This window comes from Paenibacillus sp. SC116, from assembly GCF_024733555.1.
Lineage (GTDB): Bacteria > Bacillota > Bacilli > Paenibacillales > Paenibacillaceae > Paenibacillus_B.
On record NZ_JANIOF010000001.1, the window covers coordinates 1976448 to 2437820 of the forward strand.

At 43.4% G+C, this 461373-nt stretch carries 395 protein-coding genes, 5 tRNA genes, 5 pseudogenes, 2 CRISPR repeat arrays, 2 riboswitches and 2 other annotated features (2 of these 411 running past the window's edge); of the genes and pseudogenes, 111 read left to right on the forward strand and 294 right to left on the reverse strand.

Annotation, left to right across the window (positions count from 1 at the left end; translation table 11 throughout):
* The 20 genes from NQ117_RS08645 to metA form a co-directional block, all read right to left on the reverse strand.
* On the reverse strand, positions 1–263 hold the 5' portion of the coding sequence (locus NQ117_RS08645; RefSeq protein ID WP_258277562.1) for a hypothetical protein. 250 nt of this gene lie to the left of the window's left edge; only the first 263 of its 513 coding nucleotides appear in the window; it begins with the start codon at positions 261–263; its stop codon lies off the left edge, out of view.
* 272 nt (positions 264–535) lie between these two features.
* Positions 536–2983, reverse strand: a complete 2448-nt coding sequence (locus NQ117_RS08650; RefSeq protein WP_258277563.1) for an S-layer homology domain-containing protein — start codon at positions 2981–2983, stop codon at positions 536–538.
* Between the two features lie 341 nt (positions 2984–3324).
* Positions 3325–4419, reverse strand: coding sequence for a 3-phosphoserine/phosphohydroxythreonine transaminase (gene serC, locus NQ117_RS08655; protein ID WP_258277564.1), 1095 nt, complete (start codon positions 4417–4419; stop codon positions 3325–3327).
* A gap of 330 nt (positions 4420–4749) precedes the next feature.
* The gene (gene glnA / locus NQ117_RS08660) at positions 4750–6174 is read right to left on the reverse strand and encodes a type I glutamate--ammonia ligase (RefSeq protein WP_258277565.1); all 1425 of its coding nucleotides are present in this window, start codon (positions 6172–6174) and stop codon (positions 4750–4752) included.
* A gap of 326 nt (positions 6175–6500) precedes the next feature.
* The gene (aroF, locus tag NQ117_RS08665; RefSeq protein ID WP_258278206.1) at positions 6501–7550 is read right to left on the reverse strand and encodes a 3-deoxy-7-phosphoheptulonate synthase; all 1050 of its coding nucleotides are present in this window, start codon (positions 7548–7550) and stop codon (positions 6501–6503) included.
* A gap of 219 nt (positions 7551–7769) precedes the next feature.
* On the reverse strand, positions 7770–8723 hold the full coding sequence (locus NQ117_RS08670; RefSeq protein WP_258277566.1) for a 4-hydroxy-3-methylbut-2-enyl diphosphate reductase: 954 nt from the start codon (positions 8721–8723) through the stop codon (positions 7770–7772).
* Between the two features lie 71 nt (positions 8724–8794).
* The gene (locus tag NQ117_RS08675) at positions 8795–10294 is read right to left on the reverse strand and encodes a sensor histidine kinase (RefSeq protein ID WP_258277567.1); all 1500 of its coding nucleotides are present in this window, start codon (positions 10292–10294) and stop codon (positions 8795–8797) included.
* A 3-nt stretch (positions 10295–10297) separates the two neighbouring features.
* Positions 10298–10981, reverse strand: a complete 684-nt coding sequence (locus tag NQ117_RS08680; RefSeq protein WP_028593010.1) for a response regulator transcription factor — start codon at positions 10979–10981, stop codon at positions 10298–10300.
* 206 nt (positions 10982–11187) lie between these two features.
* A complete protein-coding gene (locus NQ117_RS08685; protein ID WP_258277568.1) occupies positions 11188–12822 on the reverse strand; it encodes a S1C family serine protease in 1635 nt (544 codons plus the stop codon).
* A 286-nt stretch (positions 12823–13108) separates the two neighbouring features.
* The gene (locus tag NQ117_RS08690; RefSeq protein WP_258277569.1) at positions 13109–13753 is read right to left on the reverse strand and encodes a response regulator; all 645 of its coding nucleotides are present in this window, start codon (positions 13751–13753) and stop codon (positions 13109–13111) included.
* Entirely contained in the window at positions 13722–14801 is a 1080-nt protein-coding gene (locus NQ117_RS08695; RefSeq protein WP_258277570.1) for a sensor histidine kinase, read from the reverse strand. The genes NQ117_RS08690 and NQ117_RS08695 overlap by 32 nt, the downstream gene beginning before the upstream one ends.
* 3 nt (positions 14802–14804) lie before the next feature.
* On the reverse strand, positions 14805–15905 hold the full coding sequence (gene liaF / locus NQ117_RS08700; protein ID WP_258277571.1) for a cell wall-active antibiotics response protein LiaF: 1101 nt from the start codon (positions 15903–15905) through the stop codon (positions 14805–14807).
* A 229-nt stretch (positions 15906–16134) separates the two neighbouring features.
* Positions 16135–16305, reverse strand: a complete 171-nt coding sequence (locus tag NQ117_RS08705) for a hypothetical protein (protein WP_258277572.1) — start codon at positions 16303–16305, stop codon at positions 16135–16137.
* A 138-nt stretch (positions 16306–16443) separates the two neighbouring features.
* Positions 16444–17202 carry a 3D domain-containing protein gene (locus tag NQ117_RS08710; RefSeq protein WP_258277573.1) on the reverse strand — a complete coding sequence of 253 codons (759 nt, stop codon included), beginning with the start codon at positions 17200–17202 and terminating at the stop codon, positions 16444–16446.
* A 204-nt stretch (positions 17203–17406) separates the two neighbouring features.
* The gene (thrS, locus tag NQ117_RS08715; RefSeq protein WP_258277574.1) at positions 17407–19371 is read right to left on the reverse strand and encodes a threonine--tRNA ligase; all 1965 of its coding nucleotides are present in this window, start codon (positions 19369–19371) and stop codon (positions 17407–17409) included.
* A 446-nt stretch (positions 19372–19817) separates the two neighbouring features.
* Positions 19818–20747, reverse strand: coding sequence for a putative sporulation protein YtxC (gene ytxC, locus NQ117_RS08720; protein WP_258277575.1), 930 nt, complete (start codon positions 20745–20747; stop codon positions 19818–19820).
* A 135-nt stretch (positions 20748–20882) separates the two neighbouring features.
* Complete coding sequence (gene mqnC / locus NQ117_RS08725) at positions 20883–22025, reverse strand: cyclic dehypoxanthinyl futalosine synthase (protein ID WP_258277576.1); 1143 nt, start codon at positions 22023–22025, stop codon at positions 20883–20885.
* A 250-nt stretch (positions 22026–22275) separates the two neighbouring features.
* A complete protein-coding gene (locus tag NQ117_RS08730; protein ID WP_258277577.1) occupies positions 22276–23436 on the reverse strand; it encodes a trans-sulfuration enzyme family protein in 1161 nt (386 codons plus the stop codon).
* 2 nt (positions 23437–23438) lie between these two features.
* Positions 23439–24668, reverse strand: a complete 1230-nt coding sequence (locus tag NQ117_RS08735) for an aminotransferase class I/II-fold pyridoxal phosphate-dependent enzyme (protein WP_258277578.1) — start codon at positions 24666–24668, stop codon at positions 23439–23441.
* Positions 24665–25609 (reverse strand): homoserine O-acetyltransferase MetA, encoded by a 945-nt coding sequence (gene metA, locus NQ117_RS08740; protein ID WP_258277579.1) that lies wholly within the window; start codon positions 25607–25609, stop codon positions 24665–24667. Before metA ends, NQ117_RS08735 begins: the two co-directional genes overlap by 4 nt.
* A 149-nt stretch (positions 25610–25758) precedes the next feature.
* Positions 25759–25892, reverse strand: a riboswitch (SAM riboswitch).
* Between the two features lie 546 nt (positions 25893–26438).
* Here metA and corA point away from each other — a divergent pair.
* On the forward strand, positions 26439–27374 hold the full coding sequence (gene corA, locus NQ117_RS08745) for a magnesium/cobalt transporter CorA (protein WP_258278207.1): 936 nt from the start codon (positions 26439–26441) through the stop codon (positions 27372–27374).
* A 59-nt stretch (positions 27375–27433) separates the two neighbouring features.
* On the opposite strand, the gene NQ117_RS08750 is transcribed toward corA, so the two are convergent.
* A complete protein-coding gene (locus NQ117_RS08750) occupies positions 27434–28504 on the reverse strand; it encodes an HRDC domain-containing protein (protein ID WP_258277580.1) in 1071 nt (356 codons plus the stop codon).
* 261 nt (positions 28505–28765) lie between these two features.
* Between NQ117_RS08750 and NQ117_RS08755 the strand changes: the two genes are divergently transcribed.
* Positions 28766–29062: a DUF3055 domain-containing protein gene (locus NQ117_RS08755; protein WP_258277581.1), complete on the forward strand. Its 297-nt coding sequence runs from the start codon at positions 28766–28768 to the stop codon at positions 29060–29062.
* Positions 29063–29207: 145 nt separating this feature from the next.
* Here the strand turns inward: NQ117_RS08755 and NQ117_RS08760 are convergent, their stop codons facing one another.
* A complete protein-coding gene (locus NQ117_RS08760) occupies positions 29208–30389 on the reverse strand; it encodes a phosphodiester glycosidase family protein (protein ID WP_258277582.1) in 1182 nt (393 codons plus the stop codon).
* A 308-nt stretch (positions 30390–30697) separates the two neighbouring features.
* Here NQ117_RS08760 and NQ117_RS08765 point away from each other — a divergent pair, with 308 nt between their 5' ends.
* Both NQ117_RS08765 and NQ117_RS08770 read left to right on the forward strand, forming a co-directional pair.
* Positions 30698–31582 carry a 5'-3' exonuclease gene (locus NQ117_RS08765; RefSeq protein WP_309137859.1) on the forward strand — a complete coding sequence of 295 codons (885 nt, stop codon included), beginning with the start codon at positions 30698–30700 and terminating at the stop codon, positions 31580–31582.
* Between the two features lie 281 nt (positions 31583–31863).
* Positions 31864–32667 (forward strand): class I SAM-dependent methyltransferase, encoded by an 804-nt coding sequence (locus NQ117_RS08770; protein ID WP_258277583.1) that lies wholly within the window; start codon positions 31864–31866, stop codon positions 32665–32667.
* A gap of 112 nt (positions 32668–32779) precedes the next feature.
* Here the strand turns inward: NQ117_RS08770 and NQ117_RS08775 are convergent, their stop codons facing one another.
* The 21 genes from NQ117_RS08775 to NQ117_RS08875 form a co-directional block, all read right to left on the reverse strand.
* Positions 32780–34333, reverse strand: coding sequence for a serine hydrolase domain-containing protein (locus tag NQ117_RS08775; RefSeq protein WP_258277584.1), 1554 nt, complete (start codon positions 34331–34333; stop codon positions 32780–32782).
* Between the two features lie 109 nt (positions 34334–34442).
* The gene (locus tag NQ117_RS08780) at positions 34443–41756 is read right to left on the reverse strand and encodes a non-ribosomal peptide synthetase (protein WP_258277585.1); all 7314 of its coding nucleotides are present in this window, start codon (positions 41754–41756) and stop codon (positions 34443–34445) included.
* 56 nt (positions 41757–41812) lie between these two features.
* A complete protein-coding gene (locus NQ117_RS08785; protein WP_258277586.1) occupies positions 41813–45568 on the reverse strand; it encodes a type I polyketide synthase in 3756 nt (1251 codons plus the stop codon).
* 2 nt (positions 45569–45570) lie between these two features.
* A complete protein-coding gene (locus tag NQ117_RS08790) occupies positions 45571–45909 on the reverse strand; it encodes a hypothetical protein (protein ID WP_258277587.1) in 339 nt (112 codons plus the stop codon).
* A gap of 48 nt (positions 45910–45957) precedes the next feature.
* Positions 45958–47133: an acyl-CoA dehydrogenase family protein gene (locus NQ117_RS08795; RefSeq protein WP_258277588.1), complete on the reverse strand. Its 1176-nt coding sequence runs from the start codon at positions 47131–47133 to the stop codon at positions 45958–45960.
* Between the two features lie 18 nt (positions 47134–47151).
* On the reverse strand, positions 47152–47403 hold the full coding sequence (locus NQ117_RS08800; RefSeq protein ID WP_258277589.1) for an acyl carrier protein: 252 nt from the start codon (positions 47401–47403) through the stop codon (positions 47152–47154).
* A gap of 3 nt (positions 47404–47406) precedes the next feature.
* The gene (locus NQ117_RS08805; protein WP_258277590.1) at positions 47407–49446 is read right to left on the reverse strand and encodes an acyltransferase domain-containing protein; all 2040 of its coding nucleotides are present in this window, start codon (positions 49444–49446) and stop codon (positions 47407–47409) included.
* Positions 49447–49512: 66 nt separating this feature from the next.
* Positions 49513–53247 carry a non-ribosomal peptide synthetase gene (locus tag NQ117_RS08810; protein ID WP_258277591.1) on the reverse strand — a complete coding sequence of 1245 codons (3735 nt, stop codon included), beginning with the start codon at positions 53245–53247 and terminating at the stop codon, positions 49513–49515.
* 33 nt (positions 53248–53280) lie between these two features.
* Complete coding sequence (locus NQ117_RS08815) at positions 53281–59766, reverse strand: non-ribosomal peptide synthetase (protein ID WP_258277592.1); 6486 nt, start codon at positions 59764–59766, stop codon at positions 53281–53283.
* A 16-nt stretch (positions 59767–59782) separates the two neighbouring features.
* Positions 59783–60634, reverse strand: coding sequence for a 3-hydroxyacyl-CoA dehydrogenase family protein (locus NQ117_RS08820; RefSeq protein ID WP_258277593.1), 852 nt, complete (start codon positions 60632–60634; stop codon positions 59783–59785).
* Positions 60635–60656: 22 nt separating this feature from the next.
* Positions 60657–61706 (reverse strand): HAD-IIIC family phosphatase, encoded by a 1050-nt coding sequence (locus tag NQ117_RS08825; protein WP_258277594.1) that lies wholly within the window; start codon positions 61704–61706, stop codon positions 60657–60659.
* A gap of 923 nt (positions 61707–62629) precedes the next feature.
* Positions 62630–62986 carry an arsenate reductase family protein gene (locus NQ117_RS08830; RefSeq protein ID WP_258277595.1) on the reverse strand — a complete coding sequence of 119 codons (357 nt, stop codon included), beginning with the start codon at positions 62984–62986 and terminating at the stop codon, positions 62630–62632.
* A 71-nt stretch (positions 62987–63057) separates the two neighbouring features.
* On the reverse strand, positions 63058–64074 hold the full coding sequence (locus tag NQ117_RS08835) for an RluA family pseudouridine synthase (protein WP_258277596.1): 1017 nt from the start codon (positions 64072–64074) through the stop codon (positions 63058–63060).
* A complete protein-coding gene (locus NQ117_RS08840) occupies positions 64067–64660 on the reverse strand; it encodes a cob(I)yrinic acid a,c-diamide adenosyltransferase (protein WP_258277597.1) in 594 nt (197 codons plus the stop codon). Before NQ117_RS08840 ends, NQ117_RS08835 begins: the two co-directional genes overlap by 8 nt.
* 87 nt (positions 64661–64747) lie before the next feature.
* Entirely contained in the window at positions 64748–65314 is a 567-nt protein-coding gene (locus NQ117_RS08845; protein WP_258277598.1) for a bifunctional adenosylcobinamide kinase/adenosylcobinamide-phosphate guanylyltransferase, read from the reverse strand.
* 96 nt (positions 65315–65410) lie between these two features.
* Positions 65411–65947 (reverse strand): hypothetical protein, encoded by a 537-nt coding sequence (locus tag NQ117_RS08850; RefSeq protein WP_258277599.1) that lies wholly within the window; start codon positions 65945–65947, stop codon positions 65411–65413.
* A 119-nt stretch (positions 65948–66066) separates the two neighbouring features.
* Positions 66067–66336, reverse strand: coding sequence for an aspartyl-phosphate phosphatase Spo0E family protein (locus NQ117_RS08855; protein ID WP_258277600.1), 270 nt, complete (start codon positions 66334–66336; stop codon positions 66067–66069).
* 142 nt (positions 66337–66478) lie between these two features.
* A complete protein-coding gene (locus tag NQ117_RS08860) occupies positions 66479–67687 on the reverse strand; it encodes an aminotransferase class I/II-fold pyridoxal phosphate-dependent enzyme (RefSeq protein WP_309137860.1) in 1209 nt (402 codons plus the stop codon).
* 11 nt (positions 67688–67698) lie between these two features.
* Positions 67699–68199, reverse strand: coding sequence for an Lrp/AsnC family transcriptional regulator (locus NQ117_RS08865; protein ID WP_258278209.1), 501 nt, complete (start codon positions 68197–68199; stop codon positions 67699–67701).
* Positions 68200–68425: 226 nt separating this feature from the next.
* The gene (locus NQ117_RS08870) at positions 68426–68857 is read right to left on the reverse strand and encodes a spore coat protein (RefSeq protein WP_258277601.1); all 432 of its coding nucleotides are present in this window, start codon (positions 68855–68857) and stop codon (positions 68426–68428) included.
* 86 nt (positions 68858–68943) lie between these two features.
* Entirely contained in the window at positions 68944–69186 is a 243-nt protein-coding gene (locus NQ117_RS08875) for a hypothetical protein (RefSeq protein ID WP_258277602.1), read from the reverse strand.
* Between the two features lie 84 nt (positions 69187–69270).
* On the opposite strand from NQ117_RS08875, the gene NQ117_RS08880 reads away from it, so the two are divergent.
* Positions 69271–70509, forward strand: a complete 1239-nt coding sequence (locus NQ117_RS08880; RefSeq protein WP_258277603.1) for an NAD(P)/FAD-dependent oxidoreductase — start codon at positions 69271–69273, stop codon at positions 70507–70509.
* Between the two features lie 124 nt (positions 70510–70633).
* On the opposite strand, the gene NQ117_RS08885 is transcribed toward NQ117_RS08880, so the two are convergent.
* From NQ117_RS08885 to NQ117_RS08900, 4 genes are all read right to left on the reverse strand, one after another.
* Positions 70634–71830, reverse strand: a complete 1197-nt coding sequence (locus tag NQ117_RS08885; RefSeq protein ID WP_258277604.1) for an MFS transporter — start codon at positions 71828–71830, stop codon at positions 70634–70636.
* Positions 71831–71920: 90 nt separating this feature from the next.
* Complete coding sequence (locus tag NQ117_RS08890) at positions 71921–72478, reverse strand: hypothetical protein (protein WP_258277605.1); 558 nt, start codon at positions 72476–72478, stop codon at positions 71921–71923.
* Between the two features lie 206 nt (positions 72479–72684).
* On the reverse strand, positions 72685–73107 hold the full coding sequence (locus NQ117_RS08895; RefSeq protein WP_258277606.1) for a DUF350 domain-containing protein: 423 nt from the start codon (positions 73105–73107) through the stop codon (positions 72685–72687).
* 37 nt (positions 73108–73144) lie between these two features.
* Positions 73145–75505: an endonuclease MutS2 gene (locus tag NQ117_RS08900; RefSeq protein ID WP_258277607.1), complete on the reverse strand. Its 2361-nt coding sequence runs from the start codon at positions 75503–75505 to the stop codon at positions 73145–73147.
* 153 nt (positions 75506–75658) lie between these two features.
* On the opposite strand from NQ117_RS08900, the gene NQ117_RS08905 reads away from it, so the two are divergent.
* Both NQ117_RS08905 and NQ117_RS08910 read left to right on the forward strand, forming a co-directional pair.
* Positions 75659–76021: a phage holin family protein gene (locus NQ117_RS08905; RefSeq protein WP_144987269.1), complete on the forward strand. Its 363-nt coding sequence runs from the start codon at positions 75659–75661 to the stop codon at positions 76019–76021.
* A gap of 202 nt (positions 76022–76223) precedes the next feature.
* Positions 76224–76583 carry a cupredoxin domain-containing protein gene (locus tag NQ117_RS08910; protein ID WP_258277608.1) on the forward strand — a complete coding sequence of 120 codons (360 nt, stop codon included), beginning with the start codon at positions 76224–76226 and terminating at the stop codon, positions 76581–76583.
* A 135-nt stretch (positions 76584–76718) separates the two neighbouring features.
* On the opposite strand, the gene NQ117_RS08915 is transcribed toward NQ117_RS08910, so the two are convergent.
* The 4 genes from NQ117_RS08915 to pheS form a co-directional block, all read right to left on the reverse strand.
* Positions 76719–77327, reverse strand: coding sequence for a CvpA family protein (locus NQ117_RS08915; protein ID WP_258277609.1), 609 nt, complete (start codon positions 77325–77327; stop codon positions 76719–76721).
* A 40-nt stretch (positions 77328–77367) separates the two neighbouring features.
* Complete coding sequence (gene zapA, locus NQ117_RS08920) at positions 77368–80628, reverse strand: cell division protein ZapA (RefSeq protein ID WP_258277610.1); 3261 nt, start codon at positions 80626–80628, stop codon at positions 77368–77370.
* A gap of 334 nt (positions 80629–80962) precedes the next feature.
* Entirely contained in the window at positions 80963–83401 is a 2439-nt protein-coding gene (gene pheT, locus NQ117_RS08925; protein WP_258277611.1) for a phenylalanine--tRNA ligase subunit beta, read from the reverse strand.
* Between the two features lie 32 nt (positions 83402–83433).
* Entirely contained in the window at positions 83434–84465 is a 1032-nt protein-coding gene (gene pheS / locus NQ117_RS08930; RefSeq protein ID WP_258277612.1) for a phenylalanine--tRNA ligase subunit alpha, read from the reverse strand.
* A gap of 632 nt (positions 84466–85097) precedes the next feature.
* Here pheS and NQ117_RS08935 point away from each other — a divergent pair.
* The 5 genes from NQ117_RS08935 to NQ117_RS08955 all read left to right on the forward strand — a co-directional run bounded on the left by NQ117_RS08935 (position 85098) and on the right by NQ117_RS08955 (position 92580).
* Complete coding sequence (locus tag NQ117_RS08935) at positions 85098–86426, forward strand: NCS2 family permease (RefSeq protein WP_258277613.1); 1329 nt, start codon at positions 85098–85100, stop codon at positions 86424–86426.
* A 187-nt stretch (positions 86427–86613) separates the two neighbouring features.
* Complete coding sequence (locus tag NQ117_RS08940) at positions 86614–87663, forward strand: mannose-1-phosphate guanylyltransferase (RefSeq protein WP_258277614.1); 1050 nt, start codon at positions 86614–86616, stop codon at positions 87661–87663.
* Positions 87660–88610 (forward strand): GDP-mannose 4,6-dehydratase, encoded by a 951-nt coding sequence (locus NQ117_RS08945; RefSeq protein ID WP_258277615.1) that lies wholly within the window; start codon positions 87660–87662, stop codon positions 88608–88610. Before NQ117_RS08940 ends, NQ117_RS08945 begins: the two co-directional genes overlap by 4 nt.
* 17 nt (positions 88611–88627) lie before the next feature.
* Positions 88628–91033, forward strand: a complete 2406-nt coding sequence (locus tag NQ117_RS08950; protein WP_258277616.1) for a glycosyltransferase — start codon at positions 88628–88630, stop codon at positions 91031–91033.
* 29 nt (positions 91034–91062) lie between these two features.
* Positions 91063–92580: a glycosyltransferase family 4 protein gene (locus tag NQ117_RS08955; protein WP_258277617.1), complete on the forward strand. Its 1518-nt coding sequence runs from the start codon at positions 91063–91065 to the stop codon at positions 92578–92580.
* 103 nt (positions 92581–92683) lie between these two features.
* Here the strand turns inward: NQ117_RS08955 and NQ117_RS08960 are convergent, their stop codons facing one another.
* Positions 92684–93460 carry an FkbM family methyltransferase gene (locus tag NQ117_RS08960; protein WP_258277618.1) on the reverse strand — a complete coding sequence of 259 codons (777 nt, stop codon included), beginning with the start codon at positions 93458–93460 and terminating at the stop codon, positions 92684–92686.
* A 216-nt stretch (positions 93461–93676) separates the two neighbouring features.
* Here NQ117_RS08960 and NQ117_RS08965 point away from each other — a divergent pair, with 216 nt between their 5' ends.
* A complete protein-coding gene (locus NQ117_RS08965) occupies positions 93677–94321 on the forward strand; it encodes a DUF1796 family putative cysteine peptidase (protein WP_258277619.1) in 645 nt (214 codons plus the stop codon).
* 8 nt (positions 94322–94329) lie between these two features.
* Here NQ117_RS08965 and NQ117_RS08970 read toward each other — a convergent pair whose 3' ends face one another.
* From NQ117_RS08970 to NQ117_RS08990, 5 genes are all read right to left on the reverse strand, one after another.
* Positions 94330–94719: a hypothetical protein gene (locus NQ117_RS08970; RefSeq protein ID WP_258277620.1), complete on the reverse strand. Its 390-nt coding sequence runs from the start codon at positions 94717–94719 to the stop codon at positions 94330–94332.
* 241 nt (positions 94720–94960) lie between these two features.
* On the reverse strand, positions 94961–95977 hold the full coding sequence (locus tag NQ117_RS08975) for a LacI family DNA-binding transcriptional regulator (protein ID WP_144987242.1): 1017 nt from the start codon (positions 95975–95977) through the stop codon (positions 94961–94963).
* Positions 95978–96292: 315 nt separating this feature from the next.
* Entirely contained in the window at positions 96293–97243 is a 951-nt protein-coding gene (locus NQ117_RS08980) for an aldolase catalytic domain-containing protein (RefSeq protein WP_258277621.1), read from the reverse strand.
* A 112-nt stretch (positions 97244–97355) separates the two neighbouring features.
* On the reverse strand, positions 97356–98453 hold the full coding sequence (locus NQ117_RS08985) for a serine hydrolase domain-containing protein (RefSeq protein ID WP_258277622.1): 1098 nt from the start codon (positions 98451–98453) through the stop codon (positions 97356–97358).
* A gap of 37 nt (positions 98454–98490) precedes the next feature.
* The gene (locus tag NQ117_RS08990) at positions 98491–99387 is read right to left on the reverse strand and encodes a LysR family transcriptional regulator (RefSeq protein ID WP_258277623.1); all 897 of its coding nucleotides are present in this window, start codon (positions 99385–99387) and stop codon (positions 98491–98493) included.
* Between the two features lie 154 nt (positions 99388–99541).
* On the opposite strand from NQ117_RS08990, the gene NQ117_RS08995 reads away from it, so the two are divergent.
* Entirely contained in the window at positions 99542–100531 is a 990-nt protein-coding gene (locus NQ117_RS08995) for a DMT family transporter (RefSeq protein ID WP_258277624.1), read from the forward strand.
* A gap of 69 nt (positions 100532–100600) precedes the next feature.
* Here the strand turns inward: NQ117_RS08995 and NQ117_RS09000 are convergent, their stop codons facing one another.
* From NQ117_RS09000 to NQ117_RS09010, 3 genes are all read right to left on the reverse strand, one after another.
* Positions 100601–102124 carry a leucyl aminopeptidase gene (locus tag NQ117_RS09000; RefSeq protein WP_258277625.1) on the reverse strand — a complete coding sequence of 508 codons (1524 nt, stop codon included), beginning with the start codon at positions 102122–102124 and terminating at the stop codon, positions 100601–100603.
* Between the two features lie 48 nt (positions 102125–102172).
* Positions 102173–103633, reverse strand: coding sequence for an ATP-binding protein (locus NQ117_RS09005; RefSeq protein ID WP_258277626.1), 1461 nt, complete (start codon positions 103631–103633; stop codon positions 102173–102175).
* Positions 103634–103927: 294 nt separating this feature from the next.
* The gene (locus tag NQ117_RS09010; protein ID WP_028593052.1) at positions 103928–104338 is read right to left on the reverse strand and encodes a hypothetical protein; all 411 of its coding nucleotides are present in this window, start codon (positions 104336–104338) and stop codon (positions 103928–103930) included.
* Positions 104339–104583: 245 nt separating this feature from the next.
* On the opposite strand from NQ117_RS09010, the gene NQ117_RS09015 reads away from it, so the two are divergent.
* The 6 genes from NQ117_RS09015 to katA all read left to right on the forward strand — a co-directional run bounded on the left by NQ117_RS09015 (position 104584) and on the right by katA (position 114986).
* Positions 104584–104799 carry a hypothetical protein gene (locus NQ117_RS09015; protein ID WP_258277627.1) on the forward strand — a complete coding sequence of 72 codons (216 nt, stop codon included), beginning with the start codon at positions 104584–104586 and terminating at the stop codon, positions 104797–104799.
* Between the two features lie 226 nt (positions 104800–105025).
* A complete protein-coding gene (locus tag NQ117_RS09020) occupies positions 105026–105544 on the forward strand; it encodes a DUF4912 domain-containing protein (RefSeq protein ID WP_258277628.1) in 519 nt (172 codons plus the stop codon).
* A gap of 26 nt (positions 105545–105570) precedes the next feature.
* Positions 105571–108654, forward strand: coding sequence for a 1,4-alpha-glucan branching protein domain-containing protein (locus NQ117_RS09025; RefSeq protein ID WP_258277629.1), 3084 nt, complete (start codon positions 105571–105573; stop codon positions 108652–108654).
* Complete coding sequence (locus NQ117_RS09030; RefSeq protein WP_258277630.1) at positions 108651–111080, forward strand: sugar phosphate nucleotidyltransferase; 2430 nt, start codon at positions 108651–108653, stop codon at positions 111078–111080. Before NQ117_RS09025 ends, NQ117_RS09030 begins: the two co-directional genes overlap by 4 nt.
* A 4-nt stretch (positions 111081–111084) precedes the next feature.
* The gene (locus NQ117_RS09035; RefSeq protein WP_258277631.1) at positions 111085–113130 is read left to right on the forward strand and encodes a glycoside hydrolase family 15 protein; all 2046 of its coding nucleotides are present in this window, start codon (positions 111085–111087) and stop codon (positions 113128–113130) included.
* Positions 113131–113528: 398 nt separating this feature from the next.
* A complete protein-coding gene (gene katA, locus NQ117_RS09040; RefSeq protein WP_258277632.1) occupies positions 113529–114986 on the forward strand; it encodes a catalase KatA in 1458 nt (485 codons plus the stop codon).
* 258 nt (positions 114987–115244) lie between these two features.
* Here katA and NQ117_RS09045 read toward each other — a convergent pair whose 3' ends face one another.
* The 6 genes from NQ117_RS09045 to ilvB form a co-directional block, all read right to left on the reverse strand.
* Positions 115245–116213, reverse strand: coding sequence for a hypothetical protein (locus NQ117_RS09045; protein ID WP_258277633.1), 969 nt, complete (start codon positions 116211–116213; stop codon positions 115245–115247).
* A 187-nt stretch (positions 116214–116400) separates the two neighbouring features.
* Complete coding sequence (gene leuB, locus NQ117_RS09050) at positions 116401–117495, reverse strand: 3-isopropylmalate dehydrogenase (protein ID WP_258277634.1); 1095 nt, start codon at positions 117493–117495, stop codon at positions 116401–116403.
* A 281-nt stretch (positions 117496–117776) separates the two neighbouring features.
* Positions 117777–119327 (reverse strand): 2-isopropylmalate synthase, encoded by a 1551-nt coding sequence (locus tag NQ117_RS09055; RefSeq protein WP_258277635.1) that lies wholly within the window; start codon positions 119325–119327, stop codon positions 117777–117779.
* Positions 119328–119480: 153 nt separating this feature from the next.
* On the reverse strand, positions 119481–120473 hold the full coding sequence (gene ilvC / locus NQ117_RS09060; protein ID WP_144987209.1) for a ketol-acid reductoisomerase: 993 nt from the start codon (positions 120471–120473) through the stop codon (positions 119481–119483).
* Between the two features lie 213 nt (positions 120474–120686).
* On the reverse strand, positions 120687–121187 hold the full coding sequence (ilvN, locus tag NQ117_RS09065; RefSeq protein WP_258278210.1) for an acetolactate synthase small subunit: 501 nt from the start codon (positions 121185–121187) through the stop codon (positions 120687–120689).
* 11 nt (positions 121188–121198) lie between these two features.
* Positions 121199–122944 carry a biosynthetic-type acetolactate synthase large subunit gene (gene ilvB, locus NQ117_RS09070; protein ID WP_258277636.1) on the reverse strand — a complete coding sequence of 582 codons (1746 nt, stop codon included), beginning with the start codon at positions 122942–122944 and terminating at the stop codon, positions 121199–121201.
* Between the two features lie 592 nt (positions 122945–123536).
* Between ilvB and NQ117_RS09075 the strand changes: the two genes are divergently transcribed.
* Positions 123537–123989: a GNAT family N-acetyltransferase gene (locus NQ117_RS09075; RefSeq protein ID WP_258277637.1), complete on the forward strand. Its 453-nt coding sequence runs from the start codon at positions 123537–123539 to the stop codon at positions 123987–123989.
* Positions 123990–124126: 137 nt separating this feature from the next.
* Here NQ117_RS09075 and NQ117_RS09080 read toward each other — a convergent pair whose 3' ends face one another.
* Entirely contained in the window at positions 124127–124414 is a 288-nt protein-coding gene (locus NQ117_RS09080; RefSeq protein WP_258277638.1) for a hypothetical protein, read from the reverse strand.
* Between the two features lie 285 nt (positions 124415–124699).
* Between NQ117_RS09080 and NQ117_RS09085 the strand changes: the two genes are divergently transcribed.
* Both NQ117_RS09085 and NQ117_RS09090 read left to right on the forward strand, forming a co-directional pair.
* Complete coding sequence (locus NQ117_RS09085) at positions 124700–125476, forward strand: Cof-type HAD-IIB family hydrolase (protein ID WP_258277639.1); 777 nt, start codon at positions 124700–124702, stop codon at positions 125474–125476.
* 77 nt (positions 125477–125553) lie between these two features.
* The gene (locus tag NQ117_RS09090; RefSeq protein WP_258277640.1) at positions 125554–125868 is read left to right on the forward strand and encodes a DUF3817 domain-containing protein; all 315 of its coding nucleotides are present in this window, start codon (positions 125554–125556) and stop codon (positions 125866–125868) included.
* A 339-nt stretch (positions 125869–126207) separates the two neighbouring features.
* Here NQ117_RS09090 and NQ117_RS09095 read toward each other — a convergent pair whose 3' ends face one another.
* A complete protein-coding gene (locus NQ117_RS09095; RefSeq protein ID WP_258277641.1) occupies positions 126208–126726 on the reverse strand; it encodes a YfiT family bacillithiol transferase in 519 nt (172 codons plus the stop codon).
* A gap of 95 nt (positions 126727–126821) precedes the next feature.
* Positions 126822–127409, reverse strand: a complete 588-nt coding sequence (locus NQ117_RS09100) for an HD domain-containing protein (RefSeq protein ID WP_258277642.1) — start codon at positions 127407–127409, stop codon at positions 126822–126824.
* A 289-nt stretch (positions 127410–127698) separates the two neighbouring features.
* Between NQ117_RS09100 and NQ117_RS09105 the strand changes: the two genes are divergently transcribed.
* From NQ117_RS09105 to NQ117_RS09120, 4 genes are all read left to right on the forward strand, one after another.
* On the forward strand, positions 127699–130077 hold the full coding sequence (locus NQ117_RS09105; RefSeq protein ID WP_258277643.1) for a S9 family peptidase: 2379 nt from the start codon (positions 127699–127701) through the stop codon (positions 130075–130077).
* 43 nt (positions 130078–130120) lie between these two features.
* Complete coding sequence (locus NQ117_RS09110; RefSeq protein WP_258277644.1) at positions 130121–131461, forward strand: alpha/beta hydrolase family protein; 1341 nt, start codon at positions 130121–130123, stop codon at positions 131459–131461.
* A gap of 199 nt (positions 131462–131660) precedes the next feature.
* Positions 131661–133040 carry an alpha/beta hydrolase family protein gene (locus NQ117_RS09115; RefSeq protein ID WP_258277645.1) on the forward strand — a complete coding sequence of 460 codons (1380 nt, stop codon included), beginning with the start codon at positions 131661–131663 and terminating at the stop codon, positions 133038–133040.
* A gap of 104 nt (positions 133041–133144) precedes the next feature.
* Positions 133145–133942 (forward strand): fibronectin type III domain-containing protein, encoded by a 798-nt coding sequence (locus NQ117_RS09120; RefSeq protein WP_258277646.1) that lies wholly within the window; start codon positions 133145–133147, stop codon positions 133940–133942.
* Between the two features lie 199 nt (positions 133943–134141).
* Here NQ117_RS09120 and NQ117_RS09125 read toward each other — a convergent pair whose 3' ends face one another.
* From NQ117_RS09125 to NQ117_RS09140, 4 genes are all read right to left on the reverse strand, one after another.
* Complete coding sequence (locus tag NQ117_RS09125) at positions 134142–134603, reverse strand: hypothetical protein (RefSeq protein WP_258277647.1); 462 nt, start codon at positions 134601–134603, stop codon at positions 134142–134144.
* A 146-nt stretch (positions 134604–134749) separates the two neighbouring features.
* Positions 134750–135241, reverse strand: a complete 492-nt coding sequence (locus NQ117_RS09130) for an 8-oxo-dGTP diphosphatase (RefSeq protein ID WP_258277648.1) — start codon at positions 135239–135241, stop codon at positions 134750–134752.
* A gap of 13 nt (positions 135242–135254) precedes the next feature.
* Entirely contained in the window at positions 135255–135800 is a 546-nt protein-coding gene (locus NQ117_RS09135; RefSeq protein ID WP_258277649.1) for a putative glycolipid-binding domain-containing protein, read from the reverse strand.
* Between the two features lie 439 nt (positions 135801–136239).
* Positions 136240–137115 carry a phosphotransferase family protein gene (locus NQ117_RS09140; protein ID WP_258277650.1) on the reverse strand — a complete coding sequence of 292 codons (876 nt, stop codon included), beginning with the start codon at positions 137113–137115 and terminating at the stop codon, positions 136240–136242.
* 238 nt (positions 137116–137353) lie between these two features.
* Here NQ117_RS09140 and deoD point away from each other — a divergent pair, with 238 nt between their 5' ends.
* The 9 genes and pseudogenes from deoD (at position 137354) to NQ117_RS09185 (ending at position 144913) form a co-directional block, all read left to right on the forward strand.
* The gene (gene deoD / locus NQ117_RS09145; RefSeq protein ID WP_258277651.1) at positions 137354–138061 is read left to right on the forward strand and encodes a purine-nucleoside phosphorylase; all 708 of its coding nucleotides are present in this window, start codon (positions 137354–137356) and stop codon (positions 138059–138061) included.
* Positions 138062–138091: 30 nt separating this feature from the next.
* Entirely contained in the window at positions 138092–138892 is an 801-nt protein-coding gene (locus tag NQ117_RS09150; protein ID WP_258277652.1) for a Cof-type HAD-IIB family hydrolase, read from the forward strand.
* Positions 138893–138905: 13 nt separating this feature from the next.
* A complete protein-coding gene (locus NQ117_RS09155; protein WP_258277653.1) occupies positions 138906–139622 on the forward strand; it encodes a phosphoribosylaminoimidazolesuccinocarboxamide synthase in 717 nt (238 codons plus the stop codon).
* The gene (locus NQ117_RS09160; protein WP_258277654.1) at positions 139619–140548 is read left to right on the forward strand and encodes an acetamidase/formamidase family protein; all 930 of its coding nucleotides are present in this window, start codon (positions 139619–139621) and stop codon (positions 140546–140548) included. Before NQ117_RS09155 ends, NQ117_RS09160 begins: the two co-directional genes overlap by 4 nt.
* 34 nt (positions 140549–140582) lie before the next feature.
* Complete coding sequence (locus tag NQ117_RS09165; protein ID WP_258277655.1) at positions 140583–141272, forward strand: SDR family NAD(P)-dependent oxidoreductase; 690 nt, start codon at positions 140583–140585, stop codon at positions 141270–141272.
* A 106-nt stretch (positions 141273–141378) separates the two neighbouring features.
* Positions 141379–142566, forward strand: coding sequence for an MFS transporter (locus NQ117_RS09170; protein WP_258277656.1), 1188 nt, complete (start codon positions 141379–141381; stop codon positions 142564–142566).
* A gap of 57 nt (positions 142567–142623) precedes the next feature.
* Positions 142624–143913, forward strand: coding sequence for an amidohydrolase (locus tag NQ117_RS09175; protein ID WP_258277657.1), 1290 nt, complete (start codon positions 142624–142626; stop codon positions 143911–143913).
* Positions 143914–144032: 119 nt separating this feature from the next.
* Positions 144033–144257: pseudogene (locus tag NQ117_RS09180) on the forward strand (aminoglycoside phosphotransferase family protein); the annotation flags it as partial.
* Positions 144258–144415: 158 nt separating this feature from the next.
* Positions 144416–144913 (forward strand): VanZ family protein, encoded by a 498-nt coding sequence (locus NQ117_RS09185; protein ID WP_258277658.1) that lies wholly within the window; start codon positions 144416–144418, stop codon positions 144911–144913.
* Between the two features lie 114 nt (positions 144914–145027).
* Here the strand turns inward: NQ117_RS09185 and NQ117_RS09190 are convergent, their stop codons facing one another.
* On the reverse strand, positions 145028–146257 hold the full coding sequence (locus NQ117_RS09190) for an MFS transporter (protein ID WP_258277659.1): 1230 nt from the start codon (positions 146255–146257) through the stop codon (positions 145028–145030).
* Between the two features lie 190 nt (positions 146258–146447).
* On the opposite strand from NQ117_RS09190, the gene NQ117_RS09195 reads away from it, so the two are divergent.
* From NQ117_RS09195 to NQ117_RS09210, 4 genes are all read left to right on the forward strand, one after another.
* Entirely contained in the window at positions 146448–146783 is a 336-nt protein-coding gene (locus NQ117_RS09195) for an Hsp70 family protein (protein WP_258277660.1), read from the forward strand.
* A 340-nt stretch (positions 146784–147123) separates the two neighbouring features.
* On the forward strand, positions 147124–147879 hold the full coding sequence (locus NQ117_RS09200) for a hypothetical protein (protein WP_258277661.1): 756 nt from the start codon (positions 147124–147126) through the stop codon (positions 147877–147879).
* 81 nt (positions 147880–147960) lie between these two features.
* Entirely contained in the window at positions 147961–148329 is a 369-nt protein-coding gene (locus tag NQ117_RS09205; RefSeq protein WP_258277662.1) for a hypothetical protein, read from the forward strand.
* 112 nt (positions 148330–148441) lie between these two features.
* Positions 148442–149311: an AraC family transcriptional regulator gene (locus NQ117_RS09210; RefSeq protein WP_258277663.1), complete on the forward strand. Its 870-nt coding sequence runs from the start codon at positions 148442–148444 to the stop codon at positions 149309–149311.
* A gap of 239 nt (positions 149312–149550) precedes the next feature.
* On the opposite strand, the gene NQ117_RS09215 is transcribed toward NQ117_RS09210, so the two are convergent.
* Positions 149551–152292: an S-layer homology domain-containing protein gene (locus NQ117_RS09215; RefSeq protein WP_258277664.1), complete on the reverse strand. Its 2742-nt coding sequence runs from the start codon at positions 152290–152292 to the stop codon at positions 149551–149553.
* Between the two features lie 424 nt (positions 152293–152716).
* Between NQ117_RS09215 and NQ117_RS09220 the strand changes: the two are divergent.
* A pseudogene (locus NQ117_RS09220) lies at positions 152717–152827 on the forward strand (deoxyribonuclease V); the annotation flags it as partial.
* Positions 152828–152863: 36 nt separating this feature from the next.
* Here the strand turns inward: NQ117_RS09220 and cntE are convergent.
* The 9 genes from cntE to NQ117_RS09265 form a co-directional block, all read right to left on the reverse strand.
* Positions 152864–154066, reverse strand: a complete 1203-nt coding sequence (gene cntE, locus NQ117_RS09225; protein ID WP_258277665.1) for a staphylopine family metallophore export MFS transporter CntE — start codon at positions 154064–154066, stop codon at positions 152864–152866.
* Positions 154063–155166, reverse strand: coding sequence for a PLP-dependent cysteine synthase family protein (locus NQ117_RS09230; protein WP_258277666.1), 1104 nt, complete (start codon positions 155164–155166; stop codon positions 154063–154065). The genes cntE and NQ117_RS09230 overlap by 4 nt, the downstream gene beginning before the upstream one ends.
* 491 nt (positions 155167–155657) lie before the next feature.
* Entirely contained in the window at positions 155658–156110 is a 453-nt protein-coding gene (locus NQ117_RS09235; RefSeq protein ID WP_258277667.1) for a flavodoxin, read from the reverse strand.
* Between the two features lie 241 nt (positions 156111–156351).
* Positions 156352–156897 (reverse strand): histidine phosphatase family protein, encoded by a 546-nt coding sequence (locus NQ117_RS09240; protein WP_258277668.1) that lies wholly within the window; start codon positions 156895–156897, stop codon positions 156352–156354.
* Positions 156898–156953: 56 nt separating this feature from the next.
* The gene (locus tag NQ117_RS09245) at positions 156954–157391 is read right to left on the reverse strand and encodes an SRPBCC domain-containing protein (RefSeq protein WP_258277669.1); all 438 of its coding nucleotides are present in this window, start codon (positions 157389–157391) and stop codon (positions 156954–156956) included.
* Between the two features lie 124 nt (positions 157392–157515).
* Positions 157516–157968, reverse strand: coding sequence for a GyrI-like domain-containing protein (locus NQ117_RS09250; RefSeq protein WP_258277670.1), 453 nt, complete (start codon positions 157966–157968; stop codon positions 157516–157518).
* Positions 157969–158214: 246 nt separating this feature from the next.
* The gene (locus tag NQ117_RS09255) at positions 158215–159351 is read right to left on the reverse strand and encodes a Ger(x)C family spore germination protein (protein ID WP_258277671.1); all 1137 of its coding nucleotides are present in this window, start codon (positions 159349–159351) and stop codon (positions 158215–158217) included.
* Positions 159352–159357: 6 nt separating this feature from the next.
* Complete coding sequence (locus NQ117_RS09260; RefSeq protein ID WP_258277672.1) at positions 159358–160476, reverse strand: GerAB/ArcD/ProY family transporter; 1119 nt, start codon at positions 160474–160476, stop codon at positions 159358–159360.
* Positions 160477–160501: 25 nt separating this feature from the next.
* Positions 160502–162043, reverse strand: a complete 1542-nt coding sequence (locus tag NQ117_RS09265) for a spore germination protein (RefSeq protein WP_258277673.1) — start codon at positions 162041–162043, stop codon at positions 160502–160504.
* 188 nt (positions 162044–162231) lie between these two features.
* Here NQ117_RS09265 and NQ117_RS09270 point away from each other — a divergent pair, with 188 nt between their 5' ends.
* Positions 162232–165540 carry a DEAD/DEAH box helicase gene (locus NQ117_RS09270; protein WP_258277674.1) on the forward strand — a complete coding sequence of 1103 codons (3309 nt, stop codon included), beginning with the start codon at positions 162232–162234 and terminating at the stop codon, positions 165538–165540.
* Between the two features lie 231 nt (positions 165541–165771).
* On the opposite strand, the gene NQ117_RS09275 is transcribed toward NQ117_RS09270, so the two are convergent.
* A complete protein-coding gene (locus NQ117_RS09275) occupies positions 165772–166833 on the reverse strand; it encodes a nucleoid-associated protein (protein ID WP_258278211.1) in 1062 nt (353 codons plus the stop codon).
* A 214-nt stretch (positions 166834–167047) separates the two neighbouring features.
* Between NQ117_RS09275 and NQ117_RS09280 the strand changes: the two genes are divergently transcribed.
* From NQ117_RS09280 to gerPC, 4 genes are all read left to right on the forward strand, one after another.
* The gene (locus NQ117_RS09280) at positions 167048–167548 is read left to right on the forward strand and encodes a CS domain-containing protein (protein ID WP_258278212.1); all 501 of its coding nucleotides are present in this window, start codon (positions 167048–167050) and stop codon (positions 167546–167548) included.
* A 117-nt stretch (positions 167549–167665) separates the two neighbouring features.
* Complete coding sequence (locus NQ117_RS09285) at positions 167666–167881, forward strand: spore germination protein (RefSeq protein WP_028593096.1); 216 nt, start codon at positions 167666–167668, stop codon at positions 167879–167881.
* Positions 167882–167889: 8 nt separating this feature from the next.
* Positions 167890–168168 (forward strand): hypothetical protein, encoded by a 279-nt coding sequence (locus tag NQ117_RS09290; RefSeq protein WP_258277675.1) that lies wholly within the window; start codon positions 167890–167892, stop codon positions 168166–168168.
* 17 nt (positions 168169–168185) lie between these two features.
* Positions 168186–168647, forward strand: a complete 462-nt coding sequence (gene gerPC / locus NQ117_RS09295; RefSeq protein ID WP_258277676.1) for a spore germination protein GerPC — start codon at positions 168186–168188, stop codon at positions 168645–168647.
* A gap of 37 nt (positions 168648–168684) precedes the next feature.
* On the opposite strand, the gene rplT is transcribed toward gerPC, so the two are convergent.
* The 4 genes from rplT to NQ117_RS09315 all read right to left on the reverse strand — a co-directional run bounded on the left by rplT (position 168685) and on the right by NQ117_RS09315 (position 171458).
* Positions 168685–169044 (reverse strand): 50S ribosomal protein L20, encoded by a 360-nt coding sequence (rplT, locus tag NQ117_RS09300; RefSeq protein ID WP_028593099.1) that lies wholly within the window; start codon positions 169042–169044, stop codon positions 168685–168687.
* A 76-nt stretch (positions 169045–169120) separates the two neighbouring features.
* Positions 169121–169321, reverse strand: a complete 201-nt coding sequence (gene rpmI, locus NQ117_RS09305; RefSeq protein WP_144987074.1) for a 50S ribosomal protein L35 — start codon at positions 169319–169321, stop codon at positions 169121–169123.
* Positions 169322–169385: 64 nt separating this feature from the next.
* Entirely contained in the window at positions 169386–169883 is a 498-nt protein-coding gene (gene infC, locus NQ117_RS09310; RefSeq protein ID WP_028593101.1) for a translation initiation factor IF-3, read from the reverse strand.
* A gap of 336 nt (positions 169884–170219) precedes the next feature.
* On the reverse strand, positions 170220–171458 hold the full coding sequence (locus NQ117_RS09315; protein WP_258277677.1) for a glycosyltransferase family 2 protein: 1239 nt from the start codon (positions 171456–171458) through the stop codon (positions 170220–170222).
* 749 nt (positions 171459–172207) lie between these two features.
* Here NQ117_RS09315 and NQ117_RS09320 point away from each other — a divergent pair.
* Both NQ117_RS09320 and NQ117_RS09325 read left to right on the forward strand, forming a co-directional pair.
* On the forward strand, positions 172208–172762 hold the full coding sequence (locus tag NQ117_RS09320; RefSeq protein ID WP_258277678.1) for a phosphatase PAP2 family protein: 555 nt from the start codon (positions 172208–172210) through the stop codon (positions 172760–172762).
* Between the two features lie 109 nt (positions 172763–172871).
* A complete protein-coding gene (locus NQ117_RS09325) occupies positions 172872–174065 on the forward strand; it encodes an MGDG synthase family glycosyltransferase (protein WP_258278213.1) in 1194 nt (397 codons plus the stop codon).
* Between the two features lie 223 nt (positions 174066–174288).
* Here NQ117_RS09325 and trmB read toward each other — a convergent pair whose 3' ends face one another.
* Together trmB and NQ117_RS09335 are read right to left on the reverse strand one after the other, a co-directional pair.
* On the reverse strand, positions 174289–175044 hold the full coding sequence (trmB, locus tag NQ117_RS09330) for a tRNA (guanosine(46)-N7)-methyltransferase TrmB (RefSeq protein ID WP_258277679.1): 756 nt from the start codon (positions 175042–175044) through the stop codon (positions 174289–174291).
* Between the two features lie 295 nt (positions 175045–175339).
* A complete protein-coding gene (locus NQ117_RS09335; protein ID WP_186785881.1) occupies positions 175340–175516 on the reverse strand; it encodes a hypothetical protein in 177 nt (58 codons plus the stop codon).
* Positions 175517–175748: 232 nt separating this feature from the next.
* Here NQ117_RS09335 and mnmL point away from each other — a divergent pair, with 232 nt between their 5' ends.
* The 5 genes from mnmL to NQ117_RS09360 all read left to right on the forward strand — a co-directional run bounded on the left by mnmL (position 175749) and on the right by NQ117_RS09360 (position 179899).
* Complete coding sequence (gene mnmL, locus NQ117_RS09340; RefSeq protein ID WP_258277680.1) at positions 175749–176717, forward strand: tRNA modification radical SAM protein MnmL/YtqA; 969 nt, start codon at positions 175749–175751, stop codon at positions 176715–176717.
* Between the two features lies 1 nt (position 176718).
* The gene (gene mnmM, locus NQ117_RS09345) at positions 176719–177309 is read left to right on the forward strand and encodes a tRNA 5-(aminomethyl)-2-thiouridylate-methyltransferase MnmM (RefSeq protein ID WP_258277681.1); all 591 of its coding nucleotides are present in this window, start codon (positions 176719–176721) and stop codon (positions 177307–177309) included.
* Positions 177310–177508: 199 nt separating this feature from the next.
* Positions 177509–177901 carry a VOC family protein gene (locus NQ117_RS09350; RefSeq protein ID WP_258277682.1) on the forward strand — a complete coding sequence of 131 codons (393 nt, stop codon included), beginning with the start codon at positions 177509–177511 and terminating at the stop codon, positions 177899–177901.
* A gap of 21 nt (positions 177902–177922) precedes the next feature.
* Positions 177923–178891 (forward strand): type I phosphomannose isomerase catalytic subunit, encoded by a 969-nt coding sequence (locus tag NQ117_RS09355; RefSeq protein ID WP_258277683.1) that lies wholly within the window; start codon positions 177923–177925, stop codon positions 178889–178891.
* Between the two features lie 450 nt (positions 178892–179341).
* Positions 179342–179899, forward strand: coding sequence for a hypothetical protein (locus NQ117_RS09360; protein WP_258277684.1), 558 nt, complete (start codon positions 179342–179344; stop codon positions 179897–179899).
* Between the two features lie 294 nt (positions 179900–180193).
* On the opposite strand, the gene NQ117_RS09365 is transcribed toward NQ117_RS09360, so the two are convergent.
* Positions 180194–182071, reverse strand: a complete 1878-nt coding sequence (locus NQ117_RS09365; RefSeq protein WP_258277685.1) for a B12-binding domain-containing radical SAM protein — start codon at positions 182069–182071, stop codon at positions 180194–180196.
* Between the two features lie 331 nt (positions 182072–182402).
* On the opposite strand from NQ117_RS09365, the gene NQ117_RS09370 reads away from it, so the two are divergent.
* Entirely contained in the window at positions 182403–182672 is a 270-nt protein-coding gene (locus NQ117_RS09370) for a hypothetical protein (protein ID WP_258277686.1), read from the forward strand.
* A 321-nt stretch (positions 182673–182993) separates the two neighbouring features.
* Here the strand turns inward: NQ117_RS09370 and NQ117_RS09375 are convergent, their stop codons facing one another.
* The 23 genes from NQ117_RS09375 to recQ all read right to left on the reverse strand — a co-directional run bounded on the left by NQ117_RS09375 (position 182994) and on the right by recQ (position 216129).
* A complete protein-coding gene (locus NQ117_RS09375; RefSeq protein ID WP_258277687.1) occupies positions 182994–183434 on the reverse strand; it encodes a phage holin family protein in 441 nt (146 codons plus the stop codon).
* 6 nt (positions 183435–183440) lie between these two features.
* Positions 183441–184235: a sigma-70 family RNA polymerase sigma factor gene (locus NQ117_RS09380; protein ID WP_258277688.1), complete on the reverse strand. Its 795-nt coding sequence runs from the start codon at positions 184233–184235 to the stop codon at positions 183441–183443.
* Between the two features lie 17 nt (positions 184236–184252).
* The gene (locus NQ117_RS09385; RefSeq protein ID WP_258277689.1) at positions 184253–184582 is read right to left on the reverse strand and encodes a hypothetical protein; all 330 of its coding nucleotides are present in this window, start codon (positions 184580–184582) and stop codon (positions 184253–184255) included.
* A gap of 223 nt (positions 184583–184805) precedes the next feature.
* On the reverse strand, positions 184806–185372 hold the full coding sequence (locus NQ117_RS09390; protein WP_258277690.1) for an RNA polymerase sigma factor: 567 nt from the start codon (positions 185370–185372) through the stop codon (positions 184806–184808).
* Positions 185373–185455: 83 nt separating this feature from the next.
* A complete protein-coding gene (locus NQ117_RS09395; RefSeq protein ID WP_258277691.1) occupies positions 185456–185662 on the reverse strand; it encodes a hypothetical protein in 207 nt (68 codons plus the stop codon).
* A gap of 12 nt (positions 185663–185674) precedes the next feature.
* Positions 185675–186208 (reverse strand): hypothetical protein, encoded by a 534-nt coding sequence (locus NQ117_RS09400; RefSeq protein ID WP_258277692.1) that lies wholly within the window; start codon positions 186206–186208, stop codon positions 185675–185677.
* Positions 186209–186729: 521 nt separating this feature from the next.
* Positions 186730–189882: a hypothetical protein gene (locus NQ117_RS09405; RefSeq protein ID WP_258277693.1), complete on the reverse strand. Its 3153-nt coding sequence runs from the start codon at positions 189880–189882 to the stop codon at positions 186730–186732.
* 27 nt (positions 189883–189909) lie between these two features.
* Entirely contained in the window at positions 189910–191145 is a 1236-nt protein-coding gene (locus NQ117_RS09410; protein WP_258277694.1) for a hypothetical protein, read from the reverse strand.
* A 34-nt stretch (positions 191146–191179) separates the two neighbouring features.
* A complete protein-coding gene (locus NQ117_RS09415; RefSeq protein ID WP_258277695.1) occupies positions 191180–192322 on the reverse strand; it encodes a DUF1349 domain-containing protein in 1143 nt (380 codons plus the stop codon).
* Positions 192323–192340: 18 nt separating this feature from the next.
* Positions 192341–196918, reverse strand: coding sequence for a hypothetical protein (locus NQ117_RS09420; RefSeq protein ID WP_258277696.1), 4578 nt, complete (start codon positions 196916–196918; stop codon positions 192341–192343).
* Positions 196919–196955: 37 nt separating this feature from the next.
* The gene (locus tag NQ117_RS09425; protein ID WP_258277697.1) at positions 196956–200279 is read right to left on the reverse strand and encodes a hypothetical protein; all 3324 of its coding nucleotides are present in this window, start codon (positions 200277–200279) and stop codon (positions 196956–196958) included.
* Positions 200280–200346: 67 nt separating this feature from the next.
* Positions 200347–201438, reverse strand: a complete 1092-nt coding sequence (locus NQ117_RS09430; RefSeq protein WP_258277699.1) for a hypothetical protein — start codon at positions 201436–201438, stop codon at positions 200347–200349.
* 18 nt (positions 201439–201456) lie between these two features.
* Positions 201457–203313, reverse strand: a complete 1857-nt coding sequence (locus tag NQ117_RS09435; RefSeq protein WP_258277700.1) for a hypothetical protein — start codon at positions 203311–203313, stop codon at positions 201457–201459.
* A gap of 16 nt (positions 203314–203329) precedes the next feature.
* Entirely contained in the window at positions 203330–203743 is a 414-nt protein-coding gene (locus NQ117_RS09440; RefSeq protein WP_258277701.1) for a hypothetical protein, read from the reverse strand.
* 8 nt (positions 203744–203751) lie between these two features.
* The gene (locus NQ117_RS09445; protein WP_258277702.1) at positions 203752–204168 is read right to left on the reverse strand and encodes a hypothetical protein; all 417 of its coding nucleotides are present in this window, start codon (positions 204166–204168) and stop codon (positions 203752–203754) included.
* Entirely contained in the window at positions 204169–207330 is a 3162-nt protein-coding gene (locus tag NQ117_RS09450) for a M23 family metallopeptidase (RefSeq protein WP_258277703.1), read from the reverse strand. It lies immediately after the preceding gene.
* Positions 207331–207338: 8 nt separating this feature from the next.
* Positions 207339–208730 (reverse strand): hypothetical protein, encoded by a 1392-nt coding sequence (locus NQ117_RS09455; RefSeq protein WP_258277704.1) that lies wholly within the window; start codon positions 208728–208730, stop codon positions 207339–207341.
* 32 nt (positions 208731–208762) lie between these two features.
* Entirely contained in the window at positions 208763–209389 is a 627-nt protein-coding gene (locus NQ117_RS09460) for an S-layer homology domain-containing protein (protein ID WP_258277705.1), read from the reverse strand.
* Between the two features lie 17 nt (positions 209390–209406).
* Positions 209407–212223 carry a hypothetical protein gene (locus NQ117_RS09465; protein ID WP_258277706.1) on the reverse strand — a complete coding sequence of 939 codons (2817 nt, stop codon included), beginning with the start codon at positions 212221–212223 and terminating at the stop codon, positions 209407–209409.
* A 53-nt stretch (positions 212224–212276) separates the two neighbouring features.
* Positions 212277–212591, reverse strand: a complete 315-nt coding sequence (locus NQ117_RS09470) for a hypothetical protein (RefSeq protein ID WP_258277707.1) — start codon at positions 212589–212591, stop codon at positions 212277–212279.
* Positions 212592–212623: 32 nt separating this feature from the next.
* A complete protein-coding gene (locus NQ117_RS09475; RefSeq protein ID WP_258277708.1) occupies positions 212624–213046 on the reverse strand; it encodes a hypothetical protein in 423 nt (140 codons plus the stop codon).
* Between the two features lie 89 nt (positions 213047–213135).
* A complete protein-coding gene (locus NQ117_RS09480; RefSeq protein ID WP_258277709.1) occupies positions 213136–213990 on the reverse strand; it encodes a hypothetical protein in 855 nt (284 codons plus the stop codon).
* Positions 213991–214278: 288 nt separating this feature from the next.
* On the reverse strand, positions 214279–216129 hold the full coding sequence (gene recQ / locus NQ117_RS09485) for a DNA helicase RecQ (RefSeq protein ID WP_258277710.1): 1851 nt from the start codon (positions 216127–216129) through the stop codon (positions 214279–214281).
* A gap of 365 nt (positions 216130–216494) precedes the next feature.
* Between recQ and NQ117_RS09490 the strand changes: the two genes are divergently transcribed.
* Positions 216495–217454 (forward strand): RluA family pseudouridine synthase, encoded by a 960-nt coding sequence (locus NQ117_RS09490; protein WP_375163056.1) that lies wholly within the window; start codon positions 216495–216497, stop codon positions 217452–217454.
* A gap of 120 nt (positions 217455–217574) precedes the next feature.
* Here the strand turns inward: NQ117_RS09490 and NQ117_RS09495 are convergent, their stop codons facing one another.
* Positions 217575–217919 (reverse strand): GIY-YIG nuclease family protein, encoded by a 345-nt coding sequence (locus NQ117_RS09495; RefSeq protein ID WP_258277712.1) that lies wholly within the window; start codon positions 217917–217919, stop codon positions 217575–217577.
* A 50-nt stretch (positions 217920–217969) separates the two neighbouring features.
* On the reverse strand, positions 217970–218722 hold the full coding sequence (locus tag NQ117_RS09500; protein WP_258277713.1) for a DUF2087 domain-containing protein: 753 nt from the start codon (positions 218720–218722) through the stop codon (positions 217970–217972).
* Between the two features lie 179 nt (positions 218723–218901).
* Here NQ117_RS09500 and NQ117_RS09505 point away from each other — a divergent pair, with 179 nt between their 5' ends.
* Together NQ117_RS09505 and NQ117_RS09510 are read left to right on the forward strand one after the other, a co-directional pair.
* Positions 218902–219159 (forward strand): YciI family protein, encoded by a 258-nt coding sequence (locus tag NQ117_RS09505; RefSeq protein WP_258277714.1) that lies wholly within the window; start codon positions 218902–218904, stop codon positions 219157–219159.
* Between the two features lie 439 nt (positions 219160–219598).
* A complete protein-coding gene (locus NQ117_RS09510) occupies positions 219599–221194 on the forward strand; it encodes an N-acetylmuramoyl-L-alanine amidase family protein (protein WP_258277715.1) in 1596 nt (531 codons plus the stop codon).
* Positions 221195–221329: 135 nt separating this feature from the next.
* Here NQ117_RS09510 and NQ117_RS09515 read toward each other — a convergent pair whose 3' ends face one another.
* From NQ117_RS09515 to NQ117_RS09535, 5 genes are all read right to left on the reverse strand, one after another.
* On the reverse strand, positions 221330–221701 hold the full coding sequence (locus NQ117_RS09515) for a hypothetical protein (RefSeq protein ID WP_258277716.1): 372 nt from the start codon (positions 221699–221701) through the stop codon (positions 221330–221332).
* Positions 221702–221844: 143 nt separating this feature from the next.
* A complete protein-coding gene (locus NQ117_RS09520) occupies positions 221845–222717 on the reverse strand; it encodes a sugar phosphate isomerase/epimerase family protein (RefSeq protein WP_258277717.1) in 873 nt (290 codons plus the stop codon).
* A 63-nt stretch (positions 222718–222780) separates the two neighbouring features.
* Entirely contained in the window at positions 222781–223860 is a 1080-nt protein-coding gene (locus NQ117_RS09525) for a Gfo/Idh/MocA family protein (RefSeq protein WP_258277718.1), read from the reverse strand.
* 97 nt (positions 223861–223957) lie between these two features.
* Positions 223958–224830 carry a sugar phosphate isomerase/epimerase family protein gene (locus NQ117_RS09530; RefSeq protein ID WP_258277719.1) on the reverse strand — a complete coding sequence of 291 codons (873 nt, stop codon included), beginning with the start codon at positions 224828–224830 and terminating at the stop codon, positions 223958–223960.
* A 208-nt stretch (positions 224831–225038) separates the two neighbouring features.
* Positions 225039–226013 carry a helix-turn-helix domain-containing protein gene (locus tag NQ117_RS09535; protein WP_258277720.1) on the reverse strand — a complete coding sequence of 325 codons (975 nt, stop codon included), beginning with the start codon at positions 226011–226013 and terminating at the stop codon, positions 225039–225041.
* 88 nt (positions 226014–226101) lie between these two features.
* Between NQ117_RS09535 and NQ117_RS09540 the strand changes: the two genes are divergently transcribed.
* On the forward strand, positions 226102–226782 hold the full coding sequence (locus tag NQ117_RS09540) for an MOSC domain-containing protein (RefSeq protein ID WP_258277721.1): 681 nt from the start codon (positions 226102–226104) through the stop codon (positions 226780–226782).
* 172 nt (positions 226783–226954) lie between these two features.
* Here NQ117_RS09540 and NQ117_RS09545 read toward each other — a convergent pair whose 3' ends face one another.
* From NQ117_RS09545 to NQ117_RS09575, 7 genes are all read right to left on the reverse strand, one after another.
* Positions 226955–227764 (reverse strand): nucleotidyltransferase, encoded by an 810-nt coding sequence (locus NQ117_RS09545; RefSeq protein ID WP_258277722.1) that lies wholly within the window; start codon positions 227762–227764, stop codon positions 226955–226957.
* Positions 227765–227859: 95 nt separating this feature from the next.
* On the reverse strand, positions 227860–228534 hold the full coding sequence (locus tag NQ117_RS09550) for an ABC transporter permease (protein ID WP_258277723.1): 675 nt from the start codon (positions 228532–228534) through the stop codon (positions 227860–227862).
* 15 nt (positions 228535–228549) lie between these two features.
* Complete coding sequence (locus tag NQ117_RS09555; RefSeq protein ID WP_258277724.1) at positions 228550–229479, reverse strand: glycine betaine ABC transporter substrate-binding protein; 930 nt, start codon at positions 229477–229479, stop codon at positions 228550–228552.
* 23 nt (positions 229480–229502) lie between these two features.
* Entirely contained in the window at positions 229503–230162 is a 660-nt protein-coding gene (locus NQ117_RS09560; RefSeq protein ID WP_258278214.1) for an ABC transporter permease, read from the reverse strand.
* A gap of 2 nt (positions 230163–230164) precedes the next feature.
* Entirely contained in the window at positions 230165–231361 is a 1197-nt protein-coding gene (locus tag NQ117_RS09565; RefSeq protein WP_258277725.1) for an ABC transporter ATP-binding protein, read from the reverse strand.
* A 225-nt stretch (positions 231362–231586) separates the two neighbouring features.
* On the reverse strand, positions 231587–233539 hold the full coding sequence (locus tag NQ117_RS09570) for an ATP-dependent DNA helicase (RefSeq protein WP_258277726.1): 1953 nt from the start codon (positions 233537–233539) through the stop codon (positions 231587–231589).
* Between the two features lie 187 nt (positions 233540–233726).
* Positions 233727–234311, reverse strand: coding sequence for an SPX domain-containing protein (locus NQ117_RS09575; protein WP_258277727.1), 585 nt, complete (start codon positions 234309–234311; stop codon positions 233727–233729).
* A 511-nt stretch (positions 234312–234822) separates the two neighbouring features.
* Here NQ117_RS09575 and NQ117_RS09580 point away from each other — a divergent pair.
* Complete coding sequence (locus tag NQ117_RS09580) at positions 234823–236256, forward strand: aldehyde dehydrogenase family protein (RefSeq protein WP_258277728.1); 1434 nt, start codon at positions 234823–234825, stop codon at positions 236254–236256.
* A 42-nt stretch (positions 236257–236298) separates the two neighbouring features.
* The gene (locus tag NQ117_RS09585; RefSeq protein WP_258277729.1) at positions 236299–237033 is read left to right on the forward strand and encodes a pentapeptide repeat-containing protein; all 735 of its coding nucleotides are present in this window, start codon (positions 236299–236301) and stop codon (positions 237031–237033) included.
* Between the two features lie 118 nt (positions 237034–237151).
* Here NQ117_RS09585 and NQ117_RS09590 read toward each other — a convergent pair whose 3' ends face one another.
* The 3 genes from NQ117_RS09590 to NQ117_RS09600 form a co-directional block, all read right to left on the reverse strand.
* Positions 237152–240745, reverse strand: a complete 3594-nt coding sequence (locus tag NQ117_RS09590; RefSeq protein ID WP_258277730.1) for an FG-GAP-like repeat-containing protein — start codon at positions 240743–240745, stop codon at positions 237152–237154.
* A 476-nt stretch (positions 240746–241221) separates the two neighbouring features.
* Positions 241222–244794 carry an FG-GAP-like repeat-containing protein gene (locus NQ117_RS09595; protein ID WP_258277731.1) on the reverse strand — a complete coding sequence of 1191 codons (3573 nt, stop codon included), beginning with the start codon at positions 244792–244794 and terminating at the stop codon, positions 241222–241224.
* A gap of 468 nt (positions 244795–245262) precedes the next feature.
* Positions 245263–248808: an FG-GAP-like repeat-containing protein gene (locus NQ117_RS09600; protein WP_258277732.1), complete on the reverse strand. Its 3546-nt coding sequence runs from the start codon at positions 248806–248808 to the stop codon at positions 245263–245265.
* 574 nt (positions 248809–249382) lie between these two features.
* Between NQ117_RS09600 and NQ117_RS09605 the strand changes: the two genes are divergently transcribed.
* From NQ117_RS09605 to NQ117_RS09625, 5 genes are all read left to right on the forward strand, one after another.
* Positions 249383–251080, forward strand: a complete 1698-nt coding sequence (locus NQ117_RS09605; RefSeq protein WP_258277733.1) for a peptide ABC transporter substrate-binding protein — start codon at positions 249383–249385, stop codon at positions 251078–251080.
* Positions 251081–251203: 123 nt separating this feature from the next.
* On the forward strand, positions 251204–252142 hold the full coding sequence (locus NQ117_RS09610) for an ABC transporter permease (protein ID WP_258277734.1): 939 nt from the start codon (positions 251204–251206) through the stop codon (positions 252140–252142).
* Entirely contained in the window at positions 252139–253089 is a 951-nt protein-coding gene (locus NQ117_RS09615; protein WP_258277735.1) for an ABC transporter permease, read from the forward strand. The genes NQ117_RS09610 and NQ117_RS09615 overlap by 4 nt, the downstream gene beginning before the upstream one ends.
* A gap of 16 nt (positions 253090–253105) precedes the next feature.
* Positions 253106–254107 carry an ABC transporter ATP-binding protein gene (locus tag NQ117_RS09620; RefSeq protein ID WP_258277736.1) on the forward strand — a complete coding sequence of 334 codons (1002 nt, stop codon included), beginning with the start codon at positions 253106–253108 and terminating at the stop codon, positions 254105–254107.
* The gene (locus NQ117_RS09625; protein WP_258277737.1) at positions 254104–255066 is read left to right on the forward strand and encodes an ABC transporter ATP-binding protein; all 963 of its coding nucleotides are present in this window, start codon (positions 254104–254106) and stop codon (positions 255064–255066) included. The genes NQ117_RS09620 and NQ117_RS09625 overlap by 4 nt, the downstream gene beginning before the upstream one ends.
* 701 nt (positions 255067–255767) lie before the next feature.
* On the opposite strand, the gene NQ117_RS09630 is transcribed toward NQ117_RS09625, so the two are convergent.
* The 3 genes from NQ117_RS09630 to NQ117_RS09640 form a co-directional block, all read right to left on the reverse strand.
* Positions 255768–256436 (reverse strand): endonuclease domain-containing protein, encoded by a 669-nt coding sequence (locus NQ117_RS09630; RefSeq protein WP_258277738.1) that lies wholly within the window; start codon positions 256434–256436, stop codon positions 255768–255770.
* A 390-nt stretch (positions 256437–256826) separates the two neighbouring features.
* Positions 256827–258374 (reverse strand): L-glutamate gamma-semialdehyde dehydrogenase, encoded by a 1548-nt coding sequence (gene pruA / locus NQ117_RS09635; RefSeq protein WP_258277739.1) that lies wholly within the window; start codon positions 258372–258374, stop codon positions 256827–256829.
* Between the two features lie 24 nt (positions 258375–258398).
* Positions 258399–259319 carry a proline dehydrogenase family protein gene (locus NQ117_RS09640; RefSeq protein WP_258277740.1) on the reverse strand — a complete coding sequence of 307 codons (921 nt, stop codon included), beginning with the start codon at positions 259317–259319 and terminating at the stop codon, positions 258399–258401.
* A gap of 214 nt (positions 259320–259533) precedes the next feature.
* On the opposite strand from NQ117_RS09640, the gene NQ117_RS09645 reads away from it, so the two are divergent.
* Positions 259534–260886: a sigma 54-interacting transcriptional regulator gene (locus NQ117_RS09645; protein WP_258277741.1), complete on the forward strand. Its 1353-nt coding sequence runs from the start codon at positions 259534–259536 to the stop codon at positions 260884–260886.
* Positions 260887–261274: 388 nt separating this feature from the next.
* Here NQ117_RS09645 and NQ117_RS09650 read toward each other — a convergent pair whose 3' ends face one another.
* From NQ117_RS09650 to NQ117_RS09685, 8 genes are all read right to left on the reverse strand, one after another.
* A complete protein-coding gene (locus NQ117_RS09650) occupies positions 261275–262357 on the reverse strand; it encodes a cation diffusion facilitator family transporter (RefSeq protein ID WP_258277742.1) in 1083 nt (360 codons plus the stop codon).
* A gap of 358 nt (positions 262358–262715) precedes the next feature.
* The gene (locus tag NQ117_RS09655; protein WP_258277743.1) at positions 262716–263231 is read right to left on the reverse strand and encodes a DUF2179 domain-containing protein; all 516 of its coding nucleotides are present in this window, start codon (positions 263229–263231) and stop codon (positions 262716–262718) included.
* A gap of 245 nt (positions 263232–263476) precedes the next feature.
* Positions 263477–264346: an adenosylcobinamide-GDP ribazoletransferase gene (cobS, locus tag NQ117_RS09660; RefSeq protein WP_258277744.1), complete on the reverse strand. Its 870-nt coding sequence runs from the start codon at positions 264344–264346 to the stop codon at positions 263477–263479.
* Positions 264343–264909: a bifunctional adenosylcobinamide kinase/adenosylcobinamide-phosphate guanylyltransferase gene (cobU, locus tag NQ117_RS09665; RefSeq protein ID WP_258277745.1), complete on the reverse strand. Its 567-nt coding sequence runs from the start codon at positions 264907–264909 to the stop codon at positions 264343–264345. The genes cobS and cobU overlap by 4 nt, the downstream gene beginning before the upstream one ends.
* Positions 264906–265964: a nicotinate-nucleotide--dimethylbenzimidazole phosphoribosyltransferase gene (cobT, locus tag NQ117_RS09670; RefSeq protein WP_258277746.1), complete on the reverse strand. Its 1059-nt coding sequence runs from the start codon at positions 265962–265964 to the stop codon at positions 264906–264908. The genes cobU and cobT overlap by 4 nt, the downstream gene beginning before the upstream one ends.
* A gap of 89 nt (positions 265965–266053) precedes the next feature.
* The gene (locus NQ117_RS09675) at positions 266054–266902 is read right to left on the reverse strand and encodes an ABC transporter ATP-binding protein (RefSeq protein ID WP_258278215.1); all 849 of its coding nucleotides are present in this window, start codon (positions 266900–266902) and stop codon (positions 266054–266056) included.
* A 20-nt stretch (positions 266903–266922) separates the two neighbouring features.
* Complete coding sequence (locus tag NQ117_RS09680) at positions 266923–267966, reverse strand: FecCD family ABC transporter permease (protein ID WP_258278216.1); 1044 nt, start codon at positions 267964–267966, stop codon at positions 266923–266925.
* A gap of 47 nt (positions 267967–268013) precedes the next feature.
* On the reverse strand, positions 268014–269006 hold the full coding sequence (locus NQ117_RS09685; protein WP_258277747.1) for an ABC transporter substrate-binding protein: 993 nt from the start codon (positions 269004–269006) through the stop codon (positions 268014–268016).
* A 633-nt stretch (positions 269007–269639) separates the two neighbouring features.
* Between NQ117_RS09685 and NQ117_RS09690 the strand changes: the two genes are divergently transcribed.
* Positions 269640–270128: a phosphatase gene (locus NQ117_RS09690; RefSeq protein ID WP_258277748.1), complete on the forward strand. Its 489-nt coding sequence runs from the start codon at positions 269640–269642 to the stop codon at positions 270126–270128.
* A gap of 68 nt (positions 270129–270196) precedes the next feature.
* On the opposite strand, the gene NQ117_RS09695 is transcribed toward NQ117_RS09690, so the two are convergent.
* Positions 270197–270754 (reverse strand): nitroreductase family protein, encoded by a 558-nt coding sequence (locus NQ117_RS09695; protein ID WP_258277749.1) that lies wholly within the window; start codon positions 270752–270754, stop codon positions 270197–270199.
* Positions 270755–270880: 126 nt separating this feature from the next.
* Between NQ117_RS09695 and lplA the strand changes: the two genes are divergently transcribed.
* The 3 genes from lplA to NQ117_RS09710 all read left to right on the forward strand — a co-directional run bounded on the left by lplA (position 270881) and on the right by NQ117_RS09710 (position 273895).
* Positions 270881–271885, forward strand: coding sequence for a lipoate--protein ligase (gene lplA / locus NQ117_RS09700; protein ID WP_258277750.1), 1005 nt, complete (start codon positions 270881–270883; stop codon positions 271883–271885).
* Between the two features lie 246 nt (positions 271886–272131).
* Positions 272132–273037, forward strand: coding sequence for a DMT family transporter (locus NQ117_RS09705; RefSeq protein WP_258277751.1), 906 nt, complete (start codon positions 272132–272134; stop codon positions 273035–273037).
* 48 nt (positions 273038–273085) lie between these two features.
* Complete coding sequence (locus NQ117_RS09710; protein WP_258277752.1) at positions 273086–273895, forward strand: Cof-type HAD-IIB family hydrolase; 810 nt, start codon at positions 273086–273088, stop codon at positions 273893–273895.
* A gap of 230 nt (positions 273896–274125) precedes the next feature.
* Here NQ117_RS09710 and NQ117_RS09715 read toward each other — a convergent pair whose 3' ends face one another.
* Positions 274126–274986: an MBL fold metallo-hydrolase gene (locus tag NQ117_RS09715; RefSeq protein WP_258277753.1), complete on the reverse strand. Its 861-nt coding sequence runs from the start codon at positions 274984–274986 to the stop codon at positions 274126–274128.
* Between the two features lie 232 nt (positions 274987–275218).
* Here NQ117_RS09715 and NQ117_RS09720 point away from each other — a divergent pair, with 232 nt between their 5' ends.
* Both NQ117_RS09720 and NQ117_RS09725 read left to right on the forward strand, forming a co-directional pair.
* Entirely contained in the window at positions 275219–275935 is a 717-nt protein-coding gene (locus NQ117_RS09720) for a glycerophosphodiester phosphodiesterase (RefSeq protein WP_258277754.1), read from the forward strand.
* Positions 275932–276309 carry an SH3 domain-containing protein gene (locus NQ117_RS09725; protein ID WP_258277755.1) on the forward strand — a complete coding sequence of 126 codons (378 nt, stop codon included), beginning with the start codon at positions 275932–275934 and terminating at the stop codon, positions 276307–276309. Before NQ117_RS09720 ends, NQ117_RS09725 begins: the two co-directional genes overlap by 4 nt.
* A gap of 127 nt (positions 276310–276436) precedes the next feature.
* Here the strand turns inward: NQ117_RS09725 and NQ117_RS09730 are convergent, their stop codons facing one another.
* The 8 genes from NQ117_RS09730 to NQ117_RS09765 all read right to left on the reverse strand — a co-directional run bounded on the left by NQ117_RS09730 (position 276437) and on the right by NQ117_RS09765 (position 283889).
* Positions 276437–277528: a sulfate ABC transporter substrate-binding protein gene (locus NQ117_RS09730; protein ID WP_258277756.1), complete on the reverse strand. Its 1092-nt coding sequence runs from the start codon at positions 277526–277528 to the stop codon at positions 276437–276439.
* A 22-nt stretch (positions 277529–277550) separates the two neighbouring features.
* A complete protein-coding gene (locus tag NQ117_RS09735) occupies positions 277551–278615 on the reverse strand; it encodes a sulfate/molybdate ABC transporter ATP-binding protein (protein WP_258277757.1) in 1065 nt (354 codons plus the stop codon).
* Positions 278605–279459: a sulfate ABC transporter permease subunit gene (locus NQ117_RS09740; protein ID WP_258277758.1), complete on the reverse strand. Its 855-nt coding sequence runs from the start codon at positions 279457–279459 to the stop codon at positions 278605–278607. The genes NQ117_RS09735 and NQ117_RS09740 overlap by 11 nt, the downstream gene beginning before the upstream one ends.
* On the reverse strand, positions 279459–280271 hold the full coding sequence (gene cysT, locus NQ117_RS09745) for a sulfate ABC transporter permease subunit CysT (protein ID WP_258277759.1): 813 nt from the start codon (positions 280269–280271) through the stop codon (positions 279459–279461). Before cysT ends, NQ117_RS09740 begins: the two co-directional genes overlap by 1 nt.
* 258 nt (positions 280272–280529) lie before the next feature.
* Positions 280530–280844 carry a LysM peptidoglycan-binding domain-containing protein gene (locus NQ117_RS09750; protein WP_258277760.1) on the reverse strand — a complete coding sequence of 105 codons (315 nt, stop codon included), beginning with the start codon at positions 280842–280844 and terminating at the stop codon, positions 280530–280532.
* A gap of 314 nt (positions 280845–281158) precedes the next feature.
* Positions 281159–281764: a TetR/AcrR family transcriptional regulator gene (locus NQ117_RS09755; protein WP_258277761.1), complete on the reverse strand. Its 606-nt coding sequence runs from the start codon at positions 281762–281764 to the stop codon at positions 281159–281161.
* A 13-nt stretch (positions 281765–281777) separates the two neighbouring features.
* Positions 281778–282410, reverse strand: coding sequence for a YigZ family protein (locus NQ117_RS09760; RefSeq protein ID WP_258277762.1), 633 nt, complete (start codon positions 282408–282410; stop codon positions 281778–281780).
* Between the two features lie 123 nt (positions 282411–282533).
* On the reverse strand, positions 282534–283889 hold the full coding sequence (locus NQ117_RS09765; protein WP_258277763.1) for a glucose-6-phosphate isomerase: 1356 nt from the start codon (positions 283887–283889) through the stop codon (positions 282534–282536).
* 373 nt (positions 283890–284262) lie between these two features.
* On the opposite strand from NQ117_RS09765, the gene NQ117_RS09770 reads away from it, so the two are divergent.
* Positions 284263–285156: an NAD(P)-dependent oxidoreductase gene (locus NQ117_RS09770; protein WP_258278217.1), complete on the forward strand. Its 894-nt coding sequence runs from the start codon at positions 284263–284265 to the stop codon at positions 285154–285156.
* Positions 285157–285278: 122 nt separating this feature from the next.
* On the opposite strand, the gene NQ117_RS24165 is transcribed toward NQ117_RS09770, so the two are convergent.
* From NQ117_RS24165 to NQ117_RS09800, 7 genes are all read right to left on the reverse strand, one after another.
* The gene (locus NQ117_RS24165; protein WP_375163034.1) at positions 285279–285905 is read right to left on the reverse strand and encodes a TraX family protein; all 627 of its coding nucleotides are present in this window, start codon (positions 285903–285905) and stop codon (positions 285279–285281) included.
* A gap of 19 nt (positions 285906–285924) precedes the next feature.
* A complete protein-coding gene (locus NQ117_RS09775) occupies positions 285925–287088 on the reverse strand; it encodes a hypothetical protein (RefSeq protein WP_258277764.1) in 1164 nt (387 codons plus the stop codon).
* 75 nt (positions 287089–287163) lie between these two features.
* Positions 287164–288039 (reverse strand): hypothetical protein, encoded by an 876-nt coding sequence (locus NQ117_RS09780; RefSeq protein WP_258277765.1) that lies wholly within the window; start codon positions 288037–288039, stop codon positions 287164–287166.
* Positions 288040–288055: 16 nt separating this feature from the next.
* Positions 288056–288847: a S8 family peptidase gene (locus tag NQ117_RS09785; protein WP_258277766.1), complete on the reverse strand. Its 792-nt coding sequence runs from the start codon at positions 288845–288847 to the stop codon at positions 288056–288058.
* Between the two features lie 599 nt (positions 288848–289446).
* On the reverse strand, positions 289447–289764 hold the full coding sequence (gene ppnP / locus NQ117_RS09790) for a pyrimidine/purine nucleoside phosphorylase (RefSeq protein ID WP_258278218.1): 318 nt from the start codon (positions 289762–289764) through the stop codon (positions 289447–289449).
* 264 nt (positions 289765–290028) lie between these two features.
* Positions 290029–292047 (reverse strand): transketolase, encoded by a 2019-nt coding sequence (tkt, locus tag NQ117_RS09795; protein WP_258277767.1) that lies wholly within the window; start codon positions 292045–292047, stop codon positions 290029–290031.
* Between the two features lie 374 nt (positions 292048–292421).
* Positions 292422–293444 carry a tripartite tricarboxylate transporter substrate binding protein gene (locus NQ117_RS09800; RefSeq protein ID WP_375163035.1) on the reverse strand — a complete coding sequence of 341 codons (1023 nt, stop codon included), beginning with the start codon at positions 293442–293444 and terminating at the stop codon, positions 292422–292424.
* A 237-nt stretch (positions 293445–293681) separates the two neighbouring features.
* On the opposite strand from NQ117_RS09800, the gene NQ117_RS09805 reads away from it, so the two are divergent.
* Positions 293682–294875 (forward strand): MFS transporter, encoded by a 1194-nt coding sequence (locus NQ117_RS09805; RefSeq protein ID WP_258277768.1) that lies wholly within the window; start codon positions 293682–293684, stop codon positions 294873–294875.
* 492 nt (positions 294876–295367) lie between these two features.
* On the opposite strand, the gene purU is transcribed toward NQ117_RS09805, so the two are convergent.
* Together purU and NQ117_RS09815 are read right to left on the reverse strand one after the other, a co-directional pair.
* Entirely contained in the window at positions 295368–296273 is a 906-nt protein-coding gene (purU, locus tag NQ117_RS09810) for a formyltetrahydrofolate deformylase (RefSeq protein ID WP_258277769.1), read from the reverse strand.
* A 24-nt stretch (positions 296274–296297) separates the two neighbouring features.
* On the reverse strand, positions 296298–297422 hold the full coding sequence (locus NQ117_RS09815; protein ID WP_258277770.1) for a deoxyribonuclease IV: 1125 nt from the start codon (positions 297420–297422) through the stop codon (positions 296298–296300).
* Positions 297423–297544: 122 nt separating this feature from the next.
* On the opposite strand from NQ117_RS09815, the gene NQ117_RS09820 reads away from it, so the two are divergent.
* Together NQ117_RS09820 and NQ117_RS09825 are read left to right on the forward strand one after the other, a co-directional pair.
* Positions 297545–298015: a DUF2621 domain-containing protein gene (locus NQ117_RS09820; RefSeq protein ID WP_258277771.1), complete on the forward strand. Its 471-nt coding sequence runs from the start codon at positions 297545–297547 to the stop codon at positions 298013–298015.
* Positions 298016–298159: 144 nt separating this feature from the next.
* Complete coding sequence (locus NQ117_RS09825; RefSeq protein WP_258278220.1) at positions 298160–299059, forward strand: TIGR01777 family oxidoreductase; 900 nt, start codon at positions 298160–298162, stop codon at positions 299057–299059.
* A gap of 110 nt (positions 299060–299169) precedes the next feature.
* On the opposite strand, the gene NQ117_RS09830 is transcribed toward NQ117_RS09825, so the two are convergent.
* The 10 genes from NQ117_RS09830 to NQ117_RS09875 all read right to left on the reverse strand — a co-directional run bounded on the left by NQ117_RS09830 (position 299170) and on the right by NQ117_RS09875 (position 310013).
* A complete protein-coding gene (locus NQ117_RS09830; RefSeq protein ID WP_258277772.1) occupies positions 299170–300894 on the reverse strand; it encodes a DUF6382 and FHA domain-containing protein in 1725 nt (574 codons plus the stop codon).
* Between the two features lie 52 nt (positions 300895–300946).
* Entirely contained in the window at positions 300947–301459 is a 513-nt protein-coding gene (locus NQ117_RS09835; RefSeq protein WP_258277773.1) for an A24 family peptidase, read from the reverse strand.
* Between the two features lie 12 nt (positions 301460–301471).
* The gene (locus tag NQ117_RS09840; protein ID WP_258277774.1) at positions 301472–302518 is read right to left on the reverse strand and encodes an AAA family ATPase; all 1047 of its coding nucleotides are present in this window, start codon (positions 302516–302518) and stop codon (positions 301472–301474) included.
* Positions 302475–304757: a TadE/TadG family type IV pilus assembly protein gene (locus tag NQ117_RS09845; RefSeq protein ID WP_258277775.1), complete on the reverse strand. Its 2283-nt coding sequence runs from the start codon at positions 304755–304757 to the stop codon at positions 302475–302477. The genes NQ117_RS09840 and NQ117_RS09845 overlap by 44 nt, the downstream gene beginning before the upstream one ends.
* A 91-nt stretch (positions 304758–304848) precedes the next feature.
* Positions 304849–305529, reverse strand: a complete 681-nt coding sequence (locus NQ117_RS09850) for a TadE family protein (RefSeq protein ID WP_258277776.1) — start codon at positions 305527–305529, stop codon at positions 304849–304851.
* A 4-nt stretch (positions 305530–305533) separates the two neighbouring features.
* On the reverse strand, positions 305534–305725 hold the full coding sequence (locus NQ117_RS09855; RefSeq protein ID WP_258277777.1) for a Flp1 family type IVb pilin: 192 nt from the start codon (positions 305723–305725) through the stop codon (positions 305534–305536).
* 45 nt (positions 305726–305770) lie between these two features.
* Entirely contained in the window at positions 305771–306649 is an 879-nt protein-coding gene (locus NQ117_RS09860; RefSeq protein ID WP_258277778.1) for a type II secretion system F family protein, read from the reverse strand.
* A 33-nt stretch (positions 306650–306682) separates the two neighbouring features.
* Positions 306683–307480: a type II secretion system F family protein gene (locus NQ117_RS09865; protein ID WP_258277779.1), complete on the reverse strand. Its 798-nt coding sequence runs from the start codon at positions 307478–307480 to the stop codon at positions 306683–306685.
* Positions 307477–308745, reverse strand: a complete 1269-nt coding sequence (locus NQ117_RS09870) for a TadA family conjugal transfer-associated ATPase (protein WP_375163057.1) — start codon at positions 308743–308745, stop codon at positions 307477–307479. Before NQ117_RS09870 ends, NQ117_RS09865 begins: the two co-directional genes overlap by 4 nt.
* Positions 308746–308804: 59 nt before the next feature.
* Positions 308805–310013 (reverse strand): P-loop NTPase family protein, encoded by a 1209-nt coding sequence (locus NQ117_RS09875; RefSeq protein WP_258277780.1) that lies wholly within the window; start codon positions 310011–310013, stop codon positions 308805–308807.
* Between the two features lie 288 nt (positions 310014–310301).
* Between NQ117_RS09875 and NQ117_RS09880 the strand changes: the two genes are divergently transcribed.
* The gene (locus tag NQ117_RS09880) at positions 310302–311147 is read left to right on the forward strand and encodes a thermonuclease family protein (RefSeq protein WP_258277781.1); all 846 of its coding nucleotides are present in this window, start codon (positions 310302–310304) and stop codon (positions 311145–311147) included.
* 231 nt (positions 311148–311378) lie between these two features.
* Here NQ117_RS09880 and NQ117_RS09885 read toward each other — a convergent pair whose 3' ends face one another.
* Positions 311379–311921, reverse strand: a complete 543-nt coding sequence (locus tag NQ117_RS09885; RefSeq protein ID WP_144986915.1) for a helix-turn-helix domain-containing protein — start codon at positions 311919–311921, stop codon at positions 311379–311381.
* Between the two features lie 229 nt (positions 311922–312150).
* On the opposite strand from NQ117_RS09885, the gene NQ117_RS09890 reads away from it, so the two are divergent.
* Positions 312151–312561, forward strand: coding sequence for a DoxX family protein (locus tag NQ117_RS09890; protein WP_258277782.1), 411 nt, complete (start codon positions 312151–312153; stop codon positions 312559–312561).
* A gap of 382 nt (positions 312562–312943) precedes the next feature.
* Here NQ117_RS09890 and NQ117_RS09895 read toward each other — a convergent pair whose 3' ends face one another.
* From NQ117_RS09895 to NQ117_RS09905, 3 genes are all read right to left on the reverse strand, one after another.
* Positions 312944–313327 carry a hypothetical protein gene (locus tag NQ117_RS09895; protein ID WP_258277783.1) on the reverse strand — a complete coding sequence of 128 codons (384 nt, stop codon included), beginning with the start codon at positions 313325–313327 and terminating at the stop codon, positions 312944–312946.
* Positions 313328–313632: 305 nt separating this feature from the next.
* Positions 313633–315546 (reverse strand): FtsX-like permease family protein, encoded by a 1914-nt coding sequence (locus tag NQ117_RS09900; RefSeq protein ID WP_258277784.1) that lies wholly within the window; start codon positions 315544–315546, stop codon positions 313633–313635.
* On the reverse strand, positions 315521–316297 hold the full coding sequence (locus NQ117_RS09905; protein WP_258277785.1) for an ABC transporter ATP-binding protein: 777 nt from the start codon (positions 316295–316297) through the stop codon (positions 315521–315523). Before NQ117_RS09905 ends, NQ117_RS09900 begins: the two co-directional genes overlap by 26 nt.
* A 267-nt stretch (positions 316298–316564) precedes the next feature.
* Here NQ117_RS09905 and NQ117_RS09910 point away from each other — a divergent pair, with 267 nt between their 5' ends.
* On the forward strand, positions 316565–317782 hold the full coding sequence (locus NQ117_RS09910; RefSeq protein WP_258277786.1) for a NupC/NupG family nucleoside CNT transporter: 1218 nt from the start codon (positions 316565–316567) through the stop codon (positions 317780–317782).
* 89 nt (positions 317783–317871) lie between these two features.
* Here the strand turns inward: NQ117_RS09910 and NQ117_RS09915 are convergent, their stop codons facing one another.
* From NQ117_RS09915 to NQ117_RS09930, 4 genes are all read right to left on the reverse strand, one after another.
* The gene (locus NQ117_RS09915; RefSeq protein ID WP_258277787.1) at positions 317872–320013 is read right to left on the reverse strand and encodes a methyl-accepting chemotaxis protein; all 2142 of its coding nucleotides are present in this window, start codon (positions 320011–320013) and stop codon (positions 317872–317874) included.
* Positions 320014–320212: 199 nt separating this feature from the next.
* Entirely contained in the window at positions 320213–320506 is a 294-nt protein-coding gene (locus tag NQ117_RS09920; protein WP_258277788.1) for a hypothetical protein, read from the reverse strand.
* A gap of 401 nt (positions 320507–320907) precedes the next feature.
* Positions 320908–321705 (reverse strand): alpha/beta hydrolase, encoded by a 798-nt coding sequence (locus NQ117_RS09925; RefSeq protein WP_258277789.1) that lies wholly within the window; start codon positions 321703–321705, stop codon positions 320908–320910.
* 34 nt (positions 321706–321739) lie between these two features.
* On the reverse strand, positions 321740–323026 hold the full coding sequence (locus tag NQ117_RS09930) for an MFS transporter (RefSeq protein WP_258277790.1): 1287 nt from the start codon (positions 323024–323026) through the stop codon (positions 321740–321742).
* Between the two features lie 276 nt (positions 323027–323302).
* Positions 323303–323403, forward strand: a riboswitch (purine riboswitch).
* Positions 323404–323618: 215 nt separating this feature from the next.
* Here NQ117_RS09930 and NQ117_RS09935 point away from each other — a divergent pair.
* Both NQ117_RS09935 and NQ117_RS09940 read left to right on the forward strand, forming a co-directional pair.
* Positions 323619–324194: a xanthine phosphoribosyltransferase gene (locus NQ117_RS09935; protein ID WP_258277791.1), complete on the forward strand. Its 576-nt coding sequence runs from the start codon at positions 323619–323621 to the stop codon at positions 324192–324194.
* A 109-nt stretch (positions 324195–324303) separates the two neighbouring features.
* Entirely contained in the window at positions 324304–325644 is a 1341-nt protein-coding gene (locus NQ117_RS09940; RefSeq protein WP_258277792.1) for a nucleobase:cation symporter-2 family protein, read from the forward strand.
* Positions 325645–325843: 199 nt separating this feature from the next.
* On the opposite strand, the gene NQ117_RS09945 is transcribed toward NQ117_RS09940, so the two are convergent.
* Positions 325844–328600 (reverse strand): M60 family metallopeptidase, encoded by a 2757-nt coding sequence (locus NQ117_RS09945; protein WP_258277793.1) that lies wholly within the window; start codon positions 328598–328600, stop codon positions 325844–325846.
* A gap of 286 nt (positions 328601–328886) precedes the next feature.
* Positions 328887–329441, reverse strand: coding sequence for an NAD(P)H-dependent oxidoreductase (locus NQ117_RS09950; RefSeq protein ID WP_258277794.1), 555 nt, complete (start codon positions 329439–329441; stop codon positions 328887–328889).
* 211 nt (positions 329442–329652) lie between these two features.
* On the opposite strand from NQ117_RS09950, the gene NQ117_RS09955 reads away from it, so the two are divergent.
* Positions 329653–330009, forward strand: a complete 357-nt coding sequence (locus NQ117_RS09955) for a winged helix-turn-helix transcriptional regulator (protein ID WP_258277795.1) — start codon at positions 329653–329655, stop codon at positions 330007–330009.
* A gap of 226 nt (positions 330010–330235) precedes the next feature.
* Here the strand turns inward: NQ117_RS09955 and NQ117_RS09960 are convergent.
* From NQ117_RS09960 to NQ117_RS09985, 6 genes are all read right to left on the reverse strand, one after another.
* Positions 330236–330320, reverse strand: a tRNA-Leu gene (locus NQ117_RS09960).
* 47 nt (positions 330321–330367) lie between these two features.
* Positions 330368–330443, reverse strand: a tRNA-Lys gene (locus NQ117_RS09965).
* Between the two features lie 12 nt (positions 330444–330455).
* Positions 330456–330530: transfer RNA gene (locus NQ117_RS09970), tRNA-Glu, on the reverse strand.
* Positions 330531–331054: 524 nt separating this feature from the next.
* A tRNA-Ser gene (locus tag NQ117_RS09975) sits at positions 331055–331143 on the reverse strand.
* Between the two features lie 3 nt (positions 331144–331146).
* Positions 331147–331222 (reverse strand) — tRNA-Asn (locus tag NQ117_RS09980).
* Positions 331223–331240: 18 nt separating this feature from the next.
* A complete protein-coding gene (locus tag NQ117_RS09985; protein WP_258278222.1) occupies positions 331241–332851 on the reverse strand; it encodes a bifunctional metallophosphatase/5'-nucleotidase in 1611 nt (536 codons plus the stop codon).
* Positions 332852–333146: 295 nt separating this feature from the next.
* Between NQ117_RS09985 and NQ117_RS09990 the strand changes: the two genes are divergently transcribed.
* Positions 333147–334091 carry a phosphate/phosphite/phosphonate ABC transporter substrate-binding protein gene (locus tag NQ117_RS09990; protein WP_258277796.1) on the forward strand — a complete coding sequence of 315 codons (945 nt, stop codon included), beginning with the start codon at positions 333147–333149 and terminating at the stop codon, positions 334089–334091.
* A 136-nt stretch (positions 334092–334227) separates the two neighbouring features.
* Here NQ117_RS09990 and NQ117_RS09995 read toward each other — a convergent pair whose 3' ends face one another.
* The 5 genes from NQ117_RS09995 to NQ117_RS10015 all read right to left on the reverse strand — a co-directional run bounded on the left by NQ117_RS09995 (position 334228) and on the right by NQ117_RS10015 (position 339268).
* Positions 334228–335064, reverse strand: a complete 837-nt coding sequence (locus NQ117_RS09995) for an alpha/beta fold hydrolase (protein WP_258277797.1) — start codon at positions 335062–335064, stop codon at positions 334228–334230.
* 81 nt (positions 335065–335145) lie between these two features.
* Positions 335146–335943 (reverse strand): phosphonate ABC transporter, permease protein PhnE, encoded by a 798-nt coding sequence (phnE, locus tag NQ117_RS10000; protein WP_258277798.1) that lies wholly within the window; start codon positions 335941–335943, stop codon positions 335146–335148.
* Positions 335940–336749, reverse strand: coding sequence for a phosphonate ABC transporter, permease protein PhnE (gene phnE / locus NQ117_RS10005; RefSeq protein WP_375163058.1), 810 nt, complete (start codon positions 336747–336749; stop codon positions 335940–335942). Before phnE (NQ117_RS10005) ends, phnE (NQ117_RS10000) begins: the two co-directional genes overlap by 4 nt.
* Positions 336750–336760: 11 nt before the next feature.
* Entirely contained in the window at positions 336761–337537 is a 777-nt protein-coding gene (gene phnC / locus NQ117_RS10010) for a phosphonate ABC transporter ATP-binding protein (protein WP_258277799.1), read from the reverse strand.
* Positions 337538–337684: 147 nt separating this feature from the next.
* Positions 337685–339268, reverse strand: a complete 1584-nt coding sequence (locus tag NQ117_RS10015; RefSeq protein ID WP_375163036.1) for a DNA-binding protein — start codon at positions 339266–339268, stop codon at positions 337685–337687.
* A 203-nt stretch (positions 339269–339471) separates the two neighbouring features.
* On the opposite strand from NQ117_RS10015, the gene NQ117_RS10020 reads away from it, so the two are divergent.
* Both NQ117_RS10020 and NQ117_RS10025 read left to right on the forward strand, forming a co-directional pair.
* Complete coding sequence (locus tag NQ117_RS10020) at positions 339472–340107, forward strand: DUF1361 domain-containing protein (RefSeq protein WP_258277800.1); 636 nt, start codon at positions 339472–339474, stop codon at positions 340105–340107.
* The gene (locus NQ117_RS10025; protein WP_258277801.1) at positions 340104–340457 is read left to right on the forward strand and encodes a hypothetical protein; all 354 of its coding nucleotides are present in this window, start codon (positions 340104–340106) and stop codon (positions 340455–340457) included. Before NQ117_RS10020 ends, NQ117_RS10025 begins: the two co-directional genes overlap by 4 nt.
* A 133-nt stretch (positions 340458–340590) precedes the next feature.
* On the opposite strand, the gene NQ117_RS10030 is transcribed toward NQ117_RS10025, so the two are convergent.
* From NQ117_RS10030 to NQ117_RS10165, 28 genes are all read right to left on the reverse strand, one after another.
* Positions 340591–341352 (reverse strand): N-acetylmuramoyl-L-alanine amidase, encoded by a 762-nt coding sequence (locus NQ117_RS10030; RefSeq protein ID WP_258277802.1) that lies wholly within the window; start codon positions 341350–341352, stop codon positions 340591–340593.
* Complete coding sequence (locus tag NQ117_RS10035; protein WP_258277803.1) at positions 341345–341593, reverse strand: hypothetical protein; 249 nt, start codon at positions 341591–341593, stop codon at positions 341345–341347. Before NQ117_RS10035 ends, NQ117_RS10030 begins: the two co-directional genes overlap by 8 nt.
* Before the next feature lie 3 nt (positions 341594–341596).
* The gene (locus tag NQ117_RS10040) at positions 341597–341851 is read right to left on the reverse strand and encodes a hemolysin XhlA family protein (protein ID WP_028593207.1); all 255 of its coding nucleotides are present in this window, start codon (positions 341849–341851) and stop codon (positions 341597–341599) included.
* Positions 341852–341917: 66 nt separating this feature from the next.
* Complete coding sequence (locus tag NQ117_RS10045) at positions 341918–342328, reverse strand: hypothetical protein (RefSeq protein ID WP_258277804.1); 411 nt, start codon at positions 342326–342328, stop codon at positions 341918–341920.
* Between the two features lie 15 nt (positions 342329–342343).
* Positions 342344–342907 carry a hypothetical protein gene (locus NQ117_RS10050; RefSeq protein ID WP_258277805.1) on the reverse strand — a complete coding sequence of 188 codons (564 nt, stop codon included), beginning with the start codon at positions 342905–342907 and terminating at the stop codon, positions 342344–342346.
* An 8-nt stretch (positions 342908–342915) separates the two neighbouring features.
* Positions 342916–343677, reverse strand: a complete 762-nt coding sequence (locus NQ117_RS10055) for a pyocin knob domain-containing protein (RefSeq protein ID WP_258277806.1) — start codon at positions 343675–343677, stop codon at positions 342916–342918.
* Positions 343678–343679: 2 nt separating this feature from the next.
* Positions 343680–344297, reverse strand: a complete 618-nt coding sequence (locus NQ117_RS10060) for a putative phage tail protein (RefSeq protein WP_258277807.1) — start codon at positions 344295–344297, stop codon at positions 343680–343682.
* Between the two features lie 3 nt (positions 344298–344300).
* Positions 344301–345257, reverse strand: coding sequence for a hyaluronate lyase N-terminal domain-containing protein (locus NQ117_RS10065; protein ID WP_258277808.1), 957 nt, complete (start codon positions 345255–345257; stop codon positions 344301–344303).
* A 14-nt stretch (positions 345258–345271) separates the two neighbouring features.
* Positions 345272–346294, reverse strand: a complete 1023-nt coding sequence (locus NQ117_RS10070) for a DUF2793 domain-containing protein (protein ID WP_258277809.1) — start codon at positions 346292–346294, stop codon at positions 345272–345274.
* Positions 346295–346301: 7 nt separating this feature from the next.
* A complete protein-coding gene (locus NQ117_RS10075; protein ID WP_258277810.1) occupies positions 346302–346715 on the reverse strand; it encodes a phosphoglucomutase in 414 nt (137 codons plus the stop codon).
* A gap of 10 nt (positions 346716–346725) precedes the next feature.
* A complete protein-coding gene (locus NQ117_RS10080) occupies positions 346726–348228 on the reverse strand; it encodes a hypothetical protein (RefSeq protein ID WP_258277811.1) in 1503 nt (500 codons plus the stop codon).
* Between the two features lies 1 nt (position 348229).
* Positions 348230–349297 carry a baseplate J/gp47 family protein gene (locus NQ117_RS10085; protein ID WP_258277812.1) on the reverse strand — a complete coding sequence of 356 codons (1068 nt, stop codon included), beginning with the start codon at positions 349295–349297 and terminating at the stop codon, positions 348230–348232.
* A gap of 2 nt (positions 349298–349299) precedes the next feature.
* On the reverse strand, positions 349300–349725 hold the full coding sequence (locus tag NQ117_RS10090; protein ID WP_258277813.1) for a DUF2634 domain-containing protein: 426 nt from the start codon (positions 349723–349725) through the stop codon (positions 349300–349302).
* Between the two features lie 2 nt (positions 349726–349727).
* Positions 349728–349970, reverse strand: a complete 243-nt coding sequence (locus NQ117_RS10095; protein ID WP_258277814.1) for a DUF2577 domain-containing protein — start codon at positions 349968–349970, stop codon at positions 349728–349730.
* The gene (locus NQ117_RS10100; RefSeq protein ID WP_258277815.1) at positions 349970–350920 is read right to left on the reverse strand and encodes an XkdQ/YqbQ family protein; all 951 of its coding nucleotides are present in this window, start codon (positions 350918–350920) and stop codon (positions 349970–349972) included. Before NQ117_RS10100 ends, NQ117_RS10095 begins: the two co-directional genes overlap by 1 nt.
* Positions 350917–351609: a LysM peptidoglycan-binding domain-containing protein gene (locus tag NQ117_RS10105; protein ID WP_258277816.1), complete on the reverse strand. Its 693-nt coding sequence runs from the start codon at positions 351607–351609 to the stop codon at positions 350917–350919. Before NQ117_RS10105 ends, NQ117_RS10100 begins: the two co-directional genes overlap by 4 nt.
* Positions 351610–351639: 30 nt before the next feature.
* Positions 351640–353658 carry a tape measure protein gene (locus NQ117_RS10110; protein ID WP_258277817.1) on the reverse strand — a complete coding sequence of 673 codons (2019 nt, stop codon included), beginning with the start codon at positions 353656–353658 and terminating at the stop codon, positions 351640–351642.
* 188 nt (positions 353659–353846) lie between these two features.
* Positions 353847–354254: a phage tail assembly chaperone gene (locus NQ117_RS10115; protein ID WP_258277818.1), complete on the reverse strand. Its 408-nt coding sequence runs from the start codon at positions 354252–354254 to the stop codon at positions 353847–353849.
* Positions 354255–354267: 13 nt separating this feature from the next.
* Positions 354268–354726, reverse strand: a complete 459-nt coding sequence (locus NQ117_RS10120; protein ID WP_258277819.1) for a phage tail tube protein — start codon at positions 354724–354726, stop codon at positions 354268–354270.
* Between the two features lie 17 nt (positions 354727–354743).
* On the reverse strand, positions 354744–356063 hold the full coding sequence (locus tag NQ117_RS10125; protein WP_258277820.1) for a phage tail sheath family protein: 1320 nt from the start codon (positions 356061–356063) through the stop codon (positions 354744–354746).
* A 1-nt stretch (position 356064) separates the two neighbouring features.
* Positions 356065–356265 carry a hypothetical protein gene (locus NQ117_RS10130; RefSeq protein WP_258277821.1) on the reverse strand — a complete coding sequence of 67 codons (201 nt, stop codon included), beginning with the start codon at positions 356263–356265 and terminating at the stop codon, positions 356065–356067.
* Complete coding sequence (locus tag NQ117_RS10135; protein ID WP_258277822.1) at positions 356262–356684, reverse strand: phage tail terminator family protein; 423 nt, start codon at positions 356682–356684, stop codon at positions 356262–356264. Before NQ117_RS10135 ends, NQ117_RS10130 begins: the two co-directional genes overlap by 4 nt.
* An 8-nt stretch (positions 356685–356692) precedes the next feature.
* Positions 356693–357148, reverse strand: a complete 456-nt coding sequence (locus NQ117_RS10140) for an HK97 gp10 family phage protein (RefSeq protein WP_258277823.1) — start codon at positions 357146–357148, stop codon at positions 356693–356695.
* A gap of 24 nt (positions 357149–357172) precedes the next feature.
* A complete protein-coding gene (locus NQ117_RS10145) occupies positions 357173–357589 on the reverse strand; it encodes a hypothetical protein (RefSeq protein WP_258277824.1) in 417 nt (138 codons plus the stop codon).
* Between the two features lie 2 nt (positions 357590–357591).
* Positions 357592–357954 (reverse strand): phage head-tail connector protein, encoded by a 363-nt coding sequence (locus NQ117_RS10150; RefSeq protein WP_258277825.1) that lies wholly within the window; start codon positions 357952–357954, stop codon positions 357592–357594.
* Positions 357955–357971: 17 nt separating this feature from the next.
* Complete coding sequence (locus NQ117_RS10155; protein ID WP_258277826.1) at positions 357972–358895, reverse strand: hypothetical protein; 924 nt, start codon at positions 358893–358895, stop codon at positions 357972–357974.
* Between the two features lie 69 nt (positions 358896–358964).
* Positions 358965–359690 carry a phage scaffolding protein gene (locus NQ117_RS10160; RefSeq protein WP_258277827.1) on the reverse strand — a complete coding sequence of 242 codons (726 nt, stop codon included), beginning with the start codon at positions 359688–359690 and terminating at the stop codon, positions 358965–358967.
* 196 nt (positions 359691–359886) lie between these two features.
* The gene (locus NQ117_RS10165; RefSeq protein ID WP_258277828.1) at positions 359887–360147 is read right to left on the reverse strand and encodes a zincin-like metallopeptidase toxin domain-containing protein; all 261 of its coding nucleotides are present in this window, start codon (positions 360145–360147) and stop codon (positions 359887–359889) included.
* 229 nt (positions 360148–360376) lie between these two features.
* Between NQ117_RS10165 and nfi the strand changes: the two genes are divergently transcribed.
* On the forward strand, positions 360377–361048 hold the full coding sequence (nfi, locus tag NQ117_RS10170) for a deoxyribonuclease V (RefSeq protein ID WP_258277829.1): 672 nt from the start codon (positions 360377–360379) through the stop codon (positions 361046–361048).
* 144 nt (positions 361049–361192) lie between these two features.
* Here the strand turns inward: nfi and NQ117_RS10175 are convergent, their stop codons facing one another.
* From NQ117_RS10175 to NQ117_RS10210, 8 genes are all read right to left on the reverse strand, one after another.
* Positions 361193–361666 (reverse strand): toxin-antitoxin system YwqK family antitoxin, encoded by a 474-nt coding sequence (locus NQ117_RS10175; RefSeq protein ID WP_258277830.1) that lies wholly within the window; start codon positions 361664–361666, stop codon positions 361193–361195.
* A 31-nt stretch (positions 361667–361697) separates the two neighbouring features.
* Positions 361698–363194: a minor capsid protein gene (locus tag NQ117_RS10180; protein WP_258277831.1), complete on the reverse strand. Its 1497-nt coding sequence runs from the start codon at positions 363192–363194 to the stop codon at positions 361698–361700.
* A 292-nt stretch (positions 363195–363486) separates the two neighbouring features.
* Positions 363487–363909, reverse strand: a complete 423-nt coding sequence (locus NQ117_RS10185) for a hypothetical protein (protein ID WP_258277832.1) — start codon at positions 363907–363909, stop codon at positions 363487–363489.
* Positions 363910–363911: 2 nt separating this feature from the next.
* Positions 363912–365342 carry a minor capsid protein gene (locus NQ117_RS10190; protein ID WP_258277833.1) on the reverse strand — a complete coding sequence of 477 codons (1431 nt, stop codon included), beginning with the start codon at positions 365340–365342 and terminating at the stop codon, positions 363912–363914.
* A complete protein-coding gene (locus tag NQ117_RS10195) occupies positions 365329–366771 on the reverse strand; it encodes a phage portal protein (RefSeq protein WP_258277834.1) in 1443 nt (480 codons plus the stop codon). Before NQ117_RS10195 ends, NQ117_RS10190 begins: the two co-directional genes overlap by 14 nt.
* A 7-nt stretch (positions 366772–366778) precedes the next feature.
* Positions 366779–368029, reverse strand: coding sequence for a PBSX family phage terminase large subunit (locus NQ117_RS10200; RefSeq protein WP_258277835.1), 1251 nt, complete (start codon positions 368027–368029; stop codon positions 366779–366781).
* Entirely contained in the window at positions 368026–368616 is a 591-nt protein-coding gene (locus tag NQ117_RS10205) for a terminase small subunit (RefSeq protein WP_258277836.1), read from the reverse strand. The genes NQ117_RS10200 and NQ117_RS10205 overlap by 4 nt, the downstream gene beginning before the upstream one ends.
* Positions 368617–368765: 149 nt before the next feature.
* Positions 368766–369209: an ArpU family phage packaging/lysis transcriptional regulator gene (locus tag NQ117_RS10210; RefSeq protein WP_258277837.1), complete on the reverse strand. Its 444-nt coding sequence runs from the start codon at positions 369207–369209 to the stop codon at positions 368766–368768.
* A 188-nt stretch (positions 369210–369397) separates the two neighbouring features.
* Between NQ117_RS10210 and NQ117_RS10215 the strand changes: the two genes are divergently transcribed.
* Both NQ117_RS10215 and NQ117_RS10220 read left to right on the forward strand, forming a co-directional pair.
* Positions 369398–369799, forward strand: coding sequence for a helix-turn-helix domain-containing protein (locus tag NQ117_RS10215; protein ID WP_258277838.1), 402 nt, complete (start codon positions 369398–369400; stop codon positions 369797–369799).
* 10 nt (positions 369800–369809) lie between these two features.
* The gene (locus NQ117_RS10220) at positions 369810–370271 is read left to right on the forward strand and encodes an ImmA/IrrE family metallo-endopeptidase (RefSeq protein ID WP_258277839.1); all 462 of its coding nucleotides are present in this window, start codon (positions 369810–369812) and stop codon (positions 370269–370271) included.
* 298 nt (positions 370272–370569) lie between these two features.
* Here NQ117_RS10220 and NQ117_RS10225 read toward each other — a convergent pair whose 3' ends face one another.
* Together NQ117_RS10225 and NQ117_RS10230 are read right to left on the reverse strand one after the other, a co-directional pair.
* A complete protein-coding gene (locus NQ117_RS10225) occupies positions 370570–371403 on the reverse strand; it encodes a uroporphyrinogen-III synthase (RefSeq protein ID WP_258277840.1) in 834 nt (277 codons plus the stop codon).
* 12 nt (positions 371404–371415) lie between these two features.
* Positions 371416–371910, reverse strand: coding sequence for a SprT family protein (locus tag NQ117_RS10230; RefSeq protein WP_375163059.1), 495 nt, complete (start codon positions 371908–371910; stop codon positions 371416–371418).
* A 152-nt stretch (positions 371911–372062) separates the two neighbouring features.
* On the opposite strand from NQ117_RS10230, the gene NQ117_RS10235 reads away from it, so the two are divergent.
* Both NQ117_RS10235 and cmpA read left to right on the forward strand, forming a co-directional pair.
* Positions 372063–372413: a hydrolase/acyltransferase gene (locus tag NQ117_RS10235; protein ID WP_258277842.1), complete on the forward strand. Its 351-nt coding sequence runs from the start codon at positions 372063–372065 to the stop codon at positions 372411–372413.
* A 227-nt stretch (positions 372414–372640) separates the two neighbouring features.
* Positions 372641–372781, forward strand: coding sequence for a cortex morphogenetic protein CmpA (gene cmpA / locus NQ117_RS10240; RefSeq protein ID WP_258277843.1), 141 nt, complete (start codon positions 372641–372643; stop codon positions 372779–372781).
* A gap of 189 nt (positions 372782–372970) precedes the next feature.
* On the opposite strand, the gene NQ117_RS10245 is transcribed toward cmpA, so the two are convergent.
* The 8 genes from NQ117_RS10245 to NQ117_RS10280 all read right to left on the reverse strand — a co-directional run bounded on the left by NQ117_RS10245 (position 372971) and on the right by NQ117_RS10280 (position 383504).
* A complete protein-coding gene (locus tag NQ117_RS10245) occupies positions 372971–375202 on the reverse strand; it encodes a Tex family protein (protein ID WP_258277844.1) in 2232 nt (743 codons plus the stop codon).
* Between the two features lie 208 nt (positions 375203–375410).
* Positions 375411–375761, reverse strand: coding sequence for a type II toxin-antitoxin system PemK/MazF family toxin (locus NQ117_RS10250; protein ID WP_028593240.1), 351 nt, complete (start codon positions 375759–375761; stop codon positions 375411–375413).
* A 3-nt stretch (positions 375762–375764) separates the two neighbouring features.
* Entirely contained in the window at positions 375765–376046 is a 282-nt protein-coding gene (locus tag NQ117_RS10255) for a CopG family ribbon-helix-helix protein (RefSeq protein WP_028593241.1), read from the reverse strand.
* Between the two features lie 259 nt (positions 376047–376305).
* Entirely contained in the window at positions 376306–377499 is a 1194-nt protein-coding gene (alr, locus tag NQ117_RS10260) for an alanine racemase (RefSeq protein ID WP_258277845.1), read from the reverse strand.
* 144 nt (positions 377500–377643) lie between these two features.
* Positions 377644–379101 (reverse strand): hypothetical protein, encoded by a 1458-nt coding sequence (locus NQ117_RS10265; RefSeq protein ID WP_258277846.1) that lies wholly within the window; start codon positions 379099–379101, stop codon positions 377644–377646.
* 1175 nt (positions 379102–380276) lie between these two features.
* A complete protein-coding gene (locus NQ117_RS10270; RefSeq protein WP_375163037.1) occupies positions 380277–381344 on the reverse strand; it encodes an ABC transporter permease in 1068 nt (355 codons plus the stop codon).
* The gene (locus NQ117_RS10275) at positions 381313–382305 is read right to left on the reverse strand and encodes an ABC transporter ATP-binding protein (RefSeq protein ID WP_258278225.1); all 993 of its coding nucleotides are present in this window, start codon (positions 382303–382305) and stop codon (positions 381313–381315) included. The genes NQ117_RS10270 and NQ117_RS10275 overlap by 32 nt, the downstream gene beginning before the upstream one ends.
* 44 nt (positions 382306–382349) lie before the next feature.
* On the reverse strand, positions 382350–383504 hold the full coding sequence (locus tag NQ117_RS10280) for a COG1470 family protein (protein ID WP_258277847.1): 1155 nt from the start codon (positions 383502–383504) through the stop codon (positions 382350–382352).
* A 323-nt stretch (positions 383505–383827) separates the two neighbouring features.
* Here NQ117_RS10280 and NQ117_RS10285 point away from each other — a divergent pair, with 323 nt between their 5' ends.
* Both NQ117_RS10285 and NQ117_RS10290 read left to right on the forward strand, forming a co-directional pair.
* The gene (locus tag NQ117_RS10285; protein WP_258277848.1) at positions 383828–384361 is read left to right on the forward strand and encodes an RNA polymerase sigma factor; all 534 of its coding nucleotides are present in this window, start codon (positions 383828–383830) and stop codon (positions 384359–384361) included.
* Positions 384354–385016: an anti-sigma factor family protein gene (locus NQ117_RS10290; RefSeq protein ID WP_258277849.1), complete on the forward strand. Its 663-nt coding sequence runs from the start codon at positions 384354–384356 to the stop codon at positions 385014–385016. The genes NQ117_RS10285 and NQ117_RS10290 overlap by 8 nt, the downstream gene beginning before the upstream one ends.
* Before the next feature lie 456 nt (positions 385017–385472).
* Here NQ117_RS10290 and NQ117_RS10295 read toward each other — a convergent pair whose 3' ends face one another.
* Both NQ117_RS10295 and NQ117_RS10300 read right to left on the reverse strand, forming a co-directional pair.
* Entirely contained in the window at positions 385473–387173 is a 1701-nt protein-coding gene (locus tag NQ117_RS10295; protein WP_258277850.1) for an alpha/beta hydrolase family protein, read from the reverse strand.
* A 606-nt stretch (positions 387174–387779) separates the two neighbouring features.
* The gene (locus NQ117_RS10300; RefSeq protein ID WP_309137863.1) at positions 387780–389156 is read right to left on the reverse strand and encodes an alkaline phosphatase; all 1377 of its coding nucleotides are present in this window, start codon (positions 389154–389156) and stop codon (positions 387780–387782) included.
* Between the two features lie 308 nt (positions 389157–389464).
* On the opposite strand from NQ117_RS10300, the gene NQ117_RS10305 reads away from it, so the two are divergent.
* Together NQ117_RS10305 and NQ117_RS10310 are read left to right on the forward strand one after the other, a co-directional pair.
* Entirely contained in the window at positions 389465–390436 is a 972-nt protein-coding gene (locus tag NQ117_RS10305; protein ID WP_258277851.1) for a helix-turn-helix transcriptional regulator, read from the forward strand.
* Between the two features lie 134 nt (positions 390437–390570).
* Positions 390571–391449: a zinc ribbon domain-containing protein gene (locus tag NQ117_RS10310; RefSeq protein ID WP_258277852.1), complete on the forward strand. Its 879-nt coding sequence runs from the start codon at positions 390571–390573 to the stop codon at positions 391447–391449.
* Positions 391450–391871: 422 nt separating this feature from the next.
* Here NQ117_RS10310 and NQ117_RS10315 read toward each other — a convergent pair whose 3' ends face one another.
* The 5 genes and pseudogenes from NQ117_RS10315 to NQ117_RS24035 form a co-directional block, all read right to left on the reverse strand.
* Positions 391872–392402 carry a DIP1984 family protein gene (locus NQ117_RS10315; protein WP_258277853.1) on the reverse strand — a complete coding sequence of 177 codons (531 nt, stop codon included), beginning with the start codon at positions 392400–392402 and terminating at the stop codon, positions 391872–391874.
* A gap of 472 nt (positions 392403–392874) precedes the next feature.
* The gene (locus tag NQ117_RS10320; RefSeq protein ID WP_258277854.1) at positions 392875–394065 is read right to left on the reverse strand and encodes a hypothetical protein; all 1191 of its coding nucleotides are present in this window, start codon (positions 394063–394065) and stop codon (positions 392875–392877) included.
* A 66-nt stretch (positions 394066–394131) separates the two neighbouring features.
* Entirely contained in the window at positions 394132–394554 is a 423-nt protein-coding gene (gene fosB / locus NQ117_RS10325) for a metallothiol transferase FosB (RefSeq protein WP_258278227.1), read from the reverse strand.
* Between the two features lie 13 nt (positions 394555–394567).
* Positions 394568–394858 (reverse strand): annotated as a pseudogene (locus NQ117_RS24030) (histidine phosphatase family protein); the annotation flags it as partial.
* 31 nt (positions 394859–394889) lie between these two features.
* Entirely contained in the window at positions 394890–395207 is a 318-nt protein-coding gene (locus NQ117_RS24035) for a histidine phosphatase family protein (protein WP_309137864.1), read from the reverse strand.
* A gap of 241 nt (positions 395208–395448) precedes the next feature.
* Between NQ117_RS24035 and NQ117_RS10335 the strand changes: the two genes are divergently transcribed.
* Positions 395449–395880, forward strand: a complete 432-nt coding sequence (locus NQ117_RS10335) for an ester cyclase (RefSeq protein WP_258277855.1) — start codon at positions 395449–395451, stop codon at positions 395878–395880.
* A gap of 191 nt (positions 395881–396071) precedes the next feature.
* A CRISPR array of direct repeats spans positions 396072–397757; the repeat unit is 29 nt; unit sequence CTTTAAAACCCACTACGTTCATATAAAAC.
* A gap of 183 nt (positions 397758–397940) precedes the next feature.
* Here NQ117_RS10335 and cas2 read toward each other — a convergent pair.
* The 11 genes from cas2 to NQ117_RS10390 form a co-directional block, all read right to left on the reverse strand.
* Positions 397941–398201: a CRISPR-associated endonuclease Cas2 gene (cas2, locus tag NQ117_RS10340; protein WP_258277856.1), complete on the reverse strand. Its 261-nt coding sequence runs from the start codon at positions 398199–398201 to the stop codon at positions 397941–397943.
* Between the two features lie 3 nt (positions 398202–398204).
* Positions 398205–399188 (reverse strand): type I-B CRISPR-associated endonuclease Cas1b, encoded by a 984-nt coding sequence (cas1b, locus tag NQ117_RS10345; RefSeq protein WP_258277857.1) that lies wholly within the window; start codon positions 399186–399188, stop codon positions 398205–398207.
* Positions 399189–399191: 3 nt separating this feature from the next.
* Complete coding sequence (gene cas4 / locus NQ117_RS10350; protein WP_258277858.1) at positions 399192–399683, reverse strand: CRISPR-associated protein Cas4; 492 nt, start codon at positions 399681–399683, stop codon at positions 399192–399194.
* Between the two features lie 34 nt (positions 399684–399717).
* Entirely contained in the window at positions 399718–401973 is a 2256-nt protein-coding gene (gene cas3 / locus NQ117_RS10355) for a CRISPR-associated helicase Cas3' (protein WP_258277859.1), read from the reverse strand.
* Positions 401964–402698, reverse strand: coding sequence for a type I-B CRISPR-associated protein Cas5b (gene cas5b / locus NQ117_RS10360; RefSeq protein ID WP_258277860.1), 735 nt, complete (start codon positions 402696–402698; stop codon positions 401964–401966). The genes cas3 and cas5b overlap by 10 nt, the downstream gene beginning before the upstream one ends.
* A 1-nt stretch (position 402699) precedes the next feature.
* Positions 402700–403608: a type I-B CRISPR-associated protein Cas7/Cst2/DevR gene (gene cas7i, locus NQ117_RS10365; RefSeq protein ID WP_258277861.1), complete on the reverse strand. Its 909-nt coding sequence runs from the start codon at positions 403606–403608 to the stop codon at positions 402700–402702.
* 21 nt (positions 403609–403629) lie between these two features.
* Entirely contained in the window at positions 403630–405531 is a 1902-nt protein-coding gene (gene cas8a1 / locus NQ117_RS10370; protein WP_258277862.1) for a type I-B CRISPR-associated protein Cas8b1/Cst1, read from the reverse strand.
* Positions 405532–406269 carry a CRISPR-associated endoribonuclease Cas6 gene (gene cas6, locus NQ117_RS10375; RefSeq protein WP_258277863.1) on the reverse strand — a complete coding sequence of 246 codons (738 nt, stop codon included), beginning with the start codon at positions 406267–406269 and terminating at the stop codon, positions 405532–405534.
* A gap of 401 nt (positions 406270–406670) precedes the next feature.
* A CRISPR array of direct repeats spans positions 406671–407893; the repeat unit is 29 nt; unit sequence CTTTAAAACCCACTACGTTCATATAAAAC.
* Positions 407894–408298: 405 nt separating this feature from the next.
* Positions 408299–408481 carry a hypothetical protein gene (locus tag NQ117_RS10380; protein ID WP_258277864.1) on the reverse strand — a complete coding sequence of 61 codons (183 nt, stop codon included), beginning with the start codon at positions 408479–408481 and terminating at the stop codon, positions 408299–408301.
* 195 nt (positions 408482–408676) lie between these two features.
* Positions 408677–409183: a G/U mismatch-specific DNA glycosylase gene (gene mug / locus NQ117_RS10385; RefSeq protein WP_258277865.1), complete on the reverse strand. Its 507-nt coding sequence runs from the start codon at positions 409181–409183 to the stop codon at positions 408677–408679.
* A gap of 108 nt (positions 409184–409291) precedes the next feature.
* Complete coding sequence (locus tag NQ117_RS10390; RefSeq protein WP_258277866.1) at positions 409292–409915, reverse strand: response regulator transcription factor; 624 nt, start codon at positions 409913–409915, stop codon at positions 409292–409294.
* A 625-nt stretch (positions 409916–410540) separates the two neighbouring features.
* On the opposite strand from NQ117_RS10390, the gene NQ117_RS10395 reads away from it, so the two are divergent.
* Positions 410541–410645, forward strand: coding sequence for a DUF6254 family protein (locus NQ117_RS10395; RefSeq protein WP_258277867.1), 105 nt, complete (start codon positions 410541–410543; stop codon positions 410643–410645).
* 116 nt (positions 410646–410761) lie between these two features.
* Here the strand turns inward: NQ117_RS10395 and NQ117_RS10400 are convergent, their stop codons facing one another.
* The gene (locus NQ117_RS10400) at positions 410762–412732 is read right to left on the reverse strand and encodes a methyl-accepting chemotaxis protein (protein ID WP_258277868.1); all 1971 of its coding nucleotides are present in this window, start codon (positions 412730–412732) and stop codon (positions 410762–410764) included.
* A 377-nt stretch (positions 412733–413109) separates the two neighbouring features.
* Between NQ117_RS10400 and NQ117_RS10405 the strand changes: the two genes are divergently transcribed.
* The 3 genes from NQ117_RS10405 (at position 413110) to NQ117_RS10415 (ending at position 414155) form a co-directional block, all read left to right on the forward strand.
* Complete coding sequence (locus tag NQ117_RS10405) at positions 413110–413241, forward strand: DUF1540 domain-containing protein (protein WP_144986761.1); 132 nt, start codon at positions 413110–413112, stop codon at positions 413239–413241.
* A 254-nt stretch (positions 413242–413495) separates the two neighbouring features.
* Positions 413496–413672 (forward strand): YjfB family protein, encoded by a 177-nt coding sequence (locus NQ117_RS10410; RefSeq protein ID WP_258277869.1) that lies wholly within the window; start codon positions 413496–413498, stop codon positions 413670–413672.
* A gap of 150 nt (positions 413673–413822) precedes the next feature.
* Positions 413823–414155 (forward strand): DeoR family transcriptional regulator, encoded by a 333-nt coding sequence (locus NQ117_RS10415; RefSeq protein ID WP_258277870.1) that lies wholly within the window; start codon positions 413823–413825, stop codon positions 414153–414155.
* A gap of 142 nt (positions 414156–414297) precedes the next feature.
* Here the strand turns inward: NQ117_RS10415 and NQ117_RS10420 are convergent, their stop codons facing one another.
* From NQ117_RS10420 to cysC, 3 genes are all read right to left on the reverse strand, one after another.
* Positions 414298–415806, reverse strand: coding sequence for a stalk domain-containing protein (locus NQ117_RS10420; RefSeq protein WP_258277871.1), 1509 nt, complete (start codon positions 415804–415806; stop codon positions 414298–414300).
* Positions 415807–416044: 238 nt separating this feature from the next.
* Positions 416045–416455 carry a thiol-disulfide oxidoreductase DCC family protein gene (locus NQ117_RS10425; RefSeq protein WP_258277872.1) on the reverse strand — a complete coding sequence of 137 codons (411 nt, stop codon included), beginning with the start codon at positions 416453–416455 and terminating at the stop codon, positions 416045–416047.
* A gap of 175 nt (positions 416456–416630) precedes the next feature.
* The gene (cysC, locus tag NQ117_RS10430; RefSeq protein WP_258278228.1) at positions 416631–417230 is read right to left on the reverse strand and encodes an adenylyl-sulfate kinase; all 600 of its coding nucleotides are present in this window, start codon (positions 417228–417230) and stop codon (positions 416631–416633) included.
* A gap of 176 nt (positions 417231–417406) precedes the next feature.
* Between cysC and NQ117_RS10435 the strand changes: the two genes are divergently transcribed.
* The gene (locus NQ117_RS10435) at positions 417407–418207 is read left to right on the forward strand and encodes a DUF2935 domain-containing protein (RefSeq protein WP_258277873.1); all 801 of its coding nucleotides are present in this window, start codon (positions 417407–417409) and stop codon (positions 418205–418207) included.
* 135 nt (positions 418208–418342) lie between these two features.
* On the opposite strand, the gene NQ117_RS10440 is transcribed toward NQ117_RS10435, so the two are convergent.
* Genes NQ117_RS10440 through NQ117_RS10465 form a run of 6 tightly spaced genes read right to left on the reverse strand, consistent with a single transcriptional unit; the run spans position 418343 to position 424788 of the window.
* Entirely contained in the window at positions 418343–419488 is a 1146-nt protein-coding gene (locus NQ117_RS10440; RefSeq protein WP_258277874.1) for a hypothetical protein, read from the reverse strand.
* Complete coding sequence (locus NQ117_RS10445; RefSeq protein WP_258277875.1) at positions 419485–420822, reverse strand: F390 synthetase-related protein; 1338 nt, start codon at positions 420820–420822, stop codon at positions 419485–419487. Before NQ117_RS10445 ends, NQ117_RS10440 begins: the two co-directional genes overlap by 4 nt.
* The gene (locus NQ117_RS10450; protein WP_258277876.1) at positions 420815–421666 is read right to left on the reverse strand and encodes an MBL fold metallo-hydrolase; all 852 of its coding nucleotides are present in this window, start codon (positions 421664–421666) and stop codon (positions 420815–420817) included. The genes NQ117_RS10445 and NQ117_RS10450 overlap by 8 nt, the downstream gene beginning before the upstream one ends.
* Positions 421663–422649 (reverse strand): NAD-dependent epimerase/dehydratase family protein, encoded by a 987-nt coding sequence (locus tag NQ117_RS10455; RefSeq protein ID WP_258277877.1) that lies wholly within the window; start codon positions 422647–422649, stop codon positions 421663–421665. Before NQ117_RS10455 ends, NQ117_RS10450 begins: the two co-directional genes overlap by 4 nt.
* A complete protein-coding gene (locus NQ117_RS10460) occupies positions 422646–423809 on the reverse strand; it encodes an ATP-grasp domain-containing protein (protein ID WP_258277878.1) in 1164 nt (387 codons plus the stop codon). The genes NQ117_RS10455 and NQ117_RS10460 overlap by 4 nt, the downstream gene beginning before the upstream one ends.
* Entirely contained in the window at positions 423799–424788 is a 990-nt protein-coding gene (locus NQ117_RS10465) for a beta-ketoacyl-ACP synthase III (protein ID WP_258277879.1), read from the reverse strand. Before NQ117_RS10465 ends, NQ117_RS10460 begins: the two co-directional genes overlap by 11 nt.
* Positions 424789–425234: 446 nt before the next feature.
* On the opposite strand from NQ117_RS10465, the gene NQ117_RS10470 reads away from it, so the two are divergent.
* Both NQ117_RS10470 and NQ117_RS10475 read left to right on the forward strand, forming a co-directional pair.
* Positions 425235–425681 (forward strand): general stress protein, encoded by a 447-nt coding sequence (locus NQ117_RS10470; protein WP_258277880.1) that lies wholly within the window; start codon positions 425235–425237, stop codon positions 425679–425681.
* Between the two features lie 57 nt (positions 425682–425738).
* The gene (locus NQ117_RS10475; RefSeq protein WP_258277881.1) at positions 425739–426065 is read left to right on the forward strand and encodes a YflT domain-containing protein; all 327 of its coding nucleotides are present in this window, start codon (positions 425739–425741) and stop codon (positions 426063–426065) included.
* Positions 426066–426269: 204 nt separating this feature from the next.
* Here NQ117_RS10475 and NQ117_RS10480 read toward each other — a convergent pair whose 3' ends face one another.
* The 4 genes and pseudogenes from NQ117_RS10480 to NQ117_RS10490 form a co-directional block, all read right to left on the reverse strand.
* Entirely contained in the window at positions 426270–426731 is a 462-nt protein-coding gene (locus NQ117_RS10480; RefSeq protein WP_258277882.1) for a hypothetical protein, read from the reverse strand.
* Positions 426732–427112: 381 nt separating this feature from the next.
* A pseudogene (locus NQ117_RS24170) lies at positions 427113–427532 on the reverse strand (CPBP family glutamic-type intramembrane protease); the annotation flags it as partial.
* 844 nt (positions 427533–428376) lie between these two features.
* Complete coding sequence (locus tag NQ117_RS10485; protein ID WP_258277883.1) at positions 428377–429399, reverse strand: hypothetical protein; 1023 nt, start codon at positions 429397–429399, stop codon at positions 428377–428379.
* A gap of 40 nt (positions 429400–429439) precedes the next feature.
* The gene (locus NQ117_RS10490) at positions 429440–429562 is read right to left on the reverse strand and encodes a hypothetical protein (protein WP_258277884.1); all 123 of its coding nucleotides are present in this window, start codon (positions 429560–429562) and stop codon (positions 429440–429442) included.
* Between the two features lie 107 nt (positions 429563–429669).
* Here NQ117_RS10490 and NQ117_RS10495 point away from each other — a divergent pair, with 107 nt between their 5' ends.
* Both NQ117_RS10495 and NQ117_RS10500 read left to right on the forward strand, forming a co-directional pair.
* Positions 429670–429912: a hypothetical protein gene (locus NQ117_RS10495; protein WP_258277885.1), complete on the forward strand. Its 243-nt coding sequence runs from the start codon at positions 429670–429672 to the stop codon at positions 429910–429912.
* A 59-nt stretch (positions 429913–429971) separates the two neighbouring features.
* Positions 429972–430235 (forward strand): hypothetical protein, encoded by a 264-nt coding sequence (locus NQ117_RS10500; RefSeq protein ID WP_258277886.1) that lies wholly within the window; start codon positions 429972–429974, stop codon positions 430233–430235.
* Between the two features lie 31 nt (positions 430236–430266).
* Here the strand turns inward: NQ117_RS10500 and NQ117_RS10505 are convergent, their stop codons facing one another.
* The 9 genes from NQ117_RS10505 to NQ117_RS10545 all read right to left on the reverse strand — a co-directional run bounded on the left by NQ117_RS10505 (position 430267) and on the right by NQ117_RS10545 (position 437495).
* Positions 430267–430578: an aspartyl-phosphate phosphatase Spo0E family protein gene (locus NQ117_RS10505; protein ID WP_258277887.1), complete on the reverse strand. Its 312-nt coding sequence runs from the start codon at positions 430576–430578 to the stop codon at positions 430267–430269.
* A gap of 118 nt (positions 430579–430696) precedes the next feature.
* Entirely contained in the window at positions 430697–431773 is a 1077-nt protein-coding gene (locus NQ117_RS10510; protein ID WP_258277888.1) for a helix-turn-helix domain-containing protein, read from the reverse strand.
* Positions 431774–432133: 360 nt separating this feature from the next.
* Entirely contained in the window at positions 432134–433762 is a 1629-nt protein-coding gene (gene groL / locus NQ117_RS10515; RefSeq protein WP_258277889.1) for a chaperonin GroEL, read from the reverse strand.
* 93 nt (positions 433763–433855) lie between these two features.
* Positions 433856–434137: a co-chaperone GroES gene (gene groES / locus NQ117_RS10520; protein ID WP_028593286.1), complete on the reverse strand. Its 282-nt coding sequence runs from the start codon at positions 434135–434137 to the stop codon at positions 433856–433858.
* A 325-nt stretch (positions 434138–434462) separates the two neighbouring features.
* Complete coding sequence (tatC, locus tag NQ117_RS10525; protein ID WP_258277890.1) at positions 434463–435245, reverse strand: twin-arginine translocase subunit TatC; 783 nt, start codon at positions 435243–435245, stop codon at positions 434463–434465.
* A 111-nt stretch (positions 435246–435356) separates the two neighbouring features.
* Positions 435357–435656 (reverse strand): twin-arginine translocase TatA/TatE family subunit, encoded by a 300-nt coding sequence (locus NQ117_RS10530; RefSeq protein ID WP_258277891.1) that lies wholly within the window; start codon positions 435654–435656, stop codon positions 435357–435359.
* Positions 435657–435809: 153 nt separating this feature from the next.
* Positions 435810–436301, reverse strand: coding sequence for a MogA/MoaB family molybdenum cofactor biosynthesis protein (locus tag NQ117_RS10535; RefSeq protein WP_258277892.1), 492 nt, complete (start codon positions 436299–436301; stop codon positions 435810–435812).
* 27 nt (positions 436302–436328) lie between these two features.
* Positions 436329–436811, reverse strand: a complete 483-nt coding sequence (gene moaC / locus NQ117_RS10540; RefSeq protein WP_258278229.1) for a cyclic pyranopterin monophosphate synthase MoaC — start codon at positions 436809–436811, stop codon at positions 436329–436331.
* Positions 436812–436814: 3 nt separating this feature from the next.
* Positions 436815–437495 (reverse strand): 5-formyltetrahydrofolate cyclo-ligase, encoded by a 681-nt coding sequence (locus tag NQ117_RS10545; RefSeq protein ID WP_258277893.1) that lies wholly within the window; start codon positions 437493–437495, stop codon positions 436815–436817.
* A 213-nt stretch (positions 437496–437708) separates the two neighbouring features.
* Here NQ117_RS10545 and NQ117_RS10550 point away from each other — a divergent pair, with 213 nt between their 5' ends.
* The gene (locus tag NQ117_RS10550; RefSeq protein ID WP_258277894.1) at positions 437709–439694 is read left to right on the forward strand and encodes an ABC-F family ATP-binding cassette domain-containing protein; all 1986 of its coding nucleotides are present in this window, start codon (positions 437709–437711) and stop codon (positions 439692–439694) included.
* A gap of 461 nt (positions 439695–440155) precedes the next feature.
* Here the strand turns inward: NQ117_RS10550 and NQ117_RS10555 are convergent, their stop codons facing one another.
* Positions 440156–441772: a 2-isopropylmalate synthase gene (locus NQ117_RS10555; RefSeq protein ID WP_258277895.1), complete on the reverse strand. Its 1617-nt coding sequence runs from the start codon at positions 441770–441772 to the stop codon at positions 440156–440158.
* Between the two features lie 89 nt (positions 441773–441861).
* Positions 441862–442114, reverse strand: a binding site (T-box leader).
* Between the two features lie 124 nt (positions 442115–442238).
* Positions 442239–442597: a binding site (T-box leader), on the reverse strand.
* Positions 442598–442810: 213 nt separating this feature from the next.
* Here NQ117_RS10555 and NQ117_RS10560 point away from each other — a divergent pair.
* Complete coding sequence (locus NQ117_RS10560) at positions 442811–443626, forward strand: alpha/beta fold hydrolase (RefSeq protein ID WP_258277896.1); 816 nt, start codon at positions 442811–442813, stop codon at positions 443624–443626.
* Between the two features lie 88 nt (positions 443627–443714).
* On the opposite strand, the gene tsaD is transcribed toward NQ117_RS10560, so the two are convergent.
* The 5 genes from tsaD to NQ117_RS10585 form a co-directional block, all read right to left on the reverse strand.
* Complete coding sequence (gene tsaD, locus NQ117_RS10565; RefSeq protein WP_258278230.1) at positions 443715–444776, reverse strand: tRNA (adenosine(37)-N6)-threonylcarbamoyltransferase complex transferase subunit TsaD; 1062 nt, start codon at positions 444774–444776, stop codon at positions 443715–443717.
* A 57-nt stretch (positions 444777–444833) separates the two neighbouring features.
* Positions 444834–445325, reverse strand: coding sequence for a ribosomal protein S18-alanine N-acetyltransferase (gene rimI, locus NQ117_RS10570; RefSeq protein ID WP_258277897.1), 492 nt, complete (start codon positions 445323–445325; stop codon positions 444834–444836).
* Between the two features lie 41 nt (positions 445326–445366).
* Positions 445367–446221, reverse strand: coding sequence for a tRNA (adenosine(37)-N6)-threonylcarbamoyltransferase complex dimerization subunit type 1 TsaB (gene tsaB / locus NQ117_RS10575; RefSeq protein WP_258277898.1), 855 nt, complete (start codon positions 446219–446221; stop codon positions 445367–445369).
* A 4-nt stretch (positions 446222–446225) separates the two neighbouring features.
* Entirely contained in the window at positions 446226–446702 is a 477-nt protein-coding gene (gene tsaE / locus NQ117_RS10580; protein WP_258277899.1) for a tRNA (adenosine(37)-N6)-threonylcarbamoyltransferase complex ATPase subunit type 1 TsaE, read from the reverse strand.
* 338 nt (positions 446703–447040) lie between these two features.
* Positions 447041–447229, reverse strand: a complete 189-nt coding sequence (locus NQ117_RS10585) for an H-type small acid-soluble spore protein (RefSeq protein WP_258277900.1) — start codon at positions 447227–447229, stop codon at positions 447041–447043.
* Between the two features lie 287 nt (positions 447230–447516).
* On the opposite strand from NQ117_RS10585, the pseudogene ku reads away from it, so the two are divergent.
* From ku to ligD, 3 genes and pseudogenes are all read left to right on the forward strand, one after another.
* A pseudogene (ku, locus tag NQ117_RS10590) lies at positions 447517–448500 on the forward strand (non-homologous end joining protein Ku); the annotation flags it as partial.
* A gap of 325 nt (positions 448501–448825) precedes the next feature.
* Positions 448826–449956: an ATP-dependent DNA ligase gene (locus tag NQ117_RS10595; protein ID WP_258277901.1), complete on the forward strand. Its 1131-nt coding sequence runs from the start codon at positions 448826–448828 to the stop codon at positions 449954–449956.
* Between the two features lie 67 nt (positions 449957–450023).
* Positions 450024–450914, forward strand: coding sequence for a non-homologous end-joining DNA ligase (ligD, locus tag NQ117_RS10600; RefSeq protein ID WP_258277902.1), 891 nt, complete (start codon positions 450024–450026; stop codon positions 450912–450914).
* A gap of 73 nt (positions 450915–450987) precedes the next feature.
* Here ligD and cls read toward each other — a convergent pair whose 3' ends face one another.
* Positions 450988–452409: a cardiolipin synthase gene (gene cls / locus NQ117_RS10605; protein ID WP_258277903.1), complete on the reverse strand. Its 1422-nt coding sequence runs from the start codon at positions 452407–452409 to the stop codon at positions 450988–450990.
* 310 nt (positions 452410–452719) lie between these two features.
* Between cls and NQ117_RS10610 the strand changes: the two genes are divergently transcribed.
* Both NQ117_RS10610 and NQ117_RS10615 read left to right on the forward strand, forming a co-directional pair.
* Complete coding sequence (locus tag NQ117_RS10610; protein ID WP_258277904.1) at positions 452720–453760, forward strand: M23 family metallopeptidase; 1041 nt, start codon at positions 452720–452722, stop codon at positions 453758–453760.
* A gap of 29 nt (positions 453761–453789) precedes the next feature.
* On the forward strand, positions 453790–454308 hold the full coding sequence (locus tag NQ117_RS10615; RefSeq protein ID WP_258277905.1) for a bactofilin family protein: 519 nt from the start codon (positions 453790–453792) through the stop codon (positions 454306–454308).
* Positions 454309–454386: 78 nt separating this feature from the next.
* Here NQ117_RS10615 and NQ117_RS10620 read toward each other — a convergent pair whose 3' ends face one another.
* From NQ117_RS10620 to NQ117_RS10650, 7 genes are all read right to left on the reverse strand, one after another.
* The gene (locus NQ117_RS10620) at positions 454387–454599 is read right to left on the reverse strand and encodes a diaminopimelate decarboxylase (protein WP_258277906.1); all 213 of its coding nucleotides are present in this window, start codon (positions 454597–454599) and stop codon (positions 454387–454389) included.
* Positions 454600–454700: 101 nt separating this feature from the next.
* A complete protein-coding gene (locus NQ117_RS10625) occupies positions 454701–455735 on the reverse strand; it encodes an LCP family glycopolymer transferase (RefSeq protein WP_258277907.1) in 1035 nt (344 codons plus the stop codon).
* 1 nt (position 455736) lies between these two features.
* A complete protein-coding gene (locus NQ117_RS10630; protein ID WP_258277908.1) occupies positions 455737–456396 on the reverse strand; it encodes a hypothetical protein in 660 nt (219 codons plus the stop codon).
* Between the two features lie 27 nt (positions 456397–456423).
* Positions 456424–457287: a dTDP-4-dehydrorhamnose reductase gene (rfbD, locus tag NQ117_RS10635; RefSeq protein WP_258277909.1), complete on the reverse strand. Its 864-nt coding sequence runs from the start codon at positions 457285–457287 to the stop codon at positions 456424–456426.
* A gap of 210 nt (positions 457288–457497) precedes the next feature.
* On the reverse strand, positions 457498–459351 hold the full coding sequence (locus NQ117_RS10640) for a glycoside hydrolase family 55 protein (RefSeq protein ID WP_258277910.1): 1854 nt from the start codon (positions 459349–459351) through the stop codon (positions 457498–457500).
* 145 nt (positions 459352–459496) lie between these two features.
* Entirely contained in the window at positions 459497–460618 is a 1122-nt protein-coding gene (locus NQ117_RS10645) for a lipid II:glycine glycyltransferase FemX (protein WP_258277911.1), read from the reverse strand.
* A gap of 22 nt (positions 460619–460640) precedes the next feature.
* On the reverse strand, positions 460641–461373 hold the 3' portion of the coding sequence (locus NQ117_RS10650) for a formyl transferase (RefSeq protein ID WP_258277912.1). 29 nt of this gene lie beyond the right edge of the window; the window shows 733 of its 762 coding nt (coding positions 30–762); its start codon lies off the right edge, out of view; the stop codon is at positions 460641–460643.

Here is a 461373-nt window from a genome sequence, read left to right on the forward strand (position 1 = left end):
AGAATATGTTGAACTCTTTCTTCAATCTTTGATTCTGTTGAATCAAACTGAAAAGTTACTGTGCCAGATACATAATCCTCAAGAAAATAATCAATATTTTCCTTAACCTCTTCTTCAGACCCATAGTAAGGATTAGGTTCCAAATACTCAAATAAAATTTGCTTTTCATTTTTCATTAAATGGTTTAAAAACTTTACTTGAACATCAACTTCTGGGTTTATTCCAGAAAAAATATATTTATCGTCAAGCCTTTTAATTTCCATTAGTAGCTCCTTATCTGGATGGATTTCATCGTTTGTCCTCCGTTAATTTCTTTTCAATCCTTCCAATAACAATTCCGTCTTTGTAAAGAAATCACATTCCCATTACCAATATTGTACGGCGGTGCTGATCGATTTTAGTATGCTGTTTTTACAACGCCAGTTTAGCATAATCATGCTACATCCTTCATTTAAATTGTAACCATCCATCTTAACATAAAAAAAAACCGCCCTTCCATCTATTCAGACAGAAAGGCGGTCTCTTCAACTTAAACTTATTTATTCAATAAACGATACAAAATAACTGCGGACTCCGCACGATTCGTGGAATCGTTTGGTTTCAACTTGCCTTTATCGCCAACGAGAATGCCTTTCTCAACTGCCAAGGCTACGTCTGCTTTGAGAGAAGGATGGATCGACTTGTAATCTTTGAACTTCTTCAATACTTGATCCGGATCCGTTACATCTTTCCAACCATGCTTCTGCTGCAATAAGCGAACTGCAGTAGCTGCGAACTCCGCACGGCTAATTTTAGCTTCTGGCTTGAACGTACCACCTGGATATCCGCTCAAGATACCTTGATCCGCCGCTGCACGAATGTACTTCGCATACCATTTCGAGCTGCTTACATCCGTAAATGTTTTAGAACCTTCTTTCTCCTTCAGGTCAAAACCAAGTACGAACATTTTCGCTACTTCACCGCGTGTAGTCGGTGCTTTAGGTGCGAAGCGGTTGCTGCCTACGCCTTCCATAATGCCCAATGCAGAGATAAAGTCGATTTTTGGACCAGCCCATGCACGGACTTTACTAATATCGTTGTAGGATACACTACGTCCTGTAATCGCAAGCTCTTCATTGCCATTCTTAATTGCATATTCATAATTGCCATTAACAGGTTTCACCGCAGTACTACCCGCAGCTGCTACAACCAATGCACGGCTAGGTAGTTTGAATGATGAGCTCAATGGAAGTGTTGCTTTTACAGCACCACTTGGCAGTTGCTTGCTGTCTTTCAAACTGAACTCGTATTTATATACATCAGAAGCAACGATTGGGCTATTGTTGAAGCGATTCTCTTGTCTCGATGTCGTTTTCCATTCTACATCTTCTTGCAGAGAAGCAACATTTAGAGTTGCACGCAATCCGTTCGTCAATACGGATACGTCTGCTGCTTGCTTAGACTTAAAGAGCTCTTGCAATGCTTTGCTTAAAGATACATGGTACTTCTTCACATCATGAGACCCTGCATCCAAAGTAAGTGCGAACGCTGGAATCGTAATATCAGACTTCACATTTTTGAATAAGTCTGCCCACTTCTTAAATTGAGTTTCCACTTCATTAACGTAGCTTCTCAAATCATTGTCTGTTAGCTTCAATATAGCAACGCCATCTTTAACAACAACGAAACGCTTCACATTCAGCTTGGTTACTTCAGCAAATGACTTGTTCAACAACGCATTTAATTCATCTAGTACACGATTTTTCTCTTCTGTGGATACAGCGCTAGCAAGACGCGATTTAAGCGCAGCCAATTGCTTCTCAAGCTCTTTAAAGTAATTGTTATAATCGATAAGGACGCCATCCGAGATACTGCCACCACCACCGCCAGGTAAGTATCCGCCTCCGCCATTGTTCGAACCAGGAGCGATGTAACGAACAGGAATTTGTACGTTGCTAAATAGAACTTCGTCTCCACGGAATGCAGTTCCAGCTTTTCTAATATAAGCAGTTACGTAGGCAACTCCATCTTTATTACCTGTCGTTTTTAGTGTACCGCCTTCTAATTTAACGCCAGTACTCTTATTCTCGTCGAGCTTCAATTCAATATAGCGGTTGTAATCAGAATATGTGACAGTAGTTACACCACCATATACATCTGTATACACGCTTTCCGTCACATTTCCGTATACAGCCCCGTATACACTTAACACAACATTCGTACCTTCATTTGTATCTTTTCCGATTAGGTTCGCATGCGCCCGCACTGCTGCTACAGCCAACGATTCAACAGCTTCATTATAAGTAGTTACTTTAGAAGCTAGTTGCTTATCTGCTGCGCCTACAGTATTCCAGTCCAGCTTATACGTTTTCGCTATAGCACTGAACTTGTCAGACTCAGCAATGGCGGATACAACCACTTTTTGCAGCTTCGCATTGAAATTCTTGCCGATATCCGCTGGATTGCTCAACAATGCTGCGATTTCTTTACTTTGGAACTCTTTTAAGAAGTTGCCTTTAACTTTCGCTGCCAGATCCTCGTAATCTGCTTTTGTCAATCCAGATTGCAGGCCTGCGTCTTTGGCTGCTTGCTGCAGCACTTTGTCATATGTAGTACTCAATGCACCTAAGGCCTGTGGATCACCAAGCGCAAACAATTTCAACTGTTTGTAAATGCCGAAAACATTTTCTTTTGTGACAGCATCTTTCTTAAGATCGCTCGGAATCACATTCCAGATCGGGTCAACAACTTCTCCATACGTTGCATACGTAGCAGAAGTTACATTGTTATAAGTCGCCTTCACAACCGAACGCTCTTTATCGTTCAATGCACCATGTATTTGCTTCGATTTATTTTCCAACCAAATAATTGGTGACTTAGACTCTTGGGCAGCTTGAATCTTGCTAAGCGCCTCCGCTGTCGACAATGCATTAACAGGAATGCCTGCAAGTGATCCAACAACTAAACTCGCAGCTAAAGCTGTACTGACGATTTTCTTCTTCATGAAACCTTTTCCCTCCACGATTGTTATTTATGGATAACTTATTTAAAAAAACAAGCTCCCAATGATCCTAGTAGCGAATCTGCCACAATCTAGATGTAAAAGTGCTTAACTAAGAAGGCATCTTCACTAAACCAAAATATACCTCAAATTGTTTATATTCATGTTTTCACATAAAGTTTCTCTTATTCTCCAATTTCATGGAAACTTTTTGTGTTCCTTACTAGATTCCCATCCATTTTTTACACCTTTTACAGAAAAACGAAACAAAAATAAAAAAAGAAATCCGACGTCTAACTATAAGACGCAGATTTCTTCCATTTAGTTGCAAGTTTGAGTAAAAATTATCCGTTTTTAAGTCTAAAGTCTTCCATAAACTGTACTAAAGCCTCACAGCTAGAGCGCGGAACCGCGTTATAAATAGAGGCACGTAGTCCACCTACACTACGATGGCCCTTCAATCCTATGAAGCCAGCTTGCTCCGCTTGAGCAGCGAACGCCTTCTCTAATTCTTCGGTTGCGAGACGGAAAGTTACATTCATAATGGAGCGGCTGTCTTGCTCTGCGCAACCACGATAGAAGCCATCACTGTTATCAATTGCATTATAAAGAAGTTGTGCTTTATATTCATTGGCTACTTGAACTGCACTCAAGCCGCCTTGCTCTTTAATCCATTCCAATACAAGCTTCACCATATAAATAGAGAAAGATGGAGGTGTGTTGTACAACGAGTTGTTTTTGTGAGCTGTGCTGTAGCGCATCATGGTTGGTATCGTCTTTGGACTATTGGCAATGAGCTCTTCCTTAGCAATCACAACCGTAACGCCAGATGGACCCAGATTTTTCTGTGCACCAGCATAAATCATGCCAAACTGAGATACATCGATTGGACGACACAAAATATCACTGGACATATCTACGATGAGAGGCACATTTCCTGTATCCGGGTAAGCATGGAACTGAGTTCCTTCAATCGTTTCGTTCGATGTTAGATGCAAATACGCAGCTTGTTCAGGCAATTGTAGATCAGATAAGGATGGAATGCTCATAAATTTATTCGCTTCAGATGATGCAACAACTTGTGTTTCTCCCACTAGCTGCGCTTCTTGAATCGCCTTCGTTGCCCAACTTCCCGTATTCACATACGCACCGACTTTGCCAGGGGCGAGCAAATTAAGCGGAATCATCGCAAATTGAGTACTTGCTCCACCTTGCATGAACAGCACATCATATCCTGCAGGAATGTTAAGCAATTCCTTCAGTAGTGACTTCGCCTCATTGTGCACACCCTCGTATACGCCGCCGCGATGCGACATTTCCATAATCGACATGCCTGTGCCTGCAAATTCGACGAATTCCGACTGCGCACGCTCCAGCACTTCAAGCGGCAATGCTGCCGGTCCAGCATTAAAGTTATAAGCTCGTTGACGTTGTTCCATATGTCCCCCACCTTTTTCCCATGATAGCTTCCGAAATATTATTGTAATGATATCAGGTAATGACATCTCCTTCAACCAATTATTTCACGAAAAATAGAACAAACCTATATCAATATTGTTCGGTTATAAGCATAATTCACGAATAGTTTATCTTCAACACCGTTCCATCCATCACTTATTTCCGAAATAACAGAACCCCTCCTCGAGATTCTCGCTACGAATGGCGTTTTCTCTCAAGGAGGGGTATTTGTGTACGTTTTGAAAACTTATTCGAATGATTGCAGCTTCATCATATACTCAAATTCCGCATGAAGCAATTCTACCTATATATTAGCAGTCAAAGTATAGGCTGTACTCTTGCGGATGAATACGAATCGCTACTGACTTCGCTTCATTGCGCTTGAAGTTAATGTAGTTATTGATGAAGTCTTTGGAGAATACGCCGCCATCGAGCAAGAACTCGTGATCGGCTTCAAGTGCCGCAAGCGCTTCTTCCATCGTACCTGGCACGCTGCGAATCTCATGCTTCTCCGCATCAGACAACTCATAAATGTTTTTATCAAATGGACCATAACCAAGAGCACGTGGATCAAGCTTGCGCTTAATTCCGTCTAGACCAGCCATCAACATAGCCGCGAATGCTAAGTATGGATTAGCTGTAGAGTCAGGTGTACGGAACTCGATACGGCAGCCTTTCGGCGTTACCGCTGCGACTGGAATACGAATCGCGGCAGAACGGTTACCTTTAGAAAATACCAAGTTAACTGGTGCCTCATAACCAGGAACAAGACGCTTAAAGGAGTTCGTCGATGGATTCGTGATCGCAAGCAATGCTGGTGCATGGTGCAAAATACCACCAATATAGTGCAACGCCATTTCGCTCAAGTTCGCATAGCCGCCTTTTTCATAGAACAACGGTGTATCACCATCAAAAATCGATTGGTGAACGTGCATACCGCTACCGTTATCACCAAACAATGGCTTAGGCATAAACGTTGCTACTTTGCCAAATTGACGAGCTGTATTGTGAACGATGTATTTATACGTCAGCAAGTTGTCAGCTGTCTTTCTCAACGTATCGAAGCGGAAGTTAATCTCGCCTTGACCTGCTGTTGCCACCTCATGGTGATGACGCTCAACACGAAGGCCAGCATCTTGCAGCAATCGACAAATTTCACTGCGCAAATCTTGTTGTGTATCAACTGGAGCTACAGGCACGTAACCGCCCTTTGTAGGAATTTTGAAGCCGAGGTTGCCGCCCTCTTCCTTACGGTTCGTATTCCATGCAGCTTCTTCGGAATCTACAAAGAAGGAAGAACTGTTCATAGAAGTTTCGTAACGCACATCATCGAAAATAAAGAACTCGGACTCAGGAGCGAAATAAGCAGCAGTACCAACGCCAGCCGTTTGCAAGAATTGCTCTGCTTTCTCTGCAATGCTGCGCGGGTCACGATCATAACGCTCACCATCTGGTGTATGAATGTTACACATAATAATAAGCGTAGCATGAGAAGTAAACGGATCTACATAACAGCTATTTGTATCAGGCATCATCACCATATCGGATTCCTCGATACCGCGGAAGCCTGGAATAGAAGAACCATCAAAAGCAACACCATTTACGAACGTTTCAGCTTCCACTTCTGTTGCAGGCAAGCTAATATGGTGCGCACGACCACTTAGGTCTACAAAACGGAAATCTACAAACTCAATAGCTTTTTCCTTCATTAATTCCAATACACGGTTGACTGACATCTCAATTCCTCCCCAATTCCGAACATTAATAAGTTATTTACATCTGATTGTTCACTTCGTTTTTTGATATTGAAGTTATTATAGAACCTTAGAATATCGTCCGTCAATACTCATGTCAGGTATTTTTTTATTTCGTGTAAGGTTTCCTAACACCCTTTTTCAGGAAGTATTTAACCACCGTACAATTTAACCTTGTATCCGCCTTGTATTTCCTTCGTTCCATGTCCTTAACAAACAAAAAAAACGACCCTGTAAATGGGCCGTTTTTTAGTCATTTTGAACGTTTCACACACTCAGTATCAAACGATTATCGTACAACACTCACCCTACGCAAAGTAAGCAGCTTCTTGCTTCTCTGTATTAAATGTAGTACCACACAACGGAGCTAGCTGCTCCAACTCACGAAGCAAACGAGCAAATTGATCCGGGAATAAGGATTGAACACCATCACCCGTCATCGAGTTGTCAGGATCTGTATGCATTTCGATAATAAGACCGTCTGCTCCAGCTGCTACAGACGCCTTCGTCATTGGCTCCACCAACTCACGACGACCTGTCCCATGGCTCGGATCAGAGATAACAGGCAAATGAGTCAGCTGTTTCATGACTGGAATGGCAGCCAAGTCCAATGTATTACGAGTGTAGGATTCGAATGTACGAATACCACGCTCGCACAGCATAACGTTCGGATTTCCACCCGCCAAGATGTATTCCGCAGCATTCAACCATTCATCGTAAGTCGCACTGAAGCCTCTCTTCAAGAGTACCGCGCGATTGCATTCACCAAGTTTGCGCAGCAAATCGAAGTTCTGCATATTACGCGTTCCAACTTGTAAAATATCAGCATATTGCGCACAAACATCTACATATTCAGGTGTCATAACTTCGGTAATGGTAAGCAAGCCATGTTTCTTGCCTGCTTCCGCCATCATCTCCAACCCTTCCACACCAATTCCTTGGAAGCTGTATGGACCTGTTCGAGGCTTAAACGCACCACCGCGAAGCACCTGGCCCCCAGCTGCCTTTACAAGGCGTGCAATCTCATCAATCTGTTCTGGAGACTCGACCGCACATGGTCCGCCCATCACCACGAGTTCTCCACCACCGATGCGAACATCGCCAATTTCAATAACTGTATCTGCTGGATGGAAGTCTCGGCTTGCCATCTTGTATGACTTTGTAATCTTCACGACCTGCTCTACACCTTTCATCTGACGCAACTGTTCTGCTGTCTTCGGATCGACTCCGCCTACGAGACCGATCACCGTTTGCTCTGTGCCTCGCGACAAATGAGCTTGCAGACCTTTGCTTTCAATAAATGTAATAATCTCTTCTATTCGTTCATCTGAAATACGATTGGATACAACAACGATCATGGGGTTCACCTTCGATTCTGCATTATTTTCTTCCATACTTAAACGCTTGTTCGCGTCTACGCTTTTATCCGTTAAAGATAGTCTATCTTGATATCCCATTTTCGTCAAGGGTAAAACCACCAATTCACATTGTTGTCAAATTGTTTTCCTAATAAAATAACCGTCTTAGAATAAATTCTAAGACGATTATCATACAGGATTTTTTTATTTCGTTATAAACTACGTATTTATCGACTTCGTACGCACCGGCGGAAGAAGCTTCTTCATATTTACTGTGCGCACAAGCGGCCACGTGGATTCATCATCCTTATCGTACTGCTCCAAATAGGCCACAACTTCCTTCGTTATCGGAGTCGGAGTTGATGCACCCGAAGTTACACCTACTATCTCTACTCCTTCCAGCCATTCCTGCTTCAGCTCAGACAAGTCCGAAATTCGATACGCACGTGTACCTGCAATCTCATCGGATACTTGAGCAAGACGGTTGGAGTTATTGCTGCGCGGATCGCCTACAACGATAACGAGATCACACTGCGATGCCTGCTCAGCTACGGCCTGTTGGCGAACCTGTGTCGCCATACAAATTTCATTATGAATTTCCGCATGCGGATAGCGCTGTATGAGCTTATTCATAATATGCTTAATATCCCATTGACTCATCGTCGTCTGATTCGTAATAATGATGCGCTCAGAATTGACAGTCAGTTGATCAATTTCTTCTTCATTCTCGATAAGATGAACATGTTCAGGAGCGACACCGATAGCACCTTCAGGCTCAGGATGCCCTTTCTTCCCGATATAAATAACTTCATAACCCTGTTCCGTCATTTCCTTAATCAACGTATGCGTGCGAGTTACATCTGGACAAGTGGCGTCGACTGTCGTCAGCCCTTTCTCACGCGCTCTGCGGCGCACTTCAGGGGATACACCATGCGCAGTAAAAATAATGGTTCCAGACTCAACCTGGTCTAGAATGTCCAAGCGATTCGCGCCATCCAACGTAATAATGCCTGAATCTTCGAACGCATCTGTAACATGACTATTATGAACAATCATGCCGAGTATATATATAGGACGGGGCAAATCCAGATTACGAGCTGTCTGCTGCGCAATAACCATCGCGTCTACAACACCATAACAATATCCCCGCGGAGTAATCTTATGAACTTTCATTCTGTTCACCAGCTTTCTATGTGAATCTCCTCTCAAAGGAGCCCTTCACTCCATTATAACGGAAATACACCCTATTGTCCTTCATCGCTTTTGACTTCTCCCACTTCTGTCGGTTCCTTGATCCATTCATCAGGAATAAGAACAAGCGGCAACCAAACAATAAATGTAGTTCCTTCTCCAGGCTTCGTCATAACCTCAACAGAGCCCTTATGCTCATCAATAATCCATTTGGCAATCGATAACCCCAGACCCGTTCCTGATGTTATGCCACGAGATACGTCTGCACGGTAGAAGCGCTCGAAAATATGGGGAACTTCATGCTCATCCATACCGATACCACTGTCCTTAATACGCAAGCCCAGTTGATCGTCCTGAACAACCGCTATTAACTCCACACTTCCTGACGGCGTGTATTTAAAGGCATTTTCAATAAAGATGAAGAGCATTTGTTGCAAATAATCTTTGTTTCCACGAACAAACTTATTAAACAGATCTCCGTTTTCTTCAAAAATCCAATCGGATGTTCTAGGCAGGAATTGAGCTCTTCGTACGACCTCTTCGATGAGCCCCTTCACTTCAACGACTTCTTTCTCCACCTTATAACCTGCATCTGCACGCGCTAGTGAAAGCATATCGTTTATAAGATGACTCATTCGCCGCGCTTCATCCCCAATATCGCGCAATGCCTCTTCAGACATTTGCTCGCGTTCATCTTCCGTCAACGGCATTGTATCTTTTGTCGACCGCATCTTTTCTAAAAGATCTACGTTACCTCGAATCGTAGTAAGCGGAGTTCTTAGCTCATGCGATGCGTCCGATACGAACCGGCGCTGAGCGCTGTAAGCATCATCCAACTCATTATAAAAGGTTTCCATTCGACCTAGCATACTATTAATCGTTTCTGTCAGCTGACCGATTTCGTCTTCTGGAGGACCTTCACGCGGTATACGAACACTAAGGTCTGCCCCTTTTTGCACACGATTCGTCGCCCTAATTATATTCTCGATGGGGCGCAATGACTTCTGCGCCAAGAACAAACCTAGCGAGAACGCAATAACGACAGTCACCATCGATGCAAAAATAAGAATCGTCCTCAACAGCTTGAAGAAGGCGGCATGGTCGCCAGTATATGCTCCTACTTGAACAAGCGCAACGACTTCCCCGTCTATTTCAATCGGCTCTTGATAGACATAGAACTCATTTCCACTTACATTTATACGTTTAAATCCTTTTACTGCATCTTTCGGTGAAGCCGGGAATGGAAACTTCATTCGCAAATCTTGAAGATTTTCAGAGAACCCATATCTATCGCTTGTATAATCATAGGTTTGAATGTAGAGTTCTTCAAAAGTATTGCCCGGGCTATAGGATTGAAGAAACTTAAAATAGATATTCCCATCCCGATCCACCATAGTATCGATCGTTATTTGATTCATTTGAACCTTTAGTCGGTTTTTGATATCGCTGTACATGTTATAATCGACCAGCGCATATATCGAAATGCCGAACACAAATAACGTAAATGCCAATAATGCAGAGTACCATACTGTAAGCCTAAGGCGAATCGACATTCACTAGTCTCCTCTCAGTACGTAACCAGTACCGCGAATCGTTTGAATAAGGCGTTTATCGCCATGTTCTTCCGTCTTTTGACGCAGCATCGCGATATACACCTCAAGCACATTTGATTCCCCGCTATAGTCATAGCCCCAAATTTTCTCCATAATTACATCTCTCGGCAGTACTCGCTTCGGATTCTGCATGAACAGATGAAGCAGTTCGAACTCTTTTGCAGTCAGTTCAACAGGCTTGCCATCCCGCTTCACTTCACGAGTATGTAGATCCAGCAAGAGATCTTCGAACGTCAAGCGATGGCCTCCGCCTTCTTGTTCTGGACGACGACGCAGCAGCGCACGTACGCGAGCCAACAGTTCTTCCAACGCAAACGGCTTCACGAGATAATCATCTGCTCCTGTATCCAAGCCTTTCACTCGATCTTGCACTTCATCTTTCGCCGTTAGCATCAAAACAGGGACACTGATTTCCGCTTCCCGCAATCGTCGACACACTTCCCAACCATCAACTTCCGGCATCATGACGTCAAGAATAACAAGATCAGGCTCTCGAATAATAACTTGTCGCAAGCCCTCCGCTCCATTTGGTGCTGTCTGCACCTCATAACCATCAAATACGAGTCCACGTCTCAACATCGACGTTATTTTTTCATCATCATCTACAATTAAAATATAAGGCCTCATAGGTCATATTCTTCCTTTCATGCTTAACGTTTATGAATAGCTCCAACGTTGAGCTAACTGACTCATACGTATTATATCTACGACTGACGCTGTACCATAGGTCAGACTTCCATTGTACCATGACGCACGGACAAGCGAAAAGAAAGCGAAGGATACACTTCATATCACCTCGCTTTCTTCTCACCGTATATCCTTATAGCTAACGTTTATGGCTGTGGCTGAAGTTGTTCTTGTGCCGCTTGTTGGAATTTGTTCTTATCGCCAATCTTCACGTCCACACTCGTTTTCTTTCCTTTACGAACAACATCGAGTTTAACTGTATCGCCAACTTTTTTCGTTAGAATTTGTTCACTTAATTCTTCCCTCGTCGCTATCTCCTTGCCATCAATAGCGGTGATAACATCATAAGCACGCAGCTCTGCATCATAAGCTGGTGAGCCGAACACAACTGTATACACTTGCGCACCAGGAGTATAGTCGATACCGATACTTTTCGCATACTCTTCCGTCATCGTAATCAAGTTCGTTCCGATAAATGGAACTGGCTCTTTTGGAATTTCTTTATTCTGTTTGAGTGGCTCAACAACATTCAAGATGACATTCGCAGGAATGGCGAAACCGATACCTTGCGCTTCTTTACTTACAGCTACGTTCATCCCAATAACTTCACCCCTCATATTCAAGAGTGGACCGCCAGAGTTACCTGGGTTAATAGATGCATCCGTTTGAAGCAAATGATTATAGGTACGTGGCTGACCGTTATCATTCACTGTAATGGAACGCTCTCTGGCACTTAATACGCCCGTTGTCACCGTGTGGTCGAATCCAGATGGGTTACCGATTGCAACCAACTGCTCTCCTACTTCCGTTGTATCGGAGTTGCCGAGCTTGATCATTGGGAAGTCTGAGTCCCCTTCAATTTTCAATACAGCCAAGTCTAGATCGCGGCTCTTGCCCAATACTTGAGCTTTAAACGGCTTTTTATAGCCTTCTACTTCAACTTGTACCATTTCAGCACCTTCGATCACGTGCTGGTTCGTTAAAATAAATCCGTCTTTTTCAAAAATAAAACCTGTACCAAGACCTAAGGGCTGAAGTGCACTTTCAGATGGCGGTGTATCGCTGCGCTGGCTCTCAGGATTGCCTCCGAAGAACTGTCGGAAGAATGGATCATCCATCCACGAACTTCTCCCCCCCGCACTACTAGGCGAGCCATATGTTTCAATCTTAACTACCGCTGGGCTTGCCATCTTCACAACATCAGATACATTCGCTGTTCCTTCAGGGAAAGGTGCAGGACGCTTATCTACTACCTGCTCAGCTGCTTCTGTTCGTTCCGTTACACCTGACAGAATGGCACCGTCTCCTGTAAACCAGTTATAGTAATCGGATGCCCCCATTAGACCACCGATTGCAATGACCCCCGCCATAAAGGAAGCAACCACAGTACGGAACGATGTACGACGACGTTCTGGCTTCTGCTGGAACTGCCATTGCTGATTAGTGCGTTCACCATCTTTAAAGCTGCCTCCTCCATTTGAAGAAGATCCTCCTGCAAATGTCGGTCCGTTATGCGTTGCACTTGAGAATGGCATTGGTTTAATCGCTTGAGGCGGAGTTACTGGTACATCGCTCGCATTTCCATATGAATCACGTGATACTGTCGACTCTTGCTCGCTTCTAGATGATTGATATGGTCCGTAGGCATAATAGTAAGGTTGCTGATTATTATCTTGTTCCTTGGAAGCTGCTTGTTCATGTCCTGCGTGGTTTGCCTCAGATTGAGGTCCTTTATAAGAATCCTTATCGGGATGAGAAAAAGAATTACGTTGATCGCTCATGTGATCTCCTCCATTACTGTTAGTGTTACTGTTTCTATGTTCTGTTCCCTTCATCATTGGGAAGCTCAATACCTTATGTAGTTATAATGAACTAGTAACCTTAAGCACACCTTAAAAACATTATAAAACGAAATAAAACCGATATTTTTAAATATTTACATAACAATAGCCCATTCGACAGCATGCGAATAGGCGACTAACTACGATATGTATAGCATAGACATTATTATTTTCAACGTAGGAGCATTTAGTTGTTTACTAGCCATCTTATTTTACTATCCTACTACTATGCCCACCCTTTGCGATGTGCAAACACGGCTAACTGCGTTCGATCCTGCAGCTCACATTTCATTAATAGATTTGAGACATGTGTTTTTACCGTCTTTATACTAATATGCAGCTCATCTGCAATATCTTTGTTTGTTTTGCCATCTGCAATAAGCAGCAGCACTTCTTTTTCTCGTTCAGTCAAGCCATTATGCTCAGGCTCTGCAGCCCGCTTGCGCAAACCACGTGTCAGCGCCTGAGATACTTCCCCGCTCATGACAGGCATGCCACGATAAGCACCGCGAATCGCATAGCATAGTTCTTCCGCAGATATGGTCTTTAATACGTAGCTAACCGCACCCGCTTGAATCGCAGATACTACTTGCTCATCCTCCATAAAGCTCGTTAACATGACAATGCGGAGTTGCGGATAACGAGCAATTAATTTACTCGTCGTTTCCACCCCATCCATATCAGGCATCATTAAGTCCATTAATACGATATCAGGCAGATTGTCTTGCATTGCTTCGATCTTATTCAAAGCATCCTGCCCTCCACTCGCCTCTCCCAACACATCAATCTCCGGATCAAGCATCAAGTACGTCTTCAAACCTAGCCGAACCATTTCATGATCATCTACAAGAAAGACTTTCATCTTGTTCATCCTGATTCATCCCTTCAGTTTCAAACAACGGAATATATACCCGAATTGTTGTGCCTGCACCTGGTTGACTAATTAATTCCATATGACCGCCAAGCTTATCCGCACGTTCCTGCATCGTCGTTAAGCCATAGCTACCCGCATAAGAAGTCTTATTATTGCGATCGAACCCTACACCATCATCCGCAATAGACAGCAACATGCGATTCGCAGATTCCTGCATACTGAGCGTAACCTGATCAGCTTTTGCATGCTTAACAATGTTCGCCATTGCTTCTTGAATCATTAAGAAGCATTGATGCTCCTTCGCTTCAGATAGGTCATTTTCAACATGAATATCTATCTTACCTTGTAATCCATTTTGTCGGCAATAGTCAGGAAACCAAATCCCCAGCGCTTCTTGCAGGGATCGCCCATCCAATTCAATCGGACGAAGCTGCGCAATTAAGTTCCGCATTTGGCGTTGCGCATTATGCGACATTTCGATTAATTGCGTTACAACGAGCTTAGCGCGCTCTTCATCCAATTCCATCACTTTTGGCAGTGAAGAAGAAGACATATGAATCGCAAACAACTGTTGACTAACCGAATCATGAAGGTCACGCGCCAATCGTTTTCTTTCTTCTTGCACAATCTGTTCATTGAAGATTTCACGCTCAATGACTTGCTTCTCGGTCAGCTTTTGCAGCAGCTTCAACTTCTGTTCCGTCGTCTGCATCATCGTATTAAAATGCTCATATAACGAATCAAACGATGTATGCTCATTCTCTTGAATGCGAACCGACCAGTTTCCCTTAGCAACCTGCATCATGCTTTCATTAAGTGTATCGAGCTTCCGCTGAATTCTTAATCCCGTGACGTAGCCTGTTATTAGCGAGACAATAAGGACCGTTATAATCCCAAAGAGCCACTGGCCCCATCCCGTATGCCAACCGTCGCCAAAACTAAAAGCAAGCCATAAGCTAGCAACGATCGTACTTCCTGCTATGAAGAAGGAGCATAACAGCTCCCACTTCAGATTATTGGCACGCCATTTGCGTATATATCCCATTCATCAGCCCACCCTTATCACTTTCACGTCACCAAGAAAACTGTTAACCTCAATAAGGACCTTTTTACTGGATTCATGGAAAAATGGTGTCTTGGCTTCGAGATCACGCATAAAGCCGGAGTACTTCTGATCAAACACTTTCATGTCCCCCATGAAGGAATGGGAAGATACAAATACACCTAACTCTATATCGTTCGGTACATACACTTTCACGTCACCGATAAAGCTGCTTACATTTATACTTGTGTTTCCATATGGCACTTGCGCCTTCGTTAGATCGATAATTGTATCCCCTACAAAATTCGATAAATTCGCTGGACGCAGCTCCCAGTAGTCGTGACCTAAATGAATATCCCCAATAAAGCAGGACTTTTCAATTTTCTTTTTCACTTTTTTAGAGGCATGCTTTATTTTTTTCTTATACGTTTTATAATCATAATCCCCTAAGTCGCTGTAATCAGCGTCATCATAATCGTAATCTTCATCATCCAGATCCAGATCAAAATCAAGATCGAAATCATCAGAATCATTCTTTTCGCTGTACTTCCCATGATAGGGCGGCGTTGGTGGCTTTGGCGGCTTCGGTATTTTCATTTCAGCGTATTTTTCGCCTTTAGAATTTTTAATCAAATCAGTATGTGCATCATTTGAAGTCGGATCCTGCTCCGCATTTAAGTTTTTTACGTAATCAGCAAATGGATCATCATATACTGGCTTCTTCCATTCCGTAGACGGATTATTCCATTCCGGTTCTTTATGTTTGGATTTGCTGCTAAATTTACCTTTAGCACCAAACAGCACAATAAGACCGACTGCTATAATAATTAGTGGAAACGCTCTTCGAATGGCTTCACCGAGAGACATATGGATAATCCCTAAATTGGATAGTAAGAAGAAACCGCCAATACCTAACACTATCAAACCTGCCCAAGTGCCGCTTACGAGCATGCTGACTCCTACAAACAATAAAATGAGAGGCCAAAATATAGATACGAGATCTCCGATATCAAAATGCAAGAAACCCCATTGCTGCAGCATAAACAGTACGCCGACAGCAACAAGTATCGACCCGCCAATCCAGCGTCCTTTGTTGCCCATCATCATTATCCCTCATTTCTTATTGCAGCTATTTCACTGCAATTGAACTTATTCGATATTTGTATTGTATAGCAGTTCCAATACTTGCAACAGATTCGAGAGGTTGAACTTCATCTCGGTCTAGAGACTGAGATGACTAATATCGCATCCATTGGATTACGCACAAAAAAGAAGGCAATCTGCTGTTTCCAGCATGATTGCCTTCTTTTGCCGCTTATAACGGATTCACGCGATGTTACTGTTGTGCTTTTTGGGACTGGCCTTTCGCTGCTTTTCCAGCAGCTCCAGCTGTACCAGCCACACCAGCACCTGCTTCCGCTGCAAACTCAGCATCAAAATTATTCTGTTGCTGTTGGTTCTGAGAAGAAGATGCACCAAATTTATTCGTTTGGTTGTGGTTGCTCATCGCATTTCACCTCCTTCGAATCGAATCTTCATCCCTGATGAAGATTGCGAAGTATATGAAGGAAACGGCTTGTTTCCACAGTAAATATTATGCGATCTGCGGTACAACATTATGCACGACACAAAGGATATACAAGAATTACATATTCAACTTTGTTAATCGTTTATTTTTCATAACAACTTCATTTAATTCATCAATCATACGCTCTGTTACTTTCCCAGTCCCTGTACGAATAACTTGAACCTCCACATTCTTCTTGCCCCATTGCTTATATACCTGTTTGGTTGTGTCGAAGTAAAGGTCAATATGACGCCCTTTAATTTTACCGCCTATATCCGCCACAATACCATATCCATAATCGGGTATGTACAATATGGAGCCTAACGGGAATATACCTAGGTCAGCAGCTATCGTTGATACATAACCACGGCGCACTTTAACTCCAGAATAAGTTATGCCATACGACGGATGACCTGGCAGCTTCCCCGTAGATTCAATCCCAGCCGTATAGCCAGTTGCCGTTACGGTCATCGCACTAAGGATTTGTTCTTGCTGCGGCGCAAGCATCTTGTCTGAGAACAAGACAGCTGTTGTTGTTATTGCCTTACTGTTTTCCTTGTCACTCCTTTGTTTCTGTGCGACACCTTCTGATGCAACCAACTTTCCTGTTGCTTCATCAGAAGGTGATGGTTGGCTTGTAAATGATTGAAGCTTTTCTTGTATCGAGCTTAAACGATGTTCGGCCATCGACTTGATGAAGGGTGTATTCCAGCTCCAATCACTATACACACCTATCGGCATCGTTCCTAGCTGAGCTTCAACTTGTCCTTCCCAGCTAAATGTTATAGCTAACAAGATCGTCGCCATTACTGCGACCCAGTATAACCATTTCTTCATCTTCACGCTGCTGTCACTCCGTCTTGTTGATATGGATTAAAGAATCGAAACTATTTTAAGATGCAGCATATAACTCTAGTTGTAAACAAATGGTTATACACTTCTTTAATCGGAAGGATTTCCTGCAACGTGAACATTTATGCATGGGGAAATGGAAAATAAAAACCCGTCCTATTTGAAATCTAGGACGGGTTTTTATTCAGTCTACTTCTCTTCAGTCGGAGCAACTGGAAGTACGCGACGACGAATCTCGTCTTGAAGCTTCTCAACCGCTGCTTGAATCGACATTACACCAAGGTCGCCTTCACCGCGCTTACGTACGGATACAGCTCCTTCGTTCTTCTCATTTTCGCCTACAACGAGCATATACGTTACTTTTTCAAGCTGTGCTTCACGGATCTTGTAGCCAAGCTTCTCATTGCGCAGATCTGCATCTACACGAATACCAGCTTCACGCATCTGCTCTGCAACTTCTTTCGCATAAGCTTCATACGTCGGCGATACTGGAATCACTTTCGCTTGAATAGGAGCAAGCCATAGCGGCAAGGAACCTGCGAAGTTCTCAAGCAAGAACGCAGTCATACGCTCCATTGTACTAATGATACCGCGGTGGATAACGACAGGGCGATGCTTGTTGCCGTCTTCTCCTACATACTCAAGTTCGAAGCGCTCAGGTAGCAAGAAGTCAAGCTGAGCTGTAGACAGTGTCTCTTCCTTGCCAAGCGCAGTCTTGATCTGTACGTCCAGCTTCGGACCGTAGAATGCAGCTTCGCCCTCTGCTTCATAGAATGGCAAACCGAGTTCTTCTACTACTTCGCGGAGCATACGTTGAGACATTTCCCACATTGCATCATCTTGGAAGTACTTCTCTGTATCTTGAGGATCACGGTAAGAAAGACGGAAACGATAGTCCTCTATACCGAAATCTTTATAAACGCGCTGAATCAACTGTACGACACGAGCAAATTCTTCTTTAATTTGATCCGGACGGCAGAAAATATGTGCATCATTCAATGTCATCGCACGCACGCGATGCAAACCAGTCAAGGCTCCGGACATTTCATAACGATGCATCGTGCCCAATTCTGCAACACGGATCGGCAATTCACGATAGCTGTGCGGCTCGCTCTTGTACACCATCATATGGTGAGGACAGTTCATTGGGCGAAGAACAAGCTCTTCGTTGTCCATTGTCATTTTAGGGAACATGTCTTCACTGTAATGCTCCCAGTGACCAGAGATTTTGTACAATTCCACGTTCGCCAATACCGGCGTATACACATGGCTGTAGCCCAAGCGCTCTTCCATATCTACGATGTAACGCTCCATCGTACGGCGAAGTGTCGCACCATTCGGCAGCCAGATCGGAAGACCTTGTCCAACCTCACGAGAGAATGTAAAGATTTTAAGTTCTTTACCAAGCTTACGATGGTCGCGTTTCTTCGCTTCTTCCAAGAGGCGCAAGTACTCATCCAATTGAGCTTTCTTCGGGAAAGCAGTACCGTAAATACGCTGCAGCATTTTGTTCTTGGAATCTCCACGCCAGTATGCTCCAGCAAGGTTCAACAACTTGAACACTTTCAACTTGCTTGTAGATGGCACGTGAGATCCACGGCACAAGTCGAAGAACTCGCCTTGATCGTAAATCGTAATTTGGGAGTCCGCAGGTAGATCGTTAATTAATTCAAGCTTCAAGTTGTCGCCTAGCCCCTCGTAAATACGAAGTGCTTCTTCACGGGAAACAACACGGCGGCGAATCGGCAAGTTCTCCGAAACGATGCGATCCATTTCCTTTTCAATCTTCGGCAAGTCTTCAGGCGTCAACGAAATATCCATATCGATATCGTAGTAGAAGCCATCTTCAATAACAGGACCGATACCAAGTTTAATATTCGCATCTTTGTACAAGCGCTTGATCGCTTGAGCCATCAAATGTGCTGTACTGTGACGGATTACTTCTAATCCCTCTGCAGATTCAGGCATAATAATTTCTACTGCTGCATCTGCTTCGATTGGCGTGTACAAATCAACAACTTTTCCATCCAACTTTCCAGCGACTGCATTTTTCTTCAATCCGCTGCTAATGGAAGCAGCCACATCTTCAATTGTGCTTCCTTGTGCATATTCACGTACAGAACCATCAGGAAGCGTTACTTTTACGATAGACATCCCTATATCCCCCTTATTAATGAGTTGTAAAAACAGCTTACATAGCGACACTGCCCTACAACTTGCCTACTTCACATGTTAATCCTCATTGCAAACAAAAAAACACCCATCCCATAAAAGGGACGAGTGTTGTTGTTAGTAAACCCGTGGTTCCACCCTCATTTAACAGCAATAGGAAATCTGTACATTAATCAATACAATGTAGGCTATTTGCTGTCCTTGAGTCATTTGATATCGGAAATGAACCGTCGAACGTTACTTCTGATACATAACTGAAAATGTGAAAACACTCAGTTTATCAGGTTCCCGCTCAAAGCTCAGAAGTGGTAAATGTAGATGTGCGCCGAAAGGATTTGCAGCCTCGATCCTTCTCTCTGTACGGTTCCATTCCGCATTCATGTCTTCGTCAACGCTATAACGTATTAATATCCGATATTATATGTGATTCAATCCGCTAGGTCAAGCGTTAATCCTTTATCTGCAACAAAGAAGAACGACTGGCACGAACTGCAATATTCGCATACATCAACTCGCGCTTCAAATATTTGCTGAATCGTCTTAATTACTTGCGACTCTGCATCTCTCGTATGGATGACAATCCGTCCTGGCGATACGTTAATGAGCGTACTCACGATCATATCTTCCATCTCCATATCACCATCAAGCATTTCCACAATCATGCCCTCAACGACATGCACAGGTTCAAGCGGCTCCCATTTCTCATTCATCAGCTCAAAGTCATGTCCGCCTTTATGAACAAGATGAGCAAGCGGAATTTTTGTATCTTGTATATACACAAAATATTTCAATAAACTAATAAATTCTTGATATTGTCGTTCCAAAATAAACTCGTCTACCGCATACTCCACGACTTCTCGAAGCTCGGACATGTAGCTGTCCATCCGAAACCGAATAAACCCGTCTAAATGCAATGTCGTATGCTCTGACAAGTATGCATGGATCAGCCGAACAAGTTTAGCTTTGCGACGATGCCTTGATTCTCGTCCGCCGATATCTTCTGCACCATTTAGCAAATGCATGCAATATTCTTGTATTTTATCGTATTCTGACTCGTCGAGCTGCTTTACTTTGCTAATGATGGAACGAACGAGCGGTTCCTCTTTTACAGTCAATACATATTCCGCTAATGCTTGTGCTGAACACTTCCATACTTGCTCACCTTGTTTAGACAACTGAAATCCAGGAAGCACTCCCCTACACGTAATCCAATCTACGGAAGAAGACTGCCCCCCCTCCTCGATCAACACGCCTTGTGGATGTGTATGTAAATCGCCCAGTTCCTGTTGTAGCAAGCCATTTAATTGCTGCGGCTCATGATTATCAGCACGGGGAATAATGATGGTGAACAGTTCCATGAACTCACTCCTTTCTGTTCCTTATCAGTATATGGGGGGGAACAGAGAGATATACGAAGAGGGTTCTGGCAGTAAAACCAAATTAAAAAAGGCCTTCCAGAAATCAATCTGGAAGGCCTTAGTTCATAAATTTAATTAGTTCTGCATAACAAAATCTCGTTCAACATTCGTTACGCCTTCATCAAAGACGCGCAATATATCATACTTCGTATTACGCTGTGCCGGCGTTTTGCCTGCCTCACGAATTAGACGAAGAATGCTCTCAATATTTACTTTATGAGTGGCACCTGCCGCGGATACAACATTTTCTTCGATCATCGTGCTGCCAAAATCATTACAACCGAAGCTTAATGTCTTCTTGCCAATCTCAGGCCCCATTGTGACCCATGATGATTGGAAGTTGGGGATATTATCCAAGAACAAGCGGCTAATCGCCAATGTTTTCAAATATTCTTCCGGACTAACGCGTTCTGCCTTCATATTTGTATTGTCTGGCTGGAATGTCCAAGGAATGAAAGCAAGGAATCCTTTAGATGGATATTTCTCATCTAGGCATTCATCTTGTGCAGTGCGCACCCGCTCCAAGTGAAGCGCTCGTTCTTCCATGGATTCACCGAACCCGATAACCATCGTAGCGGTCGTATTCATGCCATCTCGATGCGCAGTCTGCATGACATCCATCCAATCACGCCATGAGCCTTTCAGGCGGCTAATCTTGCGGCGCGTACGGTCATCGAGAATTTCAGCACCGCCACCTGGCAATGAATCAAGACCTGCTTCATGAATTTGTCGTACGACTTCTTCCAAAGACAAGCCATTGGATACTTCCTTCATCTTCATAATCTCCGCAGGAGAGAAGGAATGCATCGTAATGTTCGGGAAGCGAGCTTTAATTCCTTTAAGTAAATCCGTATAGTAGGAAAACGGAAGATTCGGGTTCGTTCCACCCTGCATCAATATCTCTGTTCCACCAACGTCAATTGTTTCTTGAATCTTTTGGAAAATGACTTCATCAGGAAGGACATACCCTTCCCCCGACTTCGGAGAGCGATAGAACGCACAGAAGCGACAGTATACATCACACACGTTCGTGTAGTTAATATTTCGTCCAATAACGAATGTTGTAATCGGATCTGGGTGCCACTTCTCCATTATTTTATTAGCTGCGTAGCCCATCTTCTCTATTTGGTCGGATTCAAACAGCGTGACGCACTCATCCGTATCTATGCGTTCGCCGCGCAAAGCCTTGTCTAAAATGCGGTCAATCGATGAACTCATCGTTACCGTCACTTCCTCTCATGTTAGGATGTACGGATACGACAGAAACAATCTGCCGAACATGAATGTTATAGGCGCAGGTTGGTATAACCCTTTCACGGGTCTATTTCGACTCCATAAACCAAGCCTGCCTTTCCTTCATCCTATCATAGTTTTCTTCATAAAAACACCCCTCCAACTCCCTTCAAAACGTCATTTTGGTGTCAACTTTACCATATGTACAAGGGCCGGAGGGGCTGTATTCAATTCATTATGACTTGGACAAGGATAATGCTTGCTCCAAATCTGCAATCAGATCATCAATATGCTCCAACCCAACAGAGAAGCGCAGAATTCCGTCTGTAATTCCTCTTTCTGCTCTTACATGCGGCGGCATTGCTGCATGAGACATCATGGCTGGGTAAGATAAAATACTTTCCACAGCGCCAAGACTAACCGCTACAAGCGGAATCTGTACGGCATTAAGCACTTGCTTCGCTCGCTCGCCAGAGCCGACATCGAACGATACGACCGCACCATATCCTAGCGATTGACGCTCATGAATCTCTCGTCCTGGATGATTCGGCAATCCTGGGTAAAACACTTGCGCGATATCATCCCGCTCACTGAGCCATATCGCGAGCTTGCCTGCGCTTGTCTCGCTATGACGCATACGAGCTTCAAGTGTCTTCATGCCGCGCATAAGCAGCCAGCTGTCTTGGACACCTAAGACGGTACCAAGACCATTTTGCAGCATTTTTACACGCTTCCCTAGCTCTTCATCGTTCGTCACAGCTAAGCCTGCTAGTACATCACTATGTCCACCGAGGAATTTGGTTGCGCTATGAAGAACAATATCGACGCCATGCTCAATTGGGCGCTGATGATACGGCGTCATAAAGGTATTGTCAAGCAGCGTCAACAACCCTTTCGACTTCGCCCATGCAGTTACAGCGGCAATATCCGTAATTTTCAATGTAGGATTAGATGGCGTTTCCATATAAATCGCTTTTGTATTTGAACGATAAGCGGCTTCCACTTGATTAAGATCCGTCATATCCACAAAAGTCGTTTCAATTTGCATCCGACTAAGTATAGAGGTTAACAAACGATAGGTTCCGCCATATACATCTTCTGTAACGATCACATGATCTCCAGCCGACAACAGCAGCAGCGTAGAAGATATAGCCGCCATACCAGATGCAAATGCGAATCCACGTGTACCACCTTCTAGCAATGCGATATATCCTTCTAATGCTTCACGTGTCGGATTACCCGAACGTGAATAATCATGAGCAGGAGGATTAAATATATCTTCATGATGGAACGTGCTCGCTTGATAAATCGGCACGCTTGATGCACCTGTATGCTCGCAAACTTCTTTGCCAAAGTGAATAAGCTTTGTAGAAAATTGATTGTGATCGCGGCTCATACCTACACCCCTTTTCCTTCAGCTACAGGTTGTTTTGCAGCCGCTGAATCAAGCTCAGCGATCTCTACCTTCGCTTTGCTCAATGCCTGGTCGAGGTCTGCAATAAGATCATCTACGTGCTCAATACCGACAGAGAAACGCAGCAAACGATCATCAACACCAATTGCTTCACGAATTTCCTGTGGGATGTCAGCATGTGTTTGCACAGCTGGGTACGTCATCAAGGATTCCACCCCACCTAAACTCTCCGCGAAAGCAATTAAACGAATATGACGTAAAATAGGCTCCACATAGCGAGCATCTTGTAAACGGAAAGAGAAGATACCCGTATTGCCAGACGATTGACGCTGCTGAATCTCATAACCAGGATGATCTTCCAATGCTGGATAATATACCGCCTCAACTGACTCATGGTCACGAAGCCAAACTGCTAATCTTGTCGCATTGTATTCATGGCGTTCCATTCGAATGGCAAGCGTCTTCATACCTCTCATAAGTTGATAGGCATCAGCAGGGCCTAACGTAGCCCCGATCGAGTTGTGCAAGAACGCGATCTCCTCCGACAGCTCCTTGCCTTTTGTTACAATTAATCCTGCCAGCACATCATTATGTCCACCCAAATATTTCGTCGCGCTATGTACGACAATATCAGCTCCCAGCTCTAATGGACGCTGGAAAAATGGTGTTAGCAGTGTATTGTCTACAATCGTCAGCAAGTTGTGGGACTTCGCCCAGGTTGCCACTGCTTCAACATCGGTAATCATCATTAATGGGTTTGTAGGCGTCTCGATCACGATCGCCTTCGTAGCTGGCGTACGCACCGCTTCCATTGCTTCGATATCATTAGTGTCTACATAAGAGGCATTCACACCAAAGCGCTTCATAATGCGCTCCAGCAAACGATACGTTCCCCCGTATAAATCTAAGGAAACGATCAAATGATCGCCTTGACTGAAAAGGGCAAAGACGGTCTGAAGTGCCGCCATGCCCGAACTACAGGCAAAGCCTGCATCTCCACGTTCTAACAATGCTGCCGCATCCTCAAGTACGGAACGGGTTGGATTTTTCGTACGTGTATAGTCAAATCCCGTACTCTGACCAAGACGCGGATGACGGTATGCAGTAGCATGATAAATCGGAACGTTCACCGCACCTGTCTTTGGCTCTGAAATAGAGCCGATCTGCGCTAACTGACTTTCAATTTTATAACCTTTTTCATCACGTTCGATCATTTAGCCCCCGCTCCTTCCATTCGATCAGCCGCCGTACCAAGTTGGAATGGCGTCTCTTGATAGACATAATAGTTCAACCAATTCGAGAACAACAAATTCGCATGCGCTCTCCATGTAGAATAAGGACGCTTTGTCGGATCGTCATTCGGGTAATAGTTCACCGGAATATCCATCTCCATGCCTTTTTGAATATCACGGTCATATTCCCACTTCAACGTCTCAGCGTCATACTCGGAATGACCCGAAACAAATACTTGTTTGCCATCTGTACTTGCCGCCAAATATACACCAGCTTCTTCAGACGTAGATATAATTTCTAAGCCCCGTACATTCTCCATATCCTCTATACGAGCTTCCGTATGGCGAGATTGCGGAACGAGAAATTGCTCGTCAAATCCACGAGTAAGACGGATATTTTGCTTACAGAGCGTATGATTGAATACACCGAAAATCTTCTTCTCCAACGGATGCTTAGGAACACCAAAGTGATAATTCAAGCCTGCTTGTGAAGCCCAACATATGTGCAGCGTCGATGTAACATGATGCTTAGACCATTCCATGATCTTGCACAGCTCCTGCCAATATGTCACCTCATGGAATTCCAACTGTTCTACTGGAGCTCCTGTAATAACTAAGCCATCGAACAACTCATCTTGTATATCTTCAAATGTTTTGTAAAACGATGTTAAATGCTCAGCGGACGTATTTTTAGAAGTATGTGTTGCAGGATGAAGCAATGTAACATCGACTTGCAAAGGGGTATTTCCGATTAGTCTCAACAGCTGCGTCTCCGTCGTTTCTTTGGTGGGCATCAAGTTCAAAATGATAATCTTCAGAGGACGAATATCTTGTTGATAAGCACGTGTCTCATCCATCACAAAAATATTCTCTTGGGATAAAATTTCTTTAGCCGGCAAATGATCAGGTACCTTAATTGGCATAATGAAAACCTCCTACATCGATTTGTCGTCCCTCATCTTGGACACCATGTTTTGCACAATCTGATTAGAGGAGAAGTCACGGTGGTAATGAATACTAAAAAAGACCTTTCTCCATGGAGAAAGGTCGCGACTTATACATACTAGCGCCTCTCTCATCTCTCAGAACGACCAGATGTCTGTGACATTGGTATTCTGCAAGAATTAGCACCGTTGCGTTTCGCATTAGCTAACGCCGGTTGCCGGGTATCATCGGGCTTGTCCCTCCACCTACTCTTGATAAGATTGCATATGTTATGGAATTGTCTTCATGTGGACTTGGTAATAATTTAAGGCATGGGAAATGATTCCGTCAAGGGGGAAGAACCAAAAATCGTAAAAAAACATACAGTAGTACTGTCTACTTATGGAATACAAGAGCTTGTTCGTAACGAAATGTACCTACATGTCCCTTGTTTGGTTCTTGAAACAATGCAATCAAGCCGTATATACTATACAAGTGCTACATGCACAAATAAGAGGAAAGACACAAATAGCAGAGGTGAGTTCGCATGGAAGGCGACCCGAGGATAAGCTGTCGCGATTACGGACAACCGAATATGACGATTCGACGAGGACGTGCTGCATTCGCTCACGGTTGTCGTCCAATGTTCGTGGGCACATTGTGTTTGTGTCACCTTTATGCTTAGTTAGATCCCTCATACTTCATTAGATTTATTGTTTTGCAATTAAGCGTGGGCAAGACGAACGGACTGACATCACTCTGGATGAATCGTCAAGTACAAGACGACACAAGCTACCCATGTAAGGTGGCAAGAAGGAGTGATTTATGATGAAGATTCGTCTCGTCAACGAAGGTATTTTTACACCCATTGATGACATCCATACCACACTAACCGCACCAGAAGAAGGTTTCTACTGGATTGATGCGGATTTGGATGACCTTGTCATACTCCAGCCATTATTTCAAATGCACGACTTGGCTGTAGAGGACTGTCTAAATGATGAAGAACAGCGCCCGAAGATGGAAATTTATGAAGGCCATTATTTTATCGTTATCAATAGTATTCGATTTGACGATGAAGAAATCTTTCTTCGCGCATTGAACATATTTTTAGGCAAGCACTATATCATCACCATTACTAAACAAAAAATTAACGAACTCCGTACAGTCAAGCCTCTCTTGTGGGAACAGGAAGTAAGCTCGGCAGACCGGATGCTATATCTTGTTATAGATACAGTTGTAGATAGCTACTTCAAAGTTGGCGATCGAATTGAAGCAAAGATCGAAAATTTAGAAGAAGAAGTACTTGTTAATGCTAAAAAATCGCATTTGAACGAAATCATCAGCCTGCGCAGTGAAATATTGTGGGTAAAGAAAGAACTGGCACCTCAAAAGGAACTTTTACTTGTTCTTTACCGCAAAGATTTGCGTTTAATTGATGATAACCTGCAGAAATATTTTAGAGATATTTATGAAGATGCAGTTAAAGTTGCTGAGACTTTCGATACATTCCGAGACTTGATGGCGAACTTACGAGAATCCTATCAATCCAGCATTGCCAACCGAGCGAACGAAATCATGCGTGTATTTACTGCAATGACGACGATATTCATGCCACTGACGTTCATTACCGGTATATACGGGATGAACTTTGATAATATCCCATTTATTCATTACAAATATGGGGCCATGTTCTTGATTGGATTCATGTTCATGTTAGGAACCATTATGTTGATCTGGTTCAAAAAGAAAGACTGGCTCTAATAAATGGACAATGCCCGCGATAACGCGGGCTTTTTTATATCATTTAATTAGAAAATGCGCTATACAGCCTTCGCTTCAACATTCACTCGCGATCTTGTTGATCTAGATCGAATGGATCCTTGTTCCTTGCGACTAAAATTCCGTAGCTGCATACGAACGAGACGAATATACTCATAGCGACGTTGAATAACTGCGGAGGCTTCCTTCAACGCTTCTTGACCAAATATTTGAATATATATTGGTTTCAAATAATCCATCCCCATTTCCTGCAGTGAATCCTCAATCCGACTGCGAATGTCAACATCGATCTCACTCAGCACATGATCGGCATATGACATCATGTCATACCCTTCTTCGGACAATGCTTCGATACGAACAAGCAGCTCTCGACGATCAACATTCAAACGTTCCATAAGCACTTCAGGCTCTAATCTTTGTTGAACAGCATCAATTAGCGTTCGTTTCTCAACAAGACGGTTTAATTCGCCCGACATCTTCTGTTCCTCCTGTTGATATACCCACTGAAGAAATGCAGCAGGGCCTACCGCCGCACTCACCCAATCCAATGGGAAAGTCGTCCTGCGCGGAATCGGTGCTGTGATCGCAATAATCGCTTCGCCATAGGCATGAACTTTCGCCTCTCCAAAACCAGGAAGCTGCTTCAACTCTTCCAATGTCTGCGGGACGAATGCACTTACAAGCCTAAGCATACGATTCGTCGTAATCCAGTATGGAGCACGGCGAATGGAAGAAGCTACTTCTTTGCGCCACTGCACTAGCTTATGATATAGCTCATCATCTACATTAAGATCTCCAAAGCAATGAATCCATTCGTTGCGCTCCTTCATCCGACGTTCATGCTGCTGCGTATCTGGCGTAAATCCAAGTGTTGGCTCATAGCCTTTGCGCATTAAGCTCGCAACACCGCGTCTCAGCGCTGCACACATTTCTGCCCATATTTCGCCTTCGTACCAAGTAGAATTGGCATCCTCTGTGTCATGAGTCCACTCCCCATCTTGTTCCCATAAAACAAGCCATTTTCCTTCTTCTTCACCGACTGTAACTAGACCGCTCCGTACTTGTCCGGACACTTCTGTCTTTTCTAAACGCGACATCCACACAATAATCATAATCATTCTCCTTTTCATCCCTATAATAGGTCATTCACAATACATCACAACGAAGGAATGGTGCACAAAAAAAGGAAGCACCTCTCCTATGTCATTAGACATAAAAGAGGTGCTTCCTCATTCCGGTTATGAATTTATTTCCATTATAGGCAATCACATCATTACTGTCAACGATCTCGATCTATCCAGCACACGAAGATTCCCATTTCAACTCTGCTTATGCTATGATGTTACGTATTGAAAATGAGGAGGTACCAACTTATGAGCGCTGAGCCATTGGATTTCTTATCAGACTTTACCGAACATACATCCACCCGCTTTGTCACGTTCATCGGTGAAGGCATGCATCGCTTTGATTTAGCTGTCACAACAACAAGCCGCTTCTATGGCAAGAAGCTCGTAACTGACCTCCAATCAGGTTTGACCGCTATTCTTGGACAAGACGACCTTGAAGAGGAAGGTTATTTGGAATCATTCTTTCGCCTTGAGGACGATGCAGCAGAAGATTTACGACAATTCCTAGTACTCGTCGTCGGAGAAGCACACTTTACGGATTAATATGATGCATGATACGGCACACAGCATAAAAATGTGAACATCATAAGGATACGAACATAACAAGAGCCTAATCGCATTGGAAATGATGCAGCAATTATACTTGCATCGCTTCTAGCGCGACTAGGCTCTTTTCCCATTCCATTTGTTATTTCGGTTGTTTAAACAGGAGTACATTGCTGAGCAATCTTCCTGGTGAAGTAATCACTTTATTGTTCGCATACAAACCCGTTGAAGCTCCCCCATCCAAATTCATTGCCTGCTTAGCACCAAGCTGCTTCCATACTTCAGCCCACTGCTTCATCGTAGCACTACCTGTTGTCGCAAGCATAATCGAGCCGTCTGGCATAATGCCAATCCCGCTTCGAGTAGCGGATAAGGTAAGTATTTTGTCTTGCTGGAAACCTTCTGCTGTTGGTTGAAGCGCAACACGGCCATCTTTCACTAAGCGCGGCCCCGCTCCTACCGCAGTCTGAATGTCTTGCCAGTCAATTGCTTGTCCGTCTTTATTCGTGTATTCGAAAGCTAGCGTTACTTTATCGCCTTTCTTGAACCGCTCCGCCATCTTCTTCTCTTTACCTGTATAGACGAGCACATAACCATCTTTAGGAATCGGAACATTTTGTCCGCTAGTTACCGAGGTTACTTGACCATTGCGAACGGTAACCGCATTACCATATGCGAATCCGAGATGAGAACCGCGCATAGGCGTGAACATTACAGCCGAAGAGCTATTTTTAGCTGGAGTCCGATTGACGAAATAAGCATACCAACCTTGCTCACGCGCCGTCTTTTCATTTGTAACGGTTCCACGCAATTTAATTCGCAGTGTGTCCATCAGGGCAGATCCGTCTTTCCGAAATCCAATCGTAGTTCCGTGGTTACCCACATGCTCGATACGACCGTTAATAATAACTGTTCCCCATGGCTCAGGTGCGCCATTGTACGCTTCAAAGAAAGTCGCATTAATACCTGCAACTGCTCGATGATTGCGCATCATTTCATTCAAACTGGCAGCTGCCCCATACTTCCCTTTGCCAAATGCAGCAACGGGCACGTAGCCTCTAGGAACATGAACCGTCTGTACAGCAATCGAACGGCTTCCTACCTTAACAGACTTGGATGATACACGCGGTGCAGCTAATTTGGGCTTGCTAGCGATGGCAGCTGCGCCAAAGTGGTTTATTTGCGCAACTGAAGTATTGCTCCGTTTCGTTGTTTCAGCGTAAACGCTCATGCTCGGCATTACCAGCAAAGACAGTACTGTAACCGTCGTTGTTAATTTGAGCAGCAGCTTACTGGAATACGTCTGTTCCTTCTTCATTTCCATCTCTACCTTCCAAGTCTATATTCATATGTACATATATTATAGAGGAAAAGATTGTACATGTCTTCCATCTATATACTGTCTATTAGGCATGCGGAGGCGTATTGAAATCCACATTCGACTCTTATTCATTCTAAATATATAAAAAAAGTATATTTTTAGCTGTATTCCCACCAGGATAAGTTGGGTGGATCATAGGTATCTATGTTATATTTGAGCTTATAGATACAGAGAGCCTGGCTGGAAATCAGCGTACTGTAGAAAGAAGTTCAAGCAGCTATCCAATAATCTTTTAAGGAACTGGTGAGAATATGTCAAAACAATCGTTATTACTAATAGATGGATTCAATCTGCTAAGCAGAGCACATTTTGCAACATCCTATAATCGAAACGAAGAGCAATTGAAAAACAAAAATGGAGTTTACACGAATGCACTAAGAGTGTTCTTTCAAAAAGTATTTAATCTGATAAGAGACCATGAGATAACTCATCTCTCCATTCTTTGGGATGTAAAGCGAGAGGAAACGACAAGACGCCAGAAGTACTCGTTCTATAAAGCTACAAGATTCGAAATGCCGGAACCTTTACTTGATCAATATTTTTCATGTAGAGAAATTTTAGATACGATTGGAGTTCATCAGCTTTCACAATCTCCATATGAAGCAGACGACTTAATGGGGGCATTTTCAAAAAAATGGCCTGTAGATCAGTGTTTCATCTATAGCAATGACCGTGATCTGCTGCAGTTGTTAAGTCCTACAACTTCTCAAATTATCGCGAGCAAACAAGGGGAACTTATCTATACCATCAATCATTTTCAATCCGACTACGGCATAATACCAGAGCACTGGGTAGACGTCAAAGCATTGCTGGGCGATACAAGCGACAATATACCTGGATGTCCTGGGATTGGAGAAAAGTCAGCTTTCCCTCTGATACAACAGTATGGGACAATCGAGAGATTATATGAATGTATCGATGCTCTTGAGCCCCATTTAACTAAGCATAGAAAAAAACTTATAAAGGGACAAGAATCAACCTTTATAAGTAAAGAACTAGCCAGCATTATATGTGACATTCCCGAATTATCCGAACTCACTTTGGACGAACTACAATTAAACATCCAGTATGACATGTTGCGCACAATGATTGACCAATATGAGTTAAAAATTAATGTTAATCTCGTTGGTGCTTAACATATCTGATTCATCTACCTAACTTTAAACCTCAACTTCTGATTATACTCAGTCAGTGAAATAGCAGACTCTTCAGCAGGCAAAGTCTCTAGCGATTCCATATCGCTAGAGACTTTAATCCTACATTTCACATTCCCTCGCAATCGAGTTAATATGCTTCATCATCCGAAATGATATCAGCAACATACTTTAAATGAACACGACTAGTCACCACAAAGTACTAGAAATATAATCTATCTATGGTAATATTAAGACGAGTTATAACTATAGGAGTTGATATTATGGATATTAAATCGTACACCGAATCCAACCGGGAAGCATGGAATGAAGTGAATCCTATCCATCAAGAGCACAACCCGGTGAATTTGAAAGAAGTTTTTTTGGAAAAGGGCTATTCCACATTGGATACCCCTATCACCGAAGTGTTTCAGCGTCTGGGCCTTGAAGGAAAACAAGTGGCTCAGGTATGCTGTAACAACGGAAGAGAAGTCTTATCCCTCGTAAATCTAGGGGCGATTAGCGGCACAGGCTTCGATATTTCTGATCACGCCATTAAAGAAGCCCAGGAATTAGCTGAAATATCTGGATTGCCGTGCAAATTCATTCGTACTGATGTATACGATATTGATCTGAACGAACATAACAGCAAATATGACCTCATTTACATTTCAATCGGAGCGATTACGTGGCTTCCTGATCTGCCGAAGTTTTTCAATATTGTCTCCAACATGTTAAAGCACGATGGCAACCTCGTTATTTATGAAATGCACCCTCTATTGAACATGCTTCCTTTGGAAGATGAACCCGAGTTCGAACATGCCCTTAAAATCGCTCATTCTTATTTCAAATCGGATCCATGGGTTTCCAATGGCGGGATCGACTACGTGGGACATACAACGTATGAAGCCAAAACAAATTACAGCTTCAGTCATACACTAGCGTCCATTTTTAATGCTATTATTCAAAGCGGAATTCATATTACGCAGTACGAAGAAAATAAGTACGATATTTCCTGTACTTTCGCACACGTCGAAAAGGAACAAAAACTCCCTATGAGTTTTATATTAATCGGTACGAAAGCGTAATAATCCTATCTTTTATACGAAATCAAAGAGGCACGGGCGCCTAGGTTTTCGACACTATGCTCCGTACCTCCTTTTTATTTGACCTCTTCCTACTCCACTTCTTTCCCTTCCCTCACTCGAAATGTTTGGTTGAAGCTGCATTCCTATCTATCTTCCTAAATAAAACACTCAAACTGGCGTAAATCACATATAGGATTATCATTATGAAACTGCCATATAGCGCATACGGTAGTGAAGAAGGTGACCATACCTCTATGAACGACCACGGCAATTCCTGAAATAAATAACGAAGCAACGAGATGAAAGTCACTGCCAACAGGGTGAAAATAAACAAGTGTATGCTTAGCAGTCCCCCCTGCTTTCTTGTAAATTTTGTCCTTTCTCTTTGCTTGTGTCTAATTCCAGTCAACACTTTGCCAATAAGAAATAGAAAAACGAGAGAAAGTCCCCCCCATACTAACAGCAACCAAGATACCGCTCGATCAATCATTAAGAAGTCATCGGAATAACGCTCTACTAGTTCTGGTGAGTGACCTAACCATATGCCTAATGTCGCCCGCCCTATATCGGCCGCATGTTTACTATTTGTGTTTAGCAGCACAGCAACTCCCGTCTTCGAATCGGGGTAGAGCGCTACAAAAGAAGAAAAAGTAGGATTATTCCCTGTATGGGAAATTGCTTGTTTGTCTCCATACACGCTCCATCCGCCTGCATAATAGGAACCATCCATATCCGGCTTGACCGAACGGTCTGAGACATGAGAATCAGTGATAAGCGAATGTTCGATCTCTGACGTACCAATAGCATGCAGCTGGAACATTATCCATTTCGTCATGTCCTGAGCATTGCTAGAAATATAACCTGCTGGGATATTTCCGCGATACACAGGAGGCGTGTATTCGCGCTGCTTGCCAAAGGCAATCTTGTATCCTGCAGCACGCTCATCTGACGGCATTGGCATCGTAGCCATCGTTGCCGTCATGCCCAACGGTCCTAGTATGCTCTCCCTTATGTAAAGTTCATAGGACTGTCCGGTTACCTTCTCAATCACTAACCCAAGCACATCATAATTGATCGTAGCATATTCGAAGCTGCTTCCAGGCATCCTATTCAAGGGCTGATTTAGTAACGTACGGACTGTCAGCTCCAACGCATCCTTCGCTTCGCTTGCTGGAATTCGGCCGATAGAAGCAAACGGAATCCCGCTTGTATGATGCAGAAAATGATTCAAAGTAATTTCCACGGGCTGCCCCTTATACGACATTCGAAGCCATGGGATATAATCAGTTACAGGATCATCACGCTTTAACAACCCCATGTTCTCCAACTGCAGTACAGCTAACCCCGTAAACGCCTTGCTCGTCGATCCAAGTTCAAACCGTGTTTTGTCTGTAACTGGTTCTTGCTCAGCAAGATTCGCATAACCAAATCCCTCTTCCATAACCGATTTCCCATCATGGACAATAGATATAGCTAGCCCTGGAATGTTACTAACCAGCATCTGCTCCCGAATATACTGTTTCACCGACTCTATTCTTTGCTTTTGCACTGCCTCCTCCTCTTGTGCAGATACTTTGTAGGTTGCTTGCAATGGAGCCATCAGCAATATCAATAGGAAGACAATAACTTTAAATCGCAGACTTAGAAGCTTCCTTTTGGATTTCATTTGTATCCTCCTTTATTTCATTCAGAATCAAAGAAACAAAAAAAAGGGCAGATGATTGCTCATCTGCTTTTCAAAACATCAAAATTTCCCTGTCTCTTTGTTTATATCTCTAGTTCTTCTCGCTTATTTTCATCTCTACGATCCGACATAAATCTCGAATCGTAACTGCATCATATAGTTCCCGGAGCGTAAACTTGACGTTGAACATTTTGCTGACTCGCATAATGACTTGCGTGGCCAACAGGGAATGTCCCCCTAGTTCAAAGAAATTATCTGTCACACCGATTCGCTCTAGCTGGAGAAGCTCTCTCCATATATCACAAATCAGCTGCTCAGCTTCCGTTTCTGGGAGAACGATTTCACGCTGGGTAGACTGACTGATTTCCAGCTCAGGGAGCGCCTTCTTATCCAACTTCCCGTTCGGTGTCATTGGCATAAATGGAACGAAGATCACTTGATCCGGTACCATATAATCAGGAAGTGATTGCTTTAGATAAGTTCGCAGACGTTCACTTGATACATACGTCCAATCTTTTGATGGAGGACCTGCATGAAAAGGATGTTCGATCCAAACACTCGGTTCAATATATTCCCCAATCTCCTCTTCAATCTGGATATGAACGGAATCAAGGGAGCCCTGTACATGATAATACCCACTCTTAGCAAATGTTCTACCCGTCCATTTCTCCCAGTCTGCTACACTTCCTCTAACTGTTTGCGATTGATCTGCAATACGAATGAGTTGCCCTCCTGCCCGTTCATGTGTGCGAAGCCAGTTATCCCGCAGAAGACCATCGTCGCGTCTCAATGCACAATAATCTGTAAAGCTTAAGTGCGGGTAGTCCGATTTCCCTGTCGGACGGACTGGGACGATGACTCTTTCCAGCCTATGCCCATGTGCCAACTGCTTGAAGGCCCTAACTAGCACAGATGCAACTCCGTGTCCCTGATAACTTTCACTTACGACCCCAGCGAGGATAAGCAGTGTATTCGGGGTTTTCTTAGCAGCAGCATCTTCAAATCCTTGCAGAAGACCTGCATCCCAACCTTTAGGAACTCCCTCTTCGGTCATGTCCCAATAGATCGGAATCGTATTGCCTACCGCTGCCACTTCTCCCTCTGAATCCATCAGAGCGAACTGATATTCCGGAAATTTCGCGAACAACTGAGGCCAATAGTCGCGCTGTATCTCATCACCTTCAAAAAACGCCGGCCACGCTGTCGCATGAACCCTATTCATCTTTGGCTTCAAAGCAGGAATTTGCGAGAGCGTATGCAGCTTAAGCTTCTCTTTGCCCACCGTGAACGGATGCAAAGATTCACTTAGTTCTACATAGGCTACTAACCCATCCATGCGCTCATTTTTCACATGCAGCACCGCACAATTTCCAACGTCCTCGCGAGCCATGAGCTGACTCTCGATTTCCTCGATTTCCACACGGTTTCCGCGTACTTTGACTTGGTAGTCTACTCGTCCGATATAGAGCAGATTACCATCATCCCTATATTTAGCTATATCGCCGGTCTTGTACAATTTGGACTCAGGGTCGCTTGAAAACGGATTGCTTATAAAACGTTTAGATGTTTCCGCTGGATCAGCCAAATAACCTCTTGCTAGCGCTGGTGAAGCGATAAATAACTCACCTTGCATCCCAATCGGTACCAACTGAAAGTGCTCGTCCAGCAAATATATACGATGATTGCTGATTGGTTGCCCAACCGGTACGTTAAGCCCTTCTGCTTCTCGGTTACAAATGTACGTGACAGAATCAACGCTCGCTTCAGTCGGACCGTAGTGATTACTCAAGCTGGCAGCAAAACAGTCCATAAATCTATTTTGCAAATCTGTTGTAAGCATCGCTCCTGCGCATATGACATGGCGCAGACTCGGAAGATTAGGAAACTCGCCTCGATTACGGGCACCTACGAAAGCTTCCAGCATGATAGGAACCATTTGCAAAACCGTAATCTCGTTCTGGGCAACCAATTGACCAATTCGAACCGGATTTTTACGATCCTCTTCTGCTGCTATTACGATTCGCGCGCCGAAAGCAAGCGGCCAAAACAGCTCTGGAATGGATGAGTCAAACGTATATGTCGTCATCAACAGCGTAGAATCTTGACTTGACAGCGGATAAGTACGCTGCGTCCATTCCAATAAATTCACGAGCCCACGGTGCTCAACCTCAATGCCTTTCGGTATGCCTGTAGAGCCCGAAGTAAACATCACATAGGCCAAATTTCGAGAGCTAAGAGGCAGCTGTAAATCATCACATGACTCTTCCCCTAACTCTTCCGCTTCCTCATCCAATAGCACCCATTGTTGAAGAGGAGCAAGTTGACCCTTGACCAGATGCTTCTCAGAAATGATGAACGACATATTTGCCCGATCTGCTATCAATTGTATTCGTGAAACCGGCAGCTCTGGATTCAGCGGAACATAGGCCGCTCCTGCCTTTAACACAGCAAGAAGCGAAATAATCATAGAGAAGGACGGCTCAAGCAATAGGCCAACTTTATCTTCTTTTTGCACTCCCTTCCTGATCAATGCACGGGCCAATTGGTTCGCCTTGGCATTCAGCTCCTGATAGCTAAGCGTCTCATTCTCAAGAGTCGCTGCGGTATGATCGGGATGTTGGCGCACTTGTTCTTCAAACAATTGGTGAATGCATATGTTGTCGTTGTAAGCATGATCCGTATGGTTCCATGTATCCAACAACGTCGCTTTATCCTCGGTCGTTACTAGCTCAAACGATTCTAATGGACGCGAAGGCTCGTTCAGCACTTGCTCCGTCAGCCAGAAGAACTGTTCCACTAAGCGCTCGGCAGTCGCTCTGCGGAAAAGATCCGTATTATAGTTCAAATTGATTTCAATACCTGATTCCAGTTCATCAAATACATAAGTAAGATCGAAGCGAGCGCTGATTTCTTCGAAATCAAACGGCTGTACCTTGAACGATAAACCCTCAAATGCCAGCTGGCTTAACATTTCTCTCTTATTGTTTTGCAAGCCGTACATCACTGAAAACAGCTTAGTACGAGACAAGTCTGTTTCCGGTTGAAGCTCTTCAATAATAAAGTTGCTCGGATATAAATGATTGTCATAAGCTTCGAGTGAAGTTCGCTTAACTTGGGCTGCTAGTTGCTCAAAGCTCATTCCCTCATCGATATGACAGCGCAGCAGCAGCGCTTTGGCAAATAAGCCAAGCACATGCTCGACCTTGACATCATCGCGGTTAGCAATCGGTGAACCGACAATAAAATCCTTTTGGCTGCTCAGCCTATACAGCTGCAAATTCAATACCGTTAGCAAAAACATATTCAACGTAATACCCTGCTCCTGACAGTACTGATATACTCGCTTCTCCAATTCGGGTTCGAATCGATCCAATATCGTCCCACCCCGGAACGTCATTTGTGGAGGACGAGGATAATCCGTCGGCAGCTGTAGCCCTGCAGGAGGATCAGCAAGCTGCTTCAACCAATATTGGCGATGTTCTTCCAGATATTTGCCACGAACCGCTTTGTTAATCCACCGCATATAATCGGTATATTCCACCTCTAACTTCGGCAAGTTTGGCAAGGTGCCGATAATATTTGCATTGTATAGTTCGTTAAATTCTTTAAACAATTGAATAGATGAAGTTTCGTCCCAAATAATGTGATGAGTAGCAAATAGGAACAAGTATCGTTGATCATGGAATGCAATAAGTCGAACACTAAACAACGGCCCCGTCTCAAAATGAAATACTTGATTGGCATGTTCCTGAGACATTAACCTTACCGTCGATTCAAATTGCTCTTCGTTTATATGTGTGTAGTCCTCACAGATAAAGTTCATCTGGAAATCTTCGATCGGAGTAATATATTGAAGCGGTGCGCCCGTATTTTCTTCCGTAGCAAAATAGGATCGTAGTACAGAATGTCGCTTCACCAAATTCAACCACGCTTGTTCGAATGCCTTCTCATCCAAATCGCCTTTAAACAGAATGTCGAAACTGACATTGTAATATGGGTTCTCTGGCTCTAGGACATGGAAATACCATTCTGGCAGTTGAACGGGAGCAAGCTCATAGGCATCTTGAGGCTCCATACGTACGAGAGCAGGGAAGCTGCTATTGTTCGAATCGGCTTGACTGGCTATTTCCTTTTCTATGAGCGCAGCCAGTTCCCTCAGTACAGGTGTTAAAAAGATTTGCTGAAGAGCTACGCGGATGTGGAACTGATCGCGGATCCGATTGACCACTTTAACCGCGCTGATAGAGTGCCCGCCAACGAAAAAGAAATTATCATCAGGCGAGATGCTTCTAACCTCAAGCGCTTCCTTCCAAATGTCCATTAAGGCTGCTTCCATCGGCGTTTGCGGCTCAACTGCCAATATCGGTTCGCTCTCTCTTGCTGTATCCTGCAACTTCCTCAAGGCGTGACGGTCAATTTTTTCACTAGTCAGCAGAGGCATGCTTGCAATAGAAGAGAGATAGGCTGGAACCATATAGTAAGGAAGTTTTTCACGGAGGTAATTCCTCAACGAGTCAGTACTCAGACCTTGTTGACTTGTATAAAAACCAGATAGTGCTTGGCCTCCATTGACGTCTGGAACGACGATAACCGCCACCTCATCCACTTCTGGATGCTTCCCAATACAACCTTCAACCTCGCCCACTTCAATTCGGAATCCTCGAATTTTAACTTGAAAGTCGATTCTACTGAAAAACTCAAGCTCACCTTCCGGCAGCCAGCGTCCCAAGTCCCCTGTGCGGTAAATGTGAGCTTCTGGGTTGTCACTAAACGGATCGGGGATAAACTTCTCCGCCGTCAACTCTTCATTTTTCCAATACCCACCACCTACACCGATTCCTCCAATCCAAATTTCCCCCTTCATCCCGATAGGTGCAAGCTTATGGTACTTGTCCATAACATATAATCGCATGTTGGGCAAAGGCGGCCCGATTGGAATTCGCAACTGCTCCTGCGGCACAGGACCTTCCAGCACCTTCTGGGTAACATCATCCGAGCATTCAGTCGGTCCATATGCATTAATCAGCTTAACTTTGGGATAGTAGGAAAACCAAGCATTAACGAGCTTAATGGATAATTCTTCGCCATTTGCAATCATCCAACGCAGACTTGAGAGTTGACGCTCTTCTTCACTCATATGCTTAACCATATCAACAAAAGCAAATAACAAAGAAGGCACCGTTTCAATAATTGTCGCATTGCTTGTTTGCAAATGTTCCAGCAGTAAAGCCTGATCTCTAGCTACTTCAAAAGAAACTAATGAAGTTTCAGCTCCTACCATAAGTGCAGTTATCGCTTGCCAAATGGAGACGTCAAAGCTTACAGATGCATTCTGAACGACGACATCCTCCTGAGTGACGCCAAGGCTTGTCAGTTTGGCATATAAATGATTAATCATTCCATCATGTCTTACTAGAGCTCCTTTTGGTTTACCAGTAGAGCCGGATGTATAAATCATATAGGCGTAATCGGATGCTGTGTTTACAAGAGGAAGATTGCTTGAGGACATAAGTTCAACATCTGCGTCATGAAGAATAGTAATTTCGGAATTCAATTGTTTCGTTTGTTCTTCCATTCTATCTAGGCAGACTATCGTATGCACAGAAGAGGAAGCTAGATTCTGAGTTCGATTCACCAACAAATGATTCGTAAGAATGATATCTGCTTCGCTATGTTCCAAAATGTATGATATACGCTCATCTGGTAAATTAGGGTCGACTGGCACGTAAGCAGCTCCACTTTTCCAGATGGCTAACAGGGCCACAACCCAATCGATATTACGTTCACTCAACACGGCGATAAAATGATTGCGACTGGCTCCCTGCTGTCTTAACAAATAAGCCAGCCTGTTTGCTCGTTCATTTAATTCCTGATAGGTTACCGCGTCACCTTCAAAAGAAAGCGCAGTTCGATGCGGTGTTTGCACCGTTTGTTGTTCAAACAGGCACTGCACAGGCTCATGTACCGGAAAATCCAATGTCCAATGATTAAATTGCTCCAGCACTTGTTGCTTCTCCTCTTGAGTGAGCATATCCATATCCGCGATTCGAACGTTCGGATTCACCAATGAATCGTTGACAAGCTGAATAAAGTGTTGGCTTAATCTTCCCATCGTGTCTGAACGGAACAAATCCGTATTATATTGAATATAACCGTCAATTTGCCCGTCCTTTTGGTACAGCTCAAACACAAAATCAAAACCTGTATAGCGTATATGTTCCAACGATTTTTCATAAGAAAGCATCACTTCGGAACTAATTTTTACGCTGGTGGAGGCATCTGTTTTTAAGGTATGCAGCTCAAATAGAACATCAAACACCGGATTACGGCTTAAGTTCCGTTCCACGCCAAGGTCTTCTACAATGCGATCAAACGGATACTCCTGATTGTCGTGCAGCTCAAATACGGTCTGCTTCATGCTCAGCACGAAATCCTCAAATCGCTCTTCCCCGATAACTTGGTTGCGCACGGGCAGCGTATTTACGAAGCAGCCAATAAGCGGCAATACATCTGGATGCACCCTTCCCGATAACGAGGTCCCGACAATAATATCGTCATTGCGTGTATATTTAGCGAGCAGAACATTGAATACGGCCAGCAAATACATATAGGTACTGACATCTAGCCGTTCACATACCTGCTTGAGCCGTTTCATCATATCCCCGTTAATAATGACAGGAACGGTGCTGCCGTGAAATGACTGCAAAGATGGACGCGGATAGTCGAGCGGAAAGTTCAGATCAGCTCGCTCTCCGTCCAGCTTGTCCAGCCAGAACCGTTTCATGTCATCCAGCTCTCCTTCATGAAGTCGACTATTATGCCAATGCGCAAAATCCGCATACTGGATATCCAAAGGCTGCAACGAATGAGGCTGACCATGCATAAGTTCCGTATAGATCGTCATTAACTCAGACATGAAGACGTCTACCGCCCATCCGTCAGAGATAATATGGTGTGCTACAACTAAGCATAAATGCTCATCTGCAGCCAATCGATACAGATGCACCCGCAACAAAGGCGGCTTTGTCAAATCAAATGGTAGATTCAAATCGATATCGATGCGATTCGCCAATTCTGCCGACCGCTCCTCATCCGGCAGGCTGCACAAATTTTCTACCTGAACCTCGAACGGCAGCTTTTCATAAACATGCTGAATCGGCTGCCCTCCCTCTTCTACAAAACAAGTGCGCAGCGTATCGTGACGATCGACGATCGTTTGAACCGCTTGCTGAAAATAAGCTTCATTCCAGTACCCATGCAGGGTAAAAGCCGTCGATACATGAGCCATAGCATGAACGGCAGCCTCCTGTATGAATTCGAGCTGCTCCGTAAACCAAAACCGCTTTTGCGCATGTGATAATTCGTATTTATGGACGGTTATTTCCGCCTCCAGATTCATTTTCATCAGCCAACCTATCCTTTCTTGAAACCATTCTGCTTGCTTGCCGTTTGCCGATGTTATTACGACAATGTCTTAGCTTTAGGGATTCGCATCATCTTCGTATTGAGGCTGTTTCCTTTCGCTGTCGTTTCTAGGTATTGACTCAATTTTCGCAGCGTCTGATGCTCGAGCAGGACAGCAACATTCAGTTGAATGCCCGTTCGCTTGGACAGGTCAAGCATAATTTCCATGCCAATTAGAGAATTGCCTCCTACAGCGTAAAAGGTGTCGTCCAGTCCGATTTGTTGAATGCCCAAGCAGCGTTTCCACACGTCTGCTACCGCCTTTTGAATATCTGCAAGCTGCATCTCTTTCAAATTAAGCTGGACAGGTTGTTCAGATGAAGAGGAGGCAGTTGCATCCAATGCAGCTGCGGCGGTGGCCATCGAGCGAGCATGCTCCAATTTGGCAGCAATTTCGTCAGCCAATCGGAACGGCAGCCTAGTGTGCTGCATAAGACTTTCGTGGCGGTATTCATTGCGATAAGCAATAGATCCGACGAATGCGTGGTGTATTTTTTTTCGTAAAATGATATCCAGTGCCTCTATTCCTTCAGCCGTTGTAAGCTTGTCAAAGAGATCGCCATCATTGCTTACGCCGTGGTTGAAAGCCATGCCGGTCTCTTCCCAAGCGACCCAGTTAATCGTTTGTGTCCGTTTCCCTAAACGATTACGGTGCGCTTGAAACGCATCTAAGTAAGCATTGGCCGCCGTATAATCTCCTTCTCCATGCCCACCTGTCAATGTCGTTGCAGATGAATACAGAATAAAGAAGTCCAGTTCATCATGCTGCGTGCATTTATCCAATATCCAAGTTCCCTGTACTTTCGGGCCTACTACTTCACGGAAGGCCTTATCCTGACGCTTCAATAGAAATCCTTCACCTATCAACCCAGCACTGTGTATGACGCCCTTAATCGCTCCATATTTGGTACGGAGATCCGTGAAAATATCCTGCATATCCGTATAGTTGCTTACATCTGCGCTTAAGAGATGAACCGTCGAACCAAGCAGTTCCATTTCTTGAATTGCAGCAATTTTCCGTGCCATACCAGGCTGGTTCTCATCATTTAAAATGGAAGGCCATAAAGAACGATCCGGCATAGAAGAACGGTTCAGCAAAGCAAGATGTACTGGGGCTTGATTAGCTAAATATTTAGCCGTTTCCAAGCCGATGCCGCCCGTGCCCCCGGTAATCACATAAACGCCTTCTGCATGTATCGCTATCGGTTCATTTGGTATTTCTTCGACCAGCAGTGGAGCAAATTGATCGGTGTATCGCTCTCCATTACGATAAGCGACATGATAGGAATCGTACACAGCTTCCAGCTCTTGAATGATGGTCGTAAGTGGAGTAGCATCGTCTAAATCAACTGTACGACATTTAAGTTGTGGATTTTCAAGGCCGACAACTTTGCCTAATCCAAAAAGAGCAGCATGCTCTGGATGAATGCGAGGCTCAAGTTGATCCACTTCATGCGCATATCGCCCGAGCAAGATCAACTCGATGGATTGGGAGCGCTGCTGCACCGCCAACTTTTTGGCATAATAGAACAAGTTATATAAACCGACTTGCAGAGAATGATTTAGTTCATGTAATGTTTCAGGATGAGAAACTTGATCCAAACTGCTGACATGGACGATTTTCGTTAGCGGCTCCTTCTCCAAGCTCTCGATCACGAATTGGCAGCCTTCCTCCGAACCGTCCATAACGTAACGATAATCGTTTAGTCTTACAGTCTCGCAATTCGATACAATCTCCACTTCAATAACACGCTTGCCTTCCGAACGCCATCTCTTTACCAATTTCGAGCCAAACCCGCCTCTATCCATCATAACGAGAACGGTACCTTTGTCTGGTTCACCCAGAACAGAAGGCAGCGGTTCACGTGTCCATACGAAATGATGAAAGGATTGCTCCTCTGGCAAAGTGGGCAAGTTCAACCAACATGGGGTCGCTTCAAATGGATAAGTAGGTATATTTCGTTTATTTACAGTGAACGGATAATAGGCATCCCAATGCACCTCACTGCCAGCTGCATAGTGCAGAGCAAGCTCTGCAAGTTCATAATTGTTAGGATGGATACTTTCCTTTCCCTTCGTTTCTAACCCCTCTGCAATCGATCCGTAATAAATACCCTGTTCAGGACGATTAGCTAGTCCTTGCTCCTTCACTGTATTCAGCTTCGCTTGCAAATCACTGACACTGGAGCATAGAAGAGCAAGCCGATAAGGATGATGCGTCCGACCCGTATTAGCGGTATAGCAAATTTCTGCAAGCGGAATCGATTCGTGATTCGTAAGATAATCGTCGTAACGCTGTACGAGAGCAAACAGCGCTACTTGTGTCTTAGCCGATAGGGTCAATATTTCTTCTCTGGCAGGGTAACTTGTCAGCGATGGCTCTGGCGATTCTTGCAGAACGATATGGCAGTTCGTTCCGCTCATCCCGAAGGAACTGATCCCGCATATGCGGGGGGAGCTTCCTCTCAACCACGGTTTCACTCGATCATTTACATATACAGGTGAACGAACAAAGTCAATGCGTGCATTAGGCTTATCAAAATGCAAATTAGGCGGCAGTTCTTTATGCTTCAAGGCAAGAACTGCTTTAATGACCCCTGCTATCCCAGCAGCATGATCCAAGTGACCAATGTTCGATTTGATCGATCCTATCGCACAAAACTGCTTTTTATCCGTAAAGCGGCGGAACGCACGCTGCACAGCATCAATTTCAATCGGATCGCCCAGTTCTGTTCCAGAGCCATGTGCTTCTATATATCCGATACTTTGAGGTTCAATACCCGCATCCATCCAAGCTCGGACAAGAACATCTTCTTGGGACAATACATTTGGAGACGTTATGCCAATTGAACTTCCGTCTTGATTGACCGCACTGCCCTTGATAACTGCATAAATCGAGTCCCCATCTCTGATAGCCTGAGGCAGCGGCTTTAGAAGAAGAGCTGCTACTCCTTCACCTGGTCCGGTTCCATCCGAATAGTCATCAAACGAACGGGTTCGACCATCACTAGATTCGATGCCAATTCTTTGCGAAGTATCCAGCGGCAAAATATATGTTTTTACTGACCCTGCGATCGCCATCTCGCATTCTCCTGCACGCAAGGATTGGCACGCCTGATGAATCGCTACAAGCGACGAAGAGCAGGCTGTATCAATCAACATGCTCGGTCCTTTTAAGTCCAATAAATATGCAATGCGACTTGCAATAATCGAGCGGATATTTCCAGCTAACGCTACACCAAGCGCCTCGGGTTCCAGCAGCTGAATCATACGATAGTACTCGCCATCGTCACCATAACCGACATATATTCCCGTCCGACTTCCGCTTAATTTTGTGCCGTCATAACCTGCATCTTCAATAGCGGAAAAAACAGTTTGCAGAAACATCCGTTGGTTCGGATCCATCATACTCGCTTCACGGGGGGACAAATTAAAAAAACGATAATCAAAGGAATCAATATCATCCAAACAAGCGCCACTGTAAAATTTCGCCTTGAAATCCGCTCCATAGGCAGCCAATGCATAGCGCTTCACCTGCTTTTGCCGCTTAAGAGAAAGCTGTCTAACACCATCCACTTTGCCCCTAATGTTCTGCCAGAAAGCATCGGGACTGTCGGCTTGGGGCATCTGCAAAGACATTCCAATGATTGCAATGTCGCGCGAGGATACCGCTTCTGTTTGTACGGAGATCGACGATTTATCTTTACGGTTATGCAGTGCAACTTTATTGAGCCCTAGCTTTTTCTTTTCCATCTCTACTTCCTTTCTGGCCTAATAGCAGCAGCATTACTATCTACTAAGGCGCATGAATTGGAGAAGCTCCACAGTTCTTCCATCCGTTCTGTCCACTCCTGGGGATGTAGTTGTTTGGCGGTCAATAACCGCTGGAGCCATTCAGCTGCTCTCTGTTTTTCATCCTCACTCGGCGTACGTCCCTCTACTTCCAGCGTTTCGTCTAACATTTCCAAGCTGCGATATAACTCGACGACTTCTTTCTCATATTGGCTGGAGTCCTCATTTTTATTTTCCGCGCTAGCCGCTAGTACGAGGCACTTCGTGACAAACGATGGAGCCAATCGCTGCTTAGTACTCATAAACGTATCCTCCCTATAGGTCTAACAGTATATCCACTCGCAGCTGCATCAGCTGCGCAGTATTTCGGCATGGCGCGAGCCTGCTACCAGTCCATATTCCCGATAGCCGTATGTTGCGATATTCATTTGCTGGATTTGGCTGCTGCCTTCAATAATCTCGGTAATTTTGGCATCTCGCAAATAGCGCTGTACGGAATATTCACTGCTGCATCCGTTCGCTCCATGAAGCTGAACGGCATCATTAGCTGCTTTAGTTGCCATTTGCGAAGCAAAATACTTGGCAACATTAAGCTCATTTCCTGCCTGCAGTGCTTTGTTCTCTTTCATAAACCCTGCATTCAGACATAGTAAGCGAGCTGCTTTCGTATTCGTATGCATATCTGCAATCATGGCTTGTACCAACTGGAATTCTTTTAACGGTCGATTGAATTGAACTCGACTCTCCGTATATCGTATCGAATCTTCCAGACAAGCCTGCGCGATACCAACAGCTCCACAGGCCACGCTGTACTTGCCATAATCCAGTACATGCAAGGCTACATATGGAAACCCTGTTCCTTCTTTGCCCAACATATTTTGCACAGGAATACGGCAATTGTCCAACCTAAGTTCCGCCAACATGGAAGCCCGCGTGCCATACATACCATTAATAGACTCGATAGTGAGCCCAGGTTGGTTGCTTTCCACCAGAAATGCAGTATGTTGACCGTTGATCTGGGCAAAAAGTAAGAACACATCGGCAATCTGCCCATATGTAATCCATTTCTTCGTCCCGTTTAGCACGTAATGATCACCAGACAAAGCGGCCTGCGTTTCAATATTCCGTGCATCGCTTCCTATATTGGGCTCGCTTAAGGCGAATGCACCGATCGTACGGCCATTTGCCATGGACGGCAGCCATTTTTCTTTTTGTTCCTTCGTGCCAAAGCGAATAATCGCCTGACTCGCCATGGTATGGACGGTAAGCAGGCTGCGAATGGATGAACAACCTCTCCCGAGTTCCTCATTCAATAGGCCGAACGTAATCATATCCATTCCGGCTCCTCCATAGTCACTTGGAATAAGCGCTCCCAAATACCCCATAGATGCAAGCTTATCTATTAAATCTTTAGGTGTTTGTTCAAGTTGATCGTAAGCGTTAGCGATCGGCACAATGTCCCGATCGACGAATTGTTTGAATTGTTCATAATATAATTGCTGTTCGGTAGTCAGGTTGAAATTCATCACTTCCACCCCGCTCATTTACAATTTGTTAGTCGCCAGTTTACGCCCTATCAGATCTGACATACTTTGTATCGTACGGAAATGAGCAAACTCCAAATCCTCATTATCCAGCATGATTTCGAATTCAGTTTCCAGAAAGGTTACCAATTGCATGACAAATAGTGAGTCGACAAATCCAAGTGCAAACAATTCATCATCATCGCGCAATTGAACCTGCTTAAAAAACTTCGCTAAAAATGTGCGGATTTTTTCCTTATGTTGTGCTTCCATCGATTATCCTCCCTGTATTGGTTCGGAGCGCTGCAATACAGGCATGCGCTCGAACGGATATGCTGGCAGTTGCAGCTGCCAGTGGTCTTTCTCATAAAACGTTTCTTCGCATAGATCGACTCCATTAAGCCAAAGCTGCCCTATCGTTCTAAGCAAAAATAGGCGATCTGATGTACGATCGTATGAATACCGCAAAGTCGGAAGCGTAAGCAGACGCTCACTTTCAGTGATAGCGGGATGCTGCCTCACAAAGCTGCATAAAGATTGTCCGGGGCCAATTTCTATAAAGAGCGCATCCTGATCCTGTAAAAGCTTGTCTATCCCATCACTGAAACGCACTGTACTGCATAGATGACTTGCCCAGTAATCGGGATCTGACGCCTGCTCAGCGGTTATCCATGTTCCCGTCACATTGGATACGAATGGGATAGTTGGAGGCTTGGGCTCATACTCACTAATAAGTGCCGACAGCGATACGGCAGCTGGTTCCATCATTAGAGAATGGAAAGCATACTCTGCTGGAAGACGGGCTGATACTTTGCCAAGGCTGGAAATCCGCTGCTCCAATTCACTGATACCTTCCAAGGTGCCAGACAACACTAACGATTCAGGACTATTAACCAACGCAATAGTCACACTTTCTGGCAACAGCTCCTGAACCTCACTCTCTGTCATCGTGACGGCAAGCATCGCCCCCTTATCCAGCGTACCAATCAATTGGGCTCGCTTTGCAACAATGGTTAACGCCTGCTCTAACGTAAATACCTCAGCAAGACAAGCCGCAGTATACTCTCCTAAACTATGGCCGATCATCCCATGCGGCTTAATTCCCCAAGACTCAAGGAGCCGCGTCAATGCGTATTCGACGGTGAACAACGCTGGATGCACCCATGAGGTAGATGCATACGGTTGACCCGCATTCCCCCCTGAATCACGACGAAGCATGCGCCGAATGTCCAGATTGGGAACTGCGCTCATTGTATCTCCCTCGCCGCCAGATAAGGATGACTGCTGTACCGGATAGAGTTTTGTGCGCAGATCGAACCCTAGCAAAGGCTGTAATATATCGCAGCAGCTATCGATTGCGGAGCGGAATACCGGCTCCTGCTCATAGATTTCGCGCGACATATTCTCGTAATGATCCCCCAAACCTGAGAACATAAATATCAGTTTCCGGTCGCAAACAGCGTAGGGGCTGTCCCAATAGCGAAGCGAATCCCGATTCACTAGGATGTCAATTGCCTCTTGTGTGCTGGAAGGCACCAAGACGCGCCGCTCTGAAAGAGAGGCCGATCCCTGGTATAGACTGAAAGCAATGTCACCCAAGTTTGCCGCAGCGTGTTGACGCAGGTAGTCAGATAGCCGATCTGTCGCCACTTCTAAGGCCGAACTGGTATGAGCAGATAGCATAAACAGCTCACCCCTTCTCGCTGTCGTATGCAAATCCATCTTAGCTGTCTCCAAATTACTTTCGTCAGGCTCCATCCTTACGTCTGCTCCATTCGTGTATATAACTGTCTCAATGAATGTCTGCCTGCGCTTCACAGACTGCCACGATTGAATGACGAAAGCACCCACCCCTCTGCCGTCTGTTACCGCGATTAAAACGGCATCATTTGTATTCCCTCTAAGTCGGGAGGAGGCTTCCAATACAAGCGTTTGCTTACTGTCCACGTGAATCAATGTAACTGGGACAGTAAGCGAAAGAGCCGCCATCAATTGATCTGCTGCCCGCTGCTGGATTAGCCTGTTATCGGAATATATCCATAATCGTCCACTGGTTACTCGCATACACCCAGCTTGCTGCAAAGCTACCCATGCGGCTTCCATAAATTCAAGTTCAACAGAGCTCATCCTCGAAGCCTCATCCATGGACATTCGAAAAAGCGAGGCATCGAACCGCTCCTTCTGTCTTTCATGGTGTTCCATCCGGCTTGGAGAGCCTTGCCACCAATCCAAAAGATCATGGGTTGTTTCTAAACAACCCCCTAATCCAGCAACCGCTAATTTGGTATGTTCTAAAGCTGCGTTTACAGTTCTCATTCCTCTACCTCCTTTACCGTGCCTATTCCTTCGCTAGCGCCATTTCATCCATTTCCTCTTATGGCTCTATCCGATTAGCTCATACTGCTCCACAAGGTCTGCAAGCAGCTGCATATAGCCATGAACCAAATCTTCGATGAACTCCTGACGCAGTCTACCACTGTACTCAAAGTGAAAACCTATGCTGCTTCCAGTGTCACGGTATTCAAGAATGAGATCATACTGCCGCGTTAGACCTGGAATCCGAGATAGGAGACCAGCCTTCGCGAAGAGAGGATACACCGTTGTGCCCTGCTTATCCTCACGGCTTTCCATGCTAGTCGATTGGAGCAAATAAGCTCCACTTGACAGCGCCTGTTCACTAAGCTGTTGTACTGTAGAGAAGAGCTGTGAAAAATGTTCTACCTCATTGAAATTGAGATGGATCGGGGAAGCTGTATCGCTTCTGTTGATAACAGCTTGTACAGCTACTGTCTGATGTTCGCTCATTTGCTGAAGGAGGTACATAAACATGCCTAAGGCGATATGTTGTATCTCCGTTTCCTCCGTTCGCGCCATCAACTTTAACTTTGAATATATTGGATCGTTGCAAGAAAATGGTTTGATTTGCCGTGGAGATGCGTTTGGTATTCGATTGAAAAATGATAGGGGCAATTCAATACCCTCCATCTGATCGTTATGCTTGTCCGTACTTGTTCCACCAACAAATTGAGCAAGCTTGGAAATGGTCGTATAAGCGAACAAATCCGTTATAGTCACGCTGTTCGGATAGAGCATATCGATTTGGGTATGCATACGCATGAGCAAGATCGAATCGCCACCAATTTCGAAGAAATGGTCGTGCACGCCGATTGTTACCGCTGGCAGCAATTCCTGCCAAATATGCAACAATTGCTGTTCGATTTCATTGGAAGGAGGTGCAAGGCATGCCACTTCATTTCTATGCATGGTAGGTACCGGCAGAGATCTCCGATCCAACTTTCCATTTACAGTCAGAGGCAAACGATCCAAATGCACGTAATAGGCAGGTACCATGTAAGAAGGCAATCGATTTAGCAGATAAGAGCGCAACGAGGAATCAGTCTGCTCTTCACCCGTATAATAAGCGCATAGTGTACGGTGACCACCGCCAGCTTCGATATCCAGCACAGCTGCTTCGTGAATTTCAGCCAGATCCAGCAGCACACTCTCAATTTCGGGCAGTTCAATGCGATATCCGCGAATTTTTACTTGGTGATCGACTCTCCCCAGAAAGTCCAGTTGTCCACCTGGCAGCCAACGTACCCGATCCCCTGTTTTGTACATACGCTCACCTGGGAAATAAGGGCTGTCACCGAATTTATCCGCCGTCATCTCCGGCAAATTCATATAGCCCCGAACAACGGACGGGCCTGCAACCCACAACTCCCCTTCCGCTCCAAACGGCTGAAGGCGCCCGCTCTTGTCTACAACTGCAAAATAGTGATTGGCTATCGGCCCCCCTATCGGGACTCGCCCTTCTACATGACTTGGACATTCGAAATAGGTAACGGCAACTGTGGCTTCTGATGGACCGTACGAATTATAGAGCTTCATCCCCTGCAATTCACTGCAATAAGAGCCCTTCAGTTCGTCTCCTCCCGATATTAAAAGGCGAAGCCGATGATCAGTTAGCCGACCATTTAATTGATTAATAAGATGCGGGGAACAGCTAATGTACGTAATGCCTTGTTCTTGAATGCAGCGCATAAAACGATTCGTATCGAGCACTTCCTCTTTAGGCAGGATGATTATCGTTCCGCCACGCAATAGAAGTGGAAAAACTTCTTCATTGGAAGTATCAAAAGAAAGGGAAGATTGCCAGATTCCTCGATCTTCAGGCTGGAGTAGATCGTAAATAAAGGAATAAATAAAACTGTTTAAATTGCGATGCTCTACCATCACGCCCTTCGGTTTCCCTGTTGATCCCGATGTATAAATGACATAGGCCAAATCAGCTAATGTGTTGATAGGTTCAGGGTTTCCAGGGTCATCCATGCTGAAATCGAATTCGGAAAGCAATATCGTTTCGATATTACTGCCAACCAACGTTTCCTGCCATTGCGGCTGGGTAAGAAGCAGATGGCAGCGGCTGTCCTCCAACATATACTTGAGTCGATCATCTGGATATTCAGGATCGAGGGGCATATAGGCTCCTCCTGCTTTCAGAACGGCAAGCATACTTACAATGGCATCAACGGATCGATTCATGAGAAGTCCGACCACTCGTTCAGGCCCAACTTGTTTGGCACGCAAATGATGTGCCAGAAGATTGGCCCGCTTATTGAGCTGTTCATAGGTTATATGCTCGGTTCCAAAGGTAACGGCTTGACGTTGAGGTGACAACGCAGCCTGCCTCTCGAATCGCTGCTGAACGGTCTCCTGGATAGGTTCGAGCCTTGAAGTTGAGTTACACTCCACTAACAGCCTATCTATATCCTGTGAGGACATAAGTTGAAGGTCACGGATCTTTGCGTCAGGGGCATTCATCATCTCTTGCATTAGATTCAGGAAGTGTTGAGAGAATTGTGCGATCATGTCAGACGAGAATTTATGCTGGGCATATTGCAATTCAAACGCTAATTCATCCCAAGGGTGGATGCTGAGTAGAATCTCATAAGGAGTCGATTCACGCATTTCAAAACCTGTGTATCGAACAATTCGATTCTCGTTTTGCAATGCAGCATTTAAGGGGTAGTTTTCGAACACGAGCACAGATTCAAATAACCCTTCCCGTGTGTCAATATCGCTGCAGCCGTGGATATCGACAAGCGGAGTTGCTTCATAATCATTCCGATCCCGGAGCATTTCTTCCATCCGTTTTAGGAGTTGGGAAACGGTCTCACTCTCTCCGGTTGTGACGCGGCATGGGATCGTATTGATGTAAAGCCCCACCATTGAATTCATGCCCTGCACCTTGTCCGTTCTGCCGGAAACAGTTGTACCGAACACCGCATCCATACTGTTCGTATAGCGCTGCAGCAACACTCCCCATGCTGCATACACAAATGCAGCCAATGTTATTTTCTGCGATCGGACATACTGTGTCACTTCCTTCGTCTGCTCGGCCGTCAGCTTGAAAATTCGAACCCCCGGCGAGTTTTCCTGTACAGAACGCGCATGATGAGCAGGAAGCAATGATTTGGTGTCAAAGCCCGCTAAATAGGAACGCCAGTATTGTTCCTGCATTGTCTTACTTTGGGACTGCACATATTTGAGGTATACTTTATTGCTAGTCTTTGAATCTGGAGTATAAGGAAGACCCCGGTATAGACGCTCATACACATCCAAAAATTCAGTTAATAGGATACCATTGCTCCAGCCGTCATATAAAATATGATGATTGCTGACGATCATCGCATATCTTTGCTCACTCTCCTTACAGAGAATGACTCGAAATGGCACTTCTGTCAGGTCGAATCCTTGTTGTCGATCAGCCTTCTTCAACGAATCAAGATACCCTTCCCGCTGCTCAGCCGTCATATGCGAACAGTCGTGATTAATAATAGATAACTCCCACTTCTTCAGCACAATTTGCAGCGGCGCCTTGAGCTGCTGCCACCGAAATACGCTGCGAAGAGCTTCATTCGCTGATATGACGAAGTTCCAGGCGAGCTGAATCAACTCACCCTTAACGTCCCCCTCCAGCCATACACAGAGCTGTTCAAAATAGTGCTCCCGATCCTGTGGATTCACATAATGAAACAGCATCCCCTCTTGCAGGGGTGTTAACCCGATAACATCCTGTACTTGATCTCTATCAATCTGCTTAGCCTCCACCATGCAACTCCATCCTTTTACAACTTAGTAGGAAGTTCATTTAAATAGCATGTCAAGCTGCTGCTGCGTAACATCAACCGTATCAAAGTCAGAAGGAGTAAACTGTTCCTGCTGCTCGTTAACAACGTGAGCGATCATTGCTTGCAACTGCTGTACATACAGATCCATCCATTGCCTGATGACATCTTGGCCGAAAGCCTCATTGTGATACATCAATTCCAACCTAAGTCTTCCTTGCATAACCAGACTGTTCAATTCCAATTTGGCATTCATCCGATTCTCCGGATGAATTTCTGTCATATTTTCACGATAGACAAGCTCAAACCAATCATTATTCGCTTCCTTGCCAAACTGACCTAAATAATTAAATCTGAACGGAGCAGGCTCCTGATCCTGCATAGGCAGCACTTTATTCATATAAGCGAGTACCCCGTAGCTTAGTCCTTTATCAGGTACCTGCCGCAATTGCTCCTTGACTGCTTGAATTTGTTTGGAAAGGGGAGCTTGCGGCAATTCCAACCTAATTGGAAACAGTGCCGTAAACCAGCCGACCGTCCTTGATACATCTATCCCATCCAAATGACGCCCGTGTTTTTCCAGCTCTATTCCGATAACAGAAGATCCGTCAAGCAGATGCATCGTTCTAGCAAGAGCTGTCAGCATTAAATCTACCGGATCGGTCTTATAGGCTCGATGAGCTTGCGTAAGCAATGCATGCGTGTTATCAGCATCAAGCCAGCCTACATGGCATCTCCTATGTGCTGAACTCCAATCATCGACTTCTGCAGCTTGTAGCAACGATCCTGATGCAGCCTGTAGATTAGATCTCCAATAGTCTGCTTGCTGCATGACGGAGGCTTGACCTGCATATTGAAGAACTCCTTCATACCAATTCGTGAGCGAGGCTGTTTTGGCTGGCATTTGTACAGGCAGGCTCAACGATAATTGTTCATAGGCAAGCTTGAGATCCTCCAGCAAAATTCTCCATGATACACCATCGATAACAAGATGATGTGCTGTAATGAATACATAATCCGTTTGATCACGGGAAGTAAATACGCTTGCTTGGAAGAGCAGATCTTTAGTGATGTCCACTTCAGACTTCATACGTGCTGCTGCCGTCTCAATCTCGATCATGTTCTGCTCTTCCAGATGCCCCTCCAGCATGTATCGATGTAACGAAAATAACGCACTTGCATGCTCCTGTTCAAAAAATAGGGAATTACTATTCTCCTTAACATTCAGCCGTAACCCGTCATGATGGATAATCAATCGTTCGAATGCCATACGGAGACGTTCCAGCTCAATCGGCTGTCTCATTTTAAGCAGCACGCTTTGATGATAGTGGCCGATCTGAGAAAGTTTTTGTTCAAAAAACCAATGGTCGATTGGGAACATTCCCTTCTCTCCCGATACAAGACCTTGCTCATAATTATTTTCTGCTGCGTTCATGTCCAAATGCTCACATACTAAAAATATTGTCTGATGCTGCAAAATCTGTTTCGTCTCAACTGGAATACCAAGCTGCTTAAGTTGAGATGAAATTTGGATCGCTTTAATGGAGTCTCCGCCTAGCTCGTAAAATTCGTCATGAACACCTACTTGGTCCAGTTCAAGAATGTCTGACCATACGCGCACGCAAATTTCTTCCGTCTTATTGCGCGGGTTCCCTTCCACGACATGGGTACGAACCTGTTCCTTGGGTTTAGGAAGCGCGTCAGGATTCACCTTCCCGTTGGGAGTCAAAGGAATCTGATCCACCTGAATGAAATAGGAAGGCATCATATATAGAGGAAGCGTTACGCTCAATTCCTTGCGGATATTCGATAATGAGATAGGTTGAGAGGCGACCACATACGCGCATAAATAAGCTTGTTCTGCATGATCCCGATGAGCCAACACGACTACTTCTTTAATTTCATCCAGTTGAGCTATAACGTGCTGTACTTCTTGCAGTTCAATACGATAACCACGAATTTTCACCTGGTTGTCTGCACGTCCGATATATTCTAAGCTGCCATCAGGCAGCCAACGCGCCAAATCACCTGTCCGATACATAGCTGCATCAACATGTTCCGAGAAGAAGTCTTTTACGAACCGCTCCTCTGTTAACGCTGGACGGCCATAATAACCTCGGGCCACCCCGTCTCCGGCTATATATATTTCGCCAACACTGTATTTGGGTACGAGACGTCGATCGCTATCCAGCAAGTAAATTTGCACATTATCTGCAGCTTGTCCTATAGGAACGACTGCGCGCTGATCTTGTGAATTGTAGTGGTATATCATACAGCCAACAACGGTTTCCGTTGGGCCGTATTCATTGTAAATGGACACCCGCCCGCCAAAACTGTTCAATACATCCATCGCCAATTGGGTATCAAGCTGCTCTCCACCTACTATTAATGTGGTGACGGAAGAATTGCGATTATCCCAATCTTTAATAATTTTGAGGTGAGAAGGCGTTAATTTCACAATCTGGACCTTGTTATGTGCAAATACGTGTTGGATAGCCAAATCCTTGTCATCTTCCCCATAAATGACGATTTTGCCGCCTGTTATGAGAGGAGTAAATATGGAAGTGACCGTCAAGTCGAATGAAATAGAGGAATAAAGAGGAAAATTAACTTGCCTATGCTGTGTGTATACTTTCTTTGCCCACCATATATAATTGACCAGTCCTTGCTGTTCAACCATGACGCCTTTCGGTTTCCCTGTAGAACCAGACGTATAAATGATATACGCCAACTGGCGCGGCGACCCCGTTCGAATGACAGGCTCAACATTGTAATCGTGCCCCAGAGACGGATCAAGTACATTAACAACCGTACCTGTGTAATCAAGTTGATTACTCCTGTGCCCATCCGTTATTAGTATCGGCGACTGGCTGTCTTCCAACAAATAAGCGATGCGCTCTGTTGGGTACTCGATATCGATCGGTAAATAAGCGCCTCCTGCTTTCATAACAGCAAGAATACTAACGATCTGCTCAATGCAAGGTGGCAGCAGGATGGCAACCAACATGTCCTGCTTCAGTCCATGTGCGATAAGGACACGGGCCAGACGATTGGCTTGTTCGTCAAGCTCCCGATATGTGGCCATCTTTTGACCGAATTCAACTGCGATGTGATCAGGGGTTATGGCAGCCTGATCCTCGAACAACCAATGCATTAAATTATCTTTCGGATAATGGCAAGCGGGACCTATTCCCAATTGCATTAGTTCTTCACGCTGCGATACGTTCAATACGGACAGTTCCGACAACAATCGCTCTGGATTTCCGCATATTTGTCCCAGCAGATTGCAGTAGTATGCTCCCATCTCTGCAATCATGTCCCGTTCATACAGTGCTGAACGATATTCCCATTCAAGCACTAGTGCATCATCCATCTCTTCGACAATTAACGAAAAATCAAACTTGGAGGTTTTCGCTGCATACGGAACTCGTTCAATACGCAATTCACCCTCATTCCAAGTTGCTTTCGCCATATTTTGATAAACAAACATCGTATCGAATAGTGGATTTCGACTTGCATCCCGCTTGATGTCCAATTGTTCAATAAGTTGATCGATTGGATAATCTTGATATTCAAGAGCAAGAAGCGTTTTTTCTTTCATTTCTCGTACATACTCAGATATCGTCTTATGTCCTTCAGGTTGACTGCGGATCGCAAGTGTTTGCACAAACATGCCTGCTGTATGCTCCGTTCCACTCACGTTTCTGCCTGCTGATGAAGTGCCTACGATCAGATCTTGCTGCCCCGCGCATTGGGCAAGCATAAGTTTGTAAGCGGCTAAGAGCACCATATAGACACTTGCATGCTGGTCTCGGGCGAATTGTCTACAGCGTTCCGCCAGTTCTTTATCCACCTTCATATAGTAACGGTCGCCTACATCGGATAGTAGTGCAGGGCGCGGATAATAGGTGGGCATTTCAAGAACGGGCAGCTCTCCCGACAACTCAGTCAACCAGTAAATCTGCTGAGCTTCATCGATAGGCTGCTTATGACGCCATGTGGAATAGTCTGTAAAAGAAATTGAGGTCTGCTTGAGATTATGGTTCTGGCTCGATACTATCTGAGCGAACTCTCCCATCACAATGTGCATCGAGGTACCATCCATTACACTGTGATGAATATCAGCAAGGAATACATACTGCTGCTCAGAAATTTTACACAGTTTCACTCGCCACGGCGGAGCCTTATGGAGATCATGAGGCTGAACGAATGATTCTGTATAGCCTTGTATGTCTGTAAGTCCAATAACTTCTTCGTAAGCTACGGATGAAGCAGCATCAAAGTTCGAAGCTATTTGCTGCATGAGTTCTCCATCGTGAAATGCAAAATAAGTTTGGAACGTTACATGTCTCGCTACAAGCATCTGCCATGCATTTTGTACCGTCGCAAGCGAAACCTTACCTTCCAACTTCAGTACGGTTACGATGTTATAGCTTACGCCATCTGTATTCAACTGCTGCCATGCATAGATGCCCCGCTGGGAATTCGTGGCTGGGAACATCGTTGCTCCCCCCGTAGTGGGTGTTACGATAAACTCCTCTCGCTCAATCGTTTGAGCGTTGTCGATAAGATGGGCCAACTGACGGATCGTCGGTTTATGAAAGACATCATGCAAGGCGAGCTTTACACCGAACTCCGCCCGAACTGCTGCGATTAAATAAGTTAACTGCAGGGAATTGCCTCCCCAATCGAACAAGCTATCGCCAATGCTGATCGCTTCCACCCCAAGCAGATTACAGCAAAGCTCTAACAATCGCTCTTCCGTTTCCGTTGTTGGCAGTTCAAGCTGACGTTCTTGCCTATAACGATCCATAAACTCCGACAACTGCTTTACTTCATCGGCGAATATTTGCTGATCATACCATTCACTCAGTTTATAACGCTGTATTTTCCCGCTCGTTGTCTTTGGCAATTTTGCTACTGGAATGACATGTTTCACGGCAATCCCCAGTTGCTGCTGCACATGGCTGTGCAAAGTGAGTGCCAGCGGGGCAAATGCATCAATCTTGCCGTGATGTGCAACAAACAGCAGCACATCATCACTTTTCGTCTCAGGATTGCTTACACCGCATGCAGCAATAGTCCCGAGCTTAATCGGCTCTACATTTTCGCATATCCGTTCGATATCATGGGGATATACATTTTGACCATTGACGAATAGTATATCTTTGGCACGTCCAGTCACGTATAATCGACCATTACGCATAAAGCCAAGATCTCCTGTACGAAGCCAACCACTCTTCGTTATGCGCTCAGTTGTAGCAGATTCATTATTGTAATATCCAGAGGTAACGTTTCTGCCTTTAATGAAAATTTCGCCGATCATGAGCTCACCAAGTTCGTTTCCAGACTCGTCTGCGATCTGTAGAAAACAATCATCAACGGGACTGCCCACATCTACAAATGTAATTCCGTTATCTTCGTCTGTTTCTTCAACCCTGTTTCCAAGTGAAAGGTGGCTTCTAGACAGGTGGATCTGCCGAACCTCCTCACCAAGCGGAGGAAAGGTGACAGCAAGACATGCTTCAGCCATGCCATACACTGGAAACATCGCGTGTGGTTGTAAGCCGTACGGTGCAAGAGTGCCCATGAATTTGGTAGCAAGCTGTGCTGAGATCGGCTCTGCCCCGTTAAAGATAAGCCGTACATGAGACAAGTCCCATGATGCTGCCGTGTCGGGTTTGAACTTCCCCATAAAGTATTGATAGCCGAAATTAGGTGATGAAAGCACCGTCGCACGATGTTCACTGCACTTTAGCATCCATAGTGCTGGACGGCGGACAAATAGCGAAGTAGGCATTATATATTGCTGAACTTGTACAGCGATCGGAACCATATGGCAGCCGATGAGTCCCATATCATGCGTTAAAGGCATCCAGCTAAGGATGGAATCTTTCGTACCGATACCCGCGCCATTGATCATGGCATTCAGATTGGTCAACAAGTTATCATGAGTCAGTATGACACCCTTTGGATCGCCTGTAGAGCCCGAAGAGAACTGGATAAATGCTGGATCAGATGCGTTCGGTTCATGAATGATTCCGATGGGACATAGATCTGGATTCAGACTATCGGCAAAAAAGGTGCGCTTTTGCATATCGGTCCATTGTTCTTGGAAATCTGAGCGTTGAGCAAAAGCCTCTACATAAGAACGGTTATTTTCCGTAATAAGAAGTACCGGTCGATCCAGAACCTTCCATATTTGAAACAACTTCCGCTTATGTTCATCGTTATTACCAACAGATACAGGGACTGGAATAAATCCGCCCAGGACGCAGGCCCAAAACATTTTTATGAAAAGTTCTTCATCCTCAATTTGGAATAGAACCTCGTCTCCAGGTACGAGTCCTTTATTTTGAAAATATCCCGCTAGTCTTTGAGCCGCTTCATACAATAGCTTGTACGAAAGAAAGCTTTCTTTTTGACTACTCTGTATAAAAGTAACTCCTATATCTTCATGTTGGCTTGCAGCACGCAGCATGTCCGTCAGTCGCCTGATTCCCATCAACCCGCCTCCCTGCCTAGTTATAATTGTAAAACCCTACGCCTGTTTTTTTGCCGTGCAGACCAGCATCTACCATCTTTTTCAGCAACGGAGCTGCTCTAAACTTCGAATCCTGATAACTTTCATAGAGCACATTTAATGAATTCAGAACAGTATCCAATCCGATCAGATCCGCCGTTTCTAGCGGGCCCATTTTATGTCCATAGCATTTTTTGAAAATATCATCTACTTCCTGCGGGGAAGCAACCTGATCTTGAACAACATAAGCCGCTTCATTCATAAACAGATGGGAAATTCGATTTGAAACAAATCCCGGCATATCATTAACTAGAATCGCTTCTTTATCCAAGCAGGACAATAGACGGTTGGCCTGTTCAATTGTATCCGTCGAGGTATGGTAGCCTCGAATCACTTCGACAGAGGATTTCAAATAAACAGGATTCATAAAATGCATGCCGATCACCTTGTCTGGGCGTCTAGTAAAACTGCCAATGCGGGTAATAGAAATACAAGACGTGTTGGCGGCAAAGCAAACTTCCTCTGGACAGACTCGGTCAAGCTGTTCAAATATTTCTTTCTTTGTTTCTTCATTTTCCGTAGCATTTTCAACAATAAAATCACAGCTCTCGACTTCTGCTATATCCGTGCTGAATGTAACTAGCGCTAGCGCTTGCTCTGGTGTTAGCCGAGGAGCGGAACGGTTAAGCAGCGGGGCAAGACGCACTGTGTGCACGATATCTGCTTTCGCCTTTGCAAGTGCTTCCTCACTCGTATCAATTAGCACGGAAGGAATACCATGCAAAATGAGATCAACCGACAACCCTATCCCCATCGTACCCGCTCCAATGATACCTACCATATATCCCATAAGTCCAACCCCTTACCTGATATTAAGAAATCGAATGATCTTCAATTTTGACTTGAATATAAGAAGGAAACGGCTGTATGACAGTCAAATCATTCTCGAATACAATAACGTCTTCTTGATTGTGGATTTCTTTAAAATTCGAAAATCGGTATGTCATTTCCATCATACGGTTGCGGCCAGTTTTACGGAAATCTCCCCGCAGCACTTTATTATCAGCCTTACATTCTTGCATAATATGGCTGAGAAGCACGCTGCCAACTCCGCGTGACATAACTCGGCATGACATAAGCAATAATTTCATATGCCAAGCTGTATCGCCCTTCTCGATCAAGGCCATTCCGATTTTGCCATATGAACCATATCTGTCCGTCAATTCGCATACAAGCAATTTATGCCGGTCTGAACTTCGATAACGGTCCAGCTCTTCAAAATCATACGTAATACCCGTAGAATTCAATTGATTTGTTCTAACTGTTAGTTCTTCGGCCCGCTTCAAATCCTCTTGCTGCGCTTCAGAGATAATAAACTCCATTTGAAGAGAAGCGAGAAACTCTTCTTTCGGCCCCTCAAATTGTTCCTCTTCTTCATTACGTATTTGATCTTGCCTATACATGTCGCGTCGACGGGCTGAATCGACAGTGATAAATGCTGGGTTTAGCCTTGCATGTGACAACATCCCCGAAATATCATCAGGAGACCAACAAGTAACTTCAGGGTGCACGCTTGTTACTTCATCTCGTTCAAATGGTTGATCATCCAAAAATAGCATCGTATCCATGCCAATATTTAATTTGGATTGAATCCATGACACATTTCCTGACTTAGCATTCCAATTGATGGCAGGATACAAAAAGTAGTTTGCAATACCCAGTTCTTCCAACTTCGCATATGCATGTACATGCTCATTTTTACTTGAAATCGATTGGAGGATGCCTCGAGCATCCAATTCCTTAAGTGCTTCAGCAATGCCTGGGCGCAATTTTACATCTGGGGATTCAAGAAGAACACCGTTCCAAATCGTATGATCCAAATCCCATATCACACATTTGATTTCTTTTTCCTTCAGACTCATGCAGTAAACACCTGTCCCTTCATGATTGATGCTATATCAACTTTTCGTTGTACCCGTATGCGGTTATTGGCAGTATTCTCTATTATTTTTCGACTGCTCATATCGTTGTTGATTCAGTATCTCGCTGCACGTCCAAATTTCACCGAAACAATAACTGACTGACCGTATCGTCACTATAGGGTCGCACTGTGTATTTATTTGATAGAGTTAGCGCTTTACGGTAAGGTGAATTAGCTTAACTGGAGCATCATAAAATCGGGATAGTTAGCGGAAATATGGGTTATCTTGACGCGAATGCGTGCTAAATGGAGAGATTTTAAAACTGTGGCATAGCTGAGGGAATGCCCTATAAGAAGTTGGGTAACTCAATAAAATAGTGTTCACTGCTTTCCCAACCGAAAAAAATCGGTGGGAAATCACACTTAAACATGACTGCCAAATGTTTTCCAGCAATTCACTTATATAATACAACCACCTACTACCTTATTCAACCATAAATTAAATATAATGAATTTATTGCAAACTGATGGACTGTTGCGAAGTGTGGGAGCTTACGCCTTGTATAATACAAGAAAATGAAGTGGGCTTACACGTTTACATTTCAAAAATTCAACTGAGAAGAAGGAGCGAATTTAATTCTATAAATATAAAATGCATTATTCTAACTATAAGTTTGTCACGGCATTTGGGAAGATAACCCCAAAATTACCGCGACAAACTTGTAAAGCTCACAAAGGAAAACCTACTTATTTAAAACAGCTTATAGATGGACTGCCCTTAGGAAATGATCAAAGTGTTAGGATCTAGTTTATCGCTAGTTATCTATTTATTCAAACTATATTATTTAATAAACATCTACCAGCCTAGAAAGATATGATAGATTGAAGAAACATAGCGACGATTTGATTGCCTTTCCACGGTCTTTACGCCCACTCTTTTTCGTACTGCTCTTCTTTGTAACCAATTGTCGTCTTCTGTCCATCCGTAACAATAGGACGCTTCAACAATTTCCCATTCTCAGACAATAGCTTAAGCTGCTCTTCAACTGACATCCCTGACAGCTTGTCCTTCAATTGCAGCGCTTTGTACACTTCGCCAGACGTGTTGAACCATTTCTTAAGTTCCAAACCACTGCTGGCAACAAGTTTCTCCAACTCCTGAACAGTAGGAGGCTCCTCTATAATTGGAACTTGTTTGACGTTATGGCCTTGATCCTTAAGCCATTTTACTGCTTTGCGGCAAGTGCTGCATTTAGAATACTCATAAATAGTTACATCCACGGTTCAATCTCCTCTCAAATGTACAACTGCGGTCAGACTCTATAATTATGAATCTCGTATGCCTTATCTTTCTACAGTTCTGCACCATGTTCTAGCTCCTGCTCCAATTGAACCAAATCCGCTGGCAACGGTGCCGTAAAACATACTCGTTCGCCTGTCATCGGATGATAGAAATGAAGCTCCGCTGCATGCAAGGCATGGCGTTTCATTGAAGTACGCAGCTCTGAGTCTGGGTTATAAAATTTATCGCCAATGAGCGGGCAGCCAATATGCTGCATATGAACACGGATTTGGTGCGTTCGTCCAGTCTCCAGTACACATTTAATCTTTGCCGCCTTAGCATGATAGCTAGCAATGGTCTCGTAATGTGTCGTTGACGGATACCCTTCAGGTGTGACAATTCGCAAATGACGCTCCTCAGGATCACGATCAATAGGGGCATGGACAGTCCCTTGCGGTGGTTGCGGAGCTCCTTCTACATAGGCAACATAACGCTTAAATACGTCTCCGCGCTGCAATTGCTCAGACAATTGCTGATGAGCGTATGCATGCTTCGCAATGAGCAATACACCCGATGTTTCCTGATCCAATCGATGCACAGGTCGAAAACGTGTCTGCTCACCGCGACTGCGCCAATAATGGACAATGCCATTTGCTAATGTGCCGTTTGGGAAACCGTACGTAGGATGCACAACCAAATTTGGCGGCTTATGAACAACAAGAATATCTTGATCTTCATAGATAACCTCAATAGGTATGGGCTCAGGTTGGATACTTTCCACTTGAGGTTCTGCAATACGTACGCGGACTACATCTCCTGCTTGCAGCGGCTTATGACCGTAGGATGAGCTTCCATTTACCGTTAGCCCTCCCTCAACCCGCTTCAAGCGCGTGATAAGCCGTCTCGACATTTTCAAGCGGGAAAGAAGCACCGTGCGGAGCATAATACCTGCTTCATCCTCAGCGACACAATAGGTTAGCTCGGCAGCATCCCATGTCTCCGGCTGCACATCTGTTATTTCCTCTGTGAGATTTTCATCATGTTGCTCGCGATTATCATCAAATTGCTCATTGAAATGATTACTCATGCTGCTCCTTCTCCACTCGGCTGCGGAATACATGAGCACTCCTTGCATATTCTACGTCTTCCACAGCTGTCAATCCATTTGCCCGTCGAGCCGCTGTAAAGAAATAGTCAGACAAGCGATTCACATACTTTAGCACTTCCTGATGGATTGACTCCTGGTGAGACAACGTCACAATGCTGCGCTCTGCACGCCTGCATACCGTCCGACACACATGAAGGGCTGCTGCTGCTGGATGACCGCCTGGCAAAATAAATCGCGTCAGAGGAGCATTTTCTGACTCATGCTGATCAATCCACTTCTCTAGATTCGTCACCATCTCTGGAGCAACTTTGAACACAGCTTTCCCTTGAGACTCATCAGCAAAGGCAAGATCTGATCCGCAGTCAAACAATTCATGCTGGATTTGCAGCAGTTGTTCACGAAGCCCATGCAATCGCTCATCATTGCAAGCTGCATGTGCAACTGCCGTAAATGCATTCAGTTCATCTAACTCCCCATACGTATGTACTCGGATATGATCCTTGGCTACGCGTCCACCCTTTAGGGCCGTTAGTCCTTGGTCACCCGTTCGTGTATAAATATTCATCCGCTCCATCTCCTTGCTCTCCTTGGTTGTCACAGTAACAGTAACTCATAAACAAATGCTCTACTACCCTTCGTCCATACATAACAACTAACCGCGGAACTTGTTCCCACGCAATTCGTGGACTAGCCCTGCACTCATACGGAACCATTGATGCGACTGTTCTGCAAGCACACGATTAAATTGTGCAAGCTGCATGTGATAGCAGCGTTCACGCTTCGTCATAAAAGGGGTTATCGTCCCTGGATCACCAGTTACGACAAATAGCTTCCCTTGATAGGAAGAAACGGCATATTCTAATAGGAGACGCTTTTCATACATGAACTGCTCATATTGTTCATCCGATAAATATTGTTGCTCTGACAGCTGCTCATGTACTGCCGTAAAATATCGATCCGCTCCATCAATAACAACGACTCGACGATCCGCCCTGAACACATTCGATTCACGATTAATAACGTCCATAACTTGCGGCAATAACGTATCCGCCTTCACTGTTTTCCAGCGGAAGCCACGTTCCCCTTCGAATGCCTCATGCTCAGGTGACGAGGAACTGCCAACCATAACAAAAAGGCCTTCTCTGCCAAAGGACGCCGCATAACGGAGTACAAAAGACGTCTTGCCGCTAGCGACATGGCCCGTAACCCCGATTATCATATGTCATCCCTCCGTCCAGCCTTATCCATAACCATTAAGCAATATCCATCCTCATTTATCATGATGTATCGTCTCAAGCTGTACGTACTCTATTCATTAATGACCTTCCAACACCTTCAATAGTTCTATGGATTGATCGGCATTCGGCGTATGTATCGGCACCACCAGAGACAGTCCATCTACAGGAAGCCCTAGCTTCTTCACTCCTGCTAACTTCTCAGCAGGTAAGGCAAACAAATGAGATTCAACAACATTAGTGTTAGAATCCCCTTCTTCCTTCACAACGATACCATCCATTACGCCTTCTGGATATGGACTGCTGTCGAAATGTTCATCGAGCGGCAGCGTCCCTCCATTTTTGACATAACCATTTATATCTTCGGTAGGAGCTAAAATAAGACTATTTTCACCTACCATAAACTCTACCATCAGCTTCTGATGGCTATAAGTTGGAGCTACAACAACATCCACGGTAAACTTGTTTTTGAAATGATCATTTAAGCTTGTTTCTACCGAATCTACAACCTCGGCTGGCAGCGTAGTATGGTTCATAATAAACATCGTGACATCCGCTTTTTCCTTGCCGCAACCACTTAACATAGCTACAAACAGAAGCATCAGCACTGCGCTCATGATTCCCCTCTTCTGTCTACACATGATGGCGTCTCCTCTCCCCAATACAAATCACCATTATTCATTTCATCATACCATACAACTTACATGCAAAAAAAGAAGACCCCTTAAGGGGTCTCTTATGGATAAGTTCTATAAGTATTAGATTTCATATATTCATTGATCTTGATATCAAGCATACTGCTGATTTCAATTACATTATGTGCCGTAAACGATTGTTCTTCTTGAAACATTTGCTCCATCTGCTTGCGAAGGAGACAGATTTCTTGCTCAAGCATAAGCAGCTTTGATGAAACGTCCCTTGTTCTGCCCGACCATTTCGAATGATCGTTCTCGTCGCGAAATATGGAATGTGTATAACGGTTTAACGTAAAGTCCGAACAAAACAAGCCTTCCCCCCCTTTGCTGCTAAGCGTGTAACCGGATCATTTCATTTATTCCAGTAGATGAGACAAATGTAAAGATCCGTGTTATATTATAGCAGACAAAAACAAGGGAAACCAGTTTTTTCTATCATATCCAGCATCTTTTTCACATTTCCTGTTTGATTTTCGCCACAATTTTCCCCATACGTTCTATCGCTTCCGTCAATTGCGCAACAGATGTCGCATAGGAACAACGAAGGAATCCTTCGCCGCCTTTACCAAACACATTGCCCGGCACCGCAGCTACTTTTCCTTCGAACAACAATCGTTCTGCAAAGGCTTCAGAAGACAATCCAGTCGATTCAATCGACGGGAACGCGTAAAATGCACCCTGCGGTTCATGACAATCCAAGCCTATTTCTCTAAACCCCTTAACAACAAGCCTTCTTCGCATGTTGTAGGACTCTACCATTCTGTCTTTCTCTTCTTTTCCATTTTTCAAAGCCTCAAGCGCAGCAATTTGACCCATAACAGGGGCACACATAACCGTATATTGATGAATCTTCAGCATGGCTTCAATTAGGTCGCGATGTCCACAAGCATACCCCATACGCCATCCCGTCATTGCAAACGCTTTTGAGAAACCGCTTACTAGAATCGTACGTTCTTTCATTCCTGGTAGTGAAGCAAAGCTTACATGCTTTTGTTCATATGTCAATTCCGCATATATCTCATCTGAGATAACGATAAGATCATTTTCTTCAACAATTTTAGCAATTGGCAAATAGTCCTCATAAGTCATCGTTCCGCCTGTTGGATTGCTCGGGAAACATAGGATAAGCACTTTTGACTTAGGGGTAATAACCGCTTGCAGAGCTTCAGCTGTCAGCTTGAACTCATCTTTAGCCGATGTCTCAATACCTACCGGAACACCGCCCCCAATAGAGATAATCGGTGAGTAGGATATGTAACTTGGCTCAGGAATAAGGATTTCATCCCCAGTATTAACAAGAGTGCGCAATGCCAAATCAATCGCTTCCGAACCACCCACTGTCACCATAATTTCATTCGCAGGATTGTATTCAACATGGAACGAATCGTTCAAGTACTGACCGATCTCTTCACGCAATTCAGGAATACCTGCATTGGACGTATACTTTGTCATACCACGCTCTAACGAATACACACATGCCTCACGAACATGCCAAGGTGTACAGAAATCAGGCTCACCAACACCCAGTGTAATAATATCTTTACTGCCGCTTACCAAATCAAAAAATTTGCGAATACCAGACGGCGGAATAGAACGAACTAACGGATTAATATAATGCTGCATACCGGTAGGATTCTCCGCTTTCACTGTTTGGTTTACCATCGTCATTCACCTCACGGAGAAATAGCAAGACGGTGATCTTCCTCGTGCTCTTCGAAGATAATTCCATCCTGCTTATATTTTTTAAGAATAAAATGCGTCTTCGTCGAAAGAACAGCCTCAAGCGGCGATAACTTATCTGACACAAAAGAAGCAACTTCCCTTAGGTGCTTGCCTTCAACCTCAACCAGCAGGTCATAGGCACCAGACATTAAATAAACAGACTTCACTTGTGGGAACAAATAGATGCGTTCGGCAATGCTATCAAAGCCTCGCCCACGTTCAGGCGTAATTTGAACTTCTATAAGTGCAGTAACCTTTTCCTCTTCCACCTTGCTCCAGTTCACTACCGTGGCGTATTTCACGATAACATGGTCGTTTTCCAATTCCTTGATTGCCGTGCCAACCTCTTCTTCTCCTACACCAAGCAATGTTGCGATAAGGTCAGATGAGCGACGGGCATCTTCCTTCAACAGCTGCAAAATGTTTACCTTTAACTCACTTAGTTCTTTCATCATTTGACCCTCCCGTGATGCTGCGGCGCTTTAACATTGTAAACTGACCGTGCATCGTTAGTCGTGATATGAAATTATGATACACCCAATACATCTTATTGCCAACAACGATCCGAGATATATACATACTTTTATATAAAAAATACCCCCATCTTGCAATTAAGCCACATTTTGTAACTTAACTTACAAGACTGGAGGTACTTCAATTGTAATTCAATTATCCAGCTTATTGATGCGTATGATATGGATTAGTTACATGCGCACCATAGGGAGAATAATAAGCTGCGTGATGCTGCTGGCCATGAGAGGCATGCTGCTGTTGTCCATGTTGATGCGTATGTGCTGGGTGTGCGAACTTCTGTTTAACCAGCTGACTCGTTTGCTGCAGCATTTTTTGACTAGATTGCAGCTGCTTCTGCACTTCTTTCTGCTGCACAGGGGAAGGTGTCTCGTACATATTGTGTTGAGACATAAAATAATACAAATTGCCTTGCAGTGTCAATGTTCGATTTGTTAAGTCGGTAAACAATTGACGTACGGCCACACAATTCGCTTCCGTTGCTGCCGTTGTGTACTCACTTACTGTCCGCTTCAAATCTGCCAGTATCGTATAGAGCAAATCTTTGTCTGGCAAGAACTGTTGAGATGCATGTGGCATGTAACCAAATCCTTTTCCGCAATAGTGGTAAGCCTAGTCTAATGTCTAATTACAGCTCGTCCATCACCGTAGCATGTCGAGACTATCTATGCTTGAGGCTGTGTTGGAGCCAGCTGTACATGCTGTTGAAGAGATTCATGGAGCATATTATAGTGCTGCTGGTGCGCGTTTGCTTCCTGCGCAAGAAATTGATATACAGCATGATTCGATGTTTGTGAAGCTGCCGCCGCACATTGCTTTAACAATAAATCTTCGTTCGTTAAGCAATCCACTACGTACTCTAATTCTTTACTTGTTAAAGGCTGCATCTGGCCTCCAAAATGAGTCATCCTTATTTCTCCTTTCTGATTATTCTTTTGTGTATTATGAGCGATTTAACAGGGAATTATGTAGAGCGAAAGGAGAGAATGAGGATGGATCTGAAGGCCGGTTCGTTAGCTTGGCCTGTGACGTTGGAGCGAATAAGCGCGTATCCCCCAATTGGTCAAGATGAACAGTGCGACATCGTCGTAGTTGGAGGAGGAATGAGCGGAGCACTCACTGCCTATGAATTAAGCCGCCAAGGTTATCAAACGATTGTCGTCGACAAGCGGAGTATAGGAACGGGCAGTACTTGTGCGAATACAGGCCTACTTCAATTTTGCAATGATAAGATGTTGACCGCATGCATACATACTTTCGGCAAAGAAAGTGGCGTGCGATTCTATACCTTGTGCAAACAAGCTGTACAGCGACTATTTGATATAAAAAATGACTTAATTATTGACCCTGAGCTATACGAACGAAGCAGCTTGTACTATGCAAGTACGGAAGAAGATGTGCCTATACTGAAAAAGGAGTTCAATACCTTGTCCCATTATGGCTTTCCTGTTGAATGGTGGGACAAAGAAAAAATAAAGCAGCATTTTGGATTTACGAAGCCCGCTGCTGTAATTACGCATGGAGATGCGGAAGTAAATCCATTTCGAATGGTACATGCCTTATTAGAAACTTCTGTAGCGAAATATAACCTTCGCGTATTTGAGCACACGCGTATTTTAAGGCACCAAACAGAGCAACCGAATGAAATTATTTTATATACAGACCAAGGTTATCAAATTAAAGCGCGGCATGTCGTGTTTGCAATGGGTTATGAAACACAGGAGATGAAGCATGATCGGAATGCAGTGATAGAAAGTACTTATGCGATCGTTACGAAGCCAATCCCCCACTTAGAGCAGCTATGGCATAAGCGAATGCTTATTTGGGAAACAGCACGACCTTATTTGTATATGCGGACAACACCAGACAATCGCATCGTAGCAGGCGGGCTGGATGAAGACACAACCATTATTGAAGAACGGGATCGGATGCTGCCAAACAAATCGAAACAGCTCGTCCAAGAAATCGAGCAGCTGTTTCCAGCCATCGCTCCTATTGAAGCTGAGTATGAATGGACCGCCTTGTTTGGTTCCACTCATGATGGATACCCGATGATCGGGCCTCATCCCAAGTATATGAATTGTACCTTTATCGAAGTTTACGGAGGAAATGGAACCGTGTATAGCTCGATCGCTGCAAGTATGATCATTGACTTCGTGGAAAATGGAACTCATCCTGACGCGGAGTTGTTCACCTTCCAACGTTCCAATCACCCTTCTCCTCCTCATTAAGCAATATTGTCATGGTTGGCATCACTGGAGGCTGGTCTTTAATCGGTACAATATTTACTCCGGCCATCATTCACGAAACGTAAAAATGGCTCCTTCATTAGGGAGCCATTTTGTGCTTCTAGAACTATAATTTCGTTGTAATAAACGGCCTCATTAACAACGAACTGATCAAAGGCATGCAGCCGATAATAGCTAAATACAAAATAATCATCCAAGATTGCTCCGACCACCACACTACACCGATGAACATCGTAATACTAAGTATTCGCCCCAAGCAAAGCCCGCATTCCCTTAGTACGGTGAGCTCGACTCTATTTCTTGCCGCTTCATCATCTCTTCCCATTAAGTCAAAGATGGATGAGGTCATTGGGACGATAAACAAAGGTGAGAAAGAAGACATGATCAATCCGTACAGCAGCAAACTAATATAATTGACACCAAACAGCAAAGGAACTACAGCTGCTCCCATGCAAATCGTTCCGATCAGCATCGTTCGAGCGCGCCACACCCCTGACAGCCATTTTCCAACGACATAAAATACAACTAATGAGGCAAAGGAAGTGAGCATCGTATACGTGCCAAGCTTCAACTCATTACTGGTCGCAATATATACAAGCAGGCCAATTAAAAACATGTACACGCCGTCCCTTAAACCTTGTGCCATCATAGCAAAAAATGCTGCTCTCCATGGGCTGTTTTTATCACGCCATGCGTGTAGTGGAACTGTCCAATCGAAAGATGCACCCGGTGGTCTTTTCGATAACTTGAAGCTTAACAGTATGCCGCAGGCAAAAATAAATAGAGACACACTGAACATCATTTTGTAACCTGTCGGTCCATACGCAGTGATGACTAATCCCGATAACCAAGGAGCAATCATCGTACAAGAAGAGGCCACAATACCCGCCCCACCATTATACGAGTCGCGTGTGTACGCATTGGTTACCTCAAAATAAATGACGTTGTAAGCAAGCCAAAAACACCCTAACGAAGATCCAAGTACGATACCAAGCAATTCAACACAATGTATCGTATATTCTCCTAACAAAAGCACTAGCGTGTAAAATGCGCCTGACAGGACCATGCCCGCCCGCAGCCAAATCATTTTGTTTTTTTCCTTAACCCATTTGCCTCCTAATAAGAAGACTGCGCCCAAAGATAGCTGCTGAACAAGAGCAAACCATCCTATGAGCGCGTAATCGGGTTTTATTTTCCATAAGTATATATTTACATATGTGCCGGAGCATGCGTTAGCCAACGCAAACAAACTGTATACAGCAAACAGCAGTTTGGTCTGGTTGTCCCACTGTGTTGTTGGCATGAGTTAACCTCCCCCTTCACAGCTGCTAAGTAGGTTACTTATAACATACCCTGAAGGGAGAACACCCATGAACAACAGGCTTAAGGTAGATTACACCTTTTCGTTGTTCGCTTCCGAATCATTCATTTCTTGCAATTTTACAGTCATCGCTTCACGTCCTGTATGATTCAGCATGCGCTGTACATGGAAGCAAGACGTACACACATATACATCCAGCTTAAACGGTGCCGTCAACAATGGCTGGTGCATTCCTTCGTGCACATGCGGCTCAAAGGAACTGCCCGATACTGTCTCTTGACCTGCAAGTAGCATGTATTCGCGGCAATGCGAACATTCTGGCACATCAACTTGATGATGAATCAGCTTATCTGCGCTTTCTTGCAGCTTCAGCTTATCGGGACTTCCCCATTGCATGTTGTCTTCATCCCAGCCGAAATTGGACCAGCCTTTATTATCCGTGCTAGCTGTTCCATTTTCCTCAGCTTCCATTCTGCGGAGCTTCTTGTCGTCCTCATCAATTTCCAAATCCACAGAAAGTGAACGATAAGCATTGAGCTCATTCAGACAATGTGGACATTCCTCTTCTGGTCCTAGCACTTCATCCCATACGATTTCCGTATCACACCACGGACATACTTGTGTTGACATATTCTTCCTACCTACCTCTCTTGCCTAAGCACTGCAACCAGCAGTCCTTCAACAAACCTTTTTATGTTAAGCGTATTCGATCCAATAATAAATACCTATTGCCAAAAAGAGCGCCGCAAGGGCGAATAATGTTCCCCACAAATATTTCATCTCGGCAACCTCCGTTTATTTCACCATCTTGCCATTAGGAACGAAGTCATCAGGCATTAAGTTTCCAAGCTTGCTCCTATAATGTAAGACAGTGAAATGGATATAACCATTGCAAGAAATCCTACTGCACGGTTATCTCGTTCAATTTCTTCATCCAGTTTAAAAAATGGCATCAAAAATCCGAACAAAAAGTAAGCCGATAGCAATAAAACATATCCTAGTACGGCCCACTGCAGTGACGTATACAGCGAATCATAGGATTGGATGCCGAAACGAAAAATGTTGCATATCCCAAAAATTTTGCCACCCGTTGCCATAGCTACGCTCATATTACCGCGTTTGATCTCATCCCAGCATTTATAGCGTGTGACCGCTTCAAACAATACGAGCAGAACGATAAGCGCCAAGCAAGCTACCGAGAAATAGGCGAACATCTTAAAGTAAGGGTTTAACAACCACTGTCCGACTAGCGTTTCCATGTTCATATCCCCCCGTACCGTTACTCTTTACTTTCCATTATTTCAATTCTGCTACCGTAACGCCCGCTCCACCTTCGCCATATTGACCAAGTCGGAAGCTTTTTACATGCCTATGCCTGCGAAGGAACTCTTGTACGCCTGTTCGGAGCACTCCAGTACCCATTCCGTGAATGATGTACACCTGTCCAAGATTGCTTAGTAAAGCTTCATCAAGGAAGCGATCGACTTCAATAATGGCTTCCTCGACATTTTCACCGCGCAGATCAAGTTCAGAACGAAAATGTTCATCTCGGGATCGTTTGACCTTAGATCCTGACTTCTGCTTCTCGTATTCCATCGGCTTAGCAGCCGAAATAAGCTCTAGATCATCTTTGCGAACTTTCATCTTCATAATACCGAGTTGGACGACGGCTTCTGTTGCACCAGCCATCTCTACAACATGACCTTTTTGGTTCAGGCTGTATACTCTAACTTCATCGCCTGGTCCGATTTCACGTGGGGCCTTCGCCTGCTTGTTCTGGACGCCAAGCTTCTTCGCTGGAGCCGCTTCATCCAGCTTCTTGCGAGCTTCCGTCATACGATGATCTTGCAGCTTCGCGCCTTCTTGCGCCAGCTTGCGCAGCTCTTCGATCGCTTCCTCTGCTTCTTTTCTTGCTTTGTCCACAATCGAACGAGCTTCATCTTCTGCCCGTTCCATTCGTTTCTCGCGTTCTGCTTCATACTTAGCCCGCTCAGCTTCTAGTTCAGCTCGTAAAGCTTCGTTATTACGACGAAGCTGCTCTGCTGAATGTCGCTCTTCTTCTGCACGCAAACGGTTCTGCTCCAAAGAAGCAATCATCGTCTCGATCCTCAAATCTTCTTCCGTAACCTCACCCTTCGCGTGCTCGATAATGGAAGTAGGCAGGCCAAGACGTTCCGCGATAGCAAACGCATTACTGCGTCCAGGTACCCCAATTAAAAGACGATAAGTAGGTCTAAGCGTCTGCACATCGAATTCCATACTCGCGTTAATAATGCCTTTACGTTCATACGCATATGCCTTTAGTTCAGAGTAATGCGTTGTCGCTACGATACGGCAGCCCATTCGATGCATGTGCTCCAATAACGCGATTGCCAGTGCTGAACCCTCAGCAGGGTCTGTACCTGCACCTAACTCGTCCATTAGTACGAGACTTTTCGGTGTCATTTGCTTCAAAATGCGGATAATATTCGTAAGATGGCTTGAGAATGTACTCAAGCTCTGCTCGATACTTTGCTCGTCACCGATATCGGCATAAATCGCATCGAAGACACACATCTGACTGCCTTCATTCGCAGGTATGAATAAACCGGACATGGCCATGAGGCTCAACAGACCGACTGTTTTCAAACTAACTGTCTTACCGCCTGTATTGGGGCCTGTTACGATAATAGTTGTGTAATCATTGCCTAATTCTAAATCTGTAGGCACGACTACCTCACGTGGAATTAACGGATGTCTGCCTCGCTTTAGCTTGATATAGCCGCGATCATTCATCATTGGCAGTACAGACTTTGATTCATGTGCATAACGAGCCTTAGCAAAAATAAAGTCCAACAAAGCAATCGTATCAGTATCATACAAGAGCAAGTCGACTTGCTCCCCGACTCGATCTGTCAAACGGGACAATATCCGTTCAACTTCTCGCTCTTCTTGAAGCTTCGTCTCTCGAAGCTTATTGTTCATCATAACGATAGCTTCTGGTTCAATAAATAACGTAGCTCCTGAGCTGGACTGATCGTGAACGATACCGCCAAAATGACCACGATATTCTTGCTTAACAGGAATAACATAGCGGTCGTTGCGAATGGTAACGAGTTGATCTTGAAGCATCTTAGCCGTACTTTGTGAACGAATCATGGATTCCAGTTTTTCACGTATACGGGTTTCTCCGATACGGAGCTCTCGTCTTACCGTGGCAAGCTCAACACTGGCTTGATCAAGCACATCTCCTTGATTATCGACGCAATGGCGAATATCATCTTCAAGCGCTTTCTGATCACTTATGGAATCAACAAGCTGATTTAATAATGGCACTGGATGATCTTCATGCACACCGTTCACATAACGATTCATACGGCGCCCAGCATTCGTCAGGGCTGATATTTCCCACAGCTCAAGTGCATTTAGGATCGCACCAATACGCGCTCGCTGCAAGGCTGGACGTATATCTTTTACACCTGATAGCGGAGCTCCGCCTTTAAGACGATCTACCGTATACGCTTCGTCTGTAGCTTGAAGACTGCGCTTTACTTCTTCAAGATCGGAGCTTGGCTTCAAATTAAGCGCCAGCTCTTCTCCTAGATCAGTAGCGGCATATTTCGCCAAGCTTTGTGTTATCTTGGTATATTCTAAAGTTTTGAATATTTTAGTATCCAATCGAAGTCACGACTCCTCTCGGTTTCTCATTATAGCCTATCTCTTGGATGAAGGCGATGATGTCAGATGTTGTCATCATGAAGATAACAAATGTGGTTACACTAATTGTTGCACAATCTGTACCCTTTATAAACGAAAAAGGAGGATTCCCACATGAGTATTTTAGGTCACATTGTTCGATTTATCGTTGCTGCCTTTGTTATTATGGTCACGTCATGGCTGGTACCAGCCTTCTCTGTTGGCGGTTTCTGGAGCGCCTTATTCTTGGCCCTTGTTATTGCCATACTGGGATGGGTTGCTGAGGCTATCTTTGGCGGCCGCGTTACTCCATTTGGCAGAGGTATAGTCGGCTTCCTAGTCAGTGCGCTCATCATCTACGTAGCCCAATTCTTTGTCGGCGGTGTATCCGTGTCGATATTCGGCGCATTGATTGCAGCACTTGTGATTGGATTGATCGACTTGTTCATTCCAGTAGCAACACCATACGAAGCTGGACGCAGTAAAGAAACCAAATAACGCGATAACGCGCTGTAATTCTAAAATACAGCCAGTGTAGTTTGTTCACATAACGTTCACAACAGACAACAAATCATGACAAAATATCCCTTCCCCACAACGTATACTTATGAAAATGTAAGTAGGCCACCAATCAAACAGCGCTAGGTGTACAAGCAATAAGCGATAACTGTTTGAGCCTGTGAGGAAGGGAGAAACTTATATGTCAAGACGAACAGCTCTCACTTGTGCTACCGCCTTAATGGCAGTCTTTATGTTGTCAGCCTGCGGTACTGAAACAGCAAGCCAAGAGCAGCAAACAGCTGAAGTTAAACTGATCATAAAAGCATCAAACTACAAGTTCGATCAAACTGAATATCGCGTAAAAGGTAATCAACCTATACAGTTTAGCCTCGAAACAAACGGCAATCACGGCATTACTATTGATGAGTTGGATTTATCGCTAGATCCAATTAATCATGATCAAGTCATCACCCCTGCGGCTGGCACTTATACGTTTGAGTGTAACATTGCTTGCGGACCAGGGCACAAAGACATGAAAGCAACCTTAATTGTAGAATAGATCATGAATACACACCAAAGCAGCCGCCATGCTCCGATTTTTTCGGCACGGCGGCTTTCATCCATATTACGCAGCTTTTTCGAATGAGTGCGTTGTTCGTTGCCTAGATGGATAGAGACTAGAAACTAACTAAGCTTATAACCATTGTGCCCAACGTATTGATTCTGCAATAACAGAAGGTAACCATTCACTCGTCTTTATCGCCCATTGAGATTGCTCAAGGACTTGACGAATCGTAGTCTGTGGCCAACTTTTCAAGAGTACATATCCGATTCCCCATACTATAAAAAATTGCATTACGCCGATGAAGGCCCCGCCTAATCGATCTAATACCCGGATGGAGCGAACATGTGACATTCGCGCTATAACATACTTTAGCAGCAACAATCCGATCCAAGTGAACCCAAACATAATACCGAATGAAAGCCCAGCATGGAGCATCTGCTCACCATAGTTCTGAGCGGATTGCAGCCCATCTATCCCGACTGCACCTTCATCGATATAGGCTGAAGTACGTACGCCAAATAATTGCTTGCGTACCCAGGGGATTAAGTATTCATACGTACGTGAAGCCACGATGAATGCAATGAGCCACCCTAACATCGATAGTGCTTTTGCTTTGAATCCACGAACTGCACCGATAAGGCCGAACATAACAATCGTGATGGACAAAAGGATGTCCAAACTATTCCATGTGCCCACCTTTAGCATCGTGGCTGCGCTGACAGCGTTAGAAGTCTGCATCCATTCTGTCCACATACTTGAAGTACCTTTCTGTCAGACGTTACATCATTTCCAACCATTCGTTAAATTCACTTTTGAGCTTGCCATATTCCTCCTGAAGTGATTTCAGTTCTTCTTGTACTTGTCGAGCTTTGTTTTGTTCCATTTCACGCTCGATTTGGCCAAGACGGAATTGATGGGAGAGCAGTTCAAACTGTTCCTGCATCATAGCCGTCTCCTCTTCACGCAGCGTAGATACATTTGCCGTAGCGCTATCTGCAGCTTCTTTCAATACCTCAACAGCAGCTGCAGCCTCAGCAGCCGCTTCTCGCTGCTCTTGAAGTTGCGCTATTAACTCAGCTCGCTCCTGTTCCCAAGCCTGCTGCTTAGTCGCTTGCTTACGCAGTTGATCCAGTTCCGCATAGAGCTTGTCTTGTTCTAGCTTCCAATTAGTTTCCTTCTGCGCCCATTGCTGGTTCAATGCTTGATGCTGCTGTTGAGTTTGCTCAGTTACATTGTCTACATATTCACGTACAACTTTTAGCTGCTCTTCTTTTTCTATTTGAAGCTTCTCAACTTTTCTCTCTGATTCCTTTAACTGTTGTATTGCTTGTTCTAACTCGTAGTTACTATTTTCTGTTTGGGAACGCATTTGATCCAATTCACTCGCTGTTTGCAATAGCTGTGAAGATATTTGCTCATATTTAAGCTGGACATCATGATAACTGGACGTTAATACTTCACGTTCTGATTCCAATTCTCGCAATTGAGTCGTCCAATTTTCTTCAAGTTTGATTAGGCTACTACTATGTTCTCCCTGAAGCTGCTCATAAAGATGATTATGTCGCTCTTCCATCGCGAGCTCTGCTGCCAATCGTTCAGCCTTCTCCTTCGTTAATGCTTCTTCGGCAGATGCAGCTTCAATTGCTGCTGCCGTAATACTTCCCTTCAACTGCGCTTCAGATTCTTTTAAGTGACGAACCTGATGTTCTAGATTTTGTTGTATCTCTTGTCTTTCTTCTTCAACAAGCTTGAGTTCTTTGACCTGTGCATCCAGTCGTTCAACTTGCTCAACGGATGTTTGATATTGCAGTTCCAATTGAGAACGCTGCTCGCGTATTTGTCCCAACTCAGCCTCAAGTGCCTCTTTATGTTGAGAGCGCTCCTCAAGCAACTCTCCCTGATGGCGCAGATCACCCTCAACTTGTTGAAGTGTCTCTTGCAATTCAACAACACCCTGCTGCGCTTCATCTCTTGTACGAATAAGACGCTCCATCTCCACTTGTCGTGCGCGGTCAAGCTCTTCTGCCCGTTTCAAATGACCTTCGAGCTGACGAGTCCGTGCCTCGCTTTGTGTTTTCTCAGCTTGCAATTGCTCATATTGCTCTATAAGTGACTCTTGCTCCGCATTATGCGATTGTTTGCACTGTGCAATCTCCTGCTCATAGTAAGCTTGCTGCGCTTGTATTTCGGATTGCATCTCTGCTTGTTCTTGCTGCAACTTATGCTCCCATTCAGCGCGCTCAGCATGCAGTTGCTCTTCCCATTGCGTAGTATGGGTCGCCAATTTTTGTTCCCAGCTTGAAATTTCAGCCGCTAGTTTCTGTTCCCATGTCGAACGCTCTACTGTTACTTGCTCTTCCCAATCTGAACGTTCACTGGATAACTGCTCAGCCCATTCTGTCCGTTCATTCGACAATTGCTGCTCCCATCGTGAGCGTTCATCCGACAATTGCTGCGCCGACTGGGACTGCTCAGACAGAAGCTTCTGTTCCCAATCCGCGCGCTCCGATTCCAATTGATGCTCCAAACTCGAAACAACGGTTATATGCTCATCTAGAGCTTCTTCAAGCTTTGTTTCCAACTGCTGACGAATATCAGTTACGTTTTGCTCGTGGCGGTCGCTAAGCTGTTCCAATTCATCTTGGTGTTGAATTAGCAATTCTTGAATCACATCATCATGCTTCAACCGCGCTGAATCAGTCGCCGCCTTATGCTCCTCACGAAGAGCTGCAAGCTCAGCTTGGTGTTCGTCAGACATAGCTGTCTGCTTACCTTCCAACTCTTCACGAAGCTGCTTCAACGCTGCTTCATGCTGCTGGATTAAGGCAGTTTCTGCCGTTTGACGCTTCTCTTCAGCTGCCGCAGTCAAATCCTGATGTTCAAGCTGCATAAGCTCTAGAAGCTCTTGATGTTCCTCTTTCGACTGCGTTAATTCTCCTTGAAGTTTCGTACGATCTTCCTCTAATGAAGAACAGCGTCCTTGCCATTTATCTGTTAATTCCTGCTTCTCTTGCTCATGCTCCACCTTAAGCTTGGATAGTTCTTGTTCATGCTCTTGCTGAAGAATGGTTAGTAGCTGTTCATGTTCCTGTTTAAGCGTCGTCTCTACGAACTCATGCTCTTCTTTTAATAGAGCAAGCTGTTCATCCCGTTCTGTCGTAACTGCGTGAACGCGCTCTTGGAGCTCTTGCGCATGCTGTTGACTTAATTGCTCCGCTGCTTCTACCGCTGCGCTTACTTGCTGTTCAGCGGTTTCAAGACGATGCTTCATCTCCTGCACGCGACTAATAGCAGATTGAAGCTTACCCTCTGTTTCCTTAAGCTGTTCTTGGAGCTTGGCATGCTTGCTGTCAATAAGTTTGCGTTCTTCGCGAAGCTGCCTCACAGATTGGTTGGTCATTTCTACTTGCTTGCGCAGCTCTGCAACTTCCTTAGCATGACTTTCTTTATCCAGCTGCTGCTGCTTGACCTGTTTATCAAGCTTATCGCGTTCCGTTTGGAGCTGTGTCGTAGAGTTATTCTTCTCAGCTTGCAGTTGCTTTGTATTTTTATCCTGCTCTGCTTGCAGAAGTTTTGCATGCTTATCCTGCTCATCTCTCAGCAATTTCGCATGTTTTTCCTGCTCATCCTTTATTTGCTTCGTTAATTTTTCCCGCTCTACTTGGAGTTGATTCGATGCAACATTCTTCTCATCTGCAACTTTCTTCTCCAACAGCTCTAGTTGCTGTTTCAATTCCGTTTCCGTGCGCTTCAAAGACTGTTCCAGTCTTTGTTTTTCCGCATCCGTCACTTCTATCGCATCAACAAGCTGCTGCTGCTGATCTTTAATTCGTTGAATTTCTTCCGCTATATGTACAGCAGACAACACCGCAATTCTCGGGATGTCCAATCTTGGATTGCCCTCGGCAATCGTTCGCATACGCTCATCCACATAGTCGGCAATATTACGCATATATTCTTTACTCGTCGTACCTGCTAATTTATATTGTGTTCCATATATTTCAACGGTTACCCGGTGCTTGTCATTTGACGTCATCATAACGTCCTCCTTCATTCCATTCCGCTAACTGCAGCATGATTATGATTGCGCTTGGCATCTAATATCCTAACAAATAATGTAGGAACTGCTGCGAATATGTAAAATTTGCTTAACCCAAGCACAGAAATGCACGCTGGAAAATAGCGTTTGCAACTATTTCGATACACACATGCATATCTCCTGCTACAAAAGGGCTTTGCGTGAAGTTTAGCACCTTTCGAAGATAATGGTCAAATTCAGAAAGAACCTATTCACCATACCGAAATTTTCCGGAAGGCAAATAGGTTCTTTATTTGGTATAAATTTATTCAATTAATGGAATTTTATGATGGGTTTATTTGCGAAGTTCAGCGCCTTCTGCTTCAATTGCAGCAATGACACGGCCATGAATCTCCGTAATTTCCTCATCTGTAAATGTACGCTCAGGATGACGATATACAAGTGAAATCGCAACGCTCTTCTTGTCGCTAGCAACACGATCACCTGTGTATACATCGAATACTCGAATCGATTCCAACCAAGATTCTGCAGCAGCAGTAGCTTGTTCTAGAATACGTCCCATCTCAGCTTGACGATCCATTACGATAGCAAGGTCGCGCTCTACAGATGGGAAGCGCGGCAGCGTTTTGTATTCGATCGTGAAGTCAGCTTGAGCAACCAATGCTTCGATCTCAATTTCAGCCACGAATGTGTCCGCAAGATCCTTAGTGCGCTGCAAGTCAGGATGAATCTGACCCAACGTTCCAAGTAATTGCTCTCCATCGTCCGCCTTCAAGTACAACGATGCAGAACGGCCTGGATGATAACCAACTGGGCGATTCGCTTCATAACGAACACGACCGCTAAGGCCAAGATAGCTAAGCACACTGTCTACAATACCTTTTAGATCGAAGAAATCAACCGCTTCAGGCTTTACGTTCCATTGAGCTTGCTGACGGTTGCCTGTAAGAAGAACAGCCAATACTAGCTTCTCTTCTGGCTGCTTCGTCAACTCTGCCTCTTCCGTCAAATACAAGCTGCTCATTTCGAACAAATGAACATCTTCTTGCTTGCGATTGCGGTTATGCGTAGCTACATCAAGCAAGCTTGGAAGCAAGCTTGTGCGCAGCACGCTGCGATCTTCGCTCATTGGCATCGCAAGTGCAATCGGCTTCGCATTTCCTGCCAACGCAGGGAACAACTTCGTCTCTTCTGGATGCGTGAAAGAATACGTCAAGGCCTCATGCAAGCCGCCATCTGTTAGCAAACGACGAATCGCGCGACGAACACGCTGAGATTTTGTTAAGCTGCCTGGTGTTGTTGTACCTTCGATTGGTGTTGTCGGAATGTTATCATAGCCGTAAAGACGAGCTACTTCTTCTATTAGATCTACATCAAGTGTAATATCGCCACGACGAGAAGGTACTGTTACTTCGAACATACCTTCTTCTACTGTCTTAACATCAAACACAAGACGCTCCAAGATAGACTGTACTTCAGCAGCAGTTAAGGACGTACCAAGCATACGGTTCGTTTTTTCCAAAGATAGACGAACAACTTGACGCTCATGCGTACCTACTTGCTGTTGTACAACCCCACGTGCAACTGTACCGCCTGCAATCGTGCGGATAAGCTCTGCTGCACGGTCAATCGCCGGCACAACATGCTCAAGGTTGACGCTCTTCTCAAAACGAAGTGACGCTTCCGAACGAAGGCCCAATTGTCTGGACGTCTTGCGCACGATACCGCCATCGAATTTCGCGGATTCAAGCACGATGTCAACTGTAGCTTCCGTTACTTCGGAGTTCTCTCCACCCATAACGCCTGCAAGTGCAACTGCCTTCTCCGCATCTGCGATTACGAGCATATGTGGCTTCAACTTACGCTCTTGGCCATCAAGCGTGACAAGTGTCTCGCCTTCATTCGCCATACGAACGTCGATGCTGCCGCCAGTGATTTGTGCCGCATCAAATGCGTGCAATGGCTGACCGTATTCAAGCATAACGAAGTTCGTCACGTCAACGATATTGTTGATTGGTCTAACGCCTGCAGCAAGCAAACGATTTTGCAGCCACAATGGAGATTGGCCCACTTTAACACCACTCACATACCGAGCCGTATAGAGGCTGCAAGCATGATCAGCACTAATATTTACGCGAACCTTCTCGGAAGCTGCTTCACCTGTTTCTTCAACAGAAGTCGTCGGCAATGCTACAGGACGATTCAAGATTGCGCCCACTTCATAAGCAGCACCAATCATACTCAAGCAATCCGAGCGATTCGGAGTCAAATCAAACTCCATCACGTGATCATTCAGATCAAGCACATCAGCAATTGGAGTACCAATTGTCAAATCTGAAGGCAATACCAGAATGCCTTCTTGCATATGCTTTGGCAGAAGCTTGTCATTCAAGCCCAGCTCCTTCGCAGAACAGATCATTCCTTGGGATTCAACACCGCGCAGCTTCGCGCGTTTAATCTTCATTCCACCTGGCATTACAGCGCCGATTTGAGCGACAGGTACATGTTGACCAGCATCCACGTTCGCTGCACCGCACACGATTTGTACATGCTCTTCCGCACCTACATCTACTTTACATACGTTCAACTTATCTGCATCTGGATGCTTCTCCCGAGATACAACATAGCCGACTACAATATGATCCAAACCTTGATTACGGTTCTGCACGACATCAATCTCGATACCAGCACGCGTAATACGTTCTGCTAATTCATCGGCGCTAACGCCTGATACATCTATATATTGAGATAACCATTGATAGGATACGTTCATCGTTGGTCCCCTTCCTTCTTCATTACCGTCTCTTACATGCGGTCGAACTGCTGCAAGAATCGGACATCATTCGTATAGAAATGGCGAATATCATCAATGCCGTACTTCAAGAGCGCAATACGCTCGATACCCATACCGAAAGCAAAGCCAGAATACTCTTCAGGGTCATAGCCGCCCATTTCCAACACTTTTGGGTGAACCATGCCGCAGCCGAGAATTTCCAACCAGCCTGTTTGCTTACACATTCTACATCCGTTGCCTTTGCACTGTACGCATGTTACGTCAACTTCAACGCTCGGTTCTGTGAACGGGAAGAAGCTTGGACGCAGGCGAATTTGCATATGAGAACCGAACATTTCTTTAACAAACTGAAGTAATGTACCTTTAAGGTCACTCATACGGATGTTGCGATCGATGACCAAACCTTCAATCTGATGGAACATGAAGGAATGTGTCGCATCATCATCATCGCGACGATACACACGTCCTGGACACACCACTTTTACTGGCTTGCCGTTCATCAATTCCATCGTGCGCACCTGAACAGGTGATGTTTGCGTACGCATAAGCAGCTCTTCTGTAATATAGAAGGAATCCTGCATATCGCGAGCTGGGTGGTCTTTTGGCAAGTTCAACGCTTCGAAGTTGTAGTAATCCTGCTCCACCTCTGGACCTTCCGCCACTTGATAACCCATGCCAATGAAAATGTCTTCTAGCTCTTGCGTTACTTTGCTTAATGGATGAACGCTTCCGCGTGCCATCGGACGTCCTGGCAATGTTACATCAATCGTTTCAGCTTGCAGCTTGCGGTCTGTTTCTTCACGAATAAATGCTTCCTGTAGCTCTTGCAAACGAGACTCAATCGAATCGCGAACGACATTCGCTACTTGACCGATGACTGGACGCTCTTCTGCACTAAGACTACCCATCCCGCGCAGTATTTCTGTAAGCGCTCCTTTTTTCCCTAGGTACTTAACGCGAAGATCGTTCAATTGCTGCACATCCTGCACTTGCTCCAGCATCGCCAAAGCTTCTGTGCGCAGCGCCTCCAAACGCTCTTTCATGGTACATCCTCCTTCAATCTTTCAGCTGTAATCAACTCGGTAACACAAAAAGGCCTTCCATCCCGAAGGGACGAAAGACCGTGGTACCACCCTTATTAGAAACGCCGTCAACGATCCATTTACATCCGCTCTACAGCAGAGAAAAAGGAATCAAATAGACATTCTCACTCAAAACGGCTGTAACGGACCGTATCCGGGACACTCTACTGACAAAACACAACGAATATGATCGTCATCTTCTGGTGTTCAAGCTCCTGCTCCAGAGTGAATTTCGAAAGCCCATGCTTCAGATACGCTCTCAATCTATGGCGCATCCTCCCTGGCAAGCGGTACTGACTACTTATCTCTTTCAAGGCAGTTGAATATCGACTATTTACATTTCAAATATTATATAGAATGATGGCTGCTTTTGCAACAATTGTATGGCCTATTATGCACACGTTTACATATAGTTAAACGCTTCCAACATTTCAACATTGATATGGCGTGAAATAATTGATTACAAATGATCACATTATGCTATAATAACCGATGGCGTCGATTATGTTTTGATCATAATTCGGCGTCATCTTTCATATTTCTTAATATGCAAAGGGTAGGGAGAGGGGCTACGATGGAAAGCAGGTATGAGATTGGTCCACCAAAAAAAGCAAGACGACAAACAGGGCCAAGCTACGACCGCCCAAGTTAAACATACACTAAGTGTTGATGACTGGAAGCGCGAGAGCTTAGCCGGTATTGTTTCCTTCTTCGCAATCGTGTATATCGTTATCGTCAACGCATCGATATTGGCAGACGCAGGCATCCCACAGCAAGCAGGCATTATTGCAACCGTTTTAGCATCCGCTGTCGGCTGCTTCTTGATGGGATTCTGGGCTAAGGTTCCGATCATCTTAGTACCAGGTATGGGTATCAACGCTATGTTTACCTATACATTGGTACAAGGTATGGGAATGACTTGGCAGCAAGCACTAACAATTGTTGTGCTTTCAGGCTTATGCTTCATTGCGATCAGCTTTACAACGCTAGCAGGCAAGATTCGTAATGCAATTCCTACTTCGCTGCAAGAAGCGATTACCGTCGGTATCGGCTTAATGCTCGTACTGATCGGTCTTCACAAAGGCGGAGTCATCGTTGCTAACGAAGCTACGATTATTAGCTTCCGCAGCTTCGCTGAACCAGAAGCATTGGTTACGTTAATCACGTTAGCGATCACGTGCATTTTGTTCATTCGCAACGTCCCTGGTCATTTATTGATTTCTATGATCAGCGGTACAGTGCTCGCCTACTTGCTCGGTGCCGTTTCGACGGATACTACCGCGGCAACGGAAGGCTTCTCTTGGGCAAGCTATGCTGATGTATTCGGCCAGTTCACGTTCCAAGACTTGCCTCTAACGGCACTTGCGGTTGGTGTGTTCTCCTTAACGCTCGTTATCGTGTTCGAAAATGTGGGACTTATTAATGCCCATTTGAACATGATCAACAAGCCAGAGCAATTCAATCGCGCGATGCAGGCAAATGCAATCTCTGTTCTGACTTGCGGATTGCTGGGCACGAGCCCAACGGTTTCTACAGTCGAAACGGCAGCAGGTATATCAGCTGGAGGACGTACAGGTATTCCGGCGATCGTTACAGGTGCACTATTCCTAGTTACTTTGGTTGCACTGCCAGTTCTTACGCTTGTGCCAGATCCAGCAGTAGCGCCGATCTTAATCTTTATCGGCGGGCTGATGATGCCAAGTGTTAAGCACATCAAATTCGAGCCATTCTCTGTAGGACTACCGGCATTTTTCATTATTGCGTTTATTCCATTGCTGCACAGCATCGTGGATGGTATCGCAATCGGCTTTATCAGCTATGCGCTCTTCCAGATCGCAGCTGGCAAAGCACGTGAAGTGAAGCCGTTGTTCTATGTGATTGCATTGCTGTTTGTTGCACACTTTGTGCTGCAAGCCTTGTAATTTTAAGCTGAGCAACCCTAAAGACAGCCCAAAAACTGGGCTGTCTTTATTTATTTTGATTTGCTCGTCATACGGTACGAACGCCGTTACAATTATTTGCCTAGTAATCATAATATAGGGTACATGACAAGACTAGGTTATCGTTTAGGAAAAACAACTTTGTGCATCACGACGGAGGTGATAACCATTGAATATCGTTATCATGGCAGGTGGAAAAGGCATCAGATTCTGGCCTAAAAGCACCGAACATAAACCAAAGCAGTTCCTTCCTCTTTTATCCTCCCGAACGCTGCTGCAAGAAACTTACGCCAGATACCGACAGTGGCTCCCTGCATCACGTATATACGTAGCCACTACCCACGCCTATAGCGAACTTGTTATGGAACAGCTGCCTGAATGCGAGCCGGGTCAACTCATCATCGAGCCATGTGCACGAGATACCGCACCTTGTATCGCGTTAACGGCGTTATCTTTTCTTCATCGCAATCAGGATGAGCCGCTAGCGATCGTTCCTTCTGATCAGCATGTGCCCCATATTAATAAATTGCGCGATGCTCTTTATATCGCAGCAAAGGAAGCAGCCCATCATCACTACGTCGTTATGCTTGGTCTCGTCCCTACAAGACCAGAGACAGGTTTTGGATACATTAGAGCCAATGAAGAACTTTCTAATAATGGGCTATTCCCTGTATCCTCCTTTATCGAAAAGCCGAATCTACCCACCGCCCAGCAGCTCATTCATACCCCTCACACGTACTGGAACAGCGGTATTTTTGTATGGCGACCTTCGACGATAGCCCATTTAATGGAGAAACATTGCCCATCCATCTGGAAGCCACTAACTGAATCATTTCCTGCCATCAATGAAATATATCCTCTCCTCCCCAAGCTATCTGTGGACTACGCGATTATGGAGCGTGCTTCACAATTATTCGTATTACCCATCGATATGGAATGGGATGATGTAGGAACCTGGAATGCCGTAAAACGCTATTATGATGAAGATGAAGCTGGAAATATCGCACAAGGCAATATTCGCTCTCTTGATGCACATAACAATATTATTTTTTCGGATAAAGAAGCTGTCGTTATCGGAGCTAGCGATCTTATTATTATTTCTACAGAAAATGGACTTCTCGTCTGCCATCAATCTGAAGAGCAGCGCATTAAGGAAGTTATGAATGATAAGGCCGTCTGGAAACACCATTTTATAAAAGAGGTGAAACCTTCTCCATGAAAGCATTAATTACGGGAATTACAGGCTTCGCAGGCAGTCATTTGGCTGAATATTTACTTAGTCTTCAAGTTGAGGTCATTGGAACCGTTCGGAACCGGAGTCGCATGAATCATATCGTACACATCGAAGATAAAGTCCGCTTGCTTGAATGTGAGTTGCGCGATCCATTTTCTGTCGAAACGCTGCTGACCCAAGAAAAGCCGGACTATATTTTTCACCTTGCCGCCCAAAGCTTCGTTCCCACGTCTTGGAACTCCCCGGCAGATACGATCTATAACAATGTCGCCGGTCAGTTAAATATTTTTGAGACCGTTCGCCGATACCAACTGCCGACACGTATCCAAATCGCTTGCTCCAGCGAAGAGTACGGGCATGTAGAAGCGCATGAAACACCTATTACCGAAGATAACCCGCTCCGACCGCTTAGTCCTTATGCTGTAAGTAAAGCTGCGCAAGATTATCTAGCCTACCAATATTTCAAAAGCTATGGAATTCATACGATTCGCACACGAACTTTTAACCATACAGGTCCAAGACGCGGGGAACAATTTGTTACATCCAACTTCGCAAAGCAGATTGCCGAGATTGAGAAGGGATTGCGTCCACCTACCGTACATGTAGGGAACTTGCAGGCCAAGCGTGACTTCACTGATGTCCGAGATGTAGTCAAAGCATATTGGCTCTCCTTAGAAAAAGGGGAAGCTGGTGAATGTTACAACATTGCTTCGGGTTCCTGCATTACAATTGAAAAAATGCTTCAGATGCTGCTTGATATGAGTCATGTAACGATCGATATAGTTCCAGACCCTGCCCGCATGCGGCCTTCTGATGTCGAGATTCTGCTTGGCGATACATCTCGTTTTGAGAAACAAACGGGATGGAAGCCGCAAATACCACTCGAGCAAACCCTGCATGATCTTCTTCAATATTGGCGTGAACGCGTCTGAAAGGAGGTCGATCCGCGTTGAGTACGGTCCGTAAACGATCAAAGTTACGTTTTAAGAGGAAGTCTTCCAAGCGAAGAAAAGCTTTACAGAAAAAAAGCTTACGCAAGAAATCTACCCGTAAAAATCGAAACAAAAAGTCGACCTCCGCTGGCTTCCGCACCAATAAAAGAAAAACTCGAAATCGACGGCTTCGTAAATCTAGAAATGCAAGGCAGCAATCGTCACAACAAACAATAACTCTCCCAGTGACCGAAGCCTTTCTTCAACCTGAAACTGAAAATATCCTGCCAACCTCCGGTACACAAACCTATTCTCAAACGGATGAAATACATTCAACAGCAACGAGTACAACCATTTCATCAAATGCACATGCATCTGAACCTAGTAGCGCTACAACCGTCCCCCTAACTGCTCCTTCAACAGATACTCAACCTGTACACAAACCATCTGATCCAGAACATGCTTTCACTGCATCCTGGCAGCCACCACAGGCTAACATTCGATATACTACGTTTAATCTTCAATCCAAATCGGATGATGCAATGACTGATCTATTCCCCATTTCATCCAAGCACCTTGTACGCCGCATTACCGTCATCATTTTGGCATGGAATGCGCTAGACTACACTCGTTCCTGCCTAGATGCCATTCGCAGCAGTTGTGAGAACAATGCAATGGTGGACGTTATCGTCCTAGACAATGGCAGTACAGATGGAACAGCTGACTACTTAAAGACGCAATCATGGATCAAACCCATATTTTTAGACTACAATTCTGGATTTGTTGCAGGCAACAATATTGCGATCAACCAAGCCGATCCAAACAGCGATATCGTCCTATTGAATAATGACATTAGAAACAGTCGCTCAGATTGGTTAAAGCTGCTCCAAGAAACAGCTATGAGCACCACTGATATCGGCATTGTTGGCTGCCGTTTGCGAGGCAGCGATGGTTCGCTCCATCATGCGGGCACCTACATTATGCCAGACAATTTAATGGGTCAGCAGATAGGTGGATTAGAAACAGATGTAAGGCAATATATCGATATTCGCGATGTGCAAGGTATCGTATTCGCCTGCGCCTATATTAAGCGTGAGTTATTGAAAAAGATCGGCCCTCTCGACAGTGATTATTTCTCCTACTTCGATGACACAGACTACTGCTACAAGTCTTGGTACGCTGGGTATCGTGTTGTCTATGATGGCAGATTAACCATGATGCACCATCACAATACTTCCACTCGTGTTAACGGAGTTGACTTCTGGGAAATGTATGAAAAATCCCAAAACGTGTTCCGCTCGAAATGGCAAGAGAAGCTATTTGCCAAATACAAAACAGGGGTTACATGGCGCTCTGTTGTGAATCTGCCTCTGTTCGGATATGCAGAGTCATCCCGTAATTTTATGAACGCCTTAGAGCAGCAAAATGTAATGGTTTCGTATCGATACGTATACGGACCTGGCTCACCGATAGAATTGGAGGAACCAGCCGAAGCGACAGATATGCGAATTCAAATCTATCAGCAGCGTCAGGAAAGCTTATCAAATCCAGGCATCGTATACGGACAGGGAGATGCCTTCTTGCGCAACCCGAATCGATACAAGATTGGATTTACCATGCTAGAAGTAGACGGCTTGCCAAATGAATGGATCCGCCAAAGCAACGAAATGAACGAAGTCTGGGTACCTTCTTCGTTTAACATGTATGCCTTCCGAGAAAGTGGTGTACGTGTCCCTATTCACATCATGCCATTAGGTGTGGATACACAATACTTTCATCCACACGTTAACTTCAATCGCTTCTCACCGGCGTATACATTCCTAAGTGTATTCGAATGGGGCGAACGCAAAGCTCCAGAGCTCCTATTCCGCGCTTTCCGCGATGCTTTCCAACCTCATGACGATGTTCATCTCGTATGTAAAATAACGAACAACGACCCAAGCATTGATATCGCAAGCGAGATTCGAAAACTTAACTTAGGGGCGTCAGCTGAGAAAATAACCTTTATTTTTAATCAACGCATTCCTTCTCATCAAATGGGGAGTCTATATCGTTCAGCCGATTGCTTCGTGCTTCCGACACGCGGGGAAGGCTGGGGAATGCCAATTATGGAAGCGATGGCTTGCGGTTTGCCTGTTATCACGACAGATTGGAGTGCACCAACCAGCTTCATGAACGAAAATAATGCTTTCCCAATTCCTGTTCGTCGCCTTATTCCTGCAGAAGCACGCTGTATTTACTATGAAGGCCTGAATTGGGCTGATCCAGACTACGACCATCTCGTCTATGTGATGCGCTATGTGTACAACAATCGCGCAGCGGCTCAAGAAATAGGCGCAAAAGCTGCGAAGCAAATTGCTGAGCGATGGACATGGCATCACGCTGCAACTCGGATTAAGTCACGCCTGGAACAGTTAAGCTAATACTCCAACGGAAAGGAGATTGCTTCCCTATGAAAACGGACACTCAACATACAGCTCGGCCCACTAAAGCTCGCAAGTCGACAGGAGCAACCCAACGCCGTAAGCGCAAATTAAAGGGCAAGTTTTCCTCAAATCAGTCACGAACCCGATCATCATCAAAGTTGACCGCTCGACGGAAACAAGAGCGAAAAGCTAAGAAAGCTCGACACACAAAGAGGTCAAAGCAACGTAAACGTGTAAAACGATATGTGAGCAGTACTTTCAATGAACTTCGCGCTGTCAAAGCGCTGGATAGAGAAAAGAAAAGCACACTGCATGCGCTGCATGCGGACGCCCCTCCACTCCCTTCACCTTCAACTGTGGGAGGAGCACCTATACCGAACGACTCCTTCTTGCACGAGCCTGTTCTGTTACCTGAACAAGAACACCCCCAACCAACTAAGCAAGTGTTGGGCGTAAATCTATTTGGGTTCTGCTATGCCGAGATGGGTATAGGTCAAGCATTGAGACTAGGTGCAATGGCATGTTCAGAAGCAGGGGTTCCAACTACCCTCCACAACTATCCACTCCTAAAAACGACGAGGCAACAAGATTATTCGCTGCTAGGGAAACTAGCCGAAGCGCCTAAGTATGGAGTCAATCTTGTTTATTTCAATCCCGACATTCTTGAACAAGTTATCTCTTATTTCTCCCAAGACACATTTTCCTCAAAATATACGATAGGCTATTGGCACTGGGAGCTACCTGTTGCGCCACCTGAATTCGATGCTGCTTTCAAATACGTCAATGAAATTTGGGTTCCGTCTGAGTTCGTGCGTGCTGCCATCGCTGAACGATCACCTGTGCCTGTTTATACGATGCCACATGGAATTGTAACGGAACCTCTATCTCCATATAACAGAAGCAGTTTCGGTATCCCTGAAGATCACACTGTTTTCTTGACCATGTTCGATACGTACAGCATTACAGAGCGCAAAAATCCAGCTGCTGTCATCCATGCCTTTAACAGTGCCTTCCAATATGACGAGAAAGTACATCTTGTTATTAAAGGGCTTTGTCCGGAGAACGGTAATGAGAGCTTTCAACAGTTGGAACAGCTTGTAAAAGGCCACCCACAAATGACACTGCTCACTGAGCCTTTATCTAGACAAGAAACATTGTCACTTATCGCATGCAGCGACGCATATGTATCGCTTCATCGAGCAGAAGGATTCGGTCTATGCTGCGCAGAAGCAATGATGCTTGGCAAACCGGTCATCGCCACGAACTGGTCTGGCAATACCGAATACATGACAGCAGACAACAGTTACCTTGTTCCCTTTACATTGACTGCCATTACAAACAACTACGGGCCGTATACAGCTGGTCAAATGTGGGCAGAGCCTTCCGTCGTTGAAACTGCACGTTATATGCGAACAATTCATGATCTCCCACAGACAGCTCGAGTGATCGGTACCAAGGCTCAAGCAGATATGCAACAACATCACAGCTTGTCTGTAGCTGGAAACAGGATGCGACAGCGTTTAGAACAAATCATCCATTCCTAATTACGTCAAAAACATAGCAAGAGAAGAGGTTATCCCCACTGCTTCATGCGAAGGGATAACCTCTTCTCTTGCTTTACGTATTTTGATGAGTGATAAAGAAAGATTATAGCATTCCCCACAAGTCACACAGCTGGCGGCCATCTGCGAACATACGCTGCAAATCTGCATATTGATGAATAGGGACAATTGAACCATCAAAGTTTATGACACTCAATCGTGGACATAACTGTTTCAGTGCGTTGTACAGCTGTTCCGGATCTTCTCCAAAAATATTGCGCTGCGCATCGGGATTAAATTCAATCAGCACATGAGGGCGAAGCTGACGAAGCAAATTCTCTGCTCCTTTTAACACTCTCGTCTCGGCGCCTTCAACATCTATTTTAATACAATCAAGACGGTGCAAATTAGCCTGCTTCATCCAGTCATCGAGCCTTACACAAGGCACGACTTCTTGAATACCATGACGAGAATGTGGAGTTGTAATATGAGACCACCCTCCCCCGAAGTCAACATAGGAAAAGGTAAGTTCTATATTTTCATCATACGCCCCGGCCTGTATCGGCACGATATTGTGCATTTGATTATGATGCACGTTAAAGGATAAATATCGATAATTGTGCGCAGAAGGTTCAAAGGCATACACTATTCCCTGCTTCGCCTGATGTGCCATCGCAATCGAGATTGCTCCCAAATTCGCTCCTACATCCATGCAAATCGCATCCGCCGCAATGTTCTTCTGTATCCATCTCATAAGATGGGGTTCGTAATAACCGTTAGCCTGTTCAACCCCCTGTAAAATGGCGTCTGCCTGATTTGAAGTTAGTACATAGGTCTTCTGTTCATCAGGTATACGAAGCAATGTTGTCTTTACATGCTGCATAGCACAGCTCCTTTCGATCTGTTCAATACAAATTCTCTTCTTTGTCTGCTTCTTATAGATTTATGTTCTTTTCTTGCATTTCTATTGTATGCACAGCAGCTCCATTAAGGCCCCGGCAGGATCATTCTCCACTGTTGTCCCGCCTGTCCACACCAACCAAGGCCAGCATGCATACATAATGGATAAGAGAGGAAAGTAATAGAAGGGAGTCTGCTTATGCATATAGAACGATTTACCGGATCCTATAACGCAGTGATTAGCCTTGGTTCCAACTGCCTTCCTGCCATTCAGCTAGAAAGAAATGGCCTGCGACGCTTTACAGGACCAATCGATTGGATGGACTCCAAGCACACACCTGCCATAACGGAACTTATCCGCAATCGCTTCGATCATTTTTTATATAAACCTCATCTGCAATCAATTGGTATTTTAAATGACTTTGTACTCATCCAAGATAATCGCTATCAAGTCATCGTCGTACATGATTTCCCTGTGGCAAATAACGACGAACAAAATTGGCATAGTTATCCTGAAGTTATTGACAAAGTAACTCGCCGCATTCAGCGATTATATCAATATATGGAACGCAGTGATCGCTTGCTCTTCATACGTACCGATACGACCATGAACGATGCACTTTTACTAGAGCAGGAACTTCGCCGCCAAGTCAAAAATGAATTCCACCTGCTCATTGTCAATCATGAAAATGTGGGCACCTTCTCACCATTACAATGGCCGCTAGTATACGGAACAGCTTTTGCTATCCCAAAAGATAACGATATATGGAATGATAATGATGCCCACTGGAGGACGTTGCTGCAAGGAGTGAAGATAGTTCCCTCTAGAAAATTCACAAGCTAACAACTTCGCTAAGATTGCTCAATGTATCCCCTAATAACGATAGGTCCATGTACGACAGCACTGTTCGTGCGTGAAACAAATGAAAAATAATAAGTAGCATCCCCAGCTTGTTCTGCCTGAATCTCATAGTCTACAAACAAGGTCCCCTTCTCATGGCAAGTTTCTGTTGCCTGATAGACAAGTGGACCTTGCGTATGATGAAGCCGAATAACCAGTTCCAGCTCGCCTAGATCCGCTTCTTTTACTTTTGCCCAGTCAATCTCCATCTGGATGCCCGTCCATTCTCCTAATTCAGCGCCGTGAAGACACATCCAGCCGAAGGTATGTTCCTTCACGCTAGGTATAATAGGTTGGAAAGAACCGTATGGCAGATGGCGTGTATCAAGAAATTTGAGCACATCCCATCCCTCACTCACCATGTTCGAGTTATGAAATAGCGTATGCATCATGACATGGATAAGCATGGGATACTTGCTGATTTTAAGCTATTTTTAGAGGCGAGAGTTGTCTACTCATAACAAACAGGCCAGCTAGACATTACTAGCTGGCCTGGCCTTACCTACAAATAAAATGAGCAAGTTTAGCTCTAATACAAGGACCTATCAAGGATAAAAACTCTTATCTTATCGTGTAAGTAATCTATGAATGAGTAAGTTGGTGGCTGGCCACAGGCGCCGTCGTCTCTCTAATAAGCAGCTCTGGCTCAAAGCGAACGGTAATATTGCGTTTGTTCGTGCCGTTAATTTGACGCATCAACACATCAACCGCATGGCGAGCCAATTGTTCTGCTGGCTGCTTCATCGTCGTCAAGTGCGGACGCAGCTCAGCGAACATCAGTTGATCGTCATAGCCGATGACGGACATATCGCGGGGAACTTGATATCCTTTTTCAGTTAATGCATTAATGACCCCAATGGCTGTGAAGTCATCGGCAGCAAACACTGCTGTAGGCAGGCTCCCTTCTTGAAGCCACTTTTGAACTGCATCATAACCGGAAGTAATGGTGAACTGGCCAAATTCTACGGCAAATGGCTTGAGTCCCGCTTCACTTAGCGCGTAACGGAAGCCCCTTTCCCGCTCGATTGCACTTAAGAAATAATCTGAGCCTTTAATATGAGCAATGGAAGTATGTCCTAGATCAATAAGATGTTTCGTTGCTTCATATCCACCTTGAAAGTTATCTACGAGAACGGAGGAGAAGGAGGGTTGGATATTTTGACAATCAATAAGTACGAATGGAATCTTCCGCCTGCGCAATTCATTCACGTAGTCTTCTTCATGGACAGCTGCCAACACAAGCAAACCATCTACGCGATCTTCTTGAATAAGCTCCTTGCCAGCACCAACCTCTGTTGGATAATTCGCTACCGATATGGCTAAGTAATAGCTATATTGTTTCAGATGGCTTGAAATATGCTGTACTACTGTATCTAGAAATGAATCTTGAAGGGTCGTAACGATGACGCCAATTACACCCGTTTTTCCTTTTGCCAAGCTTCGTGCCGCTGCGTTAGGATGATAGTTCAGTTCTTTCATTGCTTGAAGAACCTTTTGCCTATTTTTCTCGCGCACCGTCTTAGCATTGTTTAACACACGAGAAACGGTTACAACGGACAAGCCAGCTTTTTTAGCTACGTCAAAAATACTGACTTTCATGCTTCTACTCTCCTCGTCTGTAATCTATGGATTTGAAGTTTGTCCCTCTAATCATATACAATGTCAACCAAAATTCCAACAAAATGAAGCAAATATCCGCTGAAAAAAGGAGGTTTTATACATTTTTATCGAATAATAAGTAAAAGTACCTAGCCACTTGTGCGATTGGACTATATTTTTGTCAACTAATATGACATTTTTTGCGTATGTTTGACAAAGAAAAAGAGCACCATTTCGACTCTGCATTTGCAAAGATAGAAATGATGCCTCTATATAATAGCTAGAATCATAGATGATTTAAGTCATTTATTAGGATCAAAAACTGCCTTCAGGTGTCATCATTCGATCATAAAATTCCTCATATTTATCGCGATCTGGGGAAGCTAGCAGCGCCATTGCGGAACGAGGGTGCTCGTCCAATGTACCTGTAACTAAGTAAGGAATTAAATATCCCCACTCCCATTTCTCACGCATCGCAATCATATGTTTTTGAATGAATCCTAATGAAGGACGAAGATGGTATTTTGTATTTTTCAAATGTGTTAACAACAGCTCTGTTGGACAATTGCCTGCTCCACGGCCCATGCCATAGACAGAAGCATCGAGAAGTTCAACGCCAAGCTCAGCTGCAACAAGCGTGTTGGAGAATGCCAATTGCATATTGTTATGCGTATGTACACCTAAACGCTTATTTGGCAAATGTTCTTGGAACTTCTTCACAAGGAAATTAAAATCGTTATGGTCAAGGCTTCCATACGAGTCGACAATATACACCACATCGACAGGGCTTTCTTTAATCATTTGGAACGCCTCTACCAAGTCATTATCCATCACATTGGATAAAGCCATGATATTTATTGTCGTTTCGTAACCAAGGTCGTGGAACTTTTGTACAAGGTCCAGCCCTTTGTCGACATCCTTGATATAACAAGCGATACGAATGAGGTCCAGCAAGCTTTCGGAACGAGGCAAAATATCATTCTCATCTACACGTCCAATATCAACAAGCGCAGAAAGCTTCGTATTGCCTTTGTTCGGAATCACTTTGTTCAAGAAATCCTCATTCAGGAAACGCCAAGGACCAGCTGCTTCAGAACCTTTCATCAACTTAGGAGAATTTTTGTATCCAATCTCCATATAGTCGACGCCAGCTGCATTAAGTGAAGCATACAGATCTTGCACAAATTCGACACTGAAGTCCCAGTTATTGACGAGACCTCCATCACGAACGGTGCAGTCAACAATCTTGCAATGATTTGTTTTCATCTCGCTGTCCCCTTTGTTTTTTAATTTTCTTCATTTTACTGGATAGCAACCTAGAAAGCAAAACAAAAGATTAGATTGCAACAATGTCTTTTTCCCTTAAAGAAACCGCTATTTAGTAAGCAGCCTCGACAATTTCTTCCGCAAAAGGAATCAATGCACTAGAATCCTCCAAATTACTCGTAAATACTAAGACTAGCTCCTTTTCCGGAACCACAAATATATACTGTCCTGCATGCCCCATTGCAAAATAAGTCTGCAAACCGGCCATCGAGCGAACCCACCAATGGTAACCGTAGCTACCGAACCATGAGCTTCCTTTCGAATGCTTCAATGTGGAGTGAGCAACCCATGACTTCGGTACAATCTGATGCCCTTCCCACTCTCCACCGTTCAAATACAATTGACCGAACTTGGCCATATCACGAGGGAGCATTTCCATCCCTAGTCCGCCAGCGCTCATTTGATTAGGTCCTGTCAACCAAAACACATCACGTATGCCCAAGGGTTCAAAAAGTTTACGAGTAGCGTACGTCTGAAGACTTTCCCCATATTGCTTATGAATGATGGCAGACAAGAGTTGAGAAGCACCTGTATTATAGTTAAAGTCCATGCCTGGATTTCCAATCATAGGCCGATTCAGGACAAATGAGACCCAATCACTACTATAGATCATCGGTTCTACACCATAATCCCATTCGCTCCACTCAGGCCAGTCTAAGCCTGTACTCATCGTAAGCAAATGCCTAATCGTCATCTTATCATTGCGCGACTCAGAGTCTTGTTTCCACCGTGGGAAATAGTCTGCTACCAGATCGTCAGCACCCTCGATAAGCTTCTCTTCCAAGGCGATCCCCACTAACGCGGACGTAATGCTCTTCGTAACAGAATTTATCGGGAATCGTGTTTTCGCATTGTAACCTTCCTTATAATATTCATCCACGATAAATCCATCTTTTACAACTACCATTGCATAAACAGGCATACTCTCCAAACGCAGCTTTATCGTATCCAATGCCTCCCTATTAAACCCTGCCTTATCGGGAGAACTGAACTTCCACGAGCTCCCATCCGCATTATGATGTACATCACCATTATGAACAGGATTCGTGTTGGTTGGCCTTAGCCTAGCGGCACCGCTGTCCTCCATCGTACAGCTTGCTAGTAATGCGATTACAATTAAAGATAAAAGGCTGGTAACCATTCGACGCATCGTGAATCACACTCCACTTTTACATTCCCTACTCGCTTTACTCATACAAGGCAGCAAGTCGCTTTGCTCTCACTTCTGTTATCGTCTCAAGAAAACGACGCTCTACTTCTCCCATATAAGCATCAGAACGACGTATATAAACAACAGACACTTGGCGAAATAATTCAGGAATAGAGAACAAAGTGACCAAACCTTCACGTTCCAACTTATGCACGGCAGCACGTGGCACCAATGTGATGCCCAAACCTGCAACGACTGTGCCGATAATGGTCTCCAACGTACCGAATTCCATTACCTTTAGTGGTGTCACCCCTTCGCTCTGCATCCATTTCTCCAGCTTGGCACGGTAACCGCAGCCGCGACGGAACACGAGCAAGGGCAGATGCAGCAACTCCTCTATTTTCGTGTATGCATTCAGTTCCTCTCTGCTCTGACTGCATACGAGTACAAGCTCTTCCTCGAAGACGACATGCTGATCAATATTGGGAACATCTACAGGACCGGATACAAATGCTCCATCCAGTTTCAGCTGTTGAACTTCTTCCGTTAGGGATTCCGTAACACCTGTTACTAAAGAAATATCTACGTTCGCATATCTGCGATAAAAGAGATTCAATATGTCAGGTAAGCCAACAACGGTCTCCACAGAACCAATCTTTAGCATGCCAGCCGGATCATCTGGATTTTGAAAGGCTTTATGCATTTCATTCATCAACATCGTCATTTTTTCAGCATAGACGAGCAATTTTCGACCTTCTGGATTCAAAGTCATGCCACGACGATGGCGTTGAAACAACGGTCTGCCCATCTCTTTTTCCAGTGATCGTATACGTGCGGTTACATTCGATTGTACATATCCAAGCTGCTCTGCAGCCTTACTCACGCTTCCTTGTTTTGCCACTTCCATAAAGATTTGCATATCGCTTATTTCCATAATGCACCTCTCCAATGACGCCTGATATCAATAATAATGATACTTTAAATCACTTATAATTATTTTACAAGATAGTTGGCGCCATTTATGATGTTAATGAAAATAGTAGCAGTCATATAAATACGAAGTGTATATGCTAGGAGTGAATGTAAAAATGTCGGCGTCACGTCTATGGAAAGGTGCTCTATGCTGCTTCATTGCAGCTGTAGCTTGGGGGGCTATGTTCCCTGTTGCAGAAAGCGCCCTGCATCATTTGGATCCATTTTGGTTCTCAACCATTCGTTATGTAATTGTATCCGCACTACTCATCTTTTTGCTCCTTTGGAAAGAAGGACGACAAGCATTTCGCGCGGAAGGTCGATTCTTCATGCTGTGGATGTCCGGTACATTTGCCTTTACCGTTTATAATTTTGGAATCTTTTGGGGACAGAAGGAACTTGGAAAGTCAGGAGTATTGTTAGCCTCCATTATGGAGTCATTTATGCCCATGCTCGCGGTTCTAATCATATGGGCCGTAACTCGCAAGCGGCCACGCATGATTACACTTGGTTGTGTAATTGCAGCATTTATCGGTGTTCTTTTCGTCGTAACAAAAGGGGACTTGGGGATGTTCAGCAGTGGCGAATTCAAGCCGGTTCCACTATTAGCTATCTTTATAGCTGTTGTCGGCTGGGTGATTTACACCATATCAAGTGGACAATTCAAAGGTTGGTCCGCACTCCGAATTTCGACATTAACTTGCGTGTATGGATCAGCAACTTCCCTCATCGTCGTACTTGTCTTATCAGCATTTGACCAGATCCAAGCACCTGCAATCAGTGAATTAACCGGAGTTTGGCCCGAAATGTCTTTCATGATTTTCATAGCAGGATTGTTGGCATTGCTGTGCTGGCTTAAAGGGATTGAACTATTGTCGCCTGTTAACGGTATGCTGTTCATCAACTTTGTCCCTGCAACAACGTTCATTATTTCCATCATTCAGGGCTATCAAGTCTCTGCAGCAGAAATACTAGGAACCGTCATCATTACTTGTGCGCTTATTGTAGATAATGTAGCAAGTCGCAGAGCGCATAACTCACAAGCGAAGATAAATGGGAAAAGAAGCAAGACTCCATCCCGATCGAGTGTAGCTCAACAAACCTAATCATAGAATTGGATGAAGGAGAGGTCATGATGATGGCCTCTCCTTCCTGTTTCCAACTCGTTTTCGCTATTACGCGTAAGGATGGATCGTCTCCGCAAGTGTACGCACCATTACCCCGGTTGCGCCTTTCGGATTAACACCACGCGATTTCTTCAAATAAGCAGTTCCCGCAATATCTAGATGAACCCAAGGCAGGCCGTCAGCAAAAGTACCAATAAACAATCCGCCCGTTATCGTTCCACCACCGCGTCCACAACTGTTACGAACATCGGCCACATCACTCTTTAATAAATCCCAGTATTCCTTATGCGATGGGAGCGCCCATACATGCTCTCCTGCTCGCATTGATGCTGCAAGCACCTCATTTAATAAAGGCTCATCATTCGTAACTGCAGCTGTCGTAACATCACCAAATGCCACAATTGCAGCTCCTGTCAAGGTTGCTACATCGATAAGCTTCGATGCTCCAAGTTCCTTCGCATAGGTCATCGCATCAGACAAGACAACTCGTCCTTCAGCATCGGTATTAATGACCTCGATTGTGCGTCCACTGTAGGTCTTGACGATATCGCCCGGTTTCAAAGCATTTCCACCAGGCATGTTCTCTGCAGATGCAATGACACAAATAACGTTCTTCTTCGGACGCAAACGTCCGATCGTCGCCATTGTACCTAGAACAGCTGCTGAACCGCCCATGTCACTAATCATTTCTTCCATGCCATCTGCACGTTTTAACGAAATACCACCAGTATCAAAAGTAATGCCTTTGCCCACAAGCCCAAGCACATCTGTCCATTCCTCTTTGCCCTGATACTTAAGTATGATAAGTCGCGGTGGGTTTACACTCGCTTTACCTACACCGATAATACCGCCCATGCCTTTAGCCTCAAGCTGGACTTCATCTAGTACTTCTATTTCTAACTTATACGTATCTGCTATACGAGCTGCTATATCAGCTAATGTGGATGGATAAAGCTCATTACCTGGCAAATTGGTTAAGTCTCTCGCAATCGTCGTGCCAATCGCATAAGCTTGTCCACGTTCCGCACCATCTTTCCATTGTTCATGGTCCAGAACAGCTCCGAACAGTTCAATAGATTGCACATGATGTAGAGCCGTCGCTTCCTTCTTGTACGTTTCGCGTTGATAAGCTCCTAACAAGCAGCCTTCTACAACAGCTTGAGCTACTACCGCTGTACGCTTCTCCGGCGTAATGACAGCAAACTCATGGGATACAAATACAGCCGGATGAGCTGCCTTCAGCCTAATTGCTTCTCTTGCTGCTTTTGCAAAAGCACAGCGCAGTTCTTCCGTTGTCCACCCATGTTCGGAACGAACAATCGCAATTAAGAAACGCACATTGCCCTCACCTGCCGGAAATACGTGAACACTTCCTGCTTGTGCCTGAATGATACCTGTCTCTATCGACTGCTTACATACTGCTGCGCCAGGAACATTCATCGTTCCATTTAACCATTCCGCTTTGGTCGCTATTGCAATGACGGCATCCGCTTCTACTGATTGTTGTAAGGAAGAGCTAACATGGATTTTTACGTGTTGAAGTGCTTCTGCATTTGTGAGCTTAACCATCATTATCACCCTTTATCTTCTTATGATGTCACCTATTATATCATATTGAACTTACCATTCTCCAAGCGAAGAAGACGGTCGGGTATGATCAGCGTTCGAAATAGGCAAACGAATAACGAATTGAGTCCACTCCTCTTGTTGACTATCCACCTCTATAACTCCACCATGATTTCGAATAATGCGATAGCTGACAGACAACCCCAAACCTGTCCCTTCATTTTTAGTTGTAAAGAACGGGTCGAACAATCGCTCAAGGGTACGTTCATCCATCCCTTTTCCGTTGTCACGTATCGTTACAGCTACATATTTGCCATCTTTAACGGCATGAATTCGTATGGTGCCTTTGCGTAGATGAGCCACCTCAACAATGGCATCGATTGCATTGCGGATCATATTTAGAAATACTTGCTTGATCTGCTTCACATCAATAGATACCGTAAGAGGCTGTTCTGGCGCATGCTCCGTCCACTCTATTTCACAACCCTTCATTAATGCCTCGCTTTCTGTCAAGAGCACCACTTCTCGCAGCACAGACGAAATCGGAACCTCTGTCGTAAGAGGCGCCGTTGGCTTCGAAGAGTTAAGAAATTCGAAAATGATATCGTTGGCTCGATCGATTTCAGCCAATATAATGCGTGCATATTCTTCTTTTCCTAAGTTCATTAGATGGGGCCTCAGCAGTTGAATAAACCCGCGAATGGATGTTAACGGGTTACGTATTTCATGAGCAATTGCCGCCGCAATTTTACCTAGTATCGCCAGCTTATCGTTTTGCACAGCCGTCTGTTCGATTCGCTTATAGTCGGACACATCTTTAATACTGAATAAGAAATCTCCGTCCATCTGTTCACCGTGGGTGAACGTCACGAGAAAAGTCCTTCCTTGACGATCCGATATTTCATGATAGCGCTTTCTCCTCTGGATAGTTTCGCGGAATACTCGGATCATCAATTTCCGTTTATCACGTTGAATTAACGGATGACGCATGAGCTCAATCAGCGTGCAGCCGACTAATTGTTTGCGCGGAACTTGAAGTAACTTGGCGGTTGCGACATTAACAAATGAAAGAGTACCGTCTTCATCAAACAATACGATAGCACAGTCCATCTGCTGCAGCACATTTTCGTACTTGTTCTGGTTGAAGTCCCCGGCAAATAGAGCACGACTAGGTTGCATCCAAGGTTCCCGAATAGGGTTGATAGCCAAAAACTCCCCCTCCTTGCTCCCTTGTTCCATCTGAATGACGGACAAGCATTCCACAAAATAGACATAAGATCGATGCAGCATCTTTGCAGCTTCATTCCATTCCACATGTGACATCATCATAGTCATCGTATCTTCATGAAGGGTTAATAGGTCATACGGCTTCATTTGATGGCTTGTCCTTGCAATTGTTCTGGCCGTCTCCAAGTCTTTCTCGCTGCCGTTCAACATAAACTGGCGTAAATTCTTTGTATACTGCGACTTCCAATTCACCATGTCCAACACTCTATCTTCGGAAGGACTTATCATTGTGATCACCTCACTGCCCACTACTTATGACTGGACAAGATGTGCTCTGGTTACCAATAGTTACATGATAGTTATAATGACATACCTTTATCAACCCTAGAAAATGTCGAATATTCGTATAAAAGGATGAATCGGCTAAAAGTAACCTAAATGAAACGTTAGGCATCATGAAACTCAAAGAAAGGCGATCCACGTCGTATGTGAACAGACCTAGAAGAGATAGTCCGTGCGACAGACAACATGAATCGCCTATGTTGATAAAGGAAACTTCTGCTTGTTGTTGTAACAACTGATTCACGAACGCTGCTTCATCAACTGGGCTTTACGCCTGCTCATGAGCGCCAATCGGCGCTTCAATTGCAATTCCCAGGGCTTGTCATCCCACTGCTTCGCCAGCGCCAATAAGTCTAGTGACACATCTATCTGGCTACGGACGATATCTAGAGGATCTTCATCCTCATGATTTACACAGTTCTCAAATATACGGCTTTCATCCTGCACGACATATTCTTGAAAGTCAACTTCCTCAGCTCCATCAGTCTGCGCATAATCGGCAACGATTTCATACTCATTTTCAACTAAATAATGCACCTCGATGCGTTGACATACCGGACACAGCAATAGGGGAACATTATGAATCCTTGTTCGATAATGCTGCAGTGACCCCTGTGTTCCTATCATACTTGCTCCACAACAGAAGCTCATGTTCTCCCTCCTCAGCATAACGTCAGAGTTAATGAGAAGCGTTGCACTAATAAGTAGTGTACCCAAGTTGTATCGCGGAACATAGTTATAGAAGCATATTCGCCCCTTTACCACGAAATTCCTTTTTATGATGAAAAATGGTGACTAAAGTCTTGCTCGTGACTCGTTTGTCCTACACGCATAAGCGAATCAGCAAGCGCATATAGATGATAAAACCTATCAAAATGGAACGGAGGAATGAAAAGATGTCTTCTCATGTTATGTTCCTGTCATCCAAGCAAATCAGTTACTTAACTTACAACGAAATGAACCACGAATTAGTTGCTCGCTATGCAACAGGCGAATGTAGATCTTTTTCATCCATCTCATTGAATACGTTCGAGCAATTGCTGCATTCCGAGAATCGGTACGATGACTTCGTTCGTCTTACGCAAGCAAAGCTTGGTGTACCCACTTCATAAGAATACGGTGCTAGTCATATCCGCAAGCTTCTCTTTTCTTCACGATTATCTACTATGATAATACCTCATTTCATAGAATTACAATCAACAAGAATTTAAGAATTTATAGGATATCTTTACCAAAATATTAGACATACATCCTTACCTGCACGGATAAGATGATTGGGAAACGAGTTTGTGCGGTCATCAGCACAGGCGCAATAAAAGGGAACGGAAGGAGGCAGCTATGGTTCAACCATCCTTTAATAATCGCCATTTCACTGCGAATCAGAGCAATATTATTCACCTGATGGTTCAACAGCCGACAGTTCTGTTTGGCTATTGGGAAGTCAGTAAACGTCTAAAGTCTCTTATTGAGCGGCACTATCGCAGCTCTTGGCATGACCTGCGCAGAGTCGCTCGCCTTTATCAGTATTCCTATTCGGAACCAGATACCGCACCCTTAACCTACTATGATGCCGATGTTGGCAATAGTGAATGCTGGTACTTCCGTCATGTGGCACCTCGACATCAATATGCGCTTGACTATGGATTTCTTAATCACAATCAGCAATTTGTCTCTCTACTACGCTCAGCTCAAGTCGGAACCCCGCGTAATGACCCGGATTGGATAGTAGATGTCAGGAATGAATCAGCAACCAATCAAGGAGGCTCGCAATCTGACTCCCAACATCAACACGACGAACAATCCAATTACTCGCCGTTTCAGCAATTCTCAACCTATACGCTTTATAGCGACAATTAATCATGTTAAAGGGGTTAGACGATACGATGAGCCAATTGCTTGAAACAAACTCGATTAATTCAACAAATAGGGTGCGCCAAGCGGGCGATGGCTGTGTAGCTTTAGTGCTGCATGCCCATCTTCCCTATGTACGGCATAATGAGCAGGCAGAGAGATTAGAGGAACGTTGGTTCTATGAGGCAATGACGGAGACGTACCTCCCTCTCTTGGATATGTTCGATCGTCTGGAACGTGATCGGGTTCCTTACCGGCTGACGATGACATTAACGCCAACCCTGCTAGCTATGATGGATGATCCACTCATGCAGTTGCGCTATGAACGATACTTGTCACGTTCTGTTGAGTTGGCTCAATCGGAAATAGCGCGAACAGCACAACAACCAGAACTCCAAGCTGTCGCTGACATGTATGCCAAACATTGGTCCTACCTGCTTCAGCGGTTTCGTGACTGGGAGCGTTCCATCATTCCTCAATTTAAGCGACATTATGAAGCAGGTCATCTAGAACTAATGACATGTGCATTAACTCATGCTTTTCTTCCATTCCTAAAGCATACTTCTCTTGCACAAGCTCAAATTGAATACGGAATGAGGGAGCATGAGCGCCACTTTGGTGTTCGACCAGATGGCATCTGGCTTCCTGAGTGTGCGTACGCCCCACATCTATCAAAACTATTGCAGCACAGCGGCATTCGTTACTTTATCGTCGACCAGCATGCGTTGCAGCATGCTGAACCGATGCCAGTTAACGATACGTTCGTGCCCATCGCGACAGAAGATGGCGTGTATGCTTTTCCAAGAGATGCGATGTCATCCCATCAAGTGTGGAGCAGCCACGAAGGGTATCCGGGAGATCCGGATTATCGGGAATATTACCGTGATATCGGTTTTGATCTAGGCTGGTATGACGAGGATGAGTGGAACTATATTAAGCCTCATTTATTAGCCGATGGAGCGCGAATCAATACGGGCTTGAAATATTATCGAATTACCGGCAGCAATGGTGAGAAGCAGCCTTATTGCCCAGAGTGGGCCCGTGCACGCACAGTCGAGCATGCCCGACATTTTATACATAGTCGGATACAACAATTAAGGCTTGCCAAAGACAATGTAAATGGCATCCCCATTGTTCTATGTCCGTATGATGCAGAGTTATTCGGTCATTGGTGGTATGAAGGACCGCAATGGATAGAAGCTGTATTCAGAGAATGGAATGAGATGCAGGAGCTAGGCAATCAAACATTAAGTTTCGTCTCCCCGCTCGATTATGTGAACGCTGTACCACATGTGCAGCAAGCTGCGATGTCGATGAGCAGCTGGGGACGCGGCGGATATGCCGAAGTTTGGCTCCAAGAAAAAAACGACTGGATCTATAAACTGCTCCACAAAGCAGAAGAAGAACTCTTCACCGTGCTGCAAAGACATGCGAATGACTGGGGGTACTCTAACATTCGAGAAAGACTCGCCAATCAATCGATTCGCGAACTCATGCTGGCAGCTGCAAGCGATTGGGCATTCATTCTTGATGCGGATACAGTACCAAGTTATGCGATCGAGCGTACGAATCATCATCTTGAGCGCTGTCGAACACTGCTTCATATGCTGGAATATGGCATTTACAATTTGACGGAGCTGGAGAAATTCGAAGCTGACACCCCTTGTTTCCCTACCTTAGATTATCGCGTTCTGCTGCATGCAATGAAGAATGAACCGACGAGAGCAAATAACAAGCATTCTAGTACAATCACTTCATCATCTGACCATCAGCTTATGCTGTCGTCCTTATTTTCATATATTCGAAAGCAACTACCCGTTACTCCTGCTCATCAAGATGCGAATGATAGAAACAGCCATACAGAAAACTCAGCTGGGAAGAAAAAACGCATTCTCATGCTGGCATGGGAATTTCCTCCACTCGTTATAGGAGGCTTGTCACGAGCTGTTTATGATTTGTCACGCTACCTCGTCAAGAGAGATTGCGAGATTCATATTGTAACAAGAGAAGTGCCTGACACACCGCTTTACGAAAAAATGGACGGGATTCATGTACATCGTGTTCCACTCGCACCATCCATGACCGAGATTGGATTTATGGATTGGATTTTCCAAATGAATGCTTCATTTACAATCTGCACGGATGCCTTAATTACAGAAGGAATTCATTTTGATTTCATTCATGCTCATGATTGGCTTGTCTATTTAGCAGCCCAAGATTTAAAGGAAGCCTACCAGCTCCCGCTTGTAGTAACGATTCACGCTACTGAGCATGGTCGGAATCACGGGGCTATTCACACTGACATGCAGCAACGCATTCATGAAATGGAGTACGAACTTACACAAAAAGCAGAGCATGTTATCGTCTGTTCACAAGCGATGAAGCGTGAAGTTGAACGCATTTTTGATTTGCCGCCAATGAAAGTAAGTGTAATTCCTAATGGAGTTGAATGCGTCAGCACGAACTCTCCTACTGCACACGACCACTCATCCGATCCCACTTCATTGCCGGTTCGCCATACAAATATAGATAGTGTCCGAGCTTTTCGATCGACCATTGCCAAGCCAGAAGACAAGATCGTTTTTTTCATTGGCAGGCTCGTTTATGAAAAAGGAGTTCAAGTGCTATTGTCATCGCTGAAGCTTGTCCAAGAACGCATTCCTAACGTAAAGCTTGTTATCGCTGGAGCAGGTCCCATGGCATCCGAACTTAAGCGTCTTACGGCTGAACTCGGCTTGTCCCATTGTGTGCATTTTACAGGATTCGTCAACGATGAAGAGCGAGATCTGCTCTTTGATATTACAGATGTATCTGTGTTCCCTAGCTTGTATGAACCTTTCGGTATCGTTGCCCTGGAAGCGATGGGTCGTGGTGTACCTATCGTCGTCTCGGATACAGGAGGGTTAGCGGAAATTATTGACCATAATCAAGATGGCTATAAGGCGCTATGTGGACATACCGAGTCTCTCGCGTGGCACATTACCGACTTGCTGCTTCATCCTGACAAAGCAGAACAGTTCGCTAAGCAAGCATACCGCAAAGTGACAACTCTTTATGATTGGGATGCAATCTCCCTTTCTACAAGACACGTTTATGAAGGAGTGATGGCTCAATGAAAGCAGTTATTATGGCTGGAGGTAAAGGTACGCGCCTGCGTCCTCTAACTTTAAACACGCCGAAACCGATGGTACCGTTGCTGAATCGTCCTTGTATGGCGTACATTATCGATTTGTTGAAGCGTCATGACATTCATCAAATTGCTGTCACCCTTCAATATTTGCCAGATTCCGTTCGTGATCATTTTGGAGATGGCTCTGAATATGGCGTGCAGCTTGTCTACTTTGAAGAAGATTCACCTTTAGGAACAGCAGGTAGTGTCAAAAATGCAGAAGGTTTTCTCGATGAAACTTTTATTGTCGTGAGCGGCGATGCGCTAACCGATTTCAACTTAAGGAAGGCAATTGAATATCATAGATCGAAGCAAGCGTTGGCAACGATGGTTCTTACACAAGTAGACTCTCCTCTAGAGTATGGAGTTGTCATGACAGAGTCAGATGGCCGTGTCTCTCGCTTTCTGGAGAAGCCTAGCTGGAGCGAAGTTTTCAGCGATACTGTCAACACAGGCATTTATGTATTAGAGCCATCCATCTTTAATTGGATACCTGAAGGCTCTCCTTATGACTTCAGCCTTGATCTCTTCCCAGCTCTGCTGCAAAAACAGGAACGCCTATACGGCTATACCGCTTCGGGATATTGGTCTGACGTCGGCAATTTAATCCAGTATCGCCAAGCTCAGTTCGATATGCTGGATCAAAAAGTATCTGTGAACCTGGCTGCCACAGAAGTGATGCCGGGCATATACTTGGAGTCAGATGTTAAACTTCCGTCCCGCATTCATCTTAACGGACCTGCTTACATCGCATCAGGCTGCAAATTGCATTCCGCTAGTTCGATTGGGCCGTACACCGTGCTTGGCGAAGGTAATACCGTTCACTCTTCCACCAAGCTGGAGCGTACGATTATGTGGAATGGGAATTATGTTGGCGAGCATTGCGAACTGCAAGATAGTCTCTTGATGAATCGCATCATCGTCGGTTCAGGCGCGCAGCTAGATGAAGGATGCGTCATCGGATCAGGATGCACGATTGGATCCAAGGCATCGATCAGGAGCAATGTACGATTATGGCCCAACAAGACCGTTCCAACAAATACGACCGTTCATGATTCTTTAATCTGGAACAATGAAGCATCTAAACCTCTATTTACGAGCCGGGGAATTGTCGGAATCCCGAATGTGGATATCCACCCTGACCGAGCAGGGAAGCTAGGAGCAGCATACGGCTATACGCTGCCAAATGAAGCTACCGTGATCGTTGCCAACTGCAGCCATGCCTATTCTTCCTTATTAAAGGACAGTTTTGTATCAGGTCTTCGGTCTGTTGGCGTCCATGTGATAGATATTGGAATATGCGCTGATGAAGTAACACGCCATGCCGTACGCAGTCGTTCTGCCTATGGTGCGATTCACATAAAAGTCCAATTGGATCATCAACATGTACCACAAGCGGTGCTGTCATGGATGGATAGCCACGGTTGGCCGATTGCCAAATCAGCAGAACGGAAGATCGAGAACGCCTATTTTCAAGAAGACTATGTACGATGCCATGCAGAAGCAGTAGGCAGTTGGAGGCAGGATGCATATGCTGTTGATCAATACTTGGCAGCACTTGCGAAAGAGCTTGATTTCTCTGATTCCAGCACTTCCTCTCTCGCCTATGTACTGCAGCTTTCTCCTTCTGTTGACATCGATCTTGTCCAACGATTTTCAGCAGCGGTTGGAGGCAGAAGACTCATTATCTATGACCATGCCTTTGATGCAGAATCACTGGCGGCGCTAATTCAACAGACACAATCGGATGTAGGCATTTATGTAGGTGATGATCTCGAGCTTCAAATGGTCACACGTTCAGGTTCTATCATCTCAGATGATGGGTTAATGCATTTGATTGCTTACGCTCTCGAACGTACTGGCGTGCCTGCTGTATTGGGTGTGCCTGCCTCATTCAGCATAGGCATCGAAGAAGAAAAAATCGGACGTACGCTTCGATTTGTTCGTACAAAGGAATCCCTACGTTCGGTTATGGAAGCGACGGCGGGAGTCCCATTCTGCCCTCTCAGCCATCGTCTTTATGCCATCGGCTTGTTATTGCAATTGTTCGCAGAAGAAAGCAGCGTTGTAGAAAATTTGCTGCACAATCTTCCTGAATCGTACACGGCAAAAGAAATTGTTCAATGCGGATGGCATGAAAAAGGCATCTTAATGCGTAAAGTGATGGAATGGGTCCGATCGGATGGACAGCATGTAGAGCTTCTTGATGGCATTCGTATTACAGGCGATGATGGAACGGTACTAATTATGCCTGATGCGGATGAACCGTTATTTCAAATATTCGCACATGCTAACAGTTCCATGGACGCAGAACGTCTAGCTCATGATTACGCTTCCCGCTTGTTCCAATCACATCAAACGTTAAGGAAGTGATATCATGCCACGTTATCTCGTTGTAGGCAATGGCAAGATGCTCGTGAACCTCGACCAACATGCCTACATTCGTGACATTTACTATCCTTATGTCGGCCAGCTCAATCATGTCGGCGGCCACAAATGTCGACTTGGTGTATGGGTGGACCATCAATTTAGTTGGTTGGATGAACCAGAATGGTCCATTTCAATTGGCTATCGTAGTGAATCTCTTGTCACAAAAGTAGAGGCGCATCATCCTGCTCTACAGCTTTCTTTAACGATTGAAGATGCTGTTCACCAACGAGATCCTATATTTTTGCGTAAAGTCCACATCAAAAACCATACATCAATAGAACGTGAAGTTCGCCTCTTCTTCCACCAAGATCTAGTCATCAACGAGACTGAAGTTGGTGACACAGCTGCCTATTATCCAGATCAACGCACCGTTTTCCATTATAAAAAAGATCATTACTTTATGTTCAACGCCACTTCCGAATCCGCTACAAAGCCTAATCCGCAAAGTGATCAGAACTTCGAGCATGCAACGGGGCGTGAACCGCCCCCTGCTCTCGATAGTATGTATGAGTTCACAACGGGAATAAAGCGATTTCATCAAGCGGAAGGCACATGGAGAGATGCCGAAGACGGCAAATTAATGGGCAATGCCATTGCCCAAGGTTCAGTAGACAGTACAATAAGCTCTAGATCTTATATTTCACCTAATGGTACGTCGACTCACTTTTATTGGTTTGCCGCCGGCGCTCATTTGGATGATGTGAAGAAACTCAATCAGTATGTCCGCGAGAGTGGTCCAGGAAGGCTTATCGATCGAGTGAACACGTATTGGCGCCGTTGGGTGAACAAAAATAATCCAGATTTCGTCAATTTGGATGAATCCCTTATTCAGAGCTATAAGCAAAGTCTGCTCATCGTACGAACGCAAACTGATGCAGAAGGCGCTATCATTGCAGCCAATGACACCGATATTATGCAGTTCAATCGCGATCACTATAGTTATATGTGGCCTCGAGATGGTGCTCTCGTCGCCAAAGCGATGTCATCCGCTGGCTACCATGGCATGATCGAACCGTTCTTCCGCTTCTGTACACGGGCGCTTAGCAGTGAAGGTTATTTGTATCATAAATATAATCCAGACGGCACAGTCGGTTCCAGTTGGCATCCCTATGTGCATGATGGGCGAAGCCAGCTGCCTATTCAAGAAGATGAGACCGCTCTCGTGCTCCATGCGTTATGGCATGATTATAGTGAGCACGGAGATATCGAGCGCCCGCAATCCCTTTACCAGTCCCTTATCCGTCAAGCTGCGGGATTTCTACTTCGTTATACAGAAACTCAATTGAACTTGCCACAGCCAAGCTACGACTTATGGGAAGAACGATATGGGATATTTACGTTTACGGCCTCAGCTGTGTATGGTGGTCTCACCTCAGCCTCACAATTTGCCCAACTATTCGGAGATGATGAACGAGCGAAGCGATATTTAGAAGGAGCCGAGCGTATCAAGAACGGTATTCTAACCCACCTATGGAACGAAGAAGAAAAATGCTTCGCACGAGGATTATATCGAAAAGATGGACGCTGGGTACAAGATATGACGCCGGAAAGCAGTATATTTGGCATCTATGAATTTGGTGTACTGCCTCCAGAAGATCCAAAAGTTCGCTCGACGATGAACAAGTTGCGAAATCGTTTAACGATCCGTACTTCTGTAGGTGGAATTGCTCGCTACAGGCAAGATTACTATTTCCAACGATGTTCGGATATGAATATAGCCCCAGGGAACCCTTGGATTATATGCACGCTATGGTTTGCTGCATATGAGATTGCGATAGCTGAGAATCTAGCCGATTTGCAGCAACCATTGGAAACACTCCGCTGGACAGTTCGACATGCTCTGCCAAGCGGTATGCTGCCAGAGCAGCTCGATCCATTTTCAGGCTCTCCCCTCTCTGTGGCTCCACTCACTTGGTCACACGCCACATATGTGGATACCGTACTGAAATATGTAAAGAGGTATAAAGAACTCGATTCAGCTCCGTCTATGTAATTCGCAGCCCTACAGTTGGCACTTCGTTCATATAGTGCTTGCTGTAGGGCATTTGTTTGATTGTCATGCAAGATAATATCGATTACGATTTACAGCTCTTGCTCCCTACATATCTACTACTGATTAAATAAGCCAACACCGTGGTATAGAAAAGGAAGGCCATCGAGTAACGGTTAGCAGAAGCAGCGATTTTAGTTATTTACCTTCTTGAAATGTACTAGATTTACGCACTCCTTCATAAGTTATATCATTGCATCTTTTTTACCTATGCATCTTGCTTTTTGCAATCATTTAATTATAATAATTATTATTAAGTATTAATTTCTATATTAAATTATATATCATATAGGTTTTAATTCAATCATTAATAAAACTTTGACCTTAGGGGTGGATCGATTATGACGACGAACAAACGAACATTGACAACAAGTTGGGGAGCTCCCGTTGGTGATAACCAGAACTCAATGACCGCTGGACATCGTGGGCCAACTTTGATTCAAGATGTTCACTTACTTGAGAAACTGGCCCACTTCAATCGTGAGCGCGTGCCTGAGCGTGTCGTTCATGCAAAAGGTGCTGGCGCACATGGTTATTTTGAAGTTACGAATGATTTATCTTCTTATACAAAAGCAAACTTTTTGTCCGAAATCGGCAAACGAACGCCAATGTTTATTCGCTTTTCTACTGTAGCTGGTGAGTCTGGCTCTGCTGATACGGTACGTGATCCTCGTGGATTCGCTGTGAAATTTTATACCGAGGAAGGTAACTACGATCTAGTCGGCAATAATACACCCGTCTTCTTTATTCGCGATGCGATCAAGTTCCCTGATTTTATCCATACACAGAAGCGCCATCCGCAAACCCATTTGAAAAACCCGAACGCGGTATGGGACTTCTGGTCACTATCACCTGAATCGCTGCATCAAGTCACGATTCTGATGTCGGATCGTGGTATTCCTGCGACTTTGCGGCATATGCATGGCTTCGGCAGTCACACCTTTAAATGGGTGAACAACGAGGGCCAAGCAGTATGGGTCAAATACCATTTCAGGACAGAACAAGGAATCAAAAACTTGGATGTTGAGCTCGCAGCCAAACTTGCAGGTGAAAATCCTGACTACCATACGGAAGATTTATTCAATGCCATCGTTAAGGGTGACTTCCCTGCTTGGACACTGTATGTGCAGATTATGCCTGAGCAAGATGCGAATACGTATCGCTTCGATCCGTTCGATGTTACTAAGGTATGGTCGCACAAAGATTACCCTTTAATTGAGGTTGGGCGCATGGTGCTTGATCGCAATCCAGAAAACTATTTTGCGGAAGTGGAGCAAGCGACTTTCTCACCAGGCTCTTTCGTTCCCGGCATTGAAGCTTCACCAGATAAGATGCTGCAAGGACGCCTATTCGCTTATTCCGATGCACATCGCTATCGTGTAGGAGCGAACCATAATACATTACCAATTAACTGCCCGCATGCCAAAGTCCACAATTATCAACGCGATGGACAAATGCGCTCTGACTCAAACGGCGGCGCTTCTGTCTACTACGAGCCTAACAGCTTTGGCGGACCAACAGAGAGCCCATCTCATGCAGCAGCTCCGTATACGGTACAAGGCGAAGCACAAAGTGTCGCCTATGATCATCATGATCACTATACGCAGCCAGGTGACTTGTACCGTTTGCTATCAGAAGAAGAACGCAGCCGACTCGTTGACAATATCGTTGCTGCGATGAAGCCTGTTGAGAAGGATGAGATTAAGCTGCGCCAGATCCAACATTTCTACAAGGCTGATCCTGAGTACGGCAATCGTGTAGCAGAAGGACTTGGGCTGCATGTTCCGGAAGAGAAATAAGTTAGAAGAAGCTTGGGTATAGTTGAAAGTCCACTCAGGTGAATGAATTTGGACTCATTTATTTTGTCGAAGCAAATTAGATTTATGATATTCAATTTAACTTATTGTTATTTCATCATTATCGTTATCATTGAAACAAGCTCAAAGATATGAGCGAACCTCACGAATGAAGTACCTCTTTCCCTCTTACAAATACAAACGGCTAAACCTTGTTCATAAAGGTTTAGCCGTCTTTTTATAGAGCTAATAATAGAGCAGTTATTTGTTTTCACCCTCATCAGAGGAAGACCATTCCAAATAAATATATGTCGAAAGGGTATCCGTTACAGGCATATATTGCTCAGTTGGATAAGACAACTGCAAATTTTTCGCTTCGGTTTCATAGCCCCATAATACCAGCTGCTCAATCATCCAGTTTCGCCATTCTATACACTGAAACATGTAATATTGCTGAGCATCACGAACAAATCCAATTCTCGATTCCAAAGAAGCTGCCTCGACAAATTTCTGTGCCTCAGCTAGTTCATTTGAAGCCGAATTTCCGCCATCAGACTGCCAATGTAAACGTGTATGCGAGTTCTCGCCTACTCCCTCGTTTTGTTTATCAATTGGAAGCACACCCAGCCCATTTACCGTTTCAAGAATCATTTTCGAACGTCTAAGTGCACGGATAGATTCTAGCTCTTTCCATAGTTGTGACCTTTCTATTTTCTTTAATTGGAAGTCAGCTCTAAAGCTATCTATTCTAGCTTTCCTCTCTTCGAAATACTCAGGAGGCAGCTTAAAATCTCCTTCATTGGGTTGTTGCTGTTCCTCTTCTTCTCTTTGTTGTACATACCGTATATAGTCCTCTTCGTCTTCGAAATGATTAATGAAAATCCCATCATCCGCACAATAAACCTCCAAAAATTGAGCTAAGTTATTACCTGCATAACGTATTTCTAAGCCAAAATCCATAGGTGAAACACAAATAATAGGTGCTTCATTTAAATCTTCTACCGCTCCGAACTCTGTTAAAAACGCATAATGAATACCATCCACTCTAATCGTCGCAAATGGAATAGAATCAATCGGCGTGCTCATATAACGACGGTCATCATCTTTAAGAATAAATAGTCCTATATCTTCACTATCCTGGCTTCGTTCTTGGCGCTCTATCATTTTCAGAATCGTATCAGGGATTTCATACTTTCCATACAAATCACGCATAGAACTAGGAATGTTCATATCTTTTCTCCTCTCAAAATAAAAAGTTATACCTAATAAAAAGAGCTTATTTTCTCATCAACGAATTGGGATTAACCCCTCTACGCTGATGGAAAATAAGCTCAATTAAATTCTGTTTCTTCCTTTATATATAGCAAGATGTATAGACCCTCTTAAAAGCCGCACATACTTGCCAATATTGCTATTATTACGCCTGAACTGCAGCGCCCTCTAAGGCATTAGCAATCAAGTCGCCCATCTCGTTTGTGCTTAGTGCTTGAGCACGATCCACAGCAATATCGCCTGTGCGGTGGCCAGCATCCAACACCTGCTTCACAGCACGCTCAATCGCGTCCGCAGCTTCACCATAGCCGAATGTCAAACGGTACATAAGCGCGACTGAAAGGATCGTCGCGATTGGGTTCGCCACTCCTTGACCCGCAATGTCCGGAGCTGAACCGTGTACAGGCTCATACAAACCGAAGCTGCCTTCGCCAAGCGATGCGGAAGAAAGCATGCCGATCGAACCTGTAAGCATTGCTGCTTCGTCACTTAAAATATCACCGAACATATTTTCCGTTACGATAACGTCGAAGCTGGATGGACGGCGCAGCAACTGCATCGCGCAGTTATCAACGAGTACATGTTCCACTTCTACATCTGGATAGTCTGGTGCAATTCGATTCACCGTTTCACGCCATAAACGGGATGTCTCCAACACGTTTGCTTTATCGACAGAAGCAAGCTTCTTGCGGCGCTTCTGAGCTACTTCGAATGCTTGGCGTACAATACGTTCTACTTCTGTTACGTTGTAGACACATGTATCAACCGCCTCTTCACCGTGAGCACCTTCGCGACGGAACTTCTCACCGAAGTAGATGCCGCCTGTCAATTCACGTACAACGATAAGGTCAGTACCTTCCAACACTTCTGGCTTGAGCGTAGAAGCATCTTTCAAGCAATCAAATACAACAGCCGGACGCAAGTTTGAGAATAGTCCCAATTCTTTGCGAATACCGAGCAAACCTGTCTCTGGACGAAGCTCTTTCGAGTTGTTGTCCCATTTCGGTCCACCAACTGCACCCAAGAGCACTGCATCCGCACGTTTACAAATATCAAGTGTCTCCTGCGGAAGCGGCGTTCCTTTCTCATCAATGGCAATACCACCGAACAGACCGTGCTCGAATTCAAATTTCAAGCCGAACAATTCCTCCGTACGTTTCATAACCTTGATCGCTTCAGTTACTACTTCTGGGCCAATACCGTCCCCTGCAATAACTGCAATGTTTTTAACCTCTGTCATATCCGTTCGCTCCTTCTCTCCGTATGTATGTAAATAAAACACTCCTACTCCTGCAACCCATACCTTATTATTCCTTACATTTTATCGCACACCGCCTCAGATGACTAAGATATAAAATCTATTATCTTAATAGGCTGTATCTATAAAGGTGAGAAAAAAGTCTGTTTTCCCTTGGGCATATGTACAAAAAGCTATTATTTTTCAGTAGAATTCATGTTCGGTAAGCATGATAAAAGCCCGCTCTCCAGTGAATGGACAGCGGGCTTTCCTTTGATCCTATTTTATACAAGGCCAATCTTATCGCGACGGTTGCCGCTGTTTAACTGACGCTTCTCGATCAGACGATTGAGCGCATCGACATATGCGCGCGCACTCGCTTCAAGAATATCTGTGCTTACGCCACGGCCCTGAACAGCTACTTCGTCTTGATTCATAACGACATGAACCTCACCCTGCGCATCTTTACCATGCGTAACAGACTTAATGGAATAGTCGGACAACACAACCTCTTCCCCAGTAGCCTTATCAATCGCATTGTAAATGGCATCAACGGAACCGTTTCCTTCTGCTTCTTGTTCCAGCACATCGCCTTCATGTGTGACGATGCGGACTTTAGCAGTTGGAGTTGCTTCATTGCCATAGGTGACATAGATCGTTTGCAGCGAGAAGATTTCCAGCGTATCGACGATTTTCTCTTCGATAAAGGCACGAATGTCCTCGTCAGATACTTCTTTCTTCTTATCTGCCAGATCTTTAAATTTCGAAAATGCGATATTGAGCTGATCATCACTCAACTCATAGCCAAGATCGATAAGCTTCTCACGGAACGCATGACGTCCTGAATGCTTGCCGAGCACAAGCTTGCTCTCCTTAAGGCCAATTGTCTCAGGAGACATAATCTCATACGTCGTCTTCTCTTTCAGCATGCCATCCTGATGAATACCAGATTCATGAGCAAACGCATTTGCACCAACGATTGCTTTGTTGCCTGGCACGACCATGCCCGTCAATTTGCTAACTAAGCGGCTAGAACGAGCAATCTCCGATAATACCATCGTTGACTTTGCTTGGAAGAAGTCCTGACGTGTTTCCAACGCCATCGCTACTTCCTCTAGCGCCGTATTGCCCGCGCGTTCACCAATACCATTAATCGTTCCCTCAACCTGATCCGCACCATTCAATACGGCAGCCAATGCGTTCGCAGTCGCCATCCCTAAGTCATCATGGCAATGAGCACTCAACTGAATTTTTTCGATACCAGGTACTTGTTCCTTAAGTGTCTTAAAGATGTTACCGAATTCCGCAGGATATAAATATCCGACGGTGTCCGGAATATTAACGACTGTTGCACCTGCCTTAATCGCCATCTCCGTTACTTGGCAAAGGAAGTCCAACTCTGTCCGTCCTGCATCCTCAGGAGAAAATTGAATTTTGGTGAAATACTTGCCTGCATACTTAATGGCTGCTTCTGCCGCCTCCAACATTTGCTCCTTCGTCATGCGCAGCTTGTGCTGACGATGAATCGGAGATGATGCTAGGAAAAGATGAAGGCAAGGATCTTGCGCGTCTTTCAGCGCTTCATAGGCCGCATCAATATCTTGAACGCGGGAGCGAGCTAATGCAACCACAGTCGCATTTTTCACTGCTTTTGCAACTGCATTTACAGCTGCCAAGTCACCTGGCGATGCTGCCGGGAATCCCGCTTCCATACGGTCAATGCCAAGGCGCTCCAACTGATGCGCAATTTCTAATTTCTCTTTCGTATTCAAATTGACGCCTGGAGATTGCTCACCGTCACGCAACGTTGTATCAAACAAATATATTTTACGCATAACTCCGCACCTCCTCGTTGCTAATAAAAACGCCCACCCGCCTAGTGACGGGCGGACGCATTGCGTAATCGCCTTACTTATTCACATGCACATGCATACACGTTACATGAACGACTGCTAATTGAATGAATATACTACATATAATGCCGATGCTTATTTTTTAATCCAGTGCATCATTTCACGCAACTGACCACCAACAACTTCGATTGGATGGTTCGCTTCATTGCGGCGAGTTGCTGTCAAGAATGCACGGTTTGCTTGGTTCTCCAAGATGAAGTCGCGAGCGAACTTACCTTGTTGAATATCAGCTAATACTTCTTTCATTGCTTTCTTCGTTTCTTCTGTTACGATGCGAGGACCTGTTACATAGTCGCCATACTCCGCTGTGTTACTGATAGAGTCGCGCATTGTAGCCAATCCGCCTTCGTATACAAGGTCAACGATAAGCTTCAGCTCGTGTAAACACTCGAAGTAAGCCATTTCAGGAGAATATCCTGCTTCTGTCAATGTTTCGAAACCAGCTTTGATAAGCGCACTTACACCGCCGCACAATACAGCTTGCTCACCGAACAAATCTGTTTCTGTTTCTTCTTTGAAGGATGTTTCAATAACGCCAGCGCGTGTACAGCCGATACCTTTTGCATAAGCCAATCCGATTGCTTTCGCATTGCCTGTCGCATCTTGCTCGATCGCGATAAGTCCAGGAACACCGAATCCTTCTGTATATGTACGACGAACCAGGTGACCTGGAGATTTCGGCGCAACAAGAAGAACATCGTTGTCTTTAGGCGCTACGATTTGACCGTAGTGCACGTTGAAGCCGTGGGAGAACATAAGAGCAGCGCCCTTTTTGAGGTTAGGAGCGATATCATTGTTATAAACGCTTGCTTGAGTTTCATCCGGCATCAAAATTTGTACTACATCTGCACGGCTAGTAGCGTCAGCAACGGACAATACTTCGAATCCATCTTGACGTGCTTTGTCAGCTGACTTACCTTCACGAAGACCTATAACAACGTCCAAACCGCTGTCACGCAAGTTTTGTGCTTGAGCATGCCCTTGAGAGCCGTAGCCAATTACAGCGATTGTCTTACCATTAAGTACTGCGAAATCTGCGTCTTTTTCATAATACATCGTAACTGCCATTGTTATGATTCCTCCTCAAATTTGTTCCCATTTTGTTTATATACGTAAGGTATATATGATGTTTAGCCCTCGGATGATAAAGGGTATTTCAAAGGATAATTAGGTCTCATCCTCTGAAATACCCCTTCATCCGAAAGGGTTCTTACAACATGCTTGTTCGTGCACAATCAAATTCCATAATGTGGTTCACTGCTTAAAGCTAGCATCGTTTGCTTAACGAATCGCACCATCTGTAATCGATCCGCGAATCATCGCCGTTACGCCCGTGCGGCTAATCTCGCGAATGCCATAAGGCTCCATCAGTTCAATCATCGCTTCAATTTTCGAAGACTCTCCCAACACTTGAACGACAAGTGTGCTCGGGCCAATATCAATAATAGAAGCGCGGAAGGTCTCAACCACTCCAAGAATTTCTGGTCGCATGTTAGGCTCAGCCTTTACCTTAATCAAGGCAAGTTCACGTGCAACCATCTCTTGTGAGCTGAGATTAAGAACCTTGATAACATCAATAATCTTATATAATTGCTTCTCTACTTGCTCAAGCATTTGTTCATCCGCTGTAGTGACGATAACCATTCTTGATAATCCAGGTTCTTCGGAAGCACCTACTGTAATACTCTCGATATTGAAGCCGCGACGTCCGAACAATCCTGAGACGCGTTGCAGCACGCCTGGTTGATCGTTTACGATGACAGCTATCGTATGTCTAGTCATTGTAATCGTGCTCATTCGCCATCCCCCATTATCATTTGATCGATCGTAGATCCCTGCGTAACCATCGGATATACATTTTCGTGTTTGCGAACAACGAACTCAACTACCGCAGGTCCCGGTGTATTCAAAGCTTGCTCCCAAGCCATCTTCGCTTCTTCCTTATTCGTTGCACGGAAGCCTGGAACGCCATATGCTTCTGACAATTTCACGAAGTCCGGACTGCCAGCCAAGTCAATATGGCTGTAACGCTCTTCATAAATGATTTCTTGCCATTGGCGAACCATGCCGAGCACCTGGTTGTTGATGATGACAACCTTGACCGGAATATTGTTAATCGCACAAATCGCAAGCTCCTGCGCACACATTTGCATGCCGCCATCGCCATTGATGGAAACGACTGTACGATCTGGATGCGCCATTTGCGCACCGATTGCTGATGGGAATCCGAAGCCCATCGTTCCAAGTCCGCCAGATGTAATCCAAGAACGCGGATTGTTAAAGCGATAATATTGCGCCGCCCACATCTGATGCTGACCTACGTCCGTTGTAACGATGGCTTCACCCTTCGTCGTATCATGGATCATTTCGATAACCCATTGCGGCTTCAATTCCGTATCGCTATCTTCATAGCGTAATGGCTGGTCAATCTTCCAACCTAGCAATTGTGCTCTCCAAGCATCCGCTTTGTCTGCTCGTTTTACCGCTTCATTTGCCTGTGTTAGTGTCGTCTTAATGTCACCAACGATTGGGATATCCGTTGGAACATTCTTCCCGATCTCAGCTGGATCGATGTCAATGTGGACAATTTTCGCATGCGGTGCGAAGCCATCCAGCTTCATCGTTACTCGATCATCAAACCGTGCACCGATATTAATTAGCAAATCTGCCTGTTGAATGGCGTTATTTGCTGTGAATGTACCATGCATACCTGGCATTCCTAGCCACAAGTCATGTCCGCTTGGGAATCCGCCAAGTCCGAGCAATGTCGTCGTCACTGGAATTTGCGCAGTTGTAATGAATTGATACAGCTCTTCATGCGCACCAGAATGGATAACCCCTGCTCCTGCCAAGATGATCGGCCGCTCTGCTTCTTCAATCGCTTTAAGCATTTTATCAACTTGATACTTATTCGGCTTAACCGTCGGATGATAGCCGCGGATATCTATCGTTGTTGATGGTTGGAACAATGACTTAGCAGCCGAGACATCCTTCGGAATATCGATCAGAACCGGACCTTTTCGTCCTGTATTCGCGATATGGAATGCTTCATGAATAATACGCGGTAAGTCCTCTACATCACGAACGAGATAGCTGTGCTTTGTAATCGGCATCGTAATTCCGGTAATATCCGCTTCTTGGAACGCATCTGTTCCGATCAGCGACGTTGCAACGTTGCCCGTAATGACCACGAGAGGTACCGAGTCCATATATGCAGTCGCAATACCCGTTACAAGATTTGTTGCTCCAGGACCCGAAGTCGCGATACACACGCCAACGTTACCGCTTGCCCGTGCATACCCATCCGCTGCATGAATGGCGCCCTGCTCATGCCTTGTCAGCAAATGCTTGAAATCATCAAAGCCGTGCATCGCATCGTAAATATACAATACGGCTCCTCCCGGATAGCCGAAGACGCATTCCGCACCTTCTAACAACAAGCTTCGAAGTAAAATTTCTGAACCTGTAATTACTTCTGGCTTCATCCATTTCTGACGTAATTCTTCTTTAGACCGCATGGTTGCATGCTGAGCGCTCATCCGCCATCCCCCTCACCTAATCTGTAATTGAAATAAATCACTTAGACTTGAATATAACAAAAAAACCTTCCGCCCCAGGACACAGTTCATGTATCCATAGGGACGAAAGGTTAGCTTCCGTGGTACCACCCAGATTTGCTATATGTCTCACAACATACAGCCTCCATAAGTTTGCAACACATAGCTGCAAACTGTAACAGCGCCTAACGCGCGCCCGACGATTCTACCTAGTAGTTGACGGATATATCTTGGCCTTGCATGTGTCCTTGCATCCGTCTTCGTTCAGCAGAACAGCTCCGAGGTGAGCATCGATCATAAGGGGTTAAGGCGGCGGTTCCAGCATAGTCCGCACGCTCTCTGGTCATAAGAGCCCTTCGTCTTTAGTCCTCATCATAGCCATTGGTATGTTATGTCAGAGTGTATTCCAAATGTTAAGAAGTATTATATGCCTACACTTTGAGCGAGTCAATAGGACTATCAAAAAAAATACCAAAATGTTCTGGTGTCCATTCAAACGTGAAAAAGCAGGCATAGAATAAACGAAAACGTGCTGCCATACAGCTGCTATCAAGCTTGAAGTGGAGGAATGCACATGCTTCGATTACGTATACCTGAACAGGATGACGAAATAATTTGGTCTTTGGTAGAAGCCGAATTAATCCCCAAATCCAATCTAAACTGGGACATTCCTCAGCTTAAAAATGAGATGCCAAAACGCCTGTCCAAAGGCTTCACTTATGTCAAAGTGGACCTTGTAAATCAACCCATCGCTTTTATCCACGCTGTCGTAATCGAGCGGATTTTATTCATCGATATGCTTGCCGTTCATTCCTACCTACAACGAAGAGGAATAGGACAAATTCTACTTCAATCAGCTGAAAAACAAGCTATATTGCAATCATGCAGCTCGTCCAAGCTCGCCGTAGATGCTGGCAATGAACCAGCACGACGCTTCTATGAACGAGCAGGCTACAAAAGCAGACAGTATCTAGTAAACTTGCAATGCTGGGAAATGTTCAAACCATTTAGCCAGATAAGCGAATAACTCACGATTAATAAGCACTTTAAAATAAGACAGCCCGGAATGAAAGAATTCCGGACCGTAGCCGATACGTCACACGCATCCCTCATGCGCTGCTATCGATATTCACTCACTATCTCTTTCCTACTGCTAGTCTAGTTTTAGAAAAATGGTCTCGGTCCAAAGCAGCCGCCGCAACCACCGCCACCGAACGGACCAAAGCCAAATCCTCCGCCACATCCTAATGTCCCAATAGCGAGCAAGTCGAACAATATGAGAGGCAGCAAAAAGCATCTCGTTTTAGCTGACTTGCCGTCTATCGGTGTCAGGACGAGCTCGTTGCCGGAAATTCGAACAAGTTTCCCCGAAACTACTTTTCCGTCTTGACGCACAGCATAAATATGCTGTCCTATCAATTTCTCGGCCTGAGATTTGGTAACATGCTGCAAGGAAATCCCTCCTTCAGTCAACTTTCTCTACAGCATATGATAGCTTCACCAACCTGCTTGTATCGTTACCCTACTAACTTGCAAATTGTACGAATTCCTCATAGATTGCGAGACTTTCACCTACCAGTAATTTATAAATCTTCTGAAAATCAAAAGATTACCATGGCAATACGGGTATGCCCCTTATAAAGCAAATAGCCGCTAACTACCATCTTGCACCACGTGCTGATCCAATGATATAGTAACCCGCATATAGAGCATTTGAATAAGACGGGAGATCATATCATGAGCTATAAAATTGTGTTTTTCGATATCGATGGAACACTCGTAAATGATGAAAAAGAGATTCCGCAAGACGCAATCGAAGCAATAGCAGAGCTGCAAAACAAAGGTGTAGAAGCAGTCATCGCAACAGGGCGCGCACCATATTTCATAAAATCATTGGCAGAGCAGCTAGGCATTGACTCCTTCGTCTGTTTAAATGGCGGCTATGTTGTCTACCAAGAAAAAACGATATTTAAACGCTCGATACCTCGTGAAGATGTGGAGGCGCTAGTGAACCACGCAACCCTCCATCAGCATGCGCTCGTGTTTGAAGGAGAGTCCGCTTTCTATTCTAGCATTGTGGATCATCCCTTTATGTTAGATGCTGTCCAATCTTTAAAAGTTGAACTGCCTGGCCATAATCCAGAATACTGGCGCAACGAAAATATTTATCAAATGTTTTTACATTGTACGGTGGAAGACGAGCAGCTATATAGTGAAGTTGTACCTGGATTACGCTACATTCGATGGCACCAAACAGCCATGGATGTACTGCCGCATGATTCATCGAAGGCGGAAGGCATTCAGGCTATGCTTCGCCTGCTGCATATTTCTCCTGAAAAAGCGATTGCCTTTGGTGATGGACTCAATGATAAAGAAATGCTCAGCACAGTTGGACTTGGGATTGCGATGGGTAATTCTCACGAAGAACTTTTGCCATACGCTGATTACGTTACTTCACATGTGAATGAAGGCGGCATTCGCCGCGGATTGCAGTATGCTGGATTAATCGATTAATATGTACATAATCTACAATTGTTTTAAAATGGAAGCCCCACTTAACTTGACCCCATAAGAAAGGAGGATTAACCCGCATGTTTCAAACCCCTATCGGACGATTAAGAACGATTGGAATAGTGGAAGGAATATCCTATATTTTATTATTATTTATAGCCATGCCTCTTCGTACATACATGGATATGCCTGAAGCTGTTACCATTTCCGGAATGGCCCATGGAGTACTATTTTTACTGTATATCCTTGCTGTAGGTCATGTTTGGATCGTTCATCGTTGGCCTCTCACTCGCGTCATTATCGCGGTCCTTGTTTCATTTATTCCTTTCGGCAATTTTGTATTTGACCAATCATTGAAAAAAGAACAACAAGACAACCCAACAAAAACCGCTTAGGAATCATTCCTAGCGGTTTTATTTTTTTGAAAAATATTTTGCATTAATACTTCCGTTTTTTTAAATTTATTCTATTAATTTATATATAACCAAAGGGTCTTGATCGTCAATGTCCTTCGCGATGGTTCAGAGCAGCCATTCACCATACATACGGTTCCATTTAGAGAAAAGAAAGTAGCCTTGTAAGTAAATTCAAATACCAGCATCTATGTAGTGATTTCATTCTCATAGAAATGCTAAAACCGCTTCTAAAACCTTATCGGAGCGGTTTTCCTACTGCTATGCCGCATAAAATTTTACGTGTCTATCTGTTATTTTTTTCATCCTTACGGCAACCTATCAGAATTCCGCGACAGCTAAACGAATATGAGCAATATGATGGCGGTCATGCCAAATAAGTCTTTGGAGAGCGATGTCCAGTGTAATGGAATCTAACACTTGTGTGCGCAATTTTCTACGAAAATCATCTGGCTGGAGACTGTTAAGTAGGGTTAAAAATCTTCGGTGAAGCGTTTCAATGAGCAGCAAAGAATCTTCAACAGGCAAATGGTTATACTCATCAAGCGCGGCCCATGCATCCTGATCGTACGAGCTGGCGATAGGCTCTTCTTCGGTTAATGCTCGCTTAAATCGTAAATAGGCGTTTACGTTATTATCCGCTACATGATGCACAATCTGTTGAATCGTCCAGCCGCCAGGACGGTAGGAGCACTGAAGTTGTTCAGAAGTTAAATCCTTTACTATATTTCGCAGCTCTATAATTATTTCTGGGACCTGACTAATAAAATAGTTTCGTTCCACCAAGGTAGGATTCATTATCGGTTCAAATGGAATGCCCGAGAATGTATTAATCTCCATAGCCTCATTACCCCTCTCATGGAATCTTCAAATTGAGCTATTGCCTATTCCCTACTTCACTATTTCTGCAACTAACTTTCCAGATCAGCCGCCTCTTACTCGCGCACAAATCCACGTGCAATCGAATCATTGACTAGCTGTTCGGTGTATGCCCACAACGATTTGGAGCCATTGGCAATTTCACGATTCCGCTTCAAAATTTGCTCGCTTGTAATATGGTAGGTTAGCCATGTATCGCCTTCATTCTGGTAGTTGTTCAAGATAGGATGCAAGCGATCTAGTGAAGAGGCAAATTGCGCTTCCTTACTCTCTTTGCGTTCGAATTCAAGCCATAGATTCATTAATTCCTCCCCCTGCTCTATTGGCAAAAGGCCAAAAATACGCTGCGCCGCTTGCATTTCTCGTTCATGCTTGTCCTCATTTCCAGCCGTGTCGTACGCAAATGTGTCTCCAGCATCAATCTCGACTAGATCATGAATAAGCAGCATTTTCACTACTTTAAACAAATCGACTTCTTCATTTGCATGACCGCTAAAAATTAGTGCCATTACAGCTAAATGCCAGGAATGCTCCGCATCATTTTCTAGTCTTGTATCGCTAACAATTTTTGTTTTTCTTTGAATCGTCTTGAGCTTGTCTATCTCCATTAAGAACTGAAGTTGTTTCTGCAAAATAGTTTCCATGTGATTGGCCCCTCGTTTTTATTATATATCCAATTACTTCCTATCTTCTATGGTTTTCATAGTAATAATACATTGGAAAAATGACTAGGACATATGTCTTCAAACTGTAAATAGGCATAGGCTGCCTGCACTCAAAGAACAAAGCCTCCGTGGACATAAAAAGTACACATCGGTACTCAATAATGGAATTCAAGGGGCTGAACAACTGCTTCTTAACAGCACTGAGCCCTTCTTACTAAAATCACCCACGAGGTGATTAAATTACATGATTAGATAGGAGTGGAGATCTATGAACCAAGTAGTAACCGCCGAGCAGTATGCAAAAGCAAAAGAATGGAGCCAAGATTGGCAAGCTGATGTGGACAATGCACGAGTCGTACCACACTGGATTGGTCAATCGTCAACATTCTGGTATCAACGCGATATCCGGGTAGGCGCACAAAAAGGAAGCGAGTTCGTAATTGTAAATCCTATTTCTAATTCGGTAGATCTCGCCTTTGATCACAATCGCTTGGCAGCGGCCTTAAGCTCAGTTCTGCAAGAAGAAGTTAATCCGCACCAGTTGCCGATTCAAAAGCTAATGATCAACGAGCATGATCCTATTATTTATTTTGTTGCAAAAGACAAATATTGGTCTTATGATCAGACACAGAACGAATGCCATGAAGCAGAACCCGCGCCACACACTAAGCCAAATGAATTATTGTCTCCGGATGGGCAATGGGCAGCCTATATAGATACTTACAATCTGTATGTTCGTCATCTAGAAACAGAAGAAGTTCGGCAGCTAACCTATGATGGAGAACGTTACTATGGATACGCCACTGAGGGATCGGCCATGAATGAGACTACGCAACAAATTTTTGGAGCTCCCGTTCGTCCAAGTGTAGTATGGTCTCCTGATTCAAAGAAGTTGATTACGCATCGTCTCGATGAGCGAAATATTAACGAGCTGCATATCGTTCAACATGTTCCTCTGGATTCGAAAGAAGTTCGACCTTCCTTGTACACTTCACGCTACGCGATGGTCGGTGATGAGCACGTCCCAATGATGGAAGTGTATATTGCTGATATCGATAATCAGGAATCGATACGAGTAGAAGCCGATCCTGTTGTGGCTACTAGTCCTACTGCTTTCGCATCTATTGTGCCGTTATCTGGATGGTCGGCAGACAGTAATCAGGCCTACTACAAACTTGTAGCCAGAGACTTCAAATCGGCACAGCTTATCCTCGTTCAAGCTAATACCGGTGAAGCGAGAGTCATTGTAGAAGAAACAAGCGAAACCTTTATTTTCTCTCATTTATATCACAACGGAAACTTCTCCTTATACTTTGGTTATCTAGAGATCAATTCATCATTAAATCCTAATTTCCAACTACTGCAAGACAATTCGCTCATTTGGCTGTCTGAACGAGATGGTTACGGCCATCTGTATGTGATCGACTCCTGTACAGGGCAAACACGAAGAGCCCTAACAGCCGGCAACTGGAACGTACGACGACTCATTGCCGTTGACGAAGAACATGGCTGGGTATATTTCACGGCAAGTGGACGGGAAGCTGGAAGTGACCCATATTACCAGCACCTATACCGAGTTCAACTAGACGGATCATCCCTGACTCTTCTTACACCTGAAGACGCCAATCATAGTGTGCTGCTCTCTCCTGACTTCACTTATTTTATAAACACGTATTCTCGTGTGGATCTTGCCCCTGTCTCTGTACTGCGCAGTGTAGACGGAGATTGCACCCGCGAGCTGGAGTGTGCCAACATACAGCCATTGTTGGATAAAGGCTATCAACTGCCAGAACGTTTCACCGTTAAGGCCGCAGATGGTGTCACTGATGTATACGGCATTATCATTAAACCCGCTAATCTCGATCTAGCACAAATGTATCCTGTTATCGATCATTACTATGCTGGATCTCAAGTCATTCAAACACCGAAGTCGTTCAACTTAACGGCCTTAGAAACTGGCGGAGCGCAGGCACTCGCTCAACTAGGTTTTGCCACCATCATCATGGATGGCAAGGGGACCCCTTTCCGTTCACGTGAATTTATCGATGTAGCAGCAGGAAATATGGGCGATGGCGCTGGACTCAACGACCATGTAGCAGCCCTTCCTCAATTAGCGGAAATGTACCCTTTCCTAGATATCGAACGTGTAGGAATCTGGGGCAGTTCTGGTGGTGGTTATGGCGCGGCACGTGCTATTTTAAAATATCCTGATACGTACAAAGCTGCCGTTGCCTCGGCAGGAAACCACGACCAACTGATGTACATCAATATGTGGGGAGAACATTATCAAGGGTTGCTTGATCCACGGTATCCGAATCGCTATGCGAACCAAGCAAATGCGGATTTGGCTGCGAATTTGAAAGGCAAGCTGCTGCTCGCACATGGCGATATCGACGATAATGTCCATGTCGGCCAAACGTTACGATTAGCAGATGCGCTGATTAAGGCGGATAAAGATTTCGATCTACTTATTATGACTAATGTCGGGCACGGCGTTGCTGAAGAACCGTATTTTATCCGTAGAAAATGGGACTACTTCATAAGACACTTGCTAGGGGTAGAACCACCTCGACTTCCTGCACATTTACCTGCCAATGAAGGGCAATTTGCTGTAGTAAAGTCTAATGTATTGGAAGCAAGTATTTGAGTATTTGCTCACACAAACCTAGTGTTGAAATGGAGAGTTGCATATGGAAGTAAAGCTTATCGGGAAACGTAAATTTTTAGTGACGGTTATGCTTTGTTCATTGTTTATCGGGAATAGCGTACTAAATGCATTTGGAAGCAGCCCTTCCCAGCAAGAGCAACAATCAGCAGTTGCTGCCCAACAATCTAAGGCTCCGACGACTTCGTCTAAGCAGACAGCTGTAACATTCCCTGCCCTTAAAGGCCCATATAAAGTGGGAACGGAGCGGTTTCATTGGATCGATAAATCCCGCCCTGAAACATTCACAGCAGATAAAACGGATCATCGTGAGCTGATGATTCAAGTCTGGTATCCTACTAACGCATCAAGTGCCTCACATAAGCTCGAACCCTATGCAACTAATCCAACAGCACTGGCGAAATTTTATGAAGACTATACGAAAATACCCGCTGCTCAATTTTTATCTTTACTCACTACTACCACTCATTCCTTGATCAAAGCACCTATCGCTGAAGCGAAGCAAAAACATCCTGTGCTCGTCTTATCGCACGGCTTCGGGATGCTTAATGATACGTATCGATTTATTGCAGAGCCACTAGCAAGCCAAGGCTACATCGTTGTAAGTGTGCAGCATACGTATAATTCATTAATAACCACATTTCCTAATGGAAAAGTTGCAACTTTCAACGGATCTAATAGCGACAGTACCTCTCACATGGATCGATTGATAACGAAAGTATGGGTGAAAGATGTTCAATTTGTATTGGATCGTCTAGAACAACTTGCAGAGAAGAAGAGCTATCACATATGGAAGCAGGCCGATCTGAGTAGAGTTGGAATGCTCGGTCATTCCTTTGGCGGTGCTACAGCTGCTCAAGTAATGCTGCAAGATGATCGTGTAAAGGCAGGTATCAACATGGACGGCGGCTTCTTTGGCAAGGTGATTCCTGAAACGGGAATTCCAGGCCCATTCATGCTGATGAGCGCTGGCTACGATGGATTAAAAAGTTTAGAGAGTATCGATCCAAAGCAAGCCGCAGCAGCACAAGGGGTAGATGAAAAGAAATTGACAGAAATGTTGAAACATGTGATCGCACGCTATAAGCAGGCAGTACGCTTTAGTTATTCCGTATCCTTCCGTCATGCAGACCATGGAACATTTTCGGACACCCCGTTAATTTCCTTTCCATCTGTATCGAACGATGCTGCCAGATTACAGACCGTGTATCGTACTCACAGCAATATTAATGCATATACATTGGATTTCTTCGACCATTTCCTAAAAGAAAAGCCAACGAAACTGCTGGATGGAAAGAACAAAATTGAAGATGTTAAGGTAGACATCGGAGAACACGTAAAAACGAAAATAGAAACATCCAAGTAAAATTCATTCAAATTGGAACCTTCTCGGTAATTAACGGGGAGGTTCTTTTTATGTTCATAAAAAGTACACAGCGTTGCGCGATAATAAGAAGTAAGAGGACAACCCTCAAAGCATATGGCATCCATTAGCATCAACCTCTTCACATCTAGATCAGTCAAAATGTTCCATTGTACATTCTATTATTAAAAGGAGGAACGATATGAAGTCCCAGATGACGATGGAAAGGAAAAGCAAATTGCTGCTGCTCACCCTTCTTTGTTCCTTGTTTGCCTTCAACAGTGCAAGCCAAGCACTTGGAAATGATGGATCACTGCAATCGGAAGCTGCAGCTGAAGCCTCAGCATCCATCACTGCTGCAACAGCAGTTGACACGACGACAGCAACATCCAAACCTACGTCCCATTCGACAGCTACGCCTGCAACTGTTCAGTTCCCTTCGCTTACAGGGCCATATCAAGTGGGCACCGAGACATTCCATTGGATTGATAAATCTCGTCCAGAAAGATTTACAGCTAATAAAAACGACCATCGCGAACTCATGATCCAAGTCTGGTACCCGACGAAAGCAACAAGTGCCATTTACAAACGGCAACCATTCTCAGACGATCCAAAAGCACATGCTAGAGCGTTCGAAAGCTATGCGCAAGTTCCAGCGAGTACATCTATGCCCTTGTTTCTATCAACCACTCATTCTCTGATTAAAGCTCCTATAGCACAGAATAAACAAAAATATCCGGTGCTTATTTTTTCACACGGATTCGGCGCTCGCAATGATTCCTATCGATTTCTCACAGAGCAGCTCGCAAGCCAAGGTTATATCATCGTAAGTGTACAACATACGTACAATTCATTCCTTACTCAATTCCCAACAGGGAAAGTCGCACCATTCGTAGGCAATGAAATAGATAACTACGCCTACATGGACCGATTAATTGCGAACGTATGGGTCAAAGATATTCAATTCGTGCTGGATCGTCTAGATGAGCTAGGACAGAAAAATAAAGATGCTATCTGGAAGCAGCTCGATCTTAAGCGAATTGGGATGCTTGGTCATTCGTTCGGTGGTGCGACTTCTGCTCAAGTGATGCTGGCAGACAAACGCGTCAAAGCAGGAGTTAATATGGACGGAAGCTTTTATGGAAAAGTCATTCCTGATACGGGTATACCAGGACCCTTTTTGTTTATAGGGGCTGGTGATGCAGATGGATTGCAAAATATGGAGAACATCGACCCTAAAGAGCTTGCAGCCGAACATGGAACAAGCGTTGAAGAAGTAAAAGAACTGCTGAACTATTCGAGCAAACGTTATAAACAGGCGCTGCGTCATAGTTATTCCTTATCTTTCAAACATGCGAATCATGAAACATTTTGTGATTTTCCAATCCTTATGGAGCAGTTCGGGCAAATTGAGGCCTCTAACCTAAATTCCGTATCACGCCACCATCGTATTATTAATGAATATACATTGGACTTCTTTAATCATGTTCTGAAAGGCAAACGTACCACGCTGCTGAGCGAAAATAAAAATAAGTATGAGGATATCACATTAACAATCGGGGAGGGTTTGAAAGAGAAATAAGAAACTAGCCGACCACATTATCTTCATCTGTCATTCTATTTTGGACAATTGTAGAAACATACTTTAATGTATAAATTTAAAGTAAAAATTTAGGAGGTTATATAATGAAAAATAAAAATCGATTAAAAACTGGAATACTCTCTATTCTCGCTCTCTTCCTACTAGTAACATCGAGCCCTGCTGCCCATGCTCATGGATATCCTGAACCTACTTATCCCGAACCAGGTTGGATCAGATACGATGATGTTTACGGTGAGATTTATTATTTTGGAGATGGATATCACAGAACCACTCACGCCCGAAATTACATGGGCGGTGTATCGACTGTAGATGATACACAAGGAAAAGGGTTCCGCTTTAATTTTACCGGTTCCAAGATTCGTCTCATAACGTCAATGTCTCCTGAGCATGCCAAAGATCTTACCCTCATCCTAGATGGAGTGGAATATCCTTATTCGCAATTCGCTCAAATAAATAGCTGGCAACAGCATTCGTTTGTCAAAACCGATCTATCTAACGGCGAGCATTCATTGCTCGTAATCGGAAAATCAGCTGGTAGATTAGCCTTAGATGCGGTCGATCTTGATGAAAATGCAAAACTGTATTACTATGATGGTTTTCATCCGCTAGTCATTCCAGGCGATTCGCAAGTAACGTTAAGCTGGTACCCAATCCCCCGCGCCGTATCCTATACGATCGAGCGAACGAATACCTACACTGGACAAGTTACTACCGTAAGCAGTGCTGTATATGGAACTCAATTTGTGGATACAGGTTTGGAGAACGATCTCCAATACAAATATCGACTTTACGCAAAAGTCGATAACCATAGAGTCATAATATTCTCCAAGCTGTACTCTGCCATCCCAAGAAAACCACTCCCTTCTTTACTCCCGAATTAATTGTACGAAATACAAATAACCCATAATTTAACAGTCTGTTGATGCGTTCATATATGTATCGCTATTATCTATGAATATAAATAAGCCGCTGTATAAAATGGTTCGGAATGACCATTCGACAGCGGCTTTACTATTTTAAATGTATACCTTATCAAGAAACAGAACAACCAGCTCTAAAAGTTAACGTTCAGAGATACTGTTAAAACGGCCCTGCTCCCACTGCTGCAATTCCGTTAAATGTAGCTGGTCCAATTAGTGTGTTTCCTGATGCTGCGGAAGAAGAAATAAACAATGTATATCTAATTTGACTCGCATTCACATCGGTCGCAGGAGGGAAATCAGTTGCTGTAATGCTAATGGGAAGATCATTAGAAAAAACAGTAAGAAACGATTCTGTATATATAAGTGTGCCTGAGCCAAATGTTTCAGTGCCATTCCGTTCGATACTAACTAGGATATTTGGTTCTTCAGCAGAACCAAGTGACACCCCCACCGTTCCTGATAACCATACCCTTACATCTCCGGCTTGTGCTGTTCCAGCGATCGCTGTTGTAATTAGTCCAACATCTCCGATAAGTATGGGGGTATCTTCTATTGGTAATATACCTGTATCCGTATTACTTAACTGTGAAAGTCGCATATCTAACACTTTAAAAGCCATAGCAATCCCTCCTTTATTAGTAACCATCCTATTAATAAAAGAGAGATAAAGTGATAGATCGTTAGCTTATATACAAGTCCATTTTAAAAAAGGGCAAAGATCAACTGCTCGTAACCATACTAGTTTCAGCAATATAGCCTGTGTCTCTATGTACTCATTACTCGTTCCACATAGTACTTCTCAATACTGTTAATCGCTGCTTGATGCTCTTTATCCCACACCAAGCTTATTTCAAAAGTACCCAGTTGAAAAAACAAGGGAAAACGACTTCGAAACCAATCTTGCATCGGCAGCTCAAGTGCCTTATCCTTTTCAATCCATAGCAGTTCACCTTCTGGCGGATGCTCTAATAACTCTCCTTCAAAGGAAGTAGCTAAATAGTTGAACACCATTGATCGCAATCCTGTCTCAGGCTCACAATATTCTGCTAATCCTTTGTAAATGATGTCCGTTACAATTAGCCCCGTTTCTTCTCTTACTTCCCGTATTGCACCATCTACGATGCTCTCCGGATAGTCAACCTTGCCGCCAGGAGCTATATATCCTGGAAACCCACGTTTCGTTGGGCGGTTTATTAAAAGAACTTTATCGTCTTTCTCGATCATACACATCGTGTACAGTTCATGATTTACCTTCATGCACGAATCTCCTCTATAATCTTATCCACTCATCCTCATAATCCTCTACGATTCCACGCTCGTCCACTTTTAAAATAGCTGTATATCCACTTTCGATAGAGCGATATCGATACGTTGCATGATTTATTCTAGTATATTCTTGTTTCAATGGTTGAACATCAAATTCAGGAAAGCGAACCCAAGCTGTAATAACCTCAGCCGACTCACCAACTGCTAATTGTAAGCGCCGAATTGGTAGTATATTGGTAGATGGAGTTATACCAATATCAATATCTTTAGCATCAGATACCCCTTCCATGACTTGCCCATCCCTTGTCCAACAACCATTCCCATCACGTGAAATTATCACTGTATTGCTCATGGACTCGTTCCGGTAATACAAATGCACTTCTTCGGTACTTCCCGTTTGATCACAATTCACAGTGTACTCTACAAAATACCGTTCTCCTTCGTGCACACGAATCACTTTCCCTGTAATTTCAATCGATGACTCCAGTTCTAAACTGCAATATTCCATACCATTATCCAGCAATTGATTCCATACTGCGATATGCTTCATAGCTGTCAGCTCCTGTTCATTTCATTCCTTAAGTAGACGTCTATTGGTTCATGCACGATTAGTAGAATTTACTACTGCCTTTGCTCAGGCTTAGGTAGCTGCTATCTTCTCATTTTTGTCTATTGATTGATTTTGGACAAATCTGCATTTAAAATTAACCCTTTAACGATGGACAAGGGGCTATTACGACAATTGTGCAGTTATTTTCGCTCAATTTTCCGTTTTAGGCCTATTTCTCCTAAAAAGCCTGCACTTTTGTCGCAAATGTTCTAAATCATGCATGTTCCAGCAAAAATAACTGCACTTTTGCGCATATCCAAATTACAGGGTTGGAGAAACCTCCACCGCCCATTGCAATAATTTGCTTCATCTTATTCCTCACCTAGTCGATATGGAATTTTGCCTTCTTGCTGTTTGCTCTTATTTGTTATCTATCAAGTTAGCAGTAATCTTTCATACCGCACTCAAATGCTTCTGGATCATTGTTATCCACCCCATGCAGGGCTTCCTGCAAAGCAAATGTACTGCGATAAAAACGAACACGCTCTGAAATATCCTCGCCGTCTGGATACAACCGAATGCATTCCTCATAGAACTCTTCTCCGTAGCCAGCAAGGATACCAGCTAAGTCATAGGCAGGATCACCTAATCCAGAACCGCCGAAGTCGATAATTCCCGATATCGCACACGCATCTGCATCCCATAAAATATTGCCTGTACCAAAATCCCCATGAATAAGCGTTTGCTTAACGGCATGATTTTTCTCGTTATCTAAGAAGACTCTGAAGTTGTGAGTAACCTTCTCTTTCGCATCATTCCTCATATAGGAGAATAATTTTTTCTCAATACTTTCATATAATTGTTCGACCATTTCAAGTATTGATTTTCTTTCTTGTTTAAAAATAGGTTCAATAAGCTCTCCTTTAGTTCCATGCAGCTCTATAAGGAAGGTTACAAGTTGAGAGGCAATCCGATGCCGCGCTTCTTTATCTTGTACACGATCTAATTCTTCTTTCCAGAAAGGTGCTCCAGCAATAAGTCGGTATCCCGTAAATACTTGACCAGGAACCATCGAGTCAAAGGATACATACTTCGGTACAGGAATAGGGAGGGGAGTTTGGTGGCAAATAGCCTCTAGCAGTTCCGTCTCTCTTTTCAACTGTCGGATGCCTTCTTCATATTTAGGAAAGCGAAATACGAGTGAGTTGTTAATGATGACAACATCGTTGTTTTGCCCGATCGTATTCGGCTCAATATGCTCAATAACTAACTCAGGATACTTCTGTTCAATTAACTTCTTATATGAGGCAATCATCGGCATACTCCTTGTCCAACATGTATTTTCTTTCCGAATTTCCGAAAAAAATCTTGCCGAGATATCGATCCATTCTACTTCGTTCAACATTATTTTTTTCGTTTCGATAAAAGAACTTTTAATCTAGCAATAAATAACGACAATATTTTTTTAATCCTTATACTATCATAAAGAAAGGAGGTATATGGAAATTGTTAATATAAATTAATATCTTCAATGTAGAAAGGATGTTAGGTATATGGGTTTAGTCATTGAGGCCGATTCTGGTCATGTAGCAGAGCGTGTACTGCTTCCCGGCGACCCGCTAAGAGCCAAATATATTGCTGAGTCGTTTCTAGATGATGTCATTTGTTACAACGAAATACGCGGAATGCTTGGCTTTACAGGATTGTACAAAGGCCATCGAATCTCTGTGCAAGGCACTGGAATGGGCATCCCCTCTATCTCTGCTTATGCCTATGAGTTAATTCATGATTATCATGTCAAAAAGCTGATTCGCGTTGGCACCTGCGGCACGATTCAGCACGATATTAGTGTTAAAGATATTATAATCGCTATGTCCGCAAGCACCGACTCCAACTTCAACTATCCAACGTTTTCAAATTTCCACTTTTCCCCCACCGCCAATTTCAATCTGTTAAAAAGAGCTGTTGATATGAGTCTTGAGCACAATCTTTCCGTCAAAGTAGGGAGTGTGCTGACAACCGACCTGCTATACACAGGGAGTCCAGATACTAATAAACTATTCGCAGAGCACGGTGTATTAGCTGTAGAAATGGAGACGGCTGCCTTATATACGATTGCTGCAAAGTATGGTGTACAAGCGTTATCCGTATTGACCGTTAGTGACCATATTTTCAAAGATGAAGCGATTAGTCTGCTGGACAGGCAAAATTGCGTGGATAATATGATTAAACTCGCCTTGGATACCATAATCGAATCCTAATATTTTCAATTAAATAGGAGATATGTACGTATGGAAAAACCTTATGACTTAATCGTATGCGATCTTGATGGCACACTACTAAATAATAAGAAGCAGGTAAGCCCATATACGATACAGGTGCTAGAACAACTACGTCAGCACGTCCACATTGTCTTCGCTACAGCCCGCGCTCCAAGAGATATCCAGCATTTTATACAGACACTGTCCTTAGATACACCTAGTATTTGCTACAACGGAGCTATGGTGTTTTGCAATAAAAGCAGCACTCCTCTCGTTTCCTTTGATATCGCTAAAGAGACAGCTAATCAATTAATAACCGAGTTAAAAGACTTCAAAGATGTCAGCAATATTCTCGTAGAGAAAAACGATCAATTTTGGGTCGATTGCATTGACGATGATGTGACGAAATGGATTGAAATGGGCTGCGAACCGCATGCGATGGGCTATCCATCCGCCTTTTTTCAAGAATCCGTAGCGAAAATTATGGCAAGGGGGGAATGCTCCAGCATCATTCAACATGTACAAGAAAACTATACAGACCTCATCCACACCTTCTCAGATTCCAAAAAAGTTTGGGTCGAATTTTTGCATCAACAGGCAGGTAAAGAACGAGCATTGGACTGGTTAGCTGCACATTTAGGGATACCGATAGAGCGTACGATAGCGTTCGGTGATGCAGACAATGACATGCTGTTATTGAAACGAGCAGGCTTAGGTGTTGCGATGGGAAATGCCTCAAGTGATGTAAAAGAGATTGCGGATTATGTCACTGCTTCAAATGAGGAAGATGGTGTTGCTAAATTGCTTGATCAAATCTATCAATTAAATTAGGAGCTGATTATTTATGTATCAAACGGGCCGATTGCACACATGTGGGAAATCAAAGACGATTCATTACTCTGCTGAGAAGGATAACCAATTCGTCGTTTCCTTTTTAGACAGTGCCACCTCGTACACATATAAAAAAAATGCGTTGGTTCAAGGAACAGGCATTCAACGCTGCAGCATTTCTTCCTTTTTATTCAGATTACTAGAAAGCAAAGGGATTAGAACACACTATATAGATAACAATGATCACGGGCAAATGCTAGTTAAGCCCCTTGAGATGATTAAGCTTGAAGTCATTGCGCGCAACTTCGCTGCTGGTTCCATCGTAAGAAACTACCCCATTCAACATGGTCATCCTTTCAACCCTCCTATACTCAAGCTCGATATGAAATTCGGCAACGACCCCATGTTAAATTCAGACTATATACTAGCATTCAAAATTGCGACGGAAAAAGAAATCAAAGTGATTCGTGAACTGGCCTTTGAGGTCAACGCCATTTTAAGTTCCGTGTTCAAAGAAAGCGGCTTGCTGCTCGTAGATTTTAAATTCGAGGTAGGACGACTGGAAAATGGAGACATTATTGTAGGCGACGAAATTTCACCGGACGGAATGCGCCTATGGGATAGTGAAACATTAGAGTCGATTGATAAAGATGTGTTTCGATTTGGAACAGGAGATCTCTTTGAAAAATATCAAGAAGTATCTTCTAGACTAATGGAGGAATTGGTATGAGTATCGCTAGCTATATTCAGCATACCATCGAATTCAATGAACAAAACAGTGCATACATTTTAGATATCGATAAAAGTCCCGTTATATACGCGAACCACGGAGATCATATTTTAGTTGAAACGATGAATGCTTTTTCCAAAGAAACAGATACTGGCGAAGAGCTGAATCAAGTCATAAACAAAGGTTATCATCACCCATTTACAGGCCCCATCTACATTAACCACGTTCAGCCTGGCATGACGGTTGCGGTAAAAATCGAAAACATTGAACTTTCAGCTTTTGGATATACTTGCATCTCAAGATCTTCAGGCGTATTAAAAGGACTCTTTCAAGGACGAAATTATAAAAAGCTATTTCTACAAACAGGCATGATAGACTTTGAAAATATGAACCTTCAAACCATCCCGTCTCTTGGCGGGATTGGATTAGCTGATCCTTCTGGAACTCGAAATGGGGCTACATGCCCGCATGGCGGCAACTTGGATTTCCGACAAATGGTTGCAGGCTCCGTTGTTTATTTGCCAGCTGCTGTTGAAGGCGGATTGCTGTACATGGGCGATCTGCATGCAAGGCAAGGAGATGGAGAGCTTTCGGGCATTGCGCTAGAAGCCTCTGGCCGAGTACATGTTTCGCTGAGCATGTTGTCCCGGAGCATTCCTTGTCCGATCATTCATAGTTCAGATCATATTTTGATAGCGGGATACGGGGATACGTTCGAAGATGCTGCAAAAATGGCGGTATCAATGGCAGTATCTATCGTTGCCCATGCAAAACAACTGCAAGACGTCGATGCCTATATTTTGCTTGGATTTTCAGCACACCTGATTATAGGGCACTTTACGGGCAGAATTAAAAGCGCTGCCGTTCAAATCCCTCATGAAGTTTTGAAGATTGAAGATATATTTGGTGTAGAAACGGTATTGTAAGTTGGATAAAATAGATGAAGGTGGGACCGTTGCAATGACTAAAATAGTTGTAATTACGGGAGCGAATCGTGGAATTGGCTACGGTATTGCACAATCCTTAGCGGAAGCAGGCTACAAGGTGATCGCGCTTAACCGGACCTTATGCGGAGCAGACTGGATGGAAGAAATACATTGCGATCTTACAAACCAAGATGAAGTATCCAACGCCATTGACTATGTAGTGAAAACCTACCAAACGATCGATATACTAGTGAACAACGCTGGCATTCGCAGATACTCTCCGATTGAGGAAATTTCTGATGCCGATTGGAACGACAGTCTTTTAACGAATGTTACCGCTCCATTATGGCTTATTAGAAAATGCACAAAAATGTTATCCTTATCAAATGGATTCATGGTGTTTGTAGGGAGCCAAGCAGCGGAATACCCATTTGAGGAAGGAGTTGCTTACAGCACGACGAAGGCCGCTTTTCTAGCCATGTCCAAAATAGCGATTCAAGATTTGCGTTACAAAAACATTCGAGTCTGTTACTTGTCCCTAGGCGCTGTAGCAAACAGACCTAAAGAAAATGATGAATGGAAAATTAGACCGAGCGATGTTGGGCAATTGGTCGTATCCTTAGCCAGCCTGTCACCAAGAGTAATGCCTACTTATGTAGAACTTAGACCTTCCGTCCCTAGCTCATCGCATATTCCTAACATGAATTCCCTCCAAAATATATAAACGACTGCTTCCACTTACCTCTTCAGAAACTGCACACTTACACGCAACTCAAATGAAACTCAAGTAAACCTACTCACATTCTGATTTAACGAAAGGATCATCGCAATTGAATACACGCTTACTATTATTAACGATTGGTGCATTCGCAATCGGAACAGACAGCTATATAGTGGCTGGTATATTACTAGATATCGCTAATGATATGAGCATTTCTATTTCTGCGGTAGGCCAATTAGTAACGGTTTTTGCTTTGACGATAGCGATTACTGCGCCAATGTTGACGACCCTAACTGCCAAAATGAGCCCTGCTAAAATTTTATTTTGGACCATGCTTCTATTTTCAGTGGGAAATCTAATTTCATTTTTATCGAACAGCTTTGCTATGCTATTTATTTCAAGAATTATCGCGGCAGTTGGCGCAGCTCTGTACTTTCCTATTGCTACAACGATGGCTGCGCAACTAGCTGCTCCAGGCAAACAAGGCAAAGCGATCTCTATTGTTTCCTCTGGTTTAACAATCGCAATTACGCTAGGTGTTCCGATTGGAACATGGCTAGGAAATATGTTTAATTGGAGAGTTGCCTTCCTGATCATTGCAATCGTAGGCTTCATCGTATGTATCTTAACTACCTTTATGATTCCTAAAATAAAACAAACGAAGGACAATGTATCAGCCAAAGATCAAATTCCTCCACTTAAGAAAGTAAACGTGTTCTTTTTAATGACAGCTATCCTCTTTATTACGACGGGAAGCTTTGCTGTATACACCTATATTGACCCTATTCTACAAGCAATCGGAGATTTTAATGTTATCGGATTAAGTTCTATGCTAGCCTTGTTTGGCGCTTCTTCCATTATTGGCGTCTGGCTCGGTGGGTATTTAAATGACAAAATAGGCAGTCTCCCTACCATTTACTTGACTATCGCCATTAAAATAATGTCTTTATTCGCATTCTCTTTCATTATGATGTACGATTTTTCATCCAATGTTGTTCTAGCAGCTTTGGCGACCATTAGTTGGGGCATAACAGCATGGATGCTTAATCCGCCGCTGCTAAATTATTTAATCACGATATCGCCTAAGTCTCCGTCCCTCTTGCTTGCATTGAATTCTACATTCAGCTATTTAGGCACAAGTGCGGGCTCCGCATTAGGTGGCTTTGTCATTGATAATGATGCCATTAAAATACTTGGATTGGTATGCGGGCTATGCCAATTGATTGCTTTGCTTATTATTTTAGTGACCGCTAAAGTTCAAAAAAGACAAGCATTAGCCCAACAATTAGAGGTATAATGGATAAAGCTGTTAATTACACCCTGTACAGGCATCCATCTTTGGGAGGGAATCGATATGAAACTGCTAATTAAAGACGTAACAATCGTCACCATGCTGGATGATGATCAGCCATTTAGAGGAGATATTTTAATAGAAGACGATAAAATCAAGGAAATAAGCAGTCATGTGCAAGAACAGGCAGACAAAGTCATTCAAGGGAATGGAAAAGTTGCTATGCCTGGTCTTATTAACGCTCATCAACATACCCCTATGAGTCTATTAAAAGGCTTCTCAGATGATCTTAAATTAATGGATTGGTTGGACAAAAAGATGCTTCCAGCCGAGAACAATATGACTCCAGAAGATATATATTGGGGTTGTAAGCTGTCCATGGCTGAAATGATCAAATCAGGTACAACCGCATTTGCAGATATGTACGTACATATGAACGAAATTGCACAAGCTATAGATGAAGTCGGCATGCGAGCATCATTGACGAGAGGTTTGGTCTTCTTTGAAGATGATAAAGGTCGAAGAATGCGGGAAGCAATGGAGCTTATTGATCGTTGGCACGGCGCCGCGGAAGGAAGAATCACCACGATGTTTGGTCCACATGCTCCCTATACTTGCCCTCCTGAACCATTAAAAGAAGTCATTCGTCTAGCAGAAGACAAGAAATTACCGATTCATATTCACCTAGCCGAAACAAAAGAAGAGATTGTTAAAATAAGAGATAAATACAATCAAACGCCTACAGAGTACTTGTACAACCTTGGATTGTTCGAAAAATCACATGTATTACTAGCACATGCTGTTCATTTAACTCGCAAAGATATCAGTTATTTGGTGGGCATGCGCGGAGGCGTAGCTCATAACCCAGTAAGTAACTTGAAATTAGGTTGCGGCATTGCTCCGATCGTTGAAATGCTGAATCGTGGAATTAATGTAGGACTAGGGACAGATGGAGCAGGAAGTGCTACCACTCTAGATATGTTTGAAGAAATCAAGACTGCTACTTGGCTGCAAAAATTAGATTATGGCGATCCTACACAAGTACCTGCTAAGAAAGCTATCCAACTGGCTACCAAAAATAGCGCGACTTTGCTTAACATCGATAAAGAAGTCGGCACACTTGAAGTTGGTAAAAAGGCGGATCTTATATTAATCGATATAAACAAACCTCATTTAATGCCACATCATAACATTGAGTCACTAATCGCTTATAGTGTCAATGGTGGAGATGTGGATACGACGATCGTAAACGGAAAAGTACTTATGGAGAACCGTCAGCTCCTGACGATGGATGAAGAGGAACTTCTTCAACAAGCAGCAGTACGTGCGAAGCGAATTGTAGAAGGAATTTAATATAAAAAATATACTAGGCCCGCAGCTCATTCCGATTATTCTTAACTGGATTGCTGCGGGTCTAGTTTATTGGAGTGTAAACGACAATGAATGAGAGGATTGATTAGGAGGATTTATTTATGAATATGAGTGTAGAGCTCGTGAAGAGATTAGTTTCAGAACAGTTCCCTCAATGGGGAGAATTGATAATAGAACCTGTTAAAAATGGTGGACATGATAATCGCACCTTCCATTTAGGAAATAGTATGACTGTTAGATTGCCTAGTGGAAAGGAATATGAACCTCAAGTGAAAAAAGAAGCAACATGGTTGCCTATTCTAGCTAAAAGCTTATCACTTACAATTATAAGGATAAAAGAGTACAGGATAACGCAAGAGCTACTCTTCACATTATTTTAGGAGACGAATAAGTAAATAACAAATACGTATAGTTGCTCACGACGATGACAAATGATAGGCTATTAGCTAGCACTGAATTGCCATATTAGTAAGGGAGTTCACTCATGACGATTATACACAAACGGAAATTTATCATCTGGCTAGTTCTCACAATGGTATGGATGGGGGTTATTTTTTATAAGTCCTCAGAGCCCTACACGGATCAGGATTTACGCCCAGCCTTTGCATCCTTGATCGAGGCAGAGACGCTGCAGAAGTATATACCGGAGCTTTCTTTTTATTACGACAATCAACTTATAACATGGGAAAAGCCTTACGACTTTGTTGAGTTTTTTATTCGTAAAGCTGCGCATGTCTTCTCCTTTGCGCTATTATGCTTCTTCTCTATCAAGACGCTCTACGCGACATCAATGAAAGATTGGGCAGCAATCGGCCTTGGTGGATTATTTTCATTCCTCTACGCTTGTTCAGACGAGTGGCATCAATCCTTTGTCGTCGGACGCACTGGACATATTGAGGATGTCATGGTCGACTCCATCGGAATTGTACTTATCGTACTCGCCATGAGTGTTCGTGCTTGGCGACGCTGGTCTAACAGCTGATTCGTACGTGTAGTACCCACCCATACGACAATGAAAGCTATCCACAGCCCGGTACTTCATACCGCTGCGGATAGCTTTCGGCGCATCATCTTCTCTTTTTAACTCCTGCCCTTGCTAAAGTGACATCTGTCCCTCTTCATAATAAGTCCGTTTTGACTTATCAAAGATATGGAAACTCAACACAATCGCAACAACAATTGACACGACCGAGAAAATAATCGTAACGAGCTGCAAATCAAACCATTCTGCCAATGTTCCCAATGCAAACGTAGCCATAATTTGCACGATACTTTGAAACATCCCCTCGATACTGCCAAAGCGTCCCATAATGGAAGTCGGTACATTGTTCTGATAAAAAGTCGCATAACCGGTATTGGAGAAAGACATAAAGAATCCAAGTAAGATAAAGCTTATCGTAGCGAACCAAAATCCTGACGCACTGTAGAACATCGTATAACCAATCGTTGTGAACAACATCCCCACCGCTATGTACGTTTGAAGCGAGAATCGCTTCACCACAATGGCCGAAGCTGATGCACCTAGTAGAGCACCTATGCCAGCCACACTGACAATGACACCATACAACTGATCATTCAGGTGCAAATTCTGTTTTATAAACGTTACTTCTTGCGAATCGAGCGCAAAGAAGATCATAATTGCAATTTGATACAGCAAATATATTTTTACAAAGTAGCGCGAACGCAGCATAAATTGCTGTACGAGCTTCCAATCCTCTATGATTACTTTCAGGCGAATCGGTTCCCGCTTCTCTACATTCTCATCGCTAACATCAGGCAACCTGCCTATAAGGAATGCACAGATGAGAAAGCTAATCGCATTGATGATAACGCACCAACCTGTGCCAATCATGATAATAAGCACACCTGCGATTGCAGGCCCGAGCAAAAAGGAGCCTGAGTTCATCATGCTCATAATAGAATTAAATCGTCTGCGCTCTTCTGGCACAACAATCTTCGTAATATAAAAAGTTGAGCTCGGTCCAAAAAAGGCGGAGGCGATACTGCATACAAATACAATCGCGTATACAGCCCATATCGATGTCATCAGTGGAATGAGGAAGATAAGCAACCCTCGAATCACATCCGCAGCGATCATAATCCTTCGCTTATTCATACGGTCAATGACTGACCCTGCCCATAAATTCGTAAACAGCTTTGCAATCGGACCAATCATATATAAGCCCGCTACAGCAGCTGCTGAGTTCGTCATGTTCAATACAAGAATGTTCAAAGCAATCAAATAAATCCAGTTGCCAAAGTACGAAACCCCGATTCCCCCGAGCAGCAGCGAATACTGCCTCCACCTGCCTATCCCCTCATCCACAACAATCTCCCCTTATATAAGTTACCGATCTCACTTCCACTACCATGCTAGAAAAACGAAGGGAAACCGACAGATTATGTCGAATTAAAAATGAATAAATGATACTATTTTCATATAACAATTGAACTACTTCAATGCATGTAATTCATATAGATCTAATTGATATGTATATGGAAAGGAAGATACAAAAATGATTATCGGCATCGATCTCGGAACTACTTTCTCGGCCGTCGCTTATGTGGATAAAGATGGAATTCCGATTATTATATCAAACCGCGAAGGCGAACGAACATCCCCGTCCGTTATTTTATTTGAACAATCTGTGCCAGTTGCTGGGAGTAAAGCAACGAAAGATGCTGGCAAAATAGCTGGTTTGAACATCGTAAAAATATTAAACGAGCCTACTGCAGCCGCTCTAGCATACAGAGTCTCCCAGCAATCCAAAGATCAATATGTAATCAAAGCACTCATTCCAAAAGAGAGTCTGTTCTATCAAGGATCAGGCTCTCTTTCCTTTTTACGATAATCCTTCTACAACTATCCCCTGTAACTTCCTCTCGATACATACATTGAAGTTACGTTTTCAGCGCTGTTTCTTGCGGAGGATACTAGACACAAGAGCTATATGAGATGATACAATTACCCTTATAGATTGTACAATTTGAGAAGAGGGTGATGTTATCCATACTCATTTGCTTAGTAGAAGAAGTCATTTCAATTGCTACAAAATTGAACTTGCTCTCGTTTTACTTGCCGGCGGGTATGAGACAGCACATCTATTTTATAGTGCCTATGAGAGCACAAATGCGATTAACCAAGAGCTGCTAATAGAAAAAAAAGGTTTCTGGCTCTTCCATATGGACTGTTTGAATGATAGCGATCTAACCCAAATAGGTGCAGCGTTTATAGATTTCGAAGGCTCTTCAGCTGCTGAGGCAGCCCAATATATTGAATCGAATTTACAGACTGGCAATGTTGTGTTCACAGGAATCAAGCCAAAATATTTTCCCGAGCTGCACTTCATGGATGCTGAATCGACCCATTATATCATCATCGAGCAATTTACAAATACCCAACACACCATACTAAATGATGTCAAAAACATTGTTAGTAAATCGTACACAGCAGACTTTGTATTACAAGCCATACGTGATTCGAATTATCCACTGTTCTCCCTACAAACCAAACATATTGCACTCTCAACTGAAACGATAGCTGAATTTCGAAATCGAGCAAGGCAAGCTATTTTACATAACGATGATGATTCTAGACTATTTGATCACATATTAGAAATGGTAAGGGGTCTGCCACAAGCTCCGATAGGGGCGGCAAAAGAAATGTTCAATTCTCTTGGCCAAGTATTTATCATGCTCAGTGGATCACGTTATGTGTTCTCTTGCTATATAGAGCTTCAACCTGTCCCCGCTTATGTCGTAGACTTGTTAAGGCACTGCTCTGATCAAGCGGAAACCATTAAAAACATAATCATAAAAAAAGATATTCAATTGAAAAACACCAATCATCCGCTCCAACTCGATCAACTTATAGAGAAAATAGAAATGCTACGTGATTATGAACTAATAACATTGCTGGCTTTAAAAAAAGAATTGGCAAATGTATAAGTACAATTCATACAGCATGCGGCTTTCGTAGTAAATATCTATATATTCGGTGAAGTCTACTTCACCAAAAGGATGGTTGTGATGGTGAATCCAATTGAATTTTTGACGGAGCTAAGAAATTCTGACAAGTATATTACCGATATTTACACAAAAGGAAGCTGCTATAAATTATTTAGAATTTTGAAATTAATATATCCTCACTCCATGCCTTACAAATGCGGAAATGAAAATGACTATTATCATGTAATCACATCCATCGACAATGTTTTCTATGATATAAATGGAGCCGTTGATCCACTTCAATATGATTCTATCGTTCCTATGCTGCTCGAAGATCAGGAAGAATTTGAATGGTATTCCTACAGTCGAATGTGGTACATTCCTGATTGCGAGGAGTGCCCTGTCATGAGCACAGCTGCTGCGCATCAAAATAAGCCAGATGAATGCTAACGTTGTTTTGAATACCAATTAAATTCTCAAGTACCCCTACAATAGAGTGCACGGATTGTCGGATCGATGCACATCATTCCTGCTATTCTAAAACCAAGAAGGAGGTGGGAATATGGATAGTCTCGAAAGGTTTAATCTTGCCTTGCAGTACGTCGAAAAACATCTTGATGCTGAGATCGACTATGCAGAAATAGCGCGGATTGCTCTTTGCTCTGAATATCATTTTAAACGGATGTTCTCATTTCTGGCTGGTGTCACACTCTCGGAGTACATCCGGCGCAGACGACTTACGCTCGCAGCATTTGATCTCACTACTAGCAACGTACGAATTATAGATTTAGCTGTAAAATACGGCTACAGTTCGGCAGATTCTTTCACTAGAGCGTTCCACAGCTTGCATGAAATAACACCGTCAGAAGCGAAACAAAACGGCCACTCCCTAAAAGCATACCCACCCATGACCTTCCAACTTTCGATTCAAGGAGGAAATGAAATGAATTATCGGGTAGTTGAGAAAGAAGCGTTTCGCATTGTAGGGATTAGCAAGCGAGTACCTTTAATTTATAACGGTGTTAATCCAGAAATTGCGGCCATGTGGAAAAGCTTAGATGAAGAACTGATTCGCACGCTGAAGCAGCTGTCCGATGTCGAACCGTCAGGGTTGATCAGCGCATCAACCAACTTTTCCGAAGGACGCCAAGAGCACGGCGAACTGGATCACTATATCGGAGTAGCTACAACGAAAAATTGTCCTGACAACCTAACTCAGCTTGAGGTATCTGCTTCTACATGGGCGGTATTTACCGCAGTTGGACCGTTCCCTGATACGCTGCAAAATGTGTGGGGGCGCATTTATTCAGAATGGTTCCCTAGCTCTAGCTACCAGCTTGCCGAGGGACCAGAAATTCTCTGGAATGAAAGTAAAGATGTAACTTCACCAACATTTAAGAGTGAGATATGGATTCCGGTATTAAAAAAATAATCGCTGTTAACAAAAAAAGCGCATGTCTAGGTCATCAGCGACCAGGGCATGCGTTTTTGATATTACATATAGGGGGAGATACTCATTTTCATATCAATAGAGCGCCGTATATCCCTCGCTGCTACATCCGATTGGATATGAAATCTCTATGAATATACATTGCAAACAAAAAAAGGGCGAAAATCCGCCCTTACGAATTCATCATATTACTTACATACACATAACCATGCAGCCTACCATCAAATCTGTAAATAAAGTCGGTACAGCATTCTAGTAGCTTCCCCACGTGTAACAGCCTCGCGAGCTTTAATCTGCTTATTAGCAGGAACATCGATCAAGCGCTGTTTTATTGCCAATGCCATCGTTCGCTTTGCCCAATTAGATATCGTTTTCTTATCTTCGAATTGATTCAAATAGATATCTGGATTCGATGGGTAATAATAATTTTTCTTTTCATGCAAATATCGTGCGCCGATCGCAATCATTTCTTCCCGAGCTATCGTCTTATCCGGCTTGAATGTACCATCAGGATAACCCTTTACGATATCTTTTTTCTCGGACGAAGCAATATAGGGATGATGCCATTGTGGAGATTGCACGTCTGAAAAGCTCTCCGTCGCTGTTTTATCCAAAGCGTAAAAAGCTTTAACAAGCATAGATGTGAACTCTGCACGGGTAATCAACGAATCAGGCTCAAACTTGCCACCGGCTTTCCCTTTCACAATTCCTTTGGAGGCGAGAAATTGAACCGCTTGCTGTAACTCTGGATCTCGATCATCAACATCAGGGAATGACTTGGAATTATCGCCCAAGAAATACGTACCCGGACGGTTAATTTCAGCTTCTACGCCATTTTTGTATGGATTAAATTTTCCACCTATAGGCTGCGTTGTTGTTCCATCCGTATAAAAAACACTGTTATTCGTTGCGTCTGATTGAGTAGCAGGTAAAACGAGTCCGATGTTGCTTGCTACGCTCGGAAGCTCCCTTCCTTGTTCATCCAAAAATTGCACCTGATATCTACCGTTACTTACTTGGACCAAATGAATAACAATGACAGGGTATGAATGAAATAGGCTATCTGCAGTCGCAACATGAATCATCAATTTCGCATCTCCCGCATGTACGGTAATATAATCAATATCCTTACGACCGACTAAGCTATCCTTATGCAGCTTGAACGTATAGCCATTTTGTCCAGGTGAAGACAAAACTTCCCCATTAATTACTAACTCTCTAGCAAGAACAATTCCACTTTCCGATAGCGATTGCTCCACCGCTGACTTAGCCTTTAGCGCACTGCCAGCTACGCGATTCATCAGCTCAGGAGTAATGACAACTTGTCCATTAACAGGAACCGGCTGCTCACTGCTTGCGGCTGAAATAACAAGTTCTCCCGCTTGAGTCAGCCCCTCCACAATATACGGCTTCTGTTTGTCAGCAGCAGGCACCGTTCGAACAGCAGTGAAATACGTATCGGACAGCCTATTGCTATCAGCGACATACAACATAAAATAGGTGGTAACATCTGGGTAACCAGCTCTAGTTGCAGTTGCCCGCACAATGGTCTGTCCGGGCTTATTCGCTTTGACGACCGCTGTGCCATTCACATACGATAAAGTTCCTATACTCGGGTCATCAATAGCATAAGTTACCTTAGTCCCAGGAAGCAGATTGTTAACGGCAATGGTTTGATTTCCGCCAGGCGGTAGAATCGTAACATAGGGATACAGGCTGATTTCCGGAACCGTCCGCACCCTAGGCTCGGTTGTTGTTTTAGGTCGATCGCCAGTTTGTTTATCGGCGGATTTATTTGTATGGCTATCTTTCTGTTTATCTATTTTTTGATTATCTGTTTGGTTACCTACTGTCCCAGAACCATCACGTTGCTCCGTTCTCTTCGTGAACACAACAAGCTTTGGAAAGTTAGAAGCACTCTCCCATGCCCACAAAGTCTGATCTTTTTTCAATACATAATACCTTTTTAGACCACCTGGTTCCTTTTGATGTACGGACACGATATCCTTCAGATCAGGAAAGACCTTGTCATTTTCCACAGACCAGAGCTGGCCATCCGTCCGGAATGCATACGTTTTATCCAGATTCGCATCTCTAATAGTGTCTAATTGAACAATCATTCGCGAGTCTGCTGCATGATGTAATTGAACAGGAAGATCGTCATCGCGATACGTTCGCCAGGACCAGACCGTGCCATCCTGTTTATAGGCATAACTTAAAATAGAACCTGGATCTATGTTGACGACACCACTAAGTCCCGTAATCTGATCTACAGTCTTGCTGTTTGTTCTGTTCTGCGGAAAATACGAGCTTGATCTCCATTTCCACACCGACCCGTCCTTTTTAATCGCGAATACGAGGCCTCCAATTGATTGTAAGGATACAACATCATCAAGCAGCTTGATTTGCTTCAGTGAGGACTTCGCATTTTTGGAGTTTCCCGTTCTCCTTCCCCAACTCCATACGGAACCGTCTGATTTTAATACAAACAAAACTTTGTAATTACCATCGAATTTAGCAACGAATGAAGTTACGTTACTCAAATCTTTGATAAGCGATGGATCATCCGTAGGATATGGTAGATGTTCTGTACGCTTCGCATCCCAGTACCAGACGGTTCCGTCATTTTTCAGCGCAACATAGCCACGAATATCTTTGGTGCCCCCACTCCTTCTGACATCGACCTGCTTTACATCTTTCAAGCCTGGAATTTGTACCATATGAGCTTTATAGACGATGTCCGAAGTGTAATGAGATGCGCCATTATTGATGTACCACATCCATGCCGTTCCATCCTTCTTCGACGATAGAACTTGCTCGTCAAGAATGTCGTAATCCTCACCAACACGTGTATATTGCTGTTCGCTGACGACATTCGTATCGTTCTGAATGGCTTGAACCGTACCGGAATAAGCCGTTAGAATTAACATAAAGCTTAATAATGCTGCCATGTATCGTTTCATTTTCGACCTCCACTACTATCTCTTTAGTAATCTCTGAACTGTGTCTCCAGATCCCCCGAGATTGGCAAATTGCCTGTTGCTTTCTTTCAACCTACCCTTTTTACTAATATTTCTCTATTTATTTATCGGGTGAAGAAGATCAGAAAGTTAATATTTCCTAAACAATTAATAATATTGTAACTTTTTATAGTTATTTATTTCTTTAAATATTTTATCGAATTATAAATTTACCCAGAGACATTTTGTATCATTCCATAACGCGACATAGTTTCCATGCTAACCGAGGTGTATATATTTTATATATAGTTGTATATGAACACATATATTTATACATTATCTATAATAATTTTCACATATAAAGCAATCAGATATGCTATACATTTTATATTCAATTTACTGGAAGGCAACCTGATATAATAATAGAAGCGCATGCGAGTGGATATTAAAGCTATCTCCAACCTATCGTTTGCCCGAATCGACTAGACAAGCAGGTCAACTCGTTAAAAAGACATTATTGAAGCTGCAAGAAAAATAAAAGAAGGGCGGATTTCCGCCCTTCTTCTTAATTGGATTACGAAAATGAAGATTCCTGACTTCCCCTGACAACCTCGCTCCGATACAGCGGGAGCAGTAGGCAGGCAGCAAAGCACAGTGCCGCACACGTCATAAACATGATTGGAAACGATACTAAATCAGCGAGCGGCCCCATCACTAATGCACCCAAGGCAAAGCCAAAATCAGCCGCACCGATAAACAAGCCAAGTAAAAATCCTCTTGCCTGAGTGGGTACGGAAAACGATACGAACGTGAGCAGCGCTGGATACAGCATCGCAAATGCGATCCCGTTCAATACTGCCGCGAGCAGCAAAATCGGCCCATAAACAAATGAACTTAGTAATAAGCTACCCGCACTTGCAAGCAAGCTCATTATCAGCACGAGTCGTATCGGTGTTTCCCCATTAGATGGAATACGGCTGCGCCCAATAAATCGGCATAACACGAGCACAACTGTCTGCGTTAAAAAATAGATACTACCCCATGTGGACTGTTGATTTTCCAAATGTAACGGAAGGAAGGTAAAGATAGCTCCATTCGCTATGGAAGCGAATAGCATAATCGTTGAGGATACGAGCAGCTTGCGGTTTTTCCACAGCCCTGGGGAATTTACGGGAGTTGCATCAGGGATGGGGGCGTGCAGTTGACTCGTCTTGGATCGCACTACGATAAGGGCAAAGGCTACATTGACAATACCTAGCACGACAAATCCAACAAAGATCTCATTCATGGATACGACATCCTTCAAATAAAGAGCCGCCGCTGGTCCAAAGGTTGAAGGTATCATCGTAGCAAGTGAATATAAAGATAGCCCCTGCCCCCTCACTTCGTCAGAGAGGAGATCGATCGTAATAATCTCCATCGCGGTGGAGAAAAAAGCAGCTACAATCCCTTGAATAATTCGGACAATTCCGATCATCCATAGTTCGGGGACGAAATAGCCCAGTAAAGAAAAAGCAAACACGATAAGCACGATAACAAAAATACGGCCTGCTCCATAGCGGTCGATAAGCTTCCCTGCAACCGGCCTCGCAAACATCGATGTCAGCATCGTCGCACCCATAATGAGTCCAATATCGGTTTTTGTCGCATGCAACGACAACGCGTAAAACGGGACAATCATAAGAACCATATAAACAATAGCGTAAAAAACAATTGCAATCGCATAAATTTTCATAGCCTGAGCTGAAAATGGATTGTCTCGATCTCTATTAATCATCCGACCGCCTCACCCGCAATATACTGACGACTTGGTGAGTCCAGCATATATTCGAGCTCAGGCTTGTAGTTGGCCGTCTCAATCGGGTTGATACTATAGGGGGTAAGACGTGCAGATCGTTCTAGCAAATGACTGGGGTTCAATGTCGTATCCAAGTTGCGCTCCTGCATCCATTCATCATTGTATATCGTAGATAAATAGCGCTCACCATTGTCAGAAGCGATGCATACGATTCGTTGTTTCCTGCTGCCCTCCCCTTGTAAAGCAAGCTTCAAGGAAACTACCATCCCCGCTCCTGTTGAGCCCCCGCACATAATGCCTTCATGCTTTGCCATCATTCTGCACATCATGAACGAATCTTCATCAGGCGCTTTATACACTTCATCAATACGATTCAGATCGTCAATATTAGACGGGGTCCAGCTGAGCCCCATACCTGGCAGCAAGTACGAATGGGCTTGTCCTCCGAAAATCGTCGAACCCACGGCATCAACTGCCACCACCTTCACATGCGGCGCATGTTCTCGGAAAAAGCGGGAAAATCCGCCAACTTGCCCGCCTGTACTCACCGTCAACACAACAGCGTCCAGTTCGCCCCCACATTGCTCGAACAACTCTTGTGCCGTTCCGTTGTAATGTGCTTCTCCATTAAGCGGATTGAAGCATTGATCAGGTCTAAAAGAGTTGGTAATCTCTCGATGCAGCTTATTAGCAAGCGCGATTCTCGTCTTATGATACGAGCCGCTGTCATCCTGCTCCGTCACCACGATAACCTCAGCTCCATACGCCTTCAGCAGCGCCAAGTTCGTCGGCGTCGTTTTAGGATCAACAAGAATAATGACTCGATAGCCACGCGCCGCCCCAATCATCGCAAGTGAAATCCCGAAGTTGCCTGACGAAGATTCAATAATCGTCCCACCAGGTCGCAGCCAGCCTCTACGCTCCGCTTCCTTCACAATATACAGCGCAGGACGATCTTTAATACTTCCACCTGGATTCGTTCGCTCTAGCTTCAGACGAATATCATATCGATCGCTATCTACCAAATTGCGCAATTGTACCAATGGAGAAAGACCAACGGTATCTAATATCGTTATCATCAATTCCCTCCTTATTTTGAGAAGTCGGGTTAATATATTCCATATCAAATAAAGTCCATGTTATCTTCCCTTTTTACCCGGAATTTAAATTTATCCATACGTTATAAATCCGTGGATTACAGTACCACTGCGCTATCAAACTGCCCTTCCAATCACTGTTGATTGTTTAAGACAATGTCGACTGTGCCGTGGACCAATCACTCGACTTCTAGATAGTTCCTCAGTTGTAAAAGGGTTCTCATAATATCAGCAAGAACTCTATCAATAATTGGATATTATCACCAGACCTCTGTAGTAAATTTAATGTATCACGTAGGTTCATCTTTGAAAATGACTCTTTCGAGTTATATGGAGGGATTATTTTCGAAGCATTAACCTCAAGACGGGGAATAAAACAAGGACGGAAATCCGCCCTTTTACATTAATTCTTAATCCCCATCTATTGCAAACTAATATTCCAACAGGGAAGCAAGAGGCTTACTCTTCATCTACTACGCGTTCGACAATGCACGTACGGCATTGCGTCCGAACTCACGGCATACTTCTCTCTCATCTTGAGATGGAGAAAGCTCCACTTTAAGCCCTTCATGCACAAGCGTACAACCAAGATCACGCAGCTTGTTCGAGAGAATATCTACAGCAGCACCATATTGTGTATAGCTGGAATCACATGATCCAAACACAGCAGCACGCTTACCTTCCAAATTCAAATCATTCATCTCATCATAGAAATCAAGGAACTCATCTGGAAGCTCGCCATCACCCCATGTATAAGCACCAAGCAAAATCACATCATATGCTTCTAAATCAGAGCCCTGCGCGTCCATTACATCCTTAACCGTTACAGCTGCACCCAATTCACGGATCCCCTCTTCTACAGCATCCTTCATTTCCTCTGTATTCCCTGTCATACTTGCATAAACCAAAATAATCGATTCGCTCATTCCACAATTCCTCCAATTCAAATATACAGCAAACTAACTGTCAGTTATTCCTCATGAGAAAGATTATCATTATCACTAAAAAATGTCCACTACAACATTTTCTGAAGCAATTACTTCCAGCGCTTATCGTTCTGCTTATTTTAAACTATGCAGCTTATCCTATATTTTTTCCTGATTATTTTCTGCGTGTTCATCACTTTTGCGTCCTGCACAACCATACAGTGAAAATAAAAAAATAGAGCTACGTATGCAGCAGCTCTAGCGATTGACCACAGCTCCATACTCGCTCTACAGAAAGTTGATTGACCTTACACCGAATCACGAATACATCTATATACGACGCATCTTCCCCTTGGACATTATCCTCTATGCCAAAATGATTAAGAAGGATTGATACTTCATGACGATTTGTCATAACGGCAACATTGTTAGCTTGCTTATTCAATGCATTGCTTAGGACGGATAACCCGCTTGGCTCATCTTTCATCTCAAACGCTGCATGATTAAATAATTGGGCAAACTGCTTCATTCCATCTGCCAAATCGCAAACGTTAAGCAGCCTCTCTTCCATTCGTTCATCGAGCACAATTGGCTTGCGCAATTGCGATGCAGTTGGCTTTAAACTATGTATCGCACGTAAAGATGGGCTTGAGATCAATACATCAATGTCCAATCCACTCATATAAGAAGCAAGCTCTCTTGCTTGATTGTACTCTGCCTCTGTCAGTGGAACTGACGACTCCTCACCCGCTCCTTTACAGTGCCTTACCAAAAATAGATTCTTCATCCAGAATCCCCTTTACCCGATTCTTTATCTATTCTCCAGTACAACAACACCTCAAACTATGATCTTGCAATCATCTCCGCCAACTCGACGATAACCTGCTCCCAGTGCTGCTTCATCTCCTCACGACGGTGTACATCTTCCAACTTTTCCTGATGGAAGCTTATTGTTGTTGTACCATTCTTATTCGGAATCAACCGAATTTGAAGGGTAGAGGGTGAATTCCATGCATGTGGCTGCCAAGTCAGCCGCAGCTGTTGAATGGGCTTAACAACACGAAGTTCGCCGCTTGTTCCATTCTCACAGCGATACTGCTCTCCAGCTTCCGCGACAATAGACTCAATTGGACCTAACCAGACATTCAGACCTTGCTTCGAGAGCAGTAATGTCCACATTTGCTCAGTGTGAACAGACAGTGTCCTTCGTACACCTACTTGATATCCAGACGAAGCCGTAAGGCCGGTTGGCTTATCATTGCTGCGTTGTGACTGCACCATAACAAATCCTCCTAATGTATTGAGCTATATATCAATAAAGCACCATAACTTCCTTCACTGAAGTTATGGTGCTACTCATGAACATGTATCCACTGGCATTCTAAACTGCTGCGGATGATGACGCTTACTTTTTTACAGGTATCCAAAGTTCAACTTTCTCAGGATGATTCCTATCATCCACATGGAACAGCTCGATACAGCTAGCTCCCCATTCTCGATCTAAGTGCTTCTGGCGAATCCAACGATATAACGCTTTGTACGCATCCGATATCGTTTCTTTCTTGCCTTCTACAACTGCGTAGAGCTGGGACGGTAAACGCAAACCAACCATTCCATCTGGTACGCCTTCAAGAGTGTCTACTTGTAAACAGCCCCAATAAGTCATGAATTGATCATTTCCATAATAAGGACTAAATATAAAATCCGTATGTGTAGCGGAAGCAATCTCATCTCTTCGCTTCCAGAACCGCTCATGCAGCTTAATGGACTCATCTGGAAAACATTCCTTCACAGGCCCAGAATAACTTATCCCCACCAGCTTCAACTCATCCTTTTGCATCAATTGACATTCATACATAAACATCGTCCTCCATTCGTGAAATTTGAATGTTCACAAAACTGGTAGTCATGTTCTTGCCATGTGCAATGTCACTTGTTTCGGCCTTTTTCTATAAATTGGCTGCTTATGCTTCAAAAAAGAACATCAAGATCGTTATCCTGATGTTCTGCTAAGTTGGCGTCGGATTTGGTTTTGTTTAACATTATACACAGGTTGCCTAGAATCGGAAAGGTATTTTTACACACCCGATGCAGCCCGAAGCCGCTATTCTATCGTTCCCGTTCGGATTAAATTAACGCTGACTGACGTATTAAACTTCGCCTTTGGGAACATATCTTGCCACAGATCTTTCGTTAACCGAGAATTTCTGACCGAACTCCGGTATACTTCACCAAAGCCCACCGCATCCGACTTTAACCGTTGCAAGTGGTTAAGCATCTTTAGCAGATCCACGCTCATCTGCTTACCCAGCTCTGTCTCAAGCTGCTCTACAGCTCCTTCTTCGGTGAAATCATAATCCTCCGATATTTCTTGGAGCTCTACATTCAACCGAATATGTACATCAAATTGAAGATTGTCCTGTGAAACGAGTTTAATGGACGACTTACTGCCAATATTGGAAATCGCCGTCTTAATCGTTTCAAAAGGATGGTGCACATTTTTCACATACTTAGCCATTCCGTCCTTCTGCATCTTAACCTCAATGGATTCAGGATTCTCCCGATTCATCAACAGTTTCAAATAGACCGCTTCCTCCGGCTCTATTTTTCCGACCATGATATCTCTTCGAAATAGTGCTAAACCCTTGATATTTACCTCTTTACCTGTTCTTTCTACGATAGGAAGTGCCGCTTCCTTACCTACACTATAAAAGTCATTGCGGAATTCGTGCAAAGTACAAGACGGTACCCAACTGTCTTGTATATTATGCGCAATCAAACGCCCTAAGTAAGTTCCCACATTCGAAATATTTGGGTACTTATACGCTAGTATATCTCTGACCGGTTTTTCGGTTACCGATAAATACATCATATCTCCATAGGATGGATCTCGGCTGAGTGTATCTACGATACTAAGAATCCCGTCTCGAGCCAATTCACCTTCATAGGCAATGAAACGAATCTGGCCGCTAACTACCTTGTATCCCAACTTCTGATTTAGTTTAAGGCGAGCTCCTTTACTCGTTTCTCCTTCCACAGAAATAACGTGTGAACTTTCTTTCCCTTCTTTGCTTGTAGAGCCATACAATACCGAACTCGTTTGAATTTTTCCTTCTCCAATCTTATCGTACCCGACTGCTACACTTATAGAAGTCCGCTCTAACACATTCGAGTGAAAGCAGCCTGATAAAAGGACTAGCACGAGAATAACAGATACTTGCTTCATTCTGAATTGATTCATGCTAGATCATGCTTCTCCCTTCTTATTTTTGCGTTGGCGCCACCACCATACAACAGCCACTGCTCCATTTAGAAAAAGTGGATATATGAAGCTGATGATAAGCGACATTTTACTAATGAGATTGTTCAGCGTATCGATTTGTACCCGATTATGAAAGACAAGCGAAACCGTATAAATGATAATACTAAACACAATCATTACCTTCTTATGCGGGAAGTTGAACAATCTTCGCATGCCCCTGCTTACTACCCAAGTCAAGATAATAATGCCCGGCACAACTGCAAACATCCATACACCCATAGCCAGAACTTCAATTCGCTCCAAAAAAGGATATTTGACTATCTTGAGCATGTTGATCGAACTCCATACCGAGCGCAGCAGCTGATCTTGACTGAAAAAGATCGTTGTCACAATAATGATGAACAAATACAGTACATTCGTAAGCAGCATACTGATTTGCATATATTTATGCGACTTTTCTTTGTCCTTGAGATAAGGATATAAATAAGTAATAATCTCAAAGCCTGACAAAGTGAATCCCATTGCAAGCGCTCCATTGAACAGTTGATACGGTGTCGCCTCTCCAATAGGGAGCAACCTGCTCCATTGTCCATACTGGATCGGATTGTAGTACAGCATCGAAAATGAAAAAATGACCAAGAAACCCATGAAGCTTACACCGGCAATGACGCGCAAGCTGCTTATCCCTGCATACCATGACAAGAACAACAAGATTAAGGCAAGCAGCCACGTAGGGAATTCAGGAAAAATCCAAGACTGTATCGCCTCAATGTAGGTACGTAATATAGTGACCGTCACGATCACGTAATATAGTATTAGCAAAACACTTAATGCACCGCCTACCCAACGGCCAAATAGATCTTGATGGATTCCGTACAAGTCAGCAGATTCATAGCGACGCAGCACCCGCAGCAGCAGCCATCCTGAGAGATGACAGACTAAGCCTGCCAATACTACTGCGATCCAAGCATCATGACCGGCTTCACGAGCTATATATCTTTGAAATCCAAATACACCGATCCCAATCTGGACATTACAGATGATAAACAGAAGGGCAAACGATTGTATCATCTTATTTGGTCTCGGTTTGATCCTAACATCCATGTGCTTCCCTCGTTCTACAGTAGAATCACTTATCTTTATTTGATGAGGAACTGTCATTCGTCACATCAGACTGCGGTTCCTTTGATGAGGAACGACTACTCATTGCATTAGATTGCTGATCCTTCCCAGTCTTGCTGTTAAGACTGCTCTTTGTATCCGACACCCTATAGCTGTAGTGTGATTTAGGAGTTAACAGCATATCCACTGTCAAATCTTTACGACGAAATGGAATGATGGGAAATAAATATGGCCTTCCCATGCTTGTCTGCCTCAATAAATGTATAAATACGACCATCGCTACGAACACAATACCAAGAATACCCCACATACCCGCCATTATGATCATCGGATAACGAATAAGGCGAATGCTGCTGCCCATTAAATAGTTCGGTGTCGTAAACGAACCGAGAGCTGCCAAAGCAACAAGCATAATTAAAATGTTACTTGTAAATCCAGCCTGTACAGCTGCTTGACCGATAACGATACCACCCACGATACCTATCGTCTGACATACTTTTGTCGGGAGCCTCACACCCGCTTCACGCAGCAATTCCATCGTAATCTCTAACAGCAATGTCTCCAATAGCGGTGGGAATGGAACTTTAGAGCGTGTTTCAATGAGCGAAACAATTAAGGCGGGCGGAATCATCTGATAATGAAACGTTAGCGCAGCTACATAGATCGGCGTCAAGAAAACCGACATCGTCAAGCCAACAAACCGCAGCATGCGAATAAAGAGTCCTGTTCCCCAGCTCATGTACCGATCTTCTACTGATATAAAGAAATCGATGAATGAGCTTGGGCCGATAATAACATGCGAGTCTCCTTCCATGAAGATAACTACTTTACCTTCCATTAGCGCCTGCACCGTTCGATCAGGGCGCTCTGTCAGTGTCATTAGCGGAAATATCGTATAAGGATGATTTTGCAGCTTCTGCATGAGCAGTGCATTGCCCATCAAGCCGTCTGTTTTAATTTGTTTCAATTTTGATTTCACATAATCGATATACTTTTCATCTACAAAATCAGCCATGTAGGTTAGCTGGATACGAGTTTCCATTTTATTGCCTACTATATGAGGTTCCGTCACTAAACCGGGGTCTTTTATGTAGGAACGCAATACTGCAATATTCGTGCTTAACGATTCATTAAATCCTAATACAGGACCAAATATGACCGTTTCATTTTCTGAAGCGGCAATCGCTCTAGCAGGAAAGTTCGCTATGTTGCATAAAAGGCCTTCATACTCATCCATTACAGCAATATATACATGCCCTTGCAGCAGCTTCAAGGCGACTTGATCCAGATTACCTTCCCGCTCAATTTCACAAATCGTTATCGTTTGCCTAATAAGCTCCGTATTCACTTCATCTTCATCAAGCATCGTCAATACGCTTAGGATCGAGGAGCTTAGAACCTTTGTATCAACTAATCCAGATACATAGCAAACTGCCACAGAAGAATTAATACCATGGACCACCAAATCTGAGCAGTTCGGCAGTAGCTGGTTCAGCTCTACTTTTAAATAAGAGGCAATATCTGAAAAGGTCATATTTGCAGTTGTCATTCCCGCTGCTCCTCCTTTCAGTGGCATTACCGGAAATTATCCCCCAATCGTTACAAAACCATGCAGATTATTGTGTTTGTAATGAACTTCGTCAAAAAGAGCAGTATACTAAGAGCAGCATCTAACATCGAACGCTCATACATACAATTGCCAATCTATATAGATATGAAGAAATACGGAGGAACAACATGTTTAACCAACTGGAATCTTATAGTGATGTGGAAGACATATGCGGCAGAACTTCCTATCGCAGAGGACTTAAGTATTACTATGCTCGTCGCATCATTGAGTTCAAACAAGTAACCGAGCATTTATACGCCGCTCTTGTGCGCGGCAGCGAGGATTACAGTGTTCAAGTCAGGCTGCCGTCTGTAAAGGAAGTTGAGGCAAGTTGTACATGTCCAGCGTCTAACACCTACTTCTCTTTCTGCAAGCATATTGCCGCGGTTATGCTAGCTGTTTGCGACAGCAGATTTGACAAGAAAACGGCTGATCAATATTTACCGAGTTCTCTCCAGAATAGGTATTCTGCCACGATTAGTTCCAAAGACACAGCATTGACCCGCAATATGATTTCGATTTTTGGTAGTCAAGCTTATCAATCGGCATCCCAAGACGATTATGACGCCTATGAAGACGATGAGTATGCACGTGAAACGCTGCAAGTAGAGTGGATCTGCCATGCAGTATCACATGCGCGCAGAAGTTACTTCGCGCTTGAGTTTCGGATCGGTCCGCAGCGGCTGTATATCGTACCTAAGGTAAGAGAATTTTTGACGGCGTTTGCCCAAGCTCAACCGTTCGCGTTTTCTAAAAAATTTACCTACAGCCCTGATCAATACCGCTTCACCGCTCAAGATGAGGCCATCATTCGAAAGCTAATCGACATCGTGCGGATCGAAGAAAGTTATTACGACCTTATGTATGGATTGAATAGCAGCAGCAGGCTTGGCACGGAACGGACGATCGTTATCCCACCTCATATGTGGGAGGAAACGATCCCTTTACTGCTGCAAGTTCCGATTCGGATCGAACAAGATACGAAGCAATATGACCTACGGCTCGGAGAACAGGGTAAAGTCCCGCTCTCCTTCCGGATCAAACAAGAAGAAACAGATATTTACGAACTTGCTATTGAGGGTTTACAAACAGCACTGCCAATGGAGCAGTATGGCTATATATGTGCGGAGGGCATGCTCTGCCCTGTAAGTGATCTGCAGCTGGATCAGTTCACGGCACTTAAGAAGCTGTTCTATATGTCTCGCAGCAACGAAGTCCGCATTGCAGCCAATGAGCTTCCTGCTTTTATTGAGCGTGCACTCCCAGGGATTAAAGCACTTGGTCAAGTTGCGATTGCACCTGAGATTGCCGATAAGATTGTAAGTCCAAGTCTCGTAACGAAGATCTACATCGATAAATACGATAACAACTTATCGGTCTTGGTCGAATTCCTTTACGATGATAAAGTCATCTACCCGTTTCAGCCTGAACAGGTATCCATGGAGCAGGACGTAGAACGCTATGTATTGCGCAGCTACGAGCAGGAAAATGAGATTGTCCGTATCCTTGAGCAATCGGGCCTCCGCAACAACGGAAAGCAGCTATATACCAATGACGAAGAAGCGATATACAGCTTTCTGTATCATTTACTGCCCAAGTTGGAGCCAATTGCACAGATCTACTCCACGGAGGCGGTCAAATCTCTTATGTTCCATGCTCCGCAGCAGCCTAGAGCGATGTTGGACGTGGATGCAGCTACAGATTGGCTAGAGGTCAAGTTCGATATGGTAGGCATCGAGCAAAGCGATATTCATGATATCCTCTTTTCTATTTTGGAGAAGAGGAAGTATTATCGCTTGCCAAGCGGGGCTTTCGTTTCATTGGAGCAAGAAAGTTATCGCCAATTCGGCGATCTTATGCATGAAGTTGGCATGAGCCGTTCAGAGGTACAGCAAGATCGGATTTTCCTTCCCATAACGAGAGGTCTTAGTCTTATCGAAACAGGAGACGACTATCGAGCTCGCGGGGTAAAGTTTGGTAAGCAGTTCCGCCAGATGCTGGATCATATGAAGAGTCCTGAGGACCTGGAATTTGAGGTTCCAGTTCCATTGACGAATGTACTGCGGGACTATCAAACCTATGGCTTCCACTGGCTCAAAACGTTGTCCTACTACCGCTTCGGCGGCATTTTAGCTGATGATATGGGGCTTGGGAAGACGCTGCAAAGCATCGCCTACATTGTTTCGGAACGCGAAGCGCTTAGCCAACAGCAGACGGAAACTAACAAACCTGTGCTCGTTGTAGCGCCTGCTTCCTTGGTCTATAACTGGCGTAATGAGCTTCACAAGTTTGCGCCTCAGTTAAGGGTACAGCTCGCAGCAGGACTGAAGGATGAGCGCAGCCAAGCGATTGAGTCTTTAGATGAAGTAGATGTGTTGATTACTTCCTATCCTTCTTTACGCAGGGACATTCACCTGTATGAAAATATTGTGTTCAGCATCTTGCTGCTAGATGAGGCACAAACGATTAAAAACGAAGCAACACAAGCTTCCAAAGCAGTCAGACAAATTACAGCAAGCCGTAGATTTGCCCTTACAGGTACGCCGATCGAGAATTCCATCGAAGAAATATGGGCGATCTTTGAAGCCGTGTTCCCTGGCTTGTTCACGAGCAAGAAGTCGTTCCAAGCACTATCTCGTGAAGAACTGGCACGCAAAGTAAGGCCATTTATATTGCGGCGACTCAAGCAAGACGTGCTGAAAGAACTGCCAGACAAAATTGAAACGCTGCATATGACGGAGCTATCACTCGATCAGAAGAAGCTGTACTTGGCTTACTTGAGTCGGCTTCAGGAGGAGACGCTGGAAGTATTGGCCGCAGAAGGCTTCCAAAAAGGTCGGATGAAAATACTCGCAGGCATTACTCGCTTACGCCAACTCTGCTGTCATCCTTCCTTGTTCATACAAGAATACGAAGGATCATCCGGCAAACTTGAACAACTGCTAGAGCTTGTGGAAGAATGCATGAGCAGCGGCAAGCGGATGCTTATCTTCTCACAGTTCACGAGTATGCTTGAGCTTATTCGCAGCGAACTTGATGCAAGCGGCAGACCCGTCTTCTATCTGGATGGCAAGACACCGCCAAGCGAACGAGTGGAGCTGTGTCAGCGATTCAATGAGGGAGAACGTGATATTTTCCTCATATCGCTTAGAGCTGGAGGAACTGGGCTTAATTTGACTGGTGCTGACACCGTCGTCCTGTATGATTTATGGTGGAACCCTGCTGTTGAACAACAAGCTGCAGACCGCGCCCATCGTATCGGCCAAAAAAATGTGGTACAGGTCATTCGCCTCGTTACGCATGGTACGATCGAGGAGAAGATTTATGAATTGCAGCAGCGCAAAAAAGATTTGATTCACGAGGTAATCCAGCCAGGTGAGGAAACGCTATCTGCCATTACAGAACAGGAAATTCGTGAAATACTAAGTATCGGTTGATAGCTGCATAATGGCTCGTTCACGCTTGAACTTGAAATCGTACGGATCAGTATCGTTTTCAAGTTCTCAAGTATAAACAGGAAGCAAGCCTCATTCAAATATGCCATAGAATAAATAAAAGAGAGGGTCTGTCCGCACGTTACTATGCTGACAAGACCCTCTTTGTATTTGCATTTTTGTTTATGGTTGCTGCGTCTGGCAAGATGGTTTTCAACAACTCGCAGTGACCACTTACTCTTCTTGCGAGAAATACACTTTATAATAATGAAGCTTGCGCTCCTCATCATAGCCGCGTTCCACATAAGGGAAACTTTCACTCTTCAGCTTCAATTCAACCCCTGTGTCAGTCTTAATCACGTTACGAAGCGTCTTCTTCACTTTTTTCAAAGCAGTTTGTGAAATGGGCATAGCATCGAATGGAGGAAGTTCGTTCATTTCGGTATACGACTCTTTGTATACTTTGAACATCTCACCCTGACTATGGTCCTGAAGCACGTTATGAATAAACTCCTCTTCCTCGAACTTGTCCGCGCGTGAGAAGTAATCCATCGTGCTGTTGATAAATTCCAACTTTTCCTTCTTCTCTGGCTGCTCAGAGGCTGGCGCAATCACATTGTCATAAAACTCATTCACCATTTGAATCGCATGATCTGTATAATAATTTTCGTCCTCCATCAACGTAACGTTAAGGAAGTCCTCCATCCAATACATCGCCGCATCTTGCGTCTTTCCAGCTGTCGCGTCAACTACACCTACTACGAAACCGCCGATGGCCTTCACATTCAAAATTAGACAGCCCTTGTCCAGCTTGCGGACATTGACGCCCTCTTCAATTAGCAATCCTAGATCTTCGTGGTTCGGCTCATCTAGCTTCAAATACACATCTTTGTTCTCAGACTTAAATATCCCGATCGCGTCAATGCTGAAGTCGTTATATAAAATGTTGTTCAAATGCACGACATAGAGCTCACCTGACTTAATCTGCGGATGTGAGGATTGCTCATACAAATGATTCAGTATGTGTACAGATTGCTCTTGAAACGTATTTGGCTGATCGAACATGCGGCTCGCATACGTGTATACCTCATTCATCGACAGATCCGTTTCGTGATGGAATCGATAAAACATCTCGAACTTGAAGCTGGTCAAAAAATATTTTAACAACGTATCGCGAACTTCCTCACTCGGCACTTCGTATCGAGTTTGCGAGATGCGTACGCCCTCATCTCTAGATTTATTGCCTACTTTATGAACGACCATCTGGTGAATATCTACCTTGGACAGATCAATCATCCTGCTCACTCTCTCTTTCTCCAAACGTCACATCTCACCATTGTACCTTGATTATCGTGCAAAGAAAATAGCTTACAACATTAACCTGTATTTCGTCTGCAGTATACTCCTGATGACTTTGAACAGTTGGGGCGAGCCAAGCCCGCTCTGCATACGTTATTAGCATGCCAATCAACCTATAAGGTTTGGGAAGGAGTACTTCACCGTGACGAATATGTCCTCTTTTTTTCCATGGCAGAAGTTCCAGGAGCAATTTGGTATTAAAATGCCCATCAACCCATCACAGATGTTAACGCAAAATGCTATTCAGAACTATGTCGAGGAAGAAATCAAACGCTCCTTTTCCAAAGCTTTCGATCAATCCAATTATGCTTCAGAACTATCTGACTCCGACTCTAACTCTGACTCTCCATCCTCATCTTCCCCAGCAGCTAGCGGCAAACCAGGTTGGTCCTCACGAGAAACCGATCATGAAATTACAATTGAAGTAAAGCTATCTAAAAAAACGAAACCTCAAGATGTTCGCCTCCAAATGAATCCTACTCGACTGTCGATTCAAAATATGAATACATCCCGCAAGCAACTTATTCCCTTACCGGCCCCAGTCTTTCCAAAAAGTACACGCGCCACCATTCAAGACAACAAACTGCGTGTCGTTATGCGCAAACAATCTGCAGGCAATATGCAAAATATCGATATCCAGATCGTTGATTAAGTTGCCCCGCATGTTACATTTGTTTACCTTTCAATATTCACCATAGGCCAAGTTCCTTCTTCTAGGCGTATGACATAGAATACGGTTAGACGGATTATAGTTAAAGGATGGATGGATATGCCTAACGTATTTAACATTTTCAACATTCGTGTCAATGCCATATCCAGCAACGGGTCCGTTAATCTAGGGAATACCATTATAAAAGGGAATACGACGGAAACAAAAAGTGTAGGCGGAAACTCTGTCGTTGGTGATTGTACCTCTTCTATTAACAACGAAACGAATTTGGTTAATAATCCTGATTTCACTGCAAATCCGAGTGTGGTCATATAGAGGTGTACATGATGAACATATGCATCAATCAAATACGAGTCAATGTTTTAAGTAACTTGGCTTCCATCAATATTGGTACGACCTTTTTGGGAAGCAATTCAAATGCGACCAGTCAAGTTGAATCGTCTGAAGGTGAAAAAGCTCCTGCCATGAACGCAGGTCATACGCATGCAGCGGAGCCTGTAGGTGTTCCAGAAGCAGAGCTAATGGAAGAGCCTATTATCCTTCCTCAGCTTGGAATGCCACCAATAGAAATGCCTCCTATTGAACCTAGAGCACCTGAATAAAATAAGGAGGCGATACGATGCAATCTTATCCGTCTTCATCTTCTACCTTCTACGTATGGCAGGCTTTAGAAGAGCGAATTCGCTCCATGGAAGCTCGTATTTCTCAACTAGAGGCACAAGTTCAGCAGCAGAGTACAGACAATCAAGCACTGCAAGCAACGATAAAGGAAGTAAAACCGATTCAGATCGGTACGATTAACTATAAAATCCAAGAATTGCACGTCAGTGAATTGTCAGGCACGCTTAATGTCGGCTTAACGGCGTTTACGGATGAGAAGGAGATGCAGAAGCTAATAGGCTCTCTTAAAGAGCAGGGAGAGAAGCAGATGGAGAATATGGACACCACCTATTCCAACGAGACCAATGTGTACGATATGTCTAAGTTAGATGAGGAAACGAAGAAAGAGAACAATCTTCAAAATGGTAAATATCAAAATAACGATAATGGCAAGCAAAAAAAGAGCACCGCATTCGAATAATTCGAGTGCAGTGCTCTTTATCGTATAACGCAAGCTACTATGCGTTGATTTTTTGTTTAGCTACTGTTGCCAAGGAGTTGAACGCGTTGATATCGTTCACTGCAAGATCAGCAAGCATTTTACGGTTGATGTTTACTTCAGCAAGCTTCAAGCCGTGCATGAATTTGCTGTAGGACAAGCCGTTCATACGAGCAGCTGCGTTGATACGAGCGATCCACAATTTGCGGAAATCGCGCTTCTTAACGCGACGATCGCGGTATGCGTAAAGCAAGGATTTCATTACTTGCTCGTTAGCTGTCTTAAATAGACGGTGCTTAGAACCAAAGTAACCTTTAGCTAGTTTTAGTACTTTTTTATGACGACGACGTGTAGTAAATCCGCCTTTAACTCGTGCCATTCTAGTAACCTCCCAATCGAATCATGTATCCGAATTATTGCTTGAGCCGTTTGTGCGACTTCAAGTTCTTACGTTATTACTTCAAGTTAGCCAATTGCTGTTTCAAACGGTTCACGTCACCAGCAGCCATTACTGGGTTTCCAGCGAGAACGCGCTTTTGACGTCCGGACTTATGGGACAACAGGTGGTTTCTGTAAGCTTTATAACGGCGAACTTTACCAGTACCTGTAATTTTGAAGCGGCCTTTAAGGCTGCTGTGCGTTTTCATTTTAGGCATAATCATTTCCTCCTCAATAATCAAATCCAATCCGCCACCTTCTCCGCGTGGCGGGAGGGTCCGTTTAGTTGCTCTTTGGCGCTAGAATCATAATCATGCTGCGACCTTCAAGCTTAGGTTGACGCTCGATTGTGCAAAGCTCTTCAACCTCTTTCTTAACGCGCTCCAACACGCGTTGACCGATTGAAGCATGTGTAATCTCACGACCACGGAAACGAACGGAGCATTTTACTTTATCCCCATCTTTGAGGAACTTAACAACGTTGCGAAGCTTCGTTTGGTAGTCATGCTCCTCGATGTTTGCACGGAACCAAACTTCCTTCATGTCAACAATCTTCTGGTTCTTACGAGCTTCTTTCTCTTTCTTCTGCTGCTCATAACGGAACTTTCCGTAGTCCATAATGCGGCATACTGGCGGCTTCGCTTGTGGTGCTACATTAACCAAGTCCAACTCTGCATCAATAGCCATTTGAAGCGCTTCACGGAAAGGCTTAATACCTAACTGTTCACTATCTGGTCCGACAAGACGAACTTCCTTAGCTCGAATTTCTTCGTTGATCATATGTTCCTTGCTAATGACCTTCCACCTCCATCATTTATATCCCCAAATTCATCAAAAAAGGGATGCATGCTCCCAAAAGAGCCCACATCCCTCACTTATCATCACAGGTGAGTATCGCATTAATGCGATAAGTTTCATAGACCAGCCAACTCTGAGTCGGTCAGGTGAGAAGCGGGCGCTTCTGCTTTCGTATTATTCGTACTCAAGTAATATATCATATGCGATAAACAGAGTCAAGTGTAGCAGCATGTAAATTTACACATTGGCTGTATAGCTTGAGATATGAAAAAGATGGGGAGTCCACAGACTCCCCATCGAACATTCAACATCTTTATATTATGCTTGCTTGCCTTGCACATCTTCCAATCTTACAACACGTGTATGCTCTGTATGGCTCCATACTTTGTTGTTCTGCGTGAAGAACGCGTAGAACGTAATTGGCCACCAAGAAAGCAAGAAGATTGGGAATGTGATCAAGGATGCGTAGATACGCGGCGATCTAACACCTTCAAGTACTAGCGCGAGAATGAACGCTGCACATGTCATCACTATTGAACCAACGAACAGCCATGGCGGCAATACTTCAGTTAGCGTTGGGAAGTTCGGACCATTGAAGAACGCTGCATCGACCCAAATATAAGCAGTAAGCAGGAATGTGGTCAATACCGTGTATACCGTTACCGTGTACAAGGCTGTATCGAACTTCGCCAAGTTGCGCTCCTTAATACTTTGCCACATCAATGGGAAGAAATAACGACGTGCTACTGTAAAGTGACCTTGCATCCAACGTAAACGCTGGCGTGCAGAAGCTTTGAACGTAAGCGGCTTCTCGTCAAATACGCGAGCTTTGTAGTTAAACACAGGGTTAACACCGTTCTTAACACAACGAACCGTAAACTCCAAGTCTTCAACCAAGCTTGTTGCTCCCCAGCCCATTTCTTGAAGAAGCTTGCTCTCAAAGCACATCCCCGTTCCACCCAAGAAGTTAGCCATCTTGAGATTTGTACGGGACAACTGCCACAAGCGGTTGCAGTACCAATAAGTTACACCGTAAGCTGCTGTAATCCAAGAATCATGTGGATTCTTCGTATCAATGTAACCTTGAATAACACGTGCTCCAGAGCACAGGTCATTATTCATTTCAGTTAGGAAATCTGTGCTAACCAAGTTATCTGCATCAATCATAACGACTGCATCAAACTGGCGCTCCATTTCCCATAAGTTCTTCAACATCCACTCAATCGCGAAACCTTTACCGCGCTGCTGAGGGTTATGACGTTCGCAAGCTGTCCAACCATGTTCACGAACGAGATCTGCTGTATTGTCTGTACAATTGTCACAGATAACAAAAACATCATACATATCTTTCGGATAATCGAGCGTCTTCAAGTTCTCCATCAACGCATCGATAACCGTTGCTTCGTTATGTGCAGCTACGAGCACAGCGAATGTCTTCTTAGGCTCGTGTTGTATATGCTTTTTCTTACGATAAATACCAAACAATGAAAGTGTGAATTGATAAACCCCGATAGTTGCCAGCAACAGTTGCATAACAACTAACCAATTTTCCACCATGCCAGGTGTCCCCCTTTAATCAAATACCCCTAATACATATCCTTTATCTCTCTCTACAGGCTTACATACGCTTGCTCAACATAACGAGCTGCATTCCGATTTCTCTCTTCGAATGTCATACAAACGTCATCCAAACGTAATAAAACGGTCGATCATGATTGTCTAACGTTTGCACTCTTTTGTCAAAACCTTTTATTGGCTTTCATTTGCTTCTGACTACGCTATAAGCGGTTGGCGTGCAATTTATATGTAGCAGACGTCTATTCATGCTACTTTATACTCATTTTCAACCAAATCCAACGTTTTTACAGCTAAAGTCCCTCTTTCTCTTGGTGCAATGTCCTATTATAGGACTACAAAGATGCATGGACAAGCAAATGACAGAGTGAATGAAGCATAACGAAATGATCGACTCATTTGTTATGACGGGTTTGAACGATAAAAAGTTTCATAAACAAAAACTTTTTATATTTTGTTTACCCATTCCCATTCGAATGAATCAAAAAATCAAACATGAAATCTCAACTATTCATGTGTCAACCATTGTAGCAAATTAACCACCCAAATTCTACTTTAGTATACCCAAACGATGGTTACTTGAATCTAAACAACAAGCAACGAAGTGCATACGAACTTTTACATGATCATCATGAAAAATTCACAAAATGATTATCTTCTGTTAATGTTACCTTGATATGATGTGTTCAAACTTCAGTCAAACCATAAATTGCTACTACGGAGGGGATATTATGACCCGTCTGCTCTCATGGTTATTGCATTGTGAACGACAGCTGTTTTTCTGGATTAATCATCGGATGCACCACCGCATCACGAGCTTTGTCCTATATTCATTTACCCACTTAGGTGGAGCAACATTTACAATAGCATGCTCATCACTTGTTGCACTGTTTAGCCCTGCACCTTGGAGTATGGCAGGCTGGCAAGCTTTAATTGCACTTGGCATTAGCCATATACCTGTAGTACTTATAAAAAAGGTATACCCGCGGCTGCGTCCGCACGTAGCTATGCCTGACATACGTACATTTCGGAAGCCGCTCGTCGATCATTCATTTCCTTCTGGGCATTCAACAGCGGCATTTTCGATCATCGTACCTTTTATCGCATTGATGCCTCAGCTAAGCTGGATTCTCATCCCTGCAGCTGGCATCGTAGCATTATCTCGAATGTACCTTGGACTGCATTATCCTTCGGACTGCCTAGCAGGTGCTATACTTGGCGCAGGAACAGCCGCATTAACGGTGTCACTATGGCCGAGCCACTTAATGGATTACTCATTCGTTTAATGTGGTAAGAGAAATTGAAGGAACAACGTAATTACGATTCGTCAGATTCTAAAGTGGTATAAAATTCAATCGAGGAAAGGTGACAGGTATGGAACAACAAGCCTTGTCCATGTTCAACGATACAGAAGCACAATGGTTCGGCAGCATAACGGGTGAAAAGAAACGCATCTTGCTTTTATCCGAACGCTTCGGAGCAGGCCATACACAAGCTGCACACGCGCTATCCGTAAGCTTGCGTAGAACTTCTCCTCATGTCCAAACACGTGTAATGGAGCTTGGAAAGTTCTTGAACCCAATAATGGCACCGCTCATCATCGAAGCTTATCGCCATACCGTAACGACACAGCCAAAGCTTGTCGGCTACATGTACAAGAAACAATATCGTCGTTCTTTAAATCGTCTTACGACACTAGCTTTGCATCGTCTTTTCTACACGCATGCAATGTCTGTATTTCGACAATTAAAGCCTGATATGATCGTATGCACGCATCCAATCCCGAACGCCGTCGTCTCTCGACTTCGTCGCCAAGGTCTAAACGTGCCCTTATATACATTAATTACCGATTATGATGCGCATGCTGCATGGGTATCGCCTATGGTCGATCGCTATTTGGTATCTACACAGGAAGTGAAAATGAAACTAGTAGAGCACGGCGTCCATCCTGGGCGTATTGAAATTACCGGGATACCCGTTCATCCAAAGTTCTGCGAGCAGCATGACCGCAACAAGAAAGCGGACATACGCAAACAGTTCGGGCTTAAAGAAATGCCTACGGTCATGGTTATGGGCGGTGGCTGGGGACTTATGGACCCGAATGATACCAATGAGCTGCTGACACGTTGGACCAATCATATCCAATTCGTGTTCTGTGTCGGAAATAACGATAAGCTGCGTGAGAAGCTACTGAAAAATCCACGCTTCCAGCATGAGAATGTGCATATGATCGGTTACACGAATGAAGTGGATAAGCTGATGGATGTATCTGACCTGCTCGTAACGAAGCCTGGCGGCATGACATGTACAGAAGCACTCGCCAAGGGCATTCCAATGCTGTTCTACAGCCCACTTCCTGGACAAGAGGAAGAAAACTGTCAGTATTTCACAGCAAAAGGATATGGTGAGCCCATTGATTGCCCTCAAGCGGTAGCCAAATGGATGAGCAAGTTAGCTTATGAGTACGAAGAAGTGTCCGCAAGAAGGATGGCTTATGTACAAAATGCTTCACGTTATCATCCACAAGCATGTGCAGAGTCATTACTGCATGACTTGTTAGGTGAAGAGCAAATACTCAGCCGTTTGTAAAAAGGTCAATCCGTTATCGACAACATTCAGCAATTGCGAAATAAAGAGTGCATCGTGGTAGATTGTCATAAATAATATAGTCGTATTTTGCAAACTATGAATATTATCGAATTTTACGTTATAAAACAAACAGACCCTTCAAATCCGAATGAAGCTACCGGATCTGAAGGGTCTTTACTATGAAAATGTAAAAATATAATTTTGAGTTAGAGAACTAATAAGCCTAGTTCTCTTCCTGCTCGTCCTTCTCTTCAACAGCAGCACGACGCTTCTCCTGCTGTTTCTCTTCTCTATACTTGCGAATCGCTTCTTCGCCTAGAACTACTTCAACACGATGAATGTTCATCCCTTTACCCATGAACTTTTGCTCGTATTCTGTCATCACATGCTCTTCATTAATTCCATCACGATGTAGATTCAATGAAATGCGACGCATAATAAGCTCCATATCTGCAAAGCTGTTCAGAGAAGATTCGAATAAAGTCTCTGAATCCGTCTTAAAGTGAATCTCGCCCAGCTCGTTCATAATATGAATATATTTCTCGACGAAATGGGAATGTGTCAAACGACGGCGAGCGTGACGCTTCTTCGGCCAAGGATCACTGAAGTTCAAATACACGCGCTCCAGCTCATTTTCCGCAAATACATTTTCGATAAATTCAACGTTCGTGCGAACGAGCTTTAAGTTAGCTGGATGAGAAAGCTCTGTCTCAAGCCCTTCCACTGCCTTCATCGCCTTTTCGCTTGCACGTGAAAGCAATTCGTCGTACATATCGATACCGATAAAGTTAATATGCGGATATTTCAAGCTCATTTGTGTAATGAACTGTCCTTTCCCCATGCCGAACTCAACCCAAATCGGGTTGTCATTTCCAAATAAGCTGCTCCATTTCCCTTTGTGAACTTCTGGCTCCAAAACAACAAGTGAAGTCATTTGCTCCAGTTGTGCGAGAGCACCTTTTTTACCACGTAAACGCATAAATATAGGCCTCCATATCATGTTGGTCATTTTTTAATCAAAAAAATTAAACGGAACAATCGCAGCAGCAACGATCTGCACAAAACAGGCAGAATACATATATGCTTGTGCCATGGTCCGAGTAAATGAATTCGCAATGTACAATAATCTCGACATTATACAGGACGATGTCGTGAAATCACGACAACTGTTCCGATTGTTAATTGTGCCAAAAAGTCCACTCTTCTGTAAAGCACGAAAAAAAGGAATGCCGCTAAAGGCACCCCTTTTCCATCACTATCATCATGTTCGTCCACTAATTGCTGACAATCTCGTATTGACGCTCTACAGCTTGACGTACCTTTTGCTGAGCTGCTGCTTTTACTTCAGACCCATATGGGAACTGCTGCCCCATTAATGCCATCGCTTCCTTAATCGTCAACTCTACTGCAATCTTCTTTTCCCCTTGCGGAATCGTAAATAGATCGCCCATCGTTGTTCACCTCACCTAATATCGATGTCTTTACATTTGTAAGCATCGTCTGGATCAGTCCGACTTATTCTATATTATTCTACTAGTAAGCGTTTTCTTCCTCCTTAAAAATGTAACATTTTGTGTAAGTTTTATTGAAGCTCAACTTCGCATTTGTACCCTATTTCTGTTACAATAAGTAGTGCATCTTCATGATGCTTATGGAAGATTGGAAAGGGTTTAACATATACCTATGACACATACAGAACAACTTATTACTGAAGAAGAACAGCCTCTCCTATGGGCTGACAAACGGTTTCATACATGGAACTATGAAATGCGCGAACAGTTCGGGGAAAAAGTATTCAAAGTAATGCTCGATGCTGGCTTTACTTGCCCGAACCGAGACGGAAATATTGCAATCGGTGGCTGCACCTTTTGCAGTGCACGTGGTTCCGGTGACTTCGCTGGACGCCGTCGTGACGATCTTGTCTCTCAGTTCAATACGATTCGTGATCGCCAACACACGAAGTGGCCAAATGCTAAATATATCGGCTACTTCCAAGCTTATACGAATACGTACGCACCAGTAGAAACGCTGCGAGACTATTTCGAGGTTATTTTAGAACAACCTGGGGTCGTAGGGTTATCGATTGCAACACGTCCAGATTGTCTACCTGACGATGTCATTGAATATTTGGCAGAGCTGAATCAGCGGACTTATTTGTGGATCGAGATGGGACTGCAAACGGTGCATGAATCTACATCCAACTTGATTAACCGTGCGCATGATACTGCCTGTTATATAGAAGCAGTTGAGAAATTGCGCAAGCACGGCATTCGTGTGTGTACTCATATTATTTATGGCTTGCCGCAAGAGACGCATGAGATGATGATGGAGACGCTTCGTCAAGTGTCCCATATGGATGTGCAAGGCATCAAGCTTCACCTGCTGCACCTTATGCGCAAGACACCTATGGTCAAGCAGTACGAGGCAGGCTTGCTTCGCTTCTTGGAGCAGGATGAATACATTAAGCTAATCGTAGACTCCTTGGAGCAATTGCCGCCGGATATGATCGTTCATCGCGTTACAGGCGATGCGCCGCGCGATCTTCTCATTGGTCCTATGTGGAGCCAGAAGAAGTGGGAAGTATTGAACGGCATCGACAAAGAGCTGCGACTCCGCAATACATGGCAGGGCAAGTATCGGAGGGATAAGTAAGATGGGATTCCTTTCTGTGCTGAGCTTTGCCCAGCAAATGGTGAAAGAGCGCGTCCAACTAGGCGACCGCGTAGTAGACGCAACGATGGGTACGGGCGTGGATACATTGTTCCTCGCCCGGCTTGTTGGAGAACGTGGACACGTAGCCGCGTTCGACATTCAGGCGCAAGCGCTTGAATTAACGCGTAAGCGCCTCCAAAGTGGCCTTGGCCTGGACGCAGCGGCGTCCGTGGACTTGCGGCTTGCAAGCCACGCCGACCTCGTCGGCGCGCTGCCCCCAGAGTGGCACGGGCAGACGGCAGCCGTCATGTTTAATCTTGGCTTCCTGCCAACGGCAGAAGCCGACAAGGCTGTCATGACGGAGCCGTCCACGACGCTTACTGCGCTAGAGGGGGCCTTGGCCCTGCTGCGCCCTGGAGGCGTACTTAGCGTCGTGCTGTACCCAGGCCATGACGGGGGCGACCGCGAAGCGGATGCCGTTCAGGCTTGGGCCGAGGGCCTGCCCCAAGTGGTTGGGCAGGCATTGATCTACCGCATGCTGCAGCGTCCGCATGCGCCTTATGCAATTGCCATCGAGAAGCGGCGCGGCTAATTTAGATGTATCAATTAGGCAGCCTAGCACCCTATTACGCTGCCCATTCGCAACCAACGTCGATATCTAGCATTTTAGGCGATTCACCCGACTCAGGTGTACCCTTCTCGCTGCTTGCTTTTCAGGCAGCAGGAAGCCACATATAGATCAAGTCCAGATAGAACAAGACAAGATTACAACTGAAAAGGAGACGAAGAAGATGGGTATACGCAAGCTGGAGCATACTGGAATTATGGTGCGAAATATGGAGGAATCCATTACCTTTTACACAGAAGTTATCGGCATGACGTTAAAAGATAAGTTTATTCATACGGATGGGATTATCGGGCTCGCTTTTCTTGGCTTTCCCGAGCAAGACAGCGTAGAGCTTGAACTGATCCAAGGATACAATGACAATTTGCCTGCTGAAGGAAAAGTTCATCATCTTGCCTTCACGGTAGATGATATCGAATCCGAGTTTGAACGTATTCAAGAGCTGCAAATTGAGCTTATCAATCCAGAGATCATTACACTGCCAAACGGCAGCCGCTATTTCTTCTTCAAAGGACCTGACGGCGAACATCTTGAGCTGTTCCAATCAACTAGACCTTAACTAACATGGGAGTGAAGAGACATGACAGTACCATACCCACTGAAATTCCAACCCGAGTTCAAAGAACGTGTCTGGGGCGGACGTGCCTTGGAGCAATTCGGACTAGAACTGCCAGAAGGTCATATTGGCGAAGGCTGGATGATCGGTGACCATCCGAATGGCATTACACAAATTGTGAATGGTGAGCTTGCTGGAAAAGGATTGGATGAAGTTCGTGAACAATTTGGACGCGAATGGTTCGGCACGAAAGGCTTCTCTGAAAAAAATGGACGCTTCCCGCTGCTTATTAAGCTGCTCGATTGCAACGATGACTTGTCGGTTCAAGTTCATCCAACGGATGAATACGAAGGCCTGCCTAAAGGCGAGCTTGGCAAGACAGAAATGTGGTACGTGCTCGATGCGAAGCCAGGTGCTAAGATCATTTATGGCCTAAAGGAAAACATAGATCGCGCTGCACTAGCACAAGCAATCGAAGAAGGCCGTATTATGGACGCACTTCAAGAAGTTCCTGTTCAAGCCGGAGATTCCTTCTATATTCCTGCGGGTACGGTACATGCTCTATGTGCTGGCGTTGTGGTAGCTGAAGTACAGCAAAATTCCGATACCACTTATCGTCTCTATGATTACAATCGTCCAGGCCTTGATGGCAAGCCTCGTGAGCTGCACATTGAGGATTCCTTGAATGTAATTGCTTACGAAGGCGCGGGAGCAACGCGCATGAAGACAGACGATGCAAAACCTAACGAATGGCTGCAACTTGCACAATCGCCATATTTCGTCGTGGAAAAAGGAATCGTCAGCACACCTTGGGAGTTATCAACGACTGCAGAGAGCTTTGTTATTCTTGTTATCTGTGATGGTACAGGCACACTTAGCTGGGAACAAGGTTCTATCGAGTTCCGCTCAGGCGAGTGCTTCCTCTTGCCAGCGAACTTGGGCAGCTATACACTTGAAGGCAGCTGCACCGTGCTTCGCTCTATTGCACCTTAATGTTCATTAAAAAGTATTTTAAAGATGAATGAATCACAGCCGTATGTGCACTCATTTTGATATAAACCGAATAGTTGCAACTTATCAGTTGAGGGATCCGTTTCATTTAAGCGGATCTCTTTTCTTTATATTGATTTTTAGGCATTGATAAAATCTCCATACGGTGTTTACTCCTATACCTTTCGTAAGCCGCGACACGTCCCTCACGGAATTCAGCACTTATCGCTTCTCACTCATAGAAAGTAAAAATCACAAATTGTTCATGGACATCGATAATATCGTGACTATTTTCACATGAATGGATGATCAAACGATTTACGATGTAAGTGAGGCCATTACACACCACTCTATAAATTGGTAGATTCAATTGCAATGAGTGAAAAAAGCTTTTTGAGCTGCATGACGTGATGCGAGGATTGTAGTTCAACTATGAAAGAAAGGATGATCGCAATGAAACGAACAGCACTCGTCTTTATAGCCATTTTGCTAACGGTTGGCGTAGCATGGACGGCATATGGAGAAGAAGCACTTCCTCCGCCGAAACGGTTGACGACGAAACATATGATGGCTGATCTCAAGCATGCGTACACGATGCTGCTTCAACACCATCCACATTTCAAAGAGAATGATATTAACATGAAATCGGACTGGATTGATAGCTACAATTATTATTTACAATTGATTAAACAAGCTTCCGACGAAGAACAATTCAAACAAGTTATACAAATCATGCTAAACGACCTTCGAGATGGAGATACACGGTTATTAGCCAAAGATGAATACGATAACTATTATGATCACTGTGAAAATGTGCAGCAAGCTACTTATAAAGATGAACTAGAAAAAATGTCAGCGAAACGTCGATATGCCCACCAGCCAACGAACGGATCGGATCAGCAGCACATGCATCGCAATCATCATCAAGAAAGCGATATGCACAGTGACGAGAGCGACTTGCATATGTTCACACTGCCAAACAGTGGGTACGTTCTACGCATCCCTAATTAGATGCAAGATGCATGATAGAGCCCCCAAACGTCACTTTGTAACACTTGAGCTCCACATCGAACCTTACTTTTTTAAAAAAGGACCTCAACTCCCACTAAAGCGTCCTCTTAGAATGCTCATCGGATCAATCTAGTTTGTCCAATGTCCATTCTAAGAGGTATATCACGCTATAAAGTGGAGAGTGAGGTCCTGTTTTTTATTGTCATTATAGACGTCTCCTGTCGTGTGAACACGATTGAAACATCCCTGTTCTATCCATTGAGCTACTTCACGTATTTGTTTATCAGCCTACAGCTAAGCATACAACATCTTCTCCGATACGACGAAAACGAGTGGACGACCATTATCCTGCTGTTGGTAGACAACGATCACAATGGATGACTCTATGTCCGCTGACGGTGCAGCGTCCAGTGTCTGAACTGATGTAATCACTGCTGTAGAAGCAGCCTGTATATCTGGATTAGAAGGGTCGTTGGAATTTCCATCATCCACCGATCCTTGCCCCTCTGTCTGACCTACATTCATCCAATAAGCAACATCGAATGGCATCCGTTCTACAACCGCATGCTTATGCAGCTCGCGCTCGTTCAGCCCGAGCTCTGCGAAAACGCTACCCAATCGTTCAGGATGTTCCGCTGCTGCACGAAGAATACGCGCCGCCTCATCTTTATCAATAACGTCCTGCCACCATATTTTACGAGGCTTGTACTTATGGTTCATGAAGTAGTCCAGCCTCATTAGCCCTTGTGCAACCTCTGGATGCTTCAATTCGCGCCCTTCCAAGAAGCTGCTTAGGCGGACAAATAGATCTTCCAACTGATGGCCAATCTTCTGCCAGCCTTGTCCTTCCCAATAGTCACCAAATGCTTGGAAGAAATCAAATGGTGAACCAAATTCACGTTCCATCAGATGCTCCATCGTCGTATCCAAGCGATGTGAGTTCCAATATTTTTCCAATACATCTTCCAGACGCTTAAGACGGACAACATCGTCAAATGGCAGCATATCATTGCTGAGCATCTCGTACGGAGCATGATCCATATATACATATCCGTACTTCGCGGCATCAATACGCAAGCCCGTTCCACGCAGCAGCTTCAAGAAACCAAGCTGGATTTCTTCTGGACGAAGCGCAAATACATCGTTAAACGTCGTACGGAATATCTCGTAATCTTCCAATGGAAGGCCGGCAATCAAATCGAGATGCTGGTCAATCTTGCCGCTATTTTTAACTTTCGTTACCGTACGCGTCAACTTCGCAAAGTTCTGGCGACGCTTCACCAGTTCATTCGTCGGATCATTGGTCGATTGCACACCAATTTCAAAACGGAATATACCTGGAGGCGCATGTTCAGCTAGGAAATCAAGCACTTCCGGACGCATAATATCTGCCGTAATTTCGAATTGGAACACACAACCGTTATGATTGTCGATTAGGAATTGGAAAATTTCCATCGCGTAATCACGCTTGATATTGAACGTCCGGTCGACAAATTTAATCAATTTTGCACCGTTGTTGATGAGATATAGCAGGTCTGACTTCGTACGTTCCATATCGAAATAACGAACGCCAACCTCGATACTGGAAAGACAAAATTGACAGCTGAACGGGCAGCCACGGCTTGTCTCAAAGTACACAACACGGCGTCCCAGATCAGGCAAGTCCTCAGCAAAGCGATATGGTGACGGAATCTGATTCAAGTCCAACTTTGGACGCGGTGGATTAACGAGAATCTCCCCTGCTTTGTTGCGGTAAGCAACACCAAAGACGAAATGATACTTGCGATCCGTACTCATTTCCCTCAGCAAGTGGAGCAGTGTCTCTTCCCCTTCGCCAACAATAATAAAGTCAACGTCCGGAAGTCGCTCCATCCAATACGTTGTATCATAGGATACTTCCGGACCACCAAGTACAACTTTTACTTCCGGCAATACTTTACGCAGCATGCTAATGACTTTTATCGTCTCTTCGATATTCCAAATATAACAGGAGAATCCTATCACATCAGGCTTACGCTGATATAGATCAGACACGATGTTCATAACCGGATCTTTGATCGTGAATTCTGCCAGTTCTATAGGGAACTCCGGTTCACAATGTGCTTTCAGGCACCGCAGCGCGAGTGATGTGTGAATATATTTTGCATTTAACGTTGCTAGTACGACTTTCATAGTAGCTCCTTTCAACGGCTAACCAGCCAATCCTCATTATAACGATTATCGTCAAAAAATTCGAGCTGCAACAGCCGTCTCTTTTCTATAATGCAAAAAGGCTGCCAACTACTTGCCGGCAAGCCTAAAATGGATAAATAATTAAACTCAAGAGAGAAATTAACAACTTATTTGGGTATTCAGATAAAGCATTGTGTTGTAACATAATATATAAATTAGGATGACAGAACACAATCATATTCTATATAATTAGTTAGTTTGACAGTATTGAAAACATAGTGATATCATGTGCCTTATGCACAAAATCGTCCAGTCGTGGAGGTGAAGTCGTATGACTGCTAAATACACTAATGTACAAGTTCTTGCTGTAGCAGAGGAATTCAAGTCACGCCTCACGAAGCAATCCATTACAGATATTGAATTCATTTCGGCTGTCATAGCTATGCACAACTCTGGCAGAATTGATGAATCAGATGCCGGAAAAATTCTTCTCCATGCTTATGCTGGGGATGTTAACTGTATGAAGACCAAGCTATTACAAGCTTCACTTCAACTAAATGATGAAATGATTCTAGAAATTCAACGAAAAGCAACGCATTAAGATACTGTTTCTTGCCGATACGAATCACTTTATTTATACCATTCTAGTGTACTTGCAAGCTTACCCCTCTAAAGCACGAGCAGGTACATAGGTTATATCGTTAATGAGCATATCTTCATATTTGGATTTACAATTATCACATTTAAATCAGTCGGCGTGCTCTCGTCGCCTCCCTCATGTATTTGTTTTTTAATCACTCCCATTTTTTGAGAAGCCTTCGGGGACAATTTCTTGACTCCATTTTTGGTGTGGACGCCTTCATTAGATGTCTACGATTTATTTTCGCACCATTAGAAATAAGTAATTTTTTAATATTTATCTTTATATATCCTTATCAGTCATTTTTTCAGGCTTCGACTCTATTGGATGCTGCTGCAAATTTTTCAGGGCTTTCATAATTATAGCTGGGTATTTAAGCCCCATTTTTCCGCAGTTTTCTAGGATACTAATCCCTTCTGTTGCCATAATAAACATTAACATAGCATTGCGCATAAAGTGTCCTTCATTCCCAACAACTACATCCAATTGGTGAGCAACTATAATCAGACTTAATGAAATCGTTTTTCGCACTATCCCTCTCCAGCTATCTCTGCTTGTTAGAACATCATTGTACCAAGCAGCAAGTACTCCCGTTACATAGTCAAGAATGACTAGAATGGTACATGATAGAAACAGTGCATCAATTCCACCTAGTAATAGAGTAATAAATGACACTCCCCCACCAATTAGTAGCGTATACAAACTATCTGTGGCTTTCTCCATATCTATTTACCCCTTCTGGTTTACTCTATCTGCCGCTTCAGATGCTATTCTATCTGCGTCTAAAATAAGTTTTGCAGCTTTCTTTACCGTTTTTCTAATTTTATTAGGCGAAATTTCTAACATTTTAGTAATTTCTTTAGGTTCATATCCCTTTAGCTTGGAATGAATAATTTTTTGCTCAGTCTCGTCTAAGGCATGACTGATGTTTTCAACAATTCGTTCTACCAGCATACGGCTATCTGCGTCTTCCTGGAATCCCTCGTAGATTTCGTACTGTTCGTTACTCTTATCTAAAAAGCTGACCTTGGACATAAGCATTGCTTTTTCCACCTTTTTCGAATCTTCCATCCCTAGCAGTTGTGATATATGTATAGCAGGAGGAAGATAGCCCAACTTCTTTTCAATTTTCCCAATAGCATTGATGATGACACTTGCTGTTCTAGTAGGGCGAATCATTTTCGTATGATCACGTAAAAAGTGCTTTACTTCACGTACTATAGCAACGACAGAGAACGTACTGAATCGATTTCCCATTTTCGGATTGAACGCCTGAATCGATTTAAGTAGTGCTAATCTACCAATTTGAAGAAGATCATCTTTTTCAATACCATGAACTCTGGTTAAATAGTCTGGGGAGCCTATATATTTGTGGATGGAGTGCCATATTAAATTCTCGTTTGCTATCATGCTTTCCCCTGCATATTCTTTATCCTGCTGACACCGATAAATATTTTCGGCTATATCTAGTGAATAATACTGTTTATCGGCTTTACGATTCGCTTCAATGGTTGTTGTATCCACACCTACACCTCTTCTGTTCACTTTTCGGATTCGGACAATGATACAAGCTCTTCTTTCGTTATTTCTACGATTTCAAGAACTGTTTTCGATAACGGCCATGTAGAACCATCGGTCATTAATAAGCTATAAAAAATTTCAGGTCGTTCTACTTTTTCCCCAGTAGTCATATCTAAATAAATTTCCGCTTTTTCAAATCCGCAAACATGTCCTGCAAACCATACATTTTCAGTTTCTGACTCACTGCCGAGCTTAGGCATTTCATTGACAGGTACATGTACCAACTTTCCTGACGCATCTCGCAGCATTTCCTCCGTTAATGGCTCTGTTTTCGTTTTAATTATTTTCATCGTATTCTCTCCTTATTTATTAAGTAATAATAGAATCAGTTCGATTCAACTGGGCTCCAAAATTCAAGCAACAATGGTAACGGTACCGCTATCGTGGATATGCACTGACCTGTGTGATCAACATAACGCACATATGAATTTTCTTCCTGATAATGAAGTGTGCCGACGATCTCTGAAAATCTACTTTTTAAAATTGTATGTTCATTCATCATTCATATCTTCCTTATATATAAAGTAGGTATTTAGCCTTAATATTTTTCCAAAAGCCAGCCACATTAGCCTTCGTGCATTTCATCACTTTCGCGATCTCTTGAAAGCTTAATCCTGTCGTCCACAATAGAAAAACTTCCCTTTCTCTTGGCGTTAACCCACCTCTAAGTGAAAAATCATGAATAAACACCACATCCTCATACGTTGCATCTTCCGAAGATAAATAATCAGCTACAATGCCTCCCAACATGCCATATTCGATGTCTGAGACTTCTTGTGCAGGGACAAAACGAATTGACTCATTAAGAGGTCTACTAGGACGATGCTTAGACTCAGCAATCTTATTAATTATGGTCGTATCAATAATCCGATTTAGGTATGTTTTCATACGACTTTTAGCAGGGTCATATCGATCCACATAGCGCAAAATTCGAATCATGCACTCTTGAACAAGATCATCATTCTCCATACCTGTAACTTGCTTTCCTCTTATTCGTTTGTAACAAGTGTTCTGTGCAGCCTCAATAAAAGCTTCCATGTCCTCTAAAGCATACAATTCTTCCAATGTTAATTGGCTCATCGTACAATCCCCTTTTCCTGAAATAGGATTAAAAATAAAATAATTCTAATGGAATAATACTGCAAAAAAGATCGAACTCAGTATCAATTTGCTTCTTCTTGTATATTTTTGTCGTAGAAAATGATACTGAACGCTTGTAGTCGCGATAAGCTTTCAGGACCTTCTTGCTCATCCAGCATTTGAATAAGCTCTTCAATAATCTCTTGCTTCGTCATGCCGTCTTCGTGCGAGTAAGATGAAGATAAAATGGTCTCACCGTCATAGCTGTACGTTAGTCTTGTCGTAATCATGTCATTTCCTCCCTAAGTTAACTGGCCCAAGTAGTATCCAAACCACTCTGCAATATCCTTTACATGTCGTTCTGGCGAGCGTCTTGCCAGCTCATATAAACCCGAGCCCTCATATTCATGCATAAGTGAAGCCACATCACCATGACGTGCTTCGCAGTGCAATACAATTTCATATATAATCTCCGAATGCCGCAGCGTTTTAGATTCATGTAATGGAAGCAAATGTAGCCGTTTATTATCTACTTGCTTACTTTCAGTACGATCCATTACAAGTTCAGCATCTATTAATTCATTGATATGATGCATTAACGTTGATAGACTCCATCGCAATTGCATTTGCAATGATTCATAAGACACCACTACATCCCTGTTTGCCCCCGCTTCATGTTTAATGAGCGTGTACAGCATTTTCGCTTGTGCGGACAAAAATAAGCAGTTCGTAATTTTCGTTATCGCGATACAAAACCCACGATTGATACCTTCATTTACAATGAACTCCGTTTCTTTACTTACAGCACGCTCTTGCACGTCAACAAATTGCTCCATGATGACTCCCCTTTTTATGTCCTTGTTATCCCATACATTGCCACCCAGAAATAGTTAAGGTCCAATCTAATAAACTTTTAAAAATTCTTATAAAATATAAAGGTCAAATAGCCCTCACCTTATCAGGTTGGGGGCTATTTGACCTTTACGTTATAAAAATACCGATTCTTATTAAGCGTATGATGGTTTAATCATTAGGTATTATGCAGCTCAGTGATCCTCTTTATTAATTTGCTATATTACTAAAATAACGCCTATTTGACTGAACTACCTGCACCGAATCTGCATGTAATCTGCAAAAAATCTGCAACTGGAAAAACAAGTCGTACGAATAATTGTTACACTGAGAATTTAAAATTGGAATTGGGGACGTCAACCATAAACGTTTTCAGAAGAAACTAAACGACCGTTCCCCGATAAAATATCGAGAAACGGTCGCTGCTTAAACGTGTCTATTTATTTATTGCTGTCTACTTGACAGGGATGACCAGTTGGCTTCTTTTTTATTGGTATTTATTCTATTATTTCCATGCCATTCCCCATGCGTTTAATTTGGCTTCGCCCGTAATCTCAGCTTTCATTCTCAATTCTCTACCAGAAGGCTGAGATGATAGGTTACATGGAATATTCAGATTCGCCGGAGACCAAGTTACACCGTTATCTCTAGATAAGTAGAAGTCGCATGCCCCCCCATTGTATGTCACGTCAGCCGTAACCAATACTGATACTGGATCAAACTCGCATTTTTCGGCCTTGCTGACGACAACTGCTTTCTTGTCGTCACCTCTTTGGAGTATGAAATTATCGAAATGATTTATACCTGTACTCCATAGTGAAGGATATACATTAGGAAATTGTATATCTATTTTCCCCTCAAACTCAACAATTCCATCTACATAAACAACTAAGTGGCTGTTTAATAGATTAAATATCATACGCACGGCAGCAAAATTTTTATTAAGCTTTTTATTCACTAAGTGAGCATAATCAGGTTCATTCATATATCTAATGTAGAGTCTTACGTCATTTTTTTCACCAGAAAGTTCTGTTCTAATCGTTTTTTTCCAGTACGTTTGTAAATTGGATATCGCTAAAGATGCATTCTGAGAAGTATGTTTATATATCGTACAGGATACATCTATAATGTCCGTTATCAAATGTTTATCATACTGAACTTCAGCTGAATGCGGACTCCCCGTGGTGTTCACAACTAACTGACCATCTACAATGGAAAGATTCCCATTTCTATAGTAATCTGTCCATTCCGGGCGAACAGCAGGCTGATTAAAATCATCTTCAAATAACAGTTCCTTGCCTACAATAATACATTTGTTAAGTGAATCATATTTATAGCTGGATTGCAGAATATCCAAGCCATCTTCATTACTTAACACATCAACCATCATATGATGCATTCCGTTGCGACCAGCATTCATTTGCGAATCAATTTTAAAATTGGTCTTTAGCAAATTCACTTGTAGATTATTCATCTCAGGTACTAAGACGCTACTACTCGACATGAGTCGGAACTCATTTATACGTACTGGAAGTGCAGCCACCTTCGGAGAAGCAAGTTCTGCTTTTACTCGAAGATCTGATCCAGCTGGATTTGGGAATGTGATTTCTGTACCTGGCTGAACAGGATGCCAATCACCACCGCCCATATTAGATAAATACCATTTTACGTCTCCGCCATTGAGTTCTTGATTCACGGTCAACACTGCTCTTGAAGCCGGAATAACCGAGGGAACGCTTGTACTAACGAACGTATTCTTCACATCTTGATTGGTCGAACTGCCTTCCACGATGGAATACCCTCTGAGTTTCGGAGTTATTAGTGTACTCGGAGATTGGAACTCTCCCTTCACTCTAACGGAATTTCCTGATGTAGGAAATGAAACTTTTTGTCCACTACTAGCTGGATGCCACGTCAAACCGTTATCATTCGAGACAGACATTTGAACAGTAGTATCCAGTTTCTTAAAGGTACACGTCTTTATCGTGTTAAAATCCTGTGGAGTTTGTTCCAGAAATAATAACTCAATATCACCATTGTAATTATACGATAGCGATTGAACGACATCGCTGGTCAACGTATCTGACGTGACTGGTTCCAAAACAACATCCATCGTTCCATCTAGATTAAATATCGTATATCTAATATTTGCCCTTGAAGGGTTTTCTCCAAAATACGTGTGTGTATACATATATTTGGAAGAAGACATTTTCACCATTTTGCCGTGCAGTTCATATACATCAGATGGAGTGCCTCCAATATGTACCGTTGTATCTATTCGTTTCTCTATTACATAATCCGTACCGTTATACTTGATAATCGCGATAAACATCATCCATGTTTTGTGATCGAACCCTACTATAATGATACGATCTATCTCTTCATCATAGTACACGGCTCCAGCTGCAATAGAGCTGAATATACTCCAATACGCCTTTGCCACTTGCCCTGTATTCGTGTATAAAACTAAAGCATTGGTCGCAATCCTTACACCATACGATAGAGAAAGCATATGTTGCCGCCTGGTATCGTAAACTAAGTGGTTTAAAATACAATACCCACTTAATGCTGGAGCAAGATCAGCAACAACCTCTCCTTTAGAGTTGAATATTATCATTTTATATCGGGGATCAGATCCAACAGCCAGAACCCACACATTTCCTTCTGAGCTTAAACCCACGCCTAGAGTTCTTGTAGTGGATGATAAAATATTTGTACTGCAAATTGCATTTAAAAATACCGTCCCATCCGGATTAAATACAACCACTTTAATATGAAAATAAATCAAGTAGACATACCACACACGATTGTTATAATCGACTACAGCCGCAGTTGCATAATGTTTGTTAGGAGTGTAGTCAAGGTGACCATAAGTGTCCTTATGCTCCGTATGAAATGCTATTGTCCCATCTGTGTTAACAACTTTAGCATAAACACCAATTCTTGGTTTGTAGTACAAATACCAAGAGCGACCGCTGCGATCCGTAACCATTACCGGAAGTGTATGCTTGTTAGCTGCATCTCCCCTAGGAGAAACAAGCCCAGCTTCCGTAAACGTTACCGCGCTGCTATGCTGAACATCTGTGTCCAAGGTGACAAACTCCGTGCCAGCAGTAGGAATTTCTTTACTCACAAAACTGCCTTCACGCTTTCCTTTTATGAGCTGGACGTGTCCCTCTATGCTATGCTCCACCGCTACCGAATTACGATCATCCCAATAATTTGGATGGTCAAACTTATCCGCAAAAGACACCAGCTTATCTGTGCGAATATACCCTTCGCCTTTAATCACATTCGTCTGGTTCGTATCAATTCGATTCTCACCTTTGAAATCTTCTGTAAATACATGTGATGATGTTCTAGTCGCATTCTCCAGTCGCTGCAATCTATTCAGCAGGTCGGCAGGAACAGTCCCGCCTCCGCCACCACTTCCGCTGCCACTTAACAGCGTATACACGCCACCCTTATATAAGTACATGACAGGACCATTATTATGCTGCTGATCCGAGCGCACGATATATACTTTATCCTCTACTCCAACAGCAGGCAGGTCCTGAAAAGAAGGAACTACTTTAATAATCAGATCAGAGAGCGCCTTTCCCTCTGTTGCTGCATCGTATTGCTCTAGCAGCTCTATTAAGCGTACTTTATCAGCCATTCGTTACCCTCCTCACTTCCAAACCTATTATTCAAAATAGTTAATAACATAGTCGCCATCTTTCACAAAGTGAATATTCATTCCTTTATCATCTAATTCATAACGATATTCGTCGTTATAAAGCGCCGGGCCCCAAGCAGCAGCAGAAACACGCTTCAACACATGTGGTGAAGATACCAAATGATTTCCAGCCTGCAAAAGCGGAATGGCTATCGTATGGGGAGCAGTTGATGTTCCTTTTACACTCATCGCTCGAACTTGTTTCAAACCCGAAGAAGCTCCCCCCGCCAACTTGGACAAACTTATAAATACAACATCCGAATGTGGCTTAATGGGATATTTCATCTCAATTGTTTTCGTATCTATTTCCTTGAAGTCACCAATAACTAGCGCACCATCAATAAATATAAGCAAACTGCTCGTGCCAGGTGTATATTCAGGAACAGTAAACAACGTTTGGTTAGCAGCTCTCGTTAGACGAGGTGAATAACTATAAGAAATATTCTTGCCTTGACCAGCGAGTTCTTCCATCTTCGTCTGCATATGATTCATACGAACTCGGAGCGTTTGATATGTAACGCCATTTTTGTCTGTTCTTGCCTCTACAACTTCCTTAACCGTATCCTCTAAATTACCAGCACTTCCTTTAGTAAGGGCGTACCGTTTATCTTTGAATGACACTTGCTGCAAACTCTGAGCCACGCTGACCATACCGATCAGCATGTCATCCTTCTGCTCATCGATCGTTGATCGATAAATGAATGATCCTTGTTGATTTAAAAATAAATAGTATTCATTCCTAACCGATGGAGATGAGATACTTATAGTCGAGTCTGCCTTCTCAATAATCGTTCCATTTATACTAGCGCTTCCACCGTAAATATCGACCTGAATCGTACTTGAAGTGCCAACATATGCAACCTTTTTTATCGATAACCCTGTAAGGACGGCTTGGCCATGGGTGAGGCTTTCTTCTGCCTTCTGTACTTTACCTTCTAGTTGAGTAATCGTATTGGAGTGTTGGTCCAACCGTTGCTTGTTCGCGTCTACTTGATTGGATATTCGCTGAAGATTGCCATCTTGCTGTAGATTATAATCTTCTATTGCTGAGATTCTATTTCCTACACTTGAGCTGCTTCCTCTCGCCTGATCAAATTCATCCAAATAACGGTCAATCTCGCTATGCGTTCGTACACCCCGATTCGCCAGATCTTGGTGATCCTTCACCACACGAGAACCAATTCGCTTGAATTGTATAGCCACAATCAATCACCGCCTTCTGCTAAATACTTGTTTATCACGGCGTATATACCGCCTGCATATCAAGCCCGAAGAACACTTCGCCTGTAGCCAAGTTAGGGTCCATTTCGCGCTCCAATCTAATCCAATACTTATAAGTCCCGCCTGCCGCAAGCTTTCCTGACATGGAAACCGTCGTTCCATAAATACCAGGCACCCCATTATTGTCAGGTGCAATTTGAATAAGTCGTCTATATTGCCCCGTCTGCTTATAATCAGCAGTTTGAATTTTCAGGCCACTAAATGATCCTGATAAAGGATTTTTTACAACAATTTGAGCTTCTCTATACGTTTGGGAACCTGTACTCATATAACCAAGGAAATTTTGCAAGTGTTCATCAAGCAAATGCTCTTGCCCTTGTGTATCTGTCATGTACATATCCGGCAGTACTTGCAGCGTATAAACATCCCCCGCTTGAATCGTTCTAACCTTCTCTACAATTGGCTGCTGCGCTTGAGGAAGTACAATACTTACGGCCCCCTCTACTTCCATTCCATAAAGAGACAAGTCAAATGCCACGGACGCTTGTCCATAGGTGCAAACACGAACTGCTAATGGTATCCCTGCCTTATCCAGCAGTTCTACTTTCGTCCCTTCTGTTAGTCCTGTCACGATTACGGAACGAGACAAATATACTCGCACTTCCTCTATTTCCATCCCCGGACCTTGCGCCCCATTTACATACAATCCGATTAGCGGTGCTGTATCATCAAAGCTTTCCGCCCCTACGACAGACCATTGCACCCCATCTTGAGAATGGTAGGCATAATATGTGTTATAATCTCGTTCTATCCGAAGCCACGGATAAGAAAGGGAAGTAACGTTCCCTTCTTGAAACACTCGCAGCAATAGATGATTGTCCTGATGATCATGAACGATAATACCTGCATCATGATTAACATCCTGCGGAATAAACCCTTGTCTGACATCAAGGACAAACTGCTTTTCTGTCGTTAATTGCTTCAACCATAAATACAAATTTGAAGGAGTCCCATGTAAGAGATGAATGGTGCCTTTAACAGGATCGAGTGTATATCTGCTAGCTTGATTAGGCTCTAACTCCCACGCAGGATCCAATGTATTCTTATCGAAATTATCGGAAAATAGATATCCTTTCTTCTTCAACGCAAGTATGCTCACTACTTCCCCTCCTTTAATTTAAGTAAACAGCCAAATCTTTTTCCCTAACACACAAGCTTGTGGCTTGTCTTTAATCAGCTTGAGCAAACATTTAATTAAGGCTTCCACGCACTGGTCGCCTGCTCCCGTCTCACAATAAGGAACGACCATGACATAGTCACAAATCCAGTTCGTTAGCTTGAACCAGTCGACATAAGCGGCATCATACACATAGCGGGTCGAGTCGTGACGGCTCTTAAATTCCCATGTGAACACATGATTGCCTTTAGAAACCGGGTAGCTGACCGTATAATAACCACCCATTGTATTAAAGGAGCTGGCAAGTATACCATCAATATAGAAGGAAAGCACAGAGTTAAATGGTCGCGGTTTAAACACCCAACGCTCATGCGCCCTAAATTCACGCAATACAAACTGAGTTAAATACTCCCTGCCTGTCCAAGTGCTTATTTCTCCAGCCTGGCTAGTCGTAATGGAAACGCGGTAATTGCGGGAAGGAAGCACCTTCAGCTCATTCAAACTAAATGTCTGCCAATCGGCCGCACGAAGTGTGTTGTTGTAATAACTCTTCCCCTGATCATCCATTACAGTAACTTGCATTTGGCTCGTGTAACATCCGCCCATCCAAATAGGCTTATTGTTCGTAAGTTCAAAGCCCCAGACTTTGGCCTCCGATAGCTCTGGGAGTATACAATCAATTAATTGATATCCTCCGCCCCAGACCATCGCACCCTCACCTGGACAATAGGTCTCAAAGCGATAAATAATGTCGTACCACTTATCATTTAAGGTATCGTTCGTTATCTTAAAGTCTAATTTTTCACCTTTGGATGAAGTAACAGGAATGTACTTATGTTCCTGCGATTCATCGCGAAGTGTGACATGCAAGGTAGACCCTCCACATAACGGAGATGATTTTTCATAGACTTTAATGACATCAAGCCAGCACCAAGAATCATCAGGTGGCATTTCGGTTTCTTTACCTGGATAACCAGGCAGAGATGGTATCGTCGGAGATCCTTTTTCATAATAGTGTCCATTGGTATTGCGACAATAATCGGACCAGGATTCCTCCAAACTACCGCCTGGAGCTAAAATTCCTCCGCCTGATAAATTTGCACCTACTGCGTTATTCCCCTTGACTAAAATATATTGAATGTTATACCGCTTACCTTTTTCAAAGTTGTATCTAAATCGAATATCGTTTGTGACTCCGTTATCGTATGCTTCGTACGAATCATCCCATACCAATTTATTGGTGCTAAGGTCGAACACTTTAATTACTGCTTTGACCTTCTCTGAAGCTGGGGTTATTAGGCGATCACCGTTTTTACCGTGCTTGTCTGCAACCTGCAGACGAAGGTCGTTTATACTAGCGTGATAAAGAATAGCACCATTCCCATCTGAGTCCGAGAAAATATCTGTTAGGCCAAAGCTTAAATAATAGGTGCCCGCTGTCCCATTATGAGAAGCCGTTATAGTCTCACTATTGACCCAATCCGCAGATGTGAACTTATCAAAATCTTTATAGTAGGCACGATTTCTCCCAACATTCTCTTTTGTGTCATACAGCTTCACGCCACCTTTAGGATCGGACCTATTTTTATGCAAATAAACTCGAAATCGTCCTCTTTCTTTAGTTTCATCTTGAAGAAATGCTAGTAGTTTAAAACTCAATTCTATTTTTCCATCTGTGTGAAATTCATAGACTACTTTTTCCGTATGATCCGATGTAAAATCGGATTTTTCATCACCCGGAACAATTCCTTTAATTTCCAAACTAGCTCTATACGGATATTTTGTATATACATTCTTTCCTTCCGCACTCGCATAACTGATAGTCGTATCATATTCGAGCAATCCAGAATGACTATAACGGTTAGGAGGGTACAAATAAATCGTCTCGGCAAAAGATGCATCTGCATAGGAAGGCACATCTACATAGCGATGAATAACTCCGCCGTTCGTATACGTAGCCGCTCCAGTACGGTCTTTATAAGTAAGTGGCATCGAATATTGACCGAGCTTTCCCTCAACTTTAACATTGCGCCCCGTCTTCAAGGTATAACTGCCGCTCGAACCATCCATTTGATGATGCTCATATCCCGCAGGATAGCATTGTTCACCCGCAGGATCGGGCAACGTGTTGTCGATAGGTCCAGGTTCTTTATGAATCGAATCGCCAAGATCTTTGTACTCCCATTTAAAATTATGAACACCGGTTGGAAGTGGAATGGCGATCCTATTTCCTTTATAATCATTATCTTGATTGCCCCTCCACACCGACACTCCATCAACCCAAAACTCTAAATGTTCCTTATCTCCAAATCGACCGCCGTACTCGAAACAAACATAACCTGGATTCCGTAATCCAATTCCATTTAATGTGACCGTATTGGTAGAGTTGTCTTTGCCTTCTACCTTCATAATGCCATCGCCAGTAGCATTTGGCGTTTGACGACCCACTATATCTTCCCATTCCCAGTTGCCAGAGAAGGATAAACGATTTGTTATTTTCCCTTTTTCATTAAAGTTTTCTTCAAATATTAACTTGTCACTGGATTCATCTAATGGAGCGGGCAATATCTTGGCGAACTCACCGAATTGAATGGAGGCTCCGGGCTTTAATAAAATCGAGGTCGTCAACTCACTACCATTAGACATCGTACTAGCACCTGACTTATCGACAAGCCAACTGTCCCTATCAATAGATACTGAACTGCCATAAGGACCTTCATTGCTGCCACTTGTACCGCCGCCTACTCCATAGTAAAAGACTCGATTGTATTCAGGTGCATAAATTGGGAGCTCTGTAAATGAATCATCAATACGAAAGACGATTGCATGCGATCCTTTGGTTATAGGAATTTCAATTTGATCACCTTGATAAACCTCAGCGGACTGGAATACAATCGCCTCATCTATCAAAACAACAAAACGTTCCGAAGGTCTTAATGTATGCTGAAAGCTAAATGTAAACCAGCCATCATCTGGGAGTGAAATATAGGCTCTCAAGTCATTATTGCCCTGCTTCGGATCAAGCATCGTAAAAGTTGTATCCATCCCTGTACCACTTCGATGCCAGCTCGCCGATCCTGAAGAACTCCAATTCAGGCTTCCCATCGTTGCTGCAATGTACGGCTCATAATGGTCAATCTCTCGTTCTGGGCATATCATCTCGATTGTTCCACTTAGATCAACTGTACAATCATCACCAACATAAATGTCATACACGATGCTTGCTCCATGAGCAGTTGTTACTGAATCGCCGATAAGTTCCCATTCCGGACTATGCAGAGCTTGCGTACTGCTTCCATGCAGCCCTCGTCCTCCGTCCATCGGAATAATAGACTGCTCATCATAGAACAACGTATAATCGTCTGTATTGATAGGTTCTGCTTGTCCAAGTCGATAGGAAAAAGAAACCTCACCGTCGCACTCATTATCGAATTCCATATGAATGACCTTCGGATTATGAGTAACATGGTCATTGAACTCAGCAGACATGTAGCTTTTGGTGCTGTTCATCCCCCATGCGTCCATGAGATCGACCTCTCCAGCAGTATCCAGATCATGTGGTGCGGGCGGATCGAGACTAAACAATCTTTCTGCACACTCTATCGATTTCACATAAACAGCATTTCGCTCAAATTGATTTTCGGTTTGCTTTCGTACGAGCCAGTCAAACTTATACGTTTGACCTGGTGCTACAAAAAACTGTGCAGTTTGCCACCCCGTACTCTGATTCCACTCTCCACCTACTTGTTGACCATTGATAAAAAATAGCAACCCATTCCCACTAGCAACATTGGCTAAGTATTGAAAACGAATGACACCTTTTTGCTTGAATCTCCAGTTAAATGTAATTTTCGAGGAATTCCCTACCCGCAAATCATTCAAGGCTAACTTGAAAATATTTTCCGTGCCAGCCTGTTCATTTTTTTGAATGGAATGCACCAATTTCCATTCCTGCTCTTCAGAAGAAGATACGTATCTAAAATGTCCAGGAAAAGCGGTCATCTTCGGAAAATCAGCTAAATCGAATAGTTTGATTTCTGTCCATTTCCCATCAAAATGATTGAAAAAGTCACCGGAAAAAGGATGTTTATAAGGAGCTGGACAATGAGGAAGCTCTATCCCGGCATGCGATCCTGCTTGATCCTGTGCCTTTTCCATAATTTTAGCGATGCAATCTTTCATCATTTGCAGCACTTGATGGTAATCATTGCGCTGAGGATCACTCTGCTGCTTCACCCACCACTCGATTCGCCTGTACATGTTCCACAGTGCCTCACGGCAACGAACCTTCGCGTACCACGATTTATCACGCATATATTGTTCAATCATTTGATCGACTACGTTGTCCAACGCTTCAATTTTAATAGGCTCATAGCGAGCAATTTCCCCATACCCTTCATCTCCAAGCAGCGGATTCTGGTATCCATTGATTCGGTCCAAGACTCTTGGTGCATTGGGCGAACCTGCATTTCTCGGATGATGAGGATGTGTTGCTGGATCACTTACGACATGAGCCTGCATTTGACTAAACGTGACACCTTTTTGCTTGTCACTAAATACTCCAAATGTATGCGGCATTCTATCACCTCTATCTTTCCTATACCTTGGTCAAGCCCTATAAGTTCATGTCATATTGAATCCGACCGCTAACTTTAATTCTCAATTTTCCAGAAATATAGTACAGCTCTATTCGATAACGCTTGCCTACCTGGTATGGGAATGGATTCATCGCTGTCCCAATTGGCTGCCTCACTCCATTTATAACTTTGTACAATTGCATAGGAAGCATATTTGTTGCTGATACAGCAGCTTCACTTTGAATGGAGAAAGCATAGTGATTGTTTTCATTCTCATATTTAAATAAAATGCCAACCGCATCCCCATCAGGCTCGCTTACTTGGAAATCAGTCTGGAAAACGTAATCTTCGGCTTGAATATCGCTTTTGACGATTCCACTCAAGTCACTGCCATCTTCACTTGTCCATTTGTTGAAATCACCATTGCTGCTCCAATTGTTGGTGCCCAATGCAGACCATTTCCCTTGACCTAACTGCTCAGCATTAAATTCCTCTGCCCAAGGATAATAAGCGTTATAAGGATCATGCGGATCATAATCTTCTGGTACTGCATAACCGCCACTCCATTCTTCATGGTTCATGGTGTGATCAACGATATCCGTCGTGTAGTCATACATGAGTCCTTGGGCAAGTTCATCTACTTGGTCGAAAAGGCTTTGTTTTATTTGCTTTGTAGAAGCGATCCCTCTTTCCAGATGACCATCGCGCATTTGCTCTTGTGCCAATACATACTGCTCAACGATGGACTGAGCTGCTTCTTTTTCCATTTGTAGATGTTCAACGAATAAATCAGCCCAATCTTCGGTTGGTCTTGCCCCTTCACCTAATGAATCGACGAATACGGTATCTCTAGCTTTAAGTACAGATACGATATGTTCCAACAAATCGGATGCCCGCTCGGGCTCCGTACCGAACATCACATTCTCTATAATCGCTTCATCAAGCACTAGCTTGGCGAACTTATCAACTTCTAGCTCCGAAAGATGCCCATCATGCATCCCACGCACACTCCAGACGTACATCTCATCAAGCGCCGCAATTCGGTCCTTTGGATGGACAGCAACAATATAGCGAGTACATAATTCGGACATTCGATCTTGAAGGGCATCTGCCGTTATAGAGTCTTCCAAATGAGAATCATGAGCTTCCTTATCTGCTAGCAACTCATCTGTTTCAAGCTCAGATGGATATGAGGCTTTTTGCGCCAGCAATTCTGTCGATAACGTAGATGGATGTACTTCCTTCTCAGACAGTATGGCTTCATCAATATTTGCACTAGACCATTTCTTAGAACCTTCTTCCCCAACGTGAATAATTGATTTATTAGGTTCTAAATATCCAAACGGATTTTCCACTTCGATAACGGATGGCCTGAATAGAGAATCAGCCATCAACTCTTGATCGATAGTGGACGCTCTACTATCTGCTTTGGCTAGAGAGCTGAATTCTTCATATACAGCGTGAGAGGGATCGTTCGTTCCCATGAAGCTGAAAGTAAGGATTCCGCCATGCGTCGAATCTTTAAAGCCATCAAGTAATTCTCTCGAAATAAGCCCCTCAATCCGTTCCTTTACACCTGTGAAAAATTCACTAGTTAGCCAACCTTCATGTGCATATGACTTTGCTGCTAAAGTTAAGAAGGCTTCTAGCCATCCGTGCTGAACAGACTCACGTTCTCCGACAAAAATATCGTCCATGATGTGACCGTAGTAGCCAATCTGCGCTAAAATATCCTCCAAAAATGTTGCATCCAACTTTGTATATCTTTCGCCCAGCACTGGATTATCCAACCAGATCCCTCTTAACAAACGTTCAATGAGGGTAGCAGCTGCAGGATCATTTTCCAGATAAGCTTCACGATTTATCCATGATTCTCCGAGGATACTATCCTCAAATGCGAAAGATGAATGCCCTTCCAACGCTGAGCTAAGCCACATATTTTCTACAAATTCGGCAGGGTACTCTACCTTCGGTGACTTGTCCGTCACTTTGTCCCATTGATGGCCTCGAACATCATGTAGAAGATGTGTCGGATTATCGGTTTCACGGGAGGAAAGAATCGATTCTCCGATTGTGTCCATTTGCTTGGCTGTTCTTGTAGCCCTATCACTCGCTGCGGAAGGGATATACAATCCATAGTTGCTTTGCTTCCAACCTCCTAGTGTAGATGGAGTCCATACACCCGCAGCCTTTTCAAATGGCCTGCTCCCAGAATGCATCGCTATTTGGTTTGTGAGATTGTGAGTATTATCTCTATCGGATCCATATATTAGTAACTCCTGATGCATAGCATGTGTGTGAACACGTACACTCTCCATCCTTGTAACAGGAACATATAACAACGAATGGCGCCTTATCGTACGATCTGCTTTCGAGCCATGCCTAAACACATCTGTTTCCGACTTTATCTCTCGTGAAGCCAGTTTATGTGAGTTCCATACCAAGGCATCATACTGGCGGGCAAGCAACCTTCCCCAATCCATTCGATCATAAATCCGCGTACGACGATTAGACTTATGAATGGCCTGCATATGAGGCTTGCCGATACGTGTAATTCGAGGATTACGATGCTGTGCTTGCAAATCGTCTTGCCACAAACGCAGCAATCTAACGTGCTGCAAAGCTGAGGTCGACAAGGAACGATCGATAATGGCTGATTGTTCCAGCCATCTCACAGCATGGCTTTGCTGCAACATTTTCTGTGAAATGTGTGTATACTTACGATTTGCTCTCACAATATGATTCACTGTCCACATATCATGTAAGATGTCACGCAGCGCAAAATCATAGCTGTTTTTAATCTTTAACCTATGATTAATATCTCTCAGAGCTTGGATTTCTTCCTGGAAAATGAATAATCCACTCTGAGAATCGCGCTCCGCAAGTAGTTGATCACGTACATACTTCATCCGGTGTTCGATCCGTCTTGTTGCTTGTTTCGAAGAACTATGAATACCTAACTTGCGTTGACTGGCTCGCTTCGCATTAGTTCGCTTCTTCATAATGTGCAATAATTTATCTCTAGTAATTGGTCTGAATCCATAGATCTCACTGTCATGAATATAGCCCGATAACTCCGTATTTTCTCTATCCCCAAAAACAATGAAGCTTTCCGCATCACCTAAAGCTTCCTGTTCACGAATCCCTTTATAAATAAGGTCATATAGAGCTGCTTGACGCTCACTCTTCTTACTCAATATATAATCCAACATCATATAACTGCTGTATTGCCCATAAGGTAAATAGGAGAACTTATACGCTCGTTCACTATCAGCGGTCAGCGACGCTTTAAACGCAAATTTTGTATTGCCCGCATACCAATCACTCATGTGAAAAGGAAACTGGGCAGTTGCTTGGAACATATGAATACTCACCTCCTAATACAAAGAGGATTCCTGTGGAATCCTCTCATTTATTAGTATATGCGGATTAGTAGCGAACCTCTTTCAGGAAGGCGATTCCCATCTTCACATTTGCGGAACGATTCATGAAGTTCTGCTCTGTGTTGTGGTCGAAGTAACGATAAACTTCCTGCTTCCACTTCTTGCCCGAATTCGCATCTACATCTACGATCAATTCATCAAGATGCAAAATGTTGTTTTTGGATACAGCAATTACATAGTCAAGCTGACCACGGTATCCATCGTATGGATGAATGATGTAAATAGGAGACAAATGATATTTGCGAGTCCATGCTGATGCATTGAAGCCTTGAGGCTCAAGCAGCAAGCCTGTATCGCCAAGCTTTGGATCGGTATATGCTTTGCCAACAGTAGGCACTTGTGTAATAAAGGATGGATAATGGCGTTGGAACTTGATACCCGACTTCGTTGCAAACATTTGGAACGTATTGTTACCAAAAGAAGTATATTGACCCGCGTTAAAGTCTTTAATCGGTTGAGTCACCTCTGGCGTGACTGCTCCTGCCGTCAACAAAATGTTACCGCCAACATCATCCTGGTTATATTTAAACGGTTGAATCGCGCCTACATAAAGGAAAGACTTGCGATAATCAACAAAGTGAACCGCTGGATCACCGACTAACACTAGTGCTAGGCGATTATTCATGATGTTTGCGTACATATAAACAGGCTTAGTCAACGTACGATCTGTAAAGTTAGCACCATCCTTGTACTCTTGATCTGCCCACTCATAAACTACCGGATGGCCAATATGAGCGTACTTTTGGTTTGTCGTATCATACCCCTCCATCATTTGAACCGTAAGCGTGCTATGTTTGCGAGTATTCGCAGGATCGAATCCAGGATTAATGAATTTTACATAGTATTCCTTTGTTGCTGTGCCAATAGTAGCGGTTGACTTCAGTACAAGCTCTTTAATGCGCTTGCTTGTAGCATCTGGAACTTCAGACACGACGCTCCAAGTATTGTTTACAGGCTGCTCACCTGCCGCTGCATTGTGCGGATATGTTGCAAATTTAGCGTCCGTCAGCATGGACTTAATATCATCTAACAAGTCTTGAGAAGTTGTAATTTTTTCGAAATAACGGAAATTTGCCATAGTAATAACCCCCTAGTTTTATTTAACTTCTTTTAAAATAGCGATTGTCATTGCAGTTGGATTAGCAGAACTTTTGAAAAAGCTAACTGGGCTCTTTATGCTGAAAAATTTATACACTTCCGTCCATGTACCTTTGGATGGATTTTTCGGATCTTTAGGCTCTTCGGTATCTACTACCAGCTCGTCCATATTGATCAAATTGTGATCGTCGATAGCAACGACGCCTTCCATATATCCACGATAACCTTCATACTGATGTACCAAATAAATTGGGCTTGCATGGTATTTATCGGTCCATTGAGAAGGCTGGAATCCATTGCGCTCTAATAGCAGACTTGATAGTTCCTTAGGTAACGTCCCCACATCTCCATAATTAGGTAGAGTAGTGACGAACGCCGGATAATACGCTTGGAATAGAACGCTGCTTCGTGTCTTGAACATAGATACAGAATACATGCCATTTGATGTATATCGACCAAAGCCAGAGTATGCAGGATTTGCATCTTGTTTAATATCACTGATCTCAAATCCCGTCTTCTCCTTACTCAAGTCACCCATGCCCACGGTCACTGCAAAGTTACCTAGTTGATCCTGCTCATTAAATGGTACTGTTTTACCAATGTAAGCAAAGCTTCGATAGTAGGAGTCCATATCAGGTGATGGATCACCCTCTAGCACAATGTTAACTCGATTGTTACTAATAGAGATCCAATATTGAACAATGTAGTCTGGTCGTCTTTTCTTATTGACCAGATATTTCTGAATCGAGTCGCATCCGTAATGATAATGAGCTGGCGGACTTTTGAGATATGTTACTCCATCGATATCGACAGCCCATTTATGTGACGGTGCTATATAACCTGCACCTTGCTGTGCTCGCTTATAGGCAACCTCTGCTTCTAACTGATTCACAATAGTAGGTTTATTGTTCAATCGAACTGTGCTTAGTTCACAAGCTTTCTCGTACGTTTCCGAAGAGTTTCCAGCAGGTGTTACCCCTTGGAACCCTTTACCGTAAATGACTTCGAAGTAATTAAACTGACCAAATGGATGATCAAACATAATATAGTAAGGATCAGGAGTAACACCTGCTGGATAATCAGGCACACATTTCAATACGGTAATACCATTGGTGGAATGAGTTATATCAGCTTCATAGTAACGCTCAGTAAATGTAAATGGCTTAACATCCTGCAAATTAAGATATCCGTTATACCAATATCCGGAATTAGGAAGCAGGCCATAATACACTTTCATAGATTGATTAGGTAAAGATAAAAAGTAATTCCAGTCTGATGTCATCTCAGTAATAATATGAAATTCATTCCAATCGGCTACGTGCTGTATACTTCCATCAAGTTCACTACGTAACTGTTCCACTAGATAGGCTTTATATCCAATTGGATTCGTTATATCAGGAACGTTCACAACCAGCTTTCCTGGTAGAGTAACCGTGACATTTTTCCCTGACTTATCCTGATAAGTCAACTGGTTTACTTGTATTTTATTCCCTGTTTTTGTATTATTCTTATCACTAATTTCGTAGATAAAGCCCCCACTATCAACAAGAGGAGTAGGCACAATATCACTGCCATTTCCAGGTGTTTTAAAATCTAAAATATCTTCTGGAATTCGATATACGGTATACAGTTTTCCATCCGTATGCTTATACTTACCTACCACATTGGCTTTCTGCTTCTCTTGATACGTAACCCACTTATCGGGTTTAATATCATATACTTTCTCCCAGCGATTGCTTACAGGCTTGCCGTCGTATTCATTCCACTTCGCAGTTGAGATTGCATCTGCTAAAGTAGAAATCAGATGTTCTGACTCTGTTTCACCTGCTACAAAGGCAACATTTTTATTTGGCACTCTTATATCCCCCTCTCTAAGGTCTTAGCAGCTTAATGTTGTACCACACCGTTTTCGCTTGAGCGCTTCGATTATGAAACTCAAACGTAATCGGTGTATTCTCAGGCAGCGGATAAACGATACCGAAGCTATTGCCCATGCTCACGGATTCAGGCAATTCCTTTGTATAGATTTGCTCGCACACCTTTTCTCCGCCGATCGTCAGCTCCCAATAGTCTCCGATGCAATATTGACTGCAAGCAAAGGCTACTGAGAGAAATTCAGTCGGAAACGGAAGTGAGTAAACACCTGTGAATACTCGGTTTTCAGCTAATACTTCTACTTTATTTCCTTTAATATAAGGCTTAGTGAATTTCGAAAAATGAGGATAGGGAAGCTCTTTTACTCGGTCAAGCGTTCCTCCACCCACATAGGATATTTGGAAACTCATCTCTCCTCTCACCCCTCATCTGACTTGACTGATGTACCTATTAAGTTCCATCTATTATCATAGTGTAGGCGGATTTCTTCATTTTTGACCGCTTCTTGCTCAGGATTTATAACAATTATCGAAATTTCCGCCAGCAACTGCTCTGTGACAAAAATCCAATTGGGATCATTGTCATAAATCTCATATTCCACAGGATCAAGACCGAAGCTTAAATAAAGGTCTAGCATATAGCCTGAGGGATACGACAGGAGCGCACCCGTCAGCTTGTCTAGATCAGCAGGGTGATCCCGATAAAGGGCTACCGATGGCGTCCCTGCAAATGGATCTCCTTCTTGAACGTTTTGAATATTTTGCTGTTTGCGAACCTCAGAACGAACCAGCTCCAAAATAGGAAATAAAATATTGTCCTGAATAATACCCGGCACCTAGAACACCGTCCCTTCCACGGCCCACATCAGATCCATAACCTGTACAGCTCCCTGGGCAGTAAATCGAGTATGAATACTTTTAATAATGTACTCACCACGGGTCGTCGTCTGTTGATTGATAACATATACTCTATCTAGCACGTCCATAGATGGGTCCATAGGAATCACGACTTGCAGCGTTCGAGACGTTCGTTTCATATCAAAGAACATCTTCTCTGCTACCTGTCTCTTCTGCTCATAGCTTTTGGCCCATGGTACATGAACTACCGCCGTACGCAGTTCTCCTTTTAGTTCCAAGAGAAGCTCTTTATCCATGAAATTTTCTTTTTTTTGCTCACTGTCAACGACGACAATATGGCTGCGTGCTCGTGACATATCTATTGTTTTGCTTATAGTCATTAAATTATCATGTTCACTTAACGTTGCTACGACAGGCTTGTTGAGATTTATTCGTTCTATACGAAACGTACCATTACGGTCGCAGTAATAGCGGAAATTCGTAGGTGCGAGAACCTCTTCGATCGCTTCCGCTACCTTGTAACGAAAGGCTTCAAAAGTTTTTCCACTTTGCTCGGTAAACGGATTGAGCCATCCTAATGGAGTAGCGATTGAGTCAATAGGTACCTTTTTAAATTCCCCTACTTGATCGGGAATAGCTTGAATAACATATCCTTTCGCTTGGTTAAGCTCGATTAGATAAGTTTCTTCAATGACAGCATCAGGATGTTGGCGATCCTCTGCCGTTACCCGCCATCCGTACATACCCGCTTCTCCAATCAAATCCTGCACAACTGCAGATTTCACCCAAGCAGTTGCATTGCTAGAAGGAGTTTCTTGAGTACTATTTGCAGGCGGTGGTGTAGTAGATGCAGCAGATTGCTGACTTGTCAGCGCTCTGCGAACTGTTCGAGGCAGCCCACCTTTCAACGGCATCCACGGTCCAGGATTTCTTAATATATCTTGATAGTAGTCCCAAACACGACTTACCCAGTTGTGTCGGTCAGATGACCATATAAACTGCCTGCCTCCAGGTATATTTTTGTGACCACCTTGATGGAAAAAGTCAACATCATTTTTCGAATTTAGCCTTATCGCTCTATCACGTAACGCTTCCTTCATGCGTACCGCACCATAATACATTTGCGATCTAAGCCCTCGATATCTTTCATCACATGGCAATCCATCTCGACATCCATACCCTAGTACAAATCCGCCCTTTTCAGGCGTCCCTTTTCCTTGTGTACCCATTTGTGTTTCATGCCTGCAAATGGCTAGCAAAAAATAAGGATCCACTCCCTGTTTGTTCGCCTGAACATGAGCTTCATCTATAATTTGCTGCCTATAATTAAAGCTCTCCACTGGCTTAGGCGGTTTCGTTGGATCCGTAGGGGGATCCGTTGGCGGTTTTGTCGGGTCAGTCGGTGGTACAGTTGGCGGTGGTAATGGCGGCGCTGGTTCTGCTCCTTCAAATAATAGAGGTTCATACCTGCTCATATCTTCCGGATACATTTTCGTTGACGTTAACACTTTCTCCAACGCACGCTTAAACATATTGCGGCATGTTATCGTTAAAGTAGAATCGTTAGACATATCCACTTTATCAATCAACCCCGTAAATACTCGTACCTGATGCTGTCCATATCCCATATAGATACGAATAGGTGTATTTTCGCTCAACACGCCGACTCGCGCTCCATTAAGCTCATAAGAATACGGAGATTCTCTTCCCGTCTCAGGAAACAAAGCAGGGTTATAGTCAGGGCTATAAAATCCTTCTGGGTTAGAAATCGTGACTGTTGCTACGCTAGCCGATAGTTCATAATCATCTTCAATATTGACATCTAAAATATTTTGTAACGGTATCGTATCCATGTACACGAATGAGCCAACTTGAAGTTCAACGGGTTCCCTTTTGACACCTAACAACATATCTTTAATTTCATGCTGCTCATGGGTACTTTTTAATAATGGATCCAAGTTGGACTTATCTCGGTTGCTCTTGAAATTAGGCGGATTGAGCTTTGTCACTTTTATCATATAGAAGCAGAACGACACATCTTCCTGACCACTCGCTGTCATCACAAATTGAAGATTCACTTTACCAATAGGAAGGCCACAATCAAATTTCTCCATTTTATGACCATCAGTGAATCTTCTCTGCCGATAGATCAACTTACTATTTGCATAAATTTCAAACATGTCCCCATTCACATGATTGAAGTCTGTACCGAACTCAACATCTAAATATGAGGGATCAGATAGATTTAGCTGTAATGTCATACTTGCCTTTTTTATATTGTTTTTGCGCAAAAATACAAGATTATGAAACCCTTGTTTTGTTGTAGGTTTATAGGTAGTGACACCCGTCCGGCTAGCTATCTGTTTGAAGGACGCATCCAATGCATAATGTTTTTTGTTCATCCATTGAGGGTTGAGGAATTTCTCGACAAATACAACTTCACCTGGAGTTCCCTCCCCTATTTGCTGAACCTGTTGGTTTCCTCCGCTCCAAATAGACGTCGATGATTTAGAAATCTGTTGTCTAAAATACGGAGTTGGATCTTCATCTTTTCCCCAATCACTAGTACTCGCATTCCTTCTTATCTCAAAATGCAAATGATTTCCCGTCGATTGTCCCGTACTTCCAACTAGTCCAATCAATTGACCTTGCTGAACTTTCTCCCCTTCTTTAACATGCAGTTTGCTTAAGTGCATATAGCGTGTCATATAGCCGTCAGTATGCAATATGTTGATATGGAGCCCAGCAGATTGACTGTTTCTTGACCTAACTACAGTGCCATTCCATGCGGCATACACTTCGGTTCCTTTAGGAGCCGCTATATCAATACCTGCATGATTAGGTCTATGCTTACTTCGGTAGGGACTGGATACATTATCCCACGTGAATCCTTGAAGAGGGATCGTGAACTTCTCAGGTTCATTAATGACCTCAGCCTGACTATTATCAGGATCCGTCACCCATCTGTGATAAACTTTCTTTATTTCTGCCTCATAGGGTACTAAAAACTCAAGTTCCTCCGTACGCCCCGGTATGAAAGCTAGTCGATCCACCTCTACACGGCAGACAGGCTTGGCATTCTCCCCTAACTTTAATCGCTTGCCTATCGTCTGCATAAGCTCATTCGGAATCGTTTGCATCTCTTCTATCACCTCTTAAATCGCTCGATTGACCATTTGCGGAATCGATTCAAAAATGTTACGGCCTGAGCACGTGTCAATAAGGTCTGCGGCATAAATCTGATTTCTGCTGTCTGCTTTCCTTCTCCTGGATTATAAAATTTATCTACAACAACAGCTCCCTGGTTAAAACTAGTCGTACGCATCCCTTCAATTAGATAATTAGTGCCTATTTTCTCCTCCTCCATATCCATGACATGCTTGCACCACCACGTATCTGCCGTAGAGTCATATTTTTCAAACCTATTTTCAGGCGCAATATACATACTTGCATTAGCCGCAACGTCCACAAATCTACTGCTTGTTGTTTTCGTCAGCTCGAATCTCACTGGCTTTCCTTGTGTAACAGGCAATAGAAAACATATGGAATGATCATCAAATTCTTCATAGTCTGTACCTACTGCAACTTCCTTATCGTCCACATATACTTTCAGCATCCCGCTACCCGGAACATAGCGAGTATTTAGCTTGAAGAATCGCTGTCCTGGCTCGGCAATCATTATCTCCTTGTAAGAAGATACAGGAGCATCGATATCTGTAAACTTGCTATACAGCTGCTTGCGAAGACGATCGATAAGGGCAAACGCCTCTGCTCGAGTAATATAAGCATCTGGGAAAAAGCGATTGTTGAAGCGTATGTTTCCCGTTTGTGAAGAAGCTCTAATCGTTTCTCGACGAAGTGATATATTATTTTCCTTATCTTTACTAGCATATTGCATCGTACAAGTAACCCCATTTAGGTTATAGGGGAGGAATATATTTCTATCTTCTGAAATCCAATACGTGTCCTGTTTATCCCCGATATACTTCGCTGCGATCTGTGCTTCTGCAAGTTTACTTTCTGCTTCAGGAGGAACCTGAGCTCTGCGCAGCTGTTTCCCAAATGCATATACATATTCTTGAAACTTTCGATTAAAAGGGTCATAGACATACGGATGATCTAATGTCTTTTTCGGATATGCATAGTTCGTATTCAAGTTCGGCTTGCCGAAATGATCGACCAATGGTTTGCCTAAAATCATGAAGGAAATAAGGGCCCCTTTACGCGGTGCAACATATAACTCCACATCTGTTTTTGTCCCAGTTGCATTTGTCTTCGCTTCTTTATAGGTCGTTTGAACACCATCAATATAGATAAGCAGCGGATTTGCTTTAGTAGGAACGACTTTCTTATCCAAAGTGTACATTTTTTGATTTGCTGGTGCAGTCTGCTCATCATACAGATAAGGAGCATCTGCCATAAAGCTGCTATAAGGAATACCTCCAACAAGGGGCTGCCCGTCTTCCAATAATGTGTTGGAAGCTTCCACTACCTCGTGATAGAACCAATCTCCTTCAGATACATCTACCCAACGATACATAGGATCACCTCTCTCTTTTGTGTAGGTTTAAACTACTCTCGCAATACTCGCTCAATGAACCTTCTCGTTCGATTGAGAAAAACGATATATTCTGCTCTCGTAATGTACATATTCGGCTTGAAATACAGCACGGGACTCCCATCCTTTTGAACGACTGTAATTAGACCTAAGTTCGCCATCTCCTCTATGTTTTGACGAGCCCAGTGGTCCTTACCGTGATCATCTTTTAGATCTTGAAATTCAAAGCGATCACGTTCATCAAATGAATCTTTTTTGATAAGCACTAGTGAAACTTCCACTACATACTTCGTATTCGCTTCTTCAGCAATTGGAGCCATAGCTTCAAGACTTCCTAAATAAATTGCCCCTCTCTCATCATAAAACTTATGTGTCCACCCACAGAACGCTAAATAATCAACATAATCTTGCTTGTTTGTAAACAAGAGCGTCATCTTTGTTCGATAAGAGGAGATCCCCATTTGATGAAAATGTGAAGGTGCATTAATCATCTTAATCTCTTTCATCATCGGTATTGGTGTTGGAGGAGAATAGGGTTCAATTAGCTTGCATTTCACCTGAATATACTGATGACCCGTATCTACAAAGAGCTTTGTCTTATACTTATCATTGGAAGTACCAAATGGATATTGCTGCGGCATCTATCATACCCTCCTTACTAACTTATTCGCTTAGAATCTGTTGCCAATTGCTGTGAAATAGTAGGCCTATACTGACCTCCAACTGCTTGCGTTACAGCACTCGCAACCTCACTCACGCGTTTGTCACTATCTACATTTCCTACTACGATGCTGACATGAGTATCCCCCATACTGATACCGTAACTACTATGTGTTCCTTTATCAGTGAGTGCTTCATAGTAACTCATCGGTTGAATATCTTTTGGCAGATTGAAGGTGTCTAATGACTTAGCCAACTGTTCTCGCTTCAGATCTAGCTTGATACTATTTTTTTGAATTTCCAAAGCATCTATCTGTTGCTGGAACTCTTTATACTTATCGTGATTCGCATCATAACTTTTTTGAATCAGCTTATAATCCTGAATAGCTTTATCGATTGATTCAATGCTGGCCAACTGCTGTTGTTTGCCTAGCAGCGTCACAAGTGCCGAATTGGAAGCATGACCTTGGAGCATAGCCTTCTGCTGTTCCAGAGTATACTTCTGAGTTACTCCGTTCAGATCCATTTTGAATTTATAATCTGCATCTGCCTTAGCTCTTTGAAGAGGATCTTCTTTCATCGCTAAATTTGTACTAGCAATATTTTCTTCTATTCCACTTAAATTAAGTTCTTCTTGTCGTAATTTTTCTTGATCAACAATATCACTATTTTTCAAATCTTTAATCGCATTCTCGCTAATTCGCTTCATATTTTTAAGAGATTCTAACGTCATCTTATAAAATTGCTGCTGAATGTCTGCGATTTCCTTAGAATCCTCTCTTACGCCAAGAGCAAGTAGATTCAAAATTTTAGTATCTTTTTTATTTGTTTCAATTTGAAGATTTCGATTCTCTTGACGCATTTCATAACTGCTATCAGCAACAATCTGATTATTTTTATTCTTTCCTTGCTCATATTGTTCTTGTCCTTGCTGAGCAATCGCACCCATTCGCATGGAATCAATAAAACGATACGCGTCGGTATTCTGCTTTCCTTCTTTCACCATTTTGTTTAGAACCATTTCAAACGCTATTTCTTTTTGTTTATCAGAGGAAATTAATTTTTGACTAATTTTACTATCAATGTTGCCAATAAGATTAGAATCCTCGCGGTGACCAGCATTTAAAAATCTCAGCCTATCCATATTCAATTTATGAATATCTTTGTTCAAAGTCCTATCAATTTTCTCTTCTTCATCCAGAGCTAAGCCCTGATAGTGTGCATTATCGATTTCATCTAATTTGTTTTCTTCTACTGCAACCTGAGCTTTAAGCGTAGTCATCTGACTTTCGTAAACTCGTCTTGCGTCTGGGTCTACACTCGTGGCTGGAAGTTGTACATAATCCTTATTTAAATTCTGAATTTCGGTATTCAAGGCTGTAATCTCGTTATTAACTAGCTCTTTATCATGCTGTAGTACCTCATCTGAGAACTTACCATGTTGCTTTATTTTTCCTTCTCTATCAACAAAACCTTGCATATTCCGAATATTTTGATCATAGAAGAATTGTTTGATAGGAGTATTTAAAGCAACTTCGGCTTCTTCCATCGTTGTCATCGCCGAATGACGCGTCTTTATAATTTCTCCCTTGCCGTTAAACAAAAATGGCATTTTAATATTGGCATTAAACTCTTCTTCTGCTTTTCGTCTACGGTACTCTGCCGATTCTCGAGCTGCTGCCTGATCGAATTCTTCTACCGTCCTCGATTGGGATTTCATTCGATCCGCAATACTATTTACTTCATTCCCAATCGCATCATTATCAGCTCTTTTGGCTTTTGAAGCGAAGAAACCACTGACTTTATCAAGCCAGTTTCCACTATTTTGGGTGTTTAACTCCATCCTGCCTAGCTCTATCGCCTTTGTAACATCATCTGCATAATTGTCTGCCTTAGTTCTACTTGCACGTTGAAGTCGCTGATCAGTTACACTAGCCGCATATTGTGCTGTCAAAATGGCAGCTTCAATTCCTATCCCTGCTAATCCACCTTTAGGTATTTTGAAACCTTTTGGCTTCCCTTTTCGGCTAGCTCTAGACGGCGTTGGCTCATCGTCATCATCAGAGCTTTCTCTACGAGTCGATTGTCCGTTATTGTTAACGCGGCTATCCGTTGAGGTTGATTTACGGTCAGATTTATCTTCTAAAACTGCTGGTTTACTAACTTCCCGCTTCGACTCTGCACTCTTTTCCTCTTTCGCCTTTTCTTTATCAACTCTAGCCTTTACTTTGTCGTAACCGCCTCTTGTAAGATACTCTGTCGTCGGAGCAAAGAACTTGAAATCCGAAGCTCCTCCAGCAGAAGCCACTTGTCCGACAGTAGGATTTGTAATTGGCGCATCTGGAAGCTTGATCCTGATCGTTTGCAACTCAGTTAAAGATTGCTTCGCTGTCCCTACTAAGTCGTGTAAGGACTTTAGCACAACATCCAACTCTTGATTCCATTCTTTCATTTCATCAATGAGATCATTATCCACACTTGATTTTTCATAAGATGTAGGCGCATTAAGATTAGTGAAGTCTTGACTTACACTCTCTTTTTTGGAGACACTGCTCCATCGTTCTGTAAGGCCTAGATCATTATTACTAGGACTAATTCCTAGTGATCGAGTAATGAATTGATCAAGCATTTGTGGGGTACCTTGATTAAACCCTACTGAAGTTTCGCCTTGAGCCATCTCTACAAACTTCTTAATGCTCTTCACATACTGTGCTACCAGCAAAGATTGCATATGTTTGGCTAGTACTTCTAACTCTTTTTCAATCTCTCTTTTGGCCGCATTTTCTATCGTTGAGTCGTCACGTTGTTGACTCATAACATCACCACCTATATAAAAATCCGTCTACTACTTAGAGTAGACGGATGTCACTACATTCCACCCAAAAACCGCATTAATTCTTCAATGTCTTCTTCCGTGGCCTCTTTATATCCACCATTTGAATCCGTTGCAGGGGCTTGCTGCTTCGAGGCTGAAGCACCTTTATTTCCGCCTGAAAATGCCATCATCGGCCACTGTGCTACTTCAATTTCAAACTGAATATATTGATTCGTTTTTTTCATCAAGTCTTCAATTTGGGGCATTGTATACTCCCAAATCTTCCATTTATCCAAATGGCAATGTTTATGTAGTGAGAAGAAGACATCTCCCCAATCGAGCGGCTTATTTGTCGTAGAATCGCGCACACCCGTGGTGCCCTCTTCCTCTTCTTCCCGCTCTACTTTTTTAGGCCATTCAATCCTACAAGAACATCAAGAATATTTCGTGCTCCTACTACATCACAGTGCAGCTCCAAATATTCTTTGGTTACATGAGGATAATCTGTAAAAGCAATCATAAGGGCGTCATAAAAATTATTAATGCGTGTCTCGTCTTCTTCAGGGCTGTCCGTCTCCATGAAGTTCAAGATGACAACTTCCATGCTAACGGTACCTAGCAATTTCATAAGCTTGCGAGCATGAAGCAGCTTGGATGGACGAACGTTATATGTCTTTCCGTCTAGCAACTGAATCTGCTTGCCTTCTTCAAGCCAAACATTCGCATTTACTTCACTGCTTTCCTGTTTGATTCGCTCTACTGCCTTGTCATTCATACTTTGAGCATGTTGTTTCTCTAGCATTTCTTTTTGAGCTGCGTCCATTTGTCATATCCCCTTTTATCTGATTAATAGGCATGTAGAGAAACAATAGCAGGCTAAGCCCACTACTGTTCCCCACATATTACAAAAAATTAGATTGTTGTTGCTGTGTAGCGCTTGATTGTACCGATTTTGCCGTCAGCACGCTCTGGATCGATAATTTTCAATGAGATCGTTGAAGAAGCCGCAGAAGTACGTTCTGTATCGATAGAGAATTGACCTGTAGCTACACAGGAGAACAATTCTGTTTCCACACCTGCATACGTATTGTCCTTTTGCAAGAAAGAACCATGGTGAACTACCGTTACAGGGAACGGAACTTCATTGGACAGAATATCCAACACATCCACATCAGATGTTTCATATTGATAGTTGAATACGATATCTTTGTTCGCATGCTTCTCATTGAGAATAATGCGAGTCGTTTTCACTGCGCCTACTGTTTTCGTTTCTACCATAAACTCTTTTTCAGTTGGAGCCTTAGTAGCATCGAAGTTCACTTTTGTTAGCAGCAAATTGTTGTCTTTCAATCGTACAGAGAGATTGCCATCTCCATACAAGGAATCTCCGCGATCTACTGTCGCAGATGCGATCTTAACTGGCGTTGTAGCAGCTGGGTCAAGATCACCAGCAGCAAGCATTTTTTGCTCATCCAATGCCCACAAGTAAGTGTTTTGGCTTGCGGAAACATTAGAACCCATCATAAGGCGCATCGCATTCAAGTCGAACTTCGCATCTGTCGCTGTGCAAGAAATGCTCTTGCTGCGAACGAGCGTATCGATTGCGAAGAGGCTGTCCCCACCAAAAATATCTTCAATTTCTACGTTAAAATCAAAACGCAAGCTTTGTAGGGTACCTAGTGTGATAACCTCAACTTCTGTACCGTCAGCATTACGCTTCTTAGCTAGAAGTTTACCTACACCTTTAATAATCATTTTCTTGGACATGTTATGCCACTCTCCTTTGGGTTGTTCTATCTATTAGGATAGACAGATGTTGAATGATGTTATTGCAGAAGACTGTGCCATTATTTCATCTCTGCAACCCTGCTCAATTCTTTAGGATAGGCAGACCATTCTATGAACGTTACCTCCCGAATGAATAAATTTATAAAAGGATAGAAACACAAAAAAGCCAGCCGCTTATTTCGTAGCGACTGGCCCTGTAGATCACATTTATATTTATGTTAGCAACGATGCTTGTAACTCTCAATGCTCTTAATACTCTTAATACTCTTAATACCCTTCATCCTCATACCAACCAGCAGGCTCGTCCTGTGCGGCTTCCTGCTGCTCCAAGTTGCGGAACAAATCAAGGAATGGCTGCCCGAACTTCTGTACCTTCGCCTCACCGACGCCTTTGACCTTCAGGAATGCCTCAACTGTCGTTGGTCGCTTCTCCGTCATTTCGCGAAGTGTACTGTCGTTGAAGACGATATATGGTGGCACATTCGCTTTATTGGCTATATCACGACGCAATAGACGCAGCTGTTCGAACAACGTCTCATCCACGGCAGCTTCCACCTTAGGCTTAAGCTCATTCGCTACCTTCTGGAACACCTGCTGCTTGCCTTTCAATACATCTGCCGCCGTAGGCTGCAAACGAACGACTGGATATTGGCCTTCACTTAAGCTCAAGTATCCATCAGCGATAAGTACATAGATGATATCAGAGATTGCCTTTTCTGTCAGATGGCGCATCATACCGTGGGTTGGCAGTAGATCGAAACCATTCTGCACGACTTTTTTGTTTCGAGAACCTTTCAAAACCGAGGCAACCATCGAAACACCCCAGCGCTCTCTCATCCGATATATGCAGGAAAAGATTTTTTGCGCATCCAGCGTAATATCAACTTGCTCCCGCTCATCCTTGCAATTGCCGCACATGCCGCAAGGCTGCTGGTCAATCTCGCCAAAGTAGCGCTGCATATACGTCACAAGACATTCCGGCGTATAGCAGAAGTCGATCATAGACTGCAGCTTCTTATATTCATGGGCTTTGCGTTCTGGCAAGGCTTCACTTTGTTCGATAAAGAACTTTTGCGTCAAAATATCCTGCGGGTGGAACAGCAACACGCATTCGCTAGCTTCCCCATCTCGTCCCGCGCGCCCTGCTTCCTGTACATAAGCTTCCATATGCTTTGGCATGTTGTAATGCAGTACATATCTTACGTTAGACTTATCAATCCCCATGCCAAAAGCGTTCGTTGCCACAATTACTCGAATGTCATCGTATAGAAATGCTTCTTGCATCTGCGCGCGCTCATCATCCGATAATCCGGCATGGTACCGCCCTGCTGGAATGCCAGCCTTCACCAGCATACTATGCAAGTCTTCAACATCTTTACGAGTAGAAGCATAAATAATACCGACCATATTTGTGCGCTGACGAACATAGTTCAATGCGAAGTCTTTACGATTTTCACCACGCAGCACTGTAAAGGCTAGATTATCGCGCTTGAATCCAGTTACGATCAATTCTGGATCTTGCAGCTCCAGCAATCGGATCATATCCTCAGTTACTTCTGGTGTTGCGGTTGCTGTAAACGCAGCAAGAAGTGGTCGCTCATTATAATGATGCGCGGTTAGCTCACGCACGAATGGCGCAATCGCTCGATAGCTCGTCCGGAAATCATGTCCCCAGTGCGAGACACAGTGCGCCTCATCCACAGCAATAAAGGCTATCCGAAGTCGCTTGGCACGCTCACGGAACCATTCACTTTCTAGTCTTTCTGGCGCAACATACAACAGCTTCAGTTCTCCACGTTCTGCATCATACAAGATTCGCCCTGCCTCAGATGCATCCTGAGTGCTGTTTATATAGCCCGCTTTTACTCCCAAACTGTGAAGCGCATCAACTTGGTCTTTCATCAATGAAATCAGCGGTGAAATGACTAGTGTTAATCCATGCTGAAGCAGTGCCGGCACTTGATAGCAGATCGACTTACCTCCGCCTGTTGGCATAATGCCGACCGTATCTTTTCTTTGCAGCAAATGGTTAATAATTCGAGACTGCCCTTCCCGAAAATCATCATAGCCATACACTTTTTGAAGCGTCGAACGCGCTTCGCTCATCGTCAATGTCATGCGATCAGATGCCCCTAACGTAAATTGATAAATGACTCAGCTGCAAGGTCTATTCGAAATTACCTTGTGTTTCAATCCGTCCATGTGCGGAAACGCCTTATGAGTAATTATAGCATGACTGTTTCCCTCGTGCTTTCGATAGCGTGAGATAGCTCTTTTTGTTATGATGGAAGTATTCAATCCGTAATGATGAACGGAATTCATGATCGGCTTGCAACTTCGCTGCATGAAGGAACAGAAAGAGGTCAACGATGAAGAAAAGAAACAGCTCCGCGTCACCTGCTGGAAAGCCAACTCAACAAAGAGGCGGTGGCTCCAATAGAAATAATTCCAATAGAAACAATAGCAAAAATAGAAGTCATGGTCTGGAACATGCAACATCTAGACCAGCAAAGCATACAGCTGCGAAGACATCACACAACGCGCCAATAAAAGCGCCTGCAAAGCCACAAGCTAAATCCTATACGGTTGAACAATCATCTGAGCTACTAAGCTTCTTGATTGCACATGTAAACATGGGACGCAACGCGGTTAAATCCGTACTAGCACGTGGACAAGTATCCGTAAATAACAAAGCGACAACCGTATATAACTTTCAACTAGAGCCGGGTGACATCGTCACAGTAAGCAAAGAAAAGACGACCGATGCACCTGCATTCTTAGGCTTGAGAATTATCCATGAAGATGATCATGTAATCGTCATTAACAAAGATGCAGGCTTGCTTTCCGTAGCTTCTCCACAAGAAAAAGAACTGACGGCTTACCGCCAGCTTACGGCACATGTGCGCCAATCGCATCCAGCCAACCGCATTTTCGTCGTCCATCGTCTTGATCGCGATACATCTGGTGTCATGATGTTCGCAAAGAGTGAGCATGTCCAACAGACGTTGCAAAATGCGTGGAAGGAAAATGTACAAGAACGTATTTATGTAGCCCTTGTAGAAGGCACGGTCAATAAGCCAGAAGGTACAATCTCCTCATGGCTAAAAGAAAGCAAAACGCTGAAAATGTACTCCAGTCCATACCCAAATGACGGCCAACATGCAGTTACACACTACAAAGTGCTGCAGTCCAACCGCCAGTATTCCTTGCTAGAAGTACAGCTTGAAACAGGCCGCAAAAACCAAATCCGCGCACATATGGAAGACATCGGACACCCGATTGTAGGCGATAAAAAATATGGCGCGAAAGTGCGAACAATTGGCCGTCTCGGCTTGCATGCTCGCGTTCTGTCCTTTACGCATCCGACAACAGGTAAAGTGCTGCGCTTCGAAACGGACATTCCAAAGAAGTTCACGAACCTATTCGCACCCGTGAATTCCTAATCCTAACGGTTAATACACGAAAAAGGGACAGTCATTATGACTTGTCCCTTTCAAACAATCCTTGCTGTAAACTTCGGCCTTTATGGGAAGTATGGATCGCCCCCACCTATCACCTAGTATTTATTTGTTATACCCTGCTTCACCAAATGGCTGCAGCTCATTCAGCCACTTCTCTTCTAACTTTTTCAATTCTTCTTTCTCATCAAAGTAACCATGCTCTTTCTTCTTCAACATTTCCAGCGTTTCAATTTCAAATGCTGCTTCTCCATACGTAGTCCACTCTGCTTGCAGTACTTTATTCATATGTCCGCCCATATTAAGTTGAAATTTCTTTCCTTCAATGGTTCTCAAATTCGACGTGCTTACAACAAGCCTTTTATTATTTACCGTATTGCGGATTTGATAAACGCCCGCTTCCGTCTTCATTTCTTTATATGCGGCTTTTAATTCTTCTCTGCGATTCATTTCTATTTGCTCCTTTCTACTAACAAACCTTCTATCTCGTATACTTGCTCCTACTTGAGCCAATATTCACTGCAATCTTCTTTGCGATCGAGAAAGCCATATTCGATCAAATATCTGCGCAAGGTTACGTAGTCATCGTACACAGCTTTTAATACTGCATTAATCTCTTTCTCACTATAAATGGTACCCGTCTGGAAACGCTTAGCGATCTCTCGCAATACGACTAATTTACTCTTCTCTTTCATCGAGAACGTCTTTAGCTTGCCATCTGTCCCTTCTGGGAAATATTTTGCCAGAAGCTTATCATTCTCATCTTGAGTCACATTATATCGCTCATCTACCATCGTAGCCGTCTTATGATACTCAATAAAGGCAGGCGCGTGTTCATCCTTCTCCTTCAACAGCTCCATTAAAGTTAAGAACACCTTCGCTTGACGTTCTTTCTCCTTCAATACAAAGCGATGGTTCCGAATCGTGGATGCACTTCCGATCCCCATTTGCTGCTGAATGTCACGATCGCTTTTTCCCTCATAAAAACATTTGAGCAAACCATTCTGGTGTTCCGTCAAACCTGTCATCTTCTTATCCATCTGAATGAGATAGTGGAACACAGATTCATGCTCACGCTCAATATGAAGACGCGTATATCGCTCAGCTTCATACAACGTATCGCCTTGCTTATAGATAATGCCCTTTTCCACCTTCTGGCCGCATAACAAACATACATATTGCTGTTCTTGCTCATGATACCCTTGCTTCAATTCATCTATAGAAGCATTCCAGAACAATTCCGATATATCCATTAATAAACACATCCTATTTTCGTTTGTCTTATAACAAACATTATCAATTATTGTTTGATAAATGTCAAATAAAAGGCAAACAATTAATGAATTTGTCTATGAGATACCCTATTTCCGCTTTTCGGGCTATACTGAAAATAGCTTTGAATTTCCACACCTATAAAAGGAGAGAGCGTATTATGGCTTATTTTGCAGCAGTCTTGAACATGAAAGATATTTCTAAAAATGCTACTTATCGCCCTAACCATTTAGCTTACCTTGAAAATCTACATGCACAGGGAAAAATCTTTGCTAGAGGGCCATTCGCGGACGGCTCAGGCGGTATGGTTATTTATATTGCAGACTCCTTCGAGGAAGCAAAGCAGTTGGCAGAGCAAGATCCATATATTGTTGAAGGTGTACGTTCTTTGGATTTAAGGGAATGGAGTACGGTATAACATTTCGAATTGGGTTTCGTTTCAACAGCAGTTGCCTTTAAGCAACGTTATTGCTTAAAGGCGGCTATTTATTTATGCCACAGATCGACGGCGGATTAATTCTCCTCATCGACGTTGCCGTTATATCATCGGCACCACGTTTTACTATGATTAACCTCTATAAAAGCTACTATTTCCTTCAACAACCCTCTCTATAATTCGACACACATACCTCTTCATGCGATTCCTAATTTCTAGTAGAATACTAGTCAATTGACATCTATATACAGAATAGTAGGAATAAAGTAACAAAAAAATTATAATTCCCCCTGCTGATTTGTGTTACATTTATTTCAGATTAACCCGCAACATTCAACTACCTTTTTGCGTCTATCAAGTATGGTAATTTTAAGTATTATATGATCGAATTGGATGATTTACTATCGAGGGATGGAGGATTGTGTCGACTACCATGAAAAAATACGGTCTCTTGCTAATGTTGCTAACGTTTCTATTTACTCTTCCTACGGTTGCTCAAGCTGAGCAAAGTAAAAAAGATACGCTACCAGTGCAAGCTAAGTCTACTAAGAAAAAGGAAGCTACTCAATCAAGCCAGACTACTCCGAGCACAAAAACTGCGAAGAGTACCAGCATTATTATTGATGATACGAAACTTACACTGCCTTCAAATGTTGAAGTGAAAAATATGAATCAAAGCGTTATGATCCCAATCCGTGTTGTTGTTGAACATCTTGGTTTCGCTGTCGATTGGGACAAAGCGTCCAAACAGCTTCATATTTCTGATGGCACAAGAAACATTGAGCTAACTGTTGGAAGCAATGCTTCTATTGTAAACGGAACAGAAACGATATTAAGCAGCCCACCTGTCGTTCAAGGTGGAACAGCGCTTGTGCCACTTCGATTTGTAGGAGAGCAATTCGGTCTTAAAGTTCGATGGGATAATGCCAACAAGACAGTCTTGATACAAACTCCTCCTAAAGAAGAGGTCAAGCCAAAACCAGATTCGAATCAGAAAGAAACCACACCTCCCAATAAGACAGGTTCTAACAAGGGCTCTACTTCAGGTACTGCACAAATAAACAGTATTAACTATATGGATAATAAATTAATGGTTGAAGTGCAGGGAACGGTGCAGCCAAAAATATTTACAATAACTGAACCAAATCGTATTGTCATGGATATTCCAGCAACAGCCTTCACCACAGAATTTATTGATGGACAAGTTACAAATGGAAAAGCTGGATTTCATGGGAAACTCGACAATATTGTAGATAACCCTCACATCGAGCAAGTCCGCTACTCTTTATTTGACGAAAAGTCTTCTACGATTCGTATCGTACTAGAAACTAGAGCGGATATCGGCTACACGATTACAGATGGCGGCAGTGAATCAGGCTTACTTACGATGCAGCTGCATATAGGGGATCAAGAAGTACCACCAGCGGTTACCCCACCGGTCACTCCTCCGGAAACTACACCGCCTACTACTGTTGACGGTAAGAAAATAGTTGTAATCGACGCTGGCCACGGTGCGCAGGATTCAGGAACGATCGGCGCCTCCGGAAAGTACGAGAAAGATTTTGTACTTGAATTGTCCCTAAAAGTGGAACAACTGCTGCTTCAAGAAGAGAACATTCAAGTTATTATGACTCGCAAAGATGATACTTACATAAAACGTCCAGATCGTATAGAGATGGCCAACCGTGTAAATGCGGCTGCATTCGTCTCCATTCACGCCAACTCCGTACCAAATAAAGCGGTAGGTGGAACCGAGACCTATTACCATCATATTACCGATAAAAAGTTTGCTGAAATTATGCATAAACATATATTAAATGCTACGAACTTCAATGATCGTAAGGTCAAAACGAATCGATATGAAGTACTAGTAAAATCAAAAGTACCTGCCGTTCTACTAGAAATAGGGTTCGTATCGAATCCTCAAGAAGAACAACAAATGCTAACCGAAGAGTTCCAACAGCGTGTAGCTGTAAGTATTGTCAATGGAATTAAAGAATCTATTGGCGTCCAATAACTAAGATTACATCTTGAATCACCTCCATTTCCACATCATTTGTGGCAGAATGGAGGTGATTTTTTAGCTTTTATGTATAAAAAAAGTGCCTGCAGGACAAGCACTAGGCAGTACCCTGCAAGCACAAATTAAACATTATTCGGAGCCGTATACTTTATGATGGCAATCTTTGCGATGTCCGTGATGTTTTTTGTGTCCATGGTGTTTTTTGTGTCTTTTCTTGTGACCGCCACCACCGTAGCTGCCACCACCACCATAACCGCCGCCGCCGTAGCCGCCGCCGTGACCGTGACCATGTTTGCGCAATTTCACTTTGAATTTCTTTATTTTCTTTACAGTGAAGATTTTCTTTTCGATAACTTTAACGATCTTTTTAGCGCTCTTTTTCACTTTTTTCTCGATAAGTTTTTTGCGGCCGTGGCCGTTGCCATGACCTTTACCGTGGCCATGTCCACGTTTTTTGGATTTTTTATGGTGGTCGCAGAAGTCATCATGTTTTCTACCCATACGTAATCCCATCCTTCATATTAAATATTTTGTCTTGCACCACATTATATGAACAGCAAGCAGCAGACTCCACGGCGTGAGCCTGCTGCTATGAAAGATGGTGAGAACATATATTTATAAGAAAAATAGGATATTATAAGCTTTTATTTGTATCGTTGAATAAATTGTACAGCCTTACGAATATCTTCTGCGGGATCACTGCCGACTTCACGTTCAATCGTTAAATAGCCGTTAAAACCAATGTCTACAAGCGCCTGAAAATAATTGTCGAAATCAACATTTCCTTCTCCGAGTGGCAGCTCTTTAAAAGGGCCGTCCGTCGCCATTTCAGCAAGCTTTTCATGACTCATCGGTTCAAATCCCAACATGCCATACACTTCACGTGGATCAACTTCACGTACACGAATGCCATCTTTAACATGAGTGTGCACAATGTAATCCTTCAACGTATATACACCTTGCACAGGATCATCACCAGTTACCATGACCATATTTGCCGGATCGAAGTTAACGGCCATTCCTTTTCCAGTCAATGAATTCAAGAATTTTTTCAAGTGAGCAGCTGTTTCTGGTCCTGTCTCAATTGCAAAATGCCCGCCTACACTGTTCGCATATTGGCTAAGCTCCTCACAAGCACGCTGCATCGTTGCATATATGGGATGGTCCTCATTAGGTACAATACCAATATGGGTTGTTACGATATTTGAACCCAAATCAAGCGCTAAATCAAGAATGCGCTTTGACTTTTCAATTTTCCACGGGTTAGCCTCTGGATCCTGGAACCCATGACCAGCCAGGTCCCCTACCAACGCTGATACTTCTAATCCTAAATCTTCAATGTATGATTTCAATTCTTTGCGAGCGCTCGAAGATAGATTGGCAGGGTCCATTTCCCCTTCTACAGCATAAATTTGCACACCATTTGCGCCCACCTCTTGTGCTTTGCGCAGTGCTTCTTTTAATGGCAATTTGAAGCTGTCTGTCATTACTCCAATCGGTTGATGAATCTTTACCATGTTTACCTGCCCCTTCCCAGCATCTAAAGATTTCACAGCATCATTGCAATAAGATTAAGATAACTAACTCAATACTTTTTCGACCTCATAAGTAACCTCTTTGCCCGTTCGGCTCGATTCATAAATACCACACAATATTTTAAGCATCTCAACACCATCCTCAACAGGACAAATCGTCTCTTCTCTACCTAGGCAAGTCTCGACGAAGTGAGCAACTTCAGAAGCGAATCCTTTTTCAAAATCAAAGGAAAGCTCATCGATTTGTGGTGTAATATTCAACATCGTATTATGCTTTTCACTAACAATCGCAAGCTCAGGCTCTACCTCAGCTCCACCCTTATCTCCATACAGCTTCACCGCAAGCTCTTCTTGCTTCGCATGAAGCGTAAAGCTTACATCTACAGCTAGGGAAGCTCCATTTTCAAAACGTATCAAGGCATTGGCCATATCTTCAATCGTATTATGGTTCGCATCATAATCAGCTGCTTGATAAAAACTAAAGTTCTCAATATGACCGCGATTACCAAGCTTATTGTACGTATTTCCAGTTACACTCTTGACCTTTGGCTTGCCCATCAAGTACCAGCATAGGTCAATTACATGCACCCCAAGGTCAATCAATGGACCGCCACCAGAACGCTGAATGTCGCTGAACCAGCCTCCTGGATTGCCTAAACGACGAAGACAAGACGCCTTTGCATAATAAATCTCGCCCAGTTCGCCCGCATCTATAAATTTCTTCAACACTTTCGTATTTGTACCGAAGCGGCGCACATAACCGATTTGCAGTATTTTCCCGCTCTCTTGAACCGCTTCCTGAATAGCTAATGCTTCCTCCACCGTGCGGCATAACGGCTTCTCCACAAGCACATGCTTGCCCGCCTTCAATGCAGCAATGCTATTTTCAGCATGGGTATTATTCCAAGTACAAACACTGACAGCATCGATCTCTGCGTCACTCAACAACTCCGCCACATCGGTATATACTTTGCTCGCACCAAATTCAGTTGCCTTTGCACGTGCCCGCTCCTCATTTAGATCACATACAGCTACAATTTCTACATCAGGGTGTTGAGCATACCCCTTAAAATGAAACTCCGAAATGGAACCTGCTCCAATGACACCTACTCGCAATTTGCTCATCGATTTGCTTCCTCCTTATTTGTTCTTCACTTACTCATTCAAATGAGCTGCTTTATTATTTCATCTGCAAATGTGCACGCTGCAATTCATTACAGCATTATGCCTCATCCCATAATCGACGCAGATTGTCCAACGCAATTCGAGTCCCTTTTAAGCAATCTTCCATACCTTCGAATTCAATGGATACATAGCCGTCATATCCAGATTGCTTCACAATGGAGACCAGCTTCGGCATCGGTAAGTCGCCTTGGCCTACGATCGCTCCTCTTATATATTGACCGTGCAGCGATTGGAACCAGCCTTCTCCAGGATTGCAATCCGCAGGACGCAAGTAGAAATCTTTAAAATGAACCATGCTTGCTAAAGAGACGTTCGCACGAACAGCTGGCTCCGTCGGTTCATCCACACAGACGAAATTGCCAACATCCAGTGTTGTACGGAAATTGTCACGATTCACATCAAGCACGATGCGGCGCACTCGCTCGCTATGCTGAGCATAGAAGCCGTGGTTCTCAATACTCGTCGTAATGCCATATTGGGAAGCATACTCCGCGATCTCTCGGCAAGCCGTTACAATTTGGGCGTAATCCTGTTCAAAATAAGCAGTTCCTGTCTCTTCCAAAGGACGGGAAGCAATATCATGACGCATGCGCTTCACGCCGAGTCGTTGAGCGATATCGACATGCCCTTTAATGTGATCGATTTCAGCTCTATAGGCTTCCTCTGACAAGCCTGCCACATTTCCACCTACACAGTAATTGGACAGTTCCAGTCCTATTTCATCTGCATACTGTTTAATCTGATCCGCTAATTCCGGCTTCCCGTGCAAGTCGAATCCAATATCTAAAAGCTGAACAATCTCAGCATGTTCGCCTCCATTATCCTTGATCCATTTCAACACAGCGAATATGTCCATCTTCTGTTGACCCATTGCTTGATATAAACAATACGTACTAACACCCAACTTCATCTCGTTCCACTCCCAGCATGCCTGCCAACAAGGCGCCTCCAATGGAAGCGGTTGCAGGCTGTAATGTATGTCACACTTTCATTATATGAAATCTGCCTGCAAAGCCATTGAACTATGTTCCACAGTTGTTGTACTTTCTTACAAACATTCGTGAAATGAGGTTAAAAAAAGAAACAGTCAATAATGACTGTCTCCTCTTCATTCCTTATTATGACTTCGCCTGATGTGTGGACTGAACAGACAGCGCATTCCGCTTGAATTGAGATGGTGAAACACCTGTATGCCGCTTGAATATCCGTGAAAAATAAGCAATATCATTAAAGCCGACACCGTAACCGATCTCGGTAATCGTGCTGTCCGTATTCAATAACATTTCTGCTGCTTTTCGGATACGCAAATCAATCAAGTAATCATTAAATGTCTTGCCCGTATAGCGTTTGAATAACGCGCAGAAATAAGATTTGGATAAATTAAATTGACGGCACAACCCTTCCAAGCGCAGCTCTTCCGGGTAATGTTCGTGAATATAGTTTAGCGCTCCCATCATAAGGCCTCGGAATTTTTCCATGCGATCTTCTTCCTCTGACCCTCCACCTCGCTGCTTAGCCATTTGACGAATAATGATGGATAGCAATTTCAGTAAGTTAGCCTTCAGAACAAGCTCATAGTAGCGTTCACCTTGTTGAAACTCAGCAAGCATTTCGCGCAGCAGCCTTGTTACTTCTGCATCCGCTTCGCCTAATAATGCTACTTTCGGTATCACTTCATCTTCACTTACCATAAATTGTTCAAGATAAGAATAGTCGAAGCGATCCGTGCCTTCATTTGGACGTTGAAAATGTTCATTAATAAAATGAGGGAGAAACTCACATCCGATAATCTCCATCTCTTGGCCAGGAATAAGATCGACACGATGAACGGCATAGGGAGGAATGACAAATAAGTTCCCCTTCATCATTTGATACGTCTTACGATCAATCGTATGCTGGAAGGAACCTTTTACGACATACCAGATCTGGAAATAATCATGGGCATGGTCAGCGCTGCTACCACCAGCTTGTGTCCAACGATATACTTTGAACGGAAGCAGTGTTCCGATTTCTAGTTCACCACGATACAACGTCACGTCCGATGATAACGACGGTTGTGCGCTCTCATGTGCAGCCTGTATCGGATTTTCCATCTCGTACCTCCAAGTCCCTGTATTCGCTTGTGATGCTGTCGCCACTATTATATCATGAAGGTAAAGCGAACAGCAGGAGGAACAAGCTATGCGCGTGGAACTTGTAGGACTCCAAGTCGGATTACCTAGTGAATCAATAACTCATAACGGCAAGCCTGTATTATCCGGTATGATGAAACTTCCTGTACATCAACCATTAGCGCTCCGTACATTAGGATTCGAAGGCGATGGTCAAGCAGATTTAAGATATCATGGCGGTCCGGAAAAAGCCGTATGTGTGTATCCAGTTGAACATTATACATACTGGCAGCAACAATGGGAATTTGATCTTCCCATCTCCGCATTCGGGGAAAATGTCACGACTCGCGGACTGATTGAAGATGACGTACATATCGGGAATATTTATCGCATCGGTACGGCTCGTGTTCAGGTGACGCAGCCGCGTCAGCCTTGCTTCAAGCTAGCAGCCAGATACAACATGCCTAACATTCCAATCTGGATGCAAGAAACCGGCTATACCGGATACTATTGGCGCGTACTAGAAGAAGGCATCGTTTCGCCAGATGATCAGATCGAGTTGATTCATATGGATGATCAGCGTCTGAGCATTCGCTTTGCCAACGAAGTGATGCATCAGAAGCGGCACGGGGAAGAAGGCATTCGTGCGCTGCTAAGCAATAAGGGGCTATCTACGAATTGGAGAGCCACCTTTACGAAGCGCTTAGAGGGCATCGAAACAGATACATCCAAGCGGATTGAAGGAAACTAAATGCTCACACTGCACCTATTTCTAGGTTGTTATTGATTACGGATACGCTTGGGGACAGTAGTTATGTTAGTTACAGTACCCATCCAACATAAAAGGAATAGCCGCAGCAGAAAAATCCGTTTCTACTGTGGCTATTCCTTTTTACGATCAAATAATTAATGAAGAACATACATTAAGATTCTAAATGTAGATGATCGTTCAACTTTCGAAGTATCCCTTTGTCCACCTCAAATTGATATTCCCCACTAAGATCATGTATGAGATCTTCCACAACATGCAGCGCATTGCGATACGCCTCATACAATTTCTGTCGATCTAACTTTGAAGTAATAGATACATACGCTTGATACGACTTCGCAGATATATCCTTCTCTACATTTTTCGCAGCGTTCAACCAGAGATCTGCACTCTTCTCTCGGATTCTTATTAATCTCAATATAAATCGCTGTACATGCGATAAACATTCGAGTGAGCGAGCCAGCTCTCCTCTTTTTAACACGTTTACACCCATAAGCCATGCATTAACAAAGTTATGAAACGAATTATTCACATTGTCATTCGTCATTCTTTCAGGTCCATCGCCCCTCAAATGATCAAGACATCTTTGTAACTGGCCCGTTGTATCATACACGAACATAGACGTAGTATCAGGAAAGTAGCCCGTATCCTTGAAAGACGTAATGATTCCAATGTCGGACTCAGGCAGAAAATGAAATTCACCTCTAATTAAGGAAGAAAACACGACCACTTCTGTTCCATACTCATTTAAGAAAAGTAAATCATAAGGTTCGATATCCCCAATCCATCGGGAAGATGAAAAAGATTGAAAATCCTCATCCTTAATAAAGATATAAAACTCAACATCAGAGTACTGATCGCCTTCCCCTTTTGTAAAGGAGCCGTACATCATGCAGGATGAAATACTAGCTGTCGTTCTACACTTCTCGCTAACCTTTTCAATTAACTTTTCTTGCAGAAGCATAAGCCAAATACCCTCCTCTATTTTCATTTAGGAAACAATTTGCTTATCTACTACTGAGCAGTTAATGAAATGCAGAATACAAATATTGTCTGATGTTAACTTGTACTAGGGCTCGACTTACGATCCGCAAAGTTCAGCTTGCGTTGGAAATATCCCAGTACAAGGTCAGCCACGATAGCTATCAATGCCGCAGGAATCGCTCCTGCATAAATACGAAGCGGATTCTGATTGTTAATACCCGCATAAATTTCACGGCCCAAGCCCTCTCCTCCAACGAGTGGTGCTATCGTTACGACACCGATAGCGATGACAGCTGCAATCCTTAAGCCTGATATTATGTACGGGAGAGATAGTGGAAAGCGCACCTTAACGAGTAGTTGAAGCGGGCTCATCCCGATCCCTCTGCCTGCTTCGATATAGCTTGCGTCTACTTGCTTTAATCCAATGTACGTATTTCTTACGATTGGGTTCAAGGAATAGAACAACAAACCAACAATGACCGTCTTGGAACCTAGACCAAGCACCAACATTAGCAGCACGAGCAAGGCCAAACTCGGAATAACTTGCAGTATACTCGTTATGCCTAATATGACTTTGGCTAACTTTTCATGACGCGTACAGAGCACGCCCAAGGGAATGCCTAGCACAATTGCTAAGCCAACTCCACTAACGACCATGTATAGGTGTGAGAGAAAATGCTCCCATAGCAAGTCAGAATTTCGACTCATATACGAAAACAAGTCTGCTAATGACCATTGATAGCTATCCATCTAAGCGCCTCCCTTCTACTTTTCATTATTTTTCTCCAATAATCCTTGTTGTTGCAAATATTCGATAGCGACTTCACGCTCACTTTTCTTCTCAATATCCACCTTATAATTCAAGTCAATCATTGTCTGTGCATCTATCTTACCGATGAGCGGCTGAATCGCCTGTACGACCTCTGGATATTTCTGTGTCAATTCATTCAACAAAACAGGGGAAGCATCATAGGGCGGGAAAAATTGCTTGTCATCCTTTAACGTTTTCAAATCATACGCCTTGATCCTTGAGTCTGTAGAGTAAGCAAGTACGATATCCACTTGATTATTTCCTACCGCTTCATAAACGAGGCTTTGTTCCATCGGAAAGGCTTGCCCGAACTCCACATTATACGCCTTACGAAAGGCTGGATATCCATCATTCGTCCGCTCCATCCAAGTCGTATCCACACCTAAGCGCAAGTTGCCAGCATCCTTAACCACATCTGAAATACGCTCATATCCTCGCTCATCCGCTAGCTGACTGCGCACGGTAAAAGCATATGTATTTTCAAAACCCAATGAATCCATCCATGTAAAACCTAAATATTTGTCAAAGCCAGCTTGCGCCTGCTTCAATACTTCTTGACGATCTTTCGTCTCTTCTATTGGAAAATGATTATTAAACAGCTCTCCACTGTATAAAGTCGCCATATGTACTTCATTTTTCTTCATCGCATTAATAATAACGGCACTCGCAGCCAGATCAGGAATAATCTTTGCCTGCAAATCTGTCTGCTGTTCAATGAGTGCTTTATACATTTCAGCCATTATCTTTGTCTCGGTAAACGTCTGCGTTCCGATAACAATTTGTTCTTCCTTGCCGCAACCAGACAGCAGCAAGGTCGTTGCGACAAGCACCCCGCTAAGAAGGAGCGCTGTTACTTTTTTAGCCGAAGCTTTTATCTGTGTCATGCTCGTCCCTCTTTCCTTCCACTCTATACAGCAGTCGAACTCGTGCGACCATATCGCTTGGTTAGCATGCGCTCTAACCACCCAAACAGTGTATCCGCAATCAATACGAGCAAAATTGCACCGACGGACCCAACTACAACAAGCTCTAATTTATTAACACCAAGCCCGCCTACAATGAGTCTTCCAAGACCACCTGCACCGATCAAGGTAGCCAGTGTAGCCCAGCTAATAATGTAAATCGTTGTGATGCGGATACCCGACATAATGTAGGGCAAGGCTAGCGGCAGGCGAATGCGAAGAATCGACTGCATCGTGCTGTAACCCATGCCTCGCGCAGCTTCCAGCACGCTGTTGTCCACCGAACGAAAGCCATCATACGTATTCCGCATAATCGGCATAATCGAATACAAGAACAAAGCAACGATAGCAGGCTTCATCCCGATGCCTAAAAAAGGAATAAATATCGCTAATAACGCGAGACTCGGTATCGTCTGCATTAAGTTCGCCATGAAGAAAACGGTGTTCGTTACCCAATTCCAACGGCTATAGACGAGTGCAATACCTAATGGAATCGCAATCAGGCAGCCGAGCAATACAGATGTCCCCGTAAGTACGATATGTTCTTGCAATGCTACTCCAATATCCGAACTCCGTTCTCTTAGGAAGGCTATCCATCCGTCCATCATTACGCCTCCTCTCCTAAGCTCCAAGCAAACCTTTCTATCATTGCTGGATACACTTCATTTAAGTGTTTAACAATACTGCCCCTCGTAATGAGCCCAACCAAGCGGCCATTGTCATCAACGACAGCTAAATTCGTCAATCGGTGATTCGTCATTTGCTCAACCGCAATCGGAAGTGGTGTACCAGGCCCAACTTGGTAGCCAATTGGCTTCATAACGTCCTTCACCGTCAATGATTCATCGCCATAGCGATTTAACACCCGATAAATCGAAACGATCCCTAACAGGGTGCGGTTCTTGTCTACGACAAATAAGGAATCTACCTTGCGTGCTTCCATGATCTTGATCGCTTCTGCCAAGCCACGATTCGGCGATGTCGTAGCAGGTTGTGTGACCATCACTTCATCAACAGTCGTCATAGAAAGGGAATCGTCTTCATTTTCAATTGCATGTTCATCATTGTCATTCATATGTATTCGCTTCTGACCAATAAAACTACGCACAAAATCATTAACCGGTCGCCGTAGAATCGCTTCTGGAGAACCAGTCTGTACAATTTGCCCATCTTTCATCAATACAATCGTATCTGCAATTTTAATCGCTTCATCCATATCATGCGTGACGAACACGATTGTTTTATGTACATCCTCCTGCAATCTGACTAGCTCTTCTTGCAACTGCTCTCTCGTAATAGGATCCAATGCACTGAAAGGCTCATCCATCAAAATGATGTCAGGATCAGCAGCTAGTGCCCGCGCCACACCGACACGCTGCTGCTGGCCTCCGCTAAGTTCGGACGGGTAGCGATTGCGATACGTGTCAGGGTCCAAGTTAACCAGCTTCAACAGTTCCGTTACTCTCGCATCAATCTTCTCTTTGTCCCAATTTTTCATTTGCGGCACAATAGCGATGTTTTTGGCGATTGTCATATGGGGAAAGAGCCCGACATTTTGAATGACATAGCCTATATTTCTTCGGAGTTCTACCGGGTGATACTCAGATATATCTTTTCCATCAATGAAGATGCTGCCGCTAGAAGGAGAAATCAAACGATTAATATGTTTCATCGTCGTTGACTTACCGCAGCCGCTCGGCCCGATAAACGCAGTAATTTCACCTTTCTTGATCGTTAAATTAATATCGGTTAGGGCTTGGAAGCCATCATCGTATTTCTTATTCACTTGTTGAAATTCAATCATACTTGCGTTCACCTCATATAGATTAGACTCATTACCTACGAACATATGTCCACTATGATATATAAACGTCTATGCAACGTTCTGAAACATCCATACAAGTATTGGAAAATGAATCGACTGATATACAATACTTTACCCAAGTAAATAAAAAGACCCACAAGCTGTCTCTGCTTGTAGGTCTCGATAACGGTAATGCACCTAGATTTTGTTTTTGTTAAACTACAGTTACATTTCAAGCTGTTCGACGGTCACGCCTGCCGGCACGATTTGTAGTACTTTTTCTTTGATCGCTGCATCTTGCAGCTTCTCATCAAAGATTGTAATCGTACCCTCATCATCCTGCTTGCGTATGAGTCGCCCAATTCCTTGCTTCAATCGAAGCAGCATATACGGCATATCCACCTCTTCGAATGGATTCGCTGCATCTTTGCGTCGTGCTGCAAATACCGGATCATTCGATGGGAATGGCAGAGACCACATAATCACTTGAGAAAGTGATGGACCTGGAATATCAAGCCCCTCCCACAGCGTAACGGCGCAAAGACAGCTCGTTTCGTTTTGCTGGAATTCAGCAATCAAACTGCTTATTTCACCTGTACCCTCATATAAGAAGTTGTAGTTCGCAAACTGTGGAATCCGGCTTACTCCCTGTTTAAATTGTGCCAGTTCTTCTTTCGAACGGAAGAGAAGCAGCGCTCTGCCTTCGGTTTGCTGAAGCAATCCAAGCGTCGCGGTCAGCTTTTTCTCCATTTGCTGCTCAGAACTTAGTGGAGCGTATTGGATCTTCATCTGATTCTCATAGTCGTATGGCGAAGCTACCGAGAATGACAATGCCTGCTCGACTCCGAGACTCTCTGACATATAATCAAAGTTACCTTGTACAGACAACGTAGCTGATGAAAATACAATCGGCATTTTGCTGGAGAACAACTGTTTCGTCAAAATTTCTTTAACCCACTTCGGCATAATGACGAGTGTTAGCGCATCTTTATCCTCTGTAACCCAAGAAATAAGCTGATTGGATTTCTTGAACAGCCCCAACGCGAGCTGGATCATCTCCAGATGCTCTTCAACAATTTTCAACTGATACTCATCTAGGGTGTACAAGCCGCTTTCAAATACGAGTTCTTCCTCAATGGAAGCGATCATGTCACAGAAACGATTTACTTCGCGCAGCAATTCATCATTCCATGCAATCTCTCTGCGATCTGACCCAGGAACTGGTGAGCTATGCACATCGAGCAAAGCGAATAAGTGCTCACTTTGCACAATGGATTCCTCCACCGCTACGGCAAGGGATTCACGCACTTCACCTTCCAGCAGACGTGTTATAATACTTTCAAATACAGCGTGATTGAGCTTGTAAGTCAGTGCCTTCTGCGCCGCCGTTTCCAATAGATGTCCTTCATCGAAGACAACGGAACTGTGCTCAGGCAATAGCGGAAGCTGGCCTTCACGCTTGCGAGCCTCATACGTCCAAATATGCTCCATATAGAAATCATGCGAGCAAATAATAATATCCGTAGACTTGCGATAATGCTCGCGGGATAATGTCTGTCCACAACGATGGCGTTGAGAGCAAACGAGACAGTCTTGGAACACATCCCAGCCAATCTTCTCCCATTGCTCATCATGAAGATCCGGATAATCTTTGCGATCTCCATATGAATAGAATGCTTGCATCGTCTCAGGAGAATGAACGAACTTAGGCAAACTGCGATACATCTCATCGTACAGCATCGCATCTTCGTCCATTGATGCTCTAGCATCGTCAAGCTTATTTAAGCAAATATATTGATCAGGCGACTTGCCTAATCTAGCATCAATCGTAAAATCCAAATAGTTAGCAAGCTTCGCAATATCGCCTTCTGGCTTAACAAGCTGCTCGATCAGCGACTCGTCCGCACAAGCGATAATAGCTGGCTTTCTTGTATAGCGTGCGTAGTTGATCGCGTATAGTAAATAGACGAGCGTTTTCCCCGTTCCAACTCCCGCTTCTGCAAAGATCGTCTGCTTATCACGATAAGCGCGCTCCAATTGATACGCCATATAAATTTGTTCATCCCGCACTTCAAATCCGAATTCAGGAAGCTTGTCATAAAATACATCCGACACCCAATCACTCACCTGCTGAACAAATGACTCCTTGGGATCAAAGGAAAAAGGATAGTTGCTCAAAATCTCGTGCCCCCACATCAATATATATAATTCAAAGCTACTACATGCTTCGATAATCATGAAAAAAGGTTGCGTCTATTCACGCAACCATGACGATATTTATCATCCATACAATAAGAATAAAATATATCATTTTTATATAGTAATCGTCAAAAATCAGCTACTTTAATTTTCACGATCATTTCTTTTATTGCAAAGCCTTATTTAATCGTGTTACCTGATAATTCACGTATGCCTCATATTTTTTTATATCATGTGTTAATTTATCTCGTTCCGCTTCTACCAAACGGAGGCGCTCTTCCAGATTCGATTGCAAAGCTTCAATTTCTTGTTCATAGCGTTTAATTTGATTGGACATCTCATCGAATTGCTGCTTCTGTGTACTATATTTTCGATATAGCTCCAAAAATAACTGCATCGCATCACGCATTACGTATTCGACCCAAGCTTGTTTGTCCTTTTCCGTCCAATCCGACCATTGCTCATGACACACAAGTGCCAGCTTGGCTGCTCGGCCTGCTTTAAGCGTTTCCAGACTTTCCAGCACATAGTTGTACAAAGAACATTCGCCTCGCTGTATCGACTGATACGCACTGCGGTCACTATCCGACATGCGTTTTGCAACAAATTGCTTACTATGATTCATATCATATGCAGACATGTTCTTTTCAACGAATTGTTGAATCGCTTGTGAAAGGGTTGCATCATACTGCATTTCTCCAAATGGTTGACTATTCAGCTCAAATATTTCTTTATTCAATTTCAGCTCCATAGACAAAATCCTCCCCGCTCCCGATGTACTTCTACGATGCATAAGCATAGTAACTGAATTTCTGTCTGTTGTATGGTCTTCCAAACAATGTAAAAGGCTCTGTTCCAAAGCTTTTTACTAATAAAACCTGATAAATCTAACTTCTTACATAAAATTTAAAAAAGTTACATGGATACGTTGATGTAAATCTAGTTAAAATTAGAAAATAATAACCAGACACATTACCTCTCGCCTATGACCTATCATAATCCAAGTAGAAAACATATGACTTTCTTCCTATAAAATAATTTCCAATTACCCATTTCTTAATGTTATCATGAACTTTCCAATATGTAATGTTTATTTTTGTATTTTTACAATTTTAATTTCGTAAAAAATAACTATCTAAGAATATCGCACTCATGATGCTGCGCATTCCTCAATAGCTCCTTCACTTACTAACTTGCTTACAATGTTAGGCAAACGATATGATGAACGTAATTCCAATTAATAGATTAAGGAGGCTATCACCTTGACTCACTTGACGAAGCACCTCTGGATCAATGGACAATGGAAAGAGACGAAAGCGTACTATGAACTTCATGCTCCTTACGATACACAACTCATTGCCAGAATCGCTAAAGCGGACACCTCCAATGTGCAGGAAGCGATAGATGGCGCACATACAGCTGCTGCAAAGATGCGGGCAATGCCTGCTTATGAGCGGGCGGCAATTCTAACAAAGGTCGCCTTGCTGCTGCAAACACGTAGAGAAGAGATGGCGAGGCTATGTGCCACAGAAGCTGGCAAGCCTATACGCGCCGCGCGGGCGGAAATTGATCGCACGGTTACGACGTATCAATTCGCCGCTGAGGAGGCAAAGCGCATTTACGGCGAAACGATACCGATGGATGCAGCGCCTGGCGGCAGCAATCGGCTTGGCATTACGTGGCGCGAACCGCTCGGGATTGTTGTGGCGATTACGCCATTCAACTTCCCCTTTAATCTGGTCGCTCACAAGCTTGGCCCTGCCTTTGCGGCAGGCAACACGGTTGTTCTTAAGCCTGCCAACCAGACACCGCTCAGCGCGCTCGCTATCGCGGAGCTATTTCACGAAGCGGGCCTGCCTGCAGGTGCACTGCAAGTGCTCACTGGCAGCGGCCGTGAACTGAGCGATGAGCTGCTGCGTGATGAGCGGGTACGCAAAGTAACCTTTACAGGCAGCCCCGAAGTAGGTAAAGCGATCAAAGCGAAAGCAGGCTTACGCAAAGTTACGCTTGAGCTTGGTTCCAATTCAGCACTCATCATAGAGCCTGATGCGATCATTCCCAATATTATCGAACGCTGTGTCGAAGGGGCATTTACCTATGCAGGACAAGTTTGTATCTCACTCCAGCGCATCTATGTACACGAGCAGGTATATGATGAATTCTGTGAGCGATTTATTGCACAAACAGCGGAGCTTCGTGTCGGAGATCCGCTAAATGAACATACAGATATTAGCGCGATGATCCATACGAATGAAGTAGATCGCATCGAAGCATGGGTGCAAGAAGCGGTTGCGCAGGGTGCTCGGATTGGCTACGGCGGACAGCGGAACGATTCCGCTTGGGAACCAACTGTTCTGCTCGATGTTACTCCAGACATGAGTGTGTCGTGTAAGGAGACCTTTGCTCCTGTCGTATCGATTGTGAAATATCGTGAACTGGACGAAGCCATTGCGCTGACCAATGACTCTGCCTATGGGCTCAATATTGGCATCTATACGAGCAATATCGACCGTGCTTTCTATGCGGCAAGAGCATTAGAGGCAGGCGCTGTCATTATTAACGACATCCCTACCTTTAGGCTGGATCATATGCCTTATGGCGGTGTGAAAGATAGTGGATACGGTAGAGAGGGTGTCAAATACGCGGTTGAGGAAATGACCGAGCTCAAATTCGTCTCCATTCGCCTGAACATGTAGAGCCATTACATCCATGTGGAGATATGAAGGGAAACATGCCAAATGACTTCTAGCCCTGACAATACCAAGGCTGCCACTAGCAGCACCGTAAAAAACAAAGACAAGAACAAAGATAAACATAAAGATAAGGGAAACTCACAACACAAGCGTACAGCACCAAAGTTGCCTCAGGCGCTGGATTGTGTGCCTGCCTCTGAATTATGGCTGGCAGATGAGCAAATGCTCTCATATGCTTTATATCAAGACGGAATTATAGAACATCAGAACGCTGCCAGCGTTTCTTTTGAAAAGGTTATCTTTCAAAATGTTACGTTTCGTGATATGTCACTGCCCAAGCTTGAGCTTACCGATGTTCGCTTCGACAACTGCGACTTATCCAATGTAGACTTTAGCGGTGTCATAGCTCATCGCGTAGAATTCCGCAATTGCAAGTTGATGGGCATCGACTTACTAAGTTCGACGCTGCGCCATCTATCATTTCAACGATGTTTGGGCGACTATGCTACCTTTCGCTTTGCTAACATCAAACATACGGAATTCATAGAGAGTTCTTTTGTGAAGTCAGACTTCTACCACAGCGTACTGTCTGATATTTATTTCAAGGAAACCAATATTGATCAGGCGCAGTTTTCCAGTACCAAATTAGCAGGCATTGATATTAGCGGCTGTCACTTCTTCAACTTAGGCGTTACGCTGGAAGATTTAAAGGGGTGTATGATCTCCCCCGCACAAGCGATAACGTTATCCAAAATATTTGGTCTAATTATTAAAGAATAAAAGGAAGTCTATAAATATAAAAAGGCAGCCCTTTCCCCTTTAAATATGGGAGAGAGAGCTGCCTTCTTTCATTGCTGTTATTTATTATTACTAGAGCTTCCTATTTCAACAGCTACACTTATCGATCGGTAATTCGCTTCGTTATACTCCACTTCGCATCACCAATCCTTTGAGGAAGGACAACAGGCAAATCTTTCAATGGTGGTTCTACAAGTAATTCCATAGGTATTACTATAATCGTTTCAATAGGTTCGTCGGCATTAAACGGCTGCGGCAGCGTCACACAAGTCTGTACCGTCACACAAGTTTGCAGAGGCCAGCTTACCAGACCTTTCTTATCTTTCGCCCTCACCTGTAGACGATACGACTTGCCTGGCGTAAGCCCTGTCGCCCATCTATAAGAGTTGATATTTCCTGCAACCGTTACCGGAGCCAGCCACCCGCTCCGCTCCACAATTTCATACGACTCGATACCATCCAGATCGATTGCGCTTGGCCACGAAAGGGTGAATGAATGGTACGTAACATTACTTACGCTCAACTGTGCACCAGAAGGCCATGTAGGCGCTACCTTATCGTCATCACGAATGCTGATTTCCAACTGGCGATGCGCACCTAATTTAGCACCGCGAGTCGGTGTTTGCAGCTTTACTTTAAACAAACGATCCTGATCCGTTTTGTCATTATTAAGCAGAGGAATCAATACGGTCTTCTCCGTTTCTCCATCTGCAAACGTCAACGTACCCGTCGAAGCCACGTAATCTACCCCAGCTAGTCCCGTTCCGTCTTCCGTTCCATATACAACGCTTGTGACTCCACTCCGATCACCGACACGTTTCACTTTCACTTGTGCATAGCCCGAATGTTCCCATACTTGCTGTGAAGCATGATTGAACTGCAGACTTCCCGACACTAAAAGATTATCGTAAATAGTTAAATCTCCTCTATCCTGAAGCCTGTGAGCAATCCCATCTTTTCCGTCCCCATTAAAATCACCAATTAGATATTGGGAGCCATACCAGAACTTCATATTTCCTACAAACAAACCTTGCAATTGGAAGCCACCGTCCCCATCATTCACGACTGCTTCTACGCCTCCTAAGTAGACAAATACGAACTCCTTATTTTCGTCACCATTCAAATCAGCAAGCTGAATCTCATATATCCACTCTGTCGTAGGAATACGATAAGTTCCATCAAAGCTCCCTTGCGCATTTCCATAATAAACGACGACTTCTTGTTGAGTATTAAAGCCATGAAAAGCGACGATATCCGTATAGCCATCTTTATTAAAATCGGCTGCCTGAGGACTAGTTCCCTTTTCAATGACTTTTAACTTGGTAAAGGTTCGATCACCATTGTTCTTGTACAGATGCAATTTTTCGTGTTGATAAGCTCCTTCATAAGCAGCAATATCCAGATGACCATCTCCATTCCAATCTCCACTCAATACGCGATAAGCAGTATGAACCATCGGTTGTCTCATAACCTCTGTAAAAGCGTAGTTGCCGCTGCCTTGTAGCATAATAAGCTCATTGCTACTCTCATAAACAATATCGTTTATACCATCATTCGTGAAATCGCCGATTTGATAATCATAATGTGACCTTAAAGGTATATCGGCTACTTGCTGGTAGCCTCCGCTCTCATTCTCGCTCGTAACACAGATCCCACTGCCTCCTGGAGCCAGCCATTCTTCTTTCCCATCCTGATTCAAATCTAAGCTGTACCGAACTCTTCCACATTGTTCGATCGGCAGCCTGCCATAAAATTGCCATGTTTGATCTGAAAGAGCTTTAGCTATATTTGTACGACCGTGTCCATCATGCACAACTAATTCATCAAAGCCATCACCATTGCTATCCCCTTTATGCAGGGTGTATTTATGCTCTAGCAAGTATCTGAAGTTTACACTATTTTCCTGATAAGAAGGTAGAGATGGTGCTTCAGTTGCTTTCGGAAGGGTGACATGACCTGACAATACTTTGCCAAGTTTTCCATTGGTATTTTTCGCAGTCACCTCAACATGATACGTTTTCCCTGGTACTAGTCCGTTCAACGTATGGCTATAAACGTTTTTCGTCACCGTAACAGGAGCAAACGCTTGATTCGTTTCCTTAATCTCGTAAGATTCAATTCCCGCTTGGTCTTGGGCTTTCGGCCAAGCTGCGGTCATCGAATACGGTGTAGCATCCGCGATATCTACAACTGCACCATTCGGCCACTGAGGCACGGATGGATTGGAGCGAATATGGATATTTATTTTCCGATTGTGCCCGAGCGCTACACCGCTTGTCGGATATTTTAATCGAATTGTAAATGTACGAGCACCTTCAAAGCTGCCGACGGATGTAATCGGCACCGTTACGGTTTTAACCGTTTCACCATCATGAAAAGCTAAGGAACCTAAAGTTCTCTTGTAGTCGGTCCCAGCCTTGGCTGTGCCGTCTAATGTATCATACTCCACAAGCGTATAGCCTGAGCTTCCTCCTGTGCGTCGTACCTCCACCTGCACCGTATCGGCATGCGCAGCTACTTCTTGTTCGGCTTGGTTAAAGTGCACCTCGCCATTGAATGGGAAATTAAGTGCCACGCCTGTCGCTTTGTTAAAATAATGAGGATAGGATACCAAGTCCTCTCTACCATCCCCATTAAAGTCCACCTTCTGATCTGGTATGACCATCCCTTTGATTTCCTCAGGCATGCTGAACTTCCCTTTTCGGTTCCATAACACATAATCAAAGTAATTCTCCCAATCGTCATAGAGAATGAGATCTGGATATCCGTCCGCATTCACATCCGTAGAAAACATTCTATAATAACGGGTAACATAACCAATCTCGTCTTTACGAGCGAATTGTGCTCCTGCATCCCCATAATGGACCTCAATTTTTCCACCTCTACCGATAATGTCGGTAAATCCGTCTTGATCGACATCTACAGCTTCAAAATCATAGCCCAACCCAAGTGTCTTCGCATGAGAAAATCCAAATTGTCCATTCCCTGTAAACAGAACAATAGGTTTTTGGTACAGCTGATAAGCAAAGTCCAGATGCCCATCCTTATTCCAATCCCCTGCTCTAACATGTACATAACCATACAGCGCTTCCGACTGATGAGTGTAGCTACCTACTTCTGTATAGGTTAAATTAACGCTTCCCTGCAAGTAATGAACTTTTGTAGAAGAAACAAGAATGATATCCTTAATTCCATCCTTATTAAAATCAGCAATTGCCTGTTCTGAATAAGCGGAGGAAGTAAGCGGAATAGCGCTTTTTAGCTCATAGGAGCCTGCTGCATTACGACCAAATATCTCAACTTGAGATGGGCTAAATGCCAGCACTTCACCAAATTGGTCACCATCCAGATCTTCAATATGTACTCGCTCTAAGGTCGGGTCTGCTTGCTTGGTTGTTACCGGTTGACGTGTAAGCGTGCCATCTGCGCCGACATAATAAAGGACGAGCAAATGCTTGTCTGTAATGACGGCAATGTCTGCATTCCCTTCATTATTCAAGTTTCCAACATATTCACTGCGTACTTCATCATTTGCCGTAAACTCTTTCCACTTGTAGTAATTATTATTACTTTTATTGTCGGCAGGTGGAGCTGCCTGTGCAACGAATGAAGCTGGAAACATCGAGGCGACCAAAAATACGGTAAGCATGAGTGCAAAATTTCGTCGTACGTAGATACCCCTTTTCTTTTTCATACCAAATTCTCCTTTACTCGATTGGTAGTAAAAGCGTCTGCATGACGATGAAGTACATTTAGAACATTGTTTGAAAGTAGGAATCGTTCTTGGGTGAGGTGTGGGGCACATCATGTCGAATTCGAGGTGTAACACAGATGTAGTACTTATGTAACGACAAGGCTGTTTTGGAAAAATGAAGAAAATTGTCTATCCGTCTGTATATTAGCACATTTACGAGGTGAAACAATTGATCTGGCAAAACTAGTGTGAATATTACAGCATCCCCTATTTTCTCTATCTTTTCGAGTTTGTACTGACGTTATAAAACAAAAAATAGCAGCCCGCTCCATATTGATTTAGGGAGCAAGGCTGTCTTAATCATTTATACGCTTATGAAATTAACTGTCTTCAACCTGTTTATTTCCTCATGAACGATAAATAACTTATTCCGTTTATCCCGCCTACAGTTGGATAGCTTGCTAATTAAGCTACTGTCAGCGAATCACTCGCCGCATCGTTACATTTAACTGCGTATCGTTCAGCCACTTAGGAACCACATAAAGCTGATGTACAGAAGGAGGTCCCACTGGCTGTTCAATAGGTGTGTTTACATTTGGTAATGGCTGAGGCAGTTTCACGCAAGCCTGCACCGTCACACAAGTTTGAAGCGGCCAGCTTATCAGTCCTTTCTTATCTTTTGCCCTCACTTGCAAACGATACGACTTGCCTGGCGTAAGCCCAGACGACCAAGTATGAGAATTGATATTTCCTGCTACAGATACTGGCGCTAATGCCCCATCCCGCTCCACGATTTCATATGATGCAATGCCATCCAAATCGACCGCATTCGGCCAAGAGATCGTAAAGGAACGATACGTTACATCGCTTACGCTCAACTTCGCACCGATGGGCCATGTAGGTGCGAGATTGATATCATCACGAATATTGACTTCCAACTGATGATGTTGTCCTAACTTAGCACCGCGTGTTGGTGATTGCAGCTTCACTTTAAACGTACGATTCGTATCCATCTTGCCATTTTTGATTAACGGAATCTTCACTGTCTTCTCCGTCTCACCGTCTGCAAATGTCAGTGTACCCGTAGAGGAAGCGTAATCCACACCTGCCAATGCGGTTCCATCTTCCGTTCCGTAAACAACGCTCGTGACACCGTGGCGATCACCAACGCGTTTCACCTTCACTTGTACGTACTCCGCGGATTCCTGCACATTTTGTGAAGCATTGCTGAACTGCAAAGAGCTCGAAGTCAACATGTTATCGTACAAAGTGAACCCGCTGTAATTTTCCCGCCTGTAACCAATATCATCTTTGCCATCGCCATTGAAATCACCCATTAAATAACGAGAGCCTAGCCACATCATCTCATCATATAGTCCTTGCGGTTGGAAAATGCCCTTCCCTTGATTCACAACTGCTTCTACTCCAGAAAAATAGACGAGCACGAAATCCTTATTTGAATCATTGTTCAAGTCTGCCAAATGAATCTCATACACTCCATACGGAGGAGTGTAGCGATACGGCTTGCCATCGAAGGTACCTTGCGCATCTCCGTAATAGACAAACACATCTGAGCCCCAATGGAAGGTAACGATGTCATCATATCCGTCGCCATTGAAGTCCGCTGCTTGAGGTGTTGTCGGGCTATGAATTTCTTTTATCTTTTCGAAGGTGTAATTTCCCTTGTTCTTGTATAGATGCAAGTTCCCATCAGATGCAGCCATATCCATCAAGCCGTCACCATTCCAATCTCCGACTAATATCTGCACGCCATGATGAGAAAGTCGCTGCCTGGAGATCTCCGTATATCCATAACTGCCATTGCCTTTGAGAATGATAAGCTCCGCACCGTAATTCATATAAATGATATCGGCAATCCCATCATTCGTAAAATCAGCCACCTTTAAGTCATAGTGGGGCTCTAACTGCAATTCTGCCACCTGTTCGTAATCTAAAGAAGCACCTTCACTAATGATGCGGATACCTATAGGACCTGGGGCTAACCACTCTTCTTTTTGATCTCTATTCAAATGAGCACGATAGTTAACTTCACTTGAATTAACTTCACCTGATTGCCCGATAGGCAGCCTTCCATTGAACAGCCAAGATTGATTGGATAGGGGTTTCATTATCATCGTGACGGACTGGTCATAGACAAACAACTCATCGAATCCATCACCGTTGCTGTCTACTGCATTCATCTCGTAATGTCTTGGGAGATTGCGGAAATTTACAGAATTTGTGCGATAGTATGGAGCTGCTAAAGCGGTATTGCTAGACGGAATCGTAATATGTCCCGCCAATGTTTGACTGAACTTCCCGTTCACATTTTTCGCCTTCACTTGAAGATGATACGTTTTCCCGGGTACAAGACCTGCTCCCCATGTATAACTGTATACTTCTTTCGTAACAGAAATCGGGGCCAGCGCTTGATTTATTTCGCTAATTTCATAAGATTGAATGCCCGTGCTGTCTTGCGCCTGCGGCCAAACGACCGTCACTGAGTTGGATGTGACATCCGCTATGTCAGCAACTGCTCCCTTAGGCCAGTGCGGCACAGATGCGTTGGAACGAATATCGACATTCATTTTCCGATGATCCCCAAGTGCAACACCGCTTGTTGGATTTTTTAATTGAATCGAAAACGTACGAGTGTCTTCAATACGATCAACGGATATAATCGGAATCGTCAATGATTTGGTTGTCTCACCATTACTAAATTCCAAAACACCTGCTCTCCTCACATAATCGACGCCTGACTTAGCCGTACCGTCACTCGTTTCATATTCCACCAATGTAAGACCTGAATTGCCGCCTATACGCTGCACCTGCACTTCCACCGATTGTTGATGCGCATCTACTTCCTGCTTAGCCTGGCTGAATTGCACCTGGCCTGAAAAATCTTGATTTCTCAAAATCATGATTTCCCACGTGTAATAATCTTGTCGTGAAACAAAATCTTCTCTTCCATCTTTATCGAAGTCCAACTTCTGGCTTGGTTTATACGGATAGCCTAAGAAATTGATTTGTTCAGGCACGCTGTATGTCCCTTTCCGATTCCACAATACGTAAGAGTAATAGTTCGAAGGATCATAAAGCACGAGATCGGGATAGCCATCCTGATTCACATCGGTACTATACATATTTAAATATTCATTTACAAATCCGATTGGAGACTTACGTGTAAATTGTCCTCCAGCATCCCCATAATACACAGCGTATTTCGGTTCATATCCAACAACACTATAGCCGATAATGTCTGTAAATCCGTCCTGATTCATATCATCGGTGACAAAAAAGTCAATGTCCAAATCTTTGATATGGGTAAACCCCACTTGTCCATCCCCTTTAAACAGAACCGCCTGTTGTCCGTACACCCAATAGATGAAATCAAGATGACCGTCGTTATTCCAATCACCTGTTTTTATGCTTACAGCCGAAGTACTCGTAGCTCCTTTGTGAGTATAGCTGCCCACTTCCTGATAAGCGAGGTTAGCTGATCCTCGTAAATAATGCAGCTTAGTATCCGAAACTACAATCAAATCTGTAATGCCATCCTTATTAAAATCTTCAACTACCTGAGCGGAGAGGGGGGAAATTGGAATTGTACTTTTTAGCACATACGAGCCAGTTGTGTCCCTACCAAAAATCTCAATTTGGGATTTACCAAAAGCCAAAACCTCTCCAATCTGATCGCCGTTCAAATCCGCGATATGTAGTCGTTCTAAATTCGGGTCCGCCTGCTTGGCAGCCACCGGTTGGCGAGTAAGCGTTCCATCTGACGATACGTAGTACATGACAAGCAGATTATCTTCCGTAATAACCGCGAAGTCTGCATGACCTGCATTGTCAAGATTCCCAGCAACTTGACTGCGTACTCGTTCATTCAATTTCAGCGTTTTCCAATTCAAGTAATTACTGCTTTTTTTGTTATCAATGATCCTCGCTGCTTCTACAACGAAAGAAGTTGGAAACAAAGATACAACCATGAAAAAAGCAAGTGTTACTGCGAACTGACGCCGAGCAGAGATCATCCATTTCCATTGCATGCAGAAATCTCCTTTACTTAATTGATAAATGGCTATTCCGATTATGAATGTAAAATAGCATCGATGCGTAAAGTGAGTTCATGCTGTAATAGGTCATGTCAAATACGAGGTGTTCGTAGGTGTTACATGTTTTAGCAGGGAGTAAAAGATATAGAAAATTCGGAGAATAATAGCTTTCGTCAGTATAGTAGCATATATAAATGATCAAAATATGATATTGTCAAAACTAGTGAAAATGTTACAATGAACCCCTTTTTCCCTATCAATTCGAGCCTGCAACAGTATGTCATATTACTAGATTCGCATACGACTCTTTTCACACAATAAGGCACCCTGCTCCATTTCGATGCTAATAGGAGCAAGATGCCTTTTTTATTAAGTACAACTATATTGTGTTATCGTAACTTCACTTGTCATGAATCGTGTGCCGTTTTCGTCTCCGGTTGCAAAGATGGCAGCATTTCCCTTCTACAACTTTGTCTGCTTCAAGGAGAACACTGATGAAGTAATGCTTGGGGCAACTCGTGGTACAGGTGCATTGGGCAGTATAACCGTGACCATTAACGGCACACTGGACAAACCCTTCGTATCAATTGCCTTTACTTCAAACTGATACGTTTTGCCTGCTTGCAGCCCAGTCCCACTGTACGTATAGACATTTCCTGTCACGGTAACAGCAGGCAGCGCCCCATTCATTTCACGTATCTCATAGTGTGAAATCGCTGCTCCATCTCCGACAGCCAACGGCCATGATAGCTTCAGCTTACATGGAGTCAAGCCGCATGCTTTCAAGGTCGCGCCGACTGGCCATTGCGGCGCTTTCGCTCCCTTGTCTCTTATCGTTACGACTGTGTTGCTTTGTTCACCTAACTTCGCACCGCGTGTTGGTGAGTGCAGCTTTACGGTGAAGCTGCGATCTGCATCGGGTGTATCATTGCCAATCATCGGAATTCGTATCGTCTTCTCGGTTTCACCCGCTGCAAACTTCAACACACCCGTCGAAGCCTCATAATCAACTCCAGCTACGCCTGTGCCATCCTCCGTTTGATAAGTAACGCTCGTTACACTTTGGCGATCAATTGTACGTTTAATAACTAGTTGAACATGACCATCCTGCTTGCGAGTATTCACAGCCGCTTGCTCAAATTGAAGCTTGCTTGCGGAATGATCAGCTGTTAGTAAGGACTGATCGGCTTTTCCAGAATGGCCAGAACTTATAATCGAAACATCGTTTTTCCCATCACCTGTAAATTCTCCCACAGCAGTATCAGCATAATCTGATAGTAACGTTTGCACCGAAGTAGGTGCTGCAAAGTTCCCTTTTTCATTAAATGCTACTTTAAATGATTTAAAATCCCGGTAAAATATATCCTGATGACCATCAAAATTGTAATCTATCACTAAGAAGTTTTTCAGATTGGCATATGGATTCATCTCTTCGATAGCACTTTTTCTTACGAATGAGGAAGTAGCATCACCGTAGTAAATATGAATTTTCCTCGATTCTACCGCCCCGATGTCATCGAAGCCATCTCTATCAAAATCTGCAACATGAATTTGGGATAAGCGTAAATGCGGCAGCTCCGTTGACTCTATAAAGGTGCCGTCTCCTTGATTCGTATATATAAGAGTAATACCTCCATTGGAAGGAGCGACGATATCTAGATGTCCATCTTTATTAAAATCACCAGCAGTAGGTTTGTATAAATAACTTAATGTGTTGGAGCGCGCTACTTCCGTAAACGAATAATTCGGTCCACCCTGCAACAGCACGAGCTTAGAATCAGTTGTGCTGTAGAGTAAATCCAACACTCCGTCCTTTGTAAAATCCTCTAAAACATAAGCTTGTAGTGAAGGCAGCGTTAGGATAGCCTTTTTCTCAAAGCGTTCTTCAGAGTTCCCTGTTTCAGCAATGCAAAGTTGATTCCCTTTTTTGAAAATAATGTCATCCTTGCGATTATGGTTCAAATTTACCCGCTTTTCAGGTACGCCTTCGCAGCTATTGTATCCTAAAAATGGCTTATTTACCGCTTCACCTCCCATGTAACTGAGAATAAGCCGTGGCTCTTGAGGCGTATTCGAGATAAAATCATCGATCCCATTTCCATCTACATCAGCAATGAATGGAATTCCTATTCCAAACTTATGCTGATGGTAAGGTTTTAAGTGATAGGTTGCAGTAGGCTCGGGTATGGTTGAATTTGCAGGTATCGTTACCGCAGCTGACAGTGGCTCATTGACGTGATTGAGTGTATCTTTTGCATGTACCTCGAAGTGATAGGTTTTACCCGCCTGCAAACCTGATGTCCATGTATGACTGTATACACTAGCTGCCACTGAGACAGGTGCAAGCGCTTGGTTCACTTCACGAATTTCATAAGCAGCAATTCCATTCGGATCTATAGCCTTGGGCCAAACAAGCGTCATCGATGCAGCAGACACATCACGAACAGCTAGCTCTTCTTGTTTCGGCCAAAATGGAGCATTATCGTTAGGGGGGGAAGCTTGATCATGTTGAAGGTTAATTTTCATATTTCTGTTAGTGCCTAATATCTCTCCACCATTTGGATAGTACAGCCGAATTGAAAAACTTCTTCCTTCATTCGGTATGTCGCTTCCTAGTAAAGGAACAGAAATCCACTTCTCGGTCTCGCCAGCTCTAAATTCTAAAGTCCCTCGTTGATAGGAATAGTCAATTCCGGCTGATGCTGTACCACTCTTCGTTTCATAGGTCACGGAAGTAGGTCGATTGATTTTACCTGTTCTTACAACCTTAACTCGTACTGAGCGTCGCATCTCAGATATCGATAATTCGCTGGATTCAAACTGAATGCTCCCTGATAAAATCTTATTCAAGTATACGTGAATTACATGGGGATATTTCTTATGAATAAGATCTGATCGACCATCCCCATCAAAATCCGTGTACTCGTCTACTCTTAATCCTAACTCAACAGGAGGGGTTGCAAGCTGTCCTTTATCATTCCAGGATATTTGTGCATCCACATGATTTCCTATCACAAAATCGGGATATTCATCTGCATTAAGCTTCCCTATATGCCGCACACCCACACCATAACCAGGATGGTCAAACTTAATCTTTGCATTCCGTGTAAAGGGGGCTGCAGCATCCCCATAATTAACGTTAGCTATCCCTATGGAAACTCCGCTATGCCTACTATACATATCGTAAATTAAATCATCATATCCATCGTTATCTACATCCGCTACTTGTAAAGACCTGATCCCATCCATACCATGATCCGGGGCTACTTCCTGAAATGTCCCATCTCCATAACCAACAAATTTCACTATATAGGTTCTTGTCGAAATATTAACTAATGCCGCATAATCGACGAACCCATCATTATTCCAGTCACCTGCCACTATTTGTTGAAATGGGTAATAGGTAGTCCCTGCAGGGTTTAATTGATGTTTGCCGATTTCAGTAAAGGTGTAATCGTTTCCTCCTTTTAAATAATGTAAAGAGCTAGAGTTGCCCGCGATAATATCATTCATTCCATCATTATTAAAATCTAAAACTATTAATTTATACGATTTTGTAGCTACTGTATTCACTAGATGATACTTCCCATCTGCGTTAAGTCCATATATCAAAATTCCACTGTCTGTATTTAATAAAATTTCTGCATTCTGATCTCCATTCAAATCAGAGATTTGAATATTCCACACACCATAAAGAGGCGCTCCAGCAATAGCTTCTCTCGTGCTTGTACCATCTCCATAATTTTTATAAACAACTAGTTTTTCTAAACCAGTTAGGACAACAAAGTCTTTTATTTTATTGTTGTCCAAATCCCCAATCTTGAGTTTTTCATAGTCCGAATCTTGTAGTTCAAAGGTGTAGGCATGCTGGAAAAGGCCATTTGTGGCATTTGTCGGTTGCATGTTTGCTTGTGCGTAAGCCTGTTCAGAGATGGGAAATGTGAGTACTAACATTAAAACAACAGATAACATGAATGAAATACTACGATACGTGGACCGACTAGACATGTAGATTGCCCCTTTTCATAAAAAGTGTACACAACGTTCACTTACGTTGAATGATGTCTCTCTCGATGCGTCATAGATGGTACAAGAGCATATGGCCATTCACAGGAAGGCGCGTAAGCACTATTTTCACCTCCATTAAGCACATACAACAACATATTCCCAAATGCTCCTCTACCTACATTTTTCCCCACACCATTAAAGTGTTGTGTATCGGATAAGAATCAACCTATCATAGGAAAAATATCTGTCGGCAGTATCGTAACATCTTCATGTGTTTTTCTTGTGTTTTTTTCAAAACTTGTACTTTATTTACATTAGTGTTTAATTTTCATCACACTCCACAACTTTCCATCTACTATTAGTAAATGGTGTCGAACCTAGTATTTTTATAACTTATGAACTTTGTCAAATTTCCTCGATCTATATTTCATTTCATATAGTGAATAAATTTCAAACATGTAGATGAACGTTTGTACATATGATAGGGACTAACCAAGAATCAGTTTATTCTACAGAGCCTACCAGCAACATTTGAACTTGGTACACTATTTAAATGGATGAAAGGGGATTAACGATGAAGAGACGAACGATGTTCGTATTGGTCGTACTAATGCTTTCAGTAAGTGCTCTTCTAAGCGCCTGCACAAGCTCCACGACTCCTGAGGCGAACAAACCAGAGGCACAGAAACCAAATAACGAAACGAAGACGGATCCATCAAAGGAAACAGCTGCTAAACAAGAATTTCGCTTCAACATAGGCACCGAACCCCCTTCGTTAGACCCGGGCCTAGCTCAGGACGTTACTTCAATAACGATGCTCTTTGCCACATTTGAAGGTCTAACAAGCACAGATAAAGATAGTAAAGTAATACCAGGCGTAGCCGAAAAATGGGACATCTCACCGGACGGCAAAAAATATACATTCACACTTAGACAAAATGCCAAATGGTCTAATGGCGATCCCGTTACCGCACATGATTTCGAATATGCATGGAAGCGAGTACTCGATCCGACTCTTCCGCAAACATCACCTTACAACTACCAACTGTACTACATTAAAAATGGTGAAGCTTACTTTACAAAAAAAATAACCGATCCAAATCAAATCGGTGTGAAAGCAACGGGCGACTACACACTTGAAGTCGAACTTGAAAATCCGACACCTTATTTCCTTGATTTAACTGCCTTTACAACCTACTTCCCAGTGCACAAATCTGCTAAGGACAACCCTGCATGGGCGAATGAAGCAAATACGCTAATCTCAAATGGGCCATTTAAGGTTTCATCTTGGGCACATTCCTCACAGATCGAGCTTGTTCCAAATGAGCACTATCATAAACGTGATGAGATTAAACTGACAAAAGTTACAGCAGTCATGATCGAAGACACGAATGCCATATTGAATATGTACGAGACAAATGCGCTCGATTATATTGGACCACCGATCAATGGCGGTATTCCAAGTGAGCAAATTCCGATCCTACAGCAAACGAAGAAAGATGAGATTGCCATTAAACCACTAGCAGCAGCCTATTATTACTTATTCAACAACAAGCAGAAGCCATTTGATAATAAGAAAGTTCGTAAAGCATTGTCTCTGGCGATTAACCGCCAACTGATAACTGAAAAAATTACACTTGGAGGTCAGAAGCCAGCATTCGGAATCGTTCCTCCAGGTATCAATATTGTCGATGACGAGTACCGCAACCAAGTGGATGGCAACTACTTCAAGGAAGATGTAGCAGAGGCCCAGAAGCTGCTAGCCGAAGGACTCAAAGAGTCTGGCCTTGATAAAATGCCTGCATTCACCTTCATTTACAACACGAATGATCTTCATAAAAAAGTAGGTCAGGCGGTCGCGGATATGTGGAAACAAAATTTAAACATCGATGTAAAACTGCAAAATATAGAATGGACGGTATTCCTAGATCAGCGCTCAGCACTTGACTATTCTGTTGCTCGTGCGGGCTGGAATCCAGACTATAATGACCCGATGACATTCCTTGATCTATATACAACTGGAAGCGGCAACAATGATATTGGCTTTAGTAACAAAAAATACGATGATCTCGTGAAAGCTGCAAAGAAAGAATTGGACCTAGTAAAACGAAGAGAGTTGCTAGCCAGCGCTGAAAAAATCCTTATTGAAGAAGAGATGGCGATATTGCCAATCTACTACAACGCTACTGCCCAACTCCTCAAACCTAACATTAAAAACGTATATGTAGATCCACTTGCCAATTTCCACTTTGCTCGCGGCTACGTCGAGTAATTGGCTCATTAGATCACCCGCAAGTCGGGATACAGGCAGCACAACGCCTGTATCCCGCTTTTACACATAAATACAAGTGTCTTAGCACAACTACTCGATTAAGCAAGGGAGTGATCTCATGTGATGTTTCGATATATGTTAAACAAATTCGTATTTTTTTTCCTAGCCATGCTCGTTCTCTCTTCAATTACGTTTATCTTGATGAAAGCGATTCCTGGCGATCCCTTCATATCAGAGAAAGCCGTTCCTCCTGATGTGAAAGCTCGCCTACTAGCCCAGTACGGATTGGATAAGCCCTTATATGTCCAATACATCACTTACTTGGGAAATTTATTGTCTGGTGATTTAGGCATTTCCATGAAACTCGCAAATCGCGCCGTCATAGACTTCATCCGTGATTCTTTTCCATTATCTCTCAAATTAGGCATTTCAGCTATTTTCACTTCTGTCATTATCGGCGTCACCTTAGGCATGACAGCTGCATTTCGCCATCGCAAGCTCATGGATTCGACCTCTATGGTCATCGCTGTGCTCGGGGTATCCGTTCCAAGCTTTGTTATGGCCGCTATACTGCAATGGCTATTCGCCGTTCGCATCCCGATGTTCAACGTCGTTGGGCTTGCGCAAGCAAAAGATTACGTACTGCCAACACTGGCACTTTCCGCTATGCCTATCGCCTATATTGCAAGACTGACACGATCGAACATGCTTGAAGTGCTGCACTCTGACTATATTAAGACAGCACGTGCAAAAGGGCTTAATAGTTGGACGATTATGCGCCGTCACGTGCTGCGTAATGGTATATTGCCGGTCGTCACCTTTCTAGGTCCGCTCACCGCTAACGTTATTACAGGCTCTTTCATTATCGAGCAAATATTCGGAATCGGTGGATTAGGCAAAATTTATGTTCAAAGCATTGGCAATCGCGACTACTCGCTCATTATGGGCATTACGATATTTTACGGTCTTATTTTAATGACCGCTCGTCTACTCACAGATATCGCTTATGGATTCATCGATCCTCGAATTAAGCTTGGCAAACGAAAGGAGGGTGCCGCATGACCCCTCAACATCAAAATGCTAGTGCAGCAGATCTTACCCTTACGTCTGACCATTTTCAAAAAGCAGTGGTCGATCATCAGGAAGCGGAAGCCATTGATCGGGTTAGCGTATCAGCGTGGAAAGATGTATGGTACAGGCTAAGCCGCAATTGGACAGCCATGACAGGACTATGTATTTTAACTATTCTCATTGTGCTGGCCATTATCGGACCTTGGCTAACTCCTTATGATTTTTCAAAAAACGATTTGATGTCCACCAGTCTCGCCCCTTCTGAAAAGCACTGGTTTGGAACCGATGATCTTGGACGTGATATGTTCGCACGTACTTGGATGGGGGCACGTATTTCACTCATAGTTGGCTTCGTTGCAGCTTTCATTAACTTGATTATCGGCGTCATCTATGGCGGCATCATGGGTTATGTCGGTGGACGAATCGGCGACATCATGAACAAAATATCAGAAATCATATACTCGATCCCGGATTTACTAGTAGCGATACTGCTCGTGGTTGTATTTGAACCCAGCCTATTTACGATTATATTGGCGTTCTGCCTTACAGGATGGATCAATATGTCTTGGATAGTTCGGGGTCAGATTATTCAACTCAAAAATCAAGAATATGTACTCGCCTCACGATCATTAGGTGCATCTGGCATTCGCATTTTATTTCGCCACCTGCTGCCCAACGCCCTCGGCCCCATTATCGTTATGCTTACCATGGCGGTTCCAGCAGCAATCTTCGGCGAGGCTGTGCTCAGTTTCCTAGGATTGGGTGTCCAGCTACCTGCAGCTTCTTGGGGAACGATGATCAACGATGGAACGAAGGTCATGCTGCTCTACCCTTGGCGCATGCTATTTCCTGCCATCATGATCAGCTTAACGATGCTTGCCTTCAATATGTTTGGTGACGGCTTGCGTGATGCACTTGATCCTAAACTGAAAAAATAATGGAGGTGAGCACCATATGCAGCAAACTACCCCACTATTAGAAGTACAGAATTTACAAGTTTCCTTCAAGGTAAGGGATGGCGAAGTACAAGCAGTACGGGGCGTATCTTTCCATGTTGATGCTGGCGAGGCCGTAGCCATTGTAGGTGAATCGGGATGTGGTAAAAGCGTAACAGCACAGAGCATTATGCGGCTGCTACCTACCCCTCCATCCTTTGTTAAAAATGGAAAGCTGCTATTTAAAAGTCGTGACTTGCTGGCATTGAAAGAAAAAGAAATGCAATCAATTCGCGGCAAGGAAATTGGTATGATTTTTCAAGATCCGATGACATCATTGAATCCGACAATGACGGTAGGCAAGCAAATCTCGGAAGTACTCCGTCGCCATCAGAAAATTGGTATGCGGGATGCCAAGCAGCAAGCCATCGAAATGCTAGAGCTTGTCGGCATCCCAAATGCTTCATCCCGGTACGCCCAATACCCGCATGAATTTTCCGGCGGTATGCGACAACGGGCGATGATTGCGATTGCACTTGCTTGCCAGCCTTCACTGCTCATTGCGGACGAGCCAACAACCGCGCTAGATGTCACCATCCAAGCCCAAATTCTTCGTGTTATGAAAGATTTGCAGCATAAGTTCAATACATCTATCATTTTAATCACTCATGACCTTGGCATCGTCGCTGACTTGTGCGATCGAGTAATCGTCATGTATGCGGGAAAGATCGTCGAGACAGGTACGAAGTGGGAAATATTCAAAAACCCTCAGCACCCCTATACGAAGGGATTGCTGCGCTCCCTGCCGCGACTCGATCAGGCGAAGGATGAGCCACTGATCGCGATTCATGGCACGCCGCCTGATTTGTTAAAGCCGCCTGCCGGCTGTGGTTTCTTTGCCCGCTGCGAGCAGGCCATGCAGATATGCAAAGAGGCAGAACCCAATTCAACAGCGCTTAGTGAGTCACATGTATCTCGATGCTGGCAGCTGCACCCGTTAGCGAAGGAGGTCGTCGGATGACAAACATCTCACCTTTGCTGCAAGTTAGCGGATTGAAAAAATATTTTCACGTGAAGCGTAAAGGATTGCTAAGAGCTGTTAATGATGTGACTTTTTCCATTTGGAAAGGAGAGACATTAGGCTTAGTTGGCGAATCTGGCTGTGGGAAGTCTACCGTTGGCCGAACCCTGCTGCGGCTGTATGAGCCTACAGCTGGAAACGTTACGTTCAACGGAACCGACATTTATAAGTTGAATCATAAGAAACTAAAAGCTGCTCGGCGCCAGATGCAAATGATATTCCAAGATCCCTACGCTTCGCTTAATCCACGGATGACTATTTCCGAAATTATCGGTGAAGCGATAGATATTCATCAGTTGGCAAGCAGTAAGGCGCAGCGCAAGCAACGCATTGAACAACTGCTGGATCAGGTCGGATTGTGTCCTGAACATGCGTGCCGCTATCCGCATGAATTTTCAGGTGGCCAGCGCCAGCGCATTGGTATCGCCCGAGCGCTAGCTGTCGATCCGCAATTTATTGTGTGCGACGAGCCTATTTCCGCGCTGGATGTATCCATACAGGCACAGGTCGTCAATCTATTGAAAGATCTCCAAGGACGACTCGGCTTAACTTACTTATTCATTGCGCATGACCTTTCGATGGTAAAGCATATTAGCGATCGCGTAGCCGTCATGTATTTAGGAAAAATAGTAGAGCTTGCCGACAGCGATAAACTATATTGTGAACCGCTTCATCCGTATACGAAGGCGCTCATGTCTGCCATTCCTGTGCCTGACCCCGATGTAGAAGCAGCGAAGGAGCGCATTGTGCTGCAAGGCGAGATCCCGAGTCCACTCTCACCGCCTTCAGGCTGCCATTTCCGCACGCGCTGTCCGGTAGCCACGGAGCGCTGCTCGCGCGAAGTACCGGAATATCGTGAAGTACTTCCGCGGCACTATGTAGCGTGCCATCAAGTGTAGCTATGAGTTGTAGCTAGTGGCTATCAGGCGTGGCTATCAGGCGTAGCTATCAAGCGTAACCATCATGCGTACTAGTAGCTATCAGTTGTAGGCAACAGATGCAACCGTTATGTTGTAATTGAAGCATAGGTGAAGAATAAGTAAAAGGTTTGTGGACTAGCCCATGCTGGGGACCACAAGCCTTTTTCAGCGTGCGTGCAGTTGGGATGCGCAATCCCTTGCTGCGTACACTTAGAACTTAGAACTTAGAACTTAGAACTTAGAACTTCAAACACTACCCTAAGCCCACTGATTCGGACAAAAGTGCAGGTATTTTTCCGATAATCGTCTCTTTTTCATGCCAAATCCGCAAAAATACATTTATTTTTGCCTTATACCTGTGTAATTTGGATTATGTCTCAAATTAGCTGCACTTTTGTCCATTTTGGCTCCAATTTGTGAGTTTTCGCCTTAAATAACTGCATTTTTGTCCACTGTCCACTGTCTACTTCTACTTCTACTTCTACTTCTACTTCTACTTCTACTTCTACTTCTACTTCTACTTCTACTTCTACTTCTACTTCATTTAACTCCTGCTTCCACTCTCAAGTCCATAAATTCTCACTTCAATGGTATATGCATCGTAGGTACACATAAAAACATCGAAAGTACACATAGAAAGTATATAGAAAGTACATCATAAGCAGCTCAAACCAAACCACTTATAACAGTTTCAATGCATGCTGCTGCATTTCATACCGAGCAACTCGCTTCCCATCATTTCCTATCACAGCATGGAACAGACCTTTCGCCTGTAACGACTGAAGCAATCGCACAGCAGTGCGATGATTGACTTCCAGATGACTTGCAACATCCACAGGTTTGAGTGGACGGGCTAATCTACAAGCAAGTCGGATGACCTCCCGTTCTACTACTTGCTTTAACTTAATTGGGTCTACCCCTGAGAGATAGCGGCTTAATACCATGCGCAGCAATGTTATGCACAGTTCAGGTCGATGAGCAATATCATCGTAGGAAAATGAAGTGACTTGATAGCCCATAGCTACTAAAAATGTTTCTCGATTTAACTCGTTGCTATACTTTTGTCGGTCCATATCACGCACGTGTGGTCCAAATCCCTTAATCTCTATTATCAACCCCACCGCCGTTGACAACCACACAAAATCACAAAAATAGGATTGACCTCTCCAATCCACCACTTCGAATTCGGGATGCAAATGATTAAACTGCCCCTGCAAAGGCCACCATACATGTTGGCAAAACAACTTTTCTGCATGTTGATGACCGCGCTCAAGCCTTCCTCTTCTCTCGCCAGTTCTTCGCTTTATATGAAACTGAATAAACTCATGATGCGCTTCATCAAATTTCATTTATATCCACCTTTCCCATATAACAATCTTTGCAATGCAACAATCTTCTCTATGCAACAAAAAAACGTCCCGCTGCATTCTACTAGAGAATGAAATCGGGACGTTCTTCGTCTATGCGCTATCATAGCAGATATTGTAACCTTATTCCAGAGAATATGAGCCTTAGCTTGAACTTAACTCTGAGCATCTTTGGTAAGCCATTGTTCTTCGTTAATATATATCTAACCAATACGTTTGTGGGTCATAAACGATTAAACACTTCTATATGAACTCTACCAAATGAGCTACATTAACTAAACTTTAACAAGTAAGCGATACTAGGTGAACTCTTGTAATCTTGTAAATGTCCCCTTTTCTGCGGTACTAACATTCATCTGAAGCTTGCCCCTACTAATACTTCTCTGATACTAACTTCGCCTGTGTGAACAACAGCAAATAATCTTTACCGCCAGCTTTCGAATCTGTACCAGACATATTAAAGCCGCCGAACGGATGAACACCTACTAATGCACCTGTACACTTACGGTTGAAGTACAAATTGCCACAGTGCATCCGGGCGCGAGCATACTCCAAATGCTCTCGTTTTGCACTGAATACAGCGCCAGTCAAGCCGTATTCCGTATCGTTGAATATAGCAATAGCTTCTTCAAAGCTGTCCGCCTTGCACAAGGCAAGCACAGGTCCAAAGATTTCCTCTTGCATAATACGTGCACGAGAAGCAACATCCGCGAACACGGTTGGTTGAATGTAATATCCATTTCCCTCTGCGATTGAGCCTCCAGCTACTAAACGGCCTTCCTCTTTGCCAATCTCGATATATTGAAGGATTTTTTCATAGGCATTTTGGTCGATAACAGGACCAATCGCAACATTTTCAACAGCTGTGCCTATCGTCAGAGCTTTCGTTTTCTCAATTACGAGTTCAACAACAGCATCGTACACATCAGCATGGATAATCGCACGGGAGCCAGCAGAGCATTTTTGACCTTGGAAGCCGAATGCAGATTGCACAATGGCAGTAGCCGCTTCTTCAACAGAAGCATCGTTGTCAACAACGATACCATCTTTACCGCCCATTTCAGCAATTAGACGCTTGATCCAGATCTGACCAGGCTGTGTACGAGAGATGCGTTCGTTAATTCGCAATCCTACTTCACGTGACCCAGTAAAAGAGACGAATCGAGTACGAGGATGATCGACGATCAGATCGCCGATTTCTGCACCTGAACCTGGAATAAAGTTAATCACGCCGGCAGGAAGGCCAACCTCTTCCATCAACTCTACAAATTTCGCTGCAATTACTGGTGAAGTGGAAGCCGGCTTCAGCACGACTGTATTTCCTGCTACAACAGCAGCTGCAGTCATACCGGCCATAATGGCAAGCGGGAAGTTCCATGGCGGTATTACGATACCTACGCCTAGCGGGATATACGTTAAACGGTTATCCTCGCCTTCAAGCACCGTCAAAGGCTGCGGCCCACTTAAGCGAATCATCTCTCGACCATAGAACTCTAAAAAATCTATCGCTTCAGCAACATCTGCATCTGCTTCTCCCCAGTTCTTCCCTACTTCATAAACGAGCCAAGACGCATATTCGAATTTGCGTCTGCGCATAACTGCCGCTGCCTTGAAAAGATAGCCCGCACGTACTTCAGGATCAACATACTGCCAAGTCTGGAACGCAGCATCAGCATCAGCAATTGCACGTTGTGCCAACTCCGCATCTGCTTGAGAAAGATGTCCGATAACTTCATCTTTATTACCTGGATTAATCGAAGTTACTTGCTTCTCAGTTGTTATTTTTTCGCCATTAATAACGAGTGGATACGAGCGACCAAGCTCACTTGCTACTTGCTTCAGTGCTTGCTCCATAACTTGGCGGTTTGCCTCTACAGTAAATGCTGTGAACGGTTCGTTGCGAAATGCTGCTATTGTCATCGATAAATTCCTCCTATGATTCCATTATGATTTGAATAAGGACTTCAGTACGAATAACACATTAGCGGGACGCTCTGCCAAACGACGCATAAAGTAGCCATACCAGTCATCCCCATACGGAACATACACACGCATGGTGTATCCTTCATCAGCTAATTGCTGTTGTGCTTGCACCCGAATACCGTACAGCATCTGAAACTCGAATTGGCTTTTCGGAATGCCCTTTTCCTTTACGAACTGCTTCACATGCTCGATGATGGCTTCATCGTGTGTAGCAATAGCTGCATAATTGCCGTCAAGCAAGTGCTGTTCAATGATTCGCTTAAAGTTGCGATCCACATCCTCTTTGTGAGGGAATGCCACCTCATGCGATTCCTTGTAGGCACCTTTTACAAGACGCAAGTTGGGACGATACGTGGAAAGTGCAGAAATATCATCTGCGCTTTTAAAGAGATACGCCTGAATAACTAGCCCAATCGTCTCTCCATATTCCTTCCGCAACTGTTCAAATATTTCGATGGACACGCGATTTCGCGCGTAATCCTCCATATCTATACGCACAAAGTTGTTATACTGCTTTGCAACATCCAAAATCATGCGCATATGCTTCATGCACAGCTCTGCAGATATATCTAGACCGAGCTGCGTCATTTTCAAAGATAGATGGGAGTCAGCGCCGCTGCTCGCAATCGCATGCAGCGTACGAATGCAATAATTGGTTGCTTCGCGTGCTTCCTCTTCTGTCGTGATGAACTCCCCAAGATGATCGAGCGTCGCGACGATTCCTTTCGCGTTCAACTCTTGTATTGCTGTAACCGCTTCCGAAATTTGCACGCCTGCGACGAAGCGCTTCGCTCCAAAACGCAGCCCATACTTTTTTGCGGTACGATTCGCAGTTCTATTTTTCGATAAAAACAAAAAGGTGTTCCGCAATAGACTTTCCATCTACTAAAACGCCCCCTAGCTCTTTAATAGTGTTTAATTTTTGAACACTTTTTCAGCTATTGATTAATTATAATCACACGTGGTTTATTTTGTAAATACATATACAGGAAATAATTAAATCTACAATCGGCTGAGAGCGGAAAGACCGTTGCAAATCAATACTTCCTTTGACATAATATGGACAACAGCAATTGTGGGAGAGGACATATGTGATATGAAGCTTGAACTTAATCAACAGGAGCCTGTCCAGTCTTGGACAGCACTAGAACAGCACGCACTGCTTCATGGACTGCTCGAAACAGTGAATGATGCAGTCACAGTCGTGGATAAGGATGGAATTGTCCTTTATTGGAATCATCAGGCGGAAATAATGTACGGCATATCGCACGCATCGATTATCGGAAAGCGAATCGCGGAATTTTTCCAACGGGAATCGATTATGCTGTTTCAAGTAATGGAGAGCAGAACCCCGATTCGTCAGCTTTATCATGAACCTCGTCCAGGGGTGCATGTGATGATCAATACGAGTCCGATATTCGATGCGGAAGGTCAACTGCTCGGTGCCGTTGCAATCGAAAGCAATATGACTTCTTACGTCAAACTTAGTGCGGAAATGTATCGAAAGTCCGATGCAGAAAAGTTCGTTTCCATAGTGGCACCGTTCAAGCCCGAACAGCTCAAGCGAGCGAAGCTCGTCGTTGAGCGGAATCGTCCGCTGCTGCTTGTTGGTGAAGCAGGATCAGGCAGACGCAGCTGTGCGGAATGGATATACGATCAATTAGAGCTGGAAGGTCTGTTCGTCACCATGAGCTGTGCGAACATTCCGGAAGGCATGCTCGAAGCCGAATTATTCGGCTATCAAGGCGAAGGCGACAGTGAGCGGCTTGGGAAGTTGGATCAGGCGGCAGACGGCATCCTCTTTCTTAAAGATGTCGATCAGCTGCCGCTACCTGTGCAAGAGAAGTTGCACGATATGCTGACTAACGGCAGCTACAGCCGTATGAAAGGCAGTACGCAGCTCTCTTGCCGCTGCCGCATCATCGCAACATACACAGGTTCAGCGCAGCTCGAGGATGATGCCGAACTGGCTGTGACTTGGCTGCCAGCGCTGTACTATACGTTCGTGCCGCATCAAGTGCCTGCCGTACGCGAACGTGAAGAAGAGCTTCCACAGCTGTGCAACTTGTACATTGTGGAAGCCGCAGATAAGTACGGCTCCCCGCAGCCTGTGCTCCAGCACGATGCTATGGCGCAAGTGGCGGCCTACGATTGGCCGAACAACTTGCCGCAGCTGCGCAGTGCGATGGAGCATGCCGTGCTCGCTGCCCATGAAGCGGGCGCGAGTGCGATTTCAGCGAAGGAGCTGCCGGACTATGCACGGCTGACGACGCTCGCTGAACTAACTGAGGATGAGCTGCCATTGAGCGCTCATTCCGAGGAAATGGAGCGCAGCCGCATTGGGGATGCGCTCAAACGCGCGCAGGGCAACAAGGCGCGAGCTGCCCGGATGCTGGGCATATCGCGAGGCGCTTTATATTACAAGCTCCGTCAATATGAGCTTGAATAATGAGCGGGACGGCTTCCCTTCTATATCTAAGCGGAACAAGTATACTACCTCCTAGATTTTGAGATTGGGCAAAAGAAACCTGCGTACCACAAAGAATGGCGATACATGGGGAAGACTTCGTCTACTCCTGTATCGCCATTCTTTTTTCTGCTAGGTGATTTGTTTGCTTATGAAAATCCACTCTGTAAATAAACGATAAGTTCTACGATGAACATATTAAGCATGCTTATGATGTTTCTGTTTCTATAGTTATAAACAACTTTCACAAAGTTATGATCGTGCTTTTGCTTGTTTGGTCATAAACGAGGTATAACCACTACAGGCACCATTCTAACCATGGCCACTATGAACATGTTCATAATTATTGTTTAGACCTCAGGGGATTATATTAATGTTTATGACCGCTGTGATCGTGCCCATGATCCTGTTCATGTTTTTGATCGCTCTGATCGTGCCCGTGACCATGTTCACTTTGATTGTGTTCGTGATCATGGCTATGACCACTATGATCGTGATCATGCTGCTCTCCCGATTGCGGTCCAACCTCACATATTAGCTCACCATGTTGAACCGAAGCATCTTCAATTTGCACAGTTGCATGAGCAATCTCGTACTTTTCCTTCAAAAGCTTTAACGCCTTATTTAAGATAGGGTAACTGTTCGTTCCTTCTTTAACCTTTAAATGACAGCTTAATACGTCGAAGCCTGAAGTCACCGTCCAAATATGAAGATCATGAACATCGATTACATCTGGAATGCTCGCCAACGTCTGACGTACTTCCGCTGCATCTAAGCGTGAAGGAGTTCCTTCCATCAGTACGTTAACCGAATCTCTCGTAACACGCCATGCACTTATAATAATAAGCACAGCTACGATAATACTAATGATCGGGTCCGCTACATACCATTCGAACTTCCACATAATGAACCCAGCGATGATCGCACCAATCGAACCGAGCATATCACCGAGTACATGCAAATAGGCACTGCGCATATTCAAGTTATTTTTAATATCGCCTCTCATGAGTACATAAGCGGCTGCAATGTTAGCCAATAAGCCCGCAAACGCAATGCCCATCATCGACAAGCTCGCAACTTCCTGCGGATTTACAAGTCGTTCATAAGCTTCCCACAGAATGACACCAGAGATAACAACAAGTGTAAGACCATTTATGAATGCAGCTAATATTTCAAATCTGTAAAATCCGTAAGTCTTCTTCGGTGAAGGCTTCTTTGCTGCAAAAATCATGGCAATTAAACTGAGCAGCAACGACGATGCATCGCTTAACATATGCCCTGCATCAGACAATAACGCAAGGCTATTCGTGATTACGCCCCCTACCACTTCAACGATGAGGAAGACGAAAATAATAATTAATGACCAGAGCAGCGCTTTCTTATTCGCGCCTCGTCCATGTGAATGCCCGTGATCGTGTCCATGACCGTGGCTGTGTCCGTGATGCATGCCCATAATAAGTTCCCCTTTCGTTCCATAACATTTCCTTTTGTTAACCACATTATACCGTTTATCATTACAACATTCAAGTGATTGTTTGAATATTTAGTTGAAAAGTCATATTTCACCCATAGTTAACCGCTCCCGATAATCTTTAATCCTAAATCTTTAATCTTCTGTACCATGTACCAGCAAAAAGACCGTCACTTATCGTAACGGTCAGATTGTTAAGAAACCCTATCATTTTAAAAGGTTGTATCGTTCACAATTCCTTTATGTCTAACTACATTGCAAGCCTACTCAGATGCAGGAATTTAACCCGAACAACATTTTAAGTATAAGCCGAATTGATAAGCGGAGAGTGATTCTCCGCTTATCTTCGCGTACTCTTCGTCCAGAAGCCACCGTGTAACTGCGTCGGTTCATACGTTACAATAAACGCCTTAGGTTCTATTTCCAATATCGACTGGTACAGCTTCTTTTGATTTTTTCGTTTTGCCAGCACTTCATACATCATACGATCCCCATCACGGCCATGCCCGATCCAAGTTGTTACGCCATAACCGGAATCACGAAGTTTGTTCGCTAATTGAGTCTCTGGATCGTTCAAGATTATGCGCAAAGTCACATAGCCAAGCGCTATCTTTTCTTCTATCCATGTACCAACAAGTACACCAAGACCATAACCTACCGCATAGACGATCAAACTAATTGGCTGATCCAAATATTGCAGCACCATATTAAGCCCCAATACATAAATTGTAATCTCAATACAACTTATGCCTGCTGCATAATATCTTTGGTTCTTCAACGTCAAAATCATTCGCAGCGTGAAGAATGTGACATACACAATTTGGATGACAAATATGGAAATAAGTATTTCAAACATAAATCTGTTCGCTCCTGTCAATAATCACTACTGTTCGCTACATTACCCCGCTTGATTGTTTTCTAACCTTGTAAAATAAGGAAACCAAGAACTGTTGCAAATAATGAGGTCAAAGCTACAGTCAATCAGGAGCAACCATCGCCTATCTATGAATCTTTAATTTATCTTTATCTTTGCACTACAAATCTTTATTCTCTAATTTCTTATACTCTATGCAGTACTACGACCAAACATTAAGCAGCTCTTTACTGCATCAATGAATATAAATTAGCTAACCATTTTACACCGATAACAAGAAGCATCAACCCGATCGATACAGTCAGTTCACCCATAGCACCGTAAATATCTCCTGATAACCCACCGATCCGTCGTTTGACTACACAAGCAATCCAATGCGTCACAACGAGCTGGAGAATAATAAGCACGATCCCCCCGAAAATTCCCCATAACCAAAAATCATGCGATGAAATTGCTAGGATAGATGGAGGTTCATAGGAACCTATGGAAGCGATCATAGCGGTACCAAGCATACATAAGCCGATTAAAACGAGCATGACGATTCCAGAAACAAGCAAATGCTTACGGTTGGTCCCCATAAAATAACGACCTAAGCCCGATTCTGCTTCTGTATGCGGATAGACAACGATCGCCCATACCATAACATAACGGCTTATTATAAATGGCAGCACAACAAGAGGACTCCAACTCTCCATTTCCAATAGAGCACCAATAAATGACCACTGCAGCAGGAGAACAAGAACACAAGCAAGCACGCCCATCGCACCTACCCGACTGTCCTTCATAATTTCGATGACTCTGTCACGATCACGGTTGCTTAATAAACCATCCGCTGTATCCATCAGTCCATCCATATGCAGACCACCCGACAGCACTACTGCAAAAAACACGAGTAAAGCGGCGGCTGGATATGCGGGTAATATTAGCTGGAGACCAACGCCTGCCAGCCATATGCACAGTCCGATTGCAGCGCCTGCCAATGGAAACCAGATCGTACTCAGCTTCAGCACTTCAGGCGTGAATGGGACTTGCTTGCGAATAGGAATGCGCGTCAAAAATTGCAGTGCTGCGATGGCGCTATAAAAATGATTTTTCATAGCTGGACCATCCTACTCTTCAACTCAATCGGGATCCCAGCTGTCACAAGGTACACTTCGTCAGCTAATGCTGCCATACGCTGATTCAACCTACCCGCATGATCGCGAAATGTTCGTCCGAGTTCGTAAGCAGGCACCACACCACTGCCTACTTCATTTGTAACAAGAATGACTGTCCCTCTGCTGCCAAATGACTTAACAGCCTCTTCTAATTGATCGATTCGATCAGCTAACAATTGTTCTGCGTCTGGCTGCTGCTCAACTGCCAACAACTCATTCGACAACCAAATCGTGAGGCAATCAACCAGCACATAATGAGACGTTTCTTGTTGCAACTGCTCTGGCAACTCTAGCGGACATTCTTTACCCTTCCATGCGAAGCCGCTTTTTTCACGATCCTGTTGGTGCCTAATTATGCGATCTTTCATCTCCTGATCAAATGGCTGCGCAGTGGCGTAGTAGGAACTGCCCTCTGGAGCTAACTTCATCATATATTTCTCAGCAAAGGTACTCTTGCCGCTGCGAGCACCGCCTGTTACGAGGATGATGCGATGATTACTCATGCTTCTTTCCCCGATACACCCGCCTGAGCGAATGTAGCCATCTCACGCATAATCGAGCAGGCAGCATCAATCAATGGAAAGGCAAGCACAGCCCCCGTTCCTTCACCCAGTCGCATGTTTAAATGCAGGACAGGCTGCAATCCCAATTCTCGAAGAACTGCCTGATGCCCTCTTTCCTCTGACAAATGAGAGCTTATCAAATAAGGAAGGACCTCAGGAACAAGTCGAACAGCCGCAAGCGCAGCTACGCTCGAAATAAACCCATCTATGACTACTGGAACACCATGCTTCGCTGCCCCGATAATAATACCAACCAAGCCACCAATCTCAAGCCCGCCCACTTTAGCGAGCACATCCATAGCATCATTCGGATCTGGGGCATTTACATTCAACGCTTGGCGCACAACGTCACATTTATGCTTCCACAACTCGTCCCCAATTCCAGTCCCTCTGCCAACCGTTTCTTCAGGCTCCAAGCCTGTAAAGGCACATAACATAGCTGAGCTCGCCGTCGTATTGCCGATCCCCATTTCCCCAGTAGCAATCAGTCGATAGCCTTCACCAACTAGCTGCTCTGCAATCTCCATTCCTACACGGACCGCTTCTTCTGCTTCCTTGCGGCTCATTGCTGCTTCTTTTGCCATATTTGCTGTACCTCGCTTTACCTTACGGGACAACAATTTGGGATGATCCAAATCAGCATTTACACCAATATCAACACAATACACATCAGCACCAGCTTGTCTTGCAAGTACATTAACGGCGGCGCCTCCATGAACAAAGTTCATAACCATTTGTGGGGTTACTTCAGCAGGAAAAGCACTTACCCCCTCTGCACATACGCCGTGATCACCCGCCATGACGATGACAGCGCGTTTATCGAGATGAGGAATTAACTGTCCAGATATCGCAGCAAGCTGCAATGACAGATGTTCTAACACCCCGAGACTTCCTTGCGGTTTCGTCAATTGATTCTGATGATTAATTGCCGCTTGACGCGCTTCTTCATTCAGTTTTGGAATAGCTGGAATCCAATTTGTTTGTACCATATTCATTCCACCTCAATAGCTTCTTTGTTGATTTCTCTATAACATGATGTTGACCGTGATCAATGAATAATGTAATGACCATACTTGCCAACACGCTATTTAACCTTCTTATATACCTCTTCTGGGCACAACAGCACTTGCGGACGATTCACTCTCGGATGATCGACAATTTCAGCATGAACATGAAACACCTGCTCAAAGCATTCTCGCGTGATCATCTCAGCCGCACTTCCTTGCCCGTGTATAATTCCATCATTCAGCACTGCAATTCGGTCGCAGTAAAGCGCAGCCAAATTAAGATCATGAAGCACAGAAACCACCGTCAAACCGCAATCTTGCTGCCAATCGCGAATAATGTCCATAAACTGCATTTGATAATGGATATCGAGATAGGTTGTAGGTTCATCGAGCAAAATAATGCTTGGCGATTGCGCCATTAACTTTGCCAATGCGACACGCTGGCGCTGACCACCACTTAAGCGGTCGATCCGGCGATCTGCCAACTGTTCCAACTGCAGCCGTTCCATAATATGATCAATAAACGGACCACTATCCTCATTTTCCGTCCCCCACCATGATTGATAAGGGAAGCGCCCCATTTCGACAACTTCACGAACCGTGTAATGCAAGGGAGGTATCGTTTCTTGTTGCAATACTGCCATTAACCGCGATAGCTCCTTCCGTTTATACGACCCTAATGGACGGCTATATAATTGTACCTGACCGGCTGATGGCTGCTCAGCACGAGATAGTATGGATAGCAATGTCGATTTCCCACTACCATTGGGACCAATGATTCCTAGCCATTCACCCTTGTGTATTTCCAGGGAAATATCCTGTAACACAGGTTGCTTACTATAACCATGCGATATAGCCTGCGCGGATAGAATGACCTCACCTTGAAGGGCTGGTTGAGCATCGGCCATCTGAACAAAATGGTTCATGCTTTTTTGCTCTGTCATTGTCATCCCTCCTGAGACTTACGCTTGTTGCGAATAAGTAAAAAGGCGAAAAATGGCGCTCCAAGGAATGATGTAACGACGCCCAATGGAATTTCTGTCGGAGCAAGCAATGTACGCGCGATTGTGTCTGCCCACAGCACATATAATGCACCACCTATGGCAGACATCGGAATCAAAAGTCGATAGTCTGCTCCAAAAATCAATCTAAGCAAATGTGGAACGACGAGTCCTACAAATCCGATTACACCAGCGACAGAAACTGCAGCTGCTGCAACAAAGGTCGCTGTTAATAAAACAATCCATTTCGTACGTTCAACATGTAGTCCCATATGTGCTGCTTGACGTTCTCCCAATGCAAGCATATTGAGTGAACGTGAATAGGCAATAAGCACAATCAACCCTCCGACAAAATACGGAAGCAATATGCCTGCATACGACCAGCCTCGCATCGCCAAGCTGCCCATTGTCCAGAACAATATTTCATTAATCCCGTCTTGGGACATAGCAACCAAAAAAGATACAATCGCTCCAAGAAAAGATTGCATAACCACTCCAGATAAAATAAGCGTCTGGATCGGCAGCTTACCATTCTCTCTTGCCATTCTTAATACAATAAACAAAGCCATAATCGCCGTAATAAAAGCCGTAACTGGAATCGTCCATTGCCCCAAAAAAGCATATTGCAGCCCAAAATAAATAAGTAACGCGGCCCCTACAGAAGCACCCGAAGATATACCAAGCGTATATGGATCGGCTAACGGATTGCGTAGCACACCTTGGAAAGCAGCACCCGACACACCGAGCGCACCGCCTACTAGCAACGCCATAATGACTCGCGGCAAGCGAACATGAATCATAATTTGTGCTGAGGAAGGGTCCCATGTAACAGGAATGTAGTCACCTACCCATGGCAACTGGTGTAACAAGATACGGACGATATCTCCAACTGGCAAATCCACAGATCCAACCGCTAAACATATCACAATCGACAAGAGGAGCAGCGAAATCCCCGCTGCTCCTGCTCCAATACCCCTGTGCTTATTCATTCGTGCATGTTGTTGAGTAAAAGTTGTCATTCGTCTGTCATCCCAACTTATTTTACTTGATCCGGATGGATCGCTTTAGCAATTGATTGCAGCGCATCAGCCAATCTTGGACCCGGTCGGCTAATCGTGTCATCTTCGATACCGATCAACTGATTATTTTTCAGCGCATTCATCTCACTCCAGCCTTTGCGCTCGCGGATAATCGTTTCAAGTGGCTTATTTGTTTCGAAATCTTGCATGCCTTTTGCATATAAAATGACGTCAGGATTTTTCTGAATGATCGTCTCTTCGTTAATTTGGAACCAGCCCGTCTGATCAGCAGCTACGTTTACACCGCCAGCGATTTCGAGCAATTCATGCATATACTCGCCACTTCCTACTGTCCAGCCAGGAGAGAACTCCATGTATACGTTCTTCTTAGGCGCGTCTTTCACGCTAGCTTGTACATCTTCACGAACTTTCTTCATATGATCGGTTACTTTTTTTGCATCCGCTTGGCGGTCCGTAATAAGTCCGTATGTCTCAACACTGTTGATCACATCATCGTATGATTTAGCATTCAACTTGAATGCACGAATCCCCATATCTCGGAATTTGTTAACCGTCTCATCCTTTATCGTAAATCCTGTAAACAAAACATCAGGCTTCGCAGCAATAACTGCTTCTACATTGGGCTCCAATCCCCCCATTTTAGGCTTCGTTGCAGCAGCCGCGGGATAATCATCATGATCGGATACGCCAACGATCTCTTTATCTAACCCAATCGCAAATAGCATTTCCGTATCTGCTGGAGAAATAGAGACAATACGTTCAGGCGCCTTCTCAAATGTGAATTCGTGGCCTGTCGCATCTTTAATTTTCAGAGGATAGGTTGTCTTCAATTGTTGGTCAGTAGGCTTCGACTCCGGAGCTGGCTTCTCAACTTGACCTTGCGTCTCAGCTGGCTTCGCCGTATTTGCTCCACCGCAAGCCATAACTGTTAACGATAGAGCCGTAATAGTTAGTACACTAAGTATGCGTTTCCAATTTCCAAGCTTCATAACCGGTTTCTCTCCTTATTTACCATGCAATGTAGTCATTCCGTCGTCTCAAGATGCAATATATACACGACCGCAATCGTTTCGACTCTTATATTGTAAATGAAAATTTCAAACCTATGCAACTTTCATCTTACTTGAACACAAGTTTGATTATAGTAAGCAGCTTTACTGATGACAAGGAAAATGATCATATCGCTAGTCATTTTTCCAATTTATAATAGATAAGCAGCAAAAAACCTCGCTGTCTCCTTCACATTATCGCTACTGAGACATGTATCCAGCCAAATTTGTCTAAGCCTAGGTATCCATGCAACCTTCTACAACGAACGCCGTCCATATAACGAAAGGGGAGCTTATATCGAATAAAGAGACTTGTACTTCTCCATCACGTTTGCATACCCTCTAGAAAACGAACATATATCTAAGACGCAGTAAAATACAGTACGTTACCCGACCGCCTACACATCATTCATTTCATCTTCTCATCTAAGCCAACAAAGATTTTCAAGCCATCCTCATAAAAGCGCTCACTATAACAACTCTGTTAAATGTTGTATAATAATTAGACTTTCTTTTATTCTGTTATTCATCTACTTATTATTAAGTCACCACCCATTAAAGGAGGAGCCAACTATGCCGGTGCAGTACAAGACAGCTTGGGCTTCACTAAGCGCCGCCATTCTCGTTACAGCCTATTATTCTTGGAATCTTCTTACCCTCAAAGGGAATATAACGCTGCATAGTTCAGAAATGATGTCGTTAGCACGCAATGTATTCGGATTCACAATCATTATCCAAATGCTAATCATATTCATCCATTTCGTTTCCAAAGACGAGCCCGAACTCAAGGAGCAAGCTCGCCATATATCTCTTCGTTCGGGACGTGTTGCCCTCTTATTCTTAATTGTTGCTGTTGCATCCTGTGCCGCTTATCTCATCTATGTTGCAGATACACGCTCCTTGCTGCTCTCACCGCTAATTAGCGCGCATTTGCTCGTTAGTGTGCTGCTCGCAGCTTGGATATTAAGATACACCTCTGAGCTATGGATGTATCATCGTGCGCGGCGATTAGCTGAGCAAACGCCATCTTCACCGAACGATCCGAATCACCTTCTATCGTAAACCTAGCATATGAAAAAAAGTCCCTGCTCACCTCCTCCGGTGCCAGGGACTTTCACATTTATTATCAATTAAAATTCTGTTAGCAGTTCTGCTGCTTCTTTACGCGGACGGACAGGACGGACTTCATCCGGATAACCAATAAATAGATTGCCGATAATCTTCTCTCCCGGCTGAATACCTAACGTCTTTCTGTAAAATGGCTGATGAATGTAGCCGCCTGTATGCCACAACATGCCTACACCATCTTCCCATGCAAGCAATTGTAGATTTTGTACGAGTGCACTAACTGCCATTACATCTTCTTCCCAAATGTTCGGGCGAGGATCTTCAGGCATTACGACGACTAGAAAAGCTGGAATATGCTTCACGTATTCACGATACTTTTGCTTCTGTGCTTCGTCGCCTTCCTTGAACTTGCCTAACTTGATTACAGACTCCACTAGCTTGTCTGAATACTCCTCTTTCCCTTGCTCACCGATAAATATGAAGCGCCAAGGCTGACGCAAACCATGGTTAGGTGCATAAACAGCATCATCCAGCCAACCTAGAACCTGTTCTTTTTTAATAGGTGTATGTTTAAAATTATGGGTAGAGCGACGACCACGAATTGTTTCTTTAATAGACATTATGATAAGCCTCCTTATTTCTCCGCTTACTCCATTATATTGATAACGATTATCAATATCAAACTATGTTTATGTTTTTTCTTATATGGATTACAATAGAATATATATGCAAAGGAGGCACCTATCTTGAAATTTATTGATAATCAAGGGATTACCGATCCCCGTATAAATTTAGCAATTGAAGAGTTTGTGCTCAAGCACCTTCCGATGGATGGAGACAGCTATCTTCTCTTCTATATAAATGAGCCATCGATTATTATCGGGCGCAATCAAAATACGATCGAGGAAATAAACAGCGATTATGTGAAAGAGCAAGGTATTCATGTCGTTCGCCGCTTATCCGGTGGTGGAGCTGTCTATCATGATCTTGGTAATTTGAACTTCAGCTTTTTAACTAAGGATGACGGCGAATCCTTCCACAACTTCCGTAAGTTCACGCAGCCTGTTATCGATACACTTCGCACAATGGGTGTAGAAGCGGACTTGACTGGCCGCAATGATATTCAAGTGGGTGAGCGCAAAATATCGGGCAATGCGCAATTCTCCACGCGTGGGCGCATGTTCAGTCATGGCACACTCCTGTTCGATTCGCAAATGGAGCATGTTTCTTCCGCTCTGAAAGTAAAAGCGATCAAGGTAGAATCGAAGAGCACGAAGTCTGTTCGTTCTCGCGTAGCCAATATTACTGAATTTATGTCAGACAAGCTGTCGATGGAGGAATTCCGCAACTCCTTGCTGCGTCATATTTTTGGAATAGAGCCTGAACAAGTTCCCCAGTACAAACTTACTGAAGAAGACTGGGCGACAATTCATAAAATATCGGAAGAACGCTATCAGAACTGGGATTGGAACTATGGTTACTCTCCGAAGTTCAATGTGCAAAATGCGAAGAAATTTACTGGCGGTATCGTAGACGTTCGCCTTGATATTAAAGATGGACTCATCGAATCGCTCACGATTTTCGGAGATTTCTTCGGGCTTGGTGAAGTAAAAGATATTGAAGAGCGTCTTGCAGGTGTTCGTTATGAAGAGCAGGCCGTCCGCGATACATTAGCGGATATCGATATCCCTTATTATCTTGGCCGTGTTGAACGTGAAGAGTTTATCTCCCTACTCATGTTGAATGACTAAATGAAGACAACGTAACCCAGGAGTTTGGTCAGTTAAAGGTCCCTATCCTTCCTGACAGCTGCTGGGTTATTCTTTATGTTACTTACTTGTATGATTCATCTATTCTATTACCATTGACATCGCTATAATAGAAAGGGACCTTTATCTTTCCGCGTTCATAATCTATTACCGACTTCTCTAGTGCGTGCGGATAAATGTTTGAATTACCTAACAGCTTATGAGTGTCGGAGGAGATTATAACACCCTATGGAACGCGATTGGATTGTTTATGTGACCTTGTTGTTCGTGGCTTTTGTGTGGGGAGCGAGCTTCATCATCGTACAGGCAGCTGTACAAACGCTGCCGCCTTTAGCCTTTAATGCCGTTCGTTTTATCGGATCAGCCCTCTTATTTCTAGGTGTCCTGCTATTTTCACGAGTCAGACTACAAGAGAGACTTTCGCCGAAGCTGGCATTACACGGCATTATATTAGGTATTTGTTTATTTGCGGCTTATGCCTTTCAAACCGTGGGCTTGCTTCATACGACAACGACCAATACAGGGTTTATTACAGGAATATCGGTCGTGCTGGTTCCGTTTTTCAGCGTCATTCTCGCACAGCAAAAGCTAGCTTTGCCAACTTGGATTGCTGCTGTGTTAGCACTCGTCGGACTCTATCTATTAACATTCAACGGACAATTATTCCAATGGAACTATGGCGATATGCTCGTACTGCTTTGCGCGGTCTGCTTCGCGCTTCATATTGCTTTTACAGGAATATACGCATCATTGCACGACACTATTGCTTTAGTTACCATCCAGTTAACAACAGTCGGTGTGCTTGCAACGATAAGTTCGCTTTTATTAGAACCGCTGCAATCACCAGCTGACTTCGTACAATCGATCTTAGGTCCACAAGTATTGTTCGCTTTACTTATCTCGATTGGACTATCGACAGCATTTGCATTTTGGGCACAAACTTGGTGTCAGAAGCATATTTCTGCTGATCGTGTTGCGCTTATATTTGCTACGGAACCCGTGTTTGCCGCTATTACGGGCATCGCCTTTGCAGGTGAAAGACTCGGTGCATTAGCAGTATGGGGTTGTCTTTGTATATTTTGCAGTATGATTGTTGCAGAATGGAAATGGAAGAGGCGACAACAGGTACAATAGAAAAAGAAGATTAGTCTACAGAAATCATAATAGAGGGAGAAACCTGCTATGTATAAATTAATTGCCATCGACGTTGACGATACGTTGATTACCGATGAAAAAGTCGTTACAGACGGTACCAAGCAAGCGCTTATCCAAGCGATTGAGCAAGGAACAGCTGTTACACTCGCGACAGGGCGGATGTACGCATCTGCACGCAATATCGCACTACAAACAGGATTGAATGTACCGCTAATTACGTATCAAGGCTCACTTATTAAAAATGTCATTAGCGGTGAGGTTCTTTACGAATGTGCGGTGCCTGACGATGCTGCTATGAAGCTCTTCGAATATTGCGAGTCCAAAGGTCTTCATTTGCAACTTTACGTGGATGACCAAGTGTACGCGCAAGAGAAAAATGATAAGCTAATCGCTTATTGCGAGCTGTCTAACATTCCTTACACAATCGAACCAGACTTTAGAGGGGTGTTGTCACGCCATCGTTCAACGAAAATGCTGATTATCGATGAGCCATCTCTGCTTGACGAGGTAGCAGCACATCTGCGCGGTTTGCTAGGACCGGATGTTCATATTACCAAGTCGAAGCCGCACTTCTTGGAAATTACTCATCGTGAAGGTACAAAAGGCCATGCACTTCGCTTCTTGGCGGAGCATTTCGGCTGCACATTGGAAGAAACGATTGGGATCGGCGACTCTTGGAATGACCATGATCTTATTGAAACAGCCGGACTTGGCGTGGCTATGGGTAATGCTGTTTCTTCCTTAAAAGAAATTGCTGATTATATTACGCTGTCCAATAATGAAGAAGGCGTACGCCATGTCATTGAGAAGTTCGTGTTGAATCAAAGCGAAGTATAAGAACATGTAGTTTAAGAACGTAAAGTTTAGATTTCTATAGAAAGAGCCTTCATTAGCACAATGGCGTATAAAGGTTAGCCCCTATTACCCCTATCGTGCTCGTGAAGGCTCTCTTATTTTACTTTAAAACCATACTATCTCAACTCTGTATTCTGTAGTAAGGCACTCACTGCTTATGATTCTGCCTACTTGTTTGCTAAGTGCAGTGTAAATACTGAACCTGCAGAATATTAGACTTGCAGCTCCAACCCAAATGCCGCAAGCTTGACATGCGAAGGCAAGTTATAATTACTGCGAACATCCACGCCATGCGACATATGCGTAAATATCGTTTGCCGTGGCTGAATATACTCAATCAACTGCAACGCCTCGACCATATCATAGACAGAGCGAGTATGATATTCATAGGGCTCTTCGTAGAAGTTGGTTCCAAGGATAAGTACATCCAACTCTGTAAAATGCTTGAGTTCCTTTTCACCTAGACCAATCGCATCCGAAGCATAAAGCCAGCTATACTTCTTCTCTTCCCCGAGATTAGCCAATTGGTTACGATCAAAGCGATAAGCATAGGAGTAGCCATTTTTACCATGATTCACTCGAATCGGGGTCACCGCCCAATCTTCCCATACCCACTCGTCTTCGATAGCGGTAAAGGTAATATGGGCTGACAGCCAAGGATACATCGATTGTATCGTTTGCAGAACTTCAAGTGGTGCATAAACTTGTCCACGTCTTTCCATCCAGCGGCAGCAGTCCGCGTAGGCAGGCAAACCTGCAATATGATCTTGATGCGCATGCGTCACCAAAATACGGTCGATCCACCGTTTACCGGTACGCTCCATCTGTTCCGCCCAATCTGGTCCACAATCGATAAGCATATGTTCATTCCCAGATATCGCTGATGCTTCTCGTTCCAAGAGAACAGATGAACGCAGCCTGCGATTCAATTGGCTGTCTCTCGCTTCCATGCAAACTTCACATTCACAGTAGACTCTCGGTACGCCAAGCGAATCACTTGTGCCAAGAAATTGTACTTGCCAAGGAGAGGACTCTTGCACGGAATGATTTAATTGTGGTAATTGCAATTTCACCGTCTTCACTCCTTGTCTTATGTATTATGATTCACAGATCGAATATATAGCAAACTGCAATAGAACAATAATTGCATATAGAAAATGAGCTCATTCAAAAAATGATCACAAATTAAATCGCACATATGACTTTGAACTATTTCGCAAATTGTATATCATATTTAGTATAAACGCTTATGACGTGAAGCTCCAGTTCCTTAACGGAGTCGATGCAGCAGGAGGGTAAGTAAGGATGAACATAGAAATTGTAGCTCACCGCGGATATGCTGGGGTATTTCCTGAAAATACGATGGAAGCGTTCCGTCGTTCAGTGGCGCTTCGCGCAGACAGCATTGAGTTGGATATTCACCATTCACGCGAGGGAATACCTGTCGTCATTCACGATGACACGCTGGATCGTACAACGACAACAATAGGATCGGTTCGCTCACTTCCAGTGTCTCAGATTCAAGCAGCAGATGCGGGCAGCAAGTTCAAGCCTGAATTCACAGGCTGCAACGTGCCCCTGCTAGAAGAAGCATTAAAGCTATGCCAAGATTGTGGGGCAGGCTTGCAGCTTGAGATCAAAGAACAGATCAATGAGGATGAAGCACGTGCACTACTGCATCTGCTGTCGGTTTATGACATGAGCAAGCGTACGATGATTATTTCTTTTTACAAACAAAATTTAGACCTGCTGCGTCGTTTAGATGCGGAAATAGAACTGGGCTTTCTAACGACAGAACCGATTGCATTGGAGTCGTTGGTTCCACTTGCTCCGTCTTGCCTTTGTGCCCATTATCCATTGCTATTGAAGCATCCTGAGCTTATACAACAAGCACGTGGATTGAATGTGGATGTGGCCGTATGGACGATTCGCGATGTTGAAACCGCTAAGCAGCTAGTAAAGCTCGGTGTCTATCGACTTACTTCCGATATTCCACTGAATCATCAGGATCTACGACTATGAGAGAAACTATGAGAGAATCAGCCAAAGTGAATTATTCCGTTGTAACGAAACATAGAACAGAATATCCTAACCCACTCGTTTTATTAAAAGGTCAGTCTATATTTATTGGCGAAAAATACAGCGGACCTGAAGAATGGGATAATTGGTACTACTGTACAACATTGGATCATAAACATGGAGGCTGGGTTCCAGGCCAACTTATTGATGTAATTGAAGCACAAGGGGTTATCTTAGAAGATTATACGGCAAAAGAATTGGATGTTAATGAAGGAGAACAGGTTGTTGGCACAAAAGAACTTAACGGTTGGATTTGGTGTGTAAACACGCTTAACTCTGAAGAGGGATGGGTGCCTAAAGAAAACTTAAAACCCTAGTTAGTAAAAAGGCTGCCTCTCCTTGCTAAAAGCACATTATTATTAACAACATCCTTTACACAAATAGAAAGCGCCGAGCTTCTCTAAGAAAATGAGGAGCGACTCGGCGCTTTTTCAACTTTGTATATTACGATTTGTCTATCCCAGCAAGCACATCGTACCAGATGCCTCGTCTGCTGTACAACGTGCTGCGTACCTGATCCCAGCCACCTAGATCATCGATCGTGAACAAACCTTCGGGATTTATAAATGTATCTGATAGTTGCGCGTTCACTTGCTCATTTACAGGCCGGAAACCCGCTTCTACCCATAGTTGTTGAGCTTTTTCACTCCGCAAAAATTCAACAAATGCTTCCGCTGCTTCACGAGTGCCATGCTTGTCGACATACTTATCCACGACAACGACCGGATTCTCAATCTGAATCGTATGCTTTGGAACGACAATTTCATAGTCTACACCTTGCTTTACCCGTGCTTTAAGCTCATTTTCATACGTCACAATTGCGTCACCAACACCGTATTCGAAGGCGGCCATTGATGCACGTCCGCTCTTATCCATCGAAATGACTCGATCATGCACTTGATGGAGCAGCTGCTTAGCAAACTTCGGTCCATCAACACCTTGTTCAGCAGCCATCTTCAATCCTGCACCGTAAATGGCGTTAATATCCCATTGTGCTCCACCGGATGTTTTCGGATTTGGGTACAACACATCTACATCTGAACGGGTAAGATCCTTCCAGTCCTTGATGCTAAGTGGATTGTTCGCCCTCGTACCAATAACAACGATGGAACGTGTCACCATCCCTTGATACGGATCTCGCTGCTTCCAATCTTCAGGGATAAGCTCTGCATCAACAAGCTTGTCGATGTCCCCTTCCATCGCGAGCAAGGCCACATCCGCTTCCATACCGCTTGCTATCGAACGTGCTTGAGTGCCGGAAGCTTCATAAGACTGTTGGAATTCCACCGTCTGCCCTGTCTTCTCCTTCCACTCCGCTTGGAACGCTGGAAGAATGGGCTGAATCGCATCCCGCGCAACGGAATAGGCACCAATTACGAGCGTCACCGAATTATTGCCGCTCGTAACAGGCTGCACATCAACGGATTCATAGGATGAATCCGCTGCAGGGGAACTGCAAGCAGTGACGAATATCAATATGAAGAGCATGCATACCTGCATGAACCTGGTACAAACACGTACTGCTTGTGGCTCCATCTGCTAATGCTCCTTTCCCTCGTTAAATCATGATAGGCATCGGATCTTCTTTCAACGAATTCTCTATTACGGAATGATTGTCACCGTCAAATACATACACACGGTGAATGAGAACTTGAACCGTTTCGCCAATTTGCAATACGGGACTTTCCAAGCTGCGATAGGTCTTCAATAGCAAGTCTCCTACAGCTACCTCTATCATCCATTCACTACCGCGGAAGTGCATCGCCTTGACAACTCCATTCTCACTCGCGGAAGCTAGTTTCAACTCTCCAGGTTGGCCCACTTCGATATATTCAGGTCGAATCAATACTTTCGTATCCGATTGTGCAGACACTTCACCGAATCCTTTCAGCTGACCAATACTCTCCAATAGCGTAGACTCTCCGATAAACTCTGCCACGAATGGTGTCCGGGGAGATTTGTAGATGTCCCACGGTGTACCTTTTTGCTCAACAGTCCCTTGTTGAATAATCATAATTTCATCCGCAACCTCAATCGCCTCGTCCTGATCATGCGTGACGAAGATCGACGTAATGCCAACGCGTTCAATAAGAGACTTAAGCCAACTGCGCAGCTCTTTGCGAATTTTCGCATCGATTGCTGCGAATGGTTCATCCAACAGCAGCAGCTGTGGTTCCGGAGCAAGAGCACGGGCAAATGCAACGCGCTGGCGCTGACCGCCTGACAATTGATGCGGATAACGCTTCTCCACACCGCTAAGCCCCGTAAGTTCAAGCAGTTCAGCGACTCTTGCACGAATGCGTGCTTTGGGCCACTTTTGAATCGTCAATCCGAATGCTATATTGTCATACACCGTCATATGTTTGAATAAGGCATAATGTTGAAACACAAAGCCAATCCCGCGTTCCTGTGGAGGAACATCGTTCATCACTTTTCCATGAAACAGAATCTCACCGCTGTCCGGATACTCCAAACCTGCCAACATACGCAGTACGGATGTTTTGCCGCCGCCACTCGGACCAAGTAAGCCAATCAACTGTCCGGGTTCAATCGAGAAGTTAACGTCACGTACAGCATGATATTGTCCGAACCATTTATTCAAGTCACGTACTTCAATGTGCATGCGTATGCACTCCCTTCCGTCTCTTCGCCCATTCCATTACAAGTAATAGGGTTATCGAACATACAGCAAGCACCAAAGCTACACTGTTAGCTGAAGCAATATTGAAATTGTCTACATCTTGATAAACGAGTGTTGTTAACGTCTGTGTCTTATTCATGATGTTGCCTGATACGACTAACACAGCTCCGAATTCCCCTAACGAACGTGCTACAGTCAGAACTACACCATACGTAACACCCCAACGAATCGATGGCCAAGTTACTTTCCAAAACGTCGTCCAACTGTAAGCTCCCAGCATAGAGGCCGCTTCTTCCTGCTGTGTTCCAATCTCCTGCAATACAGGAACAATTTCACGCACCATCAATGGAAAGGTAACGAATAGCGTTGCAAGCACCATACCCGGAAAAGCGTATACGATAGGCATACCTAAGTCCGAGAAGAAGGCACCCATAACGGTCTGCGGTCCTAATAGCAGCATAATCATAAACCCACCGATAACGGGGGACACAGCAAAGGGCAAATCTATCATGCTGTTTAAAAAGTGTCTTACTTTAGAATTTAGCCACTGTCCCCGTACGAGCATAATGGCGGTTAAAATACCAAACAACGTATTAAGAAGTGTAACGACTACCACGACAGATAGCGTTATCCACATGGCATGAAGAGCCTCTGGTCGTATTAAAGCTTGAAACAGTGATTGCACACCGTGATCAAAAGCCCCAATGACGATCTGCACGAGAGGTACAATTAATAATACAAGGAACACAAAATACGTAATGAATATGAGAATCTTAGAAGAAGTTGATGATTTCTTTGAGGTTAATGTAGATGATGTAGTTGACATCAACGTCCCTCCTTCGCTTGCAAGGTATTAATAAACCATAATACAAGGAACGACAACGTTAATAATATGACGGACACAGCAGCAGCACCTTGTGGATTGTCGCTCTCGATCTCTCCGAAAATATAAACCGATGCAATCAAAGTCTTGCCGGGGATATTCCCTGCAACGAGAACGACCGCACCAAATTCAGCCATAGCTCTTGAGAATGCAAGCATGCCGCCGCTAATAATACCGGGGCGCATCTGAGGCAGCAGCACTTGGTAGAACGTACGCCACTTGGAAGCACCTAATGTATGGGCAGCTTCCTCCTGCGTCTTATCCGCTTCTTCCAACAAGGGCTGTACCGCTCGAATAACGAAAGGAAAAGTAACAAAGACCATAGCAACGACAATAGCGGGCTCCCCGAACACAATGCGAATCCCCATCGTATCTGCCCACTGACCAACCATACTGTTCGGTCCAAGCAAGAGAAGAATCATAAGTCCACCTACTGCAGTAGGCAGTGCAAATGGCAGATCAACTAAACTGTTCAACAATGTCCGTCCTGGAAAACGATAACGATGAAGCACCCATGCTGTAATCGTGCCGATCACCATATTAATGACCATAGCCAGTACAGACAATCGGAGTGTCAGCCACACTGCTTTCCATGCTAATGGATCTGCAATGCTCTCCACAAACATATTCCAACCAGCTGATAACGAATGAACATATATGCCCGTAATCGGTAAAATAATGAGCAAGAACATATATAACAGCAGCGTCGTACGGAATCCCCACAGCGCTCCTTTATGGTTCAATACTGCATTCATGAAACATCCCCACCCCACATGGTTCTAGATTCATATCTCTTTATACATAATAATTCCTACCAACTTACTTGGAAATTATATTATTAAATATTACCAACTCGGACGTGATTCGTCAATACTTTTAAGCAAACCTGATAAAAGGTATTAAGCGGGCTTATACATGTAATAACAAATGCACATAACAAAAACAGCTCCCATCCTACTTCTTGCACGATAAGCAAGAGAAGTGAGAGCTGTCAGATATCACGCTGCATCATATTAATATGGTGTTGGCTGACCTTGAAGTTGGTTAACCTCACGCTGAAGCCTCCGAACCTGAGCTTCCAACAAAGAAACTCTACGCTCCAGTTCGTAATAGTTTACTGGAGGTGCTGGTGGCGGCGGTGAAGGGGGATATCCTGGCTGAATCGGAACCGGAATATCTGGCCCAACTGGTATTTTAATAACCTGCCCCGGATAAATAATGGCATTCGGACCAAGCCCATTAACAAGTGCAAGCCGTGCAACAGATATCCCGAAGCGATTCGCTATTAGTGATAACGAATCACCAGGTCGTACTACATAATCAATCACTTAAAATGACCCCCTGCCCCATTTCAATGCATTGCTTTGTAGCAGCATCGCAGCAATACACTAAAAAGAGAAATTACGGCGATGCTGCTAGATGCTCTACTCCAATACAGGCAAGCAACATATTACACAGCAATTTGAAATGTAGATTTAGCGGACGCTAATGATTACGCAGCTATGCGTCTCTCTTTATCGTCACTATACGATATGTGGGCAGATGACATTACGTGAATCTTATGCGGGCTGTAGCGATGATGATAAGCATACGTTCAATGGAGTTACTGTACATTCAGCTATTCCATCTGTAGAACATGTTATTAAGCGGATTGTGCTGCTTCTTCAAGCGCTCTTCTGCACAAAAAGCGCACGTGAGCTGCCGCAGCTGGCTTAATCTCATCAAAGGTGACTTGATCTTGAATGTAGAAGGAAATGAAGCCATGTATGGATAAAAACAAACTTCGCGGGATATGGTGCCGTTCTTGCTCCGTTCTCAACTGACTATGAAGCGACTGCCTCACGATCGTAGAGAACATCTCGAGACATCGACCTTGCTCAGTACGAGCGTAACATAGCAATTCCTCGTCTCTTGTCATAAACATAATTTCATAATGATGCGGATTATTAAGTCCAAAGGAAACAAATTCAAGCATAACCTGTTCAAGCTTTGACATACCATCTGTTGGTGATTGGTTAATGACTTTTTCAAACAAACGGCCCAATCGCTTGAAGTCATCCTGAACAAGCGCGGAAAACAGCTCCGCCTTGTCCTTAAAATGATAATAAAGCGAACCATGACTGTAGCCTAGCTGCTGGCCAATACTGCGCATTGAGATTGCTCGATACCCTTTTGTAACGAATAGGTGCCTTGCCACTTCCAAAATACGATCACGCGACAACTCCTGCTCTACTGCTTTTCTTGGCATAGCGGTATTCTCCTTATTCTCCCTCAATGTAGTACACAGCTTCTCCCCTTTGAATCACAGCTTGACCTTGCGTTAAATCCGTCATCCAAGCAATGAAGCGATCTGCTTCGGATGCGACAGGCAGGCAGGTCAAGATGACTTTATCAGTAAACTGTGTCTCGCCCATTCTAGTGCCTCGATTGCGCAACTCATTTTCTAATTTGCCTAGCCATGTATAATCAACTTCGACGAATACTTGCTGGTGCAGCACTTTTGTGATAGGACCTGCTCCTTCAATAGCAGCTACCGCACCGTCTGTATAAGCACGGATAAGCCCCCCGGCACCAAGCATAATACCGCCAAAGTAACGCGTAACGACGATAACAACGTCTTTTCGATTCTGGTTCTTCATGACTTCCAAGATTGGCTTGCCTGCTGTTCCGCTAGGTTCACCATCATCAGATGCCTTCTGAATCTCATCTCTTTCACCTATCATATAGGCTGAACAGTTATGAGTGGCATTCCAATGCTTCTTCTTAATCTCTTCTATAAATGCAATCGCTTCTTCTTCTGTCTTAACGGGCTTGGCATAGCCGATAAAACGAGACTTTTTAATAACGATTTCTTTACTACCGTATTCTCGTACCGTTTTGTAAGTTTCTAGCATGACTTTCACCTTCCACAGATTGCCAAGAAAGCAGCTCTCCTTCTGATAGGAGAACTGCTTTCTGCGACAGATTGTGTATCTAAGCTGTATTTCTTATGCCGCTGGCCTGTCTTTTCCGTCTTATTAGTTGGATAGACGTGCTTCAAGCTCGGCTTTTTCTTTCTCATATCCAGGTTTGCCAAGCAATGCAAACATATTTCTCTTATACGCTTCTACGCCTGGCTGGTCAAACGGATTTACGCCAAGAAGGTATCCGCTAATACCACATGCCTTCTCAAAGAAGAGGACAAGTTGACCGAATGTGTAAGGTGTCATGTCAGGAATCGTAACGATCAAGTTCGGTACTTGTCCATCCGTATGAGCTAGCATCGTACCTTGGAATGCTTTCTTATTAACGAAGTCCATCGTCTTGCCTGTCAAGAAGTTCAAGCCATCCAAATCCTCTGGATCTTCATTGATTGCAATGTGATGTGAAACTTCTTCTACTTGGATAACCGTCTCGAACAGGTTACGTGTACCTTCTTGAATAAACTGCCCCATCGAGTGCAGGTCTGTTGAGAAGTCTACAGATGCCGGATAAATTCCTTTATGGTCTTTACCTTCACTCTCCCCGTACAACTGCTTCCACCATTCAGATACATAATGCAATGACGGCTCGTAGTTAACGAGAATTTCTGTAGTCTTTCCTTTACGGTACAACGCATTGCGAACTGCTGCATATTGATAGCTCAAGTTCTCTGCTACATTCGGATTGCTGTACTCCGTTGCTGCGTCTTGAGCACCTTTCATCATGTCATCAATGTTAATACCTGCTACTGCAATTGGCAGCAAGCCTACTGGTGTCAATACAGAATAACGTCCACCAACATCGTCAGGAATAACGAATGTCTCGTAGCCTTCTTCATCTGCCAATTTCTTTAATGCGCCCTTCTCGCGGTCAGTTGTAGCGAAAATACGGTTCTTCGCTTCTTCCTTGCCGTACTTCTTCTCTAATACTTCCTTGAAGATACGGAATGCGATAGCTGGCTCTGTTGTCGTACCAGACTTGGAAATAACGTTAATCGAGAAGTCTTTGCCTTCGATAAGCTCCAATAGATGCGTTACATACGTAGAGCTGATATTGTTTCCTGCAAAGTAAATCTCAGGTGTCTTACGCTTGTCCTTCGGAAGCATGTTGTAGAACGAGTGTCCCAACATCTCAATAGCTGCGCGAGCACCTAGGTAAGAACCGCCAATACCAATGACGATAAGAACCTCAGATTGCTGTTGAATGCGAGCTGCTGCTTCCTTCAAACGAGCAAATTCTTCTTTATCATAGTTAAATGGAAGGTCGATCCAACCTAAGAAGTCAGATCCAACTCCCGTCTTATTATGTAGTTGTTCGTGTGCCAAGCGAATTGGCTCCGCGAAGTAATCAAGTTCATGCTGTCCTACGAATCCAAGTGCTTTGCTGTAATCAAAGTGTATGTTGTTCGGCATATCATACACCCTCCTTCAATTTGGTTGACTTTGCCACTTTAACCCATGAAAATGAACATACGTTAAGGATACTGGATTTCGAAATGAAACACAAGGGAACAAGCCCCCTTGTAAGGGTTTACATGATAAAACATATTTATTATTGTTCTTTAATTCGTATTTTTTGAACATGCATTTAAAGTACCCGAAAATAATCGTACATGCAGGAGAAGATGTTCTTACCTGATATAAGTTTGAGTATACGATGACAAGCTATGTTACTATAGATGTAAATTCATATCGAATGCCTAATTACAATGTAGTTTATTTATCGTCATGCTGTACGTTTTCTATATAAGAAAGCTGTCATACAAATACAACGAGGTGACCAATGATGAAAAAGGTAGCTGTACTTGGTATGGGCACAATGGGCGCCCCTATGTCACGCAACTTGCTGGAAAAAGGATTTGAAGTAATCGTCTATAATCGAACGATAGAAAAAACGACCCCACTGGCAGCATTGGGAGCATCTGTAGCCATAACTCCTAGGCAAGCTGCTGCAGAAGCAGACGTTGTAATAAGCATGGTCAGTGATGATACATCTATTACTCATATTTATGATGGTCCAGACGGAATTCTGGCAGGATTGCGTCCTGGCACGTATATTATCGACAGCAGCACCATTTCGCCAACACTCGTAACGCGATTAGCTGCCGATTGCGCTGCAAAATCTTCAGTATTCCTTGACGCACCTGTAACGGGTAGCAAGCCTGCCGCAGAAGCTGGAACCCTGCTGTTTATGGTTGGCGGTGAATCTGCTGATCTAGAGGCAGTTCGTCCTATATTAGAAGCAATGGGCAGTAGAATTGTTCATATGGGCGCAACAGGTAACGGATCGATTACGAAGCTTGCCCATAATGCCATTGTCGGCATTAACAACGCTGCTCTAGCCGAGGGATTCTCTATTGTCGCGAAAACAGGAGTGAATCCAAGTGCCTTTTTGGAAGTTGTGCAAAATGGAAGTGCTGGCAGTAAGGCTGCTGATCTCAAGGGGCAAAAAATCGTAGATGGAAACTTTGACAATCAGTTTTCCTTACAATTAATCCTTAAAGATTTGAAGCTCGCTTCCGTATTAACGGATTCGATTCAAACGCCAACACCAATGCTGGAGGCTGCGAAGAATATGTTCCAAATCGGACATGCTTCCGGTTATGGAGAAGAGGATCTTTCCGCTGTTGTTAAAGTATACGAACAGTGGCTTGGTCATCCGATTAACGATAAGAGGTAAATGGAACCGCGGATATTTCGTGAAAAACCGAATAGGTGGGGGCCCGCCATTATGGCTTGTGCCCCTAACCACCTCAATGAAAGCAAGACCTTTCATTAAAAGCAACTAAATAATCGTAAAAGCTATTTTATTAACTGTTTGAGAACTATCAGTATTATCATATGTACGGGATAAAAGGAGTATTGAATTATTTTATTAATCCTAAACTTCATAAATCTATTTCTAAAAATAAAAATAACTATTATTGAAAATAAAGATAAAAGTTGCATTTTGTCAAATTGATAAGACGAAATACCTTGCAGAATAAACAAAGTTTGAAATAATATAATCCATATAACATTTTTAATTTTATGAAAAATGACTATTGTTGCTATCCCATATATGCCATATTCAAAATTCATCTGTACAGAAACAAAACAAATGAAAGTTATCAATAACATCTTTATTGGGATACTCCATCTTGTCGCGAGTATTTTCAAAACGAACAAGCCAGCTAATAAAGTAAAACATACATTTAAATAATTAACTTGAAAGAGTAACCCATATGGAACTTGAGAAATGATTGCTAACAGCAATATCCTCATGGCATATTTCCTAAAATTATTAGTCCTCGAAAATCCTTTAACTATACCATAGGCGAATAGAGGAAACGCTAATCGCCCAACAATCGCTAATAATATTTCATCAGGAAAGAAAGTTTTCCCCACATGATCAAGTAACATCGCAACATATGCAATTATTTTTATCATAAATTAATACCTTCAGCAACTACTTTGACAAGAGTATCAAAGTGTTGTTTTCATAGTCATACTGGTATTCTGTTGCATAAAAAATGGAGACTTCATCAAGCTCTTTGATCTCAAATAAAAGTTGGTCCTCATTTATCTTACTAAAAGTAATGCAACTTTCTTCATCTAAGTAGAGTGGGAATTTTTCTCCGATTACAATTGTTTTTTCTTTAGTGAATGAATACCACTCGCCCGTATGATCTTCATTTCGATCCTCTATGACTCCATAAATATCGTTTCCTTCAACCCTTATACTCCAAAATAACTCTGCTACTTCATATAATTTTTCTACTTTTTCTTCGTTTAGATCTGCGCAGAAAATAGCTGTTGAATTGGTTTCGAAGTTTTCAGCAACATATAGCATCTTTTCCTGTTTGAACTCTAGAATGTCTACTGTCTCGTGTAGGTCAAATGTTTTGTTTATGACGTCGTGTAGTTGTCGTTTATGGATTATGCTGTCCATAACATCACTCGTTTTAATGACCCTTATACTTTCTTCACCCATATTGTCATAATCTAGCGCGGACTTCTTATACCTTTTCCAACCTTTTCTTCTTTCATGGGAAGAAAACATCCTACCTAATTTAACTACCATATGCTTTCCTTCATTTACAACACAACAGCGTTCATAGTCAAAGAGAGCAATCAAGTCACTATGGGTATCACTTGTCGCGGTATAATAGGATTTCTCGAGAGAATCGATCAGAATGACATGTGAATGAGTATGAACATAACTGTTAGGACCATAATTCGGTAACAGCAACAAACAATACCTATCGCCTAAGTTGAATAATTTGGCACCCCACATATAGCTCATTTTATTAAACGGTTCAGTAAAGTTGATCGAAACGATTAACTCCTCACTTACATCATTCAATGCAAGTTTACTTACTATTATCGAATTTCCAACGAAACTTGCAGTATATAAATAAGACTGATAATCATGATTACTAACTTTATGAATTTCATTCGTAAACACATGGGAGTGAGCTCTTTGAGTGTCTCTATTTATGACGTCTACTGTGGGATAATAAGCACTTGATTCGCCGAGCACATACTCTGGAATAACATAAAATCGATTTATTTTTTGATCAGGAATCGACATCGTTACTTCCTGATCTTTAATCTTAATTATATTTATCATAGTTTCTCCTCTATTTAACTTGAATTATAGGTCCCAATTTAATTAAATTGGGACCTAATCTCTTAAATAATTCTCTTAGTAATTATAGTGGAAGATATGAGCTGCTTGTTTTGTTTTATTCTTCACAGGATGATAATGGTGGTAATACCCATCACTGCCGTCTTGATGGGTGTGACCATGCCCCTTAGGAGGAGTATGTCCTACATAGGGCAACCCTGCTACTTTTGTTCCGTCACCGGCTTTCGTAGCCAAATGAATTGCCTTCGTAAAACTTTTACAAAATACATCTTTACCTTCTTGTACCCTTTTTATAGCTTCTTTTTCACTAATAGCTTCATCAACACCAACATCTACGGCACTATGGAATATCACCGCAGTATAATAATCCGCATCTCCATTACGGATTAAATCAGCCGATTCTTTTGCGGATACATAATCAATTCCATCTTTTTTAAAAATTTTCTTGTTTTTTTGAAGCATTTTAATTACATCATCACCAAGTCTCAGGAAAATCCTAACAATCCCAGCTTGAGCGGTTACCATATCCTCATTATCAGATATTTTGTATTCTTGATTTGTTGTAGTATCTGTAATGATTGCTGTAAAGTTCTCTTCAGAAGCATCTACTACTTTTACATCAAAATATGTAACATTGTCTTCTGTTTGTGCAGAGCTTCTAAAATTTAGAACGAAACTTTCAGTAATAAAATCTTGTTTAAGTACCTCTTTAAGCGTAATTTTCCCATCTGTTCTATCTAGTGTACCATAAAGTTCATCTCCATTATCTCGAACCACCACTTCCATGGCATTTTGGTCATCTCTCAGAACCTGAATCACACCATCTGAATGTTCACCTTGTGCAAAGACATTAGTTCCAAAGATAGTCATAAGCATACACATAGTAAGAACAAAAGCTATAGGCGATTTAATTTTCTGTAGAAAATATTTCATGAAATGTTCAACTCCATTAATATGATTTTATAAATCTAATAAATCCCTCACCGTAAATGTTATCTCTACCTACATTACCTAAGTCAAAAGAATACTTTTTTAATGCTTTGTCTAATTCTTTCTTAATATCTTTTTGCGGAATGCCTGCTTTTTTGAAGGTTTGTAGAGTTAAAGCTATAAAACCGGTGATGTGAGGTGCAGCAACAGAGTTACCACTGTAATACTGATAGCTCCCATTTAAGGAAGTAGAAATAATGCTTACTCCGGGTGCGCTATAATCAATTTTACCTATTGGTGCTAATTCACTAATTTGAAATTTCTCGTTAACTGATGTAACTGAAAATACATTTGGATAGGAAGCAGGATATCCTACGGGGCCTTTTGAAGAATTGTTAGCAGCTGCAACAACAATAATACCCTCATTAATTGCCTTATCAATGGCCTTTTTGAGTTGTGGTTTATTAAGATTAATAGCGAAGCTCATATTAATGATGTCTATATCATTAGTAATACACCAGTCTATTCCCTTAACGATGTCATCAATATTCCCCTCATTAAATTTATCTAGCACTTTAACAGGGTATAATTCTACATCTGGTGCAATGCCAACTACACCTATATTGTTATTTTTCGCCACTATTACACCTGCAACAAGTGTCCCATGACCTGTTTCATCCTGAATGGGTTCGCTTGGTTCAATAGCGTTATAACCTTTTTTCATACCTAATAAGTCAGGATGATTATAATCAACACCACTGTCCATAACAGCAACTTTGATACCTGACCCAGTTATACCTTGGGACCACATTAAAGGGACTCCCATTTCTTGTATTGCCCATTGAGTTGTTTGGCTATTAGAAAGAACTTGTAGATCAATTTTTTCAGATGCTCGATCGCGGAATAATAAGTGAAGACACACAATTGATAAAACTATGATTAGTAGACTGAAGAGTAAGTAAATGAATCTCCTTATAAACATTTTAATAATCATACCCTTATATAAATCTTCCCCCTTACTTAAATGGTGATTACTGTAAATGCTCGTAACGTTTATCAATATATATTAGAATGTTCATATGTTCAATGAATAAAATATTGCTTTTCTTACAAACGAGCATAAAAAAGATATTATTATCCAATTCTATCGATTAACCATATTCAAACTTTTCGATAGCAAAAAATCGCCTCTCTATTATTAAGAAAAAAAGCGAGTTTTAAAACCAAATTATCCGGCAATAATCCCAACAAAAAAAGATGAGAAAAGTGTATAAACGTAAGCGATGCATTTCTGCGATATAAAAACAAACAACGGTAACACAATGCACGGAATGAAGCCCACGAAATACTAACACTTACGAAAAAACAGCCTGCTCGGAAGTATCCGAACAAGCTGTTTCTTTGTTGCTGTTATTTTACAATGTAGGAGCAGCAGTAATCGGTCACCACATGTACGACCAGTTTAAAGCTTGCATGAGCTGGCACAGTGAATGCCCCCGTACCATCGATGTGGATCCATTCGTCACTACCTGGCAGAAGTACGTCGAGTCGTCCTGATGTTATTTCCATTAGTTCCTCTACGTCAGTGCCGAATTCATACTCACCAGGCATCATAATGCCAAGCGTCTTCTTCGTTCCGTCACCAAACAGTACCGTACGGCTTGTAACTTTACCGTCAAAGTAAATGTTAGCCGCCTTCACAACGGTAACTTGCTCGAATTGAACCACTGATTGCAAATTTGACTGCAATTGTTGCGAATGTTCGTCTGACTGAGCTATCCGCTGTGCTTGCATTTGTGCTTCTACTGATGCATTCGTGTTTGACATCGAATACCACTCCCCCATATGCCATTTTTTAGAAGTGATTCAACAAGTCAGCTTTTGATCATGAAGTGGCACAGGAAGTAAATCAGCATCGAATCTTACAACTTTCTCGGTGCTGAAAAGCTGACTATCTGAATTTCCATTTAGAAATCAATCAAAAAATGAAACTTACAGCAATCCTTTAACGCGGCTTACTACGTTCTCAACTGTAAAGCCATATTCGCTCATTACGCGGTCGCCAGGTGCAGAAGCGCCGAATGTAGAAATAGCAAGGATGCTTCCTTTGTCTCCTACATAGCGATCCCAACCGAATGGATGACCCATTTCAACTGCAAGACGCGCTTTAACTTCTGGAAGCAATACGGAATCTTTGTATTCCTGAGATTGCTTGTCGAATAGATCCCAGCTCGGCATACTGATAACGCGAACTTGGATACCCTCTTCTGCCAATGCCGCTTGTGCACGAACAGCTAGCTGTACTTCAGAACCAGTTGCAAGAATTTGCGCTTGTGGTTTGCCGTCTTTTGCATCAGACACTACATAAGCACCACGCTTGATACCTTCACGAGCATTTTCAACGGAACCTTCCAAGATCGGCAAGTTTTGACGAGTAAGCACAAGTGCTACTGGATTCGCTTTGTTCTCAACCGCATATGCCCATGCCGCAGAAGTTTCGTTAGCATCAGCTGGACGAATCACTGTCAAGTTCGGAATAACGCGGATAGAAGCCAATTGCTCGATCGGCTCATGCGTAGGACCGTCTTCACCAACAGCGATACTGTCATGCGTCAATACATAAGTTACAGGCAAGTTCATCAATGCAGAGAGACGAACTGCTGGACGCAAGTAATCTGTAAATACGAAGAACGTACCACCGAATACTTTAACGCCGCCATGCAATTGCATACCGTTCATAGCTGCAGCCATTGCGAATTCACGAACACCGAAGTAGATGTTGCGGCCATCGTATTGGCTTGCATGGAATACAGGAAGACCTTTCAAATGCGTCATCGTAGAGCTTTCCAAGTCAGCAGAACCGCCTGTTAGGTAAGGTACGTTTGGAGCAAGGCCGTTTAATGCATTACCAGAAGCAACACGAGTAGAAACTGCGCTGTCGCCTACTTGGTATTTCGGAAGATTAGCATCCCAGTCAGCTGGAAGCTCGCCAGCAGCAGCAATCTTGAATTGCTTAGCAAGCTCCGGATGAGCTTTCTCATAGCTGTCAACAAGTGCATCCCACTCGTTGTTCGCAACGATACCAGGTTGCTTAATTGCTTCGTTAAAGTGAGCATAGATTTCTTCAGGAACGAAGAATGGCTCATGCTCCCATTGGTAGTACTCTTTCGTCAATTGTGCTTCGTCAGCACCAAGCGGAGAACCGTGCGTACCGCCATGGCCGCCTTTACCTTGCTTGTTCGGACTTCCGTATCCGATTACGGTCTTCACTTCGATAAGTGTTGGCTTGCTTGTCTCAGCCTTAGCTGCTTGAACCGCTGCTTCGATAGCAGCAAAGTCGTTGCCGTCTTCAACAAGAAGTGTTTGCCAGCCGTAAGCGTCAAAGCGTTGACGTACGTTCTCACTGAAGGACAAGTTCAACTCGCCATCAAGGGAGATATCGTTTGAATCATATAGAACAACCAATTTGCCAAGCTTCATATGACCTGCCATGGAAGCTGCTTCATGAGAAATACCTTCCATCAAGTCGCCATCGCCGCAAATTGCATAAGTATGATGATCAATTACATTGAAACTTTCACGGTTATAAGTAGCACCCATTTGTGCTTCAGCCATAGCCATACCAACTGCCATCGCGATACCTTGACCCAATGGACCTGTTGTAGCATCTACACCAGCAGTATGTCCGAATTCTGGGTGGCCAGGAGTCTTGCTTCCCCATTGACGGAAGTTCTTAATATCGTCGATAGATAGGTCATAGCCGCTCAAGTGAAGCAAGCTGTATAACAGCATCGAGCCGTGTCCTGCGGACAAGACAAAACGGTCACGGTTAATCCAAGTTGGGTTAGCCGGGTTGTGTGTCATCGCCTTCGCGAATAGATGGTACCCCATTGGAGCCGCACCCATTGGCATACCTGGGTGTCCGGATTTAGCTTTCTCAATTGCGTCAATTGCCAGCGTACGAATCGCTGCAACAGAGCGTGCATCAAGGTTAGATTGCGCTGCTGTCATTATTGATTTCCTCCTTCTATGTCTACAAGATTCCAGCAATATAGGGGACTCGTATACACGATGACCCATAACATTTTGCATTATTGTACCATTAGTTGATTCGCTTTTCCACTTCAAAGTGTTAATAAATATGTCGTTTTGACAAATTCACTTTGATAAAGTCAATTATACCTTATTACATTTGATTTGGCTACTCGTTTATCGTTTTCTGGGGCGACCTCTAATATACGAACATTTTTACGCACACTGAGAAATAAAAAGGCTGCTCACGATGTGAAAGCAGCCTTAGAGTAATATTGCCTTTTCACAAACATGGACACCATGGGTGGCATGGGCGGCATGATGTAACTTCTAATACAGATGCGTGCATTTTCCTATTTCAACATATCCAATGATTTGAGAATCTCTTGAACCAGCTTCTCCTGCTCTCCAAGGAATGCTTTGAAGTCTGCTGAATTTTTATAGCCATTTTCCCAACCGTTCGCTTCGAGCTCTTTTTTCCATTCTTCCGTTTCAGAAAGCTGTTTAATCTTTTCTTCCCAATACTTCACGTGGTTCACATCCATATCTTTTTGACCAAACAACCCTCGCCAAATAACGAACTCTGCATCAATACCTTGCTCCTTATAAGTAGGAATGTCTTTAAACTCGCCAGGCAAGCGCTCAGGAGCAGAGATGCCAAGCACTCTTACTTGTCCAGCTTCAATATATTCGCTCAATCCAGAAATATCAGAAGCAAGTACGTTCGCAGTACCACCGAGCAGCGCAGTCAGCGCCTCTCCACCACCGTCATACGAAATAAACTTAATTGTCTTCGGATCGACACCCGCTTTATAGGCAGGGAGCATCGCAATCAAATGATCTTGAGACCCTGGCGCAGAGCCGCCAGCCAAAATAACGGAATCAGGATTAGATTTTAAGTCGGCTATTAAAGAAGGCAAATCCTTATACTTCGAATCTACCGGAACCGCAATGGCCCCATAGTCTTTCGTGAGTTGGGCGAGTGGTGTTAAATCTTTATGGGAATACGGGCTTGTGCCCTCTCTTTTATAATGATTGATGATGATGGGAGCAGAAGGCAGGAACAACTTGTACGGGTCATTCTTGTCCTTTGTTATGTAATCAGCGAGGCCGACTGCTTGTCCTCCTCCAGGTCTATTTTCTACGAGAATAGCTTGTTCTACCAATTTCGTGTTTGCCAAGGATTTGGATAATGCGCGAGCCGTCAAATCCAATCCCCCTCCAGCACCTGAAGGAGCTACAATTGTAAAGGGCTTATCAGGATATTTCGCAGTTGAAGAGCTTGATCCACTAGAAGAGCAGGCAGCAGTAGTTAACATGACAACAGTGACCATCAAGGAAACCCACCAAAAACGCTTGTTTCGATTCATTTTCATTCATCCTCCTCAATTTAAGTGCATGCTTCACTTCTTTGATAGCGCTTTCATAAGTTTGGATTGATGATAGCACATTTGAAAATAATTCCAAGTATTTTGTTCATTTTGAACATAAGTGTTTTAAAAATAATATATTTCTTTTTGTTCACGATTCATTTCAAGCCTTGGACGATCTTGAGAGTGCTATAATCTTGCTATATACAAAAAATCACATTCATCAGACAAGGTGTGTTGCAGATGGCTCTTCTCATACGTATTTACGCCATTATATTTGGAATGGAAACAATGCTGTACATGACTCGTCCTGTCATCTCCCTACTCGGCACCCAGCTTGGGGCTAGCACATTCGATATCGGAATGCTGACCGCTTCGTATGCTTTTTTGCCCGTTATATTTGCTATTTACCTTGGTAAAATGACAGATCGCATCGGGGATAAAATCCCTAATATAGCGGGTGTCATAGGAATGATGGTCGGCTTGTCTTTACCTTATGTTTGGCCTTCATTGACTGCTCTATATATTTCACAAATGATTATTGGCATTGCGCGAATTATGGTGACCATTTCGCTTCAAAATATGGTCGGGCGGATTGCCTCCCCCGCACAACGCGATCAATACTACGGTTGGTTCAGCATGTCTGTAGCCTTAGGCGGTGTGTTCGGTCCTGTACTTGGAGGGTATATAGCCCACAATACTTCTTATGTACATACTTTCTTTATCTCCGTGCTAGTCGGCATCATCCCATTCCTACTATGTTGGTTTATACCTACTCAAATGGGAGAGCGCTCATTGCCATCTTTAAATCACGCCAAGACAAATCGTCCAGATACAAGCACAGGCGGATCTTTTAGTTTACTTCGAAGCTCAACATTACGCAAAGCTCTATTGTCGAGCGCTCTAGTTTTATATTCTCGAGATATCTTTGTCGCCTACTTCCCTCTTCTGGGAGCGGAATGGGGGATGTCTGACATTGGGATCGGATGGATCATCGCCATTCAAAGTATGGCAATGGTAGCCGTTCGCCTGTTCCTATCTCCATTAACAAAAAGATACAGCAGAGAGGTTGTTCTCATTGGCTCCATCCTTACTGCTGGCATAGCATTTATGCTCGTCCCACTTACGAGCCCATTTATTTTAATGGCAATCATAAGTGCAGCAATGGGTCTGGGACTTGGCTGCGGGCAGCCGTTATCGATGACTACTATATTTAATGCGTCTCCACCTGATCGTACAGGTGAAGTTCTTGGATTACGCTTAATGTCCAATCGTTTATCACAGATGATCGCCCCCTTATTTTTCGGCTTTATTGGGGCATCCGCTGGCATCGCTTCTGTATTTTATTTAAGCGGTATCTTTCTTATCGGGGGAGCACTCGTTACTCGCACACCTTCTCCTAAAATTGAGAGGGCAGATCAAGGTAGAGGAATATAATCCCTTGTTCGGAGTTCCGAGCAAGATTGAATGAAATGAAAACAAGTCCAGCACCTACAAAATAGGGCTGGACTTGTTTATATGTGTAAAGTCGTTTTCTGTGCTGAATGTCCGTTTTATTCAAAGAGGAAGCATATTTTGTCGTTCTGCTTTAGGTCTGCAATCTTTGCATAGGCCAACGATAGTACTATTTTCTCTTGCATAAAAAATCAACTTTTGGGATGGAGTTTTACAAAAGGAACATTTTTGTCCTGTCTGTTGCAATGGCTTAGCCTTCGTGCGTTGCGTAATTGAAATGACGTTTGTCCGAGAACGCGCTCTCCGCTTCATGACCATTATACCGTACACGACAGCTGCGACGGCACATACAATAACAAAAAACCATAAAACTGACAAGCAATCTCCCCCTTCCCTATTTAGCCAAATAAAGAGCCGGACGATCTTATAAACTGTTCGCCCGGCCCCGTATTTAAAACTAATTCTTACTTGCTGCTAGTTGAAGACAACGGTCTTGTTCTGATGAACGAGAACACGATCCTCAGCATGCCATTGAACGGCACGCGCTAATACGACGCGCTCAATCGTACGGCCAATTCGCTTCAATTCACTTACATCCGCACTGTGTGTAACACGGCCAACGTCTTGCTCGATGATCGGACCGCCGTCCAATTCCTCTGTAACGAAGTGAGCCGTTGCTCCGATCAGTTTCACCCCGCGGGTGTAAGCTTGATGGTACGGCTTACCGCCAACGAACGCTGGAAGGAACGAATGATGGATATTAATAATTTGGTTCCTATATACCTCAATAAATCGAGGAGAAATAATTTGCATATAGCGTGCCAAAATAATGACATCTGCTTTTCCTTCTACAAGCTCAATCTGGCGACGCTCCGCTTCTGCTTTCGTATCAGGCGTAACTGGAATGTGGTGATATGGAATGCCAAACGACTCAACGTAATCGCGCATGTCATTATGGTTACTAATAACCATCACAATCTCAGCATCCAAATCCCCTGCCTGCCACTGCCATAGCAATTCAACAAGACAATGATCTTCCTTAGAAACAAAGATAGCAAGACGTTTTTTATCACATACTCGCGTAATGCGCCATTGCATTTCGAACGATTCCGCAATCGTTGAAAAGTCCTTCTTCAACTGTGCAAGACGCTCCCCAAGCTCAGTCATATCAAATTCGATGCGCATAAAGAACATACCGCCATCTGGGTCCATCGTATATTGATCTGATTGAACAATGTTTGCATCATGCTCGAACAAAAACTTAGAAACCGCTGCTACAATTCCCGCCCGGTCAGGACAAGAGATAAGCATTCTGCCGCGATTCATACGCTCTTTGTCTGCCTCCAGACGAGCTTGCGTCATTGTATGTTGATGTATCATGTATTTCTCCCCCACTGGATCTTCTTATTTAGAAATGACTTTGTCCCCAGCAAACCAAACACTCAAACGTTGATTCACTTCTTCTTCCGACAGTTCAGGGAATAATCCAGCTGCTATAATTGTGTCATATAGACGCTCCATCGGCTCACGCGGGTCAGCTTTGCGCGCCTTTGCATCGGACTTAATTACATCCCAAGTATCCAAAACGAAGCCACGACGATCGAGGCCTTCCTTGTTCATCAAGCTGTCGATACGCTCTACATCTTCGATGATCGATGCACCAAAGCGCTCCAATACATTGCCGCGCAGAAGCGCGATCTCAGCTTCATACATCGGGCGTTGTTTCTTTGGATCTTTACCAATCCATGGCGTCTCCAAAATAAATGGACGTCCTTGCAGCGCTTCATGATGAACGATGCGATGGATGCCTTCAAACCCAATCCATCCTGCTCCAACTGGTGCGTGACGGTCTTTGCGGGCTCCTGTTGGATTTTTGCTGTCATTCAAGTGTACAACTGCAATTCTTTCCAAGCCGACAAGGCGATCAAACTCAGCTAATACACCGTCCAGATCATTAACGAGGTCATACCCTGCATCATGTACGTGGCAAGTATCTAAACAAACGGTCAAACGATTGTTCAATTGCACTCTGTCGATAATGGTAGCAAGCTCCTCAAAGCTGCGGCCCATTTCTGTACCTTTGCCCGCCATCGTCTCCAATGCAATATTTACATCCGTATCCTGTGTGTTATTCAATACTTCATTAAGTCCTTCCGCAATGCGGGCAAGACCGTATTCTGCGTCCTTATCCGTATATGCACCAGGGTGAAGAACGATTTGCTTCACTCCAATTTGATGAGTACGACGAATTTCTTCTTGCAGGAAGTTCACAGCCAACTCGAACGTGTCAGGCTTGTACGAACCAAGATTAATAATATACGGAGCATGAACGACGATTTCTTCGACGCCGATTTTCTCCATAAGCTGCTTGCCTTCTTCAATATATAGTGACTCGATAGGTTTGCGTCTTGTATTCTGAGGTGCACCTGTGTATATCATGAACGAGCTGGAGCCGTATGAAGCAGCTTCCTTTGTCGCTGTAAGCAATCCTTTATCCGAGAATGATACGTGAGAGCCAATTTTCAGCATAATACAACTCCTTTATCAACTAATTGTACCTATTTTACAGGTTATATCGAAATAAATCTAGGAATGCGGTATAATTCGAAGAGTCATATGTAAATTCAGGAAATTCACAAGAGGTGAGCCTAATGCACATCATGTATTCTTTATTTCCTTTAGCAGCAACTCGGCCTAGTGACGGGTTTCTCAACACGATCACATTATGGACGTTTATTCTAGTCGGTCTCATGGCCATTGGCGGCTACTTTATGTTTCGCAAATTTCTTAAAGTTCTCCCCATGCGCGATGGCAAGTCGAAGCTCGATTGGCAGAATTATTGGGTAGAACGCAGTCGTCCATTATGGACAGAAGAGTCCAAAGCACTATTGAATCTATTTGTTGAACCTGTACCCAACGCATTTCGAGACATAGCCAAGCATACAATTGCCGCAAAAATTGGCCAGCTTGCGGTGGAAAGCGGTGCAGCACAGGTGACACACAATCATTGTGTAGAAGGCTACATCAAGGCTACCCCTAAACGGGATTACAAATACCTAGTTAAGAACTTGAGGCAACATAATATTGATTACAGTGCTTATGAGCATTTACTGCAACAATAATTTTATCAAGTAGATATGCGCTTATTAGCATATCTACTTTTTTGTTGTGATAGACTGTAACAAATACTAGAATTTGGTGCAACGTTTTCGGAATTGGTTATGAAGCTAATATCATAATCGTTAGGGAGTTGGTGTCAGTTGAAAATGTTACTTAGCGGCGGTACAGGTTTAATTGGGACGAAGTTAGCGGAAAAATGGCTGCACGAAGGACATGAAGTCATCATACTAACCCGCTCTATGCCAGCCGTTGACAACTCATCTCGTACACGCCAACCATTTTATCTCACATGGTCTCAGCTAGCTCAAATGCCAGCAATTGCAGACGATGTAGACGTTGTTGTCAATTTGGCAGGCGAAACGATTAACCAGCGATGGAATGAAAATGCAAAAGAACGAATACGTAAATCTCGTCTCGAGCCTACAAGACAAATATCGGACTGGGCCGCTAAGCGCCATCGAACACTGCCTCTATTGATTTCCGCTTCTGGCTCATCCGTATACGGCAGCTCTAAAAGCGATAGGTTTGACGAGATGTCCCCTCCAGCAGGACAGGATTTCTTATCCGATGTCGTTCGACAATGGGAAGCAGCAGCCGATCAAGTACCCGCACAACGCACAGTGAAACTTCGTATCGCTCCTGTACTTTCCTCAGAAGGAGGAGCCTTACAGAAAATATTGCTGCCATATCGATTCGGCGTCGGTGGGCGGTTAGGCAGCGGACAACAACCTTTCTCTTGGATTCATATTGATGATATCATTCGTTTAATCGACTATATCGCTCATGACAAATCTATATGCGGCGTGATAAACGCCAGCGCTCCCGAATCTGTAACAAATGAAGAATTCGGCCGTAAGATTAGCAGCATCTATCAAAAGCCTCATTGGCTTCCTATGCCTGCAGCCGCATTGAAGTTAATGCTTGGCGAAATGTCCATTCTAGTGTTGGAAGGGCAACATGTATTCCCTATGAAAGCGCTCCAGCACGGATTCAAATTCCGATATCCAACTGTGGAAAAAGCGCTTCTTGCCTTGAAAGAAAAATAGGATGGCTTCGCCCCCCCTAAATCTCAATCCATATTCAAACATCATTTAACATAACAAAGAAGCCCTGCACAGTAATTAGCTAACACGCAGGGCTTCACAAAACTGATTCTTCAACGAACGTGCAATACTCTGGGTGTACGTACTTTTTTCATACTTACCCGATACACATAATCAATAATTCGAATACGATCCCCTTCTTGGAGCGGATACTTTTTATATGGAATCAGCATATCATTTTGCAGTTCAGTTCCATTTTTAGAACCTAAATCTTGAATGACATACTGATCGTCTTGCTTATTTAATTCACAGTGCATCTTTGAAATACCCATTAAAGATAATGCAAGATGAACTCCTTGTGCTCCGCGTCCAATTATGAATGGCCACTCTGTAATCGTAATTGTCTCTTCAATGGTTTGCTCGTCGGAAGCAAGACGTTCAAGTGCAAATATGATTGGTGCATTAGCGGCCAGTTCCCCAGCAGAGGAATCAAGCAACGTCGTTGCATCAAATTGGCCGCCACTCATCAAGGTCGTATGTTCTGAAATATCATCATAATGAGATGAGAGCGAGACTGGCTCCTGTGAGCGAATTGGCCGTACAACTGTTGCTGAAATGGGGCCGCTTTGTATTTTTTCATTAGTGGGCGTTGTGGAAGACAACACGGTTGACGGCAACTCTACCGATGCAAAATCAGGAAGCATACCTGTCGCAGGTGTGACAGTCCACCTTTTCTTTACGCTCTTAGCTTTGTCACGATTATTGGCACTTCGGAACCAATTCACCATTCCTAAGAACCAGCCTTTCCACCATGCGAATCCCATAAATAAAGCTACTGCTGTAGCAGAGGAACTTAAAAAAATACCAATGGAATCACGACTCTCCATATAACCAAATTTCCAACCAAGCACAGAAATCATTATTGCAATACCCGATCCAATGATGGGCGACTGTGTTTCTAGCGGTTGAAGCTCACCGCTATCATCTTCAGTATCAGGTTCCGGCCATGCAAGCTGATTCCGATACTGCAGCTCAGCAGAATCTAACTGATCGGATGAATTTATGTCTGCATCCAGCTTGTAGTCATTCATTGCATGCGTGGTAGTCGTTTGATTAGGCGTGTATCTATCATTCCTAACATGCGAATCTCTAGATGCAGTAGATAAAGCGTCTCTATCAGTCATATGATTAAACTGCGAACGCCCCGATATAGTTCCCTCAGAAACAGCCGTACCACTATGCCATGTACTCGAATCAACCAATGGTTTAGATATAGCCACCTGGACGAATTGACGTACTTGAGTAATGGAATAACTACCGTCGTGCAACATACGAACCATCTGATGAAAGGTATCCCCTTGCCAAGTTGACACACTGCCTGATAGTTGGATGGCAAGGCGGCATATACTTTCCATCATACTGTTCTCATGCAATGGCGCTTGTATTGGAATATAAGGCACATGCAGAACGCCCTGTGCAATGCCCCCTTCTATGAAGATAAATTGTTCATGAAGCAGCAATTGATTCGGATGCAGCATGTATGATCGACAGTCTTCAACCATTCGCATCAACTGTAGTAGCCACTCATACAGCTGCATTTCTGTTAACTTCTCACTACGAAATAACTGTTGGAGCATTTTTTTACCGCTAATATCGAAATAGAGTTCTACATTAAAATCGATTTCTCGCACATCAAGGGTAAGCATCTGTGGAATAGGGTGCCGCTGCATCATCTTAATGGCATGCATATCCAACTCATCTGACCGTATCGCTGGGTCTCGAATAACTTTCATCATTACTTTACCGTCATGAACAAAATCCGCCTTATACCCGTACACAGTTGAACTCCTTTCTCGCTCTCAACTTGCTCCTCAAACACCATATCGACTGTTACACAGTATAAAAAGGAAATGAATATACCGTTACAGCTGCTGGAGCGACCGCGATCATAAATGGAAATGTAGCTGGTTGACGAATTACATCCTTAATCGGCTCAATAGATTTTAATCCAATGAGCTGAAAACAAGAGCGCAACAACCTTTTGCCTAATGTTCGATATTGATATAACAAAATAACTAGTGCAATTATCCCTCCATATAGGATTGAGAGCATAAAGGTATCCCAGATGAACCCCCCTCCCATCCATGCACCCAATGCAGCAAAAAATTTCACGTCGCCTGCCCCTACTGTCCGTATCACATATAATAAAAACAAAGGAAAAAAGCCAATCAATATACCCTTAAACACAAATAATAATCCATCCATTCCGGTCATAATCGAGTGAAACAGCAGAGCACTAACAACAGCGGTTACAGTAAGATAATTCGGTATGATTCGCTTCCGCACATCCGTGACACACGCAAAAACAACTAACAGAGCCCCTATCATATCAGCACCATTCAAATGTCCCTCACCTCACTTTACTTTTTTCTCGACATCGAACATCATCGTACTAGAACGCCCATCAGCAGTTCGAACTTCCAGCTTCCATGTTCCTGGCTTGGTATTCCCTGATATATGCCAAGTCCAATTAATATTTCCGTTGGCATCAGCTTCGGCCCAACCGACATGCTTAGCCTCGCTTGTTCCGCTCTTCCAATAGACGATAAGCTCTACCCGCTCATTCGGCTCAACTTTGGCATCCAGGCTTGCTTTCCCTCCTGGGTGAAGCGGCTGCGGAGATAACGTTCCCAATTGAGGTGGTGGTTTATCTTGTGCTGATCCATCCTGTCCGTTAGTTAAGTTGGGAGGAGGACCATCCCCAATCCATACTCGCTCAGACGCTCGCGCAGTTAACGTCACTTTCTGCATCGTGAAAGGTACCCTCATCGGCAAATCATATTCGATTTGCAGTGAAATAAAGGGAGACTGTTTGCTCTTGATGTCGGGGAGCTTCAAATGCGTTACTCGTATTCGGTCAGCGACCAGTACATTTTGAATGCCGTATCTCGCCAAGAGCGGTTGAAACATCGCCTGCCCAGCAGATGCTTGTATTTGTTCGCCTAGATTATGAACCTGACTGCCAACCCACTCCTTACCGGAGCTTATCCAACTAGATACAGGCTCAGGCAGCGATGCTCCAAATGTATTTACAAATTCAGTGATGAGAAGCTGAGCATTAGCGATTGGAGGCTTGGACATGACTCTCCCGATTGGCCCCATCTCCCATACAGGCGGAATCGCTTCCGCTGCTAAAGCCACTGGATACATATGTGTCGCTACTTGCTTTACACTATTCGTTGCTGCAGACTGTAAAGCCGTGGAAATGACAGCGGCCTGTATCATATAAATAAAGAAAAGAAATAACAGCAATACCATAGGCAGCAGCAACGCCGCTTCAACAATAATGCTTCCATTCTCATTAGCACGAGATAATAGACGTCGTTTCGGGTAAAGGGACCGTACCTGCAGTCGATGACTAATAAGAAAATACAGATGTTTTACTACTCTCGTACTTTCCATTAACAACCTGCCCTCCTAACATCCCGCTATGCCCCAGAAGCTTCATCAGCCCTGGCAAAAACCATAGTTTCATCCTCGTCCTCAATTGAGTCTCTGCATAAGTTCCGCTTGTTGTAGGATCTGTACCTGTGTTGTAGTGAATAAGCCCCAACATACGCAGCATCATATCTTCCCGATCCCCATGAGCCATCATAAAGATCCGTAAATGGTCCGAATAAGTAAGCTTTATATTCGGTGTATATTTAGACAAGGGGATTTGGTTTACAGTTACTAACAATTGCATGTCTATAATGGTTTGTGTAATCCCATACAATATTGCTGCAGCAGTAATGAGCAGCGGATGAACGAGATGTCTATTTTCCACAAACCCCTCCATTGTTCGAATAGCTAATCGAGTAGCAAATATTTCACCATAGGCAGCTGCAATATTGCTAAAATGATGATCAAAACCATATAAAATATATTCCAGCTCTTGATTGTGAACGCCTAACGATTCGACAACGCTATTCGGTATATTCACTCCTGAAGTCATAATGGACTGAAGCTTGGTAGGATCATAGGAAGTAAAATACAAAAACGAATATTCATTGCGATACATTCGATCTCTACCACTTACTAAAATATCTCCCATTCCATTAAACAACGTCGTCATAAAATTCATAGATTCTGAACTCGCCTCACTAGCATCCTTACTATGTTTAGGAATACCAGCTTGCTTCGTTGCCTCAGACGCATTGAATTGGCGTATGGCTTCAACTTTCTTTCGAACATCAGTAAAACCTTCCTTGTTCGCTTCAATCTGATTACCCAAGTTGGTCAAACTGGACAATAATGCGGCTGCCTCCATCATCTTCTGATCCGCCACTTTTTTGGTACGAGCAATTTCACTGTCTTTCGCTTTAAGCTCTGCCAACTCAGCTGCACGTTTATCAACCAAATTAGACAGGGCCACGTAGTCTTTATCGTATTGCTTCCATTGCTGGGCCATATTGAACACCGATTGAGCTAGAGGAAGTTTAGTGCCCCCCCCTCCTAATGACTGTCCAACTAAGGAAGAGTAGCCTTTAATGCGATCATCCAAATTACTAACTAGCGTCTTTTGTTGAATTAGTTCACGGTCATATTCAATAAAGAACTGATCTCTCATTACAAGTTGATCCGCAGACTGTCTTATTTGATTAAGCACGTCTGCCTGAGAAGTAGTACTTCCCGGTTGAGTAGGAACATTCGCACCACCAACTTGACTATAGCCGGGAGGGGGTGAATTAAGACGAGCTTGAAGTACGATTGTGCTCATCTGACTATTAATCGATCTTGCTTCCTCCAGATTCGTAATGGAGCGATTAACAAAGGTCTGATGCCTATTCTTCATGTACTCTGACATTTGCTTTAGTTCAAGTGTGGTTGATTTTGCATCATTTTCATAATCTTTGATTTCACTCTGATACTGTTTTTCCTTTTCTATAACATCTCTATCTAATCTATATTTTTCAACATAATCGTTATACTGCATTGCAATATCTGCCGCTGTATTTATAGTTCCAATTGGATTATCAAAGATATGCTGGGGATTATAGAACGCTTGAATCCCGTCAATAATTTTTGTATCTAGTTGCGCATCCGAAAACGCAACACGGGCGGCTTTTTGATCTCGAATGACTTTATCCAATAAATGATTACGTTTGGTGTACATTTTCTCTAATTTTTGCATTAGATCCATTACTTGCGAAGCTTCACCCATAGCATTCGCCATCGGCTTCATTCTCCCGAATATTTCATATCCGAGCTGAACAGGAGCTTTATATTTCATGTCTTCCATAATTTGGTGCTCAAACTCTTCCAAATGCCCAAGTGGACGAGTCACCCCCGTAGAATGACCGTCCACTTCGAGCTGTACCCATGAAAAAGAATTCTGAGATTGCTTAGGTACATGTTGACGAAGAACTTCCTCCACGATTAACGCAGGTTCTGTCTCACCGTACGCAAACAATCCATAGCGCTGCTGCAAAACAGGATCAAAAGCCGACATAACTGAGCGAGCTGCGGATTGAGCAATTACTTCCGAACGCCATTCCATTGCTGCAATTCGTGCATAGTCTATGAATACCGTCATGACCGTGAATATGACCATAACGATAAATATTAAAAAAATAGACACTGCTCCCTTCTGGCGCTTCCAGAACCGTCTTCCTAGTATGCAGAATTTGCGTACTTGTTTCGCCAAGTGTGTACCGTTCATTAACACTGCCCCCTACTTATCCGTTCAACAAAAAGAACCCCGATCAAGAATCAAGAATGCTATCACACTTACAATTAAAAATATGTCCCTTCTATGGTGCAGCAGCTCTCTGCACTAGAGAACCTGCCTCTCTTGGAGTTGCCCCAAGCGTTCCACTCATTTCCGTAAGTTTAACGTGCATATATCTTACAAACTGCACGGTGCGAATAAACTCTGCTGGTTCAACAACAGCTGTTACTGCTGTTCCATCAACATCAATACTTGTTCCCGACAAACGTTCTAGTACGTTATCTTTAATCGGCTCTTGCAAGTAAGTTGTTACGGTACGTTCTAATAAGCTATTTCCATATTCCATGCTGCCTTTGTAGGAACTAGGAATATGCCCAGCACTTAGTCCCAACTTCTTCTCAGGCAAACTGCCAGAAGATCCAGTACTAGGTAGTACAATGGAGAAGGCGCTATTCGCGCCGCCTCCTTGAAATACACGGTCTATTAACTTGTCGTCGAACGCTCGCCAATATAATGTATCGTAGGTATGCTGTGGAAACGTACCTGTTATTGGATGCTTGTTACTATTACTCCATATAACTCCCGCACGCTCTGAACTGAGCACGGCGCCATGTGCAGTAATGACCTTTAGATAAATCATAATTCCTAGAAATAACATGATTAGCGTGCACAATAGTATGATAGGAAAGACAATCGAAGCCTCTATCATAATAGCCGCCCCATCTTCGCGTGATAGCCAACGCCATTTCCTAAGTGCCTTCATCCCATCAAGATCCCATCAATTTTGTCGTCTTGTCCTCAGCTCCCCCAATAATCGTCTCAATAAAGTCAGAAATCTGATTTCTAAATATCATTGCCAAAAAGACAACAACTGCAATAATAACGACTAACTCTACCATTCCTAATCCGTCTTCCTCTTTCCAGAAACGTTTCCATTGTGATTTCATTGCTTGCAACATATCAATCTCTCCTTTTCGTTTTCAAGTGGTAAGATAGATAGCCAGTTAACCCATCATCATAAGTGCAGGTCCACCAACAACAGCTAGCACAACGAGGAACATTAGCATCATTGGAAAAATAAGCTTCGTCGATGCTTCTTCTCCTCTTTTGCGCGCAACAGACTTACGTTTGTCCCACAACTGTCTCCCCAAATCCTCCATCGCTAATACGAATGATGAACCTCCTCGCTTCTGGTTCATCAATATCGTCGTAGTAAACATAGCGGCCTCCTGAACCGCACAACGCTTTGAAAATTGCTCTAATGCCTGTGCGAATGAATATCCGTTCTGTACATCCTTCAACATGCGATTCAATTCCATGTACAGCGGATGATTCAAGTGCTCACCCTTACGCTGCACACATATAGCAAGTGCCTTTTGAACCGTTTCGCCTGCTTGAACGAGCAAGCTCAATTTGCTAAGCAACTCAGGCAACTCCATCTGAATGTCTTGTTGTTTTTGTACAGACTTGTTTATAAGTTCTTTCGACTTCACCAATGGAAGAATTAGAGCTAACATCAATGCTCCTACGAAATTAACGGCACTGCCATCGGTTATTGCAGGCAAGAGTAAGGCTGTCATAGTGCCTATGTATGCGATTAGCATCACCTCACCTACGAAGAGCCGATATCGGACATAAAAAGCTTGCGGACCATGCAGTTGAAAGATAGCTTGCCTGAGAGAAACGAATATCGGATGCGTGTCCAAAGTCCGTTGAAATTTACCTGTCAAATGCAAAGCGAACGGCAACCACGACGTGAGCTTATTAGATGGATCCGCCTGGCTAATAATTTCGTTATGCTTTCCTTTTGCTTGCATATGGCCAGCAATAAAGATTACCAGCGTCACAGCAAATGCTGCGAACCATAGCCATTGCCCCAACATCCAAAATCACCGCCCTACTCGGTAACGAACGAGTTATACTCGAATGTTCATCATTTTCTTTAGAAGCCATATTCCTACAAAGAGCAAAGCTAATGAGACCGTTGCAAGAATTCTTCCGCCGCCTTCATATAAAGGAGCCATAAAATCTGGTGAGCTAAAGTTAATAAATGCAATAAAGAAAAAGGGAGCCACCATCATTGCTTTCATTTCCAGCCGTTTCTGGGCTATGAGCACCTCAATCTCTTGTACAATATCCATCTTCTCGCTTATAACGGTAGATGTTCTTCGTACAACTTCTACAAGGTCACCGCCCAATCGTTTGCAAGTCACGATAACATCGACAAAGTTCGAAATATCATCCTGATTAGCACGATGGCTAAAATCCATCATGGCCTTTTCCATAGGCACCCCATTTTCCATCCTAGCTCGTATAATACGAAGTTCCCGCATCATATCAACTTCGACACCTGGATATAGCATCTTTAAATCATGCGATGCTTCTTTCAGAGCGTTTTCGATCGATCTCCCCGCAGACAGTGAAGAAGATATAGAATGAAGTGCCTGCTTAAACTGAAGTGTCAATTGTGCCCGGCGGCGCTCAATGAGTCCACGACATCGAATTCGCGGGTAATATAAGCCAAGAGCACCAAAAATAATGATTCCTATTACGTGCTGATAGAATAAATAGCCTACAAATGACATACAACCTATACCTACAACTAGTCCAAAAGCATATTCTCCAACAGACTGTTGATATACCGTGTAATCTGGCAATCCCTGTTCGTTGGATTTTTTCATAGAAAAACGTTTTTTGGGTTCGCTTTGCATCATCCCCCCTCCTCATTAGGGCAACGTAATCCGGCCATTTGCAGCTTCCAGCGTTCTTGCAAAGTTCCCTTGCAAGCTAATTTGCCATGCACAACTCCATCTACTTCGCCTTCCTCATCAAATGTGTATAGCGGAAAGAGCACAATCTCACCTCCTTCCATACCAATCACCTCCGAAATCTCAAGCACTTTACGCGAACCATCTCGAACACGAGCAAGATGCACGACAATATCAAGGGCGGAGGAAATTTGCTGTCTTATAACAGGCAAAGGAAGGCTCGCTCCACTCAGCACCATCGTTTCCAAGCGGCTCATCATATCGCGTGCACTGTTCGCATGACCAGTTGATAAGCTGCCGTCATGACCAGTATTCATAGCCTGCAGCATATCAAGAGCTTCAGCACCTCGGACTTCACCGACAACAACTCGATTGGGTCTCATCCGTAATGAAGCCCGAATAAGATCACGCATTGGAATAGCGCCTTTTCCCTCCGTATTGGCATTTCGCGTCTCCAGACCAACTAGATTCGGAACCGTTATAATTTGTAGCTCTGCTGCATCTTCTATGGTAATAACCCGTTCACTTGAGGGAATATATTGCGACAATGCATTTAAAAATGTCGTCTTTCCTGAACCCGTTCCTCCACTAATAAAAATGTTGTACTTTGCCTGCACAAGTGTCTTCAAGAGTTCTGACGCTTCTGCTGTAATCGCACCCCTCCTTACTAAATCGTCCATAGTCATAGGCTGGGTAGGAAATTTACGAATCGTAACGGTTGGACCTTTGAGTGCTATTGGCGGAAGTACAACATGCACCCGCGACCCATCCGATAACCGTGCGTCCACAATCGGCGAAGATTCATTTACGACGCGATTGACTTGAGATACAATCGCTTGAATAATGTCTTCAAGTTTCTCACGGTTCTCAAACTCCATATCCAGTTGTTCCATTCTTCCATCCCGCTCAATAAATATTTCCTGATGACCATTAATCATAATTTCTGTTACTAAAGGATCATCAACTAACGGTTGCAATGCATCTAACCCACGAAAGCTGTGAAAAACACGCATCACAATCGAATTCATCTCTTGAGAGGTAAGTCGTTTCATCTCTGGAAGTGTAAATAGAGCCTGCTCGATTCGAACCTGTAATTGTTCATCTTCGAGCTCCTCATCCCACTCCATCTGCTCTCGAACCCGTTCACGAACTATGGCATACAAATGCTCCGAATCACGTAATTCTTCAACTTGTTCAGATCCACCGTGCATATCAACAATCTCTGCTGCCTCACGGTTCTCATCTCGCTTAGAGCGAAAAGGAAAACGACTCATATAGCATTCGTCCATTCGCGCCTCGAAAGCCAAGGCAGGTGAGTATGAATCAGTTCTTCCAAGGCAGCTTGGTACACAGCTGAACTAAACCACTGTTCAGGACGATGAAGCTGTTTCCACTGAGGAATGTAAGGCAAATAACAATCAACTGAAAGGTCATTGCGTTGCCATCGATTAAGCATCACACCCATATACCGATTAACAATGATCTTTCCTTTTATAAGCAATTGCTCATAACAAGAAGGAGATTCCGCTTGCCAGTAATTAAAACAACGCTCCATTTTATTCATTTGCACCATATCATCAGCGACTACCCACAGCAGTTGATCACTCTTCTCTATTGCCGATTTATTGCGCGTAAGATTAGCATCAACATCCAACACAATGATGTCATATCGCTTCGAACTCTTAAGCCAATCAATCACTTGCTCAATACGCTCGGCTGTCAATGCATCCCATTCGGCTTGTGGAATATTAGCTTCGAATGTATCCGCCCTCAGGATAGGAATAGGAACTGTATAAGTAGAAGGATCCATGTCTGATGTACGCATACGCTGCAAACAGTAAAGCAATTGGGAAAAACTATTAGTAGGCATAGAAATACGGTTCTTGTCTGATGACAGGGTAAACAAATCCCATTCCGCATGAGATGACAAGCTCCAATAAAACACTTTCTTGCCAAGTTCCGCTGCATAATGAGCAATCTGAAAAGCTAATGTCGTCTTGCCAATTCCGCCACCACTAGAGCAAATAGTTACAACTTTGCAAGTACCACTCGACGCAATGCGTTGTACTTGATTGACATCCTGACTGTCGCTGCCATACTGAGCTCCTCCCTCATATACCGCCGATCCTTGTCGCAGCCCTTGCTCGAACAGCTTATCCAAGGGTTGGTAAGGTGTAGCTGACGAAACTCCCTCACGTTGTAGTGATGCTGGATCATCAGTCAGGACGAATATATTTAACTTGGATATAATGTGTGAAGTCTCCACATCAGTTTCAAGCTGATTCAGCCAATCGACATCGACAACAAACAATCTGCACTCTGGCTGAAGCTTCACATACTGCCAAAGTGTGTCCCACTGTGAAAATACTCGCAACTGCAGCACTTCGCTGTATTTGCTATGCTTCCAGTAATCGATTAACCGTTCCACCAGTTGCTTGTCTGGAAGTGCTACAACCCAATCTTGCTTCAATCGACGCATCGCATCCGCCGCCTCTCCTTATTACTAGTCATCCAGTTCCGCTCAACCTTGCCACGTAATTTATAAATAGACACCAATAGAACACAAAAAAACCGCCACAAAGTATCGCAAATGCAATACCTCGTGACGGTTCTTCCGTTCACCATTTGAAGTTAAAACCAACATAACACATATGGCTAATATTAACAAGGTTTTTTATGTAAATAAACTCCACTTAAAGCAAGTCCTCCATTGTTGCATTCCTATACTCCAATCGGCATACTAGTACGAGAAGGAGCGATACACATCATGATTAAACAGCTTAACAATGAAACAACTGCATCACCCAAGTCTTACATAACTAAATTAAGTAACCAAAAGCACCTTTTTCTTGGGTTTGCCATTCTCCTCAGTATTATGCTCATCACACAAGGTTGCACAAATACAGGCACAGCATCCAATGATGCTTTCCACAAAAGCATCGTTGCACAGTACCCTGAACTAAGCAACCAACCTTTTACGAAGACAAAAGTAAAACGCATCGTGGATGGCGATACATTTGTCACGAGCGAGGGAGATAAAGTAAGACTTATCGGGGTCAATACACCTGAAACCCACGGCAAAGTACAGTATTACGGGCAAGAAGCAAAGGAATATACGAATAAGCAATTAACAGGAAGCACCGTCTACATGTTCCAAGATGCCGGCAATACAGACAAGTATGGCAGGCTGCTTCGATACATTTTTATTGAAAATGATGACGAAATGTTCAATGAACGACTTATTCGTGAAGGTTATGCCAACACAATGACGATAACGCCCAATATACTATATTCCAAAACATTCACAAAATTAGAACGTGAAGCAAGGAACAACAACCAGGGTCTATGGCAATCATCAAAGGCAAAGCCATCATCCGGACAACGATTTAAGAACAAAGAATCTAATTCATTAACTGACAACAATATAAATAAAACAAACACTTCCACTCAAGGCAATTGTCAGACTCCAACGATAAAAGGGAATATCAACAAAAATAAGGATAAGATTTATCATCTGCCAGATGGACGCTACTATGAACAAACGAAGGCAGAAATGATGTTCTGCACGGTGGAAGACGCTGAGGCAGCAGGCTTCCGCGCTTCATCAAACTAGTTTGACAAGGATAGCACCAGCAAAACTCCAACAATCTCAAAGCTAAATATTTCATCATACGACAAAAAGACCTCTCCTTTTATAGCAGTGTGTGGACAACTAGTCACTCCACTCTAGAAAGGAAGGTCTTTCTATTTAGTAGCTAAAGGTATGGTTTGATACCGTTTATTTTCTCATGACTGAGTCATTCAAACTCAATCACGCGCGCAATGGCGTACCTCTGCTCCCAAGCTATTGAATATCTTCAAAACTAATATCTTTATATACAGAAATTAAGACGAGTGCCGATTCCTCACCTGTATTCGTCACTTTATGCGGAACACTCGCATTCCAACTGAATGAATCTCCAGCCTCCAGCACTTCCATATCCTCTGCTTGCTCCGCAACGATTTTACCTTTCAGGACGAAATGACACTCTTCCCCAGCGTGCATATTTGTCCCAGTCGTAGCCCCTGGTGGCACCTCACAAATCATCATTCGCAATCCACCCTTTGCAGAAAGATGCTCTACTTTCAAATTATCACTTCCTGATGTCGTCTGTTGACGCTCATCTTTGCGGACCACATGCATGCGCTGTTCATTTTTTAGCAACAAGTAAGGAAGGGGCACATTCAAAAAGGTTGCGATGCTCTCTAATGTTGCAATAGAGGGAGATGTTTTGTTGTTTTCCACATTACTAATAAATCCTTTTGATAATCCCGTGCCTTCGCATAACTGCGAGATTGTAATCTTCCGCTGTTTTCGTATTGCCCGAATCGAAGCGCCAATATCCACTTTAGTCTCCCCTTTTGTTCACTTCTAAAGATATTAGTTTCATTATACTAAAAAAATAATTGACTCATCAAATTATCTTTGTTATGATTTGTTCACGTTAGTGAATTATTATTTATATAACAAAACAAAAAGAGGTGTATAAATGGCTTTCGCCTATTTTTTTGCATAGAAGTTTTGTAATAACGAAATTATATCTACAACAATATAAATTCTGAGAGGATGTAATAAAATGAATGCTACAATAAGAACGAATGTAGTCGCAACAATTATGCGTGTTATTTTAGGAGTTATTTTTACGATGCACGGTCTTGATAAACTTCAAATGGGACTAGGAAATACAGCTGGTTGGTTCGAGAGCATTGGCTTGCCGGGTACACTTGCTTATGTCGTCGCTCTTATCGAATTACTTGGTGGTATCGCTATGATCGTAGGCTTATTGACTCGATTTATATCTATTGGCTATGTGGCTATTATGATCGGCGCTATTGTTACGGTTAAGCTTCCTGGTGGATTGATTGGACCTAATGGATATGAGTTAGATTTGGCATTGCTTGCATTGGCGATTTACTTTATTTTTGCAGAACATGTCGGTTACGGTGTAGATCAATTATTGTTCCGTAAGAAGTCCACTCAAGAGTAAGACATAGTATAGTAGCCCGTAGGAATGGTACTTTTTTAATGCTCTTTATCCTGCGGGCTCTTTTTGTTTATAACACCAATAGACATCAAGGTCTTATTTTGCTATCCGTAATCCAAGTTACAATTCTTGGAGCTTTATATCTGGGATTTATAAGAATCAAATGGTATACTCACCTATATTACCTATTTATGTAATTTAAAACAAAGAAATAAGTTAAGTTATAAATGGAATAATTTTGTGAGACGAATAAAATTCACTTCAATAGCAAAGGGTAGTGTCTAAACGACACTACCCTTGTTATTATGAAATATTCGTGTTGGGAATGTGTCTGTCAGCTAAGAGGTAAGTACTTGGTGAGCTGACCTTCATGGTGAAGGAAAATTTAAGGGTTCAGAGCAACTGATTGATGACCGTTAAGTGTAATTATTTTCTCTTCGCCCCCAAGAAACTGGCCAGTACTCGTATAAGCTCCAATCCATACTCTATAAGGACCATACGGAAGCCCTACAGAGGAATAACCGGTCTGAGTAGAAGGAAGAATATCATTGTTAATATAGAGATGATTATCATTTAGATTTCTCAAAACCAATCTGTAATAATGAGTTCCTGGTTTAGCTGTCCAGTACATATACAAACTACCTACTTGTTGGATCACATTGTCAACCTTCGTAGCCTGTACTGGAGCCGCCGGTGCAGCAAATGCAGAAGCTGCTCCAAGTGATAGTAACATTGCTACCGATAGGATTGAGATAGATAAACGTTTCATTATAAAATTCCTCCCCTTAATAGATAATGTATTACACTTATTATTATACATAAAAACAACTCAGTTTCCACTATTTTCTTTTTAATATAAAAAATTTTTTGTCTACCATTTCAAGGGATTATTGTGTATAATATGAATTTTAATAGAAATCATAATCTTCCGATTCAGAGATCAAGAAAAAGCCAAGCTCAAGGAAATGCACCACTACCCGAACTCGACCTTTTCTACTAAGTTAGAATCCTATTAGCAATCCCAAACAACTCATTGACTTATAGATGATTGAAGCGATAATTTTCCTCATTCTACTATCTCACTGCCTCACGCAAATGGATCATATAGCGCCAGCGAATAACGAAGAAATAAATAACCTGAGCAATCGTGAATCCCGCCAACACTTTGACAGTCTGACCGACGATAGATAGATTAATAATGCTTTGCAGCGCCGTAAACGCGAACGCACTATGGACAACAGCCACAATGATCGGAATAAAGAACAACAGCAACAATTGTGTCGTTGCAATTTTACTAAGCTCTCGATCGGTTAAACCAATCTTCCCAATAGCCTTGTAACGTTCCTTATCCTGCTCCAAGTCCGTGTACAATCGGAAATACAAGAAGCTGCCTGAGGCAATAAAGAATACCGCACCAACAAGCAGTGCCGAGAACATCATAATGCTGAACATTTGCCGCTGAACCGCGACAGATGTGGCTAACGAGCTGAATTCAAATGTAATCTCCCTCGACTTTGATCCGTTTGCTTTTATAGCATTGTTATAGTCTTGTTCAATCCCTGCGCCAACTCCAACTGTCTGCTCCCAATCTATCGTTTTGTACCCGTAAATAACTCCCTTTTTCGCATGCTCGGACAATTTCTTGTACATCTCATCCGACACAATGAGCGCATCTCCAATTAAGCCTTGATTCGTAATAGGACCTTCTACTTTGTCCGTTGTCGTTAGCTTAATTGAATGGTTAGCTACATGCACCGTCTCTGATTCGAAAGGAAGTTTGAATTGAACGCTATCCTTCAAATAAGGAATAAGCAGCGCTTGCTCATCTGTTACCGATACACTCGGACGACGTAAATCACCCGCGGCTTTATTGTAAACAGATTCTGCAAACACCGTCCATTGAGCTCTGCCTTCTTTAGGCTTCACAGTTAAATATTCATAGTCGTTCTTCCTGTACTCGATCCCTTTCATTTTAAGCAAAGATTCAATCTCTGTAAGATGAGTCTGCTCCATCTGATTGCCTTGCTTGCTCACATAATTCAAGTCATAAACATGTGACTGCACGAGCTCATCCTCAATTACCGCGAACGAAGCCAATGTGCCAACTGCGCAAAAAGCAACGGTAGACACAATGCAGACCATGAAGAACATACGTGCATTGTCCTTCATCCGATAGGCAAGATCAGAAATGGTCAGCATATTCGTTTTGTATAAAAACAGTCTGTCATTGCGTTTTAACAGATGAACAAGGAACACACTTAACTGCGTGAACAAAAAATACGATCCGATAATTGTCATCAGTACAACTGGAAGCATGAGATAACCGATCGTACCTGCGGTCGCCATATATGACAACACATAAGAAGCAACGAGTAACAGCACCGCCAACAACGATAATAGTAGAGATGCCTTCGGCTCTGGCTTAGGCTTGTTCGTCCCTTGCAGCAGCTGCTGCACCTTACTCTTGCTCACCATAAACTGCGTTAAAAATGATATCACGAAAAACAAGACAACAAATGAACCAGCTGTCATGACCAACGCCGACATAGAAATATGATAAGGCAGCTCAATGCCTATTGCGCTTCCTCCTATCACAAAGCCTACTTTAGCAAGAAGCAGCCCTGAACCGATACCTGTCACAATTGCACCGAATCCGATAATCATATTTTCTAAAAAAATAAGTCGATTCAATTGACGCGGTGACATGCCATGTATCATCAACACGCCAAATTCATGCTGTCTCGCCTTCAAAAATGCCCCTACGGAATAAAGGATAAAGAAGAACGAGAACACGTACACAATCCATTTCGCTATCCCCATCGCCAGAATAGGCAACATGTGAGAAATCCCGTCTTTCATCGCAGGATGGGAAGCAATAACTGAATAAATGAAGAAAATCATTACCGAAAAAGAACTGCTTAAAAAATAAGCGGCGTACGTACGTTTATTGCGAAACACATTATTAAACGCGAACTGTCGAAAATTCACGCTCGTCACCTCCAAGCGACGCTAACTCATCCATAATGTGCTGGAAAAATACATTCCGGTTGCCGCCCCCCGAAATCTCATTATAGAAGCCTCCATCTTTCATAAAGACAACTCGATCACAGTAGCTCGCTGCATAGGCATCATGGGTTACCATCATCATCGTCGTACCATCTTTCTTGTTAATGTTGTCTAATGTCTCCATCACGTCACGTGAAGCTTTGGAATCCAAGTTGCCTGTCGGCTCGTCTGCCAACAATAGTCTAGGACGATGAATGATCGCGCGAGCAATCGCCGTTCGCTGCATTTGCCCACCAGATATTTCATAAGTACGCTTATCCAAAATGGATGCAATGCCTAGTCTCTCAGCCAATGCTTGCGCATCCTGCTTCATTTTACGAATGCTTACGCCTTCAAGCGTCAGCGGAAGCATAATATTTTCTTGAACCGTTAAAGTATGAAGCAAGTTAAAGTGTTGAAATACAAAACCGAGCTCACGACGGCGAAATACAGCCAACTTTTCCTTTTTAAGCTGGTGTGGATTCATACCATGAATAAGCACTTCCCCGCTAGTTGGAGAATCAATCGTAGAAATAATATTGAGAAAGGTTGTTTTCCCTGAACCAGAAGGCCCCATAATACCTACAAATTCTCCCTCTTGTATCGTTAAATTGGTGTTGCGGAGCACCTGCGTAGATACTCTGCCCTCATACGTTTTTTCTACATGTTTAACCGTTAATAGTTCGGATGCCATCCGTAATCAACCCCTACTACATAATTGTTGGAATTGCTTCGTTTCAGCCTTGTTGCATCCAGCATACGAAATATGGAAACTTAATGCCGTTGATTTCCCTTTCAAGTTCCTTACACTTTTGTCACGTTGCTCTTGATGCATAAGCAAACCAACTTCCCCAAATACTAGCTGAGACCAATAAAAGCTCAACTGAGCACATGAAAGACCTATTAAGCATGACAAAAGGGCTATGAACTATAACGCTTATTGGCAGAAAGGTTGTCAGGCATGAACGTATGGGGATTAATCGGAATCGCAGGGCTATTACTAATCGGTTTTTTATGCTCGGAAAATCGCAATCGAATTCATTGGCGTCCTGTTCTGATCGCGCTTGCGATCCAGATGCTGTTCGGGTTTATTGTGTTGAAATGGACAGCTGGAAGAAACGTACTTAAGGCTGTATCCAATGGGGTTTCCCAAGTAATTGCATATGCCAATGAAGGGATTGCATTTGTATTCGGCAGCGCGATACCGCCAGCGGGCCAAGGTTTCATTTTTGCTTTCCAAGTACTTACGATTGTCATCTTCTTTTCTTCACTTATTGCAGTGCTGTACTATTTAGGCATCATGCAATGGATTATTCGCATTATCGGCGGGGGCTTAAGCAAAGCGCTTGGTACGAGCAAGCCTGAGTCGTTATCCGCTACGGCCAACATTTTTGTCGGTATGGTCGAAGCACCGTTGCTTGTGAAACCTTATTTAAGTAGTATGACTCGATCTGAGTTATTTACCGTTATGACTGGCGGAATGGCTTCTGTATCAGGCTCGGTCTTGGCGGGCTACGCTTTGATGGGGGTTCCTTTAGAGTACCTAATCGCAGCCAGTTTCATGTCAGCTCCAGCAGGCATATTAGTGTCTAAGCTGCTTATCCCTGAAACAGAGGCTTATCATCATCATGAAAAACAAGAAGAAAGTGTGAATGAAAAAACCGCTAATGTCATTGATGCAGCTGCCGCCGGCGCGGTTGAAGGACTTCACATCGCATTGGCTGTCGGCGCTACTTTAATTGCTTTTATTGGATTAATAGCATTGTTAAATGGCCTGCTTAGTGGAATCGGGGGTTGGTTTGGCTTAGCAAATCTTACACTACACAGTATATTAGGATGGATTTTCTCGCCTATCGCCTACTTAATTGGTATTCCATGGTCAGAGGCTTCTATAGCAGGCAGCTTAATTGGGCAAAAAGTTGTCGTTAACGAGTTCGTTGCATTTTCTGAGCTCGGAAAAATAATTGATCAAATCTCCGCTCGCACGTTAATGATTACGAGCTTTGCCTTATGCGGCTTCGCTAACCTAAGCTCTATCGCGATCCAAATTAGCGGTCTCTCCTCAATGGCACCGGATCGTAGAACACAGATAACAAAGCTAGGAATGAAAGCCGTGCTTGGCGGAACATTGGCCAACTTAATTAGTGCTGCAATTGCCGGATTGTTCTTCGCAGGCTAACCATTTCAATCAACTCTATAAATAAAAAACAGCCCGGTTCTCCTATAGGAGCTTCCGGGCTGATTTGCATTTCACTCATCACCTTATTATTAAAGATGGCAAACCTGATCTTCGTCTGAATGATACTGGAATTGCGACAATGACTGCTGCAGCTCATTGGATACCGATTCAAGCTGGTTCGACAAGCCGATCAGCTGCTTGGATACGTTAAGCTGCTCCTGACTAAGTGATGCCACTTCTTCAGACGTAGCAGAAGACTCTTCCGATACAGCACTTACATTGCTCATCGCATCAACGATTACGCTTTGTACACGATGGAGTTCTTCAACAGATTGACCCACTTCATCTAAATGCACATTCATATCCGTCATGCGTTGACCCACTTGCTTGAAGATTTCATCCGTTTCTTGAACCGCTTCCTTCTGCAACTGGAATGTTGGAAATGCTTCATGCAGCGTTTCAACAGTGTCCTTCATCTCTTGTTCAATCCGCTGTGTAATATCCGCAACCATATTTATAGATTGTCTAGACTGGTCCGCCAAGTTATGAATTTCATCCGCTACAACTCTAAAGCCTCGGCCCGCCGCACCTGCACGAGCTGCCTCAATCGTTGCATTCAATGATAATATATTCGTTTGCTTCGTCATATCTTGAAGCACCTTCAACACATTGCGTATCGATGCAGTACTGCTGCTTAATTCATTCACTCGATTCGTCAACAAACGGATCGTATCTTCTACCGCATCCGTACGTTCCTTAAGTGAGGACATATAAGATGTACCCAGTCGACTCGATTGTTGCACAAGGCTTGCAGACTGCTCCATCTTCTCATTCGCATGAACGACGAGCTGTGTTTGCGCTGCCATCTGTTGCGTGAGATCATGTCCACGTTCTGCTTCAGAGGCTAGACTCAACGCCCCTTTCGCAATTTCTTCCGTAGCTAATGCAATTTCTTCAGCGGCAATCCCAGTGCTCTTGGATGCATTCGTCAACTGCTGAGCGGTATCCAATACATGACGAGCGCTGCTGTCCGTTCGCTTCATGAGCTGTGTAATCTGTTCCATCATTTGATTGAATCCACCGGAAAGCTCACCGATCTCATCTTTGGAGTTTACAGTTGCACGAACGGTAAGCTGGCCGTCTGCCGCTCGACTCATCAAGTTGCGCAGCACAGTGAGCGGTGAAGCAATCATACGTGTAGCAGCGAAGCCAATAACCATTGCAAATATAGCAGCTACGATAATACTGACGAAGGTGACGATGAGAATGACCTCTGCATCTTCAACCAGCACATCCACTGGAATCGTTCCAATAGCTGTCCATTTGTTCTCCTTCGACTCATGATATACCTTCAGTACATCCGTGTTGTCGCTAGAAAGAACATGTTCCGTGCCCGACCACTTCTCTTGCTCTTTGTCTGCTGGTACGATCCATTCTGGAGCAGGCTTTGTTACCAATGCCGCGTCCGGATGATAAATAAATTGTCCATTGCGATTCACAAGCGATACGCTCGTGCCTTCACCCATATTAATCGTATTGAACATTTCAGCAAGCGATTGCATATGTATCTCAACAACAACGACAAACTTCTGCTGCTTCGCGAATAAATCCGTCATCAAGCGAGAAACAACAATTGTCGGCTCATGAGATTTGTTTACACCTGTTAGCAGCGTATCTGACCAAACCGCTCGACCCTGATTTTTCACGACTTGCTGCATCCAGGCTGAATTTTTGACCTCATCCGACAGCTGCACCGTCGTTTCCGTAGAGAATGCTTTGTCATTAGTTCCAACAGGAATCAAGTAAATATCCTCAAGTGCATCATGACCCGCTGTATAACCTTGCAGCGTTTCGCGAATATTGTTCATAGCAGAAACTTGATCGTAGGAATGCGGAGGTGCAGACAAATAGGTCTTAATCCAATCTGTTAAGTTAGGATCAACCATAATCTGCATACTCATTTTGGAATACGTATTGAGAACGACATCCATTTTTTCTACCGCTTGCGTAATTGTCTGGTAGCTCGTTTCAGACACTTTTTGCTCAATAGCCTGTCTGGAAACATAGTATGATACAATGCCGACTGAACTTACGAATACAATAATACTGATGACAAACATGAGAAAAAGCCTAGTTCCTACAGACCTTGAGGGACGATATTTCGCATAAGAGGCACGCGGCCTAAGCTTAATGCCCTGCATCATTCGTCGCAACATGGAAACGAATTTCATAGTGTTACATCTCCCTTAACTATGTATAGGTTCCTATCCAACTATGTCGTTATCGATATCTGCAATGATTCTCTTGCACTATATATCGGTTTTTCTTAGCAATAAATGTATGTATACAAGCATTATATATTCGCAATCCAGATCGCCAACCTTGTCCATTATTTCAGCTGGACAAGGTGTTCATCGTATGTCTTTTGTACTAGGATTGCGCGGCTAGTTCACGATCAAAGGCTTCTACCATATTCACTTCAGCAACTTCTACCTCACGGTAAAATTGAAAATCAGGATGCTCTTCGACTAATTTACTACGAGCCTCCTCACCAACCTGTTGTGTAGTAATAGGCTCATCAGAACCAATGACGACTTGATCGACACGTTCGATCTCTTTATGGTCAAAATCAACAACACGAGTAGTCACATCAGCAATATGCAAATATCGACCAGGATGATATCCTACGTGTTTGAATTCTTTTTTAATAGCAGTGTACTCCATAATCTCTGCCACTCCTTTTCCATTTCTGTATTTCATATATTTCTATATTTCTTTATACAACATCCTCTGCTTAATATCTATGATTTATACGATTATTGTAAATACATTCATATGAATTTCATGCATGATCTCGACATCGTCGTAAATATATGCTCGATTATTTTGAAATAAATATGCAAAAAAGCGCATTTGCTCCTCAACAAATGCGCTTTCGCTGCCGTGTGTTTCTTCATTCGATATCGGGGGATACGAACGTGTTAACACACATTTGAGTAGGTCACCTGTCCTGCCGGAAATAAGACAGTGCTGAATTAACATTCAGCAACCCCACCTATTATTTTGCCCTAATATTTACCTGTGCTAAAAGTAGACAAATTAAAGTTTCTATGGACAAATTATAGCTAACTTGCTTCTGACTGTAAAAAACGGATGATCTCGTCCAAAAGCAGTACAGCATGCTCGGATTGACTAAACACATGATCAGCTCGATCAATCCATATGAGGCGCGATTCACTTAAATGGTTATGCAGCCTATGAGATAAATAAGGCGGTACTACACTATCATTTGTACCATGCACGATAAGCGTAGGTGTACAAATTTGTGCAGCAGCATCGTGGACACGTAGTGCAGCACGGTCATCAAAGAAGTTCTGACTGATCTGCTGTCCATGCAATTCCACCCATCCTTGCTGCAGCAGATGATGCAATTTCTCGCCTTGCAATTCACGCGCAAGTAAGTCTTGAAAACCAACAGCTGGACACAACAGCAGCAAGTGCTCCAACTCGTCACCAAGCTGTTCGGCTGCTAACAGTGAAACAACTCCGCCAAGACTAAACCCAAGCAAACTAACCCGCTTCGGATCAATTCCTTCCATTACCTGAACGGCATCCCATACCGCCAGCATGTCCTGCACTTCCGTAGAAACGGTCATGTCTACGAACTCGCCATCGCTTTCACCACTGCCTGCGAAATCGAATCGAATGGTCGCATAGCCCCACTTGGCCAATTCATCGCTCAACCGCTTGAACATGAAGTTAGCTTCCGCCTTATGTCCCGTGAATCCATGACCGAATATAATGGCAGGAACGAAATGATCGGTTACTGGCATGGTGACGATACCTCGTAGAGTCAAATGCTCGCGGCTCCATTCTAATGTATGCTTGCGAATCGAATACGCACTTTGATTACTTTCATTCATCGTTTACCACACTCCTTATCTTATTTCAACCAGATCATTTAGCAACATAAGCACGCTCTAGCCGTTCGGCCCATAGGAAAATGCCAATCGAGATCATAAGCAACCATCCGCCTGTAACAAACAAGCCCTCCAAACCATAGTGATGATACAAATACGCCCCAATAACACTCCCTGTTACCGCTGCACCAATACTCATGATCATCTGCAGCACTGCCTGACCGCTGGCACGAAACTTATCCGGTATCGTTTCCATCATATATTCCGCTACATAAATAAAGAAGAAAGCAATCGCGATCCCTTGCACAGCTTGCAACAGCATAACTACGACCAGCGAATCCGTCCAAGCTAAAATGAATGATCGAATAGAGAAAATAACAGCTGAAATTGCAAGCATAGGCAATGGACGTAACCGATGACGACTTCGTCCAAGATAAAGAAAAATGGCTACCTCAACTGCCGCTGGCAGCATCCATCCTAAGCCTATATGAACGGAAGTACCATTCAGCTCACGTATAAGAAATCCAAAATATTGATCGTTAAATGAAAATGTCATCTGATAAACGATCATCGCAGCAATAAAGAACATAAACCTTGGTGTCATGATATAAGGAGCAAGATCGAGGATACGTACTTCTTCTTTTGCTGTACCTTGTCCAATTTCCTGCTCCTTCTCCGATTTTTTCTCTTGTTCGCTATGTACATATTGAGGAGATCGAGGATCTCGAATCAAGCAAAGCGTTAGCCAAGTGCATCCAATTAAGCCAATGACAATCCATCCCATCGTTGACTCACCGGGAAGCAAGTCCAATATCCAGCCAATGATTCCAGCCGCAACAGCGAATCCCGCTGCCCCGAAGCCGCGTATCGTTGCAAACGTCTGATTCAGACGCCTAGCCGAGAGCATAACCATACTATCAGTCAAAGACGACACCGGCGCCCATAAAAATTGAAACAACAGCACAAGCCCCATCATAAGCCACAACGATGAAACGTGAAAAATAAAGTAAATGACCACCATCAGCAATAGCATAATCGTCATTAAAATCGATTTAATTCGCGATCGCTTGTCGCTGATTAGGCCAAACAAGAAACTCCCTATCATCCCTACAATAGGAAGCAGTGCATTTTGCAGTCCATACATCGCATCCGTATAACCCGAATCTCGATAATATAATGGAAAGAATGATTGTATCGCGGCGGCTGGCGTGTAAATCATAAACATGTAAACACACAAATAGCGAAACTGCATGGTGCGAAAACGTTCCGCTCGATTCACTTGCGAATGCGCTGCTTTTGCACGTTGCGTGGACATATCAACCATTAGTAAGCTCCTCTCCTGAACTCCTATCTCCATTTCATTGTTCTATTGTTATTTTCTATATCTATATTTGCCCTAATGAATATGCACCCATATCTATTATTACTCAGCTTTACTACTGTATCATATTTCTTCGATTTAAAAAGATTGGAAGCTGTACACTTCTTCCTGAAAATGTACTCTTTCCTCATCCCTTTATTTGCAGTATACTTTTACATAATTAAATGAACAGGATTGATAAAAGAGCCCTGTTTGAACTTGTATATCACGAAAAACCCGAACAATATATTGTTAAACTCACGTATATGTGCAGGAATTGGCCTGCATGTCTCTACCTGGTCACCGTAAATGATCGGACTACGGGGTTAAACTTTCATGACATTTGCATCGCATATGTCGAGGTACAACGATGAACTTCATGCAGAGGAATGGTTCCGATAACTGTACGCGTAAGGCGTATAGTCATCCCATTACTCGGTTGTTCATCTGTATGCTACGATTGAAAGTTCCCGCAGCCCGATAGACCGGCATATACGTGCCAGCGCTATCGGGCTTTTTGTTATTGATACGTCCACAACGAGGAGGATAACGCAGCATGAAAAGTTTAAAAGACAAAATTGTATCCGAAGGTATTGTGCTCAGCGATACGGTACTCAAAGTCGATTCCTTTTTAAATCATCAAATGGACCCTCAGTTGATGAAAGAGATGGGCGAAGAATTTGCACGCCGCTTTGCTGAAGACCATATTACGAAAGTATTGACTATCGAATCTTCAGGAATTGCACCTGCTCTAATGACGGCTCTGACCTTAAATGTTCCGCTTGTATTCGCCCGCAAACAAAAATCGCTCACATTGCGCGATGATTTGATCGTGGAGAGAGTGCATTCGTTTACCAAGCAAGTAACGAATGATGTTACTGTATCGCGCAAGTACTTGTCCCCTGATGATAATGTCTTAATTATTGATGACTTCCTTGCGGTGGGTGAAGCTGCTCAAGGATTAGCACGCATTACGGAGCAAGTAGGCGCTAAAGTAGCGGGTATCGGCATCGTCATTGAGAAGTCGTTCCAAACAGGACGCCATACGTTAATTGAAGCCGGCTATCGCGTAGAGTCACTAGCACGCATCGCATCGTTGAACGATAGCAGCGTTCAATTTATTGAGGAATAAGAGGAATCATTCTACCACTCTAGTTCTTAGCAGAACCAGATTGTTATAAGGAATGGTTACAGGAAGTATTATATAAAATTAGCAGAGCGCCAAAGGAGAATTGTTCCTCATGTCTACAGAAGATCGAGTATTTGCCCGTCACCGGCATCCAGCTAAAACGATTTCTCTTGGCATACAGCATGTGCTAGCCATGTATGCAGGTGCGGTTATCGTGCCCCTCATTGTAGGTGGAGCTTTAGGATTTACACCGGAACAATTGACCTACCTTGTCGCAATTGACCTACTAATGTGCGGTGTTGCTACTTTGCTGCAAGTATGGAAGTTTGGCTGGTTCGGCATCGGACTACCCGTTGTCCTTGGCTGCGCCTTCCAAGCCGTTATGCCCATGATTGCAATAGGCAAAGAGTTCGGCGTTAGTTATATTTACGGTGCGATTATTGCGTCTGGACTATTTATTATTTTACTTAGCGGCGTATTCGGCAAACTTATCCGCTTCTTCCCACCAATCGTAACAGGATCGGTTGTTACGATTATCGGCGTCACACTTATCCCAGTCGCATTCAATGATCTAGCTGGAGGAGTTGGTTCTCCGGATTTCGGCAGCGGGGAAAATTTAATGCTTGGGTTTGGGGTACTTCTGTTCATCATCTTGATGAACAAGCTGTCGACCGGATTTCTACGCGCAGTGTCCATTCTTATTGGGCTTGTGGCAGGAACGATAGCTGCTGTCCTAATGGGAAAAGTCAACTTCGCTGAAATACAGGATGCAAGTTGGTTCCATATGGTGAAGCCATTCTACTTCGGGATGCCTGAATTTAATGCCACTGCCATCATTACGATGATTATCGTCGCAGTTGTCAGTGTTGCTGAATCAACAGGCGTATTCCTTGCACTAGGCAAAATAACAGAACGTGAACTGACCAGCAAAGACTTGGCTCGTGGCTATCGTGCAGAGGGCTTGGCCATTATGCTTGGCGGTATATTCAACGCTTTTCCTTACACGACCTATTCACAAAATGTAGGTCTGCTGCAAATGAGCCGCGTGAAGACACGTGACGTTATCGTCGTTGCGGGGATATTCCTAATCCTGCTCGGATTTGTGCCGAAGATCGCTGCCATTACAACGTTGATTCCGAAGTCCGTCCTTGGCGGCGCGATGGTTGCCATGTTCGGCATGGTCGTCTCATCCGGCTTACGTATGCTTGGTTCTCAGGTTGACTTGAATCGCCATGAGAATTTACTCATCATAGCCTGCTCCGTCGGCATGGGACTCGGTGTTACAACGGTGCCAACCATGTTCGCTCAACTGCCTGAGATGGTGCAAATTCTCACGGGCAACGGTATCGTAGCAGGAACATTTACAGCTATTGTACTCAATCTTGTCTTCAATGGCATCAAAGGTGATAAACAAGCTGTCGATCAATCCAGCAGCAGCACACAAGCTGCTTAACAAAGAAACGCCGACTCCCGCATAACCTCTATGCGAACAGTCGGCGTTATTCGTTGATTGCTATTTACTCGACTTTGGAGGAGTCACGATAAGAAGTGGCTTCCACGTGAGCCCTTTCCCCGTTATCTTCCTGGGCAGCTCAGACACCTTCTTCAGTGAAAATTCACGCTGCCTTTCAAGCCCGCGGATCGTTGTGGTACTAAATCAATTTCCATGCCGACTGCCATTCATTTCGTATATTCTTTCCAGGAGATTCTCCACGTGTCCACCATTTTGCTTCATATACTTCTCCTTCGTAAGACACTCGATTACCTTTTACATATGCCTTATTCAGCTGCCATGCAGGTACGGACGGCGTCACGACTTCAGAATTTCCATCACCTGATGTTTCTGTATCTGGCTTTGGCGTTGGCTTAATAGGAACATCTTCACGGTACAGCCATATTTGTTCTGTCAAAGCAGGAAGCTGCAGCGCGTTCACCTGTGCACGAGCATCATCTGTGAATGGGAAGCCCCATTTTTCAAAGAACGGCAGCAAATTCGTGCCACTATGCTTCGATGCCATGACGACAAACAAGTCTTTTTCCTGCTGCTCATCTTCAGGCAGCTGCACTTGCGGCAGTTCACGGTATGCGGTGAACAGCTTCGTGTAGAAATCCCAGCCATATGCCATTTGCAGCTGTTTGATCATAACGAGCTGAGGGATGAGATCGAGCTGCTTCGAGTCGCCATATCGTTTGGAACCATTAGGAAGCGCGATGTAAGCATTAGCATAATCATAGGCTGATTTGCCAATGTAGTCTTTTTCAAGCAGACGAGATGGCTTACCGAAATATTGTTGGGCATACAGCGAAAAGATATTAACCGTAACTTCTGTGTTGTCCTTCCATGTCCAAGGATCTTGTTGATAGTTGTGTCCGATTTCATGCCAGAAGCCCCAATTATTTTTTAGCCCTTCGATGCTGACTGCATCTTGTGAGTCTACGCCAATATGGTACATTATCGGTGCCCCAGCATGCATGTAGCCACCGCTTATCTGTTTATCGGCAACAAGATGGAAAGGCAAGTGATAGGCACGGTGTGGAAGCGGCTTGTTTTGCCCTGTACCGTTTAGCTTATCGAACTGATCAAGCAAGCTATCCCACGTTTGCAGCAACTCGGCAGGATTCTCTAAGTGGCGAATCTCATCGGCAGGAACCGTCAACAAAATTCGTTTGCCACGAAGTTCAGCCCAAGGCGCACCTAAGTATCGAATAGACTCTCTCCATTCCTTTTCGCTCGTCGTCGCTAGGTCGAAATAAGGTGCACGAACTGCGCCATTAACGGTTACATCCGCTTGCGCTGTTTGAGATTGCGCTGGAATAAAATAAATCAGTCCGCCATAAGGACTGTTGATTCGATTTTTCCCTGGCTGTAAAGTGTGTCTCAATGAAACAATCGGCGCACGTTCCCAGCTTTCATTACCTAAAAGCGTATCTGTATGGGTACCTACCATAACCTCTAATGATGGCGTTCCCGCAGGCACATCTATGATAATGTCCTCGCCAGCAGGCGCGTATAAACCAGTACTAACCCATGGGACAGGAGCCGCATACATGCGAAGCTCGTCTGCTGCATAATAATCAAAATTCACCGTAACGCGCTGATCGTTCACACGCGGTGCATCACTTGCCACTTTACCTGGGAACTGATCAGCTAACGGCGACTTATCCCGATTCGTATCTAGAGATATCGTATTAAACGCATAGGACAATATAGCACTTGAGTATGGCTTGTTCACTTTGTAGAGCGGCAAGGTGATTTGGTGCTGCAGACGCTCTGATTCTTGCTCCAATGTGTTGCGCAATTCCGTACGTTCAGTAAGCGAAGTGAATGTGAGGCGAAGTAGATCGGATACAAGCACAAGCTTATCCTCAGCACTGACTGCTTGTTCACCAACAGCAAGGTCTTCCACGTACAATCTATTTTCCTCTACAGCTTTCAATTGTCTTAATAGATGATTAATTTGATAACTGCGGGACTGATCTGCTGAAAGTCTTGGCGAACCCACCCCATCTGAATCAGCTGTGTTATCAAGCAAGCTTAAGCCAAATGTATTCAGCAGCCTTTGCACAGGATAGTGCGTACTAAGCTGGGCTGATCCCTGAACGTCTGGAATATAATACTCCGGATAACTTTGAAGGACCCAGCCTTTTAATGCAACAACAACATTGCCACCCTCACGCACATACTGCTCCAACACATAGGCTTCTTGATCGGTGATGGTTGCGTTAACGATAGCTACTGGAGTTATTGTTGGATCTAATGCTTGCCCCGTCCATGACGTTACGCTTACATTGTGAATCGGAAGCGAAGGGTGAACAGGTACAGCTCCTTTAGAGTAGATACGCAACTTCCCTTTTCCTTGAATCGCATCTGCGTAGCGAGTAGTAGAGCCAGCCGCAGCTTGTGCTTGCCCCTGCTCCGTCAGCCATAATAAAAGATTGCGCGTAACGGTCGTCATATCGCTGCTGTCATTGCGAGAGAGGTTGATGAAATCTTCATCACCTGCGACAATGACTCGGCCTTGGCCAAAGCGTGCACCCGCGATAAATGGGGTCGTTTTTATTGAAGCAGCCACTACAAACGCATTCTCATTCAAAGCACTAACGCCCCCCGTATGGGAGCCTGCCTGAGTAGGAATATGAGATAAGTCGCGGTAAAGAAACTCGAGATCTTGAGCTAAGGATTCATTTTGAATTGCGCTTCGGGTAGTTAAGCGATTAGGTGCATCTAGTCGCTCCTGAAAAATACGAATCTCCCTGTAGACAGAATCTGTGACGGATGGTTGTGCCACCATTTCAGACAAGGAGCTAGAGGCGTTTGTTGTTGATCCTTGATTAGCGTATGCAATAGGACCGGCAAGGCTCGTTAATAAGGAGGTGACACAGAGTGCTGCCCAAACATTTTTTTTCATGGATGACTCTCCTCTCAAATGTTAAATGATAGGGTGAAAGGTTAAATTAACCTTTGTAATATAACATCGGAGTGAAAGACATCATTTAAAATAGTTGCAACGTTCTATTTTTGTAGTTTCTTTGTCCAATAGTACCTACCAAGTTTCTTTATTTTTATAATAAAAAAATACCAGTCTAGCTCGAAACCGTGCTAAACTGGCTTTCATACAAACGATGATTTATGATAGGTCGATCTCTTTATATTGTAATCTGCTCATATGATTCACGATATATAGCTTCTATCTGTTATGCACGCGCCGTTTCACTAACATGTACTTGTTCTTCAACATACTTTACATAATCAATCGCACTTTGCTCGATTTGTTCATCCGTCAAATGATACTCCGCTCCATACACCGTAAAGGTAGGGAGGAATTTCATCCCTGTATAATTACTAGTTGCTTGAAACGGTATTGTGATCTCATTAATCGTGAACGGAATCACTCCATCTTCACCAAAATCCGATTCTTTTCCACCCAATGAAATCGCAAGGCCTAACTTTCTATTACGAAGCTTATCCCCAGTAGAGCCATACGCCCAAGCATACGTGAACACCTCATCCAACCATTGTTTCAATAGAGGCGGAGAGCTGTACCAGTACAATGGAAATTGAAGAACAATACTGTCATGTGCTTCAATAAGCTTCTGCTCCCGTTCTACATCAATATTTCCATCGGGATATGTGCTGTACAGTTCGTGAACAGTCACCAGTTCCGGGTGCTTGCGAAGCTCTTCTGCCCAACGCTTGTTTATGCGAGAATTCTCTATGTTAGGATGAGTTACAATTACGAGTGTTTTCATTTGTATCTACTCCTCTTTTTATGGATTGGTCACCAAAATGATTAAAAATATTCCATTTGGCTTTCCTTGATGATATTATGTGCTACACGTAGCAAGTTGTTAAGTACGCACTTTAAAGTGCGATACGAACCTGAAAGTGCTATAGGTACCTTAAAGTATCTATATTGAAAGCATAAAATTAAGACGCAATTATTATTTCGGAGGTTACTGCATGAAAACGAAAACCTATAATTTCGCAGTTGAAGCTACACTTGATGTTATCGGAGGCAAGTGGAAAATCGTCATTCTATGTATTCTTTTAGGTGGGACAAAGCGAACAAGTGAACTGAAACGATTAATACCCGATATTACACAAAAAATGCTCACTCAGCAGCTGCGTGAACTCGAAGAAGACAATATTATTACTCGTACGATTTATAATCAAATACCACCAAAAGTAGAGTATTCCTTAACGGAGTATGGGAAATCTTTATCAAATGTTCTAGATCTGATGTGTCATTGGGGAGATGTTCATATTAATTATTTACGAAGTAATGGTGAGGAGATAGCGGTTGTGTATGAAGAATAGAAATATCCATTGAAAATACCTTGGATATTCAAGACAATTATTTACGCAAGGGGCACAAGCATACATACTTCTTCAAATTATATTTGTGTCCCAATTTGTCCCCACTAGAAAGATCTATCTGCAGTCTTCAAGTTAGGCAAGGAAAAAACCACCTTGGACATTTAGGAATTATAAGAGTAAACAACAAAAAAGCCTTACATTCCAAGGCTTGTTACTGAAATAATTATGGTGCGGTAGACAGGATTTGAACCTGCACGTCCATTGGACACTACCCCCTCAAGATAGCGTGTCTGCCGTTCCACCACTACCGCACATTTATAAAATAAAGTGTCCCCATCTCACCAGCTTAAAAGAAAACTGGTGAGCCATGTAGGACTCGAACCTACGACACCCTGATTAAAAGTCAGGTGCTCTACCAACTGAGCTAATGGCTCTTGCATGAAAAATGGTGACCCGTAGGGGATTCGAACCCCTGTTACCTCCGTGAAAGGGAGGTGTCTTAACCCCTTGACCAACGGGCCTTGTTCACTTCAAACTTTCGCGTCGCTCATTGGCGACAAGTAATACTATATCAGACAGCAATATAATTGACAAGCCTTTTTTAAAATCCTTTTTTAACCATTAATTAACCACGCAAATTATCGTCTCTTCTGTAGTATGTACATGATATTAAGTGTTATACAAATGCTTTGCTAAATCTAATTTAGAACACTTCGCAAAAAAGAGAGTATCTCCACACCTGCACATTAGGATCATTAAAATGCCAGAGGCACCCGCTAGCACTCCAACTTCCTTTTGCACAAGTAATCTACAAACTTTTCTTCCAAATGGCATAGGAACTGCACGATACGCACTTCACTTTATCTGCATCTACCACATTTCTCTCATCTCACTACCGTTCATTACCTCTTTCCCGAGTCAAAAAAAAGGACAGGAGATCATCTCCTGTCCTGGCTATGTATCGCAGTTTCACAATAATGAAAAACAAGCCCTATAACGCAAAAAATCCCTTGCGGGATCTGCGTACGAATGTATAAAAGTTAAATGGCGGAGAAAGGGGGATTCGAACCCCCGCGGCTGTAACACCCTAACGCTTTAGCAAAGCGCCCCCTTCGGCCTCTTGGGTATCTCTCCGTATGGCTCCCCGAACAGGACTCGAACCTGTGACAACTCGATTAACAGTCGAGTGCTCTACCAACTGAGCTATCAGGGAATGACAGAACCAAATATATCATGCCCTGTCCGTAGTGTCAACCCCCTTATTTACAACACACCAGTTATGGTTCACTCCACCCTCGATGGTTCCCCGTTCCATAATATAAGTAACGATAAGCTCAGCCATTTCTGTCGGAATATCTTTCAAAATCGGCTTATTTACGAACATGGGATAAGAACCTCCACCACCAGCACGATAGTTGTTCATCGCCACATCATAATGTGCTTCCATCTGGACTGGAGCACCGTCAACATAAAGTCGTGTTACCCGTTGACCCTCTGGTTTTGAAATATTGAGCTCATACTCAATACCTTCCCACATATCATAATTGTAATGCTGAGACTTCGGATATAAAAATGAATCATTTACGGTTATTTCCCCATCATCAGCTAGTTTAAAATAACGTGCAGACTGCTCAAGAGCATCTTTCATATTTTGCCCTGTAATGCGGATGACCCTTAACGTATTCGGATAAATGTAATTGGAGACAACTTCACGCATTGTAATATTTGTTGAAAATCCAGGTGAATTATTATCAAATAAGGATGTGCAAGAGATTCGTGTCCCCCCGTAGTGCATTTGTACAGCATGAATAAATTCAATAAAGGGATGCTCCTCGATACGAGCTTGCATCGCATCCAAAATACGCATATCGCCATTCAGCGTGCCAATTGGCTTATCGAGCCATCGCTGTGTTTTTATCTCGTACGGACGCATCAATTCAATGATATCCAAGTCTGCACAAACCCCTTCAACACCAAGCAATTCGGTCCGTTTATCTACGACTCGCCATCCCTCAGAACTACGCTCCAGCTCAAGATCAATTTGAGCCAAATGGCTTCCCTGTACACCAGGTTGGACAACGGCTACACCATGCACTTCTGCAGCTATCTTGCGATGCTGGTGACCTGTTATCAATACATCGATACCTTTAACCTGCTTACATAGTTGATAGCCTTGATTCTCTCCTGTGTCTTCCTCTGTCATTTCACCTGTTACCATATCCCGCTCAAATCCTCCATGATAGGAAGCTACTACAATATCAACCTGTTCTTGTTCACGCAAATACTGAACCCAATAATGTGCTGTTGCCACTGCATCTTTGAACTCCAATCCTTCAATATGAGAAGGCAGTTCCCAATGTGGCACATATTGCGTGGTTAACCCTACAATACCAACGCGTATGCCGTTTGCAAGCGTCTTTACGAAATAAGGAGGCCCAAAAGAGGGTCGATTATCTTTCTTATTAACGGTATTGGCAGATAACCATGGAAAGCTCGACTGTTTCACAACTTCTTTCAGCACATCCAAGCCATAATTAAACTCATGATTGCCAATTACACCTGCATCATACTGCAGAACATTCATACATTTTACAAGCGGGTGTATAGACTCACGTTCGATTCGTGCATGTACATAAGATAACGGCGTGCCTTGTATTAAGTCCCCGTTATCGATTAGTACGGTAGTTGGATTCGAACTGCGAATGCTATGAATAAGAGTTGCCAACTTGGCAAGTCCGGAGTGCTGTAAAGAATGATCTGCATAACTCCAAGGCATAACCGCCCCATGTAAATCACTCGTTGCAAGTATCGTTACTTTGCACGAGTTGTGTCCGATATTCATCATTCATTCGCTCCTAGCCGAAAAAAATTTTCAATTTAGCGTTCATTTCATTCGAATAATTTCAGCTTGAAGCACATCTAATAGAAACGATAGCAACGATTGTTATATCCGTCTAGAGAACTAGTTCATTTTTAACAATCGATGGACTTTTTTAACAATTCACACGCAAAGTTAATCTAATCCTACATGACATTTAACAAATCTGTTCACTCGTTACCTTTACACTATGCTACATTTCTATTGCTTACTACATTTGCTCACCTGAACTATGCCAAAATGACTAGGAGGTTGTCTTATGTTTAAGAAAACAGCCATCACAGTTATGACTCTCATCCTTGGATTGAATCTGCTTACTGCTTGTAGCAATAACAGCTCCTCTAACACTCCTAAAGATACGCAGCAGACAAAAGCTTATGTACCAACTGAACTGAAAGTGCAATTCGTCCCTTCACAAAATGCCGAAACGCTAGAAGCAAAGGCAAAACCATTAGAAAAACTGTTAAGCGACCAACTTGGCATTCCCGTTAAAGTAAGCGTATCCACCAACTACAATACGATTATTGAGGCATTGGCATCCAAACAAGTCGACATTGGCTTCTTACCTCCTAATGCCTATGTTCTTGCTCATGACACAAAGAAAACAGCTGATATTCTGTTGCAGGCGCAACGATTTGGTGTGGAAGACGCAACTGGAGCTAATACAACAGAGCTAGTGGACTACTACAAAGCGATGATTGTTGTAAAGAAAGAATCCCCCATTCAAAAAATAAAGGACTTAAAAGGCAAAAAAATCGCTTGGCAGGACGTCACGTCTTCAGCAGGTTATGTATGGCCGGCCTATGAAATGAAGAAAGCAGGTGTCGATCCTGATGCCGATGTGACAGGCATAACCGTAAAGGGTCATGACAAAGCATTGCTCGCAGTATTGAACGGTGATGTTGATGCCGCTGCCGTCTTTCAAGATGCCCGCAACATTATTATTAAAGACATCCCTGATATTATGCAGACCACTCGTGTCGTAGCCTTTACCTCCCCTATTCCAAATGATACGATCTCCGTTCGTAATGATATGAGCGAAGAGTGGCGCACTAAAATACAAGATGCCTTTATCGCAATCGGTAAAGATCCAGCAGGTCAGCAAATTATTTCAGATGTCTATTCACACAAAGGCTATATTAAGTCAGACGACTCCAAGTTCAATATTGTTCGAGATGTGGCGAAGGACGTTGGATTGAAGTAGTGGAAAAGTAAAGTCATATAATCCAACTTATAGCATTTGGCGGTATAATTATATGAAAAGAAGCCTCCGTTTCCGCATATGCAGCGGTTTTGGGGCTTCTTTTTATATATTTCACAGAAAACGATCTTTCTGACGATTAAAGGAGATTTACAAAATGTCGCAGCTCCGTATTAAACCGCTTATCTTCTTCCCAGAATGGTGTGTGACCAACGTCGGGATAATATGATGTTTGCGCGTGTGCAATGAGTTGAGCATGGCGCTGCGCAGCTATTTTTGTGACAACTTTATCCTCTACACCATGTGTGATCAAGATAGGCAGATTCAACGCGGAGAGCAAATCCTTATTGTCTATCGTACGAGCAAATAGTGCTGCATTAATAAAAGGGGGGACAATGGCGTTAAACCCGAGAAAGAAATAATAATCTTGCGGAGAATGCTTTTTGTGTACACATAATGCTAAAAATCTCTCCAAAGAAGCGATTCTTGTAGCAGCATCATTACATGCGAGCAGTGGGGACAGTTCCAACAGTTCTTTCGTAGTTTCATCTTCGTTATTCGCGGTTATCGTTCGTGTGCATGCCCCGACAAAATGTATGCCGCGAACATCCATTTCTCCATACATCCGAATATAGTCACATATGACATACCCCGCGTACGACCAACCAATTAGGAGCGGTCGGTTAAGCGACAACGATTGAATGACCGCATGGATATCCTTCGCCCACACACTGGAGTCTGCGTATGCATTTTTGGGCTTATCAGACCAACCATGACCTCGTAAATCCATGGTCACGATCCGAAAATCGTCAGCAAGTTCGGAATCTGTCTGCTTCATCCAGCATAAACGAGATTGTAATGCACCGTGAATAAATAAGAGCGGCGTTCCTTTAGGGTTCCCATATTCCTCTACATGAAGGTTTACACCATTTGCGCCTACTACTTTATACGTTCTTAGCGGCTTTTTATTGCTCATGTTATCCACGCCCCTTTGCTCCATATCATTTAAAGAAGCCTCTTCATTATTTACTACTACTAATCGTTAACACTAAACCGTCTATACGATCTTTCGCCGTACATAATTAGAAATCATATCGACAACACTGACTGTTATTATAATGCCAAGTAAAATAATGCCCACCCGCGACCAATTCCGGCTATCCAAAGCGAAAATTAAAGGTGTGCCAATGCCTCCTGCGCCAATAATACCTAGAATGGTAGCCGAACGCACATTGATTTCGAATCGATACAACGTATAAGACATAAATTCAGGCAGTACTTGCGGAATAACTGCGTACCACAGTACTTGCAGCCGATTCGCACCACAAGCAAGCAATGCCTCAGCTGGACCGCGATCTATTTTCTCAATTGCTTCCGCATACAACTTGCCGAGCATACCGATCGAATGTAGACCGAGTGCAAGAATACCCGCATAAGCGCCAGGACCAACCGCCTTTATAAACATAATGGCCATCACAATCTCCGGAAACGTACGAATAAAACTGAGTACAAACTTGCCAACACCACTTGACCATTTCCATCGATTCATGTTGGTTGAGGCCCAAAATGCAAACGGGATACACAGCACCGCAGAAATGAACGTGCCCAGCCATGCGATTGCTAGCGTATCGATCATTCCTCGCAGCAAGTCCTCACCGTCTGCCAAGTAGACATAATCCCAATCCGGATTTACGATTCCTTGCATAATAGCAACAGTAACTGTGCCCGCATTTTCCCGGATCCCTGAAAATTCAATACCTGTGAAAGACCATACGTATACGATCGCAACAACAACCGCAACCAACCACCAACGAATACGCAACCATGGATGCCTTGTCAATTGAATGTTTTTCATAGCAGTTTCTCCTGTACGCGATAGCTAATATAGTCGATCACCAACACAATAACGAGTGTCAATAAAATAATCATGCATGCGCGATCATACCGCAGTTGATCCAATACTCGTGTTAGCAGCAAGCCAATACCTCCCGCGCCTACAAGTCCAAGCACTCCAGCTGCACGCACATTTACTTCAAACGTATAGAGAAAGTAGCTTATGAACTGCGCTGTAACTTGTGGAATGACGCCGAATCTAATCCATTGCAGCTTATTTGCACCAACTGCGGTCATCGCCTCGAGTGGACCTGGATCAATGGATTCAATGGATTCATACAACAGCTTTGAAATTAAACCAAATGAAAACAGAATCAAAGCAGCAACTCCAGCTACGGGCCCTAATCCGAAAATAGCTACAAATATAGCAGCAAACAACAGATCAGGAACGGTGCGTATAAGATTAAGCAATAACCTTGCCGGAATATAGAGCCATTTGCTCCTCGTTACATTTCCTGAGGCCAACAGTGCTATCGGAATAGCAAGCAAGGCACCAATCGTAGTGCCAAGTATAGCCATCTGAACCGTCTCCATCATAGGTGCCCAAATCGTCGTTAAATAACTCCAATCAGGCGGAAACATTTCGACGAGCAACTTGCCCATCTCCGGCGCCCCCGTCACGAGCTGTGTTAATGTCGCGTCTGTACGCTCTGCACTTAACCAGAGCAGCACAATAATAAAGGCAAAGGTCATCATCGACTTCGTTTGAGATGGCTTTACAATGGATGGCGCCCCCTCATTTTCACCATTAGTTGGTGGCGGTGTCATGCTTATGGGACTCATAGAGCTTCACCCCCTATGATTGCCGCTTCCTCACGCAGCGAACGGCCATAAATGTGAGTGAATCGCTCTTCAGTGGCCTCCCCCACAGGACCATCGAACACAATCTGACCTGCACGCAGACCAATAATTCTCGTGGCATATTGCCGGGCCAGATCGATATCGTGCAGATTAACGACCATCGTAATGCCAAGCTCTTGATTGATTCGTTGCAAGTCATCCATCACTTGCCGCGTCGTCAATGGATCAAGCGATGCGACTGGCTCATCAGCCAGTATAATCTTTGCTTCCTGCGCTAATGCTCGCGCGATCGATACCCGCTGCTGCTGGCCTCCTGACAGCTGATCAGCCCGTATATAGGCCTTCTCCTGAATGTTGACTCGTGCTAACGCATTCAAGGCCAACTGGACATCTTCCTTAGGAAATAAACCAAGCAGCGTACGGATCGTAGAATGATAGCCAACCCTACCTGACAGCACATTACGTATAACCGAAGAACGTTTAACAAGATTGAAGCTTTGAAAAATCATACCGATGCTGCGCCGCATATGACGCAGTTCTTCTCCTCGAGCATGTGTGATCGAATTACCGTCTACCATAATATCGCCAGAAGAAATTTCATGCAGTCGATTAATCGAGCGCAGCAGTGTCGACTTGCCTGCACCAGACAAACCAACAATAACGACAAATTCTCCACTATGTATCGTGACATCCACTTCTTGCAAACCAACCGTTCCGTTTGAGTACAGCTTAGAGACGCGACGAAATTCAATCATCTTGCACGCTCCCCCCTGAAACTACTTCAAAATAAAAATGAAGCGAGACCTATCATGCAGACTGGATGCAAACATTGTGCACACTGTATACTATGAGGGACTCGCTTCATTTAATTAATGGTTGATATAGCTATATTGATGTTGTTATTAGTTTGGTGTAATCGTGATCGAATTGGTCACTACATTCGACTTGCCTGAGCGCAAACGAATGGTAGCTGCACCTGTCTTGCTAGGCTCTGTTCGTACCGTGATTGTTTTGCAGCCATTACCAAGACCATCTGTCTGTAGTGAAACGGCTTGATAACCATAAGTCGTTGGCCATGTGCCATCTGAATTTTGAATTTGTCCGATCTGCTGACCACCAGTTACATAAATGCCTAGCTGTAAATCCAGCGTTGTATTCGGAGCAGCTTTGCTTACTTTTACACAAACACTGAACGGTTGCCCAGCCTTAATTGATGCTGGATATTCTAGTGTATATGCTGGGGTAACTGGACCTGGGCCCGGTCCTGGACCAGGATTCGTCGAACCTGTGTAACCAAAGGATCCTGGCTTAAAGGAAGACTGATCCCACCACTTGTATCCAGTGGCTGGTACTGCCCACGGTTCAGGCTTCGGTTCCGTACTTTGTTGAGGAATTTCATAGCTGTGTAGAGCTGTCGGCTGATCGAGTTGCAAGCCAGGCACTTGCGTAAAGTTCGTATACGCCTCGTCATGGGACAGCCAATTCACAACGTTTACGAGTAATTTAGCATCATCAACTTCTTTGAAGCCATCATATGTCTTTTTCGCTTGACCATTTTCTTCGCGTAAGTACTTAGGCGTAATATCTTCTACAGGTGAAGAGTCACCAATAAAGGCTGCCTTGCCCTTCGTTACTTTGGAAATCGCAACATACGGACCCTCTGCAACGCCGCCGCCGTTGTAGATGCCATCATCTACTGCATGCGGCCATTTGTCAGTCGTTTGCGGGAGATAGACAATTCCTTTAGCGATTGCCGGATTCGTAACAGCCAATGTGGAACCTGCATGCATCGCTACCCCTTGCACACCTTCTGTAATACCGAATGATTGCTCTTTCGGCACAATGTTATTAGCTGTAACGTTGCCAATTGAATTGTAGCGGAAGCGAACACCGAAGTTGTCGGAAAGCCAATCAGAGCTGCTCACGTTCTGCATCGCAACAGAACCTGCCTCATCTGCACTCATCCCTTTGGCTGGGTTCTCATATGCGCCACGACGGTAGCCATTGAACACTTCTGAAGAGTCCCATCTGTTTTTGTTGCGATCTGCATTGTAGTGGTCGCTAATAAAAAATATGCTGCCACCTTCTTGAACATACTTGAGTAATGCTGCTTGTTCGGAAGATTTGTAAGGATTGTTTGCTTCTGGAATAACAAATACATCATACTGCTGAAGATTTTCGAAGGTAATCGGTGTGGATTGGCGAAGCTCTTTAACATAATAACCTGAGGTCGCTAGGGCTTGGGCGAAATCAGAAAACGCACCATCGATGACCCAATCTGCTGCACCTGCTGTTTGACCATGCGTATTGTCAAACAGTACTTTCTTGCCGTTTGCCGTTCCAACAGGGTTAATAATTGGCGCTGGATCGAGCGGCCCTTCTGCCGAGGCTGTCCTTCCATCACTTGCCCATACGGTAAATAGGGAGAAGGTAAGTGATAAAGCGAGGAATGACTTGAACCATTTTGAAGTTATCTTTTTGACCAAAAACAACACCTCCAAGTGGATAAATAAGGTTCTTTCTTCTTAAATGTAAATGATATTTGAATGTTGTCAATATCAATGGCTACCAGCTCTTACAATAATGTAAAAGACATGCGGAAATGATATCGATATATTAACCATTGTTTGATTAATAGAGTTGGCCCGCTTATTATTTTTCATTACTATTGGAGTTGAGGAGATGTCCTATGCACATTCGTTCGAAAGCAAGACTTTGTTTTTTCCTATACATAGGGATGCTATTTTACTTTGACACAGCATATTCGTTCATGACATTCAACTTATTTCTTGCTTTTGCAGCATTGGAGCTTTCATATTTGCTGCCGTTATTTAAAATAAAAACGAAGAGTGAAATACCTATAAGTTTTCTTTTCTATCTCATTTTCATTCTTATGTCACCAAATGTTTTCTATGTCGTCACCGATCTCATTCATTTAAAAAGATTTGATTTCAATTACCGCCAAGGGATCATTGTTATGGAATGGTGGAACTTTTTCGTATTAGTGAGCGGTGTATTGCTGGCCATTTACTTCTATATCCTAATGACGAATCAAGTCCGACAATTATTACAATCCTTTCAATGGAGAGCAAGCTCAGTTACGTTTGGCATGTTCATCTTTCTACTGCTCACTAGCTTTGGCATTTTCATTGGCAGGTTTTTGCGATTCCACTCGGTCCACTTGTTTATAGAGCCATGGTCCTTGATCGAACGTGTCTGGTACGCCATAGATAGAAACGCACTCTTATTCATACTCTGGATGACTGTATTGCAAGTAATCATTGTTTGGTTATTCGGACGCAACGAGAAAAGGGGTGAGCAATGATGCTGAGCGAAAAATACGAGGCGGGATTCATGTTTAGTGAAGCATATGGAGGGACACAACTGTTAGTATTGTTTCTATGTCTCGGGGCTATCGTACTCCTATCCCAAGTTTATATTGCACAATATATGTATAAGCAAGAACAATCTATATGGTGGGCTCTCGTAGGAGGGCTGCTGCCATTTGGGCTAAATATTTACCTCTATCAAATTTGCAAATTCGAAAAACAGATTGGATACAACCTTGACAACGTATCGCCACAGCAGCGTAGAAGTTGGCGATTGATGTATATGTTGGCCTTGTCGCAATATATGCTGCTGTTCGTTCTAATTGGCTGGCTTACGTCTCCGTAACAATAATAACAATAACGACGATTCTATTCTCCAGATTGAGGCTCAAGTAATCTACAGCAATTTACTTGAGCCTTTTCTGTGTTCATACGACTAGCAAAAGAAAATTCCATTCGCTCCTTCACCGAGCTACGTACTACTTTGTAATAACTGACACTTTGTCGCCATCCCATACGACTTGCGCACCAAGCTGTTCCGCAAGGGATCTGACGGGTGCATAAGTGACACCTTCAATTTCAATACCGCTCTTCACAGGCTTGCCATTGACATCGATATGAATTGGTTTATACATGCTTGTTGGCTTGTCCTGCTGTTTTTTCGGCGGCTTATTGCTTGTCGTAATCAGTTTTAAATAGGCAGCTACACCTTCAACATGTCCTTCAATCAATGCTTCCAGCACAGCATCCTGCTTCAGCTTACCTGCATCCGATGCGACATCGACAAATAGATTCTCTGTCAATACGGCTGGCATATTCGATTCACGGCACATATGCAGATCTCCGCGTTTTTGCCCACGATCATTGATACCGAGCGGCTTTAAGCGCTTCATAATCTCGGTATGCACTGCATGTTGAAAATTAGATGTAGTCGACTGTCCTTTACCTATTCCGTTATAAATAAAGGATTCAAAACCACCCGCTCCACCACCTGCATTACAGTGAACAGAAATAAGCAAATCAGCCTTAGCCGCATTCGCTTTATTTGTACGCTCAGACAAAGACACATACACATCATTTGACCGGATAAGCAGACAGCGTATCCCCTCGTATCGAGCTTCCAATCTACGAGCCGCCTCGCTCACGATTTGCAGGGCAATGTCCTTTTCCTTTATACCATTAGCTACGGCTCCAGGATCTTTGCCACCATGACCAGCATCCCATGCAACTAGTTTAACCATTACTATCACTGCCTCCCTTCTTCTTGGAAAATTGATAAGCTCCTGTAGCTGACAATCCTACTACCGAAATCAAAATCAACTTCTGCTGAATGGACTCTGGCACTAAAATAAAAACAGCTGCCACGAAGACAGCTGCTACATGCGTCCATTTATCTTTCAAACCGAAGCCACGGGCTACACCAACGTATGCCGCAACGAGCGCGGCAAGCGCCATAATATCATTTGACATCATGATGTCCATGCGCTACACCTTCCCGTCCAATACTAATCGTACAAGAGCCAAAATAACTGCACCAATAACCGTTGTGCTTAGCCAAAAGATAGTTCGATCAATGCGATCAATTCGGTAATGCGCGGACCTCACCGATTGCGACGCTTCCAAGCCAATATTTTTCGCCTCTAGCGCCGTATCATAAACGTCATGCATTGAGTCCAGCTTTGTCTCAACACGCACGATCCGTTCACGAATTTCTGCTAGCATTTGTGTTTGTGGGTCCATATATGATTTCCTCCTGACTACTCACGCCGAATAAAAAAAGACCAATCGTGTTCGACTGATCTTCACTTACATCGGTTGTAATTTTTGAAGCTGCTTCTCTGAATACGTGAGCTGTGCTAATCCGATTACGTAAATATCTTTATATGCAGCCGGTGCCTCAGGAGTTTCAGGAGATACTAGCTCAATATCGATGGAACGCTTAGTCTGTACCGTGTAGTCTGCATACTCAAATCGTTCTACCGTTGGTTGTGCATTTGTTTGCTGTTTTCCATCCTCGGATTGAAGCAGTTTCGTTTGTTCAATCGTAATACGAGATGTATCGCCCATTATTGTAATTAAATCTTCAAGCTTTTTTGCAACGTTGGCATCAAAATGGAACGTAAGCACATCACGTTCTGCGCCTTTCACAAGTTCCTTCCCACCAATTATTCGAATTACAGGGAGCTCCAGCCCATTTTTCATTTTAATAATTGTCATAAGATCAACCCTTTCTTAGCCTATAGGATAAATTTTCTTTCCATTCACCGTAACACCGTAAATTTTAACCCAGGAAGTAATACTCCATGATGAGAAAAAGTTCATTATTACAAGCATTGAGTTACTTTGCCCAGTAAAAGTAGAAGTTTTTCTTGAAAATGTCTGTGTTTCAGCGTGAATGTGAGTACCAGAATGATTAATAACGAGCGCATCATTTTGAGGAAATGAGCCTTTTACCATTTCCCAATCAAGTACCACCGTGCAATTATTCGGAAGATTGCTAATTCTCCAACCCGCCTGTGTCGGATAATAATGACCATTTGTATAACCCGATATTTCTATATACATAAAACTTCCATGATTCTCTATTTTTCTTGTACCATGAAGATTAGTTGGATTAACGATATATTCTGAAAAATAATTACTAAATGAATTGCGTTTGTATGCGGATCGCCAAACTCCACCAACGTTGTCATATACTTCTTTAGATGGTCTCCAGGCTCCACCTACGTTGTCATATATTTCTTTAGTTGACCTCCATGTACCACCTACATTGTCATAGATAGGAATATCGTTCACCTTCCTTCTTACTCATATTGATGCCATACATCTCCATCAGCTCCGCCTGCTGGGCCTCCGGTAGAACGATGAATATTTCGAATATTAGGTCGATTATAGCTTGTTAAAATTTCAGACCAAGGCGACCATCCCCCATAAAAGTTACGTGTAAATACTCTGAACATATGTGCCTCGGTTGCATAAGTCGTAAACACTTGGTTGATCCCCGCATGCCGGCTTACTTTTAGATGAAAGGATAGATGTATAGGGACGTTCGGCATAGTAGATGCATCGTCATTAAGCGGATTATAATATTCTCCTTCACTTACAATACTGTTTAAATCAGTATTACGCGGCAAAAAATTAGCTTTTTTCACATCAGCAACAGACTGCTTAACATTGCCCAAGGTATCCCAATTACCCGCATTATCTCTAAATTGAACCGACTGACCCGCAAGCTTCATTGCAGTACTACTGTTAGAATGGAACTCTAATCCGCCATCTCCTGTCCAATGCAGCCCTGTATCATTATCACCAATTGGGAGTGTTAACGCTGATGTCCCACCATAAGCAGCAGTTTTCCCTACCCACACTTGACCAGTAACAGCTAAGGCCCCACTAATCTCTCCTCCTGTACGTGGAAGACTTGCATTTTTCGCATTCGTTTCCGCCTGATTCGCTCGCTTAATGACTTCTGAATCCAATATGTCCATATTTCCATTAATATCAGCAATATCAACAATATCCGTATTATCTGGCTTTTTCAGCTTTAAGTTACCTGTTAACTGCATAGTTACCCTCCTTCATGTACTCGTAGATCTCCCCACGTTTTTGCTTTGGCTTGTCCCCAAGTCAGCGTCTTCAGCGATTCCCACCATGTATAGGTGTACTTAAATTCATAACCGAGATGAGCTGGCTTAATATCATCCAGCACTTGTATAAGCCCCGCCATGTTTGCGGGTATACCCTTTACGCCTACAAAATGCACCTCAAACAAATATTGTCCGGGCAGTTCTTTGACATCAACATCACCACCAGAAAATGCTGACGCTGTGCGCTGAATCATTTGTGGCGTTGTAGTACCAGAGCCAAGCATTTTCGCTTTAATCATTTCTCTACGTCGGATATAAGATTTGGTTGGATCTGTAGTCAAACCCAACTCGAACTCCCAATTGTGCAATCCCCAAGTAGCCGTTTCAAGAAAGGATTGATCCATATTTTCGATCAACGAGGTTTTTAGACTTTTCAGTTCCATCCCCAATGTCGATTGGAGTTCTTCCATCTCTCGGACGCCTCTATAATACTCGGGTAAATAATGCATTAAATCTACTGAGTCAACCTGTTCAGGCCGATCAATGACTGGATTCCCCGAATAAAGAAGCGTTCCATACAATGATTCACCATAGCCCATCTATTATTCCCCCTTTAACTGCCCCCAAGTAACTATCTCCCGGGCAGTTAGCTCGAACTGGGTAGCGCTAGCCAAATACCATTCTAAATTAGCACTTACGCTAGGCGTGGGTGATCCTACTACATAGATGTGACCTCCGTCATGAAATGTGCCTGAGTCTCCACACATGGTGACTCGAATATAGGTCTCCCATTTTCCAGTACCTTGATTATTGGATAATAAGAAATCTTTCGAACTGTTGCCTAAATTATTAGATAGTACATGTAATGAATAGCCGATTGGAAGCTTTGCTTTAAATAAATTGACAAAGACTGCATTCGCCTTAGATTGTATGGTTTGAACAAAACCGCCCAAGCCTGGTGTCGTTGTGCTCCCATTGTGTACAATTTTAAGCACAAATTTCGAATTATTCGGTGCATCATTCATCGCAACTCTAGTAATAACAACACCGTCTCCACCCGAATTGTTGTACGCACCTACGCTATTCGTCCCCAATTTAAAGTCTTCATCTAAATAAAGCTGCTTACCGTGACGTAAAGCGTACCACATCGGATCGATCGATCCGTTTGCAACCGTTTCAGCACTTACATTAATAGATATAGCATCCAGCTTCGATTTATCCCCAGTGGACATCAAACCTGCGGAAGACGAAGTCGCGGGAGAGTAGATTGTGTCAGTAAATTTAGCATTTGCAGGGACAGCGCTCAAAACCGTCAAATTATTAACTTTACTAGCATTGTCAGCCTGTGAAGCATAATCAACTTTACCGTCATTGTTCGTATCATAAATACTTTTGAGCATATCACCAGAACTTTGGGAAGCAATGAGCAGTACGTTCCCCGTATCTGTTCCGATATACAGCTTACTAGTGTCAGTGCAATAACCCAGTTCCCCAACTGACAACGTGCCCATTTCACGCTCTAACCCTCGTCGAATTTGGATAAGTGATTTTCTAGGCATCCGATCACCCCCCTCTAGAACGTTCCGCCATCAACTACAGAAATCGTTAAGCGATTGCCATTCGCAGCATCATACACAATGCTGCTTCCATCAATGTTAGCCTCAATGCCTGTTCCATTGACGACAATTCCTTTACCTGCCTTCGCAGATACACTTGTTGCCGCTACTGTAATTCCGTTGCCAGCTCCTACAGCCAACGAAATTACATCCGCTTGCCCACCACCAGTAAGACCATTTCCTGCAGCTACCGTCTGCAGTGCTCCACCCGTGCGCACCCAGGCCGAACCGTTCCAAGAATATATTTTTTGCTCATCATCTACATAGGCTGTCCATCCTACAACGGGATTGTAAAATGTCCACACCCCTGCTTGAAATTCCGCAATCTGATTGGTCTTATTCAGCCATGTCCCCGTGGCACCTACAGGAATAATGTAACGATCCCCTGCAACAGGACTTGCTGGTGGAGCTACCAAATTGAGATCCTTTACAGACGCCTGTGGCTCAATATTCCGTTTCGCAAGTTCAATTTCGTTACGAATTTTTTGCGCGGACCACAAGTCTGTATTCGCTGCACCCGCGTCATTAATAACCCGATGCTTCACTGCATCATCAATATGGATTTTAATTTCGGCAGCTGTCTTCGTATTTGTTCCGTCAGACACTTTGTTGATATGTCCATTCGTTACATTTGTTTTTAACACTTTAGCGTAAGTTGTCCCATCCGCTATATCGTCGACCGACCCTGTAAGATCAGTAAGTTTTTGAGCATTCACTCGCTTCCATGCTGTTCCATCATCAAAATAAAGATAACCGAGATTAGTTCCTGTAGTTACGTAATACAACCGCCCAACAGATGCAGCAACGGGACGTGATGCCTCAGAACCTGATAGAGCTCGACCGACCATAGAGTTAGTCGTTCCATCACCAATGTATACTTCTTTCGTATCCGTACAGAAGCCCATTTCCCCAGCCTTTAACGCCCCGTAAGTTAGAAGCTGGGCTCTTGTACCCCTCTTAATTTGAATCGTTTGTGCCATACACGCTTTACACCCCTTTCTTAAATGTACCTCCATCAATTAAACCATCTGCTTTATAGCGCTCCATTTCCGTTTGCGTCGCTGTTATCGCTTGCTGTAGAAAATTCACATCATCTGCCTCTACTGTGTCGCCTGGCGTCTCATAAGTAACATACACCTCCGGCACACTAGCAAATACCTTTATATGCCGCTGCCATGGTGCATCATCAGGAATCGAAACAACATAATTGCTCACTTCGTCACCTGTAAAACGAGAGCCTGTAAATAGACGAATTGTCGGTACCGCGATGTTATCGTGAGCAAGCAAGCCATCATAGACGCCTTTAGTAAGTAGAATTTTCTCTTCTACTACGTACACGGTGCCATCTGTTTTTTTATTTAATTTTTCTGGGAAATGATCAATTGTCGTTGGATACGCCATACCACACCCCCTATATTTTCGCTAATAGCACGACTACCTTCGTAAACCCTCCCGGTACGCCTAAATACAATCCATAATCGTTATAAATCGCATCATAATTCAAGATCGGCCTCAGCTTACCGTCCGCTGCGACACCTTTAATACTTAGAATATAACTGTTGTCTTTTGTCCAGCTGGCATCAGGGAAAAACACATCTGCTGCGTTCTGTGCGTTTAATGTGACATCTATCGCTATGGAACGAGGTACATCAAGACCTTTAAGCTTCATCCGACCCTGCATGTCCAGCTCTAAAATATCTTCTATATTTTCAATATGATGTGCCTTATTTGGCGGAATGTGCTTCCATACAATTTTTGTGTTCTTCAAGTCAGCTCGATTCGACCAAGGATTAAATGTCGGACCTTGATCATAAAAGTTTATGGGTGCTTGCATACCAAAGAAGAAACCACTATCACTGTCTACATCCTTATTCCATATCCCATGCTGGGTGTTCCAGCACGTTCCGTTATAACTAAACACATATTCCTGCACAGGCCTGTTCGGAACAGAACTTCCCCCAACGAATTTACCTAGTGATACCCGACAAAATGGATACGTCCCGGAACCATCAATCTCGAAACCAGAACCTCCAATCGTCATCCCTCCGTAGGCGTCACACATAAAATGGTTGACCCAGCCTAGCATAATTCCGTATTCTTTCCAGGTTCCATCGGGTTGCAGCGCTCCAATATCTTCACCCGTTTGTTCCCGCATTGGATCTCCGACAGCATAAGCCTTTCTGCCGTTTGCCTTCCATAAGTTCATACCCTGATTAATAAAGTCCCCGATATTTTCCTCACCTGGATATGTACCGCCCGCTTGCATCTGCCAACCAAAGCTGAAATTGTCTACATCAATTCGTTTAAATCGTTTCGTTTCGGAATCGTATCTTGCATTAATTAATAGCCAATACTCAATCACGTCAACGCCATTACGATTCATATGAATAGTCGCTTCATTAAAATATCGATCATTTAAAATGACACCACTATCTAATCGACTCACAATTTCTTTCGCTTTCGTTAACGCAGCTTGCTTCGCAGACTCCACTTCCACATCTACATAGACTTTGTCAGCTTTTTTTAGAAGTGACGTGTCATTTACTTTCTTGTATCGCTCTACTTCCGATTGCGTTGCCATAATCGAGTTCTGAATCTCATTGACATCATCGGCTTCAATCGTGTCACCTGACGTCTCGTAAGTCACATATACATGGGGTGAGTTAGAGAACACTTGGATGTTGCTCCGCCATGGCATATCAGCAGGACTTGATAGATTATAATTACGAACTTCCTGCCCTGAGAAATGAGGACCCGTGTAAATCTTTATCGTCCAATTGATAATGTTGTCATGTCTTAGCTGCCCCTCGTATTTGCCGTTTGTAATGGGGAGCGTTTCTTCCACCATATGTGTTCGACCGTCAGGTTTTTTATTTAACTTTTCCGAAAATTGATCGATGAAATTAGGGTACAATCTACTGCACCCCCAAATCGATCGCACCTGCTATCGGCACTTCATCGTCCGCTAAAGCGATATTTCCAGTACCGTCATTTAGAAGCAAGCTAGAGTAGTCAACAATTCCTTCGGTACCTAATAGCAAAGCACCGATAATCGCCTGGCTAATGTAGCTGGATTCAAATACTGCTTCCTTACGCCATTTTTCGAAACGCGCACTAAATGCTTGAATTGCACTATGAAGACTATGACCCGCTGCTAGTTTAATCACAGCTTTGATGTTTATCGTCTTCGCACGTCCCGAAGCGACCGTCACTTCAGCCCCAATGGGGGCCTGACCTTCGCCTCGACCTTTTACAGGATCAATATGATCCTGCACCTGCTGCACCAATGAACTTGTAGCTGGTAGCTTGTCCGAATCGACAATGACAACTTTTACTGTCTTGGGGCCATTCCACAAGGGAAACACTTTCGCATGTCCTACCCCTGGAATTTGCAGCGCCCACTCCATATAGTGATGCTTGTTGCCGCTCGTCGCTGGCCGTCTAGCAGAGGCAAAATAGCGTGCACGCAGCTCCTCATCCGACTCTTCCTCAACACCAGGTACCAGCAATTCCGTCAACTCAGCACGGGCTAAGTTAGCGACATAATCGATAGGCAGCAGCATCCCAAAATGCTGATTCCCTCGCTCACCTGAAACTTCAGCTTCCATGCGAAAATTGCCAGACGGTAGTCGTTCCAGCACACGGTAGGTCACATCGTCGATTGCGTACCTTCCACCAATCGGCACGTCCATCATTTTGTTGGCAGGATCATAAAACACACCTTTCAACTGCGCCTTCGTTGCATCCTTTCGGATTAAGCCGGACCAAGCTATTGCCCGATCCAAATAAACACCTGTCGCTGTGTCTGCAAATTTCAAATCCAACTGCTGTCCAAGCTCAATATACATTTGTGCCAATTCTGCTGCCGCTGGTGCTAGTGCATCGTAAATAATAGATCCTTCACGCTTATCAATTCCGTCAGGCACACGACTTAAGCTGCGCTCCAAAATACGTTCATACGTCATATCTGCATAATATGTCATTTTTAAATGGTCACCTCCTCTTCGATACGCACTTGCCCAAAAATAGAAACGACAGTAAATTCTACTGCCGCTGTCCGCCTATCTACCATATGAATTAAAAAATCCGTCACATCCGTTATGCGTTCGTCCGCCAAGAGCGCTTCCGTTACGATTCTCTTGAGCTCACTGCGCACAACTGCTTCGTTTTCCCCCATCACCACATTTAACTCAATACCGTAGTTCCAGCTGTAAATGAGATAAACAAATCGTTCCGTTTGCAGCACTTTGAATACCGCTTGCTTTACCGCTTCTATTTCATCAACAAAGCCAGTAATTCGCCCCTTTTGTACATCGAGACGATAAGTACGTGACGTCTGTTCTTCGGGCAATTCCAACTCTATATCCATAATCGGGATGGCTGTCTCAACCTGTTCTGGCAGCAATGACAATGCTACAACCTCCCCAAGACGACGAACTGCTGTCCGCCATTGTTGCGAAGCAGTACCACAGTGTCACCTACAAGAAGTTCAGGCAGGTCGCGAGACATAATAACCATGTCCCCTTCAATGACAAATCGACTATCTACTAAAATGTGAATAGGCGTTACTTTCTGTACTTGACCAAACATTACGGCAGCTGGCACACTAGCTGTATTTGCTTGCATAGAGATGCGTTTTATTTTTTCGCTCAGCATTACATCACCACCAGCTTCAAATTCATCGTTTCCTTCATTACATCATGCTTGCATTCATCAACAATGTACCAGCCGGACAGCCCGATCCCACTTAATTTCACAAAAATAGAACGGCCTGCACGCACCGTCAGATCAGCGAGCGCCTCTATACTGAGCGATTGCTCTGGACGATTTTTCAACGCTAGCAAGTTGTCGGCTAGTTTATCAATTTGTGCTTTATTCAGATCTTCATCCACTTTTTCATAATGCTGCAGCACGCCCCATCTTGCCATTGAATTACTATCATGGACAACGTATACATCACGTTTTCCTGTCTCTTTATTGTCACGGACGAGCTTAATTTGGTTCGCAGTTTCACCATCTATATCGCTGCTGTAGTCGTAGCTGGTTGCCAAACTTTGATCACCAACGATTAAATTAATCGTACTTTTTTTCACATCCGAAATACGAAGCTGACCATAATCGTCCCACAAATAAAACATTTGTTTTCCGTGAACAAGAGTTAGATCCAGTGCCTTTAAAATGATATCAAACAACGATTTACTGTCCTCGATCATAGAAGGAATGACGTGGCCCGTGTTACTAAGTTGGCCTGTCTTCAGCTTAAAATCACCCGCAATCTGGGCAACGATCTGATCGGCGCGTTTTCCTTTAAATACGTACGTATCTTTATTTTTTAAATAACGAAGCTGATCGTAGGCGACAACTTTCGTTTCGCCATTATCCGTCCTTGAATATTTAAAAACATAGCCGTAAAATAATCCCTTGCTATTTTCTTTAAACGATACAATGCCTCCGTGCTCTATTTCGATCTGCTTATCGTCCATCATCGTAAATTCAAACGAAGCAGGAGACCCTGCGCGTTTCGTATTCCAATCCGCGTCAGTGACTAACGTCGTAATGTCGTAAGAAGTACCCGTTTTTTTGTTTTGATAATAAATTTCGATCATAGCACCAGCACCTGCCCTGAATAGATCGTATACTTCGGCAAGCCCGTACCTTTGTTCCGCTTATCCATCAGCGCTTTATTTTTCGCATACAGCTGTGGGTACTTGCCGCCATCGCCGTAACGTTTCTTGCAAATCGCCCATAAGCTTTCTCCTTTAACAACGGTATGCGTTTTTGATGCTGGAGGACTGCCAGGACGCTTCGCCGCGCTAGCCCTCACTTTATTGTCCTTTGTCAGCGTTAACTTTTTCGGTGAATATGACTTCCATTCTTTTAATTTCAAGCTGAAATAAATGTCGCCTACCTCACCGGCACGCTCATCATAGCTCAAATCTTCGATACCCATGCTGATGTTAATATCTAAATCAGTACCCGTTAGGAGAAACTGAATCGGCTGCTGCGTATCTCGATATATCTGAATAGTCCGAATACAATCGATAGGCTTTAGCAATGTTTTTCCTGAATCCTCAGTTTCAAACAAAAATCCTGTTACATACGGTTCATAATGCGCAGGAAAAAAGGACTCAAACGAAACTTCGCGGAGTCCTTTGCGCTTTAATTTATTGATCTCCCCAATTCCCATCACGGTTACGGTTTCATTATGGCCGGGAGAGCTTATTTCCAGCTTTTCAGGCAAAACAGGAATTTCAACTTGTTTGCCACCAAGCTTCAAAAACATTTGATAACCCACCCTTGCCTCACCTCCCTCTAAACCTATTCATTATGAATAGGTTCCTTCGGCGCTCATCGCAATTTCATTAGCAAGGCGACGCTCCATCTCATTCATAACGTCGTTAACATCTACTTTTTCGCTAATGCTAGCGTTCATTGCAATCGTTGGCGTCATCGTGACAAAGTTTTGCACATAGCGCATTTCAGCTACGTCTTTCATCATCTGTAAATCTTCTTCTCCGATGTCCACCTCGCTGTTCACTTGCCCCACTTCACCGACTTTGCCGATGTTCGGCATCTTTCCAGCTCCAGCCGCTCCAGCTGTTCCGACTGCTCCGCCTCCACCTCCGCCAAGCCCTTTGTCCAATCCGTTCTCTTTCATTGCATCTCCGCTAAAACTAGAAGTGATGCCTTTTATCTTATCTTGCATTCCTTTACCCAAGTCAGAGCCTGCCTGATATCCTTTGGTACTGAATTCGGTAATCGACTTCGTCTCCAATCTTTGAGTCACTTTGTAGCCCTCAGGCATTTCACCCAACCAATCGTCCATCTGCTTCTGAATCCCCGTTACACCGCTTGCCAAATTGGAACCAAATACAGCATCAATCGCTTCAGCAATCCGTTTCACCGTATCGAGGACACTGTTCGCTAAATTCACAAAGAGTCGCTTAACACTATACACGGGATGATTAAACACATTCGCGAAAAACTCTACAAACGATGCCCAATAGTTCCATATCCCGACTACAATGTTATAGATAAAGGCATATAACCCAAACAACGCGCCGCCGATAAAGCCAAGGACTTGATCAAAGGTAACGCCCATATTGTTCAAAATAACGATTAACACACCTAGAGCAGCACCAATGAGTAGAATAGGCCAGTTCGCTAACATAAAGGCTGCGAATGCTCTAAATCCATTCACCATAGCCGCACTGCCCCATGCCCATAATAATGTGATCGCTGTTGTTCCCCACGCCCATATTAATGAAATTAAATACATGATCGCAGTGGTAGCCAATACCGTTAAAATCGGACCGATAATCGACCAATTGGATTGAACAAACGAAGCAACTGTCGAGATTATACTGATCAATCCTTCCACACCAGCAGCAATAGTCGAAATCGCCACCATGATGCCAGTAATCATCGCAGAACCTATATCACTATTCAAAAAATTGCTAATGCTTTGCATAACACCGGCAAACGACATCGCGGCAAAGTTTTTGATCTGCGTCCATGTCCCTTCAAAGGTACGCGGCAGCGCCTCAAACTTTGCTTCAATATCATCCGAAGCCGCAAATAACGCACCCTTCATAATGTCAGCGGTAATCAAGCCTTCAGCGGACAACTTTTTCAATTCGCTGGTTGATTTACCCGTAAAATCTGCGATCGCTTGCGCCAACATCGGCGCACTTGCCATCATAGATTCGAACCCCGCCCCTTCCAGCTTGCCCGACGCCATCGCTTGTGTCACCTGATCCATCCCTGCTTGCTGTTCCGGGGCTGATGCCCCGTTCACGGCAAATGACTTCTGCATCAGTTCTGAGAATGCAACGATCTCATTATTCCCGTTAAAAGAATCCCCCGCCGACAGTCCGAGTTTCGAGACCGTTCCAACCATGTCGCTGTAGCCCGTCCCAGATCGCTGAGCAGCACCAAATACCATCTTCTGCAAATTTTCATCCGGCTTCTTTTCATCTTTGATTACATTTAGACGGGCGTTATTGTTTGTATGCGTATCAACCGCCTGCATCGCTGAGCCTGCTCCCGCAGCCAAACTTGCGACAGCTGCCACCATAACACTTCTAACACCACTCCACGCACTTTTTACTTGTTCAGCGTTTTTGGCAGCTGCTTGTTGTTTCTTATTCAGCACATCCAGCCGTTGACTTGCCCCACTAATTGCGCTGCTCGTACCTGTGAACATCCGTCCAGGAGATGTTCTTGCACTTTGCGTATGCAGCATCTGCATCGATCGAATTACACGCTGCGTCCCTTGTGCAGCACGGTTCAACGTATTTGAGAAATTATCGCGTAACGCAAGCGTCGTCGATATTGTCGACATTCGCTCACCTCCTTAACGCTTTCGCTTTGCTTTGTCAGCTTGCTTTTTTTCATTTTCGAGCTGTAAATCTATGCTTGCATAAATAAAAGCCCGGACGTGCACAGGCTTATCCATGAGCTCATCCGGGCTAATTTTCAATCGATGCAGGGCATAGTGCGCATAGTTCGCTTCACCGTTGCCCTGCTGGATTAGTTTTTTGCTTCTTCTACCAACTCATTAATATCAGTCTCGAACCCATTCAGCTGCTGTACGCGCTGTACAAGCTCCGCATATTGACCTGGATTAAACAGCTTATCAATAAGCGCCTCTGCTCCGAGTACGCCGAATTTCTTCTGCAACGCCGCATCTTTAAAATTCGGCTCTACGCAGCAAGCGATTAAGAGACGGTTGGCATACAAGTCCGCATCCGTTTCAACATCTTTCTGGTGTGTTCGCTTATTAAAAGTGGCCTTTTGGCAGCTTTTACGAATCTCTTTATTTTCAGCCTCGGTAATACTTTTCATCACAAACGGGAACGGAAACGGCTTGATGCTCACTTCCGTTTGTACCTCCGCCAGCACGTCATTGTTCATTAAAAAATCCTGCAGTTTACCCATTTAGATAGCCTCCTTAAATTTTGTTGAACGGCGTTGCAATATCGAAGTCTTCAAACGTGAAATCTGCTTCCTCATCGAGCGGATCGTCAGAGTCGCCATCCAACTTCGTCAAGATAGTAGAATCGAGATTCACCCCAAACAAATTCACCACTTGTTTGCCTGCTGCGCTGGCTGGGTCTTCATTTTCCACCATCATATTAAAGTAAACGTCTCGTCCGTTATCTTTATACTCCTTCAATAAAGAACGGAACAACGGCGTCATATAGTAGATAGTCATGCTGCCAGTACCACTAATGCCTGTCGTCTTATGGCCTGTCATACGCTTGCCAATCGATTTAATTTCGGATTTGCTTTTTTCAATCGTTGCTTCAATCGTCTTAGCAAAAAACAATTCCTCATTGTTTCCATTAATTTTGGCGTATGCCTTGCCCTCTTTACCATTAATCGTATCTTGTGAATGTAGTTTCGCCATTTATATATCCCCCTCTTCTACACAACTTGAACTGTCATGTAGAGCTTCTCCATACTATCGTTAGGCTGCAGCACGCTATGAACGGCTACATCACGCTTGCCAATCCCTTGATCAATCGTAATGTCCTCACTATCAAAGTTGCTTATCGCACCAACCGCCTGATATTGCAACGCCAAAGAAACGAGATCTGCTTTAAACAATTGGCGTCCCGTATCATTGTTCGTGACAAGTCCGATATAAGACGCGCCGAAAATACGGGCAACATCGTTCGCCCAGCCATCCATCACACGCATCACACGATTGCTCGTCCAATCTGGTGACTTACCGCCTCCAAACGTTACTAAGCTATTAATGTCAGAAAGTACGCGGGCTTTGCTGCCTTCGCCGTAAAAGACGAACTCTCCCGCCTTAATCGCCGTTTCATACTGGCTCTTTGTATATTTAATATTTACATCAACTGCACCGTCATAAGTTGTATTTGTTAAGCTTTGATTGATTTCCGCTGCTGCTGTAGCCCCTGCTACCCACGCAACCGCTTGTTCACCGGAAACGACTGTCGTATCTTCGAGTACAACACCGTTCTTGACGTTAATAATACCCTCGTGATCAGCAGGCTGATTGTGCAGTACACATACCACTTTTTTGCCTTCATCTTCACGAAGACGCTTCGTGAATGCTACAAATAACGACTTCACACTCGTATCTGTACCTGGATAACCTAGTACGTTAAAGCTCTCAACTTCGAGTGCAGTCAAATAACCGCTGTACGTTGTTCCATTCGCTGTCCCATTTGTACCCCCTGTTAATGGAGCGGCAGCAGCCGCTACAAGCGCTCCCGTCGTACCGAATGTAACAAAAGCGTTCGCTGACAAGGCAGCAACGGAAGTTACGGTTTGCTTGTCTACCTCTTGCATACCTAAGTAAGTAATAACATCAAACCCACCTGCAGGATTCGTCAGTACCGCCACTCGAATGTCATTGCCGCGCGTACCGCTATATTTAGCTGTTGCCGTAAGACCGCCTGTCGTCTTTGTTGCCTTAACGCCACCACTGTTTGCACGATAGACAAGCAGCGTTTTCGCACGTTTAAAGCATTCACGAATAAGCAGCATCTCTGGCGCAGTAGCATCAAAGCCAAAAACAGTTAACGACTGTTTATTAAAATCAGCCGCATCCATCTTAATAAGCTTGTCCTCTGCACCCCAATTTAGTTGTAAAGGCAATGAAGCCACACCGCGAGCCCCCGCAGTTACACCGCCACCTGCAGATACAAAATTAATATAGGCACCTGGCAGCACTTTATTTTGAAACGTAAATGTTCCGCCTCCAATTGGCATACTAACACACCTCTCCCATCATAAATGTTTGAATAATCTCGTTTACTTCTACTAACGTGTACAATTTCTCATCTTCCAACAGCGCATCCAATACATCTGGATGGAAGACACTGGACTCCTCTTTAAGCTGCCACTTATAGAAAGAAGGCTCTGACAACATGTCAGAACCTTCTCGCTTGCTCTTCTTTATCGCTTCTGTCAAGGTGAAATCCCCCCTATCATTTGCAACTTGCCCATCGCATCCACCGCTTCGGGATCTTTCAACCCGCTTACGATGACGTCGAATGTAAAATGAAATACCATGTCATCCCCAGGTTCTGCTTGCGCTTTACTCACGTGAACAACTTGTCCATTAACGTTCAATTGCTCGAACTCAAAGTAAAGCTTCTCTGCCCAGTCGTGAAAGACCATATTGTCTTTTATAGACTTAAAATGCAGCAACTCAAAGCTGTACGTCCGCATACGCCTTCGTCCCAGCTTCGTTTCATGCTTCTGCTCCACGCAGCGAATGAAATGATGGCCATCCGCTTGTTTCGGAATTTCATCTACATAGATGAGTCGGTCGGGATAAACGGACTTTAAACGTTTGGCGATGGCTTTGATCAGATCGTTAACGGTCACTCGTCACATCATCCCCTTTCGAGATACTGTTTCAATCGGCTGCTGAATTTGCGCTGCAATCTCGGCTGCCTGCCAGCTTCCGCTTGCTTCATTGCACGGCGAAGTATATAGCGGCCTTTCACAAACGTACCGGACTTCGTACGGCGACCATACTCAATGACACGCGCATACGGCACGTTGTTGTATACGTCGATTTGATAGGTCGTGCCGCTTGTTTTCGGTCTGCTGCCATCATACTCATTATTGTTGGCATGAGCGCGATTGCGGTTGCCCGTATGAAAATGATTGCGATAACGTCCTGTATCAACAGCGTCAGGGTTACCACTGCTTGCTATCATCTTCGCTTGTCGTGCTGCATATTCCCCTTCTTCAATGAGCAGCTTCTGCGTAACCTGCGGCGCTTCGCGTTGCAACGTGATTAGCTTTTGACGATATTTGATAAGCTGCTTAACGTTTGATCCCATCGTCCATGCACCACCTTTGCCCTATCATGCCAGCTTTTCCGCCTTTAAACGCACTTCATTGTGCGTCGCATATCGCTTAGGAACGCCAACAACTTCGTAGCTGCTGGAGAGCTTGACTTGTCCGAATCGTTGGACTGTCACACGATCCCCCGCTTGAATTGAAACCGTGGGCGCTACATATAGAGTCGCTTCATATTCAATTCTGTGCTCCACAGTGGTTTGACTGCTCCTATCACTACCTGCCGAAAATGCGCAAGCGATGTTATCGTAGATGTTCGTCCATGTCGTACGGACGATGCCGTCCGCATCTTCTGCCGCCACACTTCTACTTACGCTGCAGCTATCCTCGTACGTTAGTTCGAGTGCAGTTCGTTCGGCTTCTGCATTGCCGAACATACGAAAATGCAGCCCCGTTGCAGCCATAGCAATACGTTCCAACATTGCTACCACCTCAGCTTTCGAAATGCCTGGAGCTGCACCTTATAATTGTCAACGATGTCTTTCACTCCACGAATATCTGCAACTGGCTTCGTATCAAAGCTAGTAGATACGTCGCCACGGCTTACAGACTTTGCTGTTGGTGGAATATGCTCGACACCGTACCTTTCTGAGCGCCACATATCCGCCGCCATACGAACGGCAACATTTTCGAGCAAGATCGGCATCTGATCTAGGTTGCAATAATTGACTATCTCATCATTTACTGTTTGCAACACCAATTGCAAAAGCGGATCTTGTTCGTTGCCCGTAATGCCGAGCAGCTGCTTTAGCTTGCTTAGCATTGTAGTAGAGATTATAGAAGTCATAAGGATCACACTCCTACTTATACTCCGATATTTACCCACACACCATCGATCTTGTTATCTGGAATCCACAAGTCATGGTATTTGCGATAATCCAATTTCCAAGCGTCTGCCTTCTGATTCGTATTCGGTTCAAAAATGCGTACCTTTTCTGTCTTGGAAACCGCAATCGGGCTGCGGCGCACTGTAATGATCCAGTTGATCGGTTTCGCACCAGTAGCTGGAACAAATCCGCCATTCGTTTGGCCTGTCGTGGACCCATCGTGGAACACATAAGCCGTCTTCATACGAGCGGAAGGCACGCGGATAATTGGGTTGTTGTCGAGCACTTTTACTTTGCGGGAAATGTTGCCTTGCGTAAACTCAGCAACCTCTAAGTTTTTCTCCACTTTATCAGCTAGATCAAGCTGTTTCGCGGCATGTGTGGACATCGTGATGACCATTTGCTCATTTTCACCAATAATGTCTTCAATCGCAGTAATATCATCAAGCAGCTTGTCATAAATCGTTGCTGCTGCTGGTGTATAAGCCGTTGTATTTACTTTGCCTTTTGCGTTAGCCATCGCGTAAATTTTGCTGTAGCGATACGCATCAATCTCAGGCACAACTAATGTGCGCTGGAACTCGCCCATCACATTAGCAGCAGTCGCAGCAAAGTTAGACTCATCCACATCCATCGCATCTAGCTGGAACGTGCGACCACGGTCCTGCGTCAGCGCATAGGTACCATACGTTAAGGATACGGACCCTTGAACGTAACCACGATCACGGTCATAATCACCAAGGCCGTCCATCGCGATCTTCGGAATTTTCACCTCATTACCGCCAGCGTATTTCACTTGCGCTGCATTTTCTTCCATCCATCCAGATGTCGCCAAAGCAACCATCTGCTCATCCAGCGAAGCTTGAAACAGCGTCGCGTATTGGAGCGTATTAATAGACATGTACATTCATCCTTTCGAAAATGGTTGTTAAAATAGTTGAAGCAATTGCAATAGAGCGCTGTTGGTTACCTACAAGTTAGGCAAACCCATTGCCGCACGCACTGCCGTTAGATTAGCAGCTTGCGAGTTAGGCGCTATGCCTGGATCGGCTGGTCTTGCCCCATGAATAGCTGGCAAGGTGAGATTTAGAAGCTGATCCTGATTGAGCATTGCGGGGTTGGACTGTAGTTGTTCCGCGTGGATGATTGGAGCAGTGCCATCTTGCATCTGCATAGACACTTGTTGACCATTCAGTGGATTCTGATTGATAAACAAGTAAGGCTTTGCCACTCGGATTGGAGCAATGATCTCTTCCAAATCCTGTTTCACATTGCCCGCTTCATCCAGCTCAATCTTGTCCATATCAATGAGATTGATCAGGTCTTCCGTGTCATGCACCTTGCCTGCGAGCGCCATTCGAATAGCAGCAGTACGCTGAATCGAAGCAAGCTCAGACTGGTAATTACGCGCAAGCTCATCCAGCTTGCCTTGCGCAACGATAACATCGGTAGCGATCTTGGAAGGATCGCCGCTGCCACCAATCGCTTTTAGCGCATCTGCTGCTGCCTTTAAGGCTGCTTCTGCGCTCGCCTTGCCTTTCGTTGCCGCATCATATTTTTCTGCGGGTACAAAACTTCCATCGTTCCCTACAACAAGGTCAACGTCTTTCCCCTCCTTTCCTTTGCCTTGCAATGCAGTTTCCACTTGCAAAACTAACTCCTCACCCAATAGCATTTTGATTGACTCAACAATCATGTTCTTGCTCCTTCCCGGCTGTTTATATAGCGACTTCCACGCTCATTGCCTCCACCAGTATATCTAGGACTGGCTGCCAGTAATGGGTATAAAAAAACCACCGCCTCTTGTAAAGAGAACGATGGTTTAATCATCAGGTGTTAAGTTGTGATATGCAGCTCATTGAGCGTATTTCCTAATTTGCTATATTACTATATTAATGCCTAAATGACCGAATGACCTGCACCGATTCTGCATTTAATCTGCAAAATGTCTGCAATGGTGGGAGTTGTTGAATGATGGGTTCATTCTGCACAGGGTGCGGCCAATCTCCATGCCTTACTTTATAAATATACTTCATAGAAAATAATATTTCAGCTTTTGAAAACTTGTCTTTGTTCTTCATTATTTCGTTAAAAACATACTCTTCCCTTTCAAGTCTTGATTGCTTTAAATATTTTTCCTTCCCCAATTTCATCCATTGCTCAGCATGGTATGATTCATGGACAGCACTTAAATAGGTTGGGTTTAAACAACTTCAATTCACGTATGCAAATAAATCTTTGTCCATCTGATGCTATTCTAATCTGACCAATTACGGGCATATCTGCCCTTCCTTGTAATCAAAATCTCCCGTCCCCTCTATAGAAAACGGAAATTTTTGATAAAATAGATCCGTTGCTTATTTGAAACTCGGAGGAAATAAAATGAAGACAAATGTACACAAGTGGAATTTATGTGAAGTAGAAGCCATTAAAATACAACAGGAATTATCCCAAAAAGTTATAAAAGAAGATTTTTCGGATCAAATTCAATACGTTGCCGGAGTAGACGTTGCTTATAGCAAAAGTAACGATAAATTAATAGCAGCAATTGTCATTTTAGAATCAGATTCATTGGAATTGGTTGAGTCAGTTGTTATTGAAGATACCGTTCAATTCCCCTATATTCCGGGATTGTTCTCATTTAGAGAACTTCCTCCAATTATCAAAGCATTTGAAAAAATAAAGACTACTCCTCAGCTAGTAGTTTGCGATGGGCACGGGCTTGCCCACCCTAGACGGTTTGGATTAGCCTCTCATTTAGGGGTCCTTTATGATATTCCTACAATTGGGTGTGGAAAAACGAAGCTGTTAGGCCATTTTATTGAACCTGATCAAAATAGAGGAGACCATTCACCATTAGTTGATAACAATGAAATCATTGGAAGTGTATTACGAACACAGAAGAGCATTAAACCCATCTTTGTTTCAATCGGTCATCGAGTATCCCTAAAGACTGCCTGCGAGTGGATACTCCGATTGTCACCGAATTATCGATTGCCGGAAACGACTCGACAAGCAGATCAGATCGTGAAAAAAACTTTGTCATATATATAAAATTTTATTTTCCAGTTAAAAGATGGGCAAATCCTGCCCATCTTTTAATAGTACCCCATCTAGAAACTTAATCCGATTTTCTATCCTCATTCAAGTTAATATTCCCTGATCCTTTCAAAAGGGAATTGTTAGTCCCTAGTATTACTATTTTCCCTCTAACTTTTTAGCTCGTTTATTGTACTTTTCGATCATTTTTTTATCAAATTCACTAGGTTCTGTTTTTTCGGTAACTAATTCTCCTGCTTCACTCCACTGTCTGTATGTTACACAAAATCCATACTTATATTCTTCTTTTGATTTTATGTTACCATTTTCAAACCAAGTGATTTTTTTTCCTGATATGACCCCATTGCTCATTTGTTGAAAACTCGTAACTTTACCACTTTCATAATAATTTACATTATCTCCATCAGACATACCATTTTTATAATACGCATAGTATGCCAAACTACCATTTTTATACCTTTCATAGAGTATACCTGATATAGGTATTCCCCCTTCATCTAAGGGTTTATTAAAAACTTCTTGCCCATAAACCCCAGAATAACAAACGTCCCCAGTGAACTCTATGCCATTAGATAATACAAATTCCACAGGCAAAATGTCGATACCTTCCACTTGGATACCCACCTCTCAATATTACTTACTTTTACAAATCAGATAGTATAGGAAAGCCTTTTAAAATATAGTTACAGTGTGGACAGGTATGAAACGGAATATCGGTTACAGGCTTTGTTGAGCCTCCTGGCTTAATAACGTATATTAGTATATCATCAAGAGTGGCATTATCATTATCCAATAATGCTTTATTAGCCGCATATACTTCAGCGTGAGACCCTGCGCCATGAGTATACAGACTATATGAATCATAAACATCATCCGGCATGTCAATAATTCCTTTTTCAATGTGAGGGTGTAATTCTTTTGGTAATTTGCCTTCAACATCATTAATTGCTGTGTAAATCTTACCAGTAGTTCTATCATATGCTCCTGCAACTGCGGGACCAAGCTGCTTATTAGTGAGACCAATATCTTTCAACATTTGTGCCTCTTCAATAACATGGTTTTTAAGTTTCAGAATTTCCTCTGGTGTAAAATTATCCAGAGAACTTTTACCCGTCCCCTCAACCTGCTCCTTACGCCACTGCTCATATGTCATGTCCTTTGGCAGAGGTTGCCCGCTCAAACGCAAATTTTCCATACCATCCGTAATTTCAATCGTAGTCGAGCGGCAGCGCGGGTGCATCGGCGGATAGTTAGTACCTCTTTTCGCATCCGATACGTTAAACTTCTTATCATCCAGAATTAAGCAAGTATCACTAGTACGTCTATCTAATTTTGCCACATATTCATATTGCTTTACACCAGCCGCTTCGTATGCCAGCCGAATCGCTTCATTATGGAAATACGCACTTTCTCCCTGTACGAGAATCTCTATATGCTTAAACGATGCTCCCATTTGATCGGACAATTCTTTTGATATCACATTGCTACCTTTGCCATGACGCCATCCTTGTGTGACCGTTTCTTCCATTTCAAAATGCAGCCTATTGATATTTTCTGCCATCCGATCTGCAAAGTTAACACCATTCCACGGATGAGATAATACATCTGTCATCTCCGAATCGAGCTTCTTAAACTCTCGTAACGAGCCATGTCGCTGCTCAATATCGAATATTTTCTTATAGTACGCTTCCGAATACAACGCTTCAAATGCATTCCACATTTGACGAACATTTTTAGCGCCCAAATCATCCAACGCGATCCGCATTTGTCCAGATACAAGGTCAAGCCGAGTACGCGGAGAGGCACTACACTCCACCATCTTCAGTCTAGATTGCAGCAATTGTTTAGCAGCATCGTCCTTCTCCTCATCGATGCGCTTCGCCCAATCCTCTACACTATCCTTCCATTCTTGCATCTCTGCCGTATTCAGCAACTTAGCTGCCCTGTCGTCCGCAGACCCTTGTTCTTCCTCATAGCGAACAAAAAAATCATTAACACTAATCCGAATCTCACGTGCCGCTTGCTCATATTGCTTGAACAGTTCCCGCATTACCCCAGAGCCGGCTTCTAAACTTTCTTTCTCCCGAGTTAACGCACGTTCCAGCCATTGCTCATCATCGTCCATCAATACTATCACCACCTGTCTGTTCCCCAGCCTTATAAATGGACAGCAAAAAGACACCTTCAACAGCTAAGAAGGTGTCTTTTCGTCTAGCTACTATGACTGCCATCAACGATTAGTTAAAAGTTACGACTAATCTTCAAGTTCATCTTCCCTGTCATCAAAAAAGGCCTCAAACGCTACATCAAAATAATCTCCATTACTTGATAAAGGATAGCGTTGAGGCATTCCATTATGATCTAGAACATGATCAAGCCCTTATTTTTGCATCACTCAAGTAGTTTGAGATAACTTGAACAACGTCAATAATTTACTTGAAGCGTTCTAAACCATTGTACGGGTTCGAAATGTTTTCACCTACTTCTTCTATGGTTTCTAAAACTTCATTAAGTATCAATTCATCTATATTTCTATTTTGATTAATTGACTTTTTAACTTCTGAAAAACAATTTTCTAAACCAAGATTAACGATAATTGACAGCATAATATCTACTTCTTCATATGAATCCGTATTCCACAAACTACAAAGGATCTTATCTACTTGTGTTCTTGTGTTGCTTTCTAAAAGTTCGTAAGTCATGACTTGCCTATCAGTTAATTGGCTAAGAATTAATAAAAGCACTCGTTTATCAACTTTTTTTTCTTCAAACTCTAGCAGTGCTTCTTGAAACATTATTTCTAACATCGTTGTTGGCAATATATCAGGTAACTTTTCAATTTCTTCAAGATTCATATTCATTTCCCTTCTATTGGAACGTGAACTTCATTTAAAGACTGGTTTTTAGTCCATGTTCCATCTGTTTTTAACTGTTTGTTACCTACTTTTATCTGTGCAGTCCATCGTGTTCCTGATGCAGCTCCAGGATACTTACTTGCAGCAACAGGGTCTGGCGAATGCCATCGAATTATCGCCTTTTGCCCATCAGCTAGTAAAAATTCATACTTAGCTCCATCTGTAATGGAAGTTGTTTTAACAAATGTGCTTGAAACTCCCTGTGGAATGATTGACTCTAAATCGGATAAGCTAATCTCTCCATTATTAAGTAGATTTTGTACCGTTTGTCGAGCCTCATCTCTTGTAAGTGTCTCTATTGAGGTTTTTTCAATTGATTTTTTATCATGGCCCGCCCCTCCATCATACTCAACCGTAATCGAACGGCAGCCCGGATGAAGTGGAGGGAAATTAACCCCGATTATAGCATCGGACACGTCAAATCGTTGGCCATTCAGCTCACGACATTCAGTACTTGTGCGCTTATCCAGCTTCGCCACATACTTATACTGTTTCACACCGCTTGCACGATAAGCCAGGAGCGTCGCTTCACTATGAAAATGAGCAGACTCCGAATTAATAATTCGTTCCACCTGTTTAAATGAAGTACCCATACGAGCTGCTAAATCTTTCACAACGGCCGAACTACTCTTTCCTTGGATAAGCCCTTGCACCATCGTCTCTCGCAAATGATATTGCAGCTTGCTCATATTAAATGTCAAGCGCTCTGAGAAGGTAGTCCCGTTCCAAGGATCCGATAGTGCCTTCGCTATCTCCTCCGCATCGAGATGGTCATCATGACGTATCTCCTTATCAACGAACTGCTCTTCATCATTCTGCTTCATATCGGATATTTTCTTAGCGTACACGTTCGATAGCAACGATTCAAATGCCTTCTCCATCTGCTGAGCGCCCGCTACATCAAGCTGGTCAAGTGCCATCCGCATGTGCCCAGATAATACGTCAAACCGCGAACGCGGGGGGCTAGTGCCGCATGTGATCCCTTTCAGCTTTGCCTGAAGGCGTTCACGAACAGCACGATTCGTCTCTTTGTCTATGCGTTCCTCCCGTAATACAACGCTATCATTCCACTCTTTTATCTCAGCAGCCTCAAGATGCTTTACAGCTTGGTCGTACAGCAGAACCTGCTTCGTTTCTATCGTTCCAGCAGCTCCTTGACTCTTACTTCTGCTCACATAACGACCATAAAAATCGTTCACCATACGACGAAGATCACGAGCAGTGCGCTCGTACATTTGATACAACTCTTCCTTTAATTTCTCGCCCATTGCAGCACTCTCTGCTTCAAGCTGTATCACCCGCTCCAGCCGTTTCGCTTCACGTCTGGCTACATCTTCATCATCCTGCGCCAATTGCTCATCATCGTTCATCATTTACGGCACCACCGCTCTGCATGGCTCCCATTGCATCATCAAACATACCCGAACCAAACTGCTCAACCGCTTCCTGCTGCTCCTGCTTAAGCTGTTCCATTTCCTCATCCACATCGCGTACCCAAGGATGGTTCGCAAGTCGTGTCCGCTTCGATACGATGCCTTCCGAATTGCGAATGTTTGTAATAATATCCGTCTCATTGACCGGCAAATCCGCATTAAATAGGACCTCAAACTTCTCTTTGCTAAAGTCACCTTTGCCAGCAACCTGAAAATAAACATCAAAAAACACCTTCATCTGCACGAAGGTGTCTTGTAGTTCAGCAGCTAACGCTGCGCAGTCTATATCCAAATCCATATATCTAAAGTTAATAGCCGTTCCGCTAGCACTGCCGAGATTAGGGTCTTTCGTATCCACTGCACTTGCGAAGTCGAATATGTCACGTCGATTTTTTTCTAAAAATCTCATCACTGCATCGACGTTAATATCCGCTTGCAGCTTATCTACACCTCCATCCCCGTCCACTTTGATCGCTAGATGCTGATTCAGATCCTTTACAAACTCGCTTAGGTCTGTACCGCCATAATTTTTGATAATATAAATAAATTTCGCAACATCTCGCAACACGTCTGCCGTTACAGAGGACTGCCAGTTGTAATCATTAATCAAGTCTTTAATGAAGTACTGCAGCGGCAATTCCTCTTCGTTGTATTTCACCCAAGCAATCGGAACCGTATCGAAGTTGTAAGGCTTCCCATCAATCTGAAAATGCGCCTCTTCACACACTCCTGAGTCATAATCAGCCACGAGTTGCCTGCCGCCATTGCCATTATTCTTGAATCGCTTCACACCATTAACATCCCAATATTCCGCTCTCAGCACAGTCTTCTTCCGTGCTCCATCAAATACTGTCTGCTCGTAAAAACGAATATAGGCACTCATCTTCGTCCGTTCTGCATCTGACCAGAGCGGGATTACTTCCATTGACGGCAGCCTCATAAACTTAAGCTTTCCACCATCAAAAAAAGGAGCTAAATAAGCGATTCCGCTCTTCACAGCTCCTTTACCTAATGACTTCATTTTGCGGCGCAATTCATTGTCAAACATCTCATTTAACGCTCCGTTGTATGGTCTATTTTTACTGTCCACCGTAAACGGCTTAGACAACAAATAATTCGCCTTCTGATCAACTAGCTTTTTTAGAATCGGATGCTCCATACGCACATTCGATCGATTTCGGATGTCATTGTGCTTTCGCTGTACATCCGACCGATTCCGATAATATTGCTCTGCCTCGACCATAATTTTGTATTTTTCCGAGGTTTTAAAGCTTCTAATCTCTTCTTCTACAATCTGCTCAATTGCCATCGGAGCGTTGTCTGCAATAATCTGCTCCATTTCATATAATCGATTCTCTAACAACATCATGTTCACCTCACCTTAAAATGGTAATACTTGATCGATTCATCTCATCCTCTAACGCGTATCTCACAGCATCAATGCTATGGTTGTCCTTATCCGAATAACCTGCCTTGTACCCTCCGTTGCCATCAGGCTTTAGCTCATATTGATAAAATTCTCGTTTCGTATTCGGGCATCGGATAGGATCGATTACAATCTCCTCTAAATCTTGTAAAAATTTAATCCCATAGGCTACGCTATCAGGACCTTTTACAGCTCTCGTTACCCGAAGTCCATGCCCTTTCAGTTCATTGATCGTACGCGGCTCAGCCGAATCCGCCGTCACCGATTGATTAAGCTTGTTTTCCTCTCGTATATGTTCGACCAGCTGTTTGTTAGACATTTGAGTTTTATGAACTTCATAGAAAATGTAAAGCCGTCTGCGCGTCTTGTCATAATGACAAACCGTATAATGAGAAGGATCATTGGCATATCCAAAATCAAGTCCACGCTTCACCCGATCAAACGCACTGATTTCTTCATCTGAAACCGTTCGAAACGAAATGTTTCTAAACACTTCTCCTCCACTTCCCGTTACCGCTCCCATATATTCATGCTCGTAGCGGTCTGGTCTCGTTGCTTGTAAGTGCTCTGCCTCAATTACAAATTGCTTCCCCAGCCAGTGATCAGGTACAGATAAATAAGTGCTGTGATGAATGAGTCGATCTTGACGAGTTTCGGTTAGTTCTGCATTTAGCCAATGTCTCAAAGTCTGTGGTGGATTAAAACTGTAAAAGACAACGAACCTCGTTCCCCCGCGCAGCAAGGATTGGTTAATCGAGCGAATTTCTTCCATACCTGCAAATTCGTCTACCTCTTCATACCAGACATATTTAAAATATCCTTTTGCCAACTTGGTAGACTTCAACTTCGTAACGTTGTCCGCCCCGCGAAACCATATTTTTTGCCCCGTCGGTAAATAAGTCAGCTCTAGCTTGGATTTAGGTATATCCCACAAATGGGACACTTGAAGTCGTTCTATCGCCCATACATATTGCTCAAACACCGATTCGCGCAGCGTTTGCTTCACTTTACGAATAGCCATCGCATTAGCTAATGGATCTTCCATCATCCCTTTAATCGTCTCAATACTCACAAAGGATGACTTCGTTGATCCCCGCCCGCCTTTTAACCAATAATGTGTATGAAGTTCTTCTTTTATATCGTGGTGTACACTGTAAAAATGAGGAGCGATCAGACTGGACATCGTGACATGAGTCATCATGGATTCCCCAACACGTCACGCATAGCGTGATGGCGTGTTTCTTGAGTTTCATGAATTCCATGAGTTTGGTCATGCAAAATATGCGAAGGTTCACGTGGAATCGGGACATCATCCACGATATGAACTACACCTTGGACATCTATTTTTTGCTTGTCCTCCCACATACCAAATCGTTTCCCTAACAGCTCCAACGCTTTAATCTTGTCGGCAAATCGGATAACCCGCTCTACCCCATTTCCATCCTGCGTTGGAATCATCCTCACCTTCACACTAGCGATTGCTGCCGTGTCATCTGGCGATACGTCAGCTTGCATCGTCGCATCCTCTAAATTAATAATGTTAGGTGCATTCACAAAGGCAATCCGAGCCAGCTCGCGTATAATTCGCTCCTGATTCACACCAACGCGCCTTGAATGTTCGGCCATTCTGTCGTCTATGTACTCACGCACTTTTGCATGCTTCATTAATCTGCATGCTTGTTGTTCAGCCGAATTCGCGCTATAGCCCGCCCTGATTGCAGCCTGCGTGGCATTGAGGTCAATCAGGTACTCATCTGCAAATCGTCGTTGTTTGGCCGTCAATGCCATACTCGAGTCCCCCCTCCTTCATTAGGATAATTAGCCTCTCGATAAAACGTCCACACTACTATCCTATAGCGTTTTTTGCCAACTCACCTGCAACAATTCTGCAACCTATCTGCAAAGTTTCTGCAATTTCTATCTACAAGCAGACTTCATTAAGAAGCCACTTCTTCATGAAATACTTCTAGTCTTAGCGCGTATGCAAGCTGCTTCATTGCTTTCGACTTGGCATAATAATAAGAACGCTCCGACATGTGCATAGCTACGTATACATGAATGTCTGTCACCCCATCATCGCCAAGATATCTCATTTCTATCATTCGACGATGCATATCTGCTAGTTGACTTACCGCCTTCATCACTTGATCGTACTCACGCTGCAACTGCTCTTCACGATCCACATTATAAGTCGCAAGCATCGCTGTCTGATCACTTTTCACATTCGTGTTGCTGCGCGGCGCATCGCTGTACACAGCTGTAACTCTAGCTTCACGGCGGATAAAACCAAACTTGTTATACAATCTGGCCGATTCCAATCTTTCTTCTACTTTTCTGGATGTTTTGCGCGCATGAAGCTTCAATCCCTCACCAGTCCCCATAGTAGATGCCCCCGTTAGCTCTCACATTTAGTTTCGTATGCGCATAATTAAATATGCGTTGACGAATATTAAGACTATACAATTAAATATTCGCTAGCGCAATACTTTTCGACAAATATAATTGCGCGCGCGCAATCAATTATATATAATAGAATTATGTGCAGTAACAGCAGAATGAGGTGATTAGAGTGTCAATGAAACACGATCATTTTGGCGATATATTAAAACATCTTCGTAAAGATTCTGGATTTAAAACACAAAAACAGTTGTCAGAGTCATCCGGTATTTCACAGACTACCCTTTCAAGAATCGAGGCAGGCATACAGAAACCAATGCCTGACACGTTAAAAATGTTGGCGAAATATTTGCAGACTTCCACCTACGAACAGCTCATGGAGAAAGCAGGATATTTCGAGAAGAAGCTGTCTTACGAGGACACGATTATTGAAGATAAATCTACATTAATTAACGAGAGAACGCATGAGCCTTATACATTAGCGGCTCATCACGATGGTGAAGATTGGACGGAAGAAGAGCTTGAGGAGATTGAAAGATTTAAGCAATTTGTAAAATCGAAGCGCAAACAATAGGAGCGACGCCATGAGCTATGAACACTTGCTTAGAGAGGCAGCACAACAAAAAGTAGATACCTATGAAATGCCGATGACATCAAGAAATAAAGGCTTCTATTCTGACAAAGTGATCTGGATCAACAAGCATATTTCTACGAACATTGAAAAAGCGTGTATTCTTGCAGAGGAACTCGGTCATTACTATACCACTTCTGGGGATATAACCAATCAAAGTGTGCTATGCAATCGAAAGCAGGAGAAACGCGCACGCAATTGGGGATATAACAGACTCATTTCGTTAGATATGATTATTGAGGCCCATAAGTGCGGTATTCGCAACCGCTATGAACTCGCTAATTACATTGGGGTTACGGAAGAATTTCTCGACTCTACCATTCATCATTTCCAGGAAAAGTACGGTTTCTCCGCAACGGTTGGTAAGTACACGATCTGTTTCGAGCCTTTAAGCGTAATTGAGTGGTTTGAATAGCATCATACAAACGGTCGTCTACCAGATTGTCATTGTTTATTAGTATTCCGGTGATTTCATGTCCACACTGCTGTCAAATTGTCCTTCCTAATCTTTGACGTTTCTTCAGGAAGTCCTTGACTACTTTATGGACTTATCACCCGGCTCCTAGATAGGGGATAGAGACTACTTCAAGCCTCCCCTTTGTTTTCTTCATTATTCAGTCGGCGGTATTATCTAAATAAAAAATTTCCAGAGTGCAGTCATGTGACCATACTCTGGAAATTTAAAATCGTTATGGATGATAAAATAACGCCAACTAATCTACACTTTCTTCATGCTGCCCATCATACCATTGTGCCAATCTCACAATTAAAGCACCCATTCGTTCCTCTTGTGGAACAAGAATGCGCTCAACTCCTTCATCACGCAGTACACCAGCTGTCACCTTACCCACGGCAGCCGCTAACGTGCTCGATGCAAATTGCTGCAACAACTCTTTCTCCAATCCTTGTTCACGTGCGTATTCAAATAAAAATCTTGGTTGAGGTGCGCTCGTCATAACAACAGCATCAACTTGGCCCTGAATAATTTCATCCAGCAGTTGCTTCATCACTTCAGGCTCAGGTGGAGTATGGCGATATGGCATCAGTTCTGAATAGCTAGCCTGTGCTTCCTCAAAGAAGGCCACTAATGCAGGAGCAGGATCGCCATGAAGCTGAAGCGAAACCGTTTCACCCTTAAAATGCTCCGCTCCATATTCTTGCAGCGCTCTGATAAGCCCTGCCGTTGATCCATCATCATCACGAACTTCCGGCACAATTCCAAGTCGCTTCAAAGCGTTCATCGTCTTGTAGCCCCGCGCAGCGTGCCGCAGTTCCTTAAGTCGCTCCTTCAACGCTTCAGCCTTGCCAGATGCTTCAGCCGCTTCCATCAGCGTATTAATGCCTATCCCTGTTGTCCATATAGCCCATGTAAAGGGAGTGTGAAGGAGCTTGTCCACTTCTTGATCCAGATGCTCAAATTGTGCATATACCGTACCTTGCGTCGGTCGGATGAGCGGTGTTCCCCCTTGTTTCATTACTATCGTTGCCATCTCTTCCGCCTTACGCGGTCCAGTAAGTACAATCGTTTTGCCTGCTAGTTTCGCCATATCTATCCCCTCCTATTTTGAACTTGGATTTGTTCCAGTCTCAACAACAATACGCTCCATGGTGAGCGCCCCTCTACAACGGCCGCATACATACTTCCGAACGTCTACACGACGCTTGCGCAAATACGTAAGGCTACATTTTTTACATACCAGCCTGTATCGATAGGGCTCTCGCCGCTTCTTCTGCAAGCTGGGAATCGCTTTGCAAAATCTTGATCCGCCAACCTTTTGCAGCAGTTCCTTAAAGTCCTTATCCCGATGCTGGTATCCTCTGCCCTCAAGGTGAAGATGATAGTGGCACAGCTCATGCTTAATGATGCTGATTACCTCTTCTTCCCCGTGGACTTCCCACTGCTTCGGATTGATTTCGATATTATGTGATCGCAGCAAATATCGTCCGCCAGTCGTCTTCAATCGGGCGTTGAACGTTGCTCGATGGCGAAACGGCTTGCCGAACGATTCGATGGAAATCTGCTCTACCATCTGCTGCAAAATAGATTCCGTTATCCGTATCATGGAAAGAGCACCACCTTCTATATCCTTAATCGATCGTCCACTGTCTTTAGACGTTCTCTAGTTTTCCATACTTGAATTTGTACTTGAAGTCCTTTACACTGTCAAGAGAATAATGGCAATTGAACGTGAAGGAGCGACAGAATATGCCGAATATGCGCTATCTTATTTTGCAACGAGATACGAAGCTGGAGTTCGTAGAAATGCCGACTGACTATGCTTATCAACTAAGTGCGTTAAACCTCCGTTTGAATAAAGAAATCGGAAAATTAACGGCTCAAGAAATTCCTGTACTGCCTGTTGCAGTAGCAGAATGCGATCATCTTGAATTGCTTCGCGAGCAGGATCAGGTTGTAAGCGGGCTTCATTATTTGAACGAGCTTGAACAAGCATTTGCATCCATTCGTGAAACCGAATACCCGCTGATCTCGCTGCTTACAGAAATCCGCGCACTGCAAGCTCAAATGGAACAATGGTATGAGGATGAAGTTGTTTAATGATTAAGCTAACATAAACGTATCGCAGCCTCACCCATAAGGGATTGTTATTTCAGATTGATTCACTAACTAAATCAAGCGCTACTAGCTCCCGCTGCTTAATCGCGCAGGAGTTTTTTTATTTGGAACAGCTTATGTACTTCACAGGACCTGCACCTTCTATGACAAATGCCCATATGATAACGGTACAACATCGTATCGTCATCCTTAGAAGGAGGGAATAGCCCGTGCCGCAATGGTTAAGCAATCAGCTTATGAAAGCCTATCAGAAAAAGGATCGCAGGCAGATCAAGCTGCTCAATGATTGTTGGTTTTTTTATCGTTCGAAGCCTTCGGTTCGTTCATTCCAGTCGAAGACAACTCAGTAATCATCTCAGCAAATCATTCAACAAACGCTAGGCTTCCGCCGTCCCCTTTCGGAATAAAGCCGGACAATTTTCCTCGACGAGGCATGTCCGGCTTCTATAAGCGCTGCAAATACATGTTAATGATAATGGTTAGGCTCGGCACAACATGACACGCTTGACCTTATCATTTCACTTTCCAGCATCCATCTTCTATTGCTTAGGCTGCTTCATTGTTAATCCAACGCGGCCTTTTTTCACGTCTACCTGCATCACCCATACCGTCACATTATCTCCAACAGAAACAACATCAAGCGGATGCTTCACAAAGCGATCACTGATTTGGGATATGTGGACGAGCCCATCATTTTTGATCCCAATATCGACGAATGCTCCAAAATCAATAACGTTCCGAACCGTTCCTTGCAGCTCCATGCCAGATACTAAATCTTCAATTTGGAGTACATCAGTACGGAATATTGGAGGAGGAAGCTCCTCACGCGGATCGCGCCCTGGGCGCAGCAAGCTGTCTACGATATCCTTCAACGTCGGTATACCAACTTCCAGCTCGGCTGCCAATTGCTCAATAGAAGCATCGCGCAGCTTCTTCACAAGCTCCTCTGAACCGATCACATCGACTTTGAAGCCGAGCGAAGCAAGCAAGCGCTCTGTTACCTTGTATGATTCAGGGTGAATCGGCGTACGATCAAGCGCATAGTCTCCTTCCGAAATGCGTAGGAAGCCAATACATTGCTCATATGCTTTCGGACCAAGACGAGCTACCTTTTGCAGCTGCTGACGCTTCGTGAATTTGCCGTTCTCTTCCCGATGCTTCACGATATTTTTAGCCAATGTTGCGTTAATGCCAGCTACATACGAAAGCAGTGAAGGCGAAGCTGTGTTCACATCTACACCTACGTGGTTAACCGCAGACTCAACGACTGCCCCGAGATTTTCTTCTAGACGTTTTGCAGCTACGTCATGTTGATATTGCCCGACGCCAATTGCCTTCGGATCGATTTTAACGAGCTCTGCAAGCGGGTCTTGTACCCGTCGACCGATCGACACTGCACTGCGTTCTGCCACATCAAGGCTAGGGAACTCTTCCTGTGCAAGTTTAGATGCAGAATAAACACTCGCTCCCGCTTCATTTACGATAAGATACTGCAGTCGCTTACCGGATTCATTAGCATAGTGTCCGAGCCAGTCCGCAACGAATTGCTCCGTCTCCCTAGATGCTGTACCATTCCCGATTACGACAATATCAGCATCATATTTCCGTGCCAATTCACTGAAAATGCGCTCTGCGTCCTTAACCTTGTTATGCGGCGCTGTCGGGTACGTCACCGCCACCTCCAGCATTTTGCCCGTGTCATCGACGACAGCCAGCTTACAGCCAGTACGGAAGGCGGGGTCAACGGCCAATACCGTCTTGCCTTTGACTGGCGGTTGCAGCAGCAGGCTGCGCAGGTTCTTGGCGAATACATCAATCGCCTGTTCCTCCGCCTTCTCTGTCAATTCATTGCGCACATCTCGTTCAATCGAAGAAGCAATCAGTCGCTTGTACGCATCCTCAACCGTTACTTCCAGCAAATGGCGAACAACCGAAGTACCACGAATCCACTTTTTCTGTATGTATGCTAAAATCATGTCGTTTTGTATATCCAGTGACACCTTCAACACTTCTTCACGCTCACCGCGGTTAATTGCCAATATTCGATGGGAAGGCAGACGCTTAACTGGCTCACTGTACGCATAATACATCTCGTACACCGATTCCTGTTCTGTATCTTTAGCTTCAGTCCGCAGTAATCCTTGTTCGTATGTATACTGTCTTACCCATTTACGAACTACAGGGTCATCTCCGATTAACTCAGCGATAATGTCGAGCGCACCTTGTATCGCTTGCTCGCTCGTCTCTACACCTAGATCAGGCTGAATGTATGCAGCAGCTTCCTGTAAAGGATCTCCTGACTTCGGCTCCGATAGCACCCAATCTGCTAACGGCTGCAAGCCTCGTTCTTTCGCTACACTTGCGCGAGTTTTTCGCTTCTGTCTGTATGGACGATACAAATCCTCTACTTCCTGCAGCTTAACCGCTTTCATAATGGCTTGTTGGAGCGAAGTTGTCAGCTTGTTCTGCTCTGCAATAAGTCGCATGACTTCGCGCTTGCGTTCTTCGAGCCCACGAATGTAGCTTAAGCGCTCTTCCAAACTACGAAGCTGATTCTCGTCTAGCTCTCCCGTCATTTCTTTACGGTAGCGGGCAATGAACGGAATCGTATTCCCCTCGTCTAATAGCTCGATCGTACGTTGTACTTGTCCTGTCCCAAGAGACAGTTCAGTAGTAAGCTGCTTTAAGAGACGCTCACGTTCATTTGCTTTGAGCTGCTCTACAATCGCTTCCAGTTCAGCTAACTCCATCGTTTGTTCAGATACCGTCATCTTAGCCTTCCTTTCTATCTAAATGGCTAGTAACCTCACCATCATTATTGTCTCAGAAATCCGATAGCATTTCCAGCTTTGCCTGAAGGAAACAAAAAAGACCACTGATTATGCAATCAGCAGCCTTATCGTTATCCTCATATCGACAAGAAGGAAAAGCGAACGAACCTCCACCTGTCTGAATAAAACAGGCAGAGGCTATTCCTAATTAAAAATCAATCAAACCAATGCTAATCTGGAGGGCATCGTCAACTTTGCGCATCGTCTCATCATCCAAATGGGTAATCTTATCCGTCAGACGCTGCTTGTCGATCGTACGAATCTGCTCCAACAAAATAACAGAATCACGATCAAAGCCATGCGTCTCCGCATCGATCTCCACATGAGTTGGAAGCTTTGCCTTTTGAATCTGCGCTGTTATAGCCGCTACAATGACGGTTGGGCTGAAGCGGTTGCCAATATCATTCTGAATAACGAGAACCGGACGAACACCGCCCTGCTCCGAACCAACCACGGGTGATAAATCAGCAAAAAACACATCCCCGCGCTTCACAATCACTGGCTACACCCCGCTAACTAAACGGCCCAGCGTGCCATCCGCATCTGCTTCCGCATAGAACGCTTCGGATGCCATCGTTAAGTTTATCTTCGCCATTTCCATATAACCACGCTGCATAGACTCACGAATATGACGTTTCTTCCGTTCGTTCAAGTACAATTTCATAGCTTGGCGAATGAATTCACTGCGATTGGAGTTCTCCATTGCCACGATGCCGTCCACTTCTTGTAACAGTTGGTCGGGCAAGCTGATCATTATTCGTTTGGTGTTGTGTATGTTTCGCACCTGTTCTCGCACCCCCAAAACCTTTCCTGCCTTATCACCATTATGTCGTACCTATAGAAAAATTATACAAGAGCATATATATGCCGCATATAGATCGGATATGTGAAAAGTCATACACGGTATATACAGCTTCATTTATTCTTTACAGTAATCATCAAGTTCCGCAAAACTATATCGTTTCGATTATACCATTATTCGAGCAAGTTTCCTCATTTTCCTTCATCCAATTGGAGAGAATGTAGGAAAATTATTGTTTTTGTCACAATAAAGGATTATATACCTTGCTCGTTCCATACTTCTTCACATATATGCGCGGAATACGGTGCGCAAGCATACAAATAATTTCATAATTAATTGTACCTAACTTCTCCGCAACTTCTTCGGTTGAAATGCAGGCATCATGCTGCGTCCCTATCAGTACAACTTCTTCACCTACACGTATTTCAGCCGCTTCATCTCCAAGTGGAGCCAGTGATACCATGCACTGATCCATGCAAATTCGCCCGATAACAGGAACTCGTTTGCCACGAATCAACATCTCAGCTTTGCCACTAAGCAAACGCGAATATCCATCTGCATAACCCACAGGAATCGTAGCAATCCACTCATCCTCTGTTGTGAAATATTTAGTGCCGTAGCTGACCCCTTCTCCAGCAGGAAGCTGCTTCACGTGGACAACTTGTGACTTCCAAGACATGACAGGCTGCAATGACACAGCTGTCTTATTGACCTCTTCAGAGGGATATAGCCCGTACATGCTAATACCCACACGAACCATATTCACTGCACACTCTGGCAGTTCAATTGTTCCCGCACTATTGCTCAGGTGAATAACTGGCGGACACAACTGATGCCGCTTCAAAGCCTCCACCACAGTCTGGAATCGCTCTACCTGCATATTAGTGTAAGATTTATCTGTCTCATCCGCAGAAGCAAAGTGAGTAAATAACCCTTCTACTTCCACTCCCTCAATGCCGGATAAGCGGCTCATAAATGCAACCGCTTCATCAGACGAACGCAAGCCAAGTCTACCCATTCCGGAATCAATCTTCACATGGACGCGCAAACGATGACCATTATTGTCCGCTGACAAGGTAGGAGCCTGCTGCTCCAGCGCTTCCAGTACATGCTCGGAATATACGTTAATGCTAATATGATGGCAGAACGCCGTCGGAATAGCTTCCGGCGGCGTATAGCCCAACACGAGTATCGGCGTCATAATACCCGCCTGTCTCAATTGGATCGCTTCATCTATGAATGCAACGTTAAAATAATCTACACCGATCTGCTCTGCTGCTCTAGCAATTTCGACAGCACCATGCCCGTAGGCATTTGCTTTGACACATAGGCCAAGCTTCGTCTCTTTCGGAATGATGCTGCGAGAAGCTTGTATATTATGTTCGAGCGCATCTAAAGATAACTCGATTCGTGTAGGACGATAGTACGATTCCATTTGTTTCACCTTCTCCGTTCCATATTGCCGCTCAATCGTCAACAAACTTATGTTAAATGGTGTCCGGTGGCCTGTCAACGCAGTGTAGCGGCAGTATAGTGCGGAAAAATGATCCTATTTTTCATAAAATGTCGAGATTCGAACCTATTTCCCAGGTTGATCAACCATCGACTGGGCAATCTTAATCATCTCAGTAAGCGGCAAATCTCCAGAAGTAATGCGATACTTAATGCCATCATACAGCCACGTCATTGACTTCTGCTCGTCACCAACTAGATGAGCGACTGTAAATCCTAGATTCACACCCTCCGAATAACCAATGCCAACCTCAACATCTTCAGGGCGCTCTTCCATAATGGAATACGTGTACGTTCCTTCATAACGCAGCATAACCGCATGAGACTTGCTATCTGGCAATTCAACTCGTTCCCCTAGTTCAACACCTGTTGGCGCATAAGTCGGCTCAATAAAGCCAAATGGACCTAACGGACCTCCTTGATCTTGACCGCCGCTATCATCCGTATTAGGCTGCTCACCTGTTGCAGGAGCTTGCTCATTGCCTGCTGTATTACCCGTTGGAGTTGTTTTAGGGGCTTTCGCATCATGAGCCTTATGGTCAACTGCTTCTGTACTTGTTGGTGCAGGCGTTGTTGCTGCACCATCTGTAGCTGTATTCGCTGGCGTATCTTTAGATTCGTTTGTAGCAGCATTCGTTTGCGGATCAGCAGCACCATTTGTAGCCTTATTTGCTGGTGTTTCGACCGTATTACCGTTTGCATCCGTATTGGCTGGTGTCTCCGTAGATGTAGATCCGTCTACAGCATTTGTTGATGTCTTAGCTTCTCCGTCTACAGCAGGTGTTTCTGCTGAGACTCCAGCTGATGCAGGCGCAGATGATGAATCCTTTGTTGCAGATGCGGCATCAGATTGCTCATCCGTCTCAGCTTGCGGCTGCGGATCAATGTTGGCACTCGCCGTCATATTGCGCTGCATATCGAATGCGTCTTTCTCAAACTTTTTGCTGAAATCAAACTGCTTGAACTTCATCTCCACAACAACACGAGACTCTGCATCCGTTACTTGAACTTGTTTCGGCGCATAGCTCTGCTGGTCTAGCCAAATCTTCTGTCTTACGAGTGAATCGGTCTGATAATTAGCCGCAACTTCAAAAACGAAGCTATCGCCTTCCGTCGTAAACTGCGGCGCCTTATCTGCCAAAATGCTATGAATAAGCGTCTGATACAAGTAAACTTGACCTTGATTATCCGGCCAGTCGCTTTGGAAGCGGAAGCTCTTCTTCAAGCTTGGTGTCAACACAAATACTCCTTCATCATTACGTAGTACAATCTGTGTGACGTCTTTCTTAGCATTTTTCAACTCAATACGATAGTACGATGGGTTCTGGTACCAAACTTCCACTTGATACTCCAAGGGCTGCTGGCCCGAGTACAACGTCATCGTTCCGATACCTGCATAGCTTTCCAACTTGCTCATCTTTTGATCCAAGTCCTTGACCACTGATGTTGCATCCTTCTGGCCACAACCAGCCAAAAATAGCGCACAGCTCAACACTATGGCCAATACCCATGAGATCCGACGCATGAGATCATCCCCTCTGACATTGAATATGACTTTGCCTCGTAACGGCTTCCATCTGCTAACATGTCTATGAGGGAACTTGGCCAAATATGCAGACATGCATGACAAGCCAATACGCGATACTAATGCGTAATACTTTTGGGGTCGATATCATGAATACGGATCCCATATTGGGCTTGTATTTTCAAGTTGCATATATGTGCGTATAACAGAGCAGAGAAGTAAATAGCATCTCATGACCTTTGAGAAGTCAGGGCTGCCTGCCTGCCCACTTACTTACTTACTTACTTATTTCATCCACGAGAACCTACTTCTTCCATGGTTACCTACTAATTTTACTTTTCCATGGCATTAACACCTGATTCAAAGTAGATGGGTAGCAAGGTGCATTACCGTATTCGTGACATCTTCCATTTGTTGTCTGTATTTGATAACGTATGGATTGTGTGAGATCACGTAAATAAGATCATATGGACAAAAGTGCAGTTATTTTATGAAGAAAACACCATTTTGCGGTAGATAAGGACAAATGTGCAGTTAAATTTCTCATTATGCACTTAAAATCGAAAAAGAGGCTGAAATAAATGTATTTTTGACGATAATACCCCAAATAAGAACACTTTCAGAATAAATACCTGCATAATTGTCCTATTCTAAAATGAGGGGCTTTCCACTAGTGCAGAAGCAAAGTGAAGTGGAGCAGTTATACACTCTTCAAGTTGGTTCTCACTGCATAAACGAGAATAAGGCACTATCAAGAGCAACCAATAGAGGTTAAGCTCAAAGACAGTGCCTTCGTGTTTACTTTTAAATGATTACATCATTTCATGCCTACCGAGATTCGTTAACGAATACGCTTAAACCGATAGCATTCACTTTGTGGCGTGAACTGATATCCTTTCGTTACCTGATTAGCGTGAACCGATATACTTTCGCTGCCTAATTTGCATGAAGCGATATGCTTTTGTTTCCTGATTTATGTGAAAAACGATACGCGATAGGTCGCAACGACCGTTATAGCTTATCATGCCTTACGCATGCACCACGTATAACATATGCATGACATATGCATGTCCTAAGCATGACTTATATATGACTTTATGCACACTTTGTACATGCCTTATGCTTGATAAGCCAATACGCTACACACATCGTGCGAGTACAATACGCAATTACAATTAACGCGAACGAATCTCCTGACGCATGAACATCATATACGCTGCCATAAAGCAAACCAACACAGCAGCAATCAAGCCCGTTAGCTGCGGCCATACGAGCAGCAGGCTTTGCCCGACCGATAGCGGGCTAGGCAGCGCGCCATATGTCTGCTCTGGCGGCACAAACAAGCTAAGCGTGCGCACTTCTGGCATAAGCAAGGTCATCGTTGCTTCATTGAACAAGTGACCTGGTGATAGGCGCATTAAAAACTGAACCGTATTCTGATAACTTACCAATTGATCCATATGAGTCGGATTGACGGGAGCAATCCCTTTCGCAATCATTTCGATAATCATCGTGTAGAACACGCTGAAGAAGATCCAAAGCGCAATACACGACAATGCCGACGTAGCTGGTTGACGGAATCGTACCGAAAACACAATCGATAGATTCAACCAGAATGCGATATAGACAACGCTTAGCATCAAGAAAAATATCATACGTAAAAATTCCTCAAAGGTTGGCGGAATGCCTAGGGTCAATAATCCTAACCCCATAATAAGCAAACCGAGCGAAAAGAACAGGATGCCAATAACACTAATCCCGGCTACAAACTTAGCGTTAATGACATAATCACGATGGATCGGCTGCGCCATCATACGTGATAACGTTCCTTTGTTCCGCTCTGAGTTAACCGCATCGAAGCCAAGCGCAATCCCAATTAGCGGCCCTAAAAAACTAACAAAAGTTATAAAGGACGGAATCGTTCCGTCTGATACCGTAAATAATCGAAGGAACAGAAATGTATCCACCGCTTCCCCAGTTGGAACAGCGGTCTTTATGCTCGTAATGGCCGTATAAAGAGATGCACCACACGTAAGCAGCATTAATCCAAGCAAAATGACATATCGCCAGCTCAGCATAATATCAGACATTTCCTTGCGAACGATAATCCAGAAAGGATGGGGCGCAGTCTTCGACGCAGCAGATGCGGCAGCTGCACTAGACATAGAGGACACAGCACCTCGCCCACCGCCAGAGAATACTTGTGCGGTTCTACGGAGTATTCCGCTTATTTTCTCCTGCATTCGGCTCTCCCCCTTCAAAATAACGATGATAAATCTCATCCAAGCCATACTGCTTCATTTGCAAATGGAACAAAGAACAACCTGACTCGATCAAAATGCGGGATAATTCAGAAGAGATATCCTCTTTGCATCCGATCTGAAGCAGTCCATCCTGCTCATCCACCCTGACAACGTCGGGCAGGCCTCTCAATTTCGCTATAAGTTCTTGATTGATCGGTTTTACGCCAACCTCTAACGTAAGAGCTTCCTCAAGGTATAATCCTTTGGCCAAAGACGGCACATCCCCTTCAACAAGCAGCTCGCCTTTCACGAAAATACCAACACGATCGCAGATTTGCTGCACTTGATGCAAATGATGTGAGGATAGCAGCACCGTGATACCTTCATCACGACTCAAAGCCTTGATTAACTGCAAGAGCTCGCGCACACCTTCTGGATCAAGTCCAAGGGTAGGCTCATCCAAAATAATAACTTCTGGCTTCTTTAGCAGCACTTCCGCCAGACCAAGACGCTGCCTCATACCGCGCGAATACGTACTTGCCTTCTTCTTGGCCGCCTCAGACAAGCCGACACGCTGCAGCATCGCTTCTACTCGCTGTCGTGCTTCCAGTTCTGGAATGCGATTCAACCTTGCGGTGTACATCAAGTTATCGTAGCCAGTCATATCTTCATAGAACCCGATATCATCTGGCAAATATCCAACTCTTTTCTTTACCGCAATCGGCTGTCGCACCGAATCTAGTCCACACACACGAACCGTTCCCGAAGTTGGTTCAGTAAGACCAAGCATCATCAAAATCGTCGTGGATTTACCCGCTCCATTCGGACCGAGCAGTCCGTATATTTCCCCTTCTTCAATAGATAACGACAATTCATTCACAGCAATATGTTCATCGTACATTTTCGTCAAATTTGTAATTGAAATAATAGTTTTCCTTCTATCAGCCGCATCCAGCCTCATTTCCGAACGATCAACTATTTGCATGTTATTTGGCTGTTCCACGCTTACCTCCTCCCGTACTTACGGAAAATATAAAACATGCCTCCAATGACTCCAGCAATCATAAGCACACCGATCCATCCCCACAGCATCGATGTTTTCACCGTCATTCGGAACTGAACCGAAGAAGTAGACTCTGGTGTCTTCGCATGCAAATCGAGCTGGTAATCACCAGATATCGACTTATCATCGGCTTTAACTGTTGCTGTTACATTTGCCGATTGTCCTGGTTCCAAACTAGCGATTTTATCCTCATCAAACGTGACTTCCCAATCTACTGGCGTCGTAGGGGAAAGCTCAATATCTTTCAATGAAGCTGTTCCTGTGTTTGTTACTTGCAGCTCCAGCTTCTTTTCTTTGCCTGCGGTAATATCCGTGCTAAGCAATCCGCTTGGTGTCGTTAATTTCAATCCATATGTGCCTGTAATAACGGCTTCCAACTCTGCTTCTGCCGAAGTTGAATTCGTCGCTGCCTTGACCGGAATACGATAGCTGCCTTCCTTCACTTCTGCAGGAGGCTTGACCGATACATTGATATCAGCGGTTGAATTCGCCGCTACTTCTACGGATGTTACACTTTGCCCACCACTCAAAAAGGAAACTGTCCAACCTCGTGGAGCAGCACCCGACAGCGCATATTGCTGGTCGTTCGCTGTTCTATTTTTCAACGTAAGCGTGTAGTCAAAAGCAGAGCTCGCATCACCTTGCAAATTCGGCTGCTCCGTCGTTAGCTCTGTTTTGTAAGTACCTTGCTCCGTGACATTAATGCTCAAAGGTAATGAAGAGTGGCCGCTGGCCTTCAATGTAAAGTTGTATGTGCCTTTTTCTACTGCCAATGGAACATCAATTTGCAAATTCAAATTTTGCTCACTGTCAGGTTTTACACCAATTTGCTTAATTGCCCAGCCACCAGAAGTTAGCTCTGCTTTCCATTCTTTCGGAACGCCTTCTAGCGAGAGCGCTACGTTTTGTACGTCATTCGTGTTGTTCAACACATCTACCGAATAGGAGATAGATTCACCTGGCGTAACCGAAATATTCGTATACGGTGTATAGAGCACAACCCCGCTTGCCGCATACGCGCTATATCCCCCTCCGACAAACGTTCCCATCATCAACGTCAGCATCACACTGAATGCGACCATCCACTTTTTTTGCATGCTTGTACCCTCTCCCATCATTGTTATCACTCCAACTACGCACGAGGATGGGAAATGGATTTATTAAAGAAAGATAAAAATTCACTTAAAACAAGGTGAAATTCATGAAAAACCATACTTTTTATTAAAAATTAGATCTATATTGATATTTGAGACTTATAGAATCCTCATAGAGTCCTGATAGATTTCTTATAGATTTTTGATAGATTCACAGAATGATTTGCGGAATAAGACATCCCGTTTGCTAATTTAAATTAGAGGTGAGGACAATAAAAAATAATGCTAATGCACCTAGACTGCTGCATGAGTTAAATGAGGGCTCTATGGATGCATTTGAACAATTTTATGAGCAATACTCGTCTCTTGTTTTTCATATCGCGCTTAAAATGATGAACGATCGGATGGAGGCAGAGGATATTTGCCACGATGTATTTCTCGAAGCGTTTCGCAAGGTTGATCAATTTGATTCAAAGCGAGGTTCCTGTGAAGCTTGGCTTGCTGTCAAGACACGCAGCCGCTGCTTGGATCGAATGAGACGCCAAAAGAGAACGATATCCGAGGATTCGTTGCAGGAAATGCCTGCGATATTTGATGCAGCAACACCAGAGGAACGAGTCATCCGACGACTGGATGAGGAACATTTATACGAGGCTATTCAACAGATACCGAAAACACAACGAGATACATTAATCGGGTTTTATTACGAATCACAAACCCAACAGCAAATTGCCCAAAAAATGAATTACCCATTAGGAACCGTGAAGTCGTTAATTCGCTATGGCATCCAAAACATACGCAAGCATTGGAACGGCAGTCCATTAGGCAGTGCTTCAAAGGAGGGACGCAAACATGAATGAATGTGCTTGTACGTTTACAGAACAAGAAATAATCGATGATATTCTCGGCCAATTGCCCACAAATCGTTCGGCGCAATATCGAGCACATATACAAACATGCGCATCATGCCGTGATTTGCATCAAGAATGGAAGGGCATCTTGCATGGCGCTCATAACGAAAATGCATCACCTTCTCCTGTACCCGATCGTTTGCATGCTAGATTGAAGTGGAAATATTGGCTGTATAAAAAAATGCCTGCGTTATTGCGCCAGCATCGATTCAAGATGATGTCCGCCGTGGGAACTGCTGCATTGCTATTGGTGATTTCGGTTGGCTGGACACAATCGCAGTCTGCACCTGAAACTGAACATATGCCACCGTCGGTATCGACGGGTGAACAGTTAGTACGAGGAGATGTCACGGTATGTGAAGTGCCCGCAAGCAGGACAATATCGATAAAAAATCAAGCTGGCCGATGGCTGAATCGTGAGTGGCCAGATGTGTCTGTACTGCTGCAACAATATGATGGTGCTTCTACAGTCAAGCTTCGCACCATTCGAGCAGACAGCCAGACCGTTCAATTTTTAGAAAACTGTTCGGCTTATCCATCCAATTTCGGGCCGCGCATCAGCGAAGGCGGCGATATTGGAGTGGTCAAGTCCACGGCACCTTAGCATATCAGACGAGACAAATATAAATTACCTAGTTAAAATTCCTGCAATTGTACATCTAATTCTTCCTCAGATTATGATTAAAGGGTAATTGATGTAATTGCACAGCTATTTACACCATTTTTCTTATAGCGAGCATATTATCCAAGGAAAACATGCATATTAGTAGGCATTTTCATTAAATAGCCCATTTCCATATAAAATACCTGCACTTTAGCATTAACACGCGGAGCATTAAAACAAAAGGTCGAGCCTAGGAACAGATTCGTCCCCCTGACTCGACCTACTTTTCAAAACGCACAGTTACCTAGTATAAAGAAATCAATCAAGTATTAAATATGAATTTTAACATCACGCATCATTCTACAGACCATATTTTTTCGAAGCATCCGTATACAAAGAAGGTAGAAGAAATATAAGTAAATACAGTTAACTATACGGAGTGTCTGTTAATCCGCTTTATTTCTGAGCTTTAATCCACTTCGCTACATCCTCTGCCACTTCAAGCGGCACGTTGCCTGGGATCGCATATTCTGCACCCGTAGACGGCTGTTCGCTTGGAATGAAGAAATGGTTCAGCTTCGGATACAATTTGTACTCGACGTTGTTGCGCTGCGTCAGTTCCTTCTTCCACACATCTAAATGCGATTTATCAACTTGGAAATCATTGTCGCCTTGAATGACAAAGAGCGGTATAGCCTGTTTCTTAGAAACTTCTGCCGCGTATGTGTTGCGGAAGTCCATCCACCATTTCGCCATCGGGAAGTTTGGCGGCAAATTATCCACGCTGTATTTCTCATCTTTGATCGTCTTCAAAAACTGCGTGAATCCAGCAACTTGACCTTCCAACTGAGAAATGACGGCTTGTGGCTGTTTGCCATCCTTAGCACGCTTCACATGACCTTCAAGCTGCTCCAAAATCAAGTCCTCAATCGGACCAGCAGGTCCCGCAGCAACAATAGCACCGCGAATGCTTTTATCTTTGTCGTGGTCCAAAATACGCGGCACGAGCATACCGCCTTGGCTATGTCCAAGCACGTACACATTCGCTTTATCAATACGCTTATCTTGTGCAGCCCATTTCGCCGCATAGACTGCATCCGCTACTGTCTCTTCCATGACCGTAAAGTCTCGTGCACCCGCAGCATGATTTGGATATTCACGCGTCCGCTTCTCATAGCGCACAGTAGCCACTCCTTGCTGCGCTAGTCCAATTGCCAGATCACGAAAAATCTTACTAGCCCCATGCGATTCGTCTCTATCATGCTGTCCAGACCCGTGCACAAGCACGACCACCGGTACTGTTCCTTTTACATCTGCTGGCAAAGTCAACGTCCCTGGAAGCTTAAATGCCTCCTCACCGAAAACAATAGCTTCTTCCTTATAAGTACCCGACTTGTCATAGGCAGGCTTCTGATAACCTGCTGCTGGCATGTATATTGGGAATACCTCATTGATGAGACCTTCTGCTGTATAACGAAGCTCCACTTGGAGTGGAATACCCTTATCCGTCATGAATGTAACCGTAACTGTATTATGAACGCCGTTATGCTGCTGTGCAGCAGAAACAAATTGAACCGGCTGACCCAGCGTAGGAACAACTTGCATCACAGTCATTGAAAATGGAAATTGTTTCGTCGCTTTCTTCAAAGCCTCTGTCAAATACGGCTGTAGTTCAGCCTCTGCTTGGGGATTCACTGCTGTTTGCCCCCAAGTCACGACGAATTGAGACGCTTTCGTTTTCCAATCCGAAGCATCTACGACCACTTTGTTATCTTTCCAATCCGCATTAACGTTAAGGGCCTGCTTGAAGCTATCCCACGGAACGGTCAACTTCTTTTGTTCCGTTAAGCCTGGCTTAGCACTGAGTTTCAACTCCATACCGTTTACATCCGAAACAGCGTCATTCACACGTACGGTCCATACGATATCACCGTAGCTGACTTTTGCAGCGTTAGCAGACTTGTCCCATTTCACAACTGCACCAATCGATAAAGCTGCTTGACGAAGTGGAACTTGTCCTGCGATCGCACGGTCTTCTTGAACAGTTCGAGTCTCTTTTGCAGGTGGTACAGGTTCTTGCACTGCCAAAGCGACTGGCGCCATCGTACCGAACAACATACATGCTGCCAGCATCCATTTCCAAGCTGATTTCTTCATAGCCATCTTCCCCTCTGTTTTTTGTGTTGTGTGTTAAGCAGCCATCACCATATCTTTTTTCTAGTATATTACATGGATAATTTTAATAGTATAATAATTTCTAAATATAACTATGTAAATATTTATAAACTTGTATACAGTATGTAACATACCAGTAGATTCGGGAATCTTGTTGGCAGTACAACCGGTTCTTTTTCTTCACCGTCATAGTTCAATTCGACCGTTCCGTACTCATTCATATTAGTATGGAAACTACCACCTATATTACATGGCAAATATAACGAAACGAGGCACCTGCAAAATGAACGATAAAGTACCCCCGTCTCGAACCAATGCTGAATAACACCAAGATTAGCTGTACGCTTGGACATCGCAGCGTTTTGTCGCTTCGAGTCAACTTCAGGCACTTTGAAAAGCATATACAACTAAAAAAATACGCGTCACTCCTCCCTCGGGGAGAGGGAGAGATGACGCGTCCAAACTATATTGAGGTTCAGGATGAATCCAAAGGGGAATCAAGGGATGATTTGGGGTTACAAATCATCTATTCATGCTGTTCATTACTTATCAAGCGAGGAAGATATCATTACAAATGATTATCACGAATTACTTGTGATTCTCATCAATAATTTTGAAAATCTTCGTTGCATTGTCGATGTTGTCAATCAAGCCTGCAAACTGCTCTTTGCCTGGTCCATAAGCGATTAGAGGTACATCTTCACCTGTATGCCCGCCCGTTGTCCAGCCGGAATACGTACGGTTATCGAAAATTTGCTCAATTGCATTATCGATTTCCGTTACGTCCTTCGACACAGCAGCCTTTTTCACTGCCTCAATTTCCTCAGGCTTCAATTCCAAATCAATATAGGACGCCAATGTTTCCTCTACATCCGCACCGTCAGCGATTTTCGCTGCCATAAAGTCCGGTGTACGCTTCGCTGCCTTAATCGGCGCTACATCAAAGGAATACTGATCTTTTGCTCCAAGAGACAATCCGCCAGTAGAATGATCCGCTGTTAGTACAACCAACGTCTCGCCGTCTTTCTCAGCAAATTCGAGTACCGCTTGCAACGCTTGCTCGAAGTCTTCCATTTCACTCATAGCTGCTACCACATCGTTGTCATGGCCAGCCCAGTCAATTTGGCTGCCCTCTACCATAAGGAAGAAGCCCTCTTCATTTTTATCAAGACGATTAATCGCGGATTCTGTCATGTCTTTCAAAGATGGTGACTCGCTGCTGCGGTCAATCATTTTATCCATGCCGCCATCTGCAAACAAACCTAGCACCTGCTCGCTGTCATCTTTCAACAACTGTTCGCGATTCGTTACATAGCTGTAGCCATCTTCTTGGAATTCCTTCGTCAAATCACGGTCTTTACGAGCAAAGTTTGATTTGCCGCCGCCAAGCATGACATCTACTTTATGTTTGCCATATACCCATTCATCAAAGTAGTCGTCGGCAATCTGGTCCATGCTTTTTCGTGAATCTTCATGAGCGCCGAAAGCAGCTGGTGTTGCATGTGTAATCTCAGAAGTTGCGACCAAGCCAGTGGACATACCTTTACCTTTTGCATGCTCAAGAACGGTTTTTACACGCGAATGATCATTATCAACAGCAATCGCATTATTATATGTTTTGACACCTGCTGACATCGCTGTTGCAGCGGAAGCAGAGTCTGTAATATTTTCTTTCGGATCTTCAGGATATGTCATTTGACTTCCTACTAAATGCTGATCGAATAGCGTTTTCTCCATAAGCGGTGTGTCCGGGTTGTCTTTCATATAGCGATGAGCAGCTGTATAGCTGAAGCCCATGCCATCCCCGATCATGAAGATTACATTTTTAATTTTCTTGGATTCTGGCTTGCTTTCTGCTGCTATAGCATGACGATCTGCAAGTCCCCATGCTCCCCCAATAATACCGAAAGCCATCACGGATGCAAGTGCACATAGAAGTATTTTCTTCGGTTTAAGCTTTATCATTACGCCGAATCCTCCTCAAGGATAGTAGACTCGGGAGATGTCCCCCGTCACAACCTTATCTTAATAGGGCTGTGTTAGCGGACAACATCATTAGCATTAAATCGATGTAAATTATTTTGTGAATTGTAAAATAACAATCAAGTTCAATTTCAACCATTTCGAATGTTGCAAAATAATAGACTGAACCCATAGTCTGAGCCCGTTTGCTTTCCCTAGACTCTCGAACATGATAGTGTGAGTAGGTAGTTGTTATTCAAAACTTTAAAATAGCCATCGCTTATTCCGTATCCTACTAATGAGGAGAAACTATGAAGCTTGAACGATTATTATCTATCCTTATCGTCTTATTGAACCGTCGCCAAGTGATGGCGAAGGAACTCGCAGACCAATTCGAGGTATCGATTCGCACCATATACCGTGATATAGAAACGTTAAATATGGCAGGCATTCCGATTATGACCCAACAAGGAGCAAATGGCGGCATTCGCATCATGGACGGTTACAAGCTGGAACGCAATGTACTTACGTATGATGAACTTGCTTCCATTCTTACAGCGCTGCAAAGCTTATCGACTGCTCATACATTGAATCAACAGCCAATGCTGGCTGAGAAGCTGCAAATGCTCGTACCGGAAGCCCAAGGTGAATCACTGGCTTTGCACTTGCAGCGTTTTCGAATTGACTTATCTACATGGGGCAAATACCCGTTTCTAGAGCTTCATCTCACGTTATTGAAGCACGCCGTCGAAGAAGACCGTATCATTCAATTTCAATATGTAGATGCCAACGGCACGAATACGGAGCGGGTTGTACATGCCTATACCCTTCTGCTTAAAAGCCAGCAATGGTATTTATACGGCTACTGCACGACACGCAGCGACTTCCGCTTGTTCAAGCTGTTCAGGATGAAGGACATTCAATTGCTTGACCAGCAGTTTGATCGCACTGAATTTATCGACGAAGCTAATACAGATTCCAATATGAACTCGTTTTCCTTATCTCAACCGTGGAACAATTGGACCGCACCTGAAAATACAACGGAAATTGTTCTTTCATTTGAGGAGTCTGCTAAGTCGATGGCCGAAGAACGATTCGGTGTAGAAGCGTTAGTTCCGCAGCCAAATGGTACGTACCAAGTAACGGCATCATTCCCAGCAGATCGCTGGCTGGACTGCTTTATACTTGGCTATGGACCTCATGTTGAAGTCCTCTCTCCACCTCATTTGCGAGATCGAATTGGAGCATTAATTGAAAAAATGGCGGCTAAATATCGATCTTAGCTGCTCAATCAATCTTTCTATTACGAACCTGACAGACTGTTGTCAGGTTCGTTTTTTTATACTAGAGCTGTACCCGGGATGAACTAATTGTGCAAGACAACTAACTAACCTTCAATTATAAGGAGAGAGATAAAATGACGACTCAATTTTGCCAAAGCTGCAGCATGCCGCTTGTAGATGATAGCCAACTAGGAACTGATGTTAATGGGAGCTTGAACAAAGACTACTGTAAGTACTGTTATGAAAATGGAGCATTTACAAATCCAGATTGTACGTTGGAGGAAATGATCGAGATTTGCGTACCTTATGTGATGGAAAATGGCATGTCTGAGGAAGAAGCAAGACAGCTTATGAAAAATACAGTGCCTTTTCTAAAACGCTGGCGGACAGATCAAGATGAATTGCCTTCATTCGAACCTGTTCGATATGAGCGCTTGAATGCCTTCTCACTCCAAAGCCTTATTACGAAACGAACGAGCAATAAGCAAGAAATGTCCGGCAATGGTGAGATCCCGCAAGCATGGCAGCAGGTGATGTCACAATCTAATGCAGAGCAGCCCTCAAGCGAAGGTTCAACTGCTGAGACAAATGCTGGTACAGATGCTTCGAACGAAGGGACACAGCCCCCTTTATATGCGGTCTATCATCAATATGAAAATGAAATTTTGGGCGAATATAACTTTACTATCGCCGTTCCTGAACAGAATACGGGAGCAGCGGCTACGAATAATGCGGGCACTGCAGCTACGAATGATGTTAATTCATCAAATGCTGCAAATCCTGTACAGTCTGAGGCTTACCTCATACTTCCCGAAGCGGAATATGCCGTCTTCCGTACTCGCTCTGGCCCTGTCATGGAAGTGGTAGCCGAAGCTTGGCACGGCATTTGGAAATGGCAATCCGAGACAGATCGCAAGCGCACCTACAGTGGTGATTTCGAACTGTACCACGCAGATAAAGTGATTAACGGTGTCGGAGAAGTTGAGATTTATATTGCTGTGGAACGAGCATAATCCACTATTTATAATCTTATATCACTAAGAAGACGGCTTCCCTTATTTTGCGGCATTGGGAAGCTGTCTTTGTGCATTTATCCCTTTATGGTAGCTACAAATACAACAAAGAGCGCACCCTCGAAAGGATGCGCTCTACAGGAAACGGGGCTATTTTATAGGATCAGGAAGTCCGTAATTTGTAAGCGCGTATAATCGTATAGTCGTTCAGCTGTAATCTGTTATCGACTTACGCTCAGGTTTTTGGTTGGGTGCATCTGAGGCCGCCAGATGCTGCGGTTGCCCACACTTTCCTGTATGCTGGTTCTCACCAGCTTCCAGCTTGCAACGTATAGCTATGTATCGTCACCGACTTGAAGCTAGGGAGAACGGATGGTTACCGCCATTCCCTTGTACCTTCAATTTCATGCCAAGCAAGCCTATTAAGCCATATACTTAGAAGCATCGAAAGCAATCATATTCGTATGATTCGCACGCTCAATTAAAGCAGACAGCTTCGTCACTTCACGTGTACGTTTCTGTGTGAGCTGATGATAGGTTTCCGGCTCATACAAAGCATATTGATACAATGCTGCAGCTTCACCAGTACCACCACCACTACGTAGGCGTTCCCGCTTCTTCTGCTGCCCTAAGTAGTGATAAGCATTCATCTCTTGGCGTGTCTGCTTTGCAAGTTCAATGGCTTCGAGAATCGTAATCTCGCCACCATCCCACGCAATCGTGTTCGCTAGATTAGCCTGAGCAATCAGCACGTCCAACTTGCGATAGTCCTTCTGTACACCATCTAACTCAGCCGTAATGACATCAACGCTGCGGGACGGGTATTCAGGCGTCTCATTTTTATCAACATAAACGGTAGTGTTATTGCCCCGCTCAGAACGAAGCTCATCAATTTTGCGGGAAATAGCCGCACGCACGCTTAATGCTTCTGCAATCGTAAGTTCTTGACTCATGTTTGCAACCTCCTTCATTATTATGGAAGTTTTGTATGTATTATTTATTCATACGCTCATATTTTGAGGAAGTTGCGCTATTCTATGAGAATTTGAATGTTAGTTATCACACATAGAGTTCATATGATTACATATACCACAAACCTATTACTCCTGCCCTAGAAGTAACAGAGCTTAACATGAAGCGGAATCAGCAAAAAGGACGAGCTAAGGAATCAGTATCTAATCGTTCCTAGCTCGACCTTTTCTATAATTAAAAACTAACTCGTTATCAAGTCTCGCAACTTAAAATAACTTGATCTACTTCAATGGTTCCAAAGCTTCATGCTTTCGATCCCACGACAATACCGTCAAACAGTCCTTGTTGCTACGTCTTCGCATAAACTGATCATAACTAGCTGACGTATTCTATAAAGATGGCACCTTTTTTCATTCAACCACCGAATAACAAAGTACCTACACAGTTACTAGTTTATTCTTCTGGTTTTCTTTCTACATGGATTGTCTCACCTTTTATTAGCTGTAATCTCCAGTTAGTATCTGAAATATAATAAATATTATTATGAATAGAAATTACATTACCTTCCACTGTAAGTCCTTTTTCATAGTCCTTTATTATCTGAACCTCTCTTCTTTCACTTGGGGTTATTTCCCTAATATACTTACCAACAACTACATTAGTATAGGGGAAAATTGTCATAAGGAAAGTGATTACTATTAAAACAAATATAAATTGCTTTGTTCTCTCTAGTTGAGATAAAGCCCTTAGAAATTCTGGTACATTTTTATCATTTGATGAATTGTTATCAGTATCATTCTGTACTGCTGCCATTAAAGTAATGTCTTGTATTTCTTTATTAGGCTTAAGATAAGGTGAAATTATTAGTGCAGTTGCTATGGATATAGGAGTAATAATGTACAAATTAAAAATATGAGGAAAACCAGCTAATTGTTTTATTACAACAAATAAAAAAGCGCATGATACTAGCGCAAATGGAAAAATAACTATTGATTTAATCAATAAATTTCTTCTTAAAAAGTTTGAAGTAAGCCTGGGAAAAATACCTCCAAATAAGAACATCATAGAGATAAGTAATAATGGATTCCAGTACCCTGGCCACTTTAACAATTCAAAAAAAGATATATGCACCATTGCACCATATAGTGTCCATGAAAAACAATTAATAATATCCTTAGAAAATTGATTCAACCATATAAAAAATATTACAAAGAATAACGGAACCACCCAAACAAACAAAAAGTCTATCACTTTACCTGAGTCTGATCCATTTACAAAAAATAAAGAAAAACATACATGAAATACACCGAATATAATAATACCAAAAAATATTGTTTCTATTTTTTTGTTTTTAAAATCTACTGATAAAAAGTAAAAAAATAAAACTGTAATTAACAAAAAAATTGCAATAATCATGACTGAATAAAAATTAAACGGCACTGGGTTATTAAGAAGATCAGTTATTGAAGATATTCCACTCAAGTTCCCCGAGAAATAGTATCCATACAAAAATGAATATCCTAATAAATAAAAATAAAACCCCACTATTGTAACTATCATGCTTATTTTAAGTCCTATTACTATAAGATTAGATAAAGTTTTTACTGTCTCATTTTCTTTTAAATCAATTACTTTAGACAACATTTTGTTTCAGCTCCTAGAAACTCATTTTCTACGTTGTAATTAAAAGTTGAAGTATCGAGTAAAAATCTAAATATAAAACTTCATATGATGCTTTTCTTTTTTGTAATAGTCCAATCTATCCTGCAAACGCCCCGTATGCAGTTCAAATTTATGACCGTCCAAATCTGTAAAATAGATAGATCGCCTATCCTCAATATCCCGTGCTCGACCAGGTAGAATATTTACATTCAGCCGCTCCAATTTTGCCTGCCATAGTGCAAAGTCCTTTTCCTCTATCGTAAAAGCCATATGCGTATAAGATTCTCGAATCTCGTTGCGTGGTATATCCTTCTCTTCATTTAAAGCAATCCATAATCCATTGAGATCAAAATAAGCAAGCTTGCGGCCTACAACTAACAACTTCGCATCAAAAACTTGCTCATAGAAAGCTACGGATTGTTCCATATTCGAAACGGAAAAACAAATATGATTCATATGCCCTAACTTCATCATAATATCCTCCTTAGCTCGGAACAGGATCTTCTTTGTAGTGACTGATATCTCCATGCAGCAAAATGCTTGGCTTATCACCTACAAACTGCACTTTGCATAGGCAAGCTGGATGAATATAAGGAAGGTCCCATAGCTTATTCATAGCTCGCTCTTCGAAATAAGCCATAAGGACCTTCACGACCACCGTATGTGTAACGATAACAATGGACTTGCCCCGATGCTCACTAACGATCTCATTCAGCTTGCGAACAGCGCGATCAGACACCTGTCGAAACGTCTCGCTATTTTCCACGCGAAATTGTTCTGGGTCCTTCCAAAAATGATCGAACTGCTCAGGATACCGCTCTTTCGCCTCCGTTTGAGAATATGCCTTCCCAACTTCCTAAGCCAATCTCTTTAAAATCATCCGTATCAATAATATCAATAGTTCTCGATCCTTTTATAATCTCAGCTGTTCGATGCGCTCTCCCGCTAGAGCTCGAATACATCCAATCAATGGCTTCTTTTGCGATCGCCTCTCCTAACCATTCCGCTTGCCGCACACCAAATTCCGTCAAAGGAGAGTCTTGATATCCTTGCAATCGATGCTCCACATTCCATTCCGTCTGTCCATGTCTAACGATATATACGGTAGTAATATGATTTGCCACGCTCAAAACCCCTCTCAAAGATGTATCTAGCTGCTGTTTCGACCATTCCAACTACTCTACTTGATGCACAGAATAGCTTCCCTATTGCCTATATAGAATCTTAAGAAACTTATCTATGAAATTAAAATCAATATACCATATTGCACCAATCATCTAAAATCGTCATACTAGCATTCATAATACAAACTTCTATTCAAAATAGAATTCGAAATTAGTGCTTATTCATAAAGGAGAGCTCCTCATGACACCAGAACACGTAGTTAGACAATTTTTTGAACAAGTACGTTCAGGTAAACATCCTGATTTCGCAAATCAATTCATGGCAGAACAAGTATTGGCACATCAAATCGAATCAGAGGAAGAACAAACCGTGTCGAGGACACCAAAAGACTACGCTGATCACGTCGTTGAAATGATGGATGCATATGGGCATTTTTCATTAGAAATTCAAGAGTGTTTAGCAGCCGGGGATAAAGTATATGTACGCTGGAAACAAACAGGTACGCATGTAGGAGAAGTGAATGGATACCAACCGTCGGGGCTCCCAGTCATCCAACTGGCCAGTGCGGTATATCGAGTAGAAAATGAAAAAATTGCAGAGTATTGGATTCAAATTGATCGAGAAGGAATACAAAAACAATTAGAGTACAATAAAAGTAGAACTGACAGTTAACTAAAGAAAATAACAAACTTACATACCGATCACCATTCTTATATGTAAGGACCTGTAGTAAGGCAGCAATGCAACTAAAGCTAGCCTGAACATACACGTGCCAATCTACTTCGTTCCTCACTGAACGGACTAGGCTGGCACTTTTTTATAAAAAATGAATTCTAGGACATTGTAATTGAAGCATCTAGTGCCTTTAAAACCCACTACGTTCATACAAAACGGGCCGTTGTTGCAACAGCTGACGAGCAGAAACAAGACTTTAAAACCCATTATGTTCATACAAAACCCTGATGCACCAGCTTCCGCCTGCGCCTGTGATGCCTTTAAAACCCTCTACGTTCATATTAAAACCCAAGCGGCAAGCACACCAGCCGTCATCTTACTAATCTTTAAAACCCACTACGTTCATATAAAACTAAAAACCAATTCAGCATTTGACCTACAGCTTCATTGTTACTTTAAAACCCACTACGCTCATATAAAACACTCTGGTTTGGCTAGTTCACTTGCCATTGATGTCATCTTTAAAACCCACTACGTTCATATAAAACGGAACTTATTAACGTATACACGATCAAACGGGTGGCACTTTAAAACCCACTACGTTCATATAAAACAGCAGTATCCGCAGCTCAACGCTTACATCGACGAACACTTTAAAACCCACTACGTTCATATAAAACCTTTAAGGGTCACCGATCCGTTTTGCGGGAAACCATTCCTTTAAAACCCACTACGTTCATATAAAACTATGATCTATATGCAAATGCTAACACAGACCAGCCAACCTTTAAAACCCACTACGTTCATATAAAACTTCGATGAGCAATGCAGTTCGCCCATCAGTTATCCGATCTTTAAAACCCACTACGTTCATATAAAACCACAAGCGAAGATAAAGCGTCGCACACCAGTAGATGGCTTTAAAACCCACTACGTTCATATAAAACTCTGTAAGCCAGTTTAAGAGCTTCTTGCCCGCATACGGCTTTAAAAACCCACTACGTTCATATAAAACTGATACAAGTAAGTATAAGTGGAATGAAGCTTCTGTCTTTAAAACCCACTACGTTCATATAAAACATCCTTACGTTTCACTTGAACAGATATACGATTATCATCTTTAGAACCCACTACGTTCATATAAAACGATAAAGCACCAATCGATCCAAACGCGCCCCTTTTATACTTTAGAACCCACTACGTTCATATAAAACCCTCGCAGCTAACACGAACACGCTGTTTTCGTTCTCTACTTTAGAACCCACTACGTTCATATAAAACACCCCGTTATCAAATTGGTAGATTAGGATCGTCACCCTTTAGAACCCACTACGTTCATATAAAACTAAATAATCAATACTATATACAAGATAGAGAGCGGCTTTAGAACCCACTACGTTCATATAAAACCTGTTGTTAAGGCTAATAAAACGAGTAGCCTAAGAACCTTTAGAACCCACTACGTTCATATAAAACGAACTGTAATAGCCCGTCCTTACTTGTATCAGTGAGCTTTAGAACCCACTACGTTCATATAAAACTTGACCGCCATTTGTCTTAGGATCGCGTGACATTTCATACTTTAGAACCCACTACGTTCATATAAAACCGTCAATTTCGACATAGACTTCAAGAAGGCACTATCCTTTAGAACCCACTACGTTCATATAAAACACGACAAGTTGTAAATCTTGATTTCGGATTCGTTTGGTACTTTAGAACCCACTACGTTCATATAAAACATCTGTGCCACCCAGGACATAAGCCTGGATGCTCTTCTTTAGAACCCACTACGTTCATATAAAACCTTCAAGCAACGATCAGATTCCGAGAACAAGATCTACACTTTAGAACCCACTACGTTCATATAAAACCCTGTCTAGAGTGTAGCAAAAAAGCCTTGTCTCATCTAGGTTCTAAGCATTCTATAGAATTATTTTTTAGAGCATTTTGCATCGAACCTCTAATCTTGTTTTTGCACTTCTCTATAAGTCTCCGGCATCCCTTGTCCCATAAGGATTCCGAGAATTTCGACATTTTTCTACATCGATGCAACTTTAGAAAAATAGCTTTTCGAAAGAGCGATCTTCTCCTATCACTACCTTTTTAATGTGACTAGGATTTTCTATCTTGTATAGATATATTGAATCTTCTTTAGTCGTAATTTCCTTTAATTCCGCCAAACAACGAGTGAGACTTCCCTTTGTAATTTCACCCTCGAACACTGAATTTTGTGTCCAGTCTAAATATTCTCTCAACTTCTTGCAAACTTTCCCTACGCGCTTCTCCCCAATATCATACGTTATAATAACAAACATGCTTTACCACCACGCTTTGAATGGTTTATATTTCTCATCACCAATCATATGCTTGATCAGTTTATATGCTTCTAATCGGATCGCGTATCTATACGTGACATTACGCTTTAACTGCCTATGTTGAAATGTTGTCTTTAATCTTTCATCAAACGCTTCGACAAAACGTTTTCGCCCATCATCATTAAGTAAACAAATTCCATCTTCCATCGCAAAATGCTTGTCTTGTATTCTACGATTATTTATTAGGGAGAATATAATTGGGTCAACAATAAATGGCTTAAAGATCTCTGAAATATCTAAACAAAGTGAGAATCGTTTTTGTGAAGGCTCATGCAAGTAACTAACCGTCGGATCAAGAACGGTCTTATATACTTCTGATAATATAGCACTATACATAAGACTGTTCCCGTAACTTATAAGTGCATTAATCGGATCATGTGGGGGACGCTTAGAACGATATTCCCAAGTCATATTCCCTTTCAGCATTACAGGAAAAGACTGATAGTACAGTTGTCTGCACTGCCCCTCAATACCCATTAATTGCGGAATCGTTTTAACATGTTCTAATGCTGCCTGATGCGCATTCATGGTATCTAAAATAGATGTTAACTCAGAGGTGTGTTTACGAATATTGCGTTGCATATGATGAATACCAGATGATACAAAGCAACGAGCCAAATATAATCGCTTAGACATATCTGATACATGTTCACATTGTTTTACAAGGCTGAAGCCAGATAACTTCTTTTTTCGTGGAACGAAAGAGCCATCATAAAATCCATAATAGTTATACATATGAAATAGAACATCATGCTGAGACATGATATGGAGCGCAGATGTGTTAAAATCGACTTGACCAAAAAAGTGAATCGTATCTACTTGATCGATTGGTATCGGTCGAGATAAGCCCTCTTCATTCACGAAATATAACGTATTATCCTTCCTTTTCAACCTACCCGCAGACATCATGTACAAATTACGCTTCATACGCTATTCTCCTTCCCCTGCAAAGCAATAGTCGTAGTACGCACACTTTCTACAAATGGTCTTACGCGTTACAGCTGGTATGTTTCCCTGCCATAATTCTTCTAAACCCTGTAACACTTGGTTTAGTTCTCGTTCGCCTTGCTCATCTAATACAACCGGTACTGTCTTTTTCTCAGTAGGATAACTTAATAGTCCTTTTTTTTCCAAACCTCTCTCCTTCAGCAGAGATAAATAGTATAGCATTTGCATACGATCAGCATGCTCCATGCGGCTAGATATTTTAATTTCCCGAACGACTGCTCCTTCAATAGCATCTACAACCGCGTCTTCTCCTAACGCAATCTCTCGCTTCGACCTCGAATAACTCTCTTCATGAAGCGCAGTACCTTCTATAACACGGTCATATTCAATTTCAAACCCAATACCATAATGATGTAGCCAACACTTTCGTCGACAAATTAAATAATATTGAACATCTAATCCCCGTACAGACATGCAGATGCACACCTCCCAGAAGAACTGTTTCGCTTTAATCAAACATCCAGATATTATCTTCGAATATTAACCCTCTTCCATTGGATTCATAAGTCGAAGATCCAACAGTAAGAACATACAAATGTTCTAAACCATGATTTACTAATTTATTAAATCCGTTCTTTAACATCGATTTTCGTACCGATACCGTATGCTTCTCTATAATTCGTCTTAACTGACGTCGTTTCTCTATATCCATAGTTGATTCGTATTCATCTACTAGCACACTAACTGTAGTAGTCCATAATTCATGAGGAATAACCATTACAGTCGAAATATCACGTAACAATTGCTGCGCTTCGCTTTTAGCAAGTTGGAACATATCCATTAGTTCAAAAAGTTTTAATGCTTTATCGAATGTTTCTAAATAAGATGTGTCTTTTAATAACTCACGGCTATATAAGTTAGTTACCATATCCATCTTCTGTTGTTCTGTAAGCAGTTGACCATCATAGTTCATCAAATATTCAAGTCCACGGCTTACAATTTCAGCATCATACACCGCCTGAGGTGATTGTCTCACACCACTTGGATCAACAGTCGCGATTACTATATTCGGAGATACACCATCATAGGCACATATCCGACGACAACGGCCCATTCGTTGAAATAAGCTGTCCAAACTAGACAACTCGGTGTATAACTTATCGAAATCAATATCAACAGATGCTTCAACCACCTGAGTTGTTATCCATATACCACTCTGATGATCCCCTTCATACTCATGCCATCCTGACTGTGCAAACCTCAATATATCGTTTTCGATTCGTGAACGATCATTTTGTGTAAAACGTGCATGCAGTAAACGCGGGCATATCTCTACCCCCATTGATTGAACTGCCTCACATAACAGAGTCCACATCTCAATCGCTTGATTTACTGTGTTGACAATGACTAATACTTTTTTCTGTGTAGCTTCTTGTATCATTTCATCAACTAGATCTGTAATCTTCAGTTCTTGTATTTGGATACGATGTCGAATCATATCTCCTGGAAACTCTGATATAGCCAACTGTTCTGGCGGAATACCCAGTTCGTGTTCTAGCGCATCTAAATAAAGCTTGGGCATCGTCGCAGTCATTATCATAAACTTCCCACCCATACGATGAATCAACTTCATCGCATACAACAGCATAGCAGCAATGTTCGGATTGTACGCTTGTATTTCATCAATGACTACTTTAGAGTAAGCCATTGTTGCGAGCTCTTTCTCATACCCCAAATAATAAAAAGGAAACTTTAATATTTGATCAATAGTAGATAGTGTTAATTTGCAAGCATATTGTCTAGATAGATCGTACCAACTGTCCCCTTCTGCATAATCCACTTCATGAAGTAGATCATAGCTATTGGAATGAAGCAGCCCAACACTATGGAACGCTAACTTCTTATCGTCCTTAACTCGTCTATACATCGCATTTAAACTAGTGCGCAATGGCAAGGTAAAGAACAACTTATCATTTTGTGCCCATAATAAAGCCGCTTCAGTCTTGCCAGAACCAGTCGATGCAGTAATCACTACATGCTTGTCAGCATTGTTAATAGCGAATAATTGTGCGTCTCTTAAAGGCTTACACAATTCATCTCTGATAAAGTCCAAGGTTCTTGCACCAATAGCTTCATCTACTCCTGTCTCAACCTCTACACCCGCTGATGCCGCATGATCAGCCCTATGCAGTAATCCCTTCAGCAAAATGTGACTTCGCCATAAATCTTCATTCTCACGATATTTCTCTACACTTTTTAGCTTTCGATTATTTTGTAGCTCATTTATTTCTTTTAGAGGGCACTTTGCTGGAACTTGAAAATGTTCCAGACCAAGATGCTCATAGATAGACACCAACTTATCATGAAGATCCATTGAATAAGCTTGTCTTAATAAATACTCATCAGGCTGCTCATCTCGTTCGTGATGGAACCCTATTGCGTCAATTAATAGAAACCTTTGATTGGGTGTTAGTTTTAACTGTGCCCATGGAATACAAGCAATCGATATGTAATTGTGCGGAATGGGGACGCAAACTGTTGTAATTTTCGCTCGTTTTAAAAAAGATAATAGCTTGTTTTGAAATGGTGAATACACCTTCCCAATATCGTGGAATATTGCTGCAAGCAGCAATAGACGCCAAAACTCGGCGTCTATCCCTTGTATACGTGTACCATAACTATCGATAATTCGTTCACATTCTTTAACAACCATATCCGTATGCTCTCTGATCGTCTGTTCTGGCTTTGTCTTCGCTAAGAACATACAGGTCTCTCCTCCATTTCTAGTGGAAATACGGCGCAATCCTCACCATCGCTCCACCAACCTTGTTGGTTACCTGAGATGAATTGATTAGGAGGCACACACTTCACCTTAATTTTCTCCCATTGTCGAATACCCTTGCGAATGTGATACTTCCAACTCAAACGATAAGGAACACCATTTAAGTCATCTTCATCACTTAACACCTGCACAGAGTTAGGCACATACATCCATTGCTCCAAATAATGATCCTCTGCAAGAGATTGTAACTGCACCCGTTCACAATAATCTACACGAACTAAATCTTCCCATCTGCCTAACGCCATGGGAATTCCCTGACGTATCCCCTCTTCAATACTTACAAGCACATTATGCTCTGCTTGGATATGGATGATAAGCTTTACATGGAATAGCATATGCATGTAAATAGGCATCGTTGTCATTGAGGTATACTCAACCTGCTCCTCTAATCCATCTAGCGTAAGAGGAATTTCACCAGTATTAGCTTTTTTCAAAAAATAATGTCTTTGATAATCAGTCATTCGAGTCTCGAATTGTCCCTGAATACTAATACGCATCGGTATATATTCTTCGGCTTGCAACAAATGATGCATCAGTCCTTTAACAGTCGCATAAGGCGGTAAAGGATACGTCTCACCTACTTTGAATGCGGCTGGCTTCTTATAACAAGCTGTCTCCTGGAATAAGACCAACTTCAAAGCTTCCATCTTACTCGACTCCATAAGCATGACGTACTTGCGCTTGAAGCTCTTGGAAAAAAGACTCCATTGAGAGAGCCCGATCTCCGAATTGATCTCTTAAATCATATTCGTTTGCCCATACTCCATCTACAAATCCTACTTTAGTTGCTGGTGCAATAGATTGTCCCATAAAGGTTGTGTTCATTACAGATGACAAGGCCCCGACATCGATCCCCATTCCATTCTTATTATTTGCTAGACGCACTCGGCCTAAGAAGAAAGGATTAGATACACTGTATACTCCACCAACTGCAAACAACGGAGCGCAGTTCTCCCGACGACCTCGAATATCACGATACAATACTTTCATAATCTCAAGTAATTGCAAGACACGCTGGTATCGCTCTTCCTCAGAAATTCGAACTTCTCCATCATGATTTCCTTTATCAATACCTACCCGATCCAAATCTAATGTCAGCGTATACGTATAATAAGTTAGGTGTTGTTCTATATTTGCTAAGTTAGGTGTCGATGGGATTCGATCAGCAAGTCCCATATTGTTGAGAAACTCCATATCGCTCTTATATGGCTCTAAAGCTATTGCATGGCTAAGACGAGCAACTGCTGCACGCTTCTGCGACACTTTGTCTGTCTTCAAATATCCGAAAAGATCCATTTCTACTGATTCAGCTATCGACGCATTTTTACGGAACTGAACAACCCCTCCGCCCACTTTCTCAACCGTTTCTAAATTCCAGCCGAACAGTTCATTTCCTAACCGTACGATATCATAGCGAATACTTTGACGAGATGCGAATGTGTACACATCACCATTTCCACGATGGAACTTTTTCAACTCCGATATATTTCCAATTCCTTCACCATAATTCAAAGATTGTGCTTGAAATACAGCCGTAAAAGTTAACGCTTTAGTCATGTTCATTCTCCTCCCCAGTGATTACTCCAATTCGTCTATTTCTTGATCCACATCTATAACTTCACTATTATCATCCGTACCGTCATTACTTTCATTTAGTGCCTCAACCGACCTATAAGAAAGCAACCCAGCCATAAACGACATGGACACAGTGGTAAAATCTACTTCATCTTCATGTAATGCATTCAAGAACACACGATTTAGCGTTACTCCTGATTGAAGATGGAGACGCATAACAGTATCTAGAAACTGTTTCTTATCTCCTGCATTTGCAGCATTAAGAAGCCGATAAGCAGTCGCTGATAGCTTTTTATCTACCCCACTTACATAAGCTTCAGTATTTTGCTTTTTGCTATGATGAGATTTAACCATCGCGGATTGTATTTTTCTCCCCTGTATATACAATGCTTCAACGAGTTCGGTTTCCAACTTAAGATTTTGCATGCTCAGTACATCCCCTTTCTGCCGCATAATTACTTTCTTTTTATAGCTCGCTATTCTTTGCCGCTCCCGTACTGCTATATAGCAGGTATGTATGATAAATTGATGTTCGGATTGACCCTTTATTAATGCTTTGATACCTTCTCTTAAATGTGAAAAAATATGCACCTTCGGATCAATAGATTGCATCACTTGAGATAAAAACGTTTCTCTAAACTCATCATTTTTAATTTTGTTCAACTGCTTTGCATGACCATCTTCGAAATAAGCAGCCATGTGCTTCGGCACCGTAAAATAATCCATTAACGTCTTCTTAGCGCGGTAATCAGAGCTGAATTCTACGAACCAGATGTTAGGCGCAAATGTCGCCTTCTGCCGCTCTCGTTCAAGAGTGGCTGCGATAACCTCACCAAAGCTAGTGCCCTGCTCCCTATGTAGAAGTCGATCATTAATCCGGATAATATCTTCAGCACTTCCTTCTCTGAATGCAAATGCATGATAGAGCAGTGATTTATCCCCTACCTTCTTCCGATACGTGGTAAGTCCCGCTGAAGAAAGAAAAATTACAAGTCTTGCCCAAGAAGACAACGGCACGGGTCGCTTATCGTTTAAGTCCCAGAAGAAGTTTATAGCCTTGCTAACAGCAAGTGGTGAAAATACCATTTCTTCATAACTATCGGTAGCGAACCAATCATCCACAAATGTGCAACGAAGCTGCTCGTTCCAATAGTCATCTAGCTCGTCCGATTCCCACTTTTTAAGTTCCTTCTTCCAGGTCTTATGTACCGAATTTTCACTCGTATCTACGAATTCTCTCCACTCAACTAGCGATGCTTGACTAGCATATAGTTGTTGAGCCTTCCAATCCCGGAGAACTGGCTCAATAAAGTCTTTATGAAATGTATCTTTCAAACCTTGCAAATCAAGTGAATTTTTTGCTACATTGAGTAACGAAACTTGTCCATGTAACGGCGCCATTAAAGATGATTTGATATAATTTATCGTTAACTTTTCATCAAATGCGGGTGTAGATAACAAATTGAGGTACTTACTTACAAAGTCGTCTACATCAGTCTCATCCGTAAGCGTTGATTTGACGTTTAATTGTAATTGTTGTAGTTCTTGGAGTAAGGGGTCATCAGCAAAATACTTCTCTAGCTTTTTCATTTGTGTATCCAAAGATAGCTTTAACAAAGTATAAGTGCCTTTGCGAGAACGCTTCACGTCACTTGCTTGGGGTGGTATTAATCGATTACGCTCTCGATTAGCTATGGAGTAGTGATTTAGCATATAGGTGAAAAATAGTTCAGGAATATTCGGAAGAATTTCTGGTACAACATACAACTCATCAGATTGGAATGTAACCCATTGATGTTCACGGCTCAGTATTCCTTTTTCCATACCGTGATTAATTATTCTTTGAAGACCTACTCCTCCCATTGCGAGCACATAATCATCCATGGGTAGGGTTAATCGTTCCACCTAGTTCACCTCACATTCTAAAGCCAAGCAACCAAATCCTTGAGATTTTCGTTTACCCGCTCCATTGTCTAACAACCACTGTAGATCTTTATGGTTACCTTCTAGTAGGAAACGGCCTTGATAAGATGTGAAAAAAAGATAGCGCTTATTAGCAAAAGAAGTAGATTGCTCATATTCACGATTTCGTTCTTTGACCACTTTACGCTTGGAATCTAAAACCTGTATTCGTATTGGTTGTTGTAAGGGAACTCCTGTAGATGTCACTTTGATTAAGTTCATTACTTCGTTAAAATGTTGTTCATAATGGGGATCTGTAGGTGCTAATGGCTTGCGATTCTCATCTTCCACTAGTAATGGAGAAAGTGTTTTAACGACAATAGCATCGCTAGTAATCGTTTGTTCCTTTTGCATATGAAGACTTTTCACTTGAAGTTGATAGGATTGATAAGACAAACTGCGTATTCGCTGTAGCCCACCCATTACAAGTAACATAAACTTATAATCATCGGAACTCAGCGTCACTCTAAAATCTTCTGCTTGAATCTCATCTTCCATCATTGTAAATCGAGTCAAATGAACAGCAAATGTATACGGTTTAGGCTTCTGCTGATTCGATGCGTACAATTCCGTATAATACGCTTCATCCATTTGCCGAATTGCTTCCTTTATCACAGAAACCACCATTAATCGATAACACAATGGATATGTCTCTGATTTTAAAGAAAACTGAATTCTCATCCCAACACCTCCACTTACTAATTTTCCCTTTATAAGTCCTATAATATAGCTTTTAAAATTTTACTGCAAGCTTAATTATACTTCTTGACTACTGTTTGTATTTCCTATACATTTACTTTGAATTATTTCTGAACGAAGCACGGGATATAAATATAATTTAGCTGTTTTCCAATTATCTGAACGAAGCGGGTCTTCCATTTTACTCTAAAGTTAACTTTGAACTTTGTCTGTGATAAAAGATAGGATATAAAGAAAACTCTCCTAGTTTACAAGGAGAGTTTTTAAAATGTATGTACTGTAACATGTTAAAAATATATCACTTACAACTCTGTTCACTATATTCCATGACACTCACATAGAACTGAATTCAATAGAAGCTAGAACAATATAAGATGGTGCTACTTTTCAACCCACTACGTTCATATAAAACCACCATCAGTACTTCCACCGCGCCCCCATATCATTTCCTTTAAAACCCACTACGTTCATATAAACGACGGAGTGCAGCTCTTCGTTGGCTTTGCGTACGCCCTTTAAAACCCACTACGTTCATATAAAACTACCAGCTGCAGCCGTTAACGCGGACCATGAGAGAAGACTTTAAAACCCACTACGTTCATATAAAACCGAAGTTCCAGCAGATCATGAACAGATAGGGAGTGATTCTTTAAAACCCACTACGTTCATATAAAACAATAGGCGCCTTTTTAACCGTTGTGCCTGTTGTCTTCCTTTAAAACCCACTACGTTCATATAAAACACTCGATGTCGTCCCATTAACGCATTGGTATAGATACCTTTAAAACCCACTACGTTCATATAAAACGGTAAAAAACTGTCTCTAGTAAAAGCAGCAGATCTAATCTTTAAAACCCACTACGTTCATATAAAACATCGGTTCGTTCCAATTCGGATCGACTCCGTGAAACTTTAAAACCCACTACGTTCATATAAAACCATTGATATCTCTGATATAGAGAATGATAACGCCGATCTTTAAAACCCACTACGTTCATATAAAACTCTTGCGACATCATCAAGCCGTAGTAACGGTCATCCACTTTAAAACCCACTACGTTCATATAAAACTGTCCTAGCATCTGCATGTGTTGGCTTTGGCCATACAATCTTTAAAACCCACTACGTTCATATAAAACGTTATATTTAATTCAGGCCAAGGGGAAACAAATCAACTTTAAAACCCACTACGTTCATATAAAACGGCCATCCCGTTTGTCAACACCACGTGATAACTGAGCTCTTTAAAACCCACTACGTTCATATAAAACGCAGCAGCCCATTGAGCAGTAACCCATGCCCACATTGCCTTTAAAACCCACTACGTTCATATAAAACTCACTCCACTACTACAATCCAGCCTCGGCCTTTTATCTGCTTTAAAACCCACTACGTTCATATAAAACGCCAACGTACTCTTCGATCTGGTACCAGCGGATCAGTGCTTTAAAACCCACTACGTTCATATAAAACCTCTTAAGCGAGTGATAGACAAGACTGAGCGGATAGTCTTTAAAACCCACTACGTTCATATAAAACGAACGAAGAAAAGAAACTCATCGAACTAGAAAAACAAACTTTAAAACCCACTACGTTCATATAAAACCCTGTCCACAGTATAACAAAAAAGCCTTGCTCCAACTAGGATTCCAGCACTTTAGAATCATCAACTTCTAGACATTTTGCATCAAACCGTTAATCCTTTTTCTAGTCATCACAAAATATCTCTGCAACCCCTTACCCCATAAGGGGTAGGGGAATTTCGACACCATTCTACATCGATGCAAATCGAAATGATGTACCATTATCATCTCATTCCACGTACACACTCACATAATAAAAACCCTACTCCAGTAAATCACTGGAGAGGGCCATAACACCATTAAAGATTTCATATTGATTTCATTTCACGCCACACTCATATCTAAACGTTCACTGTTCATTTCCTACATTCCGTCCAACACTTACACTTCATCCACTAATGCTATATATAAACTTGCATCACTAGCCACTACCGAGCGCCCTGCAGCTCATAATTCGTCGCATGCCATTCCTTCACCATCTGATTGAGCAGAAACTGATCCTGATTGCTCAAGCCGTACTGATTGTCATGCACCAAATACTGATGAATATTTCGTCGCAAAATTTCATTCCGTCTGTCCAGCATTTCGATCTGTTCTGTCGTTTGTATCACCAAATCACTCCAATTAACAAGGATTTCCTGTTAAGGATAGGTCCAGTCTACAGGAAAATACCTTCGATTGAAAATTGGATGTGAATGGATTACTTCCCATTTGCAAGAGTGAGCAGGGCTGAGCCTGCCTCAGCAGGTCGAGATATACAATTACGCGCAGATACTCACGAATCCTGACGATAATGGAAAAAACGTCTAATCTAAATGCTCGTGGAGTTTAGAGAAAATGCCAACAATCTCGTCCAATTTCATACGTACAAGTCCACTGGATGAAGGCGCAACGAACTCCCACACGCCTTCTACAACAGATGCTTCCTGAAACCCCCACTGTACGTCGCGTCTGCCGCTGTATTTTTCATATACACCTTTGCCAACAAAGCATACGATCTTCGGACGGTATGTACGTATCTTATCTCGCAGAATCACTCGTCCTTCTGCGTATTCCTCAGCTGTTATATCGGATGCTGCCAATGTCGGCCGTGCAACGATATTTGTAAACCCATAACCAAGCTCCAGCAAGTCCCGATCTTCTTCAGGACGATAGCGCCGTTGCGTTAAACCTGCTTCATGAATAATCGTATAAAAGCGATTGCGCGGATTCGCATAGTGGTGTCCCGTCTCTCCAGAGCGAAGACTCGGATTAAAACCGACGAACAACAATTTGAGGTCTGGCTGGAGATGATCATTGATGGCTGCTAACATGGTTGCTTCCTCCTATCCAGTACAATACAGCCTCTATTATAAACGGTCCGAACCCGCTTTACACAAACGTAAAATTGAATGATTATGTGAACGATTATGTTGCCCCTACTAACTAACTGGACCAAGCAGTCCTAGCTCATAGCCTTTTGCGACAGCACTGCCACGAGATTTAACCCCAAGCTTCTGATTAATCGAAATAATATGATGCTCAACCGTTCTCATACTAATCGCTAATTCATAAGCGACCTGCCTGTTATTTTTTTCTTCCGCGATGCGTCTAAGCACTTCTCGTTCAATTGCAGACAATTGTTCCTGCTTCAAAGGACTGGTTGGACGACTAGGAGATAAAAGGTTGCAGCCAAGGGCAACTTGTCTAATGGTGTAAAGAATTTCTTCGTAGGGGGATTGCTTAGAAATGTATGCATTAATACCAATTTGATAAGCTTTCTGAATGAGTACATTATACATATAACCCGACAGCATGACGATCTTCATGGAGAATGATTCAAGCTCCTTGAGCTTAGTGGATAATTCGAACCCCGTCATATGAGGCATCGAAGCATCTATAACAATAACATCAGCTTGGAGTTGGGGTATGTCTTCTAATAAAAGTAATGGATCTGTATAGCTTGCTACAACTTCTATATCCGGCTCTAACTGAAGCCGATTATGAATCCCCTCAAGGACAAGAGGGTGATCATCCAACAAAATAACTCGTATGGATTCATTCATGAATAATTCCCTACTTTCGAGATAGTTACATTATGTATGAACTACAGAGGTTAGTACGCAACAAATATCGAGAATAATGCTTCTTATTCATGTCATTATGTTCATGGTATATTCGAACTAGCATGAATGGAGGGTAAAACGAATGACTAGCTTGGAGATTGCAATGGGGAGATAATGAACAAACACTTCTAAATAGTATAATAGACACGGCTGTAATTGTAAATTATTTCATAGAATAAATCCGTACCTTTTGGAAAGTTATAGCGCTTATCTATAAGATGACACAAATGATGGAAAAACGCAAGTTCACCTTAGCCTTACCGTTGAAAACAATATGGAGAAAATGCAGATTATCCAATAGTCCGTCATATTCCAATATGAATCGCATGCTGCGCTGTTAATCGCGCCACATATTTGTCAGCATAGGAACGGTCAATCAAACCTATGCTAAGACCACTTCTTGATTAGCGGTTTCGCCGCCCGCTGAACGAGAAGGAACGGGCTCATATCTATCGCTTCATCGTGAACAGTTGCCAAGTCATTTCAGTCTGTATCAACGAGTTAAAGTTTGAACATTTTCAACAAGCACCAGCATCTCCAACAACAGAATAAGGGGGATTTCGTAATGTCCGTACAGAAACGCCGTAGGGAAAATGCAAACAAAATCCGCAAGCAAACCCCACATCCACACGGGAAGATCAAATCTTTCCGTGAGCTGTTCGAACAGTAACGGTTGCAGACGCAAGCGACAAAGTCGCTTGCGTCTCCCCTTATACATCGTAGTATAACCCAAATCCATCTTTATGATGAAATGAAGACAAGCTTCTTTCTGTTATTGATCCGGATTTACAATTTGAACCGTGTTGCTGACTCTTGCAATGTTTCGGCAATTTTGGCAAGATGCGCAGCTGATGCAGCAATTTCCTCCATGGAGGCGGTTTGCTCTTCACTCGCCGCTGCCACCAATTCGATTTCTTCTACCGTTTGTTGAATGACTTTACCCGAAGCATCAAATGAAGACAGCATCGTTGCATTCGTCGAACGCAATTGTCCGCTGCGATCTGCAATGCTTTGCATATGAAACGCCATTTGTTCCAACGAAGCAAATACTTCGTTAAGCTTATTCGTTACAGATAGCGTTTGCTCATGACCTTCTTGAACAGAAGCCGCGCTAACCTGCATTGTTTCGTATACGGTGTTGGAACGATCCATAATCTTCGTTATAATATCCGTTATTTGTGAACTCGCTTGAACCGTTTGTTCAGCAAGTTTACGTATTTCACTTGCAACGACAGCAAATCCACGGCCATGCTCGCCAGCATGGGCAGCTTCAATGGCAGCGTTAAGTGCAAGGAGCTGTGTTTGCGAAGCGATATTTTGAATAAACGAAACGATTCCATGTACTTGCTGTGCTTCGTCATTTAACGCTTCACTCTCAGCACTCGCTTGCGCAGAATGCTTCTTCATATTTTCCATCTGCACGCCGACGTTGAACAATTGGTGTTGACCTTCTGACGCCAGGCGATTCACACCCGTTGTTGTCGCAGAAGATTGCTCCACCATCTGTACGATTTCCATAAGCTCTTGCCCTGCTTCCATAGCTAGAACTTGTACTTCTTGCAAGACTTGACTCGTTTCCTCCGTTTGAGAGGATACTTCTTGCAGTGATTCTGCCACCTGTGAAATCGTGCTGACATTTTGATCTGAATTCGCTGACAACTCTTCAGATGCAGCAGAAACATTTTCGGAAGCCTCCATAATCTGCTTCATCATGTCAGATAATGAATCGGACATCTCATTGAAATGGTTCTGTAATTGGCCAATTTCATCCGTACGCGCACTTTGCTTGGCTCGTACCGTAAGATCTCCTGATGCGATTTGCCCAGCAAGGTCTCGAATATGCACAACGGGACGAATAACTGTACGAACAATGACAACAATATAAAACACGAGCAAAACAAGCAGTAACGCAACGAAAATAAAGGCAATTTGATAAAGTCCGAATATCAGTTCATATACTTCTGCTAGCGGAAGCACTGCCACAATATTCAGTCCCAGTAAGTTGCGTTTGTCAAAGCTGATGTACTCTTCCTTCCCATTTGTCGTAACCGTCATATTACCGTGGGTACTAGCTTTAAGTGGAGCAAATTGAGCATCTGCAAGCTTATCCCCAAATTTCATTTGTGGATGAACAAGCACGTTGCTATCCTGATCCAGCAAACTTATGTATCCTGATTTACCTACTTTGTAGGACTTAATTAAATCGCTAAAATTATCAATCGACACGTCAATGCCAACTACACCATCATTGGCAGCTAACGTCTTGGAGAAGGTAATCACGATTTTCCCCGTTACTTTATCTTGATAAGGCTTGGAAATGACTACTTCTCCCTTCGCCTTCATTGCATCCTGATACCAAGGCCGTGTCTTCGGATCAAATCCTTCCTGTAGCTGACCCGTGCTTTCGTAGTATTCATCCTTGTAAGCAACGAACACTGCCAAAAGGTTATTCATATCTTGTGACACATCACGCACACGATTTTGTAAATACGTTGGGTTAACTCGCTCTGGTGTTATGCTTTTAATTAATCCGTCCAACGTATGCGCGTAATTATCATAGGCTTGATTCAACACCGTTGTCATCGTAGTCGTAGATTGCTCCACATCTCCGAGCAGCGTATCTTCATTTTGATTCACCGCAAAACTAGTTATTGCAAACGTCAATGCCAATACAGGTATCATAACTAAAAGAATTAATCGCACCAGCGTCTTCTTGGCAAGTGAACGATAATAAGCTTTTCTCCATCTATTAAGCACGGCCTCTCCTCCTTAGTATGCACGTAAATGACTAAATAATCTAAATGTCCGTATACGATTTATCGGAGGAATATTTGAAATATGAATAGGCAGAAAAATGTAATTGCTGGGATTAATATTTATAAATTATTAACAATTTTATTATCTTATATCTATCCAATCTAACATGTGTAAATTGTGTAATCTGACCCTAAACTCTCGAAAACCGCATAGTGATAGTGATTATCATTATACTGAGACTAATAATCACTTCTATTATCTATAATATTGTCATTATTAATTGAAAAAACTGTATCACAAATTCTTAAATATAAGTTATGCTACATACATACAAAACAACAAATAAAAAACACCTTTACTTTGAGGAGGAATTATAAATGTCTATTATCAAATGCCCAATCTCTGAATGTGTGAACTGGAAAGAAAACAACTGTGGTGCTTCCGTTGTTCAAATCAAACAAGAGAACGCTGAATGCCTAACGTTCGAAAAGAAAGAAAACAGAAAGTAATCTAATTACATTGTCTGTATTGGAAACACAACCATCATGAACAGTCATCCATATAAAAGCTCTTTATTATGCTGAGATTGTTATTCCATTCATTTGGATGATACTTCACATAAGCGAGGGCTTTTTTTTGCTGCGTTTCTTTAATGGCTTGCATACGCGCAATCAGCAAGAAGTGAGATCGGCTTCTAAATTATGGAGCACATCAATAGGTTCTAATCTACCGATAACATAACTATAAGGAGGTGCTTTACAAGATGAATGTAGCTTCAATGTCAGTTCATATGAATCAAAACATGTTGTCCCAGGCTGTCAGCCTTCGGGTCACGAAGATGTCGCAAGATCTAGCCAAACAAGCCGGTAACGATGTGGTGCGCCTGCTGCAACAAAGCGTGCAACCTAACTTAGGTGGCAATATCGACATCAAAATATAAGCATAAAACGCTTATTTTCTCACCAATCCCTCCACACCCTCTTACTTCCCATAACAAACAAAAAATGTAATCTATCATGTTCTAATCGATCTGACAAGCAAATACATATGGGAATGTATCATAAAAAAAGTTGTGTGGAGGGAATACCAGATGAACGAATTAGCACGTGAATTTATTGCCAGTATTCGATCTGAGAAAGCGCCTTTAGACGGACAAAAGCACCGCTCAAGTGGAAACTTTAGCACAGAGGTTCTTCCTCCAGGTACGAAGCGCTTGCTCTGGGAAGTGGAAGGCGGCGGCGTAGATCCGTACGATATTTCATTCGATGTTAAAAGAGATGTATCCGCTGGAACCGATCCTACGGAACTACAAGATGTCATTACTGGCAATGCATCTAGAGTTATATCTGCCCGCTCCTTATATATTGCTAACCCTTCAGGAGCACAGGCTTCCTTCATCGTGAAAGTATACGCAATCACATAATGATAACTACCACATAGATTAATAAAAGGGGCACGCCCAACGTCTCTATGACGAAGGCTGCCCCTTTGTTAATAATAGAAGTACGATTAAGTTGCTCAGCTTGCAAGCCAAGCCTACTCTTCAACATCCTTAACAACTGCAACTATTGCATCGTAATTGAAATTTTATCCTCCTGCTTCGACCAGTTTACTTTGGCGCCAAGCGTCTCACTAACGAAACGAAGTGGCAGGAACGCCGTATCCCCAGATATAAATGGAGCCGTTTCCAGCTTCACGGCTTTATCATTCACGTTCGTATCCCCAGTAGTAAAGTTAATCGAAATGACGGTTGTCGTTCCGTTCGCTTGCTTCTGCGTAACAAGTGCCTGCTTATCTTCGGCATCCCACTTTATTTCAGCCCCCATACTGCCAAATACAGAACGCAGCGGGATAAAGGCTTGATCATTGCGGACGATAACACCGTTCGAAAGCGGTACAGATTTGCCATTCAGTTCAACGATAATTGGCTTTTGTACGGGAACGATATTCGAATATTCATAGTCATATTTATAATCCCCAGATCCATAGTCCGCATAGGAGTTCAATCCCCAAGCCCATAACGTCCCGTCTTTTTTCTGCATAATCATATGTTTATAACCGTCTTCTATTGCTACGATATCTTTAGCTACCAGCTCAAACTTAGCATTAGATGGCATCTTCTCATGCTGAATGGTCGTACGGTACACATCACCATTTTTCGTCCGAACCACTAGATCACGATCGACGACCAGAGCCTCTTCAACCTGGGAAACGGTTGTAAGTCTAACTGGAGATAAATGGGTCAAATAATCCGTTGAATCCGAGTATCCCGTAACCGTCCCACTTAAAAACCACAGCCTAGACTGTGAATCGATTGCCATTTGGGAGTATTCATCAGAGTAAACTTCTTTAATATCACTTGCGCCCTTCACGCGATACGGAACAGCCAATTTCCCTACGGAATCTTCCTCAGGAAGTGCCCATAATGAGCCATCTTTTTGCAAAGCAAGATTCCTACTAATGTCCTCGATATCCTTGAGCGCTTGTATTTGTTTTACGGAAGCCGATTCACCCATTTTCCCTTGCCACACCGTGCCATCCTGCTTCAAAGCTAGCAAATACGACTCGTATCCTTTATCTTTTATAGTATACGTGTAAGAACTAAGACTGCTCACTTCATTAAGTCCCTCAATTGGAATGAGCAGATCAGATAACGATTTTTCCATATCTTCGTTATTTGTGTTTAAGGAATACACTTGACCCTTCTGATCCAGCAATATATATCCACTATAAAATGAACCAATCACATCTTTAACGCCATACAGCCCTTCTATCGGGGTAATCTCTTGTTCTCTCGTATTCACTTGATTTTTCTGAAAATAATAAACCGACTGATCCTTCTTTACAATAAAGGTATTATCTACGGTATAAGCAACATCTGATAGGGCATGCACTTGAGTCGGAGCAGATTGCTGACGTCCCCACACCCACAGCGATCCATCTTTTTTAACAATGGAATTAGATTCAAAGTTAGCCATATTGGACTTCACAGCTGAAGGCGCAGCATATGCCGGAATTGCTGCTACTGCTACTATCGATGCCATACTAAGACTAGCTATCCATTTCTTCATCATGCCTCTGTCTCTCCCCTTCTGTGTTTAAAATCTGTAAGCTTCTTATGTAATATGACGTCTAAAAAATTAGAAAGTTTCACCAATATACATTTTGTAAAAAATATATTTTTGTCGTACTCCACGGATTCAGTTCCGCGATAACAACGAAAATCAAAAAAAAGCCGGCTATTTATGAAATAGTCGACTTGATATGAAACCGTTATATCAGCTTGCCTGCCCACAGCTATATCTTGCCTACTCATCCTAAAAATCGCTTCCGTATATCAGGAGATGGCAGCATGCAGCTATCTTTTTTTCCAAACCATTTGTACCTGTTCCTAGCTAGAATGTCATAAACCATGTCTCTAAGGATTCTTGGCACAATAATCAGGTAATAAAGCAGCTTCCAGCCACCGTTCAACCCTGTACAAATTCTAAGCGCCGCAGAGGATTTGACGTAGTACTTCTCATTCCGAATCAAGATCACGCTGTCGATACGGTCAGGAACATTATAGATTTTCATTAGCTGCTGGCCAATGTCACTTTGTATAGAAGCGAACTTATAAAGAGCTTGAGCGTCTCGCTTAATAATAAATTGAACGCTGTGATCACAGAAGTTACATTCCCCATCGAATAAAATGACGTTATTGAGCTTGTCCACTGTATCCATGGTATCCCACCCCTTCACATGGATAATTATAACACCTATCTCCTAGTCGCTCAATCCGCGCGAGCACAGAGCTTTACGACCTGAAAGCCTTCATCACTCAAGCGGCGTTGCTCCGTCAGACTTTCGTCTGCTCCTTTACCAGCAAATATCCACCTTATCACTATCCTTTATCCTACTAAATGATGTGTCGCACCTTCAATTCTGCTGTAATTCTCCCTACTGCTTCCGCTACCGATTCCATTTCAGTCATGATCGTTATTTCCGCATCCTGTGGCTCTTCATAGGGCGCAGATATGCCCGTGAAATTAGAGATCTGCCCGCTGCGGGCCTTCACATACAATCCCTTGGGATCACGGCGTTCACATTCAGCTAAAGAGCAGCATGTATAGATTTCGATGTAAGGATGTTCGCTCGAAATCTGACGTGCCATCGTTCGATCCGTTTGATACGGAGAAATAAAAGCGTTAATGACGATTAATCCCGCATCCGCAAATAGCCTAGATACTTCGGCAATTCTGCGAATATTTTCCGTTCTATCTATTGGACTGAAACCTAAGTCCCTATTCAATCCCAATCTTATATTGTCACCATCTAACACGTAGGTTCTAACTCCTTGCTGATAGAGAAATTTCGCCATCGCATTCGCCAATGTCGACTTTCCCGAGCCAGACAATCCTGTAAACCAAATCACTCCACCTTGATGTCCGTTCAACAGCTCTCTTTCGGCTTTGTTTATAGAAGCTGAGTGCCATCGGAGATGATTCTCGCTCGACATGTCGTCCATCATGCAGCCACCTTTCACGGTGTTGGATAACAATAAATAGTCCTGACCTGTCCTTCTTCAATCAGTATACGCTCCATGTAAATGATGGTGCATGATGCTTATGTATAGGAACATAATATAGCGAATAAAATGCACTATTGACCGTAAAAACATGGAGGTGGGGATGATTGTCAAATGCATTTGTGGCACGATCATTAGATGAAATCCGGTTTTGGTCTCGTATCATGAAGGAACATTCGCTATTTCTAAAATTGGGATTTAGATGTGAAGATACCCAACTCATTAATGAAGCCAATCAATTCTATTCCTTATTTGAAGGGATAGAACGCCAAGCACATTCGTACACCCTTACAACAGATCCTGAGCAAATCCAGCGATTCAACATAGAGGTTCGCAATGCCGCTGCACATATATGGGCATTTAAAAGAAAAGTATTGGGTCTAGTTCTTAGCTGCCAAATGCCTGGAGCTAACAATTTCCCTTTACTTATCGACCATACCAGTAGAGAAGCAAACTACTTCAAAAACCGTCTCGAACAGCTTAATAGCGGAAAATTAGACCCTTTACCTGATGCAATTATTAATGAGAACGTCTTTTTCTTGCGCATTATGGCCGACCATGCCAAGTTTATCGGACATTTACTTGATCCGTCTGAGCGGCAGCTTGTTGATCAGGCACGCAATTTCAGCCATGATTTTGACCAACTATTATTCCAAGCGCAAGATCTCGATTCGATGCGACCTCAATCGCAAACGGTTTCGCTACTCGATCAATTTTTGGATGAGAACCGTGTTTCCGTGAAATCTCTACGTGACTTCAAAAAGACAGCAAGAGACTTAATTGAAGCCTGCCGCATTAAGAGCATTATACATCCTTTGCTAGCTGATCATGTATTTCGCGAAGCGGAGAGGTTTCTTACGATTATTGATATGTTCGAGCAAAGTCTTGCGTCTGTGAAATCCAAGTGAGAACCAAAGTCCCTACCATCATTACTCCCCAATAAAAGAGGTCTCCCACTCGTTCGATGAACTTGTGAGAGACCTCTTTCGCCGGATTTCGTTAAAGTTCTGAAGCATGTAGGCAAAGAGCTCATCCTCTTATGTTTAGAAGCCATGTTTTTTTGCCATCGGTTCTATCCATGTATGTAATATCCAAGTTAGTACCTTCCATACCCTCTGTTGATTAGACGGCAAATGAGCGTGATACATATAACTGTATTCAATCTGTTGTTTCGCACCACGATTTCGTTTGAACTCTCCGGCCCCAGCACTACAATGACAAATTAAATCTTTTTCGATAGAATCCATTGTAATAAGGAGCGAAAGAATACGGTAGAAGCCTTGTTGCTGATCAGAGTTGGTATTATAGCCGAGGATAGGCGTTGTCATGACTCCGTCCCTAATAAAATAAGCAATGACACCATCTATGGTATCGCCTTTTTTTATGGCCTTTATCTCAAATAAATGATGCTGAAGAGCATTCCATAAATAAGCGGGTGTAAACATTGGATTATGACGGGAATATTTTTCGATATATAGTTGGTTGTATAACTCGGAAATTTGTAACATATCCTCTTTAGTTAATCCTTCATTCGTAATAATTTCATAATTGCTTTTCTCTAATAGATTTTTATCGTTTAATAGGTCTTTTCGTTTTTTTGAATTCATTTCTTTATAGTGTTTTGGATCAAATAAGTATATAGAACGGGACATCATTTTATTGTAACCTACTGTAGATAATGCTTGTGTAATTGTGGGATATAATTCGTTATTTAAAGAGCGAAATAGAATAGTATGCTCTGGAAATTTCTCAACAAATAAATCCGTAATCTGTTCGATTTGTTGTTTACTGATAGCATGATATAGATTGGTTGAAAGCATCCAATTATTTACGACAATTACTTTATTCATATTCGTTCGTCGCAGCCAACTTCCCATAAGATGAATCGGATAGGTTAGCAGCTTCTCTAGCCATGGTTTTTTTAATTCCCATAACTCTTCTAATGCATAGGATATGTAATGGGTATAAGGAGAACATACATATGAATTTTCGAACTCCGCGTTATTAATCGTAACTGGCAAGACGAGATCATCGATTTCTAATAGAAATAGCTGCGTGTTAACATTTTCAATAAATGCTGTAACACCCTGTTGTAATAGAGGCAGGAAGCTGTCTCGTACATAGGCTCCATCTTTTTTGGAGTCCCAGTCAATGCTGTGCAAGGAATGAACATCATGCAGCTTAATCATATAGTTTCACCCTGCCTTACAAGGCTTTCTATTCTTTTTAATTTTTTATCATGTACTTGAATATCGTAATGGGAAAAGAAAACATGTGGTATGACACACTTTTTAGTAGACCACAATGCATGTAACTCTTGCATTATATTTGATTTACATGATTCGAGATGGTTAGGTGGTACTTCAAGTTTAATTTCAATGTTGTCTATGCTATGCTGTATCACTTTAAATTGTTGAATTTCATTGGATGCCAACAACATTGCTCTTCGAATGAAGTCAGGAAAAATAGATATCTCACTATTATCCCATTCACTTATTCCAATAAATATATCATCGCATCGACCGTCAATTCGTTCTAAGGCTAAGAAGGGAGAGCCACAACTGCACGCCGTTTTTTTCTCAACTAATAGGTCATTGAGACGGTAGCGTATAATAGGCTGTGTTTTCCTCATGAAATCCGTAATAATCGGAACGAATATTCCATTTTCCTGATCTAAGTATTCTTTTTCAATATGAACGAGATCTTCATTGATGTGTAATGTACCCTGTGTGCAGGTGGTAGCAAGAAAGCCTTCTGTACACTGATAAACTTGGTGTACGGTCTGTTGGAAGGTTGCCTGAATAAACGCTCTATCCATATCTTCAAGCACTTCTGCTACAGAAATAATTTTTTTGGGACAAATTCTAATAAGTCCTTCTTGCTGCCAGTAAGCGATCTTTCGCAACATAGACGGAGGTGCAATTAAAATAGATGGATTTACTTCATTTAATTGAGTGATATGCTGCTGAAACGAATCTAGTAAGTCAAAAAAATGAAATGAGATTCGCTTGTTTTTTGTTGCTTCGTATAAATTGCTATTTGCACGTAAGAAAAAAGCAATCGTGTGTTTATGTAAAATGCTAGAAGGAAGTACCTTTCCAATAACCGCCCCCGCCCACAACGTTTGTTCCTCCTCAGAAACGAGGAAAACCCCACGATTTCCACTAGTGCCTGATGATAAACCGACCGTTATATTACGAATGGTTGGAGAGAAATTCCGGGTCTTTTCTGCTTCAAATGCTACACGAAATGCTTCTTCCTTTGAAATACCAACTGTATTTAACGTATCAAAATGCTCCATCATTACTTCTTTATCAATAATAGGGAGTGCAGCCAAATTTCCCTTTTGAATTTCTTTTACAAAAGGAGTATATAACTGGCGATAGAAAGGAGACATCTCCATCGTGAACAAAAGTTGTTTTTTTATTTGTTGGTTATGAAACCGTTCCACTTGTTTGCGATTCGAAAATCGCATGCCATATTTTGTTTTCAAGTATTGCTGGAGAATGCGTAATTTATTCATAGTACACTCCTGCTTTAATTTGATTCCATGTGTGCTCACAATGCGTTGGTAGTATTTCAATCTCAGGTGATACTTGAGATAAATGGTGGAGCTTCTCTATATTCTGTCGATAAGACTTTGGATCGCTAGTTAAAAGATTCGCAATCTTACTAGGAAATACAAGGTTTTTATACGTTTTACTCAGCCACACTGCGTCTGCACAAAGAAAGACAATCTTACTACTATCTAAATGGACGAATAGACCGAACTGTCCCGTTGCATGTCCTGTTAAGTCAACAGCAAGTAAGGAGCCATCACCAAATACATCGTAGCCCTCTTCAAATTTTCCATATGTAGGAGGCAGATTAAGGGATGGAGTTTGATCAATGAATGTCATCCTTTGCTCTATATCAATCGGCAGAGTATCTTTTAGACACCCTTTTAATAGAGCTCCAAATTTACTTCTCTTTTTTATATCCTCATAAGCTTTTGCGAAGGTTAGTATTTTGGCTTGTGGAAAGTCAGGCAGACCAGCTGTATGATCGCCATGAAAATGAGAAATTATAATATATTTGATTTCCTCTGGATGAATCCCATCAAGAAGCAACTGCTGTTTAATAGATTGCTCCTCCGTAAAATGAACAGGGGTTAGTTTGGCATATACAGAGTACGGAAATTTTTTGGTTGCTTCTTTAAAGTGTCCAGCATATCCCGTATCAAATAGAATATAGCCTAAGCTTGGATGATGAAGTAATCCTACTGTAGCTGGAAAACGGATTTGTTTCCAACTGCCCTTGGAGTAGGCAATTTTTTCTGGATGTGTGCAATATCCTGTATCATATAGCTTTAAAGATTTGATTTTCATTGTATTTTCCACCAGTCTACAAATTGTGTGATTCCTTCTTCTATACTGATCTTTGGAGCATATCCTAGTTCTTTTTTAGCTTTATCAATATTTAAAGTCTGGCTTTTTGAAAGAACGCTAACCGTATATTTTGTGAGAATAGGTTCTTTTCCGAATAAAATCGTTTTTGAAATTGCTTCTAGGATAGCAGCTAGTGTAAAAGCAGTTTTGTAGGAAATGTTTTTATATTGTACTTCCTTATCAAGCCGCTTCATGACATGTTCAATGACTTCATATAAATTTACACGTTCATCATTTGTTATATTATATTTTTGTCCTAATGTAGATATGGGGGAATCCATACAAAGAAGTAAAGCATCTACAACGTTCTCGACATAGGTAATATCAACAAGAACATTTTCTGTACCAATTCTCGGTAGGGCACCTTTTTCACATACTTTAATAAGACGCGGAAGAATAGCGTTATCTCCTGGACCAAACAAAGCGCGTGGGCGTATCGTGATAATGGGTAAACCATCAGAGAAAGCTTGATCCACAGCTTGTTCAGCCATGTACTTCGTTTTTGCATAATAATTGACAAACGTATCAGGAAGCTTCGCATTTTCTACTACATCTTGCCGTTCATCATAATAGAAATAAATACTTGGTGTTGATACATGGATAAGGCGTTTTATACCAGACTTTTGACTTCCCTCGATTATATGTTGAGTTCCTAACACATTCGCATTGTAGAAATCTTTATATTTGCCCCAAGGAGAAGAAAGAGCACCGCTATGAAAGATATAATCTTTATCCTTACAAACTTGCAGCACACGATCCCTGTCTTCAAGAGGACAATGTACAAACTCAATTCCATTTTGTTCTAAACATTTCCCGATTGTTTTATTTCTCCCGATTGCCGTTACTTCATAGCCCATATTCATCAATCTAAAGGCGAGCTTTTGGCCTAGAAAGCCCGTTCCACCAGTCACTAGCATTTTCATAAATGTTCACCATCCCATGCTATGTCATGCGTTGTTTGCTCTAAAATAGTCCGCTCATGTTTAACACTTTCACGCCATAATTTATACATGCTAAAAAACTGATAAAAAAATGGTCTCCTATCCGTGCGACTATAAATGATATCTGGATAGGAGCATAGAACTTGTAACCATCGCTTACGTTTTTGCTTACTTGTTAAGTAAGGGAGTCCATATAAAAGCATCGCTAACCGAATGGCACACTCAGAATGTGGTTTCGGAATTAATGTATGGTTTACGTTTGCATGAAAAAAAGCGGATACTATTTCCGCATCAAATAAATGCAACCCACTTGTGGCACGTGGATTACATTCAATGGGAATAGCATCTCCGTTCTCGGTAACGATAAAATCAAAGGCAATTTGTCCAGAGAAATCTAGCTCTTTTACAATATGCTCAACAAACTGTTCAATTTTAGAATGATCAACAGATTTAAACGCAATGGTAGCGCCTACCCCTGCCGTAAATTCCGTTTTATAAGTAGAGTGAGCTAACACGTTCCCAGATTGCGCGATACTGTAGGAGCAATGCTGCGTTCCTTGTATAAACTCTTGAAGGATGTAATTTGACTTGTCTACCATGTTTTCTTTTATAGCAGCCTCTTTTGTAATAAACTCCACTTTATCAGAGAAACGGGAGAAAATCGGCTTTAGCACAAAAGAAGTAGTGTCTGCTGTTTGGTGAAGAATTGTTTTTATGTCTTGTTCATTATTTAATCTATACGTTGCAGGAACTCTCCAACCTAAATTTGCTGCTAACTGAATAAAGTCCCATTTATTATGGAGTAATGAAAGCTTGTGAAAATCATCTACGAATACATGACAAAATGGACTTAATTGTTCTTTATGTCTAGATATATAAAATATTTCTTCACAAGTAGGAATAAGTACATCCACATTATGACGTTGAATTATCGATAACAGCGCATCGATGCTTTCTTTTGTTTTCCACTTTGGAGAAGGAATTTCATAAAAATAATCCGTACTTGTTGAAACTTTGCTTAATGGATACGGAATACTATCTGCCATAATAACGGTATGTCCGGTGTTATGAAACAGTCTGCATAAATGTAAAGCCGCCGGTGCACGCGCCCCTGTAATTAATACGGTTTTCTTAGTATTCAAGAAGGATGCCCCCGATAGAAAGTCCTGCAGAAGTACCTAGCAATAATATTTTACTTCCACGCTGCACTTTCTTTTGTTTAATCGCTTCGAAAAGAGCGACCGGAATAGATGCGGAAATCATATTACCGTAGTCTTCAAAAATGGTCATAAAGCGCTCTTCCTCAACTCCTAATTGTTTACGAATCAGTCTCATAGCTGGTCCACTTGCTTGATGAGGAACAATTAAATCAATATCGTCTAGGGAATAACCAGTATTCATAAGTAGGTTATCGATAAACTTCAACATATGCTTAGAAGATAGTTTGAAAATAGCTCTGCCATTCATATCGAACAGGAAGTCTTCTTTGCGCTCTTCGCTATATTCCCTAGGATGAATCATCGTTCCACCGCCACGAATTTCAGATAGATGCGCACCAGAGCTATAGGTTTCCATATGGGAAGCTATAATGGAAGATGTATGATCGCTTTTTGTTACCACAGCAGCTGCCGCACCGTCACCGAATAAAATGCTGCTTTCATTTTGTCCCCAATTTAATCCCACAGAAGAAATTTCAGAAGAAATGATAACCACATTTTTGTATCTCCCGCATTCCATTGCGTAAGAAATGGTATCAAGTGCTGTTACGAAACTTAGGCAGGTTGAATTGATATCAAAACACGGAATACCAGAGTGCTGTAATCCGAGCTGTTCTTGAATAAGTGATGCAGTTGAAGGGATTGCCTGTTGAATCGTTCCGCTTCCGCAAATAATACAATCGATATCAGCCCATGTTAGCTTAGCATCTTCTACAGCCTTTTTTGCAGCTTCAGCACCCATATAAGAAGATGTTTCACCATCAACAAAGTATCGTGTTTTTACCCCAGCTTTTTTTAATGTCCAGCCTTCTGGCACACCTAGCATACGATCTATTTCAAAAGAATCTACTTTTCGTTTTGGAAAATATGTACCAATACCTTTTATGCTAATAAATCTCTTCATTATCTATCGCCTCTTTGTGAAATTTGGGTACTCCTTAGGGCCTTCTAGTAATGTTTCTCTGCAAAAAAGAGCAATTTCTCAAGTAGAGAATTTGCTCTTTTTTGCATGAGAATTCTTAAAATATATAATTTAGAAAAAAATCTCAAAGCAATCTAATCCTATTATAACCATTATATGAAAATGTTTAATAGTATTTTTTTCACATATTAAAGTACATATGCGCAATGACAGTTCTTGCTTGCATGCTTGAACGGATCGCACAGTTCGCCGTTTTTTAAGGCATAGCAGATAGTTATTTATATAAATTCTAAAATTGATTTAACACTAAGAAAATACTATTTTTCTTTTAACATCTCGTAGAAATGTTTTAAAAAATCAGAGCGCGGGTATTTCTAAATTAACCAAGCGAGCAACAAGCTCAAAATAAATCTGGAGGTGCTACAAACATGAAGAAGCAAAAAATAGTAGGCTATTATCATTCAGAATCTGAAGCCATTTCCGCGATTGAAGAGCTAAAAAGACAAGGATATGCAACCAATGAAATTTCTATAATTAGTAAGAATAAAGAAGATACAACTCATATCGCAAATGAGACAGGGACAAACGTAGCAGAGGGAGCAGCAACTGGTGCTGTAACTGGCAGCCTACTCGGTGGCTTAGGTGGTTTACTTGCTGGAGTGGGTGCACTTGCTATCCCTGGTGTCGGACCGCTTATAGCGGCCGGACCCATTCTAGCAGGTCTAACAGGTGCAGCCGCTGGAGCTGGAGTTGGTGGACTGGCAGGTGCTCTTATCGGCTTGGGACTACCAGAGGAAGAAGCACATTTGTATAGTGCGCATGTTAACGAAGGTAAGATTTTGGTACTCGTAGATAACGATAGACCCATCTACTGATTTAGCTAATTGACCTAATCATTAATAGATTAATAATTATAATTGGAGGGATTTATCATGAAAGTAAATCTAACAGTAGAAAACGTAAAGCAAGCGAAACTAGAAGTAGAGAGACTAGAAATGCAAGGATATTCACGAGATGAAATTTATATTTTCGCTCATTCTAAAGCAAGAGGCGAGCATATTTCAGATGCACTGCATACCGAAGAAGTGGGAATGAGCGAGCAAGGCTTTATTGACAGCATGAAAAATATGTTTAATTCTCGCGGAGACGAGCTCCGCAACAAAATGCAAGCAGTCGGCCTATCTGCACATGAAGCAGATCGTGCAGAAGAGCAGCTAGATAGAGGCAAACTCGTTATCGTTGCAAATAAACACGTGTAATAGCGTTATTCATTTTCAAAATACTCTGTGCAGAGTGAATGTGTAAATAGGAAGCCCCCATTGAATGGACTTAACGTCGATTTCAATGGGGGTTTGTTTCGCCATTTATTCATTCATTTACGAATGTTATTACCCCATGACTGTTCCCAAAATAAAAAGCCGCTGAATAAACAGCGACTCCATATATACGGCATATATTTATTTCTATTCTCGCACAAGAAGATTGTAATTAAAGGTTTTGTTGCGAGCACTGTAATTACTTTCTACTCTCACATAATAAGTTTCACCTGCTGTTAAATTTGATCTGAATAGTATCGTATTATCACTTCTTAAACGATTAGTTTTCACAATATTTTTCGCACTATCATATAGCGTAACTATTGCATTATCTGTGTTCGCCGTCAAATCTCTATCCACAGTCAACTCAAATTCATAACGTAACGAATTAGGTGCGACAAACTTATAGTAATCATCATCTCTTTCCGAAGACGCGTTACCTTGTATTTCGACAGAATTGGTTTGTCTATAATTTTCAGCTCCATCGAAACTGCCGTTATTTCCATCATTAAATTCTTTATATATATCAAATGGAGCTGCAAAAGCTGATGTAGACAATCCAACTGCCAATGTAAGTCCTAGAATGCCTGCAACGATTTTCTTCTTCATAATGATCTACCTCCGCGAATAGAAATTTCCCCTGAAAAACCTATTGTTGATCATTCTCTATCAATTGACACGGTCATCTCTTAACTTTCTAGGGCGCCCTATGATCTCATTATTAAACATAGGCAATAAACCATCAATAGGTTTGGATTAAGTGGTAATCAGAGTACCAAGTAAAGTAATCATATTACCAGAATAGTTATACTGGACAATAAAAAAAGCAACGGTTAAGGCAGCTTCATCTTTATAGATTGGCTTGCCACACGAACACGTTGTTTCGATTTCTCTTGTCATATCTGTTCTGCTCCACTAACCTGTCCATTACTTTAACAAAGCAAAAAGGAGCTGCCTCCATGCGAGCTCCTAGGTTGAGGATTAATTCTGTTATATATGCAACTTCTTAGTCTCTTCTAATCTTGTTTTATATTCATCGTTTGAAGCTGAACGCTTGATCCCATGTAACAAAAATGAAAATACTAATCCAATTAGAAGTGCTGGTACAAATTGAAGTGCATTAAATAAATCCGTCCTTACAATACCACTGTGTGCCGCATCTAAAAAAAAGGTGTACGCCCAATGAAATAATACTGCCGTAAACAAATTCTGATTTGTTTTGATATAGATATAAGTAAAAATGAAACAACTGCTCGTGATCGTTATCATGGAAGTAAAAAACAACAGTTGATGCTCATGATAATTCGTACCTGCGATATAAAACAATGACAAGTGCCATAAAGACCACACTACCCCAATGATTAAACTCGCCATGTTAGGACTTACAATGTTTAATAATCTCTTTAAAGCAAAACCTCTCCAACCTTACTCTTCTGATAATGGGCCTAGTATTAGCAAAGGAAAAAGACTTCAATTCCGTGGTTTTTAAGTCATATCTACTTTTTCTTTATAACGTAATAAAGAGCAATCAATGCCCTTACTAAAAAAACAGTACTAAAAATCATTACGAAAATTAATACCAGTACATTGTTTAAATACCCATTTATATATCCTACAGAGAAGAGAAAAATAATTAGTACAAGATTACTAATGAAGTTTGCAATATTACTTGATACTGTTCTCTTAGATACTAGTTCAACGTAATTCCTTATATACTTCCTCATTGATTCCCTCCCTAAATTAATTAAACGGTAATGCTAGGAGTAGACATACTATTAAACAAGCCGTGGGAACCTTAGCTTAATGAGCCACGGCTTGTCAAAGTAATTACCTTTATTATTGTCGCGGCTCCACTCTACATAATAAGTAGGTTCTTGATAAGATCCCTTATACGGACCGTATGTTGTCGTAGACTGCCTGCAGCCATGCTCACCGCCAGAGACTAACACAGTCTTTTACAAGAGAAGGTTATTTTCATTTACACAAAATTCTTGACGCTACCGTTCTAGGATCTAAGTTTAACTATATAATGTTATCCAGCCCTACAACGGCTATTCCTTATTTTGTTTGTATTTTTGCTCCGCTTCTTCTGCATAATTACGAGGGGGTATTTTGCTATTAATATGAAATTGCATAAAAAGAATGAGGATCAATAAGATGATAATAATTGCCGTCATTTAGAACACACCCTTCTTCTTAAATAGAAATACAGTACATTGAGAATAACATTTCAATGTACTGTATGAACAGGTTGTCAGTAATTAAATGTTACTCCGGTCTGAGTTGCGGGTGATTTAGTAATGTTAGCTGAAATTGAGAAAGATCCAGTGCCTGAAATATCTAAACCTATCGAACCTGTGAAGCTCTGTTCCGTATGGATATAATGTCCTGAAAAATCAGCACTAGTAAATGTACTGTTATTACGAATGACTCTGTAAGCCATAGTACCCCGATGGTTTTCCCATTTTTTAACCTTTCCATTTATCAATTGGGCGAAATCATTATATAAATCAAATTCAAATCCCATACCACCAGTCTTATCATTTGCGGACATATACCAAGTATCCTTAGTACCGTTAGCATGCCAAGGACCTAAACCTATAATTGGATTTCTTGAATAATATTCATCAGCTGTATATTTAAAATATTCGCTATCCTGAACTGGTGACATACTAACATGATGGGCAACTCCAAATGCATCTTTAAAAGTATAATAGGGTTTTTTAGTCCAAGCAAAATTATGTTGGACTAAATATTGTTGAGGTCGTGGATTTTGAACTTTTGAAATAGTAGTGGTCAATGTAAGCCAATTGGGACTTGGTTCGGTATCAGAACAGACGTCAGCGGCATCACAGACGACTGCTAAATTGGAGTATTCTTGTGTGCTCTGATCATATTCTTCTTTAGTAATTTCACTCACTTTCCCAGATTCGATTTTCATATATTTCTTATCAACTGCAATAAGTTCACCTTCGAGGTTTTTGAGGTACTCAATATCCCGAGTCCCGAATTCTTCTATTTGAGTCTTTGTATATCCGAGTTGAGCGTATTTTTTCAAATCAATACCCGAGATAGATTTGTTTGTTATCGTCCTTGCAGTTGAATTTGCTTCTCCGAAAGTGTCGATATCAAATTGTGTATAACCCAATTCGAGCAAAAGTTCAGTATTAGTTTCACCTAATTGTTTTTCAACTTCGATATTTTGGCTATTAGTGCTGTACGCTGTAGTTGTGAATAACATTAAAAATACAGTACAAAGTAAAATGACTCTTTTCACTAAAAATACCTCCTAATATAATTTAAAGTGCAATCCGTCTTTATTTTAATCTTCCGTTCATAGGCTTGGTCTTGCACAAAAATAAACTCCATATCCGCAAGCTTTCGCCAACGGGTCCATCACGATAAGAGACAATAGTTTCGACGATGACTTTCTTCTTCACTGCAATACAACTCCTTAATGGTTATTTATTTTAATATCCAGCATGAAATGTGATAATATATACTGGATAGAAAAACCAGAATAATTCAAGAAAAAGGATGTGATTTTATGAAATACTCTGTGGTGGGATTAGTTCTTATTGTATTCTCGGGTCTTTTACACACATTAGAGCGTGTAGCAGCTAGGATAGGTTCATATATTGCAGTAATTGGACAACAAGGAGGGTATGACACTACGCCGGCGTATCCTTCTATTACTGATAACATCTTCGTTGTAGCATCTTTAGCAGGCGGAATAATTCTTCTCTTAATTGCATTACTCAAGAAAAAATCTACGAACTTCAAACTATAGTCTTCATTTCCATTTAGGAACATATTGAACAATGATGGTGATACTATGATAAAAAAAGTTTGGCATTAGCCCTAGCTATCATGTTACTGTTTGCAATTACGGCTTGTGTTCAATCTAATGGTGATGTAGATGCAATGCAATTTTCATCATTAAGTGATGCAACGGATTATGGACTAAAGTCTGAAAAGGCAACATTAGTGTTAAGTAAAGAATTTAAGAGTAAGCATTACAGGCTGATTGAAAATAATGAAAAGTTCTTTTCCTTGGGTGTTATTAACAAGAGTGGAAATTCGTATGTGTGGAATAGAGTAACTGCCATTTAAGTACACCGTCATATATAATGTTTAAGTACAATCAAGGTTTAGACGATGAAGTAAATATAATAATAGGGAAAGCTGATAAAAATTCTAAAAAAGTTAAACTCGATAATAAAATAGATGCTGTAGAACTGGATGTTTCATTCGTAGTACACTCCCTTTGGTACTTTAACAACAACTTGTCCAAGTCTTGACTCATTTCAATCATCTCACCATTGGTCAATTCTAAGCCCTTCTTATAAGCTTGATTCATTTGAAATCGTAGGTATTCAATATCTTCCAAGCATTCCCCATCACCTTCATCTAAACAATCATATATCGGTGGACGAACCCCTCGATCGCCCACCATATATTCCCTCTCCCTGAAAATAATATAACTTTTGTTGCTAGCCTCTTAAATAAATAAGTTCCAGAAGAAACAAAAACAGACACCAGCTTTAGTGTCTGTCCATATCTTTATTAACTTTCTATCCGTGGAAAATCAAAACCAGTTTTCTAAAGAAAGCATATTCTGTTCTTCTAAGTGGGTTATTTCGTTCTAAATCATCTATCTTCTGTTCATAGGTTTTAATGAGATTCTCAGCTTTAAGTATATCTTTCTGGAACAAACAAAATGAAAGAAACTCATTTACAACAAAAACAATAAAACTTTTAGCACATTTTTCTAGACATTCTTCGAATTGTGAATGTGCCAGTTCTGCATTCCCTTTCTTAGCATTAAGTAATGCTCTTAGCAGCATGTCATTGTCTTTGGTGTATGGAGAAGTATATTTATCACTTTGAATCAAACACTTCTCTGCAACACTATAATTACCTAAGTAATAATTGGAGCATCGAAACATGCATAGAGCATGAACTTTCTCGCCTGTCCCTTCTGAATTATTGTCGTTAATAATAAGCTCACAGAGCTTAACACTGTCATTATATAAGCGCAGTGTATACGCATGAACTGCCAGGCCATAATGGAAACCCAATCGCTCACGATTATTAAAAATATCCGTATAGTTTAAAATGTACCTTCCCGACTGATACGTTTCTCGTAAACGCGTGAAATCATTTCGTTCAATATAGTACATTTGTAAAAGTGATCTTGCCAGAAAGAATACGACACCATGACTACGCGAATAATTAGCTATTGTCTTATATAATGAAATTTGAATTGAGGTATCTTTAACTTCATTGGCTAAAAAATATAGTTGCTCGATAGCATCATAGCTATCAAGGTGCGGAAGTTCTAAATATTTCGTGGCGATATCTGAGATAAGAAATGAAGAATCAGATATCGTAATGGCTTCTTGTAATATATTTAGTATTACTTCTGAGTTTCGCTCTAAAGGGATATAAGCCTTTATGTATTCCGCATACGGAATTTGCAAAGCAGTGGCAAGAGATTTAATTGTCTTATACTCGGGCCTTTTAACATCTCTGTTTTCAATTTTTGATATAGTTCCTTTATTCACTTTTGACTTCTCTGATAATATGTCCATTGTCCACTTTAATTGTGTTCTGTAGTGTCTGACCATGTCTGCAAATGAAACATCCATTTTCATTCACACCCTTTAAAATTTTAAGCAAACAATTCTTATAAGGTAATATTCTAAGATGAGCATACTTGTATGTGTTGGGAAAATTGTTTCGAGGTCAGTTGTTGAAGAGTTTCACAGAAGCATCTCTGTACGATGAAACATTTTAACATAATTTCACCAACTTTCAAATATGCAGATCAATTCAATGATGATTTGGAAAATGTTCAAATTCTAACTTTAACAACAAAAAACCACTTCTTAATAAAATTAAGAAGTGGTTTTCATCATTTATAATCAGTGACTGCTCCATAAACTCTCGTTCAATTTGAACGAAAATTCATTCTGCTAGGCACATGATATAGGGACTAAACGTCCTTATTACATCATACCGCCCATTCCACCCATGCCGCCCATATCAGGCATGCCTGGTTTGTTCTCTTCTGGCTTGTCAGCGATTACCGCTTCTGTAGTCAAGAACATAGCTGCAACGGAAGCCGCGTATTGCAACGCAGAACGAGTTACTTTCGCAGGGTCTACGATACCTGCTTCAAGCATGTTAACCCACTCGCCTGTAGCTGCATTGTAACCAACGCCAACTTTCTCGTTCTTCAAGCGCTCAACGATAACGGAGCCTTCTTGACCAGCGTTCTCAGCAATTGTGCGAACTGGAGCTTCAAGTGCACGCAATACAAGGTTCACACCTGTTTGCTCGTCGCCACCAACTTGAACAGCTGCAACTGCATTGTATACGTTCAAGAGTGCAGTACCACCACCAGCTACGATACCCTCTTCAACTGCTGCGCGAGTTGCGTTAAGAGCATCTTCGATGCGGAGCTTGCGCTCTTTCAATTCTGTTTCTGTAGCTGCGCCGACTTTGATAACTGCTACGCCGCCAGCCAATTTAGCTAAGCGCTCTTGCAATTTCTCTTTGTCGAACTCAGAAGTTGTTTCTTCCAATTGTGTACGGATTTGTTTAACGCGTGCGTCGATATCTTCTTTCGCACCGCTACCGTCTACGATAATTGTGTTCTCTTTAGTCACACGGATTTGACGCGCGGAACCAAGTTGCTCCACAGTCGTAGATTTCAACTCAAGACCAAGCTCTTCTGTAATCACTTGACCACCAGTCAATGCAGCGATGTCTTGAAGCATTGCTTTACGACGGTCGCCGAAGCCTGGAGCTTTAACAGCTACGCAAGTGAATGTTCCACGAAGTTTGTTCACAACAAGCGTTGCAAGTGCTTCGCCTTCAAGGTCTTCAGCGATGATAACAAGCTGCTTACCTTGTTGAACCACTTTCTCAAGTACAGGAAGAATCTCTTGAATGTTGGAGATCTTCTTATCAGTGATCAAGATGTATGCATTGTCAAGAACTGCTTCCATCTTGTCTGTGTCAGTAATCATGTAAGGAGAGATGTAGCCGCGGTCGAATTGCATACCTTCTACGACTTCAAGCTCTGTAGAGAAGCCTTTAGATTCTTCTACTGTAATAACGCCATCTTTGCCGACCTTCTCCATCGCTTCAGCGATCAATTGGCCAACTTCGTCATCAGCAGCGGAGATTGCAGCTACTTGAGCAATGCTTTGCTTGCCTTCGATTGGCTTCGCAATAGATTGCAACTCTTCTACTGCAGCTTTAACTGCTTTCTCGATACCTTTGCGGAGAACCATAGGGTTCGCGCCAGCAGTAACGTTCTTCAAGCCTTCGCGAATCATCGCTTGAGCAAGAACTGTCGCTGTCGTTGTACCGTCACCAGCAACATCATTTGTTTTTGTAGCTACTTCTTTAACGAGTTGAGCACCCATGTTCTCGAATGCATCTTCAAGCTCGATTTCTTTAGCGATTGTTACACCGTCATTAGTGATAAGTGGAGATCCGAATTTCTTTTCCAATACCACGTTACGGCCCTTAGGTCCAAGTGTAACTTTAACCGCGTTAGCAAGTGTATCAACACCGCGAAGCATCGCACGGCGTGCGTCTTCTGAGAACTTGATTTCTTTAGCCATTGTGAAACCCTCCCTGAACAGTTCAAATTGATTGTGCTATATTTACCCCGCCGCTCACGACGGTTTCATTTACAAGTAAGTATGTGTAGGCAATTACCCAAGAATAGCGTGAATGTCGCTTTCTTTCATAATCAAATACTCTTTGCCTTCGAATTTGATCTCTGTGCCAGCATATTTAGAGAAGATGACACGATCGCCTTCTTGTACTTCAAGCGGAATACGTTGACCGTCTTTGATTGCACCGCTGCCTACCGCTACAACACGGCCTTCTTGCGGCTTTTCTTTTGCTGTATCTGGCAATACGATACCAAATGCAGTCGTTTCTTCTTTCGCGATTGCTTCGATCAATACGCGTTCTCCTAAAGGTTTGATCATGAAAAATAGCCTCCTTCTTACTCAAAAGATTATATAGTTAGAGCAGCAACTACTTATGTAGCACGCTCCAGTAAACCACTTCGTCATTATTAGCACTCGTACTCGGTTAGTGCTAATAACAATCTCTATGATACTGATTTTATGTCTAGTTTGCAAGTAGTAAGCCATCATTTTTTATAATAAAAATGCCTTGTGAGCCTATCCGCCATGTTCCGACACGGCTTGCAAACACCTTCACCATCATGCCCGAAAACATATCAAAAAAAACAGCCCAAGCCACTTATAAGCAATGTCGCTTGTTATGGCTTGAGCTGAGAGATCGTACCTAGCTTAAAGAATGCTGATGTCCTGCTTCGAACTCTTCTTCCCATGCCTTATCTCTAGCTAGCTGATTGCGATAGATGAAGGAAGATAGAAGTACACTGAATTCATACAGCAAAATAAGTGGAATCGTTATCAAAATATCAGAAATAAAATCCGGGGGCGATATAGAAACCCCGATAAGAACCAATCCGAAGTAGGCAAACCGCCGCATTTTGCGCAGCCGTAGTGGATTCAAGATCCGAATAGCTGTCAAAAACATAATCACCAAGGGCAGTTCAAACAGTAAGGCCATCGGCAGCACAAGATTAAACAAGAACGTTAAGTAATGTGTAATCCCGTAAAGCTCTTGTAACCCCAGCTGTTGGTTCACATTCGCCGTGAACTGGAACGCCATCGGTGCAACAATATAGTAAGCGAAGCACATCCCTGCTATAAATAATACAAATACGAAAGGTATGTACTTCAAAGTTGCCATTCTCTCATGCTTCCTTAAGCCTGGACTAACAAATGCCCACAGCTGATACATAATGAAAGGAAGTGTTAACGATAGGGCTACGAGAAAAGCAAACTTCATATAAATACCTACACCGTCCCAAGGTGAAAAGCTCTTGAACGTATAGACATCAGCCGGAGGTCGGCTAATCACATATTGGAACAGCGGTTCAGCCAAAAAGAAACCGCCGATAAGCCCGGCGATTAGCACAGCCACAATATACATAATACGTCTGCGCAGCTCCGTAATATGCTCGATAACAGATAACTGTTGTTCAGTATCTTGCGACATGCTTACACACCAACCTGTTCTTGCAGTATTCCGTACAACGCTGTTTCACGCCATAAATGGAAGCCCCAGCTCTGCTGGCAGCTACCCGCTCCCTCTCGCCATGCTGTGCGATTACTCTGGCAGGCGACGTGAAGGGCTGGACTGACTTGGCGGTTCATTGGACAAAGATGTGGCTTGTCCATTCGAAACGTTAGAAGATGAAGACACAACTGTGGACTCGGCTTGAACTTCCTTGCGTTCCGTTCCCTTGTTATCCTCATCATCTCGCATAACATCACGTGCGCCAGCCTTGAATTCACGAAGTGTCCGACCGAACGCACGGCCAAGTTCAGGCAGCTTGTTAGGTCCGAACAGCAGTAAAGCCAAGATCAAGATAAGAATAAGTCCTGGAATACCTATACCGGATGGCATACCTGGATCGACTCCTTTCACCCATGTCTACATACAAATGCTGTAATCATCATACCACAACATTCGCCTATAAAATACCAACTTTTATCGTAGATGAGCAAAAGAAATCTTTTTATAGCCATCACTTGCACGGATTATGGTTGCAGGGGTGATTTAATCATGATCATGGTAACGTCCGCTCGCTACCTCAAGAGCATGAGGCAATTGATCAATAACGGCCATTAAGTTATCGTGGACGCCTTTTGGACTTCCTGGCAGATTGATGATGAGCGTACGATTGCGAATGCCGCATACACCACGCGACAGCATAGCTCTACGCGTCTTCGACATGGAAGTAAATCGCATTGCCTCTGCTATGCCTGGCACAATCCGATCTACTACCTTTAGTGTCGCTTCAGGTGTCACATCTCGGGGAGCAAGACCTGTGCCGCCTGTGGTCAGAATCAAATCTGCTTTATGATAGTCCGCCATTTCAATTAAGGATGCTGAAATATCATTCATCTCATCCGGCACGATGCGATAGTCCACGATAACACCGCCCAGCTCCTCTTCTACCAATTCACGAATAACCTGTGCGCTCGTATCTTCCCGTTCACCGCGAGATCCTTTATCGCTTGCGGTCAATAGCGCTACTTTCCAATTCATAACCAATCCTCCTCCCGACCGTTAACCTTACTGCTCGTCCTCAAATCGATAGTCGCCATTTTTCCCGCCTGACTTCTCAACGAGGTAAGTTGGCCCTATGACGATATCTTTCTGGAGAGCCTTGCACATATCATATACGGTTAGCGCAGCTGCGGATACCGCCGTCAGCGCTTCCATTTCGACACCTGTCTTGCCGGTCGTCTTCACTTCCGCTTCTATAGTCAATGTATCTTCATCGTTGTCTGAGAACGTAATATTCATACCTGTAAGCATAAGAGGGTGGCACATTGGAATCCACTGCGCTGTCTGTTTGCCAGCCATAATACCAGCAACCTGCGCAACCGCCAGCACGTCCCCTTTTTCGATCTGACCTTGCTTAATACGCTGGAGCGTCACGGGGTCCATACGAACGGTTGTGCGAGCTGTAGCTGTTCGCTTCGTTACATCTTTGCCTGTAATATCAACCATTTTCGCATGTCCTTGCTCGTTAAAATGCGTCAACACGTCCATCATTCACCGTTCCTTCCCACAAGCTATGCCTGCATATGTCCATTGTACACCATCTGGGCAAATAATGAGATGTACAGGCACATCATGAGTCTCCATCGGTACACTTTCTACCTGCTGCCACTCGTAAATAAGCGCAGCGATAAAAGGTAGTTTCGCGCGTTCCTGCTTCAACTTCGCTAAGAAGCGGTCATAATAGCCCGCACCCATGCCTATTCTGCCTCCAGCTAGGTCGAATCCCAACCCAGGCACGAGCACGACATCAACATCAACGAATCGTTCAGTGCTCAATGCGGGAACCGTTTGTTCTGGTTCTTGGATGCCATACGTCCCTGTCTGCATCTTCACGTCAGGGTGCCATACATACCAGCTCATATCACGGTTTGCTTGATGTGCAACAGGAACATAGACCTCATTGCCCTCTTGAGTAAGCTTCATAAGCAAAGGTACGATATCCAACTCTTGACCAAATGGCATATAGGCAAACACCCGCAGCGGTCTATTGGTATTTTGCCTTAACTGCCTTAGCCAGCGCTCAGCATGCGTGCAAGCTTGTTCACTTGCCTGCTTACGTTCTTGAACCATCATCGATGATCGGCGTGACTTTAGCTGGACGCGAAGCACATGCTTGGAAGATGACGTAGAAGAAGCATCAAGCTTGCGCTCATCTTCATTAAGCTCTACCAATAGCTCTCACCTCCTGCCAAGTAAACATAGGCCATCATTCACACATGAAAATATTTATTGATTTCGGCTGCTTCATAATAAGCACATTTATGATTTTCTCCTTTAAGTGTATCACCCTTACGCCGCTACGGCTACCGATATGCGAACGTTTGTGGTCGTTTTCCAAGAATTCATGTACACTATAATCAGCTATTGATACGGAGGAGAATTAGTATGCTGCTTCAAGTAAATAAAGTTACGAAATACTACGGCATTACGCCTGTATTAACAGATATATCTTTTCATATCCAAGCCCGTGAAAGAATGGGTTTAGTAGGAGTTAACGGCGCAGGAAAGTCTACCCTGCTTAAAATAATTGCCGATGAACTATCCCCCGATTCGGGACATGTATACAAAGCAAAAGAGACGACAATCGGTTACTTGGCACAAAATAGCGGCCTGCAGTCCGATTTGTCCATATGGGATGAAATGATAAGTGTGTTCCAGCATCTGATCGAGGCCGAGGCTGAGCTGCGAGAGTTGGAGAAGCAAATTGCAGATCCAGAGCTGGCGCAAGATGCTGCTCGCTATGAAGAAACGATGCACCGCTATTCAGAACGATCCGATTGGTTCCGTGATCAGAACGGCTATGCTATGGAAGCTCGCGTCCGCGGCATTCTTCACGGTATGGGCTTCGGTTCTATGGACCCGAATACGCCCATTCATACGTTAAGCGGTGGACAAAAGACACGCCTTGCCTTGGCTCGCATGCTGCTGCAGCAGCCAGACGTCCTATTGCTGGATGAGCCGACGAACCACTTGGACATTGATACGTTAACTTGGCTGGAGCAATACCTTCGCTCCTATCCAGGCGCTGTGCTCGTGGTATCTCATGACCGCTACTTCTTAGATGCCATGGTGACAGGCATCGTGCAGATTGAGCGTAATCAAGCGAAGCGTTATACGGGCAATTACAGCAGATATATGGAAATAAAAGCTGCTGAATACGAGCAAGAGCTAAAACAGTACGAGAAGCAGCAAGAAGATATTGCAAAGATGGAAGCATTCGTTCAGCGTAATATTGTTCGCGCTTCTACTACCAAGCGCGCTCAGAGCCGCCGTAAAGCATTGGATCGCATGGAGCGCGTCGACAAGCCATTAGGCGACCTTAAGCGAGCTTCCTTCTCATTTGAGATTACACGAACGAGCGGACGTGACGTACTGCGCTTGAAAGATGCATCTGTTTCTTATGAGCCTGACAAGCCGCTATTCAAGGATGTACAACTCGATCTCGATCGCGGTGAAACCGTCGCGTTAATCGGGCCTAACGGGATTGGTAAGTCAACGCTGCTCAAGAGCCTTATCGGTAAACATAAGTTGGATAAAGGACAATTCCAATGGGGCACGCATGTGTCCATTGGCTATTATGATCAAGAACAGGAAGCACTAAATCCGAGCAATACTGTACTAGAGGAAGTATGGAGTTCATATCCACACCTAGATGAAGTGCGTATTCGCACGGTGCTTGGCAGTTTCTTATTCAGCGGAGATGATGTACTCAAGCTGGTTGGTTCGCTAAGCGGTGGTGAGAAGGCTCGTGTTGCCTTGGCTAAGCTGATGCTGCTGCAAGCAAATATGCTCATTCTTGATGAGCCGACGAACCATCTTGATTTATTTAGCAAGGAAGTGCTGGAAGCGGCCTTGATGGATTATGAAGGCACATTGCTGTTTATCTCACATGACCGTTATTTCTTAAATAAGATGGCTGAACGAGTTGTAGAGTTGACGCCACAAGGTGCCATCTCCTACTTCGGCAACTACGATGATTATGTAACGAAGAAGCAGGAGCTAGAAGAAGATGCTGCTGAGCAAGCGCAGCGTGGAAAGACACCACCTGCTACTGTGCATACATCGACTTCACCTACTTCCGGCTCAACTGCCAGCAATGACGCTTCTTCAGATACTGCTGGACGTTCCGGCGCTGCCCAATTCGAGTTGGACAAGCAGAAGCAGCGCGATGAACGTGCCCGCCAGCGCAAAGCGGAACAGTTAGAAGCTAAAATTGCAGAGTTGGAAGCGGAAATCGAGCAGTTGGAATCAGAGTTGGCTGACCCTGAAGTCTACAACGACTATGTTCGTATTCAAACGATTCAAGAGCAAATGCAGCAGAAGAAAACTCAGCTAGCACAGCATTATGCAGACTGGGAAGCTTGTATGTAATCTTGGATGTAATTGTATAATCGACATGACCCTCGGAAAATGTCGTAAATAGATAGGAGCCCACTGTATTTCGTACGCTACGAGAATACAGTGGGCTCTCTATTTTTCATTTTCGATCTTCTTCAGAGGTAATATGTGGATGGTAAATTTTATTCACAACATAAATTGGATTTATTTACATTCCATACATAAATGAGATTCGCTAGTTTCGCTTAATACCAGTATTTTCAACAACATATCCAATCTTATCCACCGTTTTATGCACACTATCCACAATATTGAAAATGTTACATGAAAAAATGATCCCCTATTTTCTTCGTACCCAACTCCTTATGGCAGTTAGACCCATGGTACTTTTCCCCATAAAATATCTAATATGTGGATAACTATTATCCACATGAAGAATGTCACACTTTGTCGCTTTTACTCTGTTTTCGCATGTTCGCGTCCTCAGGTCGGTTCTACCCTTCCACAGCTGACTTTTGTGTTTCCGTTTCTTCACGTTCACTATCTGACAACCCAGCACTGCTCCAAGCTTGATTGCATGCGGCCATATAAGCCTCTGCTATCGCAAGCATAATGTCGCAATGAGCAGCTGTTCCGCGATAGGAATGACCATTCACCTGTACCGTAACCGCAGCTTCTCCCACAGCCTCTTCACCAGATGTAAGGGAATGCAGCTCTAGGTCCTCAAAGCCAATCTCATTGCCATGCGCCTGCTGCATCGCTCGAATAAGCGCCTCTACAGGGCCAGCCCCAATACCTGCATACGTGTGCTCGATTTGTTGATGAATATTGAAGATCGTGACACTTGCTACTCTTGCGCGGGAACTTCCTGCCACTACCTGTACATCAACAAGCTTGAAACGTCCCCACTCTTGATCAAGTGCCTCGCCTACGCAGGTCAGCAATTGTTGATCCGTCACAACCTTTTGATTGTCTGCAAATTGCTTGAAGCGATCGTAAACATCATTAAGCTGCTCCGCAGTAAGATCAACTCCATATTGTTTCACTTTATGTTTAATGGCATGTCGCCCTGAATGCTTGCCAAGCACGATCAGCTCATGCGGAATGCCAAGACGGACAGGATCCATAATTTCATACGTGTTGCGGTTTTTCAACAGTCCGTCCTGATGAATACCAGACTCATGCTGGAACGCATTGCGACCGACGACTGGCTTGTTAAATGCAATCGGCATATGCATCATGCGACTTACGCTGCGAGAAACATCGTACAGGTGCTCCATCTGTACATTCGTTTCCATTTGCCAGTAGTCTTTGCGCGTATCCAAAGCCATGATCAATTCTTCCAATGCACAGTTACCCGTACGCTCGCCGACGCCATTGACGGTGACTTCGATTTGATTCGCTCCAGCTTCAATCGCAGCTAGGCTGTTCGCTACTGCAAGGCCAAGGTCGTTATGGCAGTGAGCGCTGAAGCATACGTTCTCAGCGCCACGCGCTTCCTGGCGAACGAAACGGAACATTTCGCCGAATTCATGCGGCATGGCATACCCGACTGTGTCGGGCAAGTTGATAATGCCGGCTCCTTCTTCGATGGCGGCTTCTACTAGCTCCGCCAAGTAGCCCCTATCAGCGCGCGTAGCATCCATCGCGCTGAACTCGACGCAGTCGACGAATTGACGCGCGAAGGCGACCATATCGCGAGCGCGCTGTTTGACTTCAGCACGCGTCATGCGCAGCTGATGCGTGAGATGGATATCAGACGCGGAGATAAACAAGTGGATGCGGCGCTTTTCCGCATCTGCGGTTGCTTTTACAGCCGCGTCGATATCACCGCGCACGGCACGCGCGAATCCGCAAACTTCAACCTGCGGATAAAGGCGGGAAATGCGCTGCACCGCCTCAAATTCTCCTGGGCTGGAGACAGGGAATCCAGGCTCCAGCACATCGACGCCCAAGCGCACCAACTTATCTGCGAGCAGCAGCTTCTGCTCGCACTGAAGTGCGGCGCCTGGCGCCTGCTCCCCATCTCTCAACGTCGTATCGAAAATCGTAATGCGTCTCTTTTCCTCGTTCGTTACTGGACCTTTACCCGTAAAAATCGTGTTCGTCATGTTCATGCTCCTCGCTTTCGTTTATTGGAATTTGAAATTGGATCGTGACTGAACTTTGTTCAGGTACAAAAAAACAGGCCTGCCATCTCCTAAGAGACGACAGACCTGCCGCGGTACCACTCTTGTTGGAACACGTGTTGGCTGTGTATGCCTCGTATTCCCCCTTATCCTCATAACGGCGAGGTTCCGGAACGGCTTGCTCCAACTTATCGCATTGTGCGAAAGCTACTATCAGCCATTCTTGCTCCCAAGCGAGTTCGAACGTCTCCCTACTGCGTCGCACCGACCCGCAGCTCTCTGAAAGGGCATTACCGCTCTACTACTCTTGTTCATTGCATGTATCCAAGGTATGTGATTGTGATTGTGATTGTATCTCGTTAGATGTTGTATTTAATATGGAATGTAATGATGATTACGTGAGTATCCACTTTGTAGCCCTGTGCATACAAAAAAGCCCGCCGTCTCCTAAAGAGACGACAGGCTGCTGCTGCCGTGGTACCACTCTCGTTGGTGAATTGTCCTTCGCGTAGGACAAACTTCACCCGCTCCACCGCACACGTCCCATGTCCGGACATCGACCGTGCGCGTACCTGATGACGGAGGCTTCCGTAACGAACTACTCAGAAGGAGGTGAGGTTCTGTTCATCATGCTATCGAAAGATGCTTACAAGCTAATGTCTGCATCCAGCATAATCACCAATGACTCTCCAATCCTTCGCTCGCTCCGCTCTAAGGCGAGTTCAAAGTCATCCACCTACCGCATCGCACCTTACTGCGGCTCTCTGAAGGTTTCACACTTCTACTATTCCCTGTCATAGCGTTTGAACTATAATGCGTTTTCCAATTATTCGGAAAAGGTTTGTGCTTATTATATTGCCCCAATCATGAATAGTCAATAACACTGTATTAAAAAATTTCACCTGATTCCATGTACATCATGCATATATAGCGATTGTTGCTATAAATAGCGCTCATGTACGGATAAAAAGAAAGGATGTCGGGCATCTTTTGCTTAGCCTGAACAACTAATAAGATGAGGTGAACCCGTTGCCATACATCATCGTAAACGATACCTCCCTTTACTATCAGGTTCAAGGGCAAGGCGTACCTATTATGTTTATCCATCCACCGCTGCTAACATCGGAAAACTTCGATTATCAAGCGGCGCAGCTATCAAACCGATTTCAAGTGATCACATTCGACATCCGGGGCCACGGTTCAAGCGATCGGTCGTTTGAGCCAGTCACCTATCCGCTAATCGTGCAGGATATGCTGAAATTGATGGACGGTCTTAACATTAAACAGGCATACGTTTGTGGCTACTCGACAGGTGGCGGTGTAGCGCTGCACGCACTGCTGACTGCTCCAGAACGCTTCCTTGGAGGTATACTCGTAAGTGGTATGTCAGAAGCAAGTGACTTATATTTAAGACTACGAATGACAACAGCTATTGCACTCAGCCGATCTAAATTAAAGTCGCTACTAAGGTTGGCCATTACGTGGGGAAATGCGGACAACCTCAAAACATTTCGCACTTTATATCGCTCTTCACAACCAGGAACGAGCGACAATTGGTACGAATATTACCGTTACTCCCTAGACTACAGCTGCACCGATCAATTGCAGCAGATTCAGGCCCCCGTGCTGCTTGTGTACGGAAAAAAAGACAAAAGCTTTCATCGGTATGCATGGAAACTGCAGCAGCACTTGCAAAACAGCAAACTTATTTGGATTCCAGAAGCAAAGCACCAAATCCCAACAAAGAATGCTATCATGCTGAATGACTGCATAGAGAGCTGGATTACCGATAAGGAAACACGGGCGGAAAAGATCGATACTACTATCTATGAATAAGGCTTATCTGTTTTTTATGATGCTCTCCTCTACGCGCATAAAGAAAATCCCCAGTTTCGGTATGAACCGAACTGGGGATTGCCCAAATCTATTTTACTGACCAACCCTCTAGGGAGAACGTTGGGTGCGCATTAAAGTCTAGTGACGTGAAGTCTTGCTGCTTCCATTTCAAATATCCAGCAGCACCAATCATAGCCGCATTATCTGTGCAATACTCCATTGGCGGCACGAGCAATGGTACACCTTCTGCCTCACAGCGAGCGGTCAGCTCAGCGCGCAAGCCTTTGTTCGCAGCCACGCCACCGCATAATAGAAGCTGCTTAGCATCATATTCCTTAACAGCACGCATCGCCTTACCAACAAGTACGTCGATGACGGACTCTTGGAAGCCGCGAGCGATAGCCGGATAGTTAGGCTCATTGCCTTTCATTTTCGACTGGTTCACGACGTTAAGTACCGCAGACTTCAAGCCACTGAAGCTGAAGTCATAGCTGCCTGTTTCCAACCAGGATCGCGGCATCTCTACTACTTCCTCTGCCTCACAAGCAAGCTTGTCGATATGCGGACCTCCTGGATAAGGGAGATTAGCCGCGCGAGCGACTTTATCATAGGCTTCTCCTACTGCATCATCGCGCGTACGTCCGATCAGCTTGAATTGCCCTTCGCTCTCGATATGAACAAGCTCGGTATGCCCACCTGATACCACTAAGGCCATGCAAGGATATTCAATCTTTGCAGTAAGTTGGTTCGCATAAATATGACCTGCGATATGATGAGTCCCGATAAGCGGAATGTTAAGTGCCATGGCAAGCGACTTGGCTGCGACAATCCCAACAAGCAAAGCCCCTACTAGACCAGGGCCTTGCGTGACAGCGATAGCGGACACGTCATTTAGGGAAATACCCGCTTCCTCAACAGCCTGCTCGATCATAACGGTAATGGTCTCCACATGCTTACGTGAAGCGATTTCTGGTACAACGCCGCCAAAGCGTCGATGCACATCGATCTGACTGGAGATCATATTCGATAACACTGCATGCCCATCGCGTACGATGGCAACTGATGTCTCGTCACAGCTTGTCTCAATTGCTAATATATAAATAGGTTTGTCCGACGACGTTGAATGGCTTGCATCATTCTTACCGTTCACGGAATCACCTGTATTCTTCTCATTCACCGTTGCTTTCCCACCTTTAAGCTCTTTAAGCTAGTAACTGCTTACACGTAATTGATCGATATTCGTCCACATAATGAGCGCATCTTCGTTATTATCAGAATAATAGCCTTTACGGACACCAGCAGGTTCAAAATCATATTTGCGATACAACCGCTGAGCCACTTCGTTTGTGACACGCACTTCAAGCGTCATTTTATTCATACCATGTACAGCTGCTTCTGTGATGAGCGTCTGCATAAGCTTTTCCCCATAGCCATGTCCTCTGCTGTCAGGGTGAACCGCAATATTTGTAACATGTGCTTCATCGATGACCGTCCACATGCCTGCATAGGCAATGATCGTGCTATTCTCTTCAATGACCCAATAGTGTGCAAAAATATTGTTTGTCAGCTCATTGTAAAAAGCGTCATTCGTCCATGGCAGCGTAAACGAAGCTTGCTCCACGATCTGTACAGCTTCTATGTCTGCGACCGTCATCGGCCTTACTCGTGCAAGTTCAAAATGATGGCTTGCTTGATCCACCAGGTTCACGCTCCTTATCTAGCATTCGTGTTAATCTCATATTATTTGACCTGCTGTTGCTGCTGCTTCAGCTTCGTTTCAGCTTCCGTCAATTGGGTGTAGTTTGGCTCCAAACGATGAACTTCATCTGTATCGCCTGCGAGGAGACGAGCTAGACCGAGCACCCCAATCCATGCAGCATCCATCGCTGAAGATTCCAAATGAACCCGAGGGCCAAATACAGCCTGCAATTCTTCTAACTCAGCACGATGCTGATCGACATCTCCAGCGAACATAACATGCAGTTCCGGATCGTTCTCCAGCGCTTGTACTGCTTCAGCTGCAATATCTACCAACATGCGAATGCCGTCTGCTGATAGTCGAGTGCACGCTTCCTGTATCGATAACCTGCCTGTTATTACATGCTTGGATTGTCCATTTATATCAAATGCAGCTGTGTATACTTGTCCACGACGTGCATCCATAATCGGATAAACGCGAACAGGCGCTTGGCAAGCAAAAGAGAACTCTGAGTCATTTGTATCTGTATTTTCCATTACAATTGCACTCATCTTCTCACCTTGCGCAGCAGCCGCCAACCCGCTCAATGCTAGTGCATGCAAGCTCGATACACCAACAACCGGTTTACGCCATGCCCATGCCAGCGTTTTAGCTGCGGTCACAGAGATGCGTACTCCTGTATAAGACCCTGGTCCGATACCAACAGCAATACAATCGACTTGACTACCTGTCCAGCCTTGCTCCGTCAACATAGCCTGCATCGTTGGATTGAGTCTAATCGAATGATTGCGTTCCTCCGAAGACTGGATTGTATTTATAATGCTTGTCCCTTCCAACAACGCAGCTGCCATCGTTGCTGTCGATGTATCCAAGGCCAACATTTTTTTTGTATGCATTAGATTAGATTCCTCTCCACTTTATCTCGTTCAGTTGTGTCGCAAAAGGCTCACCGTATGCCGTCAGACGAATGGTGCGGCTCTGTTCACCTTCATATTGAATAAATAGGTGCAAATATTGGGGTGGCAGCAATGGCGTAATTATGCTCGACCATTCCACAATCGTCACTCCATCACCGTAAAAATATTCATCAAGACCAAGTTCATCCGCCTCGGCCATGCCAACACGATAAACGTCCATATGATAAAAAGGCATCTCGCTGCCTTCGTATTCTTTAATAATCGTAAATGTCGGACTGTTAACGACCTCAATCACACCTAGCGCCTTGGCAAATGCCTGCGAAAAGCGTGTTTTGCCCGCTCCCAAGTCTCCATCAAGCGCAATGACAGCACCTGGACGGCATCCTTTAGCCAAATGTTCCGCCAATTTTACCGTATCTGCTTCACTGTTTGATATATAGGTCATATCCACTGATTGCATTGCGTTCACTCCAAACGTTAACTGAACAGCAGTTAGCTTAACTTTTTCAATTCCACAATTAGCTGGCTGCTCAATAGTATTTCTATATTATATCGGTGCATAAAGTGTTGCCGCAAGGAATTTACAAAGACGCAACGATATGATGGGGAAATTTACTGAGGTGTTGACTTAATTGTATAAACGCAAATAAACAGATGAAGGAGTTCACTCCGCCCAAGCTCCCCTTATTGTGCCAGGTACAGCCTCGACCTTCTCCTTCATCTGTAATGATTAAACTAGCATGATTTTAGTTGGATTTCATTGCAATACGCTTGGAAAACGCACATCAATGAAAATAGTTAATGGTGTTCTTCGTTCAAACGTTCAACAGATACAGTCTGTGTATCAGCAGGGTTCGTACCCATCTGAACCGTAGCCATTCCATTGGCAACATCAACACTTTCAATCCACACAGAGTGCTCCCCATCAAGCTGTACAACGTAATTGGTTGGTGAATCGTAAATTTCCTTAGCTCGATTTACATTCATTCGCTGCTTCCTCCTTCGTATGGCTGAAAAGCTTCTTTACTTAATAACGTCTCCCAATCATTCAAGTTCATGCATGCAGATGTAACTTTGCACTTGTATCCAACACTTACCCGTGTTGACTTTCCTCACTGATCTCATACTAACAGCATTAACGTGAAAACCCGAATTTCATACCCATTTGTATTTAGAAAACAAAAAATAAAATTTCGTTGAACGCCTCACTAAAAACACAGCATTCGTTTACACATGATCTAGAACCTGTCGCATGAATAAGGAGGAGGGAATACATGCATACGGTGTGGAAAGGGGCTATTAGCTTTGGACTTGTCCATGTCCCCGTAAAAATGCATACGGCTACCGAAGATAAGGACATTTCGCTGCGAATGATTCACAACAAATGCGGCAGCCCTCTATCTTATATACGGGAATGCCCGGTGTGCGATACAGAAGTGCCTTGGAACGATATTGTGAAAGGATATGAGTACGAGACAGGTCATTTCGTGCTCTTTAATAAAGACGAACTGGAAGCACTTCAAGAAGAAGCAAGCCGTTCTATCGCGATTCAAGACTTTGTCGACTTACAGGATATCGATCCGATTTATTATCAGAAGACCTATTACTTATCACCGGATCTAGCTGGCACAAATGCTTATCAACTGCTGCGCGAGGCGCTTAGGCTTACAAATAAAATCGGCATCGCCCGTGTTACACTGCGAGCGAAGAGCAGCTTAGCCGCAATAAGAGTGATCGATAATTGCCTCGTCATGGAGACAATGCATTTTCCAGATGAAATACGCGCATCTGGTGCGGTGCCGAATGTACCCGCACAGGTTCAAGTCAACGACAAAGAATTGGAGATGGCCAAGCTTCTTATTGGCCAATTGTCCACTGCATTTGATCCTTTCAAATACAAAGATGAGTATCGTGAACGATTGCTATCGCGAATCGAGCAAAAAATAGCCGGCAAAGAAGTGAAGGCTGCCCCACAACTCCATCAGGAGACGCCTATCGTCGATTTGATGGCGGCATTGCAAGCTAGCATCCAAGCGACGAAGCCGGGAATGATGCCCGCCATGGTAGCAACAGACGCAGGTATTCCAGCCGCGGGAGCACAGCCATTGGGCGCTGCTGGCACCACTGGCACAAGCACGGCAGCAGCTAAACCGCGCAGGCGTAAAGCAGCTGGCACTGGAGCTGCTCACGTGAACAGCGCGGTGGCAAGTACGCCAGCAACAGCAAGTGGGCGTGGACGCAAAACGAACGTGCCCGCAGATGCAGCCATTCCTGCGGGAGTAGTTGGCTTGACGGGTGGGCCTGTCCCCGCTGGAGGATCGACTGCTGCGACAGCGACAACACCCGCTGCAGCGACTGGCGCTGCACGCGGACGCAGACGCAAAGCCAATGCGGCAACCGAGGCGCTTACCGCAGGGCTCGGCACCCCTGCTAGCAACGCATCAGCTGACGCGTTGCAGCGCGTGAACGCTGCAAGCGCTGGCTCGATTGATGCCAACGCACAGCCGCGCTCGCGCCGTAGACGCATGCAAGCAGCTGAAGCAGCACCTGCAGCAGCTCCAAGTAAGGCGGCGACAGCTGCCGATGACGCAGCCAAACCTGCGCGGCGCACACGGCGACGCAAGAGCGAGGCGCATGCCTAGGGCGCCCCGCTCGCACGCTGCGGCACAGCAGGCTAAGCAAGCTGCCGCAGCATCGCCATCGGCAATGCAATTAAGCGGCATCGATCCGCATAGTCTTGTGCCGATGGCGCCCATTTTGTCAGACGCCATCCCACAAGGTCCCCTATGGCTGCATCAACTGAAATGGGATGGTATTCGCCTTATTGCGGACTGCAGTCTTGCAACTAATGAGCGCAGTGTACGGCTCTATACGAAGCGAATGTTTGATCGGACTTCCTCATTTGTGATGATCGAACAAGCTCTCGCTCAGTTACCCGCGCTGCAAGGTCGCTCTGTCGTACTCGATGGAGAAGCAGTTGTAATCGATCCGCGATTGCATAGACCTTCCTTCAGCCTTATTTTACAGCGCCAACGTTCTTCAGCTGCCAAGCAAAGCGAACGGGCCGCCCACCAGCGTTGGCCATTATCATACGTCTTATTTGATCTTATCGCCTTAGACGGTCATGATTTGCGTGCATTACCTTATGAAGCACGACATCAGCAATTGTTGAATTTATTTGCACAACAAGCGCAGGATCGTTCTCTTTCAAACATGGTCTCAATCCAAGTAGCAGACGTTTACGAGGATGGGCAGGCACTTTGGTCATGGGTGGAGGAGAACCAATGGGAAGGGGTTGTCAGCAAGCTAAAGAATGCTCCGTACTGCAGCGGCAAGAAGCATCAGGCTTCTTTTAAGCGTAAAAAGGAATTAGAAATCGCAGCTTTATCCTACGGGCTAATCATGAACGAGGGACGTATAGCGAGCCTCGTTCTCTTCACACAGGAACGCAGTTATTTAGGACGCGTATCCATCGGTCTTCATCAGCAGCATCGTGAGCTATTAGAAACGTGGGCAAAGCATCAGGAAAATGCCCAGGAACAAGCGGAAAAACAAGTCCTTTGTTCGAGCAACTCGCTGCCATCAGATCTCCGCCGACTGACGATACGATGGTTTCACACGCCTTTGCCCTGCCTCGTATCCGCATTAGAAATGAATGAATCGGGATTGCTTCGACATCCAAAATTACTTGCGCTTCCTTACTTGCCTGAATAAGCTTCGATCACGGATCATACGCAACAACTGACATTGGCTATTTTCTAATATAAGGAGTGTATCGCGGATGACAGCCCCCTTTCTCATGCTGCAAGTCGAAGGTCATGAAGTAAAATTAACGAACCCACACAAGCTGCTATGGCCAGGTCTCCATATTACAAAAGCAGATTACTTGATGAAACTGCTCCAGCTTGCTCCCTATTTGCTGCCTGCTTGTGCCCATCGATATTTAACAACGATACGCTATCCAGACGGGGTACCAGGAGAGTCCTTTTATCAAAAAAACTGTCCTGACTCTGCCCCCGACTTTGTAGAAACAGCCACACATGGCGACATTCGGTATGTATTACTAAACAATACGGCTACCCTGCTTTGGTTGGCTAACTTAGCTTGCATTGAATTTCATCCATCTTTGCATACCGTAAATAATCCACTGCCAGAGCAGTGGATTATCGATCTTGATCCTTCTGTGACAGTTGAACCTCGCATCATGGAAGCTGCTAAGCTAGTTGGCGAGTTGCTATCTTCGCTTGGCATCAGCAGCATTCCAAAAACATCAGGCGCTACAGGTGTTCAAATTATCGTCCCTATTTCTATAGGACCTACCTTCGATGAATTGAAAGCACTAGGGCTATTTGTCGCCCGTTATTTATGTGATCGTCATCCTGATTTGTTCACTATCGAACGATTGAAAAAGCATCGTGGCACCCGCATTTATATCGACTATGCCCAACATGATGCAGGCCGTACGATTGCTGCCGCCTATACGCCTCGTGCTACTCCCTACGCCTCGGTTTCTATGCCATTGACATGGGAAGAAGTAGCGCGTAACCCAAGTCCGCAGCAATTCACGCTGTTGAATGCAGCAGAACGCTTGAACCAAACCGGGGATCTATTGACTAAAGTACCCCCGCAGCAAATGGAACCTATCCTACTCGCTTTAAAACAACAGCAATAAGAGAATTAGCAGTACACATGGCACTTCATGCTTCTTTAAATTTCATCTAAACATGTACAAGTTAATATAACAGTTACAGTAACGGCGACAGCATTCGAGAAATAGCTTCCATCACTCGTTGCTTACGAGATCGAGCTATGAACAATGGATACTCGATTTCCCTGCTTACATCAAAATCTTTGCTAAAGTCGAATTCCAAGCGACGGATAGCCCTTACATCAAACATAACGGCGTTAAGTTCAAAGTTGCAATAGAAACTACGCATATCCATATTAGCAGTACCTATACAAGCTAAAGCCTGGTCGATAATCAGCGTTTTTGCATGACAGAATCCTTTCTGATATTCAAAAAATTTGACCCCTGCCTTCATCAGCTCTTCCAAATACGAACGGGCCGCCCAGTCAACTATTTTCGAATCTGATTGATACGGAATAATGATCCGAACATCGATCCCGCTCATCGCGGCTGTCTTAAGTGCCAATCGGATACTAAGATCCGGCACAAAATAAGGGGTCATCATCCATATTCTTTCTTGTGCGCTCGCAAGGGCTCCGAAGAACAATTCTTGAGTTGCTGCAAGATCCGCATCAGGGCCGCTAGATACTATTTTAACTTGCTCATCTCCCTTAGATTGATGCGGCGGGAATAATTCCTCCTGCCAGAACTTCTGTCCCGAAGCAAACGCCCAATCATGCAAAAATACAGCTTGCAGCGCATAGACAGCATCTCCCTCGATCTGCAAATGCGTATCACGCCAAAAACCAAGCTTCTCATGATTTCCAGCATATTCATCCCCAATATTAAGACCGCCAACATAGCCTATTCGCCCATCTACAACAACAATTTTCCGATGATTACGATAATTCAGTCTCCGACGGAACAGGGAAACCGTAAGGGGAAGAAAGAAATGAAATTCGCCCCCCGCCTTCTGCAGCTTAGCCACATAAGCCTGATTCAGCTCCAAGCTTCCAACTCCATCTGCGATAACACGGACTTGTACACCTTCGTTTATTTTTTGAATGAGCAGTTCCTGAATCGTACGCCCAATTACATCATCTCGTATGATATAGAATTCCATATGGATATGATGTTTTGCTGACTTTATTCCCTCAATTAAGGCGTTATACGTTTCCTGCCCATTCGTTAAAATAACGGTGCGGTTACACCCAGTCACAGGGCTGTCTGACAAAGCGGATACGAGTCCAAATAAGCGCGGCTGCTTCCTCATGTATTCATTATGAATGCTGCTCAGATCGGTTACTTTATTGATTCTCTTTATGTTTCCTAGTAAATCGGCCTCATAACGATTGTTTCGTACTCGCCTTCTCGCTGTATAATCCTGAGCCACAAAATAATACAGCACAAAACCTATAAGCGGAAAGCAAAAAGAAATCAATAGCCATGCTACGGTCTTCGAAGGCTGCTTATGTTCCAGAAACACAATCGTAATCAATTGGAATATGTAGATGACTAGTGCTGCAACGACCCATAACATTTTTTCGCCCCCTAAGTCGTTCTTGACAAAAGTTACGTTCACGGCCAGAATAACATCCATTTTATGTATTTGCACTTTTTATATCCAATAGCCGTATGAACAATATTTGAATCATGACATCGGGACAATTTCAGCACATATCTTATTTACCACATCACGACAAAGCTTTTGGAACTTGTAGTCATGTTCTGTCCTACTATCGAATAAATTGGTTTTAGAGATTGTACAAGATAGTTTGGGTATTCCATCCTTTGTTATTCAACCCTCGTTAACCCGGCAAGTCTATCTGTGTAAAGTGAGGTGATAACTTATGAAGCGGCGGTGGTGGAAGCAATCTACAACGCTACTCGTTATCCGAGAAGCGGAACAAGAAGTCAAGCAAGTGAAGATTCCGAAGCTGCTCATCGTATCCGTACCAATTGCAGCTGTCATGTCTCTTTCCGGATTTATTTTACATTTAGAATGGAAATCGGCCCAACAGATTCAAGAGCTCGAAGAACAGTTATCTAAGCAAGCTGTATTGCTGGATGTCACCGTAAAAAATAAGGATCAAGCCGTAAATAAGCTTCAACAGGAAATCATCCGTCTGAGCAAAGAGACAGAAAATGTGAAACAGCGCGTATCCAAGATTAGTCATTGGGAACGACAGCTTGAGCAGTTTGTCCAAGGAAATAAAAATCAATTGAAGGACGCCCCTGCTGGCAGCTCATCCCGGTCCACGCTGCCTATTTCACGCCTTAACAGCAAGCAGCAAGGAGGCGATCTTCAAGCTCTGACGGATGAACAGCTGTTGAAACTGTCTCATCGGTCTCAGTTCGATTTACAAGAAGTGAATAAGCTTATTACCGAAATGGAACGTTCCCTCCCAACATCGATTAAGCAAGCGAAAAAGAAACAGGCGGTTATTCAAGGCACGCCTTCCTTATGGCCAACACAATCACAGCAGCTTACGTCAGGCTTTGGATATCGAAAAGACCCTATAACAGGACAGGCATCCTTCCATGCTGGTGTTGATATTGCTGGCGAAATAGGCGATTCGATTTATGCTGCTGCTGAAGGAACCATAACAACTGCTGAGGATCATTATGCAAGGGGCAACTATATCATTATTTCTCATGTGAATGGATTAGAAACGTGGTACATGCATCTGAATCGTATCCATGTACGTGTCGGAGATCATGTAGCCAAGGGAGATAAGATTGGAGAGCTTGGAAATACAGGGAGAAGTACAGGGCCGCATTTGCACTTTCAAGTTATGCAGCGAGGTGAAGCCACTAACCCATATACATATATCGGATCTTCAGCCTCCTCCCCTACCTCTCACAAACCACATAAAAAGATAGATGCCTAGCCATTTATTCGACAAGGAGTTGAGGCTCGATGTTCGGAAAAAGTTCACGTCCTAGTATGACAGATACCATTATTAGTTATGGAACAGAAATGGAGGGGCACCTGAACTGCCAATCCAACTTACGCATTGACGGTCAATTCAAGGGTACGATAATATGCCAAGGAACAGTTGTCATAGGCAATAAAGGGAAAGCTCATGCAAACATCGAGGCGAAACAAATTATCATTGCAGGAACGATATGTGGGGAACTTAAAGCCGAAGGGAAGCTAACGATAACATCAACGGGTCATGTAGCGGGAAATTGCGTATCGCAATCACTCGTTATTGAAGAAGGCGGTACATTGAATGGTATAAGCAAAATGGGGGGCCCAGAATCAGCTGCCGAACAAATACAATCATCCACCCCTCTGCCCATCGATAATAATGACAACCCATCGTCCTCCAATAACGCTCAAGAAGCAGAGACAGATATCATATTTTCGCAAGATCATTCGAATCGTTATCATCATGATAAGAAGAAAAAACGTAAAGAGAAGCAGGCGGGATAAAGCTTGCTTCTCTCTTTTTTGCGAAGAAATTCCGGCGGGGAAACAAACCGTTTCACATCATCATTACATTTTTCATTTTCAATAGAAATGCCCGGTCTTTAAAGAATTCCACAATTCAGCCAATATTGTATGCTTAGGTGTACAACGATCACAGCTCCCAATTGGTATTTGACCTTTATAGAAGCCTGTACGGAATTGGATCACCGTATGCTCCGCTGGTACCCTTTCTTGACAGCCAAGACAATATACAGGGTTGTGAACAAGTGAGGGGGATGAATCCGACACATCCATGGCAATATAAGCCTCCTCATAATCCTCGAAAAAGGACCTTCTAATCACTAAAAATCGACATAAATGCTACATTTCGTATCATAAATGTACGACTTCCTGCTTTATTTGTCAAGATTAGGATCCAAATTGTTGCGTAGCAAGTTATGAACACGCAGACGCTCCTTTTTGGATACCTTCCAATAATAAATGCCTGCGATCCGCTGTGAAGCACCTGTTAATGTTGTTTTTTCGATTTGATTAACAGACGAAGCATGCTTAGCGGCAAGTGAAATCCAATCCTCGAATGCCAAATTGGTTCTTGTATGTTGTTTCAGCACATCTATGATTGCACCTAAACGTACAACACCATCTGTGGAGGCAGCTCTTTGAGCCAGTGCACGAAGTACTAGACTTTGCCGATCCATACGTCCGAAATCTCCCTTCGGATCTTGCTTGCGCATGCGCACATATGCTAATGATTGCTCGCCGCTTAGCTCAATATCCCCTAATGCAAATTGATGTCCATCCGTTTCAAATGGAATTTGGTTATGTACTTCTATGCCGCCAAGTTCGTCAATAACAGCCTTAAATCCCTCCATATTCGTCTTAATGTAATAATGGATCGGGATCTCAAATAGCTGCTCAACGGTAGCGACAGTCATGGCTGTCCCGCCATAGGCATAAGCATGATTGATTTTATCCAGCTTCTTCAATCCTGCCAGCTCTGTTCGTGTATCTCTCGGAATATGTACGATGACGGCGCTGCCTTGCTTCGGATTGACAGCAACCATAATCAAGGTATCAGAACGACCGCTATCATGCGCTCTCTCATCTACGCCCATTAACAGCATCGTAAACGGCTCACTATTGCTGACATCTGGCTGTGTATCCTTTGTCACTGGTTTTATCACTGGAATCGGGGTACTGTTATTTGATTGACGATTATGTATTGGATTTATTAGACTCATCTCTAACGGCTCAATCGTTGAACGAAGTGATTCCTTGCGTTCTGGCAAAGCTTCGTACATCGAATCCGCCGCATTCTTTAGTGTCATCCCAATGATAAGTGCAGCGATACAACTTCCAATCAGCATAACTAAGCAACAGGAAACCACAACTTTCTGCCAAGTCCGCCAGCGACGCCATATTCGAAACATGCTAAGACCACTCCGCTTCTCTTATTCGCTCCAATCTATTAAGCATTGTCCTAGACTGTATGTTATGCCACCATGCATATGCTTCTCTTGCTTCCCTACCATTACGAAACGAAGATGAAGAAGTAAAGGGCCCCCTCTCAGCAAAACACTGTACATATTCGGCTACTTGATCCTTCATCCTATAGTGAAGGCGATGCCAACCGTCCAGCACTTGCTCCAATGCTGCACATCGTTCACCATGCTCCGTCCCTATGACAAGTGGGAGCGGACGATGCAGCAATACAGGAGGCACATATACAACAGTTCCTGTGAAACGTTTAGATTGATTCAGTTTTTGCCGCATCATTGATGTCGTCCCAGGCTGTACTTCAGCCGCAATGACAATGAGCGCATGTTCTGCTACTATAGGCTGCAACCATTCCACGAGCGAATGTGGATCAAGTGAAGTAGACGCGCTCTTATTGACGAAAAAGAGTACATCTGACCGCTTCACTGCATACGAGTCATTGATCGTACACAGCAGCCGATCACCCAACTCCTGCCGCCATCGTTCGGCACATGCTGCGCTGTTCGCTACGAGCCACACATCATGCTTCAAGCCAGCGAGTCTAATTGCCAGCGACAAGCCTTGGAGATCCCCTCCTAGTACAGCGCATCTCATCACCTATCCTCCTACGATTGATAGTTGTTAGTTGCGTACTTCCAACGCTTTAACACAATCCGCCAACGCCTCACGCCATGGCCGTAGAGGAGACAAGCCATGAAGTTTGAGCGCTCTTCCTTCTAATACCGAGTAGGCTGGACGTCTTGCTGGTCGAGGAAACTGTGAGGTTGGCACCGATCTTACTTTGACCTGCAACTCTGCTTCCTCCATGATTGCGCAAGCGAATTGATGCCAAGAACAGCTGCCCGAATTCGAAACATGATACGTTCCGTACCAATCTGTGTTGATCAACTGAATGATGCATTCAGCTAGGTCCTTCGTATAAGTAGGACTGCCTATCTGATCGTGAACAACTTTTAATTCATGATTGGTTTTGCCCTGTTCCAGCATCGCCTTTACAAAGTTGGAGCCATACCTGCCAAAAATCCATGAAGTACGCACGATAAACGCACGATGGTTCAATTGGCATACGATTTTTTCAGCTTCCCGCTTGGATGAACCGTATACATTTATCGGTCTTGGCGCAGCAAATTCATCATACGGTTTCGTACTTCGCCCATCGAACACATAATCCGTACTGAGCATAAGGATCTTCGATCCTATCGATTCGGCAGCAGCAGCTACATTGCGTGAACCATACACATTGACCCGGTATGCTTCATCACTCTCATATTCTGCTTGATCCACCTTCGTATAGGCTGCCGCATGTATAATACCCCTTGGCTTTATCCGACCAATTACTTCATGAACCTGTTCACTATCGGTAATATCCAAATTTGTACGAGTACACCCTACCGCTGGCACATTATACTTGCTTAGCAACTCCATGATGTCTGTCCCGAGCTGCCCTGACGCGCCTGTAACCAATAACGGTCTGTTATTCTGCATTTCTATTCCACCCATACATTCACCACCATTTCTCATCTGGATGCACATTCAAGGCTTGTGAATCTATTGCTGTCAGAGCTGGCAGATTGAATAGTGAGTGCAGATTGCCATGAAGTGAGTAGAAACGAATCTATAACACAGCCTTGAGTAACAGAAGAAGAGGCGGTGCTCATTCCGTCCGCCCCTTCACGTCATTGTACGTTTTACTTATTAGAATGGTGTCTGTACGATAATTGGTGTATTTCCTACCGCTATTGTCTTTTCTCCGCTCAATGGAGTCATTTCCGATACGATCGTATTGTTAATCCACGACAATTGTTGATGCGCTCGATCCGCAACACCTAAACTTCTCAACAACAGTCCCGTGTACATCTTGGATGTCGTGCGATCTTCTACAACCACATTATTTCGTACGAAACTGTTGGAGAACAGTGGATTCTCATATAAAGCAATACCTGAGCTATATCCTTCTTTACCACTGTATAAGGAGCCAGGGTTAATAATCGTATTTTCTTCAACTACGATATTGTTCTGCACCCCTTCAATGTTCCAGGTGATGCCGTTCGTATATGCATTGCGTATAATGTTGCCTTTAATAAGAAGGCCTTCTACTTTCGTACCACTACCTTGCAGGGATAAGTCGATTCCAGCAGCATGAGGAGCAAGTGTCATATAACCGCCGCCAGGATGTTTGAAGTCGATGAAGTTATCTGTAATGGCTATATCAATCCATGCGTCTACACTAGGATGGTAGAATTGAATCCCTGTTGATTCTGCATTTGTAGACATGAAACCGCCGCCGCGAGCATTAACAATAATGCTGTTGTTCGTTATCGTCAGCTGCTTAACATCGCCTCTAGACGCCCATAGGCTCATACCGAATACAGCATCTTCGATACGGTTGTTTGCGATGAGGTTATTTTCGTTCTTGTAGTCTCTGTTGGATGTGGATGCATAAATGATGCCCGTACGATATTTCTTGGTTACGTTGTAACTTACTACTTTGCCGTATCCATGTACTTCAATCGCAGTATTGCTGCCCGGGCCTCCAGCTTCAAAGTAGTTTCTTGTAATTTTGGCATTATTGCCGACGGAGTAAATCGTTGAGGTATCAAAGAAGAATGGAGATCCAACTCCCATATTAAGAAATTGGCAGTCTTGCACAACAAGGTCGTTAACTACGTTACCCATAATACTTTGAATAGCCAAACTATTTCGAACCGTAACACCTTGGAACTGTGCTCCTGTACCTGTGTAGATGGTAAACACACGCATCGCATTATTCGTATCAGAAGGCTTTTCTGTGATTGGATTGTTCTGAGCATTGCTATCTACAGTCAGTTCTCTAACATATATATGATCGATCGGCTGCGTAAATTCAAACACCGTATTATACTTGCCCATATTATTTCTAACTTTCAACGTTCCACGGCCTTCAAGAGAGACATGCCCTGGCATACTAATAATCGTATTAAGAGGTACGGTCATTGTACCAAGCACATAATTTCGATTTTGTGTAAAATGAACCGCTGCTCCCTTCTTCAAGGTACTTGCAAAGTTCACTGCCTCTTGAATGAAAGGTCGATCATCTTGGATTGCATTTCCCAAAGCGCCGAACCACTCCGGATATACTTTCTTAATCGTTCCTGTAGCGACAACGCTTCCATCTCCAGTAAAGAGCGTATATAGCCCGCCTTGCAGTCCGCCTTCCAACTTCAACGTCTTGCCTGAGGCAACTTTAATATTCGCATTTTGCCCGAATACTAGGGTAAGCTCTTTACGAAATACGAGATCATCATTCAGTACATAAGTTCCTGTTGGAAAATAGATTTTGCCCGACAACATTTCACTTGCTTTGCGTAAAGCGACAGTGTCATCTGTCGTGCCATTTCCTACAGCTCCAAGTGACTTAATATTCGTACCTTGCGGCGCAGGGGTCTCTAATGCTGCGGCTGTATTCTCCGAAGAAGGATTCCACTGCAATCCAGCGATAACAAAAATAACACCAAAAACAAGCAGCCATTTCTTACAACGTTTTAAACACATATTCGTTTTATGCCCCATCCTTTCCACCTCTTAATGACAGCATAGCCTTATACCATTCATATCCTCTTGGTATCAGCTTCATGCATCATATGCCGAATCCCCTTTGTCCGTATGGTCAAGCACCCCTCTGCACTTGTCCTTCTTAAGGGACGGCAGGCTCCGCTTATCCAGACGAGACCTCAAAACAGCTTGATTCCGTTGAAGTATTAAAGAGCAATGGGTTGCGATACATTGGAAAATAGGCGGATTCCGTTCCAGCTATGCCATGCTGCTTATTCAATATTAGCGCGGCAGCGTCATACAGTGATTGATGCCGAATGCGTCGACCGACATAGAAATCAGCCCATTCACGTTCGTTGAAACTACGCTTGAATCGAAATAAGTTGTCGTTCCCGGTTACCCCTCCTCCTAAATGAAGTTTCTTGAATCCTTGTGACTTCGCCCATAAAGCTGCTTCATAGATGAGCAAGTTAATCGGAGCAGCCTTTAAATATGCTTGATCAGAGCCCATAAGATGATAATGCGCATAATCACCTTCATGCATAAAGAGACAGGAAGCAATGACCTTGTCATCTGCATGAACTTCCATTAGCTTCACGTATCCCTCTAAATAAGACGTTGTATTTTGGAAAAAGTTTCTATCAAAGTAATAGTACGTACTTGCCTGCTTTTTCAACATGGTCGCATCGTACAGACGAATAAGATTATCCAGCCTTGTCGGCTCCTTAATAGTGACGTAAAATCCTTCTCTTTGAGCGCGCCTAATACGATTGCGATTATCCCGTGAGAACGTTGTTAGCATATCCTCTTCAGAAAGCGTAAGATCAACAAAGACCGTGTTGCGCACGAACTCTGGATTCACATCATTGTAATCTCGCCAATTGTTCAATAGTGGATGGAAGCGTACGAATTCGGAGACAATACGATGCTCGTGGCAGTATGCATCAAATTGGTACTCAAAATTGCGGAACAACCTTGTTCTCCTGTCGGCATCAGCTACGTTCGATATCGGTCCTCCATACCCATACGGAGTAGTAATATCATAGATGGGCTTGGTCACATTTAGCTCACGCAGTCCTGGGAGATGGCTGGCATCGCGCAATAGATATGGGTAACAGACAAACTCATCCCCCTCTTCATAGACAAACAACTGAGCCTTGCCTTCCCCATTATCTTCATAAACCCGACAGTACTCCGCAGAAAAGTATACGTCTGTATCAAGCGCAGCTCGGGTATATGTATTCCATTTCTCACGATTCTCCATATCAAGCAGGACAACATTCATGAATACTCCATTCCTCCGTACATCATGTATTATCACTAGCAATCGAAACATAGACTTTACCGTTTGCCGTTTGCATGTATGCAGGTTCATGACCAGGAAACTGAAAGGCACGCGCCGTATTCCAAATTTGCTGCGCAGTAGCTTGCTCCGGAATCTGCTTCCAAGCTCTAACCTCTTGCACTCGATACGTTTTGGGCTCAACATGCAATTCCTGCGCTAATTGCAGTTGGTCAACTCCCTTTACATGCCCTTCCAAAATGCGAGGCAGCCACTCTTTTAACAGCTCTAATCCATATTGATTGCTCGCTTGAAACAATTCATATACCGTGTCCGAAGGCTGAATATGGAAACGACTCACCGCGATAAGCAAGCCCTCGTCTACTTTTTCATTCATCCAGTGGATGCTCGTTCCGTATTCCTCTCGCCCTTCTATAATGGCAGCGGCATCACACATGGACCCGCGCATTTCAGGCAGAGGCGCTCCGTGAAGATTAACGACACCTAGCTTAAAGCGTTCTAAATGACGTGCACGCAGCAATTCGTGATAGCGGACACTAACACCTAGATCAGCTTCCAACTCGCATACCTGCTCAAGATTCAGTACAGGAACCCCTAATAGCGTTGCTTCATCGTACATATTCTCATCCTTTTGAACGAGACGCCATTTAGATAAGGGCTCTGTCGAGCACACAACCCCCAGCACTTCTACCTCTGGCTGACGCAGCAGCCATCTCAAGCAGTCGACTGCTACGCCC

What these genes read in the sequence shown, in the direction of transcription:
- NQ117_RS08650 (WP_258277563.1), bottom strand. Translation starts at nt 2,983, where the DNA reads ATGAAGAAGAAAATCGTCAGTACAGCTTTAGCTGCGAGTTTAGTTGTT.
- serC (WP_258277564.1), bottom strand. Translation starts at nt 4,419, where the DNA reads ATGGAACAACGTCAACGAGCTTATAACTTTAATGCTGGACCGGCAGCA.
- glnA (WP_258277565.1), bottom strand. Translation starts at nt 6,174, where the DNA reads ATGTCAGTCAACCGTGTATTGGAATTAATGAAGGAAAAAGCTATTGAG.
- aroF (WP_258278206.1), bottom strand. Translation starts at nt 7,550, where the DNA reads ATGATCGTTGTTGTATCCAATCGTATTTCAGATGAACGAATAGAAGAG.
- NQ117_RS08670 (WP_258277566.1), bottom strand. Translation starts at nt 8,723, where the DNA reads ATGAAAGTTCATAAGATTACTCCGCGGGGATATTGTTATGGTGTTGTA.
- NQ117_RS08675 (WP_258277567.1), bottom strand. Translation starts at nt 10,294, where the DNA reads ATGTCGATTCGCCTTAGGCTTACAGTATGGTACTCTGCATTATTGGCA.
- NQ117_RS08680 (WP_028593010.1), bottom strand. Translation starts at nt 10,981, where the DNA reads ATGAGGCCTTATATTTTAATTGTAGATGATGATGAAAAAATAACGTCG.
- NQ117_RS08685 (WP_258277568.1), bottom strand. Translation starts at nt 12,822, where the DNA reads ATGAGCGATCAACGTAATTCTTTTTCTCATCCCGATAAGGATTCTTAT.
- NQ117_RS08690 (WP_258277569.1), bottom strand. Translation starts at nt 13,753, where the DNA reads ATGAACAAGATGAAAGTCTTTCTTGTAGATGATCATGAAATGGTTCGG.
- NQ117_RS08695 (WP_258277570.1), bottom strand. Translation starts at nt 14,801, where the DNA reads ATGGGATATATACGCAAATGGCGTGCCAATAATCTGAAGTGGGAGCTG.
- liaF (WP_258277571.1), bottom strand. Translation starts at nt 15,905, where the DNA reads ATGATGATGGGCAACAAAGGACGCTGGATTGGCGGGTCGATACTTGTT.
- NQ117_RS08705 (WP_258277572.1), bottom strand. Translation starts at nt 16,305, where the DNA reads ATGAGCAACCACAACCAAACGAATAAATTTGGTGCATCTTCTTCTCAG.
- NQ117_RS08710 (WP_258277573.1), bottom strand. Translation starts at nt 17,202, where the DNA reads ATGAAGAAATGGTTATACTGGGTCGCAGTAATGGCGACGATCTTGTTA.
- thrS (WP_258277574.1), bottom strand. Translation starts at nt 19,371, where the DNA reads ATGTCTATCGTAAAAGTAACGCTTCCTGATGGTTCTGTACGTGAATAT.
- ytxC (WP_258277575.1), bottom strand. Translation starts at nt 20,747, where the DNA reads ATGGAACTGTTCACCATCATTATTCCCCGTGCTGATAATCATGAGCCG.
- mqnC (WP_258277576.1), bottom strand. Translation starts at nt 22,025, where the DNA reads ATGAGTTCATCGATTGACCGCATTTTAGACAAGGCTTTGCGCGGCGAA.
- NQ117_RS08730 (WP_258277577.1), bottom strand. Translation starts at nt 23,436, where the DNA reads ATGAGCCGCGATCACAATCAATTTTCTACAAAGCTTATTCACTTTGGC.
- NQ117_RS08735 (WP_258277578.1), bottom strand. Translation starts at nt 24,668, where the DNA reads ATGATCGAACGTGATGAAAAAGGTTATAAAATTGAAAGTCAGTTAGCG.
- metA (WP_258277579.1), bottom strand. Translation starts at nt 25,609, where the DNA reads ATGCCAATTAAGGTACCTGATCATTTGCCGGCTAAAGAAATTTTATCC.
- corA (WP_258278207.1), top strand. Translation starts at nt 26,439, where the DNA reads ATGAAGATTCGTCTCGTCAACGAAGGTATTTTTACACCCATTGATGAC.
- NQ117_RS08750 (WP_258277580.1), bottom strand. Translation starts at nt 28,504, where the DNA reads ATGATTATTGTGTGGATGTCGCGTTTAGAAAAGACAGAAGTGTCCGGA.
- NQ117_RS08755 (WP_258277581.1), top strand. Translation starts at nt 28,766, where the DNA reads ATGAGCGCTGAGCCATTGGATTTCTTATCAGACTTTACCGAACATACA.
- NQ117_RS08760 (WP_258277582.1), bottom strand. Translation starts at nt 30,389, where the DNA reads ATGGAAATGAAGAAGGAACAGACGTATTCCAGTAAGCTGCTGCTCAAA.
- NQ117_RS08765 (WP_309137859.1), top strand. Translation starts at nt 30,698, where the DNA reads ATGTCAAAACAATCGTTATTACTAATAGATGGATTCAATCTGCTAAGC.
- NQ117_RS08770 (WP_258277583.1), top strand. Translation starts at nt 31,864, where the DNA reads ATGGATATTAAATCGTACACCGAATCCAACCGGGAAGCATGGAATGAA.
- NQ117_RS08775 (WP_258277584.1), bottom strand. Translation starts at nt 34,333, where the DNA reads ATGAAATCCAAAAGGAAGCTTCTAAGTCTGCGATTTAAAGTTATTGTC.
- NQ117_RS08780 (WP_258277585.1), bottom strand. Translation starts at nt 41,756, where the DNA reads ATGAAAATGAATCTGGAGGCGGAAATAACCGTCCATAAATACGAATTA.
- NQ117_RS08785 (WP_258277586.1), bottom strand. Translation starts at nt 45,568, where the DNA reads ATGGAAAAGAAAAAGCTAGGGCTCAATAAAGTTGCACTGCATAACCGT.
- NQ117_RS08790 (WP_258277587.1), bottom strand. Translation starts at nt 45,909, where the DNA reads ATGAGTACTAAGCAGCGATTGGCTCCATCGTTTGTCACGAAGTGCCTC.
- NQ117_RS08795 (WP_258277588.1), bottom strand. Translation starts at nt 47,133, where the DNA reads ATGAATTTCAACCTGACTACCGAACAGCAATTATATTATGAACAATTC.
- NQ117_RS08800 (WP_258277589.1), bottom strand. Translation starts at nt 47,403, where the DNA reads ATGGAAGCACAACATAAGGAAAAAATCCGCACATTTTTAGCGAAGTTT.
- NQ117_RS08805 (WP_258277590.1), bottom strand. Translation starts at nt 49,446, where the DNA reads ATGAGAACTGTAAACGCAGCTTTAGAACATACCAAATTAGCGGTTGCT.
- NQ117_RS08810 (WP_258277591.1), bottom strand. Translation starts at nt 53,247, where the DNA reads ATGGTGGAGGCTAAGCAGATTGATAGAGATCAAGTACAGGATGTTATC.
- NQ117_RS08815 (WP_258277592.1), bottom strand. Translation starts at nt 59,766, where the DNA reads ATGGGAATCAGGCGACTGACGGACATGCTGCGTGCTGCAAGCCAACAT.
- NQ117_RS08820 (WP_258277593.1), bottom strand. Translation starts at nt 60,634, where the DNA reads ATGGGATATATGGTAGGTATCATTGGAGCGGGTACGATGGGGATAGGG.
- NQ117_RS08825 (WP_258277594.1), bottom strand. Translation starts at nt 61,706, where the DNA reads ATGAGTCTGAAGGAAAAAGAAATCAAATGTGTGATATGGGATTTGGAT.
- NQ117_RS08835 (WP_258277596.1), bottom strand. Translation starts at nt 64,074, where the DNA reads ATGAGTAATCATTTCAATGAGCAATTTGATGATAATCGCGAGCAACAT.
- NQ117_RS08840 (WP_258277597.1), bottom strand. Translation starts at nt 64,660, where the DNA reads ATGAATATTTATACACGAACGGGTGACCAAGGACTAACGGCCCTAAAG.
- NQ117_RS08845 (WP_258277598.1), bottom strand. Translation starts at nt 65,314, where the DNA reads ATGATAATCGGGGTTACGGGCCATGTCGCTAGCGGCAAGACGTCTTTT.
- NQ117_RS08850 (WP_258277599.1), bottom strand. Translation starts at nt 65,947, where the DNA reads ATGAGCGCAGTGCTGATGCTTCTGTTTGTAGCTATGTTAAGTGGTTGC.
- NQ117_RS08860 (WP_309137860.1), bottom strand. Translation starts at nt 67,687, where the DNA reads ATGGTAAACCAAACAGTGAAAGCGGAGAATCCTACCGGTATGCAGCAT.
- NQ117_RS08865 (WP_258278209.1), bottom strand. Translation starts at nt 68,199, where the DNA reads ATGAAAGAACTAAGTGAGTTAAAGGTAAACATTTTGCAGCTGTTGAAG.
- NQ117_RS08870 (WP_258277601.1), bottom strand. Translation starts at nt 68,857, where the DNA reads ATGCCACATGCATCTCAACAGTTCTTGCCAGACAAAGATTTGCTCTAT.
- NQ117_RS08875 (WP_258277602.1), bottom strand. Translation starts at nt 69,186, where the DNA reads ATGACTCATTTTGGAGGCCAGATGCAGCCTTTAACAAGTAAAGAATTA.
- NQ117_RS08880 (WP_258277603.1), top strand. Translation starts at nt 69,271, where the DNA reads ATGGATCTGAAGGCCGGTTCGTTAGCTTGGCCTGTGACGTTGGAGCGA.
- NQ117_RS08885 (WP_258277604.1), bottom strand. Translation starts at nt 71,830, where the DNA reads ATGCCAACAACACAGTGGGACAACCAGACCAAACTGCTGTTTGCTGTA.
- NQ117_RS08890 (WP_258277605.1), bottom strand. Translation starts at nt 72,478, where the DNA reads ATGTCAACACAAGTATGTCCGTGGTGTGATACGGAAATCGTATGGGAT.
- NQ117_RS08895 (WP_258277606.1), bottom strand. Translation starts at nt 73,107, where the DNA reads ATGGAAACGCTAGTCGGACAGTGGTTGTTAAACCCTTACTTTAAGATG.
- NQ117_RS08905 (WP_144987269.1), top strand. Translation starts at nt 75,659, where the DNA reads ATGAGTATTTTAGGTCACATTGTTCGATTTATCGTTGCTGCCTTTGTT.
- NQ117_RS08910 (WP_258277608.1), top strand. Translation starts at nt 76,224, where the DNA reads ATGTCAAGACGAACAGCTCTCACTTGTGCTACCGCCTTAATGGCAGTC.
- NQ117_RS08915 (WP_258277609.1), bottom strand. Translation starts at nt 77,327, where the DNA reads ATGCAGACTTCTAACGCTGTCAGCGCAGCCACGATGCTAAAGGTGGGC.
- zapA (WP_258277610.1), bottom strand. Translation starts at nt 80,628, where the DNA reads ATGATGACGTCAAATGACAAGCACCGGGTAACCGTTGAAATATATGGA.
- pheT (WP_258277611.1), bottom strand. Translation starts at nt 83,401, where the DNA reads ATGAACGTATCCTATCAATGGTTATCTCAATATATAGATGTATCAGGC.
- pheS (WP_258277612.1), bottom strand. Translation starts at nt 84,465, where the DNA reads ATGAAAGAGCGTTTGGAGGCGCTGCGCACAGAAGCTTTGGCGATGCTG.
- NQ117_RS08945 (WP_258277615.1), top strand. Translation starts at nt 87,660, where the DNA reads ATGAAAGCATTAATTACGGGAATTACAGGCTTCGCAGGCAGTCATTTG.
- NQ117_RS08955 (WP_258277617.1), top strand. Translation starts at nt 91,063, where the DNA reads ATGAAAACGGACACTCAACATACAGCTCGGCCCACTAAAGCTCGCAAG.
- NQ117_RS08960 (WP_258277618.1), bottom strand. Translation starts at nt 93,460, where the DNA reads ATGCAGCATGTAAAGACAACATTGCTTCGTATACCTGATGAACAGAAG.
- NQ117_RS08965 (WP_258277619.1), top strand. Translation starts at nt 93,677, where the DNA reads ATGCATATAGAACGATTTACCGGATCCTATAACGCAGTGATTAGCCTT.
- NQ117_RS08975 (WP_144987242.1), bottom strand. Translation starts at nt 95,977, where the DNA reads ATGAAAGTCAGTATTTTTGACGTAGCTAAAAAAGCTGGCTTGTCCGTT.
- NQ117_RS08980 (WP_258277621.1), bottom strand. Translation starts at nt 97,243, where the DNA reads ATGAAAACAAATCATTGCAAGATTGTTGACTGCACCGTTCGTGATGGA.
- NQ117_RS08985 (WP_258277622.1), bottom strand. Translation starts at nt 98,453, where the DNA reads ATGCGTCGAATGGTTACCAGCCTTTTATCTTTAATTGTAATCGCATTA.
- NQ117_RS08990 (WP_258277623.1), bottom strand. Translation starts at nt 99,387, where the DNA reads ATGGAAATAAGCGATATGCAAATCTTTATGGAAGTGGCAAAACAAGGA.
- NQ117_RS08995 (WP_258277624.1), top strand. Translation starts at nt 99,542, where the DNA reads ATGTCGGCGTCACGTCTATGGAAAGGTGCTCTATGCTGCTTCATTGCA.
- NQ117_RS09000 (WP_258277625.1), bottom strand. Translation starts at nt 102,124, where the DNA reads ATGATGGTTAAGCTCACAAATGCAGAAGCACTTCAACACGTAAAAATC.
- NQ117_RS09005 (WP_258277626.1), bottom strand. Translation starts at nt 103,633, where the DNA reads ATGATAAGTCCTTCCGAAGATAGAGTGTTGGACATGGTGAATTGGAAG.
- NQ117_RS09010 (WP_028593052.1), bottom strand. Translation starts at nt 104,338, where the DNA reads ATGAGCTTCTGTTGTGGAGCAAGTATGATAGGAACACAGGGGTCACTG.
- NQ117_RS09015 (WP_258277627.1), top strand. Translation starts at nt 104,584, where the DNA reads ATGTCTTCTCATGTTATGTTCCTGTCATCCAAGCAAATCAGTTACTTA.
- NQ117_RS09020 (WP_258277628.1), top strand. Translation starts at nt 105,026, where the DNA reads ATGGTTCAACCATCCTTTAATAATCGCCATTTCACTGCGAATCAGAGC.
- NQ117_RS09025 (WP_258277629.1), top strand. Translation starts at nt 105,571, where the DNA reads ATGAGCCAATTGCTTGAAACAAACTCGATTAATTCAACAAATAGGGTG.
- NQ117_RS09030 (WP_258277630.1), top strand. Translation starts at nt 108,651, where the DNA reads ATGAAAGCAGTTATTATGGCTGGAGGTAAAGGTACGCGCCTGCGTCCT.
- NQ117_RS09035 (WP_258277631.1), top strand. Translation starts at nt 111,085, where the DNA reads ATGCCACGTTATCTCGTTGTAGGCAATGGCAAGATGCTCGTGAACCTC.
- katA (WP_258277632.1), top strand. Translation starts at nt 113,529, where the DNA reads ATGACGACGAACAAACGAACATTGACAACAAGTTGGGGAGCTCCCGTT.
- NQ117_RS09045 (WP_258277633.1), bottom strand. Translation starts at nt 116,213, where the DNA reads ATGAACATTCCTAGTTCTATGCGTGATTTGTATGGAAAGTATGAAATC.
- leuB (WP_258277634.1), bottom strand. Translation starts at nt 117,495, where the DNA reads ATGACAGAGGTTAAAAACATTGCAGTTATTGCAGGGGACGGTATTGGC.
- NQ117_RS09055 (WP_258277635.1), bottom strand. Translation starts at nt 119,327, where the DNA reads ATGCGTAAAATATATTTGTTTGATACAACGTTGCGTGACGGTGAGCAA.
- ilvC (WP_144987209.1), bottom strand. Translation starts at nt 120,473, where the DNA reads ATGGCAGTTACGATGTATTATGAAAAAGACGCAGATTTCGCAGTACTT.
- ilvN (WP_258278210.1), bottom strand. Translation starts at nt 121,187, where the DNA reads ATGACTAGACATACGATAGCTGTCATCGTAAACGATCAACCAGGCGTG.
- ilvB (WP_258277636.1), bottom strand. Translation starts at nt 122,944, where the DNA reads ATGAGCGCTCAGCATGCAACCATGCGGTCTAAAGAAGAATTACGTCAG.
- NQ117_RS09075 (WP_258277637.1), top strand. Translation starts at nt 123,537, where the DNA reads ATGCTTCGATTACGTATACCTGAACAGGATGACGAAATAATTTGGTCT.
- NQ117_RS09085 (WP_258277639.1), top strand. Translation starts at nt 124,700, where the DNA reads ATGAGCTATAAAATTGTGTTTTTCGATATCGATGGAACACTCGTAAAT.
- NQ117_RS09090 (WP_258277640.1), top strand. Translation starts at nt 125,554, where the DNA reads ATGTTTCAAACCCCTATCGGACGATTAAGAACGATTGGAATAGTGGAA.
- NQ117_RS09095 (WP_258277641.1), bottom strand. Translation starts at nt 126,726, where the DNA reads ATGGAGATTAATACATTCTCGGGCATTCCATTTGAACCGATAATGAAT.
- NQ117_RS09100 (WP_258277642.1), bottom strand. Translation starts at nt 127,409, where the DNA reads ATGGAAACTATTTTGCAGAAACAACTTCAGTTCTTAATGGAGATAGAC.
- NQ117_RS09105 (WP_258277643.1), top strand. Translation starts at nt 127,699, where the DNA reads ATGAACCAAGTAGTAACCGCCGAGCAGTATGCAAAAGCAAAAGAATGG.
- NQ117_RS09110 (WP_258277644.1), top strand. Translation starts at nt 130,121, where the DNA reads ATGGAAGTAAAGCTTATCGGGAAACGTAAATTTTTAGTGACGGTTATG.
- NQ117_RS09115 (WP_258277645.1), top strand. Translation starts at nt 131,661, where the DNA reads ATGAAGTCCCAGATGACGATGGAAAGGAAAAGCAAATTGCTGCTGCTC.
- NQ117_RS09120 (WP_258277646.1), top strand. Translation starts at nt 133,145, where the DNA reads ATGAAAAATAAAAATCGATTAAAAACTGGAATACTCTCTATTCTCGCT.
- NQ117_RS09125 (WP_258277647.1), bottom strand. Translation starts at nt 134,603, where the DNA reads ATGGCTTTTAAAGTGTTAGATATGCGACTTTCACAGTTAAGTAATACG.
- NQ117_RS09130 (WP_258277648.1), bottom strand. Translation starts at nt 135,241, where the DNA reads ATGAAGGTAAATCATGAACTGTACACGATGTGTATGATCGAGAAAGAC.
- NQ117_RS09135 (WP_258277649.1), bottom strand. Translation starts at nt 135,800, where the DNA reads ATGAAGCATATCGCAGTATGGAATCAATTGCTGGATAATGGTATGGAA.
- NQ117_RS09140 (WP_258277650.1), bottom strand. Translation starts at nt 137,115, where the DNA reads ATGATTGCCTCATATAAGAAGTTAATTGAACAGAAGTATCCTGAGTTA.
- deoD (WP_258277651.1), top strand. Translation starts at nt 137,354, where the DNA reads ATGGGTTTAGTCATTGAGGCCGATTCTGGTCATGTAGCAGAGCGTGTA.
- NQ117_RS09150 (WP_258277652.1), top strand. Translation starts at nt 138,092, where the DNA reads ATGGAAAAACCTTATGACTTAATCGTATGCGATCTTGATGGCACACTA.
- NQ117_RS09155 (WP_258277653.1), top strand. Translation starts at nt 138,906, where the DNA reads ATGTATCAAACGGGCCGATTGCACACATGTGGGAAATCAAAGACGATT.
- NQ117_RS09160 (WP_258277654.1), top strand. Translation starts at nt 139,619, where the DNA reads ATGAGTATCGCTAGCTATATTCAGCATACCATCGAATTCAATGAACAA.
- NQ117_RS09165 (WP_258277655.1), top strand. Translation starts at nt 140,583, where the DNA reads ATGACTAAAATAGTTGTAATTACGGGAGCGAATCGTGGAATTGGCTAC.
- NQ117_RS09175 (WP_258277657.1), top strand. Translation starts at nt 142,624, where the DNA reads ATGAAACTGCTAATTAAAGACGTAACAATCGTCACCATGCTGGATGAT.
- NQ117_RS09185 (WP_258277658.1), top strand. Translation starts at nt 144,416, where the DNA reads ATGACGATTATACACAAACGGAAATTTATCATCTGGCTAGTTCTCACA.
- NQ117_RS09195 (WP_258277660.1), top strand. Translation starts at nt 146,448, where the DNA reads ATGATTATCGGCATCGATCTCGGAACTACTTTCTCGGCCGTCGCTTAT.
- NQ117_RS09205 (WP_258277662.1), top strand. Translation starts at nt 147,961, where the DNA reads ATGGTGAATCCAATTGAATTTTTGACGGAGCTAAGAAATTCTGACAAG.
- NQ117_RS09210 (WP_258277663.1), top strand. Translation starts at nt 148,442, where the DNA reads ATGGATAGTCTCGAAAGGTTTAATCTTGCCTTGCAGTACGTCGAAAAA.
- NQ117_RS09215 (WP_258277664.1), bottom strand. Translation starts at nt 152,292, where the DNA reads ATGAAACGATACATGGCAGCATTATTAAGCTTTATGTTAATTCTAACG.
- cntE (WP_258277665.1), bottom strand. Translation starts at nt 154,066, where the DNA reads ATGATTAATAGAGATCGAGACAATCCATTTTCAGCTCAGGCTATGAAA.
- NQ117_RS09230 (WP_258277666.1), bottom strand. Translation starts at nt 155,166, where the DNA reads ATGATAACGATATTAGATACCGTTGGTCTTTCTCCATTGGTACAATTG.
- NQ117_RS09235 (WP_258277667.1), bottom strand. Translation starts at nt 156,110, where the DNA reads ATGAGCGAATCGATTATTTTGGTTTATGCAAGTATGACAGGGAATACA.
- NQ117_RS09240 (WP_258277668.1), bottom strand. Translation starts at nt 156,897, where the DNA reads ATGAAGAATCTATTTTTGGTAAGGCACTGTAAAGGAGCGGGTGAGGAG.
- NQ117_RS09245 (WP_258277669.1), bottom strand. Translation starts at nt 157,391, where the DNA reads ATGGTGCAGTCACAACGCAGCAATGATAAGCCAACCGGCCTTACGGCT.
- NQ117_RS09250 (WP_258277670.1), bottom strand. Translation starts at nt 157,968, where the DNA reads ATGTATGAATGTCAATTGATGCAAAAGGATGAGTTGAAGCTGGTGGGG.
- NQ117_RS09255 (WP_258277671.1), bottom strand. Translation starts at nt 159,351, where the DNA reads ATGAATCAATTCAGAATGAAGCAAGTATCTGTTATTCTCGTGCTAGTC.
- NQ117_RS09260 (WP_258277672.1), bottom strand. Translation starts at nt 160,476, where the DNA reads ATGGATGTTAGGATCAAACCGAGACCAAATAAGATGATACAATCGTTT.
- NQ117_RS09265 (WP_258277673.1), bottom strand. Translation starts at nt 162,043, where the DNA reads ATGACAACTGCAAATATGACCTTTTCAGATATTGCCTCTTATTTAAAA.
- NQ117_RS09270 (WP_258277674.1), top strand. Translation starts at nt 162,232, where the DNA reads ATGTTTAACCAACTGGAATCTTATAGTGATGTGGAAGACATATGCGGC.
- NQ117_RS09275 (WP_258278211.1), bottom strand. Translation starts at nt 166,833, where the DNA reads ATGATTGATCTGTCCAAGGTAGATATTCACCAGATGGTCGTTCATAAA.
- NQ117_RS09280 (WP_258278212.1), top strand. Translation starts at nt 167,048, where the DNA reads ATGTCCTCTTTTTTTCCATGGCAGAAGTTCCAGGAGCAATTTGGTATT.
- NQ117_RS09285 (WP_028593096.1), top strand. Translation starts at nt 167,666, where the DNA reads ATGCCTAACGTATTTAACATTTTCAACATTCGTGTCAATGCCATATCC.
- NQ117_RS09290 (WP_258277675.1), top strand. Translation starts at nt 167,890, where the DNA reads ATGATGAACATATGCATCAATCAAATACGAGTCAATGTTTTAAGTAAC.
- gerPC (WP_258277676.1), top strand. Translation starts at nt 168,186, where the DNA reads ATGCAATCTTATCCGTCTTCATCTTCTACCTTCTACGTATGGCAGGCT.
- rplT (WP_028593099.1), bottom strand. Translation starts at nt 169,044, where the DNA reads ATGGCACGAGTTAAAGGCGGATTTACTACACGTCGTCGTCATAAAAAA.
- rpmI (WP_144987074.1), bottom strand. Translation starts at nt 169,321, where the DNA reads ATGCCTAAAATGAAAACGCACAGCAGCCTTAAAGGCCGCTTCAAAATT.
- infC (WP_028593101.1), bottom strand. Translation starts at nt 169,883, where the DNA reads ATGATCAACGAAGAAATTCGAGCTAAGGAAGTTCGTCTTGTCGGACCA.
- NQ117_RS09315 (WP_258277677.1), bottom strand. Translation starts at nt 171,458, where the DNA reads ATGGTGGAAAATTGGTTAGTTGTTATGCAACTGTTGCTGGCAACTATC.
- NQ117_RS09320 (WP_258277678.1), top strand. Translation starts at nt 172,208, where the DNA reads ATGACCCGTCTGCTCTCATGGTTATTGCATTGTGAACGACAGCTGTTT.
- NQ117_RS09325 (WP_258278213.1), top strand. Translation starts at nt 172,872, where the DNA reads ATGTTCAACGATACAGAAGCACAATGGTTCGGCAGCATAACGGGTGAA.
- trmB (WP_258277679.1), bottom strand. Translation starts at nt 175,044, where the DNA reads ATGCGTTTACGTGGTAAAAAAGGTGCTCTCGCACAACTGGAGCAAATG.
- NQ117_RS09335 (WP_186785881.1), bottom strand. Translation starts at nt 175,516, where the DNA reads ATGGGCGATCTATTTACGATTCCGCAAGGGGAAAAGAAGATTGCAGTA.
- mnmL (WP_258277680.1), top strand. Translation starts at nt 175,749, where the DNA reads ATGACACATACAGAACAACTTATTACTGAAGAAGAACAGCCTCTCCTA.
- mnmM (WP_258277681.1), top strand. Translation starts at nt 176,719, where the DNA reads ATGGGATTCCTTTCTGTGCTGAGCTTTGCCCAGCAAATGGTGAAAGAG.
- NQ117_RS09350 (WP_258277682.1), top strand. Translation starts at nt 177,509, where the DNA reads ATGGGTATACGCAAGCTGGAGCATACTGGAATTATGGTGCGAAATATG.
- NQ117_RS09355 (WP_258277683.1), top strand. Translation starts at nt 177,923, where the DNA reads ATGACAGTACCATACCCACTGAAATTCCAACCCGAGTTCAAAGAACGT.
- NQ117_RS09360 (WP_258277684.1), top strand. Translation starts at nt 179,342, where the DNA reads ATGAAACGAACAGCACTCGTCTTTATAGCCATTTTGCTAACGGTTGGC.
- NQ117_RS09365 (WP_258277685.1), bottom strand. Translation starts at nt 182,071, where the DNA reads ATGAAAGTCGTACTAGCAACGTTAAATGCAAAATATATTCACACATCA.
- NQ117_RS09370 (WP_258277686.1), top strand. Translation starts at nt 182,403, where the DNA reads ATGACTGCTAAATACACTAATGTACAAGTTCTTGCTGTAGCAGAGGAA.
- NQ117_RS09375 (WP_258277687.1), bottom strand. Translation starts at nt 183,434, where the DNA reads ATGGAGAAAGCCACAGATAGTTTGTATACGCTACTAATTGGTGGGGGA.
- NQ117_RS09385 (WP_258277689.1), bottom strand. Translation starts at nt 184,582, where the DNA reads ATGAAAATAATTAAAACGAAAACAGAGCCATTAACGGAGGAAATGCTG.
- NQ117_RS09390 (WP_258277690.1), bottom strand. Translation starts at nt 185,372, where the DNA reads ATGAGCCAATTAACATTGGAAGAATTGTATGCTTTAGAGGACATGGAA.
- NQ117_RS09395 (WP_258277691.1), bottom strand. Translation starts at nt 185,662, where the DNA reads ATGATTACGACAAGACTAACGTACAGCTATGACGGTGAGACCATTTTA.
- NQ117_RS09400 (WP_258277692.1), bottom strand. Translation starts at nt 186,208, where the DNA reads ATGGAGCAATTTGTTGACGTGCAAGAGCGTGCTGTAAGTAAAGAAACG.
- NQ117_RS09405 (WP_258277693.1), bottom strand. Translation starts at nt 189,882, where the DNA reads ATGGCTGATAAAGTACGCTTAATAGAGCTGCTAGAGCAATACGATGCA.
- NQ117_RS09420 (WP_258277696.1), bottom strand. Translation starts at nt 196,918, where the DNA reads ATGCCGCATACATTTGGAGTATTTAGTGACAAGCAAAAAGGTGTCACG.
- NQ117_RS09425 (WP_258277697.1), bottom strand. Translation starts at nt 200,279, where the DNA reads ATGTTCCAAGCAACTGCCCAGTTTCCTTTTCACATGAGTGATTGGTAT.
- NQ117_RS09430 (WP_258277699.1), bottom strand. Translation starts at nt 201,438, where the DNA reads ATGGCAAATTTCCGTTATTTCGAAAAAATTACAACTTCTCAAGACTTG.
- NQ117_RS09440 (WP_258277701.1), bottom strand. Translation starts at nt 203,743, where the DNA reads ATGAGTTTCCAAATATCCTATGTGGGTGGAGGAACGCTTGACCGAGTA.
- NQ117_RS09450 (WP_258277703.1), bottom strand. Translation starts at nt 207,330, where the DNA reads ATGCAAACGATTCCGAATGAGCTTATGCAGACGATAGGCAAGCGATTA.
- NQ117_RS09455 (WP_258277704.1), bottom strand. Translation starts at nt 208,730, where the DNA reads ATGTATCGTTGGGTAGATGTATCTGAAGGAGATTGGTTCTATCACGAG.
- NQ117_RS09460 (WP_258277705.1), bottom strand. Translation starts at nt 209,389, where the DNA reads ATGCCGCAGCAATATCCATTTGGTACTTCCAATGATAAGTATAAGACA.
- NQ117_RS09465 (WP_258277706.1), bottom strand. Translation starts at nt 212,223, where the DNA reads ATGAGTCAACAACGTGACGACTCAACGATAGAAAATGCGGCCAAAAGA.
- NQ117_RS09475 (WP_258277708.1), bottom strand. Translation starts at nt 213,046, where the DNA reads ATGGACGCAGCTCAAAAAGAAATGCTAGAGAAACAACATGCTCAAAGT.
- NQ117_RS09480 (WP_258277709.1), bottom strand. Translation starts at nt 213,990, where the DNA reads ATGTCCAAGAAAATGATTATTAAAGGTGTAGGTAAACTTCTAGCTAAG.
- recQ (WP_258277710.1), bottom strand. Translation starts at nt 216,129, where the DNA reads ATGACATTGACGATGAGCGAAGCGCGTTCGACGCTTCAAAAAGTGTAT.
- NQ117_RS09495 (WP_258277712.1), bottom strand. Translation starts at nt 217,919, where the DNA reads ATGAATCGCAGAGAAGAATTAAAAGCCGCATATAAAGAAATGAAGACG.
- NQ117_RS09500 (WP_258277713.1), bottom strand. Translation starts at nt 218,722, where the DNA reads ATGGATATATCGGAATTGTTCTGGAATGCTTCTATAGATGAATTGAAG.
- NQ117_RS09505 (WP_258277714.1), top strand. Translation starts at nt 218,902, where the DNA reads ATGGCTTATTTTGCAGCAGTCTTGAACATGAAAGATATTTCTAAAAAT.
- NQ117_RS09515 (WP_258277716.1), bottom strand. Translation starts at nt 221,701, where the DNA reads ATGGGTAGAAAACATGATGACTTCTGCGACCACCATAAAAAATCCAAA.
- NQ117_RS09520 (WP_258277717.1), bottom strand. Translation starts at nt 222,717, where the DNA reads ATGGTAAAGATTCATCAACCGATTGGAGTAATGACAGACAGCTTCAAA.
- NQ117_RS09525 (WP_258277718.1), bottom strand. Translation starts at nt 223,860, where the DNA reads ATGAGCAAATTGCGAGTAGGTGTCATTGGAGCAGGTTCCATTTCGGAG.
- NQ117_RS09530 (WP_258277719.1), bottom strand. Translation starts at nt 224,830, where the DNA reads ATGAAGTTGGGTGTTAGTACGTATTGTTTATATCAAGCAATGGGTCAA.
- NQ117_RS09535 (WP_258277720.1), bottom strand. Translation starts at nt 226,013, where the DNA reads ATGGAAAATCCGATACAGGCTGCACATGAGAGCGCACAACCGTCGTTA.
- NQ117_RS09540 (WP_258277721.1), top strand. Translation starts at nt 226,102, where the DNA reads ATGCGCGTGGAACTTGTAGGACTCCAAGTCGGATTACCTAGTGAATCA.
- NQ117_RS09545 (WP_258277722.1), bottom strand. Translation starts at nt 227,764, where the DNA reads ATGCTTCTGCAAGAAAAGTTAATTGAAAAGGTTAGCGAGAAGTGTAGA.
- NQ117_RS09550 (WP_258277723.1), bottom strand. Translation starts at nt 228,534, where the DNA reads ATGGATAGCTATCAATGGTCATTAGCAGACTTGTTTTCGTATATGAGT.
- NQ117_RS09555 (WP_258277724.1), bottom strand. Translation starts at nt 229,479, where the DNA reads ATGACACAGATAAAAGCTTCGGCTAAAAAAGTAACAGCGCTCCTTCTT.
- NQ117_RS09560 (WP_258278214.1), bottom strand. Translation starts at nt 230,162, where the DNA reads ATGGACGGATGGATAGCCTTCCTAAGAGAACGGAGTTCGGATATTGGA.
- NQ117_RS09565 (WP_258277725.1), bottom strand. Translation starts at nt 231,361, where the DNA reads ATGATTGAATTTCAACAAGTGAATAAGAAATACGATGATGGCTTCCAA.
- NQ117_RS09575 (WP_258277727.1), bottom strand. Translation starts at nt 234,311, where the DNA reads ATGGAGCTGAAATTGAATAAAGAAATATTTGAGCTGAATAGTCAACCA.
- NQ117_RS09585 (WP_258277729.1), top strand. Translation starts at nt 236,299, where the DNA reads ATGACTTCTAGCCCTGACAATACCAAGGCTGCCACTAGCAGCACCGTA.
- NQ117_RS09590 (WP_258277730.1), bottom strand. Translation starts at nt 240,745, where the DNA reads ATGAAAAAGAAAAGGGGTATCTACGTACGACGAAATTTTGCACTCATG.
- NQ117_RS09595 (WP_258277731.1), bottom strand. Translation starts at nt 244,794, where the DNA reads ATGCAATGGAAATGGATGATCTCTGCTCGGCGTCAGTTCGCAGTAACA.
- NQ117_RS09600 (WP_258277732.1), bottom strand. Translation starts at nt 248,808, where the DNA reads ATGTCTAGTCGGTCCACGTATCGTAGTATTTCATTCATGTTATCTGTT.
- NQ117_RS09605 (WP_258277733.1), top strand. Translation starts at nt 249,383, where the DNA reads ATGAAGAGACGAACGATGTTCGTATTGGTCGTACTAATGCTTTCAGTA.
- NQ117_RS09610 (WP_258277734.1), top strand. Translation starts at nt 251,204, where the DNA reads ATGTTTCGATATATGTTAAACAAATTCGTATTTTTTTTCCTAGCCATG.
- NQ117_RS09615 (WP_258277735.1), top strand. Translation starts at nt 252,139, where the DNA reads ATGACCCCTCAACATCAAAATGCTAGTGCAGCAGATCTTACCCTTACG.
- NQ117_RS09620 (WP_258277736.1), top strand. Translation starts at nt 253,106, where the DNA reads ATGCAGCAAACTACCCCACTATTAGAAGTACAGAATTTACAAGTTTCC.
- NQ117_RS09625 (WP_258277737.1), top strand. Translation starts at nt 254,104, where the DNA reads ATGACAAACATCTCACCTTTGCTGCAAGTTAGCGGATTGAAAAAATAT.
- NQ117_RS09630 (WP_258277738.1), bottom strand. Translation starts at nt 256,436, where the DNA reads ATGAAATTTGATGAAGCGCATCATGAGTTTATTCAGTTTCATATAAAG.
- pruA (WP_258277739.1), bottom strand. Translation starts at nt 258,374, where the DNA reads ATGACAATAGCAGCATTTCGCAACGAACCGTTCACAGCATTTACTGTA.
- NQ117_RS09640 (WP_258277740.1), bottom strand. Translation starts at nt 259,319, where the DNA reads ATGGAAAGTCTATTGCGGAACACCTTTTTGTTTTTATCGAAAAATAGA.
- NQ117_RS09645 (WP_258277741.1), top strand. Translation starts at nt 259,534, where the DNA reads ATGAAGCTTGAACTTAATCAACAGGAGCCTGTCCAGTCTTGGACAGCA.
- NQ117_RS09650 (WP_258277742.1), bottom strand. Translation starts at nt 262,357, where the DNA reads ATGGGCATGCATCACGGACACAGCCACGGTCATGGACACGATCACGGG.
- NQ117_RS09655 (WP_258277743.1), bottom strand. Translation starts at nt 263,231, where the DNA reads ATGTTTGAAATACTTATTTCCATATTTGTCATCCAAATTGTGTATGTC.
- cobS (WP_258277744.1), bottom strand. Translation starts at nt 264,346, where the DNA reads ATGAAAAATCATTTTTATAGCGCCATCGCAGCACTGCAATTTTTGACG.
- cobU (WP_258277745.1), bottom strand. Translation starts at nt 264,909, where the DNA reads ATGAGTAATCATCGCATCATCCTCGTAACAGGCGGTGCTCGCAGCGGC.
- cobT (WP_258277746.1), bottom strand. Translation starts at nt 265,964, where the DNA reads ATGAATATGGTACAAACAAATTGGATTCCAGCTATTCCAAAACTGAAT.
- NQ117_RS09675 (WP_258278215.1), bottom strand. Translation starts at nt 266,902, where the DNA reads ATGAACCATTTTGTTCAGATGGCCGATGCTCAACCAGCCCTTCAAGGT.
- NQ117_RS09680 (WP_258278216.1), bottom strand. Translation starts at nt 267,966, where the DNA reads ATGAATAAGCACAGGGGTATTGGAGCAGGAGCAGCGGGGATTTCGCTG.
- NQ117_RS09685 (WP_258277747.1), bottom strand. Translation starts at nt 269,006, where the DNA reads ATGAAGCTTGGAAATTGGAAACGCATACTTAGTGTACTAACTATTACG.
- NQ117_RS09690 (WP_258277748.1), top strand. Translation starts at nt 269,640, where the DNA reads ATGCCGGTGCAGTACAAGACAGCTTGGGCTTCACTAAGCGCCGCCATT.
- NQ117_RS09695 (WP_258277749.1), bottom strand. Translation starts at nt 270,754, where the DNA reads ATGTCTATTAAAGAAACAATTCGTGGTCGTCGCTCTACCCATAATTTT.
- NQ117_RS09705 (WP_258277751.1), top strand. Translation starts at nt 272,132, where the DNA reads ATGGAACGCGATTGGATTGTTTATGTGACCTTGTTGTTCGTGGCTTTT.
- NQ117_RS09710 (WP_258277752.1), top strand. Translation starts at nt 273,086, where the DNA reads ATGTATAAATTAATTGCCATCGACGTTGACGATACGTTGATTACCGAT.
- NQ117_RS09720 (WP_258277754.1), top strand. Translation starts at nt 275,219, where the DNA reads ATGAACATAGAAATTGTAGCTCACCGCGGATATGCTGGGGTATTTCCT.
- NQ117_RS09725 (WP_258277755.1), top strand. Translation starts at nt 275,932, where the DNA reads ATGAGAGAAACTATGAGAGAATCAGCCAAAGTGAATTATTCCGTTGTA.
- NQ117_RS09730 (WP_258277756.1), bottom strand. Translation starts at nt 277,528, where the DNA reads ATGGAGCCACAAGCAGTACGTGTTTGTACCAGGTTCATGCAGGTATGC.
- NQ117_RS09735 (WP_258277757.1), bottom strand. Translation starts at nt 278,615, where the DNA reads ATGCACATTGAAGTACGTGACTTGAATAAATGGTTCGGACAATATCAT.
- NQ117_RS09740 (WP_258277758.1), bottom strand. Translation starts at nt 279,459, where the DNA reads ATGTCAACTACATCATCTACATTAACCTCAAAGAAATCATCAACTTCT.
- cysT (WP_258277759.1), bottom strand. Translation starts at nt 280,271, where the DNA reads ATGAATGCAGTATTGAACCATAAAGGAGCGCTGTGGGGATTCCGTACG.
- NQ117_RS09755 (WP_258277761.1), bottom strand. Translation starts at nt 281,764, where the DNA reads ATGCCAAGAAAAGCAGTAGAGCAGGAGTTGTCGCGTGATCGTATTTTG.
- NQ117_RS09760 (WP_258277762.1), bottom strand. Translation starts at nt 282,410, where the DNA reads ATGCTAGAAACTTACAAAACGGTACGAGAATACGGTAGTAAAGAAATC.
- NQ117_RS09765 (WP_258277763.1), bottom strand. Translation starts at nt 283,889, where the DNA reads ATGCCGAACAACATACACTTTGATTACAGCAAAGCACTTGGATTCGTA.
- NQ117_RS09770 (WP_258278217.1), top strand. Translation starts at nt 284,263, where the DNA reads ATGAAAAAGGTAGCTGTACTTGGTATGGGCACAATGGGCGCCCCTATG.
- NQ117_RS24165 (WP_375163034.1), bottom strand. Translation starts at nt 285,905, where the DNA reads ATGATAAAAATAATTGCATATGTTGCGATGTTACTTGATCATGTGGGG.
- NQ117_RS09775 (WP_258277764.1), bottom strand. Translation starts at nt 287,088, where the DNA reads ATGATAAATATAATTAAGATTAAAGATCAGGAAGTAACGATGTCGATT.
- NQ117_RS09780 (WP_258277765.1), bottom strand. Translation starts at nt 288,039, where the DNA reads ATGAAATATTTTCTACAGAAAATTAAATCGCCTATAGCTTTTGTTCTT.
- NQ117_RS09785 (WP_258277766.1), bottom strand. Translation starts at nt 288,847, where the DNA reads ATGTGGTCCCAAGGTATAACTGGGTCAGGTATCAAAGTTGCTGTTATG.
- tkt (WP_258277767.1), bottom strand. Translation starts at nt 292,047, where the DNA reads ATGACAGCAGCGCAATCTAACCTTGATGCACGCTCTGTTGCAGCGATT.
- NQ117_RS09800 (WP_375163035.1), bottom strand. Translation starts at nt 293,444, where the DNA reads ATGAAAATGAATCGAAACAAGCGTTTTTGGTGGGTTTCCTTGATGGTC.
- NQ117_RS09805 (WP_258277768.1), top strand. Translation starts at nt 293,682, where the DNA reads ATGGCTCTTCTCATACGTATTTACGCCATTATATTTGGAATGGAAACA.
- purU (WP_258277769.1), bottom strand. Translation starts at nt 296,273, where the DNA reads ATGATACATCAACATACAATGACGCAAGCTCGTCTGGAGGCAGACAAA.
- NQ117_RS09815 (WP_258277770.1), bottom strand. Translation starts at nt 297,422, where the DNA reads ATGCTGAAAATTGGCTCTCACGTATCATTCTCGGATAAAGGATTGCTT.
- NQ117_RS09820 (WP_258277771.1), top strand. Translation starts at nt 297,545, where the DNA reads ATGCACATCATGTATTCTTTATTTCCTTTAGCAGCAACTCGGCCTAGT.
- NQ117_RS09825 (WP_258278220.1), top strand. Translation starts at nt 298,160, where the DNA reads ATGTTACTTAGCGGCGGTACAGGTTTAATTGGGACGAAGTTAGCGGAA.
- NQ117_RS09840 (WP_258277774.1), bottom strand. Translation starts at nt 302,518, where the DNA reads ATGGAAAGTACGAGAGTAGTAAAACATCTGTATTTTCTTATTAGTCAT.
- NQ117_RS09845 (WP_258277775.1), bottom strand. Translation starts at nt 304,757, where the DNA reads ATGAACGGTACACACTTGGCGAAACAAGTACGCAAATTCTGCATACTA.
- NQ117_RS09850 (WP_258277776.1), bottom strand. Translation starts at nt 305,529, where the DNA reads ATGAAGGCACTTAGGAAATGGCGTTGGCTATCACGCGAAGATGGGGCG.
- NQ117_RS09855 (WP_258277777.1), bottom strand. Translation starts at nt 305,725, where the DNA reads ATGTTGCAAGCAATGAAATCACAATGGAAACGTTTCTGGAAAGAGGAA.
- NQ117_RS09860 (WP_258277778.1), bottom strand. Translation starts at nt 306,649, where the DNA reads ATGTTGGGGCAATGGCTATGGTTCGCAGCATTTGCTGTGACGCTGGTA.
- NQ117_RS09865 (WP_258277779.1), bottom strand. Translation starts at nt 307,480, where the DNA reads ATGATGCAAAGCGAACCCAAAAAACGTTTTTCTATGAAAAAATCCAAC.
- NQ117_RS09870 (WP_375163057.1), bottom strand. Translation starts at nt 308,745, where the DNA reads ATGCACGGTGGATCTGAACAAGTTGAAGAATTACGTGATTCGGAGCAT.
- NQ117_RS09875 (WP_258277780.1), bottom strand. Translation starts at nt 310,013, where the DNA reads ATGCGTCGATTGAAGCAAGATTGGGTTGTAGCACTTCCAGACAAGCAA.
- NQ117_RS09880 (WP_258277781.1), top strand. Translation starts at nt 310,302, where the DNA reads ATGATTAAACAGCTTAACAATGAAACAACTGCATCACCCAAGTCTTAC.
- NQ117_RS09890 (WP_258277782.1), top strand. Translation starts at nt 312,151, where the DNA reads ATGAATGCTACAATAAGAACGAATGTAGTCGCAACAATTATGCGTGTT.
- NQ117_RS09895 (WP_258277783.1), bottom strand. Translation starts at nt 313,327, where the DNA reads ATGAAACGTTTATCTATCTCAATCCTATCGGTAGCAATGTTACTATCA.
- NQ117_RS09905 (WP_258277785.1), bottom strand. Translation starts at nt 316,297, where the DNA reads ATGGCATCCGAACTATTAACGGTTAAACATGTAGAAAAAACGTATGAG.
- NQ117_RS09910 (WP_258277786.1), top strand. Translation starts at nt 316,565, where the DNA reads ATGAACGTATGGGGATTAATCGGAATCGCAGGGCTATTACTAATCGGT.
- NQ117_RS09915 (WP_258277787.1), bottom strand. Translation starts at nt 320,013, where the DNA reads ATGAAATTCGTTTCCATGTTGCGACGAATGATGCAGGGCATTAAGCTT.
- NQ117_RS09920 (WP_258277788.1), bottom strand. Translation starts at nt 320,506, where the DNA reads ATGGAGTACACTGCTATTAAAAAAGAATTCAAACACGTAGGATATCAT.
- NQ117_RS09925 (WP_258277789.1), bottom strand. Translation starts at nt 321,705, where the DNA reads ATGAATGAAAGTAATCAAAGTGCGTATTCGATTCGCAAGCATACATTA.
- NQ117_RS09930 (WP_258277790.1), bottom strand. Translation starts at nt 323,026, where the DNA reads ATGGTTGATATGTCCACGCAACGTGCAAAAGCAGCGCATTCGCAAGTG.
- NQ117_RS09935 (WP_258277791.1), top strand. Translation starts at nt 323,619, where the DNA reads ATGAAAAGTTTAAAAGACAAAATTGTATCCGAAGGTATTGTGCTCAGC.
- NQ117_RS09940 (WP_258277792.1), top strand. Translation starts at nt 324,304, where the DNA reads ATGTCTACAGAAGATCGAGTATTTGCCCGTCACCGGCATCCAGCTAAA.
- NQ117_RS09945 (WP_258277793.1), bottom strand. Translation starts at nt 328,600, where the DNA reads ATGAAAAAAAATGTTTGGGCAGCACTCTGTGTCACCTCCTTATTAACG.
- NQ117_RS09950 (WP_258277794.1), bottom strand. Translation starts at nt 329,441, where the DNA reads ATGAAAACACTCGTAATTGTAACTCATCCTAACATAGAGAATTCTCGC.
- NQ117_RS09955 (WP_258277795.1), top strand. Translation starts at nt 329,653, where the DNA reads ATGAAAACGAAAACCTATAATTTCGCAGTTGAAGCTACACTTGATGTT.
- NQ117_RS09985 (WP_258278222.1), bottom strand. Translation starts at nt 332,851, where the DNA reads ATGAATATCGGACACAACTCGTGCAAAGTAACGATACTTGCAACGAGT.
- NQ117_RS09990 (WP_258277796.1), top strand. Translation starts at nt 333,147, where the DNA reads ATGTTTAAGAAAACAGCCATCACAGTTATGACTCTCATCCTTGGATTG.
- NQ117_RS09995 (WP_258277797.1), bottom strand. Translation starts at nt 335,064, where the DNA reads ATGAGCAATAAAAAGCCGCTAAGAACGTATAAAGTAGTAGGCGCAAAT.
- phnE (WP_258277798.1), bottom strand. Translation starts at nt 335,943, where the DNA reads ATGAAAAACATTCAATTGACAAGGCATCCATGGTTGCGTATTCGTTGG.
- phnE (WP_375163058.1), bottom strand. Translation starts at nt 336,749, where the DNA reads ATGACACCGCCACCAACTAATGGTGAAAATGAGGGGGCGCCATCCATT.
- phnC (WP_258277799.1), bottom strand. Translation starts at nt 337,537, where the DNA reads ATGATTGAATTTCGTCGCGTCTCTAAGCTGTACTCAAACGGAACGGTT.
- NQ117_RS10020 (WP_258277800.1), top strand. Translation starts at nt 339,472, where the DNA reads ATGCACATTCGTTCGAAAGCAAGACTTTGTTTTTTCCTATACATAGGG.
- NQ117_RS10025 (WP_258277801.1), top strand. Translation starts at nt 340,104, where the DNA reads ATGATGCTGAGCGAAAAATACGAGGCGGGATTCATGTTTAGTGAAGCA.
- NQ117_RS10030 (WP_258277802.1), bottom strand. Translation starts at nt 341,352, where the DNA reads ATGGTTAAACTAGTTGCATGGGATGCTGGTCATGGTGGCAAAGATCCT.
- NQ117_RS10035 (WP_258277803.1), bottom strand. Translation starts at nt 341,593, where the DNA reads ATGGACATCATGATGTCAAATGATATTATGGCGCTTGCCGCGCTCGTT.
- NQ117_RS10040 (WP_028593207.1), bottom strand. Translation starts at nt 341,851, where the DNA reads ATGGACCCACAAACACAAATGCTAGCAGAAATTCGTGAACGGATCGTG.
- NQ117_RS10045 (WP_258277804.1), bottom strand. Translation starts at nt 342,328, where the DNA reads ATGACAATTATTAAAATGAAAAATGGGCTGGAGCTCCCTGTAATTCGA.
- NQ117_RS10055 (WP_258277806.1), bottom strand. Translation starts at nt 343,677, where the DNA reads ATGCAGTTAACAGGTAACTTAAAGCTGAAAAAGCCAGATAATACGGAT.
- NQ117_RS10060 (WP_258277807.1), bottom strand. Translation starts at nt 344,297, where the DNA reads ATGGGCTATGGTGAATCATTGTATGGAACGCTTCTTTATTCGGGGAAT.
- NQ117_RS10065 (WP_258277808.1), bottom strand. Translation starts at nt 345,257, where the DNA reads ATGCCTAGAAAATCACTTATCCAAATTCGACGAGGGTTAGAGCGTGAA.
- NQ117_RS10070 (WP_258277809.1), bottom strand. Translation starts at nt 346,294, where the DNA reads ATGGCACAAACGATTCAAATTAAGAGGGGTACAAGAGCCCAGCTTCTA.
- NQ117_RS10075 (WP_258277810.1), bottom strand. Translation starts at nt 346,715, where the DNA reads ATGGCGTATCCAACGACAATTGATCATTTCCCAGAAAAATTAAATAAA.
- NQ117_RS10085 (WP_258277812.1), bottom strand. Translation starts at nt 349,297, where the DNA reads ATGACATATTATGCAGATATGACGTATGAACGTATTTTGGAGCGCAGC.
- NQ117_RS10095 (WP_258277814.1), bottom strand. Translation starts at nt 349,970, where the DNA reads ATGCTGAGCGAAAAAATAAAACGCATCTCTATGCAAGCAAATACAGCT.
- NQ117_RS10100 (WP_258277815.1), bottom strand. Translation starts at nt 350,920, where the DNA reads ATGATCGAAATTTATTATCAAAACAAAAAAACGGGTACTTCTTACGAC.
- NQ117_RS10110 (WP_258277817.1), bottom strand. Translation starts at nt 353,658, where the DNA reads ATGTCGACAATATCGACGACGCTTGCGTTACGCGATAATTTCTCAAAT.
- NQ117_RS10115 (WP_258277818.1), bottom strand. Translation starts at nt 354,254, where the DNA reads ATGGGTAAACTGCAGGATTTTTTAATGAACAATGACGTGCTGGCGGAG.
- NQ117_RS10120 (WP_258277819.1), bottom strand. Translation starts at nt 354,726, where the DNA reads ATGGCGAAACTACATTCACAAGATACGATTAATGGTAAAGAGGGCAAG.
- NQ117_RS10125 (WP_258277820.1), bottom strand. Translation starts at nt 356,063, where the DNA reads ATGCCAATTGGAGGCGGAACATTTACGTTTCAAAATAAAGTGCTGCCA.
- NQ117_RS10140 (WP_258277823.1), bottom strand. Translation starts at nt 357,148, where the DNA reads ATGGGATCAAACGTTAAGCAGCTTATCAAATATCGTCAAAAGCTAATC.
- NQ117_RS10145 (WP_258277824.1), bottom strand. Translation starts at nt 357,589, where the DNA reads ATGTTGGAACGTATTGCTATGGCTGCAACGGGGCTGCATTTTCGTATG.
- NQ117_RS10150 (WP_258277825.1), bottom strand. Translation starts at nt 357,954, where the DNA reads ATGACTTCTATAATCTCTACTACAATGCTAAGCAAGCTAAAGCAGCTG.
- NQ117_RS10155 (WP_258277826.1), bottom strand. Translation starts at nt 358,895, where the DNA reads ATGTCTATTAATACGCTCCAATACGCGACGCTGTTTCAAGCTTCGCTG.
- NQ117_RS10160 (WP_258277827.1), bottom strand. Translation starts at nt 359,690, where the DNA reads ATGATTGTTGAGTCAATCAAAATGCTATTGGGTGAGGAGTTAGTTTTG.
- NQ117_RS10165 (WP_258277828.1), bottom strand. Translation starts at nt 360,147, where the DNA reads ATGAAATTGGGGAAGGAAAAATATTTAAAGCAATCAAGACTTGAAAGG.
- nfi (WP_258277829.1), top strand. Translation starts at nt 360,377, where the DNA reads ATGAAGACAAATGTACACAAGTGGAATTTATGTGAAGTAGAAGCCATT.
- NQ117_RS10185 (WP_258277832.1), bottom strand. Translation starts at nt 363,909, where the DNA reads ATGAATCTTGAAGAAATTGAAAAGTTACCTGATATATTGCCAACAACG.
- NQ117_RS10190 (WP_258277833.1), bottom strand. Translation starts at nt 365,342, where the DNA reads ATGATGAACGATGATGAGCAATTGGCGCAGGATGATGAAGATGTAGCC.
- NQ117_RS10195 (WP_258277834.1), bottom strand. Translation starts at nt 366,771, where the DNA reads ATGATGTTGTTAGAGAATCGATTATATGAAATGGAGCAGATTATTGCA.
- NQ117_RS10200 (WP_258277835.1), bottom strand. Translation starts at nt 368,029, where the DNA reads ATGATGACTCATGTCACGATGTCCAGTCTGATCGCTCCTCATTTTTAC.
- NQ117_RS10205 (WP_258277836.1), bottom strand. Translation starts at nt 368,616, where the DNA reads ATGGCATTGACGGCCAAACAACGACGATTTGCAGATGAGTACCTGATT.
- NQ117_RS10210 (WP_258277837.1), bottom strand. Translation starts at nt 369,209, where the DNA reads ATGGGGACTGGTGAGGGATTGAAGCTTCATGCGCGCAAAACATCCAGA.
- NQ117_RS10220 (WP_258277839.1), top strand. Translation starts at nt 369,810, where the DNA reads ATGAGCTATGAACACTTGCTTAGAGAGGCAGCACAACAAAAAGTAGAT.
- NQ117_RS10225 (WP_258277840.1), bottom strand. Translation starts at nt 371,403, where the DNA reads ATGGCGAAACTAGCAGGCAAAACGATTGTACTTACTGGACCGCGTAAG.
- NQ117_RS10235 (WP_258277842.1), top strand. Translation starts at nt 372,063, where the DNA reads ATGCCGAATATGCGCTATCTTATTTTGCAACGAGATACGAAGCTGGAG.
- NQ117_RS10245 (WP_258277844.1), bottom strand. Translation starts at nt 375,202, where the DNA reads ATGACGGTATCTGAACAAACGATGGAGTTAGCTGAACTGGAAGCGATT.
- alr (WP_258277845.1), bottom strand. Translation starts at nt 377,499, where the DNA reads ATGGAATCGTACTATCGTCCTACACGAATCGAGTTATCTTTAGATGCG.
- NQ117_RS10265 (WP_258277846.1), bottom strand. Translation starts at nt 379,101, where the DNA reads ATGCGTCGGATCTCATGGGTATTGGCCATAGTGTTGAGCTGTGCGCTA.
- NQ117_RS10270 (WP_375163037.1), bottom strand. Translation starts at nt 381,344, where the DNA reads ATGCAGGAGAAAATAAGCGGAATACTCCGTAGAACCGCACAAGTATTC.
- NQ117_RS10275 (WP_258278225.1), bottom strand. Translation starts at nt 382,305, where the DNA reads ATGAGGCTGGATGCGGCTGATAGAAGGAAAACTATTATTTCAATTACA.
- NQ117_RS10280 (WP_258277847.1), bottom strand. Translation starts at nt 383,504, where the DNA reads ATGCAAAAAAAGTGGATGGTCGCATTCAGTGTGATGCTGACGTTGATG.
- NQ117_RS10285 (WP_258277848.1), top strand. Translation starts at nt 383,828, where the DNA reads ATGGATGCATTTGAACAATTTTATGAGCAATACTCGTCTCTTGTTTTT.
- NQ117_RS10290 (WP_258277849.1), top strand. Translation starts at nt 384,354, where the DNA reads ATGAATGAATGTGCTTGTACGTTTACAGAACAAGAAATAATCGATGAT.
- NQ117_RS10295 (WP_258277850.1), bottom strand. Translation starts at nt 387,173, where the DNA reads ATGAAGAAATCAGCTTGGAAATGGATGCTGGCAGCATGTATGTTGTTC.
- NQ117_RS10300 (WP_309137863.1), bottom strand. Translation starts at nt 389,156, where the DNA reads ATGATAAAGCTTAAACCGAAGAAAATACTTCTATGTGCACTTGCATCC.
- NQ117_RS10305 (WP_258277851.1), top strand. Translation starts at nt 389,465, where the DNA reads ATGAAGCTTGAACGATTATTATCTATCCTTATCGTCTTATTGAACCGT.
- NQ117_RS10310 (WP_258277852.1), top strand. Translation starts at nt 390,571, where the DNA reads ATGACGACTCAATTTTGCCAAAGCTGCAGCATGCCGCTTGTAGATGAT.
- NQ117_RS10315 (WP_258277853.1), bottom strand. Translation starts at nt 392,402, where the DNA reads ATGAGTCAAGAACTTACGATTGCAGAAGCATTAAGCGTGCGTGCGGCT.
- NQ117_RS10320 (WP_258277854.1), bottom strand. Translation starts at nt 394,065, where the DNA reads ATGTTGTCTAAAGTAATTGATTTAAAAGAAAATGAGACAGTAAAAACT.
- fosB (WP_258278227.1), bottom strand. Translation starts at nt 394,554, where the DNA reads ATGAAGTTAGGGCATATGAATCATATTTGTTTTTCCGTTTCGAATATG.
- NQ117_RS10335 (WP_258277855.1), top strand. Translation starts at nt 395,449, where the DNA reads ATGACACCAGAACACGTAGTTAGACAATTTTTTGAACAAGTACGTTCA.
- cas2 (WP_258277856.1), bottom strand. Translation starts at nt 398,201, where the DNA reads ATGTTTGTTATTATAACGTATGATATTGGGGAGAAGCGCGTAGGGAAA.
- cas1b (WP_258277857.1), bottom strand. Translation starts at nt 399,188, where the DNA reads ATGAAGCGTAATTTGTACATGATGTCTGCGGGTAGGTTGAAAAGGAAG.
- cas4 (WP_258277858.1), bottom strand. Translation starts at nt 399,683, where the DNA reads ATGTCTGTACGGGGATTAGATGTTCAATATTATTTAATTTGTCGACGA.
- cas3 (WP_258277859.1), bottom strand. Translation starts at nt 401,973, where the DNA reads ATGTTCTTAGCGAAGACAAAGCCAGAACAGACGATCAGAGAGCATACG.
- cas5b (WP_258277860.1), bottom strand. Translation starts at nt 402,698, where the DNA reads ATGGAAGCTTTGAAGTTGGTCTTATTCCAGGAGACAGCTTGTTATAAG.
- cas7i (WP_258277861.1), bottom strand. Translation starts at nt 403,608, where the DNA reads ATGACTAAAGCGTTAACTTTTACGGCTGTATTTCAAGCACAATCTTTG.
- cas6 (WP_258277863.1), bottom strand. Translation starts at nt 406,269, where the DNA reads ATGAGAATTCAGTTTTCTTTAAAATCAGAGACATATCCATTGTGTTAT.
- mug (WP_258277865.1), bottom strand. Translation starts at nt 409,183, where the DNA reads ATGTTAGCAGCCATCAATGATCATCTCCAGCCAGACCTCAAATTGTTG.
- NQ117_RS10390 (WP_258277866.1), bottom strand. Translation starts at nt 409,915, where the DNA reads ATGAATGAATCCATACGAGTTATTTTGTTGGATGATCACCCTCTTGTC.
- NQ117_RS10395 (WP_258277867.1), top strand. Translation starts at nt 410,541, where the DNA reads ATGTCCGTACAGAAACGCCGTAGGGAAAATGCAAACAAAATCCGCAAG.
- NQ117_RS10405 (WP_144986761.1), top strand. Translation starts at nt 413,110, where the DNA reads ATGTCTATTATCAAATGCCCAATCTCTGAATGTGTGAACTGGAAAGAA.
- NQ117_RS10410 (WP_258277869.1), top strand. Translation starts at nt 413,496, where the DNA reads ATGAATGTAGCTTCAATGTCAGTTCATATGAATCAAAACATGTTGTCC.
- NQ117_RS10415 (WP_258277870.1), top strand. Translation starts at nt 413,823, where the DNA reads ATGAACGAATTAGCACGTGAATTTATTGCCAGTATTCGATCTGAGAAA.
- NQ117_RS10420 (WP_258277871.1), bottom strand. Translation starts at nt 415,806, where the DNA reads ATGATGAAGAAATGGATAGCTAGTCTTAGTATGGCATCGATAGTAGCA.
- NQ117_RS10425 (WP_258277872.1), bottom strand. Translation starts at nt 416,455, where the DNA reads ATGGATACAGTGGACAAGCTCAATAACGTCATTTTATTCGATGGGGAA.
- cysC (WP_258278228.1), bottom strand. Translation starts at nt 417,230, where the DNA reads ATGTCGAGCGAGAATCATCTCCGATGGCACTCAGCTTCTATAAACAAA.
- NQ117_RS10440 (WP_258277874.1), bottom strand. Translation starts at nt 419,488, where the DNA reads ATGATTAAGCTGCATGATGTTCATTCCTTGCACAGCATTGACTGGGAC.
- NQ117_RS10445 (WP_258277875.1), bottom strand. Translation starts at nt 420,822, where the DNA reads ATGAATAAATTACGCATTCTCCAGCAATACTTGAAAACAAAATATGGC.
- NQ117_RS10450 (WP_258277876.1), bottom strand. Translation starts at nt 421,666, where the DNA reads ATGAAAATCAAATCTTTAAAGCTATATGATACAGGATATTGCACACAT.
- NQ117_RS10455 (WP_258277877.1), bottom strand. Translation starts at nt 422,649, where the DNA reads ATGAAAATGCTAGTGACTGGTGGAACGGGCTTTCTAGGCCAAAAGCTC.
- NQ117_RS10465 (WP_258277879.1), bottom strand. Translation starts at nt 424,788, where the DNA reads ATGAAGAGATTTATTAGCATAAAAGGTATTGGTACATATTTTCCAAAA.
- NQ117_RS10470 (WP_258277880.1), top strand. Translation starts at nt 425,235, where the DNA reads ATGAAGAAGCAAAAAATAGTAGGCTATTATCATTCAGAATCTGAAGCC.
- NQ117_RS10475 (WP_258277881.1), top strand. Translation starts at nt 425,739, where the DNA reads ATGAAAGTAAATCTAACAGTAGAAAACGTAAAGCAAGCGAAACTAGAA.
- NQ117_RS10480 (WP_258277882.1), bottom strand. Translation starts at nt 426,731, where the DNA reads ATGAAGAAGAAAATCGTTGCAGGCATTCTAGGACTTACATTGGCAGTT.
- NQ117_RS10495 (WP_258277885.1), top strand. Translation starts at nt 429,670, where the DNA reads ATGAAATACTCTGTGGTGGGATTAGTTCTTATTGTATTCTCGGGTCTT.
- NQ117_RS10505 (WP_258277887.1), bottom strand. Translation starts at nt 430,578, where the DNA reads ATGGTGGGCGATCGAGGGGTTCGTCCACCGATATATGATTGTTTAGAT.
- NQ117_RS10510 (WP_258277888.1), bottom strand. Translation starts at nt 431,773, where the DNA reads ATGGATGTTTCATTTGCAGACATGGTCAGACACTACAGAACACAATTA.
- groL (WP_258277889.1), bottom strand. Translation starts at nt 433,762, where the DNA reads ATGGCTAAAGAAATCAAGTTCTCAGAAGACGCACGCCGTGCGATGCTT.
- groES (WP_028593286.1), bottom strand. Translation starts at nt 434,137, where the DNA reads ATGATCAAACCTTTAGGAGAACGCGTATTGATCGAAGCAATCGCGAAA.
- tatC (WP_258277890.1), bottom strand. Translation starts at nt 435,245, where the DNA reads ATGTCGCAAGATACTGAACAACAGTTATCTGTTATCGAGCATATTACG.
- NQ117_RS10530 (WP_258277891.1), bottom strand. Translation starts at nt 435,656, where the DNA reads ATGCCATCCGGTATAGGTATTCCAGGACTTATTCTTATCTTGATCTTG.
- NQ117_RS10535 (WP_258277892.1), bottom strand. Translation starts at nt 436,301, where the DNA reads ATGAATTGGAAAGTAGCGCTATTGACCGCAAGCGATAAAGGATCTCGC.
- moaC (WP_258278229.1), bottom strand. Translation starts at nt 436,811, where the DNA reads ATGGACGTGTTGACGCATTTTAACGAGCAAGGACATGCGAAAATGGTT.
- NQ117_RS10550 (WP_258277894.1), top strand. Translation starts at nt 437,709, where the DNA reads ATGCTGCTTCAAGTAAATAAAGTTACGAAATACTACGGCATTACGCCT.
- NQ117_RS10555 (WP_258277895.1), bottom strand. Translation starts at nt 441,772, where the DNA reads ATGACGAACACGATTTTTACGGGTAAAGGTCCAGTAACGAACGAGGAA.
- tsaB (WP_258277898.1), bottom strand. Translation starts at nt 446,221, where the DNA reads ATGCATACAAAAAAAATGTTGGCCTTGGATACATCGACAGCAACGATG.
- tsaE (WP_258277899.1), bottom strand. Translation starts at nt 446,702, where the DNA reads ATGCAATCAGTGGATATGACCTATATATCAAACAGTGAAGCAGATACG.
- NQ117_RS10585 (WP_258277900.1), bottom strand. Translation starts at nt 447,229, where the DNA reads ATGAATGTAAATCGAGCTAAGGAAATTTACGATTCACCAACCAATTAC.
- NQ117_RS10595 (WP_258277901.1), top strand. Translation starts at nt 448,826, where the DNA reads ATGACGCAGCCAAACCTGCGCGGCGCACACGGCGACGCAAGAGCGAGG.
- ligD (WP_258277902.1), top strand. Translation starts at nt 450,024, where the DNA reads ATGACAGCCCCCTTTCTCATGCTGCAAGTCGAAGGTCATGAAGTAAAA.
- cls (WP_258277903.1), bottom strand. Translation starts at nt 452,409, where the DNA reads ATGTTATGGGTCGTTGCAGCACTAGTCATCTACATATTCCAATTGATT.
- NQ117_RS10610 (WP_258277904.1), top strand. Translation starts at nt 452,720, where the DNA reads ATGAAGCGGCGGTGGTGGAAGCAATCTACAACGCTACTCGTTATCCGA.
- NQ117_RS10615 (WP_258277905.1), top strand. Translation starts at nt 453,790, where the DNA reads ATGTTCGGAAAAAGTTCACGTCCTAGTATGACAGATACCATTATTAGT.
- NQ117_RS10620 (WP_258277906.1), bottom strand. Translation starts at nt 454,599, where the DNA reads ATGGATGTGTCGGATTCATCCCCCTCACTTGTTCACAACCCTGTATAT.
- NQ117_RS10625 (WP_258277907.1), bottom strand. Translation starts at nt 455,735, where the DNA reads ATGTTTCGAATATGGCGTCGCTGGCGGACTTGGCAGAAAGTTGTGGTT.
- NQ117_RS10630 (WP_258277908.1), bottom strand. Translation starts at nt 456,396, where the DNA reads ATGAGATGCGCTGTACTAGGAGGGGATCTCCAAGGCTTGTCGCTGGCA.
- rfbD (WP_258277909.1), bottom strand. Translation starts at nt 457,287, where the DNA reads ATGCAGAATAACAGACCGTTATTGGTTACAGGCGCGTCAGGGCAGCTC.
- NQ117_RS10640 (WP_258277910.1), bottom strand. Translation starts at nt 459,351, where the DNA reads ATGGGGCATAAAACGAATATGTGTTTAAAACGTTGTAAGAAATGGCTG.
- NQ117_RS10645 (WP_258277911.1), bottom strand. Translation starts at nt 460,618, where the DNA reads ATGAATGTTGTCCTGCTTGATATGGAGAATCGTGAGAAATGGAATACA.